General features: G+C 72.2%; 388 protein-coding genes and 9 pseudogenes (2 of these 397 cut by a window edge). 174 read left to right on the top strand and 223 right to left on the bottom strand.

Features of this window, described 5'->3' with window-relative positions; all coding sequences use genetic code 11:
- The 5 genes and pseudogenes from AC4OXY_RS36745 to AC4OXY_RS36725 form a co-directional block, all read right to left on the bottom strand.
- Positions 1 to 741, bottom strand: the 5' portion of a protein-coding gene (locus AC4OXY_RS36745; RefSeq protein ID WP_362820772.1) for an exodeoxyribonuclease III. 39 nt of this gene lie to the left of the window's left edge; 741 of the gene's 780 nt are visible here — the first part of the coding sequence; it begins with the start codon at positions 739 to 741; its stop codon lies beyond the left edge, outside the window.
- 36 nt (positions 742 to 777) lie between these two features.
- Complete coding sequence (locus AC4OXY_RS36740) at positions 778 to 1,413, bottom strand: MBL fold metallo-hydrolase (protein WP_491991753.1); 636 nt, start codon at positions 1,411 to 1,413, stop codon at positions 778 to 780.
- Positions 1,414 to 1,459: 46 nt separating this feature from the next.
- Positions 1,460 to 2,749, bottom strand: coding sequence for a bifunctional 3-oxoadipate enol-lactonase/4-carboxymuconolactone decarboxylase PcaDC (pcaDC, locus tag AC4OXY_RS36735; RefSeq protein ID WP_491991752.1), 1,290 nt, complete (start codon positions 2,747 to 2,749; stop codon positions 1,460 to 1,462).
- A gap of 32 nt (positions 2,750 to 2,781) precedes the next feature.
- Positions 2,782 to 3,012: pseudogene (locus AC4OXY_RS36730) on the bottom strand (IS110 family transposase); the annotation flags it as partial.
- Between the two features lie 235 nt (positions 3,013 to 3,247).
- Positions 3,248 to 3,574 carry a hypothetical protein gene (locus tag AC4OXY_RS36725; protein ID WP_491991751.1) on the bottom strand — a complete coding sequence of 109 codons (327 nt, stop codon included), beginning with the start codon at positions 3,572 to 3,574 and terminating at the stop codon, positions 3,248 to 3,250.
- Between AC4OXY_RS36725 and AC4OXY_RS36720 the strand changes: the two are divergent.
- Together AC4OXY_RS36720 and AC4OXY_RS36715 are read left to right on the top strand one after the other, a co-directional pair.
- A pseudogene (locus tag AC4OXY_RS36720) lies at positions 3,573 to 4,373 on the top strand (SRPBCC family protein); the annotation flags it as partial. The gene AC4OXY_RS36725 and the pseudogene AC4OXY_RS36720 overlap by 2 nt on opposite strands.
- A 460-nt stretch (positions 4,374 to 4,833) precedes the next feature.
- Positions 4,834 to 6,075, top strand: coding sequence for a PP2C family protein-serine/threonine phosphatase (locus AC4OXY_RS36715; protein WP_376294352.1), 1,242 nt, complete (start codon positions 4,834 to 4,836; stop codon positions 6,073 to 6,075).
- Positions 6,076 to 6,422: 347 nt separating this feature from the next.
- On the opposite strand, the gene AC4OXY_RS36710 is transcribed toward AC4OXY_RS36715, so the two are convergent.
- Positions 6,423 to 6,971 carry a DUF5994 family protein gene (locus AC4OXY_RS36710; RefSeq protein WP_491991750.1) on the bottom strand — a complete coding sequence of 183 codons (549 nt, stop codon included), beginning with the start codon at positions 6,969 to 6,971 and terminating at the stop codon, positions 6,423 to 6,425.
- A gap of 379 nt (positions 6,972 to 7,350) precedes the next feature.
- On the opposite strand from AC4OXY_RS36710, the gene AC4OXY_RS36705 reads away from it, so the two are divergent.
- The 4 genes from AC4OXY_RS36705 (at position 7,351) to AC4OXY_RS36690 (ending at position 10,733) form a co-directional block, all read left to right on the top strand.
- Positions 7,351 to 8,040 carry a DUF5994 family protein gene (locus AC4OXY_RS36705; protein ID WP_491991749.1) on the top strand — a complete coding sequence of 230 codons (690 nt, stop codon included), beginning with the start codon at positions 7,351 to 7,353 and terminating at the stop codon, positions 8,038 to 8,040.
- A 10-nt stretch (positions 8,041 to 8,050) separates the two neighbouring features.
- A complete protein-coding gene (locus AC4OXY_RS36700; RefSeq protein WP_376294345.1) occupies positions 8,051 to 8,332 on the top strand; it encodes a hypothetical protein in 282 nt (93 codons plus the stop codon).
- 150 nt (positions 8,333 to 8,482) lie between these two features.
- Positions 8,483 to 9,346 carry a slipin family protein gene (locus AC4OXY_RS36695; RefSeq protein ID WP_491991748.1) on the top strand — a complete coding sequence of 288 codons (864 nt, stop codon included), beginning with the start codon at positions 8,483 to 8,485 and terminating at the stop codon, positions 9,344 to 9,346.
- Positions 9,347 to 9,464: 118 nt separating this feature from the next.
- Positions 9,465 to 10,733 (top strand): ATP-binding protein, encoded by a 1,269-nt coding sequence (locus AC4OXY_RS36690; protein WP_376294340.1) that lies wholly within the window; start codon positions 9,465 to 9,467, stop codon positions 10,731 to 10,733.
- 38 nt (positions 10,734 to 10,771) lie between these two features.
- Here the strand turns inward: AC4OXY_RS36690 and AC4OXY_RS36685 are convergent, their stop codons facing one another.
- From AC4OXY_RS36685 to AC4OXY_RS36665, 5 genes are all read right to left on the bottom strand, one after another.
- Positions 10,772 to 11,257 carry a DUF5994 family protein gene (locus AC4OXY_RS36685; RefSeq protein ID WP_376294338.1) on the bottom strand — a complete coding sequence of 162 codons (486 nt, stop codon included), beginning with the start codon at positions 11,255 to 11,257 and terminating at the stop codon, positions 10,772 to 10,774.
- 284 nt (positions 11,258 to 11,541) lie between these two features.
- The gene (locus tag AC4OXY_RS36680) at positions 11,542 to 12,069 is read right to left on the bottom strand and encodes a hypothetical protein (protein WP_376294335.1); all 528 of its coding nucleotides are present in this window, start codon (positions 12,067 to 12,069) and stop codon (positions 11,542 to 11,544) included.
- 7 nt (positions 12,070 to 12,076) lie between these two features.
- Entirely contained in the window at positions 12,077 to 12,613 is a 537-nt protein-coding gene (locus tag AC4OXY_RS36675) for a DUF5994 family protein (protein WP_376294333.1), read from the bottom strand.
- Positions 12,614 to 12,807: 194 nt separating this feature from the next.
- Positions 12,808 to 13,611 carry a magnesium transporter CorA family protein gene (locus AC4OXY_RS36670; protein ID WP_491991747.1) on the bottom strand — a complete coding sequence of 268 codons (804 nt, stop codon included), beginning with the start codon at positions 13,609 to 13,611 and terminating at the stop codon, positions 12,808 to 12,810.
- Positions 13,547 to 14,395 (bottom strand): LysR family transcriptional regulator, encoded by an 849-nt coding sequence (locus AC4OXY_RS36665; RefSeq protein WP_491991746.1) that lies wholly within the window; start codon positions 14,393 to 14,395, stop codon positions 13,547 to 13,549. The genes AC4OXY_RS36670 and AC4OXY_RS36665 overlap by 65 nt, the downstream gene beginning before the upstream one ends.
- Positions 14,396 to 14,470: 75 nt before the next feature.
- Here AC4OXY_RS36665 and AC4OXY_RS36660 point away from each other — a divergent pair, with 75 nt between their 5' ends.
- Positions 14,471 to 15,286, top strand: a complete 816-nt coding sequence (locus AC4OXY_RS36660) for an NADPH-dependent F420 reductase (protein ID WP_491991745.1) — start codon at positions 14,471 to 14,473, stop codon at positions 15,284 to 15,286.
- A 264-nt stretch (positions 15,287 to 15,550) separates the two neighbouring features.
- On the opposite strand, the gene AC4OXY_RS36655 is transcribed toward AC4OXY_RS36660, so the two are convergent.
- Together AC4OXY_RS36655 and AC4OXY_RS36650 are read right to left on the bottom strand one after the other, a co-directional pair.
- Positions 15,551 to 16,402, bottom strand: a complete 852-nt coding sequence (locus AC4OXY_RS36655) for an IS5 family transposase (protein ID WP_491991744.1) — start codon at positions 16,400 to 16,402, stop codon at positions 15,551 to 15,553.
- A 97-nt stretch (positions 16,403 to 16,499) separates the two neighbouring features.
- A complete protein-coding gene (locus tag AC4OXY_RS36650; protein WP_491994694.1) occupies positions 16,500 to 17,393 on the bottom strand; it encodes an SDR family NAD(P)-dependent oxidoreductase in 894 nt (297 codons plus the stop codon).
- A 195-nt stretch (positions 17,394 to 17,588) separates the two neighbouring features.
- Here AC4OXY_RS36650 and AC4OXY_RS36645 point away from each other — a divergent pair, with 195 nt between their 5' ends.
- On the top strand, positions 17,589 to 18,194 hold the full coding sequence (locus tag AC4OXY_RS36645; RefSeq protein WP_491991743.1) for a TetR/AcrR family transcriptional regulator: 606 nt from the start codon (positions 17,589 to 17,591) through the stop codon (positions 18,192 to 18,194).
- Between the two features lie 411 nt (positions 18,195 to 18,605).
- On the opposite strand, the pseudogene AC4OXY_RS36640 reads toward AC4OXY_RS36645, so the two are convergent.
- Positions 18,606 to 18,896, bottom strand: a pseudogene (locus tag AC4OXY_RS36640) (transposase); the annotation flags it as partial.
- A gap of 145 nt (positions 18,897 to 19,041) precedes the next feature.
- On the opposite strand from AC4OXY_RS36640, the gene AC4OXY_RS36635 reads away from it, so the two are divergent.
- Positions 19,042 to 20,622 (top strand): IS1182 family transposase, encoded by a 1,581-nt coding sequence (locus tag AC4OXY_RS36635; protein WP_402072406.1) that lies wholly within the window; start codon positions 19,042 to 19,044, stop codon positions 20,620 to 20,622.
- Between the two features lie 114 nt (positions 20,623 to 20,736).
- The gene (locus AC4OXY_RS36630; protein WP_491991204.1) at positions 20,737 to 22,008 is read left to right on the top strand and encodes an IS256 family transposase; all 1,272 of its coding nucleotides are present in this window, start codon (positions 20,737 to 20,739) and stop codon (positions 22,006 to 22,008) included.
- A gap of 79 nt (positions 22,009 to 22,087) precedes the next feature.
- Here AC4OXY_RS36630 and AC4OXY_RS36625 read toward each other — a convergent pair whose 3' ends face one another.
- From AC4OXY_RS36625 to AC4OXY_RS36595, 7 genes are all read right to left on the bottom strand, one after another.
- Complete coding sequence (locus AC4OXY_RS36625; RefSeq protein ID WP_491991742.1) at positions 22,088 to 23,911, bottom strand: glycoside hydrolase family 15 protein; 1,824 nt, start codon at positions 23,909 to 23,911, stop codon at positions 22,088 to 22,090.
- Positions 23,912 to 24,175: 264 nt separating this feature from the next.
- Entirely contained in the window at positions 24,176 to 24,853 is a 678-nt protein-coding gene (locus tag AC4OXY_RS36620) for a class I SAM-dependent methyltransferase (protein WP_376294326.1), read from the bottom strand.
- Entirely contained in the window at positions 24,850 to 25,353 is a 504-nt protein-coding gene (locus AC4OXY_RS36615; protein WP_491994693.1) for a hypothetical protein, read from the bottom strand. The genes AC4OXY_RS36620 and AC4OXY_RS36615 overlap by 4 nt, the downstream gene beginning before the upstream one ends.
- A 2-nt stretch (positions 25,354 to 25,355) precedes the next feature.
- Entirely contained in the window at positions 25,356 to 26,663 is a 1,308-nt protein-coding gene (locus AC4OXY_RS36610) for a molybdopterin-dependent oxidoreductase (RefSeq protein ID WP_491991741.1), read from the bottom strand.
- A gap of 500 nt (positions 26,664 to 27,163) precedes the next feature.
- Positions 27,164 to 29,686: an FtsX-like permease family protein gene (locus AC4OXY_RS36605; protein ID WP_491991740.1), complete on the bottom strand. Its 2,523-nt coding sequence runs from the start codon at positions 29,684 to 29,686 to the stop codon at positions 27,164 to 27,166.
- 2 nt (positions 29,687 to 29,688) lie between these two features.
- On the bottom strand, positions 29,689 to 30,453 hold the full coding sequence (locus AC4OXY_RS36600) for an ABC transporter ATP-binding protein (protein ID WP_376294319.1): 765 nt from the start codon (positions 30,451 to 30,453) through the stop codon (positions 29,689 to 29,691).
- A gap of 4 nt (positions 30,454 to 30,457) precedes the next feature.
- Positions 30,458 to 30,841, bottom strand: a complete 384-nt coding sequence (locus tag AC4OXY_RS36595; protein WP_356025304.1) for an MmpS family transport accessory protein — start codon at positions 30,839 to 30,841, stop codon at positions 30,458 to 30,460.
- Between the two features lie 237 nt (positions 30,842 to 31,078).
- Here AC4OXY_RS36595 and AC4OXY_RS36590 point away from each other — a divergent pair, with 237 nt between their 5' ends.
- The 3 genes from AC4OXY_RS36590 to AC4OXY_RS36580 all read left to right on the top strand — a co-directional run bounded on the left by AC4OXY_RS36590 (position 31,079) and on the right by AC4OXY_RS36580 (position 33,160).
- Positions 31,079 to 32,242: a sensor histidine kinase gene (locus tag AC4OXY_RS36590; RefSeq protein WP_376294316.1), complete on the top strand. Its 1,164-nt coding sequence runs from the start codon at positions 31,079 to 31,081 to the stop codon at positions 32,240 to 32,242.
- A 28-nt stretch (positions 32,243 to 32,270) separates the two neighbouring features.
- Positions 32,271 to 32,435, top strand: coding sequence for a hypothetical protein (locus AC4OXY_RS36585; protein ID WP_491991739.1), 165 nt, complete (start codon positions 32,271 to 32,273; stop codon positions 32,433 to 32,435).
- A gap of 101 nt (positions 32,436 to 32,536) precedes the next feature.
- Entirely contained in the window at positions 32,537 to 33,160 is a 624-nt protein-coding gene (locus AC4OXY_RS36580) for a response regulator transcription factor (protein WP_376294539.1), read from the top strand.
- Positions 33,161 to 33,179: 19 nt separating this feature from the next.
- Here the strand turns inward: AC4OXY_RS36580 and AC4OXY_RS36575 are convergent, their stop codons facing one another.
- On the bottom strand, positions 33,180 to 33,875 hold the full coding sequence (locus AC4OXY_RS36575) for an alpha/beta fold hydrolase (RefSeq protein ID WP_491991738.1): 696 nt from the start codon (positions 33,873 to 33,875) through the stop codon (positions 33,180 to 33,182).
- A gap of 510 nt (positions 33,876 to 34,385) precedes the next feature.
- On the opposite strand from AC4OXY_RS36575, the gene AC4OXY_RS36570 reads away from it, so the two are divergent.
- From AC4OXY_RS36570 to AC4OXY_RS36515, 12 genes are all read left to right on the top strand, one after another.
- The gene (locus tag AC4OXY_RS36570) at positions 34,386 to 34,607 is read left to right on the top strand and encodes a response regulator transcription factor (RefSeq protein ID WP_356025294.1); all 222 of its coding nucleotides are present in this window, start codon (positions 34,386 to 34,388) and stop codon (positions 34,605 to 34,607) included.
- A gap of 150 nt (positions 34,608 to 34,757) precedes the next feature.
- Positions 34,758 to 36,128 (top strand): phenylacetate--CoA ligase family protein, encoded by a 1,371-nt coding sequence (locus AC4OXY_RS36565; RefSeq protein WP_491991737.1) that lies wholly within the window; start codon positions 34,758 to 34,760, stop codon positions 36,126 to 36,128.
- Positions 36,129 to 36,503: 375 nt separating this feature from the next.
- Positions 36,504 to 37,952 carry a cysteine peptidase family C39 domain-containing protein gene (locus AC4OXY_RS36560; protein WP_491991736.1) on the top strand — a complete coding sequence of 483 codons (1,449 nt, stop codon included), beginning with the start codon at positions 36,504 to 36,506 and terminating at the stop codon, positions 37,950 to 37,952.
- A gap of 82 nt (positions 37,953 to 38,034) precedes the next feature.
- A complete protein-coding gene (locus AC4OXY_RS36555; RefSeq protein WP_491991735.1) occupies positions 38,035 to 39,054 on the top strand; it encodes an amino acid--tRNA ligase-related protein in 1,020 nt (339 codons plus the stop codon).
- 74 nt (positions 39,055 to 39,128) lie between these two features.
- Entirely contained in the window at positions 39,129 to 40,322 is a 1,194-nt protein-coding gene (locus tag AC4OXY_RS36550; protein WP_491991734.1) for a cytochrome P450, read from the top strand.
- Positions 40,310 to 41,347 carry an amidohydrolase family protein gene (locus tag AC4OXY_RS36545; protein ID WP_491991733.1) on the top strand — a complete coding sequence of 346 codons (1,038 nt, stop codon included), beginning with the start codon at positions 40,310 to 40,312 and terminating at the stop codon, positions 41,345 to 41,347. The genes AC4OXY_RS36550 and AC4OXY_RS36545 overlap by 13 nt, the downstream gene beginning before the upstream one ends.
- A 27-nt stretch (positions 41,348 to 41,374) precedes the next feature.
- On the top strand, positions 41,375 to 42,316 hold the full coding sequence (locus AC4OXY_RS36540) for an asparaginase (RefSeq protein ID WP_491991732.1): 942 nt from the start codon (positions 41,375 to 41,377) through the stop codon (positions 42,314 to 42,316).
- A 72-nt stretch (positions 42,317 to 42,388) separates the two neighbouring features.
- Positions 42,389 to 44,020: a B12-binding domain-containing radical SAM protein gene (locus AC4OXY_RS36535; protein ID WP_491991731.1), complete on the top strand. Its 1,632-nt coding sequence runs from the start codon at positions 42,389 to 42,391 to the stop codon at positions 44,018 to 44,020.
- A gap of 84 nt (positions 44,021 to 44,104) precedes the next feature.
- Complete coding sequence (locus AC4OXY_RS36530) at positions 44,105 to 45,049, top strand: ABC transporter ATP-binding protein (RefSeq protein ID WP_356025280.1); 945 nt, start codon at positions 44,105 to 44,107, stop codon at positions 45,047 to 45,049.
- Positions 45,046 to 45,807 (top strand): hypothetical protein, encoded by a 762-nt coding sequence (locus AC4OXY_RS36525; protein WP_376294294.1) that lies wholly within the window; start codon positions 45,046 to 45,048, stop codon positions 45,805 to 45,807. Before AC4OXY_RS36530 ends, AC4OXY_RS36525 begins: the two co-directional genes overlap by 4 nt.
- On the top strand, positions 45,794 to 46,591 hold the full coding sequence (locus AC4OXY_RS36520) for an ABC transporter permease (RefSeq protein WP_356025276.1): 798 nt from the start codon (positions 45,794 to 45,796) through the stop codon (positions 46,589 to 46,591). The genes AC4OXY_RS36525 and AC4OXY_RS36520 overlap by 14 nt, the downstream gene beginning before the upstream one ends.
- A gap of 44 nt (positions 46,592 to 46,635) precedes the next feature.
- The gene (locus tag AC4OXY_RS36515; RefSeq protein ID WP_491991730.1) at positions 46,636 to 47,586 is read left to right on the top strand and encodes a JmjC domain-containing protein; all 951 of its coding nucleotides are present in this window, start codon (positions 46,636 to 46,638) and stop codon (positions 47,584 to 47,586) included.
- Between the two features lie 370 nt (positions 47,587 to 47,956).
- Here AC4OXY_RS36515 and AC4OXY_RS36510 read toward each other — a convergent pair whose 3' ends face one another.
- Entirely contained in the window at positions 47,957 to 48,508 is a 552-nt protein-coding gene (locus AC4OXY_RS36510) for a hypothetical protein (protein ID WP_356025272.1), read from the bottom strand.
- A 187-nt stretch (positions 48,509 to 48,695) separates the two neighbouring features.
- Positions 48,696 to 49,649: a helix-turn-helix transcriptional regulator gene (locus tag AC4OXY_RS36505; RefSeq protein WP_376294288.1), complete on the bottom strand. Its 954-nt coding sequence runs from the start codon at positions 49,647 to 49,649 to the stop codon at positions 48,696 to 48,698.
- A 535-nt stretch (positions 49,650 to 50,184) separates the two neighbouring features.
- On the opposite strand from AC4OXY_RS36505, the pseudogene AC4OXY_RS36500 reads away from it, so the two are divergent.
- A pseudogene (locus tag AC4OXY_RS36500) lies at positions 50,185 to 51,354 on the top strand (IS3 family transposase).
- 218 nt (positions 51,355 to 51,572) lie between these two features.
- Here AC4OXY_RS36500 and AC4OXY_RS36495 read toward each other — a convergent pair.
- From AC4OXY_RS36495 to AC4OXY_RS36450, 10 genes are all read right to left on the bottom strand, one after another.
- Positions 51,573 to 54,155, bottom strand: a complete 2,583-nt coding sequence (locus tag AC4OXY_RS36495) for an MFS transporter (protein ID WP_491994692.1) — start codon at positions 54,153 to 54,155, stop codon at positions 51,573 to 51,575.
- Between the two features lie 294 nt (positions 54,156 to 54,449).
- Positions 54,450 to 55,055 carry a hypothetical protein gene (locus tag AC4OXY_RS36490; RefSeq protein ID WP_362820754.1) on the bottom strand — a complete coding sequence of 202 codons (606 nt, stop codon included), beginning with the start codon at positions 55,053 to 55,055 and terminating at the stop codon, positions 54,450 to 54,452.
- A 187-nt stretch (positions 55,056 to 55,242) separates the two neighbouring features.
- Positions 55,243 to 57,468 (bottom strand): SWIM zinc finger family protein, encoded by a 2,226-nt coding sequence (locus AC4OXY_RS36485; RefSeq protein WP_491991729.1) that lies wholly within the window; start codon positions 57,466 to 57,468, stop codon positions 55,243 to 55,245.
- Positions 57,465 to 60,317 (bottom strand): SCO1167/SCO6262 family helicase, encoded by a 2,853-nt coding sequence (locus tag AC4OXY_RS36480; protein ID WP_491991728.1) that lies wholly within the window; start codon positions 60,315 to 60,317, stop codon positions 57,465 to 57,467. The genes AC4OXY_RS36485 and AC4OXY_RS36480 overlap by 4 nt, the downstream gene beginning before the upstream one ends.
- A gap of 137 nt (positions 60,318 to 60,454) precedes the next feature.
- A complete protein-coding gene (locus tag AC4OXY_RS36475; protein ID WP_356025260.1) occupies positions 60,455 to 61,036 on the bottom strand; it encodes a sugar kinase in 582 nt (193 codons plus the stop codon).
- Entirely contained in the window at positions 61,033 to 62,178 is a 1,146-nt protein-coding gene (locus AC4OXY_RS36470) for an ROK family glucokinase (protein WP_356025258.1), read from the bottom strand. Before AC4OXY_RS36470 ends, AC4OXY_RS36475 begins: the two co-directional genes overlap by 4 nt.
- Before the next feature lie 144 nt (positions 62,179 to 62,322).
- Complete coding sequence (locus AC4OXY_RS36465) at positions 62,323 to 63,126, bottom strand: ATP-binding cassette domain-containing protein (RefSeq protein WP_376287085.1); 804 nt, start codon at positions 63,124 to 63,126, stop codon at positions 62,323 to 62,325.
- Positions 63,127 to 63,146: 20 nt separating this feature from the next.
- Positions 63,147 to 64,175, bottom strand: a complete 1,029-nt coding sequence (locus tag AC4OXY_RS36460) for an ABC transporter permease (RefSeq protein ID WP_356025256.1) — start codon at positions 64,173 to 64,175, stop codon at positions 63,147 to 63,149.
- Entirely contained in the window at positions 64,172 to 65,176 is a 1,005-nt protein-coding gene (locus AC4OXY_RS36455) for a sugar ABC transporter substrate-binding protein (protein WP_362820751.1), read from the bottom strand. Before AC4OXY_RS36455 ends, AC4OXY_RS36460 begins: the two co-directional genes overlap by 4 nt.
- A gap of 166 nt (positions 65,177 to 65,342) precedes the next feature.
- Complete coding sequence (locus tag AC4OXY_RS36450; protein ID WP_491994691.1) at positions 65,343 to 66,092, bottom strand: GntR family transcriptional regulator; 750 nt, start codon at positions 66,090 to 66,092, stop codon at positions 65,343 to 65,345.
- Positions 66,093 to 66,210: 118 nt separating this feature from the next.
- Between AC4OXY_RS36450 and AC4OXY_RS36445 the strand changes: the two genes are divergently transcribed.
- Positions 66,211 to 67,233 (top strand): Gfo/Idh/MocA family protein, encoded by a 1,023-nt coding sequence (locus tag AC4OXY_RS36445; protein ID WP_362820750.1) that lies wholly within the window; start codon positions 66,211 to 66,213, stop codon positions 67,231 to 67,233.
- Positions 67,234 to 67,313: 80 nt separating this feature from the next.
- Here AC4OXY_RS36445 and AC4OXY_RS36440 read toward each other — a convergent pair whose 3' ends face one another.
- The 9 genes from AC4OXY_RS36440 to allB form a co-directional block, all read right to left on the bottom strand.
- Positions 67,314 to 68,498 (bottom strand): cytochrome P450 family protein, encoded by a 1,185-nt coding sequence (locus AC4OXY_RS36440; RefSeq protein WP_362820749.1) that lies wholly within the window; start codon positions 68,496 to 68,498, stop codon positions 67,314 to 67,316.
- A gap of 98 nt (positions 68,499 to 68,596) precedes the next feature.
- Positions 68,597 to 69,268, bottom strand: coding sequence for a response regulator (locus tag AC4OXY_RS36435; protein WP_491991727.1), 672 nt, complete (start codon positions 69,266 to 69,268; stop codon positions 68,597 to 68,599).
- 45 nt (positions 69,269 to 69,313) lie between these two features.
- Positions 69,314 to 70,582, bottom strand: a complete 1,269-nt coding sequence (locus AC4OXY_RS36430; protein ID WP_491991726.1) for a sensor histidine kinase — start codon at positions 70,580 to 70,582, stop codon at positions 69,314 to 69,316.
- Positions 70,583 to 70,787: 205 nt separating this feature from the next.
- The gene (locus AC4OXY_RS36425) at positions 70,788 to 71,183 is read right to left on the bottom strand and encodes a guanyl-specific ribonuclease (RefSeq protein WP_356025205.1); all 396 of its coding nucleotides are present in this window, start codon (positions 71,181 to 71,183) and stop codon (positions 70,788 to 70,790) included.
- 85 nt (positions 71,184 to 71,268) lie between these two features.
- Entirely contained in the window at positions 71,269 to 72,180 is a 912-nt protein-coding gene (locus AC4OXY_RS36420) for a DMT family transporter (protein ID WP_402064238.1), read from the bottom strand.
- A 125-nt stretch (positions 72,181 to 72,305) separates the two neighbouring features.
- Complete coding sequence (locus AC4OXY_RS36415; RefSeq protein WP_362820730.1) at positions 72,306 to 72,932, bottom strand: dihydrofolate reductase family protein; 627 nt, start codon at positions 72,930 to 72,932, stop codon at positions 72,306 to 72,308.
- 74 nt (positions 72,933 to 73,006) lie between these two features.
- Positions 73,007 to 73,831: an AIM24 family protein gene (locus AC4OXY_RS36410; protein WP_376286366.1), complete on the bottom strand. Its 825-nt coding sequence runs from the start codon at positions 73,829 to 73,831 to the stop codon at positions 73,007 to 73,009.
- A gap of 121 nt (positions 73,832 to 73,952) precedes the next feature.
- Positions 73,953 to 75,068, bottom strand: a complete 1,116-nt coding sequence (alc, locus tag AC4OXY_RS36405) for an allantoicase (protein WP_376286369.1) — start codon at positions 75,066 to 75,068, stop codon at positions 73,953 to 73,955.
- A 45-nt stretch (positions 75,069 to 75,113) separates the two neighbouring features.
- Positions 75,114 to 76,451 (bottom strand): allantoinase AllB, encoded by a 1,338-nt coding sequence (gene allB, locus AC4OXY_RS36400; RefSeq protein WP_362820727.1) that lies wholly within the window; start codon positions 76,449 to 76,451, stop codon positions 75,114 to 75,116.
- A gap of 273 nt (positions 76,452 to 76,724) precedes the next feature.
- Here allB and AC4OXY_RS36395 point away from each other — a divergent pair, with 273 nt between their 5' ends.
- On the top strand, positions 76,725 to 77,519 hold the full coding sequence (locus AC4OXY_RS36395; RefSeq protein ID WP_362820726.1) for an IclR family transcriptional regulator: 795 nt from the start codon (positions 76,725 to 76,727) through the stop codon (positions 77,517 to 77,519).
- Between the two features lie 32 nt (positions 77,520 to 77,551).
- Here AC4OXY_RS36395 and AC4OXY_RS36390 read toward each other — a convergent pair whose 3' ends face one another.
- The gene (locus AC4OXY_RS36390; protein ID WP_356025191.1) at positions 77,552 to 77,869 is read right to left on the bottom strand and encodes a DUF5955 family protein; all 318 of its coding nucleotides are present in this window, start codon (positions 77,867 to 77,869) and stop codon (positions 77,552 to 77,554) included.
- Between the two features lie 129 nt (positions 77,870 to 77,998).
- Here AC4OXY_RS36390 and AC4OXY_RS36385 point away from each other — a divergent pair, with 129 nt between their 5' ends.
- Together AC4OXY_RS36385 and aceB are read left to right on the top strand one after the other, a co-directional pair.
- Positions 77,999 to 78,610 (top strand): nucleotidyltransferase family protein, encoded by a 612-nt coding sequence (locus AC4OXY_RS36385; protein WP_356025189.1) that lies wholly within the window; start codon positions 77,999 to 78,001, stop codon positions 78,608 to 78,610.
- Positions 78,611 to 78,794: 184 nt separating this feature from the next.
- Positions 78,795 to 80,420 (top strand): malate synthase A, encoded by a 1,626-nt coding sequence (aceB, locus tag AC4OXY_RS36380; protein ID WP_402064248.1) that lies wholly within the window; start codon positions 78,795 to 78,797, stop codon positions 80,418 to 80,420.
- Between the two features lie 55 nt (positions 80,421 to 80,475).
- Here aceB and AC4OXY_RS36375 read toward each other — a convergent pair whose 3' ends face one another.
- From AC4OXY_RS36375 to AC4OXY_RS36365, 3 genes are all read right to left on the bottom strand, one after another.
- A complete protein-coding gene (locus tag AC4OXY_RS36375; protein ID WP_362820724.1) occupies positions 80,476 to 81,390 on the bottom strand; it encodes a HipA family kinase in 915 nt (304 codons plus the stop codon).
- 65 nt (positions 81,391 to 81,455) lie between these two features.
- Positions 81,456 to 82,499 carry a tryptophan--tRNA ligase gene (trpS, locus tag AC4OXY_RS36370; RefSeq protein WP_376287093.1) on the bottom strand — a complete coding sequence of 348 codons (1,044 nt, stop codon included), beginning with the start codon at positions 82,497 to 82,499 and terminating at the stop codon, positions 81,456 to 81,458.
- A 232-nt stretch (positions 82,500 to 82,731) separates the two neighbouring features.
- Positions 82,732 to 84,234: an IucA/IucC family protein gene (locus AC4OXY_RS36365; RefSeq protein ID WP_356025437.1), complete on the bottom strand. Its 1,503-nt coding sequence runs from the start codon at positions 84,232 to 84,234 to the stop codon at positions 82,732 to 82,734.
- A 198-nt stretch (positions 84,235 to 84,432) separates the two neighbouring features.
- Here AC4OXY_RS36365 and AC4OXY_RS36360 point away from each other — a divergent pair, with 198 nt between their 5' ends.
- The 3 genes from AC4OXY_RS36360 to AC4OXY_RS36350 are packed head-to-tail and all read left to right on the top strand — an operon-like array spanning position 84,433 to position 88,028.
- Positions 84,433 to 85,950 (top strand): IucA/IucC family protein, encoded by a 1,518-nt coding sequence (locus AC4OXY_RS36360; protein WP_491991725.1) that lies wholly within the window; start codon positions 84,433 to 84,435, stop codon positions 85,948 to 85,950.
- A 9-nt stretch (positions 85,951 to 85,959) separates the two neighbouring features.
- Complete coding sequence (locus tag AC4OXY_RS36355; RefSeq protein WP_356025181.1) at positions 85,960 to 87,222, top strand: VWA domain-containing protein; 1,263 nt, start codon at positions 85,960 to 85,962, stop codon at positions 87,220 to 87,222.
- Positions 87,222 to 88,028, top strand: a complete 807-nt coding sequence (locus AC4OXY_RS36350) for a hypothetical protein (protein ID WP_376286380.1) — start codon at positions 87,222 to 87,224, stop codon at positions 88,026 to 88,028. Before AC4OXY_RS36355 ends, AC4OXY_RS36350 begins: the two co-directional genes overlap by 1 nt.
- Before the next feature lie 58 nt (positions 88,029 to 88,086).
- Here AC4OXY_RS36350 and AC4OXY_RS36345 read toward each other — a convergent pair whose 3' ends face one another.
- Positions 88,087 to 88,725, bottom strand: coding sequence for a winged helix-turn-helix transcriptional regulator (locus AC4OXY_RS36345; protein WP_362820720.1), 639 nt, complete (start codon positions 88,723 to 88,725; stop codon positions 88,087 to 88,089).
- 81 nt (positions 88,726 to 88,806) lie between these two features.
- On the opposite strand from AC4OXY_RS36345, the gene AC4OXY_RS36340 reads away from it, so the two are divergent.
- From AC4OXY_RS36340 to AC4OXY_RS36320, 5 genes are all read left to right on the top strand, one after another.
- Positions 88,807 to 90,015, top strand: coding sequence for a pyridoxal phosphate-dependent aminotransferase (locus AC4OXY_RS36340; RefSeq protein ID WP_376286386.1), 1,209 nt, complete (start codon positions 88,807 to 88,809; stop codon positions 90,013 to 90,015).
- Positions 90,016 to 90,211: 196 nt separating this feature from the next.
- Entirely contained in the window at positions 90,212 to 92,026 is a 1,815-nt protein-coding gene (locus AC4OXY_RS36335; RefSeq protein ID WP_376286389.1) for an FG-GAP-like repeat-containing protein, read from the top strand.
- A 90-nt stretch (positions 92,027 to 92,116) separates the two neighbouring features.
- Positions 92,117 to 92,716 (top strand): histidine phosphatase family protein, encoded by a 600-nt coding sequence (locus tag AC4OXY_RS36330; protein ID WP_356025173.1) that lies wholly within the window; start codon positions 92,117 to 92,119, stop codon positions 92,714 to 92,716.
- A gap of 69 nt (positions 92,717 to 92,785) precedes the next feature.
- Positions 92,786 to 93,436: a hypothetical protein gene (locus AC4OXY_RS36325; protein ID WP_376286392.1), complete on the top strand. Its 651-nt coding sequence runs from the start codon at positions 92,786 to 92,788 to the stop codon at positions 93,434 to 93,436.
- Positions 93,437 to 93,489: 53 nt separating this feature from the next.
- Complete coding sequence (locus tag AC4OXY_RS36320; RefSeq protein ID WP_356025169.1) at positions 93,490 to 93,912, top strand: acyl-CoA thioesterase; 423 nt, start codon at positions 93,490 to 93,492, stop codon at positions 93,910 to 93,912.
- Positions 93,913 to 93,930: 18 nt separating this feature from the next.
- Here AC4OXY_RS36320 and AC4OXY_RS36315 read toward each other — a convergent pair whose 3' ends face one another.
- Entirely contained in the window at positions 93,931 to 94,785 is an 855-nt protein-coding gene (locus tag AC4OXY_RS36315; protein WP_402064257.1) for an NAD(P)H-binding protein, read from the bottom strand.
- A gap of 96 nt (positions 94,786 to 94,881) precedes the next feature.
- Here AC4OXY_RS36315 and AC4OXY_RS36310 point away from each other — a divergent pair, with 96 nt between their 5' ends.
- Entirely contained in the window at positions 94,882 to 95,679 is a 798-nt protein-coding gene (locus AC4OXY_RS36310) for an AraC family transcriptional regulator (RefSeq protein WP_491991724.1), read from the top strand.
- Positions 95,680 to 95,697: 18 nt separating this feature from the next.
- Here AC4OXY_RS36310 and AC4OXY_RS36305 read toward each other — a convergent pair whose 3' ends face one another.
- The 9 genes from AC4OXY_RS36305 to AC4OXY_RS36265 form a co-directional block, all read right to left on the bottom strand.
- Positions 95,698 to 97,023 (bottom strand): nucleobase:cation symporter-2 family protein, encoded by a 1,326-nt coding sequence (locus AC4OXY_RS36305; protein ID WP_491994690.1) that lies wholly within the window; start codon positions 97,021 to 97,023, stop codon positions 95,698 to 95,700.
- 285 nt (positions 97,024 to 97,308) lie between these two features.
- A complete protein-coding gene (locus tag AC4OXY_RS36300) occupies positions 97,309 to 98,694 on the bottom strand; it encodes an 8-oxoguanine deaminase (RefSeq protein ID WP_362820714.1) in 1,386 nt (461 codons plus the stop codon).
- A 78-nt stretch (positions 98,695 to 98,772) separates the two neighbouring features.
- Positions 98,773 to 100,185 carry a nucleobase:cation symporter-2 family protein gene (locus AC4OXY_RS36295; RefSeq protein WP_356025159.1) on the bottom strand — a complete coding sequence of 471 codons (1,413 nt, stop codon included), beginning with the start codon at positions 100,183 to 100,185 and terminating at the stop codon, positions 98,773 to 98,775.
- A gap of 67 nt (positions 100,186 to 100,252) precedes the next feature.
- Positions 100,253 to 101,176 carry a factor-independent urate hydroxylase gene (pucL, locus tag AC4OXY_RS36290; protein ID WP_376286406.1) on the bottom strand — a complete coding sequence of 308 codons (924 nt, stop codon included), beginning with the start codon at positions 101,174 to 101,176 and terminating at the stop codon, positions 100,253 to 100,255.
- A gap of 3 nt (positions 101,177 to 101,179) precedes the next feature.
- Positions 101,180 to 101,587 carry a hydroxyisourate hydrolase gene (gene uraH, locus AC4OXY_RS36285; RefSeq protein ID WP_356025155.1) on the bottom strand — a complete coding sequence of 136 codons (408 nt, stop codon included), beginning with the start codon at positions 101,585 to 101,587 and terminating at the stop codon, positions 101,180 to 101,182.
- A gap of 4 nt (positions 101,588 to 101,591) precedes the next feature.
- A complete protein-coding gene (gene uraD, locus AC4OXY_RS36280) occupies positions 101,592 to 102,104 on the bottom strand; it encodes a 2-oxo-4-hydroxy-4-carboxy-5-ureidoimidazoline decarboxylase (protein WP_356025153.1) in 513 nt (170 codons plus the stop codon).
- 123 nt (positions 102,105 to 102,227) lie between these two features.
- The gene (locus AC4OXY_RS36275) at positions 102,228 to 102,590 is read right to left on the bottom strand and encodes a helix-turn-helix domain-containing protein (RefSeq protein WP_356025151.1); all 363 of its coding nucleotides are present in this window, start codon (positions 102,588 to 102,590) and stop codon (positions 102,228 to 102,230) included.
- Positions 102,587 to 102,850 (bottom strand): YkoF family thiamine-binding protein, encoded by a 264-nt coding sequence (locus AC4OXY_RS36270; RefSeq protein ID WP_356025149.1) that lies wholly within the window; start codon positions 102,848 to 102,850, stop codon positions 102,587 to 102,589. Before AC4OXY_RS36270 ends, AC4OXY_RS36275 begins: the two co-directional genes overlap by 4 nt.
- Before the next feature lie 272 nt (positions 102,851 to 103,122).
- Positions 103,123 to 103,734 (bottom strand): TetR/AcrR family transcriptional regulator, encoded by a 612-nt coding sequence (locus AC4OXY_RS36265; protein ID WP_356025147.1) that lies wholly within the window; start codon positions 103,732 to 103,734, stop codon positions 103,123 to 103,125.
- Positions 103,735 to 103,890: 156 nt separating this feature from the next.
- Here AC4OXY_RS36265 and AC4OXY_RS36260 point away from each other — a divergent pair, with 156 nt between their 5' ends.
- The 7 genes from AC4OXY_RS36260 to AC4OXY_RS36230 all read left to right on the top strand — a co-directional run bounded on the left by AC4OXY_RS36260 (position 103,891) and on the right by AC4OXY_RS36230 (position 111,028).
- Positions 103,891 to 104,349, top strand: a complete 459-nt coding sequence (locus AC4OXY_RS36260; RefSeq protein WP_376286414.1) for a cupin domain-containing protein — start codon at positions 103,891 to 103,893, stop codon at positions 104,347 to 104,349.
- Positions 104,350 to 104,409: 60 nt separating this feature from the next.
- On the top strand, positions 104,410 to 105,228 hold the full coding sequence (locus AC4OXY_RS36255; protein ID WP_491991723.1) for an alpha/beta fold hydrolase: 819 nt from the start codon (positions 104,410 to 104,412) through the stop codon (positions 105,226 to 105,228).
- Between the two features lie 16 nt (positions 105,229 to 105,244).
- Positions 105,245 to 106,609, top strand: coding sequence for a DHA2 family efflux MFS transporter permease subunit (locus AC4OXY_RS36250; protein ID WP_491991722.1), 1,365 nt, complete (start codon positions 105,245 to 105,247; stop codon positions 106,607 to 106,609).
- A 196-nt stretch (positions 106,610 to 106,805) separates the two neighbouring features.
- The gene (locus tag AC4OXY_RS36245) at positions 106,806 to 107,663 is read left to right on the top strand and encodes a TIM barrel protein (protein ID WP_402064271.1); all 858 of its coding nucleotides are present in this window, start codon (positions 106,806 to 106,808) and stop codon (positions 107,661 to 107,663) included.
- A 43-nt stretch (positions 107,664 to 107,706) separates the two neighbouring features.
- Positions 107,707 to 108,624 (top strand): 2-hydroxy-3-oxopropionate reductase, encoded by a 918-nt coding sequence (locus AC4OXY_RS36240; RefSeq protein ID WP_356025137.1) that lies wholly within the window; start codon positions 107,707 to 107,709, stop codon positions 108,622 to 108,624.
- A 184-nt stretch (positions 108,625 to 108,808) separates the two neighbouring features.
- Complete coding sequence (locus AC4OXY_RS36235) at positions 108,809 to 110,287, top strand: catalase (RefSeq protein WP_362820707.1); 1,479 nt, start codon at positions 108,809 to 108,811, stop codon at positions 110,285 to 110,287.
- Positions 110,288 to 110,794: 507 nt separating this feature from the next.
- Positions 110,795 to 111,028, top strand: coding sequence for a hypothetical protein (locus AC4OXY_RS36230; RefSeq protein ID WP_356035254.1), 234 nt, complete (start codon positions 110,795 to 110,797; stop codon positions 111,026 to 111,028).
- Positions 111,029 to 111,119: 91 nt separating this feature from the next.
- Here AC4OXY_RS36230 and gcl read toward each other — a convergent pair whose 3' ends face one another.
- Positions 111,120 to 112,907, bottom strand: a complete 1,788-nt coding sequence (gene gcl, locus AC4OXY_RS36225; RefSeq protein WP_356035257.1) for a glyoxylate carboligase — start codon at positions 112,905 to 112,907, stop codon at positions 111,120 to 111,122.
- Positions 112,908 to 113,221: 314 nt separating this feature from the next.
- Positions 113,222 to 113,416 (bottom strand): hypothetical protein, encoded by a 195-nt coding sequence (locus tag AC4OXY_RS36220; protein ID WP_376286431.1) that lies wholly within the window; start codon positions 113,414 to 113,416, stop codon positions 113,222 to 113,224.
- Positions 113,417 to 113,930: 514 nt separating this feature from the next.
- Here AC4OXY_RS36220 and AC4OXY_RS36215 point away from each other — a divergent pair.
- The gene (locus AC4OXY_RS36215) at positions 113,931 to 114,587 is read left to right on the top strand and encodes a hypothetical protein (protein WP_491994689.1); all 657 of its coding nucleotides are present in this window, start codon (positions 113,931 to 113,933) and stop codon (positions 114,585 to 114,587) included.
- 17 nt (positions 114,588 to 114,604) lie between these two features.
- On the opposite strand, the gene AC4OXY_RS36210 is transcribed toward AC4OXY_RS36215, so the two are convergent.
- Both AC4OXY_RS36210 and AC4OXY_RS36205 read right to left on the bottom strand, forming a co-directional pair.
- The gene (locus AC4OXY_RS36210) at positions 114,605 to 116,224 is read right to left on the bottom strand and encodes an AMP-binding protein (RefSeq protein WP_491991721.1); all 1,620 of its coding nucleotides are present in this window, start codon (positions 116,222 to 116,224) and stop codon (positions 114,605 to 114,607) included.
- Positions 116,221 to 117,906 carry an AMP-binding protein gene (locus AC4OXY_RS36205; RefSeq protein WP_491991720.1) on the bottom strand — a complete coding sequence of 562 codons (1,686 nt, stop codon included), beginning with the start codon at positions 117,904 to 117,906 and terminating at the stop codon, positions 116,221 to 116,223. The genes AC4OXY_RS36210 and AC4OXY_RS36205 overlap by 4 nt, the downstream gene beginning before the upstream one ends.
- Before the next feature lie 117 nt (positions 117,907 to 118,023).
- On the opposite strand from AC4OXY_RS36205, the gene AC4OXY_RS36200 reads away from it, so the two are divergent.
- The 3 genes from AC4OXY_RS36200 to AC4OXY_RS36190 all read left to right on the top strand — a co-directional run bounded on the left by AC4OXY_RS36200 (position 118,024) and on the right by AC4OXY_RS36190 (position 122,970).
- Positions 118,024 to 118,854 carry a helix-turn-helix transcriptional regulator gene (locus AC4OXY_RS36200; protein ID WP_356035265.1) on the top strand — a complete coding sequence of 277 codons (831 nt, stop codon included), beginning with the start codon at positions 118,024 to 118,026 and terminating at the stop codon, positions 118,852 to 118,854.
- Positions 118,855 to 119,022: 168 nt separating this feature from the next.
- Positions 119,023 to 121,977 (top strand): helix-turn-helix transcriptional regulator, encoded by a 2,955-nt coding sequence (locus tag AC4OXY_RS36195; protein ID WP_491991719.1) that lies wholly within the window; start codon positions 119,023 to 119,025, stop codon positions 121,975 to 121,977.
- Between the two features lie 201 nt (positions 121,978 to 122,178).
- Complete coding sequence (locus AC4OXY_RS36190) at positions 122,179 to 122,970, top strand: S1 family peptidase (protein ID WP_356035269.1); 792 nt, start codon at positions 122,179 to 122,181, stop codon at positions 122,968 to 122,970.
- Between the two features lie 192 nt (positions 122,971 to 123,162).
- On the opposite strand, the gene AC4OXY_RS36185 is transcribed toward AC4OXY_RS36190, so the two are convergent.
- The 6 genes from AC4OXY_RS36185 to AC4OXY_RS36160 all read right to left on the bottom strand — a co-directional run bounded on the left by AC4OXY_RS36185 (position 123,163) and on the right by AC4OXY_RS36160 (position 132,136).
- On the bottom strand, positions 123,163 to 124,518 hold the full coding sequence (locus tag AC4OXY_RS36185) for an extracellular solute-binding protein (RefSeq protein ID WP_491991718.1): 1,356 nt from the start codon (positions 124,516 to 124,518) through the stop codon (positions 123,163 to 123,165).
- Positions 124,515 to 125,480, bottom strand: a complete 966-nt coding sequence (locus tag AC4OXY_RS36180) for a GlnX family signal transduction membrane protein (protein WP_491991717.1) — start codon at positions 125,478 to 125,480, stop codon at positions 124,515 to 124,517. The genes AC4OXY_RS36185 and AC4OXY_RS36180 overlap by 4 nt, the downstream gene beginning before the upstream one ends.
- On the bottom strand, positions 125,477 to 127,006 hold the full coding sequence (locus AC4OXY_RS36175; RefSeq protein ID WP_362821212.1) for a VWA domain-containing protein: 1,530 nt from the start codon (positions 127,004 to 127,006) through the stop codon (positions 125,477 to 125,479). Before AC4OXY_RS36175 ends, AC4OXY_RS36180 begins: the two co-directional genes overlap by 4 nt.
- A 20-nt stretch (positions 127,007 to 127,026) precedes the next feature.
- Positions 127,027 to 129,357 (bottom strand): tetratricopeptide repeat protein, encoded by a 2,331-nt coding sequence (locus AC4OXY_RS36170; RefSeq protein WP_491991716.1) that lies wholly within the window; start codon positions 129,355 to 129,357, stop codon positions 127,027 to 127,029.
- Entirely contained in the window at positions 129,354 to 131,402 is a 2,049-nt protein-coding gene (locus AC4OXY_RS36165; protein WP_491991715.1) for a S1 family peptidase, read from the bottom strand. Before AC4OXY_RS36165 ends, AC4OXY_RS36170 begins: the two co-directional genes overlap by 4 nt.
- 92 nt (positions 131,403 to 131,494) lie before the next feature.
- On the bottom strand, positions 131,495 to 132,136 hold the full coding sequence (locus AC4OXY_RS36160; RefSeq protein WP_356035285.1) for a phosphoribosyltransferase: 642 nt from the start codon (positions 132,134 to 132,136) through the stop codon (positions 131,495 to 131,497).
- 158 nt (positions 132,137 to 132,294) lie between these two features.
- On the opposite strand from AC4OXY_RS36160, the gene AC4OXY_RS36155 reads away from it, so the two are divergent.
- Both AC4OXY_RS36155 and AC4OXY_RS36150 read left to right on the top strand, forming a co-directional pair.
- Entirely contained in the window at positions 132,295 to 133,062 is a 768-nt protein-coding gene (locus AC4OXY_RS36155; RefSeq protein ID WP_356035341.1) for a polysaccharide deacetylase family protein, read from the top strand.
- Positions 133,063 to 133,092: 30 nt separating this feature from the next.
- Positions 133,093 to 133,533 carry an SRPBCC family protein gene (locus tag AC4OXY_RS36150; RefSeq protein ID WP_356035288.1) on the top strand — a complete coding sequence of 147 codons (441 nt, stop codon included), beginning with the start codon at positions 133,093 to 133,095 and terminating at the stop codon, positions 133,531 to 133,533.
- Between the two features lie 35 nt (positions 133,534 to 133,568).
- Here the strand turns inward: AC4OXY_RS36150 and AC4OXY_RS36145 are convergent, their stop codons facing one another.
- From AC4OXY_RS36145 to AC4OXY_RS36120, 6 genes are all read right to left on the bottom strand, one after another.
- A complete protein-coding gene (locus tag AC4OXY_RS36145; RefSeq protein ID WP_376286458.1) occupies positions 133,569 to 134,213 on the bottom strand; it encodes a LysE family translocator in 645 nt (214 codons plus the stop codon).
- Between the two features lie 56 nt (positions 134,214 to 134,269).
- A complete protein-coding gene (locus AC4OXY_RS36140) occupies positions 134,270 to 135,421 on the bottom strand; it encodes an XdhC family protein (RefSeq protein WP_356035293.1) in 1,152 nt (383 codons plus the stop codon).
- A 45-nt stretch (positions 135,422 to 135,466) separates the two neighbouring features.
- Positions 135,467 to 136,924, bottom strand: coding sequence for an NCS2 family permease (locus AC4OXY_RS36135; RefSeq protein ID WP_356035296.1), 1,458 nt, complete (start codon positions 136,922 to 136,924; stop codon positions 135,467 to 135,469).
- A gap of 154 nt (positions 136,925 to 137,078) precedes the next feature.
- Complete coding sequence (locus AC4OXY_RS36130) at positions 137,079 to 139,460, bottom strand: xanthine dehydrogenase family protein molybdopterin-binding subunit (protein WP_491991714.1); 2,382 nt, start codon at positions 139,458 to 139,460, stop codon at positions 137,079 to 137,081.
- A 5-nt stretch (positions 139,461 to 139,465) separates the two neighbouring features.
- On the bottom strand, positions 139,466 to 140,041 hold the full coding sequence (locus AC4OXY_RS36125) for a (2Fe-2S)-binding protein (protein ID WP_356035302.1): 576 nt from the start codon (positions 140,039 to 140,041) through the stop codon (positions 139,466 to 139,468).
- The gene (locus AC4OXY_RS36120; protein ID WP_356035305.1) at positions 140,041 to 140,934 is read right to left on the bottom strand and encodes an FAD binding domain-containing protein; all 894 of its coding nucleotides are present in this window, start codon (positions 140,932 to 140,934) and stop codon (positions 140,041 to 140,043) included. Before AC4OXY_RS36120 ends, AC4OXY_RS36125 begins: the two co-directional genes overlap by 1 nt.
- 344 nt (positions 140,935 to 141,278) lie before the next feature.
- Between AC4OXY_RS36120 and AC4OXY_RS36115 the strand changes: the two genes are divergently transcribed.
- Positions 141,279 to 142,952 (top strand): PucR family transcriptional regulator, encoded by a 1,674-nt coding sequence (locus AC4OXY_RS36115; RefSeq protein WP_356035307.1) that lies wholly within the window; start codon positions 141,279 to 141,281, stop codon positions 142,950 to 142,952.
- A 175-nt stretch (positions 142,953 to 143,127) separates the two neighbouring features.
- Positions 143,128 to 143,895: a hypothetical protein gene (locus AC4OXY_RS36110; RefSeq protein WP_356035310.1), complete on the top strand. Its 768-nt coding sequence runs from the start codon at positions 143,128 to 143,130 to the stop codon at positions 143,893 to 143,895.
- Positions 143,896 to 144,040: 145 nt separating this feature from the next.
- Here the strand turns inward: AC4OXY_RS36110 and AC4OXY_RS36105 are convergent, their stop codons facing one another.
- Positions 144,041 to 144,811: a GntR family transcriptional regulator gene (locus AC4OXY_RS36105; RefSeq protein ID WP_491994688.1), complete on the bottom strand. Its 771-nt coding sequence runs from the start codon at positions 144,809 to 144,811 to the stop codon at positions 144,041 to 144,043.
- Positions 144,812 to 145,251: 440 nt separating this feature from the next.
- Between AC4OXY_RS36105 and AC4OXY_RS36100 the strand changes: the two genes are divergently transcribed.
- Positions 145,252 to 146,298 (top strand): DUF2637 domain-containing protein, encoded by a 1,047-nt coding sequence (locus AC4OXY_RS36100; RefSeq protein ID WP_356035313.1) that lies wholly within the window; start codon positions 145,252 to 145,254, stop codon positions 146,296 to 146,298.
- 78 nt (positions 146,299 to 146,376) lie between these two features.
- Here AC4OXY_RS36100 and AC4OXY_RS36095 read toward each other — a convergent pair whose 3' ends face one another.
- The 3 genes from AC4OXY_RS36095 to AC4OXY_RS36085 all read right to left on the bottom strand — a co-directional run bounded on the left by AC4OXY_RS36095 (position 146,377) and on the right by AC4OXY_RS36085 (position 150,237).
- Positions 146,377 to 146,820, bottom strand: coding sequence for an ATP-binding protein (locus AC4OXY_RS36095; RefSeq protein ID WP_356035346.1), 444 nt, complete (start codon positions 146,818 to 146,820; stop codon positions 146,377 to 146,379).
- 336 nt (positions 146,821 to 147,156) lie between these two features.
- Positions 147,157 to 148,899 carry a pyruvate dehydrogenase gene (locus AC4OXY_RS36090; RefSeq protein ID WP_362821204.1) on the bottom strand — a complete coding sequence of 581 codons (1,743 nt, stop codon included), beginning with the start codon at positions 148,897 to 148,899 and terminating at the stop codon, positions 147,157 to 147,159.
- A 27-nt stretch (positions 148,900 to 148,926) separates the two neighbouring features.
- Entirely contained in the window at positions 148,927 to 150,237 is a 1,311-nt protein-coding gene (locus AC4OXY_RS36085; RefSeq protein WP_491991713.1) for a protein phosphatase 2C domain-containing protein, read from the bottom strand.
- Between the two features lie 478 nt (positions 150,238 to 150,715).
- Here AC4OXY_RS36085 and AC4OXY_RS36080 point away from each other — a divergent pair, with 478 nt between their 5' ends.
- Complete coding sequence (locus AC4OXY_RS36080; protein WP_362821202.1) at positions 150,716 to 151,696, top strand: helix-turn-helix domain-containing protein; 981 nt, start codon at positions 150,716 to 150,718, stop codon at positions 151,694 to 151,696.
- A gap of 69 nt (positions 151,697 to 151,765) precedes the next feature.
- A complete protein-coding gene (locus AC4OXY_RS36075) occupies positions 151,766 to 152,248 on the top strand; it encodes a DUF456 domain-containing protein (RefSeq protein ID WP_356035322.1) in 483 nt (160 codons plus the stop codon).
- A 19-nt stretch (positions 152,249 to 152,267) separates the two neighbouring features.
- Here the strand turns inward: AC4OXY_RS36075 and AC4OXY_RS36070 are convergent, their stop codons facing one another.
- The 4 genes from AC4OXY_RS36070 to rsgA form a co-directional block, all read right to left on the bottom strand.
- A complete protein-coding gene (locus AC4OXY_RS36070; protein ID WP_362821201.1) occupies positions 152,268 to 153,458 on the bottom strand; it encodes a GDSL-type esterase/lipase family protein in 1,191 nt (396 codons plus the stop codon).
- A gap of 240 nt (positions 153,459 to 153,698) precedes the next feature.
- A complete protein-coding gene (locus tag AC4OXY_RS36065; RefSeq protein ID WP_356035328.1) occupies positions 153,699 to 154,190 on the bottom strand; it encodes a methylated-DNA--[protein]-cysteine S-methyltransferase in 492 nt (163 codons plus the stop codon).
- A complete protein-coding gene (locus tag AC4OXY_RS36060; protein ID WP_491994687.1) occupies positions 154,190 to 155,581 on the bottom strand; it encodes an AlkA N-terminal domain-containing protein in 1,392 nt (463 codons plus the stop codon). Before AC4OXY_RS36060 ends, AC4OXY_RS36065 begins: the two co-directional genes overlap by 1 nt.
- A gap of 70 nt (positions 155,582 to 155,651) precedes the next feature.
- Positions 155,652 to 156,746 carry a ribosome small subunit-dependent GTPase A gene (rsgA, locus tag AC4OXY_RS36055; RefSeq protein ID WP_356035331.1) on the bottom strand — a complete coding sequence of 365 codons (1,095 nt, stop codon included), beginning with the start codon at positions 156,744 to 156,746 and terminating at the stop codon, positions 155,652 to 155,654.
- Between the two features lie 394 nt (positions 156,747 to 157,140).
- Between rsgA and AC4OXY_RS36050 the strand changes: the two genes are divergently transcribed.
- Positions 157,141 to 159,279: a SpoIIE family protein phosphatase gene (locus tag AC4OXY_RS36050; protein ID WP_491991712.1), complete on the top strand. Its 2,139-nt coding sequence runs from the start codon at positions 157,141 to 157,143 to the stop codon at positions 159,277 to 159,279.
- Positions 159,280 to 159,518: 239 nt separating this feature from the next.
- Here AC4OXY_RS36050 and AC4OXY_RS36045 read toward each other — a convergent pair.
- From AC4OXY_RS36045 to AC4OXY_RS36025, 5 genes and pseudogenes are all read right to left on the bottom strand, one after another.
- Positions 159,519 to 160,086: pseudogene (locus tag AC4OXY_RS36045) on the bottom strand (SWIM zinc finger family protein); the annotation flags it as partial.
- 492 nt (positions 160,087 to 160,578) lie between these two features.
- Positions 160,579 to 160,788: pseudogene (locus AC4OXY_RS36040) on the bottom strand (ribosome small subunit-dependent GTPase A); the annotation flags it as partial.
- Positions 160,789 to 161,014: 226 nt separating this feature from the next.
- Complete coding sequence (locus tag AC4OXY_RS36035) at positions 161,015 to 162,517, bottom strand: cellulose binding domain-containing protein (protein WP_491991711.1); 1,503 nt, start codon at positions 162,515 to 162,517, stop codon at positions 161,015 to 161,017.
- A 227-nt stretch (positions 162,518 to 162,744) separates the two neighbouring features.
- Positions 162,745 to 164,079 carry a radical SAM protein gene (locus tag AC4OXY_RS36030; protein WP_491991710.1) on the bottom strand — a complete coding sequence of 445 codons (1,335 nt, stop codon included), beginning with the start codon at positions 164,077 to 164,079 and terminating at the stop codon, positions 162,745 to 162,747.
- A gap of 58 nt (positions 164,080 to 164,137) precedes the next feature.
- Positions 164,138 to 164,812: a pyridoxamine 5'-phosphate oxidase family protein gene (locus AC4OXY_RS36025; protein WP_356021940.1), complete on the bottom strand. Its 675-nt coding sequence runs from the start codon at positions 164,810 to 164,812 to the stop codon at positions 164,138 to 164,140.
- A gap of 169 nt (positions 164,813 to 164,981) precedes the next feature.
- On the opposite strand from AC4OXY_RS36025, the gene AC4OXY_RS36020 reads away from it, so the two are divergent.
- The 9 genes from AC4OXY_RS36020 (at position 164,982) to AC4OXY_RS35980 (ending at position 177,324) form a co-directional block, all read left to right on the top strand.
- On the top strand, positions 164,982 to 166,244 hold the full coding sequence (locus AC4OXY_RS36020) for an FAD-binding protein (protein ID WP_491991709.1): 1,263 nt from the start codon (positions 164,982 to 164,984) through the stop codon (positions 166,242 to 166,244).
- A gap of 176 nt (positions 166,245 to 166,420) precedes the next feature.
- Positions 166,421 to 167,707, top strand: coding sequence for an ROK family transcriptional regulator (locus tag AC4OXY_RS36015; RefSeq protein ID WP_362821195.1), 1,287 nt, complete (start codon positions 166,421 to 166,423; stop codon positions 167,705 to 167,707).
- Positions 167,708 to 167,718: 11 nt separating this feature from the next.
- The gene (locus AC4OXY_RS36010) at positions 167,719 to 169,587 is read left to right on the top strand and encodes a glycoside hydrolase (protein ID WP_491991708.1); all 1,869 of its coding nucleotides are present in this window, start codon (positions 167,719 to 167,721) and stop codon (positions 169,585 to 169,587) included.
- Positions 169,588 to 169,918: 331 nt separating this feature from the next.
- Complete coding sequence (locus AC4OXY_RS36005) at positions 169,919 to 171,181, top strand: ABC transporter substrate-binding protein (protein WP_491991707.1); 1,263 nt, start codon at positions 169,919 to 169,921, stop codon at positions 171,179 to 171,181.
- 20 nt (positions 171,182 to 171,201) lie between these two features.
- Complete coding sequence (locus AC4OXY_RS36000) at positions 171,202 to 172,170, top strand: carbohydrate ABC transporter permease (RefSeq protein ID WP_376286504.1); 969 nt, start codon at positions 171,202 to 171,204, stop codon at positions 172,168 to 172,170.
- Positions 172,167 to 173,042, top strand: a complete 876-nt coding sequence (locus tag AC4OXY_RS35995) for a carbohydrate ABC transporter permease (RefSeq protein ID WP_362821192.1) — start codon at positions 172,167 to 172,169, stop codon at positions 173,040 to 173,042. The genes AC4OXY_RS36000 and AC4OXY_RS35995 overlap by 4 nt, the downstream gene beginning before the upstream one ends.
- A gap of 12 nt (positions 173,043 to 173,054) precedes the next feature.
- Positions 173,055 to 175,931 carry a glycoside hydrolase family 2 TIM barrel-domain containing protein gene (locus AC4OXY_RS35990; protein WP_491991706.1) on the top strand — a complete coding sequence of 959 codons (2,877 nt, stop codon included), beginning with the start codon at positions 173,055 to 173,057 and terminating at the stop codon, positions 175,929 to 175,931.
- Between the two features lie 99 nt (positions 175,932 to 176,030).
- Positions 176,031 to 176,615 (top strand): TetR/AcrR family transcriptional regulator, encoded by a 585-nt coding sequence (locus tag AC4OXY_RS35985; protein ID WP_356021924.1) that lies wholly within the window; start codon positions 176,031 to 176,033, stop codon positions 176,613 to 176,615.
- Positions 176,608 to 177,324: an alpha/beta fold hydrolase gene (locus AC4OXY_RS35980; protein ID WP_356021922.1), complete on the top strand. Its 717-nt coding sequence runs from the start codon at positions 176,608 to 176,610 to the stop codon at positions 177,322 to 177,324. The genes AC4OXY_RS35985 and AC4OXY_RS35980 overlap by 8 nt, the downstream gene beginning before the upstream one ends.
- Here AC4OXY_RS35980 and AC4OXY_RS35975 read toward each other — a convergent pair.
- Positions 177,258 to 178,118, bottom strand: a complete 861-nt coding sequence (locus AC4OXY_RS35975; protein ID WP_491991705.1) for an isocitrate lyase/PEP mutase family protein — start codon at positions 178,116 to 178,118, stop codon at positions 177,258 to 177,260. The genes AC4OXY_RS35980 and AC4OXY_RS35975 overlap by 67 nt on opposite strands.
- A gap of 150 nt (positions 178,119 to 178,268) precedes the next feature.
- A complete protein-coding gene (locus tag AC4OXY_RS35970; RefSeq protein ID WP_491991704.1) occupies positions 178,269 to 179,327 on the bottom strand; it encodes a rhamnogalacturonan acetylesterase in 1,059 nt (352 codons plus the stop codon).
- A gap of 195 nt (positions 179,328 to 179,522) precedes the next feature.
- On the opposite strand from AC4OXY_RS35970, the gene AC4OXY_RS35965 reads away from it, so the two are divergent.
- Positions 179,523 to 181,253: a rhamnogalacturonan lyase B N-terminal domain-containing protein gene (locus AC4OXY_RS35965; protein WP_491991703.1), complete on the top strand. Its 1,731-nt coding sequence runs from the start codon at positions 179,523 to 179,525 to the stop codon at positions 181,251 to 181,253.
- A gap of 47 nt (positions 181,254 to 181,300) precedes the next feature.
- Here the strand turns inward: AC4OXY_RS35965 and AC4OXY_RS35960 are convergent, their stop codons facing one another.
- Both AC4OXY_RS35960 and AC4OXY_RS35955 read right to left on the bottom strand, forming a co-directional pair.
- Entirely contained in the window at positions 181,301 to 182,710 is a 1,410-nt protein-coding gene (locus AC4OXY_RS35960; protein ID WP_491991702.1) for an RICIN domain-containing protein, read from the bottom strand.
- Position 182,711: 1 nt separating this feature from the next.
- The gene (locus AC4OXY_RS35955; protein ID WP_491991701.1) at positions 182,712 to 183,797 is read right to left on the bottom strand and encodes a glycoside hydrolase family 43 protein; all 1,086 of its coding nucleotides are present in this window, start codon (positions 183,795 to 183,797) and stop codon (positions 182,712 to 182,714) included.
- Between the two features lie 646 nt (positions 183,798 to 184,443).
- Here AC4OXY_RS35955 and AC4OXY_RS35950 point away from each other — a divergent pair.
- The gene (locus AC4OXY_RS35950) at positions 184,444 to 187,095 is read left to right on the top strand and encodes a choice-of-anchor P family protein (RefSeq protein ID WP_402064326.1); all 2,652 of its coding nucleotides are present in this window, start codon (positions 184,444 to 184,446) and stop codon (positions 187,093 to 187,095) included.
- A gap of 381 nt (positions 187,096 to 187,476) precedes the next feature.
- A complete protein-coding gene (gene mmuM / locus AC4OXY_RS35945; protein WP_491991700.1) occupies positions 187,477 to 188,406 on the top strand; it encodes a homocysteine S-methyltransferase in 930 nt (309 codons plus the stop codon).
- A gap of 178 nt (positions 188,407 to 188,584) precedes the next feature.
- Here the strand turns inward: mmuM and AC4OXY_RS35940 are convergent, their stop codons facing one another.
- Positions 188,585 to 190,165 (bottom strand): carboxylesterase/lipase family protein, encoded by a 1,581-nt coding sequence (locus AC4OXY_RS35940; RefSeq protein WP_356021905.1) that lies wholly within the window; start codon positions 190,163 to 190,165, stop codon positions 188,585 to 188,587.
- A gap of 132 nt (positions 190,166 to 190,297) precedes the next feature.
- Entirely contained in the window at positions 190,298 to 191,554 is a 1,257-nt protein-coding gene (locus AC4OXY_RS35935) for an alginate lyase family protein (protein ID WP_491991699.1), read from the bottom strand.
- Between the two features lie 254 nt (positions 191,555 to 191,808).
- On the opposite strand from AC4OXY_RS35935, the gene AC4OXY_RS35930 reads away from it, so the two are divergent.
- From AC4OXY_RS35930 to AC4OXY_RS35920, 3 genes are all read left to right on the top strand, one after another.
- Complete coding sequence (locus AC4OXY_RS35930) at positions 191,809 to 192,060, top strand: family 43 glycosylhydrolase (protein WP_491994686.1); 252 nt, start codon at positions 191,809 to 191,811, stop codon at positions 192,058 to 192,060.
- Positions 192,061 to 192,682: 622 nt separating this feature from the next.
- Positions 192,683 to 193,741, top strand: a complete 1,059-nt coding sequence (locus AC4OXY_RS35925; RefSeq protein WP_362821177.1) for a LacI family DNA-binding transcriptional regulator — start codon at positions 192,683 to 192,685, stop codon at positions 193,739 to 193,741.
- A gap of 62 nt (positions 193,742 to 193,803) precedes the next feature.
- On the top strand, positions 193,804 to 194,007 hold the full coding sequence (locus AC4OXY_RS35920) for a hypothetical protein (protein ID WP_356021899.1): 204 nt from the start codon (positions 193,804 to 193,806) through the stop codon (positions 194,005 to 194,007).
- A 90-nt stretch (positions 194,008 to 194,097) separates the two neighbouring features.
- Here the strand turns inward: AC4OXY_RS35920 and AC4OXY_RS35915 are convergent, their stop codons facing one another.
- Both AC4OXY_RS35915 and AC4OXY_RS35910 read right to left on the bottom strand, forming a co-directional pair.
- Positions 194,098 to 194,364 carry a hypothetical protein gene (locus AC4OXY_RS35915; RefSeq protein ID WP_362821175.1) on the bottom strand — a complete coding sequence of 89 codons (267 nt, stop codon included), beginning with the start codon at positions 194,362 to 194,364 and terminating at the stop codon, positions 194,098 to 194,100.
- Entirely contained in the window at positions 194,361 to 195,224 is an 864-nt protein-coding gene (locus AC4OXY_RS35910; RefSeq protein WP_491991698.1) for an isocitrate lyase/PEP mutase family protein, read from the bottom strand. Before AC4OXY_RS35910 ends, AC4OXY_RS35915 begins: the two co-directional genes overlap by 4 nt.
- A 310-nt stretch (positions 195,225 to 195,534) precedes the next feature.
- Here AC4OXY_RS35910 and AC4OXY_RS35905 point away from each other — a divergent pair, with 310 nt between their 5' ends.
- The gene (locus AC4OXY_RS35905) at positions 195,535 to 195,936 is read left to right on the top strand and encodes a VOC family protein (protein ID WP_362821174.1); all 402 of its coding nucleotides are present in this window, start codon (positions 195,535 to 195,537) and stop codon (positions 195,934 to 195,936) included.
- Here AC4OXY_RS35905 and AC4OXY_RS35900 read toward each other — a convergent pair.
- The 3 genes from AC4OXY_RS35900 to AC4OXY_RS35890 all read right to left on the bottom strand — a co-directional run bounded on the left by AC4OXY_RS35900 (position 195,919) and on the right by AC4OXY_RS35890 (position 198,714).
- The gene (locus AC4OXY_RS35900) at positions 195,919 to 196,605 is read right to left on the bottom strand and encodes a helix-turn-helix domain-containing protein (protein WP_356021891.1); all 687 of its coding nucleotides are present in this window, start codon (positions 196,603 to 196,605) and stop codon (positions 195,919 to 195,921) included. The two genes, AC4OXY_RS35905 and AC4OXY_RS35900, sit on opposite strands and share 18 nt — an antisense overlap.
- A 124-nt stretch (positions 196,606 to 196,729) precedes the next feature.
- On the bottom strand, positions 196,730 to 197,578 hold the full coding sequence (locus AC4OXY_RS35895) for a VC0807 family protein (protein ID WP_491991697.1): 849 nt from the start codon (positions 197,576 to 197,578) through the stop codon (positions 196,730 to 196,732).
- Between the two features lie 179 nt (positions 197,579 to 197,757).
- On the bottom strand, positions 197,758 to 198,714 hold the full coding sequence (locus AC4OXY_RS35890) for an AraC family transcriptional regulator (protein ID WP_491991696.1): 957 nt from the start codon (positions 198,712 to 198,714) through the stop codon (positions 197,758 to 197,760).
- Positions 198,715 to 198,795: 81 nt separating this feature from the next.
- Here AC4OXY_RS35890 and AC4OXY_RS35885 point away from each other — a divergent pair, with 81 nt between their 5' ends.
- Positions 198,796 to 199,659, top strand: a complete 864-nt coding sequence (locus AC4OXY_RS35885) for an NmrA family NAD(P)-binding protein (RefSeq protein ID WP_491991695.1) — start codon at positions 198,796 to 198,798, stop codon at positions 199,657 to 199,659.
- 81 nt (positions 199,660 to 199,740) lie between these two features.
- Here AC4OXY_RS35885 and AC4OXY_RS35880 read toward each other — a convergent pair whose 3' ends face one another.
- Positions 199,741 to 200,985 carry a YihY/virulence factor BrkB family protein gene (locus AC4OXY_RS35880; RefSeq protein WP_491991694.1) on the bottom strand — a complete coding sequence of 415 codons (1,245 nt, stop codon included), beginning with the start codon at positions 200,983 to 200,985 and terminating at the stop codon, positions 199,741 to 199,743.
- A 154-nt stretch (positions 200,986 to 201,139) separates the two neighbouring features.
- Here AC4OXY_RS35880 and AC4OXY_RS35875 point away from each other — a divergent pair, with 154 nt between their 5' ends.
- The 15 genes from AC4OXY_RS35875 to AC4OXY_RS35805 all read left to right on the top strand — a co-directional run bounded on the left by AC4OXY_RS35875 (position 201,140) and on the right by AC4OXY_RS35805 (position 216,151).
- Positions 201,140 to 202,777: an acyl-CoA dehydrogenase family protein gene (locus tag AC4OXY_RS35875; RefSeq protein WP_491991693.1), complete on the top strand. Its 1,638-nt coding sequence runs from the start codon at positions 201,140 to 201,142 to the stop codon at positions 202,775 to 202,777.
- A gap of 309 nt (positions 202,778 to 203,086) precedes the next feature.
- The gene (locus AC4OXY_RS35870; protein ID WP_491991692.1) at positions 203,087 to 204,373 is read left to right on the top strand and encodes a GAF domain-containing protein; all 1,287 of its coding nucleotides are present in this window, start codon (positions 203,087 to 203,089) and stop codon (positions 204,371 to 204,373) included.
- Between the two features lie 188 nt (positions 204,374 to 204,561).
- On the top strand, positions 204,562 to 205,893 hold the full coding sequence (locus AC4OXY_RS35865) for a hypothetical protein (RefSeq protein ID WP_356021880.1): 1,332 nt from the start codon (positions 204,562 to 204,564) through the stop codon (positions 205,891 to 205,893).
- Between the two features lie 120 nt (positions 205,894 to 206,013).
- Positions 206,014 to 206,589, top strand: a complete 576-nt coding sequence (locus tag AC4OXY_RS35860; protein WP_356021878.1) for a GNAT family N-acetyltransferase — start codon at positions 206,014 to 206,016, stop codon at positions 206,587 to 206,589.
- A gap of 164 nt (positions 206,590 to 206,753) precedes the next feature.
- Entirely contained in the window at positions 206,754 to 206,837 is an 84-nt protein-coding gene (locus AC4OXY_RS35855) for a putative leader peptide (protein ID WP_309486338.1), read from the top strand.
- Positions 206,838 to 206,963: 126 nt separating this feature from the next.
- Entirely contained in the window at positions 206,964 to 208,664 is a 1,701-nt protein-coding gene (locus tag AC4OXY_RS35850) for a nitrite/sulfite reductase (RefSeq protein WP_356021877.1), read from the top strand.
- Positions 208,661 to 208,843 (top strand): hypothetical protein, encoded by a 183-nt coding sequence (locus AC4OXY_RS35845; protein WP_356021875.1) that lies wholly within the window; start codon positions 208,661 to 208,663, stop codon positions 208,841 to 208,843. Before AC4OXY_RS35850 ends, AC4OXY_RS35845 begins: the two co-directional genes overlap by 4 nt.
- The gene (locus AC4OXY_RS35840; protein WP_362821164.1) at positions 208,840 to 209,550 is read left to right on the top strand and encodes a phosphoadenylyl-sulfate reductase; all 711 of its coding nucleotides are present in this window, start codon (positions 208,840 to 208,842) and stop codon (positions 209,548 to 209,550) included. Before AC4OXY_RS35845 ends, AC4OXY_RS35840 begins: the two co-directional genes overlap by 4 nt.
- 35 nt (positions 209,551 to 209,585) lie before the next feature.
- Positions 209,586 to 210,122, top strand: a complete 537-nt coding sequence (gene cysC / locus AC4OXY_RS35835; protein WP_376287109.1) for an adenylyl-sulfate kinase — start codon at positions 209,586 to 209,588, stop codon at positions 210,120 to 210,122.
- Positions 210,119 to 211,054 (top strand): sulfate adenylyltransferase subunit CysD, encoded by a 936-nt coding sequence (cysD, locus tag AC4OXY_RS35830; RefSeq protein ID WP_376286577.1) that lies wholly within the window; start codon positions 210,119 to 210,121, stop codon positions 211,052 to 211,054. Before cysC ends, cysD begins: the two co-directional genes overlap by 4 nt.
- 2 nt (positions 211,055 to 211,056) lie before the next feature.
- Positions 211,057 to 212,391, top strand: a complete 1,335-nt coding sequence (locus AC4OXY_RS35825; RefSeq protein WP_376286580.1) for a sulfate adenylyltransferase subunit 1 — start codon at positions 211,057 to 211,059, stop codon at positions 212,389 to 212,391.
- 222 nt (positions 212,392 to 212,613) lie between these two features.
- Entirely contained in the window at positions 212,614 to 213,717 is a 1,104-nt protein-coding gene (locus tag AC4OXY_RS35820; RefSeq protein ID WP_362821161.1) for an aliphatic sulfonate ABC transporter substrate-binding protein, read from the top strand.
- Between the two features lie 35 nt (positions 213,718 to 213,752).
- Positions 213,753 to 214,532: an ABC transporter ATP-binding protein gene (locus AC4OXY_RS35815; RefSeq protein WP_356021863.1), complete on the top strand. Its 780-nt coding sequence runs from the start codon at positions 213,753 to 213,755 to the stop codon at positions 214,530 to 214,532.
- Positions 214,519 to 215,412, top strand: coding sequence for an ABC transporter permease (locus AC4OXY_RS35810; protein WP_356021861.1), 894 nt, complete (start codon positions 214,519 to 214,521; stop codon positions 215,410 to 215,412). The genes AC4OXY_RS35815 and AC4OXY_RS35810 overlap by 14 nt, the downstream gene beginning before the upstream one ends.
- Position 215,413: 1 nt before the next feature.
- Positions 215,414 to 216,151 (top strand): sirohydrochlorin chelatase, encoded by a 738-nt coding sequence (locus AC4OXY_RS35805; RefSeq protein WP_362821160.1) that lies wholly within the window; start codon positions 215,414 to 215,416, stop codon positions 216,149 to 216,151.
- A gap of 55 nt (positions 216,152 to 216,206) precedes the next feature.
- On the opposite strand, the gene AC4OXY_RS35800 is transcribed toward AC4OXY_RS35805, so the two are convergent.
- The 5 genes and pseudogenes from AC4OXY_RS35800 to mgt all read right to left on the bottom strand — a co-directional run bounded on the left by AC4OXY_RS35800 (position 216,207) and on the right by mgt (position 220,688).
- Positions 216,207 to 216,506 (bottom strand): hypothetical protein, encoded by a 300-nt coding sequence (locus AC4OXY_RS35800; RefSeq protein ID WP_356021857.1) that lies wholly within the window; start codon positions 216,504 to 216,506, stop codon positions 216,207 to 216,209.
- 509 nt (positions 216,507 to 217,015) lie between these two features.
- Positions 217,016 to 217,604, bottom strand: a pseudogene (locus AC4OXY_RS35795) (mycothiol-dependent nitroreductase Rv2466c family protein); the annotation flags it as partial.
- 56 nt (positions 217,605 to 217,660) lie between these two features.
- Positions 217,661 to 218,692: a ketopantoate reductase family protein gene (locus AC4OXY_RS35790; RefSeq protein WP_491991691.1), complete on the bottom strand. Its 1,032-nt coding sequence runs from the start codon at positions 218,690 to 218,692 to the stop codon at positions 217,661 to 217,663.
- Positions 218,693 to 218,725: 33 nt separating this feature from the next.
- The gene (locus AC4OXY_RS35785; RefSeq protein ID WP_362821157.1) at positions 218,726 to 219,277 is read right to left on the bottom strand and encodes a DUF1697 domain-containing protein; all 552 of its coding nucleotides are present in this window, start codon (positions 219,275 to 219,277) and stop codon (positions 218,726 to 218,728) included.
- A 190-nt stretch (positions 219,278 to 219,467) separates the two neighbouring features.
- Positions 219,468 to 220,688, bottom strand: a complete 1,221-nt coding sequence (mgt, locus tag AC4OXY_RS35780; protein WP_491991690.1) for a macrolide-inactivating glycosyltransferase — start codon at positions 220,686 to 220,688, stop codon at positions 219,468 to 219,470.
- A gap of 287 nt (positions 220,689 to 220,975) precedes the next feature.
- Here mgt and AC4OXY_RS35775 point away from each other — a divergent pair, with 287 nt between their 5' ends.
- Positions 220,976 to 221,839 (top strand): phosphotransferase enzyme family protein, encoded by an 864-nt coding sequence (locus AC4OXY_RS35775; RefSeq protein ID WP_362821156.1) that lies wholly within the window; start codon positions 220,976 to 220,978, stop codon positions 221,837 to 221,839.
- Positions 221,840 to 221,891: 52 nt separating this feature from the next.
- Here the strand turns inward: AC4OXY_RS35775 and AC4OXY_RS35770 are convergent, their stop codons facing one another.
- Together AC4OXY_RS35770 and AC4OXY_RS35765 are read right to left on the bottom strand one after the other, a co-directional pair.
- Positions 221,892 to 222,617 (bottom strand): 3'-5' exonuclease, encoded by a 726-nt coding sequence (locus AC4OXY_RS35770; protein WP_356021848.1) that lies wholly within the window; start codon positions 222,615 to 222,617, stop codon positions 221,892 to 221,894.
- A gap of 101 nt (positions 222,618 to 222,718) precedes the next feature.
- Positions 222,719 to 223,957 (bottom strand): DUF5919 domain-containing protein, encoded by a 1,239-nt coding sequence (locus AC4OXY_RS35765; protein WP_356021846.1) that lies wholly within the window; start codon positions 223,955 to 223,957, stop codon positions 222,719 to 222,721.
- Positions 223,958 to 224,323: 366 nt separating this feature from the next.
- Here AC4OXY_RS35765 and glgX point away from each other — a divergent pair, with 366 nt between their 5' ends.
- Positions 224,324 to 226,483 (top strand): glycogen debranching protein GlgX, encoded by a 2,160-nt coding sequence (gene glgX, locus AC4OXY_RS35760; protein WP_491991689.1) that lies wholly within the window; start codon positions 224,324 to 224,326, stop codon positions 226,481 to 226,483.
- An 18-nt stretch (positions 226,484 to 226,501) separates the two neighbouring features.
- Here the strand turns inward: glgX and AC4OXY_RS35755 are convergent, their stop codons facing one another.
- Positions 226,502 to 228,163, bottom strand: coding sequence for an MFS transporter (locus AC4OXY_RS35755; RefSeq protein WP_491991688.1), 1,662 nt, complete (start codon positions 228,161 to 228,163; stop codon positions 226,502 to 226,504).
- A gap of 81 nt (positions 228,164 to 228,244) precedes the next feature.
- On the opposite strand from AC4OXY_RS35755, the gene treY reads away from it, so the two are divergent.
- Positions 228,245 to 230,611 (top strand): malto-oligosyltrehalose synthase, encoded by a 2,367-nt coding sequence (gene treY, locus AC4OXY_RS35750; RefSeq protein WP_491991687.1) that lies wholly within the window; start codon positions 228,245 to 228,247, stop codon positions 230,609 to 230,611.
- 192 nt (positions 230,612 to 230,803) lie between these two features.
- Positions 230,804 to 232,054, top strand: coding sequence for a M14 family zinc carboxypeptidase (locus AC4OXY_RS35745; RefSeq protein ID WP_362821152.1), 1,251 nt, complete (start codon positions 230,804 to 230,806; stop codon positions 232,052 to 232,054).
- Positions 232,055 to 232,076: 22 nt separating this feature from the next.
- Here the strand turns inward: AC4OXY_RS35745 and AC4OXY_RS35740 are convergent, their stop codons facing one another.
- The gene (locus tag AC4OXY_RS35740) at positions 232,077 to 232,493 is read right to left on the bottom strand and encodes an SSI family serine proteinase inhibitor (RefSeq protein WP_356021835.1); all 417 of its coding nucleotides are present in this window, start codon (positions 232,491 to 232,493) and stop codon (positions 232,077 to 232,079) included.
- Positions 232,494 to 232,620: 127 nt separating this feature from the next.
- On the bottom strand, positions 232,621 to 233,172 hold the full coding sequence (locus tag AC4OXY_RS35735) for an FHA domain-containing protein (RefSeq protein WP_356021832.1): 552 nt from the start codon (positions 233,170 to 233,172) through the stop codon (positions 232,621 to 232,623).
- A 180-nt stretch (positions 233,173 to 233,352) separates the two neighbouring features.
- Between AC4OXY_RS35735 and treZ the strand changes: the two genes are divergently transcribed.
- Entirely contained in the window at positions 233,353 to 235,098 is a 1,746-nt protein-coding gene (gene treZ / locus AC4OXY_RS35730) for a malto-oligosyltrehalose trehalohydrolase (RefSeq protein ID WP_491991686.1), read from the top strand.
- Positions 235,099 to 235,124: 26 nt separating this feature from the next.
- On the opposite strand, the gene AC4OXY_RS35725 is transcribed toward treZ, so the two are convergent.
- The 4 genes from AC4OXY_RS35725 to AC4OXY_RS35710 form a co-directional block, all read right to left on the bottom strand.
- Positions 235,125 to 236,063 (bottom strand): aminoglycoside phosphotransferase family protein, encoded by a 939-nt coding sequence (locus AC4OXY_RS35725; RefSeq protein ID WP_491991685.1) that lies wholly within the window; start codon positions 236,061 to 236,063, stop codon positions 235,125 to 235,127.
- Positions 236,064 to 236,128: 65 nt separating this feature from the next.
- A complete protein-coding gene (locus tag AC4OXY_RS35720; protein WP_376286612.1) occupies positions 236,129 to 237,256 on the bottom strand; it encodes an aminopeptidase P family protein in 1,128 nt (375 codons plus the stop codon).
- A gap of 235 nt (positions 237,257 to 237,491) precedes the next feature.
- A complete protein-coding gene (locus AC4OXY_RS35715; protein WP_491991684.1) occupies positions 237,492 to 238,085 on the bottom strand; it encodes a PDZ domain-containing protein in 594 nt (197 codons plus the stop codon).
- Between the two features lie 117 nt (positions 238,086 to 238,202).
- Positions 238,203 to 239,069, bottom strand: a complete 867-nt coding sequence (locus AC4OXY_RS35710; RefSeq protein ID WP_491991683.1) for a LysR family transcriptional regulator — start codon at positions 239,067 to 239,069, stop codon at positions 238,203 to 238,205.
- A 92-nt stretch (positions 239,070 to 239,161) separates the two neighbouring features.
- On the opposite strand from AC4OXY_RS35710, the gene AC4OXY_RS35705 reads away from it, so the two are divergent.
- Complete coding sequence (locus AC4OXY_RS35705) at positions 239,162 to 239,884, top strand: CTP synthase C-terminal region-related (seleno)protein (RefSeq protein WP_491991682.1); 723 nt, start codon at positions 239,162 to 239,164, stop codon at positions 239,882 to 239,884.
- Between the two features lie 48 nt (positions 239,885 to 239,932).
- On the opposite strand, the gene phsA is transcribed toward AC4OXY_RS35705, so the two are convergent.
- Entirely contained in the window at positions 239,933 to 241,810 is a 1,878-nt protein-coding gene (gene phsA, locus AC4OXY_RS35700; protein WP_362821220.1) for an O-aminophenol oxidase PhsA, read from the bottom strand.
- A gap of 148 nt (positions 241,811 to 241,958) precedes the next feature.
- Positions 241,959 to 244,121, bottom strand: coding sequence for a germacradienol/geosmin synthase Cyc2 (gene cyc2, locus AC4OXY_RS35695; RefSeq protein ID WP_491991681.1), 2,163 nt, complete (start codon positions 244,119 to 244,121; stop codon positions 241,959 to 241,961).
- A 183-nt stretch (positions 244,122 to 244,304) separates the two neighbouring features.
- Here cyc2 and AC4OXY_RS35690 point away from each other — a divergent pair, with 183 nt between their 5' ends.
- Together AC4OXY_RS35690 and AC4OXY_RS35685 are read left to right on the top strand one after the other, a co-directional pair.
- Positions 244,305 to 245,105 carry an alpha/beta fold hydrolase gene (locus tag AC4OXY_RS35690; RefSeq protein WP_491991680.1) on the top strand — a complete coding sequence of 267 codons (801 nt, stop codon included), beginning with the start codon at positions 244,305 to 244,307 and terminating at the stop codon, positions 245,103 to 245,105.
- Complete coding sequence (locus AC4OXY_RS35685; protein WP_491991679.1) at positions 245,102 to 246,364, top strand: cytochrome P450; 1,263 nt, start codon at positions 245,102 to 245,104, stop codon at positions 246,362 to 246,364. Before AC4OXY_RS35690 ends, AC4OXY_RS35685 begins: the two co-directional genes overlap by 4 nt.
- On the opposite strand, the gene AC4OXY_RS35680 is transcribed toward AC4OXY_RS35685, so the two are convergent.
- The 3 genes from AC4OXY_RS35680 to AC4OXY_RS35670 form a co-directional block, all read right to left on the bottom strand.
- A complete protein-coding gene (locus AC4OXY_RS35680) occupies positions 246,341 to 247,570 on the bottom strand; it encodes a damage-control phosphatase ARMT1 family protein (RefSeq protein WP_491991678.1) in 1,230 nt (409 codons plus the stop codon). The genes AC4OXY_RS35685 and AC4OXY_RS35680 overlap by 24 nt on opposite strands.
- 22 nt (positions 247,571 to 247,592) lie before the next feature.
- Positions 247,593 to 248,240, bottom strand: a complete 648-nt coding sequence (locus AC4OXY_RS35675; protein WP_356021811.1) for a ScbR family autoregulator-binding transcription factor — start codon at positions 248,238 to 248,240, stop codon at positions 247,593 to 247,595.
- Between the two features lie 536 nt (positions 248,241 to 248,776).
- Entirely contained in the window at positions 248,777 to 249,427 is a 651-nt protein-coding gene (locus tag AC4OXY_RS35670; RefSeq protein ID WP_362821141.1) for a Tat pathway signal sequence domain protein, read from the bottom strand.
- A gap of 781 nt (positions 249,428 to 250,208) precedes the next feature.
- Between AC4OXY_RS35670 and AC4OXY_RS35665 the strand changes: the two genes are divergently transcribed.
- Positions 250,209 to 250,907 carry a DUF6230 family protein gene (locus tag AC4OXY_RS35665; RefSeq protein ID WP_491994685.1) on the top strand — a complete coding sequence of 233 codons (699 nt, stop codon included), beginning with the start codon at positions 250,209 to 250,211 and terminating at the stop codon, positions 250,905 to 250,907.
- A 5-nt stretch (positions 250,908 to 250,912) separates the two neighbouring features.
- Positions 250,913 to 251,365, top strand: coding sequence for a DUF6114 domain-containing protein (locus AC4OXY_RS35660; RefSeq protein WP_491991677.1), 453 nt, complete (start codon positions 250,913 to 250,915; stop codon positions 251,363 to 251,365).
- A gap of 141 nt (positions 251,366 to 251,506) precedes the next feature.
- Here the strand turns inward: AC4OXY_RS35660 and tatA are convergent, their stop codons facing one another.
- Together tatA and AC4OXY_RS35650 are read right to left on the bottom strand one after the other, a co-directional pair.
- Positions 251,507 to 251,797, bottom strand: coding sequence for a Sec-independent protein translocase subunit TatA (tatA, locus tag AC4OXY_RS35655; protein ID WP_491991676.1), 291 nt, complete (start codon positions 251,795 to 251,797; stop codon positions 251,507 to 251,509).
- A gap of 55 nt (positions 251,798 to 251,852) precedes the next feature.
- Positions 251,853 to 252,221: an ArsR/SmtB family transcription factor gene (locus AC4OXY_RS35650; RefSeq protein ID WP_356021803.1), complete on the bottom strand. Its 369-nt coding sequence runs from the start codon at positions 252,219 to 252,221 to the stop codon at positions 251,853 to 251,855.
- A gap of 207 nt (positions 252,222 to 252,428) precedes the next feature.
- Here AC4OXY_RS35650 and AC4OXY_RS35645 point away from each other — a divergent pair, with 207 nt between their 5' ends.
- Positions 252,429 to 252,884, top strand: coding sequence for a tellurite resistance TerB family protein (locus tag AC4OXY_RS35645; protein WP_356021801.1), 456 nt, complete (start codon positions 252,429 to 252,431; stop codon positions 252,882 to 252,884).
- 79 nt (positions 252,885 to 252,963) lie between these two features.
- Here AC4OXY_RS35645 and AC4OXY_RS35640 read toward each other — a convergent pair whose 3' ends face one another.
- Complete coding sequence (locus tag AC4OXY_RS35640) at positions 252,964 to 253,929, bottom strand: ABC transporter substrate-binding protein (protein ID WP_491991675.1); 966 nt, start codon at positions 253,927 to 253,929, stop codon at positions 252,964 to 252,966.
- A gap of 232 nt (positions 253,930 to 254,161) precedes the next feature.
- On the opposite strand from AC4OXY_RS35640, the gene AC4OXY_RS35635 reads away from it, so the two are divergent.
- The 4 genes from AC4OXY_RS35635 to AC4OXY_RS35620 are packed head-to-tail and all read left to right on the top strand — an operon-like array spanning position 254,162 to position 258,641.
- Positions 254,162 to 257,140, top strand: coding sequence for a sensor histidine kinase (locus tag AC4OXY_RS35635; RefSeq protein WP_491991674.1), 2,979 nt, complete (start codon positions 254,162 to 254,164; stop codon positions 257,138 to 257,140).
- Complete coding sequence (locus AC4OXY_RS35630) at positions 257,137 to 257,613, top strand: roadblock/LC7 domain-containing protein (RefSeq protein ID WP_356021795.1); 477 nt, start codon at positions 257,137 to 257,139, stop codon at positions 257,611 to 257,613. The genes AC4OXY_RS35635 and AC4OXY_RS35630 overlap by 4 nt, the downstream gene beginning before the upstream one ends.
- 31 nt (positions 257,614 to 257,644) lie before the next feature.
- A complete protein-coding gene (locus AC4OXY_RS35625) occupies positions 257,645 to 258,055 on the top strand; it encodes a DUF742 domain-containing protein (RefSeq protein ID WP_356021793.1) in 411 nt (136 codons plus the stop codon).
- A complete protein-coding gene (locus AC4OXY_RS35620) occupies positions 258,042 to 258,641 on the top strand; it encodes a GTP-binding protein (RefSeq protein WP_356021791.1) in 600 nt (199 codons plus the stop codon). Before AC4OXY_RS35625 ends, AC4OXY_RS35620 begins: the two co-directional genes overlap by 14 nt.
- A gap of 6 nt (positions 258,642 to 258,647) precedes the next feature.
- Here AC4OXY_RS35620 and AC4OXY_RS35615 read toward each other — a convergent pair whose 3' ends face one another.
- The 6 genes from AC4OXY_RS35615 to AC4OXY_RS35590 all read right to left on the bottom strand — a co-directional run bounded on the left by AC4OXY_RS35615 (position 258,648) and on the right by AC4OXY_RS35590 (position 263,733).
- Entirely contained in the window at positions 258,648 to 259,316 is a 669-nt protein-coding gene (locus AC4OXY_RS35615; RefSeq protein ID WP_491991673.1) for an ABC transporter permease, read from the bottom strand.
- Positions 259,313 to 259,966, bottom strand: coding sequence for an ABC transporter permease (locus AC4OXY_RS35610; RefSeq protein WP_356021787.1), 654 nt, complete (start codon positions 259,964 to 259,966; stop codon positions 259,313 to 259,315). Before AC4OXY_RS35610 ends, AC4OXY_RS35615 begins: the two co-directional genes overlap by 4 nt.
- On the bottom strand, positions 259,963 to 261,111 hold the full coding sequence (locus AC4OXY_RS35605) for an ABC transporter ATP-binding protein (RefSeq protein ID WP_356021786.1): 1,149 nt from the start codon (positions 261,109 to 261,111) through the stop codon (positions 259,963 to 259,965). The genes AC4OXY_RS35610 and AC4OXY_RS35605 overlap by 4 nt, the downstream gene beginning before the upstream one ends.
- Positions 261,112 to 261,236: 125 nt before the next feature.
- Positions 261,237 to 261,956, bottom strand: a complete 720-nt coding sequence (locus AC4OXY_RS35600; protein ID WP_356021784.1) for an FAD:protein FMN transferase — start codon at positions 261,954 to 261,956, stop codon at positions 261,237 to 261,239.
- Between the two features lies 1 nt (position 261,957).
- Positions 261,958 to 262,380 (bottom strand): FMN-binding protein, encoded by a 423-nt coding sequence (locus AC4OXY_RS35595; RefSeq protein ID WP_356021782.1) that lies wholly within the window; start codon positions 262,378 to 262,380, stop codon positions 261,958 to 261,960.
- Between the two features lie 15 nt (positions 262,381 to 262,395).
- Positions 262,396 to 263,733: a ferredoxin reductase family protein gene (locus AC4OXY_RS35590; RefSeq protein ID WP_356021780.1), complete on the bottom strand. Its 1,338-nt coding sequence runs from the start codon at positions 263,731 to 263,733 to the stop codon at positions 262,396 to 262,398.
- A gap of 175 nt (positions 263,734 to 263,908) precedes the next feature.
- Between AC4OXY_RS35590 and AC4OXY_RS35585 the strand changes: the two are divergent.
- Positions 263,909 to 264,954: pseudogene (locus tag AC4OXY_RS35585) on the top strand (sensor histidine kinase); the annotation flags it as partial.
- Between the two features lie 42 nt (positions 264,955 to 264,996).
- On the opposite strand, the gene AC4OXY_RS35580 reads toward AC4OXY_RS35585, so the two are convergent.
- The 5 genes from AC4OXY_RS35580 to AC4OXY_RS35560 form a co-directional block, all read right to left on the bottom strand.
- The gene (locus AC4OXY_RS35580; RefSeq protein WP_491994684.1) at positions 264,997 to 266,196 is read right to left on the bottom strand and encodes a PP2C family protein-serine/threonine phosphatase; all 1,200 of its coding nucleotides are present in this window, start codon (positions 266,194 to 266,196) and stop codon (positions 264,997 to 264,999) included.
- 374 nt (positions 266,197 to 266,570) lie between these two features.
- On the bottom strand, positions 266,571 to 266,978 hold the full coding sequence (gene msrB / locus AC4OXY_RS35575) for a peptide-methionine (R)-S-oxide reductase MsrB (protein ID WP_356021776.1): 408 nt from the start codon (positions 266,976 to 266,978) through the stop codon (positions 266,571 to 266,573).
- Positions 266,979 to 266,992: 14 nt separating this feature from the next.
- Positions 266,993 to 268,384: a UDP-N-acetylmuramate--L-alanine ligase gene (gene murC, locus AC4OXY_RS35570; RefSeq protein ID WP_356021774.1), complete on the bottom strand. Its 1,392-nt coding sequence runs from the start codon at positions 268,382 to 268,384 to the stop codon at positions 266,993 to 266,995.
- Positions 268,385 to 268,496: 112 nt separating this feature from the next.
- The gene (locus AC4OXY_RS35565) at positions 268,497 to 268,970 is read right to left on the bottom strand and encodes an indole-3-glycerol phosphate synthase (protein ID WP_356021772.1); all 474 of its coding nucleotides are present in this window, start codon (positions 268,968 to 268,970) and stop codon (positions 268,497 to 268,499) included.
- Positions 268,971 to 269,099: 129 nt separating this feature from the next.
- The gene (locus AC4OXY_RS35560) at positions 269,100 to 269,906 is read right to left on the bottom strand and encodes a dihydrofolate reductase family protein (protein ID WP_491991672.1); all 807 of its coding nucleotides are present in this window, start codon (positions 269,904 to 269,906) and stop codon (positions 269,100 to 269,102) included.
- A 37-nt stretch (positions 269,907 to 269,943) separates the two neighbouring features.
- Here AC4OXY_RS35560 and zapE point away from each other — a divergent pair, with 37 nt between their 5' ends.
- The 7 genes from zapE to AC4OXY_RS35525 all read left to right on the top strand — a co-directional run bounded on the left by zapE (position 269,944) and on the right by AC4OXY_RS35525 (position 276,411).
- The gene (gene zapE, locus AC4OXY_RS35555) at positions 269,944 to 271,047 is read left to right on the top strand and encodes a cell division protein ZapE (protein WP_356021768.1); all 1,104 of its coding nucleotides are present in this window, start codon (positions 269,944 to 269,946) and stop codon (positions 271,045 to 271,047) included.
- Positions 271,048 to 271,212: 165 nt separating this feature from the next.
- The gene (locus AC4OXY_RS35550) at positions 271,213 to 271,536 is read left to right on the top strand and encodes a hypothetical protein (RefSeq protein WP_402064394.1); all 324 of its coding nucleotides are present in this window, start codon (positions 271,213 to 271,215) and stop codon (positions 271,534 to 271,536) included.
- A gap of 105 nt (positions 271,537 to 271,641) precedes the next feature.
- Positions 271,642 to 272,223: a carbonic anhydrase gene (locus AC4OXY_RS35545; protein ID WP_356021764.1), complete on the top strand. Its 582-nt coding sequence runs from the start codon at positions 271,642 to 271,644 to the stop codon at positions 272,221 to 272,223.
- An 8-nt stretch (positions 272,224 to 272,231) separates the two neighbouring features.
- Entirely contained in the window at positions 272,232 to 273,743 is a 1,512-nt protein-coding gene (locus AC4OXY_RS35540; RefSeq protein WP_376286660.1) for a SulP family inorganic anion transporter, read from the top strand.
- A 181-nt stretch (positions 273,744 to 273,924) separates the two neighbouring features.
- A complete protein-coding gene (locus tag AC4OXY_RS35535; RefSeq protein ID WP_376286663.1) occupies positions 273,925 to 274,890 on the top strand; it encodes a slipin family protein in 966 nt (321 codons plus the stop codon).
- A gap of 10 nt (positions 274,891 to 274,900) precedes the next feature.
- Positions 274,901 to 275,473 carry a YbhB/YbcL family Raf kinase inhibitor-like protein gene (locus tag AC4OXY_RS35530; RefSeq protein WP_491991671.1) on the top strand — a complete coding sequence of 191 codons (573 nt, stop codon included), beginning with the start codon at positions 274,901 to 274,903 and terminating at the stop codon, positions 275,471 to 275,473.
- 80 nt (positions 275,474 to 275,553) lie between these two features.
- Positions 275,554 to 276,411, top strand: a complete 858-nt coding sequence (locus AC4OXY_RS35525) for a polysaccharide deacetylase family protein (RefSeq protein WP_491991670.1) — start codon at positions 275,554 to 275,556, stop codon at positions 276,409 to 276,411.
- Here the strand turns inward: AC4OXY_RS35525 and AC4OXY_RS35520 are convergent.
- Both AC4OXY_RS35520 and AC4OXY_RS35515 read right to left on the bottom strand, forming a co-directional pair.
- The gene (locus tag AC4OXY_RS35520) at positions 276,403 to 277,074 is read right to left on the bottom strand and encodes an ABC transporter (RefSeq protein ID WP_356021754.1); all 672 of its coding nucleotides are present in this window, start codon (positions 277,072 to 277,074) and stop codon (positions 276,403 to 276,405) included. The genes AC4OXY_RS35525 and AC4OXY_RS35520 overlap by 9 nt on opposite strands.
- Entirely contained in the window at positions 277,071 to 277,973 is a 903-nt protein-coding gene (locus AC4OXY_RS35515) for an ABC transporter ATP-binding protein (protein WP_491991669.1), read from the bottom strand. The genes AC4OXY_RS35520 and AC4OXY_RS35515 overlap by 4 nt, the downstream gene beginning before the upstream one ends.
- A 110-nt stretch (positions 277,974 to 278,083) precedes the next feature.
- Between AC4OXY_RS35515 and AC4OXY_RS35510 the strand changes: the two genes are divergently transcribed.
- The 7 genes from AC4OXY_RS35510 to AC4OXY_RS35480 all read left to right on the top strand — a co-directional run bounded on the left by AC4OXY_RS35510 (position 278,084) and on the right by AC4OXY_RS35480 (position 285,315).
- Positions 278,084 to 278,773, top strand: a complete 690-nt coding sequence (locus tag AC4OXY_RS35510) for a peptidyl-tRNA hydrolase (protein ID WP_402064571.1) — start codon at positions 278,084 to 278,086, stop codon at positions 278,771 to 278,773.
- Positions 278,774 to 278,787: 14 nt separating this feature from the next.
- On the top strand, positions 278,788 to 279,426 hold the full coding sequence (locus tag AC4OXY_RS35505) for a TetR/AcrR family transcriptional regulator (protein WP_362821124.1): 639 nt from the start codon (positions 278,788 to 278,790) through the stop codon (positions 279,424 to 279,426).
- Between the two features lie 77 nt (positions 279,427 to 279,503).
- The gene (locus tag AC4OXY_RS35500; protein WP_491991668.1) at positions 279,504 to 280,112 is read left to right on the top strand and encodes a TIGR03086 family metal-binding protein; all 609 of its coding nucleotides are present in this window, start codon (positions 279,504 to 279,506) and stop codon (positions 280,110 to 280,112) included.
- Between the two features lie 115 nt (positions 280,113 to 280,227).
- Positions 280,228 to 281,613 carry an MbnB/TglH/ChrH family RiPP precursor modification enzyme gene (locus AC4OXY_RS35495; RefSeq protein WP_491994683.1) on the top strand — a complete coding sequence of 462 codons (1,386 nt, stop codon included), beginning with the start codon at positions 280,228 to 280,230 and terminating at the stop codon, positions 281,611 to 281,613.
- Positions 281,614 to 281,864: 251 nt separating this feature from the next.
- Positions 281,865 to 282,623, top strand: a complete 759-nt coding sequence (locus AC4OXY_RS35490) for a DUF4142 domain-containing protein (protein ID WP_491991667.1) — start codon at positions 281,865 to 281,867, stop codon at positions 282,621 to 282,623.
- Positions 282,624 to 282,726: 103 nt separating this feature from the next.
- The gene (locus AC4OXY_RS35485) at positions 282,727 to 283,512 is read left to right on the top strand and encodes a TIGR04222 domain-containing membrane protein (protein ID WP_356021744.1); all 786 of its coding nucleotides are present in this window, start codon (positions 282,727 to 282,729) and stop codon (positions 283,510 to 283,512) included.
- Between the two features lie 150 nt (positions 283,513 to 283,662).
- On the top strand, positions 283,663 to 285,315 hold the full coding sequence (locus AC4OXY_RS35480) for an alpha/beta hydrolase (RefSeq protein ID WP_491991666.1): 1,653 nt from the start codon (positions 283,663 to 283,665) through the stop codon (positions 285,313 to 285,315).
- On the opposite strand, the gene hemQ is transcribed toward AC4OXY_RS35480, so the two are convergent.
- The gene (hemQ, locus tag AC4OXY_RS35475) at positions 285,312 to 286,043 is read right to left on the bottom strand and encodes a hydrogen peroxide-dependent heme synthase (RefSeq protein ID WP_071373478.1); all 732 of its coding nucleotides are present in this window, start codon (positions 286,041 to 286,043) and stop codon (positions 285,312 to 285,314) included. The two genes, AC4OXY_RS35480 and hemQ, sit on opposite strands and share 4 nt — an antisense overlap.
- A 5-nt stretch (positions 286,044 to 286,048) precedes the next feature.
- On the bottom strand, positions 286,049 to 287,503 hold the full coding sequence (gene hemG / locus AC4OXY_RS35470) for a protoporphyrinogen oxidase (protein WP_362821119.1): 1,455 nt from the start codon (positions 287,501 to 287,503) through the stop codon (positions 286,049 to 286,051).
- Positions 287,504 to 287,694: 191 nt separating this feature from the next.
- On the opposite strand from hemG, the gene AC4OXY_RS35465 reads away from it, so the two are divergent.
- Together AC4OXY_RS35465 and AC4OXY_RS35460 are read left to right on the top strand one after the other, a co-directional pair.
- The gene (locus tag AC4OXY_RS35465; RefSeq protein WP_356021739.1) at positions 287,695 to 288,696 is read left to right on the top strand and encodes a DUF4349 domain-containing protein; all 1,002 of its coding nucleotides are present in this window, start codon (positions 287,695 to 287,697) and stop codon (positions 288,694 to 288,696) included.
- A 27-nt stretch (positions 288,697 to 288,723) separates the two neighbouring features.
- Positions 288,724 to 290,139, top strand: coding sequence for an FAD-dependent oxidoreductase (locus AC4OXY_RS35460; protein WP_491991665.1), 1,416 nt, complete (start codon positions 288,724 to 288,726; stop codon positions 290,137 to 290,139).
- Here the strand turns inward: AC4OXY_RS35460 and AC4OXY_RS35455 are convergent.
- Positions 290,136 to 290,423: a hypothetical protein gene (locus tag AC4OXY_RS35455; protein WP_356021735.1), complete on the bottom strand. Its 288-nt coding sequence runs from the start codon at positions 290,421 to 290,423 to the stop codon at positions 290,136 to 290,138. The genes AC4OXY_RS35460 and AC4OXY_RS35455 overlap by 4 nt on opposite strands.
- A 91-nt stretch (positions 290,424 to 290,514) precedes the next feature.
- Here AC4OXY_RS35455 and AC4OXY_RS35450 point away from each other — a divergent pair, with 91 nt between their 5' ends.
- Positions 290,515 to 291,339, top strand: a complete 825-nt coding sequence (locus AC4OXY_RS35450) for a rhomboid family intramembrane serine protease (RefSeq protein WP_356021733.1) — start codon at positions 290,515 to 290,517, stop codon at positions 291,337 to 291,339.
- Between the two features lies 1 nt (position 291,340).
- Here AC4OXY_RS35450 and hemE read toward each other — a convergent pair whose 3' ends face one another.
- Entirely contained in the window at positions 291,341 to 292,408 is a 1,068-nt protein-coding gene (gene hemE, locus AC4OXY_RS35445) for a uroporphyrinogen decarboxylase (protein WP_362821116.1), read from the bottom strand.
- A gap of 98 nt (positions 292,409 to 292,506) precedes the next feature.
- On the opposite strand from hemE, the gene AC4OXY_RS35440 reads away from it, so the two are divergent.
- The 5 genes from AC4OXY_RS35440 (at position 292,507) to AC4OXY_RS35420 (ending at position 299,155) form a co-directional block, all read left to right on the top strand.
- Positions 292,507 to 293,184 carry a DUF3000 domain-containing protein gene (locus AC4OXY_RS35440; RefSeq protein ID WP_376286693.1) on the top strand — a complete coding sequence of 226 codons (678 nt, stop codon included), beginning with the start codon at positions 292,507 to 292,509 and terminating at the stop codon, positions 293,182 to 293,184.
- A gap of 281 nt (positions 293,185 to 293,465) precedes the next feature.
- A complete protein-coding gene (locus AC4OXY_RS35435; protein WP_069778144.1) occupies positions 293,466 to 294,122 on the top strand; it encodes a response regulator transcription factor in 657 nt (218 codons plus the stop codon).
- Between the two features lie 134 nt (positions 294,123 to 294,256).
- Positions 294,257 to 295,546, top strand: a complete 1,290-nt coding sequence (locus tag AC4OXY_RS35430; protein WP_376286696.1) for an HRDC domain-containing protein — start codon at positions 294,257 to 294,259, stop codon at positions 295,544 to 295,546.
- A gap of 265 nt (positions 295,547 to 295,811) precedes the next feature.
- Positions 295,812 to 297,029, top strand: a complete 1,218-nt coding sequence (locus AC4OXY_RS35425; RefSeq protein ID WP_356021727.1) for a thiolase family protein — start codon at positions 295,812 to 295,814, stop codon at positions 297,027 to 297,029.
- Positions 297,026 to 299,155 carry a 3-hydroxyacyl-CoA dehydrogenase NAD-binding domain-containing protein gene (locus AC4OXY_RS35420; protein ID WP_356021725.1) on the top strand — a complete coding sequence of 710 codons (2,130 nt, stop codon included), beginning with the start codon at positions 297,026 to 297,028 and terminating at the stop codon, positions 299,153 to 299,155. Before AC4OXY_RS35425 ends, AC4OXY_RS35420 begins: the two co-directional genes overlap by 4 nt.
- A gap of 52 nt (positions 299,156 to 299,207) precedes the next feature.
- Here the strand turns inward: AC4OXY_RS35420 and AC4OXY_RS35415 are convergent, their stop codons facing one another.
- Positions 299,208 to 300,224, bottom strand: coding sequence for a DUF8189 domain-containing protein (locus AC4OXY_RS35415; RefSeq protein ID WP_491991664.1), 1,017 nt, complete (start codon positions 300,222 to 300,224; stop codon positions 299,208 to 299,210).
- Positions 300,225 to 300,294: 70 nt separating this feature from the next.
- On the opposite strand from AC4OXY_RS35415, the gene AC4OXY_RS35410 reads away from it, so the two are divergent.
- Positions 300,295 to 300,708, top strand: coding sequence for an NYN domain-containing protein (locus AC4OXY_RS35410; RefSeq protein WP_356021721.1), 414 nt, complete (start codon positions 300,295 to 300,297; stop codon positions 300,706 to 300,708).
- A 12-nt stretch (positions 300,709 to 300,720) separates the two neighbouring features.
- On the opposite strand, the gene AC4OXY_RS35405 is transcribed toward AC4OXY_RS35410, so the two are convergent.
- The 9 genes from AC4OXY_RS35405 to ngcE form a co-directional block, all read right to left on the bottom strand.
- Positions 300,721 to 302,244 (bottom strand): amino acid permease, encoded by a 1,524-nt coding sequence (locus tag AC4OXY_RS35405; protein ID WP_356021719.1) that lies wholly within the window; start codon positions 302,242 to 302,244, stop codon positions 300,721 to 300,723.
- Between the two features lie 163 nt (positions 302,245 to 302,407).
- On the bottom strand, positions 302,408 to 304,336 hold the full coding sequence (dxs, locus tag AC4OXY_RS35400; protein ID WP_491991663.1) for a 1-deoxy-D-xylulose-5-phosphate synthase: 1,929 nt from the start codon (positions 304,334 to 304,336) through the stop codon (positions 302,408 to 302,410).
- Positions 304,337 to 304,471: 135 nt separating this feature from the next.
- The gene (locus tag AC4OXY_RS35395) at positions 304,472 to 305,782 is read right to left on the bottom strand and encodes a sugar ABC transporter permease (protein WP_362821576.1); all 1,311 of its coding nucleotides are present in this window, start codon (positions 305,780 to 305,782) and stop codon (positions 304,472 to 304,474) included.
- Positions 305,779 to 306,570, bottom strand: a complete 792-nt coding sequence (locus tag AC4OXY_RS35390; protein WP_356021713.1) for an ATP-binding cassette domain-containing protein — start codon at positions 306,568 to 306,570, stop codon at positions 305,779 to 305,781. Before AC4OXY_RS35390 ends, AC4OXY_RS35395 begins: the two co-directional genes overlap by 4 nt.
- 212 nt (positions 306,571 to 306,782) lie before the next feature.
- A complete protein-coding gene (locus AC4OXY_RS35385; RefSeq protein WP_356021960.1) occupies positions 306,783 to 307,889 on the bottom strand; it encodes a sugar ABC transporter substrate-binding protein in 1,107 nt (368 codons plus the stop codon).
- Positions 307,890 to 308,021: 132 nt separating this feature from the next.
- Positions 308,022 to 309,233: an ROK family transcriptional regulator gene (locus AC4OXY_RS35380; RefSeq protein ID WP_356021711.1), complete on the bottom strand. Its 1,212-nt coding sequence runs from the start codon at positions 309,231 to 309,233 to the stop codon at positions 308,022 to 308,024.
- 216 nt (positions 309,234 to 309,449) lie between these two features.
- On the bottom strand, positions 309,450 to 310,373 hold the full coding sequence (locus AC4OXY_RS35375) for a carbohydrate ABC transporter permease (protein ID WP_362821577.1): 924 nt from the start codon (positions 310,371 to 310,373) through the stop codon (positions 309,450 to 309,452).
- Between the two features lie 6 nt (positions 310,374 to 310,379).
- Positions 310,380 to 311,306, bottom strand: coding sequence for a carbohydrate ABC transporter permease (locus AC4OXY_RS35370; RefSeq protein ID WP_356021707.1), 927 nt, complete (start codon positions 311,304 to 311,306; stop codon positions 310,380 to 310,382).
- A 28-nt stretch (positions 311,307 to 311,334) separates the two neighbouring features.
- Positions 311,335 to 312,780 carry an N-acetylglucosamine/diacetylchitobiose ABC transporter substrate-binding protein gene (ngcE, locus tag AC4OXY_RS35365; RefSeq protein ID WP_356021705.1) on the bottom strand — a complete coding sequence of 482 codons (1,446 nt, stop codon included), beginning with the start codon at positions 312,778 to 312,780 and terminating at the stop codon, positions 311,335 to 311,337.
- A 351-nt stretch (positions 312,781 to 313,131) separates the two neighbouring features.
- Between ngcE and AC4OXY_RS35360 the strand changes: the two genes are divergently transcribed.
- On the top strand, positions 313,132 to 316,935 hold the full coding sequence (locus AC4OXY_RS35360) for a GH92 family glycosyl hydrolase (protein ID WP_491991662.1): 3,804 nt from the start codon (positions 313,132 to 313,134) through the stop codon (positions 316,933 to 316,935).
- A gap of 328 nt (positions 316,936 to 317,263) precedes the next feature.
- On the top strand, positions 317,264 to 319,933 hold the full coding sequence (locus tag AC4OXY_RS35355) for a SpoIIE family protein phosphatase (RefSeq protein ID WP_491991661.1): 2,670 nt from the start codon (positions 317,264 to 317,266) through the stop codon (positions 319,931 to 319,933).
- Here the strand turns inward: AC4OXY_RS35355 and AC4OXY_RS35350 are convergent.
- From AC4OXY_RS35350 to acnA, 3 genes are all read right to left on the bottom strand, one after another.
- Positions 319,894 to 321,258, bottom strand: a complete 1,365-nt coding sequence (locus tag AC4OXY_RS35350; RefSeq protein WP_491991660.1) for a sensor histidine kinase — start codon at positions 321,256 to 321,258, stop codon at positions 319,894 to 319,896. The two genes, AC4OXY_RS35355 and AC4OXY_RS35350, sit on opposite strands and share 40 nt — an antisense overlap.
- The gene (locus AC4OXY_RS35345) at positions 321,231 to 321,392 is read right to left on the bottom strand and encodes a hypothetical protein (RefSeq protein WP_491991659.1); all 162 of its coding nucleotides are present in this window, start codon (positions 321,390 to 321,392) and stop codon (positions 321,231 to 321,233) included. Before AC4OXY_RS35345 ends, AC4OXY_RS35350 begins: the two co-directional genes overlap by 28 nt.
- 187 nt (positions 321,393 to 321,579) lie before the next feature.
- Positions 321,580 to 324,294, bottom strand: coding sequence for an aconitate hydratase AcnA (gene acnA / locus AC4OXY_RS35340; protein WP_491991658.1), 2,715 nt, complete (start codon positions 324,292 to 324,294; stop codon positions 321,580 to 321,582).
- A gap of 370 nt (positions 324,295 to 324,664) precedes the next feature.
- Between acnA and AC4OXY_RS35335 the strand changes: the two genes are divergently transcribed.
- Positions 324,665 to 326,194: a helix-turn-helix domain-containing protein gene (locus AC4OXY_RS35335; protein ID WP_356021694.1), complete on the top strand. Its 1,530-nt coding sequence runs from the start codon at positions 324,665 to 324,667 to the stop codon at positions 326,192 to 326,194.
- A gap of 156 nt (positions 326,195 to 326,350) precedes the next feature.
- On the opposite strand, the gene AC4OXY_RS35330 is transcribed toward AC4OXY_RS35335, so the two are convergent.
- The 4 genes from AC4OXY_RS35330 to AC4OXY_RS35315 form a co-directional block, all read right to left on the bottom strand.
- Positions 326,351 to 327,454: a sugar ABC transporter substrate-binding protein gene (locus AC4OXY_RS35330; protein WP_491991657.1), complete on the bottom strand. Its 1,104-nt coding sequence runs from the start codon at positions 327,452 to 327,454 to the stop codon at positions 326,351 to 326,353.
- Between the two features lie 125 nt (positions 327,455 to 327,579).
- Positions 327,580 to 328,851 carry a sugar ABC transporter permease gene (locus AC4OXY_RS35325; protein WP_491991656.1) on the bottom strand — a complete coding sequence of 424 codons (1,272 nt, stop codon included), beginning with the start codon at positions 328,849 to 328,851 and terminating at the stop codon, positions 327,580 to 327,582.
- A gap of 5 nt (positions 328,852 to 328,856) precedes the next feature.
- Positions 328,857 to 329,636 carry an ATP-binding cassette domain-containing protein gene (locus tag AC4OXY_RS35320; protein WP_376286739.1) on the bottom strand — a complete coding sequence of 260 codons (780 nt, stop codon included), beginning with the start codon at positions 329,634 to 329,636 and terminating at the stop codon, positions 328,857 to 328,859.
- Positions 329,637 to 329,672: 36 nt separating this feature from the next.
- Complete coding sequence (locus AC4OXY_RS35315; RefSeq protein WP_491991655.1) at positions 329,673 to 330,761, bottom strand: substrate-binding domain-containing protein; 1,089 nt, start codon at positions 330,759 to 330,761, stop codon at positions 329,673 to 329,675.
- A gap of 288 nt (positions 330,762 to 331,049) precedes the next feature.
- Here AC4OXY_RS35315 and AC4OXY_RS35310 point away from each other — a divergent pair, with 288 nt between their 5' ends.
- Complete coding sequence (locus AC4OXY_RS35310; protein ID WP_491991654.1) at positions 331,050 to 333,581, top strand: SpoIIE family protein phosphatase; 2,532 nt, start codon at positions 331,050 to 331,052, stop codon at positions 333,579 to 333,581.
- Positions 333,578 to 334,681, top strand: a complete 1,104-nt coding sequence (locus tag AC4OXY_RS35305; RefSeq protein ID WP_356021682.1) for a sugar ABC transporter substrate-binding protein — start codon at positions 333,578 to 333,580, stop codon at positions 334,679 to 334,681. The genes AC4OXY_RS35310 and AC4OXY_RS35305 overlap by 4 nt, the downstream gene beginning before the upstream one ends.
- Before the next feature lie 20 nt (positions 334,682 to 334,701).
- Here the strand turns inward: AC4OXY_RS35305 and AC4OXY_RS35300 are convergent, their stop codons facing one another.
- From AC4OXY_RS35300 to AC4OXY_RS35255, 10 genes and pseudogenes are all read right to left on the bottom strand, one after another.
- On the bottom strand, positions 334,702 to 336,279 hold the full coding sequence (locus tag AC4OXY_RS35300) for a multicopper oxidase family protein (protein ID WP_491991653.1): 1,578 nt from the start codon (positions 336,277 to 336,279) through the stop codon (positions 334,702 to 334,704).
- A gap of 157 nt (positions 336,280 to 336,436) precedes the next feature.
- Positions 336,437 to 337,672 (bottom strand): annotated as a pseudogene (locus AC4OXY_RS35295) (MFS transporter); the annotation flags it as partial.
- On the bottom strand, positions 337,630 to 338,133 hold the full coding sequence (locus AC4OXY_RS35290) for a GNAT family N-acetyltransferase (RefSeq protein ID WP_356021680.1): 504 nt from the start codon (positions 338,131 to 338,133) through the stop codon (positions 337,630 to 337,632). The gene AC4OXY_RS35290 and the pseudogene AC4OXY_RS35295, both read right to left, overlap by 43 nt.
- Before the next feature lies 1 nt (position 338,134).
- The gene (locus tag AC4OXY_RS35285; RefSeq protein WP_491991652.1) at positions 338,135 to 339,328 is read right to left on the bottom strand and encodes a type III PLP-dependent enzyme; all 1,194 of its coding nucleotides are present in this window, start codon (positions 339,326 to 339,328) and stop codon (positions 338,135 to 338,137) included.
- Entirely contained in the window at positions 339,325 to 340,614 is a 1,290-nt protein-coding gene (locus tag AC4OXY_RS35280; protein ID WP_491991651.1) for a DUF6271 family protein, read from the bottom strand. Before AC4OXY_RS35280 ends, AC4OXY_RS35285 begins: the two co-directional genes overlap by 4 nt.
- A complete protein-coding gene (locus tag AC4OXY_RS35275) occupies positions 340,611 to 341,645 on the bottom strand; it encodes a phytanoyl-CoA dioxygenase family protein (protein WP_356021674.1) in 1,035 nt (344 codons plus the stop codon). Before AC4OXY_RS35275 ends, AC4OXY_RS35280 begins: the two co-directional genes overlap by 4 nt.
- Before the next feature lie 120 nt (positions 341,646 to 341,765).
- Entirely contained in the window at positions 341,766 to 343,265 is a 1,500-nt protein-coding gene (locus AC4OXY_RS35270) for a glycoside hydrolase family 3 protein (RefSeq protein WP_491991650.1), read from the bottom strand.
- A gap of 8 nt (positions 343,266 to 343,273) precedes the next feature.
- Complete coding sequence (locus tag AC4OXY_RS35265; RefSeq protein WP_362821611.1) at positions 343,274 to 344,104, bottom strand: carbohydrate ABC transporter permease; 831 nt, start codon at positions 344,102 to 344,104, stop codon at positions 343,274 to 343,276.
- Positions 344,101 to 345,099: a carbohydrate ABC transporter permease gene (locus AC4OXY_RS35260; RefSeq protein WP_362821612.1), complete on the bottom strand. Its 999-nt coding sequence runs from the start codon at positions 345,097 to 345,099 to the stop codon at positions 344,101 to 344,103. Before AC4OXY_RS35260 ends, AC4OXY_RS35265 begins: the two co-directional genes overlap by 4 nt.
- A gap of 82 nt (positions 345,100 to 345,181) precedes the next feature.
- Positions 345,182 to 346,459: an extracellular solute-binding protein gene (locus tag AC4OXY_RS35255; RefSeq protein ID WP_356021667.1), complete on the bottom strand. Its 1,278-nt coding sequence runs from the start codon at positions 346,457 to 346,459 to the stop codon at positions 345,182 to 345,184.
- A gap of 313 nt (positions 346,460 to 346,772) precedes the next feature.
- Between AC4OXY_RS35255 and AC4OXY_RS35250 the strand changes: the two genes are divergently transcribed.
- Positions 346,773 to 347,561 carry a GntR family transcriptional regulator gene (locus AC4OXY_RS35250; RefSeq protein ID WP_356021665.1) on the top strand — a complete coding sequence of 263 codons (789 nt, stop codon included), beginning with the start codon at positions 346,773 to 346,775 and terminating at the stop codon, positions 347,559 to 347,561.
- Positions 347,562 to 347,584: 23 nt separating this feature from the next.
- Here the strand turns inward: AC4OXY_RS35250 and AC4OXY_RS35245 are convergent, their stop codons facing one another.
- The 3 genes from AC4OXY_RS35245 to AC4OXY_RS35235 all read right to left on the bottom strand — a co-directional run bounded on the left by AC4OXY_RS35245 (position 347,585) and on the right by AC4OXY_RS35235 (position 350,629).
- A complete protein-coding gene (locus AC4OXY_RS35245; protein WP_356021663.1) occupies positions 347,585 to 349,153 on the bottom strand; it encodes an MmgE/PrpD family protein in 1,569 nt (522 codons plus the stop codon).
- A gap of 95 nt (positions 349,154 to 349,248) precedes the next feature.
- Complete coding sequence (locus tag AC4OXY_RS35240) at positions 349,249 to 349,617, bottom strand: nuclear transport factor 2 family protein (protein WP_491991649.1); 369 nt, start codon at positions 349,615 to 349,617, stop codon at positions 349,249 to 349,251.
- A 49-nt stretch (positions 349,618 to 349,666) separates the two neighbouring features.
- Complete coding sequence (locus AC4OXY_RS35235; RefSeq protein ID WP_356021659.1) at positions 349,667 to 350,629, bottom strand: diacylglycerol/lipid kinase family protein; 963 nt, start codon at positions 350,627 to 350,629, stop codon at positions 349,667 to 349,669.
- Positions 350,630 to 350,858: 229 nt separating this feature from the next.
- Here AC4OXY_RS35235 and AC4OXY_RS35230 point away from each other — a divergent pair, with 229 nt between their 5' ends.
- Positions 350,859 to 351,740, top strand: coding sequence for a maleylpyruvate isomerase N-terminal domain-containing protein (locus AC4OXY_RS35230; protein ID WP_362821613.1), 882 nt, complete (start codon positions 350,859 to 350,861; stop codon positions 351,738 to 351,740).
- Positions 351,741 to 351,822: 82 nt separating this feature from the next.
- Here AC4OXY_RS35230 and AC4OXY_RS35225 read toward each other — a convergent pair whose 3' ends face one another.
- From AC4OXY_RS35225 to AC4OXY_RS35195, 7 genes are all read right to left on the bottom strand, one after another.
- The gene (locus tag AC4OXY_RS35225; protein ID WP_362821614.1) at positions 351,823 to 353,004 is read right to left on the bottom strand and encodes a cytochrome P450; all 1,182 of its coding nucleotides are present in this window, start codon (positions 353,002 to 353,004) and stop codon (positions 351,823 to 351,825) included.
- A 143-nt stretch (positions 353,005 to 353,147) separates the two neighbouring features.
- Entirely contained in the window at positions 353,148 to 354,617 is a 1,470-nt protein-coding gene (locus AC4OXY_RS35220) for an MFS transporter (RefSeq protein ID WP_356021653.1), read from the bottom strand.
- Positions 354,618 to 354,786: 169 nt separating this feature from the next.
- Positions 354,787 to 355,554, bottom strand: coding sequence for a thioesterase II family protein (locus AC4OXY_RS35215; protein WP_356021956.1), 768 nt, complete (start codon positions 355,552 to 355,554; stop codon positions 354,787 to 354,789).
- A 29-nt stretch (positions 355,555 to 355,583) separates the two neighbouring features.
- Positions 355,584 to 356,576: an LLM class flavin-dependent oxidoreductase gene (locus AC4OXY_RS35210; RefSeq protein ID WP_491991648.1), complete on the bottom strand. Its 993-nt coding sequence runs from the start codon at positions 356,574 to 356,576 to the stop codon at positions 355,584 to 355,586.
- Entirely contained in the window at positions 356,573 to 358,174 is a 1,602-nt protein-coding gene (locus AC4OXY_RS35205) for a long-chain-fatty-acid--CoA ligase (RefSeq protein WP_491991647.1), read from the bottom strand. The genes AC4OXY_RS35210 and AC4OXY_RS35205 overlap by 4 nt, the downstream gene beginning before the upstream one ends.
- 26 nt (positions 358,175 to 358,200) lie before the next feature.
- Positions 358,201 to 363,906, bottom strand: a complete 5,706-nt coding sequence (locus tag AC4OXY_RS35200) for a type I polyketide synthase (protein ID WP_491991646.1) — start codon at positions 363,904 to 363,906, stop codon at positions 358,201 to 358,203.
- 11 nt (positions 363,907 to 363,917) lie between these two features.
- A complete protein-coding gene (locus AC4OXY_RS35195) occupies positions 363,918 to 364,217 on the bottom strand; it encodes an acyl carrier protein (RefSeq protein WP_071380245.1) in 300 nt (99 codons plus the stop codon).
- A gap of 161 nt (positions 364,218 to 364,378) precedes the next feature.
- Between AC4OXY_RS35195 and AC4OXY_RS35190 the strand changes: the two genes are divergently transcribed.
- The 12 genes from AC4OXY_RS35190 (at position 364,379) to serS (ending at position 376,477) form a co-directional block, all read left to right on the top strand.
- Entirely contained in the window at positions 364,379 to 366,010 is a 1,632-nt protein-coding gene (locus AC4OXY_RS35190) for an aldehyde dehydrogenase family protein (protein ID WP_356021645.1), read from the top strand.
- 44 nt (positions 366,011 to 366,054) lie between these two features.
- Complete coding sequence (locus AC4OXY_RS35185; protein WP_356021643.1) at positions 366,055 to 367,197, top strand: acyl-CoA dehydrogenase family protein; 1,143 nt, start codon at positions 366,055 to 366,057, stop codon at positions 367,195 to 367,197.
- A 46-nt stretch (positions 367,198 to 367,243) separates the two neighbouring features.
- A complete protein-coding gene (locus AC4OXY_RS35180) occupies positions 367,244 to 368,539 on the top strand; it encodes an aspartate aminotransferase family protein (protein ID WP_356021641.1) in 1,296 nt (431 codons plus the stop codon).
- 2 nt (positions 368,540 to 368,541) lie between these two features.
- The gene (locus AC4OXY_RS35175; RefSeq protein ID WP_491991645.1) at positions 368,542 to 369,024 is read left to right on the top strand and encodes a type II toxin-antitoxin system RatA family toxin; all 483 of its coding nucleotides are present in this window, start codon (positions 368,542 to 368,544) and stop codon (positions 369,022 to 369,024) included.
- Positions 369,025 to 369,044: 20 nt separating this feature from the next.
- Entirely contained in the window at positions 369,045 to 369,578 is a 534-nt protein-coding gene (locus AC4OXY_RS35170) for a hypothetical protein (RefSeq protein ID WP_356021637.1), read from the top strand.
- Positions 369,575 to 370,120: a flavin reductase family protein gene (locus AC4OXY_RS35165; protein WP_356021635.1), complete on the top strand. Its 546-nt coding sequence runs from the start codon at positions 369,575 to 369,577 to the stop codon at positions 370,118 to 370,120. Before AC4OXY_RS35170 ends, AC4OXY_RS35165 begins: the two co-directional genes overlap by 4 nt.
- Entirely contained in the window at positions 370,117 to 371,115 is a 999-nt protein-coding gene (locus AC4OXY_RS35160; protein WP_376286793.1) for a ferritin family protein, read from the top strand. Before AC4OXY_RS35165 ends, AC4OXY_RS35160 begins: the two co-directional genes overlap by 4 nt.
- Positions 371,112 to 372,119: a beta-ketoacyl-ACP synthase III gene (locus tag AC4OXY_RS35155; protein ID WP_356021631.1), complete on the top strand. Its 1,008-nt coding sequence runs from the start codon at positions 371,112 to 371,114 to the stop codon at positions 372,117 to 372,119. Before AC4OXY_RS35160 ends, AC4OXY_RS35155 begins: the two co-directional genes overlap by 4 nt.
- Before the next feature lie 44 nt (positions 372,120 to 372,163).
- The gene (locus tag AC4OXY_RS35150; RefSeq protein ID WP_376286796.1) at positions 372,164 to 372,403 is read left to right on the top strand and encodes a phosphopantetheine-binding protein; all 240 of its coding nucleotides are present in this window, start codon (positions 372,164 to 372,166) and stop codon (positions 372,401 to 372,403) included.
- Positions 372,403 to 373,623, top strand: coding sequence for a beta-ketoacyl-[acyl-carrier-protein] synthase family protein (locus tag AC4OXY_RS35145; RefSeq protein WP_071374140.1), 1,221 nt, complete (start codon positions 372,403 to 372,405; stop codon positions 373,621 to 373,623). The genes AC4OXY_RS35150 and AC4OXY_RS35145 overlap by 1 nt, the downstream gene beginning before the upstream one ends.
- Positions 373,624 to 373,722: 99 nt before the next feature.
- Positions 373,723 to 375,207, top strand: coding sequence for an APC family permease (locus AC4OXY_RS35140; protein WP_376286800.1), 1,485 nt, complete (start codon positions 373,723 to 373,725; stop codon positions 375,205 to 375,207).
- The gene (gene serS / locus AC4OXY_RS35135; RefSeq protein ID WP_491991644.1) at positions 375,200 to 376,477 is read left to right on the top strand and encodes a serine--tRNA ligase; all 1,278 of its coding nucleotides are present in this window, start codon (positions 375,200 to 375,202) and stop codon (positions 376,475 to 376,477) included. Before AC4OXY_RS35140 ends, serS begins: the two co-directional genes overlap by 8 nt.
- Before the next feature lie 65 nt (positions 376,478 to 376,542).
- Here the strand turns inward: serS and fabI are convergent, their stop codons facing one another.
- The 6 genes from fabI to AC4OXY_RS35105 all read right to left on the bottom strand — a co-directional run bounded on the left by fabI (position 376,543) and on the right by AC4OXY_RS35105 (position 381,686).
- On the bottom strand, positions 376,543 to 377,310 hold the full coding sequence (fabI, locus tag AC4OXY_RS35130; protein ID WP_356021625.1) for an enoyl-ACP reductase FabI: 768 nt from the start codon (positions 377,308 to 377,310) through the stop codon (positions 376,543 to 376,545).
- Positions 377,307 to 377,636, bottom strand: a complete 330-nt coding sequence (gene fdxA / locus AC4OXY_RS35125; protein WP_356021623.1) for a ferredoxin — start codon at positions 377,634 to 377,636, stop codon at positions 377,307 to 377,309. Before fdxA ends, fabI begins: the two co-directional genes overlap by 4 nt.
- A gap of 28 nt (positions 377,637 to 377,664) precedes the next feature.
- The gene (locus AC4OXY_RS35120) at positions 377,665 to 379,032 is read right to left on the bottom strand and encodes an MFS transporter (RefSeq protein ID WP_356021621.1); all 1,368 of its coding nucleotides are present in this window, start codon (positions 379,030 to 379,032) and stop codon (positions 377,665 to 377,667) included.
- A gap of 59 nt (positions 379,033 to 379,091) precedes the next feature.
- Positions 379,092 to 380,207: a fatty acid desaturase family protein gene (locus AC4OXY_RS35115; protein WP_356021619.1), complete on the bottom strand. Its 1,116-nt coding sequence runs from the start codon at positions 380,205 to 380,207 to the stop codon at positions 379,092 to 379,094.
- 257 nt (positions 380,208 to 380,464) lie between these two features.
- Positions 380,465 to 380,614, bottom strand: a complete 150-nt coding sequence (locus AC4OXY_RS35110; protein ID WP_356021618.1) for a hypothetical protein — start codon at positions 380,612 to 380,614, stop codon at positions 380,465 to 380,467.
- A 52-nt stretch (positions 380,615 to 380,666) separates the two neighbouring features.
- Positions 380,667 to 381,686, bottom strand: coding sequence for a DUF2156 domain-containing protein (locus tag AC4OXY_RS35105; protein WP_362821623.1), 1,020 nt, complete (start codon positions 381,684 to 381,686; stop codon positions 380,667 to 380,669).
- A 433-nt stretch (positions 381,687 to 382,119) separates the two neighbouring features.
- On the opposite strand from AC4OXY_RS35105, the gene AC4OXY_RS35100 reads away from it, so the two are divergent.
- The 3 genes from AC4OXY_RS35100 (at position 382,120) to AC4OXY_RS35090 (ending at position 384,784) form a co-directional block, all read left to right on the top strand.
- Complete coding sequence (locus AC4OXY_RS35100; protein WP_356021614.1) at positions 382,120 to 382,905, top strand: AfsR/SARP family transcriptional regulator; 786 nt, start codon at positions 382,120 to 382,122, stop codon at positions 382,903 to 382,905.
- A 110-nt stretch (positions 382,906 to 383,015) separates the two neighbouring features.
- Complete coding sequence (locus AC4OXY_RS35095; RefSeq protein ID WP_376286808.1) at positions 383,016 to 384,560, top strand: acyl-CoA carboxylase subunit beta; 1,545 nt, start codon at positions 383,016 to 383,018, stop codon at positions 384,558 to 384,560.
- 11 nt (positions 384,561 to 384,571) lie between these two features.
- Positions 384,572 to 384,784, top strand: a complete 213-nt coding sequence (locus AC4OXY_RS35090; RefSeq protein WP_356021610.1) for an acyl-CoA carboxylase epsilon subunit — start codon at positions 384,572 to 384,574, stop codon at positions 384,782 to 384,784.
- 66 nt (positions 384,785 to 384,850) lie between these two features.
- Here AC4OXY_RS35090 and AC4OXY_RS35085 read toward each other — a convergent pair whose 3' ends face one another.
- Positions 384,851 to 385,300 (bottom strand): DUF6299 family protein, encoded by a 450-nt coding sequence (locus tag AC4OXY_RS35085; RefSeq protein WP_376286811.1) that lies wholly within the window; start codon positions 385,298 to 385,300, stop codon positions 384,851 to 384,853.
- A 245-nt stretch (positions 385,301 to 385,545) separates the two neighbouring features.
- Here AC4OXY_RS35085 and AC4OXY_RS35080 point away from each other — a divergent pair, with 245 nt between their 5' ends.
- Positions 385,546 to 385,740 (top strand): DUF5999 family protein, encoded by a 195-nt coding sequence (locus AC4OXY_RS35080; RefSeq protein ID WP_356021606.1) that lies wholly within the window; start codon positions 385,546 to 385,548, stop codon positions 385,738 to 385,740.
- 20 nt (positions 385,741 to 385,760) lie between these two features.
- On the opposite strand, the gene AC4OXY_RS35075 is transcribed toward AC4OXY_RS35080, so the two are convergent.
- Together AC4OXY_RS35075 and AC4OXY_RS35070 are read right to left on the bottom strand one after the other, a co-directional pair.
- Positions 385,761 to 386,168 (bottom strand): RidA family protein, encoded by a 408-nt coding sequence (locus AC4OXY_RS35075; protein WP_362821644.1) that lies wholly within the window; start codon positions 386,166 to 386,168, stop codon positions 385,761 to 385,763.
- A 35-nt stretch (positions 386,169 to 386,203) separates the two neighbouring features.
- The gene (locus AC4OXY_RS35070; RefSeq protein ID WP_491991643.1) at positions 386,204 to 387,346 is read right to left on the bottom strand and encodes an acyl-CoA dehydrogenase family protein; all 1,143 of its coding nucleotides are present in this window, start codon (positions 387,344 to 387,346) and stop codon (positions 386,204 to 386,206) included.
- A 165-nt stretch (positions 387,347 to 387,511) separates the two neighbouring features.
- On the opposite strand from AC4OXY_RS35070, the gene AC4OXY_RS35065 reads away from it, so the two are divergent.
- Both AC4OXY_RS35065 and AC4OXY_RS35060 read left to right on the top strand, forming a co-directional pair.
- Positions 387,512 to 389,104 carry an AMP-binding protein gene (locus AC4OXY_RS35065; RefSeq protein WP_376286817.1) on the top strand — a complete coding sequence of 531 codons (1,593 nt, stop codon included), beginning with the start codon at positions 387,512 to 387,514 and terminating at the stop codon, positions 389,102 to 389,104.
- 15 nt (positions 389,105 to 389,119) lie between these two features.
- Positions 389,120 to 389,932 carry a PaaX family transcriptional regulator gene (locus AC4OXY_RS35060; protein ID WP_491991642.1) on the top strand — a complete coding sequence of 271 codons (813 nt, stop codon included), beginning with the start codon at positions 389,120 to 389,122 and terminating at the stop codon, positions 389,930 to 389,932.
- A 34-nt stretch (positions 389,933 to 389,966) separates the two neighbouring features.
- On the opposite strand, the gene AC4OXY_RS35055 is transcribed toward AC4OXY_RS35060, so the two are convergent.
- On the bottom strand, positions 389,967 to 392,234 hold the full coding sequence (locus AC4OXY_RS35055; RefSeq protein WP_376286821.1) for a bifunctional salicylyl-CoA 5-hydroxylase/oxidoreductase: 2,268 nt from the start codon (positions 392,232 to 392,234) through the stop codon (positions 389,967 to 389,969).
- Between the two features lie 7 nt (positions 392,235 to 392,241).
- Positions 392,242 to 393,069: an enoyl-CoA hydratase family protein gene (locus AC4OXY_RS35050; protein WP_356021597.1), complete on the bottom strand. Its 828-nt coding sequence runs from the start codon at positions 393,067 to 393,069 to the stop codon at positions 392,242 to 392,244.
- Between the two features lie 283 nt (positions 393,070 to 393,352).
- Between AC4OXY_RS35050 and AC4OXY_RS35045 the strand changes: the two genes are divergently transcribed.
- A complete protein-coding gene (locus tag AC4OXY_RS35045) occupies positions 393,353 to 393,808 on the top strand; it encodes an ATP-binding protein (RefSeq protein WP_491991641.1) in 456 nt (151 codons plus the stop codon).
- On the opposite strand, the gene AC4OXY_RS35040 is transcribed toward AC4OXY_RS35045, so the two are convergent.
- From AC4OXY_RS35040 to AC4OXY_RS35005, 8 genes are all read right to left on the bottom strand, one after another.
- A complete protein-coding gene (locus AC4OXY_RS35040; RefSeq protein ID WP_362821628.1) occupies positions 393,765 to 395,213 on the bottom strand; it encodes an amino acid permease in 1,449 nt (482 codons plus the stop codon). The genes AC4OXY_RS35045 and AC4OXY_RS35040 overlap by 44 nt on opposite strands.
- Before the next feature lie 143 nt (positions 395,214 to 395,356).
- Positions 395,357 to 396,388 (bottom strand): ornithine carbamoyltransferase, encoded by a 1,032-nt coding sequence (argF, locus tag AC4OXY_RS35035; RefSeq protein WP_376286828.1) that lies wholly within the window; start codon positions 396,386 to 396,388, stop codon positions 395,357 to 395,359.
- A 147-nt stretch (positions 396,389 to 396,535) separates the two neighbouring features.
- Positions 396,536 to 397,759: an arginine deiminase gene (locus AC4OXY_RS35030; RefSeq protein WP_356021590.1), complete on the bottom strand. Its 1,224-nt coding sequence runs from the start codon at positions 397,757 to 397,759 to the stop codon at positions 396,536 to 396,538.
- 279 nt (positions 397,760 to 398,038) lie between these two features.
- Positions 398,039 to 400,582, bottom strand: coding sequence for a polynucleotide kinase-phosphatase (locus AC4OXY_RS35025; RefSeq protein ID WP_376286831.1), 2,544 nt, complete (start codon positions 400,580 to 400,582; stop codon positions 398,039 to 398,041).
- The gene (locus AC4OXY_RS35020; protein ID WP_491991640.1) at positions 400,579 to 402,045 is read right to left on the bottom strand and encodes a 3' terminal RNA ribose 2'-O-methyltransferase Hen1; all 1,467 of its coding nucleotides are present in this window, start codon (positions 402,043 to 402,045) and stop codon (positions 400,579 to 400,581) included. The genes AC4OXY_RS35025 and AC4OXY_RS35020 overlap by 4 nt, the downstream gene beginning before the upstream one ends.
- Positions 402,046 to 402,116: 71 nt before the next feature.
- On the bottom strand, positions 402,117 to 403,064 hold the full coding sequence (locus AC4OXY_RS35015; RefSeq protein WP_491991639.1) for a hypothetical protein: 948 nt from the start codon (positions 403,062 to 403,064) through the stop codon (positions 402,117 to 402,119).
- Positions 403,065 to 403,189: 125 nt separating this feature from the next.
- Positions 403,190 to 404,128: a CbrC family protein gene (locus AC4OXY_RS35010; protein WP_362821632.1), complete on the bottom strand. Its 939-nt coding sequence runs from the start codon at positions 404,126 to 404,128 to the stop codon at positions 403,190 to 403,192.
- 264 nt (positions 404,129 to 404,392) lie between these two features.
- The gene (locus AC4OXY_RS35005) at positions 404,393 to 405,316 is read right to left on the bottom strand and encodes an LLM class F420-dependent oxidoreductase (protein ID WP_362821633.1); all 924 of its coding nucleotides are present in this window, start codon (positions 405,314 to 405,316) and stop codon (positions 404,393 to 404,395) included.
- Positions 405,317 to 405,521: 205 nt separating this feature from the next.
- On the opposite strand from AC4OXY_RS35005, the gene AC4OXY_RS35000 reads away from it, so the two are divergent.
- Positions 405,522 to 405,734 (top strand): hypothetical protein, encoded by a 213-nt coding sequence (locus tag AC4OXY_RS35000; RefSeq protein WP_376287129.1) that lies wholly within the window; start codon positions 405,522 to 405,524, stop codon positions 405,732 to 405,734.
- A gap of 364 nt (positions 405,735 to 406,098) precedes the next feature.
- Here AC4OXY_RS35000 and AC4OXY_RS34995 read toward each other — a convergent pair whose 3' ends face one another.
- The 4 genes from AC4OXY_RS34995 to AC4OXY_RS34980 all read right to left on the bottom strand — a co-directional run bounded on the left by AC4OXY_RS34995 (position 406,099) and on the right by AC4OXY_RS34980 (position 408,900).
- Positions 406,099 to 406,569: a DUF6099 family protein gene (locus tag AC4OXY_RS34995; RefSeq protein WP_356021576.1), complete on the bottom strand. Its 471-nt coding sequence runs from the start codon at positions 406,567 to 406,569 to the stop codon at positions 406,099 to 406,101.
- Positions 406,570 to 406,746: 177 nt separating this feature from the next.
- Positions 406,747 to 407,115, bottom strand: a complete 369-nt coding sequence (locus AC4OXY_RS34990) for a nucleotide pyrophosphohydrolase (RefSeq protein ID WP_376286843.1) — start codon at positions 407,113 to 407,115, stop codon at positions 406,747 to 406,749.
- Positions 407,099 to 408,397, bottom strand: coding sequence for an AAA family ATPase (locus AC4OXY_RS34985; protein WP_376286846.1), 1,299 nt, complete (start codon positions 408,395 to 408,397; stop codon positions 407,099 to 407,101). Before AC4OXY_RS34985 ends, AC4OXY_RS34990 begins: the two co-directional genes overlap by 17 nt.
- A 113-nt stretch (positions 408,398 to 408,510) precedes the next feature.
- Positions 408,511 to 408,900, bottom strand: a complete 390-nt coding sequence (locus AC4OXY_RS34980; protein WP_356021570.1) for a cell division protein SepF — start codon at positions 408,898 to 408,900, stop codon at positions 408,511 to 408,513.
- Between the two features lie 278 nt (positions 408,901 to 409,178).
- Between AC4OXY_RS34980 and AC4OXY_RS34975 the strand changes: the two genes are divergently transcribed.
- A complete protein-coding gene (locus AC4OXY_RS34975) occupies positions 409,179 to 410,888 on the top strand; it encodes a hypothetical protein (protein WP_491991638.1) in 1,710 nt (569 codons plus the stop codon).
- Positions 410,889 to 410,931: 43 nt separating this feature from the next.
- On the opposite strand, the gene AC4OXY_RS34970 is transcribed toward AC4OXY_RS34975, so the two are convergent.
- Positions 410,932 to 411,447 (bottom strand): YceI family protein, encoded by a 516-nt coding sequence (locus AC4OXY_RS34970; RefSeq protein ID WP_356021568.1) that lies wholly within the window; start codon positions 411,445 to 411,447, stop codon positions 410,932 to 410,934.
- Between the two features lie 96 nt (positions 411,448 to 411,543).
- On the opposite strand from AC4OXY_RS34970, the gene AC4OXY_RS34965 reads away from it, so the two are divergent.
- The 4 genes from AC4OXY_RS34965 (at position 411,544) to meaB (ending at position 417,160) form a co-directional block, all read left to right on the top strand.
- Complete coding sequence (locus tag AC4OXY_RS34965) at positions 411,544 to 412,047, top strand: MarR family winged helix-turn-helix transcriptional regulator (RefSeq protein ID WP_356021566.1); 504 nt, start codon at positions 411,544 to 411,546, stop codon at positions 412,045 to 412,047.
- A 127-nt stretch (positions 412,048 to 412,174) separates the two neighbouring features.
- A complete protein-coding gene (locus AC4OXY_RS34960; RefSeq protein ID WP_491991637.1) occupies positions 412,175 to 413,980 on the top strand; it encodes a methylmalonyl-CoA mutase family protein in 1,806 nt (601 codons plus the stop codon).
- Positions 413,980 to 416,148 (top strand): methylmalonyl-CoA mutase, encoded by a 2,169-nt coding sequence (gene scpA / locus AC4OXY_RS34955; RefSeq protein WP_491991636.1) that lies wholly within the window; start codon positions 413,980 to 413,982, stop codon positions 416,146 to 416,148. The genes AC4OXY_RS34960 and scpA overlap by 1 nt, the downstream gene beginning before the upstream one ends.
- Before the next feature lie 7 nt (positions 416,149 to 416,155).
- Positions 416,156 to 417,160, top strand: a complete 1,005-nt coding sequence (meaB, locus tag AC4OXY_RS34950) for a methylmalonyl Co-A mutase-associated GTPase MeaB (protein WP_356021561.1) — start codon at positions 416,156 to 416,158, stop codon at positions 417,158 to 417,160.
- Between the two features lie 62 nt (positions 417,161 to 417,222).
- Here the strand turns inward: meaB and AC4OXY_RS34945 are convergent, their stop codons facing one another.
- Positions 417,223 to 418,263 carry a cation diffusion facilitator family transporter gene (locus AC4OXY_RS34945; RefSeq protein WP_491991635.1) on the bottom strand — a complete coding sequence of 347 codons (1,041 nt, stop codon included), beginning with the start codon at positions 418,261 to 418,263 and terminating at the stop codon, positions 417,223 to 417,225.
- Positions 418,264 to 418,717: 454 nt separating this feature from the next.
- Between AC4OXY_RS34945 and AC4OXY_RS34940 the strand changes: the two genes are divergently transcribed.
- Positions 418,718 to 419,224 carry a hypothetical protein gene (locus AC4OXY_RS34940; protein WP_376286858.1) on the top strand — a complete coding sequence of 169 codons (507 nt, stop codon included), beginning with the start codon at positions 418,718 to 418,720 and terminating at the stop codon, positions 419,222 to 419,224.
- Between the two features lie 15 nt (positions 419,225 to 419,239).
- Entirely contained in the window at positions 419,240 to 419,938 is a 699-nt protein-coding gene (locus AC4OXY_RS34935) for a histone deacetylase (protein WP_362821642.1), read from the top strand.
- A gap of 8 nt (positions 419,939 to 419,946) precedes the next feature.
- Here the strand turns inward: AC4OXY_RS34935 and AC4OXY_RS34930 are convergent, their stop codons facing one another.
- The 5 genes from AC4OXY_RS34930 to AC4OXY_RS34910 all read right to left on the bottom strand — a co-directional run bounded on the left by AC4OXY_RS34930 (position 419,947) and on the right by AC4OXY_RS34910 (position 425,300).
- Positions 419,947 to 421,668, bottom strand: coding sequence for an LCP family protein (locus tag AC4OXY_RS34930; RefSeq protein WP_491991634.1), 1,722 nt, complete (start codon positions 421,666 to 421,668; stop codon positions 419,947 to 419,949).
- 266 nt (positions 421,669 to 421,934) lie between these two features.
- On the bottom strand, positions 421,935 to 422,432 hold the full coding sequence (locus AC4OXY_RS34925) for a DUF1877 family protein (protein WP_356021551.1): 498 nt from the start codon (positions 422,430 to 422,432) through the stop codon (positions 421,935 to 421,937).
- Between the two features lie 217 nt (positions 422,433 to 422,649).
- On the bottom strand, positions 422,650 to 423,642 hold the full coding sequence (locus AC4OXY_RS34920) for a MerR family transcriptional regulator (RefSeq protein ID WP_362822551.1): 993 nt from the start codon (positions 423,640 to 423,642) through the stop codon (positions 422,650 to 422,652).
- Entirely contained in the window at positions 423,636 to 424,346 is a 711-nt protein-coding gene (locus AC4OXY_RS34915) for a HEAT repeat domain-containing protein (RefSeq protein ID WP_356021547.1), read from the bottom strand. Before AC4OXY_RS34915 ends, AC4OXY_RS34920 begins: the two co-directional genes overlap by 7 nt.
- 66 nt (positions 424,347 to 424,412) lie before the next feature.
- Positions 424,413 to 425,300, bottom strand: coding sequence for a helix-turn-helix transcriptional regulator (locus AC4OXY_RS34910; protein WP_356021545.1), 888 nt, complete (start codon positions 425,298 to 425,300; stop codon positions 424,413 to 424,415).
- Between the two features lie 170 nt (positions 425,301 to 425,470).
- Here AC4OXY_RS34910 and AC4OXY_RS34905 point away from each other — a divergent pair, with 170 nt between their 5' ends.
- Positions 425,471 to 426,487, top strand: coding sequence for a zinc-dependent alcohol dehydrogenase family protein (locus AC4OXY_RS34905; protein WP_356021543.1), 1,017 nt, complete (start codon positions 425,471 to 425,473; stop codon positions 426,485 to 426,487).
- Between the two features lie 34 nt (positions 426,488 to 426,521).
- Positions 426,522 to 426,932 (top strand): (R)-mandelonitrile lyase, encoded by a 411-nt coding sequence (locus tag AC4OXY_RS34900; protein WP_356021541.1) that lies wholly within the window; start codon positions 426,522 to 426,524, stop codon positions 426,930 to 426,932.
- Between the two features lie 497 nt (positions 426,933 to 427,429).
- On the opposite strand, the gene AC4OXY_RS34895 is transcribed toward AC4OXY_RS34900, so the two are convergent.
- The 5 genes from AC4OXY_RS34895 to AC4OXY_RS34875 all read right to left on the bottom strand — a co-directional run bounded on the left by AC4OXY_RS34895 (position 427,430) and on the right by AC4OXY_RS34875 (position 432,999).
- Positions 427,430 to 428,191: a class I SAM-dependent methyltransferase gene (locus AC4OXY_RS34895; protein ID WP_491991633.1), complete on the bottom strand. Its 762-nt coding sequence runs from the start codon at positions 428,189 to 428,191 to the stop codon at positions 427,430 to 427,432.
- Between the two features lie 110 nt (positions 428,192 to 428,301).
- Complete coding sequence (locus tag AC4OXY_RS34890) at positions 428,302 to 429,507, bottom strand: aminotransferase class V-fold PLP-dependent enzyme (RefSeq protein ID WP_491991632.1); 1,206 nt, start codon at positions 429,505 to 429,507, stop codon at positions 428,302 to 428,304.
- 5 nt (positions 429,508 to 429,512) lie between these two features.
- Complete coding sequence (locus AC4OXY_RS34885) at positions 429,513 to 430,832, bottom strand: pyridoxal-phosphate dependent enzyme (RefSeq protein WP_491991631.1); 1,320 nt, start codon at positions 430,830 to 430,832, stop codon at positions 429,513 to 429,515.
- Positions 430,829 to 432,316 carry a Y4yA family PLP-dependent enzyme gene (locus AC4OXY_RS34880; RefSeq protein WP_491991630.1) on the bottom strand — a complete coding sequence of 496 codons (1,488 nt, stop codon included), beginning with the start codon at positions 432,314 to 432,316 and terminating at the stop codon, positions 430,829 to 430,831. The genes AC4OXY_RS34885 and AC4OXY_RS34880 overlap by 4 nt, the downstream gene beginning before the upstream one ends.
- 95 nt (positions 432,317 to 432,411) lie before the next feature.
- Positions 432,412 to 432,999: a hypothetical protein gene (locus AC4OXY_RS34875; RefSeq protein ID WP_491991629.1), complete on the bottom strand. Its 588-nt coding sequence runs from the start codon at positions 432,997 to 432,999 to the stop codon at positions 432,412 to 432,414.
- A gap of 78 nt (positions 433,000 to 433,077) precedes the next feature.
- On the opposite strand from AC4OXY_RS34875, the gene AC4OXY_RS34870 reads away from it, so the two are divergent.
- Both AC4OXY_RS34870 and AC4OXY_RS34865 read left to right on the top strand, forming a co-directional pair.
- Entirely contained in the window at positions 433,078 to 433,860 is a 783-nt protein-coding gene (locus AC4OXY_RS34870; RefSeq protein WP_356021529.1) for a class I SAM-dependent methyltransferase, read from the top strand.
- Positions 433,861 to 434,002: 142 nt separating this feature from the next.
- The gene (locus AC4OXY_RS34865; RefSeq protein WP_491991628.1) at positions 434,003 to 435,463 is read left to right on the top strand and encodes a sensor histidine kinase; all 1,461 of its coding nucleotides are present in this window, start codon (positions 434,003 to 434,005) and stop codon (positions 435,461 to 435,463) included.
- A gap of 11 nt (positions 435,464 to 435,474) precedes the next feature.
- On the opposite strand, the gene AC4OXY_RS34860 is transcribed toward AC4OXY_RS34865, so the two are convergent.
- The gene (locus AC4OXY_RS34860; RefSeq protein WP_491991627.1) at positions 435,475 to 436,986 is read right to left on the bottom strand and encodes a glycosyltransferase family protein; all 1,512 of its coding nucleotides are present in this window, start codon (positions 436,984 to 436,986) and stop codon (positions 435,475 to 435,477) included.
- Between the two features lie 518 nt (positions 436,987 to 437,504).
- Between AC4OXY_RS34860 and AC4OXY_RS34855 the strand changes: the two genes are divergently transcribed.
- Positions 437,505 to 438,068, top strand: a complete 564-nt coding sequence (locus AC4OXY_RS34855) for a hypothetical protein (protein WP_402064529.1) — start codon at positions 437,505 to 437,507, stop codon at positions 438,066 to 438,068.
- 421 nt (positions 438,069 to 438,489) lie between these two features.
- Here the strand turns inward: AC4OXY_RS34855 and AC4OXY_RS34850 are convergent, their stop codons facing one another.
- Together AC4OXY_RS34850 and AC4OXY_RS34845 are read right to left on the bottom strand one after the other, a co-directional pair.
- Positions 438,490 to 439,023 (bottom strand): hypothetical protein, encoded by a 534-nt coding sequence (locus tag AC4OXY_RS34850; RefSeq protein ID WP_491991626.1) that lies wholly within the window; start codon positions 439,021 to 439,023, stop codon positions 438,490 to 438,492.
- A 612-nt stretch (positions 439,024 to 439,635) separates the two neighbouring features.
- Positions 439,636 to 439,839, bottom strand: coding sequence for a multicopper oxidase domain-containing protein (locus AC4OXY_RS34845; RefSeq protein ID WP_491991625.1), 204 nt, complete (start codon positions 439,837 to 439,839; stop codon positions 439,636 to 439,638).
- Between AC4OXY_RS34845 and AC4OXY_RS34840 the strand changes: the two genes are divergently transcribed.
- Positions 439,838 to 440,212, top strand: a complete 375-nt coding sequence (locus tag AC4OXY_RS34840) for a hypothetical protein (protein ID WP_376286906.1) — start codon at positions 439,838 to 439,840, stop codon at positions 440,210 to 440,212. The two genes, AC4OXY_RS34845 and AC4OXY_RS34840, sit on opposite strands and share 2 nt — an antisense overlap.
- Here AC4OXY_RS34840 and AC4OXY_RS34835 read toward each other — a convergent pair.
- The 3 genes from AC4OXY_RS34835 to AC4OXY_RS34825 form a co-directional block, all read right to left on the bottom strand.
- The gene (locus tag AC4OXY_RS34835) at positions 440,199 to 441,803 is read right to left on the bottom strand and encodes an alpha/beta hydrolase (protein WP_376286909.1); all 1,605 of its coding nucleotides are present in this window, start codon (positions 441,801 to 441,803) and stop codon (positions 440,199 to 440,201) included. The two genes, AC4OXY_RS34840 and AC4OXY_RS34835, sit on opposite strands and share 14 nt — an antisense overlap.
- Before the next feature lie 297 nt (positions 441,804 to 442,100).
- Positions 442,101 to 442,790, bottom strand: a complete 690-nt coding sequence (locus AC4OXY_RS34830; protein WP_376287117.1) for a response regulator — start codon at positions 442,788 to 442,790, stop codon at positions 442,101 to 442,103.
- Between the two features lie 5 nt (positions 442,791 to 442,795).
- Positions 442,796 to 443,971 (bottom strand): sensor histidine kinase, encoded by a 1,176-nt coding sequence (locus AC4OXY_RS34825; RefSeq protein ID WP_491994682.1) that lies wholly within the window; start codon positions 443,969 to 443,971, stop codon positions 442,796 to 442,798.
- Positions 443,972 to 444,446: 475 nt separating this feature from the next.
- Here AC4OXY_RS34825 and AC4OXY_RS34820 point away from each other — a divergent pair, with 475 nt between their 5' ends.
- Positions 444,447 to 444,869: a hypothetical protein gene (locus tag AC4OXY_RS34820; protein ID WP_376286915.1), complete on the top strand. Its 423-nt coding sequence runs from the start codon at positions 444,447 to 444,449 to the stop codon at positions 444,867 to 444,869.
- The gene (locus AC4OXY_RS34815; protein ID WP_376286918.1) at positions 444,866 to 446,203 is read left to right on the top strand and encodes an MFS transporter; all 1,338 of its coding nucleotides are present in this window, start codon (positions 444,866 to 444,868) and stop codon (positions 446,201 to 446,203) included. The genes AC4OXY_RS34820 and AC4OXY_RS34815 overlap by 4 nt, the downstream gene beginning before the upstream one ends.
- 1,227 nt (positions 446,204 to 447,430) lie before the next feature.
- Here AC4OXY_RS34815 and AC4OXY_RS34810 read toward each other — a convergent pair.
- Positions 447,431 to 448,762, bottom strand: coding sequence for a class I SAM-dependent RNA methyltransferase (locus AC4OXY_RS34810; RefSeq protein ID WP_491991624.1), 1,332 nt, complete (start codon positions 448,760 to 448,762; stop codon positions 447,431 to 447,433).
- Positions 448,763 to 448,886: 124 nt separating this feature from the next.
- Positions 448,887 to 451,016, bottom strand: a complete 2,130-nt coding sequence (locus AC4OXY_RS34805) for an APC family permease (protein WP_491991623.1) — start codon at positions 451,014 to 451,016, stop codon at positions 448,887 to 448,889.
- Positions 451,017 to 451,177: 161 nt separating this feature from the next.
- Here AC4OXY_RS34805 and AC4OXY_RS34800 point away from each other — a divergent pair, with 161 nt between their 5' ends.
- The 3 genes from AC4OXY_RS34800 (at position 451,178) to AC4OXY_RS34790 (ending at position 452,870) form a co-directional block, all read left to right on the top strand.
- The gene (locus AC4OXY_RS34800) at positions 451,178 to 451,306 is read left to right on the top strand and encodes a hypothetical protein (RefSeq protein ID WP_356021972.1); all 129 of its coding nucleotides are present in this window, start codon (positions 451,178 to 451,180) and stop codon (positions 451,304 to 451,306) included.
- 221 nt (positions 451,307 to 451,527) lie between these two features.
- Entirely contained in the window at positions 451,528 to 452,199 is a 672-nt protein-coding gene (locus tag AC4OXY_RS34795) for a potassium channel family protein (RefSeq protein ID WP_356021493.1), read from the top strand.
- Positions 452,199 to 452,870 (top strand): potassium channel family protein, encoded by a 672-nt coding sequence (locus tag AC4OXY_RS34790; protein ID WP_356021491.1) that lies wholly within the window; start codon positions 452,199 to 452,201, stop codon positions 452,868 to 452,870. The genes AC4OXY_RS34795 and AC4OXY_RS34790 overlap by 1 nt, the downstream gene beginning before the upstream one ends.
- A gap of 88 nt (positions 452,871 to 452,958) precedes the next feature.
- Here AC4OXY_RS34790 and AC4OXY_RS34785 read toward each other — a convergent pair whose 3' ends face one another.
- From AC4OXY_RS34785 to AC4OXY_RS34765, 5 genes are all read right to left on the bottom strand, one after another.
- A complete protein-coding gene (locus AC4OXY_RS34785; RefSeq protein ID WP_356021490.1) occupies positions 452,959 to 453,729 on the bottom strand; it encodes a DUF3159 domain-containing protein in 771 nt (256 codons plus the stop codon).
- Positions 453,730 to 453,732: 3 nt separating this feature from the next.
- Complete coding sequence (locus AC4OXY_RS34780) at positions 453,733 to 454,131, bottom strand: OB-fold nucleic acid binding domain-containing protein (RefSeq protein WP_356021488.1); 399 nt, start codon at positions 454,129 to 454,131, stop codon at positions 453,733 to 453,735.
- A 58-nt stretch (positions 454,132 to 454,189) separates the two neighbouring features.
- Entirely contained in the window at positions 454,190 to 454,876 is a 687-nt protein-coding gene (locus AC4OXY_RS34775; protein ID WP_356021486.1) for a response regulator, read from the bottom strand.
- The gene (locus tag AC4OXY_RS34770; RefSeq protein ID WP_356021484.1) at positions 454,873 to 457,428 is read right to left on the bottom strand and encodes a sensor histidine kinase; all 2,556 of its coding nucleotides are present in this window, start codon (positions 457,426 to 457,428) and stop codon (positions 454,873 to 454,875) included. Before AC4OXY_RS34770 ends, AC4OXY_RS34775 begins: the two co-directional genes overlap by 4 nt.
- 168 nt (positions 457,429 to 457,596) lie before the next feature.
- Positions 457,597 to 457,735, bottom strand: partial view of a DUF3710 domain-containing protein gene (locus tag AC4OXY_RS34765; RefSeq protein WP_071374222.1) — the final stretch only. It continues 620 nt past the right edge of the window; the window shows 139 of its 759 coding nt (coding positions 621-759); the start codon falls outside the window, past its right edge; it ends in the stop codon at positions 457,597 to 457,599.

Raw genomic sequence — 457,735 nt, 5'->3', positions numbered from 1 at the left:
GGCGCCCTTGCCCTTGCGCTCCTCACGGTCGACGTACGCGTCCTTGACCGCCTTGGCGAAGGGTTCGTTGCCGTACACCAGGTCGATGCGCATGCCGCGGTTCTTCGGGAAGCAGAGCTGGCGGTAGTCCCAGTAGGTGTACGGGTGGTCGTACTTCAGCGGGCGGGGCACGACGTCGTCCAGGCCCGTCTCGCGCAGCGCGGCGAGGGCGGCGCGCTCGGCGGGAGTGACGTGGGTGAGGCCCTCGAAGGCGGCCGTGTCGTAGACGTCGTCGTCCGTCGGCGCCACGTTGTAGTCACCCAGGACGGCGAACGGGCGGCTGCCGCCCGCGTCACCGGCGACGGCCGCCTTCAGGGCCTCGAACCACCGGAGCTTGTACGCGTAGTGCGGGTGGTCCACCTCGCGGCCGTTGGGCACGTACACCGACCAGACGCGGACCGGGCCGCACGTCGCCGAGAGGGCGCGCGGCTCGCTCGCGCCGTCGTACCCGGGGTCGCCGGGCAGGCCCTTGACCACGTCCTCGATGCCGACGCGGGAGAGCACCGCCACGCCGTTCCACCGGCCGGTGGCGTGCACCGCCGCCTCGTAGCCCAGCTCGCGCAGCGGGTCGAACGGGAACTGCTCCTCGGCGACCTTGGCCTCCTGGAGGCAGAGCACGTCGGTGCCGCTGCTCTCCAGCCAGGCCAGCAGTCTCGGGAGGCGGGCGGTGATCGAGTTCACGTTCCAGGTTGCGATGCGCATGTCCCACAACCTACCCGCAGGCTCTGACAACGGGCCTCAGAGCTCCGCCGAGGCTCCCGGGGCCAGCCGCAGGTGGTCGGTGCCGCCCAGGGTGCCGATCTGGCGGTCGTAGATCGGCCGGGCGAGATCGGTGAGCAGGGCGTCGTGGACGTCGTAGGCGCGCTGCGGGCGCACCTCGCGGACGTAGTCGATGACCTCGGAGATCTTGTTCCAGGGCGCCATCACGGGAAGCATCAGCGTCTGAACCGCCCGGTCGGGGACGGTGAGGGCGTCGCCGGGATGGAAGACCCTGCCGTCGTCGATCAGATAGCCCACGTTGGTGATGCGCGGGATGTCCGGGTGGATCACGGCGTGCAGTTCGCCGTGGACCTGCACGTCGAAGCCGGCCGCGGTGAACGTGTCGCCGTGGCCGACGGTGTGCACCCGGCCCGGGAAGGCCGCCGCGACCTGCTCCGCCACGGACCTCAGCGTCCAGATCTCGGCGGCCGGGTTCGCCTCCAGGGCGGCGCGCAGCCGGCCCTCGTCGAAGTGGTCCGGGTGCTCGTGCGTGACCAGGACGGCGTCCGCGCCGACGGCCGCGTCCGCCTCGCTGAAGCCGCCGGGGTCGATGACGAGCGTCCGCCCGTCCTTCTCCAGGCGGACGCAGGCGTGGGACTTCTTCGTGAGCTTCATGCCCGCCATCCTGCCGCCTGCGGCGGCCCGGCGGTCACCCGGCTCCTCACGCGTCGGGCGTGGTCTCCTCCGCGATGACCCCCTGGGCCACCCGGAAGGCGCGGTGCGCGGCCGGCACCCCGCAGTACACGGCCGTGTGCAGCAGCACCTCCCTGATCTCGTCCGGGGTGAGGCCGTTGCGCAGCGCCGCCCGGGTGTGGGAGGCGAGATCCTCCAGGTGGCCGCCCGCGACCAGCGCGGTCAGCGTGATGCAGCTGCGGGTGCGGCGGTCCAGGCCCGGCCGGTCCCAGACCTCGCCCCAGGTGACGCGGGTGAGGAAGTCCTGGAAGTCCCCGGAGAACGCGTCGGCCGCGGCCAGCGCCCGGTCCACGTGCGCGTCGCCGAGCACCTCGCGGCGGATCTTCAGCCCGGTCTCGTACCGGTCGGCCGGCGCGGGCAGCGCGGCCGGCACGGGGGCCGGCGCGATCTCGGCGACCGGCACGACCGGCGGCGGCGCGACCGGGACGGGCAGGGCGGCGAGGCTCGGCAGGGCCGTCTGACCGGTGTCGTACGGCTGCTGCCAGGCGGTGGAGAAGTGGTGGACCAGCAGGTCGGTGAGGGCGGCCGGCTGTTCGACGGGGACCAGGTGGGAGGCGCCGGGGACGACCGCGAGCCGGGCGTCCCGGATGCCGGCGACCAGGGTGCGGGCCTCGGCGGGCCCGGTGACACCGTCGTCGGAGCCGACCAGCACGAGGGTCGGCGCGCCGGCCCGGCCCAGCTCGGCACGGACGTCGAAGGCGGCCAGGGCCTCGCAGGCGGCGATGTAGCAACCGGGGTCGGTGGTGCGGACCATCTGCACCGCCCACTCGGTGATCGCGGGCTGGGCGGCGGCGAAGGAGCCGGTGAACCAGCGGTCCGGGGAGGTACGCGCGATCGGGTCGAGCCCGTTGGTCCGGACGATCACGCCGCGCTGGCGGAACTCGTCGGCGGTCCCGAACCGGGGCGAGGCGGCGACCAGCGCCAGCGAGGCGAGCCGCTCCGGGTGGCGCAGCGCGAGCTCCAGCCCGATCGCGCCGCCCAGCGCACAGCCCGCGTACCCGAACCGCTGCACGCCGGCCGCGTCCAGCGTGGCCAGCAGCCGGCCGGTCAGCTCGGCGACGGAACCCGCCGGGTGAGCGGGGGCGCCGCCGTGCCCGGGCAGGTCGAACCGGAAGACCCGCCACTGCTTGGTCAGTTCCGGCACCTGCCGGTCCCACATGTGCCATGTGGTACCCAGTGAGGGACCCAGGATCAGGACAGGAGCGTCTTCTGGCCCGTCAAAGCGGTATTGCAGGGTGTTCGGTGGTGTCTCGCTCACCCGCCCGAGCCTCTCATCTGTCACGACAGCCCCTATGAGCGGGGTCCTGACTGTGGCTGTCTGACCAGGTGGAAGACCTCTCGGGCCGCGTAGCGTTTGAGGCATCGGACGATTTCGCGACGGGTCTTGCCCTCCTTGATCCGGCGCTCGTAGTAGTCCCGGGTGCGCGGGTCGACCCGCAGGCGGGTGAACACGATGCGATGCAGCGCGGCATTGGCCTGACGATCGCCGCCACGGTTGAGACGACGGAACTGCCGACGACCCTGCCGATCGGCGCCTCACTGACCTCGCCGACTCGCTCCGCGAGCGGACGCAACGCATAGACCAGGAAAAGGACGAAGAGGAAGAGGACGAAGAGGAGTACGAGGAGGAGCCGGAGGAAGGCGAGGGGCGTTACGAGGAGGAAGAGGGGGAGGAGGAACCGGAGGAAGAAGAGCCGGAGGAGGAACCCGAAGAGGAAGAAGCTGAGGAAAAGGCCGAGGAGGAACCGCCACAGCGTCACCGTCGGCGGACGGGAACCGCGGCGAGGAAGCGCCCGGACGCCCCCGCTCCCCGTAAGGCGGCCGCCAAGAAGGCTGCTCCTGAAAAAGGAAGGCGGCCCCTGCGAAGAAGACCGCAGCGCACAGGCTCCCCGGCCAGGAAGGCAGCGGCGAAGAAGGCTGCCAAGAAGTCTTCGCCGCACGCCAAGAAGGCCGCTGCGAGGAGGCCCACTGCCAAGGAGACTTCGGCGAAGAGGGCGACCGCGAAGAAGGCCCCGGCCAGGAAGACGGCCCCGGCGCGGAAGACCGCTGCCAAGAAGACCACCGCACGGCGGAGGTAGGTCATGTCCGGCAAAGTGCGTGACACCGACCACGAAGAGAGTTCGGGTCTGGACCTGCTGCACGAACCACTCGTCGACTACCTCGGTGCTCAGGTAGGACATCTCGCCGGCGTCGGCGGTCGGATGCTCCAGAGCGACTCCCCGCTGAAGGCATTCGTGGGTCAGAAGGCCAAGGGGCTCAAGGACAACGTGATGGGCAAGGTCAAGGGCATTTTCGGCGGAGGGGGCGGCGGCAAGGCCGGCAGCACCAAGGTCGTGAACATCATCGAAGTACTCGACGTGGGTGTCCCGATCCGCACGGCGTACAACTACTGGACCCAGTACGAGTAGTTCAGCGGCCTCACCAAGGGCGTACGCAGTGTGTCCAAGAACGACGAGGTCGCCAGCACCTGGAAGATGAAGGTCGGTCCGTCGGCTCGGGGCTGGAAGGCACCAGTTGAGGAGCAGGTGCCGGACGAGCGCATCGTATGGAGCTCCGAGGGCGCGACAGGCACCACTCACGGCTGTGTCAGCTTCCACGAACTCACGCCCGACCTGACGCGCATCGTGCTCGTCGTCGAGCACTACCCCTCGGGCTTCTTCGAGAAAACAGGCAACCTGTGGCGCGCCCAAGGCTGGCGTTCGCGGCTGGACTTCAAGAACTTCCAGCGCTACGTCACGTTCGCCGACGAGGAAGTCGAGGGCTGGCGCGGAGAGATCCGCGACGGCGAGGTGGTCCGCAGCCATGAGGAGGCACTGGAAGAGGAGGAAGCAACAGGGGAGGACGAGGACCAGGAGGAGTACGACGAAGAAGACGACGGGAACGAGCGCTGATGCGGAGGGACAGCTCATCGGCCGGGTGAACCGCATTGAACCCAGGGGCGCAGGAGATCCGGACGGTGGCTCGCTCCCTCTCCCACATGCTGCAACGGGCGCGGGGCGGGACCACGACGGACGACACGACGCTCCTGCTGATCGAGTGGCGTGGCTCAGGCTGACCGGCCTCACGGCGGCAACCTGGTTGAAAGCCATCCGTCCTGATCACATGTGACATGCCACGTTTGACGTAATGGGCACTTTGGGTTGGTCGGCTGCGTCACTCTGGAGGGGCTGATCACGGTCGTGTCGGGAGCCCGTGTGTACAGATCACGTGAGAGGGTCGAGCGGATCGGCTGTGACCGCCGGACGGCCCCCGAGCGTGTCGGGGCGGCGCTGCATCCGCGGCACGAGGCCGGCAGGAACATGATGACCGAGACTTCGAGGACACCGGTACGAGAGCGCGGCCATGGCACAAGGTGAGCGGCGACCGGACAACAGCATGACGGACCGTTCGGAAGGGTTCGGTGAGCGGCTGCTGGGGGTGCTGCTGGACCGGGCACACGAAATGCCGCCGCAGCTGATCGCCCCGCTGGTCGTGGACGAGGTGGCCACGGTCGGTGGTCGCGACGTGTCGATCCTGCTGCAGGACTACGGCCAGCTGGTGCTGGTGCCGCTGCCGGGTCGGCGGCTGATGGTCGGCGAGCCCGAGCCGATCGGCGGCTCTCCCGCCGGCACCGCCTTCCTGCAGGCGACCACTGTCGAGGTACCGCAGCCCGACGGCGTCCGGATGTACCTACCGCTGCTGGACGGCAGCGGCCAGGTGGGAGTGATGGCCCTCACCCTGGACACCGTCGATGACGACGACCGTCGGCTGCTGCGCAGGCTCGCCAGTCTGGTCGCCTACATGCTGGTCACCAAGCACAGCTACACCGACCAGTTCTTCTTCGCCCGGCGCCGCGAACCGATGAGTGTGGCAGCGGAGATCCAGTGGTCCCTGCTGCCGCCGCTGGCGATGTCCGTCCCACAGGCAGCAGTGGCCGGAATCCTGGAGCCCGTCTACAGCGTCGCAGGCGACAGCTTCGACTACGCCCTCAACGAGGACATCCTGCACCTGGCCATCGTCGATGCGATGGGCCATGGCCTGGACGCCGCCACGATGGCGACCGTCGCCGTCGGGGCCTACCGGCACGCCAGACGTGCCGACATCGGCCTCTCCGAGATCTATGCGTTCATGGACCGGGCCATCGCGGCGCAGTTCGGGCCCGAGCACTTCGTCACCGCGCAGATGATGCGCTTGAACATCGCGACGGGCCACCTGCAGTGGGTCAACGCGGGCCACCCCGCACCGCTGTTGATCCGCAACCACCAGGTCGTGCGGCAACTGACAGGCCCGACCACCTTGCCGGTCGGCTTCGGCGGTGAAGAGCCCCAGATCTGCGAGCAGATGCTCCAACACGGCGACAGGGTGCTGTGCTTCACCGACGGCCTGATCGAGGAGCACGAAGCCGGTGAAGAGCAGTTCGGCGAGGAGCAACTCATCCACTGGGTCAACCGCATCGAACACACAGAGAAGGGAGTACGCGCGGTGGTGCGCGCACTCTCCCACGCTCTGAAGCAGCAACGGGGCGGCCGTACCAGCGACGACGCGACCCTCTTCCTGATCGAATGGCGCGGGGACGCCGCCGACCACCTCGCTCTCCTGGAGTGAGGCGGCTCTCAAACCACCATAAATGGCGGCTCGGTTCAGGAGACCGGCCGGGTGACGCTACACGGACTGGATTCGCGGCTCTTCCTGCGCCTTCCTGCACGGTCGTGCTCTCGTGCAGAGAGGCCAACGGCCGGTTCGGCAGCCTGCGTTCCAGGCGCAGGTCCGACCGGTTTCCTCATGGCATGCGTCCTACGCAGGAGCCCCCTTCCCCTGAGCCGTTGTGCAGGCTGGGCCGGATGTGCGGGGTGGCACTTCTCGGTTCGGTGCCACGACCGGAGCCGCCACAGCCGGGTATGGTCAGGGGGGCAAGGTCGCCGTGCGATCGTCGTGGCGCGTGAACAGCTGAATCACGTCGGGCGGCGGGCGTCATGCCCGCCTTCGGATTCCCAGACCGCCTCCCGTATCGAGTCCGAGTCGGCCTCGTCCTCTGCCATGGCCCGGAAGCTTTCGGCCTCATGCATCAGGCCGCTCGCCGTGAGGTTCCGTGACGGGTCGGTGGCCGTGACCATGAGCCGGGCCGCGGTGGCCGGGTCTGTCTCCGGTGGAATCACCAGCAGGTCCCAGCGGCCGAAGGTGTAGGACAGCAGCAACAACTCGTGCGGGTCCTGCCCGGCGTTGGACCAGCCGACGCGCACCATGTGGCCATGCGCGGGCACTTCTCCTGGAATGACCGGCCAGAACGTGCGGCTCACCGCTACCCGGGTGATCCGCCCCCACAGCGGGTCGAGACATTCGACGAGCGCCGGGAGCTGCTCCGTCAGGTTGCGCGAACGGGGCCACCAGGCACCGTCGATCAGGGCCGGAGGGGCGCCGGCCCGCGCCAGGGTGAGTCGAAGCGGTGACGAAGAAGGAGCCCAGCCTTCGACTGCGGGCGTGAACGGAATGGTCGCGGTCATGGCGCGGACCCAACCCCGGGCCGGTCACGGCCGGCCCGGTTGTCGTGAATCGCCGAGAACGACGTCAGCGTTGAAGCCGGTGTACGAGATGCTCTCGGTAATCACCAGGATACTCCTCGCCGAGGCCCGGCGGACTGATGGAGAGCGATGGGCTGAACGGAACACGAGGAACACCTCCCATGTAACACAGCCGAGGAGTGCCGGGCCAGGGCAGCCGAGGAGTGCTGGGCCAGGGCATGCGGGCCGTCGGGCGTGAGACCGGTCCGGCAACCGGCATACGTCATGCCCCGGCACCCGCAGCGCGCCCCCGCCGGTATCGACAGCCACTTCACGGAGTGCGGCGTCGCCTCCTCAACCGCCCCGGCGTGTGCGGAGTACCGTGGACAACACCGAGGGCATTTCGCACACCGGCTTCCACGACGGGTCGTTCTCGGCGAGAGATGAAACCCGGGCCGCCGCGAAGGCGGCCCGGAGACGGGTCCGCATCATGTCGGCGACCTTGCACCAACCCCTGCCACACCACGAGCCCGCCGCAGCCCCGGCCGCACGTCTCGCCCTGAAGGCCGACGGCACGTCGCGCGGCCTCCTGGACGGTGCCTGGTGGCCCCGCTCCCGAGACCTGCTGAGCGAGCTGCCCGCACTGACCGAAGTCCTGGACGCCTTGTGGGGCCGCATCACCCGCATCGCCGTCAACCCGAAGTCCTGGCCGGTCATCCCGCACGAGATTCCCGTGGGCGGTCATGTCGTCAAGGTCGGCTGGTTCACCCCGGAGATCGACCCGCACAAGCTGCTGCTGCTCTCCTACGGCACCGGTCGCTGGGATCTGCTGGTCATCCCGCCCGAGACCGGAGCGGAGTCGGCGGCCCGCCTGATGGCGGCCGCGTCCGACTGCGACGGTCCGCCGCTGACCGCAAGCGCTCTCATCGGCGCGGACGAGACCCGGCGCGCAGTCTCCGCTGCCGACCGACCACTCGAACCGGACGAGGCAGGGAAGTACGAGGGCAGCCCCTCCTCTGCGGCCGTTCCGGCACAGACCGGTCGCGTCAGTCGCCTGATCATCGGCATGTGAGACAGTCGCCATGAACACCTTCCTGACGACCGGCAGCCTCCTGGTCCTCATCGCAGCGGCGGCAATCGTGATCCACCGGCTCGACATCGAGCACGCGGAAAGGATCGCCTTGCACCGGTACAGTCGCGCCCTGCCCGGCGGCCCGCGCCACGGCACCGACGGGGCACGTCCCCCTGCAGGACCACCACTGTCCAAGTCGCCGGCCGTCGACGAACGACGTGACCACCGTGACGGGGGCCGCGGCCGCTTCCCACCGCGCCGCCGCCGCGACCGCACCACTCACCACGGGTGACGAGGCGATGTCCCCGGCCCCGCGCACCGACCGTCGGCGCGGCCCGTACCGACGGGTTTCGGACCTGCCTCACGAACCGGCGCAGGCACGTGCAGGGATCTTGACCGGCGGGTCCCCGCCCCACGTGGTCCTCGTACCGAGGAGCAGCACATGCAAGCCCTGATCGTTCCCATCGTCCTGATCTGCCTGCTGGCCGTCCTGGGCCTCGCCCTGTCCGTGAAGGTCGTCAAGCAGTACGAGAAGGGAGTGCTGTTCCGCTTCGGCCGACTCGCCGGAACGCGCTCCCCGGGGCTGCGGTTCATCATCCCGTTCGTCGACGCCCTGCACCGGGTGTCGCTGCGGGTCGTCACCATGCCGATCCAGTCCCAGGGCATCATCACCCGGGACAACGTGAGCGTGGACGTGTCGGCGGTCGCCTACTTCCGGGTCGTCGACGCCGTGAAGTCGGTCGTCGCCGTCGAGAACGTCAACGCGGCGATCAACCAGATCGCCCAGACGACCCTGCGGAAGGTCGTCGGCCGGCACACGCTCGACGAGACGCTGTCGGAGACGGACCGTATCAACCTGGACATCCGCCAGATCCTCGACGTCACCACCGTCGACTGGGGTGTGCAGGTCACGCTGGTCGAGCTCAAGGACATCCAGCTGCCCGACACCATGAAGCGCGCCATGGCCCGCCAGGCCGAGGCCGAGCGGGAGAAGCGAGCGAAGATCATCAACGCGGAGGGCGAGTCCCTGGCCGCAGCCGCGCTCGGCGACGCCTCGGACACCATGATGGCCCACCCCCTGGCGCTTCAACTGCGCAATCTCCAGAGCCTGGTGGAGATCGGCGTCGACCAGAACACCACCGTCGTCTTCCCGGCCCCCCTCATGAGCACGATCGGCGAGCTCGGCTCCTTCCTCGCCCGGGAAACCGCTGCCGCCGCACCCGCCGCGGCAGCGCCACCTGCCGGCACCGGCCGCACCGACAAGTCCCTCAGCCCGGCCGACAACGCGCCCGGCACCGCGGCGTGACCCGACTACGGCCCGAGCGATCCGTGCCGCCAGGGCGGACTCGTGGCCGACGTCTGTCGCGCGCGTCCTCCGGGCATCGGCTGATGATGGGAGTACAGCCGAACACGCGGAGCTGATCATGACGGGTTGGCGGGTCAGGGACTATACCCAGGACGATCTCGAAGCCCTGATCCGAGTCGACATGGAGAGCAGCACGACCGAGGAGCCGCCGCTCTTCCCGCTCTCGGACGCCGTGACGGCCCTCCAGGCCCGCCACCCGGCTGTGGTGGCCACGGCCGACGACGTGCTGATCGGCGCCGCGGTGAGCAGGGTGGAGGGCGAACGGGCATGGATCCTGCGCATCTGCATGGCGCCCACCTGGCGGCAGCGCGGGCTGGGCAGTGCCCTGATCACTGCCCTTGAGCAACGGCTTTTCGCCGCCGGCGTCCGGGCGGTGCACGCCGTCCTTCCCGAGGGCGAGACCGGTGCCACCGCCCTGCGCAACTGCGACTTCGGCGCCCGCCCCGGGCTGGTCTTCTTCGAAAAGCGCGGGCCGGTGACCCCGCAGTCGGCCGGCACGCTGTCCTCGCTCGGAGCGGAGCTGCCGGCAGGGGGACTGTGGCAGAAGGTCGCGGGCATGCAGCGGGAGAAGCAGCTCATCGAGCGGCGCCTGGTCCTGCCGCTGGCCCATCCCGAACTGGCCGCCCAGCACGGAGTGGAACTGCCACGGGCGGTGATGCTGTTCGGCCCGCCCGGGACCGGCAAGAGCACGTTCGCGCACGCGATCGCCAGCCGCCTGGGATGGCCCTTCCTCGAACTGTTCCCCGCCCGTCTGGCCGCCGAGTACGGCCTGGCGACCGGGCTGAACCGGCGCTTCGACGAGATCGCCCGGCTCGACCACGTCCTCGTCTTCATCGACGAGGTCGAGGAGATCGCCGGCGAACGCGGCGGCGCGGACGCGACCGCTGTCGGCGTCGTCAACGAACTGCTCAAGGCGATCGTCCGGTTCCGAAGCCAGGACGGACGGCTGCTCGTGTGTGCCACGAACAACGTGACCACGCTCGACTCCGCGTTCCTGCGGCACGGCCGCTTCGACTACGTGCTGCCGATCGGCCCTCCCGACCACACCGCCAGAACCGCACTGTGGGAGAGCTACCTGGCCCGAGCGGGCGCGCGGGCCGACAGCGCGGTACTCGCGTCCGCCAGCGAGGGGTTCACCCCCGCCGACATCGCCCACGCGGCGCGAACCGTCTCCCAGGCCCAGTTCGAGCGCACCTTCGACACCGGAACCCGGACCACCCCCACCACCGACGACTACCTGGACACGATCCGCGACACCAAGCCCACGGTCAGCTCCGCCATGGCTCAGGAATTCGCCCAGCAAACGGAAAAGTACGCCCGCATCTAGCGTCCAGGCCGATGGGGAGTCGATCTGCGACGGACGTGTCAGGCCGGCGCAGGAGGCATGCCGCCGGCCGTATCGATGAGGATCTGTTTGGCCTCGGTGACGTTGTCGGCCCGTACGGCCCTGGCCATCGCGGCGCGTGCCGCGTCGGGCGACGTGTCCGGAGGGACCAGCATCAGGGAGAAATGGTCCCGGTCGCCCCGGGTGATGAGGACGGTGTCGTCACCCACCGGGAAGGAATCGATGTGGACGACTCGGCCGTCGATCATCACCCGGGTCGGCAGTTCGTCCCAGGCGCTGCCGTCCAGACCGACCCGGTTGACAGGTCCGAGGTGCTCGGTCAACGCGGAGATCAGCGAGGGGAGTTCGGCGCCGATGTCCCGGGACCGCGGCCACCATGCGCCGTCCAGGATTCCCTCGCGTGCGTGTGTCGTCTCCAGCCGCAGCAGGGCCGTCCCGGGTTTCACCGACCGGTGAACGGCATCCGGCAGGAGCCTGGGAAGGTCGGGGGTGTCGGAGTCGGCCATGGTGTCCGCCCGTCCGCAGAGAACAGTGCGACCGCAGGGCGTGCGACCGCGATACGGCCCTGCTACCTCACGGTACTCCGCACCACACGCCCGCGAGCGCTTCGCCCCAGGGCACCGTGACGGAAACAGGTAACGGCTCCGGCGTATACCCGCCGGAGCCGCCCTTCCGGGTCATTGCACGTGAGCGTGCGCCGACCCGCTTTCCACGTTACGCCAAAGGGACTAACCCGGCATGAACACTACTTGCGAAGGTTCACCTCGGTCCGAGAAGCCGACGCGGCGGCTCAGCCACGCCCTTCCTCTTCTGTCTCCATCTGCCGGATCCCCTGGTGCGTCAGCGTGATCATCGCGGGCGTGTTGCCCCTCCCCCAGTCCACGACGACCCAACCTTCACCTGCCAGGTACATACAGGCAGCGGCCATGTCCTGCTCAGGGATACCAAGGTCGGTGCGGAGCTGCGCCCCATCGACGCCCAGGAGCCGATTGCCTTCGGCGGCTTGGTACAGAGCCTGCATGATCCTCTCGCGGTACGTCTTCCGGTCTCGCAATATCGCCATGACGCGCCTTCCTCTACTGCCCACGGTCGGGCCGAAGTCGATGTCATCCGCAGTCGCCGTCGCGGTGGGGCTCGTCGGAACGGTGGCGTCCACCGCCGACCGACGGTGCCTGCGGGGCCGACGCCCGATCCCCGGCAGAACATCGCTGTAGTGGAAGGCAGCGATCCGTTCGTCGTGCTGAGCATTGAGCTGGTGGATCAGAACGACTCCGACGGCGATCAGAAGGAGCAGCACGGCCACCGCGATGACAGTCATGGCTCTCTCACCTCCGCCGACCGGCGGGCGAAGGCCCTGTCGAGCCGACGGGCCGGGGCAGGAACGACGGTCGACCCGCTCCCCCGTCGGTCTCCCACGCCTCTTCCCTGATCCGGGCATCGATCCTGTCTGCTGCTTCCCCCCGGGCCGAGGCAGGGATGCCGTCGCCCGCCATCAGCTGCGCGGCGGCATCCGCACCGGTCTCCGGCGGAATCACCAGGACGTCCCGGCGGCCATCGGCGGAGAAGAAGGTCAGTCTGTGCGGATCCTGCTCCTCGGTGGACCAGCCCACGTGCACCGTACGCCCGGCGACGGACACCCGACACGGGATGACGGGCCAGTGGGCAGGGTTCACCGCGATACGCGTGATGCGACCCCAGAGATCGCCCAGGGCAGCTGTCAAGGGTGGCAGCTCACGGGTGAGGGCACGGGAGCGAGGCCACCACGTCCCGTCCAGCCCGCCCGGCGCGGGCGTCAGCGACAGCCGAGCCGACTGCGGCGGCGCGCGCCTGCTAGATGTCGTACGGTCAATGGTCACGGGCATGGCGCGGACCTGTCCCCGGGCTCGTGGGTGCGGCCCGGCGTTGTCGATCACCGGAAACGGCACCCGCGGCGGAGCCGGTACGCGAAGAACTCCCGGTTTCTTCACACTACTCCGCTCACCGGCCCGAAAGCTGGGGGCGACCAGGTATTTTCCTGCCTTCGGACCCTGGTCGCCGGTGCCCGGTACCGGGCCGGTCAGAGCCAGTCCTTGCGCTTGAACGTCAGATACAGCACGGCGGACAGGACCACGATGACGGCTACCGAGGTGATGAATCCGGACTGGCGGCCGAAACCGGGATAGGGAAGGTTCTGGCCGTAGTAGCCGGTGATCGCGGTGGGTACGGCGATGATCGCGGCCCAGCTCGTCACCTTCTTCATGATCAGGTTCATGCGATTGGCCTGGACCGAGAGGTTCGTCTCCATGACCGAGGCCACCAGGTCCCGCAGTGATTCCGTCCATTCGGTGGCACGCAGCACGTGGTCGTAGACGTCCTGGTAGTACGGAACGAGGGGGTCGGTGATCACGTGCAGGCCGGGACGCATGAGTCCGTTGACCACCTCACGCATCGGGAGCACGACGCGGCGCAACCGGACGAGCGATTTGCGCAGTGCGAAAACCCGGCGCTGTACAGCTTCGATCTCGCGGCGCCCGGCCGCGAAGAGCAGACCCTCCAGTGCCTCGATACTGTCGTCCAGTTGCTGGACAGCAGCGAAGTGCCCGTCCACGAGATGGTCGAGTAGGCCGTGCAACAGGAATCCGACACCGTGGCCGGCCAGGTCCGGGCTCTCGTCCCAGCGGGCGACGACGTCCTCGATGTCGAGGCCGTCGTCCTTGCGGACGGTGATCAATGCCTGACTGGTGAGGAATACGGCGATCTCGCTGTATGACAGTTCCGCACCGTCCGGGCTGAACCTGCCTGCCGGGGGCGGGAGTTCAATCCGCGAACGCGGCCACGTAGGACGCCACGCACGACCCGGGTGTGACCAGTGATGTGACAATGTGGCAGTCGACGCTCACCGGCTGGTCGAGCGGCACCTGGACGAGCCGCTCGGTGCGGGTACCGGCGAGTTGCTCGGCCGGCATCAGCGTCCAGCCCCCGGGATCCTGGCCCACCTCGAACAACACGTTGAGGATGTCCCCGGCAGGCGGGCGCAGCGGAGCCGCGGGCAGTACGGCGAGGATCGCGTCGTGCATCGGCGGGTCGCCCTCGCGGGTGGGAAGCCGCAGGCCATGGGGATCGAGGTCATGCAGGCCGACCACGGACTCACGGGCGGCGGGATGGTCGCGTGCGAGCACCGCGTGCAGCGGCTCGGACCAGGCACGCACCGCAGTCACCGCCGGCGAGGTGACCGCTCCGCAGACCAGCGCCAGGTCCAGCTCGCCGTCGCGGACGGCGTCGAGGCGGGCGGTAACCGGCAGGTCGACCAGTTTCGGCTCGGCAGGGCGTCCGCTCTCGCGCATGCGGCCCACCGCCCGCTCGAGGCGCGCGGTGACGCAGGAGGCCACCCCGATCCGCAGGACGGCCGCCGGATGTCCGGCGGCCACCCGCACCCGGGCCGCCGCAGCGAGGGTCTCGCGGGCCGCAGCGAGAACCCGTTCACCGGCCGGGGTCAACCGCACCCGGCGTGAGGTGCGCTCCAGCAGGCGTACGCCGAGCTCACGTTCGAGCCGGGAGATCTGCTGGCTCACCGCCGGCTGCACGATGCTCAGCCGTTGCGCCGCCCGCCCGAAGTGCAGCTCCTCCGCGACGGTCACGAAATACTGCAGCGCCCTGAGTTCCACCCTCCTGATCTATCACCGGATGTGATCGCTGGTGAGGGATTCCGGTCATTGTTCGCCAAGGTCACTCCGGTTGTGATGGATACCAGCCCGCCGGAGCGGTCCCACCCCTGGGACCCGCCACGCGGGAGATCCGAACGGAGAACACGAGTGAGCAGCACAACCCTCAGCATCATCGGCACCGGCAGGGTCGGCTCCGGGCTCGCCCGCCGCGCCGTCGACGCCGGCCTGGACGTCGTCCTGAGCAACTCGCGCGGCCCCGAGACGCTGACCCGTCTCGTCACCGAGCTCGGCCCGCGGGCCCGCGCCGCCACCCCGGCCCAAGCGGCCGGCACCGGTGACCTGGTCCTCGCATCGGTGCCGCTGTCCGCCCACACACGGCTGCCCCGCGCGGAGCTCGCCGGCAAGACCGTGATCGACCCCATGAACTACGCACCGACGCCCCACTGGGGCTCCCCGGAGCTCGACGGCAACGAACTGACCTCCAGCGAACTGGTGCAGCGCCACCTCGCCGGCGCCCGGGTCGTCAAGGCCCTGCACAACATCGGCCCCACCCAGCTGCTGAACCTCTTCCGCCCCGCCGGAGCCCCCGACCGCACCGCACTGCCCCTGTCCGGCGACGACCCGGATGCCAAGAAAGAGGTGGCCGACCTGCTCGACATCCTCGGCTTCGACACAGTGGACCTGGGCACACTGGCCGACAGCTGGCGAAGCGAACCCAACACCCCGCTCTACGCCCTCCCGTACCTGGGACGGCCACCGGCCGACTTCACCGACGTGCAGGACGTCGTGGCCTGGGCCCAGCAGGCGCCCGGCGTGCCCGTACCCCGCGCCCGGGTCAAGGAACTCGCCACCGCCGCGGTACGCGGCCCCGCAGGATTCCGGATGCAGTAAGCAAGCGATCCGCCAAGCCGCCATCATCGCCGGCCTGCGCCTCTTCCTGTCCATCCGTGGGCCGGCCCAGAAAGTGCCGGGCAGTTCCTCCAGCAGACCGATAACGATGCGGCCGTACCGTCCGGCGAGTCCGCACAAGGTGACGAGGCGCCTGTGCGTGTCTGTGATCTTGCGTAAGTGCCTTGGGGTCATTGGACGCTGAGCCGGTCCTCGAACAAGAGGGAGAATTGGTTCAGAGCGTCCGCCAGTAGGCGTTGAGATGGGCTATCGGATGCGGGGACTGCGCGGTCGGGTGTCCCACCGGTGGGTGTACCAGGCTCGTCGGATCAGGCTACGGACGGTGATGATGGCTGTGGCCAGAGCAAGGAAGAACTCGGTGCATGCGCGTCGCCGCTCGGTGTTGCGGCGAAGCTTGCCGAAGTTGTTCATCCACGAGTTTGTGCGCTCGACCACCCAGCGGCCGTCGGTCTGGATTGGCGTCTTCGTGCCGCGCTTGCTGATGCGTGGCCTGATCTCGCGTTCGGCCAGGGCGGTGTGGACGGGCTGGTAGTCGTAGCCGGCATCTAGGCTCAGTGCCGGGTTCTGCGGGGCGTGGTCTAGGCGGTCTGTCAACTCGGTGAACTCGTCGAGGGTTTCGCAGAGCAGCGTGTGGTCGCGAACGTTCGCGGCGGCAGGCACCGTGACCACGGGTATTCCGTATCCGTCGGTCAGCTGGGACCGCTTGGTGCCCTGCTTGCCCCGGTCTACCGGAGACTTCCCCGCGCACTGGCCGCCCGAGGGTGCCTTGGTGATGCACCCGTCCGCGGCCAGGTCCTCGAGTTCCAGGCCCACCATCTGGTCGTAGGCTCGCAGTACCGCGAGGAGCAGGTGGCCGATGACACCGGCCTCGATCCACTCGTCCCGCCGCCGGCGGATCGTGGTCGCCGAACAGGCCCGGTCAGCGACCCTCTCGTAGCCCATCCCCGAGACCAGCGCCAGGACAAGCCGGTCGAACACGACCGCGTCCGCGATCCGCGGGTTGTGGCACCCCAGCGGGTGCGAATCGGGCCGGGCAGGGATCAGCCTCAGGAACTCCTCACGGATCGGGTCGATGATGGACGCGGGCGCGACGGACACGAACCCCCCAGATGGTCACATAGCGTAGGCAACTCCATGATCATCAAACCCGTCTCCGTCGTGCCATCCTCTCCGTTCTGGCGTACTGGCCGGCGCTCTACACGATGAAGCGGTGGATGGCCTCGTTGGCGTGGTCCTGAAACGACGGGTTGGCCAAGTCGGGGAAGATGTCCGCTTGGTCGACCAGGGGGCCCTTCAGCTTGTTGGCCGCGCTGGCGTAGAACACGCCGTTGGACAGGGTCGGGTCGGTGACACCGTCGACCAGTCGCTTCGCGCCGACCTCAAGCTTGTGGGAGATCCCGAGGGCGGGCAGGACGTACTTGGACGCCAGGCGCAGCGGTAGGGCAATGTCGTTGGAGGCCTGGGTGCCGGTGGTGGCGCCGGGGCTCACGGTGATGAAGCGGCGGTCGGGGTGCTGGCGGGCCAGGTAGGCCATCCAGAGGGCCCCGATGTACTTGGCCTGCCCGAAGGCGAGGTTGAAGTCGGTCTTTCCGTCGGCGAAGTAGCTGCCGTCGATGACGGCGGCGAGTTCATCGGCAGAGGTTGAGGCAAAGGACGGCCGCTTCATCCGCAACATCGGAAGCCCCCTGGCTGCTTCGCTTCCGGCGAGGACCGCGACCTGGCCGAGCCGCCCCTCGGTCAGGAGTCCTTCGAGGAGGACGACGTGGCCAAGAACATTCGTCGCGAAGACGTTGGTGACCCCGTCGGCGGTCAACTCCATCGACCGCGGGCCGATGACGCCGGCGTTCATGACCAATGCGTCGACGGATCCGTCGACGGCAGCAAGGCCGGCTCGCACCGAGCCCAGATCGGCGACATCCATGACGACGATGTCGAAGATGCGCCGGCCGGTAGCGGCTTCGAGGTCGGCCTTTGCCGTTGTCGCCCGGTCTCGGTTGCGGCAGGCCAGGTAGATGCGGGCCGTCTCCGGTCGCAGAGCCAGTTGCCGGGCCACCTCCTTGCCGATCCCGACGTTGGCGCCCGTAATCATCACGGTCTTTCCCGTGAGTGTGCTCATCGGGATTCCCTCTCATCTTCTGTGGGGCTGGTCAGGGTGAACGGCTCATGCTGCTTCGCGGGACCGGTGCTGCGTTGGCGAGTCACGCGGCCCTCAAAGTGGGTTGTGTAACTCAGTCTGACCCTGGCCAGACTGGGCTGTCAAACTCAGAATCGCTAGCATGGCTGCATGGCGAATAAGACGAACGACCGGCCGCGGCTCACCGCGAAGGGCGAGCGCGTCCGGGGCCGAATCGTGGAGGGGGCTGCGGCCTTGATCCACGAGCGCGGGGTCGCGGGTACCACCCTGGAAGACGTCAAGGGGGCAGCGGAGGTCAGCGGCTCGCAGCTCTACCACTACTTTCCCGACAAGAACGAGCTCCTGCAGGCGGTCATCGACTACCAAGCCGACACCCTCGTCAATCACAATCGGCAGGCGCTCAGCGGTGAAGACGGGGTCGCAGCCTGGCGGGACATGCTGATCGCCGGGGTGAAGCACGGCCAGGCAAAGGGAGGCTGCCCACTCGGTTCGCTCGGCGGTCAACTCGCCGAGAGCGACCCCGAGGCCCGGGCCCTCATCGCCGCCGGATTCGAGCGATGGTCAGCTGCCATCAGCGAGGGACTCAGGTCGCTTCACGCCGACGGGAAGCTCGCACCCGGCATCGACCCGGACGCCCTCGCCACCACTATGCTCGCCACCCTGCAAGGGGGACTGCTACTCGCCCAGGTGCAACGGAGTACGCGTCCTTTCGAAGTTGCAATCGATACCGTTCTCGCCCTTGCCATCCGGACTTGAGACTCGAAGACCGGTAGCCTGCTGTACTCCGCCATGGGCCGCTGAACGATGCGTCGCAAGGCCGCCAGGGCCGCCTCCGCGCGCCATCCGACGGCCCTGGCCGGGTCCCGCTCCCTGTGCAGTTCCTCAGGCTCATCGTCGCGTTGAGGCAGAGCGGCACGGCCTCCGGCGAGCGGCGGCGATGCGGTCCTCTACCTGAAGCACGGACGTCATCACCGTCCGTAGCCTGGTCCGACGACTCTGGCATACCCACCGGTAATCCACCCGCCCGCGCAGCCCCGCATCCGATAGCCCAGCGCAACGCCTACTGGCGGACGCTCTCAGTGCTTCTTTCGAATGTGCGGCAACGTGGTTGGCGTCGCGCGCCTTCGGCGTGATCTGCTCTCGGACCGCGAGGTAGAGCACCTTCACCACGCTGACCAGGGATAAGTCCGTCTGTCCCCGGCGGGCGGCCTCGGCGATCATGCCTTCCAGAAGAGCGGAGAAGACCCCGGCGTCCCGCCAGACGCGAAAGCGCCCGTAGACGGTCGCCCACGGTCCGAACTCGGAGGGCATCTCGCGCCACTGGGCGCTGGACCGGAACCGCCAGATCACCCCCTCGAACTGCTCCCGCAGCCGCTCGGGGTACGGACCGTACTCGCCTATCGGCAGGTACGGCTCAATGAACTCCCACTGCTCGTCGGTGAGTTGCCTACGTGTCACATCCAGCGTCCTACCAGGTCCTGTCCCCGCACGGGACCAGAACCCGAGATTGATCACGACCTCACACAGACCCTAGAAGACTCATGAAGATCTTGGGGTTCTGGCCCCGCCGCGTGAGCGGCGGGGCCAGACTCGTTTCGTGGTGATGGGGGAATGGGCCGGGGAGACGGTCGGGCCGGATGTGTGGGAGACCTGCCGGGAGTTGATCCCGGCGGGGAGTGTGTTCGCGTTTCTGGCCGAGCATCGTGGTGCGCTGTTTCCGGCGGAGATGTTCGCGGACATGTACCCGTCGGCGAACGGGCGGCCGAGCATGCCGCCGCAGATCCTGGCCGCGGCGATCACATTGCAGGCCCTGCACGGGCTGTCGGACTTCGAGACGGTCCAGGAACTGCGGTGTGACCTGCGATGGAAGGCCGCCTGCGGACTCGGTTTGCATGACATGGCGTTCGATCCGTCGTTACTGGCCTACTTCCGGCGCCGGCTGTCCCGTTCGCCCCGGCCCAACCGGGTGTTCGAGGCGGTGCGGGAGGTGGTGAAGGCGACCGGCGTGCTGAAGGGCAAGCACCGGCGGGCGCTGGACTCCACCGTGCTGGACGACGCGGTCGCCACCCAGGACACCGTTACCCAGCTGATCGCCGCCGTCCGCGCGGTGATCCGCGAGGTCCCCGGGGCCGGCGAGGTGGCCGCGGTGCAGTGCACCGCGCACGACTACACCGATCCCGGCAAGCCCCGTATCGCCTGGAACGACGAACAGGCCCGCGCCGCACTCGTCGACGCCCTGGTCACCGACGCACTCAGGCTGCTGGGCCACCTGCCCGAGCAGGAACTGGGCGAGAAGGCGGCCAACGCGGTCGGCCTGCTGGCCCTGGTCGCCGGGCAGGATGTCGAGCCGGCCGAGGACTCCGACGGACGCGACGGACGCTGGCGCATCACCCAGGGGACCGCGCCGGACCGGATGGTCTCCACCGTCGACCCCGAAGCCCGCCACATCCACAAGACCCGCACCCACCGGCAGGACGGATACAAAGCCCACCTGGCCATCGAGCCCGAGACCGGCTTATACACCGCCGTGGCTCTGCGGCCCGGCGCCGGAACCGAGCACCACGAGGCCACCGTCGGCCTGGACCTGCTGGCCGACGAGGAGAACCCGGTGGACGCCTTCGGCGACACCGCTTACTCCGCCGGCGACACGCGCCAAGCCCTCCACCAGGCGGGACACCGGCTGTTCTTCAAGCCCGCCCCGCTACGGCCCGCCGTCCCCGGCGGCTTCACCCCGGACGACTTCACCATCAACACCACCGCCGCCCTCGTGACCTGCCCCGCCGGGCACACGGTCCCTCTGTCGGACCCCGGCGGACAGCACCACCAGCGCAAGGCCGCCTTCAAGGACCTGTGCACCGGATGCCCGCTGCGTGAGCGGTGCACCAAGGCCAAGGCCGGCCGCATCCTGACCATCCGCCCCCACCACGCCCTCCAGGCCGCAGCCCGCCACCAAGCCGCCACCGACCCGGACTGGCAAGCCGACTACCGGCGCTGGAGACCACCGGTCGAACGAGCCGTCGCCTGGCTCGTCCAGCACGGCAACCGCCGCCTGCGCTACCGCGGGACCATCGCCAACAACACCTGGCTCCACACCCGAGCCGCCGCTCTCAACCTCCGCCGACTGATCAACCTCGGACTCACCCACACCGGCGGCAGCTGGCAACTCGCCCCGGCCACCGCATAGCGAACAGGGGCTGCCCGGCCTCCGGGGCGTGTCTGAAAGATCGTGTAAGTCCGTGATGTGACAGGCTGGTCAGGGCTCTGACCTGGGGCCTTTGGCCAGCCGGGACGGACGGACATGAACGACAACGAGATCCCGGCCGTCGAACCGGCCGAGGACAAGCTCGTGGATGAGGTCGTCGAGCGGCTGCTGGACCGCGCCGACGCCTCGGGCGCAGCCCTGCTGGGTGACGGCGGGCTGCTGACAGAGGTGACCCGGGCCGTGCTGGAGCGGGCCCTGGACGCGGAGATGACCGATCACCTCGGATACGAGAAGCACGATCCCGCGGGCCGCGGCTCGGGCAACAGCCGCAACGGCACATCGCTGAAGACGGTGCTGACCGATGCCGGCGCGGTCACGCTGGCCGTTCCGAGGGATCGTGACGGGTCCTTCGCGCCTCAGCTGGTACCCAAGCACGCCAGGCGACTTGCGGGCTTCAACGAGCAGGTCCTGTCGCTGTATGCCCGCGGCATGTCGGTGCGCGACATCCGCTCGCACCTGGCCGGCCTGTACGGCGTCCAGGTCTCACCGGACCTGGTCAGCAAGGTCACCGACGCCGTCACCGACGAGCTCGACGCATGGCAGAACAGACCGCTGGACGCCGTCTGGCCGATCATCTACATCGACGCGCTGTGGGTGAAGATCCGCTCCGGGTCCGTGGCCTCCCGGCCGGTCTACCTGGCCGTCGGGGTGGACATGGACGGCTGCAAGGACGTGCTCGGCCTGTGGGCCGGCGACGAGGGCGAAGGCGCCACGACCTGGATGACCGTGTTGTCCGAGCTCCGCAACCGCGGCGTCGAGGACGTGTGCATCGTGGCCTGCGACGGGCTGAAGGGCCTGCCCGACGCGGTCACCGCGACCTGGCCCAAAGCCACCGTCCAGACATGTGTGATCCACTTGATCCGTGCCTCGCTGAGGTTCGCCTCCAAGCAGCACCACACCAAGCTCGTCTCGGAGCTGAAGGCCATCTATGCCGCCCCGACCGAGCAGGCGGCCGAGCAGGCCCTCGCCGACTTCGCCGCGGGCGAGCTGGGCCAGAGGTATCCCGCGATCGTGAGGACCTGGCAGGCCGCGTGGAGCGAATTCACCCCCTACCTCGCCTTCCCGCCGGAGATAAGGAAGGTCGTCTACTCGACGAACCTGATCGAATCGATCAACGCACGGCTGCGGAAGGCCACCCGCAACCGCGGCCACTTCCCCTCGGAACAAGCCGCGCTGAAGGTGCTCTACCTCGCCGTCCGCGAGCAGATCACCCCCAGAGCACGCGATGTCAACCACGTCGCGGCACACTGGAAGAAGGCACTGAACCAGTTCTCACTCTTCTTCGAGGACCGGCTCAACACCAAGTGAAATCCGAGGACTTACACAAAGTTCCGTACGCGTCCGGCCTCCGGCCGGACAGCCCCCCACCAAGATCTTCATGAGTCTTCTAGGCGGGCATTTCTTGTCGCTCGGCATCGCGGATGGCGCGAGCGGCGTTGATGAGACCGATGTGGCTGAAGGCTTGGGGGAAGTTGCCGAGGGCCTCTGCTGTGGTGGAGTCGGTCTCCTCGGCCAGCAGGCCGAGATCGTTGGCGTGTGCGAGGGCGGTTTGGAAGGCGTGTCGTGCACGGGCGGTGTGGCCGGTGAGGGCGAGGGCTTGGGCAAGCCAGAAGGTGCACAGCAGGAAGGTGCCTTCCTCCTCCTGTAGTTCGTCGGTGAGGTAGCGGTGGACCAGCCCGTTGTGGTCGGTCAGGTGTGTGGCGATGGCCAGCACGGTGGACTGGATGCGGGGGTCGTGTGGTGGCAGGAAGCCGACGATGGGCAGCATCAGTGCGGAGGCGTCGAGGTCGTCAGTGTCGAAGGCCTGGGCGAAGGCGCCCAGGTCGGGGTTCCAGCCGCGTTGTTCGATGGCCTGGCGGATCTGGTCGCGCTCGTGCTGCCAGTGGGGCAGGCGTTCGTCGGCCTGGAGGGCTGGGGCCATGCTGATGGCGCGGTCCAGGGCGACCCAGCACATCAGTTTCGAGTGGAGGAAGTGTCTGCTGGGTCCGTGTCTTTCCCAGATGCCTTGATCCGGTTGGGTCCACCGTAGGGCGGCTGTCTCGGCTGCCTGGAGCAGGAAGGTGCGGGTGGCTGGGTCGAGGGGCTCATCGGGTGGAAGGGTCTGGGCTGCGGCGTCGAGGAGTTCGCCGTAGACGTCGAGTTGGCGTTGGCGCCAGGCGTCGTTGCCGATCCGAACGGGGCTGCTGTTGCGCCAGCCGGTCAGGTGGGGCAGGGGTCGCTCGCTGAGGTCACGTTCTCCGCCGATGCCGTACATGATCTGCAGGTCGGCGCCGCGGTCGAGCTGGGTTGCCGCGGCCCGGGCGAGGAAGCCGAAGAACCGGTTCTTCTCCTTCTCGCAGGCGGCCGTGGCCAGTGCCTGAATGGTAAAGCTGGCGTCGCGGACCCATGTGTAGCGGTAGTCCCAGTTGCGCGTTCCGCCCGTCTTCTCGGGCAGAGAGGTGGTGGCCGCGGCGACGATGGCCCCGGTGGGAGTGAAGGTCAGGGCCCGTAGCACGCGCCCGCTGTGGCTCACTTCGTCCTGCCAGGGGCCGACGTAGCCGCGGTGGAGCTTCGACCAGGACCGCCAGCCCTCGACGGTGTCGGACATACGACGCCGGATCCGTCCCGCCCGCCAGGCCGCCGACTCCCTCTCCCACGCCGTCCCGACGTGCAGGGCGAATCCGAGGCGGTGCCCCGCCATGAGCGGGATTCGGCCGTGGGCCGTGGAGCCGCTCACCCGCAGGTCGACGGGGCTCGACAGCAGCAGAGCATGGGCTCCCCCGTACGCCGCAAGCCCACCCGGCACGGCTGAGAGGAGTGGGTGGACGAGTCCGAACTCCGGGCGCGGCGCGTAGGCGATCTCGATGTCCATCCGCCCTTCGGTGCAGGTGATCTGCCGCAGCAGCATTCCGGGGGAGGCGGTGCCGAGCGCGTGCCCGCGTTCGCGCCGTCCCAGGGCAAGGGCATCCCGCAGGACCGCAGTGCCCCCGGTCGTACGGAAGACCGTCTCCAGAACGAGGGTGTCCTCGACGTAACGGCGGCTGATGTCGACCGAGCCGGTGACAGGGCGGATGGACCAGTGGCCGGCGTCCTCGTCGAGGAGTCGGGCGAAGATCGCCGGGCTGTCGAAGCGGGGCAGGCACAGCCAGTCCACCGAGCCGTCGGAGGTCACCAGCGCGGCCGAGCGGCAGTCGGACAGCAGGGCGTGGTCACCGATCGGTCGCGCACTCATGCGTCGCAGCCCGTCCACCTCGGGCCGGACGCGGCCCGGCCGGGACGACGTGAGCAGTCGCCTGCGACGCAGGTCTCTCCAGGTGCCTGACGGGTGACATGGATCCCAGCCTTCCTGAACAGCGGATTCACCTCCAGCCAATCAGCACGATCGGTGGATCGCACGTGCCGGTTGCCGACGTTTGCTCCGAGCGAGTGGCACGAGCTGGTGCCGCGCTCGGCGTGCGTCGTGTCTCCCCGCCGCGGCGTGGCCGACCCCGCGTCATCAGCGAGGCCACGAGGCCGAATCCGGGCGGCCGAGGGCGAGGAAGCGTCGGCGGCCGTATCCCCACTGGTCGGTGACGCTGAGGGCAAGGTCTTCGGCGATCCTGTGGAGCGCTGGTCGCCCGACCCGCGCCCAGGGAAAGTACGGACCGCTCTGGCCTTGGAGGTTCTCGAACCGGACGATGCACAGCTCTTCGACGTCATGGGGGTCGACCTCGACGACGAGGCGCCCGGTGGGGGCGATGAGTTCGCCACAGCGGCGCAGCAGGCTATGGGGGTTGCCTCCGATGCCGATATTGCCGTCGATGAGCAGTACCGTCTTCCAGCCTCTCTCGGCCGGCAGCTGGTCGAAGACCGATCGGCACAGTGCGAGCCCGCCCAGGGCACAGGTCAGGGCGACCGCGCGAGGTGTGATGTCGACCCCGAGGGCGAAGACTCCGCGGCTCAGGAGTGCTCTGCAGATGCGGCCCGGGCCGCATCCGACGTCGAGGACGGGGCCGATGCAGTGTTTCAGCACGGTCTTGTCTGCCGCCGTGGGCTGCTCGTGCCAGCGGTGCACCGGCATCCGGATGCGGCGCCCGTCGGCCAGCCGCAGGAATACCGGTTCAGGGCCGGGTCGCAGGGCGAGCGCGTAGGGATCCTCGTCGGCGTCGTACGGCTCGTCCTCGTCCGCTGTCACGGTGCTGCGCCATGCCCTGCGGCGGGTCGGCTCTCGTCGCCGCGGCCGGCCCGGCGCGCGCCGCGCAGTCTCACCGCGAAGGCCGCTGCGGAGGCGGCGAAGAGCACGGCGGTGATCGCCAGCCATCGGCCGAGGTAGACACTGTCCGACAGACCGGTGTCGCCGGGGTAGGGAACCGCCAGACGCAGGACGAGGGGGAACCAGACCAGCAGGAGCAGACCTGACAGGAAGGCGGGAACGCGCAGGTAGTTGATCCACGGCACCGTCGGTCCGGCGGGGGCTCGGTGCCGCAGTACGGAGAGGGCCGACAGGTCGGCCAGAGAGTACAGCGGCAGCAGGATGAGGTCGTGGAGGATCGCCGCACCGACGAACCAGATCGCCACCTCCCAGGGCTGGACGGTGAACAGGCGCACCATGGCGTAGCCGGTCAGGGCGAACGAGGCGATCAGGACGAGCAGATGCAGGGGGCCGGAGCCGTACCAGCGTGCGAATCGTGCCATGGTCACGCCCTGAAGGTGAGCCGGTGGACCCACTTGGTGTTGTTCACGCCGGGGTTGGCCGGGACGATGATGCGGGCCGGGTAGCCGTGGTCGAGTGAGAGGTCCGCGCCGTTGACGCGGAGGGCGAGCAGCGCTCGGGGGTCGTGGATCTGGTTGCCCCGCAGCATCACCCGGGTGAAGGGGCCGGGGGGTTGGATGGACTGGACCAGGACGCTTGCGGCGTCGGGCAGTCCGGCCAAGGCGGCGAGGTCGGCCAGCCTGAGGCCGCTCCAGTGCTGGTCCTCGGTGGACCATCCCTCCACGCAGGCGATCGGCAGTGCGGCGGCGTGCTGGTGCATCGCCAGGAGCTGCTCGCGGGTGAAGACCCGTGGCGCTCCGCGTCCGTGGACCTCCAGCCGCCAGGTGGGGCCGACGAGGGCGGGGGTGACGCCGACTTTCGCCGCCGTCTTGTTGATCTGGAAGCTGTTCGGGCCGCTGCCCGGGTCGCGGTTGTGTGGTGCGAGCAGCGCGGTGGCGCGCAGCCGGCCGCCGATGCTCTGTCCCGCGGTCACGACGAACAGGAGCAGCGATCCCGCTCCCACCATGCCCACCGCGCCGCGGCGGGTCATCGTGGGCGGTGCGGGAGAGGCTGCCACCAGGCCGTCGGGATCGGGGGGTTCGGGCACGGTGTGGGCGAGGTCGGTGCGCAGTTCGGCGCCCAGGCTGCGCGAGCGCAGAGCCCGGATCATCCGGCCGAGTCTGAGGCACACGTGGACGACGAAGGCGGCGATGAACACCCAGGCGCCGTAGAAGTGCAGGCGGTAGAACGAGCCCGGGAAGACGTAGTACAGCTGGATGTTGACGATGCCGGTGACGAACTCGAAGATGACACCGCCGACCAGCATCAGCAGGGAAAGCCGCTCCAGGCCGTGGGCGATGGAGCGCACCGGCAGCCATTCGAACAGCTTCGGGATCACCGACCACAACTTGGCCAGCAGCACCGGCACCAGCACCACGCCCAGCGTCACGTGCACGCCCTGGAGCAGCCGGTACAGCCAGTACGGATGCGTGGGCCAGCTGAAGAGGTAGAAGCCCAGGACGCCCTTGTCGGCAGTCTCGTCGTTGAGGGGGCTCAGGTCAGGGTTGTAGGAGGCGTAGGAGAGCAGCCCGGTGACGAAGAGCAGCGGGATGCCGATCAGCAGCACCAGGCCGAACACGGACGTCAGCCAGGGGCCGCGGACCGGACTGCGCCAGAAGCCGGGGCGGAACGGTCCCGGGGGCGGAGGAGCCTGCTCGGCCCGGCGCACGAGGGCCCTGGCACGAGCGGCCACCTTGGTGGCCCGCGCCGCCGCGGCAGCACGAACGCGCTCGAGGCGCCCCTGCGCGTGACCCTCGTCCGATCCCCGCCGCTGCGACCCGCCGGAGCCCGCAGCCGGCGGCCGTCCGCCACTGTCCAACGACTGCCTCCCCTATACCCAGACCGTCTCTCAACGTGGGCATCGAACCCCACCGCTCCATCAGGGCCTGTCAAATCGTCAGCCACACACCGGCGCAGATCGGGTCGACTCTCCGCGCCTGTCGTGCATGCGGGCGTCTGCCGTCAGCCGAATGGTTGAACCGGCGCTCCGCACAGCTCGACGGGTCGCACGGCGGCCCCATGATGGTGGGGTGCGGCGCCTCAGCGCACGACGCAGCGCCACCACCTGGCTCGGCCGCACCGCGCTGACCAGGGAAGCGTTCTGGTTCGTCGTGATCGGCGTCGCCTCCACGGCGGCCCAGGCCATGCTGTACGCGCGGCGAAAACGGCCGAGAGGGGGTGTCGCGCGGCGGTTCAGTCCGCCTGCAGCGCGAGCATGGGTGACGTCGTCGCCGTGCGGGAGGCCGGCAGGACGGAGGCTGCCAGTGCGAGGATCAGCGCGACCGTGACCGTGAGAGTGAGCTGGCCGTAAGGGATCGTGGGAATGCTGAGGTCGGGCAGCGCACCGAGGAGCAGGGTGCCGTAGAGCGCGCCCAGAGCGGTGCCCGGGACAGCCGCGTACAGGCCCAGCAGTCCGGCCTCCCAGGCCAGTACGGAGCGCAGCCGCGAACCGCGCATGCCCACAGCGCGCAGTACGCCGTTCTCACGGGCGCGTTCCATGACGGACAGGGTCAGTGTGACCGCGACGCCGACGAGCGAGACCAGAACGGTGATGCCGACCAGGCCCAGGGCCATGATCCGTAGGTCGCCGATCGACTGCCGGGTGGTGATGCGGTCCTCACCCGTGTAGGTGAGGTGCAGCGCTGGGTCGAGCGGCAGGACACGGTCCAGGGGGCCGCGCAGGGACGCCGGGTCGGCGCGGTCGGTGGCGTTGACGTACAGGGATCGTACGGACGCGTGGGGAGCCAGCTTCGCGAAGTCCTGTGGGAGGAGGGCGATATCACCGAGGGCGGGGTTGTTCGCGGGATGGATCCGGGCCGCCTGGGCGCTGATCGTCTTGCCGTCGGCCGTGCGCACGGAGATCCTCTCGCCGGTCCGGACGCCGAGAGCCGCCGCCGTGGTCGTGGACAGGCTGGCCTGTCCGGGCCGCAGCGTTCCCCGGTCAGGGACGGGGACGGTGCCGGTGAGCAGTTCGGGCACCGCGCTCGGGTCGATGCCGTGGATCTCGTAGTCGCGGTAGCGGCCCCTGGGCCCGGCGGCCGAGCCGTCGCCAACGGTGACGGGCACCACGGCGCCGGTCTCGGGCAGCGCCCGGACGTCTCTCACCACGTCCGCGGTGAGAGCCGACTTCCCCGTCCGCGGAACGTCGATCACCACGTCGGCCGGGTCACGCGCCGCCAGCCGCCGGTCCATGCCGTTCTGCACGGAGGTCAGCGTCACGAGCACCGCGGCGACCATGCTGATGCCCAGCATCAGGACCACCGCACAGGCCGCGCTGCGGCGTCCGGCGCGGCCGAGGTTGCGCAGCGCCAGCGCGCCGTCCAGCCCGGCCACCGCCCGTACGGGCCGGTGCGCGACGCGCACCGTGGCGCGCAGCAGCGTGGGCCCGAGAGCGAGGAAGCACCCGAACAGGGCGATTCCCGAGGCGACGGAGCCGATGGCCGCCGCGCCGGAGTCCGCGCCGCCGCCGAACTCGGCCGCCGTGCCGAGCAGCAGCGCAGCGGCCAGGCAGAGCACCCCGGTCAGCGTGCGCACCCGGCCGGTCCGGTCCGGAGCGTTGCGGGTCGCCGCGCTGGACAGCGCGGTCACCGGCGCAATGCGTGCCGCCGCCCAGGCCGCCGGTGTGGCTGCGCCGACGGCGGCCAGCACCGAGACGAGCACACAGCCGAACAGGGTCGGCACCGGCAGCTGCGGGCCCGGCAGGCCGCTGAGTGCGGTGACAGCGGCGGCGCAGCCGACGGCCGCACCGACCCCGAGCATTCCGGCGACCAGCCCGGCGAGCGCCGCCTCCGTCAGCACGGACCGCATCACCTGCGCCGGGCGGGCGCCGATGCAGCGCAGGAGGGCCAGCCGCTTCTGGTCGCGGGCGAGCAGCACCCGGAACGTCGTGGAGACGATCACGGTTCCGGCCAGCAGCGCCACCACGACGAAGGCGGTGAGCAGCGTGGACAGTGCGCCGACGGAGCCCCTCTCGCTCCCCTTCGTGCGTATCTCGGCACCGGTCCAGGTGGTGAAGCCCGCGCCCAACTCCTTGCCTGCCATGGCCTTCACCTCGGCGGCGGGGCGGTCGCCGGCGCGCAGCAGCGCCTGCTGCCAGCCTTTGGTGCCCAGCCATGTGCGGGCGTTCGAGGGGGTGGTGAACACCCCCGTAGCCAGGGCCTGGGGCGCCTGCACGACGGCCGTGATCGTCACGGTGCGCGGTGCGCGGTGCCGGGTCGCGGAGGTAAGCCAGGATTCCTGCGGCACCAGGGTGATCCGGCTGCCGACGCCCAGCCCCCGGCGCTCGCCCATCGCCTTGGTCACCGCGACTTCTCCGGGCCGCTCGGGCAGGGTGCCGCGCACTGGGCGGACGATGGCCTGGGGCCCTGTCAGCGCCGTACCGATCAGCGGGTACGGGTCACGGCCGGCGCCTTCGACGAGTGCCTCGCCCCTGGCGACCGGCTGCGCCTCGGTCACCCCCGGAAGGCTGGTCAGCCGCGCCAGCCGTGCGTCGTCCAGCAGGTGCTCGCCGTCAGTACCGACGACCACGCTCGTGCCCGCCGCCACGGTGGACAGGGTGTCCCCCAACTGCCGCTTCAGCGTGGCGGTGAAGACTGTGGAAGCGGTGAGGAAGAAAGCCGTCACGATCAGTGTGCAGCCGGTGAGAAGCAGCCTGGACGGCCGCTGCCCGATCCTGCGTACGGTCGCCGAGACCAGTCCCGATGCTGGTGTCGTCATCGTCATCTCCCCTTCAGCTTCTGCAGGGCATTGAGGACGGTCTCGGGGGTGGGCGCGTCGAGGCTGCCGCCGACCCGGCCGTCGAGCAGCAGCACGACCCGGTCGGCGTACGCGGCGGCGGTCGGGTCATGGGTCACCATGACGACGGTCTGGCCGAACTCGCGTGTGGAGTAACGCAGGAACTCCAGTACGTCGCGGCCCGACGAGGCGTCCAGATTGCCGGTGGGCTCGTCGGCGAAGACTACGGCCGGCCGGGCCGCCAATGCCCTTGCGATTCCGATGCGCTGTTGCTGGCCGCCCGACAACTCCGAGGGCTTACGGTCCAGTTGGTCGCCGATCTGCAGTGCGCCCACGACCGTGTCCAGCCAGTCGTGGTCGGGACGGCGGCCCGCGATCTCCAACGGCAGCAGGATGTTCTCCGAGCCGTTCAGCTCCGGCAGCAGGTGGTACTGCTGGAAGACGAAGCCGATACGATCGCGGCGCAGGTCTGTCCGTTGCCGTTCGGACAGTGCGGTGATCTCGGTGTTCTCGATGGTGATCGTTCCGGAGGTCGGCCGGTCGAGGCCTGCCAGGCAGTGCATCAGGGTGGACTTCCCGGAGCCGGAGGGTCCCATGATCGCCATGAATCGTCCCTGGGCGATCCCCAGATCGACCCCCCGCAGAGCGTGCACCGTCGCTGTCGCGCCGCTGCCGGCCGCCCCGGGGCCGTACACCTTGGTGACGCCGGCGGCGCGGATCGTCGTAGGAGTGAGCAGGTTCGCGGTCATCGGATCAGTTCTGCACGCTGACGTTGCACGACAGGTTGCCCTTGGCGTCGGGCTTCTTCTCTTCCTTCAGTTTGCCGTCGACATAGATGCGGCAGACGGTGCCGGGGGCCGCGTCACTGACCGAGACGCTGTTGAAGCCGTAGCCGACGTTCTGTGTCCTGGTCCAGGGCAGCTGCTTCCCGGTGTCGTGCTTCGGCACGGTCTCACCGGAGAAGTTGTAGTCGACGTTGACGCTCCCCTTTCCGGTCACCTCCAGCTTGACGTCCCAGCTGTCGCCGAACAGGCCGCAGCTGGTGAGTGACAGGGCTGCCACGGCCGAAGCGCCCGCCAGCAGGGCGGACTTGACGTAGACACGAGACGTGCGGGACTTCATGGCGTTGGCCTGCACTGCAACTCCTTGTGATGCGCCGTCGTTGGGTGTGCCCCAGTCTGGATCGCGGCCCACGGGTGCCGGTGCGGTCGAAAGACGGCATTCGGCAAAGCCGCATCGGCCGAAAGTACGTATGTGGCCGGCTCAAGCCCGGTCGGGGGCACTCCGCAGAAGGCGCGAGGCTGTGTCCATGTGCGGCTCCGTCCGACTGAGGGGTACCGTCTCCGGGCCGAACGGCCGTCTATCCTTCGCGCCATGTTCCCACTGCGCCCGCGCTCCGCCCCGGGGTCCCTCGCCATGGCCGGCCCCTGCGCTCTGCTCCTGCTCCTGGACGGGGCAGTGGTCAGCCGCAGTGGCCTCGGCGCCGCGTTCCTCGCGAGCGGCGCCGTGGTGTCGGGCCTGGCCGCCGGGACGCTGTACGCGTACCGGACCGGACGGGAATGGCCGGCCGCGGCACTGGCCGCCACCGCCGCGGCTGTCTCCCTGCTGATGACCTCGCTGGTGGAACGTACGGTGCTGCAGCGCACCCCCGGTTGGGCCGAACTCCTCGGACTGCTGGTGCTGTTGTGTCTGACCTGCCGGTACGGACGGCGGTTGCCGCTCGTCCTGACGGCGGTGGGGCTGTTCGTGGCGGTGGTGCGCATGCAGGGCCGGGCTCCGGCGCTGACGGACCTGCCCGTGCTCGACCGGATCGACGGGCTGTTCACGCTGCTGCCGATCGGCTTCGCACTGCTGGGCGGCTATCTGCGGGCGGAGGACGGCAGACGCCGGGCCGCCACCGAGCGGGTGCGCCAGTCCGAGCGCCTCGATCTCGCTCGCGACCTGCACGACCACGTGGCCCACTACGTCACGGCCATGGTCGTCCAGGCCCAGGCCGGAGAACACACCGTGGAGCGCGATCCGGGTACGGCGCGGGAGCTGTTCGCGAACATCGAGAGGACCGGCCAGGACGGGCTGGTGGCGATGAGCCGTATGGTCCGGCTACTGCGGGACACCGGTGACGCGGGGGCGGCACCGGTCGCACCCGCCATGACGACGGTCGAGGCGCTGGTGCACCGCTTCTCCAGCCCCGGGCAGCACGCCTGGCTGAACGTGGCCGACGGGGTGGACAGCTCCACCTGGTCGCCGCAACTTGCCAAATCCGTCGAGCGATTGGTGCAGGAGGGTCTGACCAACATCCGCAAACACGCCCGCACGGCCACCACCGTGCATGTCCTGCTGGCCACCGAGGGGGACCGGCTGGTCGTCCGTGTGCGCGACGACGCGGCCCGGCCACAGCGCGGCCGGATGCGGTTCGGTCCGAGCGGCTTCGGCCTGGTCGGCCTCACCGAGCGGGTGGCCGAACTGGGCGGTGAGCTCACCAGCGGGCCGATGCCCGAGGGCGGCTGGGAACTGGCCGCTTCCATACCCATGCGGTGACGGACTCCGCCACCAGGACCCTTTGGGGGTGACGGAGCCGGAGGCGTTCGCCCAGCTCAAGCAGGACCTTGCGGTGGTGGTGAGCGCCGAGGCCCTCTTCGCCCTCACCGACCTGTGCGGGCTCTGTCCCGACGACGCTGTCGCCAGCGCCGTGCGGACCGCAAGGACACTGACCGGGGCCGCCCTCCGCTGAGTTCAACTCAACGGGCAGAATTCGACAGAGACCTACCCCGTGAAGCGACGGAGTGAAGAAGCGCCGTGAGTGTCTCAGTGGTGATCGCCGACGACCAGGAGATGGTGCGGACGGGCTTCCGTCTCATCCTGGAGAGCCAGCCCGACATCCGAGTGGTCGGGGAAGCCGCCGACGGCGTGCAGGCCGTCGAAGCCGTACGTCGGCTGCGGCCGGACGTGTGCCTGATGGACATACGTATGCCGAAGCTCGACGGCCTGGAGGCCACGAAACTGGTGCGCCAGGACTCCGGAGGCGCGACATCCCGGACGAAGGTCGTCGTCGTCACCACCTTCGACCTCGACGAGTACGTCTACGGCGCACTGCGGGCCGGCGCCAGCGGCTTCGTGGTCAAGAACTCCGGCCCCCGGCTGCTGACCGAGGCCGTGTACGCCGCCGTCAACGGCGACTCCCTCATCTCTCCCTCCGTCACGGTGCGGTTGCTCGAACACCTCGGCAGTTCGTCCCCCGCCGACACCAGGGCCGCGGCCGCGAGGCGGCTGACCGCGCAGGAGCTGAAGGTGGTGACACTGGTCGCCCGTGGCCGCACCAACAACGAGATAGCCGAACAGTTGACGCTCGCCCTCAGCACCGTCAAGAGCCACCTCAGCCGCATCCAGGACAAACTCCAGGCTCGCAATCGCGTGGAGATCGCGGCGTGGGCCTGGGAACACGGGATCGTGGGCTGAGACCGGGCCGGCGGCCGCACTAGAGGGTCTTCCTCGTCTGTTCCACGACCTCGATGAGGAGGTCGGTGACGATGTCCGGAGCGGTCACGAGCGGCGTGTGGTCCACGTCGTGGACCCGCACCGTGGAGCCCATGCGCTCAGCCATGAAGCGCTGGTTCTCGGCGGGGATCATGCGGTCCTGTTGGGCGAGCAGGTACCAGCTCGGGAGGACCTTCCACAGCGGACGACCCACCGGGGTGCTGATCGCGGCTGCCGCGATCGGACGCTGGACCGCGCGCAGCAGGGCCTGCTCCTCGGCGGTGGCCAGGTGCGCGAACGCGTTGGGGAACGCCTCGTAGGGCAGCCAGACGAGGCCGCGCTCGTTCGGCGTCACGGCCGGCGCGTCGGGGTGCGGGGTGCCGCGCATGAAGACCTCGTCGACGGTCTCGCCCTCGTCCGGCGCGAGCGCCGCGACGTAGACCAGCGCACGGACACTGTCCGCCGTGGTCGATCCGATCACCCCGCCGACATAGGCGTGTCCGGCGAGGACGACCGGCCCGCCCACGTGCTGAAGGGTGTCTTCCAGGGCCGCCACATCATCCTGAAGGGACGTCAGGGGCAGCGGCGCAGCGACGGCGCGGATGCCCTGAGCCTGGAGCCGGGCGATGACCTTGCTCCAGCTGGAACCGTCCGCCCATGCGCCGTGGGCGAGTACGACCGTGATGTCCGCTGACATGCTGAGACTCCTTGGTTACGAGAGCTGGTGGTGCGCGCGTTCCCGCGCGGTGACTGGACAGTGGAGGGCTGCCGGACCCGGGAGATCGTGCGAGACGCACCCTTCAGGGGTCCTGTGGCGGTGCGGTGCTACAACTCGCGAGGAAGGTGCGGCTCGCCGCGCTTCCATGCCGCTGGTGCCTGTCATTCCTCAGGGCCGCCACGGTGACCGCCGGTACCGGTAGGGCACGTCTCCGGCGGTTCCTGGGCGCCGATTCCCCGCGTTCGTCGAGCCGAATGAAGAGGTTTCGGGCGTTTTCATAGTGTCTGAGGGCTTGCCAGTTTCATGCCAGACAGGTTGGTGAGGTCCCGCCGAGAGCCCGGAATCCGCTCGCAGCGGGCCATGCTGGGTCGCGTCCACAGGTCACGCGCCCCCCAGGGAGGAGCCCCCTGCGGTCCGCTGTCAGGGGCTCGCCGTCCGGCCTGTCCTGGTTCCGTCCGGCCGGTTGAAGCCGGCTGAAAGGAGACCCCCTTGACCATTGACGCCACCGCCGAGCCGTTCTCCCTGACCCCTCGCGAACGGCAGGTCCTCTCACTTCTGGCGGCTGGGGGCACGTACCGGGAAATCGCCCGGAACCTCGGTGTCAGCCGGCACACCGTGGACACGTATCTGCGCCGGCTCCGCACCAAGACGGGGAGTGCGAACCGCACCCAACTCATCATGCTCGCCTTTCGGCACGGCTACCTCTCCTGAACCGACACAGAGCGGAGCCCCGGCCTCCGGGACCGGAATTTCGTGACTAGCCGGTCTTGCGGAGATACGGAAATGTTGTTCCCGGGCCGAGGAAAGGCCCACGACGCCAGGGGCGAATGCGCCGGCCACCGAGAACGAGGAGATGCGGGCATGCGCGGGAACGAACGGGGAGCGAAATCAGCACTCCGCGATCGGCTCCTGCCGGAAACCATCCGGCATGCCGAAGCCATCCCGTTCTACGCCGAACACTGGGGTAGGTCCGCCTCAGGAGAGATCGCCACGACGGACGCCCTGGCCCGGCTGCCGGTGGTCGGACGGGACGAGTTGGCCGAGCACGGCGACCGGATGGTGCATCCGGGGCGGACGCCCAGTGTCATGCTCCACAGCACCGGTACGACGACCGGACAGCCGGTGCGCCGCTTCCGGTGCGCCGAGGAATTGGCGGCATTGGACTCCTTCCGGCACCGTCTGAGCGCCAAGGCCCGGGCGCGAAGGGGTGAGAGCAATCCGATCGTCCACTTCACGACTCTGTCGGCCCGCCACCATGGTGCTGTCCTCGGTGCCCGCACCGGCGCCCAGCGTGCAGTGTCGCTCAGTCTGCTGACAGCCCGGGAGGTGGAGCGGTCAGTTGCCCTGTTGGCCCGCGACCGCCTCTTCCCCGATCTCCCGGAGCACCTCTGTGAATACGAACTGAGCGGATCGCCACAGGACTTGACCCTCCTCGCCACGGTGCTGTCCGAGCCGGGGAACGAGGCCGCGCGGCGCAGAATCCGGCGGATCGTCGCTGTGGCGGACTTCCTCTCCCGCGCCCAGCAAGATCTTCTGACCCGGACCGTGCCGGAGTCGCGACGAGTCGTGCACCGCTACAGCCTCTCGGAGGTGGCGGGAGGTGCCACCCGGTGCGAGCGCTGCTCCCTGTTTCACTTCGACGCGATCGTGGTGCCCGAGGTCGTCCCCCTGGACGGGGGCGATCCGGTGCGTGAGGGGGTGGGCCGCCTGGTGCTGACCGAGCTGTATCCCTTCTCGCAGGCGCAGCCGCTGATCCGCTATGACACCGGCGACCTGGTCGAGGCGGTCCGCTCCGACTGCGACGCCGGCGAGCTGTCAGTGGCCCTGCTGGGCCGAACCGCTCTCGTGCCGACGGTGCGCGCGAGGGGCGGCCGCGTACCGGTCTTCAGGCCCTACGCGTTGCGGGAGACCGCGGAGCGGCTGCCCGAGCTGTGCCACGCTCCTGTGTCGAGTCTGGCCCCCTGGCAGTCCACGGCGGGGACGATCCCGTTGGTAGCCTGTGAGTTCCGGCCGGCAGCGGGGCGTGCGCCGCACCGCCTGACAGTGCGCGCCGCGGTCGGGTTCCCGCCCCGCCTCCTGCCGGAGGCCGCCGCAGGGGTCTTGGAGCAGTTGCGTGCGGCGGTCCTCGCCTCCTCACCCGAACTGATGCACCTGGTGACCGAATGCGCCTGTGAGCTGCGTATCGAGATCACCGGTGACTCCTCCGCCGTCCCGCCGCTCGCGACCCGCTGAGTGCGACGGCGAACCCATGGATTTCCGGACCACGTATGTGGGCCGGATGGTACGGGCCTGCCGGCGAGCAATTCCCGGAACCGATGGCCGTACCAACCTCGGACGGAATTTTGACCGTCCGTTCGCTGGAAACCCTTTTCGGTTTCCCTCTTGTGAAGGAGAAAGTTATGGAGAACGTCGAGTACATCGTGGACGAGGTTCTCGCGGCCATCGCCGACGAGGAGCTGGACGACGTCATCGGCAGCGCCATGCTCGCCGAGACCATCTGACGCTCGGGCAGCCCACTCGTCCGAACGCGCCGCGGCGGGATGACGTGCTTGCGCGTCATCCCGCCCGGTACCGGCCATGTGATCAGAGCGACAAGGAACTCCCGCCATGCGTCGGCGCATTCCCTTTCATTCCCAGGTGACTCTGCACGGCTGTGGCGCGGCCTGTCTGCTGATGGTGCTCGGCCACCACGCCGGCCGGCGCCCGGCGGCCCTGCAGTCGCAGGAACTGGCCGACCGGCGCTGGAGCGCCAGGGAACTCCTGTCCTTCGCGCGGGAGTCCGGGCTCGCGGCCCGGGCCGTGCGGATACCGCTCGACGGTTCGGTGCCGCCTCTGCCGCGTGCGAGCATCCTCCATCTGCGGGTCGGCCACTATGTGGTACTGGACTCCCTCAGCCGAGGGCACGCGGTGGTGCTCGACCCGAGCATCGGCCGGCGGAGACTGCGCTGGACGGTCCTCGCGGCCCAACTGAGTGGTGTGGCACTGGTTTTCGGACGTTTCGCCGACATGTCGATGCCCTCGGGCCGGTCCACGCCTGCTCCGGTGAGCGCGGACCGCGGCGCGGACCTGCCGACTGGGGCGGGCAAGGGCGCGCGGCGTCCGGGCGCAGGTCGGGCGCTCCTTGGCGACATCCTCGCCGCGTTTGCCCCGGGGCTCCCAGCCCTGGTGACAGCGGCTGCGCTCCAACGACACCCGGCGTCCCGTAGGGCGTCGGCCCCCCTGACAGCGGTCGGGCTCGCCGCAACGCTCGCGTGCGCCGTCTGGGGCGGTGCCGACGGCCCACTGACGCGGTCAGCGCACAGCGCCGCCCGCTACCGTGCGGCGGACGACGTCGGGCGCACTTTGGCGCGGGCAGACATCGGCTATTTCGTCGCACGGGGCAACAGCGATCTGCTCGCCAGGTGGCGTACGGCCCCGGCAGACCGAGCCGAGCAGCGGCTCGTCCTGCCGTGGTGCCTCGCCGCGACAGGGTATGTGTCGGCCGCAGTGGTTCTCGTCGGCCGCCAGGACCGGCCGACCGCGGCAGGGCTGGCAGCTGTGTGGAGCGCACACACGGTGCTGGTTGCCGCAGCCGAGTACCGGGCCGGCATCGCGCGCCGGGAGCGGCTGCTCGCTCAGGAGTCGAGTCACCACGCGACGGCAGAGCTGCTGGCCAGCCTCGAACGGGCGCAGCCGGCCGGCGCCGAGCACTTCCGTCGCGCCCAGCAGGGCCTCGTCGCGCAGTGGCGTCGGCGGACCGGCCCTCTGCTGGAAACGATCGCCGGCCTTGCGGCGACGGAGCGGGAGGCGGATGAGGCGGTCCGGGGGGCCGGTGCCGTGGTGCCGCTGCTTGCCGCAGCCGTCGCACTGGCCCGTCGACACGGCTGCGGCCCGCAGGGCCCACTGGTCCTGGCGGTCCTCGCCGCCTCCCCCATCGCCGTCCCCACGCGGGCCGTGCGGACGCTGGTGCGACGTCGGGTCGACGCGGTCCGTCACGCCCGCCTGGCCGATCTCACATGTTCGCCGCCCGACCGGGACCGACATGCTCCGCCACTCCGGCACACCACTGCCCCGTGAGGGCCGACCTGCCGTACACCGCGGCCGCCAGGCCGCTCAGCACACCCCCATCACCGTTTCATCCTGCGCCCCGGAGGCACCCATGCAGACAGCAGCCACCTTCGCCCACCCGGGCTGGCATGCCGACCCCGAACGTTTCCTTGCGATCCTCGACAGCCCGCTGCACCGCACGGTCGCCGAGCTCCAGAACCTCATGACCGTGGTCAGCACCCGTTTCTGGGCCGAGCGGGGGGTGCAGGCGATGCATCTGCCGATCACCACGGACAGTGTCTCCAGTCCGATGGGGCTGGGCAGCGACTCCCTGCCCGTCCAGGTGGAGTTGTTCGGACGTCCCACGTACTTGGCGGACTCCATGCAGTTCATGCTGGAGTACGGCTGTCGGCTCAGCCCCTCCGGAGCCTGGTACCTGATGCCGAGCTTCCGCGGCGAAGACAGCGACGCCACCCACCTCAACCAGTTCTTTCACAGCGAGGCGGAGATACCCGGCGGCCTCGACGAGGTCATCGCCACCGTGGAGGACTACGTGCGCCGGCTCGCCGGCGCTGTCCTGGCCGAGCACTCCGCCACGGTGAGCCGGCAGGCCGGGGCCACCGGTCATGTCGAACACATGGCCGCGCTCAAGGAGTTCCCCCGGCTCACCTTCGACGAGGCCGTCCGTGTCCTCGGCGATGACCCCTCAGCGGTGCGGGACGAGGGCGGCTGGCGGACCTTGACCCGGCACGGTGAGCGACGGCTGATGGCCGAGGTGGCGCCCGTTTTGTGGGTGACCCACTTTGACCACCTCTCGGTGCCCTTTTACCAGGCCTACGCGGACGACAGCCGCAAGCGGGCCCGCAACGCCGACCTGTTGTTCGGCATCGGTGAGGTGGTCGGCGCTGGTGAGCGGCACATCGACGACATCGCGGCGCGCACGGCCCTGCGGCATCACTGCGTGGACACGGCCTCCTACGACTGGTACCTGCGGATGAAGCAAGCCCGACCGATGCTGACCTCCGGTTTCGGCCTCGGTGTGGAGCGCTGGCTGATGTGGGTGCTCGGCCAGACCGACATCCGTGACATGCAACTCGCCCCCCGCCTGAACGGAATCTCCCTGGTCCCCTGACCCGACCCGCCGGAGGCGTCGCCATGTCCTTGAATACAGCCCCCCGCAGCGATGTGCCGGACGGAGCGCAGCCCGTGAAGCCTGCGCGCTGGCGTCCCGAGCACATCCTGGACCCCTACACGTCCCTGGACCCCCACCCCTTCTACTCCTGGCTTCGCGACACGGGGTCCGTCCAGTGGAACGAGCCGACCGGGGCGTGGTACGTGACCTCGCACGCCCATGTGTCGGAGCTGCTGCTCGAACCGCGGCTCGGCGCACGGTCCAAAGAGGCCCAACTGGCGCGGCTCGACCCGGCCGGGCATGCCGAGGTGTTCGCCGTGGAGGACTTCCTCGCCCGATGGCTGGTCTTCTCCGACCCGCCGTTTCAGACGAGGGTGCGCAGGATCGTCGCACCGCGGCTCACCCCGCGCGTGATCGGTGCCCTGGACGAGGTGGTCCTCTCTGCCGCGCGGCACCATGTGCGCGGCCTGGGGGCCGGCACGCACGACCTGCTCGCCGAGGCCATCCGACCGTTCGCACTCGACGTGGTGTGCCGCGTCCTGGGGATCGAGGATGCAGACCGGGAGAGCGTGCTCGCCTGGTCCGACGCCTTGGTGCACTACCTCAGCCGACCCGGAATCGAGACGGCAGCAGCCCGCGCGGCGGCCGACGCGGCCGCGCAGCTCACCGACTACGTGGCCACCCGTGCGCTGGCCAGTCCCGCGGGACCCATCGCCGAGGCGCTCGCCGAACCTGTCCGGTGCGGCGAACTGACGGCCGCCGACGCAGCCGCCGTGTTCGCGCAGATCCTCACCGGCGGCATCGAGCCGGTGGCCGTAGCTGCGGCCACCGGAATCAGCCGGCTCGTCGGCGATGCCGAGCAGCATCGGGCTGTGCGCTCCGGGAACGTGTCCCACGGCCGGGCGGTCGAGGAGATCCTGCGTTTCTGCGCGCCCTTCCACTACGCACCACGCACCGCTGCGCACAACCTGAGCGCCGCGGGCCGACGCATCGAGCGGGGCCAGCGGGTGGTGCTCGTCCTGGCCGCCGCCAACCGCGACCCCGCCGTCTTCCCCGATCCCGACCGGTTCGACGTCCGGCGTGCGGAAGCCGACCGCCACCTGTCCTTCGGGCGGGGCGGACACTACTGCCTCGGCTCCGTACTCGCGCGACGCGAGATCGAGGTGCTCGTCAGGGAAGTGCTGGCAGCCGGCATCGCACCGGGGACACCACTGCTGCTCCCGTCATTGGGCATGACCGCCGTGGCGGAGCTGCCATGCCTGATCTGACACGTTCTCAGGTCTCCGCGCTGCTGCGCGCCGACGCAAGCCTGATCAGTCCACACGAGCATGTCGGCAGCGAACTCATCCAGCACGGAGCGGCGGACCGCCACACCTACCGGCAGTCCGTCGGCGAACTGATGACGCTGATGGCCCGGCTCCGAGACCGCTTGCTCGACGGTGCGGGCACAGTCGCGGCCCTGGCACTCCCCATGCCGTTCTACCGGTATTTCAAACCCGAGGGGACCGCCGTCGACCCCGTCACCGCGGTCCGCGCGATCCGGCGGCGCAACCACGAGACGCTCGATGCCTGCGCCGAGCACCGGGCCACGGAGGGACTCGGTCCGGGCCTGGCCGTCCCGCTGGCCGCGCTGCTGGCCGATCCCTTCCGCAGCGCCGAGATCTTCGCTCAGGAGTACGCCGACCGCCGCGAGGAGGTCTTCGCCCTCAAGTGGCATCCGGCAGCCCATCTGCGCTCACCCGCGGCCCATGTGGCACTCGGCTATCTCGAACTGGCCGCCGAGTGGGACGTGCCGATCGTCGTGCACTGCGCCCCCGCAGGACGGATGGGCGATCTACCCGCGCTACGCACGCAGCTGCTGGCCCGCGCGGCCGACGCGGGCGTACGGATCGGCGTCGCGCACGCCGGACATCTGGACCCGGCCCTGCCGCAGGTCCTGACAGCGCCGGGCGTCTACGCGGACCTGGGCCCGTGGGAGGCCCTGCGGGAGCGCACCCTGGGTGCGCCCGCGCCGACCGGCCACGACGAGCGGCTCGGCACCTTACTGGCCTCCAGCGGTAGCCGACTCATGTCTTCACTCGACTCCCCCTGGCACCTCGAGCACTGGGCGAGCGGACGGCTGTTGGGTGCGCCCGCCGAGGAGTCACTCGCACACCTGCTGGCCGCTGCTGCTGCCGTCGGCGCGCCCCGGGAGCGACTGCTGCACGAGAACGCCTACGCGTTCCTCTTCGGCGACCGCCACCACCATCGTGCGGATGAAGCGGCCGCGGCCACCCGTCCTGTTCCCTGCTGACCAGTGTGACCGGAGGTGCTGCACCCCATGGACAGCCCCGTTATTGCCGAAGCGGTCCGCAGCGGGTTCGTCGAATCCCGCCATCGCGGCGCTTTTGTCGTCCTGGACACGGACGGCTCGCCCACCCTCCGGGCCGGCGACGTGCAGCGACCAGTCTTCCCTCGGTCGTCGGCCAAGCCGCTCCAGGCCGTGGCGCTCGTGCACCCCGTCGTCGCGCTCGCCGGCCAGACGCTGGCGATCACTGCGGGCAGCCACGAAGGCCAGCCCTACCACGTCGCGGCGGTACGCGAGATCCTCCGAGCGGCGGGCCTCGACGAGACCTGCCTCGGCACGCCCGCCGCGCTTCCCTGGCCGCCCGAACCCTATCTGCGCCAAGGGGGCCGTGCCCGGTCCATCCTCATGAACTGCTCGGGCCAGCACGCCGCGATGCTCGCCGTCTGCGTAGCCGAGGGCTGGACGACCAAGGGCTATCTCCGTCCCGGACACCCGGTGCAGCTGCGGGTGCGCGCCGCGCTGGAGGAGCTGACCGGGGAGCGGACCGCTCATGTCGGCGTGGACGGCTGCGGGGTGCCAGTGCCGGCCTTCAGCCTCCTCGGCCTCGCCCGTGCCTTCCAACGCCTTGCCACCGCCCCCGCCGGCACCCCCGGCGCCGAGGTGGCGGCAGCCATGATCGCTCATCCGCGGTTCGTCGCCGGCACGGAAGGACTCGACACCCGGCTGATGCAAACCGTGCCCGGACTTCTGGCGAAGTCGGGAGCCGAGGGCATGCAGTGCGTGGCGCTCCCGGACGGTCGAGCGCTCGCGCTGTCAGTGGAGGACGGCGCGCGCCGGGCCGTGGGGCCGGTGGTCGCCGCCGTGCTGCGCCGCCTGGGCATCGCCGGCCCTGAGGTCGAAGCCGTATGCCGGTCCCGGCTGCCGGGCGCCAAGACGGATGCCGACGAGGTACGCGCCACCGTCGCCCTGTCGTAAAGCCGCCGCATCGAGCTCTGCTCATCCCCTCCCCCCTGTGCCCGACTTCCCGGAGAACACCTGAAGATGGCCATGTACACACTTGAAACGCTGCTCGAGGGCGGACACTTCGCAGCCGACCCCGAAGCCGGGACCCGCATCGCCTTCATCCACCGCAGTTTCCGTTCCGTCGGGCTGAGCCGCGGGCTGGAGGAGTCCTTCTTCAAGGCTCACTTTCCCGCGCTCGGTCTGCTCAACCTCGCCCAGGCGGTCCGCACGGCGGCCGCCGAGGGGCGCATCCCCCCGGTCGAGGTCCGATACTTCGACGAAGACGCCCACCCGCACGAGGTGGCCTTCCGCGAAGCGATCAGCGACTGGCTGGACGGCAGTGCACGGCCGGTCATCGCGGCCAGTTCCTACACCGGGACGATCGACCGCCTGGAGGACTTCCTGGGCTCCTTCGCAGCCGACCGCTATCTGGTCATGGTGGGAGGCGCCCACGCGTCGGTCGCGCCCGATATCGACAACGTCCACATGACGGTGCGCGGCGAGGGCGCGCCGGCCCTCCTCCACGTCCTGTCGACCTTCGGCACGCCCTCGTTCGGACAGGGCGCAGGGACGCGGGGGCTGCACTATCGCACCGAGGACCGGCAGGTCGTCTCACCACCGTGCTTCGACCGTTCACTGCAGGAGGCGGAGGGCCCGGCATTCGCCTACGACCTACTGCCGCCGCAGGTCGTCGAGTCGCCGGTCTACGCCACCAACTTCACCCGCATGCTCGGCGACCGGCCCCAGCTGTACATCTGCACCCAGAGCTGCCGGGGGCGCTGCACCTTCTGCTCCACCTACCTGATCCACGGGCGCACGGTGGCCCGGCCCCTGCGGCTGATCCGGAACGACCTTGAGGACATGGTGCGCACCACGGGCTGTGACAGCGTCGAATTCCATGACGACGATCTCACCCAGCACCCTGAGTTCGACGAACTCGTCGAGGTCATGGGTGAGCTGGGACTTCCCTGGTTCTGCTATCTGCGGGTGGACGGGATGAGCGCCGAGCGGGCCCGCAGGATGGCTGCGGCCGGCTGCCGCAGGGCGTTCGTGGGACTGGAGTCCATGGACCAGGCGGTCCTCGACTACTACAACAAGCAGGTGACGGTGGAGCAGAACCGCTCGGCGATCGCCGCACTCGCCGAGGCAGGCATCAACTGCGTCACCGGCTTCATCATCGGCGCACCCCAGCACACGGTGGAGAAGGTCGTGCACGAGATGGAGGAGTTCCTCAACCTGCCGCTCTACGCGATGAGCTGCACCATCCTCTCTCCGGACCCGGCGACGGTGGAGTTCGTGCGGGCGAAGAAGGCGGGCCACTACGGGGACGAGGTGGTCCGCCGAGGCCGGATGCTGCGGCTGGTACCGAATGTCGAGAAGTACGGGCTGGCCTCACCGGTGGGTCTGCCCACCGTCTGCGAGGGCATCGGCAAGGCCGATCTCAACCGGCTGCAGGCCGTGGTGGATGCCCGCTTCTACTTCCGTGAGCACGTTTGGCAGGCACTGACCGCCGGCCGGACCGCAGAACAGGTCCAGGTGGTGAGCGACTACTACCGTCATCTGCTGCGGCGGCTCGACGACCCGGCGATCGACCTGGGCCGCGAAGACATCACCGCTCTGGTGAGGGACGCCCGCCAGGCAAGCACCGGCTTCTCCCTCTTCGCGACCGCCGCCTGACGGCTCCTTCCCGACCCGAGGATTCCGTACGCCATGATTTCCACCGCCGTATCGTCTCCACCCGCCCACGGCAACGTCCTTCGCGTGCGCGAGGTCACACGAAGCTTCCCCGCGCGCACCGGCCAGGTGCAGGCACTGGACGGGGTCTCCTTCGATGTCCGCCCCGGCGAGCTGGTGGGCCTGCTCGGTCTCAACGGTGCCGGAAAGACAACCCTGTTGAAGATCGTCTCCACCCTGCTGCTGCCGACCAGCGGCACCGTCGAGGTCTGCGGCCACGACGTCGCCCGCCACCCGCGCGCGGCGCAGCAGCGACTGTCCGTGGTGCTGGGCGGCGACCGCGGCCTGTATCTGCGCCTGTCCGCCCACGACAACCTGCGCTTCTTCGCCATGCTCACGGGGGTCCGCGGCCGAGATCTGGCGCGGCGTTCGGTGCAGGCCCTGGAGTCGGTCGGTCTCGCCGAGGCCGCCGGCCGGCCGGTGGAGACGTACTCCAAGGGCATGCGTCAGCGGCTGCACCTGGCCATCGGCATGGTGACCCGTCCCGACCTGCTCCTGCTCGACGAACCCACCGTCGGCTTGGATCCGGCGGAAGCACAGAACATCCGCGCTGCGGTGGCTCGAATGCGCAGCGAAGGTACGGCGATCGTCCTGACCAGCCATTACCTCAACGACATCGAGCAACTCGCAGAGCGCGTCGTGGTCCTGCACCGGGGCCGTGTCCTGCATGATCTGCCGTTGCCCCGGCTCCTGGAACGGGCGACGAGCGCGGCCGTGATCACCCTGAACGGGCGGGGCCACGCACCGGCCGTGCCACCGCACGGCCTCGCCGACCAGGCGTGGGTCGAGAAGGTCGAACCCACGGCCTCGGGATGGACGATGGTCCTGCACGTGCGTAGCTGGACCCCCGACTCGCTGCGCACGCTCGCCGACGCCTGGCCCGAGGGACAGCTCCTGGACGTCCGGGTCACCCCCTCCAGCCTGCAGCAGGTCTTCAACGAACTCGCCGACGGCACACGGGTGAGCGCATGACCGGTGTCCGGGTCGCGTGGAACTCCTTCCTGCTACAGCTGCGCGGAACCTCCTGGCTGTCGATCCTCATCGCCGCCGCCGTCCAGCCCGCCGCATATGTGAGTATCACGCTCGCAGCCGACCGCCCCGGCGGGGTCGCACCCCAGGCCGTGGTGCTCGGCAGCGGCCTGCTCGCCGTCTGGACGATCACGCTGTGGCAGGCGGGGATGGTGCTGCGCCGGGAGCTCTGGTCGGGCACCCTGCCCTCGATCTGCTCCCGTCCTGGCGGTCTCGGCCCCGTGCTGGTCGGCAAGTCGGTGGCATCGGTGGCACTGTCGGCGAGCATGACGGCGATCTCGATCGTGGCGACCTCGGCCCTCGAGGGGCACCCGCTCGCGGTCGAGCGACCCGCGCTCTTCGCCGCCGCGCTGGCGGCCGCACTGGTCAGTACTCTGCCTCTCGGCCTGCTGGTCTCCTGCCTGTTTCTGCTCACCCGGTCGGCGATCAGGATCGCCGAGACCCTGGTCTATCCGGTCGTCCTCATGGGCGGCCTGCTCGTGCCGCTCAGCATGCTGCCCCCTGTGCTGCGCCCGCCGGCCGACGCGCTGAGCCTGCACTGGGCCTACGTGCTGCTGGCGGGTGCGATGACCGGACCAGTGGACGGGGCGGCCTGGGCAGGCCTTCTGACGACGGGCCTCTGCTACACCGTCGCGGCACGGCTGGCCTTCATCCGCGTTCTGCACCGCGCCCGCAGGGAGGGCACCCTTGAAATCTTCTGACCTTCCGGTGCTCGCGAGCGCATTCGCCCGCACAGCTCGGCTCGGCCTGCGCGAGTACCTGGTGGAGTATCCACCCGGAGTGCTTCTCGCCGCCGTTCTGCCGCGGACCATCCTGCAGGTCCTCTTCCTCACCGCACTCGGCCGGGCGGTGGGCGGCCCGGCCGGTGCGTCGGCCGCCGGCGTCGGCGCGTCGGCTTTCGCGATGGTCACCGCCACTGTCAACAAAGCGCCCGACGTGCTCATCAACGAGCAGGTGCAGGGCACGCTGTACCGGCTTCGGATGACAGCTCTCCCGCTGCCGGGCCTGGTAGCCGCGCGCTGGGCGGTGTACGCGGCGGAAGCGCTGACAGCGGTACTGGTGGCAGCCCCGGTCGCCGCTCTCGTGGCCGGAGACGGACGGATGCTGCGCACGCTGCCCGCAGCCCTGCCCCTGTACACGCTGATGGTCCTCAGTAGCAGCGCATTCGGTTTCACCATCGCCGTCCTGGCCATGAACGGCCGGGCCGACGTCTTCCTGACCAATCTGGCCACCTACCTCGTCCTCGCGCTCAGCGGGGTGCTCTCGCCGGTGCCCGGCGGCGGGATGCGAGCCGTGGTCGGCGCCGCGCTACCGCTGTCGCACGGCATCGCCGCGCTGCGTGCACTGAACTCCGGGCACGGTCCGGTGCTCGCCACCGCGTCCGGCGAAGCCCTGGTCGGCGCCCTGTGGTGCGTGCTCGCCATGGTGGGCCTGCGATTCCAGGACAGCCGATCGAGGCGGACCGGCAGGGACTTTCTGCTCTGAGTTCCCCCACCGCCGAACGACGACGAGAACAAGTGGAGTTCTACGTGACGATCACGGACACCGACCGCACTGCACCCTCGCCCGAACTAGCCCGGTGGGTCGGCGACGCCGAGAGATTTCTGGCGTGCTTCTGGCGTCGGCAACCAGGCGTTTTCCACCCGGCAGCACCGCTCGTCCCGCCCCTGACGCTCGGCTCCGTGGACACGATGCTCCAGGAGGGCCTGCTGCGCACGCCCTACCTGGAGATGACGCGCCCGGACCGGATGATTCCCGAGGATGACTACTGCACCTCACGTACCGTCAACCAGACGGCGCACAACGGCTTCGCGGACGCCACAAAGGTGCGAGAGCTGCTGTCTGAGGGGGCGACGCTACTCCTGCGATGCGTCGACCAGTGGCACAGCGCGACCGCCGAACTGGCCGACCGGTTCGGCCGGGAACTCGGCCGCAAGACAGAGGCGTTCTTCTTCGTCACCCCTCCTGGCCGGCAGGGGCTGCGCGTCCACCGTGACGACGCTGACGTGTTCGTGCTCCAGGTCAACGGCAGCAAGGACTGGCAGATCCACCCCGGACCCGCCGACGGGAACTGGCACCCAGGCCCGGTCTCGGACCCGGGTCCGGTGCTGCTGACCACGCCCCTGCAGACCGGTGAAGTGCTGTACATCCCAAGAGGGTTCGCACACTGCGCCACCGGGTCTCGCGGTCTGTCCGCCCATCTGTCGTTCACCGTCCGGGAGATCGGCGGATCGCATCTGCACAAGGAGTTGCTGCGCCTGATCTCCGCGAGACACCGGCCACTACCGCGTCCGCTCGACGACGCAGATCTGATCGATCAAGCCCGTGTTCTCATCGGCCGTCTGACCGGCGAGTTGCAACAGACCACCGCAGAAGGCCTGGTCGCATCTGCCCGTGACAGCCTGCGAAAGGAGAGCGCCGCACACCCAGACCCTGGCCTGATGACAATGGCCAGGCACCTGGCTGCGAAAGAGAGCTGATCCCTCCCGGCAGGCAGCCCGCAGTGGCGCCGCCAATGCCCGGACCTCTCGCCGCAGAACCTCTCGCTCGGATCCCGGCTTCGGAGCAGAGGCACCTTGTGGCCACACCGAACGGTGTGACCAGGACGCGAGAGGCCGCAGCCCACGACCGGCGGTGTCGCTGCGAAGGAGGCGATCGGGGCCCGCAAGCCCCGACAAGGTCCGGCGGCAGATCAGAAAGGTGGCCGTGATCACTGTGAGCGGCAAGTCCGGCTGCCGCCCCGCATCGTGACCACGGCCTGACCTCTGGGCCCGTCCTTCACACCCGGCGCTGACATGAACACTCGGCACCCGCCTCCCCATCCCGCCGCCGGTCCCCGGAGTCCTCGCCTCAGGCGCCGGGTGCCGTCAGGTGCAGCACCAGCAGCACAGCGGCCGTGGTGCCGCCGGAGACCGACAAGCGCCACCCCGTCGGTGCGTAGAGGACTTCGGCGGTGTGCAGGCGCAGCCGCAGGGGAGTCGTCGAACCGGCCGGCGACTCCCCAAGCCGCCCTGCGGCAGCCGGCGGGAAGACAGTGAAGTCGTAGCCGCCTCGCAGCGGAAGGAGCAAGGCTTCACCGTCCACGTTCAGCTCACTGCTGTCCTGCCAGGACGGAGCCGCCGCGTAGTCGGCACGTACCAGGCGGCCCAACGCGGCCTGAAGCCGGTCGGCCAGCACAGTGGCCTCGGGACCTGCTGACAATACGTTCCACCAGCGTCCGGACAGGAGTTCCAGGCGGGCGGCCGCCACATCGGCGAGTCCCGTCAGCAGGGCCACGGGTTCGTGTTCTGGCCACACCATGGCAGGGCTGCGATCGCGATGAATGGAGACGGACAACGCGATTTCCCTGACGAAACCGTCGAGTTCCGAGTCCAGCGCCGCCGCGTCTGGATCGCTGTTCATTCTGCCCCTCCGCCCGTGCTGCCCCCGCGTCGCCACCCACATGCACGGCAGGCCGAATCGCCCGTCGAGGCCGGGAACTACAGCGTGTCGACGCGAAGATCCGTAGACCTCCAGTGTCGTGTGCGGCGCTCCTCGCGGACCAGTCACGGATTCGCGGCACCGAAGTCTGGACGGTGCGGCAGAACCGTCAGAGCCCGGCGGCCTGCTCGTCTTCCCCACCAGGTGCGCAGTCGGCGTTCATCAAGCCGGCGTTGGCCGCCAGCACGCCTGCCTGGAACCGGCTTTCGGCTCCCAGTGTCTCCAAGATGTCAGCGATGTGCCGCCGCGTGGTGCGCAGGGAGATCCCGAGGCGCCGGGCGATTGACTCGTCCTTCAGACCGGACCCCAACAGGCGCAGGATGGTTTGGTCCAAGTCCTTGGCGACCTGCTCCAAACCGTCCTGCCCGGCATCGGCGAAAGGCGTGGCGTGGGTCCAGGTCTGCTCGAAGACCTCGCACAGGTAGGCGACTATGGACGGTTCACGGATCACCACAGCTCCCCACGTCCCGCGATGGTCGGGGATAAAAGCCACCTCCCGGTCGAAGACGATGATGCGACCGAACAGTTCATGCGCAGTGCGGTACTCGGCACCACGTGCGCCGACGGCAGCGACGTACGCCTGGCTGGGGCCGTTGAATCGCGCGGTGTGGTGATAGAGCGTGCGTATACGGACACCACGGTCAAGCATGGCTATGTCGCGACTCAGGGCCTCCTGCATGGCCTCCGGTACGCGGGTGCCGCCCGGCTGACTGCTCAGCATCTCCTTCTGGCATTCCGCGGAGGCACGGTTGAGTGCCGCTCGCACCTCCTCCATGCTGGGTATGGTCTCTACGGCGGAGAGCGCCTCATGGTCACAGCGACGCAAGAAGCGGTCACGGAGGACGCCGAACCCCTGCTCCAAGCGCTCCAACTGATCCTGCTGATAGCGGATGGAATCCCAAAGCGGCCTGGCTAGCGCGGCCTTGGCCGCATCCGGGTCCACCGCCCTGGCTCCCGACGGAGTAGTCCCGTCGGGAATGACCAGACGCATTGAGGTCAGATTCGCCAGGGCAGCGGACACTGCGCCGACCGGGAGGCCCAGGTGCTCCGCGGCACGTTCCACGTCCGCACTCCGCTGCTCCAACACCCACCCATACAAGGCGGTTTCATGCACTCCGAGTTGTCCGGACGGCACATTGCCAGAGGAATCGCACACTATGTCCCCCCTTGGGTCCGGCTCGCCTTCATGCCAGGCAACTTGGTGAGGCGTGTCCCGTATGGCCATGTTCCCGCCGAGCCGACAGGCTGAAGCCATTCAGTCACGTTCCGGGGATTCGCTCTGCGGGGATCCGGGCCGCTCACGCCACCTAAGGAAGCTTAACAATGGTTCTGCGCCGCTTCGTTCTCGCCGCCCTCACCTGCGCCATGATGGCCCTCGCCTCGGCCACGGCTCCTGCTCCCGCCGCAACACACCAGGTCGTTGCGAGCGGCGGCTCGACAACGGAGGGAGACAGCTCCTGGGGAGGCTCGTGCACGACATGCCGCATGACCCTGGTTTCCTAAGCTGGACGTGGCAGTGGGTGATGAGGCAGGGGGCCCTCCACCTTGATCGTGGACACCTCGACACTGGATCTTGAGTCCAAGGGGAGGAGTCCCAGGTGGGGGCCTACAAGTACTCGGCGGAGTTCCGGGCCGACGCGGTGGCGTTGGCCCGTTCGTCGGGCCGGCCTGTCTCACGCGTTGCCGCCGAGCTCGGCGTGAATCACGAGACGCTGTGACAGTGGATCAAGACGGCGGAGAAGGCCGAGCGGCCCGAAGCGGTTGCGGTATCGGCAAAGGACACGGAGATCGCGGCCTTGCGCAAGCAGGTGCGCGAGCTGGAGATGGAACGTGACATCCTGCGCCGGGCGGCCAAGTATTTTGCGGGCGAGACGAACTGGTGAGCCGCTTCGAGTTCGTTGCCGACCACCGCGGCGCCTTCGGCGTGAAGCGGCTGTGCACCGTGTTGAGCCTGTCGAGGTCCGGGTTCTACCGGTGGCTGAAGACCGCGCCGACCCGCGCCGCGAAGGAGGCCGCGGACGCCGCACTCACCCGACGGATACGCAAGGTCCACGCAGAGTCCGGGAGGACGTACGGGGCCAAGCGGATCACCGCCGAGCTCCGTGCGAACGGCTCGATCGTGAACCGCAAGCGCGTCGAGCGGCTCATGCGCCAACACGCGATCCAGGGAAGGAGGTTGAAGCGGCAGCACCGCACCACCCTTCCGGACCCCGCCGCCCAGGCCGTGCCCGATCTGCTGCGGCGCAACTTCACCGCCTCCGTCCCCAACCGGGCCTGGGTCGGTGACATCACCTATCTGCCCATCGCCGGCGGGAAATTCCTGTATCTGGCCACTGTGATCGACGTGTTCTCCCGTCGCCTGCTGGGCTGGTCGATAGCCGACCACATGCGGGCCGAGCTCGTCACCGACGCGCTCAACGCGGCCGTCCGCATTCGCAGCGGCCAGGTGAACGGCGTCATTTTTCACAGCGATCACGGGGCTCAGTACGGGTCGAAGGCATTCGCCGACGCCTGCCGCCAGGCCGGGATCCGGCGGTCCATGGGAGCGGTCGGCACCTCTGCGGACAGCCGCCGCGGAGTCGTTCTTCGCCTCGCTGAAGCGGGAGATCCTGCCCGGTCGGCGCGGCTGGCCGACCGAACGGGCCGCGCGGCTCGCGGTCTTCCGCCGGCTCAGCTGCTACAACCACCGGCGCCGGCACTCCACGATCGGCTACCTCGCGCCGGTCGTCTTCGAACAGAGATCAACTACGCTGGCCATCGCTGCATGACAACCGGTGTCCACGAACAAGGTGGAAGCCCCGTCTCACTCACGCCCTGCACGGTCTCACATCTGGCCATTTCCTACGCGCCTGGGTCCGAGCCCCGTACACGGCGTCCCCGGTTGTGAGGACTGCGCGAAGATCCTCCACCTGCGCAGACGGGAGGGCCGGGCGGGCGACCCCGTGGGTCGTCCGCCCGGCCCTCCGCTGTGCGTGGCCGCCGGCCGCTACCGGGCCTCGTCCTGGTGGGACAGCTCCAGGTCGAAGTCGGTCACACCGCTGCCGTCCAGGCGTACGGACGTGGCGACCGGGGCGTAGCCGCTGGCGACGACGGTGTACTCGCCGCCGTCCAGGTCGGTGAACCCGTAGGCCCCGTCGGTGCCGGTGACCGCGGTGCCGACCACGTTCCCGGCCGAGTCCAGCAGGGTGACCTTGGCGTCGTCGAGCGGCGTTCCGGCGGGGGTGCTGACGACGCCGCCCAGCCGGGCGCTCGCCTCCAGGCGGATCTCGTGGACCTCCCCGGCGCCCGCGGTGACCTCGACGGGAAGCGCGGCCGGGCGGTGTCCGGGCGCGTTCACGACCAGCGTGTAGCTGCCGGGGACCAGTTCGGCGAGCGTGAAGGAGCCGTCCTCGGCCGTGGTCCCGGAGGACACGACCTCGCCGCGTACGTCGGTGGCGACCAGCAGTGCCGAGGGCACCGGGCGGGCGTCGACGGCGTCGCGGACGACCCCGGACAGGGCGACCGTGCCGCTGAGCGCGAGGTCGCAGACGACCGGCTCGTCGCCGACGAGCACGGTGACGGCCTGCGGCTGGCGGGAACCGGCGGCGGCGATCAGCACATACGTGCCGGGGCCGGTGACGGACACCGCGTAGCCGCCGTCGGGACCGGTGACGGCACGGCCGAGCTGCCGTCCGTCGACGTCGATCACGGTGATCACGGCCTGCGCCACCGGCGCGTTGGCGCCGTCGAGCACACGGCCGCGGACGGCGTACGACGGGCCGCCCGGCACGGGCGCGAACCGGTCGGCGGGCGACGCGGCGGCGGTCTCGTCGGCGACGGGCTCGGCGGCGACCGGCGCGGCGGTCTGCTCGACAGCCTGCTCGACGGCCGGCGCACCGTTCTCCTCGGCGGCCTGCGCCTCCAGTCCGGAGACCTTGCGCAGCGGGACCTCCTTGGTCCACACGGCGACCAGGAAGCCCAGGACCATCACACCGGCGGCGATGAGGAACACGAGCTGCATCGAGCTGGTGAAGCCGACCTTGAACGGCTCGGCCAGGCGCGGGTCGAGCCGCTGGATGAACGAGGAGTCGTTCAGCACGCCCGAACCGCTGCTGCCGCTCGCCGCGGGGTGCTTGAGCATGTCCAGCACGGGAGCGTTGGCCGGGTTGGCGCGGACGGCCGGGTCGTGCAGCGCGGCCTGGAACGCGGGCGTCCGCGCGGCGGACCGGAAGGCGGAGCCGATCTTGTCGCCGACGGTGCTGAACAGCACGGAGAGGAAGATCGCGGTACCGGCGGTGCCGCCCATCTGCCGGAAGAAGGTGGCCGACGCGGTCGCCACGCCCATGTCCTTGGGCTCGACGGCGTTCTGCACGGCCAGGGTCAGGATCTGCATGCAGCCGGCGAGACCGATGCCGAACAGCGCCATGTAGGCCATGGTCTCGGGCAGGGCAGTGTTCCACTCCACCCGGTAGTGGAACAGCAGCAGCGCGGCGATGATCAGCAGGGTGCCGATCACGGGGAAGATCTTGTACTTGCCGGTCTGCTGGATGATGCGGCCGACCACGATGGTGCCGGCGATCATGCCGACCATCAGCGGCAGCATCAGCAGGCCGGACTTGGTGGGGCTGACCCCCTTCACGATCTGGAGGTAGAGCGGGACCATCATCATGCCGCCGAACATGCCCATGCCGACGAGCACGGACAGCAGGCTCATCTTGCTGAACACGGCACTGCGGAACAGCCGCATCGGGATCAGGGCCTCCTCGCCCATCGCCCGTTCGACCAGGACCCACACGATCAGGCCGACCGCGCCGACGCCGTAGCAGACGAGGGACTTGGTGGAGCCCCAGCCCCAGTCCTGGCCCTGCTCGGCGACGAGCAGCAGCGGTACGACACCGATGGCGATGGTGAGCGCGCCCCACCAGTCGATGCGGTGCTCGCGGCGGGTGTGCGGGAGGTTCAGCACCTTGGCGACGACGAACAGCGCGATGATGCCGACCGGCACGTTGACCAGGAATACCCAGCGCCAGCCCGTGATGGCGAGGATGCTGCCGCGGCCCGCGAGGAATCCGCCGATCAGCGGGCCGAGCACACTGGAGGAGCCGAACACCGCGAGCATGTAGCCCTGGTAGCGGGCCCGCTCGCGGGGCGGGACGATGTCACCGATGATCGCCAGCGCCAGCGCCATCAGGCCGCCCGCGCCGATGCCCTGGAAGGCCCGGAAGGCCGCCAGCTCCGTCATCGAGGTGGCGAACGAACAGGCCGCCGAGCCGACGATGAAGATCGAGATGGCCGCGAGGAAGAACGGTTTGCGGCCGTAGATGTCGGACAGCTTGCCGTACAGCGGCGTGCTGATGGTGGAGGTGATCAGATACGCGGTCGTGACCCACGCCTGCGAGCTGAGCCCGTGCAGATCGTCGGCGATCGTGCGGATCGAGGTGCTGACGATGGTCTGGTCGAGCGCCGCGAGGAACATCCCCAGCATCAGGCCGCTGAGGATCGTCATGATCTGCCGGTGCGTCATTCTGCCGGCCGGTGGTGGTGACGCGGATATCTCTGCGGTTCCCCCGCGGGCCGGGGACGCTGACATGGTCATGCGTACGAATCTCCTTGCCTCGCCTCGCCCCCCGGGCTCTTCCCGGCTCCGAGGCTCGTGTTCCTGTGGTCCGCCGGGTCGCCGTGGGGGCGCTGCACCGATCCCCGATCGACGTGCGAGCGCTCGGCTCACTCACGGCCTTCCGACGGCCCGTGCCGATCATCACTCACGTACCGTTGCTTGCGGCTACCAACTGAGTGTAGATCCTGGCCGGGCCAGGCTCTATCACATAGGTCCGATCACCCGTATGTGCGATCAACGACCGTCCGGTCATCGGATGTCCGCGCGTCAGGGCATGGCCAGCCATCCGATCACGCCGACCACGCCGAAGAGGGCGAAACCGATGCCGCATGCCCGCATCAGCCCTCTCAGCAGCCGGCCGGCCCCGGGGGACCACAACGCCGCGCCGATCCGCCCGCCCAGCCGGGGCATCGCGGTGGAGAACGCGCCGCACAGCAGGGTCAGGCCGCCGACGCCTGCCACCACGGCGACACAGATCCCGGCCAGCCGCCCGGCCGTCGGGGCAACTCCGACAAGGTAGCAATGGCCGCTCGCGTCCCGCTGGACCGGAAGGACCGTCTCCCCCTTGAACGACTCGCCGATGGAGGCGTACGGGTCCGTGACCCGATGATCGTCGGAGCGGAAGACGCCGTAGCAGTCGGTGTGCCGCTGCTTGCCGGTGCCGGAGGTCTCGCAGTATTCGATCCGCAGCAGCCCCGGCGTGCCGGACATCCGCGTGGAGTACTTCATACCGTCGGCGAGACCCACGGCGCCGCCGATGCCGAGGCCGCTGAACAGCACCCCGGCGAACACGCCGAACAGCACCATCCCGATCCGGCCCAGCCTGGTCCTCGGCTCGCTCCGGGTCCCCGCCCGGGCTCTTCCCGCCCTCACCGGTGTCACGTCTCCCCCGCCTGCCCGATGCCGATCCGGCCGGTCATGATGCCACCGGCCCTGTGGTCCCCCACGCACCACCCCGGCCCACCACACCGGACCCCCACAGTTCCTGCGGCGCTCTGCACACGTGCCGCGGGCGATGCGGGCGGGCGGGGGCGCCGAGCCGGCCCTGTGCGGCCTCGGACTACAGGTCGTCCGGGGTGCCGAGGCCGGTCAGGGCGCCCACCGGGTCGAGGTCCGGGGTGCCGCGGGGCCACCAGTCGTCGCGGCCGGGCTCGGACTCGTAGGCGTACCACAGGCCGTCGCGGCCGAGGCGGAGCTGGGCGTGGCCCTGCGGGTGGGTGAGGCGGTTGCGCCAGGGGCGGAACGCCGGGAGGTCGGCGGCGAGCAGCAGCGGGCGGGCCCGGTCGAAGCGGCCGGCCGGCGGATCCCACGGCTCCTCCAGGGCGGCCAGCCCGGCGGACGCGCCCTGCCGCCAGGCGGCGACGGCCCGCGCGAGGTCGGACGGGGTGCGGCCGACGGCCGTGGCGAGCGTGGCGTACAGCGTGCGGGTGGCGGCGGTGAGGCCGGAGCCCGGGCGGGCGGCGGCGAGGCGCACCGCGTCCTGCCACAGGGTCAGCTCCCCCACCGGGTCGCGGCCGGTGTCGAGCAGCGCGTGCGCGCGGGCGGCGGCGTCGGTCGCGAGCTGGTCCAGGGCGAAGGGGTCCGGGCCGCCGGGGGCCGCGGGATAGACCGGTGGCTGCCCGGAATGCGGCGGCACCGGCAACGGCGGGGGCAGCGGCGGCAGTCGGCGGGGCGCGAGGGCGTCGGTGGCGCGCACGCCGGGCAGGGAGTCGGCCTGCCGCTCCTGGGCGGCGCGGGCGGCGCGGGCCGCGCTGCGCCGGGACAGCGCGTCGAGCAGGTCCTTCTCGCCCCGGCCGCGCAGCAGGAGCAGCACGAACGGGTCGGCGTCGAGGAGCCGGGCCGTCTGGTAGCAGAGCGCGGCGGCGTGCTTGCAGGGGTGGCCGGAGTCGGGACAGCTGCACTGCGGGGCGAGGTCGCCGGGCCCGGGCAGCAGCGGCACACCGCAGTCGGCGAGGGACTGGGGCAGCTCCTTGTCGAGCAGCGCGGCGATGTGCCCGGGCCGGTCGGCGGCCGCGTCCAGGAAGCGCTCCCAGTCCTGGTCCTCCAGCGTGCGGAGCCGCACCTGCACGCGGTACGGCCGCGGCCGGCTCCCGCGTACGTACGCCAGCACGAGCCCCGGTGTCACGGTGATCGCGTCGACGTGCCCCTGGTCGGCATAACCCCGCCCCCGCGCCAGCCGCTTGGCGTCCAGCGCCCCCTGCTCCAGCGCGTCGGCCCACGCGTTGCCCCACCAGGTCCCGGCGAACCGCACACCCTCCTCGGCCGCCGCGCGCACCGCGAACGCCGGGAACGTGCGCCGCAGTTCGGTGTCCCGGTGGGGGGTGGCCATGGTGGCGGGCAGGTACGGGTGCGCGGGGGCAGCATCGGGGGGTGACTGGTGGGAATCGTCGGCCGTGGGCACGGGGGCGGTCGGCGAGCGGTCCGGGCGGGACTCGGCGGTGGGCGTGGAGGCAGTGGACGGTGGCTCCGGGTGGGCGGGGTGTCCGGCGTCGGCGCTGGGGTCCGAGGGACGGGGCTCCTCGTCCGGGGTGTCGGACCAGGTCGGCATCCGGAAGGCGTTGGCCAGGTAGTGCCGCATGTCCTGGGTGGCCTTGATCCGGGTCGCCGGGGAATCCGGTCCGGGCCCGGACGCGGCGCGGGACGCCGACGCGACGGAGCGGCCGGGCGCGGGCGCCCCGCGTCGGGTACGGGGCTGCGCCGTCCGCCCGCCCCGCGCGGCACGTCGTTCCGCCGCCTCCGCGTCCGCCTCGGCCCGGACTGCCTCCCGCCGGGCGGCTCGCAGCGCTTCCCTGGCGATGTCGCCGGGCCGAGCTCCGGCGGGGGTGACGGGACGGGCTCGGGACACGGGGTTCTCGTCCCGGACCGAAGTAGTGGCGTCGGCCGGAGCCGTGGCCGGGCGAGGTGCGGCCGCATCCTCCGGCCACAACTCACCGCCGTCCTGCCCCACCGGTGCCTCCGTGACGCCGGCGGAGTCCTCCGCCGCCGTCGCGGACTGTGGCGCCCGCCCTGCCTGCGACCGTTGCCGTGCCTCCTTGAGCACGCGGTGGGCCAGGCCGGCAGGAGTCTCCTCGTCCCCCTCCCGTACCTGCTCGCACCCGGCCCCGGCCCCCTGCCGAGCCGGCCCCGGCTCACGAACGGCCGCGCCGGCGGGGGGCGGCTCCTCCCCGTCCCGTGCCTGCCCGCGCTCGGCGTCGGCCCGTTGCCGGGCTGCCCGCAGGGCCTGGCGGGCCGCGTCGGCGGGGCGGGGGGCGGGGGAGGTGGTGGGGTCCTCCGGGGGGAGGCTCATGGGGTCCTCCGGAGGGAGACGAGGTCGGACAGTTCGCGGTCGGTCAGCTCGGTCAGGGCCGCCTCGCCGGAGCCCAGGACGGCGTCGGCGAGGGCACGCTTGGCGCTGAGCATCTCGGCGATGCGGTCCTCGACCGTGCCCTCGGTGACCAGGCGGTGGACCTGGACGGGCTGGGTCTGGCCGATCCGGTAGGCGCGGTCGGTGGCCTGCTCCTCCACCGCCGGGTTCCACCAGCGGTCGAAGTGGACGACATGGCCCGCGCGGGTGAGGTTCAGGCCGGTGCCCGCCGCCTTCAGGGACAGCACCAGGACCGGGGTCTCGCCGGCTTGGAAGCGGTCGACCATGCGCTCGCGTTCCGGGACCGGGGTGCCGCCGTGCAGCAGGTCCACCGGGATCGCGCGGGCGGACAGGTGCGCGGTGATGAGGCGGGCCATGCCGACGTACTGGGTGAAGAGCAGCGCCGAGCCGTCCTCGGCGAGCAGGGTGTCCAACAGCTCGTCCAGCAGGGCGAGTTTGCCGGAGCGGTGCGCCAGGCGACCCCCGCCTGCCTCCTCTTTCAGGTAGAGCGCGGGGTGGTCGCAGATCTGCTTCAGGGCGCCCAGCAGCTTCAGGACCAGGCCTCTGCGGGCGATGCCCTCGGCGGTCTCGATGGCGAGCAGCGACTCGCGCACCACCGCCTCGTAGAGCGCGGCCTGCTCGCGGGTGAGGGGCACCGGGTGGTCCGTCTCGGTCTTGGGCGGCAGCTCGGGGACGATGCCCGGGTCGGACTTCTTGCGGCGCAGCAGGAAGGGGCGGACCAGACGGGCGAGGCGGTCCACGGCCTCCTGGTCCTCGCCGTTCTCCACCGCGCGGGCGTGGCGGGCGCGGAAGGACTTCAGGGGGCCGAGGAGGCCGGGGGTGGTCCAGTCGAGCAGGGCCCACAGTTCGGAGAGGTTGTTCTCCACCGGGGTGCCGGTGAGGGCCACGCGTGCGGGGGCCGGGATCGTGCGCAGCGCCTTGGCCGTGGCCGAGTAGGGGTTCTTCACGTGCTGGGCCTCGTCGGCGACGACCATGCCCCAGGGGTGGTCGGCGAGTTGCTCGGCCGCCGAGCGCATCGTGCCGTACGTGGTGAGGAGGAAGCCGCCCGTCAGGCCGTCCAGGGTGCGGTCCTGGCCGTGGAAGCGGCGGACGGGCACGCCGGGGGCGAACCGGGTGATCTCCCGCTGCCAGTTGCCGAGCAGGGAGGCCGGGCAGACGACGAGGGTCGGCTCGGTGCGGGCCCGCTTCAGGTGCAGGGCGATGAGGGTGACGGTCTTGCCGAGGCCCATGTCGTCGGCGAGGCAGCCGCCGAGGCCGAGGGAGGTCATGAGGTCGAGCCAGGCCAGGCCGCGCAGTTGGTAGTCGCGGAGGGTGGCGGCGAGCCCCGGAGGGGGGTCGGCGGGGTGGAGGCCCGCCGTGAGACGGTCGCGGAGGGCCGCCAGGGCGCCGGTCGGCACGGCTTCGACGGTCTCGCCGTCGACCTCGGCGGTTCCGGTGAGCGCCACGGACAGGGCGTCGACCGGGTCGAGCAGGCCCAGTTCGCGCTTGCGGGCCTTGCGGACCAGTGCCGGGTCGACCAGGACCCAGCGGTCGCGCAGGCGCACGACGGGGCGGTGGGCCTCGGCGAGGGCGTCCATCTCGGCCTCGCTGAGCGGGTCGCCGCCGAGCGCCAGCTGCCAGCGGAACCGGAGGAGGTCCTCGCTCTCGAAGAAGCCGGTGCCGTCGGTCGCCGAGCCGGGTGCCGGGCGGACCTCGGCGGCGGCCGTGAGGTCGCGGGCGAGGTCGCGGGGCCAGTGCACGGCGACGCCGGCGGCGGCCAGCCGGGAGGCGGCGACGCCCAGCAGCTCGCCCAGTTCCTCCTCGGACAGGGCGAGCACGTCGGGCACGTCCTGCTCGGCGAACCGGTCCAGGGGCGCCCACACGCGGGCCGCGCGCCGCAGCGCGAGGGCGGCGTCCACGCGCGCGCGGGGGCCGAAGGCCGCGTCGGCCTCCCCCGCCCACAGGGCCGCCGCGTCGGCCACCAGGGTGGGGTCGGCGAGGCTGTGGACCTGCACGATCGCCGCTCCGGCGGCCCGCGCGCCGGTACTGGCGCCGGCGTCGAAGACGTCGTACGCGGACAGGTCCAGGCGCAGCGAGATCCGTACCCCCGCGTCCATGCCGGCGGCGACCTCGGCCGCCCAGGCGTGAGCGTGGGGCAGGGCCACGGGTTCGCGGGCGGCGAAGGGCCGGCCGGCGGTGTGCGGGGCGGCCGGGGTGCGCGGCAGGGTGTCGGCGACCGCGTCCAGGAAGGAGCGGACGAGGGCCTCGGGCTCGGGCAGCCGCAGCGGGCCGGTGCCGGTGAGCGGCACGGCGTGGCCCTCCGGGGGCAGGGCCGCGGCCACCGCGCGCAGATGGGCGATGTCGTCGGGCTCCAGCGGGCCGGCCCGCCAGGCGTCGTGGCCGCCGGCGGTCAGGCCCGGCAGCAGCCGGCCGCGGGCGACCAGCCGCAGCGCGTGCAGCGCGGCGGCGCCCCAGCAGGCCGTCGCCGGGTGGGCGGCCGGGTCCCGGCGGGCCCGTACCAGCAGCGGCAGGGCCTCGGCGAGCGGGAGGGTCAGCGCGGGGACCTGCCGGCGGCGCACACCGGCACCGTGCCGTCGTACGACGGTGAGCTCCTCGACGTCGCCCGGGCCGGGCAGGGGGTCGCCGTCGGGGTCCCAGAAGGCGATGCGGCCCTGGCGCGGCAGGGGCGCGGGCAGATAGACCGACGCCAGGCGCACCGGGACCAGGTCCTCGGCCCGCCCGGAACCGTCCGTGCGTCCCGCCTCCACAGCCGTACCCGTGCCCGTGCTCATATGTCCTGCCACCTCCCGCCCGCGTACCGGATCAGACGTCGTCGGACGTCATCGGACGTCGTCGGACGCCTTCGACTCTACGGGCGGGCTCTGACAACGGGCCCCGGACACCGGTCGGCACCGGCCGGGGCCCGGCGCTACGGCACCGTGCGCGAGACGACGTACACCACCGGGTTCTTCGGGTCGTACATGTTCACGACCACGTCCTGGGTGGGGGCCGGGTTCTTCTGCGCGTGGGTGAGGCCCCACCAGGGGCCGGTGCCGGTGAAGCGCCAGCCGCTGACCTTCTGGTCGCGGGCACCGATGGCGATGTCGCCCTTCCTCAGCTCGGCCCGGCGCGTGCCCATGGACTCCAGGAAGGCGTCGAGGCCGGCGTCGTTGGTGCGGAACTGCACATAGAGGCGGCTGGTCTTCCAGTTGTTCGTCTCGTAGGAGGCGGGGGAGTCGGCCGGGTGCGGAGCCGTCACCTGGTAGAGGCGGCTCTGCACCCTCGACGGCAGGCCGGGGGTGAGGCCGGTCGCCGCGTACTTCGCCTCCTTGTCCTTGCCGCTGTTGCGGCTCTGGTTGGCGGAGATCACCAGATAGCCGGCCGGGATGCCGATCAGCAGGCCGATGATGAGCAGGGTGAGTGCGCGCCGTCTGGCCTTGTGCCCGGGGTTCTCGGCGGGGCGGCGCGGCTCGTCCGGCGGGGCCGCCTGTCGGGGCAGTGCCGCGGTCATGCGGTGTCCCGGTCGCGACGGGCCTGGGTATAGCGCTCGTACCGCTCGTAGCGCTCCACGCGGCGGCGCTTGGCGCGGCGGAACCGGCGGGCGACGAGCCGGGCGAGGTCGGCTGCTCCGACCATGCCGGCCTCGGGGCCGAGCTGGGCGCGGGTGATGCGGGCCTCGGGGCGGTAGCCGCGGCCGGTGAGGTGGCGCTTGAAGGCGTCCCGGGCCGGGCCGATGAGCAGGTCGTCGGCGGCCGAGACACCGCCGCCGATCACGAAGCAGGAGGGGTCGAGGGCGGCGGCGAGGTTGGCGATGCCGACGCCGAGCCACTGGCCGATGTCCTGGAGCAGCTCGATGCACATCGCGTCGCCCTCGCGGGCCAGCTCGGTGATCAGCGGGCCGGTGATGTCGCCGATGTTGCCCTTGACGCGCTCGATGATCCCGTACGCCACCGGGGAGTCGGCGGCGGCCAGCTCCCGGGCCTCGCGGACGAGGGCGTTGCCGGAGCTGTACTGCTCCCAGCAGCCGCGGTTGCCGCACGGGCAGCGGTGGCCGCCGGGCACGACCTGCATATGGCCGAACTCGCCCGCGACGCCGAACTTGCCCCGCTTGACCTGGCCGTCCTCCAGGATGGCGCCGCCGATGCCGGTGCCGAGCGTGATCATGACGAGGTGGTCCTCGCCGCGCCCGGCGCCGAAGCGCCACTCCGCCCAGGCGGCGGTGTTGGCGTCGTTGTCGACCAGGACCGGCACGGAGAGCCGGCCGCTCAGGCGGTCGCGCAGGGGCTCGTTGCGCCAGGACAGGTGCGGGGCGAACAGGACGCGGTTGCGGTCGGCGTCGACCCAGCCGGCGGCGCCGATGCCGACCGCGTGCACGTCGTGCCGGTCGGACAGGTCCAGGACCAGTTCGACGATGGTGTCCTCGACGACCTTGGGGCTCTTGGACTTGTCCGGGGTCTCCGTGCGGAGCTTCTCCAGGATGTTGCCGTCGGCGTCCACGACGCCCGCCATGACCTTGGTGCCGCCGATGTCGATGCCGACCGTGGGAACCCGGGGTGCGGTCAGGTGGGAGCGGCGTTCCCTGGTGCCCACGGTGCGCAGGACGGGGGCTCGGCGGGAGCCGATGGGAGCGGTGAGGTCGCGATAGGTGCTCATCGTTCGTCGATTCTGCCTCACCGCAGGTATGGGTGCTGTACGGGAAGGGGGCGGGGGGGGTGGCCGGGCGCGGGTGCGTCGTGGCTCGGTGCGCCCGGCCGCGGAGCCGCACATCGATGCGGCCCCGCGCCCCGGTGGGCTCGCTCAGGTTCGCCGCAGTTCGTGGACCAGGGCGTCCAGGTCGGAGCCTCCCGCCATCTGCTGGGTCAGCTCGTCCAGCGATATCCCGTCCCGTGTGTGATTGCCCACCATCGTGCCCCGGCGCAGCAGGACGAACCTGTCCCCCACCAGGTACGCGTGATGCGGGTTGTGGGTGATCAGAACGACGCCCAGGCCCTCGTCACGTGCCGCGGCCACATATTTCAGGACCACACCGGACTGCTTCACGCCCAGTGCCGCCGTCGGTTCGTCCAGGACCAGGACCTTCGCACCGAAGTGGACCGCGCGGGCGATCGCCACGCACTGGCGTTCGCCGCCGGACAGGGTGCCGATGGGCTGGTCGACGTCGCGCAGGTCGATGCCCATGCGGAGCAGGGCCTCGCGGGTGGTGCGGCGCATGAGGGCGGTGTCCAGGCGCTTGAAGGGGCCGGCGCCCTTGCGGGGCTCGGAGCCCAGGAAGAAGTTGCGCCAGACCGGCATCAGCGGGACGACGGCGAGGTCCTGGTAGACCGTGGCGATGCCCCGGTCCAGGGCGTCGCGCGGGGAGGTCAGGCGGGTCTCCTCGCCCTCGATGCGCAGGGTTCCGGCGTCGTGGCCGTGCAGGCCGGCGATCATCTTGATCAGGGTCGACTTGCCGGCGCCGTTGTCGCCGAGGACGCAGGTGATCTCGCCCGCGTGGACCTCCAGCGAGACGCCCTCCAGCGCGCGTACGTTGCCGTACTGCTTGGCCACGTCGGTCAGCTCGACCAGCGGCGTGCGCCCGGTGTCCCCGGCCGTGCCGCCGCTCATGTCGTCCGTCACGTCGTCGGTCATGCCGTCGCCTCCGCGCGCCCTCGGACCCAGTGGTTGAGCAGGGTCGCGAGGAGCAGCATCGCTCCGAGGAAGAACTTGAACCAGTCCGGGTTCCACTCGGCGAAGACGATGCCCTTGCTGGTCATGCCGAAGAGGAGGGCGCCCACGGCCGAGCCGATCGCGCTGCCGTAGCCGCCGGTGATCAGGCAGCCGCCGATGACGGCCGCGATGATGTAGATCAGCTCGTTGCCGACGCCCTCGCCGGACTGGACGGCGTCGAAGGAGAAGAGCAGGTGCTGGCCGGAGATCCAGGCGCCGAACGCGACGCCCATGTACAGGCCGATCTTGGTCGCCGTGACCGGGACGCCGACCGCACGGGCAGCGTCCTGGTTGCCGCCGACGGCGAAGATCCAGTTGCCGGCGCGGGTGCGCAGCAGGATCCAGGAGGCCACGGCCACCAGGGCGAGCCACCACAGGATGGTGACCTTGACGTCGACCCCGCCGATGGTGAGCGTCGAGGCGAAGACGGCGTGGGCGGCGGGGAAGCCCTCCATGTCCCCGATGGTCTTGGTGGACACGGTGCCGTCGATCAGCTTGGTGAAGCCGAGGTTCAGGCCGGTCAGCATCAGGAAGGTGCCCAGCGTGACGATGAAGCTGGGCAGCTTGGTGCGGGTGAGCATGAAGCCGTTGAAGGCGCCGACGGCCAGCGTCACGAGGAGGGACACGCCGACGCCGACCCAGGTGTTGGCCGTCATCTGGTAGCTGAACATCGAGGAGATCAGCGCCGAGGACGTCACCAGGACACCGGCCGACAGGTCGAACTCGCCGCCGATCATCAGCAGCGCCACCGGTACGGCCATGATCCCGATGGTCGAGGAGGCGTACAGGACCGTGCTGAGGCTGCCGGCGTCGAGGAAGCCGTCGGCGGTGACGGCGAAGAAGACGAGGACGGCGAGCGCGCCGACGACCGAGCCCAGTTCCGGCCGGGCGAGGAGCTTCTTCAGCGGAGACGTCCGCAGAATCCTTTCATCGACGGAGGTGCTCATCGGGTGCCCCGCTCGGTGTACGCGGCCAGCGCGGACGCCTGGTCCTTGGTGACGATCTGCGGGCCGGTCAGCACGGGCCTGCCGCCGCCGAGGACGTCGCCGTTGTACTTGTAGGCCCACAGCAGGTCGACCGCCTCGTAGCCCTGGAGGTACGGCTGCTGGTCCACGGCGAAGCCGAGGGTGCCGTTCTTCAGTTCGGCGGCGACCTGGGCGTTGAGGTCGAAGGTGTCGATCTCGGCCTTGCTGCCCGCGTCGCCCTTCGCCTTCACGGCGGTGTCGGCGTACGGCGCGCCGAGGGTGACGACCGAGTCGATGGACGTGTCGGCCTGGAGCTTGGCCTCGATCGCGGACTGCACGTCGGGCATGTTCGTGCCGTTGACGTAGAGCTTCTGGAGCGTGCCGTGGAAGGTCTTGGCCACGCCGTCGCAGCGCTGCTCGTGGCCGACGTTGCCCTGCTCGTGCAGCACGCACAGGGCCTTCTTCCTCCCGCGCGCGTTCAGCTCGTCACCGACGGCCTCGCCCGCGACGGACTCGTCCTGGCCGATGTGCGTGAGGGCGCCGAAGGCCTTGGACTCCTCGGAGCCGGAGTTCACCGTGATCACCGGGATGCCGGCCTTCTCGGCGCGGGCCACGGCCGCCTTCATCGCGTCCGGCTTGGCGAGGGTGACGATGATTCCGTCGACCTTCTTGTCCACGGCCGCGTCCACCAGCTGCGCCTGCTGCTGGGCCTGGTCGTCGTGGGAGTACAGGAAGTTGATGTTGTCCTTGACGGCGGCCTGCCGGGCGCCGTTCTGCACGATGTCCCAGAAGGTGTCGCCGTCTCCGGAGTGGGTGATCATCGCGAAGGTCCAGCGCGGGGTGTTCACCGCCGCCCTGCCCTGGGCGGCCGCGGCCTTGCGGGCGTCCTCGGCCCGTTTGCCGCCGGTGCTGCTGCACGCCCCCAGGGACAGCGAAACTGCCCCCGTCAGTGCGATGACTGCCCAGGTCCGAAACCGTGCCACGAGGCCGTGCCCTTCTTGCCGTGTTCATACGTGCGGAAGGGGCCGACGATCAGTCCTCAGCGGCCCCAAATAATCCAGTATCGAACACCATGAACACTCGTGACAGGGCAGGGGGTGCGGCCGCGGACCTATTGTCCGGACATTGTGAGGAGTTCGAGGGCTCGGGTCACGGCCGTACGAGCAGCTGGAACTCGAAGGAGTAGCGGCTCGGGCGGTAGGTGTGGTCGCCGAACTCGACCGCCCGGCCGGTGTCGTCGAACGTGGTGCGCTGCATGGTGAGCAGCGGGGCGCCCTCGGCCTCGGCGAGCCGATCGGCCTCGGCGGCCGTGGCGCCGCGGGCCCCGATGGACTGGCGGGCGCTGTGCAGGGTGATCCCGGCGGCGCGCATCAGCCGGTACAGGCCGGTGGCCTCCAGCTGCCCGGTGTCCAGGTCGAGCAGGCCGGTCGGCAGGTGGTTGACCAGGTACGCCATCGGTTCGCCGTGCGCGAGCCGCAGCCGCTCGATGCGGTGCACGTCGTCGCCCTCGGCGACACCGAGCGCGGCGGCGACCGCGGCGGAGGCCGGTACGACGGTGTTGACCAGCACCTTGGTGGCGGGGCGCTGGCCGGCCGCCTCCAGGTCGTCGTAGAGGCTGCTCAGCTCCAGCGGGCGCTTGACCTGGCTGTGCACGACCTGGGTGCCGACGCCTCTGCGGCGCACGAGCAGTCCCTTGTCGACCAGGGACTGGATGGCCTGCCGGACGGTCGGCCGGGACAGGCCGAGCCGTGCGGCCAGCTCGATCTCGTTGCCCAGCAGACTGCCCGGGGTGAGGCTGCCGTGCTCGATCGCGGCCTCCAGCTGCTGGGAGAGCTGGAAGTACAGGGGCACCGGCGAACTACGGTCCACACGGAGGTCGAGCGCGACGGTCGGGTCCACATCTGGTTTCGGCACGGGGCTGAGCGTAGCCGTGTGATGGGTTGACGGGAAGTTGTGTAGTCCGATTGTCCGGACATACGCATTGACAGCGCGCGGGGTCCGCCCTCACTTTGTTTCCATGCGCATCGGGGTCATCGGTACGGGCCGCATCGGCACCCTTCACGCGAGAACGCTCAGCCGCCACCGCGAGGTCGGCTCGCTGATCCTGACGGACGCGGATCCAGCGCGGGCCCAGGAACTGGCGCACCGGCTGGGCGAGACGGCGGCCCCGGGGGTGGACGAGATCTACACCTGGGGCGTGGACGCGGTGGTGATCACCACAGCGACGGCGGCGCACGCCGCACTGATCGGCCGGGCGGCGCGCTCGGGCCTGCCGGTCTTCTGCGAGAAGCCGATCGCGCTCGACCTGCCCGGCACCCTGCACGCGCTCACCGAGGTGGAGAGCGCCGGAACGATCCTTCAGATGGGGTTCCAGCGGCGCTTCGACGCGGGGTACGCCGGTGCCCGGGAGGCGGTGCGCTCGGGACGGCTCGGGCGGCTGCACACCGTACGGGCGCTGACCTGCGACCCGGCCCCTCCCCCGGCCGACTGGCTGCGGCTGTCCGGCGGGCTCTTCCGGGACACGCTGATCCACGACGCCGACGTGCTGCGCTGGGTGACCGGCCGTGAGGTGGTGGACGTGTACGCCGCCGGGTCGGACGCCGGGCCCGCGATGTTCCGCGAGGCCGGTGACGTGGCCACCGGCGCGGCCCTGCTCACCCTGGACGACGGCACGCTGGCCACGGTGAGCGCGACCCGGCTGAACGGCGCCGGCTACGACGTGCGCATGGAACTCGCCGGAGAGCGGGACACGGCCGTGGTGGGCCTGGACGACCGTACGCCGCTCGCCTCGACCGAGCCGACCGGGCCGCCGCCCGCGGACAAGCCGTGGACGGGCTTCCTGGAGCGGTTCGGGCCCGCCTACGAGGCCGAGCTGAACGCCTTCGTCGACGTGGTGCGCGGCGAGCGGCCGAACCCCTGCGACGGCCGTGAGGCCCTCCAGGCGCTGCGGATCGCCGAGGCCTGCGAGATCTCCCGGCGCGAGCGGCGCCCGGTGGCCCTCGCGGAGGTCCCGGACCGGGCGCAGCCGTCGTACGGCTGAGGGCGGATCGGCGCGGGGCCGGGGGCCTGTCGTGCGCCTCGCTCGACTCGCTCCCCCAGCCTTCGGCCGTCAGCGGCCGGTCACCAGCGCACCGGGAGGCTGCGCATTCCCCTCATCAGCAGGCCCGGCAGCCACTCGCCCGGGGTGCCGTCGAGCGCGAGGCCCGGGGCGCGCCGCAGGAGGGTGCCGATGGCGATGCGGCCCTCCAGGCGGGCCAGGGGTGCGCCGAGGCAGTAGTGGATGCCGTGGCCGAAGGCAAGGTGGCCCCGGGTGTCGCGGCGGATGTCGAAGCGGTCGGGGTCGTCGTAGCGGGCGTCGTCGCGCTGGGCGGCGGTGAGGCCGACCACCACGTGCTCGCCCTTGCCGATCGGTGTGCCGGCGATCTCCAGGGGCTCGGCGGCGAAGCGGTACGTGGCGCTGTGCACCGGGCCCTCGTAGCGCAGCATCTCCTCCACTGCGCCGTCCAGGAGGCTCATGTCGGCCCGCAGGGCAGCGAGTTGGCCGGGGTGGGTGAGGAGGGCGTGGACGCCGTTGCCGATGAGGTTGACGGTGGTCTCGTGGCCGGCGATCAGCAACAGGAAGGCCATGCCGCGCAGTTCCTGTGCGGAGAGCCGGTCGCCGTCCTCGGCGGTAGTGCGGATCAGGTCGCTCAGCAGGTCGTCGGTGGGGGCCGAGCTGCGCTTGTCCTCGATCAGCTCGGTGAGGTACTCGCCGAGGCGGACCACCGCGTCCTGCTCGGCCTCCCCGTCGGCCGGCGCGACCACCGCGGTGGACGTCTTGCGGAACTCCGCGCGGTCCATGTGCGGGACGCCGAGCAGTTCGCAGATGACCGTGATGGGCAGCGGGTAGGCGAGGGAGCCGATGAGGTCGGCGCGGCCCGCCGGGAGCATCTCGTCCAGCAGCTCGTCGGTGATCTGCTGGATCCGCGGGCGCAGTTGCTCCACCCGGCGCATCGTGAACGCGCGCGTGACGAGAGCGCGCAGCCGGGTGTGCTGGGGCGGATCGGTGGCCAGCAGGTGATCGCCGACCATCTCCCGCTCCATGACGGTCACGCCGATCTTGCTGGTGTCCTTGGCCAGCCGGGGGTCGGCGAGGGCCGCCCGCGCCTCCTCGTACCCGACGACCAGCCAGGCGTCCTCGCCCCAGCCGGGCAGCCGGACACGGTGCACGGGGCCCTGCCCGCGCAGCCGGGCGTACACCGGGTGCGGGTCCTCGTGCAGCGCTTGCTCGAACTCCCCCAGATCGACCGTCTGTTGCCTGTCCACAGCTCCCCTTCCGGACTCCCCCGAGGCCCACCGGACGTCCGCCGGTACCGGGACAACGCACGGCACACGACGTAAGTGCCCGTCCCCGGCGCCCGTCTTCAGTGCCCGTCCTCGTCGAGCAGTCCCGCGTCGTAGGCGAGCAGGGCGATCTGGACCCGGTTGTTGAGGCCGAGCTTGGCGAGGATGCGCGAGACGTGGGTCTTGACGGTGGCCACGCTCATGAAGAGCTCGGCGGCGATCTGGGCGTTGGCCAGGCCCCCGCCGACGAAGACGGCGACCTCCCGCTCACGGTCGTTGAGTGCGGCGAGCCGCTCACGCGCGCGTGTCCGGCGGGAGTCGGCGGCGGTGCCCGCCGCGTGCCGCATCAGCTGGCGGGTGACGGCGGGCGACAGCACCGGCTCCCCGGCGGCGACCCTGCGCACGGCGTCGACGATCTCGGCGGGCGCGGTGTCCTTCAGGACGAACCCGGCGGCGCCCGCACGCAGGGCGTGCAGCGCCTGGTCGTCCGCGTGGAAGGTGGTGAGCACCACGACCTGCGGGGCGTCCGCACGCGCGCGCAGCAGCCGGGTCGCGGCGAGCCCGTCCACCGACGGCATACGGATGTCCATCAGGACGACGTCGGGCCGGGTGCGCCCGACGAGTTCCTCGACCTCGGCGCCGTCGGCGGCCTCCCCGACGATCTCGATGTCCTCGGCCCCGCCCATCATCAGCGCGAGTCCGGCGCGCACCAAGGGGTCGTCGTCCACGAGGAGGAGTCTGATCGGCGTCATGGGCCCAACGTAATCACGGTTCGCGCGGCCCGTGGCCCCGTCCGTTCACCCCCAGGGCAGCCAGGCCCGGATCTCGAAGCCGCCGTCGGGTGTGGTGCCGTGCTGCAGGCGGCCGCCGGCCAGGGTCGCGCGTTCGGTGAGGCCGATCAGGCCCTGGCCGGAGCCGGGGACGGGCGGGGCCTCGGACTCGGGCGGCGGGTTGGTGACGGTGATCGCGAGGCCGTCGCCGCCGGCGCCGGTGAGGCGGAGGGTGACCTCGGCGCCGGGGGCGTGCTTGCGGGCGTTGGTCAGGGCCTCCTGCGCGATGCGGTACGCGGTGCGGCCGACGGAGGCGGGTACGGCGCCGGGGTCGGCGACGCGATGGTCGAGCGTGATCTTCATACCGGCCTCGCGGCACTCGGCGACGAGCGGTTCGAGCGCGGCGAGCGTGGGCTGCGGGCGGCCGCCCGCCGTGTCGTCCGAGCCGCCGGTGCGCAGCACCCCGATGATCTCCCGCAGGTCCTGGAGGGCCTCGTGGGAGCTCTCCCGGATGACACCGGCGGCCCGCACGATCTCCTCCCGCGGCGCGTCCGGCCGGAACTCCAGGGCTCCGGCGTGCACGCTCAGCAGGGTCAGCCGGTGGGCGAGCACGTCGTGCATCTCGCGGGCGATGTCCTCGCGGGCGAGGCGCTGCGCCTGCTCGGCGCGCAGCCGCGCCTCGGTCTCCGCCCGGTGGGCCCGGTCCCGGAGGCTCAGCATCAGCAGCCGCTTGGAGCGCACGAACATGCCCCAGCCGACGACGCAGACGGTGAGCAGCAGCGCGAAGACCAGGGAGGCGAGGTACGGCAGCCCGCTCTCGGGGCGCAGCCAGTAGTAGAGGGGGGCGAGGGCGAGGGTGGCGCCGGCGGTCCAGGCGACGTACCGGAAGGGCCGGTGCACGGCGACGGTGAACAGGGAGGCCAGTTCGGCCCAGCCCGCGGTCGAGGAGACGAAGCCGACGGCGATCATCGCGACGGCGAGCCCGACCGGCCAGCGGCGGCGCACCCAGACCGCGAGGCAGGCGAGGCCGCCCAGCACCACATCGGCGGCGACGAGCCCCCTGGGCACGTCGGGGTGCTGCACCAGGGACAGCGCGGTCACCAGGTACAGCAGGACGACCATCAGGAAGCAGCAGGTGTCGACGGCCCAGTCCCGGGCCGTGCGCCGTGGCCGGCGGCCCTCGGGGACCGCGTCCGGGTCCAGTTCCCGCACCACGGCCGACGGGAGCATCCAGCGGCGCAGCCCGTTCCCGGGGACGGGCACCGGCTGGGGTCGGTCTTCAGTCACGATCGACAAATCTACGCAGAGCCCACCCCTGCCCGCCGCCCCGCGCGCGGGATCGGCTACCAAAGTCGCGAGATCGCCGACTTTCGTACGGCTCCGCGCCGCGGGCATCGGCCCGGACGCCGCTCGCCCCGCGGCCCGGAGTGGGGGGAGGGCCGCGGGGCGAGACGTACGGTTCAGCTATGTCGCGTTGTTCTTCCGGGTTCCGTCGGCCGGCTCAGCAGCCGAAGTCGACCAGGTTGAACGTCGCGTAGTGGTCGGAGGTGTAGTAGTCCTCCTGGGACTGCTCACCGGTGACGATGCGCCGGGCGCCGCGCGTGGGCGAACCGGGCGTGATCACGGTGTACTCGTGGTAGTACCCGGACGACTGGCTGGGCAGGACGCCTTCGCGGTTGGAGAAGACGACGCCGTCCTGCGAGTACGGGTACGGGCCGCCCTGGGCGATCAGGTCCAGGGTGTCGTGAGCCTGCGACGGCAGGGCGCTGTAGCAGATGCTGCCGACCGAGTCGGCCGCGGCGTTCGCCGAGGTGGCGGAGACGGTGCCGCCGACGACGAGGGCGGACAGGAGCGCGGCGGCGGCGCCGATGCGAGTGGCACGTGGGGGGAATCTCATGCCCCCATGATGACGCGCGTAGACGTTGGCATGTCAACGACAAGGTTGAAGATTTTCCCTTCAAGTCCGCCGAGTTTTCAGAAAGTTAACCTGCCGCCCTGCGCCCCCACGCGGTCCCCGCGAGCACCAGCGCGCCCCCTGCCAGACCGAGCGCGCCGAGCCGTTCGCCGCCGAGCGCGATGCCGGTCGCGGCCGCCCACAGCGGTTCGGTGCCGAGCAGCAGCCCGACCCGCGAGGGGGACGTACGGCGCACCGCCCACATCTGCACGAAGAACGCGAACACCGTGCACAGCACGGCCAGGAACAGCAGCCCGGCCCAGTCCCGGGCGCCGAGGTCCGCCGCGACCGTCCAGGGCGCCGGGGTGCCGGAGAGGGCCGACAGCAGGGCGAAGACGGCCACGGACGCGCCGAGTTGGACCGTGGTGAGCGGCAGCGCGTCCGCTCCCTGTACGGCCCTGATGCGGGACATCGCGAGGACGTGCACGGTGCGGGCGAGCGCGGCGAGCAGCATCAGCAGGTCGCCGGACGAGGGCCGGGTGAAGCCGCCGCCCTGGGTGAGCAGGACGACGCCGAGGACCGACAGCAGCGCCGCGCCGAGGAAGGCCGGGGTGGGCCGGGTGCGGGTGACGGCGGCCTCGGCGAGCGGGGTGAAGATCATGGTGAGGCTGATGATCAGGCCGGCGTTGGTCGCCGAGGTGTGGACGACGCCGTAGGTCTCCAGCAGGAAGATCCCGCTGAGGATCAGCCCGAGCAGGGCCGCGCCGCGCCACTGGGCGCCGGTGAGCGCGCGCAGGGCACGGCGGCCGGCGACGGCCAGGGCGGGCACGGCGAGCGCGAAGCGCAGGACGAGGACGGCGAGCACCGTACGGGCGGTGACGATGTCCTTCGCGGCGAGATAGCTGGCGCCCCAGCAGACCGCGACGAGCAGGACGGGCAGGTCGGTGTGCCAGGCGCGGCGGGGCGCGGCGGCGGCGCCCGGTACGGCGATCGAGGACATGCGGGCGGCTCTCCCGGTCTCCGGTGGGGGTGCGGAGACATCGGCGGCTCGCACGGGGCGGGCTCACCGTACCGGCGGCGACGATCTTCGGCCAGGGATTTGCCGGCCGGGGGTCGGGGCCGGCCTCAGGCGTCCTCGGGGAGGTCGTACGAGCCGTACTCCGGGTCGCCCGCCAGGTCGTACGTCTGGAGGGAGACGCCCGATCCGGTGACGCGGCCGCCGGTGTGCCGGAAGCGGGTCGGGGCCGTGCCGTCCGGGAACAGCCTGCGGCCGGAGCCGAGGACGACCGGGAAGGTCAGCAGGTGCAGGGTGTCGAGGAGGCGCAGGCCGATCAGGGAGCGGACGAGGGCGCCGCTGCCGTGCACCTGGAGTTCGCCGTCGGTGCGCTCCTTGAGGGCCTGGACCTCCTTGGCGAGGTCGCCGCCGAGCACCGTGGTGCCGGACCACCCGGGATCCTGGAGGGTGGTGGAGACGACGTACTTGGGCAGGGTGTTGAGACGGGAGGCGAAGGGGTTGGCCGGGTCGGTCACCCGCGGCCAGTAGGCGGCGAAGATGTCGTACGTACGGCGGCCGAGCAGGAAGGCGCCGGCGCGCTCGAAGACCTCGGTGACGAAGCGGCCGGAGTCGTCGTCGGCGAGCGGGAAGCTCCAGCCGCCTTGCGTGAAGCCGTCCCGGGTGTCCTCGCGGGGGCCGCCCGGCCCCTGGTAGACGCCGTCGAGGGTGACGAAGAGGGTGGAGACGAGCTTGCCCATGAGGGGTGCCTTCTTCCGGGTGCGGGGTCTGCTGTCACCACATCGGACCCCGCCGGCCCCCGGAACTCATCGGTTCAGCCCGCGTGCGTGGAGAACAGTCCGCCGGTCGGGCCCTGCTTGTCGCCGCCCTGGGCCTTCTTCAGGGCGTTGGCGAGGCTCTCGATGGTGAGGGACTGCAGGATCACCCGGCCGTTGCCCTCCAGGGTGGCCAGGGACAGGCCCTCGCCGCCGAAGACGGCGTTCATGAGTCCCTGGCGGTTGAGGCCGCCGATGCGCTGGACGCCGTACTGGATGCCCTCCTCGAAGGCGACCACGCAGCCGGTGTCGACCTCGATGCGGCCGCCGAAGTCGGCCGGGTTGAGGTCGATGAAGTTGCCCGCGCCGGCGATGATCACCGTGCCGTACCCGGTGAACTTCTCCAGGACGAAGCCCTCGCCGCCGCTCATGCCGGTGCGGCCGCCGGCGAAGGCGATGCCGAAGTCGACGGTGGACTCGGCGGCCACGAAGGCGTCCTTCTCGGCGAACCACGCGCGCGTGCCGTCGAGTTCCAGCGCGCGCATCTCGCCCGGGAGGACGCCCGCGAAGCCGACCGTGCCCTCGCCGCCCTGGGAGGTGAAGTACTGGAACGCCAGCGACTCGCCCGCGAGCACGCGCTGGCCCACCTGCATGGCGGTGCCCATGGCCTGGCGCAGCAGGCCGCCCATCCCGCCGCCCGCGCCGCCCTGTCCCTGCTGGCCGCCGCCGCCGTTTCCGGACGGACCGGACAGCCGCGTCTCCATGGTCACGTTCGTCGTCTTGAAGAGGAACTTCCCGGCCTCGCAGTACACGGTCTGGCCGGGTTGCAGGCTGACGACCGCCATCTGCATGGCGTTGCCGACGATCTCTTGCTGAAGGGTCACGTGGGGAAGAACGCCGGACACGGGCCCGTAAGTTCCGGGCGGCCGCAATCGGGTCCGTACGGGTGACACGCGGGGCGCCCGGTGCTGTCCAGGCCGGGGCGCCCCACGCGCGCGGGGTGGGTCAGCCGCCCAGTTCCTGGTGGCGGGCGGCGAGCCGGGCCGCGCCGTCCTCGGTCAGGGAGCCGAACAGCCGCAGGCGGGAGATGCCGCCGTCGGGGAAGATGTCCACGCGCGCGTGCGTGCCGACGGCCGGGGCGGGCAGCACGAAGCGGTGGTTGGTGTCGGGCTGGAGGCGGGTGCGGGGGACGATCTCCGTCCAGTCGCCGTCCTCGCCGTCCCGCACGGAGACCGACGCCCAGCCGGCGCTGTTGCCCTTCAGATAGGCGGTGTCGATCTCGATCGCGCGGATCCGGGACTGGGCGACCAGTTGGTAGCGGATCCAGTCGTTGCCCTGGTCACGGCGGCGGCGGGTCTCCCAGCCGTCGTCCATCTTGCGGGAGCGGCCCGGCTGGATGGTGTTGGTGGCCGGGGAGTAGAAGAGGTTGGAGGCGTCCTCGACCCGGCCGCCGTTCTCCAGCGCGACCACGTCGAAGGTGCCCAGCACCGACAGCCACGCGGGGTCGGGGACGACCTCGCCGTACACGCGCAGCCGCGCGATGCCGCCGTCGGGGTGCTGGTTGACGCGCAGGTGTGTGAAGCGCTGTTCGACGGATACGGCGAAGCCGTTCGCCGCGTGGCCGCCGACCGCGGTGCGCGGGACGATCGTCGTCCACTTCACGTCGTCGCCGAGCAGTTCCTCGGCAGAGGGCGAGCCGGGGACGGACGCGGCCTCGACGGAGACGGCCTGCGGGTAGTTGCCGCGGAAGTGGGCGGTGTCGACGACGATGCCGCGGATCACGCCGGGCGCGCCGAGGCGGACCAGCGCCCAGTCGTGGTCCTCGGCGGTCGGCCACGGGTGCTCCGCGGAGACTCCGCGCCGGCGGCGGGTCTCCCAGCCGTCCATGACCTTGCCCTTGTGGCCGAAGTGCTCGGGGTCGAACTCGGCCCGCTCGGGCACCAGCAGGTTCTCGCGCTGGGCGAAGAACTCGTCGTTGGCGGCGACCACGCCCGCGCCGAGCTGCCGGTCGGCGAGGTTGGCGTACTGGGTGAAGGGGAAGTCGGCGGTGCGGTAGTCGGCGTACGGGTCGCCGCCCGCGTAGGGGTTCGCGTCGCCGGTGAAGCTGGAGGTCGCCGTCACGGTGATCAGGGGTTCCTTTCCGGGAGTGGGCGGGGGCGGGGTGCGTTACTGGGGGCGGGCGAGCAGCGTGCCCTTCGGTTCGGTGAACTCGCCGTCGTGGGCGATGCGTTCGCCGCGCAGCCAGGTGGACTTCACGACGCCGTACAGGGTCTTGCCGGCGTACGCGGTGACGCGGTTGCGGTGCTGGAGGGCGGCCGGGTCAACGGTGAAGGTCTCGTCCGGGGCGAGGACGGCGAAGTCGGCGTCGCGGCCGGCCTCGATGGCACCCTTCTGGCCGAGGCCCGCCAGTGCGGCGGTCCGCGTGGACATCCAGCGCACGACGTCCTCCAGGCCGTGTCCCCGCGCGCGTGCCGCCGTCCACACGGCGGACAGGCTGAGCTGGAGGCCGGAGATGCCGCCCCAGGCGGTGGCGAAGTCGGCGGTCTTGAGGTCGGCGGTGGAGGGCGAGTGGTCGGTGACGACGCAGTCGATGGTGCCGTCGGCCAGCGCCTCCCAGAGCAGGTCCTGGTTGGCGGCCTCGCGTATGGGCGGGCAGCACTTGAACTCGCTGGCGCCGTCCGGGACTTCCTCGGCCGTGAGGGTGAGGTAGTGCGGACAGGTCTCCACGGTGATGCGGACGCCCTCGGCGCGGGCGGCGCGGATCAGCGGCAGCGCGTCGCTGGAGGACAGGTGCAGGACGTGCACGCGCGCGTGGAGCCGTTTCGCCTGCGCGACGAGGGTCGCGATGGCGGTGTCCTCGGCGTCGCGCGGGCGGGAGGCGAGGAAGTCGGTGTACTTCGGGCCGCCGTGCTGCGGGGCGGCGGCGAGGTGGTGGGGGTCCTCGGCGTGCACGATCAGCAGCCCGTCGAAGCCGGCGATCTCCGCCAGGGACCGGGCCAGCCGGTCCTGGTCGAGGTGCGGGAACTCGTCCACACCGGACGGGGACAGGAACGCCTTGAAGCCGAAGACGCCGGCGTCGTGCAGCGGGCGCAGGTCCTTGACGTTGTCGGGCAGGGCGCCGCCCCAGAAGCCGACGTCGATGTGCGCCTTGTCGCGCGCCACGTCCTGCTTCACCCGCAGGTGGTCCACGGTCGTGGTGGGCGGGAGGGAGTTGAGCGGCATGTCGATCAGCGTGGTGATGCCGCCGGCCGCCGCCGCGCGCGTGGCGGTCCAGAAGCCCTCCCACTCGGTGCGGCCCGGGTCGTTGACGTGCACGTGGGTGTCGACCAGGCCGGGCAGCAGGACGTGGTCGCCGACGTCCTCCAGCCGGGCGCCGGCGGGGACCTCGGCGTCGTACGGCAGGACGGCCGTGATCCTCCCGGCGGACACGGTGACCGTGGCGGCCCGCGTCCCCTCCGGAGTGATGACGCGCGTCGAGCGCAGGACCAGTTCAGCGTCGGACACCCGAACCCCTCTCTGTACCGCCGTTTTACGCCCAGGAAACGGGATGTACACCCACGTAACGGAATTCAACGTTCTGTTGAAGGAGTCTTCACTCCCGCTTCCGCGCCGTCAAGGGGCACACTTCTGGGCAGCACACCACACGCACCCACTCTGGACGTTTCCACAAAGCGGAATTAGAATTCCAGCAAGCAGAACGTAGCTACGTACAAGCGGGGAGTCAACCGACTGCCGGGTAGGCTTCTTCCCTCCCGCCAGTCCCGAAAGGAACGCGCCGTGCCGACGTCCAGCGCCAGCACCACCGACTCCGCCAAGTCCTCCGCCGGCGGCGGTGTCCAGTCCCTTGAGCGCGCCTTCGATCTGCTGGAGCGGATGGCGGACGCGGGCGGCGAGGTGGGCCTCAGCGAGCTGTCCGCGACCAGCGGGCTGCCGCTGCCGACCATCCACCGGCTGATGCGCACCCTGGTCGCCTGCGGCTACGTCCGCCAGCAGCCGAACCGGCGCTACGCCCTCGGCCCCCGCCTGATCCGGCTCGGCGAGTCGGCGTCCCGGCTGCTCGGCACCTGGGCGCGGCCGTATCTGGCGCGACTGGTCGAGGAGACCGGCGAGACGGCGAACATGGCGCTGCTGGACGGCGACGAGATCGTGTACGTGGCGCAGGTGCCGTCGAAGCACTCGATGCGGATGTTCACCGAGGTGGGCCGGCGGGTGCTCCCCCACTCCACCGGCGTCGGCAAGGCGCTGCTCGCCGGGGTGCCGGACGACGAGGTGCGGGCGCTGCTCGCCCGGACCGGGATGCCGGCCGCGACCGAGAAGACGATCACCACGCCCGACGGGTTCCTGGCGGCGCTGGACGAGGTACGGCAGCTGGGGTACGCGGTCGACGACAACGAGCAGGAGATCGGCGTGCGCTGCCTCGCGGTGTCCGTGCCGGAGTCTCCGACGGCCGCGGCGATCTCCATCTCGGGCCCGGCCGGCCGGGTGACCGAGGCCGCGACCGAGAAGATCGTGCCGGTGCTGCAGGGGATCGCGCTGGAGCTGTCCCAGGCGCTGGCGAGTTCGGGCGCGTAGCGGATACGGGCCCGCCCCCGGGGGAACCCCGACTAGCCCCGCTGCGTCGGCTCCCCGAACAGATCGACCGCCTCCCGTACGCCCCTGAGGCCCCTCGCCAGGGCGCTCACCGAGCCGATCGCGCCCGCGATCAGTAACAGGGAACTGCGCAGGCGCGGGATCTCCGGTGTGCCGCCGGAGGCCATCGCCGCCAGGGCCGCCAGTTCGTCCTCCGCTATGGCCCGGTCGGGGAACTCGGAGGGCAGTATGGCGAGTTCGCGCCGCAACCGGGACACCGCGGTCCGCAGTTCCGTCACTCTCGGGTCCTCGTCGCTGCCGATCACTGGCCTCTGCCCCAAGCTCCGCAACACAGCCCTCCCCCTCGCACGCCGTCGTGCGCGGGTCAGTAAACGCCACCCCGTCCGGGAGCGCCACCGCGCCGACCGAAATTCAGCCCAAGGAAACGCGCCGTCGCCGCCCGCGTCAGGTATGCAGGACGCATGACGGACACGCATCACGAGGAGCACGCGGAGGTCGCCGGGCTGGTGCTCGCCGCAGGCGGCGGGCGACGGCTCGGCGGGCGGCCGAAGGCGCTGCTGGAGCACCGGGGGCGGCCGCTGGTCGAGCACGCGGTGGGGGTGCTGCGCGCCGCCGGATGCCGGCGGATCCACGTGGTCCTGGGCGCCCGGGCCGACGAGGTGCGGGCGCGGGCCGAGCTGAGCGGCTGCGTCCTCGTGGACAACCCCGGCTGGGCCGAGGGCATGGGCTCCTCGCTGCGGGCCGGGCTGGACTCGCTCGGCGGCACGGGGGCGCGCGCGGCGCTGGTGAGCCTCGTCGACCAGCCGGGCATCGGGGCGGCCGCGGCGGCCCGGGTGCTCGACGCCCACGAGGACGAGAAATCGCTGGTCTCGGCCGCCTACGCGGGGGTGCGCGGGCATCCCGTGCTGTTCGGGTCGGCCCACTGGGCGGGCATCGCGCGGACCGCCACCGGCGACCGCGGGGCCCGCGCCTATCTGAAGGAACACGAGAGCGAGCTCCGGCTGGTGGAGTGCGCGGACGTGGCCGAGCCGTACGACATCGACACGGAGGCCGACCTGCGCCACCTTGAGTGAGCACGGTGGCACCGAGCGCCACCCTTCCTCGACCCGGAGAATCTCGACGTCAACAAACCATTGAAGTTCCACGATGAGGAAACTAGTATCCACTGCTCAGAAGCGCCTGACCGCACAGCGGGCGCTGTTCGCCCTATTCGTGCCACTAGGCACCCGGTGCCACCGCTGAAGGAAGTGACAGCTCATGTCCGCACCAGCGCCGTCCCCGCTGGCCATCGTCGACGCCGAGCCCCTGCCCCGGCAGGAAGAGGTCCTCACGGACGCGGCGCTCGCCTTCGTGGCGGAGCTGCACCGGCGGTTCACCCCGCGCCGTGACGAACTCCTCGCCCGCCGGGCCGAGCGCCGCGCCGAGATCGCCCGCACCTGCACGCTCGACTTCCTCCCGGAGACGGCCGCGATCCGCGCGGACGACTCCTGGAGGGTCGCCCCGGCCCCGGCCGCGCTGAACGACCGGCGCGTCGAGATCACCGGCCCGACCGACCGCAAGATGACCATCAACGCCCTCAACTCGGGCGCACGGGTCTGGCTCGCCGACTTCGAGGACGCCTCCGCGCCCACCTGGGAGAACGTCGTCCTCGGTCAGCTCAACCTGTCCGACGCCTACACCCGGAACATCGACTTCACCGACCCGGCGTCGGGCAAGTCGTACGCGCTGCGCCCGGCCGAGGAGCTGGCGACCGTCGTCATGCGCCCGCGCGGCTGGCACCTGAACGAGCGTCATCTGACCGACGCCGACGGCACGCCGGTCCCGGGCGCCCTCGTCGACTTCGGCCTGTACTTCTTCCACAACGCCCAGCGCCTGCTGGACCTCGGCAAGGGCCCGTACTTCTACCTGCCGAAGACCGAGTCGCACCTGGAGGCCCGCCTCTGGAACGACGTCTTCGTCTTCGCCCAGGACCACGTCGGCATCCCGCAGGGCACCGTCCGCGCGACCGTCCTGATCGAGACCATCACGGCCGCGTACGAGATGGAGGAGATCCTCTACGAACTGCGCGACCACGCCTCGGGGCTGAACGCCGGCCGCTGGGACTACCTGTTCTCCATCGTCAAGAACTTCCGTGACGGCGGCGCGAAGTTCGTCCTGCCGGACCGCAACGCCGTGACGATGACGGCCCCGTTCATGCGCGCGTACACCGAACTCCTGGTGCGCACCTGCCACAAGCGCGGCGCGCACGCGATCGGCGGCATGGCCGCGTTCATCCCGTCCCGGCGCGACGCCGAGGTCAACAAGGTGGCCTTCGAGAAGGTCCGCGCCGACAAGGACCGCGAGGCGAACGACGGTTTCGACGGCTCCTGGGTCGCCCACCCCGACCTCGTGCCGATCGCCATGGAGTCCTTCGACAAGGTGCTCGGTGACAGGCCGAACCAGAAGGACCGGCTGCGCGAGGACGTCCACGTCGAGGCGGCCGACCTGATCGCGATCGACTCGCTGGCCGCGAAGCCGACGTACGCCGGTCTGGTCAACGCCGTCCAGGTGGGCATCCGTTACATCGAGGCCTGGCTGCGCGGCCTCGGCGCGGTCGCCATCTTCAACCTGATGGAGGACGCGGCCACCGCCGAGATCTCCCGCTCGCAGATCTGGCAGTGGATCAACGCGGGCGTCGAGTTCGAGAACGGCGACACGGCCACGCCGGAGCTGGCCCGCAAGGTCGCCGCCGAGGAACTGTCCGCCATCCGCCAGGAGATCGGCGAGGAGGCCTTCGCCGCCGGGCACTGGCAGGAGGCCCACGACCTGCTGCTCAAGGTCTCCCTGGACGAGGACTACGCCGACTTCCTCACCCTGCCGGCGTACGAGCAGCTCCGGGGCTGAGCATCGCGGACGGCCGAGCGGTCCCGGGAGCCTTCCCGGGGCCGCTCGCGCGTGTTCACCCCAGGTGGACCGACCAGTCCTGTGCCGCGGCCGGCTTGCCGTGCAGGTCGGGGACCTGCTTGAGCCAGGCGGGCCGTCCGGCCTGGCTCTTCGCCGCGCGCAGCGCCTCCTCGGCGGCGAGCTGCTCCCGGCTCGGGAAGTCGGTGGGCAGCCACGTGCCCGACAGCCGCACCCGGGCCAGGAGGTAGTCGACATAGGCGGCACGGACGTCGTCGGGGGTCGCGAAGCCCGCGTCCTCGGCCAGCCAGGCGTCCGGGACCTCGGCCACGATGCCGCGCAGCAGTTCCCCGGTCACCCTCGGGGCCAGTTCGGCGTCGGCGGCCCGGACGTCGGGACCGTAGTGGCCGAGCGCGTGATGGCGGAAGTCGTACGCCCTGCCCGGGTCCGTGGTGTCCCAGCGGTGGTGGAAGACGAGGGCGGCGCCGTGGTCGATCAGCCACAGGTGCGGCGCCGCGGTGCCGAGCGTGGGCCAGACCATCAGGTTGGAGCTGTGCACCGTACGGTCCACGTTGACCGTGAGCGCGTCCAGCCAGACGATCCTGCCCGCCTCCAGCGGGTCCACCGGGAAGACCTCCGCGATCTCGGGGGTGAAGTCGACGGCGCCCGGCAGATGGTCCATGCCGAGGTTCACCCCCGCGCTCGCGCCGTGCAGCTCCCGGACCTCCTGGTGGGGCTCGTCCGCGGCGATCGCCGGATCGAAGTGGACGAGCACCAGCTCCGGGAAGCGCAGGCCCAGCGCGCGGGCGAGTTCACCGACGATCACCTCGGCGACCAGCGCCTTGTGCCCCTGCGCGGAGCCGGTGAACTTGACGACGTACGTGCCGAGGTCGTCGGCCTCGACGACGGCGGGCACGGAGCCGCCGGACCGGAGGGGGGTCACGTATCGAACAGCAGTCACGTCGCGCAGCACACCGCCCAGCGTAAGCGCTCCGCCGCTGCGGCCTTCGGGCGTACGCGGCCGGGGGGACGGCGGGGTCAGTAGTGGCTGTTCATCGCGGCGCGCACCTCGGCGAGCGTGGCGTCGGCCACCGCGCGGGCGCGTTCGTTGCCCTCGCGCAGTGTCCGCCGCAGGAAGGCGCGGTCCTGCGCGTACTCGCTGCGGCGGGCCCGGATCGGCGCCAGGTACTCGTTGACCGCCTCGGTCACGGTCCTCTTCAGCGCGGCGGCGCCCGCCGTGCCGATCTCCTCGGCCACCTCCTCGGGCGTCCGGTGCCGGCACAGGGCCGCCAGCAGCAGCAGGGAGGACACCTCGGGGCGGTTCACCGGGTCGTAGGCGATGTGCCGCTCGGAGTCCGTCCTCGCCCCCTTGAGCAGGCGCGCGGTCTCGTCGGCGCCGGCTGCCAGCGTGATGGCGTTACGGCGGCTCTTGCTCATCTTGGTGCCGTCGGTGCCGAGCAGCAGCGGGGCGCCGGAGAGCAGGGCGTCGGGCTGCGGGAAGACCGGAGTGCCGTTGCCGTAGCGGTCGTTGAAGCGGCGGGCGATGGTGCGGGTGACCTCCAGGTGCGGGAGCTGGTCCTGGCCGACCGGCACCAGGTTGCCCTTGCAGAAGAGGATGTCGGCGGCCTGGTGGACGGGGTAGGTGAACATCAGGCCGCTGACGGCGGACTGGCGCGAGTGGGCGATCTCGTCCTTGACCGTGGGGTTGCGGTTCAGCTCGGCGACGGACACGAGGCTGAGGAAGGGCAGCATCAGCTGGTTGAGGGCGGGGATCGCGCTGTGCGTGAAGATCGTGCTGCGCTGCGGGTCCACGCCGATGGCGAGGTAGTCCAGAACGAGGTCCTCGACGTGCTCGGTCAGGCTGTCGGCGACGTCGCGGTCGGTCAGGACCTGGTAGTCCGCGATGATCACGTACGTCTCCACGCCGAGGTCCTGGAGGCGGACGCGGTTGTGCAGCGTGCCGAAGTAGTGCCCCAGGTGCAGCCGGCCGGTGGGGCGGTCGCCGGTCAGCATGCGGAACCGCCCTGGGTCCTCGGCGATCAGTCTCTCCAGCTCGGCGCTGCGGGCCTGCGCGGCGGACATGCCGAGGGAGTCGGCGGGGGCTACGGCGGTCTGGGGCGTGGCGTTCACAGCGTCTCCTGGGGGTCGGGGGCGCCGTCGAAAGCAAACCGGCCCGGGTCCAGGGGACAGGAAAAAGGGCCGTTCTTCCGAACGGCCCGGTCATGCGTACGAGGCGGCCGCTCCTACGAGGAGCGCCACCAGCTCAGGCATGACGACAGATGCATGCGCACAGCATAGCCCTCCCGTGCCGGGATCAGCGGGCCAGCGGGTTCGGCAGGGGACGGTAGCGGGCGTCGGCGCCGTCGGCGCCGGTCCAGCGCAGCAGCAGGTTGGTCTTGCCGGGCAGGGTGGGCGAGGCGAGCAGGGCGGGGATCTCCGGCAGGCCGTGCCGGGCGAGCTCGCGGCGGACGGCGGGCCAGGGGTCGAGGCCCCGGTGGTGCTCGGCGAGGGCCGCGGCGATCTCGGTGAGGTGGTTCACCACCAGGCAGTACACCAGCCGTTCCCAGCCCGCGGCCCGGGTCACGTCGGGCAGCAGCTTGACGCCCTCGGCGTCCCGGAACAGCGCGGCCACGGGGAGCCCGGCCGCGTCCACGGCGACGAGGGTGTTCTGGAGGTGGGCCTCGACGACGACGCCGTGCGCGTCGAAGGCGGTGAGGACGGGCGGCACGACCTGGCGCAGATACGCCTCCCACCAGGCGGCCGGGTCGGCCGCGGCGGCCAGCGGGCTGCCGTCGAAGCCCTCCGCGAGCCCGGCCGCGAGCAACGGGGTGGCGCCGTGCGGAAGGTGGCCGCGCAGCCCGTCGCGGACGAGGACCGCCAGCTCCTCGAAGGCGAAGGCGGCGGTGCGGTAGCCGCGGTCGCTCAGCCAGGCCGCGGGCCGGCCCACGGCCGCGAACGCGCGCCGGGCGGCCGTGTCCGTTCGGCACGTCCTGCGCAGGTCGTGGCGCCACAGCCGGCGTATGTCGTTGGTGATGCGGACGTCCAGGGAGAACTTCAGGAACAGATCGCGGTGGGGCTCGTAGAGCGTGCGGACCGCCGCCGTCGGCCAGGCGTCGAAGGCGGTGGTGCCGAGCCGGAGCAGGCGGCCGTCGGCGAAGGCCGGGGCGAGGTCGCGGGCGACGAGGTCGAGCTGCCAGGGATGGGCGGGCAGCAGCCGGTAGCCGGGCGGGGCGGCGGCGAGGGCGTCCAGGGCGCGGGTGTCGCCCTCCTCGGCCACCTGGTCCTCGCGGACGCCGAGCAGCACGAGCGGGAAGCGGGCGTGCGCCTCGGGGGCGTACGGCAGCCAGGACGTGACCGGGCCGCCGCCGCGTGCCTTGGGGGCCGGGTGGTAGGGGTGGCCGGTGATCAGGGACTGCTCGGAGCGCAGATAGAGGTCGGCGGGCGGGGTCGCGAGGGCGCGGGCGGCGAGGATCGCGGCGACCGCGTCCCGGCTGTCGACCATCTCGGCGGGCAGGTCACCGCCGGTCAGCCCGGTGTGCCGGCGCAGCTCCTCGGCGACCAGCTTGACCAGCTCGGTGTGCCCGACGGAACGCCAGCCGCCGTCGGTCCGCACCTCGGGCCCGGCGGGGCGCCGCCCGGCGCGCACGCGCAACAGCCGACCGCTCGGCAGCCGGTACACCCGCCGCGCACCGGGATCCGGGGGCGGGAGCGGCTCGGCGACCTCGCGCAGCAGGCAGTTGAGCAGGGGCGCGGCCGCGTACGCGTCGGCGAGGGGGCCGACGGCACCGGAGGGGGGTGTGAGGTCCACGCGATCCATTCGTTCCATGTCCGAGGGGGCGGTCGATTCCCGGTCCGGGGGCCGGAAGACCGGGACCGGACACCGCGACCGTCCGTCCATTGTCCGGCGGGCGGCGGGACCGGTACGCCATGTCCGTCCCGTCGTCCCGCACAATCGTGCCCCGAGCCCGAGCCCGCGACGCGCGTCCCGCGTTCCCGTCTCCCCGAGGAGCCGACCGTGCACCGAACCCCCGCCGCCGAGGCCGAGATCGCCGAGGAGCTGGCCGCCGTACGGCCCGCCCTGCTGCCCCGGTACCGGGCGGAACTGCCGGGTGCCCGCGCCGCCGTGCTGACCCGGCTGTGGCGGGCGCTGGCCCATGAGCCGTTGCCGTGGATCACGGGCCGGGTGCGCGGGGCGCACAGCCTCGCCCTGCGGCTCGCCGACGGCCGGACGCTGCATGGGCCGCACGCGGATCCGTACGCCACGAGCGCCTACGTCGGCGAGGTCCGCCTCGGCCAGGACCGGCACGTCGGTCCGGCGGGCCTGATGACCGCGCTCGGGGTGCCGCACGCCGACGCCTTCGCGGCCGAACTGGCGTACAGCACCGCCTCGTTGGCGCTGTCCCGGGCCGACGCGGATCACCCGGAGGAGTGGCCGGAACACGACTGGAAGTGGGAGCAGCGGGTGACCGACGGGCATCCGTACCACCCCAACTGCCGTTCCCGGCCGGGGTTCTCGGTCGCGGAGCAGCTGGCGTACGGACCGGAGCACCGGCCGGTGGTGGAGCTGGGCACGGTGGCGGTGCCGGCGGACGCGTGCGAGCAGAGCGGCGCGTGGCCGCAGGAGCTCCGGGACGGCGAGCGGCTGCTGCTGCCCGTGCACCCCTGGCAGTCGGAGCACGTCCTCGGCCGTGCGCACGTGCCCTGGCGGCCGGCCCGTCCCCTGCTCTCCCTGCGCACCCTCGCCCTGCCCGGCGGCGGTCCGCACGTAAAGACCGCGCTCAGTGCCCGGCTCACCTCCTCGGTGCGGGACATCTCGGCCTACTCGGTCCGCTGCGCCGCGCCGCTGGGCGACCTCGCCGACCAACTGACGGCGCACACCGGTGGCCTGCTGCACATCACCCGCACGCTGGGCGCGGTCACGGCCGGCTCCCCCGACCTCGCGGCACTGCTGCGGGAGCCGCCCGAGGCGTACGCGGGCCCCGGTGAGCGGGTCGTCCCGGTGGCCGCCCTGCCCGCGACCGGTCTGCCGGACTCCCCCGGCTGGCTGGCCGCGTTCGCCCGCCTGGCGCTCACGGTGGGCCTGCGCGTGCTCGGCCTCGGGGTGGCCCTGGAGGCGCACGGCCAGAACCTGCTGGTGGTCCTCGGGCCCGACGCCACCCCCCGGCGGCTGGTCTACCGCGACCTGGCCGACATCCGGATCAGCCCCGCCCGCCTCACCGCCCACGGCCTCACCCCGCCCCCGCTCACCGGACGCCTCGTCACGGACGACGAAACCGCCCTGCGCCGCAAGCTGTTCGGCTCCCTGGTGGCGGGCGCGCTGGCCGCCACGGCGGGCTCGGCCGCGCCTCTGGCGGCGGCCCTGACCGCCGCGCTGCCCTCCCTCCCCGCCGGTGACGACCTGTCCGCGCTGCGCGAAGGCCCCGTGCCCGCCAAGGCGTTGACGCTGATGCGGCTGTCCCCGCGGACCCCGGGCGACCAGTGGACGGCGCTGCCCAACCCGCTCGTTTTGGAGCCCGGCACGTCCGCTCCATAGGATCCTGCGATGATCAGAAGACAACGGCTGGCGGCGGGAGTCTGCGCTCTCCTCGCCGCCCTGGCGGCCGGGATCGCGTTTCCCGGCGGGGCTGTCGCCGACGGGACACAGGCGAGTGCGCCGAAGGTCGAACTCGTGCTGGACGTCAGCGGTTCGATGCGGACGCGGGACATCGACGGCGGCTCCCGGATGGCCGCCGCGAAGCAGGCGTTCGACGAGGTGCTGGACGCCACCCCGCAGGAGGTCCAGCTCGGCATCCGCACCCTGGGCGCCAACTACCGCGGCAACGACCGCCAGGAGGGCTGCAAGGACACCGCGCAGCTCTACCCGGTCGGGACGCTGAACCGGACCGACGCGAAGACCGCGGTGGCCACGCTCCAGCCGACCGGCTGGACGCCGATCGGGCCCGCGCTGCTGAAGGCGGCGGACGACCTGAACGGCGGCAGCGGAACGCGCCGCATCGTCCTGATCACCGACGGCGAGGACACCTGCCAGCCGCTCGACCCGTGCGAGGTGGCCCGCGAGATAGCGGCCAAGGGCGTCGGCATGACCATCGACACCCTCGGCCTGGTGCCGGACGCCAGGACCCGCGACCAGCTCAGCTGCATCGCGGACGCGACCGGCGGCACCTACACCGACGTACGGCACAAGGAGGAACTGAGCAGCCGGGTCGGGCAGTTGGTCCACCGGGCGGCCGATCCGGTGGTGACACCGGTGGCCACCGAGGGCGCCGCACAGTGCACGGACGCGCCGCAGCTGAAGTCCGGGCTGTACACGGACCGCGCCGGGTTCGGGCAGCAGCGCTGGTACAAGGTCTCCGTCGAGCCCGGCCAGGAGCTGCGCGCCTCGGTCAGCGTGGCCGACGACCGCGCCGTGAACCCCGGTTACGGAGTGCTGCTGCGGGCGGTGACACAGAGCGGCCGGGAGATCGTGCGCGGCGAGGCCGCAGGGACCGGCCGTACGGACGCCGTCTCCACCGGGCTGCGCTATCCGAAGCCGGCGAGCGACGACGACAACGCGCCCGCGGAGACCGTGTGTCTCCAGGTCAGCCACTCCTTCTCGGCCGCCGCGGGCGTCAGGACGACCCCCGGTCTGCCGCTGGAGCTGACCGTCGACGTCGTGGACGGGCCGTCCGGCCATCACGACGTGGCCTCCTTCGGCCTCGGGCGCGGCTGGTGGCTGCTCGGCACGCTCGTGGTGATCGGCTTCGTGGCCGGTCTGCTGTGGGGCTGGCTGTCGCGCTGGCGGGTCGCGGTCTGGAGGACGAACTGATGCGTGCTACACGTGTGTTGAGCGCCGCGCTGCTGGCGCTGGGGCTGGCCGCCGGACCGGCCGCCGCCGACTCCTCGCCGAGCCCCTCGCCGAGCGCGTCGTCCGACGGCTCGGCCCCCACGCAGGCGGGCACCTCGTTCCGTACGGCGACGGAGATGAAGCAGGGCCAGCCGGCCACCGCGTCCGGTTCGACCGGTGACTACCTGTACTGGTCGTTCCCGGCGGACGTCGGCCAACGGCCCACCGTGAAGGCGACCGTGAAGCTGCCGCAGGCGCACGGCGCGCAGACCTGGCAGCTCGACGTGTACGACGGGCTGCGGCGCCGGCAGGCGTGCCAGTACGGCGCCGACCCCCGCACCGTCGCGCAGGACGCCTCCCAGGTCGAACTGGCCTGCGTGCTGCGCACGGTGCGCGGCTGGGCCGAGCCGTCGGCGAACGACCCGCTGCCGGGCACGTACTACGTCCGGCTGACCGTGGTGGACCTGGGCGCCTCCGACCTCGGCCAGCCGGTGAGCGCCGAGGTGCGCGTCGACTCCAAGGACATCGGCGGCGCCGGGGCCGTGGACGGCTCGCTGGGCAAGCCGCTGGTGCCGGGGATCGCCGTCACGTCCGGGGAGAAGACGGCCGGTGCGAAGACCGCGGTGCTCTCCAGCTTCGGGAGGACCGACGGCTGGTCCTCCGGCTGGTGGTCCGACCGCTGGGTGTGGACCGGGATCGGGGCCGTGCTCGCGGCTCTGGCCGGCATCGGCGGTTACGCCCTGACCCGGGGTTCGGGCCGGCCCTCCCGGGTGCCGCCGGGCGTCTGAGCCGCAGCGCCCGAATCCCCCTGGGAGGCCTGCCGGTCCGGCAGGCCTCCCCCGCGTCTCACCCCTCCCGCAGCGCCTTCGCGAGCGTGCCCTCGCCCGTCACCGTCACCCGCCCCGCCCGCACCGCGTCCGGCAGGGTCGACTCCCCGCGCGCCACGGCCTCGCAGGTCGCCGCGTCCATCACCAGGCGCGCGTCCGCCCCCGCGGGGGCGGGACCGTCGCCGTACACCGGCCCCTCCTGCGCACCCACCCGCAGATGGAACTCGCCCTCCTCCAGGCCGACTTCGACGATCGCCTCGCCGGCGCTCCCCTCCCGGAGGGCTCGCAGCAGCGGCAGGGCGAACCAGTGCGCGCGCACCGCGTCCGTCGGGCGCCGCTCCCCCAGCTCGGCCGCGCCCCACGTACTCAACGCCTGGAGCACCGGCAGCAACTCCCGCCCCCGCGCGGTGAGTTCGTACACCGAGGCCGCGCCGGGCGGGGGCAGCCGGCGGCGGGTGGCGAGGCCGCCCTGCTCCATGTCCTTCAGCCGGGAGGCGAGGACGTCCGTGCTCACGCCGGGCAGGTCCGCGTGCAGGTCCGTGTAGCGGCGGGGGCCGGCCAGCAGCTCCCGGACGATCAGCAGGGTCCAGCGGTCGCCGACGAGGTCGAGCGCACGGGCTGCGGAACAGTACTGGTCGTAGCTTCGGCGAGGTGACATGCGGCGCAGTCTAGACAAGATGTTGGACTTTCCAAGCTCCTGCTTGGTAAAACCAAGCACCACGAGTTTCCGGAGGGGCGCATGGAGTTCCGGCAGTCGAACAAGCTCAGCGAGGTCTGTTACGAGATCCGCGGCCCGGTGATCGAGCACGCCAACGCGCTGGAGGAGGCGGGCCACAGCGTACTGCGCCTGAACACCGGCAACCCCGCGGCCTTCGGGTTCGAGGCGCCCGAGGAGATCGTCCAGGACATGATCCGGATGCTGCCGCAGGCGCACGGCTACACCGACTCGCGCGGCGTCCTCTCCGCCCGCCGCGCGGTCGCCCAGCGCTACCAGAACCTGGGCCTCGACGTGGGCGTCGACGACGTCTTCCTCGGCAACGGCGTCTCGGAGCTGGTCTCCATGGCCGTGACCGCACTGGTCGAGGACGGGGACGAGATCCTCATCCCCGCCCCGGACTTCCCGCTGTGGACGGCCGTCACGACCCTGGCCGGCGGCAAGGCGGTCCACTACCTGTGCGACGAACAGGCCGACTGGAACCCGGACCTGGCCGACATGGCCGCCAAGATCACGGACCGCACCAAGGCCGTCGTGATCATCAACCCGAACAACCCGACCGGCGCGGTCTACCCCAAGGAGGTCGTCGAGGGCATCCTCGACCTCGCCCGCCGGCACGGCCTGATGGTGTTCGCCGACGAGATCTACGACCAGATCCTGTACGACGACGCCGTCCACCACTCGGCCGCGGCCCTCGCCCCCGACCTGGTCGTCCTCACCTTCTGCGGCCTGTCCAAGACCTACCGGGTGGCGGGCTTCCGCTCGGGCTGGCTGGTCGTCACCGGCCCCCGGCAGCACGCGAAGGACTACCTGGAGGGCCTGACGATGCTGGCCTCCATGCGGCTGTGCGCCAACGCGCCCGCGCAGTACGCCATCCAGGCCGCGCTCGGCGGCCGCCAGTCCGTCCACGAACTGACCCGGCCCGGCGGGCGGCTGTACGAGCAGCGGAACGTGGCCTGGGAGAAGCTCAACGAGATCCCCGGCGTGTCCTGCGTGAAGCCGAAGGGCGCGCTGTACGCCTTCGCCCGCCTCGACCCCGCGGTGCACAAGATCCACGACGACGAGAAGTTCGTCCTCGACCTGCTGCTGCGCGAGAAGATCCAGGTGGTCCAGGGCACCGGCTTCAACTGGCCCTCCCCCGACCACTTCCGCATCCTCACCCTGCCCCACGCGGAGGACCTGGAGGCGGCGATCGGACGCATCGGGCGGTTCCTCGGCGGGTACCGGCAGTAGCCGCGGCGCGTACCGGCGCCGGCACCGGCGCGACGGGCGCCGCGACGCGGCCGTGCCGTACGTCCGTGCGAGACCAGGGGGCTTCATGGGAAGATCACCCGGCATGACCCGGGGGGTTCCCGCGCGCCCGACCAGCGCCGCACCGCGCTCTCCCCGGTCCGGACCGAACAGGCCGTAGGGCCGAGGGGAAGCACCGTTGTTCTCGTACCGCGCACGCCGGGCGGCCGTCGCCGTCGTATGCCTCGCGGCCGTCTGGGGCCCGGCCCCCGCGGCGCAGGCCGACAGCGCCACACCACCGCCGCCCGCGCCCGCGCCCTCCGCCGGGCGCGAGGCCCGGGACGCCGCCCGGTTCTGGACCGCGCGGCGCATGGCCGACGCCCCGCCGCTGGACGACGCGCGCACGGCCCCGACCGGGCCGGGGGCGGCGGCCGCGGCGGCGGGCCGTCCGCAGGGCACCCTGTTCCCGGGATCGCCCCTGGTCGGGACGTTCTTCGGGTCCGACGGGCCCAGCGGTACCACCTGGCACTGCACCGGCAGCGTGATGGACACCGCGGCGCGCAGCATCGTCCTCACCGCGGCCCACTGCGGACTGAGCATGCGCGGCGACTACCTCTTCGTCCCGAAGTTCGTGAAGGGCGCGGGCCCCGACCAGCAGCCGTACGGCATCTTCCACATCCAGCACCTGTTCACCGACCCGCGGTACGTGCCCGACCAGGGGTCGACGACCACCAAGAAGCCCGTCTCCGACCTGGACACCGCGTTCGCCCGGGTCTCGGCCAACCAGCGCGGCCAGAGCCTCCAGGACGCGGTCGGCGGCGGACTGACCTTCACCCCGGCGCCCGGGTACACCAACCGGAACGTGACCGTGGTCGGCTACCCCTCCTACGGACACAACAGCGCCGGACAGGCCGTCAAGTGCACCGTGCCGACCACCCAGTTGCCCGGCTACCGGCAGATGTCGATGACCTGCGGCGGCTACTACGGCGGGGTGTCCGGCAGCCCGTGGATCACCGACTACGACGACAACGCGCGCACCGGGCACGTCATCGGCGACCTCGGCGGCTACAACGGCGGCGGCAACGACGCGAACGTCGACTACATCAGCTACGCCCCGGCGTTCGGCGACGACGCCGCCCGCCTGCTCGGCGCCGCGGTCGCGAACCAGGACCTGCGCACCGACCTGCCGCCGTACCAGGGGCTCCAGGACCCGCTGCCGGGCGGCGGCGCGCGCTGGCGCAGGGCCACGCTGCTGGCCTCCGCCGACTACACCGGCGACCGCCGGGGCGATCTGCTCACCGTGTGGTCTGACGGCGGGATCACCCTGCATCCCGGGGACGGCAAGGGCGGGTTCGGGTCCGAGCAGCGGCTGCTGAAGGCCAACTCCACCTGGACGCACGCCCGCACCGTCACGGGCGGGGACTTCACCGGCGACGGCCGCGCCGACCTCCTGGTGCGCTGGTCCGACGGCGAGGCCACGCTCTATCCGGCCGTGGGCGGCGCCGGCCTGGGCCGGGAGGTGCGGATGGCGGCGCCCCGCTCCGCCTGGCAGAACGCCGTACAGATCACGTCCGGGCAGTTCGACGGCGGCAAGGGCGCCAGCGACCTGCTGGTGCGCTGGTCCGACGGCCGGCTGACCCTCTACACCGGGGTCGCCGCCGGCACCTTCGGCCCCGCCCGGCAACTGCTCAAGGCGAACGGCACCTGGACCAGGGCCGCACTGCTGACCGGCGGGAGCTTCGGCGACAGCGGCGGCTTCCTGGTGCGCTGGACGGACGGCTCGCTGGACGCCTACACGGGCACCTCGGCCGCCGGGCCCGGCACCCGGTCCCGGGTGCTCGGCGCGAACGGCACCTGGACCCACGCACAGGTCATGACCACCGGGGACGTCACGGCCGACCACAGGGCCGACGACCTGCTCGTGCGCTGGTCCGACGGCGAGACCACGCTGTACGCCGACACCACCGCCAAGGCCCTCGGCAAGGAGAACACCCTGGTCCGCTCCGGCGGCTGACACGGGGACCGGCCGTCTGGCGCAGTCCGTCCTGCGCGCGGCGGGCTTCCTGTGCCACCGTGCTGGCAGGAGAGCGGGAAGGGCGCGCGCGTGGGTGACCTCTTTCTCGTCCGGCACGGCGAGACCGAGTGGTCGCGCTCCGGGCGGCACACCGGCTGGACCGACGTACCCCTCACCGAGCACGGCCGGGAGGAGGCACGCCGGCTGGTTCCGCTGGTCCGCTCGCACCGGATCGGCGCGGCCTTCGTCAGCCCCCTCCAACGGGCCCGGGAGACCGCCGAACTCATCGGCGTCCCCGACGCCCGGGTGGACACCGACCTGCGCGAGTGGGACTACGGCGGCTACGAGGGCGTGACCACCGTGGAGATCCAGCGGACCCGGCCCGGCTGGTTCCTGTTCACGGACGGGGTCGCGCCGGGACCGCCGGAGCACCCGGGCGAGACCCCGGAACAGGTGGGCGAGCGCGCCGACCGGATGCTGGCCAAGGCCGACGCCGCGCTCTGCAACACCGAGGGGGTCGTCGTCCTCATCGCCCACGGCCACTTCCTGCGCGTCCTCACCGCCCGCCGCCTGGGCCTGCCGCCCCAGCAGGGCGCCCTCTTCCAGCTGGCGACGGGCGCGCTGTGCCGACTGGGCACGGAGCACGGCCGGCCGGTGGTGGCGGGGTGGAACATCCGGCCGCGGGAGTAGCGGGCGGCCGGGCGGGGCCCGTTGTCAGAGCCGCGCCGTACGCTGCACAGGCAGGGAAGGAGTACGGCTGTGACCCGAGCGCCGAGTGCCGCGCAGCGGCGGGTGATCGACGGGGCCGACCCGGTCACCGGGCGGGTGCGGGGGACGGAGGCACAGCTCGCGGCGCTGCTGAGGCGCGGGCTGGTGTTCCGCCATCCGCGGCCGCCGCACGCGTACTTCCTGACCCCGGCGGGGCATCGGATACGTGAGGCGGCGGACGCTGCACCGGCAGACGCCGCACCGGCGGACGGGCCGGTGGCGGATCCGGCGGCCGGGGCGGGGGTGTTCGCGGCGCGGGCCGGCGGCGCGGACGAGGCCGCCGGGGCGGGGCCGGCGCGGGCGCGGGAGGTGCACAGCGCGTGGCAGGGGCTGCTGGAGCTGCGCCGGATGACCAACGCCGACGGCGCGGCGGACCGCCCGTGCGGCTGGGAGCGGGCACATCTCGTGCGGGCCGCGGCGCTCGCGCTGGAGGCGGCCGGGCACCGTCCGGCGGACGGGCGGGCGGACGGCTACCGGGTGCGGGCGACCCCGCAGCCGGAGGCCGTCGCCGTGTACGCGCCGGACGCCCAGGCCCTGGCGGACTGCGCGGCCACGCTGGAGCGCGCGGGCTGGCAGCCGGGCGAGTACACCGAGCCGCGGACCGGGACCCGGTATCTGCTGGCCTCGCCGCGCCGGGTGTGAGCTGCGTGCCAGGATCGACCGACCGCAACCGTGAACGCGAGGAAGGGCAGGCAGTGGCCGAACCGTTTTCCGTCCGTGTGACCGTCCGTGGCTACGAGACCGACACACAGGGGCATCTCAACCAGTCCGTGTACCTCAACTACGCGGAGCACGCCCGCTGGTCGCTGCTCCAGGCGGCCGGAATAAGCCAGGCCCGGCTCGTGGGCCGGGGGGTGGGCCCGGTGGCGCTGGAGACGACCATCCGCTTCCGGCGCGAGCTGCTCGCCGGCGACGAGGTCGACGTGACCTGCGCGTTCGAGTGGAGCGGCGGCAAGACGTTCCGGATCGTGCAGGAGGTCCGCAAGACCGACGGCACCCTGGCGGCCGAGGTCAGCGCGGTCGGTGGGCTGCTGGATCTCCAGGAGCGCAAGCTGGTCGCCGACCCGCGCACGGTGTTCAAAGAGCTGACGACGGACCTCGCCCTGTTCGGCCTGTAGCCGCCGGGCCGTACCCGCTCAGGCAGTGCCGAAGGCTGCCCTGTGGTCCTCGGCCCACTCGCGGAAGGTGCGGGCCGGGCGGCCCAGCACCTCGGGCACGTCGTCGGTGACGAGCGCGTTGCGGCCGTCGCGCATATACGCGACACCGGTCAGCACGCTCGCCATCCGCGTCTCGTCGATCCCCCACGTGGTGCGCAGGAATTCGGCCGTCTCGTCGGGCGTCAGGTCGCGGGTGGCGACCGGGCGGCCGAGGACCGCGGTGAGGGCGGCGGCCTGGTCCGGGACGCTGATCGCCGCCGGTCCGGTCAGGGTGTACGTCCGCCCGTCGTGCGCGTCCTCCAGCAGGGCCCGCACCGCCACCTCGGCGATGTCGCGCGGGTCGATCACGCCGGACGCCCCGTCGGCGGTCATGTTCGGCACCGGCTCGCCCCGCCGGACGGCCTGCGCCCAGGCCAGCGTGTTCGAGGCGAACGACGACGGCCGCAGGACCGTCCATTCGGCACCGCTCTCCCGGACCGCCCGCTCCCCCTCGCCGTGCCAGGCGGCGGAAGGGCCGGCCGCGGAGTCGTCGGTGCCGATGGCGGAGAGCTTCACCAGCCGCCGCACCCCCGCCGCCCGGGCCGCCGCCACCAGCGCCGTGTCGTGGCGTGCACCGGGACCGGGCGGGCACACCAGGTACGCGGCCCGCACCCCGGCCATCGCCGCCGCGAGGGAGCCGGGGTCGGCGTAGTCCCCGCGGACCGTCTCCACCCCGGCGGGCAGCTGGGCCCGTCCCGGGTCGCGGGTCAGGGCGCGGACCTTCTCGCCGCGCGCGGTGAGCTGTCGTACGACCTCGCTGCCGGTGGTGCCCGTGGCACCCGTCACCAGAATCATGCGGTCCACGATGGGCCGCGCGGGGCGCCGTTCTCTTGGAAATTCCGGCACGGTTCGCCCGCCCGGAAGCGGGTGCGGCGCGCGTACGGTGGAGTGATGCCGAACACCGTCGCCGCGCGGGTCCTGACCGTGCCCGAGGTGCTGCGCCCCTGGATCGCCGGGGTGCGCACGCTGTCCCTGTCCGACGCCGAGCACACCGAGGAGCCCTTCGTGCGGCTGCCCACCGCGGTCACCAAGGTGGTGCTGCGGGTGGCCGCGGACGGGCGGCGCGACGTGCTCGCGGTCGGGCCGCGGGTGCGGGCCTCGTACCACGAGGGCAAGGCCCGTCTGCGGTGTGTCGAGCTGCGTCTCACGCCGGGCATGACCCGCCCGCTGCTCGGGGTCGCCGCCGCCGAACTGGCCGGCCGGGCCGTGCCGTTGGAGGCGCTGCCGGGAGCGATGCCCGAGCTGCTCGCGGCCGCGCTGCGCCGGCTGGATCCGGGCGATCCGCTGCCGCGGCTCGCCGGGACGCTGCCCGGACCGATGTCGGACGCCGCGGACCCCGCCCGTACGGCGCTGCTGCGGGCGGGGGTCGACGCGCTGTCGGTCCGGCCGGACCGGACGCCGGCCCAGGTGCGTGAGGCGGCCCGGGAACTCGCGGTCAGCGAACGGCAGTTGCGCAAGCTGTTCGCCGAGGGGGTCGGGGTCTCCCCCAAGCACTACACCCGCATCGACCGCGTCCGCACGCTCGTCACCCGGGCCGGTGACGCCCCGTGGTCCCAACTCGCCGCCGTCACCGGGTACTTCGACCAGGCGCACATGACGTCCGACTTCCGTACCCTGATGGGCGTTCCGCCGCGCTCGTACCTCACCGGCCGGCTGCCGTCCCTGACGCCCTGCCAGGCGCGGGGGTGAGGACGAGCGCGGCGGCGGTCAGTGCGCGGGGGTGAGTTCCGCTCCCGCCTCCATCGGGTGGGTGACGTCCTCGGCCTCCCGGCCCTTGCCGAGGTGGTTGAACAGGAGGTTGAGGATCACCGCCGTCACGCACCCGGTGGAGATGCCCGAGTCCAGGACGATCTTCGCGGTCCCGGGGAAGGCGTGGTAGAAGCCGGGCGCGGTGATCGGGATGATCCCGACGGCCAGGGAGACGGCGACGATCAGGACGTTGTTGTCCTTCTCCAGGCCGGCCCGGACCAGGGTCTGGATGCCGCTCGCGGCGACCGAGCCGAACAGGACGACGCCGGCGCCGCCGAGGACGGGGCGGGGCACGACGGCGATCAGCGACGCGGCCATCGGGCACAGGCCCATGAGGACCAGGAAGCCGCCGCCCGCGGCGACCACGAAGCGGCTGCGGATCCGCGTCATCGCGACGAGGCCGATGTTCTGCGCGAACGCGCTGCACATGAAGCCGTTGAAGAACGGGCTGAGCGCGGAGCCGAGGGTGTCGGCGCGCAGGCCGGCCGCGATGACCTTCTCGTCCGAGGGGCGCTCGACGATCTCGCCGAGGGCGAGCATGTCGGCGGTGGACTCGGTCATGGAGACGACCATCACCACGCACATCGACAGGATGGCCGCGAAGTGGAAGGTGGGGGCGCCGAAGTGGAACGGGGTCGGGAAGCCGACGACGGCCGCCTTGGTGACGGGGGTGAAGTCGGTGACGCCGAACGGTATCGCGATGAGCGTGCCGAGGACCAGGCCGAGCAGGACGGCGATCTGTTTGACGAAGCCCCGGGTGAAGCGGCGCAGCAGCAGGACGAGCAGCAGGGTGATGCCGGCGAGGGTGAGGTAGGTCGTCGAGCCGTAGTCGTGCGCGGCGGGGTTCGGGCCCTGGGCCCAGCCGAAGGCGACGGGCAGCAGGGAGACACCGATCAGGGTGATGACCGAGCCGGTGACGACGGGCGGGAAGAAGCGGACGGCCCTGCTGAAGAAGGGGGCGGCGAGGAAGCCGAGGAGACCGGCGACGATGACCGCGCCGAAGATCATCGGCAGGGCGTCGGACTTGTCCTTGGCGGAGGCGACGATGGCGGTCATCGGGGCGACTCCGGCGAAGGTGACGCCGTTGACGAAGGGCAGCCGGGCGCCGATCTTCCAGAAGCCGAGGGTCTGGAGGAAGGTGGCGAGCCCCGCCGTGAACAGGCAGGCCCCGGTGAGGAAGGTGAGGTCGGTGCCGGACAGGCCTACGGCCGCGCCGACGATCAGGGGAGGTGCGACGACCCCCGCGTACATGGCGGCCACATGCTGCAGGCCGCTGGTCGCCATTTTCAGGGCGGGGAGTTTCTCGTCGACGGGATGGGCGACGGGTCGGGCGACAGGTTGGGCGGCCACGGCGGCTCCTCCGGGCGGTTGACACGTCGTCGTCGACGTGGGTTTCAGGGAGGTGGTGCGTGTGGTCGTGCGGGACCGTGACGGGGGTGAACAGTGGGGGGTGGGTGACCGTTCCGGGGCGGGTGCGTGCGCACCTGCCCCGGAACGGCTCCCGTGAACCCCGCTCGGGTTCACGGGCCCGGCCGGGAGCCGTCCCTCTCGGCCGGAGTCCGAAGGGGATCAGCCCTGGGCGGCGATCCGGGCGAGGCGCTGGGCCTCCTCGCGGGTGGAGCGGGCGATGGTGTCCTCGTCGACGGTGAGCAGGCGGCCGTTCTCCACGATCTGCTCGCCGTTGACGAAGGACGCGGTGACCGGGGCCGCCGCGCCGAAGACCAGCGCGGTGACCGGGTCGGCGATGGAGGCGTGGGCGAGGGTGTCCATCTTCCACAGCACCACGTCGGCCAGCTTGCCCGGCTCCAGCGAGCCGATCTGGTCGCCGCGGCCGAGCACCCGGGCGCCGCCGTGGGTGCCGAGCCGCAGCGCCTGGCGGGCGTTCAGCGCGGCCTCGCGGTGGCTGCCGAGGCGGTTGATCAGCAGGGCGTTGCGCAGTTCGGTGTGCAGCTCGCCCGACTCGTTGGACGCCGTGCCGTCGACACCGAGGCCGACCGGGACGCCGGCCGCGAGCATGTCCGGGACCCGTGCGATCCCGGCCGCGAGGCGGGCGTTGGAGGACGGGCAGTGGGCGACGCCGGTCCTCGTGCGGGCGAAGGCGGCGATGTCGGAGTCGTTCATGTGGACGCAGTGCGCCATCCACACGTCCTCGCCGAGCCAGCCGGTGGACTCGAAGTAGTCGGTCGGGCCCATGCCGAACAGCTCGTGGCAGAACTTCTCCTCCTCCACGGTCTCCGAGCCGTGGGTGTGCAGCCGTACGCCGAGGCGGCGGGCCAGCTCGGCGCCCTGCCTGAGGAGTTCGGTGGAGACGGAGAACGGCGAGCAGGGGGCCACGGCCACCTGGGTCATGGCGTCGAAGGAGGAGTCGTGGTGCTTCTTGACGGTCTCCTCGGTCGCCGCGAGCGCGCCCTCCAGGGTCTCGACGGCGAAGTCCGGCGGCAGGCCGCCGTCCTTCTCGCTGCGGTCCATCGAGCCGCGGGCCAGCGTGAAGCGCACGCCCGTCTCGGCGGCGGCCCGGATGATCGACCCGGACAGGTCGCCGGAGCCGTGCGGGAAGACGTAGTGGTGGTCCATGGCGGTGGTGACACCGCCGCGGGCCATCATGGCGAGGGAGCCCTGCGCGGCCGCGTACGTCATCCGCTCGTCGATGCGCGCCCAGGTGGGGTAGAGCGCGACGAGCCAGTTGAACAGGTTGTGGTCGGTGGCCAGGCCCCGGGTGATCCACTGGTAGAAGTGGTGGTGGGTGTTGACCAGACCGGGCGTGGCCAGATGGCCGCTCGCGTCGATCCGGCGCACCACGTTGTCGAGGCCTTCGGGGGCCTGGCCCGCGCCGAGCGACTCGATCCGGTTGCCGGCGAGGACCAGGTACCCGGAGGCGTACTCGGTGTCGCCCGCATCCACGGTCGCGATGGCGCAGTTCTCGATGACGATGCGCTGGGCTGCCGATGGTGCCATGGTGCTTCCTTGTCTTTCAGTGGCGGATCCGCGAACAGGGCGGGGAGGGAGTGTCCGCGGGGAGGGCACGGCAGGACCCTAGGAGGATTTGAGTGCCGGGGCGGGGCCGCCGCTCCGGGTGCCGAGATGGTGGAAGAACAGATTGAGCAGGACGGCGACCACGGCGCCCGCGCTGATGCCGGAGCCGAGCACGGTCTGCGCCCAGGCCGGGAAGTCCGCGTAGAAGGTCGGCGCGGCCAGCGGGATGATGCCCGCGCCGAGCGCGACGGCGACCAGGATGATGTTGGAGCTGTCGTCGAGGCCCGCCTCCGACAGGGTACGGATGCCGCTGACCGCGATCGAGCCGAACAGGACGATGCCCGCGCCGCCGAGGACCGGCATCGGCACCAGGGAGACGACCGCGCCGAGCACCGGGAAGGCGCCGAGGACCAGCAGGGCGCCGCCGGCGACGGCGACGACGTAGCGGCTGCGCACCCGGGTCAGCGAGACCACGCCGACGTTCTGTGCGAAGGCGGAGGTGGGGAAGCCGCCGAAGACGGGGCCGAGCAGGGTGGCGATGCCGTCGGTGCGCAGGCCGCGGGTGATGGTCCGCGCGTCGGTGCGGCGGTCGCAGATCTCGCCGAGGGCCAGCATGCCGGCGCTGGACTCGGTCATCAGGACCAGCATCACGATGCACAGCGACAGGATCGCCGCGGGCTGGAACTCGGGGGCGCCGAAGGCGAACGGTGCCGGCAGCGCGGCGAGGGGCGCGGACTTCAGGGCGCTGAAGTCGGCCATGCCGAACGGGATCGCCGCCAGCGTGCCGATGAGCAGTCCGAGGAGCAGGGCGACCTGCTGGACGAAGCCGCGGCCGAAGCGCTGGATCAGCAGGATGACCGCGAGGGTGAACCCGGCGAGCGCGAGGTGGCTCATGGCGCCGAAGTCGGGGGCGGTCCTGTCGCCGCCCTGCGCCCAGCTCACCGGGACGGGCATCAGGGTGACGCCGATCAGCGTGATGACGACGCCGGTGACGAGCGGCGGGAAGAAGCGCAGCAGCCGTCCGAAGAACGGGCCGACGGCGAGGCAGAAGACACCGGCGACCATCACCGCGCCGTAGACGGCGGGGAGTTGGTGCCCCTTGGCGTTGGTCTCGGCGATCGCGAGGATCGGGGCGATGCCGGCCGAGGAGGCGGCGTTGACGAAGGGCAGCCGGTTGCCGACGAAGCCCTTGACACCGAGGGTCTGCAGGAGGGTCGCGACGCCCGCGACGAGCAGGCTCGCGGCGATCAGCCGGGTGCGGGCCGCGAGGTCGAGTCCACAGGCCTGGCCGATGATGAGCGGAGGAGTGACCACGCCCGCGTACATGGCGGCGATGTGCTGGAGCGCGGCGGGGGCGAGCCGCGTGGGGTGGAGCTTCTCGTCCACCGGGTGCACGGACGTGACGGCGTCCTCGGTGTGCGCCGGCGGGGTGGAACACGGGGCTGTGTCGGGCCCCTTCGCAGGCTGAGCCATTTCGTTCCCTCCGGTGTGGCGGGCCCCCGGCCGCGCGGGCGGCGGGGCCGGGGGCCCGCGTCCCGCGTCAGAGGTTGGTCATGTCGACCGGGATACGGGCCTCACAGCCGTCCCGCAGGATGGTGGCCTCGATGAGGCCGTAGGGACGGTCGGCGGCGAAGTAGACCTCGTTGTCGTTCTTGAGCCCGAACGGCTCCAGATCGACGAGGAAGTGGTGCTTGTTCGGCAGCGAGAAGCGGACCTCGTCGATCTCGCTGCGGTTGTTGATGATGCGCGAGCCCATCTGGTACAGCGTCTGCTGCAGGGAGAGCGAGTACGTCTCGGCGAAGGCCTGGAGCATGTGCTTCTTGACCTGCTCGTAGGACTTCTCCCAGTGGGGCATCTTCTGCTCGTCGTCGGTCCAGTTGAACCGCCAGCGGCCGGAGACCTGGGTGGCGAGGATCCGGTCGTACGCCTCCTGGAGGGTGGTGTACTTGTCCTTGACGTAGCCCCAGAACTCGGAGTTGGTCGAGTTCATCACGACCAGGTCCTTCAGGCCGGAGATGACCTCCCAGCGCGCACCGTCGTAGGTGATCTGGGTGACGCGGGTCTCCTGGCCCTTGCGGACGAAGGAGTGCTTGACGTCGTCCGCGCCGATGAACTTCGAGTTGGCGTCGGAGGTCTCGATCCGCTCCCAGGCGTACTCCTCGATCCGGATCCGCGCGGTCCTGATCGGCTCCTGCGAGGTGACGAAGTGGCGGGCGAGGTGGATGCCGAACTGCTCGGCGGACTCGATCCCGTACTCCTTGGCGAACGCGTACACCGTGTTCTTGGTGGTATCGGTCGGCAGGACGTTGGCGTTGGAGCCGGAGTAGTGGACCTCCTCCATGTCGCCGCTCAGCGCGACGGAGACGTTGAGGTCCTTGATGTGATGGGTGGCGCCGTCCCGCGTGATCTTGACGACTCGGTTCTCGGCCTTGCCGTACTGGTTCTGTCCCAGGATGGTGGGCATTCGCTAGCTCCCTCGGTAAACGGAGTAGCCGAACGGGTTGAGCAGCAGCGGCACGTGGTAATGCTCGCCCGGCACGACGGCGAACGTGATCGCCACCTCCGGGAAGAACACGCCGCGTCCGCTGTCCCGATTCGCGGGGGCGTCCTGCTGCGCATCGGCTTGCTGGTTCGCAGTCTTGTCTTCGAAGTACGGTTCGACGGCGAAGTCGAGCCGTACGTGGGTGGTTCCCTCCGGCAGGGCCGGCAGGTCCTTGCACCGCCCGTCCGCGTCGGTCGCGGAGCCGCCGAGCGCCTGCCAGTCCGCGCTCCTGCCGGTGCGGGCGAAGAGCTGGACGGCGACGCCCTCGGCGGGGCGGCCGGCCGAGGTGTCCAGGATGTGCGTGGACACGGAGGCGGTGGTGCTGGTGCTCATGGTGTCAGGCGTCCTCTTCGACGAGTCGGGCCAGGCGGATACGGTTGATCTTGCCCAGCTCGGTGCGGACGATCTCCCGTTCCTGCTCCGGCGCGTTCCCGATGCGCTCCTTGACCGCGTCGCGCATCTGCTCGCCGGTCCGGCCGGTGGCGCAGATCAGGAAGACGTGGCCGAACTTCTCCTGGTAGGCCAGGTTGAGATCGAGCATCTCGGCCTTGAGGTCCTCGGAGGCGCCGGCCATGCCGCGCTGCTCGCGGGCGGAGGTCGGATCGCCCGGCCTGGGGCGCCCGATCGGCGGGTGTCCCGCCATCGCCTCCGCGAGGTCGTCGCCGCTCAGCCCGGCCATGGCGGCGTCGCTAGCGGCGTACAGGTCGTCGGTGGTGGCGTACGGGCGGGCGGCGCTGACGCGCCGGCCCCACTCGGCGGAGGCGCACGCCTCGTGGAGGGCGGCGAGAGCCTCGCGTTCCTCCAGGTCGTTGAACCGGGCCAGACCCGGGGGCGTGGGAGTCGTCGTCACGGGAGCCTCCGTGGCCGGAAACGGCCTTCGTGCTGAACGGGCTGCCGATAGTGAACGCCCCCGGGAACGTCACGTCAACACTTTGTTGAAAATTCCGCGTAACAGGCGCGCCGCTTCAGGGCACTACGCACCTTTGTCCCGGTTGAGGTAGTTGTACACCGTGAACCTGCTGACGCCGAGCGCGCCGGCGACCGTTTCCACCCCGTGCCGGACGGCGAACGCGCCGCGCGCCTCCAGGGTCCGTACGACCTCCTGCTTGGCCTTGCGGTCCAGCTCGGCCAGCGGCCGCCCCCGCCGGCGCTCCATGGCCGCCAGGATGTGGTCGAGGGAGTCGGCGAGCTGGGGCAGGCGTACGGCGACGACGTCGACGCCCTCCCAGGCGAGGACGACGTCCTCCTCCCTCGCCTCGTCCGGCGGCAGGATCTCCCCGCCCATCGCGTCCACCAGCGGCTTCACCGCGGCGATGAAGGGCTCGTCGCCACTCATCTATCGCCCTCCCCGAACCCGTCGTCGATCACGTTGACCTGGAGCGAGACCCGGGTGGCACCGGCCTTCAGGCTCCTGCGCAGCAGCGCGTCCACGGCCGTCAGGACGCGGTCCGCTCCGCCCTCCGCCGTGTTGCCGAACGGGCCGACGTCGACGGCGTCCAGCTCGGCCGTCTCGATGACCTCCCGCGCCGCCAGGGCGTGCGCGGGCGCCTCGTCCAGGTCGAAGGGTTCGGTCGTGAACTCCACTCTCAATCGCACAGTACCCCTAAACACCCTTCTGACCTGCGCTTTTACCGAATCACCCACCGAGTGGGCACATCGGGCGCGCCGAGGGCACAGCGACCGACTGCGCCACGGTCGCGATCCACCGCAGGCCGATCCGTTTCACGCGACGGCGCCGGTCCGTCCGCCACGAGGCGACCCTAGCCGACCGGGGCTGCGGTGCGCCGGGTGCGCGGAGCCGATTCCCGCGGAGCCACGGGCCCGCGGAGTCACAGGAGACGGCCGGGGCCGTCCGTGGACGCCCCGGCTCATCCCTGCGCGGCCGTGCGCACCGCGGCTTCGGTGAGCGTGGTCGCCGTCCGCACCGCGCTCGCGACGGCGTCGTCCGGGGCGAGGCCGCACAGGTCGGTGAGGGTGAAGAGGGCTTCGGCGCTGACGACCACGGCGAGGTCCCGCTTCAGCTGGGCGAAGGCTTCCGGGTCCGTCGTGGCCAGCGTCCCTTCGAGGGGGGCGAGCGCGTGGTCGATCAGCCCGAACCGGATCCCGGGCCGTTCGGCCGCCGCCGCGGGCCGGGCGACGGTGGCCGCGATCATCGCGCGCACCGCCCCCTGGCGGCGGAGTATGCCGCGGAGCAGGAACGCGCAGGCGAAGGCGACCCGTTCGACGGGGTCGGTGGAGTCCGCGACCGGGGCGAGGGCCTCGGCGGGGGGCGGCCAGGCGCCGGCCAGGGCCTCGCCGATCAGCGACGGGAGGTCGGGGAAGTACCGGTAGGCGGTGGGCTCGGAGACCATGGCCGCGCGCGCGACCGCCGGCATGCTCACCTCGCCGCCCGCGGCGATGAGGCCGCTCGCGGCCTCGACGATCGCAGCACGCGTGCGCCTCTTCTGATTGCTGCGGCCGGTGTCGATCGGCGTCGGCATCGGTGCCGCCTCCCTCCCTGCTCGTCCGGCGTTCCCGCCCGTCCCGTTCACGGCCACTTTATCACTGCCGACTCTCTTCATGAGAGTCCACTTGCACAAGGAGAGTCGACCCTCTACTCTCCTTCACGAGAGTTGGCTCTCACGAAGGAGACCGCAATGACACAGGCTTCCGTGGTCGGTCCGGACGACGGCGAGACGATCCGCCTGGGACCGGCACAGATCCGCATCCTGGAAGACGGCAGCACCACCGGTCACCGGATCGGGATCGGCGAGATCACCCTCGCCCCGCACACCGAAGGGCCGCCACAACACCGCCACGCCCAGCACGACGAGGGCTTCTACGTCGTCTCCGGCACCGTGCACTTCACCGTCGGCGAGACCACGCACGTCGCACCGGCCGGGACGCTCGCGATGATCCCGCCCGGCGCGCCGCACACCTTCGCCAACCACGGCGACGAGCCGGCGGTGATGCTCAACACCTTCACGCCCGACCTGTACGTGCAGTACTTCCGCGACCTGCGGGACATGATCGCCGGCGGCCAGGAACTCACCCCGCAGGCCACGGTCGAGGTGATGAGCCGGTACGCCACCGTTCCGGCCACCGACCACGCGTGACGGCCCGCGTCAGTGACCCCCGACAACCCCCCGACAGCAAAAACCGACTCGGAGACTCCCATGACCAGCACCGCCCGCACGATCACCCTCACCCTCGACTCCGGCGACGCCGACCTGCGCTTCACCGTCGACGAGCGGGGCAAGGGCCATCCCTTCCTGCTCCTGCACGGCGGCGGCGGCCCGCAGACCGTCGCCGCCTTCGCCGGGCTCCTCGCCGAGCAGCGGCCGGCCCGGGTCATCACCCCGGTCCACCCCGGCTTCGGCGGCACCGCCAGGCCCGAATGGCTGACCGACGTGCCCACCCTCGCCCGGGTCTACGTACGGCTGCTGGACGAGCTCGGCCTGGAGGACGTCACCGTCGTCGGCAACTCCATAGGCGGCTGGATCGCCGCCGAGATGGCCCTGCTCGGCAGCGACCGGATCGGCAGTGTCGTCCTCGTCAACGCCGCCGGCATCCACGTCCCCGGCCACCCGGTCGCCGACCCCTTCACCCTGACGCCCGCCGAGCTGTCCGCTCTCTCCTTCCACGACGTCGAGAAGTTCCGCATCGACCCCGCCACGTTCTCCGACGAGCAGCGCGCGGCGGCCGTCGCCAACCGCGCCGCGCTGCAGGTCTATTCGGGCCCGCACGCCATGGCCGACCCCACCCTGCGCGAGCGCCTGGCCAAGGTCACGCACCCGGTCCTCGTCGCATGGGGCGAGAGCGACCAGGTCGTCGACACCGACTACGGACGGGCGTACGCCGACGCCGTCCCCGGCGCCCGGTTCCAGCTCCTCCTCCGCACCGGCCACATGCCCCAGATCGAAACCCCTGAGCAACTCCTCGCGACGGTATGGGACTTCGCCGACGCCGACGCCACCGACCGGCCCGGCAACTGAGCACGAGGGGAGCCACATGCCCGTCCCCCGACACGGGCGGCGCGTGCCGGTCCTGGCCGTCTGCTGCCTGAGCGTGCTGCTGGTCAGTCTCGACGTCACCGTCCTCAACGTCGCGCTGCCGTCGATACAGCGCGACCTGGACTCCTCGGTCTCCGGCCTGCAGTGGACACTCGACGCCTACACCCTCGTCCTGGCCTCGCTGCTGACCCTGGCCGGTGCCACCGCCGACCGGGTAGGACGCCGACGGGTCTTCCAGCTCGGCCTCGTGCTGTTCACCGCCGGGTCGGCCCTGTGCGGCCTGGCACCCACGACCGGCTGGCTGGTGGCCTTCCGCACGGTGCAGGCGGCGGGCGGCAGCATGCTCACCCCCGTCGCCATGGCCATCCTCACCAACACGTTCACCGAGCCCCGCGAGCGCGCACGGGCCATCGGCGTCTGGGGCGGGATCGTCGGCCTCAGCATGGCGGCCGGACCGGTCCTCGGCGGCGTACTGGTGGAATCGTTCGGATGGCGATCGGTGTTCTGGCTGAACGTGCCGATCGGGCCGGCCGCGTGCGCGCTGGCCGCGCTGTTCGTGCCGGAGTCCCGCGCACCGCGCACCCGGCGGGCCGACCCGGTGGGGCAGCTCCTGCTGATCGTCCTGCTCGGCACACTGACGTACGCCGTCATCGAGGCGCCCGGCGAGGGCTGGACCGCGCCGCCGATCGTGGCCTGCCTGATCGCCGCGGGGTGCGCGCTCGCCGTCTTCGTACCGTACGAGAACCGGCGCGCCGAACCGCTGATCGAGCCGCGGCTCTTCCGCAGCGCGTCCTTCGGCGGAGCCACCGCGACGGCGGTCCTCGCCTTCGCCGCGCTCGGCGGTTTCCTGTTCACCAACACCCTCTATCTACAACGGGAGTTGGGGCTGAGCGCTCTGGGCGCCGGGCTGCACCTGCTGCCCATGGCCGCGCTGTCCCTGGTGTGCCCGCCGCTGTCCGGGCGGATCGTGGGCAGCCGCGGCCCGCGCACTCCCCTGCTCGTCGCGGGGGCCGGCATCACCGCGAGCGGTGTGCTGGCCGTCGCCGCCACCCGCTCCGCCCGCCCCTCGGACATCCTGCTGTATCTCACGTACACGCTGTTCGGCCTCGGGTTCGGCTTCGTCAACGCGCCGATCACCTACACGGCGGTGTCCGGCCTGCCGCGCGACCGGGCCGGGGTCGCCGCCGCCATCGCGGCGACCAGCCGTCAGATCGGCTCCTCCCTCGGCATCGCGGTGATCGGCGCCGCGGTCGCCGCCGGCTCGGGTCCGGCCGCCTGGTGGATCATCGCCGGCTGCGGTGCGGCCATCCTCGCCCTCGGCACACTCGCATCCGGGCGCTCGGCAGCCGCCGCCGTGCCATGACACCGCGATCGTCGGAACCCCCCGGACCACGAGCCCGGCAGGACGCGCCCTGCCGGGCTTTTCGCATGCCCGGTGACCGGCCCCCCTTGACAAGCGCCGACACCCGACGGCAATCTTCCATTACGCAGAAACAAACTTCCATAATACGGAATACGGAAGTCGGCGACGTCGATCACGGAAGGGAGCGCGGCCCCCGATGCCAGGTTCTGGATGGAGCACAGCCGCAGACCAGCGCTTCAACGTCAACCTGTCGATCCTCTTCACGGAACTCCCGCTCCTGGAGCGCCCCGCGGCGGCCGCCGCGGCGGGCTTCACGGCGGTCGAGCTGTGGTGGCCCTGGGTCGACTCCCCCACCCCCGAGCAGGCCGAGCTCGACGCCCTGAAGAAGGCGATCGAGGACGCGGGCGTCCAGCTCACGGGCCTGAACTTCTACGCCGGACAACTGCCGGGCCCGGACCGCGGCGCCCTGTCGATCCCGGGTGCGGAGTCGGACAGGTTCCGCGCCAACATCGACGTGGCCGTCGCCTTCGGCCAGTCCCTGGGCTGCACGACGTTCAACGCCCTGTACGGCAACCGCGTCGACGGCGTGGACCCGGCCGAGCAGGACGCGCTCGCCCTGGAGAACCTGGTGCTCGCGGCCCGGGCTGTCGGCCGGGTCGGCGGGACGATCCTGATCGAGGCCCTCAACCGGCCCGAGTCGCCGAAGTGCCCGATCGTGAGCGCGCCCCGGGCGATCGAGATCGTGGACAAGGTCAACGAGGCGACGGGCCTCGGGAACGCGACGTTCCTGATGGACCTGTACCACCTGTCCATGAACGGCGAGGACCTGCCCTCGGTGATCGAGCGTTACGCGGCGAAGACCGGTCACGTCCAGATCGCGGACAACCCCGGCCGCGGCGCCCCCGGCACCGGCTCGCTCCCGCTGGAGGAACTGCTCGACCAGCTGAGGAAGGCCGGTTACGACGGCTGGGTCGGCCTGGAGTACAAGGCCGGCGACCGCCCGAGCGCGGAGTCCTTCGACTGGCTCCCGCGCGAGGCACGCGCCGCCCGCTGAACCCCCTGACTTTGCAAGGCAGTTGAGAGAGGCACCCCCAATCATGAGCAGCAACCTTACTGATTCCTCCCGCCCGGCCCGCCCTGCGATCGCGTGGATCGGCCTCGGCATCATGGGCTCCCCCATGTCCGAGAACCTGATCAAGGCGGGTTACGACGTCACCGGCTTCACGCTGGAGCAGGACAAGCTGGACCGCCTGGCCGCCGCCGGCGGCACCGTGGCCGGCTCGATCGCCGAGGCCGTGCGCGACGCCGACGTGGTGATCACGATGGTGCCCGCGTCCCCGCAGGTCGAGGCCATCTCCTACGGCCCCGACGGCATCCTGGAGAACGCCAGGCAGGGCGCCCTGCTGATCGACATGTCCTCGATCACCCCGCAGACCTCCGTCGACCTGGCCGCCGCGGCCAAGGACAAGGGCATCCGGGTGCTCGACGCCCCGGTGTCCGGCGGTGAGGCCGGCGCCGTCGAGGCCGTGCTGTCGATCATGGTCGGCGGTGAGCAGGCGGACTTCGACCAGGCCAAGCCGATCTTCGACGCGCTGGGCAGGACCATCGTGCTGTGCGGCCCGCACGGCTCCGGCCAGACCGTGAAGGCGGCCAACCAGCTGATCGTCGCCGTCAACATCCAGGCGTGCGCCGAGGCCGTGGTCTTCCTGGAGAAGTCGGGCGTGGACCTCGCGGCCGCCCTGGACGTCCTCAACGGGGGCCTCGCCGGCTCGACCGTGCTGACGCGCAAGAAGGACAACTTCCTGAACCGCGACTTCAAGCCGGGCTTCCGCATCGACCTGCACCACAAGGACATGGGCATCGTCACCGACGCCGCCCGCAACGTCGGTGCCGCCCTGCCGGTCGGCGCCGTGGTCGCCCAGCTGGTCGCCTCGCTGCGCGCCCAGGGCGACGGCGGGCTGGACCACTCGGCCCTGCTGCGGGCCGTGGAGCGCCTCTCCGGCGCCCAGGTCTGACGCTCCCGAGACTTCCGGGCCGCGGCGGCGCCGACACCTGTCCTGTCGCGCCCAGGCGCCGCCGCGGCCCGGAACACATTCCACAGCCCCAAGCTTCAACAAACTGTTGACGCCCGGAGGGCCCGAACTTAGGCTCCACAAAGCGGAAACAGTTTTCCGCTGCCACTCGTACGGAAGGTCCCCGATGTCGAAGCGCGTGCTCACGGCGCGAACTCTCACCACGGAGTCCGGCGCCCCGGTCGCAGACAACCAGAACTCCACCTCCGCCGGCGTCGGCGGCCCGCTCCTGCTCCAGGACCAGCACCTCCTGGAGAAGCTCGCGCGCTTCAACCGCGAGCGCATCCCGGAGCGCGTGGTGCACGCCCGCGGCTCCGGCGCGTACGGCCACTTCGAGGTGACCGACGACGTCACCGGCTTCACCCACGCCGACTTCCTGAGCGAGATCGGCAAGCGCACCGAGGTGTTCGCGCGCTTCTCGACGGTCGCCGACTCCCTCGGCGGCGCCGACGCCGTCCGTGACCCGCGCGGCTTCGCCCTGAAGTTCTACACCGAAGAGGGCAACTACGACCTCGTCGGCAACAACACCCCGGTGTTCTTCATCAAGGACCCGATCAAGTTCCCCGACTTCATCCACTCGCAGAAGCGCGACCCGTTCACGGGCCGGCAGGAGCCGGACAACGTCTGGGACTTCTGGGCGCACGCCCCGGAGGCCACGCACCAGGTGACCTGGCTGATGGGCGACCGCGGCATCCCGGCGTCGTACCGCCACATGAACGGCTACGGCTCGCACACCTACCAGTGGACGAACGCCCGGGGCGAGGCCTTCTTCGTCAAGTACCACTTCAAGACCAACCAGGGCATCCGCTCGCTCAGCAGCGAGCAGGCCGCGGAGCTCGCGGGCAAGGACGCCACCTCGCACCAGACGGACCTGCTCCAGGCCATCGAGCGCGGGGTGCACCCGTCCTGGACCCTGTACGTCCAGCTCATGCCGGCGGCCGAGGCGGCGGACTACCGCTTCAACCCGTTCGACCTGACCAAGATCTGGCCGCACAAGGACTACCCGCTGCAGCGCGTGGGCCGCCTGGTCCTCGACCGCAACCCGGACAACGTCTTCGCCGAGGTCGAGCAGGCCGCGTTCTCCCCGAACAACTTCGTTCCGGGCATCGGCCCCTCCCCCGACAAGATGCTGCAGGGCCGCCTGTTCGCCTACGCGGACGCGCACCGCTACCGCCTGGGCGTCAACCACACCCAGCTCGCCGTGAACGCCCCGAAGGCGGTCGAGGGCGGCGCGCAGAACTACGGCCGCGACGGCCTCATGGCGGTCAACGGCCAGGGCCGCGGCGCCAGGAACTACGAGCCGAACTCCTACGACGGCCCCGTCGAGACCGGCCGCCCGCTGTCCGCCCCGCTGGCCGTCTCCGGCCACACGGGCACCCACGAGGCGCCCCTGCACACCAAGGACGACGACTTCTTCCAGGCGGGCGAGCTGTACCGCCTCATGTCGGCGGAGGAGAAGTCCCGCCTGGTCGCGAACATCGCCGGCAGCCTGTCGCAGGTCTCGCGCGACGACGTGATCGAGAAGAACCTGGCCCACTTCCACGCCGCCGACCCGGAGTACGGCAAGCGCGTGGAGGAGGCGGTCCGCGCCCTGCGCGAGGACTGAGAGCACGGCAACACCCGAGCGGCGTACGGAGTCTGACGGGAGGTCAGCAACTCCGTACGCGGCCCGCGCAGGACGCCCGGCGGCCCGGATGAGGGGTGGCCGGCGGGCGGCGGGCGCGGGCAGGGCGAGGACCGCGGCGGCGTGCGAGCCAGTGCGGTGGTGAAGGAGTCGTGTCCCCCTTCTCGACCAGAGGGAAAGGGAGCCCCGGTTCCGTCGCACCCGCCGCGGTCCCACCCGGACCCCGCTCACGGGGTCCCCACCGGCCCCGTCCGGCGGCGCGAACGACCTGTCGCGCCCAGCCTCGCGCCGTCGGACGGCTATCAGCACACCGAAGCAGCGCCCCCGGACCGGCCGGTCCGGGGGCGCTGCCGTGTCGGCACACGGAGCGAGTGCGCGAGCTCGTCCTCGGACACCTACATACGACTGTCTTTCCGCACCCGCACCCGCTGTCGGGGCACGTCGCGGCCCCGGCGTGCGCGCCGGGCGCATCCGCAGCACGCTGAGGGCATGGGCAATCCGACGCAGCACCCGCACATCGTGGTCCACTCCCCCGCCCTGGACGGCTCCCGGCGGGTCACCGAGGGCGAGGTGACGCTGGGGATCGCCTCCCATCTGGACGATGTCGTGGAGATCCTGCGGCTGGCGGACCTGGACCGCATCGAGGTGGAGGAGAGCGACCTGATCGAGTGGCAGGGCGGCGGCCCGGACGACTGGCCGGGGCTGTCGGAACACGAGGTGTGACAGACGTACCGGACGTACGGGAACACCGAAGGGCGGCCCGTCCTCCCGGACGGGCCGCCCTCGGCGTGTCGGCGTTACGGCGTTTCGGCCGTCAGACCTTCAGCGGCTTGATCGAGGTCGGCGCGTGGCCCGGCTCGGTGGCCAGGTCCTCGAACTCGGAGATGTCGCTGATGTCCATGGTGCGGCTCATCGAGATGTTGGTGATCCGCTCCAGGATCGCCTCGACGACGACCGGCACCCGGTACTCGGCGGCCAGCTTCTTCGCCTGCTCGAAGGCCGCGCCCAGCTGGTCCGGCTCGGTGACCCGGATCGCCTTGCAGCCGAGGCCCTCGGCGACCTTGACGTGGTCCACGCCGTAGACGCCGAGCTCGGGCGCGTTGATGTTCTCGAACTCCAGGTTGACCTGGAAGTTGATGTCCAGGCCGATCTGGGCCTGGCGGATCAGGCCGAGGTAGGCGTTGTTCACCAGGACGTGGACGTACGGGATCCGGTGCTGGGCGGCGACGGCCAGCTCCTCGATCAGGAACTGGAAGTCGTAGTCGCCGGACAGGGCGACGACCGGGGACTCGGGGTCGGCCTTGGCGACGCCGATCGCGGCCGGGATGGTCCAGCCGAGCGGGCCGGCCTGGCCGCAGTTGATCCAGTGCCGCGGCTTGTAGACGTGCAGCATCTGCGCGCCGGCGATCTGGGAGAGGCCGATCGTGGTGACGTAGCGGGTGTCCGGGCCGAAGGCCTTGTTCATCTCCTCGTACACGCGCTGCGGTTTCATCGGCACGTTGTCGAAGTGCGTACGGCGCAGGAGGGTCGCCTTGCGCTCCTGGGTGGAGGCCACCCACGCGGAGCGGTCGGGGAGCCTGCCCTCGGCCTTCAGTTCCTTCGCGACCTCGATGAACAGCTCCAGCGCGGCCTTGGCGTCGGAGACGACCCCGTAGTCCGGCGGGAAGATCTTGCCGATCTGGGTGGGCTCGATGTCGACGTGGACGAACGTACGGTCGCCGCGGTAGACGTCCAGCTTGTAGCCGGTGTGGCGGTTGGCCCAGCGGTTGCCGATGCCGAGGACGGCGTCGGACTCCAGGAAGTTGGCGTTGCCGTAGCGGTGCGAGGTCTGGACGCCGACCATGCCGGCGTTCAGCTCGTGGTCGTCGGGCAGCGCGCCCCAGCCCATCAGGGTCGGGACGACCGGGGTCTGGGTCAGCTCGGCGAACTCGACCAGCAGGTCGGCGGCGTCGGCGCCGAGGACACCGCCGCCGGCGACGATGACCGGGCGCTCGGCGGCGAGCAGGAAGGAGAGGGCCTTCTCGATCTGGGCGCGGGTCGCGGCGGGCTTGTAGACCGGCAGCGGCTCGTACGTGTCCGGGTCGAACTCGATCTCGGTCTGCTGGACGTCGATCGGCAGGTCGATCAGGACCGGGCCGGGGCGGCCGGAGCGCATCAGGTGGAAGGCCTGCTGGAAGACACCGGGGACCTGGGCGGCCTCCAGGACGGTGACCGCCATTTTCGTGACCGGCTTGGCGATCGAGGCGATGTCGACGGCCTGGAAGTCCTCCTTGTGGATCACGCTGGTGGGCGCCTGGCCCGTGATGCACAGGATCGGGATCGAGTCACCGATGGCGGAGTACAGGCCCGTGATCATGTCGGTGCCGGCCGGGCCGGAGGTACCGATGCAGACGCCGATGTTGCCCGGCCTGGTACGGGTGTAGCCCTCGGCCATGTGCGAGGCGCCCTCGACGTGGCGGGCGAGGGTGTGGTGGATGCCGCCGCCCTCCTTGAGCGCCTTGTAGAAGGGGTTGATCGCCGCTCCCGGCACACCGAAGGCGTCGGTGACGCCCTCGCGCTTGAGGATCTCAACTGCCGCGCGGGCAGCGGTCATACGAGCCATCGAGTACTCCTGCTTCGGCTGTCGGATGCGTACTCCCGTCGCGCCCCGCGGTGAGCACAGCTACGTCCGTGATGTTCGTTGGTTTCCGTATCGCGGAATTTAATTTCTACTATCTGGAAGCAATGTAGGGGGGGTGGGCGAAAGCCGTCAAGAGACACCGGAGAGGGCCGCGAATCGGCGAAGACCCGGCAAGCGCCGGACAAGCGGGGCAGGAGAGGAGGACCATGGGCAGCGCTGTCCCGACGCGACGCCTGGGAGTGGGCCATGCCCGAGAGCGTGCCGGTGCGCTGTCCGGCCTGTCGGCGCGAGTACGTCTACACCGCGCCGGTGTATCCGTGCGTGTGCGGCGCCCCCACCGCCCCGCGCCTCGACCCGGCCGCCGAGCCGGTCGTGACGGTCCACCGCGCCTGGGACGACGAGTGGCTCGCGGTGCCGTGCACCGCCTGCGGCCGCCGGAACCACTGGCCCCACCCGGAACTGGGCTGCTCCTGCGGCACGGTCCTGCGCATCCCGGTCCCCGGCCCCTCCGGGCCACGGCCCACGGCGGAGCAGCCGGAGCGGGAAGCCGGGGCGGACACCGGGACCGGGCCACAGCCGGGCGCGGGTCCGGCGCCCGCAGCGGAGCGCGGTACGACACCGCCGACCACGGCCGGACCGACGCCGGCAGCCGGGCCCGCACCGGAACCGGGGGCACGCCCGGAAACAGCACCGGAGGCCGGGACAGAGGCAGCACAACCGGACATGCCATCGCCACTCGCAGCCGACCCGGGCGCGCCATCGGCCTCGGAGACGACACCGGAGGGAGGTTCGGTGCAGAAGGGAGGCTCGGTGGCGGAGGCGGGCCCGACGCCGAAGACAGGCTCGGCACCGGATACAGGCCCGGTACAGGAGGCGGGTCCGGAGCCGCGGAGGGACTCGGCGCCGGAGGCAGGTTCGGTGGCAGAGGCGGGCGAGGCCGCGGCCGGAGGCGAACCGGTGGAAGGCGGGCTGCCCACGGAAGGCGAGGAACCGGCGAAGGGCGAGATGCCGACCGGAGGCGAACCACCGACCGAAGGCAGGCCGCCCGCGAAACGCCAGACCGCGGCCAGAAGCGAGGCACCGACGGAAGGCCAGGCACCGGCCGGAAGCAGGACGCCGCCCGAACACGGGACGCCGGCCGGAGACGAGGTGCCCGTGGCCGGAAGCGGGGTGCCCGCGGCCGGAGTCGGAGGGGCGCCAGGGGTGATGCCGGGGGCGGGCGGCGTGGGAGGGGAGGACGGTTCCCGGCCTGCCTTTCAGCCGCGTGTCATCCGTACCGCCCGGGACGCCGTGACCACCGCCGCCCTGTATCTGCGCTGGCTCGGCTACCGGGACATCCGGCGGGCCGACCAGCGGCCGCCGAGCGGCATCGGGCTCGCCGCCCACGGGCTCCTCGCCCAGGTGGACCCGACCGTCCGCCCGGCGGCGCCGCGGGACGTGGAGTGCCTGTGGCTGACGGCGATGACGGAGGACGCGGGCTGCGTGTACTTCTCGCTGGCCGGCTACACGGACGACGCCCGGCTGCGCGCGGCCGCCCTGGCCGTCCCCCTGTTCGTGCTGGACCTCGCGGGCGTCCCCCAACCGATGAACGACGCGGCGCAGGCCCTGCACACCGAGGGCGCACCGGAGCGGGGGACGCGGGCGCGGGACGGACGGACCTGAGGCCGGCCGGCCCCGGCTCAGCCGCCGTAGGTCTCCCGCAGTTCGATCTTGCGCACCTTCCCGGACACCGTCATCGGGAAGGAGTCGAGGAGCCGGAGCCGGCTCGGGACCTTGTAGTGGGCGAGCCGGCCCTCGCAGAAGTCGCGCAGGTCCGCCAGGGTGAGCGGGTCCGCGGGGTCCTGCGGGATGACGCAGGCGAGCACCTCCTCGCCGTACTTCTCGTGCGGCACCCCGACGACCTGGACGTCCTTGATCCGCGGATGGGCGTAAAGGAACTCCTCGATCTCGCGCGGGTAGATGTTCTCGCCGCCCCGGATGATCATGTCCTTGATGCGGCCGACGATCTCGACGTACCCGTCCTCGCGCATCGTCGCCAGGTCCCCGGTGTGCATCCAGCGGCCCGCGTCGACGGCCTCGGCGGTCTTCTCGGGCTCGTTCCAGTAGCCGAGCATCACGCTGTAGCCGCGGGTGCACAGCTCACCGGCCGTGCCCCGGGGTTGAGTGACCCCCGTGGCCGGGTCGACGATCTTCACCTCCAGGTGGGGCAGGACGCGTCCGACGGTGGCGGTGCGGTGTTCGAGGTCGTCCTCGACGCGGGTCTGGAGCGAGACGGGAGAGGTCTCGGTCATGCCGTAGCAGATGGAGACCTCGGCCATGTGCATCTCGGCGACGACCCGCTTCATCACCTCCACCGGGCACGGCGAGCCCGCCATGATGCCGGTGCGGAGGGTGGAGAGGTCGTACGAAGCGAAGTCCGGGAGGTTCAGTTCCGCGATGAACATGGTCGGCACGCCGTACAGGGACGTGCAGCGCTCCCGCTGCACCGCCGCCAGCGTGGCCCCCGGTTCGAAGGACGGCGCCGGGATGACGATGCAGGCGCCGTGCGAGGTGGCCGCGAGGTTGCCCATGACCATGCCGAAGCAGTGGTAGAAGGGCACGGGGATGCAGATCCGGTCCTGCTCGGTGTAGGAGATCGACTCGCCCACGAAATAGCCGTTGTTGAGGATGTTGTGGTGGGAGAGGGTGGCGCCCTTCGGGAAGCCGGTCGTGCCCGAGGTGTACTGGATGTTGATGGGGTCGTCGCAGGACAGCTCCGCGTACGGGGCGTCGCCGGTGCCCCGCGCGAGCAGCGCCTCCCAGCTCGGGTCGCCGATGTACACGGTCTCGCGCAGCTCGGGGCACCGGCCCCGGACCTCCTCCACCATCGCCCGGTAGTCGCTGGTCTTGTGGCCGAGGGAGGCGAAGAGCAGGCAGACCCCGGCCTGACGCAGGACGTACTCGACCTCGTGGGTGCGGTAGGCCGGGTTGATGTTCACCATGACCGCGCCGATGCGGGCGGTGGCGTACTGCACCAGGACCCACTCCGGGCAGTTGACCGCCCAGATGCCCACCCGGTCGCCCTTGACGACCCCGGCGGCCACCAGCGCCTGCGCCAGCTCCTCGACGGCCGCGCCGAACCGGGCGTACGTCCAGCGCCGCCCCGAGGGCACGTCGACCAGCGCCTCGCGGTCCGGCCAGGCGGCCACGGCCCGGTCGAGGTTGGCGCCGACGGTGTCGCCGAGCAGGGCGGTGGTGCCCGTGCCGTGCGTGTACGACTGCGCAGACGGCTGAGGTGGCTGGGACGGCTGGGCGGTCACCGGAAGTCCTCCTCGCGGTACTCGTTCGCGGAGCCCTCGGCCGTCGCCTCGCGCAGCTCGATGCGGCGGATCTTGCCGGAGACCGTCTTGGGCAGGGCGCCGAACTCCAGCCTGCGGATGCGCTTGTAGGGGGCGAGCACCTGGCGGGAGTGCTCGAAGACGGCCTTCGCGGTGTCCGGGCCCGCCTCGTAGCCCTCGGCGAGGACGACGTACGCCTTCGGCACGGCGAGCCGCAGCTCGTCCGGGGCGGGCACGACGGCCGCCTCGGCCACCGCCTCGTGCTCCAGCAGCGCGCTCTCCAGCTCGAACGGGCTGATCTTGTAGTCGGAGGCCTTGAAGACGTCGTCCGCGCGGCCGACGTAGGTGAGGTAGCCGTCCGCGTCGCGGGCGGCGATGTCGCCGGTGCGGTAGTAGCCGCCCGCCATCGCCTCGGCCGTACGGTCCGGGTCGCCGTGGTAGCCGGTCATCAGGCCGACGGGGCGCTCGGACAGGTCGAGGGCGATCTCGCCTTCGGCGGCGCCGGGGGCGCCCGAGACCGGATCGAGCAGTTCGACGCGGTATCCGGGGCTCGGGCGGCCCATGGAGCCGGTCTTGAGGGCCTGTCCGGGGCTGTTGGAGACCTGCACGGCGGTCTCGGTCTGCCCGAAGCCGTCCCGGACGGTGACGCCCCAGGCCCGCCGGACCTGCTCGATCACCTCGGGGTTCAGCGGCTCCCCGGCGGCCACCACCTCGCGGGGCGGGGTGCGCAGCCGGCCGAGGTCGGCCTGGATCAGCATCCGCCACACCGTCGGCGGGGCGCAGAAGGAGGTCACCCCGTGCCGGTCCATCTCGGCCATCAGCCGGGTCGCGTCGAAGCGCGTGTAGTTGTGGATGAACACGGTCGCCTCGGCGTTCCACGGCGCGAACAGGTTGGACCAGGCGTGCTTGGCCCAGCCGGGCGAGGAGATGTTCAGGTGCACGTCGCCGGGTTTCAGGCCGATCCAGTACATGGTCGCCAGGTGCCCGATCGGGTACGAGGTGTGGGTGTGCTCGACCAGCTTGGGGCGGGCGGTCGTACCGGAGGTGAAGTACAGCATCAGCGGGTCGTCGGCCAGGGTCGGGCCGTCGGGCTCGAACGCGGCGGGCGCGTCGTACGCGTCCTCGTACGCCGCCCAGTCCGCCCCGGCCGTTTCCCCGACGGCTCCGCCGACCGCGATCCGCGTGTAACCGCCGGGCACCTCGGCGAACTTGGCGGCGTCCTCGGCCCGTGCGATCACGTGCCTGACCCGGCCCCGGTCCACGCGGTCACGCAGGTCGGCCGGGCCGAGCAGCGGGGTGGCCGGGATGACGACCGCGCGCAGCTTCATCGCGGCCAGCGCCGTCTCCCACAGCTCGGCCTGGTTGCCGAGCATGACCAGGATGCGGTCCTCGGCGGCGACGCCCCGCGCGCGCAGGTGGTTCGCGACCCGGTTCGAGCGCTCGGCCATCTCGGCGAAGGACAGTTCCGTCTCGCCGCCGTCCTCCTCGACGATGTGCAGCGCGGTCCGGTCGTTGCCGGCGGCGATCACGTCGAACCAGTCCAGCGCCCAGTTGAAGTGCGCGGGCCGCGGCCAGGCGAAGCCCTCGCAGGCGGTGGCATAGTCCTCGCGGTGCGCCAGAAGGAAGTCCCGGGCGTCGCGGAACACCTCAGTCACCGTGCTCATCACATAACTCCTTGCTGTTCCGGACCATTGCCGGGCGGCTCTCTGGCATCGTCTAATCCGTGATGCAGGTCTCACCACCCCCGAACGGGGGTGTGGACGGCCGGAAGGACGGACCAGGTGACGGCGGACGCGGCGGGGGCAGTGGAGATCGGTGGCGCGCTGGCCCGGCTGCGCCGGACGACGGGGCTCCCGGTGGCCTTCGGCGGGCTGCTGGAGTCGGGGCGGCCGCAGATCCGGATCAGCGAGCTGAGCGGTACGCACACGGCGGCCCTGCGCGCGCTCGCGGTGACGTCCGGCAACGGGCTCGGCGGCAAGGCGGTGGCGCTGGCCCGGCCGTGCGCGGTGACGGACTACTCCAGCTCCCGGCAGATCAGCCACGAGTACGACGTCCAGGTGGCCGCCGAGGGCATCCGCTCGGTCGTCGCCGTGCCGGTGGTGGTACGGCGCCGGGTGCGCGGGGTGCTGTACGGCGCGCTGCGCTCGGTCCAGCCGCTCGGTGACCGCACGCTGGGCGCGGCCATGGCCGCCGCCCGGGACGTGGAGCAGGCGCTGGTGGTGCGGGACGAGGCGCGGGAGCTGCTGGCCGCGGCACGCGCGGAGCCGGCCGTGGCCGGCCGGGGCGCGGCCTGGGAGCAGGTGCGCGAGGCGCACGCGGCGCTGCGCGCGCTCGCGCCCCGGATCCCGGACCCCGGGCTGCGGGCGGAACTGCTGGACGCCTGCGGGCTGTTGACGGCATCGCGCCCGGCCGGCGGCGCGACTCTGGCGCCGCGCGAACTCGACGTGCTGTCCTGGGTGGCGGCGGGGGCCACCAACGCGGCCGTGGCCGAGCGGCTGGGGCTGCGTCCGGAGACGGTGAAGGGCTATCTGCGTTCGGCGATGCGGAAGCTCGGCGCCCACACACGAGGGGAGGCGGTGACCGCGGCCCGCAGGGCGGGGCTGCTGCCGTAGCCCGGCACGGGCGGCCGCGACAGCAGTAAACAAACCTTCCTATTCAATGGGAACGGCCTTGATTTTCCCCGAGCTTGCCCTTCTGTTATTTCCCTCACGACGTCTTCCGGCCGAATTTCAGCGATCGTTGCCTAGAATTTGGCCCGGACACGCCACACGAGGGGAGCGGTGACCGTGCGACGGGACTTCCAGGAGCCTGCCAAGTGCCGTCCCGACCTGGTCATCGGCCGCGAGGAGCTGTTCACCGGCGCCCGGGACCAGCTCGCCTCGGGCGGCAGTGTGCTGCTCCACGGTCCCGCGGGAATAGGGAAATCGACCGTCCTGCGGGCATTGGTCGAGGAATACGGCGCCACCGCGCACACGGTCCTGCGCTGCTCGGCCACCGAGTCCGAATCCCATCTTCCCTTCCTGGCCCTGGCCGACCTCCTCGGGCTGGTCCTCGACGACGTCTCGCCGCGGCTGCCGGCCGCCCAGCGCACCGCCCTGGAGTCGGCCCTCACCGGCCGCGGCGAGTCCAGCCTCCAGCGCGACGGCCTCGCCCTGCGCCTCGCCGTGCTCTCCGCGCTGCGCGCGCTCGCCGCACGCGGCGGGGTCCTCGTGGTCGCCGACGACCTGCAGTGGCTGGATCCGGCCAGCGCCGAACTGCTCGGCTTCGCCGCGCGGCGCCTGGAGGGCACCCCGGTCCAACTCCTGTGCGCGGTACGCACCGAGGGCACCGGGAGCCAGGAGTACGACCGGCATCTGCGGGCCTGCCCGCCGGACACCCTCGCCGTCCGGCTGGGCGCGCTGACCCGCGCCCAGGTCGCCCAGCTGCTCGACCACCGGGGCCACGGCCACCTGCCCCGCTCCACCGTCCGCGAGATCCACCGCACCTCCGGCGGCAACCCGCTGTTCGCCCTGGAGCTCGGCCGCGCCCTCGCCGAGAGCCCCACCCCGCCCCGGCCGGGCGAGCCGCTGCCGGTGCCGACCAGCCTGCGCGCCCTGGTCCTCAGCCGCCTGGACATGCTCTCCGTGGAGGCCCGGCGCACCCTGCTGGTGGCCAGCGCCGGTGCGAGACCCACCCCGGCCCTGCTGCACGCGGCGGGCCGGCCCCACGCCGAGGCCGAATGCGCCCAGGCCGCCGAGCTGGGGCTGCTGGCCACCGAACCCGACGCCCCCGCCGTACGGTTCGCGCACCCGCTGATCTCCGCCGCGCTGTACGCCGAGGCGCCCGCCCCCGAGCGGCGCGCGGCGCACGCGGCGCTGTCCACGGCCGCCTCCGACCCGATCGAGCGGGCCCGGCACCTGGCGCTGGCCACCGTGGGCGCCGACCCGGAGGTGGCCGCCCGGCTCGCCGAGGCCGCCGCCCTCGCCCGGGACCGGGGCGCCCCCTCGGTCGCGGCTCAGCTGGGACTGCTCGCCGCCCGGCACACCCCGGCGGACGGCGCGCCGCGCCAGGAGGAGCGCCGGCTCCAGGCCGCCGAGGACGCCATCACCGCGGGCGAGATCGACCTGGCCCGGGACATCGCCCGCGAGGTGCTCGCCCGGGCGGCCGTGCCCGCCGACCGGGTGCGGGCCTGGATGATCGTCATCGACAGCGCCGGGCACACCATGGCCGAGGTGGACGCCGTCTTCCCGCAGGCCCTCGCCGACGCCGGCGACGACCCCCGGCTGCTGGCCCTGGTCCACTACCAGCTGGCCTGGCGGGCGCTGATCGTGGCGGGCGACTTCACCGAGGCCCGCGAGGCCGCCGCGCACGCCGCCGAGCTGGCCGCGCGCGGCCGGGAACGGCGCACCGAACTGCTCGCGCTCGCCTTCCAGGCGCAGACCGAGACCCTGATGGGCCATCCGGAGGCCCCCCGCACCATCCAGCGGGCCCTGAAGGAGCCGCAGGACCCCCGGGTGACCTGGCACCACAACGGGGCGCTCAGCGCCCGGTTCCGCTGGCTGGTCATGGGCGACCAGCTGGTGGAGGCGCGAGCGACGGTCACCGCGCTGCTGCGCGAGGTGCGCCGGCGCGGCTCGGTGGAGAGCGAGGTGCACTTCCTGCGCGGCCTCGCCGAGACCGAGCTGCGCGCCGGGCACTGCGGGCGCGCCCTGGAGCTGGCCCGCGACAGCCTGCGCCTGGCCCGGGACTCCGGGATCGGCGAGACCGCCTCGGCGATGCTGACCTCGCTCGCGGAGGCCTCCGGCGGCGACGTGGACCGGGCGCTCGCGCTCGCCCGGGAGGCGGTGCAGCACGCGGAGGAGGACGGCGACCAGATGTATCTCTCCCGGGCGCTGGGCGCCCTCGGGTACGCCCAGTTGGTGGCCGGGGACCCGGCCGGCACGGTGCGCTCGCTGCGCCGAGTGCGCCGGCTGGAGCTGGGGCTCGGCATCACCGACCCGGCGCGCGGCCGCTGGCAGGGCGACCTCGCCGAGGCACTGGTCCGAACCGGTGAGCCGGCGGAGGCGCAGGACGTCATCGACGTGAGCCGCGAGCACGCCCTCAGGCTCGGCCGGGAGAGCGTCCTCGCCGTCCTGGACCGCTCCGAGGCGCTGGTGCGGGCCGCCCGGGGCGACCTGGAGGCGGCGACGGCCCAGCTGACGTCCGCTCAGGACCGGCTCGGCAAGCTCGGCTACGGACTGGAGGAGGCGCGGGCCGCGTTCGCCCTGGCCCGGCTGCGGCCGCGGCGCCCCGCGGGCGGCGCGGGCGCCACAGGAGGCTCAGGAGGCACGGCGCGGGGAGCGGGCGGGGCGGGCGGCCCGGCGGGGACGCGGAGCACGGGCGGCCCAGGGGGCGCCGGCGGCGCGGAGGGGGCCGCGGCGCGGCGCCAGCCGGCGGGCTTCGACGAGGCCACCCGGATGTTCCGCCGCTGCCGGGCGCTGCCCTGGCTGCGTCAGGTGGACGAGGCCATGACCGCCCCCGAGCCGGAACCGGTGCCGGCCGCGGCGGACGCCCTGGACGCGCTCGGCGTGCTGGCCGCGATGGAGCGTCAGGTCGCCGCGCTGGTCATGGAGGGCGCCACCAACCGGGAGATCGCCGCCCGGCTGTTCATCAGCGTCAAGACGGTGGAGGCGACCCTGACCCGGGTCTACCGCAAACTGGGGATCCGATCGCGGGTCGACATCGTCCGATTGGCGGCGGCTCACCGCGCGAAGTGACGACGTGGCCGGTTAACTGATGCCGACCGAGGGTTTTCCCTCACCCCACCCGCTAGGGGGTTCCCTCATTGGGAGCCGACGGATCCGGGTCCTAGCGTAAAGGGCGTGCCGCTCGCCCGGGCACACGGGGTCCGGTCCCGCGAACCCCGTACACCCCGCCCGTGCGACCCCCCACCGGTGCAACCCCCACTGAGGAGACTCATGTTCGGGCTCAGACGTGCCAGAAAGACCGCCGCGATCACGGTGGCCTGTGCCGCCGCCGCGGCGACCACGCTGCTCGCCTCCCCCACGGCGAGCGCGGCCCCGCAGCCCATCGTCGGCGGTACGACCACCACGACGGCGGCGTACCCGTTCGTCATGCAGATCACGGACGCCTCCGGCAACCAGTTCTGCGGCGGCACCCTGGTGGCCGCCAACAAGGTCGTCACGGCCGCGCACTGCATGGCCGGCGAGTCGGCGAGCAGCGTCCGGGTGGTCGGCGGCCGGACCTTCCTGAACGGCACCGACGGCACGGTCAGCAACGTCAGCAAGATCTGGACCAACCCGAACTACACGGACGCCACGCAGGGCAACGACGTGTCCGTGCTGACCCTGTCGACGTCGATGCCGTACACCGCGGCGAAGTACGTGTCCGCCTCGGACACCGGGGTGTACGGGGCCGGTGCCTCGGCCCGCATCCTCGGCTGGGGCACCACCTCGGAGAACGGCAGCTCCTCCAACCAGCTGCGGACCGCGACCGTCCCGCTCGTGGCCGACTCCAGCTGCAAGAGCTCCTACGGTTCGGACTTCGTCCAGTCCGACATGGTTTGCGCCGGATACGCGTCCGGCGGCACAGACACCTGCCAGGGCGACAGCGGCGGTCCCCTGCTCATCGGGGGCGTCCTGGCAGGGATCACTTCCTGGGGAGAGGGGTGCGCGGAGGCCGGCTACCCGGGTGTCTACACCCGGCTGGCCACCTTCTCGGACCTCGTGACCGCGCAGGTCACCTCGTGACCGGGAAACCGGGCACCTGAGCCTCCCTCAGGTCGATGCCAGGGGGACGTTGCGAGCCACCACGAGCGGCCCGCAACGTCCCCCTCTCCACTGCCGTACGGCGTTGAGCCGCCGGGGGGCTGCTCAGCGCCGTACGACGGCCGTAAACCGAATCCCGGACACATCCCTCGATCGAGTGGTCGCGGCCCGTCTTCAGGGCGTCTCCCGGCCGACAGGTGCACCGGCGTGGTCGCACACCGACTGGAGCCAGGTCAGGCCGTGGGTCAGGCGCAGGGAGTCCAGGTCCTTCAGCAGGGTGCCGAGGTGGCCGGGGTGGGCGAGGTACTCGATCGTCGCCTCGGCGAAGGCGTCGCGCACCGAGGGCGGCATCGCGTCGGAGGCGTCGAAGCAGTGCACCGCACGGTCGTCGAGGAGGGTCGCGGCCAGGGTCCGGTGCCAGTCGGCGCCCCGGGCGGCGGGGGCGGGCTGGGCGTCGGGGCTGACCGAGAAGCCCGACTCCCGGGCGTTCCAGGCGCGTTGGGCGTCGGCCGAGGCGAGGTAGCCGATCAGGGTGCGGGCCGGTGAGGTGTCGTGCAGCAGGGCGACCAGGTCGCCGGAGACCTCCCAGGCGTCCTCGGCCCGCGCCCCGGGGATCAGCCGGGCGGAGGGCTCGTACCGCCCGTCGGCCCGGTTCCAGAAGTCCTGGTTGCGGATGAAGGACGCCTGGTGCTCCAGCGTGCAGCCGCGCGGGGTGCGGGTGACCGGCCCGGCCGCGTCCTGGTACGGCGTCTTCAGCGCCCGGCGCACCAGGGCCGGGTCCCCGCCCGCGCCGACGAGGCGGCCCCAGGCCGTCCAGGCCCCCTGCACCTGCGCGGACCGCCAGGGCAGTTCACCGCGCGCCCAGCGCTGGTAGGCGTCCGGGCCGTACTGCTGGAGCAGGATGTCCTCGATCCAGTCGGTGCCGGGCCAGCCGCTGGTCGCCCCGGAGCCCATGCCGAGGCACCACTGCCCGGGCTGCCGCGCGGCCGCGGCGCGTTGCTGCGCGCTCAGGCCGCCCGGATACCAGACGATGCTCTTCAGGTCGGCCTTGAGCGGGAACCAGTAGACGTGCCCGTCCAGCGGCGTGGTCCAGGACGCGCCGAAGCCGGACCGGGGCAGCAGGCCGTCGAGCGGCTTCAGCTGTCCCTGCCGGGCGTAGTCGGCCAGTTCGCCGGGCCCGGTCAGCACCACCACGTCGGGCGGGGTGCCGGCCTCGACGTCGGCGCCGAGCACCTGGCTCTCGGCGGAGCTGCCCTGGTAGTCGACGTGGATGTGGTGCGTGCGCGCGAACGGGTCGAGGACCGTCTCGCGGAAGTTGCGCTCGTCCGTGCCGGTCCAGTTCGCCAGCAGGGTGACGGTCGGCTCCTGCCCGAGGGCGCGGATGCCGGCGACGAGGCCCGCCGCCAGCAGGACGAGGCAGCCCGCCAGCACGGTGAGGGTGCGCACCCGTCGGCGGCGCGGGGCGGCGCCGGGAGCGCCGGCGGGCGCGGGGGCGGTGGCCGGCGTGGGGCCGGTGTGCGGGGCGCTCACCGGGGCCTGAACCGGTAGTCGTCGATGTGCCGCCGCAGTCCCGTCTCGGCGAGGGCCATGAGCAGGATGCCTCCGATCAGGATCCACACCGCCGCCGACGCGCGGAAGCCGGTGTGGGCGAGGTACGAGGCGGTGTGCCGCCCCGCGTCGGTGATGAGCGGTCCGGACAGCGGGCGGTCGAGCAGGGCGCGGGTGTGCGCCATGCCCCGGTGTGTCCACGCGGTGAACAGCAGCGCGGTGACCACCCAGGCCACGAGCAGGCCGCCCGCCGCGAGGAGCCCGCGGTTGAACCGGCGGCGGAAGCGGCGGCGCAGGAACAGCTGGGTCTCCAGCAGGGCCGCGGCGAGCACGAGGGTCAGCAGCAGGGTCATGGTCCAGCCGCACCACAGCAGCGGCCCGAAGCCGGTCTGGCGGTGCACCGTGGCACGCAGCTGGGCGCGCAGCGCCGTCAGCCGGGCCTGGATGCCGGAGCCCTCGTCCGTCAGGACGCTGGTGGCGTAGCTCAGGTAGGCCTCGCGCAACACGCTGTCGGCGGGCTGGAGTTGGGCCTGCTGGACCTTGACTGCGTACACGGTGATCAGCCCGGCGACGGTCTGCAGGGCCTGCCGGCCCGCCGGCCCGCCGACGTCGTCCCCGGCGGCGGCCGCGAGACTCTGCGCGGCGACCGAGATCTGCTTCTGGAAGTCGCTGGTCGGCGCCGCCGCACCGGCGTCCCGCTGGGCCTGGTCGAGCGCGTACAGGGCCGTGTCGAGGGACAGCACGGCCGGCGCACTGGCGGTACGCAGGGGATCCGCGTTCCCGTGCACCCCTTCGTACGACAGGAACAGACACAGCGTCAGCAGTCCCGACAGGGCCAGCAGCAGACGATGGCGTACGGCGAGGTCGTGCGCCGTGGCGCTGCCGGCCGCACCGGGGCGGCCGGTGTCGTGCGGGGGCGTGAGGGGCACGGACGCCGGGGTCATGAGGGGGATCCCCGCAGGGGCCGGCCGCAGTCGCCTCCGCAGTAGGCGGAGTCGGCCGGGCCGAGCCACCCGCACTCCGGGCACTCGACGAGGCCCCCGGGCCCGGGGCCGCCCTCCGGCGCGAGGCCGGCGCCGGGCGGCGGGCCGGGGGCGTGCGGCTCGGGCGGGGTCGTCAGCGCACTGGAGAGGATCAGGTGCTGCCAGTCCACGTCCTTCAGGCCGCTGCGGACCCGGCCCGTGCCCGGCCCGGCCCCGCCCTCTCCCCTCTCCTCGATGCGCCGCAGCGCGCCCACCAGCTGGGCGTCGTCCAGCTCGCCGGCCACCGCCAGCACCCGCGCCAGCGCACGGTCCGCCGCCGCCCGGCCCTCGCTGCCGCGCAGCCACGCTCGGTAGGCCTCGGCGACGGCGCCCTCCACCTGCCGGTACAGCTCACGCCGGCGCACCCCGGGATGCTGCCGGGAGGCGTCGAGCGGGTTGTCGGTCCAGCGCACCAGGACGGGCCTCGGCGGGGGCAGCCGCAGCGGGCGCCCGGCCTCGGGCACGACGACCTCCACGGCGGCGAGCTGGAGGTCCTCGCCGGTCTCGCGGCCGGTCGGGTCGGCGCTCAGGACGGCCTGGAAGTGCCGTACTTCGTCGCCCCAGGCCCGGGTGACGTACTCGGTGCCGCGGCCGCCGGAGCCGGCGGCCGGGACGGCGGTCAGCTCCTGCTCGTTCGGCACCACCTGGGTGACCCTGCGGATCACCGTGCCGGGGGTGGGGGTCAGTCTGATGCGCAGTTCGGGTACCGCCGTGCCGAGCAGGTCCCGCATCAACTCCTCGTAGGCCGCGGTCAGTTCGGACGCGTCGCGGACCGCTCCGGCCCGGCCGTGCAGCCGCCGGGTGATGCGCAGCAGCAGCTCGGCGTCCCAGTCGTCGCCGATGCCCCAGGCGTCGCAGACGAACCGGCCCTCGCACGCGTCCAGCGCGGTCTGCAGGGTCATGGCGGCCCGGTGGTCGTGCTCGTTGCGCCCGTCGGTCAGCAGCAGGACGTGCTTGACCGGGGCGCTCTGCCGCGTCAGCAGCCGGCGGGCGAGGTCGAGCCAGGTGCCGATGGCGGTGCCGCCGTCCGCGTCCAGGATCCGTACGGCCCGCTCGGCGGCGTCGCGTTCGGCGGGCCCGGCGACCGCCATCGGCGGGCCGCCGGGCCCGGGATGGACCACCCCGGCCCGGAACCGCCCGGAGAGCACGGCGAAGGGCGTGCCGTCGGGCAGCAGCCGGACCGCGGCGACGGTGGCGTCCTTCGCGGCGTGCAGCTTGGCGGCCGGGTGGAGCATGGAGCGGGAGGTGTCGACGATCAGCACCTCGGCGAGCGCGGGCCCCGCCCCGGGGCCGGCGGCGAGCCCCGCCGCGCCGTGGCTGCTGACGCCGATCTCCAGGATCGCGTGCATCTCCCGGCCGGCAGAGCTCCCGGCCGTGGGCGGGGCGGCGGGCAGTTCCTTCTGCTGGCCGACCGCGAGCGTCACCTCGATCGGTCCGGGCACGGTCATCGTCGTCCCCCACGTGGTGGTCAGAAGGTGGTCGTCGGGCGGACCGCGTGGGCCAGGTCGAGGAGCCGGCCGTGCTGCGCGGCGGTACGGGCCTGCGCGGCCAGCTGCCGGAAGGAGTGCTCCAGCAGGGCGCGCAGGCCGTCCTCGTCGCCGGGCCCGAGGACGTCCCCGGCGCACGTCTCGCCCCAGCCCGGCTCCGGCCGGCCGTACAGGGCGTGCTCGCGGACCTCGGCGGCCAGCCGGGCCCGGGACTCGCCGTCGGCGGCGCCGCCGTCCAGGCGCAGCTCGGGCAGCCGCCGGGCGGCGTCGGCCAGGTCGGCCGGTGAGGGCGGGCCGACGCGCAGGAGCCCGGCGCGGACGCGTACCGCCGCGATCCGGGCGGTGTCGTGGTGGCGGGAGGTGGCCGGGACGTCGTCGAGGACGTGGACGGCCGCGTCCCGGTCGCCGCGGGACAGATGGCAGCGGGCCAGCCCGAACGCGGCGGCGGTGTGCGCGAAGTCCCGTTTCCACACGGCCTCGTAGAACAGCATGGCGCGGGCGAGGCACTGCCGGCGGACCCGCACGGCCTCGTCATCGGCCCCTGGCTCCGCCCCTTCGGGTGCTCCGGCTTCCGCTTCCGGTACGGCTGCCGCGTGCTCCGAGCAGTAGCCGAGGGCCAGTTTGGGGACGTACTCGCCGGGCAGTGCGCCGTACACGGTGTCGAAGTGGTTCCCGGCCTCGGCGACTTCGCCCCGGCTGAGACGCAGGACGCCGCGGTGCCAGGCGATGCGCCAGTCGTGGGCGGCGGCGCGCTCGCCGAGCTGGGTCTCGGCCTCGGCGAGCCAGCTCTCGGCCTGCCGCTGCTCGCCGCGTCTGAGGTAGGCGCGGCACAGCCACAGCGCGGTCTCGGGGGTGCCGAGCCGGGCTTCGCGGGACCAGGCCAGGGCGACCTCGTCGGGGGCGTCGGGCGAGAACGTGTCCAGCAGCAGGGCGGCGCCGTCGTCGGGGTCGGGCACCGGCTCCGGGAGGGCGCCGGCGACCTCGGCGGCGCAGGGCGGGGCGACGCCCAGTGGTCCGGGCCGTGCGCCGGGGCGTGCGGTCCAGTGGTCCAGGGCCGGGATCGCGCCGAGCCCCGCGTCGAGGCTGGCGCCGGCGGCGCGGAACCGGGTGGAGCTCTCCGGCAGCTGCTCGCCGAACTGGAGCGAGCGGAACTCCCGCAGCACCTCCCACAGTTGGCGGGACATCTCGGCGGCCGAGCGGAAGCGGGCGGCGGGTTCGGGGTGGGTGGCGCGGTCGACGATCCGGCGGAAGGAGGCGGAGGCGAGCCCGCGGGCCGGTTCGGCGGCGCGGTGCAGGGCCTGGAGGGTCATGCCGACGGTGTAGAGGTCGCTGTCGACGTGCCAGCCGCGCCGGTCGATCTCCTCCTTGGGCGGGGCGAAGCCGGCCGTGTGGACGTAGGCGGAGGTGCGGTCGCCGATCGCGCGGACCGCGCCGAGGTCGATGACCTTGACCGCCCGGCCGAAGTGGATGACGTTGGCCGGCTTCATGTCGCAGTACAGCAGCCCGCGTTCGTGCATGTACTGGAGGGCGCCGAGGATCTTGCAGCCGTAGGTGAGGACGTGGTCGAGGCGGGGGCGGCCGTGGAAGATCCGCTCGGCGTCGTCGGCGTCGAAGAGCTGCTGGAGGGAGCGGCCGCCGATGTAGTCCATGACCAGGTAGCCGGTGGGCGGGCGGCCGGGGGCGCGGTGGTCGGCGTAGGTGATGATGCGGACGATGTCGGGGTGGTGCAGGGCGGTCAGCGAGCGGCGCTCCTCGACGGCGCCCAGGCGGGCGAGGGTGTCGTGGACGTCGATCCGGCCCTTGAGGACGACCCGGTGGCCGTCGGCGCGGGTGTCCTCGGCGAGATGGATCCAGCCGAGGCCGCCGCGGGCGAGACAGCCGAGGACCCGGTAGTGACCGGCGACCACGTCGCCCTTGTCCAGCTGGGGCAGGAAGGAGTACGGCGTGCCGCAGCGGGGGCAGCGGCCGGTGGCGCGGGCGGGCTGGCCGCCGTAGCCGAGGCCGACGGTCATGGTGCAGCCGTTCGCTCCGCAGCGGCGGCCGCCGGTGGGCGGGCGGGGGTCGGCCACGAGCACGTCGTCCGGTACGGGGACCTCCGGCAGGACGACCAGGCCGTGCGGGTCGAGTTCCCCGACCCCGGCGACCGCGTGCACGGCGGGCGGACCGGCGCTCTCCTCGGCGGCGGACGGCACCGGTCGCACGGCCCGCGCGGGCGGCTCGCCGGGCGCCTCGACGTGCCGGTGCCCGCAGGTGTCGCAGTAGCCGGTCCCCATGATGTGCCCCGCACAGCCGGGCCGGACGCATGAGATCACGACGTGCTCTCCTCTCCGGAGCGGGGGACACGGAGCGCCGGCCCCGGAATCCCGGGGTCGCCGTCGCCCCGCGCGGCGGCCGGGGGCCCACCCCCGGGAACCCCGGTGGTCGGGCGGCCGGGCACCGGCCCCGGGTCGCCGGGCGGGCCGGCCGGGTTCCCGTGTGCCGTCACCGTGCCTCCGGCACCGGCACGGGCACCGCCCGAACTGCCGTGCGCGGCATCCTGGTCGTCCGGTCCCGGGCGGCCCGGTCTCGCGCCCCGGTCCTGGGGGTGGGAGCCGTCCGGTGGCGGGGGCGGGGTGTCCCCCGGCCTCGCCGGGCTCCCCGACGCGGGCGGTGAGCAGAACGTGATGAACCGTTCGACGGCCGCCTCGGCGCACTCGATGTCGCACGGTGTGTGCCGCAGCACGGAGAGCGCGTCCTCGTAGCGCAGGTACGCCTCCATGACCGGGTCGCCGGACTCGGCCCGCGCACCGACCGCCCCCGAGGTACCGGCCGTCTCCGCCGCCGTCGCGGCGCGCCGGCGGCACAGGGGCCACTCGGCGCTGACCCGGCCGAGGAGTTCCTCGCGGCGGTGGAGGCGGGTGTCGAGGTGGCCGATGGCCTGTTCCAGACGTCGGCGGCGGCGCTCGGCGGCGTCCTCGAACGCGAACAGCTGCCCGGCGCGGCCGGGTTCGCGCTCGCTCTGCGGGGTGTGGGCGACCCACGCGCGCAGCATCCGGGTGCGCCGCAGGCCGCCCTCGGCCTGCTCGACCAGCCGCCGGGCGCCGGGGCCGGGCAGCACCCGGTCCCGGAGCCCGTCCAGGGCCGGGCCCAACTCCTCGACGATCCTGTCGAGTTCGCCGTGCAGCCGGACCCAGCGGTCGCGCAGCGGGCGGTTCACGAGCAGCTCGGTGGCGTGTTCGGCGTGCTTCCCCTCGCGGCGGAAGACCAGCAGCAGCCGGGCCCCCTGGCGGGCGAGCCGGTCCAACAGGCCGAGCAGGGCGGCGGGTTCGGCGGCCCGGTCGACGCCGACCAGGACCGCGGCGAGCGGGACGTGCAGCCCGCCGAGCCGTTCGGGCCGGGGGTCGTCGCGGATGCCGAGCCGGGCGGCGACGCGGTCCATGACCTCGGCGGCCGTGAGCCCGCCCGCGTCCAGGGCGAGATCGTGGGCGCCGGCCGGCGGCACGGTCTCGGGCGGGTCCTGGCTGAAGACGCTGGTGTTCCGGTCGGTGCGCAGCTCCCGGTCGGCGAGCGTGACGGCCCGGCCCAGGGTCCAGTCGCGGTCGCCGCGCTCGGGGACGACGGTGACCAGCACCGGCCAGCCCTCGCCGCGGAACCAGGAGGCGAGTTCGGTGGCGAACGGCACGTCGAGCGCGCCGGGCGTGTCCTGGGCGCCGGTGCGCAGCCGGGGGTCGACGGCCTCGGCGCCGTCGGTCCAGGCGGCGACCTGCGGCAGATGGCTGAGGATGGTCTCGGTGGGGCTCATGTAGCTGAAGGCGGAGGGGGTTCCCTCGTCCACGCTGAGGACGATGCCGATGACCCGGCCGGTCGCGTGGTCGACCACCGGGCCGCCGCTGAAGCCGGGTGCGGCCAGCTCGCCGGGGGTCCGCGGGCGCAGTTGCACCTGGCTGTCGCGGCCCCGGGCGGCTTCCAGCGTGGCGCCGTGCCAGCGGCCGCCGTCGTCGCCGTCCGGGAAGCCGTACATGCTCACCTCCCCGTACGGCACGGCGAGCCGGTGGAGCCGGGTGGTGTGGCCGTCGGGCAGGCGTCGGTCCAGGCGGAGCAGGGCGAGGTCGCCGCTGCGATCGCCGAGGCCGTCCTCGCGCTGCGGCACGTGCTCGTCCTCGCGGACGGTGGCGGGTACGGCGTCCAGGCCGGGCACCGCGACCAGGCGGACGGCGTAGCGGCGGCCGGGCGCGACGACGTGCGCGGCGGTGAGCACGCGGTCCGGGGCGAGCAGCACCCCCGCACCGAGCACCTGTCCGTCCGGCGCCTCGATGCGGGCGATCCAGGACGGCATCCGTAACCGCGTCGTGACGGCTCGCTCCCCCGTGCGCGTCATGGCCTCCAAGTTACTCCGCGTACCGATCCACTCCTACTGGTGTGCACGGGGACGTTGCCGAGAGGCGGGGACCGGGACGAGCGAGGGGCTGTTCAGTGCGCGTGCAGCGCGGCCAGCACCTGCGCGTCGGTGAGCTGCTCGAAGTCCTCGTACCACTGCCCCACCGCGGCGAAGCCGGCCGGCCGGTGCGGGCAGACGACCGTGTCGGCCTCGCCGGTGAGCGACTGGACCGAGTCGGGGGCGCCGACGGGTACGGCGAGGACGAGGTGGGCGGGCCCGCGGCGGCGGACGTGGCGCAGGGCCGCGCGGGCGGTGGCGCCGGTGGCCAGCCCGTCGTCGACCACGATCACCGTGCGTCCGGCCGGGTCGGGGGGCGGGCGGCCCGCGCGGTAGCGCTCCTCGCGGCGGCGCAGTTCCCGCCGCTCGCGTTCGACCGCCGGGGCCATGTACTCCTCGGTCAGACCGAGCATGTCGAGGGTGGCGGCGTCGAAGAGCGGCGGGTCGTCCGCGGCGAGCGCGCCGACGGCGAACTCCTGGTGGTGCGGCGCGCCGATCTTGCGGACGACGAGCACGTCCAGCGGGGCGCCGAGGGCGCGGGCGACCGGCTCGGCGACGGCGATGCCGCCCCGGGGCAGCGCGAGCACGAGGGGGTCGGCGAGGGACTCCCGCGCGCACAGGTCCACCAGCAGTCCGGCCAGTTCCCGCCCGGCCTCGGCACGGTCCCGGAAGCGCATGACTGGTCCTCCTCCGCGCAGCCCCCTACCCCTCCATGGTGCTACGACCGTGCGGACCGAGGCGCCTCGGTAAAGATTTGGTTATACACCACATGTATAGTCCTGGCATGCCTCTTTGGACCGACACGATCCCGACGACGAAGCGTGCCTCCCGGAAGATGCGCGCGAGCACCCGAAGGTTGCGCCCCGCCGCGCTCGCCTCGGCGGCCGCCGCCCTGGCCCTCACGCTGTCCGGCTGCGCCCAGGTCGACGCGATCTCGCCGAGCACCGCGCGGGCCGCCGCGGCGAAGGGGGCACCGGCGAAGCTCGGGACCGTCGACTGCCGCGAGGCCAAGTGCATCGCGCTCACCTTCGACGCGGGCCCCAGCGAGAACTCGGCGCGGCTGCTCGACATCCTCAAGGAGAAGAAGGTCCCGGCCACGTTCTTCCTGCTCGGCAAGAACCACATCGAGAAGTACCCGCAGCTGGTCAGGCGGATGGCGGCCGAGGGTCACGAGGTGGCGAGCCACACCTGGGACCACAGGATCCTCACCGAGATCTCCGACGCGCAGATACGGGACGAACTGAAGCGCCCGAACGACGCGATCGAGCGGCTCATCGGGCGCCGGCCCACACTGATGCGCCCGCCGCAGGGCCGTACCGACTCCGACGTGCACAAGATCACGAAGGAGATGGGCATGGCGGAGGTGCTGTGGAGCGTGACCGCCAAGGACTACATGACCAACGACTCGGCGCTCATCACGAAGCGCGTCCTCGAACAGTCGTCGCGGGACGGGATCATCCTGCTGCACGACATCTACCCCGGCACCGTGCCCGCCGTGCCCGGCGTCGTCGACGCCCTGAAGGAGCGCGGCTACGTCTTCGTGACGGTGCCCCAGCTGCTGGCGCCCGGCAGGGCGGAGCCGGGCGAGGTCTACCGCCCCTGACGTCCGTCACGGGCCCTCTACGATCCTGCCGTGCCGATCTTTTCCTTCACCCGCACGGCCCCGCTCCCCCTCGACGAGGCGTGGCGCCGGCTCACCGAGTGGCCCCGCCACGCCGACGCGGTCCCGCTGACCCGGATCAGCGTGCTCACACCCCCGCCGACCGGGACGGGCACGCGTTTCGTCGCCCGCTCCGGCCTCGGTCCGCTGGCCGTCGACGACGTCATGGAGGTCACCGTCTGGCGCCCGCCCGCCGGCGACCGCCCCGGTCTGTGCCGCCTGGAGAAGCGGGGGCGGGTGGTGCTGGGCTGGGCGGAGATCGAGGTCGCGCCGGGGCCGGGGGGTCGCAGCAGGGTGGTGTGGCGGGAGGAGCTGCGGGTGCGGTTCGCCCCGCGGCTCCTCGACGGCGTACTGGAACGCGCGGCGACCGTGGTGTTCGGGCGAGCGGTCAACGGGTTGCTCCGACGGCCGTGAGCGGCGCGCGGTGTGCCCTCGCGCGTCCGGGGAACTCAGTCCTTCCGCCCCGTCACCGCCACCGTCACCCCGAGCCCGATCATGGTCAGTCCGCCGATCCCGCCGACGGCGGACAGCCGTCGCGGCGAGCGCGCGAACCACTCCCGCGCGCCGGAGGCGACCAGCCCCCACACGCTGTCCGAGGCCAGCGCGATGACGTTGAAGACCAGTCCGAGCAGCAGCATCTGCCCGGTGACGTGCCCCTGACGGGGATCCACGAACTGCGGCAGCACCGCGGCGAAGAACACCATCGTCTTCGGGTTGGCCACGCCGACGGCGAAGCCCTCCCCCAGGGTCCGCAGGGACCCGTGCCCGGTGCCGCCGCCCGGCTGCGCGAACGCGGCCCGCAGCGAACCCCGTCGGCGCCACGCCGTGACGCCGAGGTACACGAGATACGCGGCGCCCGCGAGCTTCAGGCCGGTGAAGACGAGCACCGAGCGCTCCACGACCGAGCCGACGCCGAGTGCGACGGCCGCGACGAGCGCGTACGCGCCGAGGGTGTTGCCGGCGACGGTGGTCAGCGCGGCCCGGCGGCCGTGCGCGAGGGCGCGGCCGACCACGAACAGCACGCTGGGGCCGGGCACCACGATGAGCAGGAGGGACAGCGCCGCGAAGGCGGCCAGCCGGTCGGTGGGCACCATGGCCCCATGCAAGCCGGGCCCGGCACCGCCCCGCAAACCCTTTTGGCGCCGGCCGCTCAGGCCACCGAGCCGATCCGCACCGCCGGCCGGGACACCGGGTCGTGGTGGATCGGGGTGTGTGCGCCGGTCAGTGCGACCCCGCTGCCGCCGCGCCGGCAGGCGACGATCTCCGCGCCGATGGACAGGGCCGTCTCCTCGGGCGTACGGGCACCGAGGTCGAGGCCGATGGGCGAGCGCAGCCGGGCGAGTTCGAGTTCGGTGACGCCGACGTCGCGCAGCCGCTGGTTGCGGTCGAGGTGGGTGCGGCGCGAGCCCATCGCGCCGACGTAGGCGACCGGGAGCCGCAGGGCGAGCCGCAGCAGCGGCACGTCGAACTTGGCGTCGTGGGTGAGGACGCACAGCACCGTGCGGGCGTCGGTGTCGGTGCGCTCCAGGTACCGGTGCGGCCACTCGACGACGATCTCGTCGGCCTCCGGGAAGCGGGTGCGGGTCGCGAACACCGGGCGGGCGTCGCACACGGTGACGTGGTAGCCGAGGAACTTGCCGACGCGCACCAGCGCGGAGGCGAAGTCGATGGCACCGAAGACGATCATGCGGGGGGCGGGGACGGACGACTCCACCAGGACCGTGAGCGGGGCGCCGCAGCGCGAGCCCTGTTCACCGATCTCCAGGGTGCCGGTGCGGCCCGCGTCCAGGAAGGCGACGGCCTCGGCGGCAACGGTGCGGTCCAGTTCGGGGTGGGCACCGAAGCCGCCGTCGTACGAGCCGTCGGGGCGGACGAGGAGGGCCCGGCCCCGCAGCTCGGCCGGGCCGTCCACGATCCGCGCGACCGCCGCCGCCTCCCCACGGGCGGCGGCGGCCAGCGCGGCTGCGAGCACCGGCCGGGCGGGACCGTCCGCCCGGACCGGTGTGACGAGGATGTCGATGATTCCGCCGCAGGTCAGGCCGACGGCGAAGGCGTCCTCGTCGCTGTAGCCGAAGCGTTCGAGCACGGTCTCGCCGTCCTGGAGCGCCTGCCGGCACAGCTCGTACACGGCGCCCTCCACACACCCGCCGGAGACCGAGCCGATCGCGGTGCCGTCGGCGTCCACCGCGAGGGCGGCACCGGGCTGGCGCGGGGCGCTGCCGCCGACGGCCACGACGGTGGCGACGGCGAAGTCACGGCCCTGCTCGACCCACCGGTTCAGCTCCTCGGCGATGTCCAGCATCTCTCGATCTCCTCACGGGGTTGGTTTCCCCGGGCGTCGGCCCGGCTAGTGGACGCCGAGCCAGGCCTCGACGGGATGAAGGGCGAAGTAGATCAGGAAGACGACCGTCAGACCCCACATGAATGCGCCGATCTCGCGGGCCTTGCCCTGGGCGGCCTTGATGGCGGTGTAGGAGATGACGCCCGCGGCGACACCGGTGGTGATGGTGTACGTGAACGGCATCAGGACGACGGTCAGGAAGACCGGGATCGCGGTGGCGCGGTCGGCCCAGTCCACGTGCCGGGCGTTCATCAGCATCATGGCGCCGATGACGACCAGGGCCGCGGAGGCGACCTCCTGCGGGACGATCGCGGTGACCGGGGTGAAGAAGAGGCAGGCCGCGAAGAACAGACCGGTGACGACGGAGGCGAGGCCCGTGCGGGCACCCTCGCCGACGCCGGTCGCGGACTCGATGAAGACCGTCTGGCCCGAGCCGCCCGCCACGCCGCCGATCGCACCGCCCATGCCGTCGATGAACAGCGCCTTGGACAGGCCGGGCATCCGGCCCTTGTCGTCGGCCAGCTCGGCCTCGGTGCCGACGCCGATGATGGTGGCCATCGCGTCGAAGAAGCCGGCGAGCACGAGGGTGAAGACGATCATGGCGATCGTCATCGCGCCGACCTTGCCCCAGCCGCCGAACTCGACGTGCCCGAGGAGCGAGAAGTCGGGCATCGACACGGCGCTGCCGTGCAGTTCGGGGGCGCCGTTGGCCCACTGCTTGGGGTCGATGACGCCGAGGCCGTTGAGGACCGAGGCGACGATCGTGCCGGAGACGATGCCGATGAGGATGGCGCCGGGGACGTTGCGGGCCTGGAGCATGAAGATCAGCAGCAGGGTGCCGGCGAAGAGCAGCACCGGCCAGCCGGTGAGCTGGCCCGCCGGGCCGAGGCTGAGCGGGGTCTCCGCGCCCTTGTGCACGAAGCCGGACTTGTAGAGTCCGATGAGCGCGATGAACAGGCCGATGCCCATGGTGATGCCGTGCTTGAGCGCGAGCGGGATCGCGTTCATGATCATCTCGCGCAGGCCGGTGACGACCAGCAGCATGATGACCACGCCGTACATCACGCACATGCCCATGGCCTGCGGCCAGGTCATGTTGGGGGCGACCTGCGAGGACAGCACGCCCGAGACGGACAGGCCGGCGGCGAGCGCGAGCGGCACCTTGCCGACGAAGCCCATCAATAGCGTGGTGAACGCGGCGGCCAGCGCGGTCGCGGTGATCAGCGCCTTCTGGCCGAGCGTGTCGCCGTGGACGTCCTTGCCGGACAGGATGAGCGGGTTGAGCAGGAGGATGTAGGCCATCGCCATGAAGGTGGTGATGCCGCCGCGCACCTCACGCGCGACCGAGGATCCTCTTATGGAGATGTGGAAGTACCGGTCGAGCCAGGACCGTCCGGCCGGGACGCGGCTGCCGTCACCGGCGTCGTCGGCTGCGGTCCTGGGCTCCACTGACTGCTGGGTCATGGGCCAACTCCCAAGGTTCACAGGGGCACCCGTGCCATTCCTTGTCGGCACGAGATTTGGGATTGGACGACCCGGGGGACGGCCCGAGACGAACAGTGGGGGGGCCGGGGGGACGAAGTCCCCCCGGGGGAAAACCGGTTGGAACCCCGAAGGGTCAGGTCCCCGTGAGGTGCTCGGGCCGTACCGGAGTGCGGTTGAGCTCCAGCCCGGTCGCGTTCCGGATCGCCGCGAGGACGGCCGGGGTGGACGACAGGGTGGGGGCCTCGCCGATGCCGCGCAGCCCGTACGGGGCGTGGTCGTCGGCGAGTTCGAGGACGTCGACCGGGATGGTCGGCGTGTCGAGGATGGTCGGGATCAGGTAGTCGGTGAAGGAGGGGTTCCTGACCTTCGCCGTCTTCGGGTCGACGATGATCTCCTCCATCACCGCGACGCCCAGGCCCTGGGTCGTGCCGCCCTGGATCTGGCCGACGACGGAGAGCGGGTTGAGCGCCTTGCCGACGTCCTGGGCGCAGGCCAGTTCGATGACCTTGACCAGGCCGAGTTCGGTGTCGACCTCGACGACGGCGCGGTGCGCGGCGAAGGAGTACTGGACATGGCCGTTGCCCTGCCCGGTGTGCAGGTCGAAGGCCTCGGTCGGCCGGTGCCGCCACTCCGCCTCGATCTCGACGCTCTCGCCCTCCAGGACGGCGGCCAGGTCGCCGAGGACCTCGCCGCCGTCGGTGACGACCTTGCCGCCCTCCAGCAGGAGTTCGGCGGTCGCCCAGGCCGGGTGGTAGCTGCCGAACTTGCGGCGGCCGAGCTCCAGGACCTTCTCGCGGACGAGTTCGCAGGTGTGCTTCACGGCGCCGCCGGTGACGTACGTCTGCCGGGAGGCCGAGGTCGAACCCGCCGAGCCCACCTGGGTGTCGGCCGGGTGGATGGTCACCTGGGTGACGCCGAGCTCGGTGCGGGCGATCTGCGCGTGGACGGTGACACCGCCCTGGCCGACCTCCGCCATCGCGGTGTGCACGGTGGCGACCGGCTCGCCGCCGATGACCTCCATGCGGACCTTGGCGGTGGAGTAGTCGTCGAAGCCCTCGGAGAAGCCGACGTTCTTGATGCCGACCGCGTAGCCGACACCGCGTACGACGCCCTCGCCGTGCGTGGTGTTGGACAGACCGCCGGGCAGCTGCCGTACGTCGGCGCCCTCGCTGGACTCCCACTGGCGCTCGGGCGGCAGCGGCATCGCCTTGATGCGGCGCAGCAGTTCGGCGACGGGGGCCGGGGAGTCGACCGGCTGCCCGGTCGGCATGATGGTCCCCTGCTCCATGGCGTTGAGCTGCCGGAACTCCACCGGGTCCATGCCGAGCCGCTTCGCCAGCTTGTCCATCTGGGCCTCGTAGGCGAAGCACGCCTGGACCGCGCCGAAGCCGCGCATGGCGCCGCAGGGCGGGTTGTTGGTGTAGAGGGCGATGGCCTCGATGTCGACGTCGTCGATGACGTACGGGCCGACGGAGAGCGAGGAGGCGTTGCCGACGACCGCCGGGGAGGCGGAGGCGTAGGCGCCGCCGTCCAGGACGATCCGGCACTTCATGTGCGTCAGCTTGCCGTCGCGCGTGGCCCCGTGCTCGTAGTACAGCTTGGCCGGGTGGCGGTGGACGTGTCCGAAGAAGGACTCGAACCGGTTATAGACGATCTTGACGGGCTTGCCGGTGCGCAGGGCGAGCAGGCAGGCGTGGATCTGCATCGACAGGTCCTCGCGGCCGCCGAACGCGCCGCCGACGCCGGCCAGCGTCATCCGCACCTTGTCCTCGGGCAGGCCGAGGACGGGCGCGATCTGGCGCAGGTCGGAGTGGAGCCACTGGGTGGCGATGTAGAGGTGGACGCCGCCGTCCTCCTCGGGCACGGCGAGGCCGGACTCGGGGCCGAGGAAGGCCTGGTCCTGCATGCCGAAGGTGTACTCGCCCTTCACGATCACATCGGCGCGCTTCGCGGCCTCGTCCGCGTCGCCGCGGACGATCGGCTGGCGGTGCACGATGTTGGGGTGCGGGACGTGGCCCGAGTGGTGGTCGTCGCGGCCCTCGTGGACGAGGATCGCGTCCGGCGCGGTCGCGGAGGCCTCGTCGGTGATGACCGGGAGTTCCCGGTAGTCGACCTTGATCTTGGCGGCGGCGCGGCGGGCCGTCTCCGGGTGGTCGGCGGCGACGATCGCGACCGGCTCGCCGTGGTGGCGCACCTTGCCGTGCGCGAGGACCGGGGTGTCCTGGATCTCCAGGCCGTAGTTCTTCACCTCGGTGGGCAGGTCGTCGTACGTCATGATCGCGTACACACCCGGCATGGCGAGGGCCTCGGAGGTGTCGATCGAGACGATCTCGGCGTGCGCGACGGTGGAGCGCAGGATCTGGCCCCACAGCATGTCCTCGTGCCACATGTCGGACGAGTACGCGAACTCGCCGGTGACCTTGAGGGTGCCGTCCGGGCGGAGCGTGGACTCGCCGATGCCGCCCTTGGTCTGCGAGCCCTGCGTGATCTTCGTAGGAGCGCCGTTGGTCGGCATGTCTGTCAGACCCCCTCGGACTGGCGGGCGGCCGCGAGGCGGACCGCGTCCATGATCTTCTCGTAGCCCGTGCAGCGGCACAGGTTGCCCGACAGCGCCTCGCGGATGTCCGCGTCGCTCGGGTTCGGGTTGCGCTCCAGGAGTTCGTCGGAGGCGACGAGCAGACCCGGGGTGCAGAAGCCGCACTGGACGGCGCCGGCGTCGATGAACGCCTGCTGGACGGGGCTGAGTTCGGTGCCCTCGCCGGTCTGCGAGTCGGAGGCGGGCTTGGCCGTCCACTGCTGGGCGTCCTGCAGCGTCGTACCGCAGGCACCCGTGCCGCAGGACCGCTCCTTGGCGAAGTCCGCGAGGCCCTCGACGGTCACGACGTCACGCCCCTCGACCTGGCCGGCCGCGACCAGGCAGGAACAGACCGGCACGCCGTCCAGGCGCACGGTGCAGGAGCCGCACTCGCCCTGCTCGCAGGCGTTCTTCGAGCCGGGCAGGCCGAGGCGCTCGCGCAGGACGTACAGCAGGGACTCGCCCTCCCAGACGTCGTCGGCCTCCTGCGGACGTCCGTTGACGGTGAAGTTGACGCGCATTACGCAGCTCCCTCAGATGCGCGGCGGGCGCCGCGGTACGACTCCCAGGTCCAGGTCAGCGTCCGGCGGGCCATGACACCGACCGCGTGGCGGCGGTAGCTCGCGGTGCCCCGGACGTCGTCGATCGGGTTGCAGGCGCCGGAGCACAGGTCCGCGAACTGCTTGGCGACCGACGGGGTGATGATCTTGCCGTTGTCCCAGAAGCCGCCTTCCTCCAGCGCGGCGTTCAGGAACTCCTCGGCGGCCTTGGCCCGCACGGGGGTGGGCGCGGCCGAGCCGATGCCGGTGCGCACGGTGCGCGTCTCGGGGTGCAGCGCGAGACCGAAGGCGCACACGGCGATGACCATGGCGTTGCGGGTGCCGACCTTGGAGTACTGCTGGGGTCCGTCGGCCTTCTTGACGTGCACGGCGCGGATCAGCTCGTCGGGCTGGAGCGCGTTGCGCTTGACGCCCGTGTAGAACTCGTCGATCGGGATGAGTCGGGTGCCGCGGGCCGCGGACTCCGCCTCGACCTCGGCGCCGGCGGCGAGGAGGGCGGGGTGGGCGTCACCGGCGGGCGAGGCCGTGCCGAGGTTGCCGCCGACGCCGCCGCGGTTGCGGATCTGCGGGGAGGCGACCGTGTGCGAGGCGAGCGCCAGGCCCGGCAGCTCGGCACGGAGATTCTCCATGATCTTCGTGTACGGGACGGAGGCACCCAGCCGTACGCTCTCCTCGCCGATCTCCCACTCGGTGAGCTCACCGATGCGGTTGAGGTCCAGCAGGTACTCGGGCCGGCGGTGGTCGAAGTTGATCTCGACCATCACATCGGTGCCACCCGCAATCGGCACAGCGGTGGGGTGCTCGGCCTTCGCGGCGAGCGCCTCCTCCCAGCTGGCGGGGCGAAGGAAGTCCATGACCGGCTCTCTTCTTCGTCTCGTGAGTCGTGCAGATTGAGCCAATCCGTGTGCGGCGGGCGCGGCTCGTTCATGTCCTGTTAACGCGGAGTGGACTCAGTACACCGCCCCGTACTCCGGCGGGGTCAGTCACCGAAACCATGAAGGAGTTGGCTGGCCACCACGGGCATCTTGTAGATTCGTATGAACGGAGGTCATCGGTAACCTCTCCGATTTCCTGGGGAAACGCAGGAAACACTGCGGAGACTCCGGACTGCGCCCTGTACGGCTCCGTGCCGGGCCCTTCCCGCGTCACCCTCCAAGATCCATCGTAGGTTTCGAGACACAAGAACGGCGGCGACGAGATGCGGCTGCGCGCACTTCTGGACACCGATGTGCTGGGGCTGCGGCTGCTCGGCGGCGAGGAGGAGCTGGACCGCTCGGTGCGCGGGGTCATGACGACCGACCTGCGCGACCCGAGCCGGTACCTCTCCGGCGGCGAGCTGGTGCTGACGGGTCTCGCCTGGCGTCGGGACGCCGACGACTCCGAACCGTTCGTCCGCATCCTGGTGCAGGCCGGGGTGGCGGCCCTCGCGGCCGGTGAGGCGGAGCTGGGCGACGTGCCGGAGGACCTGGTGCTGGCCTGCGCCCGGCACCGGCTGCCGCTGTTCGCGGTGCACGAGTCGGTGGCCTTCGCGACGATCACCGAGCACGTCGTACGGCAGGTCTCCAGCGAGCGCGCCGGGGACCTGGCGGCCGTGGTGGACCGGCACCGGCGGATGATGACCTCGGGCCCGGCGGGCGGCGGCCCGGACGTCGTCCTGGACCTGCTCGGCACCGACCTGGACCTGCGCGCCTGGGTGCTCTCCCCCACCGGCCGGCTGATCGCCGGCTCCAAGGAGGCGGGCCCCGGCCTGCCCGCCGAGACCTGCGCGAAGCTCGCCGCCGAGCACCTGGCCGCCACCCGCACCGGGCGGCGCGGCCCGCACCGGGTCCTGCTGGGCGGCGCCACGTACTCCCTCTTCCCGATCCGCTCCACCGGCCGCGCCCCGCAGGCCGCCCGCGACGTGCGCGAGACGGTCCTGTCGGACTGGCTGCTGGCCGTCGAGGCGGACGCGGGCGACTGGCCCGAGGAGCGCATGGACCTGCTCCAGGGCGTGACCCAGCTGATCGCGGTCGAGCGGGACCGCCGGGACGCGGCGCGCACGGTGCGGCGCCGGCTCGCCCAGGAGGTCCTGGAACTGGTCCAGACGGGCGCCGCGCCCGCCGAGATCGCGGCCCGGCTGCGCGTGGCCGCCCCGGTGCTGCTGCCCGGGCTCGGCACGGCCCCGCACTGGCAGGTCGTGGTGGCCCGCGTGGAGTGGGACGGCGAGCAGGTCGAGGGCGGCCCGGTCGCCCAGTCGCTGCTGGAGGAGGTGCTGGTCGACCCGCAGGCCACGGGCCCGGAGCCGTCGGACCGGATCGCGGTCGCGCACACCGGCGACGAGGCGATCGCCCTGGTCCCCCTCCCGGCGGTCTCCACCGAGCACGACGGCTCCGAGACCGGGCTGCTCGCCGACGCCCTGCTGAAGGCCGTGCGCGAGCCGCTGTCGGCGGGCCTGGACGACGACGGGCGGCTCACCCTCGGCGTCAGCGCGGCCGTGCACTCGGCGGAGGGCCTGCGCGGCGCCCTGGAGGAGGCCCGGCACGCCCGCCGGGTGGCCGCCGCCCGCCCGGGCCGGGTCTGCGCGGCCGGCCACCAGGAGCTGGCCTCGCACGTCCTGCTGCTGCCGTTCGTCCCGGACGACGTCCGCCGCGCCTTCACGGCCCGGCTGCTGGACCCGCTGACCGACTACGACCGTCGCCACCGGGCCGAGCTGATCCCGACCCTGGAGGCGTTCCTCGACTGCGACGGCTCCTGGACCCGCTGCGCCACCCGGCTCCACCTGCATGTCAACACGCTGCGCTACCGGGTCGGCCGGATCGAGCAGTTGACGGGACGGGACCTCTCGCGCCTGGAGGACAAGCTGGACTTCTTCCTGGCCCTGCGGATGAGCTGAGGTCAGCGGGGGCGCGTGGGGGCAGGACGCGCAAAAGCGGTCACGCCAACACCCCACTACTTTGTGAAAACTTTCACCCACCCCCTTGGCCCGGCCCGTCGATCGGTGCTGGAATGCCGCCACCACTCAACAGCTCGATGGCGTGCTCGGGGAGGGCAACGTGGCGCACTCCGCCATGTCTGGCAACGGAACGACCGCCGGTGACGATCCGCTCCAGACCGCGGTGTGGCGGCTGCGCTCGCGGGCCTGCTGGGCGGACGCGGCGGCCCTGCTGCCGCACGACACGCCCGCGTCGGCCCTCCAGCGGGCCGCGCTGCTGGTCGAACGGTGTCTGTACACCGAGCGGGGCTGGGCGGAGGCGGAGGACGCGCTGCGTACGGCGGAGGCGCTCGCGCACACCGACGAGGAGCGCGGCGCGGCGGCCTGCGAGCGCGGCCAACTGGCCTACGCCGCAACGCTGCACACGGTGCGCGACCGCGCGGACGAGGCGCGGGCGGCACTGGGCCGGGCGGCGGCGCTGATCCCGCCGGGCGGGGCGGGCCGGGCCCTGCTGGACTTCCGGCGGGGCCTGCTGGCCGAGAACCTGACGCGCTCCCCGCAGGCGGCCCGCGCGGCCTACCGCCGGGCCCACGCGGGCGCCACGGCCCACGCCGACCCGCTCCTGCTGTCCTTCACCTGGCGCCACCTGGCCGGACTCGCCCTGCGCGACGGCGAGTTGGCCGAGGCGCGGCACGGCTTCGCCGAATCCCTGCGGATCAGGGAGGAGTTGGGCTACCTGGTCGGCACGGCCCCGGCACTGGCCTCCCTGGCCGACGCGGAGTCCGAGCCGGAGGCGTCCCGGCTGCGGGAGGAGGCGCGGCGCCTGTTCCGCCTGCTGGGCGGCGTACCGACGTGGCTGGCACGGCAGTTGGCCCCGCCGGCGCCGGGGGTGGCGACGGCGTAGGGAGTACAGCCGCGTCGCCGGGTGCGGGCAACCCCCTGGGGGCGCGGGGCGGTCCCGATACGCGGCTTCGCCGCCCGGGCGCGGACAGCCCCACCGGGCCGCACCCGGCAGACGGCACAACCCCCGCGGCGCTCACCCGCCCCGCTCAGCACGCGCCCGCGAAGTGCTCCGACACCAGCCCCCGCACCACGTCCACGTCCCCCGCGACCAGCGCCTCCAGCAGCGCCATGTGCTCCGCCGCGTCGGCGACCAGATACCCGCGCCCCTGCCGCACCGGCGGCCACTGGGAGCGGCGGTGCAGGTCGGAGGCGATGCGGACCAGCTGTTCGTTGCCGGACAGGGCGAGGAGCGCGGCGTGGAAGGCCCGGTCGGACTCGGCGTACGTGGCCGGACAGCCGGCGGCCGCCGCGCGGACCGTCTCCTCCGCCAGCGGCCGCAGCTCGGCCCACCGCTCGGCCGGCACCGTACGGGCGAGCCGCAGCATCACCGGCACCTCGATGAGCCCGCGCACCTCCGCCAGCTCGGACAGCTCCCGCGCACCGCGCCGGACGACCCGGAAGCCCCGGTTGGGCACGACCTCGACGGCGCCCTCCTGGGCGAGCTGCTGCATGGCCTCCCGCACGGGCGTCGCCGAGACCCCGAAGCGCTCGCCGAGCACCGGCGCCGAGTACACCTCGCCCGGCTCCAGCTCGCCGGTCACGAGCGCGGTGCGCAGCGCGTCCAGGATCTGGCCGCGCACCGAGGAGCGCTGCACCGCGGCCCGGGGCCCGGGTATCGGCGGCTCGGCGTGCGGGTGCTCGCCGCGCGCGCCGGGCGGCGCGTCCTCCCGCTCCCAGGAGCCGCCGGAGGGGCCGGAGACCTGCGCCACGCGTGCCTGCGCGGGCACCCGGGCGCAGCCCTGGGTGCCCTGCTTCACGGGGTCCACGGGATCCTCCTGGCGGCTTGTCGGTACTTGGGCCATTAACGGCGGGTTGTCACCTGTCCGTCAAGCACCTTAGGCGCAGAACCCGGAGGGTCAAACTCACCGGCCCGCCGTCGCTGAATCGATACAGCCAGACTCGCCTCGGTGTGATCAAGACGGCACGGCCCGTCCGCTAAGATCATCTGCGGCGACCCGCCCCCCCCCCCTTTCACAACCCCCTCACACGTCACGGGAACTTTCCGCGGCACCATCCGTGCGGGTACTCTTATTCGAACTCAACTCCCGCCCCTCATGCGGCAGTTCGAGCAGAACGCCGTCCGTGGGCATCCCCTTGCACCTCCTTGGCGGCCTCTTGCCCCGAAACCCCCTGAGGGCCGTCGGGCGTGGGCCACTATGGCGGGCGTTACGCCCTATCCCAATGCAAGGGACCCCTGATGAAGCTGACCGACATATCGCTGAACTGGCTGCTTCCGGGCGCCGTACTGCTCCTGGGCATGCTGGCGGCGGTGGCGGTGCTCGCGCGCGGCAAGCGCTCCTCCGGGGAGAACGCGAGCGCGGACGACTCCTGGGAGCGCAGCGAGGAGCGCCGCAGACGCAAAGAGGCCATCTACGGCACGGCCTCCTATGTGCTCCTGTTCTGCTGTGCGGCGGTCGCCGCAGCCCTCTCCTTCCACGGTCTCGTCGGCTTCGGCGAGCAGAACCTGGGGCTGACGGACGGCTGGCAGTACCTGGTGCCGTTCGGCCTGGACGGCGCGGCGATGTTCTGCTCGGTGCTCGCCGTGCGCGAGGCCAGCCACGGTGACGCGGCGCTCGGCTCCCGGATCCTGGTGTGGATGTTCGCCGCCGCGGCGGCCTGGTTCAACTGGGTGCACGCGCCCCGGGGCGCCGGCCACGCCGGTGCCCCCCAGTTCTTCTCCGGCATGTCGCTGTCGGCGGCCGTCCTGTTCGACCGCGCCCTGAAGCAGACCCGCCGGGCCGCGCTGCGCGAGCAGGGCCTGGTGCCGCGTCCGCTGCCGCAGATCCGCATCGTGCGCTGGCTGCGCGCCCCCCGCGAGACCTACAAGGCCTGGTCGCTGATGCTCCTGGAGGGCGTGCGCAGCCTCGACGAGGCGGTCGAGGAGGTCCGCGACGACAAGCGGCAGAAGGACGAGACGCGGCAGCGCAGGCGTGACCAGCAGCGCATCGAACGCGCCCAGCTGAAGGCCATCAGCCGGGGCCACCGCGGCTTCGTCGGACGCGCCGGCCGCCAGGTCGAGGTCGAGGTGGGCGCCGTCGAGCGCGCCCCCGCCGAAGTCGCCGCGGAGCCTGCCATATCCGGCGCGGAGCAACTGCCCGTGCGCGCCCGTCCCTCCCTGCAGCCGGTCCGCAGCGGATCTGAGCCGGTGACCGTCGATCTCACCGCGGAGGACGACACCATGGCACTGCCGCGCCTGGACTCCCTGGAGCGCAAGCTGAAGGACCTGGAGCAGCAGTTCGGCTAGGACGCCGTACGCCTGTTCCGGGCCGGGGGCGTGACCGTACGGGTCACGCCCCCGGCCCGTTGTGCGCCGCCCGCGCGCTCACGCCGCCTCGGCGCCCAGTTCGAACCACACCGACTTGCCCACGCCGTGCGGCCGTACGCCCCAGGCGTCCGCGAGGGACTGCACCAGCACCAGGCCCCGGCCGTGGGTGTCCTCGTCCGTCTCCGGCCCTCGCGGCTCCGGTCTGCCGGCCACGAAGTCCCGTACCTCCACGCGCAGTCCGCCCGGCGCCACGACGGCCGTGAGGACCGCGTCGTCGTCGGTGTGGACGAGCGCGTTGGTGACCAGTTCGCTGGTGAGCAGTTCGGCGATCTCCGAGCGGCCGGGCTTGCCCCAGTGCCGCAGCAGTTCGCGCAGCTCCCGCCGGGCCTCGGGCACCGCCCGCAGATCCGCCCGCCCCAGCCTGCGCCGGAACCGGTGCGCGTGGTCCGTGGTGGTGCCGGCCTCTTCCCCCGTCGTGTCCGTGGCGGCCCCGACGACCATGGGCCCGCCCCCTCGTGCCTGCCTCTTCATGACCCCCGCCCGCACGATGTCCCCCTGCCCCTCCTGGTCGAACACGTTCACGGGGGATGCTTGCCCAGCAGAAACCCCGGCAGTCCTGGCCCCCGCCCGAGGACCGCTGTTCGGCCACGGGCGCGGGGCGTGCGGGCTGCCCGGCGGGCCGTGCCGCACCCGCGTCCCGGCCTCCCGGGAGGGCGCCGGCCGCCACGGACGCCCCGGAACGGCCGGGCAGATGCGCCCGGCACCGGCCGTCGGCACCCCGTCACACCCCGTGAAACTGGCCGAAACCCGCCCCTCCGGTCGCCATGAGGAGGCGGCCTAGGGCCGCGGCACGTTGCGCAGATTGGAGCGGGCCATCTGGAGCATCCGGCCGACGCCGCCGTCCAGCACGATCCTGGACGCGGACAGCGCGAACCCGGTGACCATCTCGGCGCTGATCTTCGGCGGGATGGACAGCGCGTTCGGGTCGGTGACGACGTCCACCAGCGCCGGTCCCCGGTGCTTGAAGGCGTCCCTGAGCGCCCCGGCGAGCTGCTTGGGCTTCTCCACCCGCACCCCGTACGCCCCGCAGGCCCGCGCGACGGCGGCGAAGTCGGGGTTGACGTTGGCGGTGCCGTACGAGGGCAGTCCGGCGACCAGCATCTCCAGCTCGACCATGCCGAGGGAGGAGTTGTCGAACAGGACGACCTTGACGGGGAGGTCGTACTGCACGAGCGTGAGGAAGTCGCCCATCAGCATGGCGAACCCGCCGTCGCCCGACATCGACACCACCTGCCGGCCCCGGTCGGTGAACTGGGCGCCGATCGCCATGGGCAGCGCGTTCGCCATCGACCCGTGCGAGAACGAACCGATGATCCGGCGGCGCCCGTTGGGCGAGACGTAGCGGGCCGCCCACACGTTGCACATGCCGGTGTCGACGGTGAACACGGCGTCGTCGTCGGCGACTTCGTCGAGGACGGCGGCCACGTACTCGGGGTGGATCGGGATGTGCTTGTCGACCTTGCGGGTGTACGCCTTGACCACGCCCTCCAGCGCGTCGGCGTGTTTCTTCAGCATCCGGTCGAGGAAACGCCGGTCGGTCTTCTCCTTCACCCGCGGGATCAGACAGCGCAACGTCTCGCGTACGTCGCCCCACACCGCGAGGTCGAGCCGCGAGCGGCGGCCGAGCACCTCGGGCCGTACGTCGACCTGCGCGATCCTTACGTCGTCGGGCAGGAAGGCGTTGTACGGGAAGTCGGTGCCGAGCAGGATCAGCAGGTCGCACCCGTGGGTGGCCTCGTAGGCGGCGCCGTAGCCGAGCAGGCCGCTCATGCCGACGTCGTACGGGTTGTCGTACTGGATCCACTCCTTGCCGCGCAGGGCGTGCCCCACCGGCGACTTGATCCGCCCGGCGAACTCCATCACCTCGGCGTGCGCGCCGGCGGTGCCGCTGCCGCAGAACAGGGTGACCCGGCCGGCCTCGTCGATCATCCCGGCGAGCGCGTCGATCTCGGCGTCGCCGGGGCGGACGGTGGGCCGGGAGGTGACGAGGGCGCTCTGCGCGGCCTTCTCCGGGGCCGGCTCGGCGGCGATGTCACCGGGGAGCGAGACGACGCTCACGCCGCTTCGGCCGACCGCGTGCTGGATGGCGCTCTGGAGCAGCCGGGGCATCTGCCGGGCGTTGGAGATCAGCTCGCTGTAGTGGCTGCACTCCTGGAAGAGCCGGTCGGGGTGGGTCTCCTGGAAGTAGCCGAGGCCGATCTCGCTGGAGGGGATCTGCGAGGCGAGGGCGAGCACCGGGGCCATCGAGCGGTGGGCGTCGTAGAGGCCGTTGATCAGGTGCAGGTTGCCCGGGCCGCAGGAGCCGGCGCAGGCGGCCAGCCTGCCGGTGATCTGCGCCTCGGCGCCGGCCGCGAACGCGGCGCTCTCCTCGTGGCGGACATGGATCCAGTCGATGGCGGAGTTGCGGCGCACGGCGTCCACGACGGGGTTGAGGCTGTCGCCGACCACCCCGTACAGACGGCGTACGCCGGCGCGGACGAGGATGTCGACGAACTGCTCGGCGACGTTCTGTTTGGCCATGCCTCCATACAGTCACAGGGCCGGCGCTCACGCCTCCCACACGGCCGCCGCCGTACGGTCGTCGGCGTAACCCTTCACCCGCACCTGGGTGTCCGCGAGGAACGCGGCGAGGCCGGGCGGGGTACGACCGGACCAGCGGCGGGCCAGGTAGGCGCCGAGCGCGGGCTCGCCGCGCAGCGGCTCGGCCAGGCCGGCGCTGCACATCACCAGGGCGTCACCCGGCCGGGCGAGGCAGGCGCGGAAGCGGAACGGCTCGCGCGGCGGCTGCGGGGCCGGCTCGTACGGGCTCGGCGGGGTGGGGATGCCGAGGTCCATGGTGAACCGGTCGCCCTCGGACGTCAGGGGCGCGGCGGTGTCGTCGTCCGGCGCGGGCTGCGGCTCGATGTCCTGCCAGACGCCGTCCCGCAGCCGGAACAGCCCTCCGTCGCCGACGCCGAAGAACACGCGCGTACGGCAGTCCGGATCGCCCGGCAGCAGCAGACAGCGCAGGCTCGCCGTGTACTCCCCAGGGTCGAGGCCCTGCTCGGCCGCGCTCGCCCGGAGCCTGCCGAGGCTGCGGTCGGCCAGCCGGCCCAGCCCCGACTTCAGCTCGCCGCGCCGGGCCGCCCGGATGTCCTCCACCAGCCCGGGGTGGCTGCGCCCCACGGCCCGCCCGATCCACCGGCACGCCTCGGCCGCGGCCAGATGCGCCCCCGGCGTGGCCCGCGCCCCGGTCGCCACCGCGACGAGCACCAGCGCCCGCTCCCCCGTCCCGAACCGCGCGGTGAGCACCGCGTCCCGCCGCGGCTCGCCCCGGAACCGCGCCGAGTCCCCCCGCAACGACACGGCCCGCAGCGTGCACGCCCCGTACCGGGCCCCGTCCAGCACGGTGTCCGCGACCAGCTCCCCCAGCGCGTCGGGCTCGGCGACGGGCAGCGCGGTCGGCTCGGGGTCGTAGGTGGGCGGCCCGGACCCCACGTAGTCGAGCGCGGAGGGCGGCGGGGGCGGGACCGCTGGTGAGGAGGAGTTCGGCACCGGCACCGGGGCCGGTTCCGGGGCCGGTGCCGGTTCCGGGGGCGCGGCGGCGGTGGCGGGCTGTTCGGGGGTGGCCGGGGGCCCGGTCGTGCGCTGCGACGGCAGCGCGGGCTCCCCGGGCGCCCGGTCCTGCGCGCTCCCGGTGCCCCCGGTGCTCCCCGTGCCCCCTGTACGCGGTCCCGTCACCGTGTTCTTCGCGGAGGCGAAGCGGTCGTCCAGGGAATCGGGTGCCGTCGTGGGGCCCGTGTCCGCGGTGGAGTCGTCGTACAGCTGCCCCCACCAGTCGTCCTCGGAACGGGCGGGCCTTCCCCCCTGCTGGCTCATGCCGGTAATTGTCCACCGCGGGGGCCGCGGGGAAACGGCGCATCGGGAAATTCCGCCGCCCACGGCCACACCCGGCAGCGGGTCGGGTGAGGGGGTGAACTGCCGTACGAAAGAAGGCTGATGGCCGCCGGGCGGCCCCACCCCCCACGGGAGGACCGCCCGGCGACGTCCGCGGTGGCCCGGCCCCGAATCCCCTTCGCGTGTCTCGCACACGTACGGGCCCGGGCCACGTTCCGCGCGACCGGGCCGGGTGAACGGCTCCGGTCGGATGGCCGGATTGTGGCTTGGTTTCCTGAGACGAGGCTGTGAATCGCGATCGCGACCACCTGCCCCAGGTGCTGCCACCTTGGCAGAGTCACCCGCACAGCGGCGATGATGTTCCGCGGCGGGTTTGCGCCGTGGCCGGTTTCCGCCAGGCCGGGCCCGCCGAAATGACGTGACCGTGGCGTGTGGTGGCTCGTGGGAGGGGCGAAGGCCGATGCTGGCAGCGATAGGGCTGGACGACACGCACGAGGCGGCGTACCGGGCGCTGGTGTCCGTCGGCGCGGCCGAGGTGGGCGATCTGGCGCGCCGTCTGACGCTGGCCGAGCCGGACACGGAGCGGGCGCTGCGCCGGCTGGAGCGGCAGGGGCTCGCCGCGCAGTCCCCGGCCCGGCCCGGCCGCTGGGTGGCCGCTCCGCCGGGGGTCGCGCTCGGCGCGCTGCTCACCCAGCAGCGGCACGAACTGGAGAAGGCGGAGCTGGCGGCGGCCGTGCTCGCGCAGGAGTACCGGGCGGCGGCGGCCGAACCGGCGGTGCACGACCTGGTGGAGGTGGTCACCGGCGCCTCGGCGGTCGCCCAGCGCTTCCTCCAGCTCCAGCTGGGCGCGGCGCAGGAGGTGTGCGCGCTGGTCACCGCCCGTCCCCAGGTCGTGTCCGGCATGGAGAACGAGGCGGAGGAGCGGGCGGCGGCACGCGGGGTGCGCTACCGGGTGGTCGTGGAGCGCGCGGCACTGGACCTGCCGCACGCGGTGACCGAGCTGACGGCCGCCCTCGGCCGCGACGAGCGGGTGCGGGTGACGGACCGGGTGCCGACGAAGCTGGTCGTGGCCGACCGCTCGCTGGCGATGGTGCCGCTCACCTCGACGACGGCGGAGCCGGCCGCGCTGGTGGTGCACGCCAGCGGGCTGCTGGAGCTGCTCGCCGGGCTGTTCGAGTCGGTGTGGCGGGAGGCGCTGCCGCTGCGCATCGGCGCGTCGGGGGCGGCCGAGGAGCGGCCGGACGGCCCGGACGGCACCGATCTGGAGGTGCTGTCGCTGCTGCTGGCCGGGCTGACCGACGCGAGCGTGGCGAAACAGCTCGATCTGGGCCTGCGCACGGTGCAGCGCCGGGTGCGGCGGCTGATGGAGCTGGCCGGTGTGACGACGCGACTGCAACTGGGCTGGCACGCCTTCGAACGGGGCTGGGTCACCCGCTCCTGAGCAGCGCCCCGCGCCGCTGTCCCGGGGCGCGGTCCTGCCGTTCCGTGGCTTCTCCGGCACTCTGGGCAGATGGGAGTGTCGGAACTCCTGCTGGTCGGCGTGGTGATCGTGCTCGGCCTGTGCGGAGTGCTGGTGCCCGGGGTGCCGGGGTCGTGGCTGGTGTGGGCCGCCGTGCTGTGGTGGGCGCTGACGGATCCGCAGCCGCTGGCCTGGTCCGTCCTCGTGGGTGCGACCGCCGTGCTGCTGCTGTCGCTGGCCGTGCGCTGGGCGCTGCCGCCGCGCCGGCTGCGGCAGAGCGGTGCCACGCCGCGGATGGCGGTGTACGCGGGCGGCGGGGCGTTCCTCGGCTTCGTCCTGCTTCCGGTGGTGGGCGCGCTGCCGGGCTTCATGGCCGGGATCTACCTGCACGAGCGGCTGCGCCTGGGCCGGCACGGCGAGGCGATGGCCGCGCTGCGTACGGCGATGCGCTCGGGCGGCTCCAGCGTGCTGGCCGAACTGTTCGCCTGCCTGCTGATCGCGGGCGCGTGGCTGGGGGCGGTGCTGTGGGGCTGACCGCGTTCGACGGCGTGCCTCAGGCGGTCAGGGCCTTGAGGACGGTGTCGGCGACGGCGGCCATGCCGGTGTCGTTGAAGTGCAGGTGGTCGCCGGGGTCGTAGGCGGGCAGGATGCGGCCCTGATCGTCGGGGTCGCGGACGGCGGCGTCGGCGTCGGCGACCGCGTCGAAGGCGCCGCCGGTGCGAATGAAGCCGTTCACCTGCTGCCGTACCGCCTCGCGGGCGTCGGTGTAGGCGGCGAAGCCGCGGAACGGGGTGAGGGTGACACCGATGACCCGGATGCCCCGGGCGTGGGCGCGGGCGACGAGCGTGCGGTAGGCGTCGGCGTAGGCGGTGACGTCGTCGGCCGCGGGGGTGCCCTTGATGTCGTTGATGCCCTCCAGGACCACCAGGACCCGTACGCCCGCGCGGTCCAGGGCGTCGGGGTCGAGCCGGGTGAGGGCGCGCGGCCCGACGCCGTCGTGCAGCAGCCGGTTCCCGGAGATGCCGGCGTTGAGGACGCCGTACCGGCCGGCCCGCAGCGTGGCGGCGAGCCGGTCGGGCCAGCGGTGGTTGGTGTCGGGGGTGGAACCGGTCCCGTCGGTGAGGGAGTCGCCGAACGCGGCGACGCTGCCGACGCAGTCGCCGAGGACGTCGACGCCGGTGACGTAGTACCAGCGGGTGACGGTGTCCGTGTAGCCGGTGCCGTCCTCGTCGGCGGCGCGGCCCACGCCGTCGGCGGCCAGGTAGCTGGTCTGGAGGGCGGTCTGGTGCGTGGTCGCGGGGCCGCTGTCGCCGGGGGTGTACACGGTGACGAGGAGGTCGGCGGCGGCCGGGACGCGCAGCGGCACCGGGTCGGTGACCGTGTCCTGGCCCGGCGCCACGGTGACGGCCGGGGCGCCCTGGAAGGTGGCGGTGCGCAGCGTGCCGGGCAGGGCGTCCGCGCCGGCCGCCGCGCGCAGCGCGACGGTGACCGCGCCGAGGCTCAGGGGCGCGGTGCCGAACCGGTTGCTGAGCCGTACGCGCACCGCGTCGCCGCCGCAGCTGAGGTGGACGACGTTGCGGATGGCGGCGCCGGGCCGGGCCGCGGCGGTCCCGGACGGGGCGGTCTCCCAGCTGCCGGTCCACAGGGGCAGCGCCGCCGGCTGCGGGTGGGCGAGGGCCGGCGCCGCCAGGCCGGGCAGCACGGCCAGCAGCAGCACCGCGAGGATCCGTCCGACCTTGGCCATGTCTGCGCCCGCCTTCCCCGTGGCCCGTCGGAGGCGACCGTCCCACACGCCCGGCCCGTACCCCCCGCAGCGTGCACGGTGATCCACCCGCTCGGCGTAACGGGGCGTGGCATCGGAACACGAGGGTGTCGGCGGCGCCAGGGGGTGTCGTTTGGATCATCCCGGCGTCGCGGGCCCTGGCACGCGCGGGTCCGCCGTCCGGACCGTTCGTCCCAGCCGGCCTGATCCGAACGACACCCCCTAGCCGTGCAGCGCGCCCTCCAGGGTCAGCAGCAGGACCTTGCGGTCGAGGCCGCCCGCGTATCCGGTCAGCGAGCCGTCCGCGCCGATCACCCGGTGGCAGGGGCGCACGATCAGCAGGGGGTTGGCGCCGATCGCCCCGCCGACGGCGCGCACGGCCGCGCGGGAGGCGCCGATGCGCGTGGCGATCTCGCCGTAGGTGACCGTGCTGCCGTACGGCACCTCGTCCAGCGCGGCCCACACCCGCTGCCGGAACGCGGTGCCGTGCGCGGCCAACGGGAGCCGGAACACGGTGAGTTCACCGGCGAAGTAGGCACCGAGCTGGTCCGCGGCGGCGCGGAACGGCCCCGGGTCGCACCGCCACCCCTCCTCGACGCTCCGCCCGCCCTTCTGCCCGGGCACGGACAGCGAGGTCAGCGCCCCGTCCGCGGCGGCGGTGAGCAGCAGCGTGCCGACCGGGGAGTCGAGGCGCGTCCAGTACGTGTCGGCCATCAGTCCGACCCCCCTGCCACACACAGGTGTTGGACGGCGTACGACCGCCAGGGCCGCCAGGCGTCGGGGACCTCGGTGCCGGGCGGGGCGACGTCCGGATCGCCGAGGGCGCGGACGCGGACGGCGGCGACGGCGGCCGGGTCCATGCCGGGCAGGGCGAGCAGGGCGGCCGCGGCGTCGTCCCGGTCGGCGCCCGCGTCCAGCCGCAGGGTGCCGTCGGCGAGGGCCGCGGCGAGCGCGCGCAGCGGGCCGTCGGGCACGGCCTCGGCGAGCACGGCGGGCTCTGGGAAGAGATGGGTCAGACTGCCGCAGGGCGCGTCGAGCGCCTTGCCGTAGCGCCGCACCAGCGGCTCGGCGCCCGCCCTGCCCACCAGCGCGCGCACGGCGGGCTCCAGCGGGTCGACGGCGCCGGGCGAGCGCAGTCCGGGCCGGGCGGCGACGAGCGGGGCGAGCCGCGGGTCGGCGCCGAGCCGTTCGTCGACGGCGTACGGGTCGGCGTCGAGGTCGAACAGCCGCCGCAGCCGCTGCACCGCGGTCGTCAGGTCCCGGGGGTCGGTCAGGTGCAGCCGTGCGTCGAGCCAGCCGCCCGGCCGGGTGCCGGTGCCGGTGCGCGCCGCCCGGGCGCGCTCCTCGACGGCTGCGATCCCGGTGCCGTACGGCAGCCGCAGGGTGCGCCGGTAGGTACGGCCGCCCGGCGGGCCGCAGACCTCCTCGACCCCGGCGACCGCCTCGGCCGCCAGTTGGTCGAAGACCGCGGCGGCCTGGTACGGGCCCCGGTGGGCGAGCCGCAGCGGTATGCCGGCGCCGGGCGCGGCGCGGCGGCCGTCCCGGGCGCGGGGGGCGGCGGCGCGCACCTCGGTCGGTGTCGAGGCGTACACCTCCCGGACGGTGTCGTTGAACTGCCGCACGCTGGCGAACCCGGCGGCGAAGGCGATCTCGGTGACGGGCAGTCCGGTGGTCTGGAGCAGCACCCGCGCGGTGTGCGCCCGCTGGGCCCGGGCGAGCGCCACCGGTCCGGCGCCGAGCTCGGCGGTGAGCTGGCGCTGCACCTGCCGGGCGCTGTAGCCGAGCCGGGAGGCGAGCCCGGAGACGCCCTCGCGGTCCACGACGCCGTCGGAGATCAGCCGCATGGCCCGGCCGACCACGTCCGCCCGTACGTTCCACTCCGCCGACCCCGGCACCGCGTCCGGCCGGCACCGCCGGCAGGCCCGGAACCCGGATCCCTGCGCGGCGGCGGCCGTGGCGAAGAAGCGCACGTTGGGCCGCTTGGGCGTCACCGCCGGGCAGCTGGGCCGGCAGTAGATCCCGGTGGTCTCGACGGCGAAGAAGAACGCCCCGTCGAACCGCCCGTCCCGGCTGCGCACCGCCTCGTACCTGCTGTCCTCGTCCATCACGCCTTCCAGTGTGGGGCGGGGGGAGGAACGCGGCTAGCGGAAATCGGACGCGACGCTGCGGGCGTGCCTACTGATAGCGCGCCCGCTTGAGCTCCCTCGCCGCCCTGCCCTCGGCCTCCTTCCTGCGCCAGTGCCGCCCGCGCTCCACACGCACGCGTGCGTCGGTCTTGGCGACGATCCACTGGTTCTCGCGCATCAGCTTGCGGTAGCTCTCCAGCCGCCGAGCGGGCAGTTCCCCGCCGTCCACGGCGGAGCGGACCGCGCAGCCCGGCTCGGCCTCGTGCGCGCAGTCGTGGAAGCGGCACCGCCCGGCCAGGTCCTCGATCTCGGAGAACACCTGCCCGACCCCGCTCGCGGCGTCGAACAGGCCGACCCCGCGCAGCCCGGGGGTGTCGATCAGGACCCCGCCCGAGGGCAGGACGAGCAGATTGCGGGTGGTGGTGGTGTGCCGCCCCTTGCCGTCGACGTCCCGCGCGGCCCGTACGTCCATGACGTCCTCGCCGAGGAGGGCGTTGGCCAGCGTGGACTTGCCCGCGCCGGACTGGCCGAGCAGCACGGACGTACCGGAGCCGACGCGCGCGAGGAGCGCGTCGAGTCCGTCGCCGTGCAGGGCGCTGACGCCGAGCACGGGTACGCCGGGCGCGCTGGTTTCGACGTCGTGCACGAGGTGGGCGAGGGTGACCGGGTCCGGCACGAGGTCGGCCTTGCCGAGGACGACGACGGGCTGGGCGCCGGACTCCCAGGCGAGGGCGAGGAAGCGCTCGACGCGGCCCAGGTCGAGTTCGGCGGCGAGGGACACGACGAGGACGGCGTGGTCGACGTTGGCGGCGAGGACCTGCCCCTCGGACCGCTTGGAGGAGGTGGAGCGGACGAAGGCGGTGCGGCGGGGCAGATATGCCCGGACGTACCGCGGATCACCGTCGGGGTCGACGGCGACCCAGTCCCCCGTGCACACGACCTTCATCGGGTCACGGGGCACGACGAACTCGGTGTCGGCGCGGACGGTTCCGTCGGCGGTGACGACGTCGCACTGGCCGCGGTCGACCCGTACGACACGGCCGGGCAGCAGCCCGGCAGCGGCGTAGGAGTCGAACGCGCCGGCCCAGGCCTCGTCCCAGCCGAGGGGTGCCAGCGCGGAGAACACAGCGGAGGTGGAAGTCAAGGGAGACCCTTCACAAGGGTGGCCCCGGCACCGCGCTCACTGGCGCGGGAGAAGAGTGAGGTCAGCCGGAGACCACAGAGGTGGAATGGATGAACTTCCGGATGCGGGCAGCGCCCGTCACAGAGAGAGCCATCGGTCACACCTCCCGTCCTCCACACGACTGACCGCGGCAGCCGACGGCCACCGCGAGAAGCAAGCCCCACCCTAGAGGGGCCGGCTCTGCGGCACCACAGAATTTCCCACGTCGTTCCTCGCGGAAGAAGGCCAGGCCGCCTCCGGTAGACGACGGAGACATGTGTCAGAGTGAAGGGGCGAGACGGCGCCGTCAGCGGGCGGAGGAGACAGGAGAGGGCGGCCTGTCATGTCCATATATTTCGATCCCCACCGTTCGGCCATGGCCCACTCGGTCGCCATCGACCGGCGGAGCGAGGAGTACGCGGACCTCTTCGGGCAGGCCCCGGTGATGTTCGCTGCGCTCAGTGGCCCCAGACACCTGCTGGAAGTGGCGAACTCGGCATTCTTCGAGGCCGTGGGGTGCGACCGCGGGCGCCTCGGCGAACCGGTCGGAGAGGTGATTCCGGAATTGGTTCCGCAGGGCGTCCTCGACCGGCTCGACGAGGTCTACCGCACCGGCGTCGCATACCGGGCCCGGGACGGGCGGCTGATGCTGGGAGAGCCGGGCAGGCAGCGGGAGGGGTTCTTCGACTTCACCTACGAGCCCCGATGGGACGGGGCCGGCCGGATCGACGGGGTCGTGGTGATCGCGGTCGAGACCACCGCACACCACGACGCACATCTCCTGGCCTCGGAGCAGCGCGTGTTGCTGGAGCAGATCGCACGCGACGCCCCTCTCGCCGAGATCCTCGACGGCATGGCCACGGCGATCGAAGAGCTCTCGCCGGACATGATCGTCTCGGTACTGCTCCTCGATCCCGACGGACAGCGCCTGCGGCACGGCGCCGCCCCGCGCCTGCCCGACTTCTACAACGAGGCGATCGACGGGACAGTCATCGGCGAGGGTGTCGGCTCGTGCGGCACGGCCGCCTACCGGCACGAACCGGTGATCGTCACCGACATCGCCACCGACCCCCTGTGGAAGGACTACCGCGACCTGGCGCGGCAGGCCGGGGTCGCGGCGTGCTGGTCCACGCCGATCCAGGACAGGGACGGCCGGCTGCTGGGCACCTTCGCGATGTACCACCGCACCCCCAAGGCTCCCGCGGACAGGGATGTGACGCTCAGCGTTGCGTTCGCGCGCGTAGCCGCGCTGGCCATCGAACGCCACCGTGCGGTGGAGGCGAGGCATGCCGCCCAGGAGCGTGAGAAGGCAGTCCGTGAGGATCTGGCCTTCCTGCTGGAAGCGAGCACCGCCATCACGGGCGAGACGCACTATTCGGACAGCCTGCAGCGCATGGCCAGGCTGACCGTTCCGGCCCTGGCCCCGTTGTGTGCCGTGCATGTGGTCGAACGCGGCCGGACCCACCGCATCGCCGTCGCCGCCTCGACCCGGGAGGGGGAACAGCTCCTCTGCTCCCCCGCGCTGTGCGACGACGTGGACGCCGCCGTCGCCCGCGTGCTGTCCTCCGGCGCCATCGAGACGGCCCGCATGGGCAGCCCCGTCGCGCAGCCCGGCGTCACGGGATACGTGTGCGTGCCACTGGCCACCCGGGGCCGTACCTTCGGCACGCTGACTCTCCTCGCCACCGCCCTGCCCCTGGACGGCCACACGATCGCCCTGGCCCAGGAGCTCGCCCGCCGGGCCGCTTCGAGTGCCGACAACGCCCACCAGTTCACCGACCGCGTCCGGCTGGCCCACGATCTGCAGGCAGGCCTGCTGCCTCCCGAGTTGCCCAGGATTCCCGGCGTAACCCTGGCCGCCTCCTACCATCCGGCCGGTGAAGGACTCGTCGTCGGCGGCGACTTCTACGACGTCTTCCCGCTGTCCGGCGACCGCTGGGCGTTCATGATCGGCGATGTGTCGGGGCGCGGCGCGCTGGCGGCCACCACCACCGGATTGGTCCGCCACACCGCACGCGCCGCCGCCCGCCTCCTGAACGACCCGGCGGCGGTGGTCGCCGCCATCAACGACGCGTTGACGGCAGGCTCCGCCGACGAGGACCAGTTCGTTTCACTCGTTTACGGCGAGCTGCGGCGTTCCGCGTCTCACCTCGCGCTCAACCTGATTCGAGCAGGCCACGTACCGCCGCTCGTGCGCCGAGCCGACGGCACGGTCGAGGAACTCACGCAACCAGGCCTGCTGCTGGGCATCCGTCCCGACCCCGGCTTCTGCCCGTGCGAGATCGACCTGCGCCCCGGCGACAGCCTGGTCCTGGTCACCGACGGCATCACCGAGGCCCGCTCCGCCGACGGCGAATTCTTCGGCGAGGACCGCTTGGCCGACGCGCTCGTCGCCGACCGGACCACGACGCCCACCGCCGCCGTCCTCATCGAGTCCATCACCGCCGCAGTCACCACGTTTGCAGGCGATGCCACCCTCGATGACCGGGCCACGCTGGTCGTGACAGCCACCTGATGGTCACGAAGGCGCAGCAGCCATTGCCGGGCTCACAGCGCACAGGAGGCAAGAAGGTCGGCCGGAGACCGCGGAGGTGGAGTGGATGAACTTCCGGACGCGGGTAGCGCCCATCACACCGGCAGCCATCGATCACACCTCCCGTTCCTCACTCGGCCGAAAGCGGCGGCCAACAGCCATGCACGAAGCGAGCCCAACCCGGATGCGCGCATTCGGGCGCCAGCGACTTTCTGACAGGGTCACAGGCCGTGCTGGTCGAGGAGCCGCATCAGGTTCCGCTTGCGTTTCTGCCCGGCACGCAGCGCGGCGAGGTACGCGGTGAACTCGTCTTCGGTGCCCAGGCGGTGGTGGCAGTCGCGCATGCTCAGCAGCAGACCTGTCAGCTGGTCGTAGACGGTGTTGCCTGTCTGTTTCATGAGCGGTTCTGCCAGCCGCAGGTAGACACCGAGCGCGTCGGCCGGACGGGCGATGCGGGCCCGGTCGGCGAGGGCGAGCCACTGCCGGTCGTGCGCACGCGTTTCGGCCGCTGCCCCCCCCCCAGGCAGCGTCGACGTCCCCGTCGTCCAGCAGGGCATCGACCAGGACCGGGCCGCCGTGCCAGGACCGCTGTCGCTGCCCGGCGTCGGTGCGCAGCAGCACAAGCGCCGGCGCCCGCTCGACCTGCCAGCAGCCGGCCGCCCGTGCCACCGTACGCAACTGCTGGTACGCGACCAGGGAACGGCGGGCGGCGAACCGGGTGCGGCGCAGAGCCACGGCATCGATGAGCCGGTCGCCGCGGGCGTAGCGGTCGAAGAGGTAGTCGATCAGGTGCTTGCAGAAGGTGCCCTCCACGCCGTACGGGCAGTCGCACTCCCCGGCAAGGCCGTCCGGGCCGTCGAGGGTCAGCTCCGCCTGGTAGGCGTCCGTCCCGTGAACGATGCCCGTGATCCAGCCGTCACCGACCTCCACCGCGGTCACCGCGGCCAGGTATTTCTGGCCCCGCTCGAAGGAGCGTGGCCCGGCCAGCGCCCGCAGGTCGTCTTCGTCGAAGTCCAAGTCCTGTGCCACACAGGCATTCAACCGGAGGAACGGAGCGACGGCCTCTGCAGTACCCGTATCACTGTGTTGGTGGGCGTGCACGCCCACATCTGCATGCCAGACAGCCGCGGTTCACGACCGCAACGAGGTCCAGCCACCGACAGGCCAGCCCTCGGACTCACGCATTGAATCCTGCCGACGTCGGACAGAAAGCGGAACGCGGTCGCCCTCTGGGGCGCACCTGACGCTGTTGGCCCAAGTGGCGAGCGGGGGACGCGGGATCAGCGCTTTGAGGAGTCTGCGGGGCACGACGAACTCGGTGTCGGCGCGGACGGTTCCGTCGGCGGTGACGACGTCGCACTGGCCGCGGTCGACCCGTACGACACGGCCGGGCAGCAGCCCGGCAGCGGCGTAGGAGTCGAACGCGCCGGCCCAGGCCTCGTCCCAGCCGAGGGGTGCCAGCGCGGAGAACACAGCGGAGGTGGAAGTCAAGGGAGACCCTTCACAAGGGTGGCCCCGGGCAGGCGCGCGGACGCGGTCGGATCAGCCGGTGGCCACGGAGGCGGACTTGAGGAGTTCCTGGACGGGGGCAGAGCCCGGCGCCGTGACAGCCGTCGGTCGACACCTCCTCGTCTGTCTCGCACCGCTCGTGCGCACACCACCTCGGCGTGCGTGATCAATGCAGCCCCCGGGCGGAACCCGGCGTCACAGCATTTGTTCAGCCGGCCGCGCAGGACGCCCCGTTGAGTGTGAAGCCGTACGGTGCCCGGTTCGCGTCCTGCCAGGTGGCGAGGAAGCCGAAGGACAGGGTGCCGTGCGCGGCGACGGTCCTGTTGTAGTCGGCGGCGGTGGCGGTGACGCGCGAGCCGTCCTGGTGGACGGTGGCGTCCCACATCTGTCCGACCCGCTGGCCGTCGTGGAAGCTCCAGGAGACCCGCCAGTCGGTGAGGGGCCGGTCGGTGGTGACGGTGACGGCGGCCTGGAAGCCTGCGGGCCACTGGTTGACGACGTCGTAGGCGACCCGGCAGGACACGTCCGATGACCCGGCGGCGCCGGACTGCTGCTCGGCCGTGGAGGTGCTGCCCTGCGGTTCGGGATCCGGCTGCGTACGGCCGGGGTTCGCCGCCGTACCGGTCGCGGACGGTGTCGCGGACGGGCTGCCTGCGGTGGACGACGGCGCGGCGGAGCGGCCGGCGGAGCGGCTCGCGGAGCGGGAGACGCTGGGGTCGGCGACCGGCTGACGGTCGTCGCGGCCGCCGGCGGCCGTGTCGTCGCCGGAGCCCGAGCCGCCGAACGGCATCATCGACACGCCGAGCGCGAGCGCCGACAGCAGGACTGCGGCGACGAGCAGCCCGCCGCGCAGCGCCCGGCTGCGGCCGCCGCCCTCCTCGGTGTCACCGGGGTCCGCCTCGGCACCGGGGCGGCCGGCGCCGAGGCGGACCTCGGCGGCGCGCCGGCGGCGCTCCAGGTAGGCGAGGCCGCCCCAGCCGACCACCCCGCCGGCCAGCGCGGCGGGCAGTCCGCCGCCGTGCAGCCGCAGGCAGGCCGCGGCCTCGGCGCAGCGCACGCAGGTGGCGAGGTGCCGGGAGAGGTCGCCGGGGGTGTCGGCGACCGGCGAGCGGGTGACCGCGTCGAGCAGCCGGGCGTACGAGCGGCACTGCGCGTCCAGCGGGGTGTCCAGGTGAGCCCGGTGGCAGCGGTCGCGGAACAGGGTGCGGACCTGGTCGAGTTCGTCGCCGACGGTGGCCGGGTCGAGGCCCAGCCGGCGGGCGACGACGGGCAGGGGCAGCGCCTCCACCTCGGCCAGCCAGAGCAGCGAGGCATCGGCCTCCTGCATGTCCCGCAGGCCCCGCAGCGCGATCGGCCTCTCCAGCGGCGGCCCCGAACAGCGGGCTGCCTGACCGGAGTTGAGCCACAGCCGCAGCTCGGGGTCGAGCTTGTGCCCGTCGCCGCCGGCCTCCCAGGCGGCGGCGGTGTCGCGTACGGCGGTGAGCAGGGCCGGGATCGTCGGCAGCCGGGCGCCGCGGCGGCCGGCGCCGCGCACATGGGTGCGCCCGGCCGCGCGGATCTCGCGCACGCCGAGCGCGAAGGCCTCGGTGGCCAGTTGATGAGCCGTCACGGACCCGGAGGTGCACAGGTCCGCGTAACTGAGCACCGCGTCCCAGCCCTCCGAGAACAGCGCGGCCTCGGTGGGGTCCTGGGGGGTCGGCAGGTCGGGCATGGGACTCCTGCATCCACGAGCGAGGTCAACTCTCCATAGGGGAAAGGGAGTTACAGGGAACCTCGCGGCAGAGCACCGAGCCTTTCACGACCCCGACACAACTGACAAGCGGCCTGTTCACATCCGGTGACGCATGGTGGCGGGACGGATGCGCGTCGCGACGAACCCCGACTCCCGCCTCTGGTACGGACGCGGAGGCCGCATCACTCACCGCCCTGCGGGTCTCCTCACCGCCCCGCCGGTTCGCTCGCGGACTCGTCGGCGGCGGGCAGGCTGTCCATGAAGGAGCTGACCGAGAAGACCGCGCGGCCGGGTCCGGGCGGGCCGTAGCCGGGCGGCGAGGACAGGCCGAAGTCGTCCATCGTCTGCCGGTAGGCCTGGAGCAGCCGGATGTGGTACTCCAGCGGCGCGCCCTGCGGGTTGGCCTTGCCGAGCGGGGTGGTGGGCTCCGGGCACCAGGTGGTGAAGCGGGGCGTGATGCCGTGCGACATGAAGAAGCGCAGCCCCTCGGTGGTCGACGCGATGGCCTCGTCCACGGTCGTGAAGCCGAACGGCTCGGCCATCTCCACGCCCGCCACGAAGTTGGGGATCACATTGCGCGCGCCGAACACCTCGGCGGAGTCCAGGATCCGCCGGTGCCACTCGTCGCGGCCGACGTAGCGCTCCTTGCCGGGGCAGTACAGCTCGAACAGCCTCCGGTCCCACACCTCGAAGTTGGGGTGGTAGATCTGCACGCCGTAGTCCTTGAACCGCTGCACGTCGTCGCGCGGCAGCGCCTGGGCGACGACCTTGCCGATCCAGCGGCCCGGGAAGCGCTCCTCGATGGCCTTGGCGTAGTGGCCGTAGAAGTCGGCCTCGTCGCGCCCGGAAACCGTTTTCGTAATGGCTCCGCCGGTGAGCGTGTACGCGGTGGACGCCTTCTGGGTGTCGTACCGGTCGATGATCTCCAGCGCCTCCAGGACCTCCTCCACGTCCTTGACGCCCGTGTACGGCCGCCCGGCCGCCTTGTGCTGGCGCCAGTTGTGGTTGATGTCGCAGTACTGGCACTCCTCCTTGGCGCCGAAGTACTGGCAGACCCGGAAGACGGTGAGGTAGATCAGGTAGCCCCACTGGATGGTCGGGGCGACCTCCATCACGGACTTCCCGTTGGACAGAGTGTGCCGGTAGTACTCCGGCATGGGCGGCACGCCGACGTCCGCGATCCGCCCGCCGTCGAGGTAGAGCCCGAGCAGTCCGTCCTCGTCGGCGGCGACCCGGTAGGGCGAGGCGGGGTTCACCCGTACGGAGACCACGGTGCGGCGCAGGTCGTACGGGCCGCCGGTGAGGATGATCTCCTCCGGGGGCCGGCGCAGCGCGGCCTCGCCCAGCTCGGGCAGGGTGCCGTGGTCGAAGGAGAAGATGAAGTACGACTTCGGCTTGACCTCGCCGCTCTCGTTGTCGCTGAGGGCGGACGGGTCGAAGGCGACGCCGCCGCGGAGCAGGTCCTCCTTGAAAACGGCTTCCCGCGGCACCTGCGGGAACCGCTCCATCAGATCCTCGACCAGCGCGGTACGACTGCCCATCCGTCTGTCTCCTCCCGGTTCAGGCGTACGTGTCACACCGTATGCCCCCGCCCGGGACTCAGCCGTGCCGGGTCCCCGCACGCCGTGCGATGTGTTCCGGTACGGCGATGCCGGGCGGCAGTGCCGGGTCGGGCTGCGGGGTGCCCCAGCGCGGGGTCAGCGGCAGGACCCCGGCCCACAGTCCGAGGGCCGCGTCGGGTCCGTCGCCGTCCTCCGGGGCGCCGGTGCGGATCTTGACGGAGGCCTCTTCCAGGGAGAGGGCGAGGAGGGTGGTCGCCGCGAGTTCCTTGCGGCTGGGCAGCCGGGCGTACGCCCACTGCCCCGGTGCGCAGTGCTCGGTGAGCAGGCGCAGGCCCTCCAGCTTCCGGTCGGGTTCGGTGACCTTGCGGGCGGTGCCGTGGATCATGGCGCTGCGGTAGTTGACACCGTGCTCGAAGACGGACCGCGCGAGCACCAGTCCGTCGACGTGCGTGACCGTGACGCAGACCGGGGTGTCGCCGGCGAGGCTGCGGCCGGCCACCGACCCGTGGAGATACAGCCACCGCTCGTCCCGCCCGTACACGGTCGGCACGACGACCGGCCGTCCGTCCACCACCACGCCGAGGTGACAGACGAACCCGGCGTCGAGAACCGCCTCCAGCTCCGACCGCTCCAGCCTTCCCTGCTCGCGCAGCCGCCGGTGCCGGGTACGGTCGGTGACGGGCAGCCGGTCGGGCAGCGGTTCCTCATTCATGAACCGGAAAGTTACCGATATCGCAGAGAAACGGCCAGCGATATTTCACATACATCGATCGTAACCGGTTACGGCAACGAAATCCGCAGACATCCCCGATGGTGGACCCTGCCGGATCATGGCGGATGAGAGGCTCGGCGGACACGCACTCTCCGGGAGGGACGCAACGGTGACAGGGACGGCCGGGACCGCGGGCACGGTCACCAACTGGGCGCGCACCATCACGTACACCGCCCGGGAGTTCCACCGGCCCCGCACGCCTGACGCGCTCGCGGCGCTGGTGGCGAACAGCCCGCGGGTACGGGTACTGGGCAGCGGGCACTCCTTCAACCGCATCGCCGACCCGGGCCCGGACGGCGTACTGCTCTCCACGGCCGGCCTGCCTTCGGTGACCGACGTCGACACGGCGGCGCGCACGGTCCGCGTGTCCGGCGGCGTCCGCTACGCCGAACTCGCCCGCGCCGTCCACGCGCACGGCCTCGCCCTGCCCAACATGGCCTCCCTGCCGCACATCTCGGTGGCCGGCTCGGTGGCGACCGGCACCCACGGCTCCGGCGTCACCAACCGCCCGCTCGCCTCGGCGGTACGCGAGGTGGAGCTGGTCCGCGCCGACGGCGCGGCGGTGACGATCGGCCGGGACGACCCGCGCTTCGACGGCGCCGTGACCTCCCTGGGCGCGCTCGGCGTCGTCACCGCCCTCACCCTCGACCTGGAGCCGGCGTACGGGGTGGAGCAGCGGGTCTTCACCGAACTCCCGCTGGCGGGGCTGGACTTCGCGGCGGTGGCGGCCGCCGGATACAGCGTGAGCCTGTTCACCGACTGGCGTGAGCCCGGCTTCCGGCAGGTGTGGGTCAAGCGGCGCACCGACGAAGCGGCCGTGCCCTTCCCCTGGGCCTCACCCGCGACCACCGCGCTGCACCCGGTGCCGGGCATGCCCGCGACCCACTGCACGGGACAACTGGGCGTACCGGGGCCGTGGCACGAGCGGCTGCCGCACTTCCGGGCGGAGTTCACGCCGAGCAACGGGGAGGAGATCCAGTCGGAGTACCTGCTGCCGCGGTCGAAGGCGATGGAAGCGTTGTATGCGATAGACGGTATCCGGTCGACAGTATCCGGTGTACTGCAGACCTGCGAGGTGCGGACGATCGCCGCCGACACACAGTGGCTGAGTCCGGCCCACGGGCGGGACTCGGTGGCGCTGCACTTCACGTGGGTGCCGGACGAGGCGGCCGTCCTGCCCGTGGTGCGCCGGCTGGAGGAGGTGCTGGAGCCGTTCGGCCCGCGGCCGCACTGGGGGAAGGTGTACGAGATGCCGTCGACGGTCGTCCGTGGACTGTATGCACGCCTCCCCGACTTCCGCGCCCTGGCCCGCTCCCTGGATCCGGCCGGGAAGTTCACCAACGCGTTCGTCCGGGAGCTGCTCGACGAGTGATGCGACGGGCGACTCCTCCACCCCTGCTTCGTCCACCCCGAACTTCGTGGACCGCGACTTCCTCCACCCCCTTTCCTAACCCCTTGTCGAAAGGGGCCGGCAGCCCATAGCCTGACGCCCGCGCCGGTGCCGATGCCGCCCCGGCCGGGTCTGGACGGGATGGGAGGGGCCGCCGCGTGAAGCGCACATCGCGTGACATCCGCACCGCGAACCGCTACGAGGTGCTGCGCCAGATCATCGCCGAGTCTCCTACCTCCCGGCAGGAGTTGGCGGCCGCCACCGGACTGAGTCTGGCCACCGTCGCCACGCTGGTCGGCGAGCTGCTGGACCTGCGCATGATCACCGAGGTCGGGTTCGAGGACTCGGCGGGCGGGCGACCCCGGGGGCTGGTGGCCGTCAACGCCTCGGGCGGGGCGCTGATCGGGGTGGACATCGCGGAGACGTACGTCCACGTCGAGCTGTTCGACCTGGCGCTCGACGTGCTGGCCCGTGCCGACGAGGACATGCGGCCCGGCGAGAGCCGCCCGGAACAGGTGGTCGGCCAGGTCGCCGCCGCCGTCGGCGCGGTGATGGCGCAGGCCGGGGTCGAGGCGGCCCGGGTGCTCGGCGTCGGGGTGAGCGTGCCGGGCCAGGTGGACCGGGACAGCGGCGTCGCCGAGTACGCGCCCAACTGGGACTGGCACGACGTGCCGTTCCTCGATCTGCTCGCCGAACACATCGCGTATCCGCTGTACCTGGACAACCCGCTGCGCGCCTGCGCGGTGGCGGAGCTGTGGTTCGGGGCCGCGCGCGGCCGCGGAGACACGGTGGTGGTCAATCTGGGCACGGGCGTCGGCGCCGGTCTGGCGCTCGGCGGCGGGCTGCACCGGGGGGTGAGCAACAGCGCCGGCGAGTGGGGTCACACGACGCTGGTGCTGGACGGCCGGCTGTGCCACTGCGGCAACCACGGCTGTGTCGAGACCTACGTCGGCGCGCCCGGCATCATGCAGAATCTGCGCGAACTGAGCCCGGACTCCCCGCTGTTGCACCCCGAGGACCAGACGGCCACCATCGACGCGCTGGCCCGCGCGGTCGCCGCGGGCGATCCGGTGGCGCTCAAGGTGGTCCGGGACACGGCCCGTTACCTCGGTGCCGGCATCTCCGATCTGATCAACCTGCTCAACCCCGAGGTGGTCGTGCTCAGCAGCTGGGTCGCCTCCCGGCTGGGCGCGCCGCTGCTCGACGAGGTGCGCCGGGCCGTGGCCCGGCACGCGCTGCGCCGGCCGCTGGCCGCCACCGAGATCGTCCTGTCCCCGATCCCCACCGACCCGGTCTCCCTCGGCGCGGCCACGTTCGCGCTGGAGGGGGCGCTGCAGTCGGTCGGGCCGAGGCAGGGCACCGCCAAGAACACCGCCAAAGGCACCACGAGAAGCACCGCCTCGCGCACCACCCTCGCAAGGAGCCGTACCGCACCGCCTTCATGACGACGGAAGGGATGCACGTGTCTCACCCCCGCAGGAGATCCCCGCTGCTCGCGGTCCCGGCCGCGCTGGCCTTCGGCGCCGCCCTCCTCACCTCCCCGCCCGCGAGCGCCACCACCGCCCCGGCGACCACCGCCCCGGCCGCCGCCGAGGTCTCCCCGCACGCCGCCCAGACCATCGACGACATCGGCGCCTCGGGCGCCTGGTGGGTCAACGACCTGACGCACTTCGACCCGAATGTGCAGGCGAGGGTCGCCCAACTCCTGTTCTCCCCACAGGGTTTGGACCTCAGTTCGTACCGCTACAACATCGGGGGCGGCGGCACCGCCGTCACCACCGCGGCCCGCGCCGCCGAGGACTTCCTCAAGGCCGACGGCTCCTACGACTGGAGCCGGGACAAGGGCGGCCGGATGTTCCTGGCGTACGCCGCGAAGTACGGGGTCAAGGACCTGATCGGCTTCGTCAACAGCGCACCCGCCCGGTGGACGACCAACGGCCGGAGCTGCGGCGGGCAGTTGAAGGCCGAGAACGAGAGCGACTTCGCGAAGTACGTCGCCGACGTGACCGATCACTTCGCGCGCCAGGGCGTACGGCTGGACTACATCAGCCCGTTCAACGAGCCGGACAACAGTTTCGCCGACTGCGGTCAGGAGGGCATGCCGGTCCCGGTGGACCAACGCGACGACATCGTGCGCGCGCTCGGCTCCGAGCAGCGGGCCCGGCACCAGAAGACGTCGGTCATCGCGGACGAGTCCAGCAGGACCACGCAGTTCACGAGCGAAGTGCCGCAGTGGATGGCCCAGCCGGGCGCCGCGCAGTACGTCGCCAGGCTGGCCCATCACACGTACGACGACCCGGACGACGGCCGGCTCGGCAATGTCTACGAGACGTCGAGGTCGGTCGGCAAGACCTCCTGGGCCACCGAGATCTGCTGCTTCGGCAAGGGCACGACGGGCTGGAACCAGGAGTACGACCCGACGATCGACAACGCCCTGCTGATGTCGCGGATCATCTACAAGGACTTCGCGACCTCCCACGACTCGGCGTTCCAGTGGTGGGTGGCGCTCGCGAGCGGGTACGGCACCAGCCCGACGGCGAAGAACGACCAGGGCTGGAACGACGGCCTGGTCTACTACGACCCCGACTACGCGGCGAACGGCGACCAGCGGCTGTACTTCACCAAGCGGTACTACGCGCTCGGCCAGTACAGCAAGTTCGTCCGGCCGGGCGCGGTCGCGCACGACGTGACCGGGGCGCCGGACGGCGTGGAGGTGTCGTCGTACGACCGGGACGGGCAGTGGGTGGTCGTGGTGAACAACCACAACACGACCGACACCGCCCTGAACCTGCACTTCAACAGCGCGGCCCCGGTGCGGGCGACGCAGGCGGTACGGACCTCCGCGAGCGAGGACTGGGCGAGGGTCGCGAAGCCCTCGGTGCGCGGCGGGACCGTGTCCGCGACGCTTGCGGCCCGTTCGATCACGACGTACGTCTTCGGCCGGAGGACACAGGGCGGGCACGGCGGTTCGGCGGTCACCGGGGCCCTGGCCGGCAGGCAGTCCGGCAAGTGCCTGACCGCCGACGCCTCGGGGGCCGCGATCGCCACGTGCACGGGCGCGGCTGACCAGGCGTGGTCGTACGACGCCGCCGGCACGCTGAAGGGTGCCGACGGCTATCTGACGGCGGGCGGTTCGGGACTGGTAGCGAGCGCCGCGGCCACGGGTGACGGCACCCAGCGCTGGCTGCTGAACGGCAACGGGCAGATCGTGAACGAGGCGTCGGGCAGGTGCCTCGACGTCAGCGGGCAGGCCACCGCGGACGGCGGCAAGGTCATCGTCTACAGCTGCAACGGCGGCGCCAACGAGGCCTGGTCGAGGCAGTAGTCCCCTCCTTCGGTCCAGCCCTCCCCCTGACCGAGGGCCGCCGGCCACACCCCTGACCCGGCGGCCCTCATCTCCCCTGCCCCGACATCCCGTTCGTGATTCCGAACCGGATGCAACTCTTCGAACAGACTTCGTCCAACCCCTTGCCGAAGCCTTAGCCGAAGGTTAACGTCCCGCACCGCACCCTCCTTTTCACGCCACTCGGCCATCAGGCCGTCCGGCCCTCGGGCGCAGAGCCGCACACGCACGCCGCGCGCTGCATGCCACAAGCCGGAAGCCGCAAGCAGCCGCACCGAGCCGCCCGCCGTACTCGAAAGACAAGGACGTCAGCATGTCGGCACAGAGCAACAGCCACTGGGACCGCCGTTCGCTCCTCCGGGCCGCCGCCGGCCTGGCCGTCGCCGCCCCGCTCGCCGCGTGCGGCAGCAACAACGGGCGTGGGAGCGGCGGTTCGGGCAAGCAGCTGCAGCAGTACTTCCACGCGTACGGCGAGGCCGGTGTGGAGCAGGCCGTCAAGCGGTACGCGAAGGCGTACTCGAAGGCGAACGTGTCCACCCAGTGGATCACCGGCGCCGACTACGAGACCAAGCTCTTCGCCGCCCTGCTCACCCAGCAGGCGCCCGACGTCTTCGAGTTCCACCCGCAGATCCAGCTGGTCAAGAGCGGCCAGGTGGCGGACCTGACGGACATCATCGAGCCGGTCAAGGACGACTTCAACCCGGCCGACATCGCCTCGCACAGCTACGACGGCAAGATCTACGGCGTCCGCATGATCGACGACCCGCAGTTCCTCTTCTACCGCAAGTCGATGCTGCAGAAGGCGAACGTCGCGGTGCCGACGACCCTGGAGGAGCTGATCGAGGCCGCCGCCAAGCTCACCACCTCCAAGGTCAAGGGCCTCTTCCTCGGCAACGACCTGCACGCCATCGAGGCACCCCTGATCTGGTCCGCCGGCGCCGAGACCCTCACCGCGAAGAACGAGATCGGCTTCCACACCGACGGGGTCGTCGAGGGCCTGCGCCAGCTGCGCAAGCTGTTCACCAGCGGCAGCCTGCTGCTGGACGCCCCGGCCGACTTCTGGGACCCGTCCGCGATCAGCCAGGGGCTGTGCGCGATCCAGTTCTGCGGCATGTGGGCGATGCCCGTGATGCAGAAGGCGCTCGGCGACGACCTCGGCGTCCTGCCCTTCCCGAAGGTCGGCAGCAAGGGCAGGCCGTCGGTCTACAACGGCGGCTGGTCGATGTTCGTCAACGCCAAGGGCGGCGACGTGGACGCGGCCAAGGAGTACGTGAAGTGGCTGTGGATCGACCAGAAGCAGTACCAGGAGGACTTCGCCACCTCCTACGGCTTCCACATCCCGCCGCGCACGTCGATCGCCGCCCGGGCCGACAAGCTCAAGTCGGGCCTGGCCGCCGAGGGCGTGAAGCTGTTCAACACCTACGGTCACTTCGACAACATCGGCTGGACGCAGGCCATGTGGAGCGCCTGGGACTCGGTCATCGCCGACTGCGTGCGCAAGGGCGGTGACCCGGAGACCGCCCTCGACAAGGCCGGCAGGACGGTCGAGCGCGAGCTGAAGAAGCTCTTCGGATAGACCGGCGGACGGACTGCGACATGTCGACCACCACCACCCGCGGGATCGCCCGCCCCACCCCGGCCGGGACCTCCGGTGCCCGGCCGCGGCAGGGTCTCGGCGCGAACCGGACCCTCAACTTCTGGCTCTTCACCGGCCCGTTCCTCATCGGCCTGGTGATCTTCGTCTTCGTCCCCATCGTCTGGAGCGTCTGGCTCAGCTTCTACGACGCCCGCTTCACCGTCACCCCGAGCCACTTCGTCGGCCTCGACAACTACCGGCACATGCTGTCGAACAGCGACTTCACCGGATCCCTGGTGACGTTCACGGTGTTCGCCGCGTTCATCGTGCCGACCACCTGGGCGCTCTCCCTCGGCCTCGCCCTGCTGGTGCACCGGCTGCGCCTCCTGCGCGCCTTCTTCCGCTCGGTGTTCTTCCTGCCGACCGCGTGCAGCTATGTCGCCGCTGCACTGATCTGGAAGATGTCCCTGTTCAACGGCGTCCGCTTCGGCCTGGCGAACACGGTCGTCGGCTGGTTCGGCGTCGACAACATCGCCTGGGTGTCCAACCCGAGCCCGCCCTGGTACTGGCTGGTCATCGTGACCGTACGGCTGTGGCTGCAAGCCGGTTTCTACATGATTCTCTTCCTCGCGGCCCTGCAGAACATCCCCGGCGAGCTGTACGAGGCCGCGGCCATCGACGGCGCCAGGCGCGGCTGGCAGACCTTCCGGTACATCACGCTGCCCCAGCTGCGCGCCACCTCCACCGCGGTGATCCTGCTGCTCCTCATCGCCGCGTACCAGGCCTTCGACGAGTTCTACAACCTCATCACCACCCGCGCGACCTGGGGTCAGACGCCCCTGATGGTCCTGTACAAGACCGCCCTCGGCTCCAGTCAGGACTACGGCTCCGGCAGTGCCGGCGCGGTCATCCTGACCCTGCTGATCTGTGTCGTCACCCTGTTCCAGGGCAGGATCATGGGCTTCGGCCGAGGGGAGGAGTCCACGTGACCACGTCCGTACCCGAGGCCGGCGCGAAGAGCCGCCGTGTGCGGCGCGCCGGCGTCCTCGGCAACACCGGCCTCTACCTTGCCGTGAGCGTCGCCGCGGTGCTCTTCCTCGTCCCCTTCTATCTGATCGTCCGCAACGCCCTGTCGACGGACGCGGAGATCACGGGCGAGAACTGGCAGTTCTTCCCCACCCATCTGCGGTGGGGCAACATCTCCGAGCTGTTCGACGACACGACGGTCGACTTCGCCCGGTCCCTGTGGAACTCGATGGTCGTCGCCGTCCTCATGACCGCCGGCATCCTGCTGATCTGCTCGCTCGCCGGCTACGGCCTCGCCCGCATCCCCTACCGGCACGCCAACAAGGTCTTCTACGCCGTCCTCGCCACGTTGATGGTGCCGACGGCCGTCACCTTCGTGCCCAGTTTCGTCCTGGTCTCGTCCCTCGGCTGGGTCGACAGCTACCGGGGGCTCATCATTCCGGGCCTGTTCAGTGGTTTCACCTGCTTCCTGTTCCGGCAGTACTTCCTCGGGTTCCCGAAGGAGCTGGAGGAGGCGGCGCGGGTGGACGGGCTCGGCTACTGGGGCGCGTACTGGCGGGTCGTCGTCCCCAACTCGCTGAACTTCTTCGCGGCGATGGCGACCATCACGTTCATCAACGGCTGGAACTCCTTCCTGTGGCCGCTGGTCATCGGCCAGGACCCGAGCTCCTGGACGGTCCAGGTCGCCCTGTCGTCGTACATGACCAACCAGACCGTCAACTACCACCTGATCTTCATGGCCACCGCCGTGTCCATCCTGCCCCTGCTGCTCGTGTTCCTCTTCCTTCAGCGCTGGCTGGTGCAGGGGATCGCGCAGACCGGTATCAAGGGCTGAGCGAGGAGAACGATGTCTTTCCGCACCACCGCTGAAACCGCTTACGTCGAGGACGTCTCCCCGGGCTCCGGCGCACTGCCGCCACGCGCCTGGTACGCCTCCTCCGACTCCATGTCCCTTTCGCTGAACGGCAGTTGGCGCTTCCGGCTGGCGCAGACGGCCGACGCCGAGGACGACTCCTTCGCCGCCGAGGGGTACGACGCCGGTGACTGGGCCGAGGTCTCGGTCCCCGGCCACTGGGTACTCCAGGGCGGTGGTGCCTTCGGATCCCCGATCTACACCAACCACCTCTATCCGTTCCCGGTCGACCCGCCGCGTGTGCCGACCGAGAACCCGACCGGCGACCATCTGCGCGTCTTCGACCTGCCGGCGGACTGGCCGGACCTCGCCGAGGGCGGCGCGGTGCTGCGCTTCGACGGGGTGGAGTCCTGCGCCCGGGTGTGGCTGAACGGCACGGAGATCGGCGAGTTCAAGGGCTCGCGGCTGCCGCACGAGTTCGCGGTCGGCAGTCTTCTGAAGACTGTGGACAATGTACTGGCGGTCCGCGTCCACCAGTGGTCGGCCGGCTCCTATCTGGAGGACCAGGACCAGTGGTGGCTGCCGGGCATCTTCCGTGACGTCACCCTGCTGCACCGCCCGGCGGGCGCCGCCGCCGACTTCTTCGTCCACGCCTCCTACGACCATCGCTCCGGCACCGGCACCCTGCGGGTCGACTCCGACGTGCCCGGCCGGGTCACCGTGGCGGACCTCGGCATCGACCTCGCGACCGGCGAGAGCGTGACCGTGCCGGTCGAGCCGTGGTCGGCGGAAGTGCCGCGGCTGTACACGGGCGAGCTGGCCACCGAGGGCGAGCGGGTGCCGCTGCGCATCGGGTTCCGTACCGTCGAGCTGTCGGACGGCCTGATCAAGGTCAACGGCAGGCGGGTCCTGTTCAAGGGCGTCAACCGGCACGAGTGGCACCCGGACCACGGCCGCGCCCTCGACCTGGCGACCATGCGCGAGGACGTGCTGCTGATGAAGCGGCACAACGTCAACGCCGTGCGCACCTCCCACTACCCGCCCCACCCGGCCTTCCTCGACCTGTGCGACGAGTACGGCCTGTGGGTGATCGACGAGTGCGACCTGGAGACCCACGGCTTCACCGAGCAGGGCTGGCGGGACAACCCCGTCGACGACGACCGCTGGACCCCGGCCCTGCTGGACCGCGCCTCCCGCATGGTCGAGCGGGACAAGAACCACCCCTCGGTCGTCGTCTGGTCCCTCGGCAACGAGGCCGGCACCGGCCGCGGCCTGACCGCGATGGCCGAGTGGATCCACGGCCGCGACGCCTCACGCCTCGTGCACTACGAGGGCGACATCGACTGCCGTGACACGGACATGTACTCCCGCATGTACGCCTCCCACGCCGAGGTCGAACGGATCGGCCGGCACCTGGACGGCGGCACCCGCAAACGCCGCGAACTCCCCTTCATCCTGTGCGAGTACGCCCACGCCATGGGCAACGGCCCCGGCGGACTCGCCGACTACCAGCGGCTGTTCGAGACGCACGAGCGGCTCCAGGGCGCGTTCGTCTGGGAGTGGATCGACCACGGCATCACCCACCCGGAGCTGGGCTACGCCTACGGCGGCGACTTCGGCGAGGAACTGCACGACGGCAACTTCGTCTGCGACGGCCTGCTCTTCCCGGACCGGCAGCCCTCCCCCGGGCTGGCCGAGTTCAAGAAGGTGATCGAACCGGTCGGCATCAGCGGCACCGCCGGCGACGGCACGGTCCGGATCACCAACAAGCAGGACTTCGCCGGCCTGTCGGCGCTCGCGTTCTCGTGGTCGTACGAGGTCGAGGGGGAGCCGGTGGAGTCCGGCACGCTGACGGTGCCCGCGCTGGCGTCCGGCGAGTCCGCCGACGTGAAGCTGCCCGCACCGCCGGCCACTGCGCCGACGGGCGAGGCCCACTGGACGGTCCGCGCGGTCCTCGCCGCCGAGACCCCGTGGGCGCCGAAGGGCCACGTCGTCGCCTGGGGCCAGGTCCCGGCCTCGCCGCGCCGGGTGCCGTCGCTCGCGCCGACCGCCCGCCCGGTGCCGGGCGCCGGGGTGATCACCCTCGGCCTCGGCACCTTCGACGCCCGCACCGGCGCCCTGACCGCGATCGGCGACGTGCCGGTCACCGGTCTGCGGCTCGACGTGTGGCGGGCCACCACCGACAACGACGACGGCGCCGCCTGGCAGAGCGACACGCGCTACGGTCTGCGGTGGCGTCAGCTGGGTCTGCACCGGATGCGGCACCGGCTGGACGCGGTGGAGGCCGGCGAGGCCGCGCTGACCGTGCGGACGCGGGTGGCACCGGCGGCGGCGGAGGTCGGACTGTCGACGGTATACCGCTGGACGTCTGATGGAGACAGTCTACGGTTGACTGTATACACGACCCCCGAGGGCGACTGGACCGTCCCGCTGCCCCGGCTCGGCGTCCGCCTCGGCCTGTCGGCGGCCGACGACGTGCGGTGGTTCGGCGGCGGGCCTGGTGAAGCGTATGCAGATACCAGGATGGCGTCGACGGTCGGCCGTTGGCAGTCGACTGTCGACGGTATGCAGACGCCGTACGTCCGTCCGCAGGAGAACGGCGCCCGGATCGACGTCCGCTGGGCGGAGCTGGGCGGTCTGCGCATCGAGGGCGACCCGGAGTTCCTCCTCACCGTCCGCCGCTGGACCACCGAGCAACTGGACGCCGCCGCCCATCGCACGGACCTCACGCCGGGCGGCACTGTCTGGGTGAACCTCGACCACGGTCAGCACGGCATCGGCTCGCAGTCCTGCGGACCGGGCCCACTGCCGCAGTATCACCTGCGCGCCGAACCGGCGGAGTTCTCCTTCGTGTTCTCACGGACCAGTTGACGCGCGGCGCCACGTCCCTCCGCCGTCCGGCACCCTCCTCCCTCCGAACCTAGGCCTCCTAGGATATAACCTGGGTATCCAAGGAGGAGGGGTCGGACGATGGCGCGCGCAGGGCTCAGTACCGAGCGGTTGATCACGGCGGCGGCCGAACTCGCCGACGAGGTGGGCTTCGAGAAGGTCACCCTCTCCGCGCTGGCCCGCCGTTTCGGGGTGAAGGACGCGAGTCTGTACTCGCACGTCAAGGGCCTTGCGGACCTGCGGACCCGGCTCGCGCTGCACGCGGGCGGCGAACTGATCGAGCGGATCGCCGCGGCCGTGGCGGGCCGGGCGGGCAAGGAGGCGCTGGCCGCGTTCGCGGGTGCCTACCGCGGCTATGCCCTGGAGCACCCCGGCCGGTACGCGGCCACCCAGATCCGCGTCGACCAGTCCCTGATCGCAGACTCCCCCGCGATGCGCCGCACGGCCGAGATCACCTACGGGATGCTGCGCGCCTACGGCCTGGACGAACCCGATCTGACCGACGCCGTACGTCTGTTGCGCAGCACGTTCCACGGCTACTGCGCCCTGGAGTCCGCGGGCGGCTTCGGCGCGGCCCGCGAGGTGCGGGCCTCCTGGGACAAGGCCGTGGAAGCCCTGCACCTCGCCCTCACGCACTGGCCCCGGGAGACGAGGAACGATGGCTGAATCCCCGCACCACGACGTCACGGGCAGTGGTCCCGTCCTGCTGATCGTGCCGGGCGGGGCCGGGCACCCCATGGGGTTCGGGCCGCTGACCGAGCGGCTGGCGCGGCGCTTCACCGTCGTGACGTACGACCCGCTGGGGCTCGCCCACGGACGGCTCGGCCTGCCGGTGCCGGACCAGCGTCCGGCGGACTGGAGCGAGGGGGCGCACCGGCTGCTGCAGGCCGTGCTGCCGCCGGGCGAGCGGGCGTATGTGTTCGGGACCAGCTCCGGCGGGATCGCCGTACTCGACCTGGCCGCCCGGCACCCGGAGCGGCTGGCGGGAGTGGTGGCGCACGAGCCGCCGTGTGTGACGGTACTGCCGGACGGGGCGGAGCGGCGGGCCGAGTTGCTCGCGCAGTTCGACGGGGCCGGGCGGCCGCCCGCAGAGGGTGAGTCGGCGACCCCGATGGGCGTCTTCCTCGCGCACGTCCTGCGTCCCTTCACCGCCCACGTCCCGGCCGTCCCTGCCGCCGGGGCCCGCCTCACCCTCGCCGCCGGGGCCGGCTCACGCGGCCAACTTCTCTACCGGACCGGCGAGTTGCTCGCCGACCGGCTCGGCGGCTCCTTCGTCGAGTTCCCGGGCGGGCATCTCGGCGCCCTCGATCACCCCGAGGAGTTCGCCGGCCTGCTCACCGCGACATTCCTGTCCGGCGCGCACACCTCGGCGTAGGACGGCGTCGTACCGCCCGGCACCCGGCCGGCCGCGATGTCGGCCACCGCGTCCAGCGCCGCCCCCAGCGCCCGCCGGTAGAGGAACGATCCGAGGCTGACCCGGGCGACGCCGAGGTCGGCGAGATGGGAGACCGTGGGGCCGGTGGGCGAGTAGAGGATGTTGAGCGGGGTGTCGAGGTGCCGGACGAGGCGGCGGATGCGGTCCGGATCGGTCAGCCCGGGTACGAACACCCCGTCGGCGCCCACCTGTTGGTAGGCGTCGAGGCGGTTCAGTGTGTCCATCCCGACGGTGTCACCGTCACCGTCGCTGTCACCGCCGCCGCCGTAGCTGTCGCCCAGCCAGTACGTGTCCGTGCGGGCGTTGACGAACAGGCCGGGCACGGCGGCCTTCACCGCCGCGATCTTCGCGGCGTGCCGGCCGGCCGGCCCGAGCCCGTCCTCAAGGTTGATGCCGACGACCCCGACGGACCACAACTGGCGGGCCAGCTCGGCGACTTCGGCGGGGTCGTCGGAGAAGCCGTCCTCCGCGTCGACGGAGAGGAGATACGGCTCCGAGCCGAGTGTGAGGGCGAGCCCCAGGGTCTGCTCGCGGGTCGCGCCCCGGCCGTCGGGCAGTCCGGCCGCCGCCGCGACGGCCAGGCTGGTCGTGCCGATCGCCGGGAACCCCCGGGCGGCGAGCGCGGCGGCCGAGGCGTGGTCCCAGGCGTTGGGCAGCAGCAACGGCTCGCCCGGGCGGTGGTGCAGCGCGGCGAACGTGGGTACGGTCCCGGTCACGGTGGGCTCTGCGGTCATGGGACCACGCTAGGCGCCGGACACTTCGGCGTGCGCCGAACTATGGGCGACCTCCGCCGGGCCATGGACGCCGTCCGCCGCACGAGGAGCGGCGCCCGGTGCCTCGCGGGACCTGGGGCGCCCCGGTTCCGGTCGGGACGCCCCAGGCGTTCATCCCACCCGCACCAGGCCCTCGGGCACCAGGTGCCGGGCCAACAGCGCGCCGCGGACGAGGCCCGCGAAGACGGTCGCGCCGTGCACGGAGGTGTGGGTGTTGTCGCGCTTCTCGTCGTAGAGGTAGATCGCCTTTGAGCCCTCCACGCCCAGGGACTCCACCAGCGCCTTGGTCCGCGCCGTGAGGTCGATGAGGGGCACGTGCTCGGCGGCGGCGACGGAGCGCATGACCGCCGGGAGGTCGACGCCGAGGCCGTTGACCAGCAGGGCGGTGCCGTTGTCCAGGGTGCCGTCGGCGTTGAACCAGCGCCGCACGATCGGGGTGACGAGCACCGGCTCGCCGCCCCGGGCCCGGATGCCCGCGACCATGGTCTCCAGGTCGGCCCAGTAGGTGGCCTCGTCGGTGGTCTTGTCGTTGTGGGCGAGCTGGACCAGGACGAGGTCGCCGGGGCGGATCAGCGGCCGGACCGTGCCCCACAGCCGCGGATCGGCCAGGTAGCTGACCGTACTCTCGCCGGAGGCTGCGTAGTTGGCGACAGAGAGACCCCTGCGCAGGTACTGCGGGAGCTGCTGGCCCCAGCCGGAGTACGGGGCGGCGGGCTGGTCGCAGACGGTGGAGTCGCCGATCAGGATGATCTGCCGGGCGTGCCGGGCCGGGGTGACCCTGATGCCGGCGAGGGCGGGGGCGGAGCCGCCGAGCGCCAGGTCGAGGCCGGGGGTTCCGGTAGGGCCGGTCGGCTCGCCCTCGGGGGTGCGGACGTTCACGGTGAAGCTGCGGGTGACCCGCGCTCCGGCCGCGACGGCGGTCTCCGGGAGCAGGGACCGCCGGGTCTCGCCGGTGATGGCCGTGCTGGAGGCCGTCGCGGCGCCGAGCCGGACGGTCACGTCGTAGGTGCCCGGCGGGACGTCGAAGTGGCAGCCGGTGTCCGTGCAGTTCTCCGGGCCGAGCGGCCGGGGCCCGGGACGGGCCTGGGCGGGGGCTGCCGCCAGGGTCGCGCACAAGGTGACCGCGACCGCGGCAAGTACGGCGCGGCGCACGGCGTTGAAACGTCTCACTCGTGGCCTCCCCTCGGCGATCGGCAAGGTCTGGCCGGTGGACCGTACCCTCTCGGGCAAGCGCTTTCTAGATCTCTTGCTGAATTCACATGATAGCCAACTACTCAGCAGCGAAAGCCCTTTCGCGAAATCGATTCAACTGTCACCCTGCCTCACACCCACACTCCCCGGACCTCCCGAAGGTGAGGCACCCCCATGTCCGGAATCCCGAACGGCACGGACGACGCGAACGGCACGGACGGCGTGAGCGCCGCGGACGACGTGAGCGGAGCGGTCAGCCGCCGTGCGTTCGTCGTCACCGCCGCGGCCGCCGCCGGTACGGCGGCCCTGGCCGGACCGCTGGCCACCAGCGCGTCGGCGGCGGGCTTCGGCTGGAGCGACGACGGCTCGAACTACGTCGTCGACACCGGCGCGAGCCTCGTCTTCAAGGTCAGCAAGACCAACGGCGACCTGACCTCGCTGGTGTACAAGGGCACCGAGTACCAGGGCTACGGCGGCAAGAACTCCCACGTCGAGTCCGGTCTCGGCACCTCCGCCGTGACGCTGCAGCAGTCCGGCTCGACCATCCTCATCTCCGTCGCCTACGGCACCCTGCGGCACTACTACGCGGCCCGCAGCGGCGAGAACAACATCTACCTGTGGACGAACAAGGCCGACTCCTCGGTCACGGCCACCCGGTACATCGTGCGCGTACGGGCGGGCCTGTTCCTCAACGACGAACCGGACTCCTACACCTACACCACCAGTACCGTCGAGGCCTCGGACGTCTTCGCCAAGCCCGACGGCCAGACCCGTTCCAAGCACTACTCGAAGCACCGCGTCATCGACTACGACTACATCGGCTGGACCACCGGCAGCGTCGGCCTGTGGATCGTCCGCAGCAACCACGAGAAGGCCTCCGGCGGCCCGTTCTACCGCTCGCTGCTGCGGCACCAGAGCGCCGACGGCGGCGGACTGTACGAGATCCTCCACTACGGCGAGAACCAGACCGAGTCCGAGCGCTTCGGCCTCCAGGGCCCGTACGTCATCGCCTTCACCGACGGTGGCGCGCCCTCGTCCGCGCTGTACCACGACACCCTCACCACGTCGTGGGCCGACTCGCTCGGCATCTCCGGGTACGTCGCCGACGGCGGCCGGGGCCGGGTGGCCGGTGTCGGCATCAGCGGGCGGGACACGGCGTACACGTACACGGTCGGGCTCGCCAACTCCTCGGCACAGTACTGGGGGACGGCGCGGGCGTCGGACGGGTACTTCTCGGTATCCAGGATCCTGCCGGGTGTATACACGCTGACTGTCTACAAAGGCGAGTTGGCTGTATACAGTACACAGACGACCGTATCCGCGGGCGCGACGACCACCCTCAACACGGTCGCGATCCCGTCGTCCAACGACCCGTCGAACGCGAGCGCCGTCTGGCGGATCGGTTCCTGGGACGGTACGCCGAGCGGGTTCAAGAACGCGGACCTGATGACGTACGCGCACCCCTCGGACGTACGGGCGTCCGCCTGGACGGGCAACGTGGTGATCGGCAGCGGCACCGAGACGTCCGCCTTCCCCTGCTACCTGTGGAAGGACGTCAACAGCGGCCTGATCGTGTACTTCAGGCTGACCGCCGCGCAGGCGGCGGCCGCGCACACCCTGAGAATCGGTGTGACGACGGCCTATGCCAACGGCCGGCCGCAGGTCACGGTCAACGACTGGACGTCGTCGGTTCCCTCCCCGCCCACGCAGCCGGGCACCCGGTCCCTGACGGTGGGCTCCTACCGGGGCAACAACTACACCTTCACCTACAGCGTCCCGGCCAGTGCGTGGCTCACGGACACCAGCCAGTACAACGTGCTGAAGATCAACGTGGTGAGCGGTTCGGGGACGACGGGATATCTGAGCGCGGGCACGGCGATCGACGCGATCGATCTGCTGGCCTGACTGTGCCGGCCTGAACGCGCAGCTGCTCCCATTCTGCTGGCTTTTCGTCAGGTTCCGCGTGTCCACTGCTGGTTCGTGCCGCCGTTGCAGGTGTAGGTGATCAGGGCGGCGGAGTCGGCGGTGGACGCGCCGGACACGTCCAGGCACTCGCCGGTCGTGCGGGCCTTGATGTTCACGTACGAACCCGTGGTGACGACCGACCACTGCTGGGCGGTGGCTCCGGTGCAGTTCTCCTGCGTGACGTTGCTCGCGCTCTCCTGGAGGCACAGCGAACTGCCCCGGCCGAGCAGGGAGTAGTAACCGTTTCCAAGGTCCTTGAACCACCATTTCTGGTTGGTGCCGCCGTTGCAGGTGTACTGGCTCACGGCGACGCCCTGCCACAGGGACTGGTTCGGCACGTCGGCGCACTTGGAGCTGTGCCGGGCGATGAGCGTGTGGTACGTGGCACTGGTGCCGGTGATCGTGCCGGCGGCGCTGTCGACGGTGATCTCCGGGGACCAGGACATCGACATGGACGTGGCGGCCGGAAAGGTCAGCGGCAGCCAGACGTACCGGGAGTCGTCGACCGTGCCGCCGAAGGAGTTGCCCCAGCGGTCGCCCATGTACAGGTACGAGGTGCCCGAACTCCCCTGGACCGGAAGGACGTAGGCGGTCTGCGAGCCGTATGCCGTGGAGTCGCCGACGTTGCTCCAGGAGGTCCAGGGGCCGGCGAGGGAGGTGGCGGTGGCGTACTGCTGCTGGTTGGGGCTCCAGCCCGTGGCGCCCGACGTCAGCATGAAGTAGACGCCGTTGCGCCTGAACAGGGCCGGGGCCTCGCGGTGACCGCCGGGCCAGGGGTTGGCGACCAGGCTGTCGATGCCGGTGTAGTCGGCGGTGAGCCGGTAGATGTTCAGGTCGTAGTTGTCGTTCGCGGACGAGACCAGGTAGGCGGTGCCGTCGGTGTCGACGAAGGTGGTCATGTCCCGGGACTGGTACCGGCCGAGCGGCTGGAAGCTGCCCCGGTAGGTGTAGCCGCCGTCGACGGTGGAGGAGACGGCGACGGCGACCCTGGCCTGGGTGTAGTCGACCCCGTTCTCCTTGTGCATCCACATCACGAACATGCCGGTGGCGGCGTTGTAGACGACCTTCGGCCGCTCGATGTAGGCGGTGGACAGTTCCGGGGCGGAGGACTGGGTGAGGACGTGGGCGCGGAACTCCCAGTTCTTCAGGTCGGTGGAGCGGTAGGCGTCGACGGAGCGGAAGGTGTTGTCGCTGTTCCTGTCCTCGCCGAACCAGTAGTAGTACGAGCCGGCCTTGATGACGCCGCCGCCGTGGGCGTGCAGGGCGTTGCCCGAAGTGTCCGTGAACTGCGTGCCGTTGGCGATCGCCTGCGGTGCCGCCTGCGCGGGTCCGGCCGTCGTCAGTGCCGCGGCGAGGGCGCAGCACAGGGCGAGCAGGAGGGCGTACACGCGTCTCATCTCACACACCCTCCTTCACGGTGTCGGCGACGGGTACGCCGAAGTCCGGGGTGCCGTCGGCTTTCCAGCCGAGCTTCTGGATCCGGGTGTGCCGGTTAGGGTCGTTCAGGGGGTCGCCGGTGATCTCCTTGTACGGGCGGGCGTGGTAGACCAGCACGTCGCTGCGGCCGTCCTCGGCGACGGTGAAGCAGTTGTGGCCGGGGCCGTACTGGTGGGTGGTGTCGTCGCTGGAGAAGACCGGTACGGGCGACTTGGTCCAGCTGCGGGCGTCCATCGGGTCGCTGCCGGCGTCGGCCGTGAGCATGCCCATGCAGTAGTGGTGGTCGGTGGCACTGGCCGAGTAGGTGAGGAAGATGCGACCGTTGCGCTGCAGGACGTACGGGCCCTCGTTGACCTTGTAGCCGACGCACTCCCAGTCGAACTCCGGTGTGGACAGCCGTACTTGGCGTCCGGTGAGGGTCCAGGGGTTGTCCATCTGCGAGATCCACAGGGCGGTGTTGTTGTCCATGCCGGGCTCGTGCTGCGCCCAGACCAGGTAGCGGGTGCCGCGGTGCTTGAAGGTGGTGGCGTCGAGGGAGAACGTCTCCCAGGCGGTGCGGATCTGGCCTCGCTCGGTCCATGTCCCCGTGAACGGATCGTGGTTGGCGTTCTCCAGCACCCAGATGCGGATCGCCCACACGTCCTCGGCGGGGGCCGAGGCGAAGTAGATGTACCACTTGCCGCCGATGCGGTGCAGCTCGGGGGCCCAGATGTGCGCACCCATGGGGCCGGTGGCGTGGGCCCGCCAGATCACGGACTCGGCGGCGGTGGCGAGGCCGTTCAGGGTGCGGGAGCGGCGCAGGACGATGCGGTCGTACTCGGGGACGGTGGCCGTGAAGTAGTAGTGGCCGTCGGTGTGCCGGGTGATGTGCGGGTCGGCGCGTCGGCGGACCAGGGGGTTCAGGTAGGGGGCCGTCCCCCCGGCGGCATGGGCGGGGGCCGCGTGGGCCGTGCCGGTCATGGTGGCGAGGGCGCCCGTGGCCAGCGCGGCACCCTTCAGCATCAGTCTGCGGCTGGGGACTTCGGGCCGGACGTGGTCACGGCTCATGCGGACTGCCTCCGTTAGCACTGTCTGGTATTTCGTACAACATCTGTGATACCGAACGCCGAAAAGGTAAGGGCGAGCCCCTGTGGGGTCAATGGGTCCGGCGCGAGGAAGGCGAACACCGATCCCCTTACCCGGTACCGGAGTTGGGCCGCTGTGCAGTTCGGCACCGGAAGGACCGCTTCACCGTGCAAACAGGTCCTTCGCGCGGCCCGCAGCCGTCATAGGTTCTGGTCCGCCTTGCGCCGGATGTACAGGCGGACAGTCTGAACGTCCACACCTGTCTCCAGGGGGACGGCGGCAGCACCCTGCAGTCCGACGCGGACACCCTGTCGCTGACAAGAGAAGAGAAGCCGTGAGGACATCAGTGAGGACGCCCCGCGCCACGAGACTTGGGGTCGCGCTCGCCGCGACCGTGATCGCCCTGGCCGGTTCGCCGAACCAGGCCGCGTCGGCAACGACGACAGCAACGACCATGGCAACGGCACCCCCCGGTCATGCCGCTGCTCCCGCCGCGGGTACCGCCGCCACCGCGAAGGGTTTTCGCCTCGACGGGGTCCGACTGCGGGTCTCTTCCAGGGACCTTCCGGCGGTACCGTTCGCCGTGAGCGCCCCGGGGGACTCGTCCCAGAGTGCCTCGGCCACCACCATGACCCCCTTCACGAACGTCGCCATCACCACCGTCCCGTTCGGCAGGACCCTGCCGGGCAACCCCGGCCTCGGTGCGGCCTCGGCCGCCGAAGCGGCCCACTGGCAGCAGCAGTTGGCCGTGGCGCAGGGCGGAGTCCCGCACAGGACCGCAAGCGTCTCCGCCTTCGGACAGAAGGCGACCGGCACATACACGCGGCCGCGCGTGTCACTGGACCGGTCCGGCCCCTCCGCGATCGACCGGTACACCTGGGTGCTCGCGGCAGGCAACCGGCTGTGGGTGATCCGGGCCGAGAAGGACCACCGTTACGCGAACGCTTCGACCTTCGCGCACGACCTGGTCATCTCCTCGCCCGACCCCGACGCCCCCACCACGATGTCCTCCACGTTGTCCACCACCTTCTCCACGGCGGCACACCCCGCGGCGCACGCGAGCGCGCACACCACCGCCCGGACGAGCGCCCACACGACCACGCACACGGCCGCGCCCGAGACGGCGAACGCCGGGGTTCCCGGCATCGGTTCCACGCCGTCCTGGTGGAGCGGCGACTGCGACGCCAACCACGCCCCCGGCGAGAAGATGCAGAACTCCTGGGAGGGGCTGGAGTCCTGCGGCAACTTCAGCGGCGGCAGGTCGCACGGGACCGAGTACACGACGTACTTCGGAGGCAGCAGCGCACCGGTCGAGGAGTTCCAGTGCGTGGAACTCGCCACCCGCTACGCCTATCAGGCTTGGGGTGTCCCACCCCAGCTCGTCGGGCACGGCTACAACTTCGCCAACGCCTACGACGGCCTCACCGACCGGGCCAGCGGCAGGAAGCTCGTCATGTACGGGCACGGAAAGCCCTACACCGCCGCCGAACTGCCCCAGGTGGGCGACGTCATCAGCTCCGGCGACGTCTCCGCGTACAACGGCGACGGGCACGTCGGCATCGTCGTCTCGGCCGCCTACGACAGCAGCCACTCCGCGACACTCAAGGTGATGGACGAGAACTTCAACCCCGGAGGCAGCAACACCATCGTCGTCTCCAACGGCGTCGTCCACCCGTTCCCCCACATGGTCGGCGTCAGCTGGCTCCACGACCCGGCGGGTGGCACACCCCCGCCATCAACGGCGCCGTCGCTGACCGTGCACGGCATCAGCAACGGCCAGGCCCTGACCGGCCCGGTCACGCTGACCGCCAGCGTCGACAACAACACCGCCGACGGGAAGGAGAACCTGTCTCACGAGCACTACTACATCGACGGCACCGTGATCGCCGGAACCGACGGTGCCGGCGAGGGCAGCCTCGGCGGACCGCCTTCGGGGTCGACGTCACCCGGGTACGCCTGGACCCTCGACCCGGTGAAGCACACGGGCAGCAGCGCCGAGGTGGCCTCCTGGACGGTGCCGGCGAACCTTCTGACCCCAGGTGTGACGCACCAGATCTGGGCCGACGGGACCAACGGCGCCGGGGAGACCGGCACTTCGGCGAAGATCGGCTTCACCGTGCCGAGCGGCCCGGAGCCGTCCGTGCTGACGTACACGGGCGCGAGGACCGCGGACTATCACGACGCCTTCACCGCGTCCGCCGGCCTGACCGGCGGCGGGAAGCCCATCACCGGCGCGACCGTCTCGTTCGCGCTCGGCGACGGCGGCCCCGGCCGGACCTGCTCGGCGACCACCGACGCCAACGGCTCGGCGAACTGCCGGCTCACCCCCGGCCAGGCGGCGGGCCCGACCACACTGACCGCCCGCTACGCAGGCGACGACCGGACGCTGCCGAGCCACGCGACCACGGCGTTCACCATCACGCGCGAGGAGACCGCCCTCACCTACACCGGGCCGAACCATCTCGCCGACGGCGGGCCGGCAACGCTGTCCGGCGTCCTGCGGGAGGACGGCGCGGAGCCTGTCGCCGGCCGCCCGGTGACCATCGTCGTCGGCAGCGGCGCCGCGCAGCAGAGCTGTGCCGGCACCACCGACGGATCCGGCACCGTGTCCTGCACCGTCCCGACACTCAACCAGCCACTCAACGACACCGCGACCCTGCCGGTCACCGCGACGTTCGCCGGCGACCCGTTCTACCGCGCGTCCACCGGCCCCGCCACGGCCCGGCTGGAGTACTTCACCGGGCGGGCGTTCGGCCTGTCCGCGCAGGTCAACGCGCTGCTCCTGTCGTTGAACGTCCCACCGACGCCGGACACCGGTGCGATCCGCACCGCGCAGCCGAGCAGGACCACCACCCCGTGCACCGCGACGGTCCACACCCTGCTGATCAACGCGGCCGCGCTGTGCGCCGACGGGAGCACCACCTGGAAACCGGGCACGGTCACGACGACCGCGTCGCTGCAGCAGACCACGATCGGGCTGCCGGGCCTGCCGCTGATCGGACTGAGCGGCGTCACCTCGACGTCGGTCAGCACGTGCACGGGATCGCACGGCGGCGCCACGATGAAGCTGACCGTCGCCGGCGTGCCGGTCACCGTGCCGACCGCACCGAACAGCGTGATCAAGCTGGCCGGCGGAGCCGAACTGATCATCAACGAGCAGGTGCCGGCACCCGGCGCGGACCACGGCCTGACCGTCAACGCCGTACACCTCGTCGCCCTCGGCGGCCTGGCCGACGTCGTCGTCGCATCCAGCACCAGCGGCGCACACAACTGCGCCTGAATCCGTTCGACCGGGGCCGGGGTACGGCACACGCGTGCCGTACCCCCGGCCCCGCTCCGCCGCGGGCGGTCCGAGGCGGATGTTCCAGCACGGCGGCAGAGCGTCCGGTGAGGTGATCGTCCCGTAGACCGTCATCTTCCGAGGCCGGATCCGGCAGGAGCCGTCGGCCGTCGGGCACGCACGCGGCACCGGCCATGTGCTTCGCGGTCGCCTGCTCCCGCCGAACAGTCGGTGCACGGCTCGGCCGCGAGGAGTGGTCGGGGACGGTCATGGCGGTTCCGGGCAGGGCGTGCCGAGGAGACGGAGCGTGACCGGGACGAGAGGCGCTCACCTACTGGACATGGCTGCCCGGCACGGCTCCGCTTCGACTAGCGTCATGTCATGACCAGCAGCAACACCTCCCCCAGCCTCGCCGACGCCCTCGCCGCCGGGACGGTCGTGCTCGACGGCGGCATGTCCAACCAGTTGGAGTCGGCCGGGCACGACCTGAGCGACGAGCTGTGGTCGGCGCGGCTGCTGGCGGAACGCCCGGACGCGGTGGCCGAGGCGCATCTCGCCTACTTCCTGGCGGGCGCGGACGTCGCGATCACCGCCAGCTACCAGGCCACCTTCGAGGGTTTCGCCCGGCGCGGCATCGGCCACGACGAGGCGGCGCGACTCCTCGCGCGGAGCGTGAACCTGGCCCGTACCGCCGCCCGGCGGGCCGGGGACGCGGGCGTGGCGCGGCCGCTGTGGGTGGCGGCCTCGGTCGGGCCGTACGGGGCGATGCTCGCGGACGGCGCCGAGTACCGGGGCCGGTACGGGCTGAGCGTGGACGAGCTGGAGCGCTTTCACCGGCCGCGCATGGAGGTACTGGCCGGCGCCGGGCCGGACGTCTTCGCGCTGGAGACCGTTCCCGACGCCGACGAGGGCGCCGCGCTGCTCCGGGCGGTGCGCGGGCTGGGGGTGCCGGCCTGGCTCTCGTATACGGTCGACGGTACGCACACGCGTGCCGGGCAGCCCCTGGAGGAGGCGTTCGCCCTGGCCGCGGAGGTGGACGAGGTGATCGCGGTGGGCGTGAACTGCTGCGCCCCGCAGGACGTCGAGCCCGCGACGGAGATCGCGGCCCGGGTCACCGGCAAGCCGGTCGTGGTCTACCCCAACAGCGGGGAGGCCTGGGACGCGGAGGCGCGGGCCTGGACGGGACGGTCGAGGTTCGCCGCCGAGCAGGTGAAGGCGTGGCGGGACGCGGGTGCACGGCTCATCGGGGGGTGCTGCCGGGTGGGGCCGGAGGCGATCGCGTCGATCCGACAGGCGTTGGCCTCGGCCTAGCGGCCCGACGACCTGGCGGCGTTGCAACAATCACCTGACGACCGTGGACTGTCGTCGGTCGTCGGTCGTCGGTCGACAGTCGACAGTCGACAGTCGACAGCAGACGATCGACTCGGCCACCGACGACTGTGGACAATCCACCGGCGACCGCAGATTGTCGACCGTCGACCGCCGGCAATCACCGCCGCCGCGCCCCCACCGAGCGTCTCAATCGTCGTACCGCCGCCGCCCATTCGGCGCCGGGGGCCCGGATCTCCGAGGTGGGGCCGGGTTCCGGGGCAGCGGGTGCCAGGGCGGGGGCGGTCGACCAGAGGGCGACTTCCGTATCCCGTGGACCGTATGCGGTATACGGTCCACCGTCGCCGAAGATCCGCACCGGGTGGGACGTGTCCCAGGCCTGCCAGCCCGGGTCGCCCGTCGTCGCGAAGCGTACCCAGGCCGTGTGCATCTCCGTGCACAGGTCCGGCGGGGCGCCTTCTCCGGCCAGTTTTCTGGATTCGGGGGCGGCGCCGGTGTCGAAGACGAAGCCCAGTTCCAGGGCGTGGCAGGCGCCGAGGCCGGGGAGGCCGGAGGGCCAGGCGAACTCGTAGAGGTGACAGGTGCCGGGGCGGGCGTCGGCGAGGCGGTGCAGTGGGACGCGCAGCAGGTGGTCGGTGACCATCTGGCCGACGATCTCGGCGGTGCCGGCGTCGGGGTTCAGGGCGCGGTAGCCGCGGGGCACCTCGTGGCCGGCGTGGCAGCGGGCCATGGCGCCGGCGAGGGCGACGGGGCCGAGGCGGTCGACCCGTTCCAGCAGGCCGCCGGGGACGAGCCAGAGCCGGTACTCGTCGCGTGTCCACCCCATGAGGAGGTCGACGCCGCTGGCCGCGTCGCCGTCGACGAGCGCTTCCAGCGGGTCGCGGGGTACGAGGTCGCCGTCCACCACGATCCCGAAGGCGGGTCCGCCGAGGACCGGGCTGCTGAGCCTGCCGACCTCGGCCTGGGTGCGCAGCAGTAGATCGCGGTCGACGGCGGCGAAGGCTTCGGCGGTGGCGGGGATATTCAGCCGGTTGGCCATGCGGCGCACCATGCGCCGTACCTTGTCGCGGTCGAGGACTTCGGGCGGGCCGCTCTGCAGGACCGCCCGCCGGACGAGGCCCTGGCTCTGGGGGGCGGCGAGCAGGGCGCCGGCGCTGATGGCGCCCGCCGACTGACCGCACAGGGTGATGCGGTCCGGGTCGCCGCCGAAGGCGCCGATGGTGTCGTGGACCCAGCGCAGTGCGGCGAGTTGGTCGCGCAGGCCGGGGTTGGGGGGTGTGTCGGGGAAGAGGCCGTAACCTTCCACGCCCAGGCGGTAGTTGACGGAGACGCAGACGACGCCGTCGCGGGCGAATGCGGTGCCGTCGTAGACGGGTACGGCGGAGGATCCTCTGGTCAGGGCGCCGCCGTGGAGCCAGACGAGGACGGGGAGGCGGGCGCCGGGGTCCGGGTCGGGGGTCCAGACGTTGAGGTTGAGGCAGTCGTCGCCGGGGATCTCGGGGTCGGACAGGTACTGGGCGAAGGCCTCGGAGTACGGCGGTTTCGGCGCGGTGGGTCCGAAGGCGCCGGCGTCGCGTATGCCGTCCCAGGGTTCGGGCGGCTCGGGTGGGCGGAACCGTCGGGGGCCGAAGGGCGGGGCGGCGTACGGGATGCCGCGGAACACGGCGACGCCGTGTTCGTACCGGCCGCGTACGGTTCCGTACGCCGTCCTGACCTCGGGGTTCGTCCGGTCTGCCGTCATCGCCCACCAGCCCTTCGCCGTGCACTCGTGCACCGTGCAACAACAGAGCACCACAGGCGCGTCCGGTATTCCGGTGCACGGGCGCGTGGGAGGGCCGTTCGGGCGATCCGGGTACGGTGAGTGATGCGTATGTTACTTGGCGTACATCAGGGTGCCGAAGCCGAGCTGGTCGTAGCCGCCGCTGGTGGAGCCGTAGTCCCCGCCGCCGCCCTCGGGGGCGACGAGGTCGTCGTACATGGCCGAGATGTACTTGTCGTCGAGGTGCAGGCGGCGGTTGTAGTGGAAGTGGAGCATCGCCCAGACGGGGCGGAGCTGGCCGCGGGAGCCGGAGCCGATGACGGTCTGCGACTGCTGGGCGCAGTTCTGGCCGCTGCCCCAGGTGTAGGTGGTGTAGGGGACGTCCTGGCCGGTGTTGTACTTGGCGACGTACTGGGCGGCTTTCATGAAGCGGCGGTCGTCGTAGGAGTAGAGGTCGTCGCCCTGGTTCCAGGCCATTTCGCAGACGGCGCCCATCTGGCCCATGCCCATGACGGTGTGGCCCTGGTCGCGGCCGGACTCCTGCCACTGGCCGAGGGCGTAGCCGTCGCTGTCGGTGTAGAGGTACGGCACCGCGTGCTCGATGGAGCCGTTGCCCGCGCCGGATTTGAAGTAGGTGACGGCCTGGTCGTAGGTGGTGGTGTCGTCGTTGAGGATGCCGATGGCCAGGATGGAGGCCATGGTGCACAGGTCCCAGTTGGCCCAGTAGTTGGTGATGCAGGCGTCGTTGTGTCCGGTGAGGAACTGGTTGTTGAGCGGGTGGAAGACGTTCGCCATCATCTCCTGGAAGGCGGCGAGGTCGAACGGGGTGTAGTCCCGCATGAGTTCGGCGGCGTTGGCGAACTCCCAGCCGTAGATGCCGGCGGCGAGGAAGCGGTCGGCGTTGCCGGTGAGGGTGGTCAGGGTGGACGACCAGGCGTTGAGGATCCTGGCGGCGCATGCGGCGTTGGCCTCGGTGCCGCCGACCTTCCAGCGCAGGGCGTTCTGGTAGGCGGCGGCGATGTCGTTGTAGAGGATGCCGTAGTTCTCGCCGGTGCCGCCGCGGATGATCGTGGCCTGGGGGTTGGGGGTCCAGGTGGAGGCGGAGTGGGGGTTGGCGGTCAGTTTTTTCCAGCCGGACAGCCAGGGGTCGGTGCCGGCGGCGACCCTGACCTTGGCGCGGTTGATGTCACCGGCGTTGTGGAGCATGCCGGGGTGGGTGAAGGTCGCCGGGGCCGCATCGGCGGTGGTGGCGGTGACGGCGGTGCCGAGGGCGAGGGCGGCGGTGAGTCCGCCGGCGGTCCTCAGCAGGCTGCGGCGGCTCAACTCGCCTTGCTGTTGGGGTTGTTGGTGGTGGGGGGAAGTGCGGCTCATCGCTGGCGGCTCCAATCAGGTGCTGGCCTATTCCTGGGGAGTGATGGTCACCTCGTCGAATGTGCTGGTGCTGGGGGCCAGGGGATAGCGGGAGCAGACCACGAGGCCCACGTGGTAGGGGGCGTCACCGAAGCCGAGGATGCCGCCTGCGGCGAGGCGGGGTCCAGGATGGTCGCGATGCGCCGCTACTGGCGCACCGGGGTGACCTTGGGCGCCATCAAGTGACGTAATGTGTCGGCGAGTTGACAACTCCGGTGATCTGCGGCTTCGCCCCGGACCCCTCCCCGGCCCGCGTCGGCGTCGGGTACTACCCGGCAACGGGCTCCTCCAAGCGGTTCCCTACGATCCCACTCCACCGCTCCCTCGACGTGGCCCACTGGGCGTACGCGGGCCACATCGAGGGTGCGGCCCCGGGTGTCTCGCCGGCCGGGGGGCCGGACTCGGGCGGGATCCGGGCACCTCGCCGAGCTGGGGCGGCGCACGGTTCTGGGTGGCGTACGCGATAGTGCGTCCGGTCGGCACGCCGTACTTCGACCTGGGCACGTACGTCAGCACGGCCCGGGGACGTCGCCGGAGCGTGGACTGCCCCGCGCCGGGTCCCGTCCCACGGTTTCGCCCGGCCCTCTTCCACGACGAGGACGAGGCGCACCGGGCGGCGGTGGTCGACGTCGAGGCCGGTGCGCCGCTCACCCTGGGGGTGGGCGCCGAGCGCGGCGAGGCCCGGTTCCGGTACGCCGCGCTCGGCACCGGCCGCCCGGTCGGCCCGCCGCCGGACCTCACCCGGCTCTCACGACCACGGCTCCCGGCTGCGCTTCACCGGTGCCATGGCCGCGATCCACACGGTGAACCTCGTGGACGCCTCCCTCGCGGCGGACTTCACCGGCTTCCGGCTCGACCAGCGCTCCGCAGCGAGTGAGCTTTCCTCGGCAGTTCCGGCATCGCGCCACGACGATGTTCGGAGTTTCGAAAGTGTTGACTGCTGCCATCCCGTGAATTCCCGCGTCTTCACGTCGTGTTGACGCACATCTATCGTAGGAAGCGCTTTCTGCATGGTCGGTGGGCAGGCCGCGGAAGCAGCGTTGGTCGCAACTTTCGGGGCCCGAAGGCGGGCCGGAGAGGCGGTTTCCTGTGGTCCGTGCGGGGAGTGCGAGCGTGGCGGCCGGGCCGACGCTGGCGGTGGTCGCGCGCGAGGCGGGGGTCTCGGTGCCCACCGCGTCGAAGGTGGTCAACGGTCGTGAGGACGTGGCGCCGGAGACCCGCCGCCGGGTCACCGAGGCGCTGGACCGGCTCGGCTATGTGCGCCGCCCCCGCTTCGACGCGACGAAGGCACCGGGTTTGGTCGACCTGGTGGTGCACTCGCTGGACAGTTCCTGGTCGGGCGCCGTACTGCACGGCGTGGAGGCGGCGGCGCACGAGGCGGGCCTGGAGGTGGTGGTCTCGGCCGGCGCGAACCGCACCCGGGGCAACCGGCGCGAGCACGGCTGGCTGGACAAGCTGACCGCTCGCGGCTCCTCGGGCGTGCTGTTCAACCTGGCCGAGCTGTCCCCGTCGCAGTACGCCTGGCTGGACCACCATCGCATCCCCTATGTGCTGATCGACCCCGCGCACGAGCCGCCGGCCGGGGTGGTGTCGGTCGGGGCGGCCAACTGGCAGGGCGGGGTGAGCGCGACCGAGCATCTGCTCGCGCTGGGCCACCGGCGGATCGCCGTGATCGCCGGCCAGCGGCGCACGACGGGCACCGGCGCACGGGTGGCCGGATACCGTTCCGCGCTCGCCTCGGCCGGGGTGCGGCACCGCGCCGAGTACGTGCGGCACGCCGGATACGACGAGGCCACCGCCCGGCTGCGCACGCACGAGTTGCTGGACCTGCCCGAACCGCCGACCGCGGTGTTCGTGTGCTCGGACCGGATGGCCCTCGGGGTGTTCGCCGCGCTCGCGGAACGGGGGGTGCGGGTGCCGGACGACATGAGCGTCGTGGGCTTCGACGACCTGCCCGAGGCCCGCTGGGTCGCCCCGGGCCTGACCACCGTGCGCCAGCCGGTCGGCGAGATGGCGGCGATGGCGCTGCGGCTGCTGGTGCGGATGATGCACGGCGAGCGCCCGGAGGGCACCCGCACCGAGTTGTCCACCCGGCTGGTCCGGCGCGGCAGCACGGCCGCGCCGCCCGACGCGCGACCAACTCCTTGATACAGCATGCCTGTTCGGGCACAGGCCGGTGACCGCGCCGCAGTCGAGATCGTTGCTCCGGCATGAACCTCACCCTGCGCACCGTGGCCGTCCTCGCGGTGCCCGCCGTGGCCCTCGCCGCCGTCTACGGCACGGCCCACGCCGCCTGCCGGACGCTCGCCCCCGGACAGCACCGCGCCGCCGTCGCCACGCCCGGCGACGAGCACGATCCGAAGGAGGACATCGAACGCGCCGAGAACGGCCGCCCCGGCCTCGGTGAGGACTGAACCGGCCGGTGCCCGCCAAGCACCGGGCCGGCCCGGCCCCGGCAAGCAGCGGGGCCGCGCCACGGTGGCGGCCGGGCGGCTCCCGGTGGCTCAGTTCTGCCAGACCTCCCGGTGGTCGCTTCTGCCGCCGACCAGGGCCTCGATCGCGTCCACGGCGCTGCCGTCGTGGTCGCTGCCGGCCGTGCCCCTGCCGGTCTGGACGTTCGCCGTACGGTCGACCTCCAGCCAGGAGTCGGCACGGGAGTTGTCGATCACGGTGATCAGGCTGTCGGACGCGGCCGCGGGCGCCGCGCCGACGGCGGCCGTCGCGGCGGCGAGGACCACCGCCCGCCCCAGCCGGGCCACGGCACCGCTCACACGCCCACGCCCTCGGAGGTGAGCCGCTCGGGAGCGATGTTGCGCTCCAGCAGGCTGGTGGAGGCCTTCACGCCGATGCCGCTCGCGGGGTCCACCTCGGGCAGCCGGCCGTCGGCCGCCTTCAGGTCGCCGAGTGCGCAGTCCACCGCCTCGTGCGCCGCGAACAGGCACGGAGTGCTGTAGATCGCCACGTCCACGCCGAGATCGGTCAGTTCGCCGAGGGAGAGGCGGGGCGACTTGCCGCCGGCGATCTGGTTGAACAGCAGGGGCTTGTCCCCCACGACCGTGCGGATGCACTGGATCCATTCGACGCTGCGCACCCCGTCGACGAGGACGACATCGGCGTCGGTGGCGGCCAGCCGCTCGGCACGGTGCAGGATGTCGTGCTCGTCGGTGGCGTCCGTCCGGGCGACGACGACCAGGTCCTTGCGGGCCTCCAGGACCTTGTTCAGCTTCTCCAGGTACTCCCCCAGCGGCAGCACCTGCTTGCCGTCGGCGTGCCCGCAGCGGCGGGGCCGCTTCTGGTCCTCCAGGATCACCCCGGAGGCCCCGATGCGCTCCAGCCCCTCGACCACGTGACAGGCGACCTCGGGGTCGACGTAGCCGTCGTCGATGTCCACCAGCAGGTGGTGGTGCGGGAACGCGCCCCTCAGCCGCTGCACGAAGGCCACCATGTCGGGCCAGGCGATGAAACCGATGTCCGGCAGTCCGTAGTACGACGCCGCGAATCCGAAGCCCGAGACGAACATGCCGTCGTAGTGCTTGGCCGCGATCGACGCGGAGTACATGTCGTACACGCCGATCAGGGGTGTGGTCCCGGGCCCGGCGATGCGCTCGCGCAGCTGGTTTCCGTAGGTCAAGGTCCGGCTCCTTCTGTGGGTGGGTGACGCGGAGCGATCGGGCTACGCGTTCGACGTCCTTTACTAAAACCAAAGCTTCTCTAGATAGACACATGACCTTCCATGTACGCGAGCTTTACTCACCCCAATGGTGGAGTCGATTCACCGCAGAAACGTTGCTCGGGGGTGCGGAGCCGCCCAACTTCCTTGAAGCACGCACCCGGTGACCGTGGCCTCGGGGGCGGGAGGCTGGTGGGTGCATGGCTCGTCTTCTGTGTGGGTGGCCGATTTCTTCAAGACCGGGCGGGCAGGGTCTTCCTACGGTGGGCTCATGACTGCACGATTCGCCGTGATCGGGCTGGTGGCCTCCGACCTGGCCGCCTCGCTCGCCTTCTACCGCCGCCTCGGGCTCGTCTTCCCGCCCGGGTCCGAGGAACAGCCGCATGTCGAGGCCGAGTTGCCCGGCGGGCTGACGCTCGCACTGGACACCGAGGAGACCGTCCGCTCCTTCCACTCCCGCTGGCGGCCGCCCCAGGGCGGCGGGCGCGTGGGGCTCGCCTTCCGCTGTGACTCCCCCGCCGAGGTCGACGCCGTGTACGAGGACCTCATCGGCGCCGGACACCACGGGGAACTGAAGCCGTGGGACGCCTTCTGGGGGCAGCGGTACGCCACCGTGCACGACCCCGACGGCAACAGCGTCGACCTGTTCGCCCCGCTACCCGCCGCCGAGTAGCTCCCCGAGCGGCCGGCCTGCCAACTCCCGCACCTCTCGGGCGAGATGAGGCTGGTCCGCGTACCCCGCGCGGATCGCTGTCTCGACGTACGGCAGCCCGGAGCGGGCCAGCGCCAGCGCGCGTTGCAGGCGCAGGATGCGGGCCAGGGTCTTGGGCCCGTAGCCGAACGCGGTCAGGCTGCGGCGGTGCAGCGTGCGGGCGGCGAGACCGAGTTCGGCGGCCGTCGCGGACACCGGTCGGCCCTCGTCGAGGCGCTCCACCAGCCGGTGCAGCAGCGGGTCGGGGGCCTGCGCCCGCGCGGCCGCGGCCAGGGCGATCTCCTCCAGCGCCGTCGCCGGGTCGGGCGCCGCCTCGATGCGCTCGCACAGCCGGCGGACCCGGGCGGCGGGCCAGAGATCCGCCAACTCCACGCGCAGGTCGCGCAGTTCGTACGCGGGTACGCCGAGGAGGGTGGGCGCGGTGCCGGGGAAGAAGCGGATTCCGGCCCAGGCACGGCCCGGGCCCTCGGGGGCGTAGGGGCGGGTGTCGGGTCCCGCGACCAGCAGCCGCCCCTCGCTCCACAGCAGGTCCATGCAGCCGTCGGGGAGCACCGCCCCGTTCCCGGATCTGCTCGGGGTGTGCGTCCAGACGACGGCGCCGGTCAGCCGGGAGGCCCGCTCCGCGTACACGCGTGCCAGCCTACGTCGTCCACGGCGCCCGGCACGGTGCTGGGCGGCCGGGGCGATACTCCGCCGGTGGGCGCAGGATCCGACGGTGAACGCAAGCTCCGGCGGCGGCGGTGAGCGGTGGAGGTCAGCTCGGGCGTCCGGTCCCGGGGAGCGCCGCCGCCGGGGTGCGTATGCCGGTGGTTTCGGATCCGGGGGCGCCGAGCAACGGGAGGCCGTGACGGGTGCGGAATCGGCGCGCGTAGGCGGCGGTGGCCACGGCCGTCAGGGCCAGCAGGGACAGCGACGCGACGCGGGTGAGCAGGGGCACCGTGTCCGTGGGCAGCGTGGCGGCGGCGAGGGTGCCGAGGGAGCCGTCGAGCAGTTGCTCGGCGCCCCAGGCCAGGGTGAGGACGCGCAGGGCCCGGCGGAACTCGGCGGAGCCCTGCCAGAACCCGGCCCGCGCCCGGACCGTCGGCCCCCGGTGCAGCCGCTGCCCCAGCTGGAAGGCGAGGGGCCTGCGGGTGAAGCCGGTACCGAGCACCCAGATGCCGACCACGAGGGACAGCGCCGCGTCCTTGAACAGCAGGACCCGGGGACCGCCGCCGAGCAGGGTCACCAGCGCGGCGGCGCTCAAGAGCACCGTGAAGAACAGGTCCACCCCGTCGATCCGGCGATGCCGGACCGCGCCGTACAGCAGACGCAGCGCGGGAGGCGCTCCGCTGAGCAACAGCGCCGGTGCCTGGCCGGCACCTAGAGCGCGGGCCGCGTAGAAGACCACGAGCGGCAGCACGATGTCGACGGCTGTTCCGAGGAGCGGCCCGTAGCCCGTGCCACCGGCCCGCGGCCCTGCCCGCGTCCCTGTCTTCGGCCCGGTCACCACCTCGGTCGCCGTGCCCGGCGCTGTGTTCGCCGCTGTGCCGGTTTCCTGCCGTCGTGCGTGCCGCGTCGCCTCCGCCATGTCCCGCACCTCCGCCATGTCCCGCACCTCCGCCATGTCCCGCGCCTCGTCATCCCCTACGCCTTCTCGCCGGCCCGGATGCCGTTGCCGACCCGCGGAAAACGCTAGGCCCAAGGCGGTGCCGGGCGGATCGGAGCAGGGGTGGAGAGGCGGGTGGAGATCACCAGGACCGCGCCCCTTAAGGGGCCCTTGCTTCACAGGACCCTCGGCGCCGCTCAGACGCCCACTGCCGCGGCCGCCCGCCCCGCCCGGTGCTCCTGGGGGCTCACGCCGTAGACGCGCTTGAAGGCGGTGGAGAGGGCGAACGCGCTGCCGTAGCCGATCTGGCGGGCGATCGTGTCCAGGGTGAGGTCGGTGTCGCGCAGGCGGTCGGCGGCGAGGGCGAGCCGCCAGCCGGTCAGGTAGGCCATCGGGGGTTCGCCCACGAGGTCGGTGAAGCGGCGGGCGAGGGCCGCGCGGGACACCCCGGCCTCGGCGGCGAGCGCGGCCACCGTCCACGGGTGGGCGGGGTCGTCCTGGAGCAGGCGCAGCGCGCGGCCGACGACCGGATCGGCCAGCGCCCGGTACCAGGCGGGGGCAGCCGCCTCCGGGCGGGAGAACCAGACCCGCAGGGCGCTGATGAGCAGCAGGTCCAGCAGCCGGTCCAGGACGACCTCCTGGCCCGGCGCGTCGCGGACGATCTCCTCCGCGAGCAGGGGCGTGAGCGGGCAGTCCCACACGTCGGCGGGCAGGGTCAGCAGGGGCGGCAGGGCGTCGAGGAGACGGCCGTGGATCTCGCCGCGCATCAGGTAGGTGCCGATGAGCATGACGGTGGCTGCGTCGGGGCGGTCGCCCCAGGTGCGGACGCCGAGGTCCATGGAGCCGTTCAGGGAGGTGCCGTCGGGGTAGCGGCACTCGCCGCCGGGCAGGACGAGCGCCTGCGGTGCGGTGCCGGGCGTGTCGCCGGCGGTGTACGGGTCGGGGCCGCGCGTGATCGCGAGGTCTCCCGGGCCGAGCCGCACCGGCACGCCGTCCGCGTCCGGGGTGATCCAGCAGGTGCCGCGTGCCATGAGCATCACGGTCAGCGGTGCCTCGTCCGCCACGCGGACGGCCCACGGCGGGTCGAAGCACGCCCGGATCATGAAGGCGCCACGCGCGCGTGGGCCGTCCAGCAGGCCTGCGAGTGCGTCCATGAAGGCAGCGTAGACGCCCGCTTATGGGAGTGAGCGGATCGGCGATGTTCCCTGGCGGGGCACGGCAGTTGACTGGCGGGCATGACCCAGAACACGGAACACGCGGAACACACGGATCGCACGAAGGTGCCGACGGTCGTCGTGACGGGGGCGTCCGGCCGTACGGGGAGCCGGGTCGCGGCGGCGGCACGGGCGGCCGGCCTGACGGTCCGTGCCGCCACGCGCGCGCGTGGCTTCGACTGGCAGGACCGGTCGACCTGGGAGGCCGCGCTGCGTGGCGCCGACGCGGCTTATCTGGTGTACCCGCTGGACGTCGGCGCGCCGGACGCCCCCGAGGCGGTCGGCGGGCTCGCGCGGGAGGCGGTGCGGCTGGGCGTACGGCGGCTGGTGCTGCTGTCCGCGCGGGGTGAGGAGCAGGCCCGGCCGACGGAGCGGGCGCTCGCGGAGTCCGGGGCCGAGTGGACGGCCGTACGGGCCGCGTGGTTCGCGCAGAACTTCAGCGAGGGGCCGCTCGTCGAGGAGATACGGGCGGCCGGGGAGCTGGTGTTTCCGGGCGGAGCGGTGCGGGAGCCGTTCGTCGACGTGCGGGACGTCGCGGACGTCGCGGTGGCGGCGCTCACCGGCGGCGAGCGGTACGTGGAACGGACGCTGGAGGTGTCCGGGCCGCGGCTGCTGAGCTTCGGCGAGGCGGTCGCGGAGATCGCGGCGGCGACGGGCCGGGAACTGGCGTACCGGGCGGTGTCGGCCCGCGACTACGGCGAGCGGATGGCCGCGTTCGGGCTGCCGCCCGAGGAGGTGGAGTTCCTGGTCGAGCTGTTCGCCTCCCTGCTCGACGGCCACAACGCCCACCTGTCCGACGGCGTACGGCAGGTACTGGGGCGCGAGCCGCGGGACTTCGGTGACGTCGTACGGGAGGCCGCGGCGGACGGCGTGTGGAAGCCCTGAGCGGACCGGGAGGGCCGCCGCGCGCGCCCGGCCCCGCCGCCTGCCCGCCTGCCCCTGCCCGCCTGCTCTCCGGCGCGCTCCTCACTGCCCCTGCGGCGGCGCGCTCCCCGGCCCGTGGCCCTGCCCCTGCCCCTGCCCCTGCCCCTGAGGACCCTGATCCTTCCCCGGACCCTGGCCCTTGTGCGGTTCCCCGCTCCCGTTGTGGGCATGGTGGTGGTGCGGGTTCTTGGCGTGGGTGCGCAGCCGGGCCGTGACGTCCTCCGGGGGGAGGAAGCGCGACCAGCGTTCGGGGAATTCGGAGGGCATCTCGGGGTCGTCGGGGTCGGTCTCGCGGGCCGCCGACGCCCAGGCGACGTACTCGGCGACCTGGGCCTCGCGGACCCGTTCGTTCGCCTCGCGGGCGGCGGCCGTGGCGGCGGCGGGCCAGACCCGGTCGATCGCCGCGTTCACGGCCGCGCCGACGAGGACGGCGAAGGCCGACACGCCGATCCACAACAGGACGGCGACGGCCGCGGCGAGGGAGCCGTAGATGGTGGCGCCCTCGATGGTGTGCACGAGGTAGATGCGCAGCAGGAAACTGCCGAGGACCCACATGGCCAGGGCGACGAGGGCGCCGGGGACGTCCTCGATCCACGGCGAGCGGACCGGCACGGACACGTGGTACAGCGTCGTCAGGAAGGCGATGGACAGGAGGATGACGACAGGCCAGTACAGGACCTGCACCAGCGTCTCCGACCAGGGCACCACCCGCACCACGGCGTCCGGGCCCGCCACCATCAACGGCAGTGCCACCGAGCCGATCAGCAGCGCCACGATGAACAGCAGGAACGACATCATGCGTGTCTTGACGATGCCCCGGACTCCGTCGAGGCCGTACATGACGGTGATGGTGTCGATGAAGACGTTCACCGCGCGGGAGCCGGACCACAGGGCGAACACGAAGCCGATGGAGATGATGTCGGGGCGGCCGCCCTTCATCACGTCGTGCAGTATCGGCTGGGTGATGTCCTTGACGCCCTTGTCGGACAGGACCGTCCGCGAGGCGTCGAGGATGTTGGTCTCCAGGCTCTGGATGCTGTGGGCGCCGGTCCAGGTGTCGACGTAGGCGAGCAGTCCGATGAGGCACAGCAGCAGGGGCGGCACGGACAGCAGCGTGAAGAACGCGGCCTCGGCCGCGAGGCCCAGGATGCGGTACTCCACACAGGAGTTGACGGTGTCCTTGAGCAGCAGCCAGGCGGTCCTGCGCTTGGAGACGTTCCGGTAGAGGGCTCTGGCCCGGTGGAGGCGACCGGCGGGCCGCGTGGGGGGTTCACTTGCTGGCTGCACGACCCAAAGGTATCCGCAGCACCGGACCGGCCTCACCTTCCGGCCCGGTCGACCACGCTCCCCGGCCCGGTTGATCGGCTTCTGTCCCCCCGGTACGGGCCGCTGTGCCACGCTGGAGGCCATCACCAGCACCGTCCCGGATAGGTTCGCGATCATGGCAGGCACCTCCACCCACACCGTGACGAACCAGCCGCCCCCGCTCGCCGGATACGACGTGTTCACCGCCGACCGGGCGCTCGTGGCGGCCGTCGAGCGCCACACCGGTCCGGACGTGCTGGACGAGGTGCGCGAGGAGCTGTCCGTGCTGGGCCGTGCCGCCGGCTCGGCGCAGGTGCAGGAGTGGGGGGCGCGGGCGAACGAGAATCCGCCCCGGCTGCGCACTCATGACCGGTACGGCCACCGGATCGACGAGGTCGACTTCGACCCGGCCTGGCACCGGCTGCTCGGCAAGGGGGTGGGGGCGGGGCTGACGGCGGCCTGGACGCGGCCCGCGGGGCACGCGCGCCGGGCGGCCGCCTTCCTGGTCTGGACCCAGGTCGAGGCGGGCAACTGCTGCCCGTTGTCGATGACGCACGCGGCCGTGCCCGCGCTGCGTGCCGATCCGGAGCTGGCGGCGGAGTGGGTGCCGCGGCTGACGTCGACGGTCTACGACCGTGAGCTGCGGCCCGCCTCGCGGAAACCCGGCGCCCTCTTCGGCATGGCCATGACGGAGAAGCAGGGCGGCAGCGACGTACGGGCGAACACCACCGAGGCCCGGCCCCTCGCCGAGGCCGGGACGTACACGCTGACCGGGCACAAGTGGTTCTGCTCGGCGCCGATGTCCGACGGTTTCCTGGTGCTCGCGCAGGCCCCCGGCGGGCTGACCTGCTTCCTCGTGCCCCGGGTCCTCGCGGACGGCGCCCGGAACGTGTTTCTGCTCCAGCGGCTGAAGGACAAGCTGGGCAACCGGTCCAACGCCTCCGCCGAGGTCGAGTTCGACGGGACCTGGGCGCGCCGGGTCGGCGAGGAGGGGCGCGGGGTGCGGACCATCATCGACATGGTCGCCGCGACCCGGCTGGACTGCGCGCTCGGCTCGGCGGGACTGATGCGGCAGGCGGTGGCACAGGCCGTGCACCACTGCGCGCACCGGGAGGCGTTCGGCACCGCGCTGATCGACAAGCCGCTGATGCGCAACGTCCTGGCCGACCTCGCCCTGGAGTCCGAGGCCGCGACCACGCTCGCGCTGCGGCTGGCGGCCGCCCACGACGACGGGAGCGAGCAGGAGCGCGCCTTCCTGCGGCTCGCGGTGCCGGCCGCCAAGTACTGGATCACCAAGCGCTGTACGCCCGTCGCGGTGGAGGCCGCGGAGTGCCTGGGCGGCAACGGTTACGTCGAGGAGTCCGGGCTGCCGCGGCTGGTGCGGGAGTCGCCGCTGAACTCCGTCTGGGAGGGCGCGGGAAACGTCCAGGCGCTGGACGTGCTCCGGGCGCTGCAGCGCGAGCCGGGCGCGCTGGACGCCTGCCTGACCGAGATCGGCCGCGCCCATGGCGCCGACCACCGGCTGGACCGGGCGGTGAAGGACCTGTTCACCGAACTCGCCGACCTGGACGGCGTCGAGGCCCGCGCCCGCCGCCTGGTGGAGCGTCTCGCTCTGGTCCTCCAGGGTTCCCTCCTGGTCCGTCACGCCCCGCCGGAGGTCTCCGACGCCTTCTGCGCCTCCCGTCTGGGCGGCGACCACGGAGCGAGCTTCGGCACCCTGCCGACGGGCCTGGACCTGACGGCGATCGTGGAACGAGCACGTCCCGTGCCGTGAAAAGGGCGCCGACGTGTGGCGCGACGCCGGCCGACCCTCCCGAGGGACGGGGTGGTGCTGCGCCGACACGGCACCACCCCGGGGGTCAAGTCTCGGCCACCTTCGACAAGTTCACCAGGGTTGCAAGGGGTTGCAACTTGTTGGCTCACGTGTGCGGAGTATGTGCCTCCGCCATACGCCTCGGGGCAGTATGAGGGGCGCAACCGGGCCGGAAACCGCCGCCGGTACGGCTTGACATGCGTGTTCGAAGACCTTTTCCGGGCCCCTTCGGGCCCTTTTCCCGGGAGGACCCCAGTGGTGAACCCGCCGATGAACGTGGCGCGCCTGGCCGCCGTGGACGCGGCGCAGGCGGCGCGCGTGCTGAACGAGGTGCGCGAGGCCACGCTCGCCGGTCACCGTGCGCGGATCGCGCCGCGGCCGGTGATCGAGCAGTCCTGGGGGCGCATGCTGCGCAGCGGCGTGGACCCCGACCACGACTTCCGGTCGGGGCTGCTGCCGTCGGACGAAGTGCGGCGCCGGCGCGAGGAGTCGCCGCTGCGGCACGTACTGCCGGTGTTGCGCGAGGGTCTGCTTTCGGTCGCGGACGTCGCCCAGCACATCATGGTCGTCGCGGACGCGGAGGGACGGGTGCTGTGGCGGGAGGGCGCCCCGCCGGTGCTGCGCAAGGCGGACGGCCTCGGTTTTGAACTCGGCGCGGACTGGCGTGAAGACGTCGTCGGCACGAACGGCGTGGGCACCCCGGCGGTGGTGCGCCGGCCCGTACAGGTCTTCGCCGCCGAGCACTTCGTACGCTCCCACGCCTCCTGGACGTGTACGGGCGCGCCGATCACCGACCCCCGGGACGGCCGGCTGATCGGTGTCGTGGACGTCAGCGGCCCGCTGGAGACGATGCATCCGGCGACGCTGGCCTGGGTGGACTCGGTGGCCAAACTGGCCGAGGCGCGCCTGCGGGAACTGCATCTGGACTCGCTGGAACGGCTGCGGGCGGTGGCGGCCCCGCTGCTGGCCCGGTTGGACGGCCGGGCGCTGGTGGTGGACCGCGACGGCTGGTCGGCGGCGGTGTCCGGGATGCCGTACGTACGGCGGGTCGCGCTGCCCAAGTCGCTCGCGCCGGGCCTGCGGTGGCTGCCCTCGCTGGGTTCGTGCGCGGTGGAGCCGCTGGCCGGGGGCTGGCTGCTGCGGGCGGCGGACGAGCCCGCGACCACGGCGACCCGGCTCGTGCTGGACCTCGCCAGGCCCTGGCGCAGCACGCTGACGGTGAGTGGTTCGGCAGGGTCCTGGTCGCGTGAACTCAGTCCTCGGCACGCGGAATTGATCTATCTGCTCGCCGAGCACCGTTCCGGCCGGGGTGCGGCGGCGCTCGCCGGGGACCTGTTCGGGGATCCCTCACGCACGGTGACGGTGCGAGCCGAGATGTCGCGGATCCGGCGGTACCTCGGGGAACTTCTCCAGCATCGACCGTATCGTTTCCGCGAGGACGTGGAAACGGCGGTGTTGCTCCCCGACGACCCTCTTGACCTGCTGATTTCTTCGACGGCGCCGGCGATCTCGCGTCGCCGGACGACTCTCGGAGGCACGCGGCCCGCCGCCCCCTGACGATGTCCTGCGCGTAATTGCGGGGTCTTCGCCCTGCGCGGGCCGTTACTGCCGTAGCATCCTGTCAGGGCCTCCCCGGCTGCGCCAGGCGTCAACGTACGGACCACCAGGCACAGTTGGCCCGCCTCGGCCCGTACCGGGCCACCGAGGCACCTCGGAGGCGAAGGAGCCCTGAAAGAGGGGACGAGATGAAGCATCGCGGCAGACACCGCCGGCGCAGACGCGGCGCCGCGCTGCGCGCGGTCCTGGCCGGGACCGCGCTGGCGCTCACCGCGGCCGCGACCCTGATCAGCGCCTCCCAGGCGGATGTCACCGACAGCCCGGGCGCGCTCAAGCCGCTCTCCTCCCCCGCCGACACCGGCCGGCTGCGCCTGCAGGAACATCTCGTCCCCGCCCGTACGCTGGACCGGCTGTCCGCGTCGATGGGCACCCCGGTCGGCGTGGCCGACGTCCTCGCGAGCGCCGACCGCGAGATGAACGAGTCCGCCCGCTGCTCCTCCGCCGACCGCTCCTCCCTGCCCGTCGCCCCGGCCGTCGCCCGCGCCTACTGCTGGGACCCGGCGGATGCCGCGGCCGCCTGGCGGCCGGCGTCGGTGACGACCTCCGGGGACGCCGACGACGACGGCGTCTGGGGCACGCACCGGGTGCTCCTCGCGGGCTGGACCCACAGCACCACCGCCGGCCGCACCGCGGAGCGCGGCCTCGCCCGGGTCGCCTTCGTGAACGCCGACGACCCCGCCCGCCTCTCCTACCGCTGGGTGCTGCTGGTGCTGCCGGTCGACGGCGGCCGGAACTACCGGGGCCTGGTCTCCGGGGTCTCCGGCATGGTCTGGTACCAGGACAAGCTGCTGGTCACCGCGAGGAGCGGCGGCGCCGACGCGCTCTATGTCTACGACCTCGACCGCATCCAGCGCACCGACGTCGACGGGCCCGCGATCGGCCGGGTGCCCGGCGGCTGGTCCGCGGACGGCTACCGGTACGTGATGCCCGCGGTCGCCTCCTACCGCTTCACCGCCGGGCGCTGCGCCGCCGACGGGCCGCCGTGCCCCGGCGCGCTCGCCCTGGACCGGAGCACGGCGCCCGACAGCCTGGTCGCCGCGGAGTGGACGGCGCCCGGCGGCGATCATCCGGCCCGGCTGTGGCGGTACGCCTTCAGCACGGATCCCGCGCGCGGCGGGCTGCTCGCCACGGACGCCGCGGGCCGGGTGAACGCGGTGGAGGAGTACCGGACCCGGGCGGCCGGGATCCGGGGCGTGCTGTCGTACCGGGAGCCCGGCGCGACCCGCCCGTCCTGGTATGTGGGACGCCTGCCCGGCTCGCGGGACGGACACGGCGGGCTGTGGCGGCAGGACCTCACGGGCGCGAGGGCGGCCCAGTGCGGGGCGGACGCCTCGCACCGCTGCTGGGCCGAGGAGGCGGGCTCGCTGTCGTACTGGCAGGAGACCGGCGAGGTCTGGTCGCTGTCGGACCGGATGCTCTTCGCCCTGCCGCTGGCCGACCTGGACCGCTCGTCGGACTGATCGCGCACCCCGGGTCCGCGGCGGCGGGCCGCTGCCGGAGCGAGCTCCCTTCCCCCCTGGCCGCACGCGGGGTGACCAGGTCGATCGACAGATCCGCGGCGGGATGATTCCCTGGCCCGCATGAGCAGCGTCCCCGTCACCACCTGGTCCCTGGAGCAGACGTCCCCGGCCGATCTCCTGCCCGCCGCCGCACCGGAGGGCGACGACGTCCGGATCGTCCGCGCCACGGCCCCCTCCCCCGAGTTCAGCCGCTTCCTGTACGCCTCGGTCGGCGGCGACATCCGCTGGACCGACCGGCTGAGCTGGCCGTACACCGTGTGGCAGGAGTACCTGGCGCGACCCGGGGTGGAGACCTGGGTGGCCTACGACCGCGGTACGCCCGCCGGTTACGTGGAGCTGGCGGCACAGGACGAGGGCGTGGTGGAGATCGTCTACTTCGGGCTGATCCCCGCCTTCCGCGGCCGGCGCATCGGCGGTCATCTGCTGTCGTACGGCACGGCCCGCGCCTGGGACCTGGCGGAGCGGTGGCCGGGGCGGGCGCCGACGAAGCGGGTGTGGCTGCACACGTGCAGCAAGGACGGCGAGTTCGCCCTGGACAACTACCGGCGGCGGGGCTTCACGCTGTTCGACACGAAGGTCGAGCTGGAGCCGGAGACGGCGACGCCCGGTCCGTGGCCGGGGGCGTACCCCGCCTGAGCCCGTCCGGCGCCCGTACCTCCGCATACCCGGCCCGACCTGCCGGGACAAGGCTTCGGCGGCGCATGTGAGCGACGACACCCTTGTTCCATATTTCGGGACAAGGATGTCCGCATGATGGATAAAGCTGGACTGTGTCCAGATCGCCGTGACACGCTTCCGTCATGTCTGGAACTGGAATTGCCTTGGTGAGTCGGCGGCACGTCGACCTCGGCCGCATGTCCAGCGCCATCTGTCCGGCGAGCTGAGCCCACCAGCACCGCCGCACTTCCCCGCACCTGATTTCTGCCGCGCAATGCCGCGCGAGCATGCCCGCATGCGCGCTCATGCGCAGGTCAGAGCCCCTTCCCGCCTGTCCCGAAGGACGTAGAACCATGGCCGCCACCCCACAGAACCCCGCCGCCTCCGCGCCGCGCCGCAAGGTGAGCCGTCACCGCGGCGAGGGTCAGTGGGCCGCGGGGCACTTCACCCCGCTCAACGGGAACGAGCAGGTCAAGAAGGACGACGACGGTCTCAATGTGCGGACACGCATTGAGACGATCTATTCCAAGCGCGGTTTCGACTCGATCGACCCGAGCGATCTGCGCGGCCGGATGCGCTGGTGGGGTCTGTACACCCAGCGCAAGCCCGGGATCGACGGCGGCAAGACCGCGGTGCTGGAGCCGGAGGAGCTGGACGACCGCTACTTCATGATGCGGGTGCGCATCGACGGCGGCGCCCTCACCACGCGGCAGCTGCGCGTGATCGGCGAGATCTCGCAGGAGTTCGCGCGGGGCACCGCCGACATCACCGACCGGCAGAACGTCCAGTACCACTGGATCCAGATCGAGAACGTGCCCGAGATCTGGGAGCGGCTGGAGGGCGTGGGCCTGTCCACCGTGACCGCCTGCGGTGACACCCCGCGTGTGATGATCGGCTCCCCGGTGGCGGGCATCGCCGAGGACGAGATCATCGACGCCACCCCGGCCCTGGAGGAGATGAAGCGCCGGGTGCTGAACAACCCGGCGTACTCGAACCTCCCCCGCAAGTTCAAGACGGCCATCTCCGGCTCGCCGCTGATGGACGTCGTGCACGAGATCAACGACGTGGCCTTCGTCGGCGTACGGCACCCCGAGCACGGCCCGGGCTTCGACGTCTGGGTCGGCGGCGGTCTGTCCACCAACCCCAAGCTGGGCGTGCGGCTCGGCGCCTGGGTGCCGCTGGAGGAGGTCGCGGACGTCCACGAGGGCGTCGTCTCGATCTTCCGGGACTACGGCTACCGCCGGCTGCGCAACCGGGCCCGGCTGAAGTTCCTCGTCGCGGACTGGGGCGCGGAGAAGTTCCGTCAGGTGCTGGAGGACGAGTACCTGGGCGGACGCAAGCTGATCGACGGGCCCGCCCCCGAGCAGCCGGCCCAGCAGTGGCGCGACCACATCGGCGTGCACCGGCAGAAGGACGGCCGGTTCTACGTCGGTTTCGCCCCGCGGGTCGGCCGGGTCGACGGCGCCACGCTGACGAAGATCGCCGACCTCGCCGAGGCGCACGGCTCCGGCCGGGTCCGCACCACGGTCGAGCAGAAGATGATCGTCCTCGACGTCGACGAGGACAAGGTCGAGTCGCTGGTCGAAGGGCTCGACGCGCTGGACCTCACCGCCCGGCCGTCCTCCTTCCGGCGCGGCACCATGGCCTGCACCGGCATCGAGTTCTGCAAGCTCGCGATCGTCGAGACCAAGCAGCGCGGCTCGACGCTGATCGACGAACTGGAACGCCGTCTGCCGGACTTCGACGAGCCGCTCACCATCAACCTCAACGGCTGCCCGAACGCCTGCGCCCGGATCCAGGTCGCGGACATCGGCCTCAAGGGCCAGCTGGTCCTGAACGACCGGGGCGAGCAGGTCGAGGGCTACCAGGTGCACCTCGGCGGCGCCCTCGGTCTGGAGGCCGGCTTCGGCCGCAAGGTGCGCGGCCTGAAGGTCACCGCGGAGGAACTGCCCGACTACATCGAGCGGGTGCTGAAGCGCTTCCAGGCCGAGCGCGAGAACGGCGAGCGGTTCGCCGCCTGGGCCGCCCGCGCCTCCGAGGAGGCCCTGTCATGAGCGAGCGCGCCGCGCCTTTCTACTGCCCCTACTGCGGTGACGAGGACCTGCGTCCGCACGAGGAGGGTCACGGCGCCTGGGAATGCGGGGCGTGCAACCGCGCATTCCAGCTGAAGTTCCTCGGGCTGCTGGCCCGGGGGCTCCAGCGGGCCGACCACGGAGGGGATGACCGGACATGACGACGGCTCAGGAACAGCGTACGGCCGAGGAGTTGAAGGCGCTCGCCGAGCAGGCGGGCCGGGACCTGGAGGACGCCTCCGCGCTGGAGATCCTCCAGTGGGCGGTGGACACCTTCGGCCCCGGCTTCTGCGTCACCTCGTCCATGGAGGACGCGGTGGTCGCCCATCTCGCCTCCCGGGTGCGCAAGGGCGTGGATGTCGTCTTCCTCGACACCGGCTACCACTTCGAGGAGACCATCGGCACCCGGGACGCCGTCGAGGCCGTGATGGACGTCAACGTCATCACGCTCACCCCGAGGCAGACGGTCGCCGAGCAGGACGCCGAGTACGGACCGAAGCTGCACGACCGCGACCCCGACCTGTGCTGCGCGCTGCGCAAGGTGCGGCCGCTTGAGGAGGGCCTGAAGGGCTACCGGGCCTGGGCGACCGGCCTGCGCCGCGACGAGTCCCCGACCCGGGCGAACACCCCGGTGGTCGGCTGGGACGAGAAGCGGCAGAAGGTCAAGATCTCCCCGATCGCCCGCTGGACGCAGGACGACGTGGACGCCTACGTCGCCGAACACGGCGTCCTCACCAACCCGTTGCTGACGGACGGATACGCCTCCATCGGCTGCGCCCCCTGCACCCGCCGGGTCCTCGCGGGCGAGGACGCGCGGGCCGGCCGCTGGGCGGGCCGCGCCAAGACCGAGTGCGGACTGCACGGATGACGAACGACTCGAACGACTCGACCCAGGAGAACCACGTGACGACCGGGGCCACCGTCTGGCTCACGGGTCTGCCGAGCGCCGGCAAGACCACCATCGCGTACGAGCTGGCCGGCCGGCTGCGCGGCGAGGGCCACCGCGTCGAGGTGCTCGACGGCGACGAGATCCGCGAGTTCATCTCGGCCGGCCTCGGCTTCAGCCGCGCGGACCGGCACACCAACGTGCAGCGCATCGGCTTCGTCGCCGAACTGCTCGCCCGCAACGGCGTCACGGCGCTGGTGCCGGTGATCGCGCCGTACGCGGACAGCCGGGAGGCGGTGCGCAAGCGGCACGCCGAGAACACCACGCCGTACCTGGAGATCCACGTGGCGACCCCGGTCGACGTGTGCAGCGTCCGCGATGTGAAGGGGCTGTACGCCAAGCAGGCCGCGGGCGAGCTGACCGGGCTCACCGGGGTCGACGACCCCTACGAGGAGCCCGAGACCCCGGATCTGCGGATCGAGTCGCAGAACCAGACCGTGCAGGAGTCCGCCGCGTCGGTGTACGCCCTGCTGAGCGAGAGGGGACTGGCATGACGACCGTCGCCACGGTGAAGGACGGTACGGGCAGCCCGTACGCCCTGTCTCATCTGGACGCGCTGGAGTCCGAGGCGGTGCACATCTTCCGTGAGGTGGCGGGCGAGTTCGAGAACCCGGTGATCCTGTTCTCCGGGGGCAAGGACTCCATCGTCATGCTGCACCTGGCGCTGAAGGCGTTCGCGCCGGCCACGGTGCCGTTCTCGCTGCTGCATGTGGACACGGGACACAACTTCCCGGAGGTCCTTGAGTACCGGGACCGTGTGGTGGCCGCCCATGGGCTGCGCCTCCATGTGGCCTCCGTCCAGGACTACATCGACCGGGGTGTGCTGAAGGAACGTCCCGACGGCACCCGTAACCCGCTGCAGACGCTGCCGCTGACGGAGAAGATCCAGAGCGAGAAGTTCGACGCGGTCTTCGGCGGCGGGCGCCGTGACGAGGAGAAGGCCCGCGCCAAGGAGCGGGTGTTCTCGCTGCGCGACGAGTTCTCCCAGTGGGACCCGCGCCGCCAGCGCCCCGAGCTGTGGAACCTGTACAACGGCCGGCACGCCCCGGGCGAGCACGTCCGGGTCTTCCCGCTGTCCAACTGGACCGAGCTGGACGTGTGGCAGTACATCGAGCGGGAGAAGATCGAGCTGCCGCAGATCTACTTCGCGCACGAGCGCGAGGTGTTCGCGCGGTCGGGCATGTGGCTGACCGCCGGTGAGTGGGGCGGTCCGAAGGACGGCGAGAGGGTCGAGAAGCGGCTCGTGCGCTACCGGACCGTCGGTGACATGTCCTGCACCGGTGCCGTCGACTCCGACGCCACCACGCTGGACGCCGTGATCGCCGAGATCGCCGCCTCCCGGCTCACCGAGCGGGGCGCGACCCGCGCCGACGACAAGCTGTCCGAGGCCGCGATGGAAGACCGCAAGCGCGAGGGGTACTTCTAGCCATGAGCACGACCACGACCGAGGCGCTCTCGGCCACCACCCTGCTGCGGTTCGCCACCGCCGGCTCCGTCGACGACGGCAAGTCCACCCTGGTGGGACGGCTGCTGCACGACTCCAAGTCGGTCCTCGCAGACCAGCTGGAGGCCGTGGAGCGTGCCTCCGCGAGCCGCGGCCAGGACGCGCCGGACCTCGCCCTCCTCACCGACGGCCTGCGCGCCGAGCGGGAGCAGGGCATCACGATCGACGTGGCGTACCGCTACTTCGCCACGCCCCGGCGCCGGTTCATCCTGGCCGACACGCCCGGCCATGTGCAGTACACGCGGAACATGGTCACCGGCGCCTCCACGGCCGAGCTGACGGTGATCCTGGTCGACGCCCGCAACGGCGTGGTCGAGCAGACCCGTCGGCACGCGGCGATCGCCGCGCTGCTGCGCGTGCCGCACGTGGTCCTCGCGGTCAACAAGATGGACCTCGTCGCCTACGAGGAGACGGTGTTCGCGTCGATCGCCGAGGAGTTCACGGCGTACGCGACCGAGCTGGGCGTCCCCGAGGTCACCGCCATCCCGATCTCGGCGCTCGCCGGTGACAACGTGGTGGAGCCGTCCGCGAACATGGACTGGTACGGCGGCCCGACCGTCCTGGAGCACCTGGAGACCGTGCCGGTCAGCCATGACCTGGCGCACTGCCACGCCCGGCTGCCCGTGCAGTACGTGATCCGGCCGCAGACCGCCGCACACCCGGACTACCGGGGCTACGCGGGCCAGATCGCGGCCGGCACCTTCCGGGTCGGCGAACAGGTCACGATCCTGCCGTCCGGCCGGACCACGAGGATCTCCGGCATCGACCTGCTGGGCGAGCCGGTCGACGTGGCGTGGACGACGCAGTCGGTGACCCTGCTGCTCCAGGACGACGTCGACGTCTCGCGCGGTGACCTGATCGTGCCGACCAAGGACGCGCCGGCCACCACCCAGGACGTGGAGGCGACCGTCTGCCACGTGGCGGACGCGCCGCTGACCGTCGGGCACCGGGTGCTGCTCAAGCACGGCACCCGCACGGTCAAGGCGATCGTGAAGGACATCCCGTCCCGGCTCACGCTCGACGATTTGTCCCTGCACCCGCACCCGGGACAGCTCGTCGCCAACGACATCGGCCGGGTGAAGATCCGTACCGCCGAGCCGCTGCCGGTCGACTCCTACGCCGACTCGCGCCGCACCGGCTCCTTCATCCTGATCGACCCGGCCGACGGCACCACGCTCACCGCGGGCATGGTCGGCGAGTCGTTCGCGGCCCCGGAGCCGGTCAAGGACCGGGCCGACGAGGACGGCTGGGACTTCTGACATGACGACGACCGACGTGTACTCGACGTTCGCCAAGGAGGGCGGCCGCGTCGGCAGCGGCGCCCTCGGCAGCGGGCAGGGCGGAGTGGCCCGATGTGTGCGCTGACGTACGCGCACCGCTTGCGCGCCCTCACCCCCCACCGCCGTAGACGAAGACCTGCCGACCTCCCGGCCACGACCTGAGAGACCGTGACCGCCGGGCCTCCGAGAGGAACACCTCCCGTGCCTGCAACAACCGCCTTCCGCCGCAGCCTTGCGGTGATAGCCACGCTCCCCCTCCTCACCCTCGCCGCCTGCGGTTACGGATCCGCAGCGCACAAGGACGACACCGCGAAGGTCGCCGCCGGCGCGAAGAAGATCGACGGACTCGGCTCCGTCAGGATCGGCTACTTCGGCAACCTGACGCACGGCACCGCACTGGTCGCCCGTCAGCAGGGCATCTTCCAGAAGGAACTGGGTGCCACCAAGGCGGACTACGCGCTCTTCAACGCCGGTCCGTCCGAGATCGAGGCGCTGAACTCCGGGTCCATCGACATCGGCTGGATCGGCCCCTCCCCCGCGATCAACGGCTACACCAAGTCGAACGGCAAGAGCCTGAAGATCATCGGCGGTTCGGCGTCCGGCGGGGTGAAGCTGGTCGTCAACCCGAAGAAGATCACGTCCCTCAAGGACGTCAAGGGCAAGAAGATCGCCACCCCGCAGCTGGGCAACACGCAGGACGTGGCGTTCCTCAACTGGATCGCGGAGCAGGGCTGGACGGTCGACGCGCAGAGCGGCAAGGGCGATGTGTCGGTCGTGCGCACCGACAACAAGGTGACCCCGGACGCCTTCGCGAACGGCTCGATCGACGGCGCCTGGGTGCCGGAGCCGACCGCGTCGAAGCTGGTCGCCGAGGGCGGCAAGGTGCTGCTGGACGAGTCGTCGCTGTGGCCGGACAAGAAGTTCGTGATCACGAACATCATCGTGCGGCAGTCGTTCCTGAAGGAGCACCCGAAGGCGGTCGAGGCGGTGCTGAAGGCCTCGGTCGAGGCCAACAAGTGGATCAACGCCAACCCGGACCAGGCGCAGGCGGCTGCGAACAAGCAGCTGGCGGATGACTCCGGCAAGGCGCTGCCGACGAAGGTCCTGGACCCGGCGTGGAAGTCGATCCGGTTCACCGACGACCCGCTGGCCGCCACGCTCGACACCGAGGCGCAGCACGCCGTGAAGGCCGGTCTGCTCAAGCAGCCCGACCTGAAGGGCATCTACGACCTCACGATCCTCAACAAGGTCCTCAAGGCCGAGGGCGCGAGCACGGTCGACGCGGCCGGTCTCGGCACGAGCTGACGCAGGTCTCGACCAGTCCCCAGGAGGTGACGACCATGGCCACGACCTTCGCCAAGGCCGCCGAAACGACGCAGTACGCGGCGCGTCTTGAGCATGTCTCGAAGTCTTTTCCGACTCCGGGCGGGCAGCAGCTCGTGCTGGACGACATCAGCCTCGATGTCGCTCCTGGCGAGTTCGTCACCCTCCTGGGGGCCTCGGGCTGCGGCAAGTCCACGCTGCTGAACCTGGTGGCGGGGCTCGATCGGCCCTCCGCCGGCGCCATCACGACGGACGGGCGCCCGGCCCTGATGTTCCAGGAGCACGCACTGTTCCCGTGGCTGACCGCGGGCAAGAACATCGAACTCGCCCTGAAGCTCCGGGGAGTTGCGAAGCCGGAGCGGCGCGAGCGGGCCGAGGAGCTGCTCGCCCTGGTCCGGCTGAAGGGCGCGCACGGCAAGCGCGTCCACGAGCTGTCGGGCGGCATGCGGCAGCGGGCCGCGCTGGCCCGCGCGCTCGCCCAGGAGAGCAACCTGCTGCTGATGGACGAGCCGTTCTCGGCGCTGGACGCCATCACCCGGGACGTGCTGCACGACGAGCTGACCCGGATCTGGGCGGAGACGGGCCTGTCCGTGCTGTTCGTCACGCACAACGTGCGCGAGGCGGTGCGGCTCGCCCAGCGGGTCGTGCTGCTGTCCTCGCGGCCGGGCCGGATCGCGCGCGAGTGGAGCGTGGACATCCCGCAGCCGCGGCGCATCGAGGACGCCCCCGTCGCCGAACTGTCCCTTGAGATCACCGATGTACTGCGGGGGGAGATCCGCCGTCATGGCCAGCACTGAGACGACGCCGGCCCAGGACGCGCCGGGCCAGGACGCCGGGAGCGTCGAGGCGGGCCTCGACGCGCTGGAGACCACCACCACGGGCCGTCCGCCGTTCCGGCAGACGTTCGTGAACAAGATCCTGCCGCCGATCGTCGCCATCGCGGTGGTCCTGGCGGTGTGGGCCCTGCTGTATCCGGTCGTGAACAACCCGACCAAGCTGCCCTCGCCGGCGGCCGTCGGCGACGCCTTCAAGGAGGCCTGGCTCCAGGGCACGCTGCTCGGCTACATCTGGACCAGCGTCTCGCGCGGTCTGCTCGGCTTCGCGCTGGCCCTGGTCATCGGCACCCCGCTGGGGCTGCTGGTGGCCCGGGCGAAGTTCGTGCGCGCGGCCATCGGCCCGATCCTGTCCGGTCTGCAGTCGCTGCCGTCGGTGGCGTGGGTGCCGCCGGCCGTGATCTGGCTGGGCCTGAACAACTCGATGATGTACGCGGTGATCCTGCTCGGCGCGGTCCCGTCGATCGCCAACGGTCTGGTGTCCGGCGTCGACCAGGTGCCGCCGCTGTTCCTGCGGGCCGGCCGCACGCTGGGCGCGACGGGTCTGAAGGGCGTCTGGCACGTGACGCTGCCCGCCGCGATGCCCGGCTACGTGGCGGGGCTCAAGCAGGGCTGGGCGTTCTCGTGGCGTTCGCTGATGGCCGCCGAGATCATCGCGTCCTTCCCCGATCTGGGCGTGGGCCTCGGCCAGTTGCTGGAGAACGGCCGCAACGCCAGCGACATGGCCATGGTGTTCGAGGCCATCCTGCTCATCCTGTTCGTCGGCGTCGCGATCGACCTGCTGATCTTCAGCCCGCTGGAGCGGTGGGTGCTGCGCAGCCGCGGTCTGCTGGTGAAGGGCTGAGATGCGCGCCCCGGTTCTTCTCGTCATCGCCCACGGCAGCCGCGATCCGCGGCACGCGGCGACCGTGCACGCCCTGGTGGAGCGGGTGCGGTCGCTGCGGCCGGGGCTGCGCGTGGAGACCGGGTTCCTGGACTTCAACGTGCCGTCGGTGCACGGGGTGCTGGAGTCCCTGGCGGCGGAGGGGGTACGGGACGTCGTCGCCCTGCCGCTGCTGCTCACGCGCGCCTTCCACGCGAAGGCCGACATCCCGGCCGTGCTAAGGGACGCCCCGGCGCGGCTGCGGATCCGGCAGGCGGACGTGCTCGGCCCGTCGCCGCTGCTGCTGTCCGCGCTGGAACGGCGGCTGTACGAGGCGGGGTTGAGCCCCGCCGACAAGTCCTCGACCGGGGTCGTGCTGGCCTCGGCGGGGTCCTCCGACCCGGAGGCGATCGCAGTGATCGCAGACATCGCGCGGGAGTGGCGGCACACCGGTTGGTGCGCCGTGCGGCCTGCGTTCGCCTCCGCGTCCCTGCCGCGCACCGAGGACGCCGTCGCCGAACTGCGGGCCCTCGGCTGCGCGCGGGTCGCCGTCGCGCCGTACGTCCTGGCCCCCGGCTTCCTGCCGGACCGCATCGCGCGGGGCGCGGCCGGGGCGGACGTACGGGCGCGGGTGCTGGGTGCCGCGCCGGAGGTGGCGCGGGTGCTGCTGGAGCGCTACGACGCGGCCCGTCGGCCGGCGCTGGCGGCGCTGGGCGCCTGAGCGCACCGGCCGGCGCGGAGGGCACCCGGCCCCGTGGCGGCGGGGCTCCGGCGGGTCACAGGCCGAGGTCGTCCAGGAGTCGCTGGGTGAAGGTGAGGCTGCCGGTGCCGGCGCCCGCCCGGATGGCGATCTCGTTCAGCGAGGAGCGGATCCGGCCCAGGTTGGGCGGCAGGCCGTCCTCCGCGGACTGCTCGAACTGACGCTGGATGATCACGCCGTACTCGGCGATGCCCGGGTATTCGGCCTGCAGCGCGGCGGTGAGCCGCTCCGCGACGGCCATGAGGGTCTCCAGATCCGGCGGTGTGCCGTCGCCGAGGCTGATGCGGCCGCGGCCGCCGTAGCCGTAGGTGGTCATGTCCTGGCCTCGCTTCTGGCCCGCAGGGGCCGTGAGGGGAGCTTGAGTGAGGGGGAGGGACCGCTGACGTTACCGACGTCGCGGGGGCCCGTCGGACGGGCGGGAGGCCGGGCGGTCACGGTAGTGCGGAGTGGGCCGAAAATCGCCACCCATCCGGGTGATCGGTGTCCGTTGACCGGGCCCCGCGGGCCGGTGACACGCGGGGGGCCGGGCGCGTGGCGCGGGGTGGGTGCCGCGCTGTGCGCGGTGCCGGTGCTGTGCGCCCCGCTCATCCGTCCCCTCGCTCCGTTCCGCTCCGGCCGTTGCTTCCCTCCGGCCGTTCACGCTGTCGACCCTAGGGACAAGCCGATGATTTTGTCGCGAGGTTCGCGGAGCCGACCCACCGCGGGGTGAAGACGTGGTACAAGGCCTCCGGGTCCGGCGCTCCCCTGTGACGTCGGACCCGGTGGCTCTTCGTTCTGCGCCGGGTGCGGCCCGCGTGTCACAGGTGAGGGCGAACTTCGGGCGCCTCAACGGCGTTTATCGGCCAACCGGCGTCGGGGTCGGTCGAAGCGGAGGGAGCCGGTGCGGGTGCGCTTGAGTTCGAACAGGTCGGGTGGCGGGCCAGCACCCGGAAACTGTCGAAGAGTTCGGCCGCCTCGGCGCCGCGCGGAACGGCGCGCAGCACCGGTCCGAACCACACCGTGCCGTCGACGTGCGGGGTGGGCGTGCCGACGTAGCCGCCCGTCTCCCGCTCGGTCCCGGACTCGTGGCTGCGGCGCACGGCTTCGTCGTAGGCCGGGTCGTGCGCGGCGGCCGCGAGGCCTGCGGGGAGCCCGAGTTCGGCCGGCGACTCGGCGACGACCGCGTCGAAGTCCTCGATGTCGCGCTCGTGGATCCGGGTGCCGAACGCGGTGCAGAGACCGCGCAGCACCTTCTCGCCGTGCCGCTCGGCCGCGGCACCGCGACCCGCACCGGGCCGATCGAACGGTCCACCAGGTCCCGGTACCGGTCGGGGAGTTCGTTGCCGGTGTTGTGCAGGTACAGGCTCATCGCCCGGAACCGGAGGTCGAGCGGGCGCAGCCGCTCGACCTCAAACGGCCGGCGGGAGGTGGTCCAGACAGTGACGCCAGTGGGTCATGGGTGCCCGGTCCCGGCCCATTCACCTCTCCCTTTCATGGTCCAGTCGGCGCGTCCTTCCCGTCCTCGGCCTCGTCCGCCCTGCGCACCAGCTCGGCGACCGGCATCGAGCCGGCGGCCCGGTGCTCGCGGGCGAAGCGGCCCGCGAGGCGCTGGAGCAGTTCGTTCAGCGGGGTCGGCACGCCGTGCAGCCGGCCGAGCAGGACGATCTCGCCGTTGAGGTAGTCCGCCTCGATGGTGCCGGTGCCGCGGGCGAGGGACTGCCAGGAGGAGCCGCCGCCGCGCGGGGCGCCGTCCAGCGGCACCAGGGTCACCTTGTCGCCGCGCGCCGCGCGCTGTTCCTCCGCGCTCGCGTGCGCGATACCGGCGGCGTCGAGTACGGCCTCGCCCTCGGCGCGCACGCGCGCGAGCAGGGCGTGTGCGGCCTCGTCGGCGGCGGGGCCGCACAAGGCCTCGAAGGCGGTGCCGAGGTTCCAGAGCAGCTTCGCGTACTGCCAGCGGGCCACGTCCGGCACCACGGGTGCCTCGAAGCGGGCGTCCGCGAGGTCGGCGGCGATACGGCGGGCGGTGTCGTCGGTGCCGTGCGGCAGGCGGCCGAGGTGCAGGACACCGGTGAGCGGGCGGCCGGCGGCTGAGACGACACCGGGCTCCACGAAGGCCGAGGGCAGCCAGACGCAGACGCCGTACACGTGCCGGAAGCGGCGCAGTGCGAGCCGTCCGCCCTCCACGCCGTTCTGGAGGGACACGAGCGGCAGCCTCCGCGCCGCCGTACCGCCGCCCGCGACGGGCACGTCGGCCCAGGTCTCCAGCGCGGCGACGGTGTCCTGCGTCTTCACGGCGAGGAGGAGGACGTCGTCGGCGCGCAGCTCGCCGAGCGGGCCGGGACCGTCGACGACGGGCAGCCGGTGCCTCGACTCCCCTTCCGGGACGAGCAGTCGGAGCCCGTGTGCGGCGAGCTCCGCGAGGTGTCTGCCGCGGGCCACGAGGACGACCTCGCGCCCGGCCTGGGCGAGCCGCCCGCCGACGCTTCCGCCGACCGCTCCCGCCCCGATGATGATGTAGCGCATGGGGCGAGCCTCGCACACGCGTGCCCGGCCGCGTCATGCCGGTGGTGCCGTCAACTCCACCAGTTTCACCACGGTGTTCCAGTTCCGGCTGGTGGCGATCAGCCCCTTGGTCGGGCGGGTGCGGGCGAGCGCCTCGGCGAGCTTGGAGCGGCCGAGACCGTCCGGGGCGTACAGGTACAGACAGCGGTCGCCGAGCCGGAACTCCTCGGGGAGGTGGGCGCTTCGGTCGATCCCGGCGTAGCGCTCCGCGGTGACGGGCGCGGAGAAGTACGTGACGTGCAGTTGCTTCGGCGCGAGGTCGGCGGCCGGGAACGGGCAGGCCTCGGCGACGGCCTTCAGATAGGCGTGCTCGCGCACGAGCACGTCGACGGGGAAGCCGAAGCGCTCCTCGATCGCCCGGCTCAGCTGCGCCGCCAGCGACTCCTCGTCGCCCTGTTCCGCGCCGAACACGGCCTGGCCGCTTTGCAGATAGGTCTGTACGCCCGTGTGGCCGAGGCCGGTCAGCAGGGCGCGCAGGTCGGCCATGGGCAGCTTCTTGGCACCGCCGACGTTGATACCGCGCAACAGCGCCGCGTAGGTCGTCATCGGGCCAGCGTAGAACGGCCGTCGTGCCCCGTGGGGGTGGGCACGACGGCCGGCCCGCACGAGGCGGACTGCGCGAAACTCTGGCCGATGGGCGGGTGCCGGAGCAACCTCTCCACGCAGCTGTGACTTGTTCAACAAGCTTCTGTAATCACAAACCTGTGCGCTGACGGCGGATCGGACATCCCTCGTTCTACGCCGCCTGTCCCTGTGCGCCGGCGCGTCGGGCCAGCTCCGCCTCGATGAGGTCGGCCGCCCGGCGGGTGCCGCCCTCCTGGGCCGTCTCGGCCTGGACCGCCCTCAGGCGGCGGGCCACCTCCGGGTCGTCCACCAGGGCGAGGGCGGTCTCGCGCAGGCGGTCGGCGGTGGCCTCCTCGGTGTCCAGCCGCCGGGCGACGCCGAGGGCCACCAGCATGTCGGCGTTGCCGAACTGGTCGACGGCCTGCGGTACGGCGATCATCGGGGTGGCCGTGGCGAGGCCCTCCTGACTGCCGCCGGCGCCCGCGTGTGTGACGAACAGGTCCGCCTGCTTCAGGATCGCCAACTGCGGTACCCAGTCGCGCACTTCGACATTGGCCGGTACGTCGCCCAGGTCGGCGGCGGAGACATGGCGGCCGACCTGGAGTACCAGGTGCCAGCCGGGCAGGTCCCTGAAGGCGCGGACGCACGCGCGGTAGAACCCGGGCTGCTTGGTGAAGGCCGAGCCCAGGGACACCAGCGCGACCTTGTCCACGCCGGCCGGCCGCTGCCAGTCGCCCTGGCCGGCGCGGTCGCCCTGGCAGGCGCCGACGAAGGTGTGGACCCGCTCGTCGACCCGGTCGGCGTTCGGCTGGAGGGCCTTCGGGATCAGCACGATCGAGCGGGCCGGGCGTCCGGCGAACGGGTCCGGGTGCTGGTCGATCCCGTTCTCCTTCAGCCAGGCCTCGAACCGGGCGTAGTACGCCTGCCCGCGCGCCGTCTTCCTGGGCTCCGCCCACATCGGCTCGGCGACCTCCTTCTCGTACCCCTCCCAGGCGACGAGGTTCGGCGAGAGGGAGATCGCCGGGACGCCCCAGCGGTGGGCGAGGACGCGGGCCGGATAGGAGGCGATGTCGTGCAGCACGAGGTCGGGCTCGTCGCCGGCGTAGGCCTCGATGAGCTGGGGAAGCGCCTGGACGGCGTCCGCGAGGAACGGCTCCACGTTGTCCAGGAGCGTCGTCCCCCAGACCGACGGGTCGGCGCCGGGTGCGGGCAGCGTGGAGGTGTACGGGACGGGCCGGGCCCCGGTCTCGGCCACCTTCTCGGCGAACACCGGGGGGATGGCGTACGTGACCCGGTGGCCCCGTGCGACGAGTTCCCGGATCACCTCCAGGCTGGGGTTCACGTGGCCGTGCTGGGCGATCGAGAACATGGCGATGTGTGCGGAGCTGGTCATGCCCCAGAGGCTAGACGAGACGTTGCGTCTCGTCCAAATGGTTTTCCCGGCCCGGAGGCGAGGTGACGCAGGTTCTCGTCGAGGATGTCGGCGTCCGGGTTGTATACGAGCCGCCCCAGCAGGTCCTGGAAGTTCAGGGCGCCGGTCCAGTGGGTGGCCCGGGTGCGGCCCGACTGGGCGTCGGTGAACGCCCGGGGTCGCGTCGAGGGACCGCGCACCCGGCCCGGCACGCCACCCGACCTGTGCGAATGCGAGACTGACCGGGGAGACGACCGCACGGAGGCACGATGGACGAGGGACGGGCACGGGACGTACTGGCCGCGGCGGGGGTGCTGCCGGGACGGGCCGGGGACGCGCGGCTGCTCGCCCTCGGGGAGAACGCGGTCTTCGCCGCCGGCGACCTGGTCGTGAAGGTGGGCCGGGACGCCGAGTTGCTGGAGCGGGCCCGGCGCGAGCTGGACATCGCCGGCTGGCTGGCCGAGGCGGGCGTGCCGGCGGTGCGGGCGGCCGAGCCGAAGCCGCGGCTGACCGAGGGGCACCCGGTGACCGTGTGGCACCGGCTGCCGGAGCCGGTACGGCCCGCCGAGCCGCGCGATCTGGCGGAGCTGCTGCGGATCGTGCACGCACTTCCCTCTCCTCCTTTCGCCCTGCCGCCGCGCGAGCTGCTGGGCGGTGTCCAGCGCTGGCTGCGGCTCGCGGGGGACGCGATCGACCCCGAGGACGCGGCCTACCTCCGCGCACGCCGGGACGGTTTCGCGGCGGCCGCGGCCGCGCTGACGCCCCATCTGCCGCCGGGCCCCGTCCACGGCGACGCCCTGCCCCGCAATGTGCACATCGGGCCCGACGGACCGGTCCTGGTCGACCTGGAGACCTTCTCCGCCGACCTGCGCGAGCACGATCTGGTGGTCATGGCCCTCTCCCGTGACCGGTACGGGCTGCCCGCCGAGGCGTACGACTCCTTCACCGAGGCGTACGGCTGGGACGTACGGGAGTGGGCGGGCTGCTCGGTCCTGCGCGGCGCCCGGGAGACGGCGAGCTGCGCCTGGGTGGCCCAGCACGCCGCGAGCAACCCGAAGGCGCTGGCCGAGTTCCGCAGGCGGGTGGCGTCGCTGCGGGACGGGGACGAGTCGGTGCGCTGGTATCCGTTCTGAGCGTGCCGCAGCAACGACCGCAGCGTGTCGCGGGGTTGCCGCGGGGCGATCGCTACGCGGGGCGGCTCTCGGCCAACTCCCGCAGCGGCCAGGCCCCGTCCACCACGGCCTCCGCATCCCCCTTGCGGCGCAGGAACGCCTGGAAGTCCGCCGCCCACTGCGCGTACCACTCGATCTGGCGGCCGTGCAGGTCCGCCGGGCTCAGGGACGCGATCTTCGGGTGGCGGTCGGCTATCGCGCCGGCCAGGCGGGCCGCGGCGAGTGCGTCGGCCGCGGCGTCGTGGGCCCGGTCGAGGACTATGCCGTACTCGGCGCAGACCGCTTCCAGATTCCGCTTGCCGCGGCGGTAGCGGTCGGCCCAGCGGTCGATCGTGTAGGGGTCGACGACCGGGGCGGGCGGGGTGCCGCCGAGGCGGTCGGCGAGGGACGGCAGGCCATGGCGGCGCAGTTCGGCCGAGAGCAGGGTGAGGTCGAAGGCCGCGTTGTAGGCGACGACCGGGACGCCCGCCTTCCAGTACCCGCTCAGGGCCTCGGCGAGGGCGTCGGCCACCTGGTCGGCGGGCCGGCCCTCGGCCACGGCGCGCGCGGTGCTGATGCCGTGCACCGCCACCGCGTCGGCCGGGATCTCCACCCCGGGATCGGCCAGCCATTCCCGGCGCCCCACGGGCTCCCCGGCCCTGACCTCGATCACCGCACCGGTGACGATGCGTGCCTCGTGCGGATCCGTGCCGGTCGTCTCCAGGTCGAAGCCGATCAGCAGCTCACGGTGCCAGCCCATGGCGGCCCCCCTTCTCGGTGGTGCTTTCCCCCAGTGGCCTCCACCCTCGCACGCGGCACTGACAACCCGAGGACGGGATTCCGCTTACCCCGACGGACAGTTCAGGACACAGGGCGCGAATCCGCCCAGGACAGCTCGAATTCCTCCCGGTATGTCGGGAAGAGACCGGCTTCACTGACGTCGTCCGACTTCACCAGCTTGCTGCCGTTGCGCAGCACGAGCACCGGCGACTCCATCCCCCGGGCGCCGCGCAGATAGGACTGCACCACGGCGATGCCGTCGGCGCCGTCGCCGTCCACCAGGTAGGCGGTGAAGCGGGGCGTCTCGTCGTACACCTGGATCTCGAAGGCGCCGGGGTCGCGCAGCCGGGAGCGCACCCGGCGCATGTGCAGGATGTTCATCTCGACCGAGCGGCTCAGCTCGCCCCGCTTCATGCCCAGTTCGCGCTCGCGGCGCTTGACCGCGCTGGAGGCCGGGTTGAGGAACAGCAGCCGTACCCGGCAGCCGGACTCGGCGAGGCGGATCAGGCGGCGCCCGGAGAAGTTCTGCACCAGCAGGTTGAGGCCGATGCCGGTGGCGTCGAGGCGGCGGGCGCCGGCGAAGAGGTCCTCGGCGGGGAACTGGCGCATGAGCCGCACCCGGTCGGCGTGGACGGCGACCACGTCGGCGTACCGGTCGCCGACCAGGTCCTCGACCGCGTCGACGGGCAGCCGGCGCGCGGAGGGGACGTCCCCGCCCGCGCCGAGCATCTCCAGGAGGCGGGCCGAGGCCCGCTCGGCCTGGCTCAGCACCGTCTCGGACAGGGCCCGGTTGCGGGAGACGACGTTACGGGTCACCTCCAGCTCGTCCAGGGCGAGTTCGAGGTCGCGGCGCTCGTCGAAGTACGGCTCGAAGCACGGCCAGTGCTGCACCATCAGCTCGCGCAGCTGCGGCAGGGTCAGGAAGCTGAGCACGTTGTCGTCGGCCGGATCGAGCAGATAGCCCTTTCGGCGGCTGACCTCGCGGACGGCGACCGCGCGCTGCACCCACTCCTGCCCGGCGGGTCCGGCCGCGGCGACCACCCAGTCGTCCGCGTGGACGGGTTCGTAGATGGGGCGCAGCACGGCGGCCACGACGGCGCGCAGCCGCTGTTCGACGAGGTTCAGCCAGATGTAGGCCCGGCCGGCCCGCTGGGCGCGGGTGCGCACCTCGCGCCAGGCGTCGGCGCCCCAGTCCAGCTCCGGCCCGATGGAGCCCGCGTCCATCGGCCGGGCCAGGGACACCGCGCCGGGCGGGACGTCTGTGGAGTTTCCCTCGTGACCCTCGTCACCAGGGGGCAGCTCCAGCCCTCCCGAGCCCACCCGTGCACCGCCTTCCGCGCTCCGGGGCCTTCCCCGTCTCAACGATCAAGGAAGGGTACTCCGGGAGCGGTCGGGGTTGCAGCCGGATGGACAGGTCGGTTGTCCAACTGTTTTCCTCAACTCGACCTGTGCCGACGGTCATTCGACGGCCCTGTGTCACGGGGAGTGAGCGGATTCATAGCGGGGACGGTCCGCGGGGTGCCGGGCGGGGCCCACCCGAGCTCCGTCAGCGCTGGTGAGCGGCACCGCGGTGGATGCCGGGGCGCCTCGCGCCCGCTCCGGGGGCAGGTGAGGTTTCGTTACTTTCGGGAGACTCGGGAGCCGTCACGGCCCCGGGCGGGCGGATCACCTGTCAGAGTCGTGTGCATGCAGGTCTGGCCTGGACAGGCGTATCCGCTCGGCGCCACCTACGACGGCGCCGGAACCAACTTCGCGGTCTTCACGGAGGCCGCGGACCGAGTAGAGCTGTGTCTGCTGCACGACGACGGCTCGGAGACGGCGGTGGAACTGCGCGAGAGCGACGCGTTCGTGCGGCACGCGTACGTGCCGGGCGTGATGCCGGGACAGCGCTACGGGTTCCGCGTGCACGGCCCGTACGACCCCGCGCGCGGGCTGCGCTGCAACTCCGCGAAGCTGCTGCTCGACCCGTACGCGAAGGCGGTGAGCGGCTCGGTCCGGTGGGGCGAGGAGGTGTACGGCTACCACTTCGGCGCGCCGGAGCGGCGCAACGACCTGGACTCGGCGCCGCACACCATGACCTCGGTCGTGATCAACCCGTACTTCGACTGGGCCGACGACCGGCCGCCGCGCACCGAGTACCACCACACGGTCATCTACGAGGCCCACGTCAAGGGCCTGACCATGCGTCACCCGGGGCTGCCGGAGGAGCTGCGCGGCACGTACGCGGCGCTGGCCCACCCCGCGGTCATCGACCATCTGACCGGGCTCGGGGTGACGGCTCTGGAGCTGATGCCCGTACACCAGTTCGTCAACGACCACCGGCTGGCCGACCTGGGTCTGAGCAACTACTGGGGCTACAACACGATCGGCTTCTTCGCCCCGCACAACGCGTACGCCTCCTGGGGCGACCGCGGACAGCAGGTGCTGGAGTTCAAGTCGGCGGTCCGGGCGCTGCACGAGGCCGGGATCGAGGTCATCCTGGACGTGGTCTACAACCACACGGCCGAGGGCAACCACCTGGGCCCGACGCTGTCGTTCAAGGGCATCGACAACCCGTCGTACTACCGGCTCGCCGAGGATCCGCGCTACTACACGGACACCACCGGCACCGGGAACTCGCTGCTCATGCGGTCCCCGCACGTGCTCCAGCTGATCATGGACTCGCTGCGCTACTGGGTCCTCGAGATGCACGTCGACGGCTTCCGCTTCGACCTCGCGGCGACACTGGCCCGGCAGTTCCACGAGGTGGACCGGCTGTCGTCGTTCTTCGACCTGGTGCAGCAGGACCCGGTGGTCTCCCAGGTGAAGCTGATCGCCGAGCCGTGGGACGTCGGCGAGGGCGGCTACCAGGTGGGCAACTTCCCGCCGCTGTGGACCGAGTGGAACGGCAAGTACCGTGACACGGTACGGGACCTGTGGCGGGGCGAGCCGCGGGCGCTCGCGGAGTTCGCCTCCCGGCTGACCGGGTCCTCCGACCTGTACCAGGACGACGGCCGCCGTCCGCTGGCCTCGATCAACTTCGTCACCTGCCACGACGGTTTCACGCTGCGCGACCTCGTCTCGTACAACGACAAGCACAACCACGCCAACGGCGAGGACAACCGGGACGGCGAGAGCCACAACCGGTCGTGGAACTGCGGGGTCGAGGGCGAGACCGACGACCCGGACGTGCGCGCGCTGCGCGCGCGGCAGCTGCGGAACTTCGTCGCCACGCTGATGCTGTCCCAGGGCGTGCCGATGATCAGCCACGGCGACGAGTTCGCGCGCACCCAGCAGGGCAACAACAACGCCTACTGCCAGGACAACGAGCTGTCGTGGGTGCACTGGCCCGGCACCGGCGACGGGATCGGGGAAGAGGCCGGTGACGAGGCCGGTGACGGGGACGAGGCCGGGTGGCTGCTGGAGTTCACGCGCGCGATGGTGTGGCTCCGTCGGGACCACCCGGTGCTGCGGCGGCGGCGCTTCTTCCACGGACGGCCGGTGGAGGGCACGCACGACGCCCTCTCCGACATCGCCTGGTTCACCCCGGAGGGCGCCGAGATGACGCAGCGGGACTGGGACTCGGCGCGGGCGTCCGCGCTGACGGTGTTCCTCAACGGCAACGCCATCTCCGAGCCCGGCGCGCGCGGGGAGCGCGTCACCGACGACTCCTTCCTGCTGATGTTCAACGCCTCCCCCGGGTCGCTGGAGTTCCTGGTGCCGGTCGACCACGGCCGGCAGTGGCAGGTGGTGGTCGACACGGCCCGCCCGGAGGGGGTGCCGCCGGGCGGCGGGGCGAAGGTCGGGGCGGGCGACCGGCTCACCCTGCCCGACCGCAGCCTGACGGTGCTGCAGCGGCCGGCCTGACGTCGGGGGTGGTGGAGCTCAGGAGGACGTGCGGGCCGGTACGTCGTCCACGTGCGCGTGCGCGGCGTGTCCGGCACGTCCGGCGTGGGTCGTCGGGCGGGCCGTCAGGGCGATCACGAGGGTGAGCGCGGCCGACGTGCTCGCCACGGCGAAGGCCGCGACGGGGCCGTAGGCGTCGGTGAGGCGGCCGGTCACGGCGACCGAGAGGGCCTGTCCGCCGACGAGCGCACTGGTGGCGACCGCCATCGCCTCGGCGAGCCGGGCCGGCGGCACCGCGCGCTCGGTGAGCCCGAACACCGTGATCAGATGGGGCGCGTAGGCGACCCCGAGCACGGTGACCACGGCGTACAGACCGGGCAGGCTGTCCGTGCGCAGCAGCGGCAGCGACAGGGCGAGCGCGGCCGCCGTGGCCAGCCGCCAGCGCAGGCGCAGCCCGAAGCGGGCGGGTACGGCGGCCATGGCGAGCCCGGCCCCGGCGCTCATCACGCCCATGGCGGCGTACACGAGCCCCGCCTGGTCCTCCTGCCCGAGCCGGGCGGTCAGCGCGGTGATGCCGGACTGGCAGGCACCGAACATGGCGCCCTGGAGGGCGAGAGCCGCGCGCAGCGCGTGCACACAGCCGGGCATGCGGGCGCGCACGGCCGCACTCGCGGCACGCGCGGGGACGCACCCACGCCCCTCCGCCGAATCCCCGTCACGGACACGGACACGCGCCCGGCCCCGGTTTTCAGCCACGACAGCGGCACACGCGCGGGCGCAGACACCACCCACGTCCGGCTCGGCGGCACGCGCGCAGGCGGCGGAGGCACGGTCCTCAGCCCGGTCCCCGTCGCGCACGCGGGTCCGGCCCCGGTCTTCATGAGCGGCGGCAACACGTGGGCGGGCGGAGGAACGGTCCTCGTCGGACTTCACGGCACGCGCGTGGGTGCGGGCGGGGGACTCGGCCGGATCCGTGTCACGCGCGCGTGCCGGGTCGGGGTCCTCCGGGGTGGCGGGTGCGGCGGCCGAGGCGGTCGGGTGCAGGGCGAAGGCGGTGCCGCAGGTGGCCACCAGGGCCGCCGCGCCGCCCATCGCGTACGCCGGATGGGCGAGCACGGAGGTGAGCCCGACCAGGGCCGGGCCGAGGACGAAGGACATCTCGTCCAGCGTGCTCTCGAAGGACAGCGCGGCGCCGACGGTGGCCTCGGGGGCTCCGGCCCGGCGGGCGAGCCCGACCAGCCGGGCGCGGGCCAGCGGGCCCACCAGCGGCACGGTGCCACCCGCGGCGGCTCCCACCAGCGCCAGGACGGCCGTGGGCAGGCCCGCGAGGGCGCCGGCGACCAGGGAGGCCACCGCGAGCGCGTTGGCGAGCGAGAACGCGAGCACGACCCTGCGCTGCCCGTGCCGGTCCGCGAGCCGCCCCACCACCGGGCCGCAGACCACCTGGCCGAGCGCGAGCGCGCCCCCGGCCAGCGCCGCGGCGGACAGGGAGCCGCTCGTCCGGGCGACGAGCAGCACGCTGCCGAACTGGATGGTGGCCGTCGGCAGCCGGCCCAGGAACGACACGCACGGCAGCAGTGGTCCGGTCAGGGCGATCACCTGACGGTAGGTGTCGCGCGTGCGGCGCCGGTCCGGCTTCCCCGCCGTCCCCGTCGGACCCGCCGTCCCCGCCGTCCCCGCCGTTCGCGGCGTTGTCCCCATCACTCGAAGCTAGGCACGCGCGCATGCGTGCGTGCAGGGACCGATGACACGAAACCGGGCGGTCTGGGTACGTAGGTTTCCATGACTCCTGTGCGACCCGGACCGCGCGTGCCCACGGCCACCTACCGGCTCCAGCTCCAGCCCGCGTTCCCGTTCGCCGCCGCGGCGACGGCCGTACCGTACCTGGCGTCGCTCGGCGTCTCGCATCTGCATCTGTCCCCCGTCCTGGAGGCCGTGCCCGGCTCCACGCACGGCTACGACGTGGTGGACCACACGCGCGTGCGCGAGGAACTGGGCGGCGAGGAGGGCCTGCGGGCGCTGGCGCGGACCGCGCGGGAGCACGGCATGGGCCTGGTCGTGGACATCGTGCCGAACCACATGGCGATGGCGCCCCGGCACAACCGCGCCCTGTGGGAGGTGCTGCGCGAGGGGCCGGCCTCGCCGTACGCGCGGTGGTTCGACATCGACTGGGAGGCCGGGCACGGCCAGCTGCTGCTGCCGGTGCTCGGCGGCCCCGTCGGCACGGAACAGGGGCGTCTCGTGGTCGACGGCGACGTGCTGCGCCACCACGACCACGCCTTCCCGCTCCGCCCGGGCACCGAGGGCCTGCCGCCGGCGGAGCTGCTGGACGCCCAGTGGTACCGGCCGGTGTGGTGGCGGCTGGCCCGCACCGAGCTGAACTACCGGCGCTTCTTCAGCATCTCGGAGCTGATCGGGGTGCGGGTGGAGGACCCGGAGGTGTTCGACGCCATCCACGCCAAGATCCTCCGACTGCTGCGCGAGGGCGTGCTCGACGGGCTGCGCGTCGACCACCCCGACGGGCTCGCCGACCCCGACGGCTATCTCGCGCGGCTGCACGCGGCGAGCGGCGGGCGCTGGACGGTGGTGGAGAAGATCCTCGCCGACGGCGAGGCCCTGCCGCCGTCCTGGCCCGTCGCGGGCACCACCGGGTACGACGCCCTGCGCCGGGTCGACGGCCTGTTCACGGACCGGGCCGGGGCGGATGAACTCCGCACGGCGTACCGGCGGTTCGCGGTGCCGCAGACCGACCGGGGCGGGGACTGGGCGGCCACCGCGCGCCGGGCCGCCTACCAGGTGCTCACGCACGAGCTGGCCGCCGAGACGGACCGGCTCACCCGGGTGGCCGCCCGGCTGTGCGCGGCCTCGCCGGATCTCGCGCTGCGCGACCGGGCGCCCTGGGCGCTGCGCACGGCCCTGGTGGAACTGCTGGTCCGGATGCGGGTGTACCGGCCCTACGCCTCCGGCGACGCGGCCGCCGTCGTGACCGAGGAGGCCGCCGAGGAGGCCCGGCGTGCCTTCGTCGTCCCCGAGGAGGCCGGGGCGGTGGACGTCGTACGGCGGCTGCTGACCGAACCCGTCGAGGCCGCGGCCGGGGACCGTGCGGGCCGGGCGGAGCTGCGCACCCGGTTCGCGCAGACCGCGTCGGCGTTGCGAGCCAAGTCTGTCGAGGACACGGCGTTCTACCGCTACGTGCCGCTGCTGTCGGCGACCGAGGTGGGCGGCGATCCCGGCCGGCCGGGGATCTGTCCGGAGGAGTTCCACGCGTACTGCGCGCGCGTGCAGCGCGACTGGCCGTCCACCGGCACGGTGGTCACCACGCACGACACCAAGCGCAGCGCCGACGTCCGCGCGGCGCTGGCCGTGCTGACCGAATGCCCCGCGCGGTGGGCCGAGTTGATCGCCGAGGTGACGCTGCCGGAGGAGGGGGTGCCGGACGGCCAGCTGGCCTGGGCGGCCTGGCAGACGGTGTTCGGGCTGGGGCCCGCCGCGGCGGAGCGGGTCCAGGGGGCGTTGCTGAAGCACGTGCGCGAGGCGGGCCTGTACACCAGCTGGACGGAGCAGGAGCCGCCGTACGAGGAGGCGGTGGCCGCCTTCGTCGCGGCCGGGCCGTGCGGGTCGCCCGGCGAGCGCGTGACCGCTTTCCGCACGGCGCTGGAGCCGCACGTCCGGGCCAACGTGCTCGGCACCGCGCTGGTCCATCTGACGATGCCGGGGGTGCCGGACGTGTACCAGGGCACGGAGGGCGAGTACCGGGCGCTGGTGGACCCGGACAACCGGCGTCCGGTGTCCTTCCCGCCCGAGGCACCCGGCGAGAAGGACGCCCTGACGGCGGCGGCGCTCCGGCTGCGTGCCCGGCGCCCCGACGCCTTCGGCACGACGGCGACGTACACCCCGCTGACGGCCGAGGGCCCGGCGGCCGCCCATTGCGTGGCCTTCGCCCGCAGCGGAGCGGTGGTCACGGCGGTCACCCGGCTGTCCCTGCGCCTCGCGGAGGCGGGCGGCTGGCAGGAGACACGGCTGGCGCTGCCGCCGGGGCGGTGGGCGGACGTGCTCGCCGCGGGCAGGGAGTTCACCGGGCACGCGCGCGTGGCCGATCTCTTCGCCCGGCGCCCGGTGTCGCTGCTGGAGTGCGTCGCCCAGGACTGAGAGGGGTTCCAGCGGGTTAGCGGCGCTCGCGGGACGCGGCCTGCACCAGCAGTGCACCCACGGCACGCAGTGCCCGCACCGCGTCCTGGCGACTGCGTCCGGGCGCCCCCGGGCGCCTCCCCCGCCGTATGCTTGACAGTTCACCCATCCCGTGCGGGACTGGGAGGGCGAAGCCGGGCGGACGAGTCGGGGGTGAGTTTCCTGCCGGAGCTGCGCTATCCCAGCGTTCCCGAACTGATCGCCTCCGCACAGGCGTTGGCCGCTCAGGAACCCGGGCTGTGCGCGCTCAGGCAGGTGGGCGTCTCACGCGCGGGAAGACCCCTGCACCTGCTGTCGGTGGGACACGCCCGGCGGGCGGTGCTGGTGGTGGCCGGCGCGCACGCCAACGAACCGGCGGGGGGCTCCACCCTGCGGGTGCTGGCGGAACGCGTCCTGGCCGAGCGCGAGTTGCGTTCGGGGACCTCGTGGCACTTCCTGCTGTGCGCCGACCCGGACGGCGCGAGTCTGCACGTGACCCCGGCGCCGCGCAGTCTGCTCGACTACCACCTCGGCTTCTACCGGCCGACGGGCGCGGAGCAGCCGGAGTGGTCGCCGTCGGTGCTGCCGCCGGACCGGCTGCCGCCCGAGACGCGGACGCTGACCGGGGTGATCGACGAGCTGCGCCCGTACCTCCAGGTGACGCTGCACGGCACCGATCTGGGCGGCAGCTGGGTGCAGTTGACCAGGCCCGTGCCGGGGCTCGCCGAGCCCTTCGCGAAGTCCGCGGCGCAGCTGCACATCCCGGTGGAGACGGGTGCCTCGGACGCCGCCGGCTGGCCCGCCGCCGGACCCGGGGTGCACGTCATGCCGGGCCCGGAGTCGGGCGTCGCCTACCCGAGCATGCCGGACGACGCGCGGCACAGCACCTGGTACCACGCGCACCGCTACGGCGGTCTGACGGCCGTGGTGGAGGTCCCGATGTGGGCGAGCGACCTGGTGGACGACCGGGCGCCGCACCCGGCGCCGGCGGCGGCGATACGGCGGCTGGCCCGGCGGCTGACCGGGGACGCGCGCGAGGTGGAGCGGATACTGGCCGAGGCGCAGCCCCGGCTGGACGGCCTGGACGGTCCGCTGCTGCGGGCCTCGCGCTGGGTGCTGGGGCTGATCCCGGGCCTGGCCGAGGACTGGATCCACACCCCGCCGGCCGGTACGACGATGGCGTACGTCGGCAGTGTGGACGCCTTCGGGCGACGGCTTCCGCTGCGTGCGGCGGCGATGCTGCTGCGGGTGCTGCGGGAGACCGACGACCGCGCGGCGCCGCGGCTGGAGCACCTCGTGGCCGACTGGTGCGACGCGTTCGCGGAGCGTTTCCGGGCCCGCTGGGTGCCGTTGGAGCACCAGGTGGAGCATCAGTCCCGGACGGTGCTGGTGGCGGCGCAGCAGGCCCGCGAGCGGGCCGGGTGAGCCGCGCCGCCGCACCCGGCGCTCACGCGTCCAGGGCGAACACCGCTCCTGTGTGCGCGTTCATGACACAGGTGTTGGTGTAGGTCTGCCGGAAGTCGACCGGCCGGCCGTTCCACCGCCCGTGCGCGTGGACGGCCACCGGGGAGTAGAGGGCCGGGCAGAAGACGTGCTCGGGCGGGATACGGCCGATGTCGCCGCCGGCGGCCGCAAGTTCGGCGCACGCCTCGGCCGCCCGCGCGTGGCCGCCCCGCGGCGGGTCGCACAGCAGCAGGGTGCTGCGCGTGGGACCGTTGCCGCTCTCGCCCTTGACGACGGTCAGATGGAGCCAGTTGCCGGTGAGCCGGTCGCGGGGCGCCGCGTGGGCCGGGCCCGCGGCGAGGAGCCCGGCGGCCGCCAGCACGGCGCCGACCGCCGCGGTCGCTCTCGTGAGGTACGTCATGCTCCCCAGCATCGGCACGCCGGCGCGCGTTCCGCAGTCCGGCTCCTCCGGCTCACTCGAACGGGACGGCACGCGCACGCGTGAAGAGCGTCTGTTCGAACGCGACCGGCCGTCTCCGCCGACGGGCTCAGCTCACGGACAGCCGGAACCCCATGCGGCCGAAGGCGACCAGATCGCCCTCGCGGACCACGATCGCGCCGGTGACCCGGCGGCCGTTGACGGTGGTCCCGTTGGTGGAGCCGAGGTCCCTGAGGACCCACGTCTCCCCCTGGCGGACCAGCTCGGCGTGCACGCGGGAGACGGTCTCGTGGTTCAGACGCAGCCCGTTGGCGGGGTCGCGGCCTATGCGCAGCGGGTGGGTCTGCCCCGGATGCGGCAGCAGCAGCTTCGGCAGCCGCTCGGCCTGCCAGGCGCGGCGCAGCCGTACGGTGAACGCGGAGACGGCCTCCACGCTGCCGAAGACCGCGCGGGACAGGCGCTTCTCGCGGGGCAGGTCGGCGACGAGGGCCGCCAGTTCGTCGGCGTGGCGGGCGGCGAGCGCCAGCTCCATGCGGCGCACGAACGTGTCGTGCGACAGCCGCCCCTTGGCGACGCCGTCGCGCAGCACCAGTAGCGCCTTGTCGCGCTCCGCGTCGGACAGCCGCGCGGGGTACGTGGAGAACTCGAATGACGACGTCACGCAGGTGATTGTCGGTCAGTGAACCCCTAGTGTCCAGAAAACGCGGAATCGGTGCCACGCGTGCGTGCGTTCCGCGACACCCGCCGGGAAAGACCGAATTCGAGAGCACATTGATCGTCCGGACGGCACGATGGGGGCCGCGGGACATCATCACGGTGAGCAGACGAAGGGGAACCGTCCGTGCAGTTCGAGGTGTGGGCACCGCAGGCAGACCGAGTGACGCTCCATTGTGAGGGCGCCACGCGCGCGTTGGGGCGCGATCCCGAGCGCGTGGGCTGGTGGACGGGGGAGGCGGAGGCGGACGACGGCGCCCGGTACGGGTTCGCGGTGGACGACGGTCCCGTCCTGCCCGACCCGCGCTCGCGCCGCCAGCCGGACGGCCCGGACGGGCTGAGCGCGGTGGTGGACCACGGCCGGTACGCGTGGCGTACGCGGTGGGCGGGGCGGGGGCTGCCGGGCGCGGTGCTCTACGAGCTGCACGTGGGCACGTACACCCCCGAGGGCACCCTGGACGCGGCCGCGGCGCGGCTGGAGCACCTCGTGGAACTGGGCGTCACGCACGTGGAGTTGATGCCGCTGTGTCCCTTCCCGGGGCGGCACGGGTGGGGGTACGAGGGAGTGTCGCTGTGGGCGGTGCACGAGCCGTACGGCGGCCCGCAGGCGCTGAAGCGTTTCGTCGACCGCGCCCACGAACTCGGCCTCGGGGTCGTCCTGGATGTGGTGCACAACCACCTGGGTCCGTCGGGCAACCATCTGCCCGCGTTCGGGCCGTACTTCACCGACACGCACCACACGCCCTGGGGTTCGGCGGTGAACCTGGACGCGCCCGGCTCGGACGAGGTGCGCGCGTTCCTGCTCGGCAGCGCGCTGGCCTGGCTGCGGGACTACCGGATCGACGGACTGCGCCTGGACGCGGTGCACGCGCTGCACGACACGCGCGCGTACCCGTTCCTGGAGGAGCTGTCGGCCGCCGTGGACGCGCTCGCCGAGGAGGTGGGCCGGCCGCTGTCGCTGATCGCGGAGTCCGACCGGAACGACCCGCGGTACATCACCCCGCGCGCGGAGCACGGCCTCGGGCTGCACGCGCAGTGGAACGACGACTTCCACCACGCCCTGCACACGGCGCTGACCGGTGAGGCACAGGGCTACTACGCGGACTTCGCGCGCGCCCCGTTCGCCGCGCTCGCCAAGACGCTGACCGGGGGGTACTTCCACGACAGCACGTACTCCAGCTTCCGGGGCCGGTGCCACGGCCGCCCGCTGGACCGCGCGCGCGTGGCCGGGCACCGCCTCCTCGGCTACAGCCAGACCCACGACCAGGTCGGCAACCGCGCCCAGGGCGACCGGCTCGCGGCCCGGCTCTCCCCCGGCCTGCTGGCCTGCGCGGCGGCGCTCACGCTGACCTCGCCGTTCACGCCGATGCTGTTCATGGGCGAGGAGTGGGCGGCGGGCACCCCGTGGCAGTTCTTCACCGACCACACCGATCCGGAGCTGGCCGAGGCGGTGCGGCGGGGCAGGCGGCGGGAGTTCGCGGCGCACGGCTGGGCCGAGGAGGACGTACCGGACCCGCAGGACCCGGCGACGCGGGACCGCTCCGTGCTGGACTGGTCGGAGCCCGCGCGCGAGCCTCACGCGCGCGTGCTCGCCTGGTACCGGCGGCTGATCGCACTGCGCGGTGAGCAGCCGGACCTCACCGACCCCGATCTCGCCGACACGAAGGTGGCGTACGACGAGGAGGCCCGCTGGCTCGCCTTCCGGCGCGGCGACGTACGGGTGGCCGTGAACCTGGGCAAGGAACCGGCGGCGATCCCCCTGGGTGCCCGTCCCGCCGTGGTCCTCGCGGCCTGGGACCCGGTCGCGGCCCCGGGCCCGAACGGTCTGCTGGAGCTGCCCGGGGAGTCCTGCGTGGTGCTGTCCCAGCCCTGAGCCCGGCAGGCTCGCGCGCACGCACGCTACGCGTCCTGGTCGTCCTCCTTCAGGTCCGTCACCCGTTCCAGCATGATCGGTTCCCAGGCGCGGCCCAGTTGGGTGCGCAGGAGGGGCAGCGGGCTGTCGTCGCGGCCCTCCAGGCGGTCGGTGAGGCGCAGGACCGTGTCGCAGCGGGCCAGCCACAGGCCGCGCAGGCAGGGGCGGGCGCCGTAGCCGGCGAGGGTGGCCGCGCGGACCGCGGCGCCGGAGCCGACCGCGAGGACGAGCCCGGCGATGTCCTCGGCCGGGTCGGCCACGGCCGCGTCGGTCCAGTCGAGGACGCCGCGCACCCTGCCGTCGGCGCTGACCACCAGGTGCTCGCCCTTGAGGTCGTGGTGGACGAGCACGGCACCGCCGGCCTGGGCGACGAGCTGGGCCGCGCCGGGCGGGGTGAGCTGGTGCAGGCGTGCGGGGTCGAACTCGTCGGCGGCGGCGAGGCGTTCGGCCGCCGCCACGGCCATGCGGCGCAGCGCCTCCAGGGAGCGCGGCGCGACACGCGGCACCCCGATCGTCTCGACCTGCCGCACCGGCACCGCGCGCAGCCCGGTGAGCAGTCCGGCCAGGTCGGCCTCGCCGACGGCCGAGACGTCGTGCTCCTCGGCGCTGCCGCCGGGGATCCGGGTGTCGAGCGTGTAGGTGAGGCCCGGCGCCCACTCGCCGTGTGCGACGCCGGCCGGGACGGCGACGGGCAGGTACGGCCGTACCAGGTCGCGCAGGCGCAGTTCGCGGCGCAGGCGCAGGGCGGCCTCGCGGTCGAGGGCGAGCCGCAGCACATGGCGGGTGCCGACCCACCAGGTGGAGTGCTCACCGCCCGCCGTGACGGGCCGGACCTCGGGTCCCCCGCCGCCGGCCGCGTGCTCGTCGGTCAGCGAGCGGACGAGCCGGCGGACGGTGTCCGCGGTGGGTGTCGGTGCCTGGGTCATGGATCGCGCCGTCGCCGTTCGGGAAAAGTCGGGAAGAGGGACCGGGGCGGGTCTCCCTGGGCCGGTCAGCCCACGACGACCAGCTCGCGGGTGGTGTTGTTGAAACGACGGCCGCCCTCCTCGGTCACCGTCACGATGTCCTCGATGCGCACTCCGAACCGCCCGGGCAGATAGATGCCGGGCTCGACGGAGAAGCACATGCCCGGTACGAGGGGCTGTTCCTCGCCCTCGATCATGTACGGCGGCTCGTGCGTGGTGACGCCGATGCCGTGCCCGGTGCGGTGGATGAAGTACGCGCCGTACCCGGCGTCGGTGATCACCGCGCGGGCGGCGCGGTCGACCTCCTGGCAGGCGACGCCCGGCCGTACGGCCGCGAAGCCGGCCTCCTGGGCCGCGCGGACGATGCCGTGGACGCGGCGTTCCTCCTCGGTGGGCTCGCCGACGTGGACGGTACGGGTGGTGTCGGAGCCGTAGCCGTCCTTCAGGCCGCCGAAGTCGAGGACGACCATGTCGCCGTCCTGGATGACGCGGTCGCCGACCTCGTGGTGCGGGTTGGCGCCGTTGGGTCCGGAGCCGACGATGGTGAAGTCGACCTGGGAGTGGCCGAAGCGGCGCAGCAGGGCGGCGAGGTCGTGGCCGACGTCGGACTCGCGGCGGCCGGCGAAGGGAACCTTCCGGATCTCCTCGAACGTTGCATCGGCAGCGGCTCCGGCCGCCGCGAGGAGTTCGAGTTCGGCCGCGTCCTTGACGGCGCGCAGCATGGGGAGGGCATCGGTGAGGGAGGCGTACGAGGTGTCCGGCAGGGTCCGCTGGAGACCCAGCAGGTGCATCGCCCAGGTGTTGTCGCTGATGCCGAAGCGGCCCTTGCCGTCGAGCAGGGCGGCGGTGACGGCGTAGGGGTCCTTGCCGTCGGTCCAGTCCCGCAGGGTGAGCGCGGAGGCGCCGACCGCGTGCTCGGCGTCCGGCGCCTCCAGGGTGGGCACGACGAGCACGGGGTCGTGGCCGGGGGTGAGGACCAGCACGGTGAGCCGTTCGGTGACGGCGGTGGGCGTGTAGCCGGTGAGCCACACCATGTCCGGTCCCGGCGCCACGAGCAGCCCCGCCAGTCCGGCGTCGGCGGCGCAGCGCGCGGCGCGCTCCATCCGGGCCCGGTGGTCGGCGGCGGTGAAGGGCGGGGGCGGGTTACCGGTCATCCGGTCCTCCGAGCACGGGTGAGGGTACGGGGCGATGGCGTCTCGTGCAGCATCCTGCCCGGCCGGCCGGGGTGGCGCGAGCCGTCGCCGGCGCGCTCCACGGGGCGCGGTCGCGGGAGAAGGGGGCTCGGCATGGGGCCATCATGGCGCGCGGGGCGGACGGCGACCAGTGGGCCTGCCGGGGTGGCCGAAGGGGCCTCCCGTTGACCGGGTGCGGGCTCGGGGTGCGTCCCGGTCAGGTCACCACGCCCGGTACGGCGGTCAACTGCTGGTAGCCCCCGCTGCGGTGACGCACGGTGAGGAGCACTCCCTGGCCGGGGCGGGCGTGGGCGACGGCGCGGGCCAGGTCGGCGGCGCTGTCCACGCGCGCGGGGCCGAACTGGAGCAGGACGTCCCCGCGGACCAGGCCCGCGGCGTATCCGGGGCCGGGCACGTGCACGCCCACGACCAGCGCGCCCGCCTTCTGGGCGTCGACGGCCTCCACTCCGAGCGTCGCCGCGGGCAGCACCGGAGCAGGGCTCGGCGCGGTCGCGGGGGCCCTGGCCGCGGGGGCGGACGGCGGGGTCCGGTGGCGCAGTTCGGCGAGCCTGCTCATGCCGATCACGGTGGCGCCGACCGTGCCGATGCCGACGCCGGAGAGCACCAGCAGGGTGCCCGCGCACAGGCCGAACAGCAGGCCCCGCAACCGCTGTCCACGCCGGTGCGCGGCATGCGGGCGCCGGACCGGGCCCACGTCGCCGTGGTCGGCGCACTCGGCCCGGTCGGCACCGGCGCCGTCGCGCGGGTCCTGTCCGGGCATGGGCTTGGGACGCAACGCAGTCTGTTCCATGGTTCGCTCGCCTCCGGGTGATGCTCTACCCGGCGCACGGGGCCGCGACGAGACACGAACGAGTGAGACTGGCCGGAGGGTGGCGCAGGGTAGTCATGGCCCCTCGGCGGCGCGCCGTCACATCCTGCCCGCCAGCTTCCGCACGACGTCCCCCGCCGCCGCCCCCGGGCCGGCGCCGTGGAGGAGTTCCGTACGGTGCACGACCCGGGGTGCGGTGAGCGGGACGGCGACCGTGCCGGGTACGGCGCCGGCGGCCGACCGGGGCAGCAGGGTGAGGCCGTGGCCGGCGGCGGCGAGGGCGGTGAGGGTGTGCAGATCGGTGCCCTCGTAGCGCAGCGCCGGGCGGAACGCGCCGCCGCCGTTCGCGGCACGCAACTGGTCGAGCGGGAGGGCGGCGTCGGGCGCGTCGAGCCAGCAGGCGTCGGCGAGGTCGCCGAGGCGCAGTCCGGGCCGCCCGGCGAGGGGGTGCCCGGCGGGCAGCAGGACGCTGACGGGCTCCTCGGCGACGCCGTGCGTGGTCAGCGGGGCCACGTCGGGCAGCCGCAGCGGATCGCTCGGCGCGGCGAGCCCGGCGACGAGGCCGAGGTCCGCGCCGCCGGTGGCGACGGCGGCCGGGATCTCCTCGCGTGCGAGGACGCGCACGGTGACGCCGGCCGCCGGAAGCGCGGCGAGGACGGCGGGGCCGAGGGCGGTCGGGGTGGCGGCGAGGGTGAGGCCGGGTGCGGGCGCGGCGGCCATGCGGACGACGTCGGCGCGGGCCGCCTCCAGGCGCAGCAGCAGCGGTCCCGCGTGTTCCAGCAGCCGTTCACCGGCCGCGGTGGGCGCGACGGGCCGCCGGGTCAACAGGGGTGCGCCCAGGTCGAGTTCGAGCGCGGCGATGTGCTGGGAGACCGCGGACTGGGTGTAGCCCAGCTCGCGGGCGGCCTCCGAGAAGGAGGCGAGGCGCGCCACGGTGACGAACGTGCGCAGCAGATGCGGGTCCATGGGCCCAGCATCCCATCACCATCAGCGTTGCTTATCGAACGTGCAGGAATCATCGTTGGACGTGAACGAGGGGGCGCGCGAAGGATGGGGCCATGGACAACACCGCCACCGTCGCCCTCGTCGGCGACCGCTCCCCCCACGTCGTCTCGCACACCCGCATCCCCGGCCTGCTGAAGGCGCTCGCCGAGCGCGACCGGCTGGTCCTGGACGCCTACTGGATCCCCTCGCAGGACGCCGAGGCCGAGGGCGCGGTGCGCGGGTTCGACGCCGTGTGGGTGCTGCCGGGCAGTCCGTACCGCAGCGAGGCGGGCGTGCTCGCGGCCGTGCGCACCGCGCGTGAGGAGGGCATTCCGTTCCTGGGCACGTGCGGCGGCTTCCAGCACGCGCTGCTGGAGTTCGCCCGGAACGTGTGCGGGCTGACCGGCGTCGCGCACACCGAGAACGACCCGGACGCCGCGGACCCGCTCATCGAGCCGCTCGCCTGCTCACTGGTGGGGCACGAGGCGGCGGTGACGATCGGGCCGGGCTCGCTGGCGGAGTCCGTGATCGGCGCGCGGCGCACGGTCGAGCGGTACTTCTGCGCTTACGGCCCCACCCGCCACCTCGACACGCTGAGCGCCCACGGGCTGCGGTTCTCCGGGCACGACGAGGACGGCAATCCGCGGGTCGCCGAACTGCCGGGCCACCCCTTCTTCCTGGCGTCCCTGTTCCAGCCGGAGCTGGCGGGCGACGGCTCGCACCCGCACCCGATGGTCCGGGCGCTGGCGCGAGCCGCGGTCGCGCACGCGACGTCCGGGCTCGCCCGGCCGGCCTGAGGCCCGCCGCGCACGAGCCGGCCGCCAGCGGCCGGCTCGGAGCTCCGCTCAGCCCATGTGCCCCTCATGACCGCCGCCGTGCCCGGCGCCGTGGTCGAACTTCATGGCCTCGGCCGGCATGACGACGAAGGGCCGCATCATGCCCATGTCCTCGTGCTCCAGCAGGTGGCAGTGGTACATGAAGCGGCCGTACGCCCCGTCGAAACGGCCCATGACGCGCAGCATCTGGTTCCCGGGCACCCGGAAGACGTCCTTGTTGCCCCGCTCGTTGGGTGCGAGCGGGATCGTCCGGCCGGCGTCGTACCGGATCGGTGTGCGGGTGCCGCCGACGGCCGGGTCGAAGCCCGAGACGTCGTAGGCGTCCCGGCCGAGCAGCTGGAAGTCGGCCAGATGGATGTGCATGGGGTGGACGATGGGCGCGAGGTTGAGGAAGCTCCACTGCTCGTAGCCGCCCTCGGCGAGGGTGAAGCCGAGCGCGTCGTTGAACGTCCGCGACGTGCGCCGGTACGTCCTGGTGGTGCCGTCGGACCCGGTGACCTGCACGATGCCGTCGGCCGGCAGTGGGAGCCCGCTCGGGTCCTCGACCTCGGTCAGCTCCCAGATCTCCGGGTGGCCGCCCGCGCCCTTGGTGGCGGGCGGGGTGAGCAGGACCATGCGGTGGTGGTGCGGGAGGTCGTGGGTGAGGCGGCGGAAGGAGCCGGAGAGCACCTCGGGCAGTTCGAAGGTGTCCTCCTCCTCGCACGACGCGCCGATCCGGAACTCCAGCACCGCCGGGTAGCGCACGTCACCGGCCGGGTCGGGCACGCCCGGCGGCTGGTTCGGGCCCTTGTTGACCAGCCGCAGGGTCCGGCCCGCCAGCGCGCGGAAGTCGACCAGCAGGTCGAAGCGCTCGGCCGGCGCGGCGGTCAGCGTGGGCAGGTCGCCTTCGAAGTCGACCGGCACGGGGCGTGGCAGCAGCCCGCCGTCGCTGCCGATCTGGTGCACGACGCCCGGCACCGGCGTGCCGTGCTCGTCGATCAGGACGAGGTCGAAGATGCGCGCGTTGGAGGCGTTGAGGAGCCGGAAGCGGTACCAGGCCGGGTCCACCTCGGCGTACGGCCAGATGCGGCCGTTGACCGTGGTGTACGGGCCGGTGAAGGGTATGGAGACCGGCTTTCCGGTCTCCGGATTGCTCTGCTGGACGATCACCGTCTTGTGCAGCAGCCGGCCGTTGAGGCGGCCGTCCTCGTCGGTGTCGAGGTTGCGGTCGGCGAGGAGCAGCGGGATCTCCCGCTCCCCGGACGGCAGCCGCAGCGCGTCCTCCTCGTCGTCCCGCAGGAGGTAGGTGCCGTACAGGCCCGTCATCACGTTGAACCGCGTGATGTTCATGGCGTGGTCGTGGTACCACCACTGCACGGCCTGGTGGTCGTTCGGGTACTCCGACAGCTGGGCGTCGCCGAATCCGACGGCGTTGTCCGCCCAGCCGTCGTTGCCGCCGCCGGTCTGGGCGCCGTGCAGATGTGTCACCGTCCAGGCGGGCAGGGCGGCGACGTCCTTGTCCGGCTCGACTCCCCCGCGGCCCGGCTCGGTGCTGGGCGGCGGGGTGCCGGGCGCGCTCGCGGGCACCTCGACGGAGGTGACCGGGAACTCCGCGTCCTTCGGTACGCGGTTGGTCCAGGCGATGCGGACGCGCTGTCCGCGCCGCACCTCGACGGTCGGGCCCGGCACATGTCCGTCGTACCCCCACATGAGGGTCGGCGGCAGCTGCGGGTGCAGGCGCACCCAGGTCGGGCGCACGGCGATCTCGGTCTCGTGCAGGACGTCGTCGGCCGCGGGACGCAGGACCGGCGGCACGGTCAACGGCGTGGCGTACGGCGTCAGTTCACCCGGTGCCGGAGCTTCCCGCCGTTCGTTCCCCCCGGCGAGCCTCTCCGGCGTCTCGGTGATCTCGGTCAAGTTCGAACACCCCCGTGTGTCCTTGACTCGGTGTCTGTGTTTGTTGTGTCTCTGTTTGTTCCCCTTACCTCTCAAGACTCCGCAGAGCACGCGAAAGTTCCCCGAACATCCCGTTCCGTACGCGAAGATTCCGCGACGGTCAGCGGAGCGACAGCGCCGGGACGGCGGGCGCCCGGCCGGGCAGGAAGCCGTGGGAGCGGCGGGCCAGGAACCCGGCCCGGTAGCGGTCGACGGTGCGGTGCCAGTTCAGGATGCCGGCCAGCCAGTTCCGCAGGTCGGCGACGTAGGCGTCCATGGCGGCGCGGGCCTCGGCCGACAGCGCGAAGTCGTCGTACAGGACGGGCAGTTCATGGGCGATGACGTGCTCGAACTGCTGCATGCGCTGGGTCGTGAGGTCGTGCACGACGCGCAGTGCGGTCGGATAGTCCACGCCGAAGAAGTTCTGCACGACCAGGATCGCGTTGTGGATGTCGCCCTCGTACTCGATCTCCTTCTGGTACGAGAAGATGTCGTTGAGGAGGCAGGCGTAGTCGACGGCGGCGTTCTCCAGCGACCGGACCGGGCCGCTGCGGTGGACCTCCGGCGGGATCGCGGGGCCGTAGCCCCCGCGGGCAAGGTTCAGGGTGAGGTCGGAGCCGAAGGTGGCGCGGCGCATCTCCAGGTAGTCGACCGGGTCGGGGATGCGGTTCTGGAGCCGGTTGGACAGCTCCCACACCCAGCTCTCGGTCATCACGTCGACGGACGCCTTGAGGGCCTGCCGCCGCTCCGTGTCCATCCCGGCGGTGGTGCGCGTCCACAGGTCGAGCAGGCCGCGTTCCATGGCGCCCGCGGGAGTGACGGCCGGCTCCCCCTCGACCGGCATGCACTCCGAGAGCCGGGCCGTGCTCAGCCGCGCCCCGACCAGGTCCCGGCGGTGGCCGAAGACGAGCGGGTAGTAGTCGTCGGCGTACGTCCCCCAGGCGAGCCACTGGGCGCTGAGGTCGAGGGCCTCGGGGGTGGCGTCCGGGTCCACGCCCGCCGCGCAGAGGGCGAAGTCGAAGGCGGCGAGCCTGTCCTCGTCCCAGACGCCCTCCTCCAGGATGCCCATGCGGTGCGACCAGGCGACGAGGTTGTCGCGGGCGTTCTCCCGATGGGGGTTCAGGCTCACTTCGCAGGGCATGTGGAAGTCGGGCACCACGGACGGGCCGACCTTCTGGAACGGCACATGCGTATAGGCGCGCAGCCGTTGCCGTGCGGCGGAGGCGAGCAGGGCGCCGACGTCGGCGGCCGACGTGCCGGGGCCGCTCGGGAGCTGCCAGGGCGCCTGCGTCACCGCCCCCTGGTTCATGTAGCGGCTGGAGCGCAGATGCCATTCGTGACCGCCGGACTGCCAGTCCTGAAGTCCCTTGGTGTAGGCGGCGATCGCGGCGGCCTGGTCCGGGGTGAGGCCCTTCTCCAGGGCGACGGCCGGGACCTCGGTGAGCGCGGTGTGCTCGAACTGGTGCAGGCGTGAGGTGAGGATGTCGTTGACGGTCTCGGCGGCCTCCTGGGTGGTGCAGCCGAAGAACTTCTCCAGGACCAGGACGCCGTTGCTGTTCTCGCCCTCGTCCTCGACCTCGCGCTGGTAGGAGAACAGGTCGTTGCGCAGGTGGACGGCGTCCGAGAACGTCTCCATGAGGACGCGCAGCGGCCGGGTGCCGGCGACGGCGTCGGGCACCTCGGCGGTCGCGTACTCCACGAGCCCCGCCGACCAGGGGGCGCCGCCCACCTTGCGGCGCATCTCGATGTACTCGACGGGGTTGGCGATCCGCCCCTCGTTCATGTTCGACAGCTCCCACATCGACTCGTTGAGCAGATGCTCGGTGGCGAGGGCGAAGCGGCGCCGCCAGTCCTGCGACATGGCCGGTACGGTGCGCGCCCACAGGTCCTTCAGCCCGGCCTCGACCGGGTTCTGCGGCTCGGGCACCTCGCCGCTCAGGTCGAGCGGCATGAACAGCGGCAGACGGTCGAGATGGGCCTTGCCGGCGGCACGGTCCTGGGTGCGCTTGTACATGTCCAGGAAGTGGTCGTCGAAGAAGAAGACCCACACGTACCAGTCGGTGATCAGGGAGAGGGCTGCGCCGTCGCAGTCGGGGTGGGTGTAGGAGCACAGGAGCCCGTAGTCGTGCGCCTCCAGGTCGTCCTGCTCCCAGATCCCGGAGCCTTCCAGCATGCCCATCTCGCGTGCCCACCGGGTGGAGTGGGCCCGCGCCTCGTCGAGGTGCGGATTGAGCCGCGCGGGATACGGCATGTAGAAGTGCGGGAGTTCGAACGGCTGCGTCATGGCCGGGGCACTACCCGTGGCCCGCGACGCCCATCCGCCGCCCCGGACAGGGCCACACCATCGCGTGAACCGCCCTCGAAACCCTGACCTCCCGACGCCGGGTGTGTGCCCCGCCCGCAGGTCCCCCCGTATGCCCCGGTCCGTGCCCTTGCCGTGCCCCCGCGCGCGGGCCACGGTAGGCGCATGACCTCCTTCGTGCTGCCCCATGAGGTGCACGGCGACGGCCCCCACCAGGTGTTCGCCGTGCACGGCTGGTTCGCCGACCGCTCCGCCTACGCGGCCGTGCTGCCGGACCTCGACCGGACCTCCTTCACCTACGCGCTGGTGGACCTGCGCGGGTACGGCGAGGCCCGGGACGCGGCGGGCCCGTACACGACGGCCGAGGCGGCCGGGGACCTGCTGGAACTGGCCGACCGGCTCGGCTGGCAGCGGTTCTCGGTGGTCGGGCACTCCATGGGCGGCGCAGTGGCGCAGCGGCTGCTGGGCCTCGCCCCGCACCGGCTGCGCCGGATCGTCGGCGTCTCGCCGGTGCCGGCCTCGGGGCTGCCGCTGGCCGGCGAGCAGGCCGCGCTGTTCAGGGACGCGGCACACAAGCCGGGGAACCGGCGGGCGATCCTCGACGTCACCACCGGCGGGCTGCGCCCGGCCGCCTGGCTGGACCGCATGGTCGCCCACTCGCTGGAGCGCAGCGACGCGCAGGCGTTCCGGGCCTGGCTGGACTCCTGGGCGGGCGACGACTTCCACGCCGACGTCGAGGGCTGCGCGGTGCCCGCCCTCGCGGTGGCCGGCGCGCTCGACCCGGCACTGTCGGCCGAGGTCATGCGGCAGACCTGGTTGTCCTGGTTCCCGCGCGCCGAACTCGTCACGCTGGCGGGCGCCGGACACTACTCCATGGACGAGACGCCGCTGGAACTGATTCGCGCGGTCGAGGACTTCCTGCGGGCGGACAGCGAAGAGGCGGCGACCGCACGGGAGTCGGCGTGACCGTCCGCGAAAGGCCGCCGGTGCCCGACGTGTTCGACCCCCGCCGGTACGGCATCGGGGTCCCCCACGACGACTACCGCGTTCTGCGCGAGGACCATCCGGTCGCCTGGCAGGAGGAGCCGGAGGTGCTGGGCTGGCCGGCCGGGCCCGGGTTCTGGGCGGTGACCCGGCACGCGGACGTCGTACGGGTGCTGAAGGACGGGGCGACGTACTCCTCGTACGTCGGCGCGACCCAGATCCGGGACCCCGATCCGGCGGACCTGCCGTTCATCCGGCGGATGATGCTCAATCAGGATCCGCCGCAGCACGGCCGGTTGCGTCGGCTGGTGAGCCGCGCGTTCACGCCGGGCCGGATCGAGCGGTTCGCGTCGGTCGCCCGGGAGCGGGCGGGCGCACTGCTCGCCGGGGCGCTGGCGGCGGCGCGGGAGGGGGACGGCACGGTCGATCTGGTGGCCGCCGTCACCGACGAGTACGCGCTGCTCAACCTGGCGGATCTGCTGGGCGTCCCGGAGAGCGACCGGGGCCTGTTGCTGCACTGGACGCGGCGGGTCATCGGCTACCAGGACCCGGACGAGGCGGGCACCCCGGTGCTGGACGCGGCGGGCAAGCCGGTCGATCCGCGCTCCCCGGCGATGCTGGAGGACATGTTCGCCTACGCGCAGCAGCTCGCGGCGCACAAGCGGCGCCATCCGGCGGACGACGTGCTCACGGCGCTCGCCCATGAGGCCGAACTCGCCCCGGCCGAGCTGGAGATGTTCTTCTTCCTGCTCACGATCGCGGGCAACGACACGGTGCGCAGCGCGGCCCCGGGCGGCCTGCTGGCCCTCGCCGGACATCCGGCCGGCTACGCGGCGCTGCGTGCCGGAGCGGCCGGACTCCCTTCGGCCGTCGAGGAGTTGCTGCGCTGGCATCCGCCCGTGCTGACGTTCCGCCGCACCGCCGCCAAGGACACCGAGCTGGCGGGAACGCACATCCGGGCCGGCGACAAGGTCGTCGTCTTCCATGCCTCGGCCAACCGCGACGAGCGGGTCTTCGCCGATCCCGGCCGGCTCGACCTCACCCGCTCCCCCAACCCGCACGTGTCCTTCGGCGACGGCCCGCACGTCTGTCTGGGCGCCCACTTCGCACGGCTGCAACTGCGCCGGCTCTACGCGGAGGTACTGCGCGCCCTGCCGGAGGCCCGGCTGGCGGCGCCGCCCGCACGGCTGGTGTCGAACTTCATCAACGGGATCAAGTCACTGCGGTTCGAGGTCGGTTGAGACCTGGATCAGCGCGTGCGTGCCGCTGGTGCGCCAGCGCTGCTCCTCGGCCGCGACGAGTGCGGCCTCGGTCGCCGGGGACAGGCCGGTGACGACGTCGGACTTCAGGGTACGCAGGGCGGCGACCGGGCCCGGGGCGTATCCGGTCACCGCGGCGAAGGGCGTGGTGGGCGGCCACAGCCGGTCGCCCACCAGACGGCGGTAGTTGAGGTCGCCCTTGAAGAGGGTGAGCGTGGCCGCGGCGAACTCGGCACGCAGGTCGTCCGGCATGTCCGCGTACGGCAGCGGGGCGCACGAGAACGGGTGGGCGCGCACGGTGAGACGGCCGTCGGCCAGCGCCGACCACAGCACGCGCGCGTACCCGGCGGCCGCGCCCGGGGCGGATCGCAGCCGGCGCAGCGCGTCGACGACGTCGGCGGTCGTGGCGTCGGAGACGTAGTAGGGGTGCGGCTTGACGTGCAGCACCGCCCGGGCGGCCCGGCCCTGGTCGAGGAGGTGGGCGATCAGCAGCAGATCCGGGACCAGTTCGCGGCCCGCGTTGTCCGCGACCAGGACGAGCGTGCCGGCTCCCGTGCGCGGCAGCAGTGCGAACAGGGCGTCGCTGTCGTCGGCGACCAGCGCGGGCGCCGGGTCGCGGGTCTCGGCGCCCTCGGCGCTCTCGGTGCTGTCGGCGCTCTCGGCGCTCTCGACGGAGAGCCGGAAGCCGAGGTCGGCCCGGTTGCCCCAGAGCGAGCCGTGCAGCAGGGCGCGCGCCCGCTCCTCCTCCGGCAGGCCGGCCAGGTCGTCCAGGGCGGCGAGTTCCGCATCGGTCTCGGGCGCGTCGAGTTCGGCGCGCTTGAACGGACGGAAGGGGTCGATGCCCTGCCAGGCGCCGGGGCCGACGTATCCGACGGCGTCGAGCAGCCGGCGGTAGAACCAGCTCTCGGACCACAGCCAGGGCACGTCGTACCAGGACCGCCCGGTGTACGCGGGCAGGCCCCAGCCGTGCCACAGGTCCCGGTCCGGGGCGTCGGCCGGCAGCGGTTCGATCGTGCCCTCGGTGCAGCTCGCCAGCAGTTCGTCCAGCGCCCGGTGCTGTCCGGGGCCGTACGGGAAGGCGTCCCGGACCTGCTGGATGATCGCGGGGTGCCGTTCGGCCAGCACGCTGTGCGGGAACGAGCCGGTTTCGTTGCCGAGGATCACGGGTGCGAACGGGGTGTCGGGCATGTGCGTCACGGTAGCGCGCGGGTCAGGCGGTTCTGATCTCCCGCTCCAGCTGCGTGGCGAGGGTGACGTAGCGGGGACGGCGGTGCACCGGGACCAGGCCCCGGATCATCAGGTGCCACATCTCGGCGACCCGGCGCGGCAGCCGGCCCACCGGTTCGAGCGAGCGGCCGGCGACCCTGGTGCCGACATAGAAGGAGACGAGGGAGTGGGCGACGACGCCGACGTCGAGTTCGCTGTGCACGTCGGCCTCCCGCACGGCCCCGTGGAACTTGCGGTTCGCGAACTCCAGCCACTCCGTGAACAGGTGTCTGACAGGCGGCCGTACGGCGATGTCGGCGGTGGCGAGGCGCAGCGCGGCGCGCGGCACCGGGTCCTCCACGGCGAGCCGGGCGATGCCGAACGTGGCGCGCATCAAGGCCTCCAGCGAGGAGTAGCCCCGGCTCTCGACCTCGGCGACGAGCCGGCGCGCGGCCTCGGCGTTGAGTTCCAGGATGGCCTGGGCCAGGTCCTCCTTGGCGGCGAAGTGGAAGTACAGCGCGCCCTTGGTGACCTTTGCGTGCGCGACGATGTCGCTCAGGCTGGTGGACTCGTAGCCCTGCCGGTCGAACAGGTCGGCGGCGGCCGTGATGATCGTTGCCCGGGTCTGCTCGGCGCGTAACTGCCTCGCCATGACGGGACCCCTCCTCGCGACGTTAACGAACGGGACATGCGGTTTGTTTCTGACACCCTGCACACGATAACTCACCGACCGGCATGGGGAGTCGGCCGTGCGGGCCGACGGCGCGACCCGCGCCATCGGTGACTCCCCTGGCGAACAGCCCGTCAGCGGTCTGTGATCGCGCGAGATCAGGGCGCCCTCCCCCTTCTTTGCCCGCCGATGCACGGCAGTCGCGCGACGGTGCGCGCCGCGCGCATGATCGCCACCATACGAGGCCGACGACCCGCTCCTCAACGGGGGCTCACAGGAGGCGCGAAACAGCCGAACCGGTCGGTGCTTTGCGCCCCCGATCACGGGTGCGCCGGCCCGGCGGAACAGCGGCACGCCGGACACCTCCCGCTCGTGTCCGGCGTGTTCGCACGTTCGCGTGTTCGCACGTTCTCGCGGGCGGCGTGACGCCGTCGCGAGCGGCGGCACGCGGTGGCACGCCAAAAGCCCGAGCTGCCGGTGGCGGCTCGGGCCTTCGGTGAACTTCCCGTGTTCTGAGTCTAGTTGACGTACACCTGGGCGCCGCCGTCGGTGACGGGTGCGTACTTGGCCGTGAAGTAGCCGTTGGCGAAGCACAGCGACGAACCGGAGGACTTGGTGAACTGCTGGTTGGTGAAGGTGATGCTGCTGTCGGAGTTGTCGGTCTTCCCGGTCAGAGCGGCCGCCTGGTAGACGCAGGTGATGCTGCCCAGCAGGGTCTTCAGCTTGACCGTGGTCTGGATGGTCGAGCCGCTGGCCGGGGAGACGGTGAGGGTGCCGTCGGAGGCGACCGTCGCCGTGTAGGGCAGGTTGTCGACGGTGATGCTGCTGACGCCGGTGACACCGAGGACGTTGCTGGTGCACGAGGAGGCGTCGAAGGTGTGGCCGGAGACGGACTCGGTGGCCGTGCCGGGCGCGGCCGGGTTGGCCGTGACCGAGGCGGTGAACTGGGAGGACGTGCACGAGACACCGCTGGTGCCGGTCGCGCTGGAGTAGAGCGTGGCGGACGTGCCGGAGGCGAGCGGGGCGGTGAGGGTGTCGCCGACGGCGACGGCGGTGCCGCCCGCGCCGCCGGTGGTGAGGACGGCGCCGTCGGCGGAGGCCGGGGTCGCCACGGCGAGGGCGAGCGCGGTGGCGGCGCCGGCGAGGGTGAGGACGGATCGCGTACGCATGGGCGGGTGCCTCTTTCCTGAGTGGGGATCGGGTGAGGTGAGGTGAGGGGTGGCGGGTTGGGCGGTGGTGCGGGGCGGCACAGGTACGGCGCCTGCGGCACGCCGGTGCGCCCGGTGCTGCGAGGAGGCGCGAGCCGCCGTGGGCACACGTGCGCGGGGTGCGTCACGCGAGCGGTGCGGGCGCCGGTGGCGGCGGCGCGGGGTGCGTGACGCGGTGGTGGCGGCGACGGCGGCTCGGAGTGCCGTCGGCGCGGGCCGTCGCGCCTTCTCCGTACGCGACGGGCCGTCGACGGCGGTGGGCCGGCGCCGGCCGGAGGCCTCGGGGGAAGACCTCCGGCCGGGCCGAGGGGGACGGCGGGCACCCGCGTCCGGGGGGAAGGGACCCGGGTGCCGCGCCGGTGTGAGCGGTTGCCGTGAGCCGAGGTGAGCGGTCGCCGGGAGAGGGCCGGGAACGCGGCCTGTGACGCTCGGCGGATCCGGCGCCACGGATCCGTGAAACAGGGGAAGTTGTAGACCTGATCAACCATCAACGTCAAGCACCGCAAGGGCAGTTGTGGCATGTGACCGAGGTCCGAACGGGTTCGACACCCTTTTTTCACATCTCCCTTGACCCTTCAAAGTAACCGGCAGTAACTTCCTCGGAGGCTACTGCCGCGTAACGAGAAAGCCCTTGCCCGCCGGGAGTGCGAGGAGGCGTGCGCGGCGGTCGCTGTCCGCGCCAGGACACCGCGCCGCCACCTGATGCCCGACCCGCAATGGATCCATGACCATGGGAGCAGACATGGCCTCGTCCCCGGACGTCCCGTCCGACGGCAACACCCCCGAGAACCCGGGAAGCGGTTCACCGTCCGAAGCACCACAGACCGCCCGGACCGCCGGCGCCGGCGAGAGACGAGGGCGGGTCCGCGCACGCCGGGCCGCGGTGATGGCGGTGCCCGCCACCCTCGTCGCGGCCGGCCTCGCCGTCCTCACCGCGCAGGGCGCCCTCGGTGTGCAGTTCGCGATCTCCGGCATGCCGTTCACGGTCACCGCGACCGACCTCACCGGCACCGGGTTCGAGCAGTTCGGCGGGCTCGACAACATGGCGCCCGGCAGCCCGAACGCCGGGGACAGCGGCGGGCAGGAGCTGATCGTCACCTCGGCGATCAGGAACGCCACACTCACCAAGCTGTGCCAGAGCGTCGACCTCGGCGGCACCAACCTCCTGATCACCGCGGGCGGCGGCGGCACGCCGGTGTCCGCGAGCGACCTCACCACCGACTCGTCCCAGCTGTCGGGCGACGCGGCGTTCAACAACATCGAGATCGGCAACGACGCGAGCACGCTGAACAAGGCGGGCGTGAAGGGTCCGATCGGGGTCTTCAGCCAGCAGGCCGACACCGTGCACATCGCCAATCTGCGGCAGACCAACTACGCGACCACGGCAGGCGTGTTCAAGCTGCCGGGCCTCAAGCTCCGCTTCAGCGACTCGGGTTGCTGATCGCCGTGCCGGACCGTCCGCATCGGGGTGCGAGGGCGGCCTTCCGCGACTGGCGGGCCCGCCGGCCGTTCTGGGGCGGGCTGCTGCTCGCCCTGGGCGGCGGCTGGATCCTGCTCACCGAGAAGGCCTCGCTGAAGGTCGTGATGCACATCGGCATGCAGGGCCTGGCCGGCTATCTGCTGCCGGCACTGATGACGCTGCTGGGCCTGCTGATCCTCTTCAACCCCTCGCAGCGGCTCTTCTACTCCATCACCGGCATCCTGGTCACGCTGGGCACCTGGCTCACGTCCAACCTGGGAGGCTTCTTCCTCGGCCTCCTGCTCGGCGCCACCGGCTGCTGCCTCGCCTTCGGCTGGCTGCCCGACCAGGAGCCGCGTGTCAGCCGTCGGGAGCGCCGCAAGCGGCTCCGGTCCGCCGCGGCACACGCGGCGGCGGAGGGAGTGGAAGGCTCGGTCTGAGGACCGGCCCGCGGACCGGTCCCAGCCCGGCCCGAGGTTCCGGGAGCCGGCCCCCGAGCGGCCGGCTCCCGGCCGGGAAGGGGGACGCCCTCCGCCGAGCCGGGGAGTACGCGCCCCCGTCAGGGAGGCAGGCGGCGTCGCTCAGCGGGCCGCCGCACCCGCCGCGGCACCCGCGCCGGGCGCCGTGGCCGTGCTCGCCGCCGCGCGGACATCGCTCGACGTCAGGACCTCCGTCGGCTGCACCACCGACGCGTCCGCGGCGGCGGTGACCGCGGCACCCTCCTCCTTCATCGCCTTCGCCTCGCTCTTGAGGATGCGCATCGACTTGCCCAGCGCCCGCGCGGTGTCGGGGAGCTTGCGCGCGCCGAAGAGAACGATGAAGACGACCGCGACGATCAGCAGATGCCAGGGTTCGAGTCCGTTGCGGAGCATGTCCGCCCCTCCCTCTCATGAACAGTTGCCATATTGCGCAACTGTACAACCTGGATCAGAGACCGCGCAGGCGACGGGCCGGGGCCTCGGCGGCGGTGTCCTTCGCGGCGAGGCTCCCGACGAGGAGTCGTACGACCTCCACGACGGCGGCCTGCCCCGCGGTGTCGACGAAGTACACCTGACGGCGGCCCTCGCGGCGGGAGCGGACCAGACCGGCGAGCTTGAGCTTGGTCAGGTGCTGGCTGACGGCCGGCAGCGCGCCGCCGACCCGTTCGGCGAGCCCGGTGACATCGCTCTCACCCTGGATCAGCGCCCACACGATGTGCAGCCGGGCGGGCGAGGCGAGCAGCCCGAAGGCGGCGGCCGCCTCGGTGAGCACCTCGGCGGAGGGGTCCTGATGGCCGGTGCCGGGCGCTGTCGCCACTGTCGCCTTCCTCTGCTTTCCGCTGCGTCGTCCGCTTCGTGACGGGGTTTCCGTCCGCGTACGGGATCCCGGGTCGGGATTCCAGGTACGGGGACCCAGTCTAGGCGGGCGGGAACTTCCCGGCGGCGCCATGAGTTTCTACGGTGTTGTAGAAGTTGCCGCCGGTGTGCCGTGGGAGCGCCCGGCCTTTTGACACGAGGAGTGCGCATGGCCCTGTGGGACCGCATCAAGGAGTCGGCGTCGACGATGCAGACCCAGTTGGTGGCGAGGAAGAACGACCTGAAGAGCGGTGCGTTCCGGGACGCGAGCATGGCGATGTGCGCGCTCGTGGCCGCCGCCGACGGGACCGTCGACCCGTCGGAGCGGCAGCGGGTGGCCCAGCTCATCGCGACGAACGAGGTGTTGCAGAACTTCCCGGCGGACGACCTGCGCCGCCGCTTCGAGGAGAACCTGAACAAGCTGACGACCGACTTCGCCTTCGGCAAGGTGAGCGTCCTCCAGGAGATCGCCAAGGCGAAGAAGAAGCCGGCCGAGGCGCGGGCCGTCGTCCAGATCGGCATCGTGATCGGCGGCGCGGACGGCGACTTCGACAAGTCCGAGCAGGCCGTGGTGCGCGAGGCCTGCTTCACGCTGGACCTGCCGCCGCACGAGTTCGACCTCTGAGCCCCGCCGGCCGGATGCGGGCGGGGGCACGCTCGACACCGTCGACCGTGCCCCCGCCTCCGGTGTTCGCCCAGCGGTGTCAGCTCAGGCCCGCGGACTTCAGCCAGGCCTGGGCGACGTCCAGCGGGTCCTTGTTCTGGGCCTGCACCTGGGTGTCCAGGTCCAGCAGGGTCGCGGTGTCGAGCTTGGCCGAGACCGCGTTCAGCGCGTCGACGCCCTTCTGGGACAGGGCGCCCTTGTGGACGAGCGGCTGGACGTTCTCGAAGCCGAAGAGGTTCTTCGGGTCCTGGAGGACGACGAACTTCTCCTTGGTGATGGTCGGGTCCGTGGTGAAGATGTCGGCGGCCTGCACGGCGTCCTTCTGCAGCGCCGCCTGGGTGAGCGGGCCGCCCGCGTCCAGCGCCCGGAAGGACTTGAAGTCGAGGCCGTAGACGGACTGCAGGCCCACCAGGCCCTGCTGCCGGGTCTGGAACTCCGGCGAGGCGCCGAGGACCAGGTCCTTCGCGACGTCCTTCAGGTCGGCGATGGTGGACTTCTCGGTCAGGCCGTACTTCTTCGCGGTGGCCGCGTTGAGCGTGACCGAGTCCTTGGACTGCGCCGCCGCCGGCTTCAGCAGGGTCAGCTTGGAGTCCAGCTTGGCCTCGATGGCCGTGGTGGTGGCGTCGGCCGTCGCCGGCTTCGCCTTCGGGTCGAGGTACGCGAGCAGCGCGCCGTTGTACTCGGGCAGCAGCTTGATGGAGCCGTTCTTGATCAGCCCGTAGGTGGTCTCGCGGCTGCCGATGTTCGGCTTGTACGTGACCTTGACGCCCTTGGCCTTGAGCGCCTCGCCGTAGATGTCGGCGATCAGGGTGCTCTCGGGGAAGTTGTTGGAGCCGACGACGACGGTGTCGCCGCTCGCCTTGCCGTCGTCCGTCAGGGGGTTGCCGCCCGAGGAGCCGCTCTTGGAGGAACAGCCGGCCAGCAGAGCCGTCGCCGCCACGAGGGCGACGGCCGCCGCGCCCCGGTTCCTTCGGATGGACCTGCTGATGCGCTGTGTGGAAGTCACCCACCGATCCAATCCAGCCGGTTCTCGGTCAGTCAAGGGCAGCAGATTACCGATTGGCCTCGATCTGCGGTCAGTTGCGCACAGAGAGCGCTGTCTTCGTCATGGATTCGTGATGCGATCTGCGCCGATTGTTCCTTCAAGAAGACTGTAATCTCTGGGTCAGTTGAAATCCGGCCACGGCAGTGCACGGGGCCCGCTTCGGTGTCGGAGAGCACCCGAGAAGGAGGCCCGTGTGTCCACGGACCAGGTGGACGCGCCCGCCCGGCACACCCCGGCGCGGGGCAGGGTACGGGGCGTCGCCGACCGCTGGCCCTTCCGGCGCAAGCTCAACCTCCTGGTCGGCATCCCGCTGGCCGTGATCGCCGTCCTGCTGTCCTACGTCTTCACCGACCTGGTCCTGCAGTGGAACAGCTCCTCCTCGGCGGCCCGACTGGTGCGCGACAGCGTCCAGGTCGCACAGCTCGTGGACCGTATCGAGGCCGAGCACCAGCAGGCCATCCTGCTCTCGGTGAACTACGAGGCCGGGTACACCCAGTCCTCGACCTCCGCCTACGACGAGGCCCAGGCCGCGGTCGACGCCCAGGTGGCCAAGGTCCGCGCGGTCTTCGGGGACCGGCTGCCCGCCGGTGAGGCGCAGGCGCTGCGCGAGGTCGACGGCCTGACCAGCCTGCGCCTGTCGGTCGAGCAGTCGTACATGCCCGCCGACAACGTCGACCCGGCCTACGCCCACGCCGCCCAGGGCGTGATCGACGGTCTCGGTCTGGACCGGAACGCGGACCTCGCGGACACCTTCACGGGCAACCTGCTGGACTCACTGCTGCGCGCGGACGCCGCGCACGGGGCCTTCGAGACCAACGTGTTCGCGGCGAAGACCGGCGACACCAACGCGCTGATCGAGTTCACCAGCGCGGTCGGTGCCTACGACCTCTACAACCACCAGGCCGACCGCTTCGCCCGGTTCGCCACCGAGGCCCAGGCCGAGGGGCTCGCGGGCATCGAGCACACCCCGGAGCAGCGCAACATCGCCCAGTCCTTCGCCGAGTTGCAGGTGGACGTGGGCCAGCTCCAGGCGAACGGCAAGGACGAGATCCGGCAGGCGGTGCAGGACGCGCTGGCCGGCTACCCGGACTTCTCCCAACAGGCCGACGCCCGGCTGACGATCACCACCTCGCTGATCGGCCAGATCGCCGCCGACGCGGAGCATTCGGCCGGTTCCGCGCGGTGGCGGGCCGGGCTGCTGCTGAGCGGGGCGCTGCTCATGTTCGCGCTGTGGATCGCCTTCGCGGTGCTGGTGCGCCGCTCGGTGATCCGGCCCGTGCAGGCGCTGACCGGGGCCGCGCGGGAGGTCGCCGAGGTGGCCGGGCGCGAGCTGGCCCGGGTCGCCGACGACGACGCCGAGGACGACGGGCCGCCCCGGCTGCGGGACATGCCGGTCACCGCGCGCGACGAGATCGGCGAGCTGGCAGAGGCGTTCAACCGGGTGCAGACCACCGCCGGCGCGCTGCTGGAGCGGCAGGTGCTCAGCCGCCGCAACACCGCCGAGATGTTCGGCAACGTGGGCCGGCGCGTCAGCAACCTGACGTCCCGTCAACTCGCCCTGATCGACGCCGTGGAGCGCGGCGAGACGGATCCGGCTCTGCTGGAACGGCTGTACTCCATCGACCACATCGCCGTACGCCTGCGCCGCAACGCCGACAGCCTGATGCTGCTGGCCGGCATCCGTGAGGGCGGGCTGGACGGGGAGCCGACGGCGCTGTCCAACGTCGTACGGGCCGCGCTCGGGCAGATCGAGGGCTATCAGCGGGTACGGCTGTACGCCGCGTCGGACGCCCTGGCCGAGCCGGACGTCATCGGCGACCTCACGCTGATGCTGGCCGAACTCCTGGAGAACGCCGTGTCGTTCTCGCCCGAGGGCAGCCCGGTCGAGGTGACCGTGCGCACCGGCGCCGAGGGCACGCACGTCGTGATCGCCGACCACGGCCTCGGCATGAGCGCCGAGCGGCTGGCCGAGGAGAACGCCCGGCTGATCCGCCGCGAACGCGTGGACCTGGTGCCGACGAAGGTGCTCGGCCTGTTCGTGGTGGGTGCGCTGGCCCGCCGCTGGGAGATCGCGGTCGAGCTGACCCGGACGCCGGGCGGCGGTGTGACGGCCGAGGTGACCCTGCCGAGCGCGCTGCTGCGGCCGGCGAGTCCGGTGGCCGGGGCGGTCACGGTACGGCCGACGCCCGCCGGGGCGGTGTCGGGTCCGGAGCGGTCGAAGAGCACCGTGCGGCCCGCCGAGTCCGCGCAGGGCCCCTCCTCCGCCCGGTCCCGGGACGACGACGCCGAGGCCGACGCCGACGCCGACGGCATCGAGCCCGCCGGCCCGCTGCCCCGCCGGCTCCCCCGCCGCGAGCCGCAGGCTCCGGAGCAGGCCCCCACCGGCTCCCGCCCCTTGCGCCGCCGGGTCCGCGGCGCCACGCTGCACACGACCGCGGGTGCCGCCCAGTCGCTCCCCGCGTCGGCCCGGCCCCGCGACGCCGAGGCCGAGCGCAGCGCGCTGGAGGAGTTCGAGGCCGCCGTCGAACGCGCCCACCGCGACAGCGACACGGGCAACCACCCCCGCCCCGACACCGCGCCACTGAAGGCCACGGGGCCACGCGCCGCCGCAGACACACCCGCCCACACGAGATCGCACGCCAACGCCGGGACAGCCACCGACACCGCAGCACAGGCCGACGCTGAGCCGCACGCCCACGCAGACACACCGGCCGACACGAGACCGCACGCCAACACCGCGCCACCGACGGACACGGGGACACGCGCCGCCGCAGACACACCGGCCCACACAAGGTCGCACGCCAACGCCGGGACAGCCACCGACACCGCAGCACAGGCCGACGCTGAGCCGCACGTCGATGGGGAGGCGCAGGCCGGCGCCGTCGAGGCACACGGCGACGCGGACGCGCGCGCCGTCGACGCCCCGGCCGGTGAGCCGACGCACACCCCCGGCTCACCGGTCGCGGACTCCGCACGTGGCCACGGCGGCACTCCGGCCGAAGTCCCGGAGCACGCCCACCACGCCCCCGCCGAAGCACCCGACCGCGCCTCGGCCGAGAACCCCGCGCACGGCCCCGGCACCCCCCGCACCCCCCTTGAAGGTGCCGTACCGGCAGTCCACTCCACCGCACCGCACGACCAGATCCACCTTCCCGAAGGAGCCGACAGTTGAGCACGTCGACAGGTGACACCCCGACGGGCGGCGCCGCGCCGGCCGATCTCCAGGCGGCCGCGGCCGACTTCACCTGGCTGCTGAACCGCTTCGCCACCGAGACCGCCGGGGTCGTTGACGCGATCGCCGTGTCCTCCGACGGCCTGCTGATCGCGGTGTCCGAGCTGCGCGAGCCCGCCGACTCCGAGCGGCTCGCGGCGATCGTGTCGGGCATCACCAGCCTGGCCGCGGGCGCCTCCGGCAACTACGGTCTGGGCGGACTGAACAAGGTCATCATCGATCTGGAGGGCGGCCATGTGATCGTCTCTGCGATCGGCTCCGGCGCCGTGCTCGGTGTCGTCACCGACAAGGAGGCGAAGCTCGGCAACATCGCCTACGAGATGACCCTGTTCGCCAACCGCGCCGGTGCCGCGCTGAGCCCGCAGCTGGTGCTGGAGCTCAAGAACAACGTCGCCGCTGCGTCCGCCCGCTGAGCGTCCGCGCACGGAGAGAGAGCAGATGGTCATGGCGGACGGCACGACGGGTCCGGACCCGGTCGGCCCCGCCCCCGCCGTACGTCCGTTCCTGGTGACCGCCGGCCGGGTCGCGGACGACGGCTCAGGCCGGGCGCTGCCCCTGGAGACCCAGGTGGTGGCCACCGCCGAGGGGCTGGCGGCGCTCGCCGGGCTCTCGTTCGAGCAGTACGACATCGTGGCCGCGTGCCGGCTGCCGCAGTCCCTCGCGGAACTCGCGGCCCGGCTGCGCCTGCACCTCAACGTGGTCCGCGTCCTGGCCGAAGACCTGCGCGAGGCCGGGCAGCTGGCGGTGTACGTGCCGGACGTCGGCGCCACCCGCGACGCGTCCGTCCTGCGCAGGCTCATCGATGGCCTCAGGGCCGTCCCCGACTCCCGAGAGGTACCGAGTGACACCGACTGAACCGCTCGTGCGCGGCGCGGCCGCACCCGCCGCCGTACGGCCGCCGCTGCCGGTGAAGATGGTGGTCGCGGGCGGCTTCGGCGTGGGCAAGACCACCGCGGTCGGCTCGATCTCGGAGATCGAGCCGCTGACCACCGAGGCGTCGATCACCGAGGTCGCGGCGGGCGTGGACGACCTCACGCACACCCCGCGCAAGACCACGACCACCGTGGCGATGGACTTCGGGTGCCTGACCATCGACCCGACGCTGAAGCTGTATGTGTTCGGCACGCCCGGGCAGGAGCGGTTCGGGTTCATGTGGGACGACATCGTCGAGGGCGCGGTCGGCGGGCTCGTCATCGTCGACACCCGCCGCCTGGACGACTGCTACGCGGCCGTCGACTACTTCGAGCACCGGGACATCCCGTTCGCCGTCGCCGTCAACGCCTTCGACGGCAGGGTGGAGCACACCCTGGACGAGGTCCGCTGGGCACTGGACGTCTCCGACGGGGTGCCGGTCGTGGTGTTCGACGCCCGGGAGCGGGGCTCGGTGCGGGACGCGCTGCTCGTCGTGCTCGAACTGGCGCTGGCCCGCACCGAGTCGTAGCGGGAGTCAGCCGCTGCGCCGGACCCCCGCCGAGACCGTGATCCGGGACAGTGCCCAGAACACCAGCAGGGTGGCGAGGGCGAGTCCGGCGACCAGGGTGGCGCCGCCGACGACCTTCTCGTAGTTCTTCTGGTAGAGGCCGTCGATGATGTAGCGGCCGAGGCCGCCGAGGCTGACGTAGGCCGCGATGGTGGCGGTGGAGACGATCTGGATGGCCGCCGTGCGCAGGCCGCTCAGGATGAGCGGGAGCGCGACCGGCACCTCCACCTGGAACAGCACCCGCGCCTCGGGCATGCCCATGCCCCGGGCGGCGTCCACCGGCGAGGGGTCGACGGAGCGGATCGCCTCGTAGGTGGTGACCAGGATCGGCGGTACGGCGAGCACGACCAGCGGGATCATCACCGGCAGCAGACCGAAGCCGATCCAGATGAACATCAGCACGAGGAGCCCGAAGCTGGGCAGGGCCCGGCCGGCGGTGGCGATCAGCGCGAGGGCGTTGCCGCCGCGGCCGTAGTGCCCGGTGACCAGGCCGATGGGCAGGCCGATCAGGGCGGCGTACAGCAGCGCCTCCAGCGCGTACGTGACGTGTTCGACGAGCCGGGTGGGGATGCCGTCGTAGCCGTGCCAGTGGGCGCTGTCGCCGAAGAAGGCGTGCGCGAAGTTCAGGACGTTCACCGGACGGCACCCTTCGTCGGCATCCAGGGGGTGAGCAGCCGGCGGACGAGGACGAGCGTCGCGTCGGCGAGGATGCCCAGCACGGCCGTGGTCAGCACGGAGTTCACGGCCAGGGCGGGGCGGTGGTACGTGGTGGCGGCGTAGAGCATGTTGCCGAGGGCGCCCTGGTTGCCGATGAGCATGCCGACGCTGACCAGGGAGAGACTGGAGACGGTGGCCACCCTGAGGCCCGCGATGATCGCCGGTACGGCGATGGGCAGTTGGACCTGGAGATAGCGGCGCACCGGCCCGAAGCCCATGGCCTGCGCGGCGGCGAGGGTCTCGGGCGGCACGGAGCGGACGCCGTCGACGATCGCCGGGACGAGCACCACCAGGCTGTAGATCGCGAGCGGGATCATCACCGTGGTCTCGCTCTGCCCGAAGTAGTCGATGAGGACGACGAAGAAGGCCAGCGAGGGGATGGAGTAGAGCACGGTCGTGACGCCGAGCACGGGCGGGTAGACCCAGCGGAAGCGGACGCACAGCTGGGCCACCGGCAGCGCGAGGAGCAGCCCGGCCAGCACCGGCAGCAGCCCTTCGCGCAGGTGCAGGGCGACGAGACCGAGGTAGCTGTACTGCAGGTCGCTCGGCAGGTCGAAGAAGCCGTTCACCGGACGGCCTCGGCGTCGGCGGCAGCGGCCGGCTCCGCGGCGCCGGCGGCCCGGCTGTGGGCGGCGCGGATGGCCTCGCCGATGACCTGCTGCGAGACGACGCCGACGGCACGCCCCTCGCCGTCCACGGCGACGGCCCGGCCGGTGGGCGAGAGCACGGCGCCGTCGAGCGCGGTGCGCAGCGAGTCGGTGCCGGGCGTGAACGGGCGTCCGTGGTCGAGGAGTTGATCCGGGTCGACGGCTCCGGCGGTGAGCCGGTCCGGCTCGCTCCAGCCGAGCGGCCTGCCCTCCGCGTCGGTGACGAGGAGGTAGGGGGCGGCGGAGCGTGCGGCGATCGTCTCGGCGTCGGCGTCGGCGGCCACGATCGGCTCGGTCTCCAACTCCAGGTCCGCGGACGGGAAGAAGGACAGCCGGCGGATGCCGCGGTCGGCGCCGAGGAAGTCCTCCACGAAGGCGTCGGCGGGCGCGCTGAGCAGTTCGGCGGGCGGGGCGAACTGGGCGAGCCGGCCGCCGGTGCGCAGCACGGCGACCATCGTGCCCAGCTTGATCGCCTCGTCGATGTCATGTGTGACGAAGACGATGGTCTTGCCCAACTCGTCCTGGATGCGCAGCAGTTCGTCCTGGAGCCCCTTGCGCACCACGGGGTCGACGGCGGAGAACGGCTCGTCCATCAGCAGCACCGGCGGATCCGCGGCGAGCGCCCGGGCGACGCCGACGCGCTGCTGCTGGCCGCCGGAGAGCTGGTACGGATAGCGCCTGGCCAGCGTGGCGTCGAGCCCGACCCGTTCCATCAGCTCGGCGGCGCGGGCCCGGGCCTCCTTCTTGGGGGTGCCGAGCAGCCGGGGCACGGTGGCGATGTTGTCGAGGATGGTGCGGTGCTGGAAGAGACCGGCGTTCTGGATGACGTAACCCATCGAGCGGCGCAGGGTGTTGACCGGCTGCTGCCGGATGTCCGTGCCGTCGAGGAGGATGCTGCCCTCGGTGGGCTCCACCATGCGGTTGATCATCCGCAGCGTCGTCGTCTTGCCGCAGCCCGAGGGCCCGACGAGGACGGTGATCGCGCGGTCCGGTATCTCCAGCGACAGCCGGTCGACCGCGACCGTGCCGTCCGGATACCGCTTCGTGACTGAATCTATCCGTATCAAAACGCCGAATACCCTTCGGGTTTGGCAGATTTCCGCCCGTTTTCGGCCAGGGTCGTCGTGCGCAGGCCGTTGCGGGGAGAGTCTAGACCGCGAGTGTTTCGGCGCTTTGGCGGGCGCGTGGCCGGTCAGGCCAGGGGCAGCCCGGGGGTACGGAGCACGCTCCGGCCGGCGTCGACCGCGAACACCTCGCAGCCCGGGCGGGCGGCGGCCCAGGCCGGCCCCTCGGCGCCGAGCGCGAAGGCGGCCGTGGCGGTCGCGTCCGCCTCGGTCAGCGTCGGGGACAGCACGGTGAGGCTGAGCAGTCCGGTCACGGGGCGGCCGGTGCGGCCGTCGAGGATGTGGTCACCGCGCTCGTACCGCCCGGAGGTGGCCACCGCCGCGTCGGTGACCGCCAGCACGGCGCACACCTGGTCGGCCCGTTCCGGGTGCCGTATCCCGACCCGCCACGGCCCGCCCGCGGCGACCACGTCACCCCCGGCGTTGAGACAGAACCGGCGCGCCCCGGCCGCCGCCAGCAGACCGGCCGCCCGCTGCACCGACCAGCCCTTGACCACCGCGCAGGGGTCGAACTCCCGCCCGGGCAGCCGTACGTCGAAGGCGCCGCCGGTCGCGGCCCGGTACTCCTCGCACAGGCCGAGCACCTCCGTGAGGTCCGCGCTCAGCGCGCCGTACGCCACCTCGCCCCGGCCGTACCGGGACACCTCGCTGTGCGGCAGGAACGGACTGAACCGGGCGTCCGCCTCGCGCAGCCACGCGAAGACCGCGTCGGCGCTCGCACCGAAGTCCCCCTCGTCGTCGATGCGCAGCGAGACCGGGAAGCCCATGACGTGTTCGACACGCCGCACGTCAGGAGCCCTTGGCGTCGATGGCGGCCTGGAGGGACTCCTTGTATCCCTGGCTCGTGATCGTGGCCCCGGACACCGAGTCGATGTGGGCGCTCTGCGCCTTCAGGGTCTCCGCGACCAGCTCCGGCACGGCCCACTTGGTCTGCGGATGGTGCGGCGCCTGCAGCATCCGTACGGCGGCGATCCGGTCGCCGCGGAAGGTCACCTCCACCTGGAAGACGCCCTTCACGGTGTCCACCGCGGTGCCGGGGACGACCTTCGACGACGAAGGGGACGACGGCGAGGAGGACGAGGAGGAGGACGGCACGGTGGCCGGCGTCGACGCGGGCCGGGCGATGTCGGCGGTCCCGGTCGAGGGCTGGTAGCGCCAGACGGGGATCAGACCCGCGACGGTCAGGAGGAAGACGGGAACGGCTCGCTTCACGGTGGGACGCCTCTCTCAGCCCGCGAGACTGAAACGCTCGAAGTGGATCTGCTTCCTGGGCACGCCCAGGTCCGCCAGGCTGCGCAGCACGGCGGTCATCATCCCGGGCGGCCCGCACAGGAAGACGTCGCGGTCGGCGATGTCCGGGACCAGCCGGGCCAGTTCGCGCGGGGCGAGCCGGTCGGGGACGACGGGCCCGGTCACCAGGTGCAGTTCGGCGCCCTTGGCGAGGGCGAGGTCGCGCAGCTCGTCGTGGAGGACGGCGTCCCGGTCGGCGGCGACCCGGTAGATGACCACGGCGTGGCCCTCCAGCTCCTCCAGCAGCGCCCGGATGGGGGTGACGCCGACGCCGCCGGCGATCAGCACGGACTCCGGGCGGGTGCGGTGCAGCGCGGTGAAGGCGCCGTACGGGCCCTCGGCGAAGACACGGGTGCCGGGCTTCAGCCGGCGCAGGGCGGCGCTGCCGGCACCGGCCGCCTTGGCGGTCAGGCGCAGGGTGCGGCCGTCGGGGGCGGCCGACAGGGAGAACGGGTTGGCCTGCCACCAGCGGTCCCTGGTGAGGAAGCGCCACAGGAAGAACTGGCCGGCCCGGGCGGGCAGCCGGTCCAGGTCGCGGCCGGTGACGTAGACGGAGACCACGTCGTCGGACTCGGGGACGACGGCCTCGACGCGCAGCCGATGCCGCAGATTGCGCCACAGCGGGAGCAGCATCCGGCCCGCGACCACCGATCCGAGGGCGCCGCCCCACAGCGTGTACCAGTACGTCCGCGCGACGGGCGAGGAGGTGAACGTCGTACCGGCCGCGACCTGGTGGGTGAAGGCGAGGACCACCGCGACGTAGGTGTACAGGTGGATGAAGTGCCAGGTCTCGTAGGCGAGCCGGCGCCGGGCCCAGCGGGCGGAGACCGCGCCGACCACGACGATCAGCGACAGCGCGACGACCGCCCGCAGCACACCCTCGGTGGTCTCGGCGAGGTTCACCAGCTGGTTCACCGGGTCCATCGAGGACGCCCGGGCGTAGCCGAAGGTGATGAACACGACGTGCGTGAGCAGGGTCCACAGCACGCCGAAGCCGGTCCGGCGGTGCCAGGAGGTCAGCCGGTCCATGCCGATCCTGCGGTCCAGCCAGGGCAGCCGGGCCACCAGCAGCAGCTGGAAGGCCATGAGGAGGGCGCCGTACAGGCCGCAGAGGCGGCCGAGCACGATCAGCGTGTTCGAGGCGAAGCCGGCCTGGACGAAGAACCAGGCGACAACGGCCGCGTTGGCGGCCAGCAGGGTGTACAGCCCGGTCCGGGCCACGGCCCGGGGACGGATCGCCGCGGCGGGCGCGGGACGGCTCTGGAGGGTCGTCACGGACGGCAGCTCCTTGATCGGGTCCTGGGTGACGAGCTTCGCCCGCCGATGCTGTCGTTCTCCTGTCGGACGACTGTCACTTGAGTATCGATACGACCGGTCGCGGCGGGCAGCTCCGGCAGGGCCGGACGGGTGACGCAGGACGGGCGGGTGGAGAAAGCACGCCTGCTGGTCGCTCTTCCGCACCGTGACCATCGCCGGGGAGGGCACCTACCGGCTGCGCGCCTGCGAGGTGGAGCCCGGGGTGGTGCTGGTGAGCGCGGCGCCCGTGGCGGACGTCGAGGCGACCGTACGGCAGCTGGTCACGGTCCAGGTGGTGGCGTTCACGCTGGCCCTGCTGGCGTTCGTGGTCATCGGCCGCAGGATGCTGCGCCGGGGTCTGAAGCCGCTCAGCGACATGGCCCACACCGCCCACGGGATCGCCTCGCACGATCTGACCGACCCTGCGGCCCGGAGGTGGAGGAGCTGCGCACCGCCTTCAACACCATGCTGGAGCACATCGACGACTCCCTGGCGGTGCGCGCGGAGGCCGAGCAGCGGCTGCGCCGGTTCGTCGCGGACGCCTCGCACGAGCTGCGTACCCCGCTGATGTCGGTGCGCGGCTACGCCGACCTCTTCCAGTAGGCGGCGGCCAACGAACCCGCCGAACGCGACCGCCACCTGGCCCGCCCGCGGGCCGAGGCCGCGCGGATGGGCGTCCTGCTGGACGATCTGCTGCTGCTCGCCCGGCTGGACGCGGCCGAGGTCGAGAGCCCGCTGCGCTGCGCGGACACCGACCTCGTGGAACCGGCCGGCGAGGCCGCGGACGCCTTCCGTGCGGCTCACCCCGGCCACCCGCTGGTCGTGGACCCCGGCACGGCACCGGTCCGGCTGCGTCCGGACCCGGTGCGGATCCGCCAGGTGCTGGACAACCTGCTGGCCAACGCGGCCGTGCACACCCCGCCCGGGACGCGGGTGTCCGTGACCGTCACGGCCGGGGCGTCCGGCGTGTGCGTCCGGGTCGCCGACGCGGGCCCCGGCGTCCCCGCCGCCGACCGGGAGCGGATCTTCGACCGCTTCTACCGGGTCGACAGGGCCCGCAGCCGCGACCGGGGCGGCAGCGGCCTGGGCCTGTCGGTGGCGCGGGCGCTGGTGACGGCGCACGGGGGAAGTCCGGGGCTGGGTCGGGAGGAGGGGCTGACGGTGTTCACGGTCCGGTTGCCGGTGGCTGCAACTCCCTGAGGGGCGCGGGGCCTTATCGACGCCGGCCATGGACCCGTACCGCTACGGCGAGACCGCTTGCCTGCTGTACGGCCGCGCGGCCAGCGCCGCGACATCGTCCTCCGCGTGCCGCGCGTCCAGCCGCGCGAGGATCGTGTCCAGTACGTCGTCCAGCCCGTCCCCCGTGGGGAAGCGGACGGCGGACAGCCGCGCCAGCGACTGGTCGATGTCCTCGCCCCGCCGCTCCACCAGCCCGTCGGTGAACAGCACCAGGGTCTGCCCCGGCGCCAGCGGATGCGTGGCCGACTCGTACCCGCCGAGCCCCGTGCCCAGCGGCGGCCCCACGGGCACCGAAAGCAGCCTGGCCGAGCCGTCCGGTTCGATGAGCACCGGCGGCAGATGCCCGGCGCTGGCCAGCGTGACCTGGCCCCGGCCGGGGTCGACGCCGGCCAGCAGACAGGTCGCGGGCCGGCGTTCGGCCTCCCGGGAGGAGATCTCGTCGATCTGCCGCAGCACCCGGTGCGGGGGCAGGTCGGCGGAGGCTATGTAGCGCAGCGAGGAGCGGTAGGCGTTCATGTCGACGGCGGCCTCCAGGCCGTGCCCCATGACGTCGCCGACGACCAGCAGGGTCCGCCCGAAGTGCAGCCGCACGGTCTCGCACCAGTCGCCGCCGACGACGGCGTGCCGGCCGGCCGGGAGGTAGCGGATGGCGACGTCGAGGTTGGGGTGCGGGCGGCCGGGCTCCTCCAGCAGGGCGCGTTGCAGGTCGCCGGCGGTGCGGTTGACGTGTTCGTAGGCGCGGGCGTGGCGGATGTGGGAGGCGGCGCGCTCGGCGAGCAGGCTCAGCAGCTCGGCCTCCAGGGGGCGCAGCGGCTCCCCGGAGCGGGCCCACACCAGGACGCCGTACACGTCGTCCCCGCTGGTCAGCGAGAGGCACAGGGCGGCCCGGGTGCTGGGCGCGCCGGCGTGTTCCAGCCAGGGCTCGGCCGTCGTGTCGAGCGCCGGTGCGACCGCTTCCCGGGCGACCGCGGTGGCCCAGCGGACGTCGGGCAGCACATCGGCGTCCCCGTTGATCTCCTCGTACCCGGAGATCGTCTTCCCGGTCCGGCGCAGCACCGCGGCGGTCCCGCCGGCCAGCCCTACGGCGGCCTCGGTCAACTCGGCACAGGTGGTGGACTCGACGAGGGTGCTGCCGATGCCGGCCAGGGCGTCGCGCAGGAGGGCGAGCCGCGCGCCGGCCGCGGCGACGTCGGCGGCCGGCACGGCCTGCGCGGCGGCCGCGGTGCGCGTGGACGCCGACGGCGCCTGGTCGTCGGCGTCGGCGCGACGGTGGCCGCTGTCGGCAGGCCACGACCTGCGACGGGACTGGATCCAGCGCGCCACACCCAACACCCTCACAGAATCTCAAACCGGGGCGAACGGGGCATCGGTCTCATGCATCACATTCGTACCGTTGCCCCCGTCAGACCCGGCAGCCCCGTGCGGGACCCATTCCCACTCCCGCCCCCGTGTCCGGTGGTGCTCATTTTCGACCGGCCGAAGCGTTTCGGACACTCCTTTTGCCAGATTCGGCGTGTCCGTTGATCCGCTGCATGCCGGGCCTCCACGAGATCGCCAGAGACGGAGGCCGACCGTCCTCAGCTCTCCTCGGGAGCCAGGCGCAGCGAGATGGAGTTGATGCAGTACCGCTGGTCCGTCGGGGTCGGGTAGCCCTCGCCGGCGAAGACGTGCCCGAGGTGCGAGCCGCACCGCGCGCAGCGCACCTCGGTGCGCACCATCCCGTGCGAGCGGTCCTCGATCAGCTCGACGGCGTCCGTGTCCTTCGGGTCGAAGAAGGAGGGCCAGCCGCAGTGCGACTCGAACTTCGTGTCCGAGGTGAACAGTTCGGCACCGCAGGCCCGGCAGGAGTAGACGCCCCGGGTCTTGGTGTCCGTGTACTCACCGGTGAACGCCGGCTCGGTGGCGGCCTGGCGCAGCACGGCGTACTCGGCCGGGGTCAGCTCCGCCTTCCACTGCTCGTCCGGCTTCTCGACGTCGTACGACATGAGCCTCAGCCCCTTTACTGCTGCGACAGGCGGTCCAGGATCAGCGGGCCCAGGTCGGTCACGTCGCCCGCGCCCATGGTGAGAACGAGATCACCGGGCCTCGTCATTCCCGCGATCACGGCGGGGCTCTCCGCCTTGTCGTGCACGGCGGTGACGTCGGCGCCTGCGGCCCGCGCGGCCTCGATGATCAGCTCGCTGGTCACGCCCGGGACCGGGTCCTCGCGCGCCGGGTAGATGTCGAGGACGACCGACGCGTCCGCGAGGGCCAGGGCGTCGCCCATCTCCTTGCCCAGCTCCTGGGTGCGGGAGAACAGGTGCGGCTGGAAGAGGACGAGGATCCGGGAGTCGCCGGCGGCGGCGCGCATGGCCTCCAGGTCGGCGGTCATCTCGGTCGGGTGGTGGGCGTAGGAGTCGATCACCTGGACGCCGGCCGCCTCGCCCTTGAGCTGCAGGCGCCGCTTGACCCCGGTGTAGGCGGCGAGCGCGGGCGCCAGCTCCGCGGCGGGGATGCCGAGGGCGGCACCGGCGGCGAGCGCGGCGACGGCGTTGAGGGCGTAGTGCCGGCCGGGCACGGAGACGGCGAAGGTCAGCTCCTGCCCGTCGAACACCGCGGTGACCCGGCTCTTCAGCCCCTGCGGGACGATCGACAGCACGCGCACGTCGGCGTCCTCGGCCTCGCCGTACGTCACCGTCCGCACCGACCCGGCCAGCCGCCGGGTCAGCTCCCGCGCCCCCGCGTGGTCGGCGGAGATCACCAGCGTGCCGCCGGGCACGATCTTCCCGGCGAAGATCTCGAAGGACTCGTAGATCTCGTCCATCGAGGCGTAGTTGGCGTGGTGGTCCAGCTCGACGTTGAGGACGATGGCGACCTCGGGGGCGTACGTGTGGAAGCTGCGGTCCGACTCGTCCGCCTCCGCGACGAAGATGTCGCCCGTGCCGTGCAGCGCGTTGGAGCCGGGCGCGTCCAGGTCGCCGCCGATGGCGTACGACGGCTTCAGGCCCAGCTCGGTGAGCGAGACGGCCAGCATCGAGGTCGTCGTGGTCTTGCCGTGCGTCCCCGCCACGGCGATCGGGCGCAGCCCCTCCATCAGCGCGGCGAGCGCGTCGGAGCGGTGCACCACCGGGATGCCCAGCTCGGCGGCGCGGGCCAGCTCGGGGTTGTCCTGCCGGATCGCCGAGGAGACGACGACACAGCTCGCGTCGTCGGCGAGGTGCCCGGCCGCATGCCCGATGTGCACGGTGGCACCGGCCGCGCGCAGCGCCTCGACGGTCGCCGACTCCCTGGCGTCGCTGCCGGCCACCGCGGCCCCGCGCTGGGCGAGGATCTTCGCGATCCCCGACATCCCGGCGCCGCCGATGCCGATGAAGTGCGGTCGGTCCATGGCGGCAGGAAGGCCGGGTGCCATGTGGTTCTCCCCAAAATCTCCGGTACGAGGCTGAGCGGGCCCTAGCCTATGTGCTCAAGCGCCGGGCCCTCTGCACCAAGGGGTCACCGGTCCCGCCCGAGGGACGCGGCGCTCACGCCTTGCTGTGCGAGAACAGCTTCAGCACCGGCACCCCCACCTTGTGCCGCGCCCGCGAGGCCCAGTCCCGGTGGAAGAACTCCTCCACATAGTGCGGATCGGTCAGCACGATCACCTCGTCCGCCGACACCTCCGCCACCAGGGCCTTCAGCGCCTCCAGCGGATGGTCCTCGACCAACCGCCCCTGCGCCGTGCTCCCCGCCGCGTGCAGCGCCTGCACCGAGACGTCGAGGGCCTGCTGTCCGACCCCCTGCGCCGCCGTCCCCTCCGGCGTGTCCCGCTCCCGCACCGCCTCGTCGAGTTCGCCGAGCGCGATGTCGTCGATGGCCCGCAGCAGGCGGTCCGCCTGGTCGCCGCGCGGCTGGAGGAGCACGTGGAAGGTGACCGGCTCGTCTCCGTGCAAGGTGGTGACGAACTCCACGTCGGCGGACGTCAAGGCCTTCTCGATCATCAGAACGCTTGTGAACACCGGACGCCTCTTCTCCTCCGTGGCCCCGGCAGGGCCGCTGCGGAAACCATCCTGCCCCGTGCTCCCACGGGTTCTGCCGGTCTAAGTCTGCCCTCCGGAAGCTAAACGGAATAGCAGATTCCGCTTATTTCAGGACCGACGGTAGCGACCGAACAGAAATCCGGCCTCCTCAAGGAGGGAGACGAGTGCGAAGCGGCGCGGCACGGCGACCGGCGGGCCCCCGGCGATGCGCTGCGCCTCGCCCGCGGTGAGCATGGGCGAGAGGGTCAGGCACATCTCGTCCAGCACGCCCGCGGCGATGAACTGGCCGAGCAGCCGGGGCCCGCCCTCGGTCAGCAGCCGGGTGTGGCCGAGCCCGGCGAGGGCGCGTACCGCGCGGTCCGGGTCGATGCCCGCGCCGTCGCCCGCGACCACCACCCGCGCGCCGGCCTTCCCGGCGGCGGCGACCCGGTCCGGGGCGGCCGCGGCTCCGGTCAGGATCAGGGTGGGCACGAGGGGCGAGGTGAACAGCGGGAGCGAGAGGTCCAGGTCCAGGCTCGCGGTGACGACCGCGACGGCCGGCGCCGGGCCCTGTCCGGCGGCCGCGCGGGCCGCGGCGAACTCGGCACGCGCGCGTGCCGGGCGGTACCCCTCCTGACGTACCGTTTCCGCGCCCACGACCACGACGTCCGCGAGCGCCCGCAGCGTGCCGAAGATCCGCATGTCGGCGGCGCAGGAGATGGGCTGCGAGCGCCCGTCGTGCTGGGCCGCGCCGTCCAGCGTGGAGACCATGTTGGCCCGCAGCCACGGCCGCGGCTCCCCCGGCTCCGCCCCCGGCCCCGGCTCCGGGTAGGCGTAGGCGGCGGCCAGCTCGGCGAGGCTCCACTCACGGTCGGCGAGCGCCGCCGTACGGTCCTGGGCTGCTGTTTCGTCGGTCACAGGGAACAGGCGTCGCATGTCGTGCAGTGTGACACGGCGCTTAGCATGGGTAACCGTGTCGTCCTCCACCGCCGCCCCCGGTTCCAGCCCCGTGACCGAAGCGGGCCCCCTCTCCCTGTGCGCCCGCGAGCCGCACGTCCCCGCGGACCGGCTCGTCGCCGAGATGGTGCCGCCGCCGCGCTTCGACTCGGTCCGCTTCTCGACGTACATCCCGGACCCGAACCAGCCCAGCCAGACCGAGGCCGTGACGGTCCTGGAGGGCTTCGCGGCCGGGCTGGGCGGGGCGCACGCCTCCGGCGCCGGCAGGCGCGGCTTCTTCGGCTTCGGCCGGGCCAGGGCGCCCAAGGTCCCGGCCGGCCCGCGCGGGGTCTACCTGGACGGCGGCTACGGCGTCGGCAAGACCCACCTGCTCGCCTCCCTGTGGCACGCCACCCCCGCCGAGCCCGCCCGCAAGGCGTTCGGCACCTTCGTGGAGCTGACGAACCTGGTCGGCGCCCTCGGCTTCCAGCAGACGGTGCAGACCCTGTCCGGGCACAGCCTGCTGTGCATCGACGAGTTCGAGCTGGACGACCCGGGCGACACGGTGCTGGTGTCGACCCTGCTCGGCAAGCTGGTCGAGGCGGGCGTCGCGCTGGCCGCCACCTCCAACACGCTGCCCGGCAAGCTGGGCGAGGGCCGGTTCGCCGCCGCCGACTTCCTGCGCGAGATACAGGGGCTGTCCGCCCACTTCCGCGCCCTGCGCATCGACGGCGAGGACTACCGGCACCGCGGTCTGCCCGCGGCCCCCCTGCCGTTCTCCGACGAAGAGGTGACGAAGGCGGCGTACGCCACCGAGGGCGCCTCGCTGGACGACTTCCCGCATCTGCTGGAGCACCTGGCGAAGGTCCACCCGAGCCGGTACGGCGCGCTGACCGACGGGGTCACGGCCGTGTGCCTGACCGGGGTGCGGCCGGTGCCGGACCAGTCGACGGCGCTGCGGCTCGTGGTGCTCGCGGACCGGCTCTACGACCGCGAGGTGCCGGTGCTGGCCTCGGGGCTGCCCTTCGACCGGCTGTTCAGCGAGGAGATGCTGAACGGCGGCTACCGCAAGAAGTACTTCCGCGCGATATCCCGGCTCACCGCGCTGGCCCGGGACGCCAAGGGGCTCGTCACCCCGTAGTCAAGAGCCAGATCTCGCCACCCGACCGGCACTTTTCACGCTCTCTCGCGCTCGTAACGCGCTGTTAACCCTGCAAAGGACTTTGCAGGGTTAACGTGTTTCTTGACCAAGCATTGACCAATGCTTGGTGCGCACGAGACGCGTGAACACACGGAAGGGGGGCGCATGTTCCGAGGTACGACGACCCGGACCCCGTTCGTCCTCCTCGCCGTCACACTGCTCGCGTTCCCGTTCTTCACCCTCGCGGGATCCTTCGCACCCGCGCACACGCCCAGTCAGGCACAGGCCAACGCCGAGCCCGGAATCACCTCCCCCGCCGAGGCGGTACGTGACGGCGCGGGCTCCGCCGCGTGCGCGCAGGAGCACCCGCTCATAGCCGGCCGGGCCGCCGGCACCGACGCCCCGGGCATCCCCGGAGCCGTGGAGCCGCGCGCCCCGAAGGCCTCAAGACCCCACACCCCGGCGGCACTTCAGGTCTTCCCCTGCTGACAGCCGGCCGACGCCGGCCCGGCCCCACCGGGCCCTCTCGCTCCCCCCACCATCATCGTTCAACACCGACGCGCCCGTGCAGGCGCGCCAGGAGGAACCACACACATGCAGCCCCTCATCGACAACGCCCGTAGCTTCGGACAGCGCCCTGAGGAGTTCGCCGGACTCGCCGAAGGCCAGTCACCGCAGGTGCTCTTCATCACCTGCTCCGACTCCCGGGTCGTCCCGGCCCTGATCACCGGCGCCCGCCCCGGTCAGCTCTTCGAGCTGCGCACCGCGGGCAACATCGTCCCGCCCCACACCTCACAGCACCCGACCAGCGAGGCCGCCACCATCGAGTACGCCGTGGAGGTGCTCGGCGTCCGCGACATCGTCGTCTGCGGCCACTCGCACTGCGGGGCCGTCGGCGCGCTGGTGCGCGGCGACGACCTGACCGCCGTACCGGCCGTGCGCGACTGGCTGGCACACGCCGCCACCCCGCGCCCGGCCGGCCAGGCCGAGGACCCGGAGGTCGCCAAGGGCGTGCAGGCCCACGTCCTGACCCAACTGCTGCGGCTGCGCTCGTACCCCTGCGTCGCGCGGAAGCTGACACAGGGTCAACTCGGCCTGCACGCCTGGTACTACGAGGTGCACACGGGCTCCGTACGGGCGCACCGCCCGCAGACCGACACCTTCGAGTCCCTGTGAGCGCATCGATGACCGACGCCAAGCCGACGACCGGCAAGAACCCCCTCATATCCCGGATACCCCGTCTCCCCCACGCGCGGCAGGACTTCGCCGCGTCCCTCGTCGTCTTCCTGGTCGCGCTGCCGCTGTGCGTCGGCGTGGCCGTCGCCTCCGGTGTCCCGGCCGAACTCGGTCTGGTCACCGGCATCGTGGGCGGCCTCGTCACCGGGCTGATGCGCGGCAGCAGCCTCCAGGTGTCGGGGCCCGCCGCCGGCCTGACCGTGCTCGTCTTCGAGGCGGTCAAGGAGCACGGCCTGCCGGTGCTCGGCGTGATCGTGCTCGCCGCCGGAGCGATCCAGATCGCCATGGGCCTGCTGAGGCTGGGCCGTTACTTCCGCGCCATCTCGGTCTCCGTCGTCGAGGGCATGCTGGCCGGAATCGGGCTGGTCCTCGTCGCCGGGCAGCTGTATCCGGCGCTGGCGGCCAAGGCCCCCGACTCCGGGCCGGGCAAGATCGCCGGGCTGCCCGGGGCGTTCTGGGCCGCCTTCGGCGACGGCACGGCCCTGGCCTCGCTCGCCGTCGCGGCGGGCACGGTCGCGGTCCTGCTGCTGTGGAAGCACGTCCCGGCGAAGGCGCGCACGGTCCCCGGCCCGCTGGCCGCGGTCGGTCTCGCCATGCTGGCCGCGTTCGCACTGGACCTGCCGGTGGCCACCGTCGAGGTGCGGGGGCTGCTGGGCGCCGTCCAGCCGCCCCCGCTGAGCGCCTTCGGCGAGCTGGCGGGCGTCGGGGTGCTCGGCACGGTCGTCGCCTTCACGCTGATCGCGTCCGCCGAGTCGCTGTTCAGCGCGGCGGCCGTGGACCGGCTGCACTCCGGGCCGCGCACCGCGTACGACAAGGAGCTGGTCGCCCAGGGCACCGGCAACGCAATCTGCGGGCTGCTCGGCGCGCTGCCGATGACCGCGGTGATCGTGCGCAGTGCGGCCAACGTCCAGGCGGGCGCCCGTACCAAGGCCTCCCGGGTGCTGCACGGCGTGTGGCTGCTGCTGTTCGCCGCGCTGCTGCCCGGTGTGCTGGCGTACATCCCGATCCCGGCGCTCGCCGGCATCCTGATCCACTCGGGCGCCAAGCTGGTGCCGGTCCGGGCCCTCGCGGGGCTGTGGCGCGAGCACCGGGGCGAGGCCCTGATCCTGGCCGTGACGGCGGTCTCGATCGTGGCGGTCAGCATGTTCGAGGGCGTGCTGATCGGCCTGGCGCTCGCGGTGGTCAAGACGGCCTGGGAGGCCTCGCACGTCAGGCTGGAGGTGGTCGACAAGGGCGCGGGTCCGGTCGAGGCCCACCTGTCGGGCAACGCGACCTTCCTGCGGCTGCCGAAGATCCTCGACAGCCTGGAGTCCCTCCCCCAGGACCGCCCGGTCCGCCTGGACCTGACCGGCCTGCACCACCTCGACCACGCCTGTCGTACGGCCCTGGAGAACTGGGCCGAACGCCACAGCGCGGCCGGGACGGAACCGGTGCGGGTCACGGCGGCGCAGGCCGTCTGACCGGTCACCGCCCGGGCCGCCCCGACGGCCGCTGTCCCCGGGCCGGGATGCCGACGCCCCTCGGCATCCCGGCCCGGTCCTCGCGGAGTGCACCGGTCCGCCGGTACCCCTTGCAGAGCGGCCCAACCGGCTTATGGTGACAGCAGCGGACAAAAGCAGACCTCTCCGTGAGGAGGTCACCATGCTCCAGGAGCTGCTGGGCGCCATCGCGGCGGCAGGTTCCGCCGGTCTGGTCTACCTGGCGATGGCGGCCCGGGTGGTCAAGCAGTACGAACGCGGTGTGCTGTTCCGGCTCGGGCGCGTCAGCGGTGAGGCACGGGCGCCGGGCTTCACGCTGGTCATCCCCTTCGTGGACCGGCTGCAGAAGGTCAACATGCAGATCGTGACGATGCCGATCCCGGCCCAGGAGGGCATCACCCGCGACAACGTCACCGTCCGGGTGGACGCGGTCGTCTACTTCAGGGTGGTCGACCCGGAGAGCGCCCTGGTGAAGGTCGAGGACTACAAGTTCGCGGTGTCGCAGATGGCCCAGACGTCGCTCAGGTCGATCATCGGCAAGAGCGACCTGGACGACCTGCTGTCCAACCGCGAGAAGCTCAACCAGGGGCTGGAGCTGATGATCGACAGCCCCGCCGTCGGCTGGGGCATCCAGGTCGACCGGGTCGAGATCAAGGACGTCTCCCTGCCCGACACGATGAAGCGGTCCATGGCCCGCCAGGCCGAGGCGGACCGCGAGCGCCGGGCCCGGATCATCAACGCCGACGCCGAGCTCCAGGCCTCCAAGAAGCTCGCCGAGGCCGCCCAGCAGATGGCCGACACCCCCGCCGCGCTCCAACTGCGGCTGCTCCAGACGGTGATGGCGGTGTCGGCCGAGAAGAACTCCACGCTGGTGCTGCCCATCCCGGTGGAGCTGCTGCACTTCCTGGAGCGGGGCAACAACCCGCAGCAGGCGCCGAACGGTGACACCGCCCCGCAGACACGGGAAGGCGACAGAGCAGTGGGGGCACCCGACGGCGACCGGGCGCTGCGGGCACCGGACGGCGCCGACGCACAGCGTGCCCTGGACGGCGGGAGTACGCAGCACGTGCCGGACGCCGACACGGCGTCACGCGCGCCGGACGGTGACGGCGGGGCACGGTCCGGCTAGCGTGCCGGGCATGCGTAAGAGCGTGGTGGCACCGGCGGTCCTGGCGGCCGTGCTGGGCTGCGTCGCCGGGTGCGGCGGTGCGGGCCGCACGGGCGCCCCGGGCGCCGGCACCCACTCCCCCAAGCCCGCCGCCGCCCGCATCACGGTCACGAGCAGCGCGTACGCCGAGGGCGGCACGATCCCGCGCCGCTTCACCTGCGACGGAGCCGACATCTCCCCGCCGCTCGCCGTCACCGGCGTGCCCGCCCGCACGGCGTCCCTTGCCCTGGTCCTACAGGACCTGGACGCCCCGCACGGCACGTTCACGCACTGGCTGGCGTGGGGCATCGGGCGCGGCACCGCGCGTCTCGCCGCGGGGGAGCGCCCGCCGGGCGCGACGCAGGGCCGCAACGGCTTCGGGAGGGCCGGCTACGGCGGCCCCTGCCCGCCCCGCGGCGAGCGCCCGCACCGCTACGTCCTCACGGTGTACGCCACCGACCGCCGCCCGGCACTTTCCCCGGACGCCGCCCCGGCCGACCTCCAGAAGGCCCTGACCGGCCACACGCTCGCCGAGGGAACCCTCACCGGCCGCTACGGCCGCTGAGCCCGCCGACCGGGTGACCGTGCCGCCGTGCCGTCCGGCATTTCGGCATACAAGCGAAGATCTCCCCGTACGTTCGCATGATGATCGCACGAGCATGCCGGATCACCGCGGTCTGTGTCCTGGGCGCGGCGCTCGCCGCCTGCGGCGGTGCGGGCGGTGGCCGTCAGGGCCCGGGCAGGTCCGCCGTACCCGTCTCCATCATCCCTCCCGTCGTACGGCCGCCCGTGCTCGCGCCGGGGCCCGGCGGGCTGACCCCGGTCTTCGAGCACGGCCCGCGCACGCGGGGCAAGGCGGTCGCGCTGACCTTCGACGCCGACATGACCGCCGACGAGGAGCGCCGCGCGGCCGCCGGCGAGCACTTCGACAACCCCGGACTCATCAGCGCCCTGCGCGCGCTGAAGGTGCCGGCGACCGTCTTCATGACCGGCCGGTGGGCCGAGGAGTACCCGGCGCAGGCCCGCGCTCTCGGCCGCGACCCGCGTTTCGAGGTCGCCAACCACTCCTACGGCCACGACGCGTTCACCGCCGACTGCCACGGCCTGCCGGCCCTGCCGGCCGACCGGATGCGCGCGGACGTGGAGCGCGCGTACGCCTCCCTGAAGGAGGCGGGCGTGGCGCACCCGATGCCGTACTTCCGCTTCCCCGGCGGCTGTCACGACGAGCGGTCGCTGCGCGCGCTGAGCGGGCTCGGGGTGACGGCGGTGCAGTGGGACGTGGTGAGCGGCGACGCGTTCGCGACGGATGCCGGAGCCGTCGCCCGGCAGGTGCTGGACGGGGTGCGGCCCGGCTCGGTGGTCGTCATGCACTGCACCCGCAGCGCCGCCCCGGCCACCGAGCGGGCCGTCCGCACGGTCGTACCGGAACTGCGCAGGCGCGGCTACCGGTTCGTGAAGGTCTCCGAACTGATCGGGCAGACCGACGGGCACCGGTCAGGGTGAGCGGCGGGAGCTGAGCCAGGCGGCCGTGGCGAAGGCGACGGCGGCGAGCAGGAGCGCCGCGGCCAGCGGCAGCAGCGGCACCGTGATCCGGCCGGTCCGCGAACCGGTGACCAGACCGCTCACCGCGGCCTGCGCCGGGGAGCCGGTGAGCACCACGGACAGCAGCGCGCCCAGCAGCATAGCGGGCACCGCGCGGCCGGTGGAGCGCAGCACCGGCCGGTTGGTGAGCGCGCCGACGGCCGCGCCGATCAGAGCGCAGGCGAGCGTGGCCGGCAGTCCGGCCGCGGCCGCCCTCAGCAGGGGTACGCGGATCTGGTGGCCGTTGTCCGCCGGGGCGCTGATCAGCGTCACCACCGAGGTCGCCACCACCCCGAGCGCCGCCGCCGTGAGCAGCGCGGTCAGCAGGGCGGCGAGGTGGGCGCGGGCGGGGCCGCGCGCGGCGGCGGCACAGGCGCGGGCCGCGTCCGGCTCGCCGGTGGCACAGATCCGCACCAGCCAGGCCGCGACGGGCAGCAGACCGCCGGCCGTGTAGCCGAGCGAGTCGAGGACGGGCTGGCCGCTCTGCACGCCGATTCCCAGGTACGCGGCGTAGAGGAGCACCGGCGGCAGCCAGCGCTGGGAGCGCACCAGCAGGTCCAGCTGGTAGCGCAGGAGTGCGGTCATGGGCGGCTTCCTGGATCGGGGGGTGGCGCGAGGTCGTCGGGGGCCGGTGCGTGGTCCGGGGGCGGGGTGACGCGCACGACGTGCCAGGGCGGGCGGGCCGTGAGCAGGGCGCGCAGCAGGATGTCCGAGTGGGAGGCGGGGACGGTGAGGCGGTAGCCGCCGGGAACCGTCTCCTCGGCGGTGGCGCCGGTCCGTGCCGCCTCGGGCGGCAGCGCCCCGCCGGCCGGGCCCTGCGCGACGATCAGGGCGAGCGGCCCGGCCGGTGAACTCCCGCCGCCCGTACGGGGCTTGAGCCCGCCGTCGAGCACGGTGTACGTCGCGTCCGGTGTTCCGGCCAGCCGGCGCGGGTCGTGGTCGACGAACACCACGGCGCCCCCGGCGGCGGTCCGCTCGGCCACGGCCCGCTCCAGCTCGGCCCGCGCCGCCGCGTCCAGCCCGGTCCAGGCCTCGTCCAGCACCAGCAGCTCCGGCTCGCCGAGCAGGGACTGGGCGACGGCGACCTTCTGGCTGCTTCCCTTGGACAGCCGCGCCATCGGGGTGTCGGCGTGGCCGCCGGCGCCGAACCGCTCCAGCCAGGTGCGTGCGGCGCGCCGTGCCGTCGCGCGGCTCAGGCCGTGCACCGTGCCGAGGTGGGTGAGGTAGCCGAGGGGGGTGAAGGGGAGCGCCGAGGGGAAGCGTTCGGGGACGTACGCCGTGCGCGGGCGGCCGGTGACGCGGCCCTCGGTCGGCGCGTCCAGGCGGGCGAGGAGACGCAGGAGGGTGGACTTTCCGGTGCCGTTCGCTCCTTCTATGCGGGTGAGGGTGCCGGGCGCGATGGTGAGGTCGACGCCTCGTAGCACCCAGGGGCCGCGGATGCCGTAGCGGCGGCCTACGGCGGACAGTCGTAAGGCACATTGCATGCGGCCATTGTGGTCGGTCGTGCCGCGGGGACCGCTGCCCTGTCCGGTCCGTGGGCCGGTCACGCCGTGCCGTGTGCCGTTTAAGGTGGGCTGTTGTGAGCCCTGATGCCATGCCCCCGACCGAGCCCGCGACCGACACGCGTGACGAAGCGCCCCAGTTCGTCCTTCCCCTCGTCGTACGGCTGGAGCGCGCCGCGCCGCCCGCCCGCACCGACGCGCTGGAGACGGCCGCCCGTGCCGTGCTCGTGCTGCTCGGGGACGAGCGGGCGCACGGCGACGGCGCGTGGGCCGAGGCGGTACGCGACTGGGAGGACGCGCGGATCCGCAAGGTGGTCCGGCGGGCCCGCGGGGCCGAGTGGCGGCGGGCCGAGGCGCTGCCCGGGATCACGGTGACCGGCAAGTCGGCCGAGGTACGGGTGTTCCCGCCGGTCCCGCTCGACGGCTGGCCCAAGGACCTGGCCAGACTCCAGGTGTCCGGCACCGAGCTGGACGACCCTGAGCCGCCCGCCGCGCCCGATCCGGCCCAGCCCGTGCTGTGGCTCAACCCGGAGCTGGAGATGTCCGCCGGCAAGGCCATGGCCCAGGCCGGGCACGGCGCGCAACTGGCCTGGTGGGCGCTGCCGGAGGCGGAGCGCGCGGCCTGGCGGGACACGGGCTTCGCGCTCGCCGTCCGCACCGCCGGCCCGACCGACTGGGCGCGGCTGACCGGCAGCGGGCTGCCGGTGGTGCGTGACGCCGGCTTCACCGAGATCGCGCCGGGCTCGTGCACGGTCGTCGCCGATCACCCGGCACTGCGCTAGCAGGGGCCGGCGCGATGACGCGGGTCGACGGCCGGGTCGAACGGGGCAACCGCACCCGGCAGTTGGTGCTGCGCCGCACGGTGGAGATCGCCTCGGTGGAGGGCCTGGAGGCGCTCACCGTCGGACGGCTCGCCACCGAGCTGGAGCTGAGCAAGAGCGGGGTGTTCGCGCTGTTCGGCTCCAAGCAGGAGCTTCAGCTGGCCACCGTGCGGGAGGCCGCACGGATCTTCACCGAGCGGGTGCTCCGGCCCGCGGCGCAGACCCCGGCCGGGGTGGGGCGGGTGTGGCGGCTGTGCGAGCTGTGGCTGGAGTACTCACGCGGCCGGGTGTTCCCCGGCGGCTGCTTCTTCTACGGCGTCATGGCCGAGTACGACGCCCGGACCGGGCCGCTGCACGACGCCGCGGTCCGCGCCCAGCGCGACTGGTCGGCGCACGTGGAGCGCACGATCGACGAGGCCCGTACGGCGGGTGAGCTGCGCGCGGACACGGACGTCCCGCAACTCGCCTTCGAAGTCGTGGCGTTGCTGGAGACGGCGAACGCCCTGTCCGTCCTGCACGACGAGGAGAGCGTGTACCGCAGGGCGCGGGTGGCCGTCGCGGCGCGGCTGCGGGATGCGGCCGTGGACGGCGTCCCGCTCCCTCAAGTCCCGTGATCCGGCACCCGGCTGGAGCCCGGACCGGGTTTCCCGAAAAAAGAGCACGACCGTTCGCTTTGTTTTATGCTCGGGCCATGACTGTGACCGGAACGGACTTCGTGGAACTCGACCGGATCGCCGTCCAGGAGGCCGTGCGCGTGGTGGACCTGGCCACGCCCGCGGACTGGACGCGGGACACCCCCTGCGCCGGCTGGGACCTGCGCCGGCTCGTCGCCCACATGACCGCACAGCACTTCGGGTTCGCCGCCGCGGCGCGCGGCGCGGGGCGGCGGCCGGAGCACTGGCGGGACCCCGAGGACATGAGCGAGCCCGCCCGGACCCACCACTCGGCCGCCGCCTCGGTGCTCGCGGCGTTCGCCGAACCGGGCGCGCAGGGACGGGAGTTCACCCTTCCGGAGCTGGGCGGCGACTTCCCCGGCGACCGAGCGGTCAGCTTCCACTTCATCGACTACGTCGTCCACGCCTGGGACGTGGCGGCCACCCTCGGCATCCCCGTGCGGTTCCCCGCACACGTCCTCGCCGCCGCCCTCGCCGTGGCCCGCGCGGTACCGGCCGACCCCGCCCGGCGCGGCCCCGGCTTCGCGTTCGCCCCGCCCCTGACGGTGGCCGAGGGCTCCGGCACGCTGGAGGAGATCCTGCGCGTGCTGGGCCGCGGCCCCGAGCGGTGGCCCGTGCGGGGCTGAACCTCAAATGTTGCTCTGAACGCGACAGGAACGGGATTCGGCACCGCCCGCCGGGGCGATACCTCCGTCATTCGCACGAGGGGACACGAGGGGAGGGGTCATGCGGGGAAAGGCCATGGGGCGGCTTGGCGCGGGGATCGGCTGGCGGCCGGAGATCGCGGACGCCGTGGAGCGGATGCCGGGGATCGACTGGGTGGAGGTCGTGGCGGAGAACGTCTGCCCGGGGCACCTCCCTCAGTCGCTGCTGCGGCTGCGCGAGCGCGGCGTGACCGTGATCCCGCACGGGGTCTCCCTGGGGCTCGGCGATGCCGACCGCCCGGACGAGGGGCGGCTGACGGCGCTGGCGGAGCGGGCGGAGGCCCTCGGTTCCCCGCTGGTCACCGAGCACATCGCGTTCGTGCGGGCGGGCGGGGCGCTCACCGCGTCCCCCCTGCTGGAGGCCGGGCACCTGCTGCCGGTGCCGCGCACCCGGGACGCCCTGGACGTGCTGTGCGAGAACGTCCGCATCGCGCAGGACGCCCTGCCGGTGCCGCTGGCGCTGGAGAACATCGCCGCGCTGTTCTCCTGGCCGGGAGAGGAGCTGACCGAGGCGCAGTTCCTGTCCGAGCTGGTCGAGCGCACCGGCGTACGGCTGCTGATCGACGTGGCCAACCTGCACACCAACCACGTCAACCGGGGCGAGGACCCGGTCCGGGCGCTGGCCGGTCTGCCGCTGGAGGCGCTCGCCTACGTCCATGTCGCGGGCGGCTTCGAGCGCGACGGGGTGTGGCACGACAGCCACGCCCACCCCGTGCCGCGCCCGGTCCTGGACATCCTGACCGAGCTCGCCGCCCGGACCACGCCGCCCGGAGTGCTGCTGGAGCGCGACGAGAACTTCCCCGAACCGGCCGAACTGGAAAGGGAGTTGACCCTGATCCGGGACGCGGTGACGGCCGGGCGGGAACGAGCCGGCACCGGTGGCGGCACGGGGGCCGCCACCGGTGCCCCCACCTCGGGCGCGGGTGACGCCGACGGTACGGGCAGCGCCGCCGTCGGTGCCGCGCGGGCGGACGGGGGCGGCGTCGCCGTGCTCGCGCGGCCCGTGGAGGCCGCGCGTGAGCGGGTCGGCGTCGCCCAGGCCGCCGTGCTGTCCTCGCTGGTGGCGGGGACGCCGGTGCCGGAGGGGTTCGACCGGGCCCGGATGCGGGTCCAGGCCCGGGCCCTCGCGGCGAAGCGGGCCGACGTGGTGGCGAAGGTGGCTCCGGAGCTGCCGGTGATCCTCGGCGCGGGGTACCGGGAGCTGTTCCTGGAGTACGCGCGCGAGCAGCCGATGAGCGGGGGGTACCGCCGAGACGCCCTGACCTTCGCCGGCCACCTGCTGCACGCCGGCCGCCCGCGGGAGGCGGGGGCGCGCCGGGAGCTGCGGGAGTGGTGGCTGGACCGGTCGGGGCCGGCGCCGAGGCGGCCCGGCGGGCGGGTGGCCCGGATGGCCCGGAAGGTGCTGCCGGGCCACCGGGGCTGAGCGGGAAGTGAGGTCGCTCACCGGTACCGACCCGGTGCAAGCGCCCCAAAGGGGCACGGGGCCGTACCCATGTGCGGCTCCGCCGCGTGGCCGCGACCAGCCACAACGTGCCGGCGGTCGCCGACGCACCGCACGGAAACGGCGATCATGCGCGCACCTCGCCCAGGCCCCGCAGAGAACCGGCGCCAGTAATATGCCAAGCCGCACCACATCCCCCCTGCACACGCGTGCGGTGCGCTACAGGAGGCGCCATGCGACCCCGACCCCCGATCAAGGGCCGAGGCATATTCAGCGGCACCGGGCTGGTCATCGCGGCACTCGCGACCACCGCGGCGGCACTGCTCTACCCGATCTGGTCCTACGCCGACCGGCAGGACACGGCCGACGCGAGCACGCTGAGCACGCAGACCGTCACCACTCCCTACGGTCCGCTGTCGGCCCAGGACAAGGACTTCATCACCAAGGTGCGGCTCGCGGGGCTCTGGGAGCTGCCCGCCGGCGAGCTGGCGGAGCAGAAGGGCACCACGACGGCCGTCCGCACCGCGGGCCAGCACCTGGTCGACGGGCACACCTCGCTGGACGCGCACCTCCGCACGGTCGCCGGCCAGCTCGGCGTTCCCCTGCCGAACGAGCCGAACGCCCAGCAGAAGCAGTGGCTCGCGAACCTGAACGGCGCGCAGGGCGAGGACTTCGACCGCGACTTCGCCGCCGTGCTGCGCCTCGCGCACGGCCGGGTGTACGGGCTGGCCGCCCAGGTCCGGGCCGACACCCAGAACTCCCTGGTCCGCGATCTCGCCGACGACGCCAACGCGACCGTCCTCGACCACATCAAGGTCCTGGAGGCGACGGGGTACGTCGACTTCGCCACGCTCGCCCGGGAGCTGGCGGCCTCCCCCACCCCGGTGCCGACCCCGCCGGCGGTCGCCCCGAGCGCCGCCGTCCCGCTGACGCCGTCGCCGGCCCCGTCGTACTCCCTGCCGCCCGCCACCGCCGGGCCGAGCACCCCCTGACCACGCCGACCGCCCGGAACGGAACGTCACATACCGGCCACACTGCGTCCGGATGGTGAAAAGGGCATGGCGCTCACCCAGGCCGTCGGCATAGAAACTTGTCATGTTCTGGGTTCTTCTCCTGCTCCTGGCCTGGGCTTTCGCCGGTACGGCGTGCACCCGGCTGTGTCTTGCGGCCGTACACGCGGCGGCACCGGACGCGGCCGGTGCCGCGGTGGACCAGGAACGCGCGCACGCGTTGACGCTGTACGAGGCGGCCTTCCTCTCCGGCGGTCCCGCCCGGGTCGCCGATGTGACGATGGTCTCGATGGCCCGGCAGCGGCGCCTGCTGCTCGCGCACACCGGCTGGGCCACGGTGGTGGACCCGCGGGGGCACGATGAGATCGAGCAGTCCGTCATCGGGGCCATCGGGCCGCAGGGCCAGTCCCGGATCCAGCCCGTACGGGCCCGCGCGGCCGGTGCCGAGGCCGTACGGCGGCTCGCCGACCGGCTGGAACGCGCCGGGCTCGCCGTCCCCGACGGTGCCGGCACGACCGTCGCGGCGGCCGTGCGCCAGGTACGGGCGGGCGCGCTGGCCGTGGCGGCGCTCGGCGTGAGCGCGCTGCTGCTGCCCCTGCCCACCGGGACCCCACGGCTGCTGGTCGGCCTGTGGTTCGCCCTGCCGCTCATACTCTCCCTGAGCTGCCTCGCCATCACCCGGTTCGAGGTGCAGCCGTACTCCCGCTGGGCCTCGCCCGCCGGGCTGCGGCTGCTGGACGGACTGACCCGCAGGCCGGCCGGGGACGAGCGGTCGTTCCTCACCTCCGTCGCCGTGCGCGGGATCCGGGCGATCGGCGAGCCGGAACTGCGCGCGGCCTTCACCCATCGCGACCAGCCCTGGCGGGAGTGAGGGCGGCTGCAGGGGGCGCATCGGGGGCATTGGGGCCGACACCGGCCCGATGGTGCTTGCCTTCCCTCACGGCCGAACGAAACATCCCTTGTGATGTCGCCGGGGCGTGGCAGTCGTGCCATCGCCGTCGCCGCACCGAAGGGATACGCGATGAGAGCTGCCGCCCTGTACTCGGCCGCCGGGTCCTTGCTCCTGACCACCCTGGCCGCCGCCCCGGCGGGACACGCTCTCGACGCCGGGCGCGCTCTGCCCGGCGCGCCCGGTGTGCCCGGCGCGGCCGAGCTGCGCGGCACCGCCGTGGCCGCGGCCCGCGCCCGCGCGCGGGGCATCGACTTCGGCGCGTGCTCGCGCGCCGACATCCCCGCGGCGGCGGGCTCCGTGCGGTGCGGCACGGTGAGCGTCCCGCTCGACTACGCCCGCCCGGACGGGCCGCAGATCAAGCTGACCGTCAGCCGGGCCGAGGCGACGCAGAAGGACCCGCGCGACAGCGAGCGGCGGGTACCCCGGCAGGGCGCCCTCGTCTACAACCCGGGCGGCCCCGGCGCCTCCAGCATGGTCTTCCCGCTGATCGGCGCCGTCCCGCAGTGGAAGCAGGTCGCCGCCGCGTACGACCTCGTCGGCTACGCCCCGCGCGGTGTGGGCCGCTCGGCGCCGCTGTCCTGCGAGGACCCCCGGCGCCTCGCCACGGCGCCCGGCGCGGCGCCGGTGCATCCGTCGGCGGCCTACAAGCGGGAGCGGATCGCCCGGGCGAAGGCGTACGCGCGCGGCTGCGCCCGGCGCTCCGGCAGCGGGCTGCGCCACTACACCTCGCTGAACAACGCCCGTGACCTGGACGTCCTGCGGGCCGCGCTGGGCGAGGACCGGCTGACGTTCGTGGGGGCGTCGTACGGCACGTACTTCGGTGCGCTGTACGCCTCGATGTTCCCCTCGCACCTGCGGCGCATGGTGCTGGACGCACCGGTGAACCCGGATCCGGAGAACATCTGGTACCGCTCCAACCTGGACCAGTCGGCCGCGTTCGAGCGGCGCTGGGCGGACTTCAAGGGCTGGATCGCCCGCCACGACGACGTCTACGGGCTCGGGAACACCGCCGGGAAGGTACAGCGCGGCTACGACACCGCGCGCGAGCGCCTGGCCCGGAAGGCGGCGGACGGGAAGGTCGGCCCCAGCCAGCTCCAGGACTCGTTCCTGGGCGCCGGCTACTACGACGACGACTGGCCGAGCCGGGCGGCCGCACTCTCGGCCTATCTCAAGGGCGACCCGAAGCCGCTGGTCCGGCTGGCCGCGGCGGGGCCGGACCCGGCCGCGCGGGCGGCGGCGGAGAACAGCAACGCGGTGTACACGGCGGTGGAGTGCAACGACGCCCCCTGGCCGACGGACTGGAAGACATGGGACCGGGACAACACCCGGCTCGCCCGCGTGGCGCCGTTCGAGACCTGGGACAACGCGTGGATGAACCTGCCGTGCGCCTACTGGCCGGCGCCGCGGCAGAAGCCGCTGGACGTGCGGACCCGGCCCGGTGAGCTGCCGCCGGTGCTGATCCTGGCGGCCGAGCGGGACGCGGCGGCGCCGTACACGGGGGCGCTGGAGATGAACCGGCGGCTGGCCGGTTCGGTCCTGGTGACCGAGCGGGACGCGGGCACGCACGGCATCGCGGGCGGCGCCAACGCGTGCGTCAACGGCCACTTCTGGGCGTACCTGCTGAACGGCCGGGTCCCGGGGCGGCACGCGTCGTGCGCACCGCACCAGGAGCCCCGGCCGACCGCTTCGGCCGGCAAGGGCACGAAGTCCCCGCGGGGTTAGGCCAGGCCCGCCACCAGGTCCGCGACGTCCTTGCGGCGGCCCGTGTAGAACGGGATCTCCTCGCGGACGTGCCGGCGGGCCTCGGAGCCGCGCAGGTGGCGCATGAGGTCGACGATGCGGTACAGCTCGTCGGCCTCGAAGGCCAGGACCCACTCGTAGTCGCCGAGGGAGAACGAGGCGACCGTGTTGGCGCGCACGTCGGGGTAGCCGCGGGCCATCTTGCCGTGGTCGGCGAGCATGCGGCGACGGTCCTCGTCGGGCAGCAGGTACCAGTCGTAGGAGCGCACGAAGGGGTAGACGCTCACGTAGTTGCGCGGCGTCTCGTCGGCGAGGAACGCCGGGATGTGCGAGCGGTTGAACTCGGCCGGGCGGTGCAGCGCCATGTTGGACCACACGGGCTCCAGGGCGCGGCCGAGCTTCGTGCGCCGGAAGAGGTTGTACGCCTCCTGGAGCTGGTCGCTGGTCTCGGCGTGCCACCAGATCATGAGGTCGGCGTCGGCGCGCAGGCCGGAGACGTCGTAGGTGCCGCGGACCGTGACGTCCTTGGCGGCGAGCTGGTCGAACAGCTCCTGGACCTCGTCGGCGTAACCCGCGCGGTCCTCGGGCAGCACGTCCTTCAGCTTGAAGACCGACCACAGGGTGTAACGGATGACCTCGTTGAGGTCCTTGGCCAGCTTGCCCTTGTTCGGGATCCTGCCGGGCTCGGTGGTGGGGGCGTCGTCGCTCATGGTTCCTATTCTCCCGCTCCGCCGTGGAGGCTTTGCACCGGGTTGGCCGCCAGCTCCCGGATTCCGGTCGGATCGCCGCCGAGCCGGTCGACGGCGGCATGCGCGCTCGCGATGCAGGCCGGGATACCGACGCCGTCGTACGGCGCGCCGCACACCGCGAGGCCCGGCAGCTTCGCCACGTGCTCGCGGATGCGGGCCACGCGCGCGTGGTGCCCGACCGGGTACTGCGGCAGGCCGTCGGTCCAGCGGGTGACCCGGGTCCGGAGGGGTTCGGCGTCCAGGCCGGTGGCCTCGCGCAGGTCGTGCCGGGAGACCTCGACCAGGGCGGCGTCGTCGCGCTGGAGGATCTCCGTCTCGCCGTACCGGCCCACGGACGTGCGCAGCACGACCACGTCCGGGTCCTCCTTCGCGATCCAGCCCCACTTGTGGGAGGCGAACGTGGACGCCTTGATGGTGCGGCCGTCGACCGGCGGGACCAGGAAGCCGCTGCCCTCGGGGAGCCTCAGTCCGGCGCGCCGGTAGGCGAGCGTGACCAGGGCCATCGACGCGTACTCGATCGAGCGCAGTTCGGCGGCGGCCGCCGGGGACTCGGCGCCCAGCAGCCCGGCGGCCGCAGGGGCCGGGACGGCGAGGACGACCGCGTCGGCGCGCAGCGCCCGCTCCCCGGCGACCACCCGCCAGCCGCCGTCGGCCTCCCGGCGCAGCTCGCGCACGGGCGTCCCGGTGCGGATCTCGCCGCCGCGCGCGCGGACGGCGTCGGCGACCGCGAGCGGCAGCGTGCCCACGCCGCCCTCGATGCCCATGAAGACCGGGCCGGTCTGCCGGTCGGCGGCCGCCCTGGCCTGGATCTCGCGGACTCCTTCGGTGAGCGAGGTGTGGCTGCGGGCCGCCTGGAAGAGCTGGGGAACGGCCGAGCGCATCGAGATGCGGTACGCGTCGCCCGCGTAGACCCCGCCGAGCAGGGGCTCGACGAGGCGGTCGACGACCTCGCGGCCGAGCCGGGCGGCGACGTACTCCCCCACGGCCACGTCGTCGCCGACCTCGGTGCGCGGCAGGTCGGCGTCGCGCCCGATGCGGGCGAGGCCCTCGGCGGACAGGACGCCGGTGAGGGCGGCGGCGGTGCCGGGCACGCCCATCACATGGCCCTTGGGCATGGGCCGCAGGGCGCCCCGGGTCCAGATCGAGGCGGTCGCGGTGGCCGGCGGCTGCAGGCGCTCATCGAGCCCGACCTCGCGCGCGAGGGCCACCGCCTCGGGGCGGCGGGCGAGCATCGACTCGGCGCCCAGGTCGACCCGCACGCCCGCGATCTCGCCGGGCAGCAGCTTGCCGCCGACCCGGTCCGCGGCCTCCAGCACGGTCACGCGCGCGCCCCGGCCCAGCAGCCGGTGGGCGGCGGCCAGCCCGGCGATCCCGGCTCCGATGACGACGACATGCCCCGTACGCGTACCCGTTGCGCTCATGCCCTCCACTCTCTCAGACCCCTCTGACACTCCCGCCAGGGCCCGAAGGTCCTCTCTGCCGTGCCCCGGTGATCGCGACGCGTCCGGACCGTGACCGCATCGGAACCCGCGCCGTCAAACGTCTGCGCCCGCCCGGCCGTCGTAGGGCCGTCACAGACATCGCAGATCGCCGTCCCCAGGGGGTACCGCCCATGCGCACACCACGTTCCCCACGCCGCCCCGTCCGGCCGCTCGCCGGGCTGCTGCTCGCCGCCTGTCTCGCCCTCGCCGGCTGCGGCGCCGCCGCCGACCAGGGCAACGCCTCGGCGAAGTCCGCCGCGGGCGACGCGGCCCGGCGGCCGGTCACGGGCGTCAACGGCGCGTCCGGCAAGGGCGCTTCGGGCGCCACGGGGTCCGCTCGCCGGACGCCGAGCCTCGCTCCGGACGCCGTCGTCCGCACCGCCTCCCTGACCGTCGAGGTCAAGGACGCCGCCAGGGCCCTGGCCGCGGCCCGGTCGACCGCCGAGGGCGCGGGCGGCTTCGTCGGCGAGGAGAACACCGACCGGGACGCCGACGGCCACGAGCGGACCCGGGTCGTCCTGCGGGTGCCGAACGCGCGGTACGACGAGGTCCTCGCCGCTCTCCAGGGCACCGGCAGGCTCGTCGAGCGCACCGCGAAGGCGGTCGACGTCACCGACCAGGTCGTGGACGTGGACAGCCGGGTGCGGTCGCAGCGGGCCGGCGTGGACCGGGTCCGGGCGCTGATGGGCCGGGCGGACAGGCTGAGCGATGTCGTGTCCCTGGAGGGCGAGTTGAACAGCCGCGAGGCCGATCTGGAGGCCCTGCTGGCGCAGCAGGCGTCCCTGAAGGACCGCACGAGCCTCGCGACCGTCACCCTGTCGCTGTCCGAGAAGCCCGTGCGCAAGGCCGCCCCGGACCGCTCTCCGGGCGTCGTGGACGCCGTGTCCGGCGGCTGGCACGTGTTCGTCACGATGCTGCGCTGGATCGCCCTCGCGCTCGGCGCCGCCCTGCCGTTCGCGGCCTGCGCGGCCCTCACGGCACTGGTGTGGCTGCGGGTCGTACGGCCCCGGCTGCCGCGCCGCGCGAAGCCCGCGCCCGTTCCCGTGCCGACGGCGCTGGGCCCGCTGCCGTCCACGCGCCCGGTACCGGACCCGGACTCCGGCCCTGACGCGCGCGGGACCGGCCGGGACTGAACTGACGCGGCCCCGTAGCGTGTTCCCATGACCATGAGCGATGGGCGGGGCGGCACGGAACGGCTGGTCGTGATCGGCGGTGACGCCGCGGGCATGTCCGCGGCGTCCCAGGCACGCCGGCTGAAAGGGCCCGGCGAGCTGGAGATCGTGGCCTTCGAGCGGGGCCACTTCACCTCCTTCTCGGCGTGCGGCATCCCCTACTGGGTGGGCGGTGACGTCCCCGAGCGGGACGACCTGATCGCCCGCACTCCCGAGGAGCACCGCGCGCGCGACATCGATCTGCGGCTGCGCACGGAGGTCACGGAGATCGACGTGGCCGGGCGGCGGGTACGCGCGCGTGACGTCGATTCCGGCGCCGAGTCCTGGACGGCGTACGACAAGCTCGTCATCGCCACGGGCGCCCGCCCGGTCCGCCCCGACCTGCCCGGCGCGGACGCTCCCGGGGTGCACGGCGTGCAGACCCTGGACGACGGTCAGGCCCTGCTGGAGACGCTGGCACGCGCGCGTGGCCGCAGGGCCGTGGTCGTGGGCGCGGGCTACATCGGCGTGGAGATGGCCGAGGCGCTGATCAACCGCGGCTTCGAGGTGACCGTCGTCAACCGCGGCAGGGAACCCATGTCGACGCTCGACGCGGACATGGGCCGTCTGGTGCACAAGGCCATGGAGGGCCTCGGCATCACCATGGTGAACGACGCCGAGGTCACCGGGATCCGCACCGGGGACGACGGCCACGCGCGCGCGGTGGCCACGGCGCACGCCGAGTACCCGGCGGACGTGGTGGTCCTCGGCATCGGCGTCCGCCCGGAGACCGCGCTCGCCCGCGCCGCCGGTCTCCCGCTCGGCGCGCACGGCGGCCTGCTCACCGACCTCGGGATGCGGGTGCGCGGCCACGAGGACATCTGGGCGGGCGGCGACTGCGTGGAGGTGCTGAACCTGGTCTCCGGCCAGGAGCAGTACGCCCCGCTCGGCACCCACGCCAACAAGCACGGCCAGGTCATCGGCACGAACGCCGGCGGCGGCTACGCCACGTTCCCGGGGGTCGTCGGCACGGCGGTCAGCAAGGTGTGCGACCTGGAGATCGCCCGCACCGGCCTGCGCGAGAAGGACGCCGACCGGGTGGGCCTGCGCTACGAGACCGTCACCATAGAGTCCACCAACCGCGCCGGCTACTACCCCGGCGCCGCCCCCATGACGGTCAAGATGCTCGCCGAACACCGCACGGGCCGGCTGCTGGGCGTCCAGATCGTCGGCAGGGAAGGGGCGGCGAAGCGGGTCGACATCGCGGCGGTCGCGCTGACCGCGCGGATGACGGTGGAGCAGATGACGGCCCTGGACCTGGGCTACGCCCCGCCCTTCTCACCGGTGTGGGACCCGGTCCTGGTGGCGGCGAGAAAGGCGACGGCGAGGGTGCGGGCCGCCGCTGCGGCGGGTGCGGTGTCCTAGGCCGTCCCGCTGATCCTCGGCAGCGAGGCCACGGACGCGCCGGCGGAGACGGCGGCCGGCTGCTCGCCCGCGGGCCGCGCGTGGGTGGCCGCGGGCCGGGTGGAGCGCAGGCGGTGGCCGACCGCCTCGTCCAGCGTCACCGGCCGCCCCGTCTGCGCGGCCAGCCGCCCGGCCTCCTGGCCGAGCCTTGCCACGTCCTCCCAGGGCAGCCGCACCACCAGGGAGATCTCCGCCTCACCGTCGGGCAGAGCATGCATCGCCGATACCTGCGGAGCGTTCGTCATCGCCTGTCCTCACGTCGGTTGAGAACAGATACGCACGGCGCGCCCCGGCCGTTCAGCGATTCGCCCACCGCGTCCCGGGCAGTACTCCTGTGTGGTCATCCCCGTCCATGACGTGAACCCGGTGCGCCGCACTCCCTGGGTGACGTACGCGCTCATCGCGGCCAACGTCGTCGTGTTCCTCCGCACGCCCGGCATGGCGGGCTCCGTGGCCGGCGGCGGCGATCTGGCGCGGCTGTGCCATCTCCAGGCGTTCATGGACCACTACGCGGCGGTGCCGAGGGAGCTGATCCACCATCAGCTGCCGCGGCTGGTGCCGACGGGGCAGCCGGGCGTGGGCCCGCGGGGGCCGGGCTGTGTCGTGGGGCCGCCGTCGTACGACAAGTCCCCGCCCCTGTCGGTGTTCACGGCGATGTTCCTGCACGGCAGCTGGCTGCACCTGCTGGGGAACATGCTGTTCCTGCTGATCTTCGGCAACAACGTCGAGGACCGGATGGGCCATGTCCGGTTCTTCGTCTTCTACGTCGTCTGCGGCTACGCGGCGGGATACGGCTTCGCGCTGCTCAACGCCTCCTCGGGCGACCCGCTGATCGGGGCGTCCGGGGCGATCGCCGGGGTGCTCGGCGCGTACATCGTGCTGTGGCCGAGGGCGCGGGTCTGGGTGCTCGTGCCGTTCCTGGTCTTCCTGCCGCTGCGGCTGCCGGCCTGGCTGGTGCTGGGCTTCTGGTTCGTGCTCCAGGCCGTGTACTCCTCGGGGCACGGCGTCTCCGGCGCCGGCACCGTCGCGTACGCGGCGCACGTGGTCGGCTTCGTCGCGGGCGTGCTGCTCGCCTGGCCCCTCAAGCCAGGCACCCCGCCCCCGCCGGAGCCGCGCGGCCTGCTGTTCGGCAGACGAGCGCGGCCCCGCTCCACATGGTGAGTCAGCGGGCGGTGCGCGTGTGGACGTACTCCGCGAGCCGGGTCAGCGCGTCCGGGTCGGTGTTCGGCATGACTCCGTGGCCGAGGTTGAAGACATGGCCCTCCAGTCCGGCGGCGGCGTCCAGCACCTCCTGGGCCTTGGCCTCGACGGTGTTCTTGTCGGTGAACAGGACCGTCGGGTCGATGTTGCCCTGGAGCGCCTTGCCGGGGCCGACGCGGCGGGCGGCCTCGTCCAGCGGGACGCGCCAGTCGACGCCGACGACGTCCGCGCCGGCCTCGCCCATGAGCTTCAGCAGCTCACCGGTGCCGACACCGAAGTGGATGCGCGGGATGCCGTACCCGGCGACGGCGTCGAAGACCTTCGCCGAGGCGGGCATGGCCGAGTTCCGGTAGTCGGCGGGGGCGAGCGCGCCGGCCCAGGAGTCGAAGAGCTGGACCGCGCTCACGCCGGCCTCGATCTGGACCTTGAGGAACGCGGCCGTGATGTCCGCGAGCCGGTCGAGCAGGTCGGCCCAGAGCTCGGGGTCGCCGTACATCATCGCCTTGGCGTTCTCGTACGTGCGCGACGGACCCCCCTCGACCAGGTAGCTCGCGAGGGTGAAAGGCGCGCCGGCGAAACCGATCAGCGGGGTGGCGCCCAGCTCGCGGGTGAGCAGACCGATGGTCTCGGTGACGTACGGGACGTCCTCGGGGGTGAGGTCGCGCAGCCGGGCGAGGTCGGCGCGGGTGCGGATCGGCTGCTCGACGACCGGGCCGACGCCGGGCTTGATGTCGAGGTCGAGGCCGATGGCCTTGAGCGGGACGACGATGTCGCTGTAGTAGATCGCCGCGTCCACGCCATGGCGCCGTACCGGCTGGAGCGTGATCTCGGCGGCCAGCTCGGGCCGCATGCAGGATTCGAGCATCGGAACGCCCTCGCGGACCTTGCGGTACTCGGGCAGCGAGCGGCCGGCCTGACGCATGAACCACACCGGCGTGTGCGGCACGGGCTCACGCCTGCACGCCTTGAGGAAGGCGCTGTCGTACGTCGCTGTCGGCTGCTGGCCCAGGGGCTCTCCGTTGGCACTCACGACGGCAAGTCTCGCACGGCCGCGAGGAGAGAAGTGCCGCAGCCCTCAGGGGGTGTCTTGCCCTGCACACAGCCGCGCTTCCCCTTACTCTTCCCCGCATGGCTGGGGCTCAGGGACGAATGTCGGACAGCGCTGACGGAATGGACGACGTGAAGGACACCGAGGAGGCGGACCGGCACTCCGGTACCGCGGGCCCACCGGCTTTCCGGGCCGCGGTCGACGCCCTGCGCAACAGCCGGCTGCGGCCGCAGGTCGAGGTGGAGCCCACTCCCGCGCCGCAGCGGCTGGCCCCGCACGCGTACGCGCTGGAGGCCGTGGTGGTCGACGGCGAGCAGGAGCTGGCCGACGGGCGGCTGGTGCTGCTGCACGACCCGGCCGGGCACGACGCCTGGCGCGGGACGTTCCGGCTGGTGACGCTGGTGCGCGCGGAACTGGAGCCGGAGATGGCGGCCGATCCGCTGCTGCCGGAGGTGTGCTGGTCGTGGCTGACCGGGGCGCTGCAGGCGCGCGGGCTGGGCTACGGCGAGCCGAGCGGGACGATCACGCGCGCGAGTTCGCACTACTTCGGCGGGCTGGCCGAGCGGCCGGCCGCCTCGCAGATCGAGATCCGGGCCTCCTGGACGCCCCGCGAGGGCCTCGGCGGAGTGCCGGACACGGCGTCCCATCTGGCCTCCTGGTGCGATCTGCTGGCGCAGGTCGCGGGGCTGCCGCCGGCCGGTCCGGGGGACGCCTCGGTGGTCACGCTGCCGCAGCGCAGGGGCCCGCAGTCACGGTGAGATGACCGCAAGGTTCCCGGGGGTCCCCCGCTTGGACGCCTCATTGACCATCTCTTTGTCGATACGGCCACTTTCGAACCCGGATCGCATCCGCTCGAACCGACTTGATCTTCGGATGATCGATCGCGTGTCCGAATTGCACAGATTGTTACTCACTAGATCGTGATCATTCTCTAAAGGCGGACGAGTTTGCTGCCGAAGACGACTGTGACCTAGAAAGCACGGTTCGTCCCGGCTGATTCCCCACAAGCCGGCCCCGTCCCCCCACCCCAGGAGGCCTGGTGTCCGTTCTCCTCGAGCAGCCCGCAAGCCTGGTCGCCTACCGCCCGAACAAGCCGACCGCCATGGTGGTCGTGGCCGACCCGCGCGTCCGCTCCACCGTCACCCGTCACCTGTGGGCGCTCGGCGTGCGCGATGTCATCGAGGCCTCGTCCATCGCGGAGGCTCGTCCCCGCATCGGCAACCCCCGCGACATCTGCGTCGCCGACGTCCACCTGCCCGACGGCTCCGGCCTGACCCTCCTGTCCGAGACCCGCGCCGCGGGCTGGCCCAACGGGCTGGCGCTGTCCGCGGCCGACGACATCGGCGCGGTCCGCAACGCGCTGGCCGGCGGCGTCAAGGGCTACGTCGTCACCGGCACCCGTACCAACATCGGCCTGCCCGCCCGGCCCGGCGCCGCTCCCCTCGGCGCCGCCCGGATGCACCGCCGCCCCCCGGGTGCCCCGAGTCACCCGGGTGGCTACCGCGAGCTGTCCGGCCGCGAGGTCGAGGTGCTGCGCCTGGTCGCGGAGGGCCAGTCCAACAAGGCCATCGGCGTCTCGATGGGCCTGTCCGCCCTGACCGTCAAGAGCCACCTCGCCCGCATCGCCCGCAAGCTGGGCACGGGCGACCGCGCCGGCATGGTGGCCGTGGCCCTGCGCACCGGGATCATCCACTGAGCCGTTCGGCGCAGCGACCGATTCACCCGCGCGAGGTCTTCGCGCCCCCGGGCTGACCGGTTTACGACCCTCCCGCGCCCGTCGACGGAACGTTCCGTCGACGGGCGCAGTCCATACACGGATACCCTTGACAGGTGACCGACGCCCAAGACACCGCAGCAGACAGTTCCCTGCGCACCACCGGAGGCACTCCTCCGGACGACGCCGGATCTTCTGTGACGGGGGCGCCGACGCCGCTGCTCGAACCCCGCGAGGGCATTCCGCCCGTGATCGCCGACGCGGCCTCCCTCACCGAGGTGATCTCCGCGTTCGCCGCCGGCTCCGGCCCCGTCGCCGTCGACGCCGAGCGCGCCTCCGGATACCGCTACGGCCAGCGCGCCTACCTGGTGCAGCTGCGCCGCGAGGGCGCCGGGACGGCGCTGATCGACCCGGTGGCCTGCCCCGACCTGTCCGGGCTCGGCGCGGCGCTGTCCGGCGCCGAGTGGGACCTGCACGCCGCCACCCAGGACCTGCCCTGCCTGCGCGAGATAGGCATGATCCCGACCCGGCTGTTCGACACCGAACTGGCCGGCCGGCTGGCCGGTTTCCCCCGGGTCGGCCTCGGCGCCATGGTCGAGGGCGTCCTCGGCTACGTCCTGGAGAAGGGCCACTCCGCCGTCGACTGGTCGACCCGCCCGCTGCCCGAGCCCTGGCTGCGGTACGCCGCCCTCGACGTGGAGCTGCTCGTCGACCTGCGCGACGCCCTGGAGAAGGAGCTGGACCGCCAGGGCAAGCTGGAGTGGGCCCTCCAGGAGTTCGACGCGATCGCGACGGCACCGCCCGCCGAGCCGCGCAAGGACCCCTGGCGGCGCACGTCCGGGATGCACAAGGTAAGGCGGCGCCGGCAGCTCGGCGTCGTACGGGAGCTGTGGGAGACCCGCGACCGGATCGCGCAGCGCCGGGACGTGTCGCCGGGCAAGGTGCTGAGCGACGCGGCCATCGTGGAGGCTGCGCTGTCCCTTCCTGCCAACGTCCACGCGCTCGCGGCGCTGAACGGCTTCGGGCACCGGATGGGGCGGCGGCAGCTGGAGCAGTGGCAGGCGGCCGTCGACCGGGCCAAGGCGCTGCCGGACACCGCGCTGCCGCAGCCGGGCCAGCCCGTGGCCGGGCCGCCGCCGCCGCGCGCCTGGGCCGACAAGGACCCCGCCGCCGCGGCCCGCCTCTCCTCGGCCCGGGCGGGGGTCACCGCCCTCGCCGAGCAGCTCAACCTGCCGCAGGAGAACCTGGTGGCGCCGGACACGGTGCGGCGCATCTGCTGGGAGCCGCCGAAGGCCGTCGACACCGACTCCGTGGAGGCCGCGCTGACCGGCTACGGCGCGCGCCCCTGGCAGGTGGCCCTGGTGACGCCGGTGCTGGTGAAGGCGCTCTCGGCGAAGGGGGCCTGAACGATCTCCCCGTGGGTGCCGTAGGGGCCACGGAAGCGGAGCCGGGACGTCGAGATCACGCCAAGATCCGGGGAGGGCGCGCAGCAGAAGGGGGCGGGGAAGGGAAGGGGACACCGCGCCGGCCGTCTTGACGCCGGTCCACACGGAGGTGACCGCGGGCATGTGACGTTCGCCGCTCCGGCCGAGGGGACTGGGCAGCTACATTACTCACAAGTAGCATGGTCGTAAGCAAGCGCTCAGCGTCCCATTCTGGAGGAGAGCCATCGTGCCTCGTACCGTCAGGGACGTCGTCTTCGTCGACGGCGTCCGCACCCCGTTCGGCAAGGCGGGCCCGAAGGGCATCTACCACGAGACCCGCGCCGACGACCTCGTCGTGAAGGCGATCCGGGAGCTGCTGCGCCGCAACCCCGGTCTGGACCCCAAGAAGATCGACGAGGTCGCCATCGCCGCGACCACGCAGATCGGTGACCAGGGTCTGACCCTCGGCCGTACCGCCGGCATCCTCGCGGGCCTGCCGCAGTCCGTGCCGGGCTACTCGATCGACCGCATGTGCGCCGGCGCCCTGACCGCCGTCACCACCACCGCCGGCTCGATCGCCTTCGGCGCCTACGACGCCGTCATCGCCGGTGGCGTGGAGCACATGGGCCGCCACCCGATGGGCGAGGGCGTGGACCCGAACCCGCGGTTCGTGAGCGAGAAGCTCGTCGACGAGTCCGCCCTGTTCATGGGCATGACCGCCGAGAACCTGCACGACCGGTACCCGACGATCACCAAGCAGCGCGCCGACGAGTACGCGGTGCGCTCGCAGGAGAAGGCCGCCAAGGCGTACGCCGACGGCAAGATCCAGCAGGACCTGGTGCCGATCTCGGTGCGCCGCACCAACCCGGAGGCCGGCGAGACAGGCTGGGGTCTGGTCACCGCCGACGAGCCGATGCGTCCGGGTACGACGCTGGAGAACCTCTCCGGTCTGAAGACGCCGTTCCGCGTGCACGGGCGCGTCACCGCCGGTAACGCCGCCGGTCTCAACGACGGTGCGACCGCCTCGATCATCGCCTCCGAGGACTTCGCCCGCGAGCACGACCTGCCGGTCAAGATGCGCCTCGTCTCGTACGCCTTCGCGGGCGTCGAGCCGGAGGTCATGGGCTACGGCCCGATCCCGGCCACGGAGAAGGCCCTCGCCAAGGCCGGTCTGTCGATCGAGGACATCAACCTCTTCGAGATCAACGAGGCCTTCGCCGTCCAGGTCCTGGCCTTCCTGGAGCACTACGGCATCGCCGACGACGACGCGCGCGTCAACCAGTACGGCGGCGCCATCGCCTTCGGTCACCCGCTGGCCTCCTCCGGCGTCCGTCTGATGACGCAGCTGGCCCGCCAGTTCGAGGAGCAGCCGCACGTCCGCTACGGCCTGACCACCATGTGCGTCGGCTTCGGCATGGGCGCGACGGTCATCTGGGAGAACCCGCACTTCGAGGGGGACAAGTGAGCACCACCGCCGAGCTTCTGCAGCAGGCCTCCGCGCAGTTCCCCGACGAGGTCGTCACGTCCGCGCACGTACGCCACCTCGACCTGCCCTTCGGTGCGGGCCGCTTCGCGCTGATCACGCTGGACAACGGCCTGGACCACACCAAGCCGACCACCTTCGGCCCGGCCTCGCTGGCGAACCTCGACGCCGCGATCGACCAGGTCGAGAAGGAGGCCGCGGACGGCGGGATCGTCGGCGCCGGCATCACCGGCAAGCCGTTCATCTTCGCGGTCGGCGCCGACCTCAAGGGCGTGGAGATCCTCAAGGAGCACGAGCACGCCCTCGCCATCGGCAAGGGCGGCCACGAGGTCTTCAAGCGCCTGGCCAAGCTGGCCGTGCCGACCTTCGCCTACTACAACGGCGCCGCGATGGGCGGCGGCGTCGAGGTCGGTCTGCACTGCTCCTACCGGACCGTCTCCAAGGCGATCCCGGCGTTCTCGCTGCCCGAGGTCTTCCTCGGTCTGGTCCCGGGCTGGGGCGGCTGCGCGCTGCTGCCGAACCTGATCGGCGCCGACAAGGCCGTCTCGGTCATCATCGAGAACAGCCTGAACCAGAACAAGCAGCTCAAGGGCCAGCAGGTCTTCGACCTCGGCATCGCCGACGCGCTCTTCGAGGGCGCCGACTTCCTGGAGCAGTCGCTGCTGTGGACCGCCCAGGTCCTCAAGGGCGACGTCACCGTCGAGCGCCCGGTGATCGACCGCGGCGAGGCCTGGGACCAGGCCGTCGCGCGGGGCCGCTTCGTCGCGGACTCCAAGGTGCACGGTGCCGCCCCGGCCGCCTACCGCGCCCTCGACATCATCGAGGCCGCCAAGAACGGCGACCTCCAGCAGGGCTTCGACGCCGAGGACCAGGCGCTCGCCGACCTGATCATGGGCGGCGAACTGCGCGCGGGCATCTACGCGTTCAACCTGGTGCAGAAGCGCGGCAAGCGTCCCGCCGGCGCCCCGGACAAGAACCTGGCCCGCCCGGTCACCAAGGTCGGCGTCGTCGGCGCCGGTCTGATGGCCAGCCAGCTCGCGCTGCTGTTCCTGCGCCGCCTGGAGGTGCCGGTCGTGCTGACCGACATCGACCAGGAGCGCGTCGACAAGGGTGTGGGCTACGTCCACGCCGAGATCGACAAGCTGCTCGGCAAGGGCCGCATCAACCAGGACAAGGCCAACCGCCTCAAGGCGCTGGTGACCGGCGTCCTGGACAAGGCCGAGGGCTTCGCGGACGCGGACTTCGTCATCGAGGCCGTGTTCGAGGAGATCGGTGTCAAGCAGCAGGTGTTCGCGGAGGTCGAGGCCGTCGCCCCGGCGCACGCGATCCTCGCGACCAACACCTCCTCGCTGTCGGTGTCGGAGATGGCGTCGAAGCTGAAGCACCCCGAGCGGGTCGTCGGCTTCCACTTCTTCAACCCGGTCGCCGTGCTGCCGCTGCTGGAGATCGTCCGCGGCGAGAAGACGGACGACGCCTCGCTCGCGACCGCGTTCGCCGTCGCCAAGAAGCTGAAGAAGACCGCGGTCCTGGTCAAGGACGCCCCGGCGTTCGTCGTGAACCGCATCCTGACCCGCTTCATGGGCGAGATCCAGAACGTCATCGACGAGGGCACCCCGGTCGAGGTCGCCGAGAAGGCCGTCGAGCCGCTCGGTCTGCCGATGTCCCCGCTGGTGCTGCTGGAGCTGGTCGGCCCGGCGATCGGCCTGCACGTCTCCGAGACGCTGAACCGGGCCTTCCCGGACCGCTTCACGGTCTCCCCCAACCTCGCGGCCGTCGTCAAGGCGGGCAAGCGCGGCTTCTACGTGTACGACAGCGGGAAGCCGGAGCTGGACCCCGAGGTCGCCGCGCTGCTGAAGCAGGGCGATGTCGTCCTGACGCAGGAGCAGGTCCGCGAGCGCGTCCTGGACGCCGTCGCCCAGGAGATCGGGCTCATGCTCGACGAGGGCGTCGTCGCCGAGGCGCAGGACATCGACCTGTGCCTGATCACGGGCGCCGGCTGGCCCTTCCACCTGGGCGGCGTCACGCCGTACCTGGACCGTGAGGGTGTCTCGGAGCGCGTGAACGGCAAGAAGTTCCTCGCCCCGGGCGTGGCGTCGGTCCCGGCGTAACACCGGACGCAGTGTGAAGGGCCCCCGCGGCGGCGGGGGCCCTTCCGCGTGTTCAGACCTGTTGCCACGCCGTGAGCGCCAGTCCCGGCTCGTCCTTGCGCCGGGCCAGCAGGAGCTGCCCGGTCGACGGGGACAGCGTCGCCGCCACCACGCGGCCGTCCGCGTCCTCGGCCAGGGCCACCAGGGCGTCGACGGGCAGGCGCGGGCCCGACTCCGTCCACCAGGCGCCCGCCGACTCCAGCTCCGTGGGATAGGCGGCGAAGGCCACCCGGCCGCTCGCCGAGCGCTGTGCGAGCAGGGTGCAGTCGTGGCCGTCGAGTTCGCAGCGGATCGCCGCGACCGGGCCGGGGCCCGCCGCGGGCATCAGGACCGCCGGTTCGCCGCCGGGGCGCCAGGCGCACAGGTCCCCCGAGGTGTCCGTGAAGAACACCGTCGTGCTCCCGGGTGAGGTCGCGAGGGCGCGCAGGGTGCCGGGGCGGACCGGGGCCTTCAGGCGCTGCTGCATGACCGGCCGGGCGCCCGGCTCCTCCTGGCGCCAGCGCAGCATGCCGTCGGGGACGGCCGCGTACACCTCGACCAGGCCGGACTTCCCGGTCACCGCCGCCAGGCCGTCCTGGACCTTGCTGCCCCGCAGGTCGAGCCAGGGCTCCCAGCCGCCCTTCTCCTTCTGGGCGAGGTGGTGCACTCCGGCGCCGTTGTTGCGGACGAACACATGGGCGCGGCCCTGGGCGTCCACGGTGACGGCCGGGGTGCCCGTCCGGTCGCCCTTCTTCTTCGGGTGACCGACCGGGTTCCAGTCCAGGGCCGCGAGCAGCGGGCGGAAGTGCGTGGAGTGGACCAGGCCCGACTCGCCCTCCGCCGTGGGCCGCCAGGCCACCAGGTGGGCATAGCCGTCGCCGCCCTGGCCGATCCCGGCCGAGGGGTGCAGCGGCTGATCGCCGCCCAGCCGCTGGGGCGCGGTCCAGGAGCCGCCGGGGACGTGCTCGGCCCGCCACACCACGGCGTCACCGGAGATCAGGTAGACACTGAGCCGGCCGTCTCGGCCGCGCAGGAACCAGTCGCCGTTCACCGCTTCACCCTATGCGGTGACCTTCGGGGCGCCCCCGCCGCCCTGGTGACCGGCTGAGACCCTTATCGGTATGACGGACACCACCGGCGCGCCCGACGCGGCGAGCGCACCCCCTCCCGTGCCGCTCCTCATCATCGACGGCGCCAACGTCGTCGGCTCCGTGCCCGACGGCTGGTGGCGCGACCGCCGCGCCGCCGCCGTCCGCCTGCGCGACCGGCTGGTGCCGTACGCGCGCTCCGGCGTGGCCGGTCTGTCCGGGCCCGTGGAGCTGGTCCTCGTGGTCGAGGGCGCGGCCCGGGGCGTGGCCTCCGTGCCCGGGGTACGGGTCGACGAGGCGCCCGGCAGCGGCGACGACCGGATCGTGGAACTCACGGCGACCGCGGGCGACCGCCCCTGTCTGGTCGTGACGGCCGACCGCGAGCTGCGCCGCAGGGTGACCGAACGGGGCGCGGCGGTCACCGGCCCGCGCGCGGTGCTGGACTGAGGTACCGCAGGCCTAGGGGGTGTTCCCGGCGGGTGGCCCCGGGACGTCCCCGGCCGGGCTCTGCTCGCGCAGGGCCAGCCGGCTGTGGGTGCGGCCGTAGAAGAAGTAGACGACGAAGCCGATCACCATCCAGATGGCGAACCGCAGCCAGGTCTCGGCGGGCAGGTTGAGCATCAGCCACAGCGAGGCGCACACCGACAGGACCGGGACGACCGGGACCCACGGGGTGCGGAAGGCACGGGGCAGGTCGGGGCGGGTGCGGCGCAGGATCACCACGCTGATCGCGACGACGACGAACGCGAAGAGCGTGCCGATGTTCACCAGCTCGGCCAGCTCGGCCAGGCTGGTGAAGCCGGCGACGATCGCGATGATCACGCCGAGCAGGATGGTCGGCCGGTGCGGGGTCCGAAAGCGCGGGTGGACGTGCGAGAAGAAGCGCGGCAGCAGTCCGTCGCGGCTCATCGCGAAGAAGACGCGCGTCTGGCCGAGGAGCAGGATCATGCAGACCGTGGTCAGTCCGACGGCCGCGCCGAAGCTGATCACGCCCGCGTACCAGGGATGCCCGATGGCCTTGAAGGCGTCGGCGAGCGGGGCCTCCACGGACAGTCTGGAGTACTTCTCCATGCCGGTGACGACGATGGACACGGCCACGTACAGCACGGTGCAGATGAACAGCGAGCCGAGGATGCCGCGGGGCATGTCGCGCTGCGGATTGCGGGTCTCCTCGGCGGCGGTGGCCACGATGTCGAAGCCGATGAAGGCGAAGAAGACGACGGAGGCGGCGGTGAAGATGCCCATCACACCGAAGTTGGCCGGCGCCCAGCCGAACATCAGCTGGATCAGCGGGGCCTTGAGATTGCCGCCCGCGGGCACCGGCTGGGACGGCGGGATGAACGGCTTGTAGTTCCCGCCCTTGATGAAGAAGGCACCGGCGACGATCACGATGAGCACGACGATCACCTTGATCGCGACGACGAGCGAGGTGATCCGGGCGGACAGTTTCATGCCGAGGACGAGGATGCCGGTGAGCACGAGCACCAGGGCGGCGGCGAGGATGTCGAAGCCGAAGCCGGCGGCGTTGTCCCGGCCGGCCAGGTAGTCCGGCAGGTGCCAGCCCGCGTTGTCGAGCAGCGAGCGGATGTAGCCGGACCAGCCGACGGCCACCACCGCCGTGCCGAGCGCGAACTCCAGGACCAGGTCCCAGCCGATGATCCAGGCGGGCAGCTCGCCGAGCGAGGCGTAGCTGAAGGTGTACGCCGAACCGGCCACGGGGACCGTGGACGCGAACTCGGCGTAGCAGAGTGCCGCGAGTCCGCACACCACGCCGGCCGCCACGAAGGCCAGGGACACCGCCGGGCCGGCGTTGTTCTTGGCGACCTGACCGGTGAGAACGAAAATGCCGGTGCCGATGATGACACCGACGCCGAAGACGGTCAGGTCGAGCGCGGAGAGGGACTTCCTGAGCGAGTGCTCCGGTTCCTCGGTGTCCTGGATGGACTGCTCGACGTTCTTCGTCCTGAACAGCGCGCTGCTCACGTGCCTACCTCCCACGCTTGTGGGTGTCCCGACCCGACCGGACACGGCCCGGCATGATCGGGAGGGTCGGGGAGCGTATGCCCCGGTAGGGGCAGGTTCACGCAAACGGGCCGGTTCCGCCACCGCAGGGGGGCGGAACCGGCCCGTGGGGGCGCGTTGCGGATCAGTCGCGCGCGGGCTCCACCGAGTCCACCTCGGCGGCCGTACGGTCGAACCGGCCGTCCAGCCTGGCGACCAGCCCGGTGACCTGGCGGGCGATGTCCGGGGCGGTCAGGCCGATCTCGGTGAGCACCTCGCCCCGGGAGGCGTGGTCCAGGAAGCGCGGCGGGATGCCGAAGTCGCGCAGCGGCACGTCCACGCCCGCGTCGCGCAGGGCCTGGGCGACCGCGGAGCCGACACCGCCGACGCGGCTGTTGTCCTCGACGGTGACGACGACCCGGTGGCGCTCGGCCAGCGGGGCCATCGCCTCGTCGACGGGCTTGACCCAGCGCGGGTCGACGACGGTGGTGGAGATGCCCTGCTTGTCGAGCAGGCCGGCGATCTCCAGGCACATCGGGGCGAGGGCGCCGACCGAGACCAGCAGCACGTCCGGCCGGCCGGTGCCGGGCTCGCGCAGCACGTCCATGCCGCCGACGCGGCCGACGGCCGGTACGGCGGGGCCGACGGCGCCCTTGGAGAAGCGCACCACGGTCGGCGCGTCCTCGACGGCGACGGCCTCGCGGAGCTGGGCGCGCACCTGCTCGGCGTCGCGCGGCGCGGCCAGGCGCAGTCCCGGCACGACCTGGAGGATCGACATGTCCCACATGCCGTTGTGGGAGGCGCCGTCCGTGCCCGTGACGCCGGCCCGGTCCAGTACGAAGGTCACGCCGCACTTGTGCAGGGCCACGTCCATGAGGACCTGGTCGAAGGCGCGGTTGAGGAAGGTGGCGTAGACGGCGAAGACCGGGTGCAGACCGGCGTAGGCGAGACCGGCGGCCGAGACGGCGCCGTGCTGCTCGGCGATGCCGACGTCGTAGATGCGGTCCGGGAAGGCGTCGGCGAACTTCTTCAGGCCGACCGGCTGGAGCATGGCCGCCGTGATGGCCACGATGTCGTCGCGCTCCTTGCCGAGCTCGACCATCTCGTCGCCGAACACGGAGGTCCAGTCGGCGCCCGAGGCCTTGACCGGCAGGCCGGTGTCGGGGTGGATCGGGCCGATGCCGTGGAAGCGGTCGGCCTCGTCCGCCAGGGCGGGCTGGTAGCCGCGGCCCTTCTCGGTCAGGCAGTGCACGATCACCGGGCCGCCGAACCGCTTGGCCCGCGCGAGGGCCGACTCCAGCGCCTCGATGTCGTGGCCGTCGATCGGGCCGACGTACTTCAGGCCGAGGTCCTCGAACATGCCCTGCGGGGCGATGAAGTCCTTCAGGCCCTTCTTGGCGCCGTGGAGGGTCTCGTAGAGCGGCCTGCCGACGACGGGCGTGCGCTCCAGGATGTCCTTCCCACGGGCCAGGAAGCGCTCGTACCCGTCGGTCGTGCGCAGCGTGGCCAGGTGGTTGGCGAGACCGCCGATCGTGGGGGCGTAGGACCGCTCGTTGTCGTTGACGACGATGACGAGCGGGCGGTCCTTGGCGTCGGCGATGTTGTTCAGCGCCTCCCAGGCCATGCCGCCGGTGAGGGCGCCGTCACCGATGACGGCCACGACGTGGCTGTCCCGCTTCGTGAGCTGGTTGGCCTTGGCGATGCCGTCGGCCCAGCCGAGGACCGTGGAGGCGTGGCTGTTCTCGATGACGTCGTGCTCGGACTCGGCCTGCGAGGGGTAGCCGGACAGGCCGCCCTTCTTCTTCAGCTGGGAGAAGTCCTGCCGGCCGGTGAGCAGCTTGTGCACGTAGGACTGGTGGCCGGTGTCCCAGAGCACCTTGTCCTTCGGCGAGTCGAAGACGCGGTGGAGGGCGATGGTGAGCTCGACGACGCCCAGGTTGGGGCCGAGGTGGCCGCCGGTCTTGGAGACCGCGTCGACGAGGAAGGTCCGGATCTCCCCGGCCAGCTGGTCCAGCTCCTCCAGGCTGAGCCGGTCCAGATCGCGCGGTCCCCTGATGCGGGTCAGCAGCGGCACCCGTGCCTCCTTGCGTTGAGCTGATCGAGCTTGCCGGGCTCGCCCGAGTCTAATGTTTGGGCTTTGCAGGACATGACAGCGCCCGGCACCTTTCGGGCACCGGGCAACTGTTCCTACCCCTCGTTGCGCGCGACGTTACGCGCGACCGGCGGTCTTCTGCGTCTTCCGGGTGATCGAGTCGATCACGACGGTGGTGAGCAGGACCGCGGCGGTGATCATGTACTTCACCGGCTCCGCGATGGACTCCAGCTGGAGCCCGTACTGGATCGAGACGATCACCAGCACACCGAGCAGCGCGTTCCAGGTGCGGCCCCGGCCGCCGAAGAGCGACGTACCGCCGATGACGGCCGCGGCGATCGCGTTCATCAGCAGGTCACCGGTGCCGGCGCTCTGGTTGGCCGACGCGATCTTCGAGGCCAGGAAGAGGCCGCCGATCGCGGCGAAGCCGCCGGAGATGGCGAAGACGGAGATCCGCACCGCGGTGACGTTGATGCCCGCACGCCGGGACGCCTCGACGCTGCCGCCGAGCGCGAAGATCTTGCGGCCGTACGGCGTGCGGCGCAGCACGAAGTCGGTGCCGATCAGGAAGGCGAGGAAGATCACCGTGGCCAGCGGCAGGCCCTTGTACTGGTTGTACATGTACGCCGCGGCGAAGGAGATCACGGCCAGCAGCACCGTGCGCAGGACCGTGTCGCTGAGCGGCCGGGACGGCACGCCCGCGGCCTCCCGGCGCCGGTTGCCCAGGAACGAGGTGAGGAAGAACACCGCGACCACGACGACGGCGAGCCCGTAGGCGGCGGCCACGTCCGAGAAGTAGTACGTGGTGAGCTTGCCGACCAGGCCGTTGGGGTCGAGGTTGATCGTGCCGTCGGCGCCCAGCACCTTCAGCATGAAGCCCAGCCAGAACAGCAGGCCGGCCAGCGTGACGGCAAAGGCGGGGGCACCGAGCACGGCGAAGAAGAAGCCGTGCAGCGCGCCGATGGCGATGCCCGCGCCGATGGCGATGAGCACGGCCGTCCACTCGGGCCAGCCCTGGTTGACCGCGAGGACACCGGCGAGGGCGCTGGCCGCGCCGCTGACGGAGCCGACGGACAGGTCGATCTCGCCGAGCAGCAGCACGAAGACGATGCCGACCGAGATCATGCCCGTGCCGACCATCGTGATCGTGATGTCGTTGATGTTCTGCGCGGACAGGAAGTTCGAGTTCAGGACCTGGAAGATGACGCAGATGATCGCGAGGCCGAGGATGACCGGGACGGAGCCCAGCTCACCGGCCTTCATCTTGCGCTTGAACTCGTGCCAGTAGCCGACCAGGCCCTCCTGCTGGACCAGCAGGCGCGGGTCGACCGCGGTGACCGCGGCGGCCGCGGCCTCGGGGTTCTCCACGGCGGGCGCGTCCTGCGCCGGGGCCTCGTCGGCGCTCGCGGAGGTCTTGTCGATGCTCACTTGGAAACCTCCCCGTTCGTGCGCGCCGCACGGCGGGTCACGGCGTTGTCGGTGGCGCCGGTGATGGCGGAGATGATCTCCTCCTGCGAGGTCGTCTTGACCTCGAAGACGCCGTTGTTGCGGCCGAGGCGCAGGACGGCGACCTTGTCGGCCACCGCCTTCACGTCCGCCATGTTGTGGCTGATGAGGATGACGGCGTGGCCGCGCTCGCGCAGGCGCTCGACCAGGTCGAGGACCTGGGCGGTCTGCTCGACGCCGAGGGCGGCGGTCGGCTCGTCGAGGATGACCAGCTTGGGCTCGCCGAGCATCGAGCGGGCGATGGCCACGGTCTGGCGCTGGCCGCCGGAGAGCGAGGCGATCGGGATACGGACGCTGGGGATGCGGATCGACAGCGTGGTGAGCAGCTCGCGGGAGCGGCGCTCCATCTCGACCTCGTCCAGGACGCCCCACTTCCTCAGCTCACGGCCGAGGAAGAGGTTGCCGACGACGTCGATGTTGTCGCACAGCGCGAGGTCCTGGTAGACCGTCGCGATGCCCAGTGCCTGGGCATCGTGCGGTCGGGTGATGGTGACGGGCTTGCCGTCCCACTCGATGGCACCCTCGTCGATCGGGTGCACGCCGGCGATCGTCTTGACCAGCGTGGACTTTCCGGCACCGTTGTCGCCCACCAGGGCGACCACCTCACCGGCGTGGACCTCAAGCTCTACGTCGGTGAGCGCCTGAACGGCACCGAACCGCTTGGAGATCCCGCGCAACGCCAGCACGGGCGTAGCGGACACGTGAACCATCTCCTTCGCCGCCTGACCCGGCGGGAGGTTGTGCAGAAATCTGGGTGGGTGGGTTGGGGGAAACCCTGGGGGAGTTCCGTCCGGCGCCCCGCGCCGAGCTTGCGGGGCTGTGTGATCGCGGGGCGCCGGAGGAGTCCTGGGGGCGTCCAGTCGGCTTCCCTACGGGGCATTCAAGGACGAACACCCGTGTACGGGAAGGGACTTGGCGCCGGTTACTTGAGGCCGAGCTTGTCGCAGGCCGCCTTGTAGTCGGCGGTGCAGATGTCGGAGACGGTGTAGTAGCCCTGCTTGATGACCGTGTCCTTGATGTTGTCCTGGGTCAGCGAGACGACCGGGACGAGCACGGACGGGACGTCCTTCTGGGAGGTGCTGGAGACCTTGTCCTTGGCGATGGAGTCCAGCGGCTTGCCCTGGGCGAGCGCGACGGCCATCTCCGCGGCGACGTTCGCCTCCTGCGGGTAGGACTTGAAGACGCTCATGTACTGCGTACCGGCGACGATGCGCTGCACACCGGCGAGCTCGGCGTCCTGGCCCGTGACCGGGACCTTGATGCCGGCGCCGCTGAGGGCGGTGATGATACCGCCGGCCATGCCGTCGTTGGCGGAGTAGACACCCGCGATGTTGCCCTTGCCGACCGCGGAGATCGCCGCCTCCATCTCGGAGTTGGCGTTGTCCGGCGACCACTCCTTGGTGTCGAACTCCTTGGCGACCGTGACCTTGCCGTCGAGCACCTCGTGGGCGCCCTTCTTGAACTGGGCGGCGTTCGGGTCGGTGACCGAGCCGTTGACCATCACGATCTTGGAGGACTTGGTGGCCTTGCTGCCCAGCGCCTTCAGCAGGGCCTGGCCCTGGGTCTTGCCGACCTCCTCGTTGTCGAAGGAGGTGTAGGCGCTGATCGGGCCCTCGGCGAGGCGGTCGTAGGCGACGACCTTGATGCCGGCGTCCACGGCCTTCTGCACGGAGTTCTGGATGGCCTTGGCGTCGACCGCGTCCACGATCAGGACGTCCACCTTGTTGGTGATCATGGTGTCGACCTGCTGCGCCTGCAGGTTCGCGTCCTGGCGGGCGTTGTTGTAGTCGATCGTGGCCTTGCCGTTCGTCAGCTCCTTGATCTTCTTCTCGATCAGCGGCTTGTCGAACTTCTCGTAACGCGCGGTCTTGTTCTCCGGAAGGAGGAGGCCGACCTTGATGTTGTCGCCCTTCTTGGCGGAGGACGACGAGGAGGAAGAGCTGCCGCCCTTCGACTCCTTGGCACTGCCACAGGCGGCCAGCGTGACGGCCATCGTACCGGCGGCAACGACAACGGCGGCACGACGCATACGTGCGTTCACTTGAAAACCTCCCTGACGAGGCCGCGTCGTTGCGGCCGAGGTGGCTGGAAGTCAACTCGGCCGCAGGTTCGACGTCAAGAAGTAAATCCTTAACGAGATGGCAACGGTGCCATCCGTTATCTAAGTGAAGGCAGGGGCCGCCACGGACAGGACCCCGGCGACATTGCCCGACAAAAGGGATGAATCACCCATCTCGCTGAGGGCCAGGGCGAGCGCCCCGAGCACCTCCGCACGACCGCCAAGTGCCCCGGGGAGGACGGACAGTTGGCGTGCCGCACTGGGGATGGCGTAACGGCCGACGGACTCCCTGATCGGCCCGAGCACCAGCTCACCGGCCTCGGCGAGATCACCGCCGAGGACCACCCTGCTCGGGTTCAGCAGATTGCAGAGATTGGCCACTCCACTGCCGATGTGGCGGCCGACGTCGGCGATCACCCGACGGCAGCCCGGGTCACCTTCCCTGGCCAGCCGTACGACGCCCTCAAGCGTGAGGTCGGGGCCGTGGCTGGGCTGGAGCAGCGGGAGCACGTAGCGCGCGGCCGCGAAGGTCTCCAGACAGCCACGGTTGCCGCAGCGGCAGACCGGGCCGGATTCATCGAGTGTAATATGCCCGATTTCTCCGGCGGTGCCGCCCGGGCCGCGATAGATCTTCCCGTCGATCACCAGACCGGCGCCGACACCGCTCGCGACCTTGATGTACGCGAGGTCGCGCACACCTTTCCCGCTGCCCCAGACCAGCTCGCCGAGGGCGCCGAGGTTGGCGTCGTTGTCCACGTGCACGGGCACGCCGAGCCGCTCGCGCAGCTCCTCGGCGGGCTTGGTGCCGCCCCAGCCCGGCAGGATCGAGGTGGAGCCCAGCGTCCCCGACTCGACGTCGATCGGGCCCGGCACGCCGAGGCCCACCCCGGCCACCTTGGACCGGTTCACCCCGGTGGCCTCGATCAGCCTGCTGACCAGCTGTTCCGCCCGGTCGAAGCCCTGTGCGGCGGACGCGTCCACATCCAGCGGCTCGGACTCCTCGGCCAGCACCTGATGGGCGAGGTTGCCGATCGCGACCCGCAGGTGGGTGTGCCCGAAGTCGACACCGATCACGATGCCGGCGTCCCCGCTCAGGCTGACGCTGCGGGCCCGGCGGCCGCCCGCGGACGTGGGCGTGACCTCGACGGTTCCGCCGTCCTTCAACTCCCGCACGATGTTGGAGACGGTCGCGGCGGACAGACCGGTCGTCCGCGCGATCTCCGCCTGCGTGAGGGACCCTGCCAGGCGTACGGCCCGGACGACCCGCTCCAGGTTGGCTCGGTGCAGCGACGACTGCGACCCTGGAGTCTCCACGACGACCTCCTGAGCGCGGGACCGCTTCGGCGAGGCCCCGCGTATGTCCAACTAGTGAACTCTAAGCTGAGCCGTTCGGGGCGACTCACGTCAAGAGGTTGAACCGTATCCGGGAGTCTCGGAGACACAGCGCACACAGCGGCGCACGCCGCCCCGAGAGCGGGACGGCGTGCGCACGGACGGTCGCGACGGGTGACCTCCGTCGGACTCCGGGGGCTACTTGAGCGCCCCCGCGGTCAGGCCCTGGACGACCTGGCGCTGGAAGACGATGTACGCCCCGAGCACCGGCAGCATGGCCATGACCAGGCCCGCGAAGAGGCCGGACCAGTCGCCCTTGTAGCCCTGGCTGACCGCCAGCTGGACCAGGCCCTGGGTGAGGACCTTCTTGTCGGGGTCGGTGTTGAGGACCGTGGGCAGCATGTACTGGTTCCACTGGCCCAGGAAGTTGAAGATGCCGACGCTGATCAGGCCGGGCCTGGCCATGGGCAGCATGATCTGGAAGAACGTACGCGTGTGCGAAGCACCGTCCACGAACGCCGCCTCCGCCACCGAGGTCGGCAGGGTGCGGAAGAACGCCGTCAGGAAGAAGACGGTGAACGGCAGCGAGTACGCGATGTAGACCAGGATCAGGCCGTGGATCGTGTTCAGCAGGCCCATGTTGTTCACGACGTAGAACAGCGGGACCAGCGCGAGCATGATCGGGAAGCTCATGCCGCCGACGAACAGGTAGTAGATGAAGCGGTTGCCCGGGAAGTCGAAGCGGGCGAGGACGTAGGCCGCCATGGAGCCGAGGACCAGGGTGCCGATGAGCGAACCGCCGACCACCAGGACGGTGTTGAGGAAGTAGTCGCCCATGTTGGCGTCGGTCCAGGCCCGCGCCCAGTTGTCGAAGTGCAGGTGGTCCGGCAGCGACCAGGGCGAGGAGAAGATGGAGCTGTCGGACTTGAAGGACGTCATCACCGCCCACAGCAGCGGCGTGACCACCATGATCGCCCAGATGATCAGGACGCCGTGGGAGAAGACGTTGAGGACACCGCCCTCCTTCTTCTTCCCGGCGGGCCCCGGGACCGGTACGTCGATCTTGGAGACGGTCGCGCCGGACTCGGCCGGCAGCGGTGCGGGGGTCTCGGTCGTCTTCATCGCTTCTCAGAACTCCAGCCGCTCGCGACGGCCCAGCCGCATCACGATCGCCGCGAAGGCGAGGGTGACGACGAGCAGGGCGACGCCGATCGTGGTGGCGTAGGCGGCCTGACCGTCCCGGAACGCCTTCTGGTACACGTACAGGACCAGCACCGTGGTCGAGTAGTCGGGCCCGCCCGGTCCGGTCGTCATGATCTGTACGACCGCGAACGACTCGGCGCCGAGCGCGAGGATGCCCATGTAGACCCAGCCGGACTGCACGGTGTCCCACAGCAGCGGCAGGGTGATCCGGAAGAAGGTGGCGGCCCGGCCGGCGCCGTCGAGCAGCGCCGACTCGTACAGCTCGGTGGGGATCGAGGCCATGCCCGCCGAGAACAGGACCACGAAGAAGCCGACCGTGGACCAGACGAGCACGGCCATCACGCACCACAGCGCGAGGCTCGGATCGCCCAGCCACAGCGGCTGGACGCTGCCGAGGCCGATGCCCCGCAGTATCGAGTTGATCGCGCCGCTGTCCGGGTTGTACGCGAAGGCGAACAGCAACGCGACGATCGCGATGGACAGCACCTGCGGGAAGAAATAGACGATTTTGTAGAAGGACGAGCCCCGCACCCCGGAGATCGCGGGGCCGCCCTTCCTCCGCCGTCCGCCCACATTGATCATGAAGGCGAAGAACAGCGCCAGACTGATCGTCACCAGTGGCAGCACCAGGGCGAACAGCAGACTGTGCTCCAGCGACTTCCAGAAGATGTCGTCGTGGACCATCCTCGTGTAGTTGTCGAAGCCGACCATCTTGAATTCGGGGCTCAGGCCGGTCCAGTCCGTGAACGAATAGTAGATGGACTGGATGAACGGCCAGACCACGAAGAGCGCGTACAGTCCCAGGGGCAATGCCAGAAACCCCACGATGAACCGGTACTTGCCGTGCTGCATCGCCACTCCGGTGCGGTCAGGGTGCTGTTTACTGGTGCTTGTAGTGCTTGATGGTGGTGTCCTTGGCCGCTTCGTCGGCGAATCCCTGGATCTTCTTGATGGCCTCGGCCGGGGTGAGCCGGCCGGCCATCATCTCACCGAGGCCGGACACCCCGATCTTCTCCTTCTGGAGCTGCACGTACCAGTCCTGAAGGCGCGGATTCACCACGTTGGATCCGGCCAGCTGAAGCGCCGCGACACCCGACGTGAGGCCCGGGGTGAGCGTGATGCCGGTGGTGCCGCCGTTGTAGGCCGTCAGCGACTTCACCTTGCTGGTGAAGTTCTTCGACGACGCCTCGGAGAGCATGATGCGCAGCTGCTCCATGCCGCCCTCGGGGTTCGCCGCCTTGGCCGGCACGATGAACGGCTCACCGCCGGAGGCCCAGATGGTGCCGAACGGCAGCTTGTCGCTGCTGTCGATGCCGGAGGGCGCGGAGACGGCCAGGTTGAAGTCCTTCGGGATGACGTTCGCCGACTCGTTCTCCACCCAGGAGCCGTTCGGGATGAAGAGCGCCTCGCCCTTGGCCCAGGCGGTCTGCGACTGGATGTGGTCCAGGCCCGGGGTGCCCTTGAGGATGTACCCCTTCTTGTACAGCTCGTAGTACGCCTCGAAACAGGCCTTGACGGCCGGGTGCTTCCAGGCGTTCGGCTCCAGGTTGTCGATGGCGTCGAGCACCTCGCGCCCGCCGACCTTGCCGATCATCGGGTAGAGCGAGAAGGGGAGGTAGTACGGGTACTTGCCCGCGTACGTCCAGCCCGCCATGCCCTTCTTCTTGGCCTTCTCGCAGACCGCGAGCATCTCGTCCCAGGTCTTCGGGTACTCCGCCCCGAGCGAGTCCAGCGCCTTCTGCGAGTACCAGACGCCGTACACGGTGTAGGCGTAGTAGAAGATCCACACCGGGTTGCCGTCGAACTGGCCCATCTCCACGATGCCGGGGCGCAGCGTGTCGCGGACCTTCTTGCCCGGGTCGTCGTACGACGGCGCGTCCAGCAGCGGGGTGAGGTCGGCGAGCTGGTTCTTGCCGACGAGGACGCCCATGTCCATCTGCTCGGCGCCGGAGTTGTCGATGAGGTCCGGCGGGTTGCCCTGGTTGAAGCGGGGCTGGAGCGTGGACTGGATCTTCTGGGTGGCGGAGAACTTCACCTGCGCCTTGGGGAAGTCCTGCTGATAGATCTTCACCGCGTCCTGGGCGTACTCCTTGCCGAAGCCGCCGTCGAAGAGGACGAATTCCATCTGGGCGCTGTCGTTGACGCCCAGCGGGTTCTTGGCGGTCTTCTTCCCGGCCTTGTCCTTCTTCTGGCCGCCTCCGCCGCTGCTCGCACAGGCGGACAGCAGTCCCATACCCGGGGCCGCGACCAGGCCGAGCGCGGCGGACCGCTTGATCAGATCGCGCCGGCCGACGCCTTCGGCACTGTTGTTCGAGGTGGATCCCATGCTCAAGTCCTCGCCTTCTCCAGGACTCAGGCGGTGAACCGGATCCTCCCCGGCACCGCTGTCGGGTCAAGCTGGGTGGTGCAGGGTCACGCTGGAAGTGCCGACAGGTATAGTCCACTTCCCGCCACGGTAGCAAGATCGAATGCACGGTTCACCAAGGGTCTTTTCCGAGTTGAGACCTCGCGGAAATACCGGCCTCCGTCGCACCGGTGGCGGAAAAACTCGCGGCATAAGTCCCTGAATGCCACACCCAACACCCTTGACACCACCGGCCACTTGACGCCCTACTGGTTCCTACGCCCGGAGCTTGACAACGTTGTCCGACACAGGGCGCAGGAGGGGAATCCGTAGATGCAGCGGAGAACTCGGCACAGATGGGGTCCGGCGGCCGTCCTCACGGCCGCCTTTGTCATGGCCGTCGGCGCACAGGGCGCGGCGGTCGCCCTGCCCGCCAGGGCCCCGGCCGCCGGCGGCGAGTTCGCGTCCTCGTTCGAGGCGGGAGACCCGGCACCCGACTGGATCGACACCGTGGACACCGCGCCCGACGGCGGCAAGCGCGCCTCGGGCGTCGACGGCGGCTACAGCACCGGCATCCCGGGCAATGTGACGGACCATGTCACCGGCGTCCGGGCGAGCGGCGAGAACACGGGCGCCGGCGAGGTGAAGGAGAACCTGGTCGACGGCGACCCCGGGACCAAGTGGCTGACGTTCCAGCCCACCGGCTGGGCGGAGTTCGACCTCGACAGGCCCGTCAGGCTGGTGACGTACGCGCTCACCTCGGCCAACGATCACGCCGAGCGCGACCCGAGGGACTGGACGCTCCTCGGCTCCACGGACGGCAAGGACTGGAAGAGCGTCGACACCCGCTCCGGCGAGACCTTCTCCGAGCGGTTCCAGACCAGGTCGTACGACCTGGCCCAGCCGGCCGAGTACCAGCACTTCCGGCTGGAGATCACGAAGAACGGCGGCGCCCCCGACATCCTCCAGCTCGCCGACGTCCAGTTCTCCACCGGCGGCACCGGGGGCCCCGTCCCCGAGGACATGCAGACCGTGGTCGACCACGGCCCGACCGCCTCGCCGACGGCCAAGGCACGCGCCGGGTTCACCGGAAAGAGGGCACTGCGCTACGCCGGGCGGCACACGACGCCGGGCCGCGCGTACTCGTACAACAAGGTCTTCGGCGTGCATGTGAAGGTCGGCGCCGACACCCAGCTGTCGTACCGGATCTTCCCGTCGATGGCGGACGGCGACCGGGACTACGACGCCACGAACGTCTCCCTGGACCTGGCCTTCACCGACGGGACGTACCTGAGCGACCTGGGCGCCCTCGACCAGCACGGGTTCCCGCTGTCGCCGCGCGGGCAGGGCACCTCGAAGGCGCTGTACGTCAACCAGTGGAACGACGTGCTCTCGCGGATCGGCTCGGTCGCGGCCGGCAAGACGGTCGACCGGATCCTCGTCGGGTACGACTCCCCCGCCGGGCCCGCGAAGTTCCGGGGCTGGATCGACGACGTGGCGCTGAGACCGGTGGCACCCGAGAAGCCGCGGGCGCATCTGTCGGACTACGCGCTGACCACCCGCGGCACCAACTCCAGCGGCAGCTTCTCGCGCGGCAACGACTTCCCCGCGACCGCGCTGCCGCACGGCTTCAACTTCTGGACGCCGGTGACGAACGCGTCCTCGCTGAGCTGGCTGTACGAGTACGCGCGCGCGAACAACGACGACAACCTGCCGACGATCCAGGCGTTCAGCGCGAGCCATGAGCCGAGCCCGTGGATGGGCGACCGGCAGACCTTCCAGCTGATGCCGTCGGCCGCGTCCGGCACCCCGGACACCGGGCGCGAGGCACGCCAACTGCCGTTCCGGCACGAGAACGAGACCGCGCGGCCGTACTACTACGGGGTCCGCTTCGAGAACGGCCTCAAGGCCGAGATGACCCCGACCGACCACGCGGCGGTGCTGCGCTTCACCTACCCCGGCGACGACGCGAGCGTGCTCTTCGACAACGTCACCGAGCAGGCGGGGCTGACCCTCGACAAGGAGCACGGGACCGTCACCGGCTACTCGGACGTGAAGTCCGGCCTGTCGACGGGGGCGACCCGGCTGTTCGTGTACGGCACGTTCGACAAGCCGGTGACGGACGGCGGTTCGAGCGGGGTGAAGGGCTATCTGCGGTTCGCCGCGGGCGCGGACCACACGGTCACCCTGCGCCTGGCGACCTCGCTGATCGGCGTCGACCAGGCCAAGGACAACCTGCGCCAGGAGATCCCCGACGGCACCTCCTTCGACGCCGTGAAGGACCGGGCCCAGCGCGCCTGGGACAGGCTGCTCGGCAAGGTCGAGGTGCGCGGGGCGACCCCGGACCAGCTGACCACGCTGTACTCCAGCATGTACCGGCTGTACCTGTACCCGAACTCGGGCTTCGAGAAGGTGAACGGGAAGGACCAGTACGCGTCCCCCTTCTCCCCCATGCCGAGCCAGGACACCCCGACGCACACCGGCGCGAAGATCGTCGACGGCCAGGTGTACGTCAACAACGGCTTCTGGGACACCTATCGGACCACGTGGCCGGCGTACTCGTTCCTGACGCCCACTCAGGCGGGCGCGATGATCGACGGGTTCGTGCAGCAGTACAAGGACGGCGGCTGGACCTCCCGCTGGTCCTCGCCCGGCTACGCCGACCTGATGACCGGCACCTCCTCGGACGTGGCGTTCGCCGACGCCTACGTCAAGGGGGTGCGCTTCGACGCGAAGGCGGCGTACCAGGCGGCCCTGAAGAACGCGACCGTCGTCCCGCCGATGTCGGGCGTGGGCCGCAAGGGCATGGCCACCTCGCCGTTCCTCGGCTACACCAGCACCTCCACCACCGAGGGCCTGTCGTGGGCGATGGAGGGGTACATCAACGACTACGGCATCGCGCGGATGGGCGAGGCGCTGTACAGGAAGACGGGCGAGAAGCACTACAAGGACGAGTCGGAGTACTTCCTCAACCGCGCCCGCGACTACGTGAACCTGTTCGACCCGGAGGTCGGCTTCTTCCAGGGCCGGGACGACCAGGGGAACCGGCGGCTGGACCCGTCGGCGTACGACCCTCGCGTGTGGGGCTACGACTACACGGAGACCAACGGCTGGGGCGACGCCTTCACCGTCCCGCAGGACACCCGGGGGCTGGCCGACCTGTACGGCGGCCGGCAGGCGCTCGCCCACAAGCTGGACACGTTCTTCGCCACCCCGGAGACGGCCTCCCCGGACTTCGTCGGCTCCTACGGCGGTGTCATCCACGAGATGACCGAGGCGCGCGACGTCCGCATGGGCATGCTCGGGCAGTCCAACCAGCCCGCGCACCACATCCCGTACCTGTACGACGCGGCCGGGCAGCCCTGGAAGACCCAGGCGGCGGTCCGCGAGATCCTCTCCCGGCTCTACCTCGGCAGCGAGATCGGGCAGGGCTACCACGGCGACGAGGACAACGGCGAGCAGTCGGGCTGGTACCTCTTCTCGGCGCTCGGCTTCTACCCCCTGGTGCCCGGCAGCGGTGACTACTCCATCGGCTCCCCGCTGTTCAAGCAGGTCACCGTGCACCTGGAGAACGGCCGGGACCTGGTGATCAAGGCCCCGGCGAACAGCGCGAAGAACGTCTACGTCCAGGGCGTGACCTTCGACGGCCGCCCCTGGAACTCCACTTCGCTCCCCCACTCGCTGCTCTCGAAGGGCGGCGAGCTGACGTTCGCCATGGGCGCCCGTCCCTCGGCGTGGGGCACGGGCAGGAACGCGGGGCCGGTCTCCCTGACCCAGGACGACAAGGTGCCGGTGCCCCGGGCGGACGTGCTGAAGGGCGACGGGCCGCTGTTCGACAACACGTCGGCGACCGAGGCCACGGTCACCTCGGTGGACCTCCCGGTCGACCACGCGGTCAGGGCCGTCCAATACACCCTGACGTCCCCGGCCGACCACACCGGGGCACCGGCCGGCTGGACCCTCCAGGGCTCGGCGGACGGTTCCACGTGGAAGACGCTGGACCACCGCTCCGCCGAGGCGTTCCCCTGGGACCGCCAGACGCGGGCGTTCACCATCGCGACGCCGGGCACGTACGCGAAGTACCGGCTGGTGCTGGACCGTGCATCGACGCTGGCGGAGGTGGAGCTGCTGGCCTGAGGCGGGGACGGCGCACACGCCTCAGAAACGGCACCGTGCGCCACCCGTACCACGGAGGACCGCGCGCGCCGGGGTCGGCGCGCGCGGGATCACCCGGTCGAGCTACCTCAAGCGGGTTGACGTCCTTCGCGGTCGGGCCGGTAGAGTCATGGTCAGGGGCAAGACAACGTTGTCGCCGCAAGCCGGCACCATCCGGGCGGACACACCCACCCCCCTCGCCCGCCCGGCTCGCGGACCCGGTGCGTCCTGAGCACCGGGTCCGCCCAGAGCTGTCCGAGTCGCGGACCAGCCATAGCCACCCGGCGAACATGAGTGCTACAAAGGCCGCATGTCGGACATGCCTGAGCGATTCAGGCGTCTCTCCTGGCGCTCTGTGATCGGCAAGAGCCCGCGGAGCGTCGCCGGGCAGGTCATGGTCCTGCAAGTGGCGCTGGTCGTGGTCCTCGTCATCTGCGGCGTCCTCGCCCTGTTCCTCCAGTCGCAACGGGACACCGGCGCCGAGGCCAGGCGCCGGTCCATCGCCGTCGCCCAGACCTTCGCCCACTCCCCCGGCCTCCTGCCGGCGCTGCGCACGCCCGATCCGTCCAAGATCCTCCAGCCGATCACCGAGACGACGCGCAAGGCCGCGGGCGTCGACTTCATCGTCGTCATGGACACGCACGGCATCCGCTACACGCACCCGATCCCCAGCAAGATCGGGCACCGGTTCGTGGGCCAGATCGCGCCGTCGCTGGCCGGCAAGGTCTACACGGAGAGCGTCCACGGCCCGCTCGGCCACGAGGAGCAGGCGACCGTTCCGGTCGACGACGCCCACGGCAAGGTGGTCGCCCTCGTCTCCGCCGGGCTGAAGGTCAAGAACATCACCAACGCGGTCAACCGGCAGCTGCCGATCATCCTGACGGCGGGGGCCGGGGCGCTCGTGGCGTCGACCGGCGGCACGGCGCTGGTGGGCAGGCGCCTGCGACGGCAGACCCACAGCCTGGCGCCCGACGAGATGACCCGCATGTACGAGCACCACGACACGGTGCTGCACTCCGTGCGCGAAGGCGTGCTCATCGTCGGTGCCGACGGGCGGCTGCTGCTGGTCAACGACGAGGCCAAGCGGCTGCTGGACCTGCCCGCCGAGGTCGAGGGACGCCACCCGTCGCAGCTGCCGGACCTCGATCCGGACGTCGTGGAACTGCTCGTCTCCCATCGCGAGGCCACCGACGAGGTGCTCTTCGCCGGGGAGCGGCTGCTGGCGGTCAACCAGCGCCCCACCGACAGCGCCGGAGGCCCCGGAGGCACCGTGGTGACCCTGCGCGACACCACCGAACTGCAGGCACTGTCCGGCCGGGCGGAGGTCGCCCGGGAGCGGCTCAAGCTGCTGTACGACGCCGGTGTGGGCATCGGCACCACCCTCGACGTGGGGAGCACCGCGGACGAGCTGGCGCGGGTCGCCGTACCGCGGTTCGCCGACTTCGTCACGGTGGACCTGGCCGACGCCGTGCTGTACGGCGACGAGCCGGCCGCCACCGCGACGGACCTGCGGCGCATCGCCATGTGCGGGATCCGGGACGACCATCCGCTCTACGAGAAGGACCGGCTGATCGACTTCCTGCCGATCACTCCCCAGGCCCGGGGGTACGGCAGCGGCCGCTCCGAGCTGGTGGCCGACCTGTCCGCCGCGCCGGACTGGCAGGCCCAGGACCCCGAGCGCTCCCGCGCGATCCTGGAGTACGGCATCCAGTCGCTGATCGTCGCCCCGATCCGCGCCCGCGGCGTCGTCCTGGGCATGGCGAACTTCTACCGGGCCAAGCGGGACCCCTTCGACGAGGAGGACGTGTCGCTGGCCGAGGAGCTGGTGGCACGCGCCGCGGTCAACATCGACAACGCCCGCCGCTACGCCCGTGAGCACGCGCTGGCGGTCACCCTGCAGCGCAGCCTGCTGCCGCGCGCGCTGCCCGAGCAGAGCGCCCTCGACGTCGGGTACCGCTACCTTCCCGCGCAGTCCGGGGTGAGCGGGGACTGGTTCGACGTGATCCCCCTGCCGGGCGGCCGGGTGGCGCTGGTCGTCGGCGACGTCGTCGGCCACGGTCTGCACGCGGCCGCCACCATGGGACGGCTGCGTACCGCGGTGCACAACTTCTCCACCCTCGATCTGCCGCCCGACGAGCTGCTGAGCCACCTCGACGACCTGGTCGGCCGGATCGACCAGGACGAGGCCGGTGCGGAGGCGACCGGGGAGATCACCGGCGCCACCTGTCTGTACGCGATCTACGACCCGATCACACGCCGCTGCACCATGGCGCGGGCGGGGCATCTGGCACCGGCGCTGGTCCGGCCCGACGGCAGTGTCGCCTTCGCCGAGCTGCCGGCCGGGCCCCCGCTCGGCATCGGGGGCATGCCGTTCCAGACGGCCGAGCTGGAGCTGGCCGAGGACACCCGGCTGGTGCTGTACACCGACGGTCTGATCGAGGACCGCACCCGCGATCTGGACGTGGGCATGGAGCTGCTGCGGCAGTCGCTGACACGGCACCCGGACCGGTCGCCGGACGAGATGTGCCAGGCGGTGCTGGACGAGCTGCTGCCCGGGCGGCCCACGGACGACGTCGCGGTGCTCGTCGCGCGCACCCGGGCGCTGGCGCCCGACCGGGTCGCCGAGTGGGACGTGCCCCGCGATCCGGCCGCCGTGTCGGACATGCGCCTGACCGTGACCGCGAAAATGGCGGAGTGGGGCCTCGACGAGCTGGGCTTCGCCACGGAACTCGTCCTGAGCGAGCTGGTCACCAACGCCATCCGCTACGGATCCGATCCGATCCGGCTGCGGCTGATCCGCGACCGCGCGCTGATCTGCGAGGTGGCCGACGGGAGCAACACCTCGCCGCATCTGCGGTACGCCGCGACGACCGACGAGGGCGGCCGAGGGCTGTTCCTGGTGTCGCAGATGACCGAGCGCTGGGGCGTCCGGTACAGCCCTCAGGGCAAGGTGATCTGGGCGGAGCAGGCGCTGCCGTAGCCCACCGCGGGGCCGGGCGGGCGGGGCTGCCGCGCGGCGGGGAGCCCGATGCGGAACCCGGTGCGGCCCGGCTCGCTGCGGACGTCGAGGCGGCCCCGGTGGGCGGCTTCGATCGCCGGCGCCACCGCGGGGCCCAGTCCGGAGCCGCCCTCGGCGAGGCCCCGGCGGGTGCGGGACGGGTCGGCGCGGGTGAAGGGGTCGAAGACGGTGGGCAGCAGGGCGGGCGGGATGCCGGGGCCGTCGTCGCGGACCCGGACGGTGGGCCGGCCGGCCGTGCTGCCGACGGTGACGGTGACCCTCGTACCGGGCGGGGTGTGCACCCGGGCGTTGGCCGGCAGGGCGGACAGCGCCTGCTCCAGGCGCGGTCCGTCACCGGTGACCAACGGCGTTGGTTCCGGCGGGAGTTCGAGGCGCCACACATGGTCCGGGCCGGTGGATCGGGCGTTCCGTACCGCCTCGGCGGCCAGCACGGCGAGGTCCACCGTCGGCGTCTGCGCGGGCCGGTCCTCGGCGAGGCGGGCGAGCAGCAGGAGGTTCTCGACCAGGCCGGTCAGCCGGGCGGGCTCGGTGCCGGTCCGGCGCCAGGCGGGGTCGGCGCCGCCCGGGCCGGGGGCTCGGTTCATGAGCTCGGCGTAGCCGGCGATGGAGGCGAGCGGGGTGCGCAGTTCGTGGCCGGCGTCGGCGATGAAGCGGCGGACGCGCTCCTCGCCGCGTCGGCGTGCGGCGTGCGCGGCCTCGACCTGGTCGATCATGCGGTTGAGGGCGCCGATCTGGCCGGTCTCGGTGCCGGGGTCGGCGTCGGGCGCGGGGATGCGGGCGGGCGGGCCGGGCCGGTCGGGGGTGAGCGGGGTCCGGGCGACCTCGGCGGCGGTGGCGGCGAGGTGGCCGAGCGGGTGCAGCCGGCGGCGGACGGCGAGGGCGCAGCCTGCGCCCGCGAGGAGGAGGACGGTGCCGGCGGCCGCGGCCCCGATGCGCACGAACTGGCCGAGGGTGTGCCGTACGTCGTCCTGGGGCAGGCCGGCCAAAACGCGGATGCCGTCGGCGCCGAGGGCGGTGACGCGGTAGGCGCCGAGTCCGGGGACGGTGCGGGTGTGGGCCGAGCCGTCGTCGGGGACGCCGGTGAGGGCGGCGCGCCGGGCGGCGCGGAGCGGGCGCGGGCCGTCGTCCGCGCGGACGACCGCGGCGGCCAGGACGACACCGCCGGTGTCGAAGCGGGCGGCGAGCAGTCCGTCCGGGTGGCCGCCGGTGCCGAGGAAGGCGAGGTCGGCGGGGCGGGACGGATGGCGGGCGGCGCCGGTTACGCCAGCTGCGGCGGCGACGCCCACCGGTCGTCCAACGCGCCCATGAGCAACGCGTGTTGGGCGAGGACGGCGGTGAGCGCGAGGACGGCGGTGAGCGCGAGGACGGCGCGGACGCCGACGAGGGTGGCGGTGACGAGGAGCAGGAGGCGGGTACGCAACGAGCGGCCCCTCGGTCGGGGGCTCATCTCCGGGACCCGGGGGTGTCAGACATGTACGGATTCTGTTCCGGTTCGCTGGGGGAACCCTGTGTTCAGCCTGAGGACCGGTGATGACCCGGCCCGGGCACGGCGAAGGGCCGCCTCCCCGTCACCGGGGAGGCGGCCCTCAACTGCCCTGCGCGACCGCTTACTTGCGGATCAGGTTGCGCAGCACGTACTGCATGATGCCGCCGTTGCGGTAGTAGTCGGCCTCACCGGGGGTGTCGATGCGGACGACCGCGTCGAACTCGACGCCCGTGTCGGTGGTGACCTTGACCGTGCGCGGCGTGGTGCCGTTGTTCAGCTCGGTGACGCCGGCGAAGGAGAAGGTCTCCTCACCGGTCAGGCCGAGGGACTCGGCGGACTGGCCCTCCGGGAACTGGAGCGGCAGGACGCCCATGCCGATGAGGTTCGAGCGGTGGATGCGCTCGTACGACTCGGCGATGACGGCCTTGACACCGAGGAGCGCGGTGCCCTTGGCGGCCCAGTCGCGGGACGAGCCGGAGCCGTACTCCTTGCCGGCCAGGACGACCAGCGGGATGCCCTGCTCGATGTAGTTGCGCGAGGCGTCGTAGATGAACGACACCGGCGCGTCGGCCTGGGTGAAGTCGCGGGTGTAGCCGCCCTCGGTGCCCGGCGCGATCTGGTTGCGCAGGCGGATGTTGGCGAACGTGCCGCGGATCATGACCTCGTGGTTGCCTCGGCGGGAGCCGTAGGAGTTGAAGTCACGACGCTCCACACCGTGCTCGGTGAGGTACTGGCCGGCCGGGGTGTCGGCCTTGATGGCACCGGCGGGCGAGATGTGGTCGGTGGTGACCGAGTCGCCGAGCTTGGCGAGGACGCGGGCGCCCGCGATGTCCTCGACCGGGGCCGGCTCCATGCCCATGCCCTCAAAGTACGGGGGCTTGCGGACGTAGGTGGACTCGGTGTCCCACTCGAAGGTGTTGCCGGTCGGGACCGGGAGGGACTGCCACTGGGCGTCGCCGGCGAAGACGTCGGCGTAGGACTTGTTGAACATGTCCTCGCCGATCGCGTTGGCGACGACGTCGTTGACCTCGGCCTCGGTCGGCCAGATGTCCGACAGGTAGACCGGCTTGCCGTCCTGGTCGGTGCCGAGGGCGTCCTTGGTGATGTCCACCTTCATGGAGCCCGCCAGGGCGTACGCGACGACCAGCGGCGGGGAGGCCAGGTAGTTCATCTTGACGTCGGGGTTGATCCGGCCCTCGAAGTTCCGGTTGCCGGAGAGGACCGAGGTGACCGCGAGGTCGTGGTCGTTGACGGCCTTGGAGACCTCCTCCGGCAGCGGGCCGGAGTTGCCGATGCAGGTGGTGCAGCCGTAACCGACCAGGTTGAAGCCGACCTTGTCGAGGTACGGGGTCAGGCCCGCCTTCGCGAAGTAGTCGGTGACGACCTTGGAGCCCGGGGCGAGGGTGGTCTTGACCCAGGGCTTGCGGGTCAGGCCCTTCTCGACCGCCTTCTTGGCCACCAGCGCGGCGGCGACCATGACGTACGGGTTCGAGGTGTTGGTGCAGGAGGTGATGGCCGCGACGGTGACCGCGCCGTGGTCGATCTCGTACGACGTGCCGTCGGGGGCGGTCACGGTGACCGGGTTGGACGGGACGCCGTTGACGGACGCCGGGGCGTCGGAGGCCGGGAAGGACTCCTTGCCCGCCTCGTCGGCGGTGTCCACGTAGTTGCGGACGTCGAGCGCGAACTGCTGGGCGGCATTGGCAAGGACGATGCGGTCCTGCGGACGCTTCGGACCGGCGATCGACGGGACGACCGTCGACAGGTCGAGCTCCAGCTTCTCGGAGAAGTCGGGCTCGGCCGCCGGGTCGAGCCAGAGGCCCTGCTCCTTGGCGTACGCCTCGACGAGCGCGACCTGCTGCTCGCTGCGGCCGGTCAGGCGCAGGTAGTTCAGGGTCTCGCCGTCGATCGGGAAGATCGCGGCGGTGGAGCCGAACTCCGGCGACATGTTGCCGATGGTGGCGCGGTTGGCCAGGGAGGTGGCGGCGACGCCCTCGCCGTAGAACTCGACGAACTTGCCGACCACACCGTGCTTGCGCAGCATCTCGGTGATGGTGAGGACGAGGTCCGTGGCGGTCGTGCCCGGCTTGAGCTCGCCGGTCAGCTTGAAGCCGACGACGCGCGGGATGAGCATGGAGACCGGCTGGCCGAGCATGGCGGCCTCGGCCTCGATGCCGCCGACGCCCCAGCCGAGCACACCGAGGCCGTTGACCATGGTGGTGTGCGAGTCGGTGCCGACGAGCGTGTCGGGGTAGGCCTGGCCGTTACGGACCATGACGGTCCGCGCCAGGTGCTCGATGTTCACCTGGTGGACGATGCCGGTGCCCGGCGGGACGACCTTGAACTCGTCGAAGGCGGTCTGGCCCCAGCGCAGGAACTGGTAGCGCTCCTTGTTGCGGCCGTACTCCAGCTCGACGTTCTGCTTGAAGGCGTCGTTGGTGCCGAACTTGTCGGCGATGACGGAGTGGTCGATGACCAGCTCGGCCGGGGCCAGCGGGTTGATCTTCGCCGGGTCGCCGCCCAGCTCCTTCACGGCCTCACGCATGGTCGCGAGGTCCACGACGCAGGGGACGCCGGTGAAGTCCTGCATGATCACGCGGGCCGGCGTGAACTGGATCTCCTGGCTGGGCTGGGCCTGGGAGTCCCAGCCGCCGAGGGCACGGATGTGGTCGGCGGTGATGTTCGCGCCGTCCTCGGTGCGGAGCAGGTTCTCCAGCAGCACCTTCAGGCTGTACGGAAGGCGGGCCGAGCCTTCCACCTTGTCCAGCCGGAAGATCTCGTACGACTCGTCGCCCACCTGCAGCGTGCTGCGGGCGTCGAAGCTGTTCGCCGACACGACAGTCTCCTTCATTGATGTGCGCGTACCACCGTCAATCGTGCCGCCACGCCGGTCTGACCGATCCGCTAAGGTAAGGCTAAGTTAGGTAACCCTTAGCGGGTGGCGGGGTGCGGTGCGCCTGGCAGATATCTCGATGTCGAGATAACTCTAGTACATGGCCGCCGGATGGTCATGCCGGGTCGGGCCGAACCCTGCCGTTTTTCGGCGACACGAACCACACCTTCCCCGCTTTCGCAACTAACCGCGATTAACGGACAAATCACCCAGATGGCCCCATCACCCGTGAATTCACTGGTCACTGACGCGACATCACTCGAATGGACCCCCCTGACGGGCGCCATCTCATATCTGAGATAGCCTCAGTCTCATGTCAGACGACTACCTCGTACGCATCGGCAAGCTCATCCGTGACGCCCGGCAACACCGTGGCTGGACACAGACGCAGCTCGCGGAGGCGCTCGGCACCAGTCAGAGTGCGGTCAACCGCATCGAGCGGGGCAACCAGAACATCAGCCTTGAGATGATCGCGCGCATCGGTGAGGCGCTGGACAGCGAGATCGTGTCGCTGGGGTACGCCGGTCCCATGCATCTGCGGGTCGTCGGCGGCCGCCGGCTGTCCGGTGCCATCGACGTGAAGACGAGCAAGAACGCCTGCGTGGCGCTGCTGTGCGCCTCGCTGCTCAACAAGGGCCGCACGGTGCTGCGCCGGGTGGCCCGCATCGAGGAGGTGTACCGCCTCCTGGAGGTGCTGAACTCCATCGGCGTGCGCACCCGCTGGATCAACGACGGCGTCGACCTGGAGCTGGTGCCGCCGGCCGAGCTGGAGATCGCGGCGATCGACGCCGAGGCGGCCGTACGCACCCGCTCGATCATCATGTTCCTCGGCCCGCTGCTGCACCGCATGGACGCCTTCAAGCTGCCGTACGCCGGCGGCTGCGACCTGGGCACCCGGACCATCGAGCCGCACATGATCGCGCTGCGCCGGTTCGGTCTGGACATCGCGGCCACCGAGGGGCAGTACCACGCGCGGGTCGACCGCACGGTCCGCCCCGACCGTCCGATCGTGCTGACCGAGCGCGGCGACACCGTGACCGAGAACGCGCTGCTGGCCGCCGCCCGGCACGACGGCGTGACGGTCATCCGCAACGCCTCCTCCAACTACATGGTCCAGGACCTGTGCTTCTTCCTGGAGGCGCTCGGCGTCAAGGTCGAGGGGATCGGCACGACGACGCTGACCGTGCACGGCATGCCGAACATCGACGTCGACGTGGACTACTCCCCCTCCGAGGACCCGGTCGAGGCGATGAGCCTGCTGGCCGCCGCCGTGGTGACGGAGTCGGAGCTGACGGTCCGCCGGGTCCCCATCGAGTTCCTGGAGATCGAGCTGGCGGTCCTGGAGGAGATGGGCCTCGACCACGACCGCAGCCCCGAGTACTGCGCGGACAACGGCCGTACGCGCCTGGTCGACCTCACGGTCCGCCCCTCCAAGCTGGAGGCGCCGATCGACAAGATCCACCCGATGCCCTTCCCGGGCCTGAACATCGACAACGTCCCGTTCTTCGCGGCGATCGCGGCGACCGCGCAGGGCCAGACCCTCATCCACGACTGGGTCTACGACAACCGCGCGATCTACCTCACCGACCTCAACCGCCTCGGCGGCCGCCTCCAGCTCCTCGACCCGCACCGGGTCCTGGTCGAGGGCCCGACCCGCTGGCGCGCCGCCGAGATGATGTGCCCGCCGGCGCTGCGCCCCGCCGTGGTCGTCCTGCTGGCGATGATGGCGGCGGAGGGCACCTCGGTGCTGCGCAACGTGTATGTCATCAACCGCGGTTACGAGGACCTCGCCGAGCGGCTCAATTCCATCGGGGCGCAGATCGAGATCTTCCGGGACATCTGACACTCTTCAGAAAAAGCGCCGCCACACCCATCCTGACCTGCATGAACGCGAGGCGGGCGGGAGGTGGCGGCGCCTCTGGGACTCTGTGGGACTTTCGGCCGGGCCCGAAGTCTTCCGGTCGCTGCGCAGCGCGTTGCCGCACAGCGGCACGCTCCGTCACCACCGAATGCGAGACAGGGCCGTTGGCCGCACAGACCCGAGGCTGTTGCCCCACAGAGACGAGTCGGTGCTCTTGAGGCTGGGGACGCCGCCGTACGTGCCGCCGTCGGCGGTGACGAGCGGGGCGGAGAGCTGGTCTTCCAGAAGTCCGTCGCGGACCCGCACGATGGTGCTCTCGTGGTCGGTCCTGCCCGGCTTGAACGTCTTCCCGTCGATCGCGGCCTTCAGGTAGTACAGGGCGTACTCGGCATAAAGGTCGACCGGCTGGGACACGGTGGCGTCGATGGTGCCGTTGGAGATGTCCTTGAGCTCCCTGGGGATGCCGTCGTTGGAGACGACGAACACGTGCTTCTTGTCCTTCGGGCCGACGAACAGCCCCTGCTGCTTGAGCACGTGGAGCGTGCCGGACAGGGCCAAGCTGGACTGCATGTAGATGCCCTTGACGTCCGGGTGGGCCGTCAGGTCGGTCTGGAGCTTCTGCGCGGCGACGGCGCCGTCCCAGTTGGTGGCCTCGCCGAACACCTTGATGCCCGGGTAGTTCTTCTTCATGCAGTCGTTGAACCCCCCGGTGCGGTCACGGCCGTTGATCGATGCGAGGTCTCCCTCCAGCATCACGACCTTGCCCTTGCCGCCCAGCTTGGTGCCCAGGTACTTGCATGCCTTCTCGCCGTAGGCGCGGTTGTCGGCGCGGACCGCCATGTAGACCTTGCCGGTGTCGGGGCGGGTGTCGATGGTGACGACCGGGATCTTCGCCGCCTGCAACTCCGCCAGGATCGGCGCGATGGCGAATGTGCTCTGCGGGGCCATCGCGATGCCCTTGACGCCCTGGAGGATGAGTGTCTGCACGTTGGCGGCGAGTTTGGCGACATCGTTCTGCGAGTTGGTGGTCTTGAGCGAGAGGCCGAGCTGCTTGGCGTACTCCGGCGTGTACTTGATGTACGCGTTCCAGAAGTCGGTGTCGGAGCGCGGGTACTCGACGCCGACCAGCGGCTGGCCGCCGCTCGACGGGGCCGTGACGCCGGAGCCGCCGCTGCAGGCGCTGAGCAGCACCAGTGCGGAGAGGGCGGAAGCAGTGGAGCAGAGGACGGATCTGAGCCTCATCGGTACTTTCTTATCTGTGCAAATCGTCCCTTCATCCAACATACATGCGGGAACCTCTCATCGTATCCGGCCCCGACGCCACGCCCAGGTCGCTGTGGACAGCGCCGACGCCGCCCGTGGACGTGTCAGGCGCGCCCGTGCGCCTGCTGCGTGTGTCGGGACAGTGAGTCAACGACCACCGCGGCGAAGAGCACCCCGCCCGTGATCACCAGCTGGACGGCGGTGGGCGTGTCAGTGAGGGCCATGCCCGAGGCGATCGACTGGATGACCAGGATGCCGAGCACTGCGGACCAGGTCGTACCGCGTCCTCCGAACAGGCTGGTGCCGCCGATGACGGCGGCGGCGATGGCGTTGAGCAGCAGGACGCCGGAGCCGGAGCTCTGGCTCACCGACGTGATGCGCGAGGCCAGGAACAGGCCGCCGGTCGCCGCCAGGGTGCCGGAGACCGCGAGCACGGCCGTCTGGACGCCGGTCACGCTGAGGCTGGCGCGACGGGCCGCCTCGATGCTGCTCCCCAGCGCGTAGACCTGCCGTCCGCAGGGCGTGCGCCGGAGCACGATGTCGAGGCCCGCCACGACGGCGAGGAAGATCAGCAGAGCCAGCGGCAGGCCCTGGAACTGGTTCAGCAGATAGGCGGAGGCGAACGCGATCACCGCCACTACTCCTGTGCGCACCCCGATGGTGTGCAGCGGGCGGTGTGACATGCCGACGGCCCTGCGGCGGCGCCTGTTCCGGTAGGAGGTGAGAAAGACCAGAGCTGTGGCGAGTGCCGCCACCGCGTAGGCGACGCCGGCGTTGGTGAAGTAGTAGCTGGTCAGGTGGGCGATGAGCCCGTTCTCGTCGAGGTTGACGGTGCCGCTGGTGCCGAGGATGGCGAGCATGAGGCCGTTCCACGTCAGCAGCCCGGCGAGGGTGACCACGAAGGCCGGCACCCCGGTCCTGGCGACGGAGTACCCCTGGACGGCTCCTGCCGCGGTGCCCGTCAGCACGGCGGCGATCAGGGCAAGCCATTCCGGCACGCCGTTGTTGACGTTCAGCACCGCGAAGACCGCGGCGGCGAGCCCGCTGATCGAGCCGACCGACAGGTCGAGTTCACCGAGCAGCAGCACGAAGACCATGCCGACCGCGATGAGGCCCGTGCCCACGATGTCCACGCTGAGGTTGGACAGGTTACGGGGCGAGAGGAAGGCGGAGTTGATGCACTGGAAGATGATCCAGACCGCGGCGAGAACGAGGGTGACGGGAAGGTAGCCCAGCTCACCGGCGCTCAGCCTGCGCCGCCGGACGGCGATCCAGCCCGCCGCCGCACGGGTGACGACCCTCCTGGCCCGGCGCTGAGGGGCCTCTGCGGTGGCTGCTGCGGGATCGGCCCGCGTCTCGTCCGGCATGTCACGCATCCCTTTCACCACTCGGCCTCGCGGTGGGCCGGCCGGCGGGGCGCGTTGTCCGTGGCGCCCGTGATGGAGGAGATGATCTGCTCCTGGGAGGCGGTGCTCACGTCGAAGAAGCCGTTGTTGCGGCCGAGCCGCAGCACGGCGGCCCGGTCCGCGAGAGCCTTCACATCGCCCAAGTTGTGGCTGATGAGCAGGATCCCCAGGCCGTGGTCGCGGAGACGGTCGACGAGGTCGAGGACCTCGGTGGTCTGCTCGAACCCCAGCGCCGCGGTCGGTTCGTCCAGAAGGAGGACGCGCGGGTCCCCGAGGAGCGAGCGGGCGACGGCGACGGTCTGCCGCTGGCCGCTGGACAGTGACACCAGGGGGGCGCGCAGATCGGGGACGCTCCGGGTCAGGCGCGCCAGCAGCTGTCCGGTGCGGCGCTCCATCTCCACCTCGTCGAGGAAGCCGAACCTGCGGATCTCCCGTCCGAGGAAGAGGTTGCCGACGACGTCGAGGCCTCCGCACAGCGCCAGGTCCTGGTAGACGGTGGCGATGCCGAGGTCCCGGGCTTCCTGGGGACGCCGTATGTGAACGGGCCGGCCCTCCCACTCGATGCTCCCCTTGTCCGCGGGGGCGACCCCGGAGATCACCTTGACCAGGGTGGACTTGCCGGCACCGTTGTCGCCGAGCAGGGCGAGGACCTGGCCGGCGTGGATCTCCAGCTCGATGTCCCGGAGGACCTCGACGACGCCGAAGCGCTTGCACACACCGTGCAGGGCGAGCAAGGGGGGCGGCAAGAGAACCATCTCCTTCCCGGGCCCGGGGCCTGCCGGTCCCGCCTGTCAGGCCAGCCCGGCCTTGTGGCAGTCGTCCGCGAGTGGCGGGGTGCAGATCTGTTCGAGCGTGTACGCGCCGTCTTTCACCAGGGTGTTCTTGATGGTGGCAAGGGTCACGGGCACCGGGGTGAGCAGCACGGCCGGAACCTCCGCGCCGCTGCGGGTTTTCACCCGCCTGGTGGCCACCCCGTCGAGGCGCTGACCACGCGCGGCGGCCACGGCCATGGCGCCGCCGGCGGCGGCCTCGGGTCCGAACGGCTTGTAGACCGTCATGTACTGATCGCCGCTGACAATGCGCCGTACGGCTGCGAGCTCGGCGTCCTGCCCGGTGACGGGGGGCAGCGGGCTGACCTTGTTGGCCTTGAGGGCGGCGATACTGCCGGCGGCGAGGCCGTCGTTGGCGGCGTAGACGCCGTTGATGCTGCCGGCGCCCAGGGCGGCGATGGCTCCGGACATGTTCCGGTTCGCCGCCTCCGTGCTCCACTGGGGGGTGTCGTACTCCTTGGCGATCGTCACCTTCCCCCGGAGTTCGGACAGTGCGCCCTGTTTGAACGACAGCGCGTTGGGGTCGCCGGGGTCGCCGTTCATCATCACGATCCGGCCGCCGTGCGCCTTGGCGCCCATGGCCGTCAGCAGTGCCCTGCCCTGGAGCCTGCCGACCTCCTGGCCGTCGAAGGAGACGTAGCCCGAGATCGGGCCCTCGGCGAGGCGGTCGTAGGCGATGACCGGGATGTGCGCGGCGGCTGCCTTTCCGACCGAGGCGCCCATGGCCCTGGCATCGACGGCCGTCAGCACGATGGCATCGACCCCGTTGGCGATCGACGAGTCCATCTGTTCCTGCTGGATGGCCACGTCACCTTTGGCGTTGGCGTACTCGATCGTGCAGTCGCCGCACAGCTGCCGGATCCTCTGCTCCAGCAGGGGCCTGTCCTGCGTCTCCCAGCGGGCTGTGGTGGATTCCGGCAGCAGCACGCCGATCTTCCGCGCGCTCCCTGCGCCGGAGGTGTTCCCGGCGCCCGATCCGCAGGCGGTGAGGGACACGGCCGTCGAGACCGCGGCCAGGGCAAGGGCGGCGTCCCGGACGCAGGCTTTCATGCGCGAGGCCTCCTTCCTCCCTGGAGCCACGCGGCTGCAACGGCGGTGCGGCAGCATGGCCCACCGGGGCGAGGCGGGGTCTCGGCCCACACCCGCCCGGACCGGGCGAAAGCGGCAGAACGACCACGCCGTCAGTGTGACACCGGCCACGGTGAACTGCGAACCCGCTGCCGCGCAGTCGACACGACGTCGATCTGTCCGGTTCATCCCTCTGTGCGATTCTGGTAAAGGGAGTGCCCGGGCGATGGCCGGTCGGTACCCCGGCACGGACGGGAGGTAGATGCGGACATGCCTCACGAAGGCAGTGCCGGGGGCGGACTCTCGCAGCCGGGGACAGCCGAGGCCGGCGTCGCGGACACCAGCTCACCACCGGGGTCGGAGATCCCCGTGAGCGTCCGCGCCCTGACGTTCGCCGGAGCAGAGCTGGCAGTGCTCTATGTGCCCGGCGCGGGCTCTGACGACCTTCGGTCGGTGGACTCGGCCGGATGCGCCCCCGCCGAGTACCGGCTGCCGGAGCGTCTGGCCCTGTCCGGCGGCTCGCCCGCGGCTCACGCCTTCCGCGCCCTCCACCCCGTGTGGCTGACCCCCGCGGCACTCGCCTCCTACCCCGAGGGATGTCCGGCGCCGCCGCGGGCCCGGACATCGCTCGGTGCGCTGCCCCTCGGCGCCGAGGGCAGGCGGCTCGGCTGCCTCGTCGTCGTGGGCGCCGGTGAGAACGGCTTCGACGCCGGGCAGCAGCGCTTCCTGGAGCGCTATGCCGACGCGGTCGCCGCAGTGCTGGAGGCCGGGGCCGGGGGAGGGACGCCGCCGGCACCCTTGGGTTCCGCACTGCGCCGCATGCGCGTCGGCTCCTTCGTCCTGGTGCCGGAAACCGGTGTGATCGACGCGGACGAGACGCTGCGCGAACTGGTCGGCATCAGGCCGGACGACTTCGACGGCAAGGCGGACTCCCTGCTCGCGCACGCACTGCCGGAAGACCTGCACGCGCTGATGTCGGTGCTGGAGCCGTCCACCCAGACGTCCGGCCGACGGGAACTGGACTTCCGCGTCCGCTGCCCCACCGGTGGGATGCGCTGGCTGAGCCTGACGTGCCGCGTGGCGGCGGCTGCCGACGACCGGCCGGAGCAGGTGCTGGGCGTGGTGACGGCGACCTCGGTCCTGCACCGGGGCGCCGACGACGTCTCCCGGATCCAGTGGTTGACCGCCGCACTCGACAAGGCCACCACCGTGCGCGACGTCAGCCACGTGGTGGTCACCGCCCTGCGCGAACCCCTGAGCGCCGACCGGGTCGCGTTCGCCGAACTGCAGCACGAACGGCTCCAGGTCACCCTGCTCGACCCGCCGCAGCCCGACGCCTGGCCGCAGACATGGCGTCTCCAGTGGCGTTCGGAGTGGCCCGACGCGCCCCTCGGTGCCCTGCCCACCCTGCAGATGGCTCTGCGAGACGGACGTATGGACCTGTGGCCGACAGGCACAGCCTTCGAAGCGGGACTCGACGGCATCGGCCCCGGAGGCCTTGCCGTCCTGCCGCTGCCCGCACGGGGCCGGGTCGTCGGCGTGTGCCTGATCGGCTGGGACCGGCCGCACGAGTTCGTCCCCGAGGAGCGTTCGCTGCTGACCGCCACCGCCTCGCTGGCCGGCCAGGCCCTCACCCGCGCCCACGCCTATGACGCCGAACAGGAACTCGCCACGATGCTGCAGCGCAGCCTGCTGCCGCGACGTCTGCCCGAGCTTCCCGGCGGGATCGCCGTCGCCCGCTATCTGCCCGCTCGGCGGGGACTGCAGGTGGGCGGCGACTGGTACGACGTGATCGCTCTCTCCGAGGACCGGGTGGCGCTGGTCATCGGCGACGTGCAGGGCCACAGCGCCGCAGCGGCGACGATCATGGGCCAGATGCGTACCGCGGTCCGGGCGTACGCGGTGGAGGGCCACCCGCCCGACGTGGTCGTCTCGCACGCCAACCGCCTCCTTGTCGGTATGGAGACGGATCTCTTCGCCACCTGCTGCTACGCCGAACTGGACATGGACGAGGGCGACGTCCTGTTCGTCCGGGCCGGGCACGTCGCACCGCTGCTGCGACATCCCGACGGCAGCACCGAGGAGGTCGAGATCGAGGGCGGCCTTCCGCTGGGCATTTCCATGGACGCGGACTTCCCGATGACCGCGGTGGCACTGGCGCCCGGAACGATGCTCGCGCTGGTCACCGACGGGCTGATCGAGGCCGTCGACCTGTCCCTGGACGAGGGCATGCGCCGCACGCGCGCCACCCTCGCCGCGGCCGACCCGTCGGATCCCGGGCGGGTGGCCGACGACCTGCTGGGCGACGTCGGCCGCCGCGAGGACGACGTGGCGCTGTTGCTGCTGCGCTACGACGGCATGAAGACCCGGCCGATCCGGTCGGGCTGGGTGGTGTGGCGGCTGCCCGACGCCGTCATGCACGCCCGCCGGTTCACCGCGCGCACGCTGCGCCGCTGGAAGGTCGAAGAAGCCACCGACCCGGTGCTGCTGGTGGTGTCCGAACTCGTCACCAATGCCCTGGTGCACACCCAGGGCCCGGTCCGTCTCGACCTGATGCTGCGCGGGGACCGGGTGCGTGTCTGCGTGAGCGACTCCTCTCCGCGGGCGCCCGCCAGGCCCGTGATCGTGGACTGGGAGTCGACCGGCGGCCGGGGTCTGCTCCTGGTCGAGGCGATGTCGGAGTCCTTCGGCACGGTGCCCGTGGCCGGCGGCAAGCAGGTGTGCAGCGAGATAGCGGTACCGCGTCGTGAACCGGCTTCGGTGGGCGCAGAACCAGGCGCCGAGGACGGGGGCCGATCATGATGTGTCGTAGGCGACTCGCGACGCCCCGTACGCGGTATGTCGTCGGCGCGCTTGTCGCGGGCCTGCTGGCCATGCCCTCGGCCGCCTGCACAGGAGGGGGGACAGCCACCACGGAGAGCTTCACCGTCGGCCTGCTGCTGCCGAGCCGGGTGGTGCCACGCTGGGAGCACTCCGACAGGCCGCTGATCGAGCAACGGGTGAAACAGCTCTGCCCGCACTGCAACGTCATCTACGGCAACGCCGACGACGACTCGACGGCTCAGCGGCAACAGATGATCGCCATGATCACCAAGGGAGTCAGGGTCCTCATCCTCGGCGCCACCGACAACAGGGCGCAGCGCTCTTCCGTCCAGGAGGCGCGCAACGCGGGCGTCCCCGTCGTCGCCTACGACAGGCTCGCCGACGGCCCGATCTCGGGCTACGTCAGCTTCGACGGCGTAAAGGTCGGCACGCTGCAGGGCCAGGCTCTCCTCAAGGCCATGCACGCCGCCGCCAAGGGCGGGACCATCGTCATGTTGAACGGCGACCCGACCAGCCCCAACGCCGCGTCGTACAAGAGGGGTGCACTGTCCGTCCTGCGGGGCAGGGTGAGGATCGGCCGTTCCTACGACACCCTGGGCTGGAGCACGAACAACGCGAACGCCAACATGTCCGCCGCCATCTCGGCCCTGGGCCCGGGCCGGATCGACGGCGTCCTGGCCGCCAACGACGCCATGGCCGCAGGCGTCATCTCCGCGCTCAAGAGCGCCCACGTCAGTCCCCTTCCACCGGTCACCGGCCAGGACGCCGACCTCGACGCGGTGCAGCGCATCGTCAGCGGCGAGCAGTCCATGACGGTGTACAAGTCCTTCCGCGCGGAAGCCGAAGCAGCCGCTGCCATGGCTGTCGCCCTGGGCCGCGGCGAGAAGCTGCACGCCATCGCCACGACGACGACCGACAGCCCCACCACCCGCCACATCCCGTCCGTGCTCCTCACCCCGGTCGCCGTGACAACCGCCGACATCAAGCAGACCCTCGTCAAGGACGGTGTGTACACCGTCGCCCAGATCTGCACACCGCCGCTGCGGGCCGCTTGCGCGAAGGCAGGGCTGACTCCGTAGACGGGCGGGGAGCGTGCTCCTCACACCACCTGGTAGTTGGCCATCATCGCCATGTCCTCGTGCTCCAGGTTGTGGCAGTGCAGCATGTACCGGCCCCGGTAGCCGCGGAAGCGGACCAGCACGTCCACGACCTCGTACGGGCGGACGTCCACCGTGTCCTTCCAGCCCGCGTCGGTGGGCTCGGGCGCCCGCCCGCCGCGCGACAGCACCTGGAAGTGGGCCATGTGCAGATGCACGGGGTGGTGGCGGTCGCTGGTGAAGCGCCAGCGTTCGACGGTGCCCAGGCGCGGGCGGGCCAGGAACTCCGAGGTGCTGAACGGGCGGCCGTTGATGGTCCACACGGCGCCGGAGCGGCGGAAGTCGAAGTGCCGGGTGGCGACGGCGGACGCCGGACGCAGGGCCGTGAAGCGCGAGAGGCGGGCCGGGACGTGGCTCGGGTCCTTCTCCTTGCGGGCGATCCTGAAGCGCATGACCTGGCGCATACGGCCGTTCGCCAGGGTGTTGACCAGGGTGACCGCACTTCCCACCGGGCAGTCGGTGAAGTCCACGACCACGTCGAAGCGTTCCGCCGGCGCCATGGGGATGCCGCCAAGGCGCTGAGGCGCGGACAGCAGGCCGCCGTCGCCGCCGATCTGTGTGAAGGGGAGCCTGCCGCCGTCCTCCCGCCGCAGCACCAGGTGGTAGCGGCGGGCGTTGGAGGCGTTCAGCAGGCGCAGGCGGTGGCGGCTCGCGGAGACCTCCGCCTCCGGCCAAGGGGCGCCGTTGACCAGCTGTACGTCGCCGAGCACGCCGTCCATGTACGCGCCCTGGACACCCGGGGTCCCGGTGCAGGTCGGCGAGTGGCCGGGATACCGGAAGGAGCCGTCCTCCTCGAAGGAACGATCGCAGATCATCAGCGGGATGTCCCGCTCGCCCCCGGGCAGCGGAAGCGCGTCCTCCTCCCGGTCGTGAACGAGGAACATCCCGGCCAGCCCACGCCAGACCTGCGGAGCACTGAAGTCCATCCGATGGTCGTGGTACCAGAGCGTGGCCGCCCGCTGGTCCATCGGGTACGTGTACGTCCTGTGGCCCTGCGAGACCGTCCAGTCGACGGCGGGGGCGTGCACCCCGCCCATGCCGCCGTGCGTCACCTCCCCTGCCTTGAGCGCGGCGCCGCATCGCGCGGGCACGAGCACATCCGTCGGGTAGCCGTCGGAGTGCGGCGGGGTGACACCCCCGTGCAGGTGCAGGGAGGTGGGCACGGACAGCTGGTTGCGGACCCGTACCTCCATCCCCCGGCCGGACCGGGCGGTGAAGGTGGGGCCGGGGAAGATGCCGTCGTAGCCCCAGACGGTCGTCCTCAGCCCGGGGACGATCTCCACGGACCCCTCGCACTGCCTGATGTCGTAGACGTCGATGCCGCCGGTCGTCCGCGCGGGGCGGGCGCGTGGCGGTACGGGCAGGGGCACCGCGAACCGCCGGGGCGGGCGGATCGCGCTGGCCAGGACGGTGCCCCTGCGCTCACCCGACCGCTTCGCGTACGCCGCCGAACCGGCGGGTACGGTGAGGCCGGTGGTGACCCCGGCCGTCACCCCGAGGAATCGTCGACGTGACGTCACCCGCGCTGCCCTCCCGGTGTTCGTCCGTGCGGCGCCCGGCCCCGACTCTGCTCCGACCAGCACGATCGGTCCGAGTGCGAGCGTAAACGGCCACGCCGGTCCCCGCGGGGAACGCCACACCAGCGCGATGCCCCCTCCGGACACCCCCCTGGAGCCGCTACGGCACCGCGACCGGGGGCTGGTTCTCTCCCTCCCCCGGGGCGGGTTCCCGGGTGCGCCAGGGGATGCGGAACGCCGTCAGGGTGACGGTGAGCGCGGAGGCGGCGACCACCGCCATGCCCAGGGCCAGGTTCGCCGCGCTCGCGACGAAGCCGATCAGGGCGGGCCCGGCCAGCAGGCCCGTGGTGCCCATCGCGGCGACCAGGGCCAGCGCGTCCGAACCGTGGCCGGCGGCGGCGACGTAGACGCACGGGGTGACGGCGGCGGCACCGAGGCCGACGCAGGCGAAGCCGAGGAGGGTGGGGACCACTCCCCCGGCCGCCAGGGCGACGGCCAGGCCGGCGGCGGCGACGGCGCTGCCGGCCCGGACCACCCGGCCGTCGCCCCAGCGGGTGCGCCAGCGGTCCGCGCACACCCGGGCCAGCAGCATCATCACGGAGACGACCGCGATGCCCAGGGGCGCGACCGTCGCGGACGCCCGGACGACGTCCTTCAGATAGAGGGTCGACCAGTCGTTCATGGCGCCCTCGGTGATCGTGCCGAAGGCCATCGCGCATCCCATGAGGAGCGTGGTCGCCGAGGGCAGGGTCCAACGGCCCTTCTTTTTCGGCTCGTTGGGCGCCGCCGGGTCCGTGTGGCGCAGCAGGGCGGGGCGGGCGACGGCGAGCAGGAGCAGCAACAGGGCACCGGCGACGGCGAAATGGGCCGGGACGGACGCCGTCAGCGTGGTCACGCCCGAGGCCAGCAGGGCGGCGGCGAGCAGGCCCGCGCTGAAGGTGGCGTGCAGCTGGGACATCGCGGTGCGCCCGTACGTCTTCTCCAGCGCCGCGCCCTGGGCGTTCATGGCGACGTTGAGGCAGCCGACCAGGACCCCGTCCGCGCAGACGGCGAGCAGGGCCAGCGGGTAGTCCGGTACGGCCGACAGCGCGGCCAGGACGGCGATCAGGCACGCGGCCGAGGCGAGCGACAGGCGCCGGGAGCCGAGGCGTCGCATCAGGGCGGCGACCAGCGGGAAGGAGGCCGCCGCCCCGGCCCCGCAGGCCATCAGCAGCAGGCCCACCTCCCCGGCGCCGAGGTCCAGGCGGGTCTTCAGCGCGGGCAGGCGCGAGACCCAGGTGCCGTACTGGAAGCCGAGGAAGCAGAAGAGCGCGGCGATGGACCACTTGGCGCGCGGGAAGGAGGGGGCCGTCATCAGCTCGCCTCCCGCAGTGCGGTCAGCCGGGCCGACATGTAGACCGCGCCGCTGCCGTAGCCGGCGGGCGGGCTCGCCTCGGGGTGGGGGCGGTAGCCGTTGGACCGCCAGAAGGGCTCCTTGCCGTCGACCGCGATCAGCGACATCGTCGCGAAGCCGCGGGCCCGGGCCACGTCCGTCAGGTGGCGGACGAGGCGTGTGCCAAGCCCTCGTCGGCGCTGGGGTGCCGCGATGACGATGTCGTGCAGATGGAGGTTGGCGGCGCAGGCGACCGTGTCCTCGGGGCGCCCCAGGTCGGGGTAGTGGAATCTCGGGTACGGCAGGGCCAGGACGTAGCCCGTGACCCGGCCGCCCCGGTCCAGGACGAGGCAGGTGCCGGCGGCGGCCCGGGACCGCAGCGCGGCCTCGCCCTCGGTGAGCGAGGTGCCCGCGTACGCCTCGGCCTCCAGGGCCGCCACCTGGGGCCAGTCGGCGTCGGTGACCTCCCGTATGAGGTCTCGCATGTCAGTCGTGTCCTTCCTGGCCGCGGACGCAGACACAGGGCAGCGGGCGGATGCCGTTGAAGCCCTGGGTCATGTAGCTGGTGGCGTAGGCGCCGGCGGACAGGATCCAGACCGGGTCGCCGGAGGTGAGGGAGGCGGGGACGCGCACCGGGTGGCGGCCGTCGCCGTAGGCGTCGTCGCTGTCGCAGGTGGGCCCGGCGACGACCGCGTGGACGTGCTCCCGCTCGTCCCGGTGGCCGGGGAAGACCATCCGGTGTGTCAACTGGTCCATCTCGTAGAGGCCGTTGAACTTGCCGCAGCTCAGATAGAGCCAGTAGGCGTCCGTGCCGTCCGGCTGCCGGCGGCGGGTCAGCCGGGAGACATGGGCGCGGACGGCGCCGTGGTCGGCGACCAGGTGGCGGCCCGGCTCCAGGACGAAGGCGAGCGGGGCGGGGGTGAGGCCCCGCAGGCGGTCCATGCCCTCGCGGAGCACGGTGAGGATCTTGTCGAGGGGCGGGTCGAGGGGATTGCCGTGACGGTCCTGGTAGCCGAGCGCGGGCAGGCCGCCGCCGAGGTTGACGTGGTCGGGTACGATCCCGCGCCCGGCCAGGGCGGCCATGGTCCCGGCGAGGGTGTCGAGGGCCTGCTGCCAGGCCTCGCAGGTCATCTGCTGGGAGCCGACGTGCACGGACAGGCCGGCCGGGACGAGTCCGGCCGCGCGGGCCGTCTCCAGCACGCGGACGGCGTCGTCGGGGGCGCAGCCGAACTTGCGGCTCAGGCCCCACAGGGCGCCCTCACCGCTGGTGGCGAGGCGGCAGAACACCCGGGAACCGGGGGCGTGCCGGGCGATGGCCCGGACGTCCTCGACGCTGTCGGTGGCGAACGTGCGGACGCCCAGGCGGTGGGCCTCGGCGATGTCGCGGTCGGACTTGACGGTGTTGCCGTAGTGGATGCGGGCGGGGGTGACGCCGGTGCGGAGTGCTTGCGCGATCTCGGCAGGGCTTGCGGCGTCGAAGCCGGCGCCGCGTTCCGCGAGGGCACGCAGGACCTCGTCCTCGGGGCACGCCTTCAGGGCGAAGCGGATGCGGGCGTCCGGCAGCTCCCCTGCCAGGACGTCGTATTGGTGCTCGATGCCGGTGAGGTCGTAGACGATGCGGTCGGTGTCGGCGCCGGCGAGCGAGGTGGTGAGAGCGTCGCTCGGGTGCGGGGCGTTCACGGAGTGGCCGCCTTGATCAGCGCCGGCCAGGCCTCGATCAGGTGGGCGAAGGACTCGATGTCCGCCTCGGCCTCGTCCAGCAACCGGTCGCGCTCGCGGGCGAGTTGGTCGGCGAATCCGGCGTAGCGGCCGCCGAGCTTCCGGTACGCCGTGTCCACCCTGTCCAGGCGCCAGATGTTCTCCGCGCGGTCCAGTCCGGTGCTCGCGCGCAGGAACTCCACGATCCGGTCGGGGCGCACACGGTGGCCGGTGTCCAGCAGGGTGTCGCCCGCGTCGGTCATGCGGTCGTAGACGTCGTGGAAGTACAGCATGGAGAGCAGGAACTTGACGAAGCGGCGCTGGTAGGCCGGGAAGCCGGTGTCGGTGCGGCGTTCGGGGGTGTGGAAGTTCTCGATGTGGCGGTTGTGCAGGATGCCGGGCAGGCCGGCGTCGTGGACGAGGTGGAGGAGGAAGTAGTCGCTGCCGATGGTGTCGGTGGCGGGCGGCAGCGGGACGCGTTCGTAGATGTCCCGGTCGAAGGCGACGTTGCACATGTCGACGCGCATCGGGTCGACCACGGTGAGGGTGGAGAGGTCGGCGGTGAAGGGGGTCGTGCCCGCGCCCGTGAAGGACTCCTCCACCAGGGCCTTTTTGCGTTCCTCGGGCCAGCCGCCTGGTGCCCACAGGCTCACCACGTCGTGGTAGACGCCCTCGTCCGCGCGGCGTATCTCCGCGATGTCGACGGAGAGTTCGCCGATGAAGGAGGCTCCGGCGAGGGAGACCGGGCGGGACAAACGGTCCGGGGTGAGGGCGGTGCGGGTGACCGTGGCGGTGGCCTCCTGGGCGGGCCGGCCCAGGAACGGCAGCTCGTGGTGGACGGGGAACACCGGTTGCCCGGCGTAGCGTTGGTAGGCGCTGTCGGAGTCCCTGCGGTGCAGCGAGGTGCAGCCGAGGGCGGCGGCAAGCAGGAAGGCGCGGTCGGTGCAGGCGCCGTAGGAGACGGCGGGCGGGAGCAGCAGGCCGAGCAGCCGGTCGGGATCGGGCAGGCCCGCGCGCTCGATCGTCCGGAGCAGGAAGGCCCGCTGGGCGTCCTCGTCGAGGTGGTGGACGGTGACGCCGGCCGTCGGGGGCAGTCCGGCGACGACCCGGGTGTGTGCGGCGCGGGTGTGTGCGTCGGAGGAGTCGAGGATCAGCAGCTGGACGTCGGCGTCGAAACGCTCGGCCGCGTAGCCGGCTTCCTGGTGGAGAGCGGCGATGGTGGCGGGGCAGGGGCGGTTCGTGGGCAGGCAGAGGCAGACGCGGTTCACGGTGCCTCTTCCGCCGGGGTGGTCCAGGAGTCCAGGCCGAGGAGTCTTCTGCCCAGGGGGTCGAGGGTGGCGGGGCCGTAGCGGTGGGCCTCGGGGGTGCGGGCGTCGCCGAGGAGGGTGGCGTTCCAGTCCGGGGTCGCGAGGGTGCGCCAGGAGTCGACGCGGGAGTCGCGCAGGGTGGTGTGCTCCTCCAGAGCGGGCATCATCGACAGGTACTGGACGGCTCGGACAGCGTTGTCAGAGCGGTTCGGTGCGACGCCGTGCGCCAGCAGCCCGTTGAAGATCAGGAGGTCACCGGCCTGGAGGTCGGGGCGGATCACCGGGAACTCGGCCCGGTCGGTGCCGGGGCGGACGGGGTCGCGGCCCGGTGGCTGGGCGAGGCGCCACTCCTCGAAGCGGCGGAAGAGCTCCGGGGCGCACTGGAAGCCGCCGAGTTCGGGCCGTGTGTCGTTGAGGGCGATGATGCCCTGGACGCGCTGGGGCAGTACGGCGAGGGTGGTGTCGACGTCCCAGTGCAGCTCGATGTCGAAGCCCTCGTCGGTGGGCTCGATCAGGGAGCGGGAACGGGTGCGGACGTTGGGCGGGTTGAGGTTGAGCCGGTCGAGGGTGACCCACAGCTCCTCGCAGTCCCAGACGTCCGCGAAGGCGTCGTGGACCCGACGGCTCTGGCGGCTGTCCCAGAGGAGCTGGTGGTGGTACGCCTCCACGAAGCCGTAGATGAACAGGTGCTGGTCGAGTTCGGAGCGGAACTCCGGCTCCTCGTACCAGGACTCGGGGTCGTCGGGGTCCAGGCCCTGGAACTGCCAGGCGAAGTCGAGGAGTTGTTTGGCCTCGCCGGGGGTGATGGCCTCGCGGACGACGACGTAGCCGTACGTCTGCCAGAAGGCGAAGTCGTCTTCGGAGAGCACCCGCAGGGGCTGGGACTTCTTCAGGTCGCGCAGGGGGGTCGGGGCGAGGTAGGTCTCGCCGTCGGCGCTGAAGTAGGGGCGCGGGGAGGCGGCGCGGTGGAGGAAGGGGTGGGGCGTCTGCATGCGATTCCTCTGGAAAACAAGGTCGAACGAGTGCGAGCACGTGCGGTTGAGATCCGGGAGAAGAGCACGATCGAGCGGGCCGCCCGCGGGGGTGCGGGCGGCCGGCGGTGGCCGCTTCGGTCAGCCGGCGACGACGGCCTCGGCCGCCGCCACGCCGCAGACGCGGGCGGCGCCGTAGGTGGCGATGTGCAGGGCGCCGCGGGGGGCGGCCTGGGGCAGGCCCATCTCCACGACGATCGTGTCGGGGCGGGCGGCGAGCAGGGTGTCGAGGGCGGCGCCCATCCAGGGGTGCCGGTGTTCGTCGCGGACGACGGCGACGATGCGGCGGCCGTCGGCGGCGGCGAGGACCTGCGCGGCGGCGTCGTCGCCGGTGCGGGAGCCGGTGGTGGTGCCGGTGGTGGAGCCGGGCAGCAGGCGGCGCAGTTCGGTCGCCGGGCCCCAGGGGGTCTGGTCGCCGACGGCGATGTTGCGGGCGGGCTCGAACTGGGCGACGTGCACCGGGGTGTCGAGCGGTGCGACGGCGCCGGTGCGGGTCACGCGCAGCGCGCGGCGGGCGGCGATCAGGCCGATCGCGGGGTCGGGTGCGGTGGCCGGTCCGGCCGTGCGGGCCTCGGCGGTCCAGCGGGCGAGGTCGCGCACCCGGGCGGCGGCGTCGGCGAGCCGTTCCTCGGGCAGTTCGCCGGAGCGCACGGCGGCCACGAGCGCGTCCCGCAGGCCGAGGACGGTGCCCTCGTCGCACAGGCCGCCGCCGACGCAGATGGCGTCGGCGCCGGCCGCGATGGCGAGGACGACGCCGTGCTCCAGGCCGTAGGTGCCGGAGATCGCGCGCATCTCCATGCCGTCGGTGACGATCAGGCCCCGGTAGCCGAGTTCGTCGCGCAGCAGGTCGGTGAGGATGCGCGAGGAGAGGGTGCCCGGCCGGTCGGGGTCGAGGGCCGGGACGAGGATGTGCGCGCTCATGATCGCGCGGGTGCCGGCGGCGATGGCCGCGCGGAACGGGGGCAGTTCGCGGGCGTACAGGGTCTCGGCGTCGACGTCGATGCGGGGTACGGCGTGGTGGGAGTCGACGTTGGTGTCGCCGTGGCCGGGGAAGTGCTTGGTGCAGGCGGCGACGCCGGTGGACTGCAGGCCCTCGACCCAGGCGGCGGTGTGCCGGGCGACCAGGCCGGTGCTCGCGCCGAAGGAGCGCACGCCGATGACGGGGTTGTCGGCGTTGGCGTTGACGTCGGCGGAGGGCGCCCAGTCGAAGTTGACGCCGCAGGCGGCGAGGCGCCGGCCGAGCTCGCGGGAGACGGCCCGGGTGAGGTCGGGGTCGTCGACGGCGCCGAGGGCGTGGTTGCCGGGGAAGGAGGAGCCGGTGCGCACGTCGAGGCGGGTGACGTCGCCGCTCTCCTCGTCGATGGCGACGAGCAGGTCGTCCCGTTCGGCGCGCAGTTGCCCGGTGAGCGCGGTGACCTGTTCCTCGGTGACGACGTTGCGGCCGAACAGGGCGACGGAGGCGAGGCCCTCGCCGAGGCGGCGGCGCACCCAGTCGGGCGCGGTGGTGCCGTCGAACCCCGGTTGCAGCACCGCGAGGGCGTCCCGGGTGAGGGTGTCAGGGCCGGTGGCGAGTGTGGTCATCGGCGGGGTCATCCCTTCACGGCGCCGTCGGTCAGACCGCTGACAGCCTTGCGTTGCAGGAAGATGAAGAGGATCAGGATGGGCAGCGCGAACAGGGACGAGGCGGCCATGGTGGCGCCCCAGTCGTCGCCGAAGGCGGTCTGGAACTGCGACAGCCACAGCGGCAGGGTCTGCTTGTCGTTGGCCTTGTTGAGGATCAGGACGAGCGGGAACTCGTTCCAGGCGGTGATGAAGCCGAACAGCGAGGTCGCCATCAGACCGGGCGCGAGCAGCGGGAAGATGACCTTGACGAAGGCCTGGGTGCGGGTGCAGCCGTCGACCATCGCGGACTCCTCCAGCTCCTTCGGCACGGCGGCGACGTAGCCGCGCAGCGTCAGGACGGTCAGGGGCAGCACCATGACGGTGTAGAAGGCCGTCAGCGGGACGAGGCTGTCCAGCATGTCGGCGTCGCGGACGATCATGTAGATGGCGATGATCATGACCTCCCAGGGGGCCATCTGCGCCAGCATGAACGTCACGATGAAGGCGCGCCGGCCCTTGAACCGCAGCCGGGCGAGGGCGAAGGCGGCGAACAGGGCGATGACGAGGGAGATCAGCACCGAACAGACGGTCACCGTCACGGAGTTGCCGACCAGCGTCCAGAAGTTGTCCGCGTCGACGGCCTTCTGGAAGTGGCTGAAGGTGAGGTGCGTCGGGAACCACACGGGGTTCTCGGAGATGATGTCGCCGGTCGGTTTGAAGGCCGTGGCGAACATCCAGTAGACGGGGAACACGAGGCCGGCGAAGAGGACGACGGCGGTCGCGTTGGGCCAGATACGGCCGAAGAGCGAGCGCTTCACAGCTCGTCCTCCTCTTGCTTGAGGACCATGCGCAGGTAGTACGAGGTCAGGACGAGCAGCACCAGGACGGTCAGGAAGGAGATGGCCGCGCCGACGCCGAAGTGCTGGTTGCCGACGCCCTGGACGAAGGCGTAGATCGGCAGGGTCTCGGTGAGGTGGTCGGGGCCGCCCTCGTTGATCGCGAAGACCTGCGCGAACGCCTTGAAGACCCAGATGACTTCGAGGAAGGTCGTGGAGTAGAGGAAGGGCCGCAGGAACGGGAAGGTCACCGAGGTGAAGCTCTTCCAGGCGCCGGCGCCGTCCAGGGACGCGGCCTCGTACAGCTCCCCGGGGATCGTGGTGGTGGCGGCGTAGAGGTTGATCGCCACGAAGGGGATCGACTGCCAGACGATCAGCAGGATGATCACGGAGAAGGTGGAGGTCTGGGTGCCGAACCAGTTGTAGCCGGCCATGGAGTGCCAGCCCAGCTTGTCCAGCACCCAGTTGACGACGCCGAAGCGCTGGGCGAACAGCCACTGGTAGACGGTGGTGGCCGCGAGGATCGGCATGGCCCAGGCGAGGACGAGGCCGATCAGGAGCAGCAGCCGCATCCGCTTGCCGAGGCGGGCGAGCAGCAGTCCGGTCAGGGTGCCGAGCACCATGATCAGGACGACATTGATCGCGGTGAAGACCACCGAGCGCTCGACGACGTGCCAGAAGTCCGAACCGGTCAGGACCTCTTTGTAGTTGTCGGTCCCGTTCCACTCGGTGAGGTGCTGGATGAGCTGGCGCGGGTTGAGGTTCTGGAACGACAACATGCCGTTCTTCACCAGGGGCCAGCCGAGCAGGACCAGGGTGGCCAGCAGCGCCGGCAGCAGGAGCAGATAGGGGGCGGCGGCGCCGCGGCGGGACGGGGACCGGGAGCCGCGGTCCTCACCCGTCGGCGGCCCGGCCGTCCGGGCCTTGCGGACAGCGGGCTCCCCGGCCGTGTCCGTGCCTTCGGTCTGCACTGACATGAGTTGTCATCTCTTCCGTGGCCGAACCGGCCGTACGAACGACTGCGCCGGGGGCGCCGGGTGCGGGCGCCCCCGGGACTGCTCAGTTCTGCTGGGCCAGGCGCTTGTTGATCTCGGACTCGACGTCCTTGGCGGCCGCCGCGGGGTCCTTGCCGTTCAGGACCGAGGTCATGTACGACTTGATCGGGTTCGGGGTGTTCTCCACCGCGGCCCACTCGGGGATGAGCGGGGTGGTGCCACCGCCGGCCGCGGCGGGGGCGGCGGCCTCGGCGGCGGGGTTGCCCTTGACGTTGCTCGCCAGGGACGCCTTGTTCGGCACGATGCCGCTGAGCTTGGCCAGTTCGCCCTCGTACTGGTCGGACAGGGCGACCTTCAGGAACTCCTTGGCCAGGGACTGGTGCTTGCTGTTCTGGGCGACGGCCAGGTTGGAGCCGCCGAGGAAGACACCCTCGGGCTTGTCGGCACTGGCGCCCGGGATGGTGAAGTAGCCGAGGTCCTTCTCGATGGCCTTGTTGGCCTGAATGGCGGTGGCGGCCTCCCAGCCCATGCCGATGAACGCGCCGGTCTTGCCCTTGGCGAAGACCTGGGCCTGCTGCGGGGTCGCCTCGTCCTTGTCCTTGGGGGCCTTGGAGTAGGAGGCGTACTTCTTGTAGAGCTCCATGGCCGCGGCGACCTTGGGGTCGGCGAGGTTGGAGACGTACTTGCCGCCCTGCTTGGTGACCAGCTCGCCGCCCTGGCCGATGATGAGGCCGTCGAGGAAGTACCAGTTCTGGCCGGGCAGGTAGAGGGGCTCGGCGTCGGTCTTCTTGCCGATGGCCTCCAGGTCCTTGAAGAACTCGTCGCGGGTCTTCGGGGTGGTGGTGATGCCCGCCTTGGCCCAGATCGCCTTGTTGTAGATGACGACGCGGTTGGCGAAGTACCAGGGGGCGGCGTACTGCTTGCCTTCGTAGACGGAGGACTGCGAGACCGACGGCGTCCAGTCGGCGCCTATCTCCTTCTTGACGTCGGCGAGGTCGGCGAGGCCGCCGGTGGCCGCGTAGGCGGGGGTCTGGGTGTTGCCGACCTCCAGGACGTCCGGCGGGGTGTTCTCGGAGAGGGCGGTGGTGATCTTCTGCTGGATCCCGTCCCACTTCTGGATCTGGAAGTTCACCTTGGCGCCGGTCTGCTTCTCGAAGGCGGCCTGTACGTCCTTGGTCCACTGCGGCGGCGCCGAGCCGTCCATGGTCCAGACGGTGAGCGTCTGGCCCTTCCAGCTGCTCGGTCCCGCGTCCTTGGAGTCGTCCTTGCCGTTCCCGCCACACGCCGCAACGGAGACCATCATGCCCGCGATCGTGATCGCGGCAGCGAGCTTGCGCTTCACGCCACCCTCCTCAGGGATGCCACTTGCCCCCCACGCCCTCGGCGGTGATCTGCGTACGACGCTGGTGCACACAGGGCTCGGGACCTGGCCACTAATGGTGTAGACCAGTAGGGTGGAGCTTGGCCTAGACCTTTCGGGGTGTCAAGGGTGGTCCGGGAAGCCGATTCCGGCCGTTACGAGAACGTCACCGGAGGGCGTCCGTCCGCATCCGCCCCCTTCGTCCCGGCCCTCCGCGACACCGGACCGTTGGACTAGACCATAGGGCAGTCGACCGCTATAACGGGAGACCGTCGACACAGCCGGGAAGGCAGGCATGACCACCGACGTCAGCAGCGCCCAGCCGTACGAAGGGGCGCCCGGCCGCACCGCGCGCGTGCCGAAGTACTACCGGATCAAGCAGCAACTCCTCGCCATGACCGAGGCGTTGCAGCCCGGCTCGGCCATGCCCGCGGAACGGCTGCTGGCCGTCCGGTTCGACACCTCACGCACCACGATCCGGCAGGCGCTCACGGAACTCGTGGGCGAGGGCCGCCTCGACCGGATCCAGGGCAAGGGCACCTTCGTCGCCCAGCCCAAGCTGTACCGCACGCTCCGGCTGACCTCGCACACCGAGGACATGCGCGCCCAGGGACTCACCCCGGCCTCGCGGATGCTGGACATCGGGGAGATCCCGGCGGACGAACAGCTCGCGGGGCTGCTCGGCATCGGGCTCGGCGAGCGGGTGCTGCGCATCGAGCGGCTGCGGCTGGCGAGCGGCGCCCCGATGGCGATCGAGACGACCCATCTGTCCGCCCGGCGCTTCCCCGGACTGCGCCGCACGCTCGCGGACCGGCCCTCGCTCTACACGGCGCTCGCCGAGGTGTACGGCGTCCGTCTCGCCGAGGCCGACGAGACCATCGAGACCTCGCTGTCGACCCCGCGCGAGGCGCAGTTGCTCGCCACGGACGTGGGGCTGCCGATGCTGCTGCTGTCCCGGCATTCCCGGGACGCGCAGGGCACCCCGGTGGAGTGGGTGCGCTCGGTGTACCGGGGGTCGCGGTACAAGTTCGTCGCCGCGCTGAGCCGTCCGGCGGAGGAGACGACGGTCCTACGGCGCTCCTGAGGCGGCCGCGGAACCACCGGCCGTCAGTCCAGGAACGCCGTCTCGATCCAGCGGCGTACCGCGCGCGGGCGCATGCGGTGCAGACGGTCCACGGTGTCGGCGACCTCCTGGGCGCCGCCCACCGACAGGAACTTCTCGCGCACCAGGTCGGAGTGGGCCGCCCGGGTCTCGGGGCCGGCCGCGCCGACCGGGATCAGCCGGGTGCGCGAGAGCGTACGGCCGTCCGTCAGCCGTACGGTGACCCGGGCGCCGGTCGCCTTGGTGGAGCGGGAGAAGTCCCGGCCGTCGGCCTCCAACGCGCCCACCAGGTCGACCAGTTCGTCCCCGCCGAAGCCGCGCAGCCAGGGCACGGCCAGCTCGCCGGCCTCGCGCACCGCCTCGCCGAACGGCGCGTCGGACAGGAAGAGTTCGCGGGTCATGTCGGTGTCGTGGCGCAGTTGGATCCGCTTGGCCAGCGCCCAGCGGTCGGGGTCGTCGAGGTGCGGCGAGGAGAAGTCGTCCACGCCGAAGCCGCCGGTGAGCAGCGTGGTCGCGACGGGGTACGGCACGTCGAGGACCAGCGCGCCCAGCGGGGAGCCGGGGCCGGTGACGTAGCGGGCGGCCCGCTCCCCCGCGAACAGGGTGTACAGGGAGGCCTCGACGACGACCTCGGCCACGTCCTGCGGCCGCAGTGCGCCGAGTTCCCTGTGGATCTCGGCCGCGCAGTCCACGGCGGCGTCGATGCCGGGGCCGCCCGGGTGCATCTTGAACGAGAGGGTGTCCGTGTGCCAGCGGCGGCCGAGCCCCTTGGCCACGGCCTGCGGCAGCGGCACGGTCGCGAACCGGGCGAGGAAGCCGTCGCTGTGCTCGATGATGTCGGGCGCCCCGCGCAGCCCCGCGTACGCGGCGTCGCAGGCGTCCATCGCGGTGCGCACCGGGGTGAAGGTGTTGAACAGCCGGGCGTCGCTGGCGAGGAAGGCGCGCATCAGCGGCCAGTTGGGCATCGCGAAGGCCAGTCCGAAGGCGTTCTCGAAGAGCGTCGCCGGGGCCCGGTCGCAGTGCAGCCGTCCGGCGACCGCCCCGGCGAGGTGGGTGTGCACGGCGCTCTGGCCGCGCAGCGGACCGAGGGTCGCGGAGGCGGTGATCCGGGCCGCGCACTCGTTGGCCGCGACCACCGCGGTCAGCAGCGACAGCCCGTCCAGCCGGCGGGCGTAGGCGAAGGCGAGCGGCACGGCGACCGTGGAGTTCGACAGGTGCCCGGCGTACGCGGTGTCGTCCAGGTTGAGCCAGGAGCCGAGCGCGGCGAACACCCCGGCCGCCTGGCGCGGATCGCGCTGCATGGGGTGCCCGAAGGCGGCCACCAGCCGTCTGCCGAGCGGGTGTTGCAGGCCGGCGCGGATGGAGGCGACCTGGGAGAGCACCTGGCTCGCGGCCAGTTTCAGGACCCGGCACGGGATGTCGCTCGGGCGCAGCGTCGCGGCCCAGTGCGAGAGTTCGCGCAGCGGGGTGTCGGCGGGGGCGCGGCGGCGGCCGGCCCGGGACGGGCTGCCGTACGGCTCGCCCCAGTCGGCGCACAGCGCCCGGGCGACGCTCTCCGCGAGGACGGCGGTCATGGCGGATACACCTTCCGTGCGTCGAGGGGGGGACACGGCTGCGGGAGCACCGACGGTCCCGGTGCTCCCGCAGGGTCGGACGTGCGTGGGCGGTGTTACGCGGCCGGGACCTTGTCGAGGAAGCCGTAGACGCCCTTGATCCGGCCGGTGTCGTCGGTGACGAGGACGTCGAAGCCGATGGCGACCGGCTCGGCGCCCGGCTCGGTCACCAGGCCCCACTGGAAGCGGGCCTGGTTGTGGTGGGCGTCGACGGTGCCGTGCAGTTCGAAGGCGAGGCCCTGGAACTGCTCGCGGGCACCGGCCACCACGGCCCCGAAGCCCTCGTGGCCCTCGACCGCGGCGAGCGGGTCGATGTACGGGGCGTCGGCGGTGAACAGCTCGGCGATGGCCGCGGCGCGCTTGTCGGCGTCCGCCTCGTTCCAGATGTCGAGGTAGCGGGTGACGGTGGTGGTCAGGTCGCTCATGCGGGCGATCTCCTTCGTGGTGTGCAATTTCGGTTCTCGGACAGGTGGTTCAGGGGGTGGCGGGCGCCCACACCGGGAGGGCTCCGGGGAGCACCTCGAAGGTGGCCGCGCTGCCGATTCCGGGCTGGTACTCGCCGTCGTGCTCCAGCGGGAGGCGGCGGCCGTCGGTGCGCTCGACGGTGATCGTGCGCCCGCGGGCGTAGACGGTCGCCGGATGGTCCATGTGGGCGGCGTTCAGGGTCAGTTCGGGCACCTGGTCCGCCGGGACGCCGCCGCCGATGACACAGACGTCCAGCAGTCCGTCGTCCAGCAGCGAGTCGGGCAGCACCAGGAACCGGCCGCCGCGGTAGCGGCCCCCGCCGACGTTGGCGAGGACCGTGGGGCCCTCGTGCACCACCCGGCCGTCGACCGTCACCCGGCCCGGGTACGGCGGGTAGCCGGCGGCCGTGTCGGCGTAGGCGCGGGCGTAGCGCTCCCGGCCCCTGAGCGGCAGCTCCCTGGCGGTGAGCAGCGCGTCGGCGATCACGCCCGAACAGGCGCCGAGGTACACGTAGTTGCGGGTCTCGGCGAGACGGGCCAGGTCGAGGCGGCGCAGCCGGACGCTGCCGCCGACGCCGGTGTCGGTCAGGATCGCCTTCAGCGACTCGCTCCAGGGCCGCTCGCCCCACAGCATCTTGTAGCCGGAGTTGCCGGTGCCGCCGGGCACGACCGCGAGGGCGGCGTGCGTGGCGGTGGGCACGAGTCCCTGTACGGCCTCGCGGACGGTGCCGTCCCCGCCGATGACGACGATCAGGTCGGGCGCGCCCGGGGCGGCGTCGGCCGGCCGCCCCAGGGCCCGGCGCACGGCGGCCGTGGCATCGCCCGGTCCGGTGGTGAGGTGCACCTCGGTGTGCTCCAGGCAGGAGGCGCACAACTGGCGTACCTCCTCGACCAGTTCGGGCGAGTGGCTGCCGGAGGCGGGGTTGCCCAGGACGAGTGCCCGGGTGGGGGCCGGGGCTGCGGTCTCTGCCATGTCGGGCGTGCTCCTTCCCGTCGGACGCACCGGCGGTGGACCGGCCATCCACGACTCTGCCAAGCACGGCTGATCCGGCGCTGACGCGCGGCTGACACCGCTCCGGGCGGCACCGGTCGCGTCAGTGTCCGGTCAGGTCCGGGGTCTCGAATGGACGAATCGGTGCGTTGGCGGCAACTCTCGCCGCGACGCACCGATTTCCGCATACACCGCGAAAGGAGTGATGCCCATGACCGCGCCGACCCGTCCGGCGGCCCTGCCCCCCGGCAGGTACACCGCCGAACTGCGCCGTGAGGCGGCCCGGTTCGCCGGGGCCGCCCGGGCGATACCGCTGTCCGAGCCCGTCCCGGCCTGCCCGGGGTGGACGCTGGGCGACCTGGTCCGGCATGTGCGCCAGGGCCACGACTGGGCGACCACGATCCTGGCCACGCGCAGCACCGAGTTCATCCTGCCCGGCGGCGACCTGTCCGGCGCCCCGGACGAGGACAGGAGCTGGACCGAGCGGGTGGCCGAGCTCGGTGCCCGGGGCGGGGCGCTGGAGGGCCGGCTCGCCGACCCGGAGCTGCGCGCACGGTTCGTCGTCGAGGGCGCGGACCGGCTCGTCGAGGCGATCGACGGGGTGGGCCCCGAGGTGCCGGTGTGGGCCCCGCACGGCAGGCAGAACAAGGAGTTCTGGCCGCGCTGGGCGGTGTTCGAGACGGCCGTGCACCGGGCCGATGTGTACGGCATGGCCGGTCTGCCGTTCACACCGGCCGCGGAGGTCGCGCTGGACTGCGTGGACTTCTGTCTGGCCGCCTTCGGGGTGCCCGAGGCGAGGCCGTTCCTGTCGCCGCTGTTCGCCGAGGTGCCCCGCGGCGGACAGACGCTGTGCTTCCGCTCGACGCGGGAGTCGGCGTACGGCCCGTCGAGCTGGCTGGTCACCTGCGCCGCGGGGGGCGTCGAGGTGACCCGGGAGATCCCGGCCGGCACGCGGGCGGACGCCACCGTGGTCGCCGCGCCCGCGGATCTGCTGCTGGTGGTCAAGGGGCGGCTGCGGCCGGGGAGCCCGCGGGTGACGGTCCGCGGCGATCGTGAGCTGCTGGACTTCTGGCTGAGCCACGCCGTCTCCTGAGCCCCGGTCACCGGTACGGCGAAGGACCCGGGTCCGCCGAGCTCTCCCTCGGCGGACCCGGGTCCTTCGGCGTCGGCGGGCGTCACCAGGTGACGGGCAGTTCCTCCAGGCCGTAGACGATCGTGTTCTCGCGGAAGCGGACCTCCTCGGGCGGCACGGCCAGGCGCAGCGTGGGGAAGCGGGCGAAGAGGGCGCTCAGGCACACCTCCAGCTCCATCCGGGCCAGCGAGGCACCGGGGCACAGGTGCGCGCCGAAGCCGAAGGCGAGGTGGCCCGAGGCGTTACGGCGGATGTCGACGCGGCCGGCGCCGGGGTAGACCGACTCGTCGTGGTTGGCGGCGGGGATCGCGACGATCACACCGTCCCCCTTGCGGATCGTCGCCCCGCTCAGCTCGACGTCGTCCACGGCCGCGCGGACCTGGTTGTCCTGCGAGATGGACCAGTAGCGCAGCAGCTCCTCGACCGCCGGCCGGTACAGGGCGGGATCGGCGCGGAGTTCGGCCAGTTGGGCCGGGTCGCGCAGCAGGCTCAGGACGCTGAGGCTGATCTGGTGGGCGGTGGTCTCGTGCCCGGCGACGAGGAAGAAGCGGGCCATCGCGACGAGGTCCGCGTGCGTCAGCTCGCCGGCCGCCACGTACCGCGTGGCCAGGCGGCTGATCAGGTCGTCGCGCGGCTCGGCGGTGCGCTGCGCGGCCAGGCGGTCCAGGAACCGCGTCATCTCGACGAAGGCGGCGTACGTCTCCTCGGGGCCGGCCTCCTGGGAGAGGATGACCTGGCTCTGCTCGGTGAAGTCCGCCTCGTCCTGCTCAGGGACGCCGAGCATCCGGGCGATCACCAGCGAGGGCAGCCGGAGCGCGAAGCTCCGCACCAGGTCCACCGGGTTGGGGCCCTGTTCGACCTCGTCCAGCAGCCGCGCGACGAGCAGTTCGACCTCGGGGCGCAGGGCGCGGGTGCGGCGGGCGGTGAACTCGGTCAGCGCCATCCGGCGCAGCCGGCCGTGCTCGGGGTCGTCCATGCGGCTGAAGGACATCACGCCGGGTTCGGGCGGCAGCTGGATCCGGATGGGGAAGCCGGGCTGCTGGTCGTCGGCGCTGAACCGGTGGTCGCCCAGCACCTGGCGGACGTCCGCGTGCCGGGTCACCAGCCAGGCCTCACCGCCGCGGATCCGCACGCGCAGCGGGGGTCGTTCTCTCAGCTCCGCGTAGGCGTCGGGCGGTGTGTAGGGGCAGGAGCGGGGCATGGGCCAGGCGGGGAGTTCAGACATGGAGTCCTCCGGCGGTGTGGCAGGAACGGCGATGTTTCGGCCATGTTGACGAAGGGGGCTGACCGGATTCTGATGTACGGCTGACGGGCACGCGGAGTGGTGTCCGCGTGCCCGTCGGGTGTGGCCGGCGCTGTTCGCCCGGCTCAGGAGGCCTTCGCCCGGCCGGGCAGCAGCTGGACCAGGGCGGCCACCACCGCGCAGATCCCGGCCTGCACCAGCAGGCTCGTGCCGAAGGCGTGGGCGTAGGGGTGGGCGCCGGTGCCGTGGCCGACGACGCCGAAGAAGACGACGCCGATCACCGCGATGCCGATGGCGTTGCCCATCTCCTGTGCGGTGGAGAACACCCCGGAGGCGGCGGCCGCGTGGTGCGGGGCCACGCCTTCCAGGACCAGGGAGGCGAGCGGGGCGATGACGAAGCCCATGCCGAAGCCGGCGACCACCATGGCCGGAATGCACCAGACCACGGAACCGCTGCCGTCCAGCTCCCACGCGGTCACGGCGAGGGCCACGTTGCCGACCGCCTGGATCAGCGCGCCGATGGTCAGGACCTGCCTGCCGAGCTTGGCCGCGACCTTCGGCGACTGCGCGGAGCCGATGAAGAAGCCGAGGCCGAGCGGGATGAACAGCAGCCCGGAGCGGAGCGCGGACAGCCCGCGGCCCTCCTGGAGGTAGAGCGCGAGGACCAGGAAGAAGGAGGCCATCGCGGCGAAGAACACCAGCAGGGAGACCACGCCCACGCCGAACGCCCGGTCCTCGAACAGGCTCGGGTGGACCAGCGGCGACTTGTCGCGGGCGGCCTTGCGACGCTGGGTCCACCAGAACGCGGCCAGCAGCGGCACCGCCGCGATCAGGCACTCCCAGGTCCAGGTCGGCCAGCCCTGCTCGCGGCCCTGGACCAGCGGCAGCACGATGGCGGTGAGGCCGGCGGTCACCAGGATCACGCCGGTCCAGTCGAGGCCGGTGCGGCCCTCGGCCCGGGACTCGGGCACCGTCTTCGGGGTGAGCAGCAGGACGACGGCGCCGATCGGGGCGTTGATCAGGAAGATGGTCCGCCAGTCCCAGCCGAAGATGTCGGCCTTGATCAGCAGACCGCCGATCAGCTGACCGAACACGGCCGAGGCGCCCATCGTGATGCCGTAGGCGTTGAACGCGGCGACCCGGGCCTTGCCCGTGTAGGCCGTGGTCAGGATGCCGAGCACCTGCGGGATGACGAGGGCCGCCGCGGCGCCCTGCACCGCGCGCGCCACGATCAGCTCGGCCATGTTCGGGGCGATGCCGCAGGCCAGCGAGGAGAGCGTGAACAGGGCCAGGCCGATCGAGAACACCTTGCGGCGGCCGAAGAGGTCGCCGAGCCGGCCGCCGGTGATGAGCATGGCGGACAGGCCGATGTTGAAGGTCGCGGCGACCAGCTGGATCTCGGCGCTGGTCGCGTGCATGTCGCGTTGGAGCGAGGGGATGGCGACGTTGACGATGAAGAAGTCGACGTTGGCGATGAAGAGGCCGGCCAGCACCACCAGGAGTGCACCCCAGGCGGGCTTGCCTCCGCCCTCCTCGATGTCCGGTGGCGGGGCGGCCGAGGCCGCGCTGCCGGTCAGTTCCGCTTCGGTGGTCATGGACGACCCTCCTAGGTCGTTTCTGTGCTGGTGGGGGGCGTGCCGGCGGGTGTCCGCACGGCGTGTCGGGGCACGGGACGGCACTCGGTGCGGCAGTCCTTCCGAGCACTCTCCCGCGCCCCGCTGACACGGCGCTGACGCGGACCTCGGCACCCGGTGGCCGCGGCGGTCAGCCCACCGGTCCGGCGGTCAGCCGCTGGAGCCGGTGCGCGAAGTGCGCGGTGACGGCCTGGGCGTGGGTGTCGATGTAGAAGTGGCCGCCCTCGTACTCGTTGTGCCCGAGGTACCGGGGGGTGCGGCCGGCCCAGTGGGACATGGCGTCCGGGGCCTCCTGGAGCGGGTCGCTGCGCCCGCCGTAGGAGGCGAGCGGGCAGCTGACGCCGGCGCCGTCGTCGTCGTAGTCCCCGGCGACCCTGAGGTCGGCGCGCAGCGCGGGAACGACCAGGGCGAGCATCTCGGGGTTGTCGTAGACCTCGGCCGGGAAGGAGCCCAACTTCTTGATCCACTCGATGAGTTCGGGCTCCGGCATCCGGCTCTGCTCCTCGGTCGGCTTGAAGAAGCCGACGGGCGACCAGCCGGACATGCCGACCATGACGGGGGCCGGGCCGCCCTCCTCCTCCATGCGGATCGCCAGCCGGAACGCCAGCTGGGCGCCGAGGCAGTGCCCGAAGAAGGCGAACGGCCGCTCGTCCAGGTCGTTCAGCACCGCCTCGTGCAGGGCGTCCAGCAGCGGCCAGAAGTCCTCGTACGTCTCCTCCTCGCGGCGGTTGTGCCGGCCGGGCAGCGTGACGGCCTGTGCGGCGATGTCCGGCGGGAGCAGGCGTTCCCAGTCGCGGTAGATGATGGCGCCGCTGCCCGCGTGGGGCAGCAGGAACAGCCGGATCGAGGCGTCGGGCGAGGGCTCCACGGGGTGGAACCAGTGGCCCTCGCTGGACATCTGACTGCCCAGGGCGGCGGTGGCGGTGGTCACGGCTGCGTACTCCCAACGGTGGTGGACGGGCCGAGGGCGCGCACTGCGGGCAGCAGCACCTCGGCGATCTCCTTCAACTGCGGCTCCGGGTCGAGGGATCCGATCCGTACGACCAGGTGCCGGGCGCCGGCCCGGACGTAACCGCCGAGCCACTCGGCGCACTTCTCGGCGCTGCCCCAGGCATAGGCCTGGATGGTGCGCATCTGCTCCAGGGAGCGGCCGTAGTAGTGGCTGATGTAGTGCTCCAGTTCGGCCCGGGCGGTGCGCTCGTCGCTGTTCACGGTGACCGTGGCGTACAGCGCGGGCGTGACGGTGCGGCCGGCCTCCGCGGCGATCTCCGCGAGCCGGTGGCGGGCGCGGGCGTAGGCGTCGACGTCGGGCAGGAACGGCAGCCAGCCGTCGTAGCGGGCGGCGGCGCGGGCGAGGACCTTGGGGGTGTCGCTGCCGGCCAGCCAGAGCGGCGGCCCGCCGGGGACGGCCGGTGCGGGCAGCCGGTCCAGGTGCTCGGCCTGCCAGAACCTGCCCCGGAACTCGCTGGGTTCGCCCTCCTCGCCGGACCGCCAGGCCGCGCGCCACAGCGCGGTGATCTCGTCGAGGCGCCCGACCCGGCCCTGGAAGGAGGCGCCGACGGAGGCGAACTCCTCCTCGGTCTCGGCCATCGGGAAGCCCGAACCGAGGCCCAGGATCAGCCTGTTCGCGGCGACGTGGCTCAGGCTCGCGACCAGGTTGGCGCCGATGAGGGGGTGGCGCAGGGCGGGGGTGAGGGCGGCCGTGCCGACGGTGATGTGCCGGGTGGCGGCGGCCGCGGCCGAGAGGACGACCAGGGGGTCCAGCCGGGGGCGGGCGGTCAGGGAGTCCCCGGCCCACAGGGAGTCGAAGCCGAGCGCTTCCGCGGTCCTGGCGAAGTCGAGCAGGGGGGCCGCGGCGTAGGTGCCGTTGATGGCCTGCTCCCGGGTGGGCAGGAGGATGCCGATGCTCAGTGCGGTCACAGCGTGCTCCCCAGGGGGTGCCGGGCCGGTGCCGTCAGCCGGTCGCGCACCGCGCGGCGCAGGATCTTGCCCGACGGGTTGCGCGGCAGGGCGTCCACGACGTGGTAGGTGCCCGGGATCTTGTAGTCGGCGATGCGGCCCCGCAGGGACAGCAGGAGTTCGCGGGGGGTGGCGCTCGTGCCGGGCTTCAGGACGACGGCCGCGTGGACGCTCTCGCCCCAGCGGTCGTCGGGCAAGCCGACCACGGCCGCCTCGGCGACCGCCGGGTGCGCGGCGAGGGCCTTCTCGACCTCGGCCGGGTAGATGTTCTGTCCGGCGACGATGATCGTGTCGTTGATGCGGTCGCACAGGTGGAGGTGGCCGTCCTCGTCGAGGTAGCCGGCGTCGCCCATGTGCAGCCACTCCCCCACCAGGGTGCGTGCGGTGGCCTCGGGCAGGTTCCAGTAGCCGAGCATCCGGGAGGGTGTGCGCACGCAGATCTGGCCGATGGCGCCGGGCGGCAGGGTGTCGCCGTCGGGGCCGACGACCTTGATCTCGGTGCCGGGGCAGGGCAGGCCCACCGAGGTGAGTCTGGTGCTGCCCGGGTGGTGGGCCGCCGGCGGCAGGCACACGGCCACGCTGCCGGTCTCGGTGCTGGCGTAGATCTGGGCGAACTCGCAGTCGTAGGTGGCCAGGCACTGTTTGAGCAGGGTCTCGGACATCGGCGCGGCGCCGTAGGCGATCTTGCGCAGTGAGGTGAACGCCTCGGGTCCGGCCGCCCGTTCGGCCGCCATCGCCTGGAGCATCGCGGGCGCGGCGAAGGTGGTCGTCACGCGGTGCTCGCGGATGAGGCGGACCGCCTCCTGCGGGTCGAACTGCGGCATGATCACGCTGGTGCCGCCGGCGTTGAAGGTGTGCAGGAACCAGCCGATGCCGGCGACCCCGAAGCCCGGCAGCGAGATCAGGGCGACGTCCTCGGGCAGCCAGTCGATCCAGTCGACGCCCGCGGCGCGGCTCGCGTGCGGCAGGGTGAAGAAGCTGCGGTGGGCGAGGACGGCGCCCTTGGGCAGGCCGGTGGTGCCGCTCGTGTAGATCTGGACGACGGCGTCGTCCGGGCCGGTGCCGGGCGTGAGGTCGGTCTCGGGCTGGTCGGCCGCCCAGGCCGACAGGCCGGCGCCGCGCGCGGGTTCGCCGTAGGGGTCGGTGCCGTCGACGCGGATCACCTTGCGCAGTCCGCGCAGTTGGTGGCGGACTTCTGCGACGGTGTCCCAGAACTCGTCGTCCACGAAGATCAGCGCGGCCCGCGAGTCGCGCAGGATGTGGTCGACCTCGTGCGGGGTGAGCCGCCAGTTGACCGGGACCAGGACGGCGCCCGCCTTGGCGCAGGCGATCATCACGAGGTAGTAGTTCGCGGACTCGCGGCCCAGGTAGGCGACCCGGTCGCCGCGCCGGATCCCGCTGGTGCGCAGGGCGTGGGCGGCGCGGTTGCTGTCGCGGTGGAACTTGTCGTAGGTGGTGACCCGGCCCTCGCAGACGATCGCGGGGTGCTCCGGTCGGCTTCCGGCGTGGGCCCGGGAGGAGTGGTGGAGCGTCCAGCGCTCCCTGGGTATGTCGGTCATGGTGGTGGTGTCCCGTCCCTTGGTGTTCACGCTGCCGGGGCGAGCTGCCCGTCGAGGAACCGGGCGAGCGCGCGGACCGTGGGGTGGTCGTGGGTGAGGGAGGCCGGCAGGGGCAGCCGGAACGCCTGTTCCAGCGCGGCCTTGACCTGCTGGGCCATCAGGGAGTCCAGGCCCAGCGAGACGAATTCGCAGGTCACGTCCAGTTCGTCGGCCTCCTCCAGGTGCAGCACGGCGGCGACCCGCTCGCGGACGGCGCCGGTGACGGCGGCGATACGCTCGGCCTCGGGCAGTGCGGTGAGGGCCCGCAGGTCGAGGCCGGTGCCGTCGTCGTCGGTGGTGCGCCGGGCGAGCCGGTCGTAGAACAGGTCGCCGGTGACGCTGCCGGAGACGTAGCGGTCCCAGTCGAACTCGCCGACGATCCGCTGGGTGCGCGGGCGCCCCCACAGCCGGGCGAGGGTGTCCAGGGCGCGGGTCGGGGAGAAGAAGCGGACGCCGCTGCGTTCGATCTCCTCGCTGAGGTGCTCCTCCAGCCGGGCCGACATGCCGACCCGGGCCCAGGCGCCCCAGTTGACCGACAGCCCCGGCACCCCGCGCCGGGCGCGCCACTCGGCGAGCGCGTCGAGGGCGGCGCTGGCGGCGGCGTAGTGGCCCTGGGTGGCGCCGCCGAGGACGGAGGCGATGGAGGAGTAGGTGACGAAGAACTCCAGGTCCGGGAAGGACTCCTCGGCGGCCTCGTGCAGCAGCCAGCCGCCGTAGGCCTTCGCGGCGAGCTGGGCGTCGATCGACTCCCAGGTCAGCTCGGAGATGAGCTTCTTGTCGTAGGAACCGGCGGCGTGCACGATCCCGCCGAGCGGGTACGGTCCGGCCGCGAGGTGGCGGACGAGCCGGCGCACGTCCTCGGGGCGGGAGACGTCGGCGCGTACGACGTCGATCTCGGCGTCGGCGGCGAGGTCGGCGAGGAGTTCGCCGGCCTCCTCGGTGGCCCGGCCGCCCCGGCTGACCAGGGTCAGGTGCCGGGCGCCGAGTGCGGCCAGTTTGCGGGCGGTGACCAGGCCGAGGCCGCCGAGGCCGCCGGTGACGAGGTAGGTGCGGTCCGGGCGCAGTCCGCTCGGTCCGTCCTCGGCGGTCCGGTCGGACTGCCGTTCCTGCGCCGGGTCCTCGGGCAGGGCCACCCAGGTGCGGCCGGCCGGGTCGGACAGGGCGGTGCGCAGGGCCTCGCCGGTCTCGTCGAGGCGGAAGCGGGGCGCGGTGGCGTCGGCGCCGGTGGCGTGCACGACGGCGGGGGCGGGCACGGTGAGCGTGGAGCGGAAGGTGCCGTCGTACCGGACGAGGACCTCGTCGCCCGGCGCGAACCCGGTGCCGTCGGCGGCGGAGAGGACCGTGCCGTGGGCCAACTGGCCGAGCAGCGGCGGGGGTTCCTCCTCGCCCGGGGTCTCCTCGGCGCGCTCGGCCCGGCCGGTGTCGAGGGCGGTGCGGGCGTCCTCGGCGGTCAGGCCGACCAGCCGCACCCGGACCTGCACCTCACCGTCCCCCGGCGCCCGGTCGGTGACCGGGGCGAGGGCCAGGTCGGACAGGTCGCCGGAGTCGGCGGCGCGCAGTTCGAAGCCCCCGCTCCAGGTGAGGGTGGAGTCACCGGCGAGCAGCCGGCGGACGTAACGGCGGCCGGGGCGGTGGGCGACCTGGAACTCGCCGGGCGGCTCGGCCCGCCACTCCTCGGCGAGCGGGGCGAGGCCGCTGCCCGGGGCGAGGTCGACCAGGGTGGCCCGGTACTGCGGGTACTCGGTGAGCAGCACCCGGCCGAAGCCCCACAGGGTGGCGGCGCCGAGGTGCCCGCCGTCGCCGGCCGGGTCGCCGGGCAGCCACTGGGCGCCCTCGGTGACGAGCCAGAGCCGGGGCGGCCGGGAGGCGGCCTCCAACGCACCGGTCAGGGCGAGGAGTTCGCGGTAGTTGTCCTCGCACTCGGCACGCAGCCGGCCGGCGGACATGGGCTGCGGGCGCTGCCGCCACAGCCGGCAGACGTCGGTGACGGTCGGGTCGTCCAGGGCCGCCTTGAGGTCGGTGAGGTCGGTCAGCCAGGTGACCTTCAGACCGGGTTCGGCGGCCAGTTCGGCGGCGCGTGCGGCGGAGGGGTCGAGCAGGACGACGTGCCGGGCCGGGGCGTGCTCCGCCGCGGGCAGGGCGCGGCGCACCCAGTCGGGGCGGTGCAGGAACTGACGGCGGCCGCCGCGTCCCTCGGGGCGGGCCATGCGCACACCGAGCAGCTCGGCGACCGGGTCGCCGTTCTCCAGCAGCAGCACGTCCGCGAGGCGCCGGTCCTGTTCGCCGCGCACCCGGGCGAGGACGCTCAGGTTCTCGCCGCGCGGCTTGCGGAAGTGCCGTACCACGGCGATCTCGCGCGGCGCGAACACCGGCCCCTCGGGGTCGAGGACGACCAGCGCCTGCACGGCCGCCTCCAGCAGCTCGGCGGGCACGTGCTCGACGGCGGTGGCGTCACGGCCGGTCAGCTCGCCGGTGACCAGTCCGTCGCCGTGCCGGGCGGCGTGCAGGAGCAGCCGCATGCGGGGGCCCTGGGGGCGGCCGACGGAGGCGAGGTCGGTGTAGATGTCCTCGTCGTCGATGTGCTGGACGGCCGGGTCGAGGGTGGCGGCCAGTTCGGCCAGCTCCGAGACGGGGACGAGGGGTTCGGGGTCGGCGGCGACGACGGCGGTGGCGTGCAGGTTCTCCTCGCCGCCGACGGTCGTGAACACCTCGACCTCGGCGCCGCCGCCGTGCCGGGGGCGCCAGCGGGTGGTGAGCGCGGTCAGGGTCTCGGCGGGCAGCTCCAGCGGGGCGAGCAGTTTCAGCTCGCGCACGGCGGAGCGGGCGTGGCCCTGGACGGCGTCCTGCACGGCGAGCAGCAGGTCGACGTAGGCGCCGGCGGGCAGGACGGTACGGCCGCCGTCGGCGAGGTCGGCGAGCGCGCCCAGCTCCTCGGCGGTGAACTCGGCGTTGAACTCCCGTACCCCGCTGGCGAATCGCTCCTCGGTGCCGAGCAGCGGGTGGCGGGCGGGGCCGCCAGTGGCGGTGCGGCGCGGGGTGACGGAGGGCAGCCAGTAGCGCTTGCGCTGGAAGGCGTAGGTGGGCAGGTCCACGCGGGCGGGCGCCGGGTGCCCGGCGTGGTAGCCGGTCCAGGAGACGTTCAGGCCGGCCGCGTAGTAGTCGGCGAGCGCTGTGAGGGTGGTCTCGGTCGTGGTGTCCCGGCGGCGCAGGCTGGCCAGCCACAGGTGGTCCTCGACACTCACCCCGCGCCGGGCGAGCGCGGTCAGCCCGGCCTGCGGGCCGATCTCGACCATGGCGTGCCGGCCGCGCTTGGCGACGGCCCGGATGCCGTCGAGGAAGCGGACGGGCTCGCCGATGTGCCGCACCCAGTAGTCGGGGGTGCCGATCTCGCGGAAGCGGGCGAGGCGTCCGGTGACGTTGGAGACGATGCTGATCTGCGGCTCGTGGAAGGTGATGCCGTCGAGGGCGGCGCGGAAGTCGTCGTAGACCTCGGCCATCAGCGGCGAGTGGAAGGCGTGCGAGACCTTCAGCCGCTCGACGCGGACGCCCTTGCCCTCCAGGATCCCGGCGACCTCCGCCAGCGCGGCCGTCGCCCCCGAGATCACCGTCTGGTCGGGGGCGTTGATCCCGGCCAGCGCCAGGTCGTCGTGGCCCTCCAGCAGCGGGGCGACCTCGTCGACCGGGGCGGCGACGGCGGCCATGCCGCCCTCGGTGCGCACGGCCTGCATCAGCCGGGCGCGGGCGGCGACCAGGGTGACCGCGTCGGGCAGGCTGAACAGCCCGGCCACGGCGGCGGCCACCACCTCGCCGATGCTGTGCCCGATGAGCACGTTGGGGCGGGCGCCCCAGGCCAGCCACTGCTGGGCGAGGGCGTACTCCAGCGTGAACAGGGCGGGCTGGGTGTACTCGGTGCGGTCGATCGCCTCGGGGTCGTCGGCGATGCCGAGCAGCAGCGCGCGCACGGAGCGGCCGAGCGGGGCGGCGAACAGCTCGTCGCACTCGTCCACGTGGGCGCGGAAGACGGGCAGGGCCGCGTAGAGGGCGGCGCCCATGCCGGCGTACTGGGAGCCCTGGCCGGTGAACAGGAACGCGGTCTTGCGGATGCCCGAGGGCCCCGTGTGCTCGGCCTCGGCGGCGTGGACCAGGAGCTTGTCCAGCGCCGCCCGGTCGGCGACGGGCGCGGCGATCCGGTACGGGTGGTGGGTGCGCGTGGTGTTGGCGCTGTGGCAGAGCGCGGAGACGGACAGCTCGGGCCGCCGGTCCAGCAACTCCCGGTATCGCGCGGCCAGTTCGCGCAGGGCGGCCGCGTTCTTGGCCGACAGGGTGAACACCGGTGCCGCGCTGGCCGGTTCGGTGCCCGGCGCCGGGCCGGCCGGCGCCGGCTCGGGTGCCTGCTCCAGCACCACGGCGCCGATCGTCCCTGCGAACCCGAAGCTGTTGACGACCGCCCGCCGCACCTCGGCCTCCCAGGGCTCGCAGGCGGTGGGCACGCGCAGCGGGTACAGGTCCCAGGGGATGCGGCCGGAGGGCGTCGTCAGGTTGAGGTGCGGGTAGACCGTGCCGGCGCGCAGCTGGAGCACGGTCTTGATGACGCCGACGATGCCGGAGGCGGGCTCCATGTGACCGAGGTTGGTCTTCGCCGAACCGACCAGCACCGGGCGGTCCTTGGTGTGGGAGTCGACGAAGACGTCCCCGATGGCGCCGAACTCGATGGGGTCGCCGAGCGGGGTGCCGGTGCCGTGCGCCTCGACGTAACTGATGTCCCCGGGTGTCAGCCGGGCCGCGTCGAGCGCGCTGCGGATGACCTTCTCCTGGGCGGGCCCGTTGGGCACGGTCAGTCCGGCGCTGTCGCCGTCCTGGCCGACCGCCGTGCCGCGCACCAGGGCGAGGATCCGGTCGCCGTCGCGCTCGGCGTCGGACAGCCGCTTGAGGACGACGATGCCGCAGCCCTCGGCGCGCGCGTAGCCGTCGGCGGACTCGTCGAACGTCTTGCAGCGGCCGTCGGGGGCGAGCATCTGGGCGTTGGAGAACATCACCGGGATGCGCGGGTGGTGCAGGGCGTTGACGCCGCCGCACAGCGCGATGTCGGTCTCGCCGGCGCGCAGGGCCGTCACGGCGAGGTGCAGGGCGACCAGCGAGGAGGAGCAGGCGGTGTCGACGCTCATGCTCGGGCCGCGCCAGCCGAGGAAGTACGAGAGCCGCCCGGACAGCGGGAACATGGTGATGCCGGAGGCCAGATGGCCGTCCAGCTCCTCGTACGGCAGGGAGTCCAGCTCCAGGGCGTAGTCGATGGAGCTGGCGCCGATGTAGACGCCCCCGTTGCCGCGGCGCAGCGGGGCCGGGTCGATGCCGGCGTGCTCCAGCGCCTGCCAGGCGGTCTCCAGCAGCAGCCGCTGCTGGGGGTCCATGTAGCGGGCTTCCTTCGGGGAGATGTTGAAGAAGCCGGCGTCGAACAGGTCGATCCGGTCGAGGAACCCGCCGGCCGAGGCGATGATCTTGCCCTTGTCGTCGGGGCCCTGCGGGGTGAACGCGTCGACGTCCCAGCGGTCCCGGGGGATCGGGCGGATCCCGCTCCCGCCGTCCCGCAGGAAGGCGTCGAACTCGTCGGGCGAGCCGCTGCCGCCGGGGAACCGCAGACCGATTCCGACGATCGCGACCGGCTCGGGCGCCTGCTCTGTCTCCGTACGCGGCATGGAGCGACTCCTCAAGCTTCCTGGATGGCCTGGGTCAGGTGGTCCACGAGATGGGCGATCGTCGGCTCGTTGAAGAGCACGCTGACGTTGATCGACAGGTCCAGGAGCTGCTCCAGGCTCTGCCGTATCTCGGTCAGCCGCAGCGAGGTGAGGCCGAGATCGAAATAGCTGATGTCGACGGGCAGGTCCTCGGATTCCTCCATGAGAAGGACGGCCCGGAATTTCGCGAGGCAGATCGACTCGATTTCGTCGGCGAGTTCACTGCGCGGAAGGTCGCGCAGGCGCCGGCTCGTGCTGTCGACAGGTGGCATGCGCCTAGGCAAGCAGCGCCGGCTGACACCCCGCTGACGGCTTCGGGCAGGCCGGTTGGCCGGATCGGACCGGTCAGCCGGGCGTCAGCGCCGGGTCAGATTCCGCTGTCAGGCTCGGCCTTGCTTCAAGAAATCCACTCGCCATATCCGAAAGGCTGAAGATGCTTCGCGAAGCCGCGCAGGAGGAGAGTGCTGAGGCACCTTCCGGATTGAAGAGCTACGACCTCTACATCGCGGGCAAGGACGTCGCCGGGGACGGCTGGGTCTACACCGTCAGCGGACGCTCCCTGCTGGAAGACGTGTTCACCAGCGTGAGCCTGAAGCGCTCGCTCGAACAGGACCCGGAGTCCGAGGCCGCGCAGCACCCCTACGTGGTCGGGCGCTGCGCGATCGCGGACGACTCCGCCATCGACCTGGCCACCCAGGCCGCCGCCGCTGCCGCCCCCGACTGGGCGGCCGTGCCGCTGGAGCGGCGGATGCGGCTGGGCACCCGCTTCCGCGAGGAACTGATCAAGCACCAGGACGAGTTCCTGCGCATGCTGGTCGCCGAGTCCCACCCCGTGAAGCTCGCCCGCTGGGAGCTGAGCTGCCTGTTGCAGATCTACGCCCCCGGCTCCCTGCGCTGGTACCTGAAGCAGATGCGGGTGGAGAAGGAGTACAACGGCCGCAGGCTGATCCTGCACCGCCAGCCGGACGGTGTGGTCGCCTTCAACCCGCCGCAGAACGCCCCGCTGCCGAGCGCCGCGCTGTGCGTGCTCGCCCTCATGGCGGGCAACGCCGTGGTGGTACGGGCGCCGCGCAGCATCGCGCTGTCCACCATGTGGCTGCTGCGGGACGTCGTCGCCCCGCTGCTGGAGGAGATCGACGCGCCGGCCGGGGTGCTGAACGCGGTGTGCTCCAACCCGAAGCAGACCATGGACCGCTGGATCGCCGACCCGCTGATCAACGACATCTTCTACATCGGCGGCAGCCAGGAGGGCCTGCGCTTCGAGCAGGCCTGTGTGGCGCACGGCAAGAAGCCGATCCTCGAACTCGCCGGCAACGACGGCATCGTGGTGTGGAAGGACGCCGACGTGACGTGGGCGGCCGAGGCGATCACGGAGGCGTTCTACGGCTCCGGGCAGATCTGCATGGTCCCCAACTACGTCCTCGTCCACCCCGAGATCGCCGACGCGCTGATCGCCGAGGTGCGCGAGCAGGTCAAGGGCATCCGGCCGGGCCTGCCCGAGGAGGAGGACGTGCTGCTGTCGCCGGTGCGGCGCAGCGAGCGGTTCTTCCGGCTGCTGCGCCAGGCCCTCGACAACGGCGCCGAGCTGATCACCGGCGGGCACCGCACCGAGGTCGACGGCACGGTCTCCGAGACGGGCGTCTTCCTCCAGCCGACGGTGGTGCGCGTGGACGGCCTGGACCGGGCCCGCACCTACGACGTGGTCCGCGAGGAGACGTTCTTCCCGCTGGTTCCGATCGTGGTCGCCGAACGCGACAACGACGACGCCCTGTTGGAGGCCTTCCTCCAGTTCGTCAACAGCAACGACTACGGGCTGCGCAACTCCCTGTGGTCCCGCTCGGACCACGTCGTCGAGACCTTCGTGCGCCGCACCGTCAACGGCGGTCTGCTGAAGGTCAACGACTCGCACATCGGCTTCCTGCCGTACCTGCCGAGCCACGGCGGCACCGGCCGTACCGGCGGCGCGTTCGGCGAGGCCAACTACCCGATGCTCAAGACCTCCCACGTGCAGGGAGTCAGCATCGCCCGCGACGTCAGCCCGTACGACGCGGTGTTCGGCGCCTGATCCGCCCGCCCCGCCCGCCCTCGACGTATTCCCGGAGGTTCCCCGTGCGTTCCCTCGATGCCGCCCGGTCCGTCTGCGAGCGGTTCCACCCCGGACTGCTCAAGGAGCTGGACCAGATCCCGTACGCCGAGCGGGAGCGGCCCGGCAGCCCGGTGATCGACCTGTTCCGCATCCACGGCGGGGTCGGTCTGCTCATCCCCGAGTCCTACGGCGGCCACGGCGCGTCCCCGCTCGATGCGCTGCGGGTCCAGCTGGCCCTCGGCGCGCTGTCGCCGTCGCTGGTCGCGGCCGTCTCCATGCACCACTTCACGGCCGCCATGCTGTACTCCCTCGCCGTCAAGGACGGCCGGCTCACGCCCGCGCAGACCGAGCTGCTGCACCGGATCGTGCCCGAGCAGCAGGTGATGGCCTCCGGCTGGTCGGAGGGCCGTACCGCGCAGAACATCCTCAAGCCGGCGGTGACCGCGCGCCCCGTGGAGGGCGGGTTCCTGCTGTCCGGGGCGAAGAAGCCGTGCAGCCTGTCCCGTTCGATGAGCCTGCTCACCGCGTCCATCGCCATCCACGGCGAGGACGGCGGCGATCCCGAACTGGCGCTCGCGATCGTCCCGGCCCGCGCGCCCGGCATGTCCGTGCACCCGTTCTGGGGCAACGACCTGCTGGCCGGCGCGGAGAGCGAGGAGGTCCGGCTGGAGGACGTGTTCGTCCCCGCCGACATGGTCGTGCGGGCGGGCGCCGACGACCCGACCCGGCTGGACGACCTCCAGTCGGCCGGGTTCGTGTGGTTCGAGATGCTGATCTCCGCCGGGTACGCGGGCGGTGCGGCCGCGCTGGTGGAACAGGTGCTGGACCGCAAGCGTGGCCCCGCCGAGGAGCGGGCCGCGCTCGCCGTCGACATGGAGGCCGCGCTGGCCCTGCTGGAGGGCGTGGCCACCGGCACCGGTGCGGAGCCCGGCGACGAGGAGTCGGTGGCGCGGGTGCTGGTCGCCCGGTACGCCGTGCAGAGCGCGCTGCCGGCCATCGTCGGGCGGGCGCTGGAGCTGCTGGGCGGGCTGGAGTTCATCAACAACCCGGCGTCGGCGCAGGGCGCTGCCGCGACGAGGGCGCTGGCCTTTCACCCGCCGTCGCGTATCGGCGCGGCCGAGCCGCTGCTCGCGTATTTCGGCGGGGGGCCGTTGGTTCTGGCCTGAACACCGATCCGGTCCTGGCCGCGTACACCGATCTTTGGAGAGACACGTGACCGTCATGCAGGAGTCTCCGGCGGCGACCGCAGCCGATTCGGAGGCGGAGATCCTCAACCTCTACCGGGCCCACCTCAGCAAGGGCCGGGCCACGCTCGCCGAGTTGTTCGGGAGCCATATGGAGACGGCGTCCGAGGGCGCCTGGCTCACCACCAGTGACGGTGAGCGGTTCCTGAACGCGGGTGGCTACGGAGTGTTCATCATGGGCGCCCGGCACCCGATCGTCATGGAGGAGGTGGAGCGCCAGCTGCGCACCCACCCCACCGCGACCCGCATCCTGCTGGAGCCGACGGTGGCGCGCGCCGCCGAGGCGCTGGTCTCCGTGCTGCCGGAGGGCCTGGACCGCGTGCACTTCGCGCTGTCCGGGGCGGAGGCCGTGGAGACCGGGCTGAAGCTGGCCCGTGCGGGCGGCCGCAAGCGCACCGTCTCGATGCGCGGCGGCTACCACGGCAAGACGCTGGGCGCCCTGTCGGCGACCGCGAAGGACGTCTACCAGGCGCCGTTCCGCCCGCTCGTGCCCGACTTCCAGCACCTGCCGTACGGCGACGCCGACGCCCTGGAGGCCGAGCTGAGGGCCCACCCGGGCGAGGTGTGCGTGATCCTGGAGCCGGTCCAGGGCGAGGGCGGGGTCATCGTCCCGCCGAAGGGCTATCTCAAGCGGGTCGAGCAACTGGTCCGCGAGTACGACGGGTTCCTCATCCTCGACGAGGTGCAGTCCGGGTTCGGGCGGCTCGGCGAGTGGTGGGGCGCCGACATCGACGGCGTCGTCCCGGACGTCCTGCTCACCGGCAAGGCGCTCGGCGGCGGGGTCATGCCGGTCTCGGCGGCCGTCGCCACCCGCAAGGCGTTCCGCCCCTTCGACAAGGACCCCTACGTCCACACCGCCACCTTCTCCGGGCAGCCGGTGCTGATGGCCGCGGTGCAGGGCGCGATCCGGGCCATGAAGGAGGAGCGCCTGGTCACCCGGGCCATGGACCTCGGCTCCCGGCTGCTGCCGCGGATCGCGGAGGTCGCCCGGCGCAACATCCCCGAGCTGGTCGTGGACGTGCGCGGCCGGGGCCTGCTCATCGGTGTGGAGCTGGTCGAGGCGGGCCTCGCCGGCGAGCTGCTGATCGAGCTGTTCAACCACGGCGTGGTCGCCAACCACTCCATGAACGGCAGCTCGGTGGTGCGGTTCACGCCGCCCGCCGTGCTGGACGACACCGACGTGGACTTCCTCGTCAACTCCTTCGACCTGGCCACCCGCGACCTGATCAAGGGCGCGGCCACAATGCCGGAAGGCGGTAACTGATCGTGCGGCACGTCGAACTCGATGCCCTGATACCCGCGGAGCAGGCCGAAACGGTCCTGCACGCCGTACGGCGCTGGGAGAGGTACCCCGACCTCGCGCCCCACGTCAACGCGACCACCGTGCACGCCTCCTACCCCGCTCCGCGGGCCTCCTCCAGCTGGGAGCTGCACTTCCGCAGCGGCCTGCTGCGCTGGACCGAGGACGACACGATCGACCCGGCGGCCGGCGAGATCCGCTTCGAGCAGTCCGACGGCGACTTCGACTCCTTCTCCGGGGTCTGGTCCGTGCGGCAGTCCGAGGAGGACGTCACCGTCCGTTTCGACGCCGACTTCGACTTCGGCATCCCGAGCCTGGAGGGCATCCTCGACCCGATCGCCGAGCGGGTCATCAAGGAGACCGTCGCCTGGGCGCTGACCGGGCTGTTCCCGGGCGTGCGCATCCGGGGCGACGTCGAACTGACCACGCCCGCCGCGGTCGGCGCCTAGCACCCGGCGAGGAGCTGACCATGGACCAGGCGAACCCCTTCGAGACCCCGCGCACGTACTCGCTGCACCGCGCCGAGTACCTGGTGGGCCTCGCCGTCACCACCGGCCTGATCGTCTACCACTTCGGCGACATCCGCTGGCTGCCGGCGCTCGGACTGTTCCTCTACATCGACCTGATCGGCTACATCCCGGGCGCCATCGCCTTCCGCAGGAGCGGCGGGCGGCCGATCCCCAAGGCCTACTACGTCCTCTACAACGTCATGCACAGCCTCGTCACACAGGGCGCGGTCGCCGCGCTGTGGTGCTGGCTGGTGAAGCCGGAGTGGGCGCTGCTGGTGCTGCCGTTCCATCTGTTCGGCGACCGCGGTCTGTTCGGCAACTTCATGAAGTCCTTCGCGCTGCCCTTCGAACCGGTGCGCCAGGAGGGCTACTTGAAGCTCCTGGACGAGCTGGGCCTGCCGCACCCGAAGCCGGTCGGACACGCCATGGACCCGGTGCCGGTCGGACACGTCCCGGCGCGTCCGGTCGTACGCGAGACGGAGGCCGTGCGATGACGACCGTCACGGACGTACGGCGTCCGGTCCGGCAGGATCCGGCCGAGCGCCGCCAGGCCCTTTACCACCTGGCCTCCCCGGTGTCGGTGCTCACCACCGGCCCCGAGGACCGGATGCACGGCACGACGGCCAGCACGGTCACCCTCGTCTCGCGCGCGCCCCTGCTCCTCGGGGTCGTGCTGCGCGCGGGCTCGTCCTTCGCCCGGCTGGCCGCCGCCGAGGGCCGGTTCGCGGTCAACGTGCTCGGCGCCGAACAGGCCGACGTGGCACGGCGGTTCGCGGACAGCGCGCGGCCCGACGGCGACGCCGCCTTCGCCGGCCTGGCCTGGACGGCGGACCGGTACGCGCACGCGCCGCTGATCGCGGGCGCGCTCGCGCACTACGTGTGCCGTTTCCACTCCGCCCACCCGGCGGGCGACGGCGAGCTGCTGCTCGGCCACGTCGTACGCGCCACGGCGGACGACGCGCTCCCCCTGTTCTCCTACGCCGGCGGGCTGTACGCCGGCTCCCTGCGTCCGGCGAAGGAGGCCGTCGCCCCATGACCGCACCCGTAGCTCCCGAGGCCGACTGGGACAAGGCGCCCGGTCTGCTGGACGGCGCGAAGGAACTCACCCTCGGCCCCGAGGAGTGCGACCTCGCCTACTGGATCACCTCCGTCGCCCAGGGCACCCTGCGCGACCGCGGGGCGAGTGGCCACCACGCGAACGCGCTCACGCCCGACTTCCTGAAGGCGCCCGGCCCGCTGCGCGAGGCCCTGGTGCTGGAGTTCGGCTTCCGGGCCCTGGCGGAGGAGCTGGCCACCCGGCTGCTCGGCCACTACGTCTCCATCGCGCCCGGCATCCCCGAAATGGAGTTCTACGCCACCCAGTTGCTCGACGAGGCCCGCCACGCGCGCGTCTTCCGGCAGCACCTGGTGGAACTGGGCATCCCGCAGAAGACCCTGCTGAAGGACATCGAGGAGATGGCCCGGGACTACCGCAAGCGGGTCCTGGACCCGGTGGTGGACTTCACCCTGGACATCGTCCGCGACCGGGCCGACTTCCCCGGCGGGGTGGGCGTGTTCGCCATCATCATCGAGGGCGTGCTCGCCCCGGCCGCCGAGCTGAGCGAGCGCAAGTGGACCCCGCTGTCCCCCGCGACCGGCGAGATCTCGCGCGGCACCGCCATCGACGAGATCCGGCATCTGACCGTGGCCAGCACCATCCTGCGCGACCACGTCGCCCAACACCCCGAGTACCGGCCGCGGTTGCTGGAGATCCTGCGCTCGGGCGTGAAGCTGTGGGACGAGATCCCGGACCGGGAGTTCGTCATCCACCGCGAGGAGCTGTTCCAGCAGGGCATGCACGAGCACGCGGACCTGATCGGCGACTACGAGATCTGGCCGGGCGTGCGGCTGCTCGACACCACCGCCGTGCAGCGCTACGACATGGCCGAGCGGTGGACCGACGAGATGGCCGAGGTCCGCATGGCCTACATGGGCCTGCCCGTCGAGGTCCTCGCCTCGGAGAACGCCGGGAGCCCGGAGAGCGGCGCATGAGCGCCGGGCGGGCCGCGGTCGTCGCGGGCATCGGGTCGTACGTCCCGCCCAACCTGGTGACCAACGACGACCTGACGGCCCGGCTGGACACCTCCGACGCCTGGATCCGCTCCCGCACCGGGATCGCCGAGCGGTACGTCGTCTCGCCGGGCACCTCCACCGGCGATCTGGCGGTGGAGGCGGGCCTGCGGGCGCTGAAGTCGGCCGGGGACGAGCGGGTCGGGGCGGTGGTGCTGGCCACCACCACCCCGGACCAGCCCTGCCCGGGGACCGCACCGCAGGTGGCCGCGCGCCTCGGCCTCGGCCAGGTGCCGGCGTTCGACGTGGCGGCCGTCTGCTCCGGCTTCCTGTACGGCCTCGCCTCGGCCGCCGGGCTGATCGCGGCCGGGATCGCGGACAGCGTGCTGCTGATCGCGGCCGACGCCTTCACGACGATCATCAACCCGGCCGACCGCACGACCGCGGTCATCTTCGCGGACGGCGCGGGCGCGGTGGTGCTGCGGGCCGGCTCGGCCACCGAGCGCGGGGCGATCGGCCCGCTGGTGCTCGGCAGCGACGGCGAGCTGAGCCATCTGATCGCGGTACCGGCGGGCGGCTCGCGGCAGCGGTCGAGCGACCGGCCCGTGGCCCCGGAGGACCACTACTTCCAGATGCTCGGCCGGGACACCTACCGGCACGCGGTGGAGCGGATGACCGCCGCGTCCGCCGAGGCCGCCGAGCGGGCCGGCTGGTCCCTCGACGACGTCGACCGGTTCGCGGCCCACCAGGCCAACGCCCGGATCCTGGACGCCGTCTCGGACCGGCTCGGCATCCCTCAGGAGCGGCGGCTGAGCAACATCGCCCGGGTCGGCAACACCGGCGCCGCGTCCCTGCCGCTGCTGCTCGCCGAGGCCACCGCGGACGGCACGCTCCGGGCCGGCCACCGGGTGCTGCTCACAGCGTTCGGGGGCGGCCTGTCCTGGGGGGCGGCGACCGTCGACTGGCCGGAGCTGCAAACCATCTGACCACCTGTCAGCCCCACCTTTCCTACCTTTCGAAAGGAACAGTCATGACCGTCATGCTGGAGCAGCTCAAGGACATCCTGTCCAACAAACTGAAGGTGTCGCCCGAGGCCATCACCCCGGAGGCCACCCGGGAGGACATCGAGCTGGACTCGCTGGCCGTGGTGGAGCTGTCGCTGCTGCTGAAGTCCGAGCTGGACCTGGACATCAGCGACGACGACCTCCTGGAGGCCGAGACCGTGGCGGACATGGTCCGGCTGATGGAGGAGCGGAGCGCGAAGGTCTGATGGCCGGTATGGACATCGCCGTCACCGGGCTCGGCCTGGTCACCCCGGGCGGGATCGGGGTCGGGCCGAGCTGGGCGGCGGTCTGCGACGGCAGGCCGGCCGCCGCCCTGGATCCGGTACTGGCGGACAATCCCGTACAGATCTCCTGCCGGGTACCCGGCTTCGACCCCGAGATCCTGCTGAGCGCGCGGCGCGCGCACCGACTCGACCGGTTCGTGCAGTTCGCGCTGGTCGCCGCGCACGAGGCGGTGGCCGACGCGGGGCTGGACCCGCAGACCTGGGACGGCGCGCGGGTGGGTGTGGTGCTGGGCTGCGCCGACGGCGGTCCGGGCACGGTCGAGGACCAGCACCAGGTGCTGCGCGAGCAGGGCGCCGACCGGGTGTCGCCGCTGCTGCTGCCCATGCAGCTGCCGAACATGCTGGCCGGTCAGACGGCCATCGAGTTCGGGGCCACGGGTCCGAACCTGGTGGTGGCCACCGCGTGCGCGTCCGGCGCGACGGCCATCGGCACGGCGCGGGACCTGCTGGCGCTCGGCCGCTGCGACATCGTGCTCGCCGGGGGCAGCGAGGCCATGGTCACCCCGCTGGTCATGGCCGGTTTCGCCCAGATGGGCGCGCTGTCGAAGCGGCACGACGACCCCGCGTCCGCGTCCCGGCCGTTCGACTCCGACCGGGACGGGTTCGTCGCGGGCGAGGGCGCCGGGATCCTCGTGATGGAGCGGGTGGCCGACGCCCGTGCCCGTGGCGCCCATGTGCACGGCCGGATCATCGGCTACGGCGCGACGGCGGACGCGCACCACATGACGTCGCCGCATCCCGACGGCGCCGGCATCGAGGCGGCGGTGCGGGCGGCACTCGCGGACGCGGGCGCCGACCCGGACGACGTGCAGCACGTGAACGCCCACGGCACGTCGACGCCGCTCAACGACCTGTCCGAGGCCCGCATGATCCAGCGGACCCTGCGCGGGGATCCGCTGGTCACCTCCACGAAGGGGGTGACCGGGCACCTGCTGGGCGCCGCGGGGGCGGTCGAGGCCGCGTTCGCCGTGCTCAGCGTGGAGCACGAACTCATTCCGCCCGTCGCCAACTTGGTCATGCCCGATCCCCGGATCGAGATCAAGCTGGCCCAGACCCTGACCGAGATGCCGATCGACCTGGCGCTGAGCACCTCTCTGGGTTTCGGCGGGCAGAACACGGCACTGGCGATCGCCCCTGCCTGAGCCCGCCCCACGACAGCCGTCCGTAGCGAAGCTTCCGCGGGCGGCTGTTCCCCGTTCTCCGCGTTCTCCCGTTCTCCCCCGTCCTGCTCTGGAGACCCCATGTCCACCACCATGTCCACCAACGGCTCCCCCGCCCCGCCCGGACGGCTCGGCACCGGGCACATCCTCTTCCTCATCGTCGCGGCCGCCGCCCCGCTGTCCGCGATGGTCGGTACCGTGCCGCTCGCGTTCGCCTTCGGCGACGGGCCGGGCGTGCCGGCGGCGTTCCTGTTCGCCGGGGTCACCCTGCTGTGCTTCTCGGTGGGGTACGCGGTCAGCGCCCGGCGCACCGGCGGCTCCGGCGGCTTCTACGCCTCGGTCGCCGACGGACTCGGGCGCCCGCCCGCCGTCGCGGCCGGGTACGTGGCGCTGCTGTCGTACAACTGCGCCACCGTCGGGCTCGCCGGAGCGCTCGGCTACTTCACCCAACTGGTCCTCGCCGCCCACGGGTTGACGGTCTCCTGGGAGTGGTGCGCGGCCGTCGGGCTGGCGCTGACCGCGGTGCTCGGGTACCGGGAGATCGCACTCAGCGCCCGGGTGCTGGCCCTGCTGATGCTGGGCGAGATCGGTGTGCTGGCCGCGCTGGACATCGCGATCCTCGCCCGGCACGGGCTGCACGCCCTGCCCGCCGCCTCGTTCTCGCCGCATGTCGCGGCCGGGCACGGGGCCGGGGTCTCGCTGATGTTCGCGTTCGTCTCCTTCATCGGCTTCGAGTCGGCGGCCCTGTACGGCAAGGAGGCGAAGGACCCGCGGCGCAGCGTGCCCCGGGCCACCTACGCGGCCGTCGTGCTGATCGCCGGCTTCTACGCGCTGACCAGCTGGCTGGCGGTGGGCGCGGTCGGCACCGGGCGAGTGCGGGAGGTCGCGGGCAAGGAGATGGGCGACCTGTTCTTCTCCCTCGGTGACGACTTCCTCGGCAAGGCCGGCAGCACCGGGCTCCAGGTGCTGCTGTGCACCAGCCTGTTCGCGGCGACGCTGGCCCTGCACAGCGCCGCCAACCGGTACACCCAGGTCCTCGCCGAGGACGGGCTGCTGCCCGGCGCCCTCGCCGCCGAGCATCGAAGGCACCGCTCCCCGCACCGGGCGAGCCTCGCGCAGAGCGCGCTGACCGCGGTGGTCGTGGGCGCCTTCGCCGTCGCCGGGCTCGACCCGTACGCCGACCTGACGACCAGCATGCTCGGTCTCGGCACCCTCGGCATCGTCGCCCTCCAGGCGCTGGCCGCGCTGTCCGTGCTGGGCCTGCGGGTGCGCGGCGAGGGGGAGGGGCACTGGTGGCGGACGGCGCTCGCCCCGCTGCTCGGCTTCGCCGGGCTCGCCGCCTCGGTGTGGCTGGTCGTCGGCAACTTCGACATGCTCACCGGGTCACCGTCCCGGGTGATCGCCGCCCTGCCCTGGCTGCTGCCGCTGGTCGCGCTCGGCGGGCTGGCGTACGCCGCCCGGCTGCGCGCCGCGCACCCGCTGCGCTACCGCCGGCTCGGCACCCGGCACCTCGACTCCCCCGCCTCCGCACCCTCCCCCGCCCTGACAGGAGACCGCCATGCATGACGCGCACGAGCTGATCGAGGCGGGCCCCGACGCCGTACGGCGCCTGGCCCGCCGCCGCTACGACCTCGACGTGGCCGCCCTGAGCGACGCCCTGCGCGCCCGCACCGCGACCCAGGCCGAGGTCAACCGGCTGCGCACCGAGCTGAACCGCACCGCCAAGGCCCGCCGCTCCGGCCCGCCCACCGAGGCCGAGAAGGAGGCGGCGCGGGCGCTGCGGGCCGAGGTGCAGCAGGCGGAGACCGCCGCCCGCAGGGCCGCGGGCGCGCTGTGCGAGCTGCTGCTGTCCATCCCCAACCTGCCGCTGGACTCGGTGCCGGACGGCGACTCCGAGAAGCAGGCCGTGGAGATACGGCACGGCGGGCCCGCACCGCGTCCGGTGGCGGGGGCCCGCCATCACGCCGAGATCGGCGAGGCGCTCGGCATCCTCGACTCGCCCGCGGCCGCGAAGCTCTCCGGCGCCCGGTTCAGTGTGGCCCGGGGCGCGGGGGCGCGGCTGGAGCGGGCCCTCGGCGACTTCTTCCTGGACCTGCACACCCGTGAGCACGGCTACACCGAGCAGTCCGTGCCGTTCCTGGTCGGCCGCGACGCCATGACCGGCACCGGCCAACTGCCCAAGTTCGAGGAGGACTTGTTCCGCACCCAGGTCGGCGAGCGGGAGCTGTTCCTGATCCCGACGGCGGAGGTGCCGCTGACCAACCTGGTGGCCGGCGAGCTGCTGGACGCCCGCGGCCTGCCGTACGCCTTCACCGCCCGCACCCCCTGCTTCCGCGCGGAGGCGGGGGCGTACGGCCGGGACACCCGGGGTGTGCTCAGGCTGCACCAGTTCGAGAAGGTGGAACTGGTCCGGATCTGCGCGCCGGAGCAGGCGCAGGAGCAGCTGGAGCTGATGGTCGCGCAGGCCGAGGAGTGCCTGCGCCGGCTCGAACTGTCCTTCCGCACCGTGCTGTTGCCCGCGGGTGACATGGGCTTCTCGGCGCGGATGACGTACGACATCGAGGTGTGGCTGCCGGGCGGCGGCGCCTACCGGGAGATCTCCTCCGTCTCCGACTGCGGCACCTTCCAGGCCCGCCGGGCCGACATCCGCGTCAAGCGGGCCGACGGCCGCAAGTCGCCGGCGGCCACCCTGAACGGTTCGGCCCTGCCGATCGGCCGCACGGTGGCCGCGCTGCTGGAGCAGGGGCAGCGGGAGGACGGCTCGGTGGTGCTGCCGGAGGCGCTGGTGGCGTACACCGGGTTCCGGCGCATCCTGCCGGGCGGGACGACCGAGTAGCGCACATCGAGAAGCAGAGGGGGCGGGAGTCGAAAGCGACTCCCGCCCCCTTCCGCGTGCGGTGCTCACGCGCCCGTCATGTGCACTCCGCCGTCGACGTGGACGATCTCGCCGGTGGTGCGCGGGAAGAAGTCCGACAGCAGGGCGACGACCCCGCGGGCGGCCGGGCCGGGGTCGGTGAGGTCCCAGCCGGCCGGAGCGCGGCCGGTGGTCCAGACGTCGGCCAGCTCGGCGAAGCCGGGGATGGACCTGGCGGCCATGGAGCGCAGGGGGCCGGCCGCGACCAGGTTGCAGCGGATGCCGCGGCCGCCGAGGTCGCGGGCGAGATAGCGGCTGGTGGACTCCAGGGCGGCCTTCGCGACACCCATCCAGTCGTAGTGCGGCCAGGCCACGCCCGCGTCGAAGGTGAGGCCGACGACCGCACCGCCGCGCCGCTCCAGCAGGGGCAGACAGGCGGTGGTGAGGGACTTCAGGGAGTACGCCGAGACCTGCACGGCCGTCGCGACGTCGGCCCAGGTGCCGTCGAGGAAGGAGAAGGCGCCCGGGGGCCCGTAGGCGATGGAGTGGACGACGCCGTCGAGGCGGTCGGTGTGCGCGCCGATCCGCTCGGCGAGGGTGCCGAGGTGGTCCTGGTCGGTGACGTCCAGCTCGATGACCGGGGCGGGTCTCGGCAGCTTGTCCGCGAACCGCTCGATCAGGGAGAGCCGGCCGAAGCCGGTGAGCAGCACCTCGGCGCCCTCCTCCTGGGCGATGCGGGCCACGTGGAAGGCGATGGAGGCGTCCGTGACCATGCCGGTCACCAGGACGCGCTTGCCCGCGAGCAGTCCGCTCACGCCACCGACACCCCCTCGGGCAGCTCCGCGACCAGCGGCGAGTCGTGGTCCTGGGGGCCGATCGCGCTGCCGCCGCCGGGCGAGCCGAGACCCGCGAAGAAGGCGGCGTTGGAGGCCGCGTGGTCGCCGCCCCACTCCGCGGGCACGTCGTCCTCGAAGTAGATGGCGTCGACGGGGCAGACCGGTTCGCAGGCCCCGCAGTCCACGCATTCGTCCGGGTGGATGTAGAGGGCGCGGCGGCCTTCGTAGATGCAGTCGACGGGGCATTCGTCGATGCAGGAGCGGTCCTTGACGTCGACGCAGGGCAGTCCGATGACGTAGGCCATGCTCAACTCCTTGTCCAGAAAGGTCGGTTCAGTCGACGGGGGTGCCGGTGGTGCGTTCACCGAGGGTCAGCACGGTGAGGGCGAGGACGGCCATGGCGGCGGCGATGACGCCGAACAGCGCGCCGGGGCCGTGGGCGTCGAGGACCGGCAGCAGGGCGAACGGCAGGGCGCCGGCGCTGAGTTTGGACAGCGAGTAGGCGGCGCCGGCGGCGGTGGCCCGGATCGAGGTCGGGTACTGCTCGGACAGATAGACGTGCGAGACGCTGGAGAAGACGTTGCTGAACAGGGTGTAGGCGAATCCGCAGACCACCACCAGGGCGGCCGAGCCCGCACAGGCGAAGCCGAGTCCGGCCACCACCATCGCGGCCGACGACAGGGCGATCAGGGTGCGCCGCTCGACCCGGTCCACGACGGGCAGGGCGAGCGCCGAGCCCACGGGGTACCCGAGGAAGGACAACGCCGTGAACCCGAGCCCGGCGACGATGCCGTACCCCTTGGCGGCGACGATCTGCGGCGCGAGCGTCCCGAAGCCGTAGTACCCGACGACCGAGAGCACGGAGAAGAGCCAGAGGACGAGGGTGCGCCGTCGCAGACCCGGCCGCAGGACGTCCCGGAAAGCGGCCGCGTGCGCGGGGGGCCCGGGCCGCGTCTCGGGTGGGGTGAGGAGCAGACCGCGGCCGGCCGCCTCCGCCTCCATGCGCGACACCAGCCGCTCCGCCTCGGCGGCGCGGCCGTTCACCGCGAGCCACCGCGGCGACTCGATCAGCCCCCGCCGCAGCAGCCACACCACGGCGGAGCCGAGCGCGCCGAGCACGAACAGCCAGCGCCAGCCCGCCACGCCGAGCGGGGTGCGCGGGACCAGCCACAGCGCGGCGAAGCCCACCGCGGGGACGCCGCAGAAGGCGAGCGTGTAGGCGCCGGAGATGAACCGGCCGCGCCGGCCGGCGGGCAGGACGTCGGCCAGGTAGCAGTCGGACAGGGCCTGTTCGGCGCCGATACCGAGGCCGGCGAGGAAGCGGGTGCCGATCAGCCACGCGGCGTTCGGGGCGAGCGCGCCGAGCAGCGAGAACGCCGAGTAGAGGGCGAGGTTGACGAGGAAGGCCCGGCGCCGGCCGAATCGGTCGGCGATCCGGCCGAGCGTCAGGGAACCGAGGAACTGGCCGAGGAATCCGGAGGCCAGCACGAGCTTGAGCGAGGTCGCGCCGAAGCCGAAGTCGCTCTGCAGGACCTTGCCGAGGGTGCCGGAGAGATTGTTCTCGAAGGTGTCGAAGAACAGGCCGACACCGATGACGGCCGTGAGTCTGCGGTGCAGCGGGAGGATCGGCAGCCGGTCCAGCCGGGCGCCGATCGGGGCGGGAGCGGTGACACCGCCCGCCGCCGCGGTGGTCTGGGACATGGATCGTGCTCCTTGGGGCGGGCGGACGTCGGGACGGCTCGGCGGGCGCGGGCCGGGGCTCAGGCGACCCGGGCGGCCTCGGCCGCCGCTGCCTGGCGGCGGATCTGCTCCGCGACGTCACCGCGTCGCACGGGCGCGCTGACCTCGTGCAGATAGGAGGCGACCTCGCGGTACGAGGCCCAGAACCCGACCTCGTGGTACGGCACCCCGCGCTCGGCGCAGTACTGCATGGTGAGTTCGCGGGCGCGCGGCAGGCTCTTCTGCGGCATGGCCGGGAACAGGTGGTGCTCGACCTGGTAGTTGAGGCCGCCGTAGAGGAAGTCGACGAGCAGGCTGGGCCGGATGTTGCGGGAGGTGAGGACCTGGCGCTCCAGCCAGTCCAGGGTCTCCTCCTCGCCGTCGCGGATCTGCATGCCCTTGTGGTTCGGGGCGAAGATCATCCCGAAGTAGACGCCGAGGGCGGCGTGCTGGACGACGACGAACGCGACCGCGAGCGCCGGGGACAGGACGGTGAGGACGAGGCCGAGGTAGACGGCGGTGCGCAGCAGGATCAGGAAGGTCTCCAGCGCGGGCCGCTTGGTCTTGCCCTGGGCGATGGACAGGACGGCCGTCTTCAGCATCTTGAAGCCTTCGAGCACGAGCAGCACGAAGAACAGCACGCTCTGGTAGCGCACGACGAGCTTCTGGGTGCCCTTGCGGGAGGGGTACTGCTTGATGTCGAAGATGGCGGTGCGCCGGCCGATGTCCGGGTCCATGTCCAGGTGGTTGGGGTTGGAGTGGTGCCGGTTGTGGTGGTTGACCCACCAGCCGTAGCTGACCCCGTTGACCAGGTTGGCGTGCACGTAGCCGACCGCGGAGGCGGCCTTCTTGCTGCGGAACATCGCCTTGTGGCCGGCGTCGTGCCACATGAACGCCGACTGGCCGCCGCACAGGCCCATCCACAGGGCCGTGGCGAGCTGCCACCAGGAGTCGCCCAGTGCGAAGAAGGCGGCGAACCCGATCAGCAGCAGGAGGGTGTTGAGGGCGAGCTTGCCCACGTAGTAGCGCGGGTCGAGGTCGAGCAGTCCCTCGGCCTTGACCCGTTTGAGCAGTTCGGCGAAGGTCGCCGAGGCGCCGGGGCGGGCTGTGGCCGCGGAGGCGGGGGCCCCGGCCGTCTGTATGTGCGGACGCTGCATGCGTTGCTCTCCTTGGGAGAAGTGCCCGGATCGGGCGGCGGCGCCGCGGCCGGGCGGAGCTGCGGGCGCCGCGAGTCGACTTCAGCTCCCGCGCGCGGTCACCGTCGCGGGCGGGGCTCACCCGGCGGACCGGGGCGACGGGAGCACAGTGCGGTGCTCCCGGGCCCGGACCGCCGGGCGAACGTGTGTCCAGCGTTCCGTGGAGCGCTGATGTGACACTGATGTCCCTCTGATCGGACGTGCGGTGCCTGCCGCGCTCAGGCGGCCGCCTCGGCGCGCAGCCGCTCGTCCAGGGCGCGCACGACGGCGTCGGCGGCCTCGGCGACCTGCTGGTCGTCGGGTGCCCCGATGACGGCCATCAGCTGCTCGACCATGGCGTGCTGGAGTTCCTCGGTGGACCGGCTCACGGCTTTCTCCTTGTCGGTGGTCTTTGACGATGCGGTGATCTCTGACGACGCGTCAGAAGGCGTTGCAGGCACGGAAGACGTGGGCGAAGCCGGGCAGCGAGGCCTGCGGGCCGTCGATGGCGACGTACTCGGGGATGCTCAGGTCGGGCGCCCACTTCTGCTTGTACGACAGCTGGGTCTGCGCCGGGTACAGCGCGGCACCCTCGGCCCACAGGGCGTGCATCAGCCACTGGAACGCCGGGCTGTGGCCATCGAGTTCGTGGCTCGCGTCCAGCCCGGTGAAGGGGGTGAACCCGAAGTGCAGCCACTCGACGCCCTCGGCCCGGAACACCTCGATGGCGTGCGCGTTGATGGCCTCCATCAGGCCCGGGGAGCCCTCGGGGATGCGGCGGCTGAGGTCGTGCATCCAGCCGGCCCGGCTGCCGTACACCGGGGAGTACGAGATGTAGGCGACCGGGGCGCCGTCGATGGTGCCGACGAAGAGCCGGCGGTGGGCCTGGGCCGGGCCGCCGATCTGGCCGACCAGGAACTCCAGTTGCTGGGCGCCGCCCTTGGAGCCGAGCCAGGCCGCGTCGATGGCGGCGATGGCCTCGCGCACGTCGGCGGCGTCGGCCTCCTGGATGGTCAGGCCGTTGCGGTGGGCGCGGGAGATCTTGTTGCGCAGCTGCATGAACTTGGTGCCGCGCAGGGTGAATTCGGCGAGGCTCGCCGCCCAGGAGGCGCCGACCTGGTTGACGGTGAAGCCGCGCCGGGCGTAACGCTCGGCGTCGGCGCGCTGGAGCTGGACGCCGACGAGGCCGAGCCCCTCGTCCCGGACGCGCTGCCGGAAGGCGTCGAGGAGGGTGTCGTAGTCCTCCTCGGCGGCGAAGGGGCCGCCGAACTGCACGGCCCAGCGGCCGGTGCGGCGGTACACGACGACCCCGTCCGCGCCCGGGGCGGTGAAGACGCTGTTTCCGCTGTTGAGCGCCAGGAAAGAACTCGGATTCTCACTCGCGGTGTGGGATCGTATCGCCTCCAGAATCCGGCTGTCGGTGCTGCTTCCGGTGGCGGCCTCGGTGGTGGTGGCGGTCATTCGCGTACCCCTTTCGGGAGCGTTTTCGCGGCATGGGAGTGTTGCAGGGAGTACAGCACCGCCGGACCGTCCGGGAAAAGGGCCGTTGGAAATTCATTGCCCTGCGTCAGAAGCGTGTCAGCATTCCGTCAGCGCACGGTGTCACTGTGGTGGACGTGAACGGCACGGAGCACCGGAGCCGGGATCCCGCCCTCCCCACCGTGGTACGCACCACCGCCGGATCGCGATGTCCGAACGCGGGTGAATGAGAATTCACCATTCCGGATCCCAGGAACCGCCGGCCGCCCCCGTCCCGGCGGACAATCCGCCCCGGCGGGCCGCTGAAGGAAATCGAGGCCCGCCGGGGCGAGGCGTATGCGGTCACCCTTCTCTGCCACCGCAGCACCACATCGGAAACACCGTCGCCGAGGAATTGTCATCAAGGGGGAAAGACATGCTGAGGTTCTCCGTTCTCGGACCACTGGAGATACGCACCGACGCGGGCCCGGCGGACGTCCCGGGCGATCTCCAGCGCATCCTGGTGCAGACGCTGCTGGTCAGCGAGGGCCGGCCGGTGTCCGGGGAGAGCCTGGCCGAGGAGATGTGGGGTGAGGCCGCCCCCGACAACCAGGCCAACGCCCTCCAGGCGCACATCAGCCGGCTGCGCCGCAGGCTCCGCACGCTGGAGCCGGACCGCGCGGCCTCGCGGGTGACGATCCATCCGGCCGGCTACCGGCTGGGCCTCGGCGAGGGCGAGCTGGACGCGGCCGAGTTCGTCCGGGCCGTACGGCAGGCGGAGGGCGCCGGCGCGGCGGACGCCGGCCGCACCGCCCGGCTGCTGGAGGACGCGCTGGCGCTGTGGCGCGGGGCGGTCTTCGGCGGTTTCCCCGGCGGCACGCTGTGCCAGCTGGCGGGCGCCCGCCTGGAGGAGTACCGGATGCGCGCGATGGAGCTGCGCTTCGACGCCGAGTTACGGCTGGGACGGCACGCGGCCGTCCTCGCGGAGCTGGCCGAGGCGCACACCAACCACCCGCTGCGCGAGCGCTTCTGCGAGCAGTTGATGATCGCCCTGTACGGCGCGGGCCGGCAGGCCGACGCCCTCGACGCCTTCCGCCGCATGCGCCGCCGCCTCGACGACGAGCTCGGCATCCAGCCCTCCCCCGCGCTGCGCCGCGTCGAGAGCGCGATCCTCGCCCACGACCCCGCCCTGAGCGGGGACGCCCACCTCCAACTGGCCTGAGGAACAGCGGTGTTGTCCCGCGTAAGCGGTTCGTCAGCCCCCGGTCAGCCCGCCTTGCCAGGCTGGGCGGACCAGTGGGGTTCCGTCACTTCACGTATGCAGGGGGAGACATGAGGTCCCGCGTCGAGGAACTGGCCGGCATACGCGACAGCGTGCTCGCCGGCCCCAGCGAGAGGGCGACGGCCGCCCAGAGGGCCAAGGGCAAGCTCACCGTGCGCGAGCGGATCGGCCTGCTGCTCGACGCGGGCTCGTTCCACGAGGTCGAGCCGCTGCGCAGGCACCGGGCGACCGGCTTCGGACTGGAGGCGAAGAAGCCGTACACCGACGGCGTCGTCACCGGCTGGGGCACGGTCGAGGGCCGTACGGTCTTCGTCTACGCCCATGACTTCCGGATCTTCGGCGGTGCCCTGGGCGAGGCCCACGCGGCCAAGATCCACAAGATCATGGACATGGCCCTGGCGGCCGGCGCGCCGCTGGTCTCCCTGAACGACGGGGCGGGCGCCCGGATCCAGGAGGGCGTGACCGCGCTCGCCGGATACGGCGGCATCTTCCGCCGCAACGCCGCGGCCTCGGGCGTGATCCCGCAGATCAGTGTGATGCTCGGCCCGTGCGCGGGCGGCGCGGCGTACTCGCCGGCCCTCACCGACTTCGTGTTCATGGTCCGTGAGACCTCGCAGATGTTCATCACGGGCCCGGACGTGGTCAAGGCCGTGACCGGCGAGGAGATCAGCCAGAACGGGCTCGGCGGCGCCGACGTGCACGCCGAGACCAGCGGCGTGTGCCACTTCGCCTACGACGACGAGGAGACCTGTCTGGAGGAGGTCCGCTATCTGCTCTCCCTCCTCCCCCGCAACAACCGCGAGAACCCGCCCCCGGTGCCCTGCGACGACCCCGCGGACCGGCGCTGCGCCGCGCTCGCGGACCTGGTGCCGGTGGACGGGAACCGGCCGTACGACATGGCGAAGGTGATCGAGGAGATCGTCGACGACGGCGACTTCCTGGAGGTGCACCAGCGCTGGGCGCGCAACGTCATCTGTGCGCTGGCCCGTCTCGACGGGCAGGTGGTCGGGATCGTCGCCAACCAGCCGCAGACCCTGGCCGGCGTGCTGGACATCGAGGCGAGTGAAAAGGCCGCCCGCTTCGTCCAGATGTGCGACGCCTTCAGCATCCCGATCGTGACCCTGCTGGACGTGCCGGGCTTCCTGCCGGGCGTCGGCCAGGAGCACGGCGGCATCATCCGGCACGGCGCGAAGCTGCTGTACGCCTACTGCGACGCGACCGTGCCGCGCATCAGCCTCATCCTGCGCAAGGCCTACGGCGGCGCGTACATCGTCATGGACTCCCAGTCGATCGGCGCGGACCTGACGTACGCCTGGCCGACCAACGAGATCGCCGTGATGGGCGCCGAGGGCGCCGCGAACGTCATCTTCCGCCGGCAGATCGCCGAGGCCGACGATCCCGAGGCCCGGCGCGCGGAGCTGGTCAAGGAGTACAGGAACGAGCTGATGCACCCGTACTACGCGGCCGAACGCGGCCTCGTGGACGACGTGATCGACCCGGCCGACACCCGCGCGGTCCTCATCGGGGCGCTGTCGATGCTGCGCACCAAGCACGCCGAGCGCCCCGCCCGCAAACACGGCAATCCCCCACAGTGACGGAGGTTCCCATGTCCGGATCCGCTCCCCTGTCCCCCGCGTCCCCGGTCCCCCCGATCCGCGTCGAGCGGGGTCAGGCCTCACCGGAGGAGCTGGCCGCGCTCGCGGTGCTGCTGCTCAGCCGCAGCGCCCTGACCGCGCCCGGCACCGCCCCCGCCACCCCCGGCGGCACCTCCTGGCGCCCGCACGCCTACCACGCCCCGCACAGCTGGCAGCGCTCCTGAGCCCGGCGGGGCCGCCGGGCGGTCCGGGCCGCTGCGCGCCCGGGCCGTCCGGCTCACGGCCGGGGCTCACTGCTTGGCGAGCGTGATGTCCTGGTCGGCCGTCGCGTGGAAGGCGGGCAGCGGGAGGTCGCCGATGAGGCCGGTGTCCGTGGGCCGCAGTTCCATGAGGGTGGCCTGGACGTGGGCCTTGCCGGTCTTGAGGGTCTCTTCGCCGGGCTTGCCGGAGTTCTTCCAGTGGTGCTCGGCGCCGTCGCACCGCGCGCCGCTGCCGCCGATGCCGTACCGGACGCGGGAGTCGCCCTGGCTGATCGAGGAGCTGACGAACACCGGTCCGGTGCCGGCGGTGCACCGGTAGGTGCCGGAGAGCGTGACGGTGCCGTCGGAGGCGAGCTTGCCGGTGGCGTCGACGGTGACGGTCTCCGTAGGCGCAGCGGGCGCGGCGCCGGCCGGGCCGACGGCGGCGCAGAGCAGGGCCGCGGCGCCGAGGGCCGAGGCGAGAGCGGGGCGAACGGGCATGGGGGTACCTCCCGGTTCCCTGGGGTGATGGGGTCGAGAGTTCCACTGGATACCGGGCGTCCGTGCCGCAGGGCGTGACCGTCACTCCAACGGTGGCGCGTCATGGAACCGTCCGGGAGTTGTCCGGGTGTTGTCACGCTTCACGGCGAGCGGTTCCGGCGCGTTCACGGCGGTCGCATGGTCTGAGGTGACGGGCGACGGCCGGACCCGCCGGCCCCGCTCACGTCCCGTTGTGGAGGTGCGCCATGTGCTCCTGCCGGTCCTCGTGCCCCGCGTCCGCCACGGCCCCGCGGCACCCGGTCGCCGCCCACCCCGAACAGGGCTGGACGCTGCTGTGCGACGGCTCGATCGTCTTCGACGACAGCGGCGAGCTGCACGCGGACGGCAGCGTCGTCCCGCCGTGCCGGCTTCCGGCGGAGCGGCCCCCGGCGGCGGTCTGAACGGCCTGGACGGACACCGGTCAGGGCAGTACGGCGAACCCGTCCAGCTCGACCATCGCCTGCTCGTCCCACAGCCGTACGACCTCCACGACAGCCATCGCGGGATAGTCCCGGCCCGCGAGGTCCCGCCAGATCCGGCCCAGCCGGCCCGCGTGGGCGCGGTAGGCGGCGACGTCCGTGGCGTAGACCGTGACCCGGGCGAGGTCGGCGGGGGTGCCGCCGGACGCGCGCAGGGCGGTGAGGAGGTTGCCGAGCGCCTTCTCGAACTGCTCGGGGAGCGTCGCGCCGGTGACCTTGCCGTCGGTGTCGAGGGCGGTCTGGCCCGCGAGGAACACCACACGGGAGCCGGCGGCGACGACGGCGTGCGAGAAGCCTGAGGGCGGGGAGAGGGTGGGCGGGTTGATACGCGTGAGGGTGGGCGGGTTGATTCGCGTGAGGGTGGGCGGGTTGACGCGCTCGGTGCTCACCGGGCCTCCTGATGGTCAGCGGTGGCGTACAACTCCTTGGCGATGATGCCTCGTTGGACCTCGCTCGCGCCCTCGTAGACGCGGGGTGCGCGCACCTCGCGGTAGAGGTGTTCGAGGAGGTGGCCGCGGCGCAGGGCGCGGGCGCCGTGCAGCTGGACGGCGGTGTCGACGACGTACTGCGCGGTCTCGGTGGCGAGCAGCTTGGCCATCGCGGCCCGCCCGGGGACGCCGGGGGCGCCCTGGTCGTACGCGGTCGCCGCCGCGTAGACCATCAGCCGGGCCGCCTCGGTGCGCAGCGCCATCTCGGCGACCTGGTGGGCGACGGCCTGGAGGTCCTTCAGCGTGCCCCGGAACGCCTCCCGCCGCCGCGTGTGGTCGACGGTGGCGTCCAGTGCGGCCTGGGCCATGCCGACCGCGAACGCGCCGACGCTGGGCCGGAAGAGGTTCAGGGTGCCCATGGCGACGGCGAAGCCGCGGTCGGTCTCGCCGAGCACGTCGGCGGCGGTGACCGGGACGGCGTCGAAGCGAAGGGCGCCGATGGGGTGCGGGGAGAGCATCTCCAGGGCGGTGCCGGTGAGTCCGGGGCGGTCGGCGGGGACGAGGAAGGCGGTCACGCCGCGGGCTCCGGCGCCGGGTGTGGTGCGGGCGAAGACGGTGTAGAAGTCGGCCTCGGGGGCGTTGGAGATCCAGCACTTCTCGCCGGTGAGCCGCCAGCCGCCGATGCCGGTGCCGTCCGGCTCGGCGGCGAGGGAGAGCGCGGCCGCGTCCGAGCCGGCGCCGGGCTCGCTCAGCGCGAAGGCCGCGACCGCGCTGCCGTCGGCGACCTTCGGCAGCCAGTGCTTGCGCTGGGCCGGGCTGCCGTGGGCGTGCACCGGATGGGCGCCGAGGCCCTGGAGGGCGAGGGCGGTCTCGGCCTCGGTGCAGGCCTGCGCGAGGGACTCCCGCATCAGGCACAGGTCGAGCGCGCCGGAGGTGAACAGCCGCTCCAGCAGGCCGAGTCGTCCGAGTTCGGTCAGGAGCGGCCGGTTGACGTGGCCCGGCTCCCCCTGGTCGGCGAGCGGGCGCAGCCGTGCGGCAGCGAGCGCGCGCAGTTCGGCGCACCAGGCGGTCTGCTCCGGTTCGAGTGAGAATGCGGGCACGGCCGGTCCTCCCTCCGGGGCGGGCCACGGGGCGCCCCGCCCTTCCTCGTTGCCGTCTTCCCTCTGACGTTATCGCGCTAGCTTGACTGCCGTCACCAAGACGATACGCTCCAGGCACGAGCCCGCCGCAGAGTTCCGTCCGTCACGGCAAGGGGGCGAACCGCCATGCACGTCACGGCCCACGTCGACACCTTCGCGCGCGACCATCTGCCCCCGCCGCACGAGTGGCCCGAGCTGCGGTTCGACCTGCCGGAGCTGTGCTACCCCGACCGGCTGAACTGCGCGGCGCAGCTGCTGGACCACGCCGACGCGGACCGCCCGGTCTTCCACACCCCGGAAGGCCCCAGCTGGACGTACGGCGAACTGCGCGCCCGCGTCGACCGGATCGCGCACGTGCTCACCGGCGACCTCGGTGTGGTCCCCGGCAACCGGGTGCTGCTGCGCGGCCCTACCACACCCTGGCTCGCCGCCTGCTGGCTGGCCGTGCTGAAGGCGGGAGCGATAGCGGTCACCGTGCTGGCCCAGCAGCGCCCGCACGAGCTGGCGACGATGTGCGAGATCGCCCGGGTGCGGCACGCGCTGTGCGACATACGCGCGGTGGCCGACCTGGTGAAGGCCGGGACACCGGACCTGCGGATCCTGACCTACGGCGGGGACGGCCCGGACGACCTGCTGTGCCGCCCGGCGCCCGACACCCCGTTCCCGGCGGTCGACACCGCCGCCGACGACATCGCCCTGATCGCGTTCACCTCCGGCACCACGGGTCGCCCGAAAGGGTGCATGCACTTCCACCGGGACGTGCTCGCCATAGCGGACACCTTCTCCCGGCACGTGCTGCGCCCCCGGGCGGACGACGTCTTCGCCGGCTCTCCCCCGCTCGGCTTCACCTTCGGCCTCGGCGGGCTGGTGATCTTCCCGATGCGGGCCGGTGCCAGCAGCCTGCTGCTGGAGCAGGCCGGCCCGAAACACCTGCTCCCGGCGATCGCCGGGCACCGCGTCTCGGTGCTGTTCACCGCCCCGACCGCCTACCGCGCCATGCTGGACGAGCTGGACGGGCACGACGTCTCCTCGCTGCGGCGCTGCGTCTCGGCCGGCGAGAACCTGCCCGCGGCCACCTGGCGGGCCTGGCACGAGCGCACCGGCGTGCGGGTCATCAACGGCATCGGCGCGACCGAGCTGCTGCACATCTTCGTCTCCGCCGCCGACGAGCACATCAGACCCGGGACCACGGGGGTGCCGGTGCCGGGCTGGCAGGCCCGGGTGCAGGACGCGGACGGCCGCCCGGTGCCCGACGGCGAGCCCGGGCTGCTGGCCGTGCGCGGCCCGGTCGGCTGCCGCTATCTGGCCGACCCGCGTCAGCGCGGATACGTCCGCGGCGGCTGGAACGTCACCGGCGACACCTATGTCCGCGAGCCCGACGGCTACTTCCGCTATGTGGCCCGCGCCGACGACATGATCATCTCGGCCGGGTACAACATCGCCGGGCCGGAGGTGGAGGACGCGCTGCTGCGCCATCCGGACGTGGTGGAGACGGCCGTCGTCGGCCGCCCCGACGCGGCGCGCGGACAGGTCGCCGTCGCGTACACGGTGCTGCGCGCCGGGGCGCCGCGCGACCCCGAGGCCCTGCGCCGCTTCCTGCTGGGGGAGCTGGCGCCCTACAAATGCCCGCGCGTGTTCGTCTTCCTGGACGCGCTGCCGCGCACCGCCACCGGCAAGCTGCAGCGGTTCCGTCTGCGCACCGATGGTGACCAGCAGTGATGCCGAAGACCTAAAATGATCAACGTGTCCGAGCAGCACGCCCCCCGGTCCCTCATCGTCACGCTCTACGGCGCGTACGGCCGCTTCATGCCCGGCCCCGTGCCCGTCGCGGAGCTGATCCGGCTCCTGGCCGCGGTCGGCGTGGACGCGCCCTCCGTGCGGTCCTCGGTGTCCCGGCTCAAACGGCGCGGCCTGCTGGTGCCGGCCCGCACGGCCGCCGGCGCCGCGGGCTACGAACTCTCCCCCGAGGCACGCCAGTTGCTGGACGACGGCGACCGCCGTATCTACGCGGCGGCGCCGCCCGGGGACGAGGGCTGGGTGCTGGCGGTCTTCTCCGTGCCCGAGTCGGAGCGGCAGAAGCGGCACGTGCTGCGCTCCCGGCTGGCCGGCCTCGGCTTCGGCACGGCGGCCCCCGGGGTGTGGATCGCCCCGGCGCGGCTGCACGAGGAGGCGGAACACACCCTGCGCCGCCTCCACTTGGACCCGTACGTCGACTTCTTCCGCGGTGCGCACCTGGGCTTCGCCCCGACGACCGAGGCGGTCGCCCGCTGGTGGGACCTGGCCGCGATCGCCAAGGAGCACGAGCTCTTCCTGGACACCCACGCCCCGGTGCTGCGCGCCTGGGAACACCGCCCGGGCACCCCGCCCGAGGAGGCCTACCGCGACTACCTCCTCGCCCTCGACTCCTGGCGCCACCTGCCCTACACCGACCCCGGCCTGCCCACCGACCTGCTGCCCGCGGGGTGGCCGGGCCTGCGCTCGGCGGAGGTCTTCCGCGCACTGCACGCACGACTGCGGGACGCGGGCGCGGAGTTCGCCGGGGTGTGAGGCGTCGGACGCGGCAGCGGGCCGCACCGACAGCTCAGCGGCCGAGGGTGAGCCGGGGCTTCGGGGCGTCCGTGCGGCCGGTCTGCGGGCGGCGGCTGCCCGCGCGGTAGGGGGCGGGCCAGCCGACGCCGGGGCCGTCGTAGCCCTGCTCGGCCGCCGCGTGCAGGGTCCAGTGCGGGTCGTACAGATGCGGGCGGGCGAGGGCGCACAGGTCGGTGCGTCCGGCGAGGATCAGGGAGTTCACGTCGTCCCACGAGGAGATCGCGCCGACCGCGATCACCGGGATCCCTGCCTCGTGGCGGATCCGGTCGGCGAACGGCGTCTGGTACGACCGCCCGAACTCCGGGCGCTCCTCGGCCACCACCTGCCCGGTGGAGACGTCGATCGCGTCGGCGCCGTGCGCGCGGAAGGCCCGGGCGATCGCGACGGCGTCCTCGGCGCTCGTCCCGCCCTCGGCCCAGTCGGTGGCGGAGATGCGGACGGTCATCGGCCGCTCGGCCGGCCACACCGCGCGGACGGCGTCGAAGACCTCCAGCGGGAACCGCAGCCGCTTCTCCAGCGAGCCGCCGTAGCCGTCGGTGCGGCGGTTGGTGAGCGGGGACAGGAAGCCGGAGAGCAGGTAGCCGTGGGCGCAGTGCAGTTCGAGCAGATCGAACCCGGCCCGTGCGGCCCGCCAGGCGGCGGCCGTGAACTGCTCGCGCACATCGGTCAGTTGGGCCCGCGACAGCTGCCGCGGCAGCTGGCTGCCCGGCTTGTACGGCAGCGGGGAGGCGGCGACGAGCGGCCAGTTACCCGTGGGCAGCGGCTCGTCCATGCCCTCCCACATCGGCCGGGTGGAGCCCTTGCGGCCGGCGTGCCCGAGCTGCACCCCGATCGCCGTGCCCGGCGCCTGCTGGTGCACGAAGTCGGTGACGCGCCGCCACGCCTCGGTCTGCCGGCCCGTGTACAGCCCGGCGCAGCCCGGGGTGATCCGGCCCTGCTCGCTCACGCACACCATCTCGGTCATCACCAGCCCGGCCCCGCCGAGGGCGCGGGCGCCGAGGTGGACGAGGTGGAAGTCGCCGGGGACGCCGTCGACGGCGGAGTACATGTCCATCGGCGACACCACGACCCGGTTGCGCAGGGTCAGTCCGCGCAGCCGGAACGGGGTGAACATCGGGGGCGTGCCGGGCGGGCAGCCGAACTCGCGCTCGACGGCCCCGGTGAAGTGCGCGTCGCGCAGCCGGAGGTTGTCGTGGGTGACCCGGCGGCTGCGGGTGAGCAGGTTGAAGGCGAACTGGCGCGGCGGCTGGGCGCGGTAGCGGGCCAGGTCCTCGAACCACTCCAGGCTCGCCCGGGCGGCCCGCTGGGTGGAGGCGACGACGGGCCGGCGCTCCGCTTCGTACGCGGTCAACGCCCGTGCCACGTCCGGCTGTTCCTCCAGGCAGGCGGCGAGGGCGAGCGCGTCCTCCACGGCGAGCTTGGTGCCGGAGCCGATGGAGAAGTGGGCGGTGTGGGCGGCGTCGCCGAGAAGGACCACGTTGGTGTGGGACCACCGGTCGTTGACCACCGTCCGGAACGTCGTCCAGGCCGACTTGTTGGAGCGCAGGGGGCGGCCGCGCAGGGCCGCCGAGAAGATCTTGGCGCACCGCTCGACGGACTCCGCCGGCTCCGGCTCCTCGAATCCGGCCGCCCGCCACACCTCCTCGCGCATCTCCACGATCACGGTGGAGGCGTCGGCCGCGTACGGGTAGCCGTGCAGTTGCACCGGGCCGTGCTCGGTCTCGGCGATCTCGAAGCGGAAGGCGTCGAAGGGGAAGTCGGCGGCGAGCCAGATGTAACGGCAGCGGTGTGCGCTCACCCGGGGGCCGAAGGCGTGGGCGTACGCCTCGCGGGTGGTGCTGTGCACCCCGTCGGCGGCGATGACGAGGTCGTACTCGGCCGACAGCGTGTCCGGGCGCGGGGCCTCGGTGCGAAAGCGGATGTCCACGCCGAGGGCGTGGCAGCGCTCGTGCAGGATCTCCAGGAGGCGCCGCCTGCCCAGTGCGGCGAAGCCGTGGCCGCCGGAGCGGTGGGTCGTGCCCCGGTGCACGATGTCGATGTCGTCCCAGCGGACGAAGTCCCGGCGCAGGGCCTCGTAGACCACGGGGTCGGCATGTTCGATGCCGCCGAGGGTCTCGTCGGAGAGGACGACGCCGAAGCCGAAGGTGTCGTCGGGGGCGTTGCGCTCCCACAGGGTGATCTCGCGGGCCGGGTCGAGGCGCTTGAGCAGGGCGGCGGCGTACAGACCGCCGGGACCGCCCCCGATGACGGCGACCTTCATGCCGGTGTCACCTCCCCTGCCACTTCGGCGGGCGCTTCTCGGTGAACGCCGCGTGGAACTCGGCGTAGTCCTCGCCGTTCATCAGCAGAGCCTGGGCCTGGGCGTCCAGTTCGACCGCGGCGGCCAGCGGCATGTCCAGCTCGGCTGTCAGCAGGGCCTTCGTCTGGGCGTGGGCCAGGGCCGGGCCGTCGGCGAGGCGGCGGGCGAGGGCCTGGGCCGCCTCGTCGGCGTGGCCCTCGTCCGTCAGCTCGCTGATCAGGCCGATGCGCTCCGCCTCGGGGGCGCGGACCGGCTCGCCCAGCATGAGCAGGCGGGTGGCGTGGCCGAGGCCGACGACCCGGGGCAGCAGATAGGCCGCGCCCATGTCGCCGCCGGACAGGCCGACGCGGGTGAAGAGGAAGGCGAAGCGGGCCGAGGGGTCCGCGACGCGGAAGTCGGCGGCCAGGGCGAGGACCGCGCCCGCGCCCGCCGCCACCCCGTGCACGGCGGCGATCACCGGGAACGGGCATTCACGGATCGCCCGCACGACCTGGCCGGTCATCCGGTTGAAGTCGAGCAGCTGGGCGGTGTCCATGGCGAGCGTGGCGCCGATGATCTCGTCCACGTCGCCGCCGGAGCAGAAGCCGCGGCCCTCGCCGGCCAGCACCAGGGCGCGCACGGCACGCTCCCGGGAGAGCTCGGCGAGCAGATCGCGCAGGTCGGCGTATCCGCCGAAGGTGAGGGCGTTGAGTCTGTCGGGGCGGGCGAGGGTGACGGTGGCGACCCCGTCGGCGAGAGAGACCCGCAGGTGCTCCCAGTCGGAGGTGCGGGCGGCGGAGCCGGTGAAGGGACTCATGACGTGCGGCCTCCTTGGCTGGGGTCCGTACGTGGCGCTGTGTCCCTCGAAGTTATCACCTGTTTCTGACTGTCGTCACGAGGACGCGACATGCCTGTGTCACCGATCGGCGACAGGGCCGTAACAGCGGGGACGGGTGGGGGACACGGGGCGTTCGCCTGGGTAAGCCGCCTGGTACCGGGGTCCGGGCCGACAGGGCCGGGGTCCCGGGCGAAGCCCCCAGGCCGTCCCCGTGGCCGGGGCCCGTACCATTCCTACAGTCGAAAGCAGGACAGCCTGCTCCATGAACGGACTCGCCTTGCACGAACGCCCCACCGAATCGGCCTCCTGGCGCATCGCGCTGCCGCACACCGCCGCGGCGGTGCCTGTGGCGCGGGCCCTGGTGCGCACGGCTCTCGCCGAGGTGGAGCACACGGCCGACAGCGACACCGCGGAGCTGCTCACCGCCGAGCTGGTGGCCAACGCGGTGGAGCACACCGCCGGGCGCGGCCCGATAGAGCTGGTGGTGCGGCTGCTGCCGACCGGCTGCCAGGTCGAGGTGCACGACGCGGACCCGGCGCCCCCCGGCCATCTGACCCGGCCGGTGATCGAGGTGCCGGACCCCTGGCAGGAGGACGGGCGCGGGCTGCTGCTCATCCGTGCCCTCAGCTCGTCCTGCGGGCACCGCCCCACCCCGTCGGGCAAGGCGGTGTGGTTCACACTGCCTGTGGTTCCCGCTCAGCGGCGGCGCTCGCAGTGACCTCGGGGGCCGCGGTGGCCAGGGTGGAGTGCCGGCGGCCGTAGGCGGCGTAGATCGCGAGGCCGACCGCGAGGAACACGGCGAACTGGATCCAGGTCCGCCAGCCGGTCTCGTACATCAGGTACAGGCAGAAGCCGATGCCGAGCAGCGGGCCCACCGGGTAGAGCGGGACGCGGAAGCTGCGGGTGAGGCCCGGTTCGCGGCGGCGCAGGGCCAGCACCGCGATGTTGACGACGGCCATGATCGCGAGCGTGCCGATGGTGCACAGGTTCATCACCGCGTCCAGCGAGGCGAAGGCCGCCGGGAGCGCGAAGACCACGGCGACGATCAGGGTGCCGGCGACCGGGGTGGCGGTCTTCGGGTTCACCTTCTCGAAGACGCGCGGGATCAGGCCGTCCCGGGACATCGACATCAGGATGCGGGTCTGGCCGTACATCACCGCGAGGACGACGGAGGCGATGGCGACGACCGCGCCGAAGGCGATCACGCCGCCGCCGACGGTCGAGCCCGTGACCTCGTTGACGACGTAGGACAGGGCCGCGGGGCGGCCGGCGACCTGCCTGCCGCCGACGGCGCCGATCGCGGCGAGCGCGACCGCGCAGTACAGCACGGTCACGATGCCCATGCAGACCATGATCGCCACGGGGATGTCCCGGCGCGGGTTCTTGGCCTCCTCGCCGGCGGTGGTGATCGCGTCGAAGCCGATGTACGAGAAGAACGCGGCGGTGGTGCCCGCGCCGATGCCGCCGAGGCCGGCCGGCGAGAACGGGGTGAGGTTGCCGTGCTTGAAGGCGCTGTAGCCGATGGCGCAGAAGGCCAGCAGGATGACGAGCTTGACGGCGGCCATCGCGGCCGTCGCCCGGGCGCTCTCGCGCACGCCGCGCACCAGCAGCACCGAGGCCATGGCGATGACGATCACGGCGGGCAGGTTGACGATCCCGCCGTCGCCGGGGCCGGCCGACAGCGCGGCGGGGAGCTGGACTCCGGTGAGGCTGTGCAGCAGTTCGTTGACGTACTGGCTCCAGCCGACGGCCACGGCCGAGATCGAGACGCCGTACTCCAGCAGCAGGCACCAGCCGACCAGGAAGGCGGTGGACTCGCCGAGGCCGGCGTAGGCGAAGGAGTACGAGGAGCCGGAGACCGGGATCGCGCCGCCCAGCTCCGCGAAGGAGAAGGCGGTGAAGACGCAGGTGATCGCGGCGAGCACGTAGGAGACGACGACGGCCGGACCGGCCTGGGCGACGGAGTCGGAGAGGCCGACGAAGATGCCGGTGCCGACGATGGCGCCGACGCCGAAGCAGATGAGCTGGAAGAGGCCCATCGTGCGCTTCAGGCCGTGTCCCTCGCGGTCGGCGCCGGATTCGGCGACAAGCGCTTGCGGGGACTTGATGCGGGGAGCGGGCATGCGGGTGGTGCTCGTTTCTCGGTGGTGCGGACGACCGTCGTGGGGTCGTCGTGGCGGCACGCGCGGTCGCCGTGGGACCGCGCCGACGGCACCGAAAGGGGTGTTTTCGGGCCGCCGGTCAGGATAAGGCCTGGTGAGGCCGGTCAGGCAAGGCTGTGTGACGCGGATCGGGCGAGGGTGGCCACGAGGACCGCCTTGATCGTGTGCATCCGGTTCTCCGCCTCGTCGAAGACGACGGAGTGCTCGGACTCGAAGACCTCGTCGGTGACCTCCAGCTCGGTCAGTCCGTGCCGCTCGTGGATCTCCAGGCCGACCTTGGTGCCGAGGTCGTGGAAGGCCGGCAGACAGTGCAGGAACTTCACGTCAGGGTTCCCGGTGGCGGCGAGGACGTCCATGGTCACGGCGTACGGGCCGAGCAGCGCGATGCGCTCGTCCCAGACCTCCTTGGGCTCGCCCATGGACACCCAGACGTCGGTCGCGATGAAGTCGGCGCCGCGCACACCCTCCGGCACGTCCTCGGTGAGCGTGACCCGGGCGCCGGAGGCGGTGGCGAGCTGCCGGGCGACCGCGACGATCGTCTCGTCCGGCCACAGCACCCTGGGCGCGACGATCCGCACGTCCATGCCGAGCAGGGCGCCGGTGACGAGGTAGGAGTTGCCCATGTTGTAGCGGGCGTCGCCGAGGTAGGCGAAGGTGACCTGGTCCAGCGGCTTGTCGGTGTGCTCGGTCATGGTGAGCACGTCGGCGAGCATCTGGGTGGGGTGCCACTCGTCGGTGAGGCCGTTGTAGACGGGGACGCCGGCGTGGGCGGCCAGCTCCTCGACGACACCCTGGCCGTGGCCCCGGTACTCGATCGCGTCGAACATGCGGCCGAGCACGCGCGCGGTGTCCTTCACGGACTCCTTGTGCCCGATCTGGGAGCCGGCCGGGTCGAGGTAGGTCGTGTGGGCGCCCTGGTCGGCGGCGGCGACCTCGAACGCGCAGCGGGTGCGCGTCGAGGTCTTCTCGAAGACCAGCGCGATGTTCCTGCCCTTCAGGTACTGCGGCTCGGCCCCGGCCCGCTTGGCGGCCTTCAGCTCGGCCGCCAGCTCGACCAGGCCGCGGAACTCCTGCTCGGTGAAGTCCAGCTCCTTGAGGAAGTGGCGGCCGGCAAGGGCGGTCGGGACTGTCGCCATGGGGGCGCTCCGGAGGTACGTGAGGGACAGGACTTTGGAATTCTATACGACGTCCTGAATTTCTATACAGCCTCCTCGGGGTCCGCTTCATCACACCGGCCGGGGACACCGCCCCGGCACGCCCATCAGTCCCCTCGGGCCCAGCGGTCAGACGGGGTCGCGCTGCACCGGGCAGCTCATGCAGCGCGGGCCGCCCCGGCCCCGGCCCAGCTCGCTGCCCGGGATCTCGATCACCTCGATGCCCTGCTTGCGCAGGTGGGTGTTGGTGGTCGCGTTGCGCTCGTAGGCGACGACGACGCCGGGCTCGACCGCGAGCACGTTGCAGCCGTCGTCCCACTGCTCGCGCTCGGCGGCGTGCACGTCCTGGGTGGCGGTCAGCACCCGGATCTCACCGAGGCCGAGGGCGGCGGCGATGGCGCGGTGCATGTGCTCCGGTGGATGGTCGGTGACCTTCAGCTCCCGGTCGCCGACGCCCGGTTCGATGGTGTATGAGCGCAGCATGCCGAGGCCCGCGTACTGGGTGAAGATGTCGCCGTCGACCATGGTCATCACGGTGTCGAGGTGCATGAAGGCGCGCCGCTTGGGCATGTCGAGCGCGACGATCGTGCGCGCGGAGCCGGCCGCGAACAGCTGGTAGGCCAGCATCTCCACGGCCTGCGGGGTGGTGCGCTCGCTCATGCCGATCAGCACGGCGCCGTTGCCGATCACCAGCACGTCGCCGCCCTCGATGGTGGACGGATGGTCGGCCTGCCCCTGCGACCAGACCCGGAACGTCTCGTCGCGGAAGAGCGGGTGGTGCCGGTAGATCGCCTCGAAGTGGACGGTCTCGCGCTGCCGGGCGGGCAGCCGCATGGCGTTGATGGCGACCCCGTCGTAGATCCAGGCGGAGGTGTCGCGGGTGAACAGGTGGTTGGGCAGGGGGCCGAGGAGGAAGTCGTCGAGGTCCATCACATGGAAGCGGACGGACGTCGGCTCCGCGTGCGCCTGGAGGAACTCCCGCTTGGTCATGCCGCCCACGAGCGCCTCGGCCAGTTCCCGCGCGGGCAGGGCCGCGAAGGCGGCGCGCAGATGGTCGGCGGCGAGCGGGCCGTACTCCTTCTCGTGGAAGACCCGGTCGAGGACGAGGTCGCGGGCCGCGGGGAGTTCGAGGGTCTCGGTGAGCAGGTCGCCGAAGAGGTGCACGGCGACACCGCGGTCGCGCAGGACGTCGGCGAATCCGTCGTGCTCGGCGCGCGCCCGGCGCACCCACAGCACGTCGTCGAAGAGGAGGGCGTCCTTGTTGCTGGGGGTGAGCCTTTTGAGCTCCAGGTCGGGCCGGTGCAGGATGACGCGGCGCAGCCGACCGGCCTCGGAGTCGACACGGTAGGTCATGCCTCCATCCTGGCCGCACGCGACCGTCTTCACGCCCCTGTCGCCCGTTTCTGCCACTTCCTGTTCTCGTCTCATTGACGAGAAGCGCAACCCGGCGACGCCCCCGGCAGCAACCCCGGTGTGCAGGCCGTCGCCGACGACACCCATACCGCCTGGGACTGCGTGCTGGTGGGACCGGCACCGAAGCGGACCGTCCGGCCCGGGGCCGGACGGTCCGCTTCGGTGTGTGCGAGCGGCGGCTGCGGCTGGTCGGCTGACCAGGTCGTACGCCCTCAGGCCCTACAGACGGGGGTCGACGGGCTCCGACTCCAGGGCCAGCACCCCGAACACGGCCTCGTGCACCCGCCACAGCGGCTCGCCCTCCGCGAGCCGGTCCAGGGCCTCCAGGCCGAGGGCGTACTCGCGCAGCGCCAGGGACCGCTTGTGGTTCAGGAACCGCTGCCGCAGCCGGGCCAGGTTGTCCGGCCGGGTGTACTCGGGCCCGTAGACGATCCGCAGGTACTCCCGCCCCCGGCACTTGATGCCGGGCTGCACCAGCCGCCCCTCCGGGTTCCGGACCACCGCGCCGACCGGCTTGACCACCATGCCCTCGCCGCCGCGGCCGGTCATCTCCAGCCACCAGTCGACACCGGCGCGCACCGACTGCGGGTCACCGGTGTCGACGTACAGCCTTCTGGTCGTCCGCAGCAGCCCGGTGCCGTCGTGCTCCACCAGCCGGTCGAGCAGGGCCAGTTGCTCGTCGTGCGGCAGCGCGGCGAGGCTGCGGCCCTGGACGGCGAGCAGCTGGAACGGGGCCAGGCGGACGCCGTCCAGGCCGTCCGTGGTCCAGCAGTAGCGGCGGTAGGCGGCGGTGAACGCGGCCGCGTCGGCCGCCCGTTCGCGCTGGTGCTCCAGCAGCCCGCCGACGTCCACGCCCCGCGCGGCGGCGGCCTCCAGCGCGCCGAGCGCGCCCGGGAACACCGCGCCCGACGCGGCGCCCACGGCCGCGTACTGGCCGCGCAGCAGACCCGAGGCCTTCAGCGACCAGGGCATCAGCTCGGCGTCCAACAGCAGCCAGTCGGTGGCCAGTTCGTCCCACAGTCCGGCGTCCGTCACCGCCGAGCGCAGCCGGGCGAGGATCTCCTCGGTCACCGTCTCGTCGTCGAAGAAGGGGCGCCCGGTGCGGGTGTAGAGGGACCCGGTCGGGCCCTGCACGCCGAAGCGCCTCGCGGCCGCCGCCGCGTCGCGGCACACCAGGGCCACGGCCCGCGAGCCCATGTGCTTCTCCTCGCACACGACCCGCCCGACGCCGTCGCGCGCGTACTGTGCGAAGGCCTCCTCGGGGTGCTCCAGGTAGCCATCCACCTGTGACGTCGCCGTCGGCGCCATGGTCGGCGGGAGGTACGGCAGCAGGCGCGGGTCGATCGCGAAGCGGCTCATGACCTCCAGGGCCGCCGCCGCGTTCTCCTCGCGCACCGCGACCATGCCCGCGTGCCGGGTCTCGACGGCCCGGCGGCCGTGCACGTCGGCCAGGTCCAGCGGCCGGCCGTCCTGCCCGCCGGGCGCCTCGGCGCGCAGGGGGCGGGCCGGCTCGTACCAGACCCGCTCGGCCGGTACGTCGACCAGCTCGCGCTCCGGCCAGCGCAGCGCGGTCAGCTTGCCGCCGAAGACGGCGCCGGTGTCCAGGCAGATGGTGTTGTTGAGCCAGGACGCCTCCGGGACCGGGGTGTGCCCGTAGACGACGGCCGCGCGGCCCCGGTAGTCCTCCGCCCACGGGTAGCGCACCGGCAGCCCGAACTCGTCGGTCTCGCCGGTGGTGTCGCCGTACAGGGCGTGCGAGCGGACCCGGCCGGAGGTGCGGCCGTGGTACTTCTCGGGCAGACCGGCGTGGCAGACGACCAGCCTGCCGCCGTCGAGGACGTAGTGGCTGACGAGGCCGTCCAGGAAGCGGCGTACCTCGGCCCGGAACTCCTCGCTCTCGCCCTCCATCTGGGCGATGGTCTCGGCGAGCCCGTGGGTGTGCTGGACCTTGCGGCCCTTGAGGTAGCGGCCGTACTTGTTCTCGTGGTTGCCCGGCACGCACAGCGCGTTGCCGGACCCGACCATCGACATCACCCGGCGCAGCACGCCCGGCGAGTCCGGGCCGCGGTCGACCAGGTCGCCGACGAAGACGGCGGTACGGCCCGCGGGGTGCACGCCGTCCGCATAGCCCAACTTGGCCAGCAGCAACTCCAGTTCGGCCGAGCAGCCGTGGATGTCGCCGATGATGTCGAAGGGGCCGGTGAGGTGGGTCAGGTCGTTGAAGCGCTTCTCGGTGACGACGGTGGCGCCGTCGATCTCCTCGACCCCGCGCAGCACGTGCACCTTGCGGAAGCCCTCGCGCTCCAGGTGCCGCAGGGAGCGGCGCAGTTCGCGGATGTGGCGCTGGATGACCCGGCGGGGCATGTCGGCGCGGTCGGTGCGGGCCGCGTTGCGCTCGGCGCACACCTCCTCGGGCACGTCGAGGACGACGGCGATGGGCAGCACGTCGTACTTCTTCGCCAGTTCGATCAGCTGGCGCCGGCTGTCCTGCTGCACGCTGGTGGCGTCCACCACCGTGCGGCGGCCGGCGGCGAGGCGTTTGCCGGCGATGTAGTGCAGGACGTCGAAGGCGTCCCGGGTCGCGCTCTGGTCGTTCTCGTCGTCGCTGACGAGGCCGCGGCAGAAGTCGGAGGAGATCACCTCGGTGGGCCTGAAGTGCCGCCGGGCGAAGGTGGACTTGCCGGAGCCGGAGGCGCCGACGAGGACGACGAGGGAGAGGTCGGTGACGGGCAGGACCCGTCCCGTGTGCTGCGTCTCGGTCATGCCGCCTTCGCCTCCTTCTCGGTGTCGTCGCGGTGGAACAGGGCCATCTGGGTGGGCGGGCCGACCTCGGGGTCGTCGGGGCCTATGGGGGTGAACTCGACGTCGTAGCCGTGGAGTCCGGCGATCCGGGCGGCCCAGGCGCGGAACTCCTCACGGGTCCACTCGAAGCGGTGGTCGCCGTGCCGGACGTGCCCCGCGGGCAGGGTCTCCCAGCGGACGTTGTACTCGACGTTCGGGGTCGTCACGACGACCGTGCGCGGGCGGGCGGCGCCGAACACCGCGTACTCCAGGGCGGGCAGCCGGGGCAGGTCGAGGTGCTCGATCACCTCGCTGAGCACGGCGGCGTCGTAGCCCTTCAGGCGCTTGTCGGTGTAGGCGAGCGAGCCCTGGAGGAGCCGGACCCGGGACGCCTGGCGCTCTCCCATGCGGTCCAGCTTCAGCCGCCGCGCGGCGATGGTGAGCGCCCGCGCCGACACGTCGAGCCCCACGATCTCCGTGAACCGCGTGTCCTTCAGCAGTTCCTGCACCAACTGCCCCTGTCCGCAGCCGAGATCGAGCACCCGGGGGGCGCCGGACGCCCGGAGCGCGGCGAGGATCGCCTCCCGGCGCAGCACGGCCAGCGGGGTCGGCCTCTCCTCGGCCTCCGTCTCCTCGGCGACCGCGTTGTCGATCTCCTCGACCTCGCTGTCGTCGGCCTCGGCGAGCCGGACCAGCTCCAGCCGCTCCGTCGCCTGCCGGGTCAGCGACCAGCGACGGGAGAGGTACCGGCTGGTGATGAGCTTCTGCTCGGGGTGCCCGGGCAGCCAGCCCTCGCCCGCGCGCAGCAGCTTGTCGACCTCGTCGGAGGAGACCCAGTAGTGCTTGGCGTCGTCGAGGACGGGCAGCAGCACGTACAGGTGGCGCAGGGCCTCGGCGAGCGTCAGGGTGTCGGACTCCAGGACGAGCCGGACGTAGCGGGAGTCGCCCCACGCGGGGAACTCGGTGTCGAGCGCGACCGGTTCGGCCGTGACCGTCCAGCCGAGCGGCTCGAAGAGGCGGTGGACGAGGCCGGGGCCGCCGCGCGCGGGCAGCGCGGGCACCTCGACACGCAACGGCCGCGCCCGCTCCGGCAGTTCCGGGCGGGCGGCGCACACCCCGCGCAGGGCGCTGGAGAAGACGCCGCTCAGCGCGACCGCGAGCAGCGAGGAGGCCGCGTAGGGGCGGTCGTTGACGTACTGCGCGAGCGCCGCGTCCGGAGCGCCGCCGCGGCCCTTGCCCTTGCCCCGCCGGACCAGCGCGACCGTGTCGATCTCCAGGAGCAGCGCGGCCGTGCAGCGCTGCTCGTCCGCCTCGGGGTAGAAGACGTGGGCGGTGCCATGGGACGTGGAGAACTTCTGCGCCTTGCCGGGGTGCTTGTGCAGCAGGTACCCCAGGTCGGTGGCCGGGTGGGCGGCGTCGCCGCGCGTCGAGATCGTCAGGAACACCTCAGCGATTCTTCCGGGCCCCGCCCCCGGTGACCACCCGTTTTCCCGGCCGCTCTCCTCTTCTCCCCTCGTCACGACCCCGCGGCGACGACGGCGCGGGCGTTGCGCACGGCCCGCTGCTGCGCCGCGCGCTGGTCCTCCAGCTCCTGCTTGTTCCGGCTGATGGCGCTCTTCTGGGCGCGCGCCTGGACGGCGTGGACGGACTGGATGTATCCGGTGTCGAGCTTGCACGTCGCGTCGGCGGCGGCCGTCTTGCGCTCCTTGCCGGTGGGCTTCTCGGTGCGGAACCAGGCCATGTCCAGGGCTGCCGCGTCCGGGTCGGTGTAGTGGAAGCCGCGCTTCTTCATGCAGTCCGACCAGGCACGCTCGGCCTTCTTCCAGGCCGGGTCCTTGCGGGCCTCCTTGCCGGACTGGATCCACAGGCGCATGGCGATCGAGGTGGTGCCGGTGAGCCGTATGCCGTCGACCTTCGTGGCGGGCGTGGGGCCGGTGATCTTCTGTCGTGCCTGCCCCAGGCAACCGCCCTCGGGTATGCGGTGTCCGTGCGCGAAGTGGCTGTCGCCGGTCCCGAACTCGGCGGTGAGGGCCAGGAACTGGTCGGTGGGCCACTCCAGGTGCTGGGTGCCGGCGGCCGGGTCCTGGTTGTGGTAGCCGTGCTCGGACGCCAGGTCGGGGTCGTCCACGCCGTACGGCCGGTCGTCGCCGACGGAACTGCTGAGGTCGAGCGTGCCCTGCCGGACCGGGTAGGTCGACTCGACCGACTTGGTGTCCAGCACCGCGAAGCCCGAGAAGCCGAGCCGGACCATGCACCGCTTGGCGAGGATCCACTGCGCCCGGTCGACGGCCTGGTTGTCGGCCGCGGAGGGGTCGATGTCGTACGCGTACAGCGGGAACGCCGAGACGGCGTTGAGACGGCGGGCCTCACCCGCGGAGTCGTCGTCGCCGCTGAGGCGGTCGGTGAACTGGCAGGCCGACAGGGCGAAGAGGGCGGCGAGAGCGAGAGGCAGGACTTTGCGCACGGGGTCATCCGATCAGGCCGCGATCATGGACGCCGTGACGGAGCCCACAATTCCGGCACGCGGAGATCACAACTGGTTCACAATCACCGGGTCCCGGCTCGGACCGGCCCACGTCGCGCGAGGTTTCAGCTGAAGTCGGCCCGCGCGAGATGCGTCCCGCAGACGCGGCAGCGGAAGAGGTACGCGGTCGGCTGTCCGTCCTTGTCGAGCGCCGCGAGGAACTCCTCGGCCGTGCCGTCCGCCCAGCCCCACGCGGCGCACTCCCGGCGCAGGTGGTCCAACGCGTCGGGATAAGGCCGCAGTTCGCGCACGCCGGCCGCGCCGAGGAACACCGCGCCGTCGCGGCAATGCTCCGGCCAGCCCCAGTCCTGCCAGGTGGCGAAGCCGGGGGTGCGCTCGCAGATCTGCCGGGCCGTCCCGTCCGGCATCCGCCCGGCGTCCACGTCGTTGAAGAACACGCCGAGGCGCCTGGCCGCCGTGCCGTACGCGATGCAGTAGGGGCACAGCCGTCCGTCCGGCACGTCCTCGCCGTGGACCGGGCCGGTGTAGATCCAGCCCTGGTCGTGTCCGCAGCACGCGCACGGCTCGTCGGCTGCCCTCACCGAGCCGGTGGCGACCGGATCCGGGTGGTACGGGAACGGCGGCAGCAGCGGGCGGCGGCGGGGCTCCGGGCGCGGATTGACGACCTGTTCGATCGCCTGCCCGGTCAGCGCGGCGGGCGGCACCACGACCGCCCGTGCCCGCAGGTCCTCCGGCAGCTGCCGCACGTCGTCCTCGCTGGTCACGATCACCGTCGGATCCCCGAGCAGCACGATCGCCGCGCCGGTGCGGCGGGCCAGCTCGGCGACGATGTCCAGAACACCGGGGCCCGGCCGGTCGAACGACACCCCGAGGTGCAGATACACGTCGGCGTCAGTGCCGTCGGCGGCCCGCACCCACTCGACCGGCTCGCCGTCGGGCACGTCGTACGGGGCGTACGGCACCAGCACCTCACGCACGGCGGCGGCGTCCATCGGCACGACGTCGCCGTCACGGAACGCATGGACGTAGATGCCGGACCCCATGGTCCCTACTCCATCACATACCTGCACCACCCCGGCATCCCCCGGGCCCGGGCGGGCGACCCGGACGGCGGGGCGCACCTCTCCCCGGGGATGACGGGCGTGACCGCCCACACGGGCACCGCTCCCAACGGCCGTGGTGGAGGCGGCACTTCAGGTCTGGGCGGGTCACCACGGCGCCGCGGGCTCCTCGACCGCGCCGAACGGCGACGTCCTTCCCGGCCCGCCCGGCCGAGCGGGGAAGGACGTGGCCGTGAGCCGTCCGTCCTACGACAGCTGCGACTGCACCTGGGCGGAGATCAGCTCCAGGTGGTCCAGGTCGTCGAGGTCGAGCACCTGGAGGTAGACGCGGCGGGAGCCGATCGCGGCGTACCGGCCGATCTTGTCGACGACCTCGGCCGGGGAGCCGGCCAGGCCGTTGGCCTTCAGCTCGTCCACCTCACGGCCGATCGCCGCGGCGCGCCGGGCGACCTCCTGGTCGTCCCGGCCGACACAGACCACGAGCGCGTTGGAGTACGTCAGGTCGTCCGCGCCGCGGCCGGCCTCCTCGGCGGCGGCCCGGACCCGGCCGAACTGCCGCTCGCTGTCCTCGACCGAGGCGAACGGGATGTTGAACTCGTCGGCGTACTTCGCGGCCAGCCGCGGCGTACGGGTCGCGCCGTGGCCGCCGATGAGCACGGGAACCTTGCCCTGGGCGGGCTTGGGCAGCGCGGGCGACTCGGTGAGGTCGTAGTGGGTGCCGTGGAAGTCGAAGGTCTTGCCGGGCTCGGTCGCCCACAGCCCGGTGACGATCGCGAGCTGCTCCTCCAGCCGGGCGAACTTCTCCTTCGGGAAGGGGATGCCGTACGCCTTGTGCTCCTCCTCGAACCAGCCGGCGCCGAGGCCCAGCTCCACGCGGCCGCCGGACATCTGGTCGACCTGGGCGACCTGGATGGCGAGCACACCGGGCAGCCGGAAGGTGCCGGCGGTCATCAGCGTGCCGAGGCGGATGCGCTTGGTCTCGCGGGCGAGGCCGGCCAGGGTGATCCAGGCGTCCGTGGGGCCGGGCAGGCCGTCCGTGCCGCCCATGCTGAGGTAGTGGTCGGAACGGAAGAAGGCGTCGAAGCCGAGGTCCTCGGCGGCCTTCGCCACGGTGAGCAAGGTGTCGTAGGTGGCCCCCTGCTGGGGCTCGGTGAAGATTCGAAGGTCCATACACCTATCCTGCACGCCGCGGCCCGCGTCAACCTCGCCGGTACCGCCGGGTGCGCTGATCCCCGGTCGGGTGAAAATCGGGGGCGGGGTGCCAGGGGCGCCGTGCGGGCCAGTGACCGGCCCCGGTGATGATCGTTGGGACGACGGTGCCGGACCGTCCGGCACCCGCGCCGGCCCCGCCGGGCCGGGGGCCGAGGAGGCCGTGATGTCCGAAGAGCTGGGCTCCGCCGGGCAGCCGAAGGGGCTGCTGGAGCAGATGGAAGAGCTGATGGCGGCGCTGAACGCGGATCTGTCGGAACTGGCCGATCTGCACGCCACGGGAACGGCTCCGGCTCAAGCGGACGAAGGCGGCACCGACCGACCGGGGCAGTGCCGACTGACCGGCGCGACGCCGGTTGACCGAAGCGACGCCGGCTGACGAGAGGCGTCGTCACCGGGGACGTCTCCGGCGGGGACGAGCGAGAACGGGCCGAGGCGAACGGCGGCGCTTGAGCGACACCGGCTGCGGGGAGCAGCGGCAGTTGAGCGGCACCGGCTCGGGGAGCGGCTCCGGTTGGCGGGAGCCCGGTTGGCGGGAGCGGCATCGTCCGAGGTGCGCGGCTCCGGGCCGAAGTGAGCGGCACCCGTCGGCCGAGCCACGTCGAGCCGATGTGAGCAGCATCGGTCGGCATGACGACGTCGAGCCGACGCGCGGGACACAGGCCGAACGAGCGGCACCGGTCGACGGGGACGACGCCCGGTCGGCATGAGCGGCGGCGTCATCGAGGGCGGCTCCGGGTGGGTCAGCCGAATTCGCGCTCCGGTAAGACCTCCTCGCGCGCTGCCAGTTTGCGCAGCATCTCGCGGACGCGGTCGCGGGACTCGTCGGCCGCGTCGATGGCCTCCATGCACTGCCAGTACGTCGTCTCGTCGGCGGCGGCGCTCGCCATGCCGACCAGGGCGATGCCGACCTCGCCGAGCAGACCCCCGAGGCAGAGCAGCGTCTCGCGGGCGTCCTCCAACTCGGTGAGCTGGGCGGCGCGCAGATCGCCGGGGTCCAGTTCGGGCGGGTCCAGGACGCCGCAGCCCCGGCCCGCCAGCTCCGTCAGGCCCAGTGCCTCGCCGCGCAGCTCCGGCGGGCCGGAGACCGCGAGCCGACTGCCGATCGCCTGGGCCAGGGCCTGCGCCTGCCAGACCTCCGCCAGGATTTCGCCTGCGTTCGCGCCGTTCGCCAGGGCTCGCCTGCTCGCGAGGATGAGCCGTATCGCATCCATAGGTCGCCCCCGTCCCTCCACATGCCTTCTCGCACGTCCGCCGGAACTCTCTTCTCGCTACCTAGTCCACTACCCAGAGTGAGGGCGCCTGAGTCGAAAAGCCAGAGGTGGGCGGAAATTTGTGGACAACAATTCGGATTCGACAGGCGATTTCGCTACGGAACGTAATAATGGAGTTCAGGAGTCCGGCAGTTGACCCGGTTCGTCCCCGTCCCTGTCCCCCGCGACCGGAAAACGACGCTCATTTCGGTCGATCTTGGCGGCCAGCGCGGCCAGCGGGTCGATGCCGAGGGTGCCGCAGAACTGGAGGAGGTAGGCGAGGACATCGGCGACCTCGTCCTCGACGCGGTGCGCGGTGCCGGCGTCGGCCATCACCCGCGCGGACTCCTCCGGGGTCAACCACTGGAAGATCTCCACCAGTTCGGAGGCCTCCACCGACAGAGCGGCGGCGAGGTTCTTGGGCGTGTGGTAGGGCTGCCAGTTCCGCGCGGCCGCGAACTCGGCGAGCCGGCGCTGGAGTCGGGCCAGGTCAAGAGGTTCCGTCACGGTCCAGGTGTACCACCGTGACACCCCGGACCCCGGTGGCCCAGGAGCCGTCGCTCACCGCGCCCAGCCACCGGATGTGCCCGCGCTCGCCCATCCGGGCCGCCAGCCACAGCAGTGCGCGGCGCTGGGCGGGGTCGAGGCCGCGGTCGAGGCCGTCGGCCAGGACGGTCAGGCTGCACAGCGCGTCCGGCACCTCGCCGGGGGTGTCCACGGCGAGGACACCGGGCCCGGTCAGCAGCACCAGCGCCAGTGCCAGATAACGGAGTTCGCCGTCCCCGAGCCGGGCCAGCTCGGTGCGCAGGCCGTCGCCGCGGTCGAGCAGCGCCCGTACCGTGCCGTCCGCCAGCGGCTCGGCGACCAGGTCGGTCACGGGCCCGGCGCAGCCCGCGCGCAGCGCCTCGACCAGCAGAGCGTGCCGGCGGGCGCACTCGGCGCGGGTGCGCCACAACACGTCGGCGAGGTTGTCGCAGCCGGGCAGCAGCCGTCCGGAGCCCGCGGGGACGGGCGTGCGCATGGACGCGGGGTGGGGGTCGCACGGGAAGACGGAGCGCAGGGCGACCACCATCTGCTCGGCCGCGGCGAGCACCTGCCGCTGCCCGTCCGTCTTGCCGGCCACGCGCAACGGCAGCAGGGCGGTGCCGAGCCGGTCGTCGGGGAGCGGGGCGCGGGTGACCGGGGCGGAGCCCGCGGTGTGCCAGGCGGCCTGGACGGCGCGGCGGGACGGGTCGCGCAGCGCGGTCTCCAGCAGCACGACGCCGCCCGCGGTCAGCCGCTCCCCCGCGATCCGCAGAACGGGTTCGGCCTGGACGGCGACGTCGAGCCGGACGGGACCCTCGGCACCGTCGGCCGTACACCCGATCCGGAAGCCGCGCCGTCCGCCCGCGTCGGGGCGCGCCCGCTGCGGCACACAGGCGGGCGGGTCCGGGAACGCCTCCCGGAGCGCGACACCTGCGGCGAGCCGGGCGAGCGCCTCGTACGCCATGAGCGCGGTCGTCTTGCCCGCGCCGCTGGGCCCCGCGAGCACCGTGACCGGGCCGAGCGGAATCGAGGCCCGCCGGTGCCCGGCGAAGGCCGACAGCCGCAGCTCGGTGATCCGAGCGCGTACGTCGGGGCACCGGGCGGCTCCGGCCGCACCGGCGGGTGCGGCCGGTTCGAGGGCTCCGAAAAGTTCGGAGAGTTCGGGGGTTCCCGGGGCGTCCCCGGGCACGCGGGACTGCGCAGGTACGGTCCCGCCGGGCGCGGCGGCCGCCGCGGGCTCGGTGGACACGGAAGGCACGGCCATGCCCGGACGGTAGAACTCCGCCGCCCCGCCGAACCGTTTGCCCTCGGGACCTTCCTACGAACGAGGGATGCCCGTGGGGCCGTCGGTGCGCCGGCGGCCCCGCGGACAGGGGCTCAGCCCCCCGACATCCCCGCCCCCTCCATCAGCCCGCTGACCTCGGTCCCGGGCGGGGTGAGGAGGAACACGTTCCGGTCGACGCGGTGCATCCCGCTGCCGAGCCCGAAGACCACGCCCGTACTGAAGTCGAGGACGCGCTTGGCGACCTCCGTCTCGGCGCTGGACAGGTCGAGCAGTACCGGCACCCCGGCCATCAGGGTCTCGGCGACCTCCCGCGCGTCCGCGAAGACGTTGACGCGCAAAACCACGAACCGGCGCCGGGTCTCGGTCTCGGCGTCCGGCAGCGCGCGGTGGTTCACCGCGGACGGCCACGCGTCCCGGCCCCGCAACGGCACGACCTGGGCGAGCCCTTCCCACTGTTCATCGGTGACGTCGTAACGGCTCACCGGCTCCCCCCGACCTGACTCACACTCAATGCCTGCACCGGCCAATTCTTACGCCAAGTCACCCGTTCGGCCCAACAACGACACGGTGCGCGACCGATCCGATGCCCCGACTCCGGCGTGACACAGGGCACATGTACGGTTAAGTCCGCTTCTTACCTTTCTCACACCGGACTCTTCACAAGCGGCCATGTCTCGGTCATTTACCGTCAGTAGCTTCCCGTGCCGTGCACTTGGCAGAAACACCGCAGGTGACACCCGGCCGGCGGACGCAGTCGGCGGTGTCCGCCGTTCCGGGAACCCACCTGGAGTCCCCCGAGGCGCCCGCGCAGTGGCATCGCGTCCTGACGCTGCTGGCCGACGTCAGCCTGTTCATCGGCGCCCGCACGGTGTGGACCCAGGCGGCGACGCACCGGCTGACCCTCGCCGCGGTCATCTCCCTCTGTTACGCCGCGATCCTGGTGACCGGCATCCTCGCGCTCACGGTCCGCCGGGCGCGCTCGCTGGCCCGCCTGGACCTGGTGGTGCTCGTCACGGCCATCGCCCTCACCCTGTGCACGTGGGCGCTCAACCACGCCGGCGGCGACGAGGCGGTCCTGACCACCCAGGCGGCGAGGGAGATCCTCGGCGGGCACCAGGTCTACGACCACCCGTGGCCGTGGCTGTTCCACCTCCCCGGCGTCGCCCTGACGCCGACGACGACCGGCGGCTACGACTTCACGTACGGCTACCCGCCGCTGACGCCGCTGCTCACGCTGCCGTTCCTGGGGCTCGGCCACAACGGCGCGCCGGCCACCGCGGCGGTGACGGTCGTCCTGATCGTGGGCACGGTCGTGCTGTGGCGGCGGCTGCCGGCGCCGTGGCGCTCGGCGGCCACGATGATCTGCCTGGGCTTCAGCTTCCTGCCGATGTACGCCCGCCAGGGCTACCCGGCGATCGTCGCCCTGGTCCTGCTGATGCCGGTGGTGGCGGGCTGGACCCGGCTGGGTGCCGGGGGGCGGCTGGGCGCGGCCGGGATCGCGCGTGCCGCGTGCCTCGGGGCCGCGTGCGCGGCACAGCAACTCCCGTGGTTCCTCACGCCGTTCCTGCTGGCCGGGATCTACGCCGTGCGCCGCGGCGAGCTGGACGGGCGGGCTGCGGCGCGCGTGGTGCTGCGGGTCACGGGCATCGCGGTGCTCACCTGGTTCGTGATCAACGCCTACTTCGTGGTGACCGAGCCCGGCCCCTGGATCCGGGGCATCGTCCTGCCGCTGACCCAGGGCGCGGTGGTGCACGGCCAGGGCCTGGTGGACATCTCGCTGTACTTCACCCACGGCAGCGACCGGCTCGACTGGTACAGCCACGCGAGCATGCTGCTCGCCGCGGCCCTGCTGGGGCTGTTCGTGCTGTTCGTCCGGCGCCTCGGTCCGGCGGCGACCGTGCTGCCCTGGTGCGTCTTCTACCTGGCGACCCGCTCGCAGGACGGCTACTACCTGATGATGACGCCACTGTGGCTCGCGGCGGCGATCACCACGCCCCTGTCGGAGTTCACGCGCGCGTGGCAGCCGCGGCCGGCGTGGCTGACGGCCCGGCGCCGCAGGCCCGCGCTGACCGGAGCCGTGGTGCTGCTCGTGCTGCCCGCGCTGCTGAGCGTGACCGTGGCGGCGACCGGCGGGCCGCCGCTGCGCATGGACATCACGAAGGCCCGGCACGCCCCGGCGGGCGCGCTGTCCACGCTGACCGTGAAGGTCACCAACACCGGGAGCGACCCGCTCACCCCGCACTACATGCTCACGACGGGCCAGGGCATGGGCAAGTACTGGTCGCTGGCGCACGGCCCCGCCACGATCCCCGCGCACGGCACGGCGACCGTGGTCCTGCGGGCGCCCGACGGCGGCTACCCGCTGCCCACGAGCAAGAGCACCCACTTCCGGCTGCGCGCCTTCACGGCCACCCCGCAGACGCTCTCCACCGAGGACGTGCAGGGGTCGGAGCTGGGCCTGACCGGCTGACGCCCGCAGGCCCCGGCCCGACCGCCCGGTCGGGCCGTCCGGCTCAGGAACCCGCGCGCGTGAAGCGCAGCGCGGCCGTCACCGTGGTCAGGCCGCGCATCATCCCCATCTGGTTCCAGCCCATGCCGAACTGGTCGCGGTCCACGGTGAACTCGGTCTCCAGGGTGAGCCCGCCGGCGTCCGCCGAGGCCAGGCGCGCGGTGAGCTCCTGCGGCCGGCTGATGCCCCGCACGGTCAGCTGCCCGGTGACCCGCACGCCGTCCGCGTCGAGCCGCTCGGCGCCCCGGACGGCGAAGGTGATCTCCGGGTGCTGGTCGGTGTCGAGGAAGTCCGCCGAGCGCAGGTGCTTGTCCCGCTTGGCGTGTTTCGTGTCCAGGGACGCGGCGTCCAGGGTCACGGTGCCGGTGGCCGAGCCGTCCGGGCTCACCTCGCCCCCGCCGCTGATCGCGGTGAACGCGCCCTTCACGGTGACCAGGCCCCACATGGTCTTGTGCCGCAGCGCCACGGTGGACGCGCTGGGGTCGAGCTGCCAGGTACCTGTTTCCACGGCGACGGTCATGGTCGTACTCTCCCGAAAGGTGATTCAAATTTGGATAATCGAAGGAGCCCTACGCTAGCCCGTTATCCAAATTTGCACAACGGGTAGACTGGCCGTATGTCCGCCACCACCACGCCCCCCGCCGACCAGCCCTCTTGCCCTCTCGCCGAGAGCGGGGAGCGGCTGCTCCCGGACGAGCTGCGCGCGTGGATGGTGCTGCTGGCCGCGACCGGCGGGGTGGAGCAGCGGATGCGGACGGCGGTGAAGGAGACCCTCGGCGTCTCGCACGACGAGTTCCTGATCCTGTGCCTGCTGGCCGAACGGCCGCGCACCGGGTTGCGGATGACCCAGGTCGCCGACCTCCTCGGCCGCCCCAAGACCCGGCTCACCTACCAGATCGCCTGCCTCCAGCGGGCCGGCCTGGTCAACCGCCGTGCCGTGTGCGGCGACAAGCGCGGCGTGGAGGTCGCGCTCACCGACAAGGCGCGCGAACTGCTGCGCGAGACCTCCGCGCTGCTCGCCGGGACCGTCCGGCAGGCCCTCGCCGACTCCATGGGCACCGAACAGCGCGCGGCCATGTGCGCGCTCGTCCCCGAGGTCGCGCCCCCCGACGGTTCCTGAACTCCCCCTCCACAGCTCCTGAACGTCATCGGCCGACGGGCGGGAGGCGCAGGTCACAGGCGTGAGGAGGGCAACTTCACAGTGCGCTCTTCACCCGTCCTCTAGCATCCTGCCCTAGCATCCGAGCATGACGGTCCTGCCTGACGACGGGCTCTCCCTGGCCGCCGAGTTCCCTGACGCGACGCACGAGCAGTGGCAACGCCTGGTCGAGGGTGTGCTGCGCAAGTCGGGCAAGGAAGTCTCTGGCGCGGCAGCAGAGGACGCCCTGTCCACGACGCTGGAGGACGGGCTGCGCACCCGGCCCCTCTACACCGCGCGCGACGCCGCGCCCGACTCCGGCCTGCCCGGTTTCGCCCCGTACCTGCGCGGCGGCCGCCCCGAGGGCAACACCGCCGACGGCTGGGACGTACGGCAGCGGCACGCGGCACTCGCCGAGGGCGCCGTGCTGGCCGACCTGGAGAACGGCGGCACCTCGCTGTGGCTGGTGCTGGGCGAGGGCGGCTTCCCGGTCGCCGACCTGCCCCGCGCGCTCGACGGCGTCTACCTCGACCTCGCGCCGGTCGTCCTCGACGCGGGCCGCGACACCGAGGCCGCGGCCGAGGCACTGCTGCGGCTCTGCTCGGACAGGGGCGTCGACGCCAAGGCCGTACGCGGCAACCTGGGCGGTGACCCGCTCGGCTACGAGGCCCGCACCGGCACCGCGCTCGACGTCGCGCCGTACGCCGCCCTGGCCGCCCGCTGCGCCGAGCAGTACCCGGGGCTGCGCGCGCTCACCGTGGACGCGCTGCCGTACCACGAGGCGGGCGGTTCGGCCGCGCAGGAGCTGGGCGCCTCCCTCGCCACCGGTGTGGCCTATCTGCGCGAGCTGACCGAGGCGGGCCTCGGCATCGAACAGGCCGCCGCCCAGCTGGAGTTCCGCTACGCGGCCACCGCCGACCAGTTCCTGACCGTCGCCAAGCTGCGCGCCGCGCGCCGGCTGTGGGCGCGGGTCGTCGAGGTGTCCGGGGCGCCCGGCGCGGGCGCGCAGGTGCAGCACGCGGTCACCTCGCCGGTGATGATGAGCCGCCGCGACCCGTGGGTGAACATGCTCCGCACGACGGTCGCGACGCTGGCCGCCGGGGTGGGCGGCGCCGACTCCGTCACCGTGCTGCCGTTCGACCACGCGCTCGGCCTGCCCGACGCGTTCGCCCGCCGCATCGCCCGCAACACCTCCACGATCCTGATCGAGGAGTCGCACCTGGCCCGGGTCATCGACCCGGCCGGCGGCTCCTGGTACGTCGAGCGGCTGACCGACGAACTCGCCCACGCCGCCTGGGAGTTCTTCCGGTCGGTCGAGCGGGACGGCGGCCAGCCGGCCGTGCTGCGCTCGGGCCGGCTGCGCACCGACCTCGCGGCGACGTGGGCGGAGCGCTCCAAGAGGCTCGCCAAGCGGCGCGAACCCATCACCGGCGTGAGCGAGTTCCCGCTGCTCGGCGAGAAGCCGGTGGAGCGCGAGCCCGCGCCCGAGCCGCCGTCCGGCGGGCTGCCGCGCGTGCGCCGCGACGAGGCGTACGAGGAGCTGCGGGCCCGCTCCGACGCCCACCTCGCGGCGACCGGCGCCCGCCCCCGGATCTACCTCGCGACGATCGGCTCGGCCGCCGAGTACACCGCGCGCGCCACCTTCGCCGCCAACCTCTTCCAGGCGGGCGGCATCGAGCCGGTCACCGAGGGCCGCTTCGAGGACAGCGGCGCCACCGAGGCCGTGCTCTGCTCCAGCGACGGCCAGTACGCCGAACAGGCCGAGCGCCAGGCCGAGTTGCTGCGAGCGGCCGGTGCCCGTCAGGTCTTCCTGGCGGGCCGGGGCGACCACCCCGGCATCGACGCGTACGTCTTCGCGGGCTGCGACGCCGTCGACGTCCTGTCCACGACTCTCGACCGCATGGGAGTGTCCTGATGGGAATCCCCGACTTCTCCGGCATCGAGCTGGAGACCGCCGAGGGAACGGCCGCCGACGGCAGCGCCGAGCAGTGGCTGGCGGCCGGCGGCGACCGGCCGCTGTGGGAGACCCCGGAGGGCATCGGGGTCAAGGCGCTGTACACCGGCCGTGACCTGGAAGGCCTGGACTTCCTCGGCACCTACCCGGGCATGGCGCCGTACCTGCGCGGCCCGTACCCGACGATGTACGTCAACCAGCCCTGGACGATCCGCCAGTACGCGGGCTTCTCCACCGCCGAGGAGTCCAACGCGTTCTACCGGCGCAACCTGGCGGCCGGCCAGAAGGGCCTGTCGGTCGCCTTCGACCTGCCCACGCACCGGGGCTACGACAGCGACCACCCGCGCGTGACCGGCGACGTCGGCATGGCGGGCGTGGCCATCGACTCGATCTACGACATGCGCCAGCTCTTCGACGGCATCCCGCTGGACCGGATGACCGTGTCGATGACGATGAACGGCGCCGTGCTGCCGGTGCTGGCGCTGTACATCGTGGCGGCGGAGGAACAGGGCGTACCGCCCGAGAAGCTGGCCGGGACCATCCAGAACGACATCCTCAAGGAGTTCATGGTCCGCAACACCTACATCTATCCGCCGAAGCCGTCGATGCGGATCATCTCCGACATCTTCGCGTACACCTCGCAGCGGATGCCGCGCTACAACTCGATCTCCATCTCCGGCTACCACATCCAGGAGGCGGGCGCGACGGCCGACCTGGAGCTGGCGTACACGCTCGCGGACGGCGTCGAGTACATCCGTGCCGGGCGCGAAGCGGGCCTGGACGTGGACGCGTTCGCGCCGCGCCTGAGCTTCTTCTGGGCGATCGGCATGAACTTCTTCATGGAGGTCGCGAAGCTGCGGGCGGCGCGGCTGCTGTGGGCGAAGCTGGTGAAGCAGTTCGACCCGCAGAACACCAAGTCGCTCTCCCTGCGCACCCATTCGCAGACGTCCGGCTGGTCGCTGACCGCGCAGGACGTGTTCAACAACGTGACGCGTACGGCCGTGGAGGCGATGGCGGCGACCCAGGGCCACACCCAGTCGCTGCACACCAACGCCCTCGACGAGGCGCTCGCGCTGCCCACCGACTTCTCGGCGCGCATCGCCCGCAACACCCAGCTGCTCATCCAGCAGGAGTCCGGCACCACCCGGGTCATCGACCCGTGGGGCGGCAGCGCCTACGTGGAGAAGCTGACGTACGACCTCGCCCGCAAGGCCTGGCAGCACATCCAGGAGGTGGAGGCGGCGGGCGGCATGGCCAAGGCGATCGACGCCGGCATCCCCAAGCTGCGCATCGAGGAGGCCGCGGCCCGCACCCAGGCCCGCATCGACTCCGGCCGCCAGCCCGTGATCGGCGTGAACAAGTACCGCGTGGAGAACGACGAGGCGATCGACGTCCTCAAGGTCGACAACTCCTCCGTACGCGCTCAGCAGATCGAGAAGCTGCGCCGGCTGCGGGCGGAACGGGACGAGCAGGCCTGCCGGGGCGCGCTCGACGCGCTCACCCGGGCGGCCGGCGGCGAGGGCAACCTGCTGGAGCTGGCGGTGAACGCGGCCCGCGCCAAGGCCACCGTCGGCGAGATCTCCGACGCCCTGGAGAAGGTGTACGGCCGGCACGCGAGCCAGATCCGTACGATCTCCGGCGTGTACCGCAACGAAGCAGGCCAGTCCCCGAACGTGGACCGCACCCGTGCCCTGGTGGACGCCTTCGAGGAGGCCGAGGGGCGCCGGCCGCGCATCCTGGTCGCCAAGATGGGCCAGGACGGTCACGACCGGGGCCAGAAGGTGATCGCCACCGCCTTCGCCGACCTCGGCTTCGACGTCGACGTCGGCCCGCTGTTCCAGACGCCCGAGGAGGTCGCCCGCCAGGCGGTCGAGGCGGACGTCCACGTGGTCGGGGTGTCCTCGCTGGCCGCGGGCCATCTCACCCTCGTCCCGGCGCTGCGCGAGCAGCTGGCCGAGGAGGGCCGCGAGGACATCATGATCGTGGTAGGCGGGGTGATCCCGCCGCAGGACGTGCCGACGCTGCTGGAGATGGGTGCCACGGCCGTGTTCCCGCCGGGGACGGTGATCCCGGACGCGGCGTACGACCTGGTCGAGCGGCTGTCGGCCGACCTCGGCCACGAGCTGTAGCGCCGCGATGGCCGCGATCGATCTCGACACGTATGTGAAGGGTGTGCTCGACGGCAAGCGGGCCCTGGTGGCCCGCGCCATCACGCTCGTCGAGTCCACCCGGCCCCAGCACCGGGCGCTGGCACAGGAGTTGCTGACGCGGCTCCTGCCGCACAGCGGCCGGGCGCGGCGGATCGGCGTCAGCGGGGTGCCGGGGGTCGGCAAGTCGACGTTCATCGACGCGTTCGGCACGATGCTGACCTCGCTGGGGCACCGGGTCGCGGTGCTCGCCGTCGACCCGTCCTCGACCCGCACGGGCGGCTCCATCCTGGGCGACAAGACCAGGATGGAGCGCCTGTCCGTGGACCCGGCGGCCTTCATCCGCCCCTCTCCCAGCGCGGGCACGCTGGGCGGGGTCGCGAAGGCCACCCGGGAGTCGATGGTGGTGATGGAGGCGGCGGGCTACGACGTGGTCCTCGTGGAGACCGTCGGTGTGGGCCAGTCCGAGACGACGGTCGCGGGCATGGTCGACACCTTCCTGCTGCTGACCCTGGCCCGCACCGGCGACCAGCTCCAGGGCATCAAGAAGGGCGTCCTGGAACTGGCCGACGTCATCGCCGTCAACAAGGCGGACGGCCCGCACGAGCGGGACGCCCGTGCGGCGGCCCGTGAACTGGCGGGCGCCCTGCGGCTGATGCACGGCAAGGACGCCTTCTGGACTCCCCCGGTGCTCAGTTGCAGCGCGCGGGAGTCGGCCGGCCTGGACACGCTCTGGGAACGTCTGGAGCAGCACCGCACGCTCCTGGACTCCACCGGCCGCCTCACCGCCAAGCGGCGCGACCAGCAGGTCGAGTGGACCTGGGCCATGGTCCGCGACGAGCTCCTCGGCCGTCTGCACGCGGCCCCGGCGGTGCGCGAGAGCGCGCCCGATCTCGAACGGCGGGTCAGGGACGGCGAGTTGACGGCGACGCTGGCCGCGGAGCGGATCCTGGCGGCGTTCGAGGGCGGACTGCCCACGGCGGCGCAGGCCTGAGACGGCCGGGGCCCGCGGCGGCCCACCGTGTGGTGCCGCGGTCACGACGGCCCGGCTGCCCGTCAGTGCTCGTGCGGGCCGGGACGGTGGACGGGGCCGTGGGCGTCGTCGCAGTGCTCCGCCTGCTGTTCGGCCGACGGTGCGGTGATCTGGAGCAGGTCCGCGGCGTCCGTGTCCTCTCCGAGGTGGTCGACCTGGAGGGTGGCGTGGCCGATGCCGTGCCGGTCGCGCAGCAGGTTCCGGAGATGGCGCCGTACGGCGTGGCAGTCGCCGCCGGGTTCGACCAGGACGTGGGCGGACAGGGCGGGTTCGCCGGAGGTGATGGTCCACACGTGCAGGTCGTGGATCTCCACGACGGAGGGCTGTCCGGCGAGCTCGTCGCCGATCGTGTCCGGGTCGAGGCCGGCCGGGGCGGCCTCCAGGAAGATCCGTCCGGAGTCCCGGACCAGTCCGTAACCGGCCTTGAACATCAGAGCGACCACGACGAGCGTGGCGACGGCGTCGGCCCGGGCGAACCCGGTGAGGACGACGATCAGCGCGGCGACGGCGGTGCCGACGAAGGCGAACAGGTCGTTGAGGATGTGCTGGTAGGCGCCCTCGACGTTCAGGGAGCTGCGGTTGGCCCTGGAGATGCACCAGGTGGCGACCACGTTCACGGCGATGCCGGCGAGCGCCGTCGCCAGCATCAGTCCGCCCTCGACCTCGGGCGGGCTGATGAGCCGCCGCACCGCCTCGTACGCCAGCCAGGCTCCGAGCAGCAGCAGGGTCAGGCCGTTGGCCTGGGCGGAGAGGATCTCCGCGCGCTTGAGTCCGTAGGTGAAGCCGCCGCGGGCGGGGCGGGCCGACAGACGCATCGCGACGAGGGCGAGCACGATCGAGGCGGCGTCGGTGAGCATGTGTGCCGCGTCGGAGATCAGGGCCAGGGAGCCGGCGATGACGCCGACGGCGACCTCGACCGCCATGAACGCCGTGATCAAGGTGAGCGCACAGGCCAGCCAGCGGCGGTCGGCGTCCGCCGACACACCGTGCGAGTGGCCCGCGTGCCCGCCGGCGCCATGCGCGTGCCCGTGGTCGTGATCGTGGTCGTGGTCGTGATCACTCATGTCGTACGCCTCCCCCTCGCGTCGGGTTCCTGGCCGCAGTGAAACGCATGGTCGGTGTATTCACCAAAGGCTGCACCGGTGACCGTTGTCATCTTCTTTAACGAGGCTCTGACCTGCGCAGACGTAATCCGTCCGGACGGAAATGGGACCGATTTCCACCTTCCCGCCACGTAGCACGACGCACCTCACCGCACCCGATTCGACACGCTGGGCCGACAGCAAGTGATGAGGCGTCAGAAGATCCCTCGTAGGGGCTAATGGTGCGACAATCCACTTTTACTCCACGGGACTTGGCGCTTCGGCGCCTTGCCCGTGGGGCGGCATCCGACGCCCCGGATCCCCCGATCAGCCCGTGGTGCCGACCTTCTGATATGACCGTCATGTCAGCTGTGTGTACTTTCGTCACAAGCTGGCTGACGGGCCGGCATCTCCGCACACGAGACAGGAGAGCGACATGAAGGTCGCCCGTTCCACCATGGTCACCGCCGCTGTCGGGACCGCCGCCGCCCTGGCCGCGTCCGGCATCACGTACGCCTCGGCTGCCTCGTCCCTGACGTCCCCGGCCGCCCCGGCGGCCACCGCCGCAGCGCCGCAGGGTGGTGACGGCGGACAGAGCAAGGGCAACGAAGGCAGAGGCAACGAGGGCCGGGACAACGAAGGCCACGGGGGCCACGAGGGTTACGAGGGCCGGATCCAGGTCAACGAACGCTCGTACTCCAGCGACCCCGGCGACTGCGTCACCGTGGTCAGCGGCCTGGGCGCCAAGACCCTGAACATCCGCAACGAGAGCCACAGGACCGTCGAGGTGTTCCGCGGGGCGGTCTGCGACAACGGCGCTCCGATCGCCACCGTCGGCCCCCACAGCGACAGTTACGGCGTGGAAGCGGGCCCCACCGACGGCATCTACATCGACAACGGCGTGGTGGCCAGCTTCCGCGTGGTCCGCCACCACGAGTTCTAGTCCGAAGCCGGTCACATGACGAAGAGCCCCGGCCCGCCGCAATCGGGCCGGGGTGACCATCGCATCGATCCGACCCTGCCGGACGACCCGCGTCCCGAGCGGGTCTGGTACACGTCCTACGGCTCGAACATGCACCTGGACCGGCTTGCCGCCTACGTCCGCGGCGGCCGCCCGGACGGCGCCGCACGGGAGTACCCCGGGTGCCGGAACCCCGCGATGCCCGTGCGGTCCATCCCCGTGGAACTGGCCGGGGCGCTGTACTTCGCCACCGAGTCTCCCGTCTGGGGCGGCGGCAGGGCCTTCTACGACGAACGAGTCGACGGGCGCGTACTGGCCAGAGCCCACCTGATGACCGCGGAGCAGTTCTCCGACGTCGCCGCCCAGGAGATGTACCGGCAGCCCGGACCGGACCTGGACCTGCGGGACGTGCTCAGGGACGGTCGCGCCGTGCTGGGCGAGGGCCGCTACGAGACCCTGGTGTGCGCCGGGCAGGTGGACGGCCTCCCCCTCCTCACGTTCACGGCGCCCTGGGGGATGACCGACGTTCCGTGGGTCGCCCCGTCCCCCGCCTACGTCCGCCTGCTCGCCTCGGGCCTCCTCGCGGCCGGTGCCTGGGACATGGACACTGTGGCCGCGTACGTGGCCGGGTGCCCCGGCGCGGCGGAACACTGGTCGTTTGAGGACGTCACCGACCTCCTGAGGGACGAGGCGTAGAGCTGCCCCTAGGAGGCGGAGTCGGGGACATCGCGTGCCGCGGCGTACGCCTGCGCCGGTGTCATCGAGACACCGCCCAGGCTGACGGTCCTGTACTGGCTGACCTGGGCGCAGGTCTTGGAGTCGTCGGCGGTGGAGGCGTGGGCGTTGGAGACGGCGGCGTGGGTGTCGGCGGGCGCGGGCCGGGAGCTGCCGCCGGGGAAGGAGGTGCCGGTGGGCCAGTCCGATCCGATCACCAGGGTCAGGCCCGCGCCGGTGCCCTGCTGCAGGTGCGCGGAGGACAGTCCGAGCGCCTTGGCGACTGTCTGCGCCTCGCCCTTCTGGCCGCTGCCGTACGTCAGCGTGGTCGTCGCCGCGGGGCTGGGCGCGTTGGCGGTGGTGGTGGCGGAGCTGAAGCCCTGATCGGTCAGGGCGGTCGCGATCTGCGAGGCGCGGCCGGTCACCGCGGTGCCGTTCTCCACCGTCACCGCGATCTGCGCCGCCGGCACCGCCGAGGCGGTGGGCTCCGCCGTCGCCGAGGACGTCGCCGAGGCCGCCGCCGACTTCTCGCCCGAACCGGTCGTCAGGGACTGGTCGTCGGCGATCGTGGAGAACAGCGTCCGCGCACCCGGCCCCACGACCACCCGGTCCCTGTTGTTCGGGTCGGGGGCGGTCTGCATGGTCGTGAACGTCATGCGTTTCGTGGGCACCTTGTCCACGTCCGACGCGAGCGAGATCAGCTTCTTCACCGTGCCCAGACCGTCGTCCACGGTCAGCGCCTTGGTGGCCGCGTCGGCAAGGCCGTAGACCGCTGTGGGATCGGTGAGCGTGCCCGCGCTCTTGAAGTTGCGCATCATCGCGCTCAGGAAGAGGTGCTGGGTCGTCGTACGGCCCAGGTCGCTGCCGTCGCCGAAGCCGTGCCGGGACCGCACGAACTCCAGCGCCGCCTCGCCCTTGAGGGTGTGGTCGCCCTTGGACAGCTTCAGGTGCGAGTACGTGTCGTAGACGTTGTCGCTGACGCACACGGAGACGCCGCCGATCGCGTCCGACATCTTCACCACGCCGGAGAAGTCCAGCTTGACGAAGTGGTCGATCGGGATGCCCGTGAGCTGGTGGACGGTGGCCACCTGACAGGCGGGGCCGTACGTCAGCGCGCTGTTGATCTGGCCGTAGTAACCGGGCGTCGACTGGCCGGAGCCGGGGTCCTGGCAGGCCGGGACCCTGGTCATGGTGTCGCGGGGGATGCTCATCACCGTGGCGTTGGAGCGGTCGGCGGAGATGTGCAGCACCATCTCCACGTCCGCGTTCCCGTTGCCCGACTGCACACCGGTCTGCGAGCAGCCGCCGCCCAGCTTGCAGTCCTCCGCACTGGTGCGCCCGTCGGAGCCCATGACCAGGATGTTGATCGGGGTGCGGCCGAAGGCGTCGGCCTTCTCGGAGCCGCCCTTGCCGTCGAGCGACAGGCTGTGGATGTTGCCGTTCAGGTGCTCGTAGAACCACCAGCCCGCACCGGCCGTGACGAGGATGAGCACCGACGTGCCGACGGCGAGGACCTTCAACACCCGCCTGACGCGCCCCGCCTGACGGCCCGCGCGACCGCGCCCGGTGTCACGCGAGCGGCCGCCCGCCCGGGCCGCATCCTTGCCGCCCCGCCCACGCGGTCCCCCGGCCTCGGTCGCCCGCGTCCCAGGGACCCGTGCGCCACGGCTCCGCGTCGCCTGGCGGCCTGGGCCGTCCCACGGGTCGCTCATCTCCCACTCCCATGAACGGTCGGGCCATCGGTCCGGGCCGTCAGGGGTACGACCGGACGCGTGCGGCGTGTGTAAGGCAGGACGTGGCACCGCCCCGCATGGTTGCACAGTTGCGCAATCTTACAAACACTCGTGCCGGACGCGTGCACGACGACGGCTGGATCGCCCGACCGCGGTCCGCTGCCGCACGCCCCGCCGTGATCCGGACCGATCCGGCGGACCGGTTCCGCCGGCGGGGATCACCCACGACTCACGCCTCGGGACACTCACGCCTCGGGCAGCCACTTCACCACCGCGTCTCCCGATGCGGCCGTCGTCGCGTAGAACGCCCTCAGCTCCTGGTGCGCCGCCGCGAACGCGCCCCACGTCGCGGACTCCGCGGCCGGGCCGCCGTAGCGCGGCAGCAGGTCGCCTCGGGCGTAGTCCCACAGTGCGTCGAAGTCGGCGGCCGTCAGGAACCCGGCCACCCGGCGGGCCTGCGCCGCCGTCAGCACCAGGAGCGGCGGCTTGTGCCGGTCGGCGCGGAACACGGGCCGGCCGCCCAGCACCACCTGGGCCCGGGACGGGTCCCCGGGGACCTGCGGCGGAGCGCCGGCGTAGATGCGCTCCTGGTCCAGATACCGCTTGTCCAGCACCTCCTCACGGTGCCGGCCGGTGCGGTGCCGGACGGTCTCCACGTCGCTGTCGAAAAGCCGTTCCAGCCAGGTCGCGCTGTTGCGCAGTGCCGGTGGCGGCACCGCTCGCAGACGGAGGTACGCGCTCATGTCACAAGGAGCGCACGGGAGCGCCCGAGCATCACGCGGCCGGACGGAAGCGGGGTCGGGGCGGCACCCCCGCCCCTCTCCGTACCGCCACGGGGGGGGAGTCACGAACGGCACGGAGAGGGGTCCGGGACCCCGGCACCGGCAGCGGCAGGCGGTCGCCCTGCGCCGGCGCGGTACCGGGCCCGGCTCTCCGTCAGCGCACGGGCCGCGCGAAACGTCACCCGAGGAAGGCCGAGGCGACGAGTGCGACGGCGCGGTCGTCGTCGTGTGCCAGTCGGCGCAGGACCTCCCGCACGGTGGTCCCGGGCAGCTCGACCAGCGCCTGGATCAGGCGTATGCGCGTCGCGGAATCCGCGGTGGGCGCGGCGAGTTCGTCGACCAGCGCGGTCATGATCCGGTCTCCGCATCCGGGTTCCCTGGACAGCGTTGCCAGGACTTCCGCCGCGTCGACGTCGTGGGAGCCTTCGACCACCATACGGACGAGCGTCGGCACGGCCTCGGTCGCGCCGTGCCTGCCCAACGCCAGAGCGGCGTGCCCGCGCACCGTCGGGTCCGGGTCCCGGAGCGCGTCGGCGAGCACCTCGGTCGCACCCGGGGCCTCGGGCATCTCGGCGATCGCCAGCACCGCACGCCGTCGGATGCCGGCGTCCTCCGCGTGCATGCCGGCGGCCAGGGTCGCCGTCCCGTCGCCGCCCGAGCGGGCGAGCGCCCAGCGCAGGGCGCCCGCGACGTTGGGGTCGGACTCGGCCAGGACCGCGTCGGCGAGCAGCTCGGCGGGGACCGGCCCACCCTCCGGCCGGGCCAGGACGGCCTGCTGCCTGCGCGCGGCGCTGGGCGAGTCGAGCCCTTGCATGAGCTCGACGACGCGCAGGACGTCCTGCCAGTCGGCGGGCGCCGACGCATCGATCGCCCGGAGCCGCTCCAGCAGCTCCCGTTCCCGCTCGATGCGGTCTTCCGTCCACCGGATGAGGTCGCCGACCAGGGCGGACGGCGTGAACGCCGGGTCCCGCAGCGCGCGCCCGATCTGCTGGAGGGAGAGCCCGAGGGACCGCAGGCTCTCCACGTGGAAGATCCTGCGGACGTCCTCGGCGGAGTACTCGCGGTAGCCGCCGACGGTGCGACCGGTCGGTCGTACCAGCCCGAGGGCGTCGTAGTGCCGGAGCATCCGGGGGCTCACCCCCGAGCGGCGGGCCACTTCGCCGATCAGCACGCCGCGGCCTCCGGGGCCTGCGGGGCCTTCTCGGCCGGGCCGAGTGCGACGACTCGCCTCGCCTCCTCGACGGCCGCGTCGAAACCGGTCTGCGGGTTCTGCCGGAGCAGTTCGGTGGCACGGGCGTGCGCGGCCACCGCCGGGTCGGGGTGCGCCGCGGCCTCCGCCAGGGCGGGCCCGGTCACGTCGCCGAGGCCGACGAGGGCCCGGCTCAGGCTCAGCCGCACATCGCGGTCGCCGCGGCCGAGCTGCCCGACCAGTGCGTCGGCCAGGTCCTTCTTCCCGTCCTCGGGCACGAGGACGACGGCGACGCGCCACGCGGCCCGCGCGACCTCGTCGTCGGTGTCGCCCAGCATGTCGCGCGTGAGCCAGGTCCACGCGCTCTGCTCGCCGATTTTGGAGAGCGTGTGCAACGCCTGGCTGCGGGCCTGCGTGCGCGCGGAGTCGAGCTCCCGGCGGATCCGCGGCAGGGTGATCTCCGACGGGAGGCGGGTCAGCGCCCAGGACAGCATGTCGCGCACGAAGAAGTCCGGCTCGACCGCGCACCGCTCGACGAGCGTCTCCAGGAAGCCGGGATCGGGGTTCGAGCCGGCCGCCAGGGCCGCCTGGAGCCGGACCGACGTGTCCTCGGCGCTCAGGGCGTCGGCCACGCGGGCGTGCTGCGGGGTTCCGTTGGTCGGGTTGATCGGGACCACCTCCTGCACCCAGCGGACACCTTGTCACTATGTCAAGGTCAAGCCCGTGACCGGCGCAGCGGGGGCGCCGTTGCCTCAGCCCGTGGAATGCCGCGTCGGCGGGGCCGTCTCCTCGGTCGCGGCCCAGGAGGCGAGCAGGCGCAGCCGCTCCTCGGAGGGCGAGCCGGGCTCGGCGGTGTAGATGGTCAGGGTGAGGCCGGGTTCGGCGGCCATCTCCAGGCCCTCGAAGGCGAGGGTGACCTCGCCGACGGCCGGATGGTGGAACCGTTTGGTGCCGGTGCCGTGGCGGCGGACGTCGTGGGCGCCCCAGCGGGTGCGGAACTCCTCGCTGCGGGTGGACAGCTCGCCGACGAGATCGTGCAGGTCCTTGTCGTGCGGGTCGCGGCCGGCTTCGGCGCGCAGGATGGCCACCGCCATGTCGGCGAAGAGCTCCCAGTCGGGGTAGAACCGCCGGGACGCGGGGTCGAGGAAGTTGAAGCGGGCCAGGTTCGCCTGGTTGTGGGGGTTGGCGTGGACGTCGGTGTAGAAGGCGCGGGCGAGCTGGTTGGCGGCGAGGACGTCCATGCGGCCGTTGCGCACGAACGCGGGTCCCGCGGTGATCGCGTCCAGGGTCCACTGCAGGCTGCGGTGCGGGGTCCACTGCCGGGTGGTACGGCGCCGGGGGCGGGTGAGGGCGTCGGAGCCGTCGGCGGCCTGGGCCAGATGGAGGAGGTGGGCGCGTTCGGCGTCGTCCAGCTGCAGGACGCGGGCGACGGCTTCGAGGACGGCCGGGGAGACACCGGCGAGGTTGCCCCGCTCCAGCTTCGCGTAGTACTCGACGCTCATGTCGGCCAGTGCCGCGACCTCGCTCCTGCGCAGCCCCGGCACGCGGCGCCGGGAACCGGCGGGCAGCCCTGCCCGCGCCGGGGTGATCTTCGCTCGCCGCGAGGTGAGGAACTCGCGGACCTCGTCACGGTTGTCCACCCCTCGACCGTACGGCCTGCCCGCCCCGGGAGGGATGTACCGGCAGTACACCTCTCGCCGGTAACTCGCTGCCCGTGCGGAAACACGGTTACCTGGAGGACGTGGCGCCGGCATCAACGGCCGCACAGGCCGCGGCAGCGGCCCGACCTCAGCACGTAAGGACTTCTCTCATGCGCGGAGCAGTGATCCACGCCCCCGGCGATGTGCGCTTCGAGGCCCTCGACGACCCGAAGATCCTCAAGCCGACCGACGCGATCATCCGGACGGCCGTCACCTGCGTGTGCGGCTCCGACCTGTGGCCCTACCGCGGCCTGGACGCGACCGACGAGGCCCACCCGATGGGCCATGAGTACGTCGGCTTCGTGGAGGAGGTGGGCAGCGAGGTCACCGCGGTCAGGCCGGGCCAGTTCGTCGTCGGCTCCTTCGCCACCTCCGACAACACCTGCGCCAACTGCCGCAACGGCTGGCAGTCCAACTGCCTGAACCGCGAGTTCATGAGCACCTGCCAGGCCGAGTACGTGCGCATCCCCAACGCCCAGGGCACCCTGGTCGCCACCGACGGGCACCCGGCCGAGGAGCTCTGGCCCGGCCTGCTCGCCGTCTCCGACGTGATGGGCACCGGCTGGTACGCCGCGCTGGCGGCCGAGGTGAAGCCGGGTTCCACCGCCGTGGTGGTGGGCGACGGCGCGGTCGGCCTGTGCGGGGTGATCGCGGCGAAGGAGCTCGGCGCGGAGCGCATCATCGCGATGAGCCGCCACGCGAGCCGTCAGCAGCTCGCCCGGGAGTTCGGCGCCACCGACATCGTCACCGAACGGGGCGAGGAGGGCGTCGCCCGTGTCAAGGACCTCACCGACGGGATCGGCGCCGACGCGGTGCTGGAGTGTGTCGGCACCGCCCAGGCGATGCGGCAGGCCCTGCACTCGGCGCGGCCGGGCGGCAACGTCGGCTTCGTCGGCGTCCCCCACGAGGTGGCGATCGACGGACAGGAGCTGTTCTTCTCGCACGTCGGCCTGCGCGGCGGCCCGGCTCCCGTCCGCCGCTACCTGCCCGACCTGATCGACCGCGTCCTGACCGGCCGGATCGCCCCGGGCCGGGTCTTCGACCTCACCCTGCCCCTGGAGCAGGTCGCGGAGGGCTACAAGGCCATGGACGAACGCCGCGCCGTCAAGGCGCTCCTCAAGCCCTGACCCCGCCCGGGCGAACGACACAGAAAGTACGACCTTGCAGATCACCCGAAGCTCGATCGACACCCTCAAGGGCCCGGCCGGCTGGTTCACCGGCGACGTCTACATCGACGCCGTCGCCGCCGCGCCCGCACCGTCCCGGGTCAGCGCCAACCTGGTGCACTTCATGCCCGGTGCGCGCACCCACTGGCACCGCCACCCGCTGGGCCAGACCGTCTTCGTCACCGAGGGGGTCGGCCTGTGCCAGCGCCGGGGCGGGCCGATCGAGGTCATCCGTCCCGGCGACCGCGTCCTGTTCGAGGCCGACGAGGAGCACTGGCACGGGGCCGCGCCGAACCGCCTGATGGTCCACCTGGCCATCAACGAGAGCGACACCGACCACGACGTCGTGCACTGGCTGACACCCGTCACCGACGAGGAGTACGCCGCCGCCCCGGCCGTCGACTGACACCTCCCCCGGGAATCCACGACGCCACGTCCGCAGCCGCGACAGCCAGGAGGCCGCCCCGCTGGGGATGACGCCGGGCTGGAACCCCGCTCGGCGCGTTCCCCACGGCGGCATCCGCATGTGCCGTATCCCGTGGAGACCCACACCCCGTGACATCGGCAGCCGACACAGCAGGAGCAGCCACGTGACCAGCCGCGTCACCCTCGTCTCGCCCGCCGACGTAGTAGATGGCCAGCGCGATCAGCGCGGTGCCGGCCAGCCGGATCACGGCCTTGGCGGCGGGTGCGGACATGCTGCTCGTGGTCGAGCCTCCTCCAGGGGATCGTGCGTCCCTCGGTTCAGTGGAGCGTCGCGACGGCCAAGGGCCTGACTCCAGCCCCTCGGGGAGGGGCTGTTCACGGTGGCGCGACCGCGCTGGAATTCCACCAGCTTCCTCATGGGGAATGCCGACGGCGAACTCCACCGCTTCCAGGCCGCGTTGGATGTCGCCGTGGGTGTCAGCGGATCGCCACGACGACGCAGCTGTCCCCGTACTGCCAGACCGCGCCCGCCCGTTCGAAGCCCGCCTGTCGCAGCAGCCCGACATGGGCGGACAGGGACAGGCCGGCCGCGCCGCCGCCGGTGACCGGCTGCCGCCGTCGGCGTTCGGCGAGGAGGTCGGCGAGTTCGGGGTCCTCCCCGACCGCCGCCCACCAGGAGACCCAGTCCTCGTGGGCGAGGGCCAGCCGGCGCCGGGCCCGGCGGTGTCCGACGTGCGCCGCCAACCCGGCGAGCAGGGCGTCGTCCTGCGGCAGGTGGTCGCCGTTGACGAGGACGCCGCCGGGCCGCAGCAGGGCGGCGAGCTGCCGGTAGACGCGGCACAGGGCGGCCGGGCCCAGGTAGTGCAGGGCGGTCGTCGAGACGGCCGCGTCCAGGGGGCGGTCGAGGTCCAGGGTCTGCGTCCAGCCGTCCTCGCCGATCACCGTGTCGACGTAGCGGGCCGCGTCGGGGTGGTGGGTGCGGGCCAGTTCCAGCAGCAGCGGGTCCCGGTCCACGGCCACGATCTCCGCCCGCGGCAGCCTGCGGGCCAGCCGGGCCGCCAGGGAGCCGGGACCGCAGCCGAGGTCCACCACCAGGGGCCGGTCCGCGTGCTCTCCGGTGACGTACTCCACGACGTCCGCGATCACCGTGAAGCGGTCCTCGCGGTCGACGGCGTACCGCTGCTGCTGGAGTTCCCAGCGCTCCACCCACTTCTCGGCCGTCGCCAGGCTGAGACCCATCCGTCGTGCCACCTTGCCGTCGTCCTGCCATCGCCTTGCCGCCGTCCGGCACCTGCTCCAGGGACCCTACCGTTGGAAACGGTTTCCATTACGGGGCCGGGAGCAGCGGGTCACCCGAGAGAGGCAAGGACCGACAACAACCGGTCGATCTCCTCCGCGGTGTTGTATACGTGCAGGCTCACCCGCACCGACTCGCTCCTCTCGCCCGCGTCGCCCTGGCAGTGGTGGTCGGAGCGGACCATGAAGCCGTGGCTGAAGAGGATGAACCCCAGGTCGCCGGAGGCGATGTCGCGGTGCCGGAAGGTGACGATGCCCTGCCGGTGCTGGACGGGCGAGTCGGCGGCCAGGCTGGTCCGGCAGCCGAGGATCTCGTAGGCGTCCAGGTGGCGCAGGCCGTCGGTCAGGCGCGCCGCCAGGGCCACCGTCCACCGCTCGATCCGGTCCGTACCCGCTGCCTCCAGCCAGTCCAGCGCGGCGGCCAGGGAGGCGATGCCCACGGTGTTGGGCGTGCCCGACCAGCCGCCGGGAGTGAAGGCGGGGCCGCGCGCCTGGCGGGCCCAGACCGCCCCCGAGCCGGGCAGTGCCATGGCTTTGTGCCCGGAGAACACGACGAAGTCCACGTCCGCCGCGGCGCCCACGCACACCGGCAGATGGCCGATGCTCTGGGCGGCGTCCAGGCAGATGACCGCGTCGGGGCCGACCGCCCGTCTGATGCGGTGGACGTTCATGTCGCCGCCGTAGACGTGGTGGACGTGGGTGACGGCGACGAACCGGGTGCGCGGCCCGGTGAGTTCGGCGAGGGCGGTGTGGTCGTAGTCGCCCGACGCCTGCTGGTAGGGCATCGGCAGGACGCCGATGCGCACGCCGCGCCGGGCCAGCTCCCGCCGCGTCTCCAGCCAGGGCTCGATGTTGGCCTGGTGGTCGGCGACGGGTACGACGATCTCGTCGCCGTCGGTGAGCAGGCCGGGGAGCCAGTCCCGGGCGATCGTGCGCAGCCCCTCCGTGGTGCCGCTGGTGAAGTGCACGGCCGACCGCTCGGGAGCCGGGTCGCCCAGGAACCGGCGCACCCGGTCGCGGGTCTCCTCGACCAGGGCGGTGGTGCGGTTGGCCCAGGGGTAGGTGCCGCGCCCGGCGTTGGCGTTGGTGGTGGTGAGGTAGGTCTGCACGGCGGCGAGCACGGCCCGGGGCTTCTGGGCGGTGGCCGCGCTGTCCAGGTAGGCCAGGTCCGGGTGCCCGGCGATGATCGGGAACTGGGCGCGCAGCTCCTGCTGCCACCCCGTCAACTCCACGACGGAGTCGGGAACTTCATCGGCCACCGTGCTCAGTCCCGCACCAGGGGTGCGCCCGCGTCGCGCCAGGCGATGACGCCGCCGGCCAGGCTGCGGACGTCGGGGTGTCCCATCCGGGTCAGCAGGGCGGCGTAGCGGGCGGACTTCTCGCCGACCGGGCAGGCCAGCAGCACCGGGCGCGTACGGCTGAAGGGGAGGCCGCCGTGGAGGAGTTCCTCGAACAGCTCGTCCACGATGTTGACCGAGCCGTCGATGTGCAGGGCGGCGTAGGCGTACGGGCTGCGCAGGTCGACGACGAGGGGGCTGCCGGTGGCGAGCCACGCCTGGGCGTCGGCGACACCGATGACCGGGGCCGCCCGTATCTCGGCCTCGGACAGGTCGGCCGGGGAGTCCGGACGGCGCGGTCGGCCGAACAGGTCGGGCCGCCGTTTCCTGATGTAGCCCAGGTAGCTCTCGACCCGGTCGCAGACGATGAAGACGGCGGACTGCCGCTCCGTCAACGCGGCGTCCACGGTGGCCAGTTGGCGTACGGCGCCGAAGTAGGCGGCCCCTCCCGTCGGCCCCGCCAGGATGCCGCACCGGCGGTTCAGCGTCAGCATGCCCTCGATGGCGTCGTCGGAGCCCACCGCCTCGATCGTGTCGTACGTGCCGGGGTCGAACAGGCCCACCTCGTGCGCCTCGTCGATGGTGCGGATGCCGGGGACGAAGTCGGACTTGGCGGCGACCAGGCCGACGACCCGTACGGCGGGGTCGTGCTCGCGCAGCACGCGGGCGACACCCGTGGAGGAACCGGCGGTGCCGACGCAGGCGACGAACCAGTCCGGGGCCCGGCCGTCCAGGTCCTTGACGATCTCCGGGCCCGTGCCGGTGAGGTGGGCCTCGGTGTTGCGCGGGTTGAAGTACTGGTCGGTGTGCAGATAGGCGCTGCCCGGCTCGGACAGGGTCCGGTGGAAGAGGGTCAGCGGGTCGTCGGTGGCGGTCGGGTCGAGGCACTCGCTCTGCCCCGGCAGCTCCTCGATCTCGGCGCCGAGCAGCAGGAGAAGGTCCTTGATCTCCGGCACGCGCATCCGGTTGGTGACGCTCTTGAACGTCAGGCCGTGCATGCCGGCGATGACGGCCAGGGCCTTGGCGGTGTTGCCGCTGGAGAGTTCGACGACCTGGCTGCCGCTCTCGGTCGCGGCGGCCAGGTGCGGGCGGGCCATGTTCCAGGCCGCCCGGTCCTTGACCGAGCCGAAGGGGTTGAGCAGTTCCAGCTTGGCGTACAGGTCGATGTTCCTCAGTCCGTGCACGGCCGGGTCGATGCGGACCAACGGGGTGTTGCCGATGGCCTCGGTGACGCTGTCGTACCTCACTGCGCTCCCCCCATGTCGTGCCCCCCTGTGTCCATGGATGCGGTCGGCCAGTACAGGTCGTCCAGGCACCAGCGCCACGCGCCGCCGTCCTGCCAGGCGGCGACCTTGCGCGCGCCGGGCTGTCGCTGGGCGTGGGTGGCGTGGAAGTCCATGCAGTAGCCGGCGGTGTTGGCGAAGGCCAGCACCTCCCCGGGCTCGGGCCGGTGCGGCAGGAAGACGGTCCGGCGGGTGATCAGGTCGGTCTCCAGGCACAGGCTGCCGAAGAGGTGGGCGGCGACCGGCCCGGGGCCGGGGAGGGCCGGGTCCCGGGGGACGAGCACGGGGTCCACCAGCACCCCGTGCTGTTCCAGGGCGATGTCGTCGGCCTTCGCCGCGAGCCGTACGAGGAGTGCGCCGCCGTTCCCCTGCTCCCGCACCTCCAGCACCTTCGCCAGGGTCAGCCCGCACTGGTCCAGCAGGGCCCGGCCCGGCTCGACGTGCAGGTCGTACAGGTGCTCCAGCAGCAGCCCGGCCAGGGGGCGTCCGCCGTAGGACGCGGCCGGGTGGGCGAGCAGTTCGTCGAGGTAGCGGGGCCCCGAGACCGGCCGGTGGGCGGGATAGAGGCCGAGCGTTCCGCGCAGGGTGCCGGCCTCGTTGCGCAGCCCGTAGCCGTGGCCGCCCCAGGTCAGGGGCGGACGCGAGCCGAGGACGGCCGCGGTCAGCTCGGACGTGTACCGCTCCCACTGCGCGCCGTCGGCGAGGTAGTCGAGGCCGAACCCGCCGCCGATGTCCACGGCGGACGGCCGCAGGCCGCGGCCGCGGCACTCCTCCAGCACCCGCAGACAGCCCTCCAGCGCGGTCGCCTTCTCGGTCAGGCTCGTGGTGTCGAGGTGGTACGCCACGCCGGTCACGTCGATCACGTCACCGTGCCGTTCGGCTGCCTTCAGCAGTGCCTCCGACTCGCCGGCCGGTGTGCCGAAACGGCTGCGCCGGCTCAGCACGCGCACGCCGGACGCCTCGAATCCCGACAGCCGCAGCAGGACGCGGGCGCGGGGCAGCGTGTGCCTCCGCACCAGCGCGGCGAGCGTCTCCAGCTCGCCGCGCGAGTCGACCCCGACGGTGACCGAGGTGCGTGCCGCCAGCCAGAGGAACTCCGGGTTCTTGGGCCCGGTGGCGACGATCCGGTCGGGGGTGAGGCCGGCGCCGAGCGCGTGCTGCAACTCGGCCAGCGAGGCGACGTCCACCCCGGCGTCGGTGGCGGCCAGCCGCCGCAGCAGGGCACCGGACCGGTTGGCCTTGTGCGCGAAGAACACCTGGCCGGACAGCCGATGCCGGCTGAAGACCGCTCGGAACTGTGCCACATTCGAGGCGAGTTGGTCGGGAACCAGCACGTGCAGGGGGGATCCGAGCGCGTCGGAGAGCGTGTGCAGCAGCCCGGGGGACTCCACGAGCGAGCGCATCCGCTTCCCCAACCGCGGTGCGAGATACAAGGGCTCCGCGCCCATACCCGGCCCTCCCCCAGCACGTCGGGCCCGGCATTCCGGGCGCGGCCCCACTCCCCGCGATTCGCCTCATAACCCGTTTCCCGCCGCGAGCCGGTTCATCCCCGCACATCACGAAGTGGCCGGAATGCACCCCATTTCCCGTCCAGCATCCGCATGACCACAAGAAGCAGCAAGCATGCGTGGGGTGCGTCGTCGCCCTCGTGGTACGTCCGACACCGGGAGCCCATGTCCCGTACGCGCCAACTCGCCTTCCCCGCTTCGTCGTTGACTCTCGCCACGGCGGCCTGATCGTCACGACCACGGGCACCGCCCACGCCGCCGACATCTCGCAGTCGTACCTGCCGCTGCAGTACGCCGCCTGCCGGGACCCGGGCCAACTTGCCTCGGTTGCCCATGACTTCGGGCATCCTGCGGGTGACCTGGTCCCAGGTGGCCTGTTCGTCCTTCAGCGAGGCGCCGGAGCACACGGTGCAGGTACGGCCGTCGTACGTCGCGCCGTGGACGGCCGCGAAGCCGTATTCGTGGGTCTCGTCACCGACCGCCACCGTGAGGGTCTCGCGGTCGACGCCGGTGCCGACCTTGCCGCGCGCCGGGGTGCCGTCGTGGTCGTCGTCGTGGCCGGACGTGTCGGAGGAAACCGGGCGGTGAACGCTGCGGCGGACACCCCCGCCCCGCCCGGTCACACCATGCTGTGGGGAGGCCGTACCGCCGGCCTCGGGCTACGCTGCCGGAGGGGGCTGTTCTGGATCACGGAGTCCGCCATGCCGAAGTCCGAGCTGTCGAGGAACCGGGCCTCTCTGCGGCACCAGCTCAGCTACGCCGTACGGCACCCGGGACGCGTCCCCTCCCACCTCCGCCGTGCCGCGCGGGACACCTGGCTGGGCCTCCGGCACCGCGACCACGTCGCCTACTACCGCGCCGTCATGGCCTCCGACACCGCGCGCGGCCCCGAGCGCGCCGTCGGCAGCGGCTCGGAGGCCGGCTGGCTGGCGCTCGGGCAGATGCAGTTCGACTACCTGCTCGAACACGGCCTGAAGCCGCGGGACCGCATGCTGGAGATCGGCTGCGGGAACCTGCGCGCGGGGTGGCGGTTCATCGACCACCTCGCGCCCGGCCACTACTACGGGATCGACATCTCGCCGGACATCCTCGTCGAGGCGCAGCGGACCCTCGTCCGCCGGGGGCTGCAGGACCGCCTCGCCCATCTGGCCCTCGTCGAGAACCTGACGCTCGACTTCCTGCCCGCGGGCTGGTTCACCGTGGTGCACGCCCACAGCGTCTTCTCGCACTCGCCCCGGGAGGTGATCGACGAGTGCCTGGCCAACGTCGGGCGGGTGCTGGCCCCCGGCGGCTTCTTCGACTTCACCTACGACCGCACGGAGGGCCCCGAGCACCAGGTGCTCCGCGAGGACTTCTACTACCGCACCGAGACCCTCCTCGCGCTGGCCGAACGGCACGGCCTGTCCGCCCGTTTCATGGACGACTGGGAGCGGCGCCCGCACGGCCAGTCGAAGATCCGGGTCACGCACGCGGTCGCGGGGTAGCGGCCTCACCCTGCGGTGGTCCTGGTGAAGGTGCTGGTGAGAGGCCAGTAAGAGCATTCGCTGACGGCCCCAGAGTCCTGCCGTCGGCGGCGGTCGGCCAGGCACACTGGCGGCGCCGACCGCCCCAGAGGAAGCCCCGCCCATGGACAGCACAAGACACCGGCTCGCGATCCTGCACCCCCGCCGCAGCCTGGGCACGGTGTTCGCGCTCTCCTTCGCCTGCGTCACCGCTGCCACCACCCTCCTCGGCGGCGTCCTCAGCTACAACGCCGCTGCCCGGATGGTGCGCGTCGACCAGGACGACGTCTTCCACGGCGTCGTCGACGACCTCCACCAGCAGGTCTCCCAGCAGCGGCTGTCGCCGACGGACTACTTCAGCGTGAGCCCCGACACCGAAAGCCCCCGCGACGATCTCTCGCGCCGCATACGCACCGACGTCCAGGTCCTCGGCCGAGCGGGCCGTGTGGAGGAACGCGGCTTCCCGGCGCTGCCGGTCCGCGCGGCCGACCGTGCCGCGGCCTCGCACGCCAGGGCCGGGCACACCGTCTACTACAAGGCCGAGATCCAGGGGGACCGCTACCGCGTCGCCACCGTCGCGCTGGGCGGCGGCCGGGGCGCCGTGCAGGTGGCGCAGCAGTACAGCGACACCGAGGATCTGCTCAGGGAACTCAAGGAACGCACCGTCGAGCTGAGCGCCGCCGTCCTCGTCGTCGCGGGCCTCGCGGGCTGGTGGCTGGCCCGCAGGATCGCCGGGCGGCTCGTCCGGCTCACCCAGGTCGCCGAGGACGTGGCCCGCACCGGCCGGCTGGACACTTCGGTCCCGGTCGCCGGACCGGACGAAGTCGGCCGGCTGGGGCGGGCGTTCGACGGGATGCTCGGCCGGCTCGCCGCCTCCGAGGAGGTGCAGCGGCGCCTTGTCCAGGACGCCGGGCACGAGCTGCGCACCCCGCTGACCTCGTTGCAGACGAACGTGGCTCTTCTGGACCGTATAGACCGACTGCCGCCGCAGGCCAAGGCGGACCTGATCGCGGACATGAAGAGCGAGACCCGCGAACTGGTCAACCTGGTCAACGAGCTGGTCGACCTCGCTGCGGGCGACCGGGGTGCCGAACAGCCCAGGGAGATCACCCTGGGCGCCCTGGCCGGGGACGCGGCCGCCCTCGCCCGGCGCCGCACCGGCCGGGAGATCCGCATCGAGGCCGACGACGCCGTCGTACGGGCCCGTCCGGACGCGGTACAGCGGGCGCTGACCAACCTCCTGGAGAACGCGGCCAAGTTCGACCAGGAAGGAACCGAGCCGATCGAGGTCGTGATCACCGGTACACGCGTGGAGGTGCTCGACCGCGGACCGGGCATCGCCGAGGCCGACCTGCCCCGCGTCTTCGACCGTTTCTACCGCGCCGACGGCGCACGCAGCCTGCCCGGCTCCGGGCTGGGCCTGGCCATCGTGCACGCCGTCGCCGTCACCCACGGCGGCACGGCCTTCGCCCGCAACCGCGCCGGCGGCGGCGCGGTCATCGGCTTCACCCTCGACCCCGCCTCCCTCGTCGAACACCGCCCGCACACGACGCCCATGGCCGACTGCGCCGCCACGCCTCGCTGAGCCGCAGATCATCAGGACGTGTGCGCCGACGCGGTCATGACCGCGGGTGACAGGTAGATCCGCAGTCCCTCCCGCCGGACGGACGTCCAGGCGCGGGCGTAGGAGGGCGGCGCACCCGAGCCGTCGGTCAGGACCGCGACCGGCGTCCGTTCGGCCGTCCGGGTGAGGGCGACAGCCGTCGTGTTCGCGCTGTGGCCGCTGGTGTCGACGGAGGAACATCCGGCGTAGAAGGCGATCGGGACGTTGTCGCCGCCGGTGACCAGGCACGGCGCACGCACGCCCAGCCGGTGCAGCGCCTGCGCCGTACGCGCCCAGCCGCGGTGCCCGGCGGTGGTCCGCTCGACCGTACGCTCCAGCACCACGAGCTGGACGGCGAGATGCCCGGCGAGCCCGAGCGCCACCAGCGTCACGGCCGTCGGACGCCAGGTACGGGGCGCCGCGGTGACCAGGTGGGCGAGGGCGTCGGCGACCGGGATCGCCACCAGCGCGTAGGCCGGGAGCAGGAAGCGGGGTGCGGCGTAGCCGATCAGGAAGAGGTACGGGAAGGCGGCCGTGGCGGCGCAGGCCAGCGGCACCAGCGTGCGGGCCGTGCGCCCGGCCCGGACCGCGACGACCAGGGCGAACGCCGCGAGCACGGGGAGCGCGAACCACCAGGCGTACACCGCCGGGTTCGGCAGCGTGCCGGTGCACGGACGGCACAGCGTACGGCCGACCAGGCTCCGGAGTTGGTCGTCCACGGCCCAGTTCCAGCCCAGCCCGCCCTGGGCGTCGGAGCCCTCGGCCAGCCGCTCGGCCAGACCGCCGTAGCTGACGTACGCCTCCACGACCCACTCGCCCGCCCCGGCGACCAGCCCTCCCACGAGCGCGACCAGCAACGGCCAGTACCGCCACCGGCGTACGAGCACCAGCGCGGCGAGCAACGGCACGCACGCCCAGACCGCGTCCGTCGGCCGCATCAGCGCCACCAGCGCCGCGCTTCCCGCCAGGCCCCACACCGGAGCGCGCCGGGCCCGGTCCTCCTGGGCCCGCAGGAAGCAGCCGACCCCGGCGAGTGCGCCGATCGCCACCGAGAAGTTGGGCATGGCCTGCGGGCCGTAGAAGAGCGTCACCCACAGCGATGCGAACAGCGCGCCGCCGAGAGCGAGGACGCGGGTGGGGAACAGGCCGCGCCACGCGCGCAGGGCAAGGAACAACGCCAGTCCGGACAGCAGGGCCAGATAGATCCGCAGCAGCGTGGTGGACGACGACCAGGAGGCGATCGGTGCCACCAGCAGCGGGACGCCGCGGGCACGTGGCGCGCTGAAGAACGCGGCGGGGGCATGCGTGCTGACCTGGCTGACGTACACCGTTTCGTCCCAGCCCAGCCCCATGCCGGGCCGGACGAGGACGAGTTGGGCGAGGGTGAAGGCTCCGGCCACCCCTGCGGGCCGGCCGTCCCGCCGCCGGTCCCACCAGCGATCGGACAGGTGTGCCCGCCGGCTGGGGGCCACGGGCTCGCGCTGCGTGTTCACGGTCCTGGTCATCCACAACCCTTCGGCCGAGAGCGAGGGGTCAGAACATGGTCAAGCTAACCCGCGACTCCCGGACGCGCAGCGCGGAAGTGGCCGGGCTCCGCATCCCTGAGGGACCGGGGTACCGCGCATCGCGAGATGCGCCTGCCGGCCGCACCGCGGAGGAGCCCCTGCGGCTGGGCGGGCGTCCGGACGACATCCCCGGCACGGACGCTCCGACGCCTCCGGCCCGCCCGGGACGCCGCCCGGCCACGGCCGAGGTCCTGAGCCAGACCCTCGGAGCCGAACCGGCGACCGACACACCCCGGCGTTCCCTGCGTCCCCGCAGGCGCGCCGCCCGCACGACGGAGAACCGGCCCACCGGCTCCTCCGGCCGGTCGGCCCAGCGCCACCGGACATGCCGACCGGTACAAGGACGCACCTTGGGTGGGCGCAAATCCTGGACCCGCGAGCAGGCTGTGGATCCATGGCTTCTGGTTCGACGAACAAACCGTGTGCGGACCGCCCGACGCTGCTTGATGATGTGCCTCATGCAACGTGATGGTGGCGATGGCCCGCTCGGATGGTACGTCGCGGCCAATATCGCCCGTGAGACCGCACACGGCGAGGCTGGGCTGGAGATCCAGCGCGGCCTCAAGCACTTCGCACCTGGTGCGAAGGTGTGGATACCTCGGCGGCCGCTTTGGTGGGGTGGCCGCATGACGGTGGTAGGGCACCATCGGGGCAACACCCGCCGCTACGTGAACATGGTGGTGCGGCGCGAGGACCTGGAGAACTTCCGTGTGAAGGGCGTCTACAGCCCGAAGTTGCTGAGGTCGCTCAACGGTCACTATCACGAGCTGACCGATCCTCTGAAGCCACAGACCGCTTGGGTCTCGCGTGACGAAGCTCAAGGGTGGGCCGATGCATGGAACTGCCCACAGGAACCGGTGCGGTTGGACGGTCGTTTGCAGACGCGTGTCGCCGTGCCCAACCCGCCGCCGGTGGAGCTGGAAGTGGAAGGACGGACGTACTACTTGGCTCACTACAGCACTCGCGGCCCGCGCTACAGCTCCGAGCCGCCACCGCGGGAGCCGGCTCTGCGACGGCCATGACCTGTTCCCGGACATCGGCTTGGGAAGCTACGGTCACTTGCGGCTGGCTGGGTCGCGCGGCAGCGCGCAGCAGCGACTGAGCCACCCGTTCGGCATCGTCGGGGTGCATGTAGATCTCCTGAGTCCACAGCACCGAGAGCCGCACGGTGCCGTCCAGCAAGTTCGTTGCCACGTCGACTTCGACGCCGTTGCCGGTGGCGTCGGTGACGTTCAAGTCCGGATCGCTGCCATAGGCGCTCATGCAACTGAGCATGCCTCAGGCCCGACTTCAGGGAGAGACCGGACGGTCACCGCCCGCGCCCTCGCCCGCGTCGCCCTCCAGACCGCTGCGCCACCCCGTCTGTGGCCGCTGGCCGTAGCCGTACTGCTCGAACTCCTGGAACACGCGCTGGTGTGACCGAGCCGGCTTCGGAATGGTCCGTCAGGAACCGATGACGTCGAGCCAGAACGAGACGAGCGAGGCCAGCGCGCCAGGGGCGCCCGCGCCGAAGGCGACCACCATGGCCTGACCGATCGCCACGTCATGGGGGTCGAGGCCGTGGGACCAGGTCAGCCGGGCATCGATGCCGGGGATGCTGCGGAGAGGGCCGTACGCGCCCAGGGTGCCGTGCGCTTCGGCAATGGGCGTGCCATTGCGCAGGAGCCGGGCCCGGCACAGGCTGGTGGGGCGCAGCTCGTAGGTGCGCGCGCCCACCACGGCCGTGCGGGTGCGTGTTCTGCGGCGCAGGGCCCAGCGGCTGTCGCTCCCCCGGCGCGTGGGGACCACCTGCCCGTCGACCTTGATATGGCCGTGCTCGCGGCCGGGCCGGACCGTGACGGGTGGCATGCCGGGTCCCTGGACGAGCGCGATGACGGCGGGCCAGCGGTCGTAGCTGATCCGTATCGGCCCGAACGGGCTGTCGGCCGTGCGGTGCTGGGAGAGCCGGACGGTACGGCGCTTGCTGAAGAAGGACATGGTTGCATCGGCTCCGGAGACGGGGAGTTGGGGACAGGCCGGGCGGCGGGGTGGCCCCGGTAGGGCACAGCTCCTGGCGTAGCCGCTGATGCGGTATCGCCGTGGGGACCGGGCGGTGCAGGCGACAACGAATTCGTGATCATGGAACTGGATACGTACACGCCCCCGGGCGTGGCCCTGACGCCTGCGATCTCGCGCATGCCGCTCACCCTAGACGGACGTCCGCCGCTCGAACGCCGCCGTCGGCCGGTGGCGGGAGACCGCTGCTCAGCACCGGGGAATCGGCACCATGTCCGGTGGTCGTTCTCGGACGGGTGAAGCGTCCGACCGCCCCAGCGCCCCCGCCGCCCTCGACTGCCCCCGCCATCCCCGCGTCATGCCGGGGCGAAGGCCGCGACGGCCCGTACCCGACCCTCGCCTCTCGCCTCTCGTGTCGGCACCGTCCGCGAGGTCATCATCAAGACGGAGCCGAAGGACGAACTCTGCCGTCGTGGGAGACACCCTGGCCTGCACAAGCCCGAGCTGCGGCGAGGAGATCAGCCTGATCGGCGGCCAACTCGCCGACAGCGGTGGGCAGACCGGTGCCCCTGGGCCCGGCGCCGTACGTGCTCCTCACACCACCTGGTAGTTGGCCATCATCGCCATGTCCTCGTGCTCCAGGTTGTGGCAGTGCAGCATGTACCGGCCCCGGTAGCCGCGGAAGCGGACCAGCACCTCCACGACCTCGTACGGCCGGACGTCCACCGTGTCCTTCCAGCCCGCGTCGGTGGGCTCGGGCGCCCGCCCGCCGCGCGACAGCACCTGGAAGTGGGCCATGGCTGTCGGTTCGTTGCTCTCCTGGGCCGCTGAGCGAGGCGAGGCTGTCGATCCGCTGGCTGCGGACGCGGTCGTGCATCTGCTGGCGCTGAGCGGCGCCAGGGTGCACGGATCGCTTCCGGAAGCCACCCCTGACCTGGTGCGGACGGTGCTGCTGGAGGCGCTGCCGCAGTTCCTGTCCGTCGCGCCGGGCGACGAGGGCGCGGCGCTCGGGGTCCTGAGGGTGCTGGCGGACCGTACCCGGGCGGACGGGCGGCTCAACGCCAAGCGGCACGCGCGGCTGCGAGAGGCGATCGACGGGTGCGCCGAGGAACACCTGCGGGTGATGCGCGATCCGGGGACCACCGGGTTCCGGCGGGTTACTTCTGGGTGACGTCGGTGCAGTAGACGTCCTTCTTCGGCAGGTGGCCGGTGGTCAGGAAGCCGACGGTGACCTTGTCGATGCAGGCGGAGCCCTCGTTGTAGACGTAGTGCCCGCCGTTGTCGACGCCGACGAAGGCGGAGCCGTCGCCGAGAGCCTTGTGCAGCCCGACGCCGCCTTCCCACGGGGTGGCGTTGTCCCGGCGGTTCTGCAGGATCAGGGTGTTGCGCGGGCCGCCGGCCACGACCTTGACGGTCGCCTCGGCAGGCTTGTTCCAGAAGGCGCAGGCCCAGATGTTGGCGGGCATGCCCGCGGTGAGCGGCCACTTCTCGCGGTCGGCGGCGGTGCGGGTGGCGTAGCCGTCGACGTCGTGCGGCCATTCGGCGTCGCCGCAGGTCAGAGCCATGAACATGGTGGCCTGGTTGTCCGCGGGGACGCCCGGGGACGACGGTGAGTCGGCGAACACCTCCTTGAGAACCGCGGCGTCGGCGGCCGTGGTGCTGCCGTGGGACAGGTCGTCGGCGGCCTTCCAGAACTTGGCGAGTACGGGAAGGGTGTTGTTGTGCAGAAGCAGGGCGTAGGTCATGTTCCGCAGCAGCGCCCCGTCCAGTGACACCGATGCGCCGGGAATCGCTGCGGGCCTGCGGTCTAGCCGGTCGGCGAGGGTGAGGTAGGTGTGGGTCACCTGCGCGACGTTCGTGCCCAGCTGGAGTGTGCTGTTCTGCGCCGCGGCGACGCGTGCGGCGTCGGGGAACCGGTCGGCCATGCCCTTGCCCCACGTGTCCGCGACCTGGTTGGCCCAAACCTTGGTGGGGTCGACGTTGCCTTCCAGGATCATCCGGTCGGTGTGGTTCTGGAAGAGCGAGCGGTAGACGGCGCCGAGGTAGGTGCCGTAGGACTGGCCCCAGTAGGAGATCTTCTTCTCACCGAGCGCCTGGCGGATGCGGTCCATGTCGCGGGCGGTGTTGGCGGTGTTGTAGTACCGCAGGTTCTTGCCCACGGTGTCGGCGCACTGCTTGGCGTCGGCCTTGGCGAGGGCCACGTTCTTGGTGATCGAGCCGCCCGCGGCGGGATAGGGGAACAGCCCGGTCACGCTCGGGTCCTTCAGACCGCAGCTTTGCGGGGTGCTGTGTTCGACGCCGCGCGGGTCGAAGCCGATCAGGTCGTAACGGTCCAGCACGGACTTCGGCAGTGTGGACGCCATGGTTTCAGGCATGTCGAGACCGCCCAGGGCCGGCCCGCCGGGGTTCAGCAGCAGGACGCCACGTCGCTTCCCGGGTTTGGCGGTGGACAGCCGGGAGACCGCCACGTCGATCTTCGCGCCGCCCGGGTTCTGGTAGTCCAGTGGGACCTCCAACGTCCCGCAGGCCAGGTGGGGGTTACGGGTTTGTCCCTCGGCCAGTGCCGGGCACTCGCCCCAGGTGATCTTGGCGGCGCCCGCGGTCTCGCCGGTGCTGGCGGAGACCTTGGCCGTTTGCGCGCCCTGGGCCTCGGCGCCACACGCGGCCAGTGCGGTTCCTGCGAGCGTGGAAACCAGCAGAGCCGCGGCAAGTCGGCGGCCTCTGGGAAAACCGTGCTTCGCGGAACTGCATGTCGTGGTCATGGCGTTGTCCTTAGCTGCTCGGCTGGTCGGCCTGCCTGGTCCGGCCGTTGTGTTGACGGTTCGAGTCAACAAGAGAGCACCGGTGGCGCGCGTCACCGCAGAGAGGACAAATCTGGTAGCTCGCTCGGGGGATGCGGGGACCCTTGGAACATCTGAGAGAGCCATTGCGCAGGGCGGGGAGCACGCTGATCGGGCAGCCAGTCCATGAGTCTGGAACACCGCCTCGGCGGGGCGGTCGGTCGGGGAGGGGCGCGGCCGTGGCCGCGCTTGCCCGCCCCGGCCGGCATCTCAGGGCCGTCAGGCTCGGTTGCCGCCCCCTGCCAACCCCGCCCGGTAGGCCAGGACCACCGCCTGGACGCGGTCGCGGAGGTCCAGTTTGGTGAGGATGCGCGAGACGTAGGTCTTCACGGTCTCGTGGCTGATGACCAACTCGGTGGCGATTTCGGCGTTTGACAGGCCCTCGCTGATGAGGAGAAGGACCTCGTGCTCGCGGGGGGTGAGGACCTTGAGGCGCTCGCGCTCGGGGGACGCGTGGGCGGCGGAGGGGCGTACGCGTTCGGCGAAGCGGCCGATCAGGGTGCGGGTCACGGCGGGGGCCAGGAGGGACTCGCCGCGGGCGACGACGCGTACCGCGTTGATCAGTTCGGGCGGTGGGGCGTCCTTGAGAATGAAGCCGCTGGCGCCGGCGCGCAGGGCCTCGTACACGTACTCGTCGACGTTGAAGGTCGTCACGACGAGGATCCTGGCGGGGCTGGCGGAGTCGGGCCCCGCCAGGCGCCGGGTGGCCTCGATTCCGTCGAGCAGGGGCATGCGGATGTCCATGACGACGACGTCCGGCTTCAGCTCCTGCGCGCTGCGGATCGCCGCTCGGCCGTCGACGGCCTCGCCCACGACCTCCATGTCGGGCTGGGCGGAGAAGATCGTGACGAAGCCGGCACGCACGAGGGCCTGGTCCTCGCACACCAGCACCCTGATCGCAGCGGGCAGAACACTCACGCGGCACCTCGCGCGGGGATGCGTGCGTGCACGCGGAACCCGCCATCCGGGCTGGGCCCCGCCGCGAATTCGCCCCCCAGCATCTCCACCCGTTCCCGCAGCCCGGTCAGGCCCCGGCCGCCCGAGACCTGCGGGCCGCCGCCCGGCAGGGCGGCGGACGCGGGAGCGCCGTCGGCCGTCCCGGCGGTGGTGACCTCGACGTCCGTCCAGTCGGAGGTGTGCGCGAGCCGTACCAGCGTCCGCCGGCCCGGGGCGTATTTCACGGCGTTCGTCAGGGATTCCTGCACGACGCGATACGCCGTGAGTTGGGCACCTATGGCCATGGCCGACTGCTCTCCGTCCTCGACCAGCTCGATCGGCTGGCCGCCCGCTCGCGTCTGCTCCACCAGATCAGGCACCCGGCCCGGCAGCGGCGTCCGCTCCCGGGGCGCCGAATCACCGGTCGCCTCCAGCACGCCGAGCAGGAACCGGAGTTCGGCCAGCGCGCGACGGCCGGTGCCGTTGATGGCGTCGAGGGACTCGTGGAGGCGGTCCGGCGACTCGGTCAGGTACTGTGCTGCACCTGCCTGCACCACCATCGCGGTCACATGGTGGGTCACCACGTCGTGCAATTCCCGGGCCAGGCGGCTGCGTTCCGTCGCGATGGCCACCTGCACGGACAGGCGCCGACGCTCGGCCTCCTGCGCCCGCCGCCCGCGGACCTGGACACCCAGGCCCCACACCACCGCCAGGACCATGTAATAGAGCAGGTAGTCGGTCAGTCCCTCGGGCGAGCCCAGCACATGCAACACGACGCCGAAGACCACGTAGCCGCCCGTCGCCGCCAGCGGTACGACCCGCCGGAGGCGCTCCTGGTGGGCACCCACGGAGTACAGCGCGATGTACACCCCCAGGCTGCCGAAGGTCGGCGGGTAGCCCAGGCACTCGTGCACCGCGAACGAGGCCCCCACCACCGCGAGGCAGGCGGCCGGCCACCGGGTGCGCACCGCAAGCGGCAGGGTCTGCCCCAGGTTCAGCAGCACACTCGCGACCGAGGTGCCGTGGGTGGCAAGGCCGCCGAACTGCGCCCCGACCCGCGACAGCGGCGCCGCGAACGACAGCACCGTGAAGACAAGCGCGACTCCGCGGTCCCTGGTGGCGGCAGGGCGTGATCCCCACCACCGCGACAGCACGCGAAGCCGTGCGGCTGCGGCGGCCACCGGGTTCACGCGTGCGGAGGGGCCCCTGTCCTGCGCACGCGCCGTTGGCGCGGGGGACGCCGAGCCCGATGGTTCACGCGCTGCTTGGTCTTCCGTCATCATCATCCACGATCCCGTAGGTCCGGCGCTGAGCGGCATGAGGACCGGGCCGTGGTCCGCTACCCGCCCGCCCGTTCGCTACGACCTGTTCGGTATCGAACACCACACGGCGCCGCGGGCCGGACCGTCTTGCACTGTGAGCCTAGCGTCCTGGGGCGGGGGCTGCGTCCCCCGGGAGAGGACAGCCGGGTAGCTCGCTCGGGGGACCCGCAAAGACGGTAAGTGCCCACCCGTCGGTGACGACGCGCAGGAGTCGCGGCCCGTAACTTTCCGGCATCGAGAGCGCAGACCGAACCCGGGAGCGGGCCCTGAGGAGGAAGCCCTGTCGTCCGACCACCGTCAGTCACCGATGCGACTCGCCGATCGCGGGGTCAACACGACCGGATCGGCCGAGAAGAACACCGGGCGCCCTGTGCGGTGGGCGACGTCCGCGCGGGTGGGTCTGCCGGTGCTGGTCGGGTTGCTGCGGCAGTACGGCCCGTCGACGGCTACCCGCCGTGCGGAGCGGCTGGGCGTCAATGCCTGGCGGGACACGTTCGACGTGAGTGACTGGGCCCTGCGGCTCACGACCGCAGAGGCCGCCGCCTTGCATCAGGAGCTGAGGGCTGTCATCGCCGGTTACCGGAGAGATACGCCGGAGGCGGCGGCGAGTGCCCCCGCGGGGGCGGAACGGATCGTCGTGGTCACGCACATCCTGCCGGAGCTGGATGCGTCCGCCCCGTCGGCCACCTGTTCCAGTCCTCAAGAAGCGACAGTAACGGAGACGTCGTGACGGAGGATGTCCTGGAGGCCGACGGCATACCCGGGAGGCGGTCCGTACGGGCGCTGGGCGGGGTGCTGGCGGCCATGGCCGTATCGCTGACCGGTACTCGGATCTCGGCCGTGGCACTGCCCTGGTTCGTTCTTGTCACGACCGGCAGTGCCACCCAGACCGGACTGGTGGCCTTCTGCGAGATGGCCCCCTACGTGGTGGTCAAAGCGTTCACCGGGCCGTTGGTGGACCGGATCGGCCCGCGGGCCGTTTCCTGGACCACGGATCTGGCCAGCGCAACCGCTGCCGCCGCGGTTCCTCTGTTCCATGCCCTGGAGCTGCTGTCCTTTCCGCTCCTGCTGGCCCTGGTCGCGCTGATCGGCGCGGTGCGGGGCCCCGGCGACCTGGCCAAGGGAGTCATGGTCCCGGAGGCGGCCGAGCACGGCGGGGTGCAACTGGAGCGGGCCACCGGTCTTGCCGCCGTGACCGAACGGCTCGCCTCCACCATCGGCCCGGCGGCCGGCGGCTCCCTGGTGGCGCTGCTCGGCCCCCTGACGGGACTTGTCGTCAACGCGGGCTGCTTTGCGCTCGGATCGGTGATCATCGCGCTGGCGCTGCCCCGCGGGATGGGACATGCGGTCGAGGAAGCCCCCTCCCAGGCTGAGGAGACGGAACCGGGTTACTGGCGACGATTCGGCGAGGGCTTCGCGTTCCTGCGTGGCGAGTTGTTGCTGCTGACCGTCATCGTCATGGTCGGGGTCACCAATCTGCTGGACGCGGGGTTCACCACGGTGCTCATGCCCGTCTGGGCCAAAGAGTCCGGCAACGGGCCGACTGCGATCGGCCTGATGGGCAGCGTGTTGGGAGCCACTGCGGTGGCTGGGAGTCTGATCGCTGCGGCGGCCGCGCACCGGCTACGACGCCGGATGGTTTTCTTCACCGGGTTTCTGTTGGCCGGTGCGCCGAGATTCCTGATTCTCGCCTCCGATGCACCGATGGGGGCGGTACTGGCCGTGTTCGCCGTCAGTGGGTTCGGGGCGGGCTTCCTGAACCCGGTGCTGGGGACCGTTCTCTTCGAGCGGGTGCCGCGCCGGATGCTGGGCCGGGTCAACGCCCTTGGTGACTCGCTGGCCTGGGCCGGCATCCCTCTCGGTGGACTGATCGCTGGGGCGGCGGTGGCCTCCGTCGGACTTGCGCCGGTGCTGCTCGCCGGTGGGGCTGCGTACTTCCTCACCACGAACCTGACCGGGCTGCGGCCGGAATGGCACGAGATGGACCGCGTAAGTGGGCGAGACGCCCAGGAGCGGCAACCCGAGGAAACGCTTCAGCCAGCCAGTACGAATCCCACGACATGACCGCTTACGGGAGGCAGGGGGAACCATCTGGTTGCCTCCTCCCTCCCACTCCTCCTTCGAACACCCGACTGCGCTGCGGGCGAACTCCAGCACCGTCGCGCGGCCGATCCCACAGGACCGGGCCGAGGGCGCTCCGATGGGGTTCCATCCCTCATCCCTGCGCAGTCGGATCGTGCGGAGTCGGCCGCCCGCCGGCGGACCTCACGCCCGGCCCGGGCCTGCTCCCCGCTCGCCCCGCGCTTGGCATCCTCCGGCGCTCTCGTGTCAATCTCCCCGAGGATCAGGCCCAGGACTTCCTCCAGCACTCGGCTGTGACGATCGCGCACACCTCCCCGACATCCTGCGCAGAGCCGAAAGAGTGGCCATGGACAATGGGAGTCCCCTGGGACTTTTCAGGGACTTCCGGCTGCATCAACGGGCATGGCCGTGAAACAGCGGAAAGGCAATGTGCGCGGGTCAGCTGCTCGGCCCCATCTAAAGCGGCAGGTCACAGGGCTCGCCGGTCCCTTCCGGAACATCTGACCATCAGAAACCAGCAGCTCCGTTGCCCGTCCCTCCACTACGGGGAACAGGCTGCCCCGACCAGTTCCCCTCCACGAGGCCCGCTCCCGTTCATTCCCCCGCAGGCTCACACATCATGGCCCTCACCGCTTCTCTGACCGCCATATTGGAGTCATGCCCCTCCAGCCCACGGCATCCCACACTCACGCCGAGCAACCCCTCGGGCGCGGAGGCCGAGGACCTCGCGCTGTCCCGGGAGAAATTCCGGCGGCGCCTGCCGGAGTCGCTAGACGAGTTGCGCAGCCCGACCCTCGGGATCGTGGAGCTGCCACTCGGCAGAGTCCGCGACGACGGCAAAGCAGCTGAGCACGACCGAATCACAGGGGGCGGCGTTGCAGTTCTCCGCCACGCCGCCCGCGACAAGCCGGGCCAGGAGACCCATCGCCCGTGGGCTGCCCTGCTGCGGCCCAGCAGCAAGACAAACGTGAGCATACGAGGAAGCCGGCCAGCTCGCCTCCGCAGCTGTTCCAGGGCCCTCCAACGACCTGACGGTCTTTCAGGCCATGCGTCATTCGTGCGTCACGCCGCAAGAACCAACGGGCTCCGCCACCGCCACGCACCCCTCCCCTTCAGACGAATGCGCAGGTCACGCGGCGTCGTCCGCCTTCACCCGTTCTCACCTCCCCAAACAGGTCGAGCCGACGAAAGAAATCAGAAAACTGCAGGTCAAGAGCGTTTCCCAGCAGGTTCCAGGATCGCGACGCACTCCACGTGATGCGTCATCGGAAACAGATCGAACGCCCGCAGCGTCCGCACCCGGTAGCCGCCGTCGCGGAAGTACCCCAGGTCGCGGGCCAGCGCAGCGGGATCGCAGGCGACGTAGGCGATGCGGCGGGCGCCGAGGGAGGTGAGGTGGGCCACCGTGGTGCGGCCCGCGCCGGCGCGCGGGGGGTCGAGGACGATCAGGTCGACCTCGGTGATGCCCGTGCGCGGGAGGACCGATTCGACCTTGCCCTGTTCGACGCGGACGCGGGGGAACTCGGCGAGGTTGTGGCGGGCGTCCTCGACCGCTCGTTTGCCGGACTCGATGCCGAGGACCGCGCCCTTCTCGCCGAGGCGGTCGGCCAACGCCCCCGCGAACAGGCCCACTCCGCAGTAGAGGTCCAGGGCCGTCTCGCCCTTGCGGGGCAGCAGGCCCTGCATGACGGCGGTCACCAGGGTGTCGGCCGCCTTCGGGTGGACCTGCCAGAAGCCGCCGTTGCCGACGCGGTGGGTGCGGCCGTCCGCGCGTTCGCGGACGAAGGGGCGGCCGTGGACGCGGTGCACGCCCCCCGACTTCTCGTCGACGCGCAGGACCGAGACCGGCTTGTCCAGTTCGACCAGGGGGAGGCGGGCACCCGGGCGCGGGGTCAGGATGACCTGGCGGTCCTGGGAGCCCGTCGCCGCGATGGCCTCGACCGACTCCATGCCGGTCCAGTCCCGCCGCTCGATGCCCAGCTCGGACACCCCGGCCGCCGCGATCATGCAGTGGTCGATGTGCTCGACCTCGTGCGAGCGGTGGCGGCGCAGGCCCGCCTGCCCCGTCGCGGCGTCCACGGCGTACTGGACGCGGGTGCGCCACTGCGGGACCTCGCCCGCGGGCAGCTTGTCGCCCTCCGCCGGCATCACCGTGCCGTCCCAGCCGGCCTCCTCGGGCGTGAGGCCCGCGAGCCGCTGGAGCTGCTCGGCGATCACCTCGCCCTTCAGCCGGCGCTGGGCACCCGGCTTGGCGTGCTGCCAGTCGCAGCCACCGCAGCGGCCGGGGCCGGCGAAGGGGCAGGGGGCCTCGATGCGGTCCTTGGAGGGCTCCAGGATCTCGACGGCGTCCGCGCGCAGGAAACGCGCGCCCTCCTCGCCCTCCGTCACCCGGGCCAGCACCCGCTCGCCCGGCAGCGTGTGCCGGACGAACAGCACCTGGCCCTCGGCCGTGCGGGCGATGCAGTGGCCGCCGTGGGCGACGGGGCCGATCTCGACCTCGTACTCCTCGCCCACCAGCGACTTCGTCGGTTCTGCCTGCATGGCGGGGTGACTCCAGATCCAGAAGGGGAAGCGGCCGCAAAGAGGTGGGCCGGACAACAGCCCACCAGTCTACGGCCTCGCCGCTCCCCCTCGGTCCGAGGCGGCCGACGCCGTCGACGCCGCCTCAGTCCTTCGCCGCAGGCGACTCCTTCGCCGCCGGGGACTCCTTCGCCGCCGGGGACTCCTTCGCCGCCGGGGACTCCTTCGCCGCCGAGGTCGCCCTGGCCCGCTCCGCCGCCGGCCCCCGCCGCACCGCGCCCGGCGCGCTCCACTCCTGGCGCCTGCGGGCGCGCAGCTTGGCCGCCTCGGAGGACGCCAGCTGGTAGGGGACGGAGGTGACCATCACGCCGGGCGTGAAGAGCAGGCGGCCCTTCAGGCGCAGGGCGCTCTGGTTGTGCAGCAGGTGCTCGTACCAGTGGCCGACCACGTACTCGGGGATGATCACCGACACCGCGTCCCGCGGCGACTCCGCGCGCAGGCTCTTCACGTACTCGATCACCGGGCGCGTGACCTCGCGGTACGGCGAGTCCAGGACCTTCAGCGGCACGTCGATGCCGCGCCGCTCCCACTCCTCGCGCAGCGCCTTGGTCTCCGCCGCGTCGACGTTGACCGTGAGCGCCTCCAGGGTGTCCGAGCGCATCAGCCGGGCGTAGGCCAGGGCGCGCAGCGTGGGACGGTGGATCTTCGAGATCAGCACCACCGAGCGCACCCGCGACGGGCGGGTCAGGTCGTCGTCGGCGGCAGGGGTCTCGGGGGCGGCGATCTCCTCGGCCACGCGGTCGTAGTGCCTGCGGATCGCGGTCATCGTCGCGTAGAAGATGCACATGCCCATCAGGGCGACCCAGGCGCCGTGCGTGAACTTGGTGACGAGGACGACGACGAGCACCAGGCCGGTGAAGAAGGCGCCGAAGGCGTTGATCGCGCGGGAGCGCACCATGTGGCGGCGCTTGGCCTGGTCCTTCTCGACGGCGAGGTGACGGTTCCAGTGCCGGACCATGCCGGTCTGGCTGAGCGTGAAGGACACGAACACGCCGACGATGTACAGCTGGATCAGCCGCGTGGAGTCCGCGCCGTAGATGATCGTCAGCAGGCTCGCCGCGCCCGCGAGCAGCACGATGCCGTTCGAGAACGCGAGGCGGTCGCCGCGGGTGTGCAGCTGGCGCGGGAGGTAGCGGTCCTGGGCGAGGATCGAGCCGAGCAGCGGGAAGCCGTTGTACGCCGTGTTCGCCGCGAGGAAGAGCACCAGCGCCGTCGCCGCCGCCAGCACCACGAACAGGAAGCTGCCCTTGCCGAAGACCGCCTCGGCGACCTGGGAGATCACCGGGTTCTGGACGTATCCGGAGCCGAGGGGCACGCCGTTCCGGATCAGGTCGGTGGCCGGGTTCTCGGCCATGCGGACCTTGGTCGTCATGGCGAGGGCGATGATGCCGCAGAACATGGTGACGGCGAGCAGGCCCATCATCGCGAGGGTCGTCGCCGCGTTCTTCGACTTGGGTTTGCGGAAGGCCGGGACGCCGTTGGAGATGGCCTCCACGCCGGTGAGCGCGGCACAGCCGGAGGAGAAGGCGCGCAGCAGCAGGAAGACGAGCGCGAAGCCGGCCAGACCCTGGTGTTCGGCCTTGATGTGGAAGTCGGCCGTGGGGGCGCGCATGGCGTCGCCGAGGACCAGGCCGCGGTAGGCGCCCCAGGCGATCATGACGAAGACGCCGCCGACGAACACGTACGTCGGGATCGCGAAGAGCTTGCCGGACTCCTTGACGCCGCGCAGGTTCATCAGCGTCAGCAGCACGATCACGGCGACCGCGCACAGCACCTTGTGCTGCACCACGAACGGGACCGCGGAGCCGAGGTTCTCGATGCCGGAGGCGATGGACACGGCGACGGTGAGGACGTAGTCGACGAGCAGGGCGCTGGCCACGGTCAGGCCCGCCTTGGGGCCCAGGTTGGTGGTGGCGACCTCGTAGTCGCCGCCGCCGCTCGGGTACGCGTGGACGTTCTGCCGGTACGAGGCGACCACGGTGAACATCAGCACCACGACCGCGACCGCGATCCAGGGGCTGAAGTGGTACGCCGACACGCCCGCGATGGACAGGACCAGCAGCACCTCGCCGGGCGCGTAGGCGACGGAGGAGAGCGGGTCGGAGGCGAAGACGGGGAGTGCGATGCGCTTCGGCAGGAGCGTTTCGCCCAGCCGGTCACTGCGCAGTGCGCGCCCGATCAGGATCCGTTTGGGCACGTCGGTCAGTTTGGACACGACAGAGGATCGTAAGGGTTCGAACTGGCTGCCGCCCACCCGGCGTCATCGATCTGCCTCACGAGTGAAATCACGGGAGCGCGCGACTGCGGATTCCGTGGTCCGCGCGCTCCCCGTGCCTAGATGGCAAACCCCGCCTGTCATCGCACTTCGGAGGTTCCATGCCCGCTGCAGCGGAGCTGATCGGGGCGACACTCGCCCTCGTCGGCGTCGGAATCCTGACCCTGTGCAGCGTGCGCAGCATCACGCGTCGGCGTCCGCGTCAGGTGGTCGCCGACGCGGAGCGCTGACGCGCGTACACGCGATCAACACTCTGTACACACATGATCAACACCATGCACACCCATGATCAACGCTCCGTATGTGCTTGATCATCACCCCGTACACAGGTCGTACACGGCCCTGCCTGCCGCACGGGGGTAGCCAACCCCTCGGCGCCGCTGTGTAGCTTTGGGCGTCGGTCTGAGACCCTGAGGCCGAGCAGTAACTTTTGGACACCGGAAGGACGGTCGTGCACATCGTCATCATGGGCTGCGGAAGAGTGGGTTCCGCACTCGCCCAGACCCTGGAGCAACAGGGCCACACGGTCGCAGTGATCGACCAGGACCCCACTGCCTTCCGTCGGCTGGGCCCCGGTTTCGGGGGCCGCCGGGTCACCGGCGTCGGCTTCGACCAGGACACCCTGCGCGAGGCGGGCATCGAGGAGGCCGGCGCCTTCGCCGCCGTCTCCAGCGGTGACAACTCCAACATCATCTCCGCGCGCGTGGCCCGCGAGATGTTCGGCGTCGAGAACGTGGCCGCCCGCATCTACGACCCCCGCCGCGCGGAGGTCTACCAGCGCCTGGGCATCCCCACCGTGGCCACGGTGCGCTGGACCGCCGACCAGATGCTGCGCCGGCTGCTGCCGTCGGGCGCCGAGCCGCTGTGGCGCGACCCGACCGGCGGCGTGCAGCTCGCCGAGGTGCACGCGTCCGCGAAGTGGGTCGGCCACAAGATCAGCAGGCTCCAGGAGGAGACGGGCGTCCGTGTGGCGTTCCTGACCCGCCTGGGCGAGGCGATCCTGCCGAGCTCGCAGACCGTGTTGCAGGAGGGCGACCTCGTGCACGTGATGATGCGGACGGACGACGTGGCCAAGGTCGAAGCCGCCTTCGCCCAGGGCCCCGAAGAGGAGGGCGGTCACTGATGAGGGTCGCCATTGCCGGAGCCGGCGCCGTCGGCCGCTCGATCGCGGGCGAACTGCTGGAGAACGGCCACGAGGTCCTGCTCGTCGACAAGGCCCCGACCGCCATCTCGGTGGAGCGGGTGCCGCAGGCGGAGTGGCTGCTGGCCGACGCCTGTGAGATCACGTCCCTGGACGAGGCGGCGCTCCAGCGCTGCAACGTCGTCATCGCCGCGACCGGCGACGACAAGGTCAACCTGGTGGTCTCGCTGCTCGCCAAGACGGAGTACGGCGTCCCGCGCGTCGTCGCCCGCGTCAACAACCCCAAGAACGAGTGGCTGTTCAACGAGGCCTGGGGCGTGGACGTGGCCGTCTCCACCCCGCGCCTGATGTCCGCCCTGGTCGAGGAGGCGGTGAGCGTCGGCGACCTGGTCCGGCTGCTCCGCTTCAGCCACGGCGACGCCAACCTCGTCGAGCTGACCCTGCCCGAGGAGTCGGCCCTGGCCGGCACCCAGGTCGGCGAGGTCCAGTGGCCGGAGGACACCTCGCTGGTCACGATCATCCGCGGCACCCGGGTCCTGACCCCGTCCGGGGAGGACTCCCTGGAGGCCGGCGACGAACTCCTCTTCGTGGCCGCCCAGGCCCGGGAGGAACAGCTGGAGGAACTGCTGTCGGTGCGGCGCGAAGAGAGCTGACCGCACAGGAGAAGGGCGCCCCTGCTGCCAGGGGCGCCCTTTTTCGTCGTACGACCGCTGTCGTACGGCCGCTGGGTACGACCGACGTCTACGCGTCCCGGCGGTGCCGTCCGCCCGCCTGGTCGCCGCCGCCCTCGGCGGCGAGTGCGGCCTTGCGCTCCTTCTCCGCCTGCTCCTCCGCCTCCATCTCCGCGAACACGTCGATCGGCGCGGGGGCCTTCACGAGGAAGACCCAGGTGAGCCAGACGGCCAGCAGGAAGGGCGGGATCTTCAGGGCGACCAGGATCCAGCCGAGCTTGGTGGTGTCCGACCACCAGTACAGCGGGAAGAGGATCGCGCACTTGGCGAGCAGGATCAGGCCCCAGGCCCAACTGGCCTTCGCATAGGCCTTCTTGCGGCCGGGGTTGCGGGTGCGCCAGGAGAGGTTCTCCTTGAAGACCGGGCCCAGGATGAGGCCGAGCAGGGGCACACCGGCGAGGGTCGTGATGATGTACGCCAGCGCCAGGCCCAGCGTGTAGAGCATGCCGGGGAGGTAGAAGTCCTTGGCGTTGCCGGTGAACATCGCGAAGACGACACCGAAGGCCACGCCGAAGACACCGCTGAAGGCGTGCTTGACGGTGTCCTTCATGGCCAGCCGGACCACGACCAGGACCAGGGAGACGACCAGCGCGGCGATGGCCGACACGTGCAGGTTCTTGTCGATCGTGAAGATCGCGACGAAGAGCAGGCCCGGCACGACCGTCTCGATCATGCCGCGGACCCCGCCGAACGCCTCGAACAGCGCGGCCTCGGTCACCGCCCGGGCGTCGTCGGTCTGCGCCTGACCGGTGTCTTCGGTCGGCTTGTCGAGGGACGTCACCGGCTACTCCCGTCCGAGGGGTCGCAGTTCGTATTTCGGGTTGAACAGCACCCGGCGGCCCCGGCTCATCGAGATCCGGCCCGATGCGATCAGCTTGCGCCCCGGTTCTATGCCCATGATGGAACGCCTGCCGAGCCACACCACGTCCAGCGCCGCGGAGCCGTCGAACAGCTCGGCCTCCAGGGCCGGGACTCCGGCACGCGGACGCAGGGTGACCGTGCGCAAGGTACCAGTTACGGTGACGATCTGCCGGTCCTGGCAGTCGCCGATCCTGGTGCAGCCGGCGGACTGGGCGTCTTCCCGCAGTTCCTCGGACTCCAGGTCCTCCTGCGACGAGGACAGCCGGTCGAGCATGCGCCGGAACCGGCCGGCCGGCTTTTCGGAACGGGGAACAGCACTCATACCTGAAAGCGTACCGGGGCACACCGACACCGCCGTAGCCCCGCTCATCGCGACCGCCTCACTTCTCGAACCGGTACCCCATCCCGGGCTCGGTGATGAAGTGCTCGGGGTGCGACGGGTCCGACTCCAGCTTGCGGCGCAACTGGGCCATGTACACACGCAGGTAGTTGGTCTCGGTGCCGTACGACGGCCCCCACACCTCCTGGAGCAGCTGCCGCTGGCTGACCAGCCGGCCGGTGTTGCGGACCAGCACCTCCAGCAGGTGCCACTCGGTCGGGGTGAGCCGGACGTCCTTGCCGGCGCGGTTGACCTTCTTGGCGGCCAGGTCGACGGTGAAGCCGTCGGTCTCCACGGTCGTCAGGTCCTCCTCACCGGGCCCGACCGGCTCGGCCCGGCGCACGGAGGCCCGCAGCCGGGCCAGCAGCTCGTCCATGCCGAAGGGCTTGGTGACGTAGTCGTCGGCGCCGGCGTCGAGCGCCTCGACCTTCTCGTCGGAGGAGTGGCGGGCGGACAGCACCAGGATGGGCACGCGGGTCCAGCCGCGCAGGCCCTTGATCACCTCGACGCCGTCCATGTCGGGCAGGCCCAGGTCGAGCACGACGACGTCGGGGTGGCGGGAGGCGGCGAGTTCGAGGGCGGTGCGGCCGTCGGGAGCCGCGTCGACCTCGTACTTGCGTGCCTTGAGGTTGATCACGAGGGCGCGCACGATCTGCGGCTCGTCGTCGACCACGAGCACCCGGGTCATAGGGTCTGCCTTTCTGGTTCTGCGAGGTCCCGGCCCGTCGGGAGGGCCCCTGGACGTGATCCTGCCGCGCGGAGGCTGAGAACCATGGTGAGCCCCCCGCCCGGCGTGTCCTCTGCGTTGAGGGTGCCGCCCATGGCCTCCGCGAAGCCCCGGGCGACGGCGAGCCCGAGCCCGACGCCCGCGCCGCGCGGAGCGTCGCCGTAGCGCTGGAAGGGCTCGAATATCCGGTCCTTCGCCCCGTCCGGCACGCCCGGCCCGCGGTCCACCACGCGGACCTCGACGCGGTCGGCTATCGCGCTCGCGGAGACGAGCACACGCCGTCCGCGCGGGCTGTACTTGACGGCGTTCTCGACCAGGTTGGCCACGGACCGCTCCAGCAGCCCGGGGTCGACCGCGACCATCGGCAGCGTCTCGGGGACCTCCAGCTCGACGCTGTCCTCGGGCACGCCGACCAGGGCCATCGGGACCACCTCGTCCACGTCGATCTCGCGGATGATCGGCGTGACCGTGCCGGTCTGGAGGCGGGACATGTCGAGGAGGTTGCCGACCAGGTGGTCGAGGCGGTCGGCGCCCTCCTCGATGCCCTCCAGCAGCTCCGCCCGGTCCTCCTCGGACCAGGCCACGTCGTGGGAGCGCAGCGAGGAGACGGCGGCCTTGATGCCGGCGAGCGGGGTGCGCAGGTCGTGGCTGACGGCGGCGAGCAGGGCGGTGCGGATGCGGTTGCCCTCGGCGAGCGTGCGGGCCTGGTCGGCCTCCTCCTGAAGGCGCTTGCGGTCCAGGGCGACCGCGGCCTGCGCGGCGAAGGCCGCGAGCACGCGCCGGTCCTCGGCGGGCAGCACCCGGCCGGTGAGCGCGAGCGCCATGTGGTCGCCGACGGGCATGTCGACGTCGGCGTCCTCGGGCCGCTGAAGCGGGCGCCCGAACCCGGCGCGGCCCGCGCAGGTCCACGGCGCGACGTCGCCCGCCCGCTCCAGCAGCGCGGCGGACTCCATCGCGAAGGTCTCCCGGACCCGCTCCAGCAGCTCCTCCAGGCTGGTCTCGCCGCGCAGCACGTTCCCGGCGAGGAAGGAGAGGATCTCCGACTCGGCGCGCAGCCGGGCCGCCTGGTGGGTGCGCCGGGCGGCGAGGTCCACCACCGAGGCCACCGACACCGCGACGCACAGGAAGATCACTATGGCGACGATGTTCTTGGGGTCGGCGATGGTCCACTTGTGCAGCGGCGGTGTGTAGAAGTAGTTCAGCAGCAGCGAGCCGAAGGCCACCGAGGCCAGGGCGGGCAGCAGGCCGCCGAGCAGGGCCGACGCGACCGTGACCGTCAGGAAGAGCAGCATGTCGTTGGCGAGGCCGACGTCGACGCTGTTCAGCAGGACGGCGAGCGCGGCCGGGCCGCCGAGTCCGGCGAGCCAGCCCGAGACGATCCGGGCCCGCCCGAGCCGGGCCCCCCGGGTCACGGGCAGTCCGCGGCCCTTGGCGACCTCCTCGTGGGTGACGATGTGCACGTCGAGGTCGGGGCCGGACTCCCGGGCGACCGTGGCGCCGACGCCGGGCCCGAAGACGTACTGCCAGGCCTTGCGGCGCGAGGAGCCGAGGACGATCTGGGTGGCGTTGACGCCGCGCGCGAAGTCGAGCAGGGCGGCCGGTATGTCGTCGCCGATCACATGGTGGAAGGTGCCGCCCAGGTCCTCCACGAGGGTGCGCTGGACGGCCAGCTCCTTCGGGGAGCCCGAGGTCAGGCCGTCGCTGCGGGCGATGTAGACGGCGAGCACCTCGCCGCCGGCGCCCTTCTCGGCGAGCCGGGCGGCGCGGCGTATCAGGGTGCGTCCCTCGGGGCCGCCGGTCAGGCCGACCACGATCCGCTCGCGCGAACCCCAGATCTTGGAGACCCGGTGCTCGCTGCGGTAGGCGTTGAGGTACTCGTCGACCCGGTCGGCCACCCACAGCAGCGCCAGCTCCCGCAGGGCGGTGAGGTTTCCGGGGCGGAAGTAGTTGGACAGGGCCGCGTCGACCTTGTCGGGCTGGTAGATGTTGCCGTGGGCCATCCGGCGGCGCAGGGCCTCCGGGGACATGTCGACCAGCTCGATCTGGTCGGCCCGGCGTACGACCTCGTCCGGGACGGTCTCGCGCTGGCGCACCCCGGTGATCGACTCGACCACGTCGCCGAGTGATTCCAGGTGCTGGATGTTGACGGTCGAGATCACGTCGATGCCGGCGGCGAGCAGTTCCTCGACGTCCTGCCAGCGCTTGGCGTTGCGCGAGCCGGGGACATTGGTGTGGGCGAGTTCGTCCACCAGGGCGACGGCGGGCGCCCGGCGCAGCACGGCGTCGACGTCCATCTCGTCGAAGACGGCGTCCCGGTACTCCAGCTTCTTGCGCCGGATCTGCTCCAGTCCGTGCAGCATCACCTCGGTGCGCGGCCGGTCGTGGTGTTCCACGAAGGCCACGACGCAGTCGGTGCCACGCTCCACACGGCGGTGTGCCTCGGAGAGCATGGCGTAGGTCTTGCCCACACCCGGTGCCGCGCCGAGGTAGATCCGAAGTTTGCCGCGTGCCATGGCTCCATTGTCTTCCGGTGACTGCTGCCTACGCAGCGTCGACCTTACGGCCAACGATGCGGACAAAGGGGACGAGGGCCGGGTCAAGGGGGGTCTTTGACGCAATTCTGATGGCGAACGAAACGGGCCGCGCCCGGAAAGGCACGGCCCGTACGAGAACTGCTGCGATCAGCGAACCTCGGTGATCTCCGGCCCACGCTGCAGCTGGTCGACGCCGCCCGAGAAGCGGGACTCGTCCTGCTGCACGCCCTCGGGGACCATCTGCGCGTCGTTGGGCAGCTTGAGGACGATCGGGTCGCGGGGTGCC

The sequence above is a fragment of the Streptomyces sp. HUAS MG56 genome (genome assembly GCF_058673395.1).
Note: the sequence above shows the minus strand (reverse complement) of the source record. Positions and strands in the feature narration are given on the sequence as shown.

Coding starts and splice junctions, on each gene's coding strand:
- AC4OXY_RS34835 (WP_376286909.1), bottom strand. CDS start 441,803: ATGACCACGACATGCAGTTCCGCGAAGCACGGTTTTCCCAGAGGCCGC.
- AC4OXY_RS35115 (WP_356021619.1), bottom strand. CDS start 380,207: ATGCAGCGTCCGCACATACAGACGGCCGGGGCCCCCGCCTCCGCGGCC.
- AC4OXY_RS36425 (WP_356025205.1), bottom strand. CDS start 71,183: ATGAGATTCCCCCCACGTGCCACTCGCATCGGCGCCGCCGCCGCGCTC.
- AC4OXY_RS36365 (WP_356025437.1), bottom strand. CDS start 84,234: ATGGATCGCGTGGACCTCACACCCCCCTCCGGTGCCGTCGGCCCCCTC.
- AC4OXY_RS36230 (WP_356035254.1), top strand. CDS start 110,795: ATGGGCAATCCGACGCAGCACCCGCACATCGTGGTCCACTCCCCCGCC.
- AC4OXY_RS36065 (WP_356035328.1), bottom strand. CDS start 154,190: ATGGCCGACACGTACTGGACGCGCCTCGACTCCCCGGTCGGCACGCTG.
- AC4OXY_RS35535 (WP_376286663.1), top strand. CDS start 273,925: ATGCTCCAGGAGCTGCTGGGCGCCATCGCGGCGGCAGGTTCCGCCGGT.
- AC4OXY_RS36580 (WP_376294539.1), top strand. CDS start 32,537: ATGGTGCGGACGGGCTTCCGTCTCATCCTGGAGAGCCAGCCCGACATC.
- AC4OXY_RS35460 (WP_491991665.1), top strand. CDS start 288,724: ATGACCATGAGCGATGGGCGGGGCGGCACGGAACGGCTGGTCGTGATC.
- AC4OXY_RS34770 (WP_356021484.1), bottom strand. CDS start 457,428: ATGGCACGCGGCAAACTTCGGATCTACCTCGGCGCGGCACCGGGTGTG.
- AC4OXY_RS35245 (WP_356021663.1), bottom strand. CDS start 349,153: ATGACCGCCGTCCTCGCGGAGAGCGTCGCCCGGGCGCTGTGCGCCGAC.
- AC4OXY_RS36240 (WP_356025137.1), top strand. CDS start 107,707: ATGAGCAGCAACCTTACTGATTCCTCCCGCCCGGCCCGCCCTGCGATC.
- AC4OXY_RS36605 (WP_491991740.1), bottom strand. CDS start 29,686: ATGACGACACCAGCATCGGGACTGGTCTCGGCGACCGTACGCAGGATC.
- AC4OXY_RS34880 (WP_491991630.1), bottom strand. CDS start 432,316: ATGGGCGCGGAGCCCTTGTATCTCGCACCGCGGTTGGGGAAGCGGATG.
- AC4OXY_RS35490 (WP_491991667.1), top strand. CDS start 281,865: ATGCGACCCCGACCCCCGATCAAGGGCCGAGGCATATTCAGCGGCACC.
- AC4OXY_RS35710 (WP_491991683.1), bottom strand. CDS start 239,069: ATGGACCCGCATCTGCTGCGCACGTTCGTCACCGTGGCGCGCCTCGCC.
- AC4OXY_RS36305 (WP_491994690.1), bottom strand. CDS start 97,023: ATGGCGACCAGCGGCCTGCAGCATGTGGCCGCCATGTACGCGGGGGTC.
- AC4OXY_RS35100 (WP_356021614.1), top strand. CDS start 382,120: ATGCTGAGGTTCTCCGTTCTCGGACCACTGGAGATACGCACCGACGCG.
- AC4OXY_RS35335 (WP_356021694.1), top strand. CDS start 324,665: ATGTCAGACGACTACCTCGTACGCATCGGCAAGCTCATCCGTGACGCC.
- AC4OXY_RS36130 (WP_491991714.1), bottom strand. CDS start 139,460: ATGCCGACCAACGGCGCTCCTACGAAGATCACGCAGGGCTCGCAGACC.
- AC4OXY_RS35625 (WP_356021793.1), top strand. CDS start 257,645: ATGGCGGACGGCACGACGGGTCCGGACCCGGTCGGCCCCGCCCCCGCC.
- AC4OXY_RS35485 (WP_356021744.1), top strand. CDS start 282,727: ATGTTCTGGGTTCTTCTCCTGCTCCTGGCCTGGGCTTTCGCCGGTACG.
- AC4OXY_RS35960 (WP_491991702.1), bottom strand. CDS start 182,710: ATGAGACGCGTGTACGCCCTCCTGCTCGCCCTGTGCTGCGCCCTCGCC.
- AC4OXY_RS36445 (WP_362820750.1), top strand. CDS start 66,211: ATGCGCATCGGGGTCATCGGTACGGGCCGCATCGGCACCCTTCACGCG.
- AC4OXY_RS35875 (WP_491991693.1), top strand. CDS start 201,140: ATGGCAGGCACCTCCACCCACACCGTGACGAACCAGCCGCCCCCGCTC.
- AC4OXY_RS35525 (WP_491991670.1), top strand. CDS start 275,554: ATGATCGCACGAGCATGCCGGATCACCGCGGTCTGTGTCCTGGGCGCG.
- AC4OXY_RS34845 (WP_491991625.1), bottom strand. CDS start 439,839: ATGGCCCACTTCCAGGTGCTGTCGCGCGGCGGGCGGGCGCCCGAGCCC.
- AC4OXY_RS35825 (WP_376286580.1), top strand. CDS start 211,057: ATGAGCACGACCACGACCGAGGCGCTCTCGGCCACCACCCTGCTGCGG.
- AC4OXY_RS36690 (WP_376294340.1), top strand. CDS start 9,465: ATGACGGGTTGGCGGGTCAGGGACTATACCCAGGACGATCTCGAAGCC.
- AC4OXY_RS36275 (WP_356025151.1), bottom strand. CDS start 102,590: ATGAGTGGCGACGAGCCCTTCATCGCCGCGGTGAAGCCGCTGGTGGAC.
- AC4OXY_RS35385 (WP_356021960.1), bottom strand. CDS start 307,889: ATGCGTCGTGCCGCCGTTGTCGTTGCCGCCGGTACGATGGCCGTCACG.
- AC4OXY_RS35155 (WP_356021631.1), top strand. CDS start 371,112: ATGAGCGCCGGGCGGGCCGCGGTCGTCGCGGGCATCGGGTCGTACGTC.
- AC4OXY_RS36615 (WP_491994693.1), bottom strand. CDS start 25,353: ATGGCACGATTCGCACGCTGGTACGGCTCCGGCCCCCTGCATCTGCTC.
- AC4OXY_RS35080 (WP_356021606.1), top strand. CDS start 385,546: ATGTGCTCCTGCCGGTCCTCGTGCCCCGCGTCCGCCACGGCCCCGCGG.
- fdxA (WP_356021623.1), bottom strand. CDS start 377,636: ATGGCCTACGTCATCGGACTGCCCTGCGTCGACGTCAAGGACCGCTCC.
- trpS (WP_376287093.1), bottom strand. CDS start 82,499: ATGTCCGCCGCGCAGGCCCGCAGCGCCGAGCTGGAGAGACTGATCGCC.
- glgX (WP_491991689.1), top strand. CDS start 224,324: ATGCAGGTCTGGCCTGGACAGGCGTATCCGCTCGGCGCCACCTACGAC.
- AC4OXY_RS34930 (WP_491991634.1), bottom strand. CDS start 421,668: ATGAGCGACCCGTGGGACGGCCCAGGCCGCCAGGCGACGCGGAGCCGT.
- msrB (WP_356021776.1), bottom strand. CDS start 266,978: ATGTCGTACGACGTCGAGAAGCCGGACGAGCAGTGGAAGGCGGAGCTG.
- AC4OXY_RS35005 (WP_362821633.1), bottom strand. CDS start 405,316: ATGGACCTTCGAATCTTCACCGAGCCCCAGCAGGGGGCCACCTACGAC.
- AC4OXY_RS36315 (WP_402064257.1), bottom strand. CDS start 94,785: ATGATTCTGGTGACGGGTGCCACGGGCACCACCGGCAGCGAGGTCGTA.
- AC4OXY_RS36575 (WP_491991738.1), bottom strand. CDS start 33,875: ATGTCAGCGGACATCACGGTCGTACTCGCCCACGGCGCATGGGCGGAC.
- AC4OXY_RS35095 (WP_376286808.1), top strand. CDS start 383,016: ATGAGGTCCCGCGTCGAGGAACTGGCCGGCATACGCGACAGCGTGCTC.
- AC4OXY_RS35190 (WP_356021645.1), top strand. CDS start 364,379: ATGCTTCGCGAAGCCGCGCAGGAGGAGAGTGCTGAGGCACCTTCCGGA.
- AC4OXY_RS36110 (WP_356035310.1), top strand. CDS start 143,128: ATGTCTGGCAACGGAACGACCGCCGGTGACGATCCGCTCCAGACCGCG.
- AC4OXY_RS34945 (WP_491991635.1), bottom strand. CDS start 418,263: ATGAGTGATCACGACCACGACCACGATCACGACCACGGGCACGCGCAT.
- AC4OXY_RS35505 (WP_362821124.1), top strand. CDS start 278,788: ATGACGCGGGTCGACGGCCGGGTCGAACGGGGCAACCGCACCCGGCAG.
- AC4OXY_RS36090 (WP_362821204.1), bottom strand. CDS start 148,899: ATGGCCAAACAGAACGTCGCCGAGCAGTTCGTCGACATCCTCGTCCGC.
- AC4OXY_RS36650 (WP_491994694.1), bottom strand. CDS start 17,393: ATGATTACGGGCGCCAACGTCGGGATCGGCAAGGAGGTGGCCCGGCAA.
- AC4OXY_RS35770 (WP_356021848.1), bottom strand. CDS start 222,617: ATGGGCTGGCACCGTGAGCTGCTGATCGGCTTCGACCTGGAGACGACC.
- AC4OXY_RS34810 (WP_491991624.1), bottom strand. CDS start 448,762: ATGCAGGCAGAACCGACGAAGTCGCTGGTGGGCGAGGAGTACGAGGTC.
- AC4OXY_RS36475 (WP_356025260.1), bottom strand. CDS start 61,036: ATGACCGCGGCACTGCCCCGACAGGCGGCCCCGCCGGACGAGCCGCGC.
- AC4OXY_RS35890 (WP_491991696.1), bottom strand. CDS start 198,714: ATGGACGCACTCGCAGGCCTGCTGGACGGCCCACGCGCGCGTGGCGCC.
- AC4OXY_RS35965 (WP_491991703.1), top strand. CDS start 179,523: ATGTCCGGAATCCCGAACGGCACGGACGACGCGAACGGCACGGACGGC.
- AC4OXY_RS35150 (WP_376286796.1), top strand. CDS start 372,164: ATGACCGTCATGCTGGAGCAGCTCAAGGACATCCTGTCCAACAAACTG.
- AC4OXY_RS35800 (WP_356021857.1), bottom strand. CDS start 216,506: ATGACCACCTACGGCTACGGCGGCCGCGGCCGCATCAGCCTCGGCGAC.
- AC4OXY_RS35305 (WP_356021682.1), top strand. CDS start 333,578: ATGATGTGTCGTAGGCGACTCGCGACGCCCCGTACGCGGTATGTCGTC.
- AC4OXY_RS36725 (WP_491991751.1), bottom strand. CDS start 3,574: ATGACCTACCTCCGCCGTGCGGTGGTCTTCTTGGCAGCGGTCTTCCGC.
- AC4OXY_RS34985 (WP_376286846.1), bottom strand. CDS start 408,397: ATGGCCGTGCCTTCCGTGTCCACCGAGCCCGCGGCGGCCGCCGCGCCC.
- AC4OXY_RS36070 (WP_362821201.1), bottom strand. CDS start 153,458: ATGGCCAAGGTCGGACGGATCCTCGCGGTGCTGCTGCTGGCCGTGCTG.
- AC4OXY_RS36635 (WP_402072406.1), top strand. CDS start 19,042: ATGGGGGAATGGGCCGGGGAGACGGTCGGGCCGGATGTGTGGGAGACC.
- AC4OXY_RS35480 (WP_491991666.1), top strand. CDS start 283,663: ATGAGAGCTGCCGCCCTGTACTCGGCCGCCGGGTCCTTGCTCCTGACC.
- AC4OXY_RS35690 (WP_491991680.1), top strand. CDS start 244,305: ATGACCTCCTTCGTGCTGCCCCATGAGGTGCACGGCGACGGCCCCCAC.
- AC4OXY_RS36035 (WP_491991711.1), bottom strand. CDS start 162,517: ATGCCCGACCTGCCGACCCCCCAGGACCCCACCGAGGCCGCGCTGTTC.
- AC4OXY_RS36000 (WP_376286504.1), top strand. CDS start 171,202: ATGTCGACCACCACCACCCGCGGGATCGCCCGCCCCACCCCGGCCGGG.
- AC4OXY_RS35330 (WP_491991657.1), bottom strand. CDS start 327,454: ATGAGGCTCAGATCCGTCCTCTGCTCCACTGCTTCCGCCCTCTCCGCA.
- AC4OXY_RS35375 (WP_362821577.1), bottom strand. CDS start 310,373: ATGAAGACGACCGAGACCCCCGCACCGCTGCCGGCCGAGTCCGGCGCG.
- AC4OXY_RS36540 (WP_491991732.1), top strand. CDS start 41,375: ATGGACAGCCCCGTTATTGCCGAAGCGGTCCGCAGCGGGTTCGTCGAA.
- AC4OXY_RS35240 (WP_491991649.1), bottom strand. CDS start 349,617: ATGAGCGACCTGACCACCACCGTCACCCGCTACCTCGACATCTGGAAC.
- AC4OXY_RS36545 (WP_491991733.1), top strand. CDS start 40,310: ATGCCTGATCTGACACGTTCTCAGGTCTCCGCGCTGCTGCGCGCCGAC.
- AC4OXY_RS34995 (WP_356021576.1), bottom strand. CDS start 406,569: ATGGATGCGATACGGCTCATCCTCGCGAGCAGGCGAGCCCTGGCGAAC.
- AC4OXY_RS36085 (WP_491991713.1), bottom strand. CDS start 150,237: ATGAGCCAGCAGGGGGGAAGGCCCGCCCGTTCCGAGGACGACTGGTGG.
- AC4OXY_RS36415 (WP_362820730.1), bottom strand. CDS start 72,932: ATGGGCAAGCTCGTCTCCACCCTCTTCGTCACCCTCGACGGCGTCTAC.
- AC4OXY_RS35675 (WP_356021811.1), bottom strand. CDS start 248,240: ATGGCGAGGCAGTTACGCGCCGAGCAGACCCGGGCAACGATCATCACG.
- AC4OXY_RS36295 (WP_356025159.1), bottom strand. CDS start 100,185: ATGGCTCAGCCTGCGAAGGGGCCCGACACAGCCCCGTGTTCCACCCCG.
- AC4OXY_RS35235 (WP_356021659.1), bottom strand. CDS start 350,629: ATGGCAGAGACCGCAGCCCCGGCCCCCACCCGGGCACTCGTCCTGGGC.
- AC4OXY_RS35390 (WP_356021713.1), bottom strand. CDS start 306,570: ATGGTTCACGTGTCCGCTACGCCCGTGCTGGCGTTGCGCGGGATCTCC.
- AC4OXY_RS34855 (WP_402064529.1), top strand. CDS start 437,505: ATGCAACGTGATGGTGGCGATGGCCCGCTCGGATGGTACGTCGCGGCC.
- hemQ (WP_071373478.1), bottom strand. CDS start 286,043: ATGAGCGACGACGCCCCCACCACCGAGCCCGGCAGGATCCCGAACAAG.
- AC4OXY_RS36215 (WP_491994689.1), top strand. CDS start 113,931: ATGCCGACCGGAGGCGAACCACCGACCGAAGGCAGGCCGCCCGCGAAA.
- meaB (WP_356021561.1), top strand. CDS start 416,156: ATGGCCGCGATCGATCTCGACACGTATGTGAAGGGTGTGCTCGACGGC.
- AC4OXY_RS35790 (WP_491991691.1), bottom strand. CDS start 218,692: ATGCGCTACATCATCATCGGGGCGGGAGCGGTCGGCGGAAGCGTCGGC.
- AC4OXY_RS34790 (WP_356021491.1), top strand. CDS start 452,199: ATGAGGGTCGCCATTGCCGGAGCCGGCGCCGTCGGCCGCTCGATCGCG.
- AC4OXY_RS36680 (WP_376294335.1), bottom strand. CDS start 12,069: ATGACTGTCATCGCGGTGGCCGTGCTGCTCCTTCTGATCGCCGTCGGA.
- mmuM (WP_491991700.1), top strand. CDS start 187,477: ATGACCAGCAGCAACACCTCCCCCAGCCTCGCCGACGCCCTCGCCGCC.
- AC4OXY_RS35270 (WP_491991650.1), bottom strand. CDS start 343,265: ATGACCACACTCGCCACCGGCCCTGACACCCTCACCCGGGACGCCCTC.
- AC4OXY_RS35145 (WP_071374140.1), top strand. CDS start 372,403: ATGGCCGGTATGGACATCGCCGTCACCGGGCTCGGCCTGGTCACCCCG.
- pucL (WP_376286406.1), bottom strand. CDS start 101,176: ATGCCCACCATCCTGGGACAGAACCAGTACGGCAAGGCCGAGAACCGA.
- AC4OXY_RS36120 (WP_356035305.1), bottom strand. CDS start 140,934: ATGGACTTCCTTCGCCCCGCCAGCTGGGAGGAGGCGCTCGCCGCGAAG.
- AC4OXY_RS36460 (WP_356025256.1), bottom strand. CDS start 64,175: ATGAGCACCTCCGTCGATGAAAGGATTCTGCGGACGTCTCCGCTGAAG.
- AC4OXY_RS35860 (WP_356021878.1), top strand. CDS start 206,014: ATGAGCAGCGTCCCCGTCACCACCTGGTCCCTGGAGCAGACGTCCCCG.
- AC4OXY_RS36145 (WP_376286458.1), bottom strand. CDS start 134,213: ATGGTGCCCACCGACCGGCTGGCCGCCTTCGCGGCGCTGTCCCTCCTG.
- AC4OXY_RS36310 (WP_491991724.1), top strand. CDS start 94,882: ATGCCGAACACCGTCGCCGCGCGGGTCCTGACCGTGCCCGAGGTGCTG.
- AC4OXY_RS35840 (WP_362821164.1), top strand. CDS start 208,840: ATGACGACGGCTCAGGAACAGCGTACGGCCGAGGAGTTGAAGGCGCTC.
- AC4OXY_RS34935 (WP_362821642.1), top strand. CDS start 419,240: ATGACGAAGAGCCCCGGCCCGCCGCAATCGGGCCGGGGTGACCATCGC.
- mgt (WP_491991690.1), bottom strand. CDS start 220,688: ATGACCAGCTCCGCACACATCGCCATGTTCTCGATCGCCCAGCACGGC.
- AC4OXY_RS35215 (WP_356021956.1), bottom strand. CDS start 355,554: ATGTCCAGCGAGGGCCACTGGTTCCACCCCGTGGAGCCCTCGCCCGAC.
- aceB (WP_402064248.1), top strand. CDS start 78,795: ATGTCCGCACCAGCGCCGTCCCCGCTGGCCATCGTCGACGCCGAGCCC.
- AC4OXY_RS36715 (WP_376294352.1), top strand. CDS start 4,834: ATGGCACAAGGTGAGCGGCGACCGGACAACAGCATGACGGACCGTTCG.
- AC4OXY_RS35705 (WP_491991682.1), top strand. CDS start 239,162: ATGGACAACACCGCCACCGTCGCCCTCGTCGGCGACCGCTCCCCCCAC.
- AC4OXY_RS35045 (WP_491991641.1), top strand. CDS start 393,353: ATGAACGGACTCGCCTTGCACGAACGCCCCACCGAATCGGCCTCCTGG.
- AC4OXY_RS35030 (WP_356021590.1), bottom strand. CDS start 397,759: ATGACCTACCGTGTCGACTCCGAGGCCGGTCGGCTGCGCCGCGTCATC.
- AC4OXY_RS36740 (WP_491991753.1), bottom strand. CDS start 1,413: ATGAAGCTCACGAAGAAGTCCCACGCCTGCGTCCGCCTGGAGAAGGAC.
- AC4OXY_RS35785 (WP_362821157.1), bottom strand. CDS start 219,277: ATGACGACCTACGCGGCGCTGTTGCGCGGTATCAACGTCGGCGGTGCC.
- AC4OXY_RS34895 (WP_491991633.1), bottom strand. CDS start 428,191: ATGGGTCTCAGCCTGGCGACGGCCGAGAAGTGGGTGGAGCGCTGGGAA.
- AC4OXY_RS34865 (WP_491991628.1), top strand. CDS start 434,003: ATGGACAGCACAAGACACCGGCTCGCGATCCTGCACCCCCGCCGCAGC.
- AC4OXY_RS35325 (WP_491991656.1), bottom strand. CDS start 328,851: ATGCGTGACATGCCGGACGAGACGCGGGCCGATCCCGCAGCAGCCACC.
- AC4OXY_RS35090 (WP_356021610.1), top strand. CDS start 384,572: ATGTCCGGATCCGCTCCCCTGTCCCCCGCGTCCCCGGTCCCCCCGATC.
- AC4OXY_RS35545 (WP_356021764.1), top strand. CDS start 271,642: ATGCAGCCCCTCATCGACAACGCCCGTAGCTTCGGACAGCGCCCTGAG.
- AC4OXY_RS35105 (WP_362821623.1), bottom strand. CDS start 381,686: ATGACCGCCACCACCACCGAGGCCGCCACCGGAAGCAGCACCGACAGC.
- cysD (WP_376286577.1), top strand. CDS start 210,119: ATGACGACCGTCGCCACGGTGAAGGACGGTACGGGCAGCCCGTACGCC.
- AC4OXY_RS34905 (WP_356021543.1), top strand. CDS start 425,471: ATGCGCGGAGCAGTGATCCACGCCCCCGGCGATGTGCGCTTCGAGGCC.
- AC4OXY_RS34970 (WP_356021568.1), bottom strand. CDS start 411,447: ATGACCGTCGCCGTGGAAACAGGTACCTGGCAGCTCGACCCCAGCGCG.
- AC4OXY_RS36600 (WP_376294319.1), bottom strand. CDS start 30,453: ATGACCGCGAACCTGCTCACTCCTACGACGATCCGCGCCGCCGGCGTC.
- AC4OXY_RS35955 (WP_491991701.1), bottom strand. CDS start 183,797: ATGAGCCGTGACCACGTCCGGCCCGAAGTCCCCAGCCGCAGACTGATG.
- AC4OXY_RS36485 (WP_491991729.1), bottom strand. CDS start 57,468: ATGAGCCTCCCCCCGGAGGACCCCACCACCTCCCCCGCCCCCCGCCCC.
- murC (WP_356021774.1), bottom strand. CDS start 268,384: ATGGCACCCGGCCTTCCTGCCGCCATGGACCGACCGCACTTCATCGGC.
- AC4OXY_RS35275 (WP_356021674.1), bottom strand. CDS start 341,645: ATGCAGACGCCCCACCCCTTCCTCCACCGCGCCGCCTCCCCGCGCCCC.
- AC4OXY_RS36095 (WP_356035346.1), bottom strand. CDS start 146,820: ATGGTCGTCGGGGCCGCCACGGACACGACGGGGGAAGAGGCCGGCACC.
- AC4OXY_RS35950 (WP_402064326.1), top strand. CDS start 184,444: ATGACCCCCTTCACGAACGTCGCCATCACCACCGTCCCGTTCGGCAGG.
- AC4OXY_RS35515 (WP_491991669.1), bottom strand. CDS start 277,973: ATGCAATGTGCCTTACGACTGTCCGCCGTAGGCCGCCGCTACGGCATC.
- AC4OXY_RS35865 (WP_356021880.1), top strand. CDS start 204,562: ATGAAGCATCGCGGCAGACACCGCCGGCGCAGACGCGGCGCCGCGCTG.
- AC4OXY_RS36245 (WP_402064271.1), top strand. CDS start 106,806: ATGCCAGGTTCTGGATGGAGCACAGCCGCAGACCAGCGCTTCAACGTC.
- AC4OXY_RS35355 (WP_491991661.1), top strand. CDS start 317,264: ATGTCGGACATGCCTGAGCGATTCAGGCGTCTCTCCTGGCGCTCTGTG.
- AC4OXY_RS35120 (WP_356021621.1), bottom strand. CDS start 379,032: ATGTCCCAGACCACCGCGGCGGCGGGCGGTGTCACCGCTCCCGCCCCG.
- AC4OXY_RS35370 (WP_356021707.1), bottom strand. CDS start 311,306: ATGCAGCACGGCAAGTACCGGTTCATCGTGGGGTTTCTGGCATTGCCC.
- AC4OXY_RS35050 (WP_356021597.1), bottom strand. CDS start 393,069: ATGAGTCCCTTCACCGGCTCCGCCGCCCGCACCTCCGACTGGGAGCAC.
- AC4OXY_RS36255 (WP_491991723.1), top strand. CDS start 104,410: ATGACCAGCACCGCCCGCACGATCACCCTCACCCTCGACTCCGGCGAC.
- AC4OXY_RS36060 (WP_491994687.1), bottom strand. CDS start 155,581: ATGGACGAGGACAGCAGGTACGAGGCGGTGCGCAGCCGGGACGGGCGG.
- AC4OXY_RS35040 (WP_362821628.1), bottom strand. CDS start 395,213: ATGCCCGCTCCCCGCATCAAGTCCCCGCAAGCGCTTGTCGCCGAATCC.
- AC4OXY_RS36420 (WP_402064238.1), bottom strand. CDS start 72,180: ATGTCCTCGATCGCCGTACCGGGCGCCGCCGCCGCGCCCCGCCGCGCC.
- AC4OXY_RS34775 (WP_356021486.1), bottom strand. CDS start 454,876: ATGACCCGGGTGCTCGTGGTCGACGACGAGCCGCAGATCGTGCGCGCC.
- AC4OXY_RS35810 (WP_356021861.1), top strand. CDS start 214,519: ATGGCCAGCACTGAGACGACGCCGGCCCAGGACGCGCCGGGCCAGGAC.
- AC4OXY_RS35805 (WP_362821160.1), top strand. CDS start 215,414: ATGCGCGCCCCGGTTCTTCTCGTCATCGCCCACGGCAGCCGCGATCCG.
- hemG (WP_362821119.1), bottom strand. CDS start 287,503: ATGAGCGCAACGGGTACGCGTACGGGGCATGTCGTCGTCATCGGAGCC.
- AC4OXY_RS35670 (WP_362821141.1), bottom strand. CDS start 249,427: ATGCGTACGCGATCCGTCCTCACCCTCGCCGGCGCCGCCACCGCGCTC.
- AC4OXY_RS35060 (WP_491991642.1), top strand. CDS start 389,120: ATGATCAACGTGTCCGAGCAGCACGCCCCCCGGTCCCTCATCGTCACG.
- ngcE (WP_356021705.1), bottom strand. CDS start 312,780: ATGGGATCCACCTCGAACAACAGTGCCGAAGGCGTCGGCCGGCGCGAT.
- AC4OXY_RS36685 (WP_376294338.1), bottom strand. CDS start 11,257: ATGGCCGACTCCGACACCCCCGACCTTCCCAGGCTCCTGCCGGATGCC.
- AC4OXY_RS36135 (WP_356035296.1), bottom strand. CDS start 136,924: ATGACCCAGCAGTCAGTGGAGCCCAGGACCGCAGCCGACGACGCCGGT.
- AC4OXY_RS35160 (WP_376286793.1), top strand. CDS start 370,117: ATGACCGCACCCGTAGCTCCCGAGGCCGACTGGGACAAGGCGCCCGGT.
- AC4OXY_RS35775 (WP_362821156.1), top strand. CDS start 220,976: ATGGACGAGGGACGGGCACGGGACGTACTGGCCGCGGCGGGGGTGCTG.
- uraH (WP_356025155.1), bottom strand. CDS start 101,587: ATGAGCACCAGCACCACCGCCTCCGTGTCCACGCACATCCTGGACACC.
- AC4OXY_RS34800 (WP_356021972.1), top strand. CDS start 451,178: ATGCCCGCTGCAGCGGAGCTGATCGGGGCGACACTCGCCCTCGTCGGC.
- AC4OXY_RS36435 (WP_491991727.1), bottom strand. CDS start 69,268: ATGACGCCGATCAGACTCCTCCTCGTGGACGACGACCCCTTGGTGCGC.
- AC4OXY_RS36265 (WP_356025147.1), bottom strand. CDS start 103,734: ATGCCGACGCCGATCGACACCGGCCGCAGCAATCAGAAGAGGCGCACG.
- AC4OXY_RS36100 (WP_356035313.1), top strand. CDS start 145,252: ATGAAGCTGACCGACATATCGCTGAACTGGCTGCTTCCGGGCGCCGTA.
- AC4OXY_RS35260 (WP_362821612.1), bottom strand. CDS start 345,099: ATGTCAGTGCAGACCGAAGGCACGGACACGGCCGGGGAGCCCGCTGTC.
- AC4OXY_RS35065 (WP_376286817.1), top strand. CDS start 387,512: ATGCACGTCACGGCCCACGTCGACACCTTCGCGCGCGACCATCTGCCC.
- AC4OXY_RS35025 (WP_376286831.1), bottom strand. CDS start 400,582: ATGACCGAGACGCAGCACACGGGACGGGTCCTGCCCGTCACCGACCTC.
- AC4OXY_RS36075 (WP_356035322.1), top strand. CDS start 151,766: ATGGGAGTGTCGGAACTCCTGCTGGTCGGCGTGGTGATCGTGCTCGGC.
- AC4OXY_RS35495 (WP_491994683.1), top strand. CDS start 280,228: ATGGGGCGGCTTGGCGCGGGGATCGGCTGGCGGCCGGAGATCGCGGAC.
- AC4OXY_RS36030 (WP_491991710.1), bottom strand. CDS start 164,079: ATGGGCAGTCGTACCGCGCTGGTCGAGGATCTGATGGAGCGGTTCCCG.
- AC4OXY_RS35895 (WP_491991697.1), bottom strand. CDS start 197,578: ATGGCGGAGGTGCGGGACATGGCGGAGGTGCGGGACATGGCGGAGGCG.
- AC4OXY_RS35740 (WP_356021835.1), bottom strand. CDS start 232,493: ATGACGTACCTCACGAGAGCGACCGCGGCGGTCGGCGCCGTGCTGGCG.
- AC4OXY_RS35250 (WP_356021665.1), top strand. CDS start 346,773: ATGACCACCGACGTCAGCAGCGCCCAGCCGTACGAAGGGGCGCCCGGC.
- AC4OXY_RS35195 (WP_071380245.1), bottom strand. CDS start 364,217: ATGCCACCTGTCGACAGCACGAGCCGGCGCCTGCGCGACCTTCCGCGC.
- cyc2 (WP_491991681.1), bottom strand. CDS start 244,121: ATGACGCAGCCGTTCGAACTCCCGCACTTCTACATGCCGTATCCCGCG.
- AC4OXY_RS36160 (WP_356035285.1), bottom strand. CDS start 132,136: ATGCGCTTCCGGGACCGTGCCGAGGCCGGGCGGGAACTGGCCGGACTG.
- AC4OXY_RS36495 (WP_491994692.1), bottom strand. CDS start 54,155: ATGTCAGCGTCCCCGGCCCGCGGGGGAACCGCAGAGATATCCGCGTCA.
- AC4OXY_RS35440 (WP_376286693.1), top strand. CDS start 292,507: ATGGCTGGGGCTCAGGGACGAATGTCGGACAGCGCTGACGGAATGGAC.
- AC4OXY_RS36355 (WP_356025181.1), top strand. CDS start 85,960: ATGATCAGAAGACAACGGCTGGCGGCGGGAGTCTGCGCTCTCCTCGCC.
- AC4OXY_RS36155 (WP_356035341.1), top strand. CDS start 132,295: ATGCGCGCGAGCACCCGAAGGTTGCGCCCCGCCGCGCTCGCCTCGGCG.
- AC4OXY_RS35530 (WP_491991671.1), top strand. CDS start 274,901: ATGCGTAAGAGCGTGGTGGCACCGGCGGTCCTGGCGGCCGTGCTGGGC.
- AC4OXY_RS36695 (WP_491991748.1), top strand. CDS start 8,483: ATGCAAGCCCTGATCGTTCCCATCGTCCTGATCTGCCTGCTGGCCGTC.
- AC4OXY_RS35885 (WP_491991695.1), top strand. CDS start 198,796: ATGACCCAGAACACGGAACACGCGGAACACACGGATCGCACGAAGGTG.
- scpA (WP_491991636.1), top strand. CDS start 413,980: ATGGGAATCCCCGACTTCTCCGGCATCGAGCTGGAGACCGCCGAGGGA.
- AC4OXY_RS35935 (WP_491991699.1), bottom strand. CDS start 191,554: ATGAGCCGCACTTCCCCCCACCACCAACAACCCCAACAGCAAGGCGAG.
- AC4OXY_RS35645 (WP_356021801.1), top strand. CDS start 252,429: ATGGCCCTGTGGGACCGCATCAAGGAGTCGGCGTCGACGATGCAGACC.
- AC4OXY_RS35815 (WP_356021863.1), top strand. CDS start 213,753: ATGGCCACGACCTTCGCCAAGGCCGCCGAAACGACGCAGTACGCGGCG.
- AC4OXY_RS35540 (WP_376286660.1), top strand. CDS start 272,232: ATGACCGACGCCAAGCCGACGACCGGCAAGAACCCCCTCATATCCCGG.
- AC4OXY_RS35985 (WP_356021924.1), top strand. CDS start 176,031: ATGGCGCGCGCAGGGCTCAGTACCGAGCGGTTGATCACGGCGGCGGCC.
- AC4OXY_RS36510 (WP_356025272.1), bottom strand. CDS start 48,508: ATGAACAGCGATCCAGACGCGGCGGCGCTGGACTCGGAACTCGACGGT.
- AC4OXY_RS35290 (WP_356021680.1), bottom strand. CDS start 338,133: ATGCGAGACCTCATACGGGAGGTCACCGACGCCGACTGGCCCCAGGTG.
- AC4OXY_RS34870 (WP_356021529.1), top strand. CDS start 433,078: ATGCCGAAGTCCGAGCTGTCGAGGAACCGGGCCTCTCTGCGGCACCAG.
- AC4OXY_RS35920 (WP_356021899.1), top strand. CDS start 193,804: ATGAACCTCACCCTGCGCACCGTGGCCGTCCTCGCGGTGCCCGCCGTG.
- AC4OXY_RS36675 (WP_376294333.1), bottom strand. CDS start 12,613: ATGCCCGTGACCATTGACCGTACGACATCTAGCAGGCGCGCGCCGCCG.
- AC4OXY_RS36340 (WP_376286386.1), top strand. CDS start 88,807: ATGGAGTTCCGGCAGTCGAACAAGCTCAGCGAGGTCTGTTACGAGATC.
- AC4OXY_RS36025 (WP_356021940.1), bottom strand. CDS start 164,812: ATGAATGAGGAACCGCTGCCCGACCGGCTGCCCGTCACCGACCGTACC.
- AC4OXY_RS34965 (WP_356021566.1), top strand. CDS start 411,544: ATGTCCGCCACCACCACGCCCCCCGCCGACCAGCCCTCTTGCCCTCTC.
- AC4OXY_RS34840 (WP_376286906.1), top strand. CDS start 439,838: ATGGCTGTCGGTTCGTTGCTCTCCTGGGCCGCTGAGCGAGGCGAGGCT.
- AC4OXY_RS35870 (WP_491991692.1), top strand. CDS start 203,087: ATGAACGTGGCGCGCCTGGCCGCCGTGGACGCGGCGCAGGCGGCGCGC.
- AC4OXY_RS36300 (WP_362820714.1), bottom strand. CDS start 98,694: ATGGCACCATCGGCAGCCCAGCGCATCGTCATCGAGAACTGCGCCATC.
- AC4OXY_RS36535 (WP_491991731.1), top strand. CDS start 42,389: ATGTACACACTTGAAACGCTGCTCGAGGGCGGACACTTCGCAGCCGAC.
- AC4OXY_RS35465 (WP_356021739.1), top strand. CDS start 287,695: ATGCGCACACCACGTTCCCCACGCCGCCCCGTCCGGCCGCTCGCCGGG.
- treY (WP_491991687.1), top strand. CDS start 228,245: ATGACTCCTGTGCGACCCGGACCGCGCGTGCCCACGGCCACCTACCGG.
- AC4OXY_RS35200 (WP_491991646.1), bottom strand. CDS start 363,906: ATGCCGCGTACGGAGACAGAGCAGGCGCCCGAGCCGGTCGCGATCGTC.
- AC4OXY_RS36465 (WP_376287085.1), bottom strand. CDS start 63,126: ATGAGCGGCGGCACGGCCGGGGACACCGGGCGCACGCCGCTGGTCGAG.
- AC4OXY_RS35560 (WP_491991672.1), bottom strand. CDS start 269,906: ATGCGACGCCTGTTCCCTGTGACCGACGAAACAGCAGCCCAGGACCGT.
- AC4OXY_RS35550 (WP_402064394.1), top strand. CDS start 271,213: ATGTTCCGAGGTACGACGACCCGGACCCCGTTCGTCCTCCTCGCCGTC.
- AC4OXY_RS36525 (WP_376294294.1), top strand. CDS start 45,046: ATGACCGGTGTCCGGGTCGCGTGGAACTCCTTCCTGCTACAGCTGCGC.
- AC4OXY_RS35320 (WP_376286739.1), bottom strand. CDS start 329,636: ATGGTTCTCTTGCCGCCCCCCTTGCTCGCCCTGCACGGTGTGTGCAAG.
- AC4OXY_RS36180 (WP_491991717.1), bottom strand. CDS start 125,480: ATGACCCCGGCGTCCGTGCCCCTCACGCCCCCGCACGACACCGGCCGC.
- AC4OXY_RS35845 (WP_356021875.1), top strand. CDS start 208,661: ATGAGCGAGCGCGCCGCGCCTTTCTACTGCCCCTACTGCGGTGACGAG.
- AC4OXY_RS36480 (WP_491991728.1), bottom strand. CDS start 60,317: ATGAGCACGGGCACGGGTACGGCTGTGGAGGCGGGACGCACGGACGGT.
- AC4OXY_RS36260 (WP_376286414.1), top strand. CDS start 103,891: ATGACACAGGCTTCCGTGGTCGGTCCGGACGACGGCGAGACGATCCGC.
- AC4OXY_RS35360 (WP_491991662.1), top strand. CDS start 313,132: ATGCAGCGGAGAACTCGGCACAGATGGGGTCCGGCGGCCGTCCTCACG.
- AC4OXY_RS36165 (WP_491991715.1), bottom strand. CDS start 131,402: ATGACGCGCACGGGGGAGCGAGCCGTCACGACGCGGTTACGGATGCCG.
- AC4OXY_RS35315 (WP_491991655.1), bottom strand. CDS start 330,761: ATGAAAGCCTGCGTCCGGGACGCCGCCCTTGCCCTGGCCGCGGTCTCG.
- AC4OXY_RS36470 (WP_356025258.1), bottom strand. CDS start 62,178: ATGAGCACCTATCGCGACCTCACCGCTCCCATCGGCTCCCGCCGAGCC.
- AC4OXY_RS36630 (WP_491991204.1), top strand. CDS start 20,737: ATGAACGACAACGAGATCCCGGCCGTCGAACCGGCCGAGGACAAGCTC.
- AC4OXY_RS36625 (WP_491991742.1), bottom strand. CDS start 23,911: ATGAGTGCGCGACCGATCGGTGACCACGCCCTGCTGTCCGACTGCCGC.
- tatA (WP_491991676.1), bottom strand. CDS start 251,797: ATGCTCCGCAACGGACTCGAACCCTGGCATCTGCTGATCGTCGCGGTC.
- AC4OXY_RS36385 (WP_356025189.1), top strand. CDS start 77,999: ATGACGGACACGCATCACGAGGAGCACGCGGAGGTCGCCGGGCTGGTG.
- AC4OXY_RS36190 (WP_356035269.1), top strand. CDS start 122,179: ATGTTCGGGCTCAGACGTGCCAGAAAGACCGCCGCGATCACGGTGGCC.
- AC4OXY_RS35855 (WP_309486338.1), top strand. CDS start 206,754: ATGTCTGGAACTGGAATTGCCTTGGTGAGTCGGCGGCACGTCGACCTC.
- AC4OXY_RS35085 (WP_376286811.1), bottom strand. CDS start 385,300: ATGCCCGTTCGCCCCGCTCTCGCCTCGGCCCTCGGCGCCGCGGCCCTG.
- AC4OXY_RS36115 (WP_356035307.1), top strand. CDS start 141,279: ATGCGGCTGCGCGCACTTCTGGACACCGATGTGCTGGGGCTGCGGCTG.
- AC4OXY_RS35715 (WP_491991684.1), bottom strand. CDS start 238,085: ATGGAACAGACTGCGTTGCGTCCCAAGCCCATGCCCGGACAGGACCCG.
- AC4OXY_RS35000 (WP_376287129.1), top strand. CDS start 405,522: ATGTCCGAAGAGCTGGGCTCCGCCGGGCAGCCGAAGGGGCTGCTGGAG.
- AC4OXY_RS35665 (WP_491994685.1), top strand. CDS start 250,209: ATGGCCTCGTCCCCGGACGTCCCGTCCGACGGCAACACCCCCGAGAAC.
- AC4OXY_RS34820 (WP_376286915.1), top strand. CDS start 444,447: ATGCGACTCGCCGATCGCGGGGTCAACACGACCGGATCGGCCGAGAAG.
- AC4OXY_RS35990 (WP_491991706.1), top strand. CDS start 173,055: ATGTCTTTCCGCACCACCGCTGAAACCGCTTACGTCGAGGACGTCTCC.
- AC4OXY_RS34925 (WP_356021551.1), bottom strand. CDS start 422,432: ATGAGCGCGTACCTCCGTCTGCGAGCGGTGCCGCCACCGGCACTGCGC.
- AC4OXY_RS36250 (WP_491991722.1), top strand. CDS start 105,245: ATGCCCGTCCCCCGACACGGGCGGCGCGTGCCGGTCCTGGCCGTCTGC.
- AC4OXY_RS35680 (WP_491991678.1), bottom strand. CDS start 247,570: ATGCCCGACACCCCGTTCGCACCCGTGATCCTCGGCAACGAAACCGGC.
- AC4OXY_RS35055 (WP_376286821.1), bottom strand. CDS start 392,234: ATGAAGGTCGCCGTCATCGGGGGCGGTCCCGGCGGTCTGTACGCCGCC.
- AC4OXY_RS35510 (WP_402064571.1), top strand. CDS start 278,084: ATGCCCCCGACCGAGCCCGCGACCGACACGCGTGACGAAGCGCCCCAG.
- AC4OXY_RS35725 (WP_491991685.1), bottom strand. CDS start 236,063: ATGACCCAGGCACCGACACCCACCGCGGACACCGTCCGCCGGCTCGTC.
- AC4OXY_RS36345 (WP_362820720.1), bottom strand. CDS start 88,725: ATGTCACCTCGCCGAAGCTACGACCAGTACTGTTCCGCAGCCCGTGCG.
- AC4OXY_RS35980 (WP_356021922.1), top strand. CDS start 176,608: ATGGCTGAATCCCCGCACCACGACGTCACGGGCAGTGGTCCCGTCCTG.
- AC4OXY_RS36175 (WP_362821212.1), bottom strand. CDS start 127,006: ATGACCGTGCCCGGACCGATCGAGGTGACGCTCGCGGTCGGCCAGCAG.
- AC4OXY_RS36645 (WP_491991743.1), top strand. CDS start 17,589: ATGGCGAATAAGACGAACGACCGGCCGCGGCTCACCGCGAAGGGCGAG.
- AC4OXY_RS36125 (WP_356035302.1), bottom strand. CDS start 140,041: ATGCGCGTCAACTTCACCGTCAACGGACGTCCGCAGGAGGCCGACGAC.
- AC4OXY_RS35940 (WP_356021905.1), bottom strand. CDS start 190,165: ATGACGGCAGACCGGACGAACCCCGAGGTCAGGACGGCGTACGGAACC.
- AC4OXY_RS36050 (WP_491991712.1), top strand. CDS start 157,141: ATGGCCCACTCGGTCGCCATCGACCGGCGGAGCGAGGAGTACGCGGAC.
- AC4OXY_RS34960 (WP_491991637.1), top strand. CDS start 412,175: ATGACGGTCCTGCCTGACGACGGGCTCTCCCTGGCCGCCGAGTTCCCT.
- AC4OXY_RS35310 (WP_491991654.1), top strand. CDS start 331,050: ATGCCTCACGAAGGCAGTGCCGGGGGCGGACTCTCGCAGCCGGGGACA.
- AC4OXY_RS36560 (WP_491991736.1), top strand. CDS start 36,504: ATGCGTCGGCGCATTCCCTTTCATTCCCAGGTGACTCTGCACGGCTGT.
- AC4OXY_RS35230 (WP_362821613.1), top strand. CDS start 350,859: ATGACCGCGCCGACCCGTCCGGCGGCCCTGCCCCCCGGCAGGTACACC.
- AC4OXY_RS35165 (WP_356021635.1), top strand. CDS start 369,575: ATGACGACCGTCACGGACGTACGGCGTCCGGTCCGGCAGGATCCGGCC.
- AC4OXY_RS36080 (WP_362821202.1), top strand. CDS start 150,716: ATGCTGGCAGCGATAGGGCTGGACGACACGCACGAGGCGGCGTACCGG.
- AC4OXY_RS35140 (WP_376286800.1), top strand. CDS start 373,723: ATGTCCACCACCATGTCCACCAACGGCTCCCCCGCCCCGCCCGGACGG.
- AC4OXY_RS36700 (WP_376294345.1), top strand. CDS start 8,051: ATGAACACCTTCCTGACGACCGGCAGCCTCCTGGTCCTCATCGCAGCG.
- AC4OXY_RS36010 (WP_491991708.1), top strand. CDS start 167,719: ATGCACGTGTCTCACCCCCGCAGGAGATCCCCGCTGCTCGCGGTCCCG.
- AC4OXY_RS36350 (WP_376286380.1), top strand. CDS start 87,222: ATGCGTGCTACACGTGTGTTGAGCGCCGCGCTGCTGGCGCTGGGGCTG.
- AC4OXY_RS34860 (WP_491991627.1), bottom strand. CDS start 436,986: ATGACCAGGACCGTGAACACGCAGCGCGAGCCCGTGGCCCCCAGCCGG.
- AC4OXY_RS34940 (WP_376286858.1), top strand. CDS start 418,718: ATGAAGGTCGCCCGTTCCACCATGGTCACCGCCGCTGTCGGGACCGCC.
- AC4OXY_RS35010 (WP_362821632.1), bottom strand. CDS start 404,128: ATGGGGTCCGGCATCTACGTCCATGCGTTCCGTGACGGCGACGTCGTG.
- AC4OXY_RS35220 (WP_356021653.1), bottom strand. CDS start 354,617: ATGACCACCGAAGCGGAACTGACCGGCAGCGCGGCCTCGGCCGCCCCG.
- AC4OXY_RS35720 (WP_376286612.1), bottom strand. CDS start 237,256: ATGACCGGTAACCCGCCCCCGCCCTTCACCGCCGCCGACCACCGGGCC.
- AC4OXY_RS36590 (WP_376294316.1), top strand. CDS start 31,079: ATGTTCCCACTGCGCCCGCGCTCCGCCCCGGGGTCCCTCGCCATGGCC.
- AC4OXY_RS35975 (WP_491991705.1), bottom strand. CDS start 178,118: ATGACCGCAGAGCCCACCGTGACCGGGACCGTACCCACGTTCGCCGCG.
- AC4OXY_RS36710 (WP_491991750.1), bottom strand. CDS start 6,971: ATGACCGCGACCATTCCGTTCACGCCCGCAGTCGAAGGCTGGGCTCCT.
- serS (WP_491991644.1), top strand. CDS start 375,200: ATGCATGACGCGCACGAGCTGATCGAGGCGGGCCCCGACGCCGTACGG.
- AC4OXY_RS36220 (WP_376286431.1), bottom strand. CDS start 113,416: ATGCGCAGGACCGTGCCGCAGGAGCAGCCCAGTTCCGGGTGGGGCCAG.
- AC4OXY_RS36140 (WP_356035293.1), bottom strand. CDS start 135,421: ATGCTGGACATCGCCGAGGAGCTGAACCGGTGGGTCGAGCAGGGCCGT.
- AC4OXY_RS36565 (WP_491991737.1), top strand. CDS start 34,758: ATGCGCGGGAACGAACGGGGAGCGAAATCAGCACTCCGCGATCGGCTC.
- AC4OXY_RS35410 (WP_356021721.1), top strand. CDS start 300,295: ATGACGGACACCACCGGCGCGCCCGACGCGGCGAGCGCACCCCCTCCC.
- AC4OXY_RS35225 (WP_362821614.1), bottom strand. CDS start 353,004: ATGTCTGAACTCCCCGCCTGGCCCATGCCCCGCTCCTGCCCCTACACA.
- gcl (WP_356035257.1), bottom strand. CDS start 112,907: ATGGCTCGTATGACCGCTGCCCGCGCGGCAGTTGAGATCCTCAAGCGC.
- AC4OXY_RS35205 (WP_491991647.1), bottom strand. CDS start 358,174: ATGACCGACATACCCAGGGAGCGCTGGACGCTCCACCACTCCTCCCGG.
- AC4OXY_RS36235 (WP_362820707.1), top strand. CDS start 108,809: ATGTCGAAGCGCGTGCTCACGGCGCGAACTCTCACCACGGAGTCCGGC.
- argF (WP_376286828.1), bottom strand. CDS start 396,388: ATGGCGACAGTCCCGACCGCCCTTGCCGGCCGCCACTTCCTCAAGGAG.
- AC4OXY_RS36660 (WP_491991745.1), top strand. CDS start 14,471: ATGGATACCAGCCCGCCGGAGCGGTCCCACCCCTGGGACCCGCCACGC.
- AC4OXY_RS35520 (WP_356021754.1), bottom strand. CDS start 277,074: ATGACCGCACTCCTGCGCTACCAGCTGGACCTGCTGGTGCGCTCCCAG.
- AC4OXY_RS35500 (WP_491991668.1), top strand. CDS start 279,504: ATGACTGTGACCGGAACGGACTTCGTGGAACTCGACCGGATCGCCGTC.
- AC4OXY_RS36005 (WP_491991707.1), top strand. CDS start 169,919: ATGTCGGCACAGAGCAACAGCCACTGGGACCGCCGTTCGCTCCTCCGG.
- AC4OXY_RS36205 (WP_491991720.1), bottom strand. CDS start 117,906: ATGAGCACGGTGACTGAGGTGTTCCGCGACGCCCGGGACTTCCTTCTG.
- AC4OXY_RS35170 (WP_356021637.1), top strand. CDS start 369,045: ATGGACCAGGCGAACCCCTTCGAGACCCCGCGCACGTACTCGCTGCAC.
- AC4OXY_RS34780 (WP_356021488.1), bottom strand. CDS start 454,131: ATGAGTGCTGTTCCCCGTTCCGAAAAGCCGGCCGGCCGGTTCCGGCGC.
- AC4OXY_RS34850 (WP_491991626.1), bottom strand. CDS start 439,023: ATGTCCTTCTTCAGCAAGCGCCGTACCGTCCGGCTCTCCCAGCACCGC.
- AC4OXY_RS35755 (WP_491991688.1), bottom strand. CDS start 228,163: ATGGGGACAACGCCGCGAACGGCGGGGACGGCGGGGACGGCGGGTCCG.
- AC4OXY_RS35455 (WP_356021735.1), bottom strand. CDS start 290,423: ATGACGAACGCTCCGCAGGTATCGGCGATGCATGCTCTGCCCGACGGT.
- AC4OXY_RS35850 (WP_356021877.1), top strand. CDS start 206,964: ATGGCCGCCACCCCACAGAACCCCGCCGCCTCCGCGCCGCGCCGCAAG.
- AC4OXY_RS35905 (WP_362821174.1), top strand. CDS start 195,535: ATGACTGCACGATTCGCCGTGATCGGGCTGGTGGCCTCCGACCTGGCC.
- AC4OXY_RS36555 (WP_491991735.1), top strand. CDS start 38,035: ATGCAGACAGCAGCCACCTTCGCCCACCCGGGCTGGCATGCCGACCCC.